The sequence below is a fragment of the Octadecabacter sp. R77987 genome (assembly GCF_042466115.1).
In the GTDB taxonomy this organism is placed as follows: Bacteria; Pseudomonadota; Alphaproteobacteria; order Rhodobacterales; family Rhodobacteraceae; genus SW4.
Window position 1 is genome coordinate 2057576 of the sequence record NZ_JAXHBQ010000001.1, and the last position, 454122, is coordinate 2511697.

Annotated in this window: 452 protein-coding genes, 3 tRNA genes, 14 pseudogenes and 1 riboswitch (2 of these 470 only partly in view); of the genes and pseudogenes, 252 read left to right on the top strand and 217 right to left on the bottom strand. The window is 59.3% G+C overall.

From position 1 onward, the window contains the following. On the bottom strand, window positions 1-194 hold the 5' end (the start) of the coding sequence (locus tag SJY21_RS10405; protein WP_377509992.1) for a nucleotide exchange factor GrpE. The gene continues 388 nt to the left of window position 1, outside the view; 194 of the gene's 582 nt are visible here — the first part of the coding sequence; it begins with the start codon at window positions 192-194; the stop codon falls past the left edge of the window. Between the two features lie 13 nt (window positions 195-207). Further along, window positions 208-1242 (bottom strand): heat-inducible transcriptional repressor HrcA, encoded by a 1035-nt coding sequence (hrcA, locus tag SJY21_RS10410; protein ID WP_377509995.1) that lies wholly within the window; start codon window positions 1240-1242, stop codon window positions 208-210. 151 nt (window positions 1243-1393) lie between these two features. Here hrcA and rph point away from each other — a divergent pair. The 3 genes and pseudogenes from rph to hemW all read left to right on the top strand — a co-directional run bounded on the left by rph (window position 1394) and on the right by hemW (window position 3843). Next, window positions 1394-2100, top strand: a pseudogene (gene rph / locus SJY21_RS10415) (ribonuclease PH). Beyond that, window positions 2097-2708 carry an RdgB/HAM1 family non-canonical purine NTP pyrophosphatase gene (rdgB, locus tag SJY21_RS10420; protein ID WP_377509998.1) on the top strand — a complete coding sequence of 204 codons (612 nt, stop codon included), beginning with the start codon at window positions 2097-2099 and terminating at the stop codon, window positions 2706-2708. The pseudogene rph and the gene rdgB overlap by 4 nt, the downstream one beginning before the upstream one ends. Then, window positions 2701-3843: a radical SAM family heme chaperone HemW gene (gene hemW, locus SJY21_RS10425; protein ID WP_377510001.1), complete on the top strand. Its 1143-nt coding sequence runs from the start codon at window positions 2701-2703 to the stop codon at window positions 3841-3843. The genes rdgB and hemW overlap by 8 nt, the downstream gene beginning before the upstream one ends. Here the strand turns inward: hemW and SJY21_RS10430 are convergent. Genes SJY21_RS10430 through rho form a run of 6 tightly spaced genes read right to left on the bottom strand, consistent with a single transcriptional unit; the run spans window position 3840 to window position 10615 of the window. Beyond that, window positions 3840-4721, bottom strand: a complete 882-nt coding sequence (locus tag SJY21_RS10430) for a ParB/RepB/Spo0J family partition protein (protein WP_377510004.1) — start codon at window positions 4719-4721, stop codon at window positions 3840-3842. The two genes, hemW and SJY21_RS10430, sit on opposite strands and share 4 nt — an antisense overlap. 2 nt (window positions 4722-4723) lie before the next feature. Next, the gene (locus SJY21_RS10435) at window positions 4724-5533 is read right to left on the bottom strand and encodes a ParA family protein (protein WP_377510008.1); all 810 of its coding nucleotides are present in this window, start codon (window positions 5531-5533) and stop codon (window positions 4724-4726) included. After that, window positions 5526-6155 (bottom strand): 16S rRNA (guanine(527)-N(7))-methyltransferase RsmG, encoded by a 630-nt coding sequence (rsmG, locus tag SJY21_RS10440; RefSeq protein ID WP_377510011.1) that lies wholly within the window; start codon window positions 6153-6155, stop codon window positions 5526-5528. Before rsmG ends, SJY21_RS10435 begins: the two co-directional genes overlap by 8 nt. Beyond that, on the bottom strand, window positions 6152-8020 hold the full coding sequence (gene mnmG, locus SJY21_RS10445; RefSeq protein WP_377510014.1) for a tRNA uridine-5-carboxymethylaminomethyl(34) synthesis enzyme MnmG: 1869 nt from the start codon (window positions 8018-8020) through the stop codon (window positions 6152-6154). The genes rsmG and mnmG overlap by 4 nt, the downstream gene beginning before the upstream one ends. A gap of 12 nt (window positions 8021-8032) precedes the next feature. Next, window positions 8033-9316 carry a tRNA uridine-5-carboxymethylaminomethyl(34) synthesis GTPase MnmE gene (mnmE, locus tag SJY21_RS10450; RefSeq protein ID WP_377510017.1) on the bottom strand — a complete coding sequence of 428 codons (1284 nt, stop codon included), beginning with the start codon at window positions 9314-9316 and terminating at the stop codon, window positions 8033-8035. A 27-nt stretch (window positions 9317-9343) separates the two neighbouring features. Next, entirely contained in the window at window positions 9344-10615 is a 1272-nt protein-coding gene (gene rho, locus SJY21_RS10455) for a transcription termination factor Rho (RefSeq protein WP_377510020.1), read from the bottom strand. Window positions 10616-11126: 511 nt separating this feature from the next. Here rho and SJY21_RS10460 point away from each other — a divergent pair. The 4 genes from SJY21_RS10460 to dnaQ are packed head-to-tail and all read left to right on the top strand — an operon-like array spanning window position 11127 to window position 13837. Beyond that, complete coding sequence (locus SJY21_RS10460; RefSeq protein ID WP_377513214.1) at window positions 11127-11726, top strand: Maf family protein; 600 nt, start codon at window positions 11127-11129, stop codon at window positions 11724-11726. Beyond that, the gene (locus SJY21_RS10465; protein ID WP_377510023.1) at window positions 11723-12556 is read left to right on the top strand and encodes a shikimate dehydrogenase; all 834 of its coding nucleotides are present in this window, start codon (window positions 11723-11725) and stop codon (window positions 12554-12556) included. The genes SJY21_RS10460 and SJY21_RS10465 overlap by 4 nt, the downstream gene beginning before the upstream one ends. Beyond that, window positions 12553-13149, top strand: coding sequence for a dephospho-CoA kinase (gene coaE, locus SJY21_RS10470; RefSeq protein ID WP_377510026.1), 597 nt, complete (start codon window positions 12553-12555; stop codon window positions 13147-13149). The genes SJY21_RS10465 and coaE overlap by 4 nt, the downstream gene beginning before the upstream one ends. Beyond that, window positions 13142-13837, top strand: a complete 696-nt coding sequence (gene dnaQ, locus SJY21_RS10475) for a DNA polymerase III subunit epsilon (RefSeq protein WP_377510029.1) — start codon at window positions 13142-13144, stop codon at window positions 13835-13837. The genes coaE and dnaQ overlap by 8 nt, the downstream gene beginning before the upstream one ends. On the opposite strand, the gene secB is transcribed toward dnaQ, so the two are convergent. Both secB and SJY21_RS10485 read right to left on the bottom strand, forming a co-directional pair. Next, on the bottom strand, window positions 13834-14328 hold the full coding sequence (gene secB / locus SJY21_RS10480) for a protein-export chaperone SecB (RefSeq protein ID WP_377510032.1): 495 nt from the start codon (window positions 14326-14328) through the stop codon (window positions 13834-13836). The genes dnaQ and secB overlap by 4 nt on opposite strands. A gap of 65 nt (window positions 14329-14393) precedes the next feature. Beyond that, window positions 14394-14870, bottom strand: coding sequence for an FxsA family protein (locus SJY21_RS10485; RefSeq protein ID WP_377510035.1), 477 nt, complete (start codon window positions 14868-14870; stop codon window positions 14394-14396). A gap of 106 nt (window positions 14871-14976) precedes the next feature. Here SJY21_RS10485 and SJY21_RS10490 point away from each other — a divergent pair. From SJY21_RS10490 to SJY21_RS10500, 3 genes and pseudogenes are all read left to right on the top strand, one after another. Beyond that, a pseudogene (locus SJY21_RS10490) lies at window positions 14977-15640 on the top strand (Tim44/TimA family putative adaptor protein). A gap of 50 nt (window positions 15641-15690) precedes the next feature. Beyond that, window positions 15691-16668 carry a murein transglycosylase A gene (locus tag SJY21_RS10495; protein ID WP_377510038.1) on the top strand — a complete coding sequence of 326 codons (978 nt, stop codon included), beginning with the start codon at window positions 15691-15693 and terminating at the stop codon, window positions 16666-16668. After that, a complete protein-coding gene (locus tag SJY21_RS10500) occupies window positions 16665-17255 on the top strand; it encodes a Smr/MutS family protein (protein WP_377510041.1) in 591 nt (196 codons plus the stop codon). Before SJY21_RS10495 ends, SJY21_RS10500 begins: the two co-directional genes overlap by 4 nt. On the opposite strand, the gene SJY21_RS10505 is transcribed toward SJY21_RS10500, so the two are convergent. The 12 genes from SJY21_RS10505 to regB form a co-directional block, all read right to left on the bottom strand. Continuing rightward, the gene (locus SJY21_RS10505) at window positions 17238-18461 is read right to left on the bottom strand and encodes an MFS transporter (RefSeq protein WP_377510044.1); all 1224 of its coding nucleotides are present in this window, start codon (window positions 18459-18461) and stop codon (window positions 17238-17240) included. The genes SJY21_RS10500 and SJY21_RS10505 overlap by 18 nt on opposite strands. Window positions 18462-18506: 45 nt before the next feature. Further along, window positions 18507-19598, bottom strand: coding sequence for an alpha/beta hydrolase (locus SJY21_RS10510; RefSeq protein WP_377510047.1), 1092 nt, complete (start codon window positions 19596-19598; stop codon window positions 18507-18509). A 60-nt stretch (window positions 19599-19658) separates the two neighbouring features. Continuing rightward, entirely contained in the window at window positions 19659-20963 is a 1305-nt protein-coding gene (hslU, locus tag SJY21_RS10515; protein ID WP_377510050.1) for an ATP-dependent protease ATPase subunit HslU, read from the bottom strand. Continuing rightward, on the bottom strand, window positions 20960-21517 hold the full coding sequence (gene hslV / locus SJY21_RS10520) for an ATP-dependent protease subunit HslV (protein ID WP_377510053.1): 558 nt from the start codon (window positions 21515-21517) through the stop codon (window positions 20960-20962). Before hslV ends, hslU begins: the two co-directional genes overlap by 4 nt. A gap of 110 nt (window positions 21518-21627) precedes the next feature. Beyond that, complete coding sequence (gene trxA, locus SJY21_RS10525; RefSeq protein ID WP_148056917.1) at window positions 21628-21948, bottom strand: thioredoxin; 321 nt, start codon at window positions 21946-21948, stop codon at window positions 21628-21630. Between the two features lie 77 nt (window positions 21949-22025). Beyond that, the gene (gene addA / locus SJY21_RS10530; protein WP_377510057.1) at window positions 22026-25415 is read right to left on the bottom strand and encodes a double-strand break repair helicase AddA; all 3390 of its coding nucleotides are present in this window, start codon (window positions 25413-25415) and stop codon (window positions 22026-22028) included. Then, window positions 25412-28360 (bottom strand): double-strand break repair protein AddB, encoded by a 2949-nt coding sequence (gene addB, locus SJY21_RS10535; RefSeq protein WP_377510060.1) that lies wholly within the window; start codon window positions 28358-28360, stop codon window positions 25412-25414. The genes addA and addB overlap by 4 nt, the downstream gene beginning before the upstream one ends. Continuing rightward, window positions 28357-29064, bottom strand: coding sequence for a nucleotidyltransferase family protein (locus SJY21_RS10540; RefSeq protein ID WP_377510063.1), 708 nt, complete (start codon window positions 29062-29064; stop codon window positions 28357-28359). The genes addB and SJY21_RS10540 overlap by 4 nt, the downstream gene beginning before the upstream one ends. Then, window positions 29024-30016: an aminoglycoside phosphotransferase family protein gene (locus tag SJY21_RS10545; protein ID WP_377510066.1), complete on the bottom strand. Its 993-nt coding sequence runs from the start codon at window positions 30014-30016 to the stop codon at window positions 29024-29026. The genes SJY21_RS10540 and SJY21_RS10545 overlap by 41 nt, the downstream gene beginning before the upstream one ends. Next, complete coding sequence (gene tsaE / locus SJY21_RS10550) at window positions 30009-30485, bottom strand: tRNA (adenosine(37)-N6)-threonylcarbamoyltransferase complex ATPase subunit type 1 TsaE (protein WP_377510069.1); 477 nt, start codon at window positions 30483-30485, stop codon at window positions 30009-30011. Before tsaE ends, SJY21_RS10545 begins: the two co-directional genes overlap by 8 nt. Before the next feature lie 40 nt (window positions 30486-30525). Continuing rightward, the gene (locus SJY21_RS10555; protein ID WP_377510072.1) at window positions 30526-32127 is read right to left on the bottom strand and encodes a PAS-domain containing protein; all 1602 of its coding nucleotides are present in this window, start codon (window positions 32125-32127) and stop codon (window positions 30526-30528) included. 67 nt (window positions 32128-32194) lie between these two features. After that, on the bottom strand, window positions 32195-33580 hold the full coding sequence (regB, locus tag SJY21_RS10560) for a sensor histidine kinase RegB (protein WP_377513216.1): 1386 nt from the start codon (window positions 33578-33580) through the stop codon (window positions 32195-32197). A gap of 90 nt (window positions 33581-33670) precedes the next feature. Between regB and SJY21_RS10565 the strand changes: the two are divergent. Both SJY21_RS10565 and SJY21_RS10570 read left to right on the top strand, forming a co-directional pair. Further along, window positions 33671-34290: pseudogene (locus tag SJY21_RS10565) on the top strand (SCO family protein). 55 nt (window positions 34291-34345) lie between these two features. Further along, window positions 34346-34900 (top strand): ActR/PrrA/RegA family redox response regulator transcription factor, encoded by a 555-nt coding sequence (locus SJY21_RS10570; RefSeq protein ID WP_377513218.1) that lies wholly within the window; start codon window positions 34346-34348, stop codon window positions 34898-34900. A gap of 72 nt (window positions 34901-34972) precedes the next feature. Here SJY21_RS10570 and SJY21_RS10575 read toward each other — a convergent pair whose 3' ends face one another. Next, a complete protein-coding gene (locus SJY21_RS10575; protein WP_377510074.1) occupies window positions 34973-35848 on the bottom strand; it encodes a LysR family transcriptional regulator in 876 nt (291 codons plus the stop codon). A 98-nt stretch (window positions 35849-35946) separates the two neighbouring features. Between SJY21_RS10575 and SJY21_RS10580 the strand changes: the two genes are divergently transcribed. Next, window positions 35947-36111, top strand: coding sequence for a hypothetical protein (locus SJY21_RS10580; protein ID WP_377510077.1), 165 nt, complete (start codon window positions 35947-35949; stop codon window positions 36109-36111). 47 nt (window positions 36112-36158) lie between these two features. On the opposite strand, the gene SJY21_RS10585 is transcribed toward SJY21_RS10580, so the two are convergent. Together SJY21_RS10585 and SJY21_RS10590 are read right to left on the bottom strand one after the other, a co-directional pair. After that, a complete protein-coding gene (locus tag SJY21_RS10585) occupies window positions 36159-36749 on the bottom strand; it encodes an HD domain-containing protein (RefSeq protein WP_377510080.1) in 591 nt (196 codons plus the stop codon). A 40-nt stretch (window positions 36750-36789) separates the two neighbouring features. Continuing rightward, entirely contained in the window at window positions 36790-37380 is a 591-nt protein-coding gene (locus SJY21_RS10590) for a class I SAM-dependent methyltransferase (protein WP_377510082.1), read from the bottom strand. A gap of 152 nt (window positions 37381-37532) precedes the next feature. Between SJY21_RS10590 and ahcY the strand changes: the two genes are divergently transcribed. The 3 genes from ahcY (at window position 37533) to SJY21_RS10605 (ending at window position 40146) form a co-directional block, all read left to right on the top strand. Further along, window positions 37533-38921, top strand: coding sequence for an adenosylhomocysteinase (ahcY, locus tag SJY21_RS10595; RefSeq protein ID WP_377510085.1), 1389 nt, complete (start codon window positions 37533-37535; stop codon window positions 38919-38921). Window positions 38922-38930: 9 nt separating this feature from the next. Further along, complete coding sequence (locus SJY21_RS10600) at window positions 38931-39689, top strand: extensin family protein (protein WP_377510088.1); 759 nt, start codon at window positions 38931-38933, stop codon at window positions 39687-39689. 115 nt (window positions 39690-39804) lie between these two features. Continuing rightward, window positions 39805-40146, top strand: coding sequence for a DUF2853 family protein (locus SJY21_RS10605; RefSeq protein WP_377510091.1), 342 nt, complete (start codon window positions 39805-39807; stop codon window positions 40144-40146). Window positions 40147-40366: 220 nt separating this feature from the next. On the opposite strand, the gene SJY21_RS10610 is transcribed toward SJY21_RS10605, so the two are convergent. From SJY21_RS10610 to tsaD, 5 genes are read right to left on the bottom strand one after another with little or no spacing between them, the layout of a single operon-like run. After that, on the bottom strand, window positions 40367-40759 hold the full coding sequence (locus tag SJY21_RS10610; RefSeq protein ID WP_377510094.1) for a DUF1761 domain-containing protein: 393 nt from the start codon (window positions 40757-40759) through the stop codon (window positions 40367-40369). A gap of 55 nt (window positions 40760-40814) precedes the next feature. Next, on the bottom strand, window positions 40815-41234 hold the full coding sequence (locus SJY21_RS10615; protein ID WP_377510097.1) for an EVE domain-containing protein: 420 nt from the start codon (window positions 41232-41234) through the stop codon (window positions 40815-40817). Continuing rightward, window positions 41234-41506 carry a YciI family protein gene (locus SJY21_RS10620; RefSeq protein ID WP_377510100.1) on the bottom strand — a complete coding sequence of 91 codons (273 nt, stop codon included), beginning with the start codon at window positions 41504-41506 and terminating at the stop codon, window positions 41234-41236. The genes SJY21_RS10615 and SJY21_RS10620 overlap by 1 nt, the downstream gene beginning before the upstream one ends. A 1-nt stretch (window position 41507) precedes the next feature. After that, the gene (locus tag SJY21_RS10625) at window positions 41508-42473 is read right to left on the bottom strand and encodes an NAD(P)H-dependent glycerol-3-phosphate dehydrogenase (protein ID WP_377510103.1); all 966 of its coding nucleotides are present in this window, start codon (window positions 42471-42473) and stop codon (window positions 41508-41510) included. Beyond that, the gene (gene tsaD, locus SJY21_RS10630) at window positions 42470-43564 is read right to left on the bottom strand and encodes a tRNA (adenosine(37)-N6)-threonylcarbamoyltransferase complex transferase subunit TsaD (protein ID WP_377510106.1); all 1095 of its coding nucleotides are present in this window, start codon (window positions 43562-43564) and stop codon (window positions 42470-42472) included. Before tsaD ends, SJY21_RS10625 begins: the two co-directional genes overlap by 4 nt. A gap of 76 nt (window positions 43565-43640) precedes the next feature. Between tsaD and SJY21_RS10635 the strand changes: the two genes are divergently transcribed. The 4 genes from SJY21_RS10635 to SJY21_RS10650 all read left to right on the top strand — a co-directional run bounded on the left by SJY21_RS10635 (window position 43641) and on the right by SJY21_RS10650 (window position 47210). Then, window positions 43641-44345 (top strand): uroporphyrinogen-III synthase, encoded by a 705-nt coding sequence (locus tag SJY21_RS10635; RefSeq protein WP_377510109.1) that lies wholly within the window; start codon window positions 43641-43643, stop codon window positions 44343-44345. A gap of 71 nt (window positions 44346-44416) precedes the next feature. After that, window positions 44417-45625 (top strand): COG4223 family protein, encoded by a 1209-nt coding sequence (locus SJY21_RS10640; protein WP_377510111.1) that lies wholly within the window; start codon window positions 44417-44419, stop codon window positions 45623-45625. 10 nt (window positions 45626-45635) lie between these two features. Continuing rightward, on the top strand, window positions 45636-47090 hold the full coding sequence (locus SJY21_RS10645) for a heme biosynthesis protein HemY (protein WP_377510114.1): 1455 nt from the start codon (window positions 45636-45638) through the stop codon (window positions 47088-47090). A gap of 44 nt (window positions 47091-47134) precedes the next feature. Continuing rightward, a tRNA-Thr gene (locus SJY21_RS10650) sits at window positions 47135-47210 on the top strand. Window positions 47211-47223: 13 nt separating this feature from the next. Here the strand turns inward: SJY21_RS10650 and SJY21_RS10655 are convergent. Genes SJY21_RS10655 through SJY21_RS10670 form a run of 4 tightly spaced genes read right to left on the bottom strand, consistent with a single transcriptional unit; the run spans window position 47224 to window position 51383 of the window. Further along, window positions 47224-47868: an ATP-binding cassette domain-containing protein gene (locus tag SJY21_RS10655; protein WP_377510117.1), complete on the bottom strand. Its 645-nt coding sequence runs from the start codon at window positions 47866-47868 to the stop codon at window positions 47224-47226. Continuing rightward, the gene (locus SJY21_RS10660) at window positions 47861-49546 is read right to left on the bottom strand and encodes an ABC transporter permease (RefSeq protein WP_377510120.1); all 1686 of its coding nucleotides are present in this window, start codon (window positions 49544-49546) and stop codon (window positions 47861-47863) included. The genes SJY21_RS10655 and SJY21_RS10660 overlap by 8 nt, the downstream gene beginning before the upstream one ends. Before the next feature lie 17 nt (window positions 49547-49563). Further along, window positions 49564-50763: an ABC transporter substrate-binding protein gene (locus tag SJY21_RS10665; RefSeq protein WP_377510123.1), complete on the bottom strand. Its 1200-nt coding sequence runs from the start codon at window positions 50761-50763 to the stop codon at window positions 49564-49566. Window positions 50764-50774: 11 nt separating this feature from the next. Continuing rightward, window positions 50775-51383: a CDP-alcohol phosphatidyltransferase family protein gene (locus SJY21_RS10670; protein ID WP_377510126.1), complete on the bottom strand. Its 609-nt coding sequence runs from the start codon at window positions 51381-51383 to the stop codon at window positions 50775-50777. Window positions 51384-51563: 180 nt separating this feature from the next. On the opposite strand from SJY21_RS10670, the gene msrB reads away from it, so the two are divergent. Together msrB and msrA are read left to right on the top strand one after the other, a co-directional pair. After that, window positions 51564-52013, top strand: a complete 450-nt coding sequence (gene msrB, locus SJY21_RS10675) for a peptide-methionine (R)-S-oxide reductase MsrB (RefSeq protein ID WP_377510129.1) — start codon at window positions 51564-51566, stop codon at window positions 52011-52013. Continuing rightward, window positions 52010-52516, top strand: coding sequence for a peptide-methionine (S)-S-oxide reductase MsrA (gene msrA, locus SJY21_RS10680; protein WP_377510132.1), 507 nt, complete (start codon window positions 52010-52012; stop codon window positions 52514-52516). Before msrB ends, msrA begins: the two co-directional genes overlap by 4 nt. 3 nt (window positions 52517-52519) lie before the next feature. On the opposite strand, the gene SJY21_RS10685 is transcribed toward msrA, so the two are convergent. From SJY21_RS10685 to araD, 3 genes are all read right to left on the bottom strand, one after another. Next, complete coding sequence (locus tag SJY21_RS10685) at window positions 52520-54529, bottom strand: hydantoinase/oxoprolinase N-terminal domain-containing protein (RefSeq protein WP_377510135.1); 2010 nt, start codon at window positions 54527-54529, stop codon at window positions 52520-52522. Window positions 54530-54594: 65 nt separating this feature from the next. Continuing rightward, window positions 54595-55515 carry a Gfo/Idh/MocA family protein gene (locus tag SJY21_RS10690; protein ID WP_377510138.1) on the bottom strand — a complete coding sequence of 307 codons (921 nt, stop codon included), beginning with the start codon at window positions 55513-55515 and terminating at the stop codon, window positions 54595-54597. Then, window positions 55515-57257: an L-arabinonate dehydratase gene (gene araD / locus SJY21_RS10695; RefSeq protein ID WP_377510141.1), complete on the bottom strand. Its 1743-nt coding sequence runs from the start codon at window positions 57255-57257 to the stop codon at window positions 55515-55517. Before araD ends, SJY21_RS10690 begins: the two co-directional genes overlap by 1 nt. Window positions 57258-57428: 171 nt before the next feature. Here araD and SJY21_RS10700 point away from each other — a divergent pair, with 171 nt between their 5' ends. The 9 genes and pseudogenes from SJY21_RS10700 (at window position 57429) to SJY21_RS10740 (ending at window position 66672) form a co-directional block, all read left to right on the top strand. Then, window positions 57429-58214: a hypothetical protein gene (locus tag SJY21_RS10700; RefSeq protein WP_377513220.1), complete on the top strand. Its 786-nt coding sequence runs from the start codon at window positions 57429-57431 to the stop codon at window positions 58212-58214. 6 nt (window positions 58215-58220) lie between these two features. Next, window positions 58221-59606 carry a tetratricopeptide repeat protein gene (locus SJY21_RS10705; protein ID WP_377510144.1) on the top strand — a complete coding sequence of 462 codons (1386 nt, stop codon included), beginning with the start codon at window positions 58221-58223 and terminating at the stop codon, window positions 59604-59606. Continuing rightward, on the top strand, window positions 59599-60006 hold the full coding sequence (locus tag SJY21_RS10710) for a DUF6165 family protein (RefSeq protein WP_377510147.1): 408 nt from the start codon (window positions 59599-59601) through the stop codon (window positions 60004-60006). The genes SJY21_RS10705 and SJY21_RS10710 overlap by 8 nt, the downstream gene beginning before the upstream one ends. Continuing rightward, window positions 60003-60767 carry an FkbM family methyltransferase gene (locus SJY21_RS10715; protein WP_377510150.1) on the top strand — a complete coding sequence of 255 codons (765 nt, stop codon included), beginning with the start codon at window positions 60003-60005 and terminating at the stop codon, window positions 60765-60767. The genes SJY21_RS10710 and SJY21_RS10715 overlap by 4 nt, the downstream gene beginning before the upstream one ends. Window positions 60768-60846: 79 nt before the next feature. Then, window positions 60847-61678: pseudogene (locus SJY21_RS10720) on the top strand (flagellar motor protein MotB). 99 nt (window positions 61679-61777) lie between these two features. Beyond that, window positions 61778-63085, top strand: coding sequence for a flagellar hook protein FlgE (locus tag SJY21_RS10725; RefSeq protein ID WP_377510152.1), 1308 nt, complete (start codon window positions 61778-61780; stop codon window positions 63083-63085). 23 nt (window positions 63086-63108) lie between these two features. Further along, entirely contained in the window at window positions 63109-64557 is a 1449-nt protein-coding gene (gene flgK, locus SJY21_RS10730; protein ID WP_377510155.1) for a flagellar hook-associated protein FlgK, read from the top strand. A gap of 1 nt (window position 64558) precedes the next feature. After that, window positions 64559-65569, top strand: coding sequence for a flagellin (locus SJY21_RS10735; protein WP_377510158.1), 1011 nt, complete (start codon window positions 64559-64561; stop codon window positions 65567-65569). Then, window positions 65566-66672 (top strand): flagellar basal body P-ring protein FlgI, encoded by a 1107-nt coding sequence (locus SJY21_RS10740; protein WP_377510161.1) that lies wholly within the window; start codon window positions 65566-65568, stop codon window positions 66670-66672. The genes SJY21_RS10735 and SJY21_RS10740 overlap by 4 nt, the downstream gene beginning before the upstream one ends. A gap of 77 nt (window positions 66673-66749) precedes the next feature. On the opposite strand, the gene fliP is transcribed toward SJY21_RS10740, so the two are convergent. The 4 genes from fliP to fliF are packed head-to-tail and all read right to left on the bottom strand — an operon-like array spanning window position 66750 to window position 69943. After that, on the bottom strand, window positions 66750-67451 hold the full coding sequence (gene fliP / locus SJY21_RS10745; protein WP_377513222.1) for a flagellar type III secretion system pore protein FliP: 702 nt from the start codon (window positions 67449-67451) through the stop codon (window positions 66750-66752). Between the two features lie 44 nt (window positions 67452-67495). After that, window positions 67496-67771, bottom strand: a complete 276-nt coding sequence (locus SJY21_RS10750; protein WP_377510164.1) for a FliM/FliN family flagellar motor switch protein — start codon at window positions 67769-67771, stop codon at window positions 67496-67498. Continuing rightward, window positions 67772-68344: a hypothetical protein gene (locus tag SJY21_RS10755; protein WP_377510167.1), complete on the bottom strand. Its 573-nt coding sequence runs from the start codon at window positions 68342-68344 to the stop codon at window positions 67772-67774. Beyond that, a complete protein-coding gene (gene fliF, locus SJY21_RS10760) occupies window positions 68345-69943 on the bottom strand; it encodes a flagellar basal-body MS-ring/collar protein FliF (protein WP_377510170.1) in 1599 nt (532 codons plus the stop codon). A gap of 121 nt (window positions 69944-70064) precedes the next feature. Between fliF and fliL the strand changes: the two genes are divergently transcribed. From fliL to SJY21_RS10805, 9 genes are all read left to right on the top strand, one after another. Continuing rightward, a complete protein-coding gene (gene fliL / locus SJY21_RS10765) occupies window positions 70065-70562 on the top strand; it encodes a flagellar basal body-associated protein FliL (RefSeq protein WP_377510173.1) in 498 nt (165 codons plus the stop codon). 12 nt (window positions 70563-70574) lie between these two features. After that, window positions 70575-70928: a hypothetical protein gene (locus tag SJY21_RS10770; RefSeq protein ID WP_377510176.1), complete on the top strand. Its 354-nt coding sequence runs from the start codon at window positions 70575-70577 to the stop codon at window positions 70926-70928. Continuing rightward, window positions 70928-71512 carry a MotE family protein gene (locus tag SJY21_RS10775; RefSeq protein ID WP_377510179.1) on the top strand — a complete coding sequence of 195 codons (585 nt, stop codon included), beginning with the start codon at window positions 70928-70930 and terminating at the stop codon, window positions 71510-71512. Before SJY21_RS10770 ends, SJY21_RS10775 begins: the two co-directional genes overlap by 1 nt. Window positions 71513-71578: 66 nt before the next feature. Continuing rightward, complete coding sequence (motA, locus tag SJY21_RS10780; RefSeq protein ID WP_377510182.1) at window positions 71579-72448, top strand: flagellar motor stator protein MotA; 870 nt, start codon at window positions 71579-71581, stop codon at window positions 72446-72448. Beyond that, a complete protein-coding gene (locus tag SJY21_RS10785; protein WP_377510185.1) occupies window positions 72448-74715 on the top strand; it encodes a hypothetical protein in 2268 nt (755 codons plus the stop codon). The genes motA and SJY21_RS10785 overlap by 1 nt, the downstream gene beginning before the upstream one ends. A 153-nt stretch (window positions 74716-74868) precedes the next feature. After that, window positions 74869-76959: a flagellar biosynthesis protein FlhA gene (flhA, locus tag SJY21_RS10790; protein ID WP_377510188.1), complete on the top strand. Its 2091-nt coding sequence runs from the start codon at window positions 74869-74871 to the stop codon at window positions 76957-76959. Then, entirely contained in the window at window positions 76956-77732 is a 777-nt protein-coding gene (locus SJY21_RS10795) for a flagellar biosynthetic protein FliR (protein WP_377510191.1), read from the top strand. The genes flhA and SJY21_RS10795 overlap by 4 nt, the downstream gene beginning before the upstream one ends. Beyond that, window positions 77733-78809 carry a flagellar biosynthesis protein FlhB gene (locus tag SJY21_RS10800; RefSeq protein ID WP_377510194.1) on the top strand — a complete coding sequence of 359 codons (1077 nt, stop codon included), beginning with the start codon at window positions 77733-77735 and terminating at the stop codon, window positions 78807-78809. Beyond that, on the top strand, window positions 78809-79189 hold the full coding sequence (locus SJY21_RS10805; RefSeq protein WP_377510197.1) for a hypothetical protein: 381 nt from the start codon (window positions 78809-78811) through the stop codon (window positions 79187-79189). The genes SJY21_RS10800 and SJY21_RS10805 overlap by 1 nt, the downstream gene beginning before the upstream one ends. Here the strand turns inward: SJY21_RS10805 and SJY21_RS10810 are convergent, their stop codons facing one another. From SJY21_RS10810 to SJY21_RS10850, 9 genes are read right to left on the bottom strand one after another with little or no spacing between them, the layout of a single operon-like run. After that, window positions 79190-79699, bottom strand: coding sequence for a flagellar basal body-associated protein FliL (locus SJY21_RS10810; protein WP_377510199.1), 510 nt, complete (start codon window positions 79697-79699; stop codon window positions 79190-79192). It abuts the gene before it with no gap. Window positions 79700-79708: 9 nt separating this feature from the next. Then, complete coding sequence (flgH, locus tag SJY21_RS10815) at window positions 79709-80440, bottom strand: flagellar basal body L-ring protein FlgH (RefSeq protein ID WP_377510202.1); 732 nt, start codon at window positions 80438-80440, stop codon at window positions 79709-79711. Window positions 80441-80450: 10 nt separating this feature from the next. Beyond that, window positions 80451-80864, bottom strand: a complete 414-nt coding sequence (gene flgA, locus SJY21_RS10820) for a flagellar basal body P-ring formation chaperone FlgA (protein ID WP_377510205.1) — start codon at window positions 80862-80864, stop codon at window positions 80451-80453. Next, window positions 80861-81646, bottom strand: a complete 786-nt coding sequence (flgG, locus tag SJY21_RS10825) for a flagellar basal-body rod protein FlgG (RefSeq protein WP_377510208.1) — start codon at window positions 81644-81646, stop codon at window positions 80861-80863. Before flgG ends, flgA begins: the two co-directional genes overlap by 4 nt. Window positions 81647-81657: 11 nt before the next feature. After that, window positions 81658-82374 (bottom strand): flagellar hook-basal body complex protein, encoded by a 717-nt coding sequence (locus SJY21_RS10830; RefSeq protein WP_377510211.1) that lies wholly within the window; start codon window positions 82372-82374, stop codon window positions 81658-81660. Between the two features lie 3 nt (window positions 82375-82377). Beyond that, a complete protein-coding gene (locus tag SJY21_RS10835) occupies window positions 82378-82644 on the bottom strand; it encodes a flagellar biosynthetic protein FliQ (RefSeq protein WP_377510214.1) in 267 nt (88 codons plus the stop codon). Continuing rightward, window positions 82644-82931 (bottom strand): flagellar hook-basal body complex protein FliE, encoded by a 288-nt coding sequence (gene fliE, locus SJY21_RS10840; RefSeq protein ID WP_377510217.1) that lies wholly within the window; start codon window positions 82929-82931, stop codon window positions 82644-82646. Before fliE ends, SJY21_RS10835 begins: the two co-directional genes overlap by 1 nt. A gap of 11 nt (window positions 82932-82942) precedes the next feature. Next, window positions 82943-83335, bottom strand: coding sequence for a flagellar basal body rod protein FlgC (gene flgC / locus SJY21_RS10845; RefSeq protein ID WP_377510220.1), 393 nt, complete (start codon window positions 83333-83335; stop codon window positions 82943-82945). 5 nt (window positions 83336-83340) lie between these two features. After that, on the bottom strand, window positions 83341-83727 hold the full coding sequence (locus tag SJY21_RS10850; protein ID WP_377510223.1) for a FlgB family protein: 387 nt from the start codon (window positions 83725-83727) through the stop codon (window positions 83341-83343). An 83-nt stretch (window positions 83728-83810) separates the two neighbouring features. Between SJY21_RS10850 and SJY21_RS10855 the strand changes: the two genes are divergently transcribed. Beyond that, window positions 83811-85166 (top strand): FliI/YscN family ATPase, encoded by a 1356-nt coding sequence (locus tag SJY21_RS10855; RefSeq protein WP_377510226.1) that lies wholly within the window; start codon window positions 83811-83813, stop codon window positions 85164-85166. On the opposite strand, the gene SJY21_RS10860 is transcribed toward SJY21_RS10855, so the two are convergent. The 6 genes from SJY21_RS10860 to SJY21_RS10885 form a co-directional block, all read right to left on the bottom strand. Beyond that, entirely contained in the window at window positions 85155-85955 is an 801-nt protein-coding gene (locus SJY21_RS10860; RefSeq protein ID WP_377510228.1) for a DUF1217 domain-containing protein, read from the bottom strand. The genes SJY21_RS10855 and SJY21_RS10860 overlap by 12 nt on opposite strands. Then, window positions 85952-86362 carry a flagellar biosynthesis repressor FlbT gene (gene flbT, locus SJY21_RS10865; protein WP_377510231.1) on the bottom strand — a complete coding sequence of 137 codons (411 nt, stop codon included), beginning with the start codon at window positions 86360-86362 and terminating at the stop codon, window positions 85952-85954. The genes SJY21_RS10860 and flbT overlap by 4 nt, the downstream gene beginning before the upstream one ends. After that, window positions 86362-86736 carry a flagellar biosynthesis regulator FlaF gene (gene flaF / locus SJY21_RS10870; RefSeq protein WP_377510234.1) on the bottom strand — a complete coding sequence of 125 codons (375 nt, stop codon included), beginning with the start codon at window positions 86734-86736 and terminating at the stop codon, window positions 86362-86364. Before flaF ends, flbT begins: the two co-directional genes overlap by 1 nt. A gap of 89 nt (window positions 86737-86825) precedes the next feature. Then, the gene (locus SJY21_RS10875; RefSeq protein WP_377510237.1) at window positions 86826-88310 is read right to left on the bottom strand and encodes a flagellin; all 1485 of its coding nucleotides are present in this window, start codon (window positions 88308-88310) and stop codon (window positions 86826-86828) included. Window positions 88311-88512: 202 nt separating this feature from the next. Continuing rightward, window positions 88513-88854, bottom strand: coding sequence for a hypothetical protein (locus tag SJY21_RS10880; RefSeq protein ID WP_377510240.1), 342 nt, complete (start codon window positions 88852-88854; stop codon window positions 88513-88515). Continuing rightward, the gene (locus SJY21_RS10885) at window positions 88847-89143 is read right to left on the bottom strand and encodes a rod-binding protein (protein ID WP_377510243.1); all 297 of its coding nucleotides are present in this window, start codon (window positions 89141-89143) and stop codon (window positions 88847-88849) included. The genes SJY21_RS10880 and SJY21_RS10885 overlap by 8 nt, the downstream gene beginning before the upstream one ends. Window positions 89144-89254: 111 nt before the next feature. Between SJY21_RS10885 and SJY21_RS10890 the strand changes: the two genes are divergently transcribed. Together SJY21_RS10890 and SJY21_RS10895 are read left to right on the top strand one after the other, a co-directional pair. Beyond that, a complete protein-coding gene (locus tag SJY21_RS10890; RefSeq protein ID WP_377510246.1) occupies window positions 89255-90802 on the top strand; it encodes a flagellar hook-length control protein FliK in 1548 nt (515 codons plus the stop codon). A gap of 11 nt (window positions 90803-90813) precedes the next feature. Then, window positions 90814-91482: a flagellar hook capping FlgD N-terminal domain-containing protein gene (locus SJY21_RS10895; RefSeq protein ID WP_377510249.1), complete on the top strand. Its 669-nt coding sequence runs from the start codon at window positions 90814-90816 to the stop codon at window positions 91480-91482. Here SJY21_RS10895 and ubiB read toward each other — a convergent pair. Together ubiB and ubiE are read right to left on the bottom strand one after the other, a co-directional pair. Then, complete coding sequence (gene ubiB / locus SJY21_RS10900) at window positions 91479-93008, bottom strand: 2-polyprenylphenol 6-hydroxylase (protein ID WP_377510252.1); 1530 nt, start codon at window positions 93006-93008, stop codon at window positions 91479-91481. The genes SJY21_RS10895 and ubiB overlap by 4 nt on opposite strands. 3 nt (window positions 93009-93011) lie before the next feature. Then, the gene (gene ubiE / locus SJY21_RS10905) at window positions 93012-93764 is read right to left on the bottom strand and encodes a bifunctional demethylmenaquinone methyltransferase/2-methoxy-6-polyprenyl-1,4-benzoquinol methylase UbiE (protein WP_377510255.1); all 753 of its coding nucleotides are present in this window, start codon (window positions 93762-93764) and stop codon (window positions 93012-93014) included. A gap of 86 nt (window positions 93765-93850) precedes the next feature. Between ubiE and SJY21_RS10910 the strand changes: the two genes are divergently transcribed. The 10 genes from SJY21_RS10910 (at window position 93851) to SJY21_RS10955 (ending at window position 104498) form a co-directional block, all read left to right on the top strand. After that, window positions 93851-94480, top strand: a complete 630-nt coding sequence (locus tag SJY21_RS10910) for a hypothetical protein (protein ID WP_377510258.1) — start codon at window positions 93851-93853, stop codon at window positions 94478-94480. After that, on the top strand, window positions 94480-95331 hold the full coding sequence (gene mutM, locus SJY21_RS10915; protein ID WP_377510260.1) for a bifunctional DNA-formamidopyrimidine glycosylase/DNA-(apurinic or apyrimidinic site) lyase: 852 nt from the start codon (window positions 94480-94482) through the stop codon (window positions 95329-95331). The genes SJY21_RS10910 and mutM overlap by 1 nt, the downstream gene beginning before the upstream one ends. A 62-nt stretch (window positions 95332-95393) precedes the next feature. Continuing rightward, window positions 95394-96170, top strand: coding sequence for an enoyl-CoA hydratase (locus tag SJY21_RS10920; protein ID WP_377510263.1), 777 nt, complete (start codon window positions 95394-95396; stop codon window positions 96168-96170). A gap of 158 nt (window positions 96171-96328) precedes the next feature. Then, entirely contained in the window at window positions 96329-96592 is a 264-nt protein-coding gene (rpsT, locus tag SJY21_RS10925) for a 30S ribosomal protein S20 (RefSeq protein ID WP_377510266.1), read from the top strand. Between the two features lie 610 nt (window positions 96593-97202). Next, the gene (gene dnaA / locus SJY21_RS10930) at window positions 97203-98531 is read left to right on the top strand and encodes a chromosomal replication initiator protein DnaA (RefSeq protein ID WP_377510269.1); all 1329 of its coding nucleotides are present in this window, start codon (window positions 97203-97205) and stop codon (window positions 98529-98531) included. Between the two features lie 128 nt (window positions 98532-98659). Further along, on the top strand, window positions 98660-99778 hold the full coding sequence (gene dnaN / locus SJY21_RS10935; RefSeq protein WP_377510272.1) for a DNA polymerase III subunit beta: 1119 nt from the start codon (window positions 98660-98662) through the stop codon (window positions 99776-99778). A 40-nt stretch (window positions 99779-99818) separates the two neighbouring features. After that, the gene (gene recF, locus SJY21_RS10940) at window positions 99819-100937 is read left to right on the top strand and encodes a DNA replication/repair protein RecF (RefSeq protein WP_377510275.1); all 1119 of its coding nucleotides are present in this window, start codon (window positions 99819-99821) and stop codon (window positions 100935-100937) included. Next, window positions 100934-101371, top strand: coding sequence for a VOC family protein (locus SJY21_RS10945; protein ID WP_377510277.1), 438 nt, complete (start codon window positions 100934-100936; stop codon window positions 101369-101371). Before recF ends, SJY21_RS10945 begins: the two co-directional genes overlap by 4 nt. Window positions 101372-101480: 109 nt before the next feature. Continuing rightward, window positions 101481-103898, top strand: coding sequence for a DNA topoisomerase (ATP-hydrolyzing) subunit B (gene gyrB, locus SJY21_RS10950; RefSeq protein ID WP_377510280.1), 2418 nt, complete (start codon window positions 101481-101483; stop codon window positions 103896-103898). Window positions 103899-103901: 3 nt separating this feature from the next. Beyond that, a complete protein-coding gene (locus SJY21_RS10955; RefSeq protein WP_377510283.1) occupies window positions 103902-104498 on the top strand; it encodes a DUF6434 domain-containing protein in 597 nt (198 codons plus the stop codon). On the opposite strand, the gene SJY21_RS10960 is transcribed toward SJY21_RS10955, so the two are convergent. After that, window positions 104499-105410 (bottom strand): rhodanese-related sulfurtransferase, encoded by a 912-nt coding sequence (locus SJY21_RS10960; protein ID WP_377510286.1) that lies wholly within the window; start codon window positions 105408-105410, stop codon window positions 104499-104501. It abuts the gene before it with no gap. Window positions 105411-105511: 101 nt separating this feature from the next. On the opposite strand from SJY21_RS10960, the gene pncA reads away from it, so the two are divergent. The 4 genes from pncA to pncB all read left to right on the top strand — a co-directional run bounded on the left by pncA (window position 105512) and on the right by pncB (window position 109498). Next, entirely contained in the window at window positions 105512-106105 is a 594-nt protein-coding gene (gene pncA / locus SJY21_RS10965) for a bifunctional nicotinamidase/pyrazinamidase (RefSeq protein WP_377510289.1), read from the top strand. A 144-nt stretch (window positions 106106-106249) separates the two neighbouring features. Next, window positions 106250-107389 (top strand): VWA domain-containing protein, encoded by a 1140-nt coding sequence (locus SJY21_RS10970; RefSeq protein WP_377510292.1) that lies wholly within the window; start codon window positions 106250-106252, stop codon window positions 107387-107389. Between the two features lie 170 nt (window positions 107390-107559). After that, window positions 107560-108147 carry a DUF2585 family protein gene (locus SJY21_RS10975; protein WP_377510295.1) on the top strand — a complete coding sequence of 196 codons (588 nt, stop codon included), beginning with the start codon at window positions 107560-107562 and terminating at the stop codon, window positions 108145-108147. 58 nt (window positions 108148-108205) lie between these two features. Further along, entirely contained in the window at window positions 108206-109498 is a 1293-nt protein-coding gene (gene pncB, locus SJY21_RS10980; protein ID WP_377510298.1) for a nicotinate phosphoribosyltransferase, read from the top strand. A gap of 44 nt (window positions 109499-109542) precedes the next feature. Here pncB and SJY21_RS10985 read toward each other — a convergent pair whose 3' ends face one another. The 7 genes from SJY21_RS10985 to SJY21_RS11015 all read right to left on the bottom strand — a co-directional run bounded on the left by SJY21_RS10985 (window position 109543) and on the right by SJY21_RS11015 (window position 115614). Then, window positions 109543-110151: a hypothetical protein gene (locus SJY21_RS10985; RefSeq protein ID WP_377510301.1), complete on the bottom strand. Its 609-nt coding sequence runs from the start codon at window positions 110149-110151 to the stop codon at window positions 109543-109545. Further along, complete coding sequence (locus SJY21_RS10990) at window positions 110138-111208, bottom strand: DUF262 domain-containing protein (protein ID WP_377510303.1); 1071 nt, start codon at window positions 111206-111208, stop codon at window positions 110138-110140. Before SJY21_RS10990 ends, SJY21_RS10985 begins: the two co-directional genes overlap by 14 nt. An 83-nt stretch (window positions 111209-111291) precedes the next feature. Beyond that, complete coding sequence (gene arfB / locus SJY21_RS10995; protein WP_377510306.1) at window positions 111292-111711, bottom strand: alternative ribosome rescue aminoacyl-tRNA hydrolase ArfB; 420 nt, start codon at window positions 111709-111711, stop codon at window positions 111292-111294. A gap of 276 nt (window positions 111712-111987) precedes the next feature. After that, a complete protein-coding gene (locus SJY21_RS11000) occupies window positions 111988-112611 on the bottom strand; it encodes a queuosine precursor transporter (RefSeq protein WP_377510309.1) in 624 nt (207 codons plus the stop codon). A 92-nt stretch (window positions 112612-112703) separates the two neighbouring features. Further along, entirely contained in the window at window positions 112704-113624 is a 921-nt protein-coding gene (gene mepA, locus SJY21_RS11005; protein ID WP_377510312.1) for a penicillin-insensitive murein endopeptidase, read from the bottom strand. Beyond that, window positions 113594-114985: an MFS transporter gene (locus tag SJY21_RS11010; protein WP_377510315.1), complete on the bottom strand. Its 1392-nt coding sequence runs from the start codon at window positions 114983-114985 to the stop codon at window positions 113594-113596. Before SJY21_RS11010 ends, mepA begins: the two co-directional genes overlap by 31 nt. 62 nt (window positions 114986-115047) lie before the next feature. Next, on the bottom strand, window positions 115048-115614 hold the full coding sequence (locus SJY21_RS11015) for an acyl-CoA thioesterase (RefSeq protein ID WP_377510318.1): 567 nt from the start codon (window positions 115612-115614) through the stop codon (window positions 115048-115050). 112 nt (window positions 115615-115726) lie between these two features. Between SJY21_RS11015 and SJY21_RS11020 the strand changes: the two genes are divergently transcribed. The 5 genes from SJY21_RS11020 (at window position 115727) to pbpC (ending at window position 126511) form a co-directional block, all read left to right on the top strand. Then, the gene (locus tag SJY21_RS11020) at window positions 115727-116014 is read left to right on the top strand and encodes a YggT family protein (protein ID WP_377510320.1); all 288 of its coding nucleotides are present in this window, start codon (window positions 115727-115729) and stop codon (window positions 116012-116014) included. A 76-nt stretch (window positions 116015-116090) separates the two neighbouring features. Then, window positions 116091-118124: a DNA helicase RecQ gene (gene recQ, locus SJY21_RS11025; RefSeq protein ID WP_377510323.1), complete on the top strand. Its 2034-nt coding sequence runs from the start codon at window positions 116091-116093 to the stop codon at window positions 118122-118124. A 49-nt stretch (window positions 118125-118173) separates the two neighbouring features. Continuing rightward, window positions 118174-118947 carry a peroxide stress protein YaaA gene (gene yaaA, locus SJY21_RS11030; protein ID WP_377510326.1) on the top strand — a complete coding sequence of 258 codons (774 nt, stop codon included), beginning with the start codon at window positions 118174-118176 and terminating at the stop codon, window positions 118945-118947. A 104-nt stretch (window positions 118948-119051) separates the two neighbouring features. Next, window positions 119052-124478: an alpha-2-macroglobulin family protein gene (locus tag SJY21_RS11035; protein WP_377510329.1), complete on the top strand. Its 5427-nt coding sequence runs from the start codon at window positions 119052-119054 to the stop codon at window positions 124476-124478. Continuing rightward, complete coding sequence (pbpC, locus tag SJY21_RS11040) at window positions 124475-126511, top strand: penicillin-binding protein 1C (RefSeq protein ID WP_377510332.1); 2037 nt, start codon at window positions 124475-124477, stop codon at window positions 126509-126511. Before SJY21_RS11035 ends, pbpC begins: the two co-directional genes overlap by 4 nt. Here the strand turns inward: pbpC and SJY21_RS11045 are convergent. Then, window positions 126508-127683, bottom strand: a complete 1176-nt coding sequence (locus SJY21_RS11045) for an acetyl-CoA C-acyltransferase family protein (protein ID WP_377510335.1) — start codon at window positions 127681-127683, stop codon at window positions 126508-126510. The two genes, pbpC and SJY21_RS11045, sit on opposite strands and share 4 nt — an antisense overlap. 96 nt (window positions 127684-127779) lie before the next feature. Between SJY21_RS11045 and SJY21_RS11050 the strand changes: the two genes are divergently transcribed. Then, window positions 127780-128964 (top strand): glycine C-acetyltransferase, encoded by a 1185-nt coding sequence (locus SJY21_RS11050; RefSeq protein WP_377510338.1) that lies wholly within the window; start codon window positions 127780-127782, stop codon window positions 128962-128964. After that, a pseudogene (gene tdh, locus SJY21_RS11055) lies at window positions 128961-129999 on the top strand (L-threonine 3-dehydrogenase). The gene SJY21_RS11050 and the pseudogene tdh overlap by 4 nt, the downstream one beginning before the upstream one ends. Before the next feature lie 35 nt (window positions 130000-130034). Here tdh and SJY21_RS11060 read toward each other — a convergent pair. Continuing rightward, the gene (locus SJY21_RS11060; RefSeq protein WP_377510340.1) at window positions 130035-130202 is read right to left on the bottom strand and encodes a hypothetical protein; all 168 of its coding nucleotides are present in this window, start codon (window positions 130200-130202) and stop codon (window positions 130035-130037) included. A 316-nt stretch (window positions 130203-130518) separates the two neighbouring features. Between SJY21_RS11060 and SJY21_RS11065 the strand changes: the two genes are divergently transcribed. From SJY21_RS11065 to selD, 4 genes are read left to right on the top strand one after another with little or no spacing between them, the layout of a single operon-like run. Further along, a complete protein-coding gene (locus SJY21_RS11065) occupies window positions 130519-131175 on the top strand; it encodes an ABC transporter ATP-binding protein (protein ID WP_377510343.1) in 657 nt (218 codons plus the stop codon). After that, window positions 131172-133568 (top strand): FtsX-like permease family protein, encoded by a 2397-nt coding sequence (locus SJY21_RS11070; RefSeq protein ID WP_377510346.1) that lies wholly within the window; start codon window positions 131172-131174, stop codon window positions 133566-133568. The genes SJY21_RS11065 and SJY21_RS11070 overlap by 4 nt, the downstream gene beginning before the upstream one ends. Continuing rightward, complete coding sequence (locus SJY21_RS11075; protein WP_377510349.1) at window positions 133558-134598, top strand: lipocalin-like domain-containing protein; 1041 nt, start codon at window positions 133558-133560, stop codon at window positions 134596-134598. Before SJY21_RS11070 ends, SJY21_RS11075 begins: the two co-directional genes overlap by 11 nt. A gap of 59 nt (window positions 134599-134657) precedes the next feature. Next, window positions 134658-136838, top strand: coding sequence for a selenide, water dikinase SelD (gene selD / locus SJY21_RS11080; protein WP_377510352.1), 2181 nt, complete (start codon window positions 134658-134660; stop codon window positions 136836-136838). Here the strand turns inward: selD and mnmH are convergent. The 4 genes from mnmH to SJY21_RS11100 form a co-directional block, all read right to left on the bottom strand. Then, the gene (gene mnmH / locus SJY21_RS11085) at window positions 136813-137865 is read right to left on the bottom strand and encodes a tRNA 2-selenouridine(34) synthase MnmH (RefSeq protein WP_377510355.1); all 1053 of its coding nucleotides are present in this window, start codon (window positions 137863-137865) and stop codon (window positions 136813-136815) included. The two genes, selD and mnmH, sit on opposite strands and share 26 nt — an antisense overlap. Before the next feature lie 287 nt (window positions 137866-138152). Then, on the bottom strand, window positions 138153-138941 hold the full coding sequence (locus SJY21_RS11090; RefSeq protein WP_377510358.1) for a metallophosphoesterase family protein: 789 nt from the start codon (window positions 138939-138941) through the stop codon (window positions 138153-138155). Between the two features lie 4 nt (window positions 138942-138945). Beyond that, window positions 138946-140538 carry a phosphoglycerate dehydrogenase gene (gene serA / locus SJY21_RS11095; RefSeq protein ID WP_377510361.1) on the bottom strand — a complete coding sequence of 531 codons (1593 nt, stop codon included), beginning with the start codon at window positions 140536-140538 and terminating at the stop codon, window positions 138946-138948. Window positions 140539-140631: 93 nt separating this feature from the next. Further along, window positions 140632-141774 carry a phosphoserine transaminase gene (locus SJY21_RS11100; protein WP_377510364.1) on the bottom strand — a complete coding sequence of 381 codons (1143 nt, stop codon included), beginning with the start codon at window positions 141772-141774 and terminating at the stop codon, window positions 140632-140634. A 193-nt stretch (window positions 141775-141967) separates the two neighbouring features. Here SJY21_RS11100 and serB point away from each other — a divergent pair, with 193 nt between their 5' ends. Both serB and SJY21_RS11110 read left to right on the top strand, forming a co-directional pair. Continuing rightward, window positions 141968-142840 carry a phosphoserine phosphatase SerB gene (gene serB / locus SJY21_RS11105; RefSeq protein WP_377510367.1) on the top strand — a complete coding sequence of 291 codons (873 nt, stop codon included), beginning with the start codon at window positions 141968-141970 and terminating at the stop codon, window positions 142838-142840. Then, window positions 142837-143595, top strand: coding sequence for a TSUP family transporter (locus SJY21_RS11110; RefSeq protein WP_377510370.1), 759 nt, complete (start codon window positions 142837-142839; stop codon window positions 143593-143595). The genes serB and SJY21_RS11110 overlap by 4 nt, the downstream gene beginning before the upstream one ends. 3 nt (window positions 143596-143598) lie before the next feature. Here SJY21_RS11110 and SJY21_RS11115 read toward each other — a convergent pair whose 3' ends face one another. Together SJY21_RS11115 and SJY21_RS11120 are read right to left on the bottom strand one after the other, a co-directional pair. Then, window positions 143599-144531, bottom strand: a complete 933-nt coding sequence (locus SJY21_RS11115) for a hypothetical protein (protein ID WP_377510373.1) — start codon at window positions 144529-144531, stop codon at window positions 143599-143601. 3 nt (window positions 144532-144534) lie between these two features. Then, window positions 144535-145524 carry an asparaginase gene (locus tag SJY21_RS11120; RefSeq protein ID WP_377510376.1) on the bottom strand — a complete coding sequence of 330 codons (990 nt, stop codon included), beginning with the start codon at window positions 145522-145524 and terminating at the stop codon, window positions 144535-144537. 191 nt (window positions 145525-145715) lie between these two features. Between SJY21_RS11120 and SJY21_RS11125 the strand changes: the two genes are divergently transcribed. Beyond that, entirely contained in the window at window positions 145716-146246 is a 531-nt protein-coding gene (locus SJY21_RS11125; RefSeq protein WP_377510379.1) for an invasion associated locus B family protein, read from the top strand. A gap of 102 nt (window positions 146247-146348) precedes the next feature. Beyond that, entirely contained in the window at window positions 146349-147536 is a 1188-nt protein-coding gene (gene rlmN / locus SJY21_RS11130) for a 23S rRNA (adenine(2503)-C(2))-methyltransferase RlmN (protein WP_377510382.1), read from the top strand. On the opposite strand, the gene SJY21_RS11135 is transcribed toward rlmN, so the two are convergent. Continuing rightward, window positions 147533-148447, bottom strand: a complete 915-nt coding sequence (locus tag SJY21_RS11135; protein ID WP_377510385.1) for a hypothetical protein — start codon at window positions 148445-148447, stop codon at window positions 147533-147535. The two genes, rlmN and SJY21_RS11135, sit on opposite strands and share 4 nt — an antisense overlap. A gap of 117 nt (window positions 148448-148564) precedes the next feature. Here SJY21_RS11135 and SJY21_RS11140 point away from each other — a divergent pair, with 117 nt between their 5' ends. Continuing rightward, window positions 148565-148768 carry a hypothetical protein gene (locus SJY21_RS11140; RefSeq protein ID WP_377510388.1) on the top strand — a complete coding sequence of 68 codons (204 nt, stop codon included), beginning with the start codon at window positions 148565-148567 and terminating at the stop codon, window positions 148766-148768. Here SJY21_RS11140 and SJY21_RS11145 read toward each other — a convergent pair. The 7 genes from SJY21_RS11145 to SJY21_RS11175 form a co-directional block, all read right to left on the bottom strand. Next, window positions 148765-149895 (bottom strand): Gfo/Idh/MocA family protein, encoded by a 1131-nt coding sequence (locus SJY21_RS11145; RefSeq protein WP_377510391.1) that lies wholly within the window; start codon window positions 149893-149895, stop codon window positions 148765-148767. The genes SJY21_RS11140 and SJY21_RS11145 overlap by 4 nt on opposite strands. Before the next feature lie 12 nt (window positions 149896-149907). Beyond that, window positions 149908-150654: a sugar phosphate isomerase/epimerase family protein gene (locus tag SJY21_RS11150; RefSeq protein ID WP_377510393.1), complete on the bottom strand. Its 747-nt coding sequence runs from the start codon at window positions 150652-150654 to the stop codon at window positions 149908-149910. 16 nt (window positions 150655-150670) lie between these two features. Next, window positions 150671-153079: a glycoside hydrolase family 2 protein gene (locus SJY21_RS11155; protein ID WP_377510396.1), complete on the bottom strand. Its 2409-nt coding sequence runs from the start codon at window positions 153077-153079 to the stop codon at window positions 150671-150673. Then, window positions 153076-154155 (bottom strand): ABC transporter ATP-binding protein, encoded by a 1080-nt coding sequence (locus tag SJY21_RS11160; RefSeq protein WP_377510399.1) that lies wholly within the window; start codon window positions 154153-154155, stop codon window positions 153076-153078. The genes SJY21_RS11155 and SJY21_RS11160 overlap by 4 nt, the downstream gene beginning before the upstream one ends. A 4-nt stretch (window positions 154156-154159) precedes the next feature. After that, the gene (locus SJY21_RS11165) at window positions 154160-155074 is read right to left on the bottom strand and encodes a carbohydrate ABC transporter permease (protein ID WP_377510402.1); all 915 of its coding nucleotides are present in this window, start codon (window positions 155072-155074) and stop codon (window positions 154160-154162) included. Next, the gene (locus SJY21_RS11170; protein ID WP_377510405.1) at window positions 155067-155960 is read right to left on the bottom strand and encodes a carbohydrate ABC transporter permease; all 894 of its coding nucleotides are present in this window, start codon (window positions 155958-155960) and stop codon (window positions 155067-155069) included. Before SJY21_RS11170 ends, SJY21_RS11165 begins: the two co-directional genes overlap by 8 nt. A gap of 68 nt (window positions 155961-156028) precedes the next feature. Then, window positions 156029-157258 (bottom strand): ABC transporter substrate-binding protein, encoded by a 1230-nt coding sequence (locus SJY21_RS11175; protein ID WP_377510408.1) that lies wholly within the window; start codon window positions 157256-157258, stop codon window positions 156029-156031. A gap of 131 nt (window positions 157259-157389) precedes the next feature. On the opposite strand from SJY21_RS11175, the gene SJY21_RS11180 reads away from it, so the two are divergent. Then, on the top strand, window positions 157390-158421 hold the full coding sequence (locus tag SJY21_RS11180; RefSeq protein WP_377510411.1) for a LacI family transcriptional regulator: 1032 nt from the start codon (window positions 157390-157392) through the stop codon (window positions 158419-158421). On the opposite strand, the gene SJY21_RS11185 is transcribed toward SJY21_RS11180, so the two are convergent. After that, window positions 158418-158924 carry a gluconokinase gene (locus SJY21_RS11185; RefSeq protein ID WP_377510414.1) on the bottom strand — a complete coding sequence of 169 codons (507 nt, stop codon included), beginning with the start codon at window positions 158922-158924 and terminating at the stop codon, window positions 158418-158420. The genes SJY21_RS11180 and SJY21_RS11185 overlap by 4 nt on opposite strands. After that, window positions 158924-159772: a TIGR00730 family Rossman fold protein gene (locus SJY21_RS11190; protein ID WP_377510417.1), complete on the bottom strand. Its 849-nt coding sequence runs from the start codon at window positions 159770-159772 to the stop codon at window positions 158924-158926. The genes SJY21_RS11185 and SJY21_RS11190 overlap by 1 nt, the downstream gene beginning before the upstream one ends. Before the next feature lie 153 nt (window positions 159773-159925). Here SJY21_RS11190 and dapD point away from each other — a divergent pair, with 153 nt between their 5' ends. Next, window positions 159926-160753 (top strand): 2,3,4,5-tetrahydropyridine-2,6-dicarboxylate N-succinyltransferase, encoded by an 828-nt coding sequence (dapD, locus tag SJY21_RS11195; protein ID WP_377510420.1) that lies wholly within the window; start codon window positions 159926-159928, stop codon window positions 160751-160753. Window positions 160754-160836: 83 nt separating this feature from the next. Next, on the top strand, window positions 160837-161190 hold the full coding sequence (locus SJY21_RS11200; protein WP_377510423.1) for a hypothetical protein: 354 nt from the start codon (window positions 160837-160839) through the stop codon (window positions 161188-161190). A gap of 39 nt (window positions 161191-161229) precedes the next feature. Here SJY21_RS11200 and SJY21_RS11205 read toward each other — a convergent pair whose 3' ends face one another. Both SJY21_RS11205 and SJY21_RS11210 read right to left on the bottom strand, forming a co-directional pair. Next, a complete protein-coding gene (locus tag SJY21_RS11205; protein WP_377510426.1) occupies window positions 161230-162318 on the bottom strand; it encodes a Hint domain-containing protein in 1089 nt (362 codons plus the stop codon). Between the two features lie 19 nt (window positions 162319-162337). Continuing rightward, complete coding sequence (locus SJY21_RS11210) at window positions 162338-163930, bottom strand: Hint domain-containing protein (protein ID WP_377510429.1); 1593 nt, start codon at window positions 163928-163930, stop codon at window positions 162338-162340. A gap of 289 nt (window positions 163931-164219) precedes the next feature. On the opposite strand from SJY21_RS11210, the gene dapE reads away from it, so the two are divergent. The 3 genes from dapE (at window position 164220) to SJY21_RS11225 (ending at window position 169010) form a co-directional block, all read left to right on the top strand. Beyond that, window positions 164220-165374 (top strand): succinyl-diaminopimelate desuccinylase, encoded by a 1155-nt coding sequence (gene dapE, locus SJY21_RS11215; RefSeq protein ID WP_377510432.1) that lies wholly within the window; start codon window positions 164220-164222, stop codon window positions 165372-165374. A 20-nt stretch (window positions 165375-165394) separates the two neighbouring features. Then, complete coding sequence (gene rnr, locus SJY21_RS11220) at window positions 165395-167647, top strand: ribonuclease R (protein ID WP_377510435.1); 2253 nt, start codon at window positions 165395-165397, stop codon at window positions 167645-167647. A gap of 97 nt (window positions 167648-167744) precedes the next feature. Next, entirely contained in the window at window positions 167745-169010 is a 1266-nt protein-coding gene (locus tag SJY21_RS11225; protein ID WP_377510438.1) for a lytic murein transglycosylase, read from the top strand. On the opposite strand, the gene SJY21_RS11230 is transcribed toward SJY21_RS11225, so the two are convergent. Genes SJY21_RS11230 through rsfS form a run of 8 tightly spaced genes read right to left on the bottom strand, consistent with a single transcriptional unit; the run spans window position 168984 to window position 175780 of the window. Continuing rightward, window positions 168984-169847 (bottom strand): class I SAM-dependent methyltransferase, encoded by an 864-nt coding sequence (locus SJY21_RS11230; protein ID WP_377510441.1) that lies wholly within the window; start codon window positions 169845-169847, stop codon window positions 168984-168986. The genes SJY21_RS11225 and SJY21_RS11230 overlap by 27 nt on opposite strands. A gap of 39 nt (window positions 169848-169886) precedes the next feature. Continuing rightward, a complete protein-coding gene (locus SJY21_RS11235; RefSeq protein ID WP_377510444.1) occupies window positions 169887-170369 on the bottom strand; it encodes a hypothetical protein in 483 nt (160 codons plus the stop codon). Further along, window positions 170366-170848: an RNA pyrophosphohydrolase gene (locus SJY21_RS11240; RefSeq protein WP_377510447.1), complete on the bottom strand. Its 483-nt coding sequence runs from the start codon at window positions 170846-170848 to the stop codon at window positions 170366-170368. The genes SJY21_RS11235 and SJY21_RS11240 overlap by 4 nt, the downstream gene beginning before the upstream one ends. A 16-nt stretch (window positions 170849-170864) precedes the next feature. Next, complete coding sequence (locus tag SJY21_RS11245; protein WP_377510449.1) at window positions 170865-172199, bottom strand: S41 family peptidase; 1335 nt, start codon at window positions 172197-172199, stop codon at window positions 170865-170867. A gap of 13 nt (window positions 172200-172212) precedes the next feature. Next, window positions 172213-173304 (bottom strand): murein hydrolase activator EnvC family protein, encoded by a 1092-nt coding sequence (locus SJY21_RS11250; protein WP_377510452.1) that lies wholly within the window; start codon window positions 173302-173304, stop codon window positions 172213-172215. Window positions 173305-173321: 17 nt separating this feature from the next. Next, window positions 173322-174839, bottom strand: coding sequence for a 2,3-bisphosphoglycerate-independent phosphoglycerate mutase (gene gpmI / locus SJY21_RS11255; RefSeq protein WP_377510455.1), 1518 nt, complete (start codon window positions 174837-174839; stop codon window positions 173322-173324). A gap of 51 nt (window positions 174840-174890) precedes the next feature. Beyond that, complete coding sequence (gene rlmH, locus SJY21_RS11260; RefSeq protein ID WP_377510458.1) at window positions 174891-175361, bottom strand: 23S rRNA (pseudouridine(1915)-N(3))-methyltransferase RlmH; 471 nt, start codon at window positions 175359-175361, stop codon at window positions 174891-174893. Further along, a complete protein-coding gene (gene rsfS, locus SJY21_RS11265; protein WP_377513224.1) occupies window positions 175361-175780 on the bottom strand; it encodes a ribosome silencing factor in 420 nt (139 codons plus the stop codon). Before rsfS ends, rlmH begins: the two co-directional genes overlap by 1 nt. Window positions 175781-176097: 317 nt before the next feature. Here rsfS and SJY21_RS11270 point away from each other — a divergent pair, with 317 nt between their 5' ends. Together SJY21_RS11270 and SJY21_RS11275 are read left to right on the top strand one after the other, a co-directional pair. Next, the gene (locus SJY21_RS11270; RefSeq protein WP_377510461.1) at window positions 176098-177630 is read left to right on the top strand and encodes an ABC-F family ATP-binding cassette domain-containing protein; all 1533 of its coding nucleotides are present in this window, start codon (window positions 176098-176100) and stop codon (window positions 177628-177630) included. A gap of 106 nt (window positions 177631-177736) precedes the next feature. Further along, window positions 177737-178750 (top strand): calcium-binding protein, encoded by a 1014-nt coding sequence (locus SJY21_RS11275; RefSeq protein WP_377510464.1) that lies wholly within the window; start codon window positions 177737-177739, stop codon window positions 178748-178750. Window positions 178751-178752: 2 nt separating this feature from the next. Here the strand turns inward: SJY21_RS11275 and SJY21_RS11280 are convergent, their stop codons facing one another. Together SJY21_RS11280 and SJY21_RS11285 are read right to left on the bottom strand one after the other, a co-directional pair. Further along, window positions 178753-180012 (bottom strand): MFS transporter, encoded by a 1260-nt coding sequence (locus tag SJY21_RS11280; RefSeq protein WP_377510467.1) that lies wholly within the window; start codon window positions 180010-180012, stop codon window positions 178753-178755. 99 nt (window positions 180013-180111) lie between these two features. Beyond that, window positions 180112-181458, bottom strand: a complete 1347-nt coding sequence (locus SJY21_RS11285) for a mechanosensitive ion channel family protein (protein WP_377510470.1) — start codon at window positions 181456-181458, stop codon at window positions 180112-180114. 256 nt (window positions 181459-181714) lie between these two features. Here SJY21_RS11285 and leuC point away from each other — a divergent pair, with 256 nt between their 5' ends. From leuC to SJY21_RS11310, 5 genes and pseudogenes are all read left to right on the top strand, one after another. Beyond that, on the top strand, window positions 181715-183124 hold the full coding sequence (gene leuC / locus SJY21_RS11290; RefSeq protein WP_377510473.1) for a 3-isopropylmalate dehydratase large subunit: 1410 nt from the start codon (window positions 181715-181717) through the stop codon (window positions 183122-183124). Further along, the gene (locus SJY21_RS11295; protein WP_377510476.1) at window positions 183121-183612 is read left to right on the top strand and encodes a hypothetical protein; all 492 of its coding nucleotides are present in this window, start codon (window positions 183121-183123) and stop codon (window positions 183610-183612) included. The genes leuC and SJY21_RS11295 overlap by 4 nt, the downstream gene beginning before the upstream one ends. A gap of 118 nt (window positions 183613-183730) precedes the next feature. Next, window positions 183731-184335, top strand: a pseudogene (leuD, locus tag SJY21_RS11300) (3-isopropylmalate dehydratase small subunit). A gap of 360 nt (window positions 184336-184695) precedes the next feature. Continuing rightward, a pseudogene (locus SJY21_RS11305) lies at window positions 184696-185509 on the top strand (hypothetical protein). A gap of 2 nt (window positions 185510-185511) precedes the next feature. After that, window positions 185512-186555: an endonuclease/exonuclease/phosphatase family protein gene (locus SJY21_RS11310; RefSeq protein WP_377510479.1), complete on the top strand. Its 1044-nt coding sequence runs from the start codon at window positions 185512-185514 to the stop codon at window positions 186553-186555. Here SJY21_RS11310 and SJY21_RS11315 read toward each other — a convergent pair. After that, window positions 186490-187398: an epimerase gene (locus tag SJY21_RS11315; RefSeq protein ID WP_377510482.1), complete on the bottom strand. Its 909-nt coding sequence runs from the start codon at window positions 187396-187398 to the stop codon at window positions 186490-186492. The two genes, SJY21_RS11310 and SJY21_RS11315, sit on opposite strands and share 66 nt — an antisense overlap. Window positions 187399-187492: 94 nt before the next feature. Here SJY21_RS11315 and SJY21_RS11320 point away from each other — a divergent pair, with 94 nt between their 5' ends. The 3 genes from SJY21_RS11320 (at window position 187493) to SJY21_RS11330 (ending at window position 190576) form a co-directional block, all read left to right on the top strand. Beyond that, window positions 187493-188389 carry a LysR family transcriptional regulator gene (locus tag SJY21_RS11320; protein ID WP_377510485.1) on the top strand — a complete coding sequence of 299 codons (897 nt, stop codon included), beginning with the start codon at window positions 187493-187495 and terminating at the stop codon, window positions 188387-188389. Between the two features lie 56 nt (window positions 188390-188445). Further along, window positions 188446-189549, top strand: a complete 1104-nt coding sequence (gene leuB / locus SJY21_RS11325; protein WP_377510488.1) for a 3-isopropylmalate dehydrogenase — start codon at window positions 188446-188448, stop codon at window positions 189547-189549. Between the two features lie 64 nt (window positions 189550-189613). Then, window positions 189614-190576 carry a DMT family transporter gene (locus SJY21_RS11330; RefSeq protein ID WP_377510491.1) on the top strand — a complete coding sequence of 321 codons (963 nt, stop codon included), beginning with the start codon at window positions 189614-189616 and terminating at the stop codon, window positions 190574-190576. Between the two features lie 4 nt (window positions 190577-190580). On the opposite strand, the gene ccoS is transcribed toward SJY21_RS11330, so the two are convergent. From ccoS to ccoN, 8 genes are all read right to left on the bottom strand, one after another. Beyond that, entirely contained in the window at window positions 190581-190742 is a 162-nt protein-coding gene (ccoS, locus tag SJY21_RS11335; protein ID WP_377510494.1) for a cbb3-type cytochrome oxidase assembly protein CcoS, read from the bottom strand. Further along, complete coding sequence (locus SJY21_RS11340) at window positions 190742-192931, bottom strand: heavy metal translocating P-type ATPase (RefSeq protein WP_377510497.1); 2190 nt, start codon at window positions 192929-192931, stop codon at window positions 190742-190744. Before SJY21_RS11340 ends, ccoS begins: the two co-directional genes overlap by 1 nt. 9 nt (window positions 192932-192940) lie before the next feature. Beyond that, complete coding sequence (locus SJY21_RS11345) at window positions 192941-193396, bottom strand: FixH family protein (protein WP_377510500.1); 456 nt, start codon at window positions 193394-193396, stop codon at window positions 192941-192943. After that, the gene (gene ccoG / locus SJY21_RS11350) at window positions 193396-194826 is read right to left on the bottom strand and encodes a cytochrome c oxidase accessory protein CcoG (protein ID WP_377510503.1); all 1431 of its coding nucleotides are present in this window, start codon (window positions 194824-194826) and stop codon (window positions 193396-193398) included. Before ccoG ends, SJY21_RS11345 begins: the two co-directional genes overlap by 1 nt. Window positions 194827-195077: 251 nt before the next feature. Further along, window positions 195078-195959 (bottom strand): cytochrome-c oxidase, cbb3-type subunit III, encoded by an 882-nt coding sequence (gene ccoP, locus SJY21_RS11355; protein WP_377510506.1) that lies wholly within the window; start codon window positions 195957-195959, stop codon window positions 195078-195080. Continuing rightward, entirely contained in the window at window positions 195956-196150 is a 195-nt protein-coding gene (locus SJY21_RS11360) for a cbb3-type cytochrome oxidase subunit 3 (RefSeq protein ID WP_377510509.1), read from the bottom strand. Before SJY21_RS11360 ends, ccoP begins: the two co-directional genes overlap by 4 nt. 11 nt (window positions 196151-196161) lie before the next feature. Continuing rightward, window positions 196162-196887, bottom strand: coding sequence for a cytochrome-c oxidase, cbb3-type subunit II (ccoO, locus tag SJY21_RS11365; protein WP_377510512.1), 726 nt, complete (start codon window positions 196885-196887; stop codon window positions 196162-196164). A 12-nt stretch (window positions 196888-196899) separates the two neighbouring features. Next, window positions 196900-198492 (bottom strand): cytochrome-c oxidase, cbb3-type subunit I, encoded by a 1593-nt coding sequence (gene ccoN, locus SJY21_RS11370; protein ID WP_377510515.1) that lies wholly within the window; start codon window positions 198490-198492, stop codon window positions 196900-196902. A 199-nt stretch (window positions 198493-198691) separates the two neighbouring features. On the opposite strand from ccoN, the gene SJY21_RS11375 reads away from it, so the two are divergent. Then, window positions 198692-199537, top strand: a complete 846-nt coding sequence (locus SJY21_RS11375; RefSeq protein WP_377510518.1) for a universal stress protein — start codon at window positions 198692-198694, stop codon at window positions 199535-199537. Window positions 199538-199578: 41 nt separating this feature from the next. Here SJY21_RS11375 and fnrL read toward each other — a convergent pair whose 3' ends face one another. Next, the gene (gene fnrL / locus SJY21_RS11380; protein ID WP_377510521.1) at window positions 199579-200307 is read right to left on the bottom strand and encodes a transcriptional regulator FnrL; all 729 of its coding nucleotides are present in this window, start codon (window positions 200305-200307) and stop codon (window positions 199579-199581) included. Between the two features lie 76 nt (window positions 200308-200383). Between fnrL and hemN the strand changes: the two genes are divergently transcribed. The 5 genes from hemN to SJY21_RS11405 all read left to right on the top strand — a co-directional run bounded on the left by hemN (window position 200384) and on the right by SJY21_RS11405 (window position 206387). Further along, window positions 200384-201739, top strand: coding sequence for an oxygen-independent coproporphyrinogen III oxidase (gene hemN / locus SJY21_RS11385; protein WP_377510524.1), 1356 nt, complete (start codon window positions 200384-200386; stop codon window positions 201737-201739). A gap of 50 nt (window positions 201740-201789) precedes the next feature. Further along, window positions 201790-202962 (top strand): MFS transporter, encoded by a 1173-nt coding sequence (locus SJY21_RS11390; RefSeq protein WP_377510527.1) that lies wholly within the window; start codon window positions 201790-201792, stop codon window positions 202960-202962. 65 nt (window positions 202963-203027) lie between these two features. Next, window positions 203028-204050: an aspartate-semialdehyde dehydrogenase gene (locus SJY21_RS11395; protein WP_377510530.1), complete on the top strand. Its 1023-nt coding sequence runs from the start codon at window positions 203028-203030 to the stop codon at window positions 204048-204050. Between the two features lie 110 nt (window positions 204051-204160). Then, window positions 204161-204655 carry a methyltransferase family protein gene (locus tag SJY21_RS11400; RefSeq protein ID WP_377510533.1) on the top strand — a complete coding sequence of 165 codons (495 nt, stop codon included), beginning with the start codon at window positions 204161-204163 and terminating at the stop codon, window positions 204653-204655. A gap of 85 nt (window positions 204656-204740) precedes the next feature. Continuing rightward, window positions 204741-206387, top strand: a complete 1647-nt coding sequence (locus SJY21_RS11405) for a DUF4139 domain-containing protein (RefSeq protein WP_377510536.1) — start codon at window positions 204741-204743, stop codon at window positions 206385-206387. A gap of 21 nt (window positions 206388-206408) precedes the next feature. Here the strand turns inward: SJY21_RS11405 and SJY21_RS11410 are convergent, their stop codons facing one another. Genes SJY21_RS11410 through SJY21_RS11420 form a run of 3 tightly spaced genes read right to left on the bottom strand, consistent with a single transcriptional unit; the run spans window position 206409 to window position 208404 of the window. Then, window positions 206409-206717: a P-II family nitrogen regulator gene (locus SJY21_RS11410; protein ID WP_377510539.1), complete on the bottom strand. Its 309-nt coding sequence runs from the start codon at window positions 206715-206717 to the stop codon at window positions 206409-206411. After that, window positions 206717-207700: a sodium-dependent bicarbonate transport family permease gene (locus tag SJY21_RS11415; RefSeq protein ID WP_377510542.1), complete on the bottom strand. Its 984-nt coding sequence runs from the start codon at window positions 207698-207700 to the stop codon at window positions 206717-206719. The genes SJY21_RS11410 and SJY21_RS11415 overlap by 1 nt, the downstream gene beginning before the upstream one ends. 56 nt (window positions 207701-207756) lie before the next feature. Then, window positions 207757-208404, bottom strand: a complete 648-nt coding sequence (locus SJY21_RS11420) for a carbonic anhydrase (protein ID WP_377510545.1) — start codon at window positions 208402-208404, stop codon at window positions 207757-207759. A 110-nt stretch (window positions 208405-208514) separates the two neighbouring features. Between SJY21_RS11420 and SJY21_RS11425 the strand changes: the two genes are divergently transcribed. The 3 genes from SJY21_RS11425 to SJY21_RS11435 all read left to right on the top strand — a co-directional run bounded on the left by SJY21_RS11425 (window position 208515) and on the right by SJY21_RS11435 (window position 211199). Next, window positions 208515-208928, top strand: a complete 414-nt coding sequence (locus SJY21_RS11425) for a hypothetical protein (protein WP_377510548.1) — start codon at window positions 208515-208517, stop codon at window positions 208926-208928. Between the two features lie 64 nt (window positions 208929-208992). Then, the gene (locus tag SJY21_RS11430; protein ID WP_377510552.1) at window positions 208993-210378 is read left to right on the top strand and encodes a leucyl aminopeptidase family protein; all 1386 of its coding nucleotides are present in this window, start codon (window positions 208993-208995) and stop codon (window positions 210376-210378) included. Continuing rightward, window positions 210375-211199: an NlpC/P60 family protein gene (locus tag SJY21_RS11435; RefSeq protein ID WP_377510555.1), complete on the top strand. Its 825-nt coding sequence runs from the start codon at window positions 210375-210377 to the stop codon at window positions 211197-211199. The genes SJY21_RS11430 and SJY21_RS11435 overlap by 4 nt, the downstream gene beginning before the upstream one ends. On the opposite strand, the gene SJY21_RS11440 is transcribed toward SJY21_RS11435, so the two are convergent. Then, on the bottom strand, window positions 211200-211541 hold the full coding sequence (locus tag SJY21_RS11440) for a DUF2794 domain-containing protein (protein WP_377510558.1): 342 nt from the start codon (window positions 211539-211541) through the stop codon (window positions 211200-211202). A 225-nt stretch (window positions 211542-211766) separates the two neighbouring features. Further along, entirely contained in the window at window positions 211767-212066 is a 300-nt protein-coding gene (locus SJY21_RS11445; RefSeq protein ID WP_377510561.1) for an I78 family peptidase inhibitor, read from the bottom strand. Window positions 212067-212167: 101 nt separating this feature from the next. On the opposite strand from SJY21_RS11445, the gene SJY21_RS11450 reads away from it, so the two are divergent. Beyond that, window positions 212168-213280, top strand: a complete 1113-nt coding sequence (locus tag SJY21_RS11450) for an S-(hydroxymethyl)glutathione dehydrogenase/class III alcohol dehydrogenase (RefSeq protein ID WP_377513226.1) — start codon at window positions 212168-212170, stop codon at window positions 213278-213280. Next, on the top strand, window positions 213277-214305 hold the full coding sequence (locus tag SJY21_RS11455; protein ID WP_377510564.1) for a serine hydrolase domain-containing protein: 1029 nt from the start codon (window positions 213277-213279) through the stop codon (window positions 214303-214305). Before SJY21_RS11450 ends, SJY21_RS11455 begins: the two co-directional genes overlap by 4 nt. Here the strand turns inward: SJY21_RS11455 and SJY21_RS11460 are convergent. Together SJY21_RS11460 and SJY21_RS11465 are read right to left on the bottom strand one after the other, a co-directional pair. Then, a complete protein-coding gene (locus SJY21_RS11460; protein WP_377510567.1) occupies window positions 214302-214919 on the bottom strand; it encodes a TetR/AcrR family transcriptional regulator in 618 nt (205 codons plus the stop codon). The genes SJY21_RS11455 and SJY21_RS11460 overlap by 4 nt on opposite strands. Window positions 214920-215006: 87 nt before the next feature. Beyond that, window positions 215007-215189, bottom strand: a complete 183-nt coding sequence (locus SJY21_RS11465; RefSeq protein ID WP_377510570.1) for a hypothetical protein — start codon at window positions 215187-215189, stop codon at window positions 215007-215009. A gap of 154 nt (window positions 215190-215343) precedes the next feature. Here SJY21_RS11465 and mbfA point away from each other — a divergent pair, with 154 nt between their 5' ends. Genes mbfA through SJY21_RS11510 form a run of 9 tightly spaced genes read left to right on the top strand, consistent with a single transcriptional unit; the run spans window position 215344 to window position 222765 of the window. Then, a complete protein-coding gene (gene mbfA / locus SJY21_RS11470; protein ID WP_377510573.1) occupies window positions 215344-216321 on the top strand; it encodes an iron exporter MbfA in 978 nt (325 codons plus the stop codon). 32 nt (window positions 216322-216353) lie between these two features. Next, on the top strand, window positions 216354-217283 hold the full coding sequence (locus SJY21_RS11475) for an AEC family transporter (protein WP_377510576.1): 930 nt from the start codon (window positions 216354-216356) through the stop codon (window positions 217281-217283). Window positions 217284-217294: 11 nt separating this feature from the next. Next, a complete protein-coding gene (locus tag SJY21_RS11480) occupies window positions 217295-217990 on the top strand; it encodes a nitroreductase family protein (RefSeq protein ID WP_377510579.1) in 696 nt (231 codons plus the stop codon). A 4-nt stretch (window positions 217991-217994) separates the two neighbouring features. Further along, the gene (fghA, locus tag SJY21_RS11485; protein WP_377510582.1) at window positions 217995-218822 is read left to right on the top strand and encodes an S-formylglutathione hydrolase; all 828 of its coding nucleotides are present in this window, start codon (window positions 217995-217997) and stop codon (window positions 218820-218822) included. Beyond that, window positions 218819-219283 carry a YaiI/YqxD family protein gene (locus tag SJY21_RS11490; protein ID WP_377510585.1) on the top strand — a complete coding sequence of 155 codons (465 nt, stop codon included), beginning with the start codon at window positions 218819-218821 and terminating at the stop codon, window positions 219281-219283. The genes fghA and SJY21_RS11490 overlap by 4 nt, the downstream gene beginning before the upstream one ends. Before the next feature lie 50 nt (window positions 219284-219333). Beyond that, the gene (locus SJY21_RS11495; protein WP_377510588.1) at window positions 219334-220269 is read left to right on the top strand and encodes a DMT family transporter; all 936 of its coding nucleotides are present in this window, start codon (window positions 219334-219336) and stop codon (window positions 220267-220269) included. Between the two features lie 54 nt (window positions 220270-220323). Beyond that, the gene (locus tag SJY21_RS11500) at window positions 220324-220944 is read left to right on the top strand and encodes an HAD family hydrolase (RefSeq protein ID WP_377510591.1); all 621 of its coding nucleotides are present in this window, start codon (window positions 220324-220326) and stop codon (window positions 220942-220944) included. Continuing rightward, a complete protein-coding gene (locus tag SJY21_RS11505) occupies window positions 220941-221852 on the top strand; it encodes an ornithine cyclodeaminase family protein (RefSeq protein ID WP_377510594.1) in 912 nt (303 codons plus the stop codon). Before SJY21_RS11500 ends, SJY21_RS11505 begins: the two co-directional genes overlap by 4 nt. 1 nt (window position 221853) lies before the next feature. Next, window positions 221854-222765, top strand: coding sequence for an alpha/beta fold hydrolase (locus SJY21_RS11510; protein WP_377510597.1), 912 nt, complete (start codon window positions 221854-221856; stop codon window positions 222763-222765). Here SJY21_RS11510 and SJY21_RS11515 read toward each other — a convergent pair. Then, a complete protein-coding gene (locus tag SJY21_RS11515) occupies window positions 222762-224000 on the bottom strand; it encodes an MFS transporter (RefSeq protein WP_377510600.1) in 1239 nt (412 codons plus the stop codon). The genes SJY21_RS11510 and SJY21_RS11515 overlap by 4 nt on opposite strands. Window positions 224001-224706: 706 nt before the next feature. Here SJY21_RS11515 and zapE point away from each other — a divergent pair. Continuing rightward, on the top strand, window positions 224707-225762 hold the full coding sequence (gene zapE / locus SJY21_RS11520; protein ID WP_377510603.1) for a cell division protein ZapE: 1056 nt from the start codon (window positions 224707-224709) through the stop codon (window positions 225760-225762). On the opposite strand, the gene SJY21_RS11525 is transcribed toward zapE, so the two are convergent. From SJY21_RS11525 to accD, 5 genes are all read right to left on the bottom strand, one after another. Continuing rightward, window positions 225759-226628 carry a LysM peptidoglycan-binding domain-containing protein gene (locus tag SJY21_RS11525; RefSeq protein ID WP_377510606.1) on the bottom strand — a complete coding sequence of 290 codons (870 nt, stop codon included), beginning with the start codon at window positions 226626-226628 and terminating at the stop codon, window positions 225759-225761. The two genes, zapE and SJY21_RS11525, sit on opposite strands and share 4 nt — an antisense overlap. A 12-nt stretch (window positions 226629-226640) precedes the next feature. Then, on the bottom strand, window positions 226641-227282 hold the full coding sequence (locus SJY21_RS11530) for a rhodanese-like domain-containing protein (RefSeq protein ID WP_377510609.1): 642 nt from the start codon (window positions 227280-227282) through the stop codon (window positions 226641-226643). A gap of 276 nt (window positions 227283-227558) precedes the next feature. Next, on the bottom strand, window positions 227559-228101 hold the full coding sequence (locus SJY21_RS11535; protein ID WP_377510613.1) for a hypothetical protein: 543 nt from the start codon (window positions 228099-228101) through the stop codon (window positions 227559-227561). Then, window positions 228098-229369, bottom strand: a complete 1272-nt coding sequence (locus tag SJY21_RS11540) for a bifunctional folylpolyglutamate synthase/dihydrofolate synthase (protein WP_377510616.1) — start codon at window positions 229367-229369, stop codon at window positions 228098-228100. The genes SJY21_RS11535 and SJY21_RS11540 overlap by 4 nt, the downstream gene beginning before the upstream one ends. Beyond that, window positions 229366-230289 (bottom strand): acetyl-CoA carboxylase, carboxyltransferase subunit beta, encoded by a 924-nt coding sequence (accD, locus tag SJY21_RS11545; RefSeq protein ID WP_377510619.1) that lies wholly within the window; start codon window positions 230287-230289, stop codon window positions 229366-229368. The genes SJY21_RS11540 and accD overlap by 4 nt, the downstream gene beginning before the upstream one ends. A 121-nt stretch (window positions 230290-230410) precedes the next feature. On the opposite strand from accD, the gene ilvD reads away from it, so the two are divergent. The 6 genes from ilvD (at window position 230411) to SJY21_RS11575 (ending at window position 236723) form a co-directional block, all read left to right on the top strand. Further along, window positions 230411-232144 carry a dihydroxy-acid dehydratase gene (gene ilvD / locus SJY21_RS11550; RefSeq protein ID WP_377510622.1) on the top strand — a complete coding sequence of 578 codons (1734 nt, stop codon included), beginning with the start codon at window positions 230411-230413 and terminating at the stop codon, window positions 232142-232144. A gap of 10 nt (window positions 232145-232154) precedes the next feature. After that, window positions 232155-232817, top strand: coding sequence for a hypothetical protein (locus SJY21_RS11555; protein ID WP_377510625.1), 663 nt, complete (start codon window positions 232155-232157; stop codon window positions 232815-232817). Window positions 232818-232896: 79 nt separating this feature from the next. Beyond that, window positions 232897-233667, top strand: coding sequence for a DUF6478 family protein (locus tag SJY21_RS11560; RefSeq protein ID WP_377510628.1), 771 nt, complete (start codon window positions 232897-232899; stop codon window positions 233665-233667). A gap of 10 nt (window positions 233668-233677) precedes the next feature. Beyond that, the gene (locus SJY21_RS11565) at window positions 233678-234055 is read left to right on the top strand and encodes a hypothetical protein (RefSeq protein WP_377510631.1); all 378 of its coding nucleotides are present in this window, start codon (window positions 233678-233680) and stop codon (window positions 234053-234055) included. A 64-nt stretch (window positions 234056-234119) separates the two neighbouring features. Then, on the top strand, window positions 234120-234632 hold the full coding sequence (locus SJY21_RS11570) for a class I SAM-dependent methyltransferase (RefSeq protein WP_377510634.1): 513 nt from the start codon (window positions 234120-234122) through the stop codon (window positions 234630-234632). A 66-nt stretch (window positions 234633-234698) separates the two neighbouring features. Then, window positions 234699-236723, top strand: a complete 2025-nt coding sequence (locus tag SJY21_RS11575; RefSeq protein ID WP_377510637.1) for an FAD-dependent oxidoreductase — start codon at window positions 234699-234701, stop codon at window positions 236721-236723. Here the strand turns inward: SJY21_RS11575 and SJY21_RS11580 are convergent. Beyond that, window positions 236720-237229, bottom strand: coding sequence for a hypothetical protein (locus tag SJY21_RS11580; RefSeq protein ID WP_377510640.1), 510 nt, complete (start codon window positions 237227-237229; stop codon window positions 236720-236722). The genes SJY21_RS11575 and SJY21_RS11580 overlap by 4 nt on opposite strands. 202 nt (window positions 237230-237431) lie before the next feature. On the opposite strand from SJY21_RS11580, the gene SJY21_RS11585 reads away from it, so the two are divergent. Then, on the top strand, window positions 237432-238337 hold the full coding sequence (locus SJY21_RS11585; protein WP_148054151.1) for a LysR family transcriptional regulator: 906 nt from the start codon (window positions 237432-237434) through the stop codon (window positions 238335-238337). Window positions 238338-238453: 116 nt separating this feature from the next. Here SJY21_RS11585 and SJY21_RS11590 read toward each other — a convergent pair whose 3' ends face one another. Next, a complete protein-coding gene (locus SJY21_RS11590) occupies window positions 238454-239368 on the bottom strand; it encodes a cation diffusion facilitator family transporter (protein ID WP_377510643.1) in 915 nt (304 codons plus the stop codon). Window positions 239369-239440: 72 nt separating this feature from the next. Here SJY21_RS11590 and SJY21_RS11595 point away from each other — a divergent pair, with 72 nt between their 5' ends. Then, complete coding sequence (locus tag SJY21_RS11595; RefSeq protein WP_377510646.1) at window positions 239441-239854, top strand: helix-turn-helix domain-containing protein; 414 nt, start codon at window positions 239441-239443, stop codon at window positions 239852-239854. Here the strand turns inward: SJY21_RS11595 and SJY21_RS11600 are convergent. Genes SJY21_RS11600 through SJY21_RS11610 form a run of 3 tightly spaced genes read right to left on the bottom strand, consistent with a single transcriptional unit; the run spans window position 239851 to window position 242245 of the window. Then, on the bottom strand, window positions 239851-240768 hold the full coding sequence (locus SJY21_RS11600; protein WP_377510649.1) for an OmpA family protein: 918 nt from the start codon (window positions 240766-240768) through the stop codon (window positions 239851-239853). The genes SJY21_RS11595 and SJY21_RS11600 overlap by 4 nt on opposite strands. A gap of 35 nt (window positions 240769-240803) precedes the next feature. Beyond that, entirely contained in the window at window positions 240804-241526 is a 723-nt protein-coding gene (locus SJY21_RS11605; RefSeq protein WP_377510652.1) for a GNAT family N-acetyltransferase, read from the bottom strand. After that, window positions 241523-242245, bottom strand: coding sequence for a competence/damage-inducible protein A (locus SJY21_RS11610; protein WP_377510655.1), 723 nt, complete (start codon window positions 242243-242245; stop codon window positions 241523-241525). Before SJY21_RS11610 ends, SJY21_RS11605 begins: the two co-directional genes overlap by 4 nt. 42 nt (window positions 242246-242287) lie before the next feature. On the opposite strand from SJY21_RS11610, the gene sfsA reads away from it, so the two are divergent. Beyond that, window positions 242288-242989 (top strand): DNA/RNA nuclease SfsA, encoded by a 702-nt coding sequence (gene sfsA / locus SJY21_RS11615; protein WP_377510657.1) that lies wholly within the window; start codon window positions 242288-242290, stop codon window positions 242987-242989. A gap of 54 nt (window positions 242990-243043) precedes the next feature. Then, the gene (map, locus tag SJY21_RS11620; RefSeq protein WP_377510660.1) at window positions 243044-243853 is read left to right on the top strand and encodes a type I methionyl aminopeptidase; all 810 of its coding nucleotides are present in this window, start codon (window positions 243044-243046) and stop codon (window positions 243851-243853) included. Here map and rsmD read toward each other — a convergent pair. Continuing rightward, window positions 243850-244401: a 16S rRNA (guanine(966)-N(2))-methyltransferase RsmD gene (rsmD, locus tag SJY21_RS11625; protein ID WP_377510663.1), complete on the bottom strand. Its 552-nt coding sequence runs from the start codon at window positions 244399-244401 to the stop codon at window positions 243850-243852. The genes map and rsmD overlap by 4 nt on opposite strands. Beyond that, window positions 244398-245609: an NAD(P)/FAD-dependent oxidoreductase gene (locus SJY21_RS11630; RefSeq protein WP_377510666.1), complete on the bottom strand. Its 1212-nt coding sequence runs from the start codon at window positions 245607-245609 to the stop codon at window positions 244398-244400. Before SJY21_RS11630 ends, rsmD begins: the two co-directional genes overlap by 4 nt. Window positions 245610-245691: 82 nt before the next feature. On the opposite strand from SJY21_RS11630, the gene SJY21_RS11635 reads away from it, so the two are divergent. Next, window positions 245692-246180, top strand: a complete 489-nt coding sequence (locus tag SJY21_RS11635; protein WP_377510669.1) for a peroxiredoxin — start codon at window positions 245692-245694, stop codon at window positions 246178-246180. A 328-nt stretch (window positions 246181-246508) separates the two neighbouring features. Here the strand turns inward: SJY21_RS11635 and SJY21_RS11640 are convergent, their stop codons facing one another. From SJY21_RS11640 to SJY21_RS11665, 6 genes are read right to left on the bottom strand one after another with little or no spacing between them, the layout of a single operon-like run. Continuing rightward, a complete protein-coding gene (locus SJY21_RS11640; RefSeq protein WP_377510672.1) occupies window positions 246509-246787 on the bottom strand; it encodes a 4a-hydroxytetrahydrobiopterin dehydratase in 279 nt (92 codons plus the stop codon). Continuing rightward, complete coding sequence (locus SJY21_RS11645; RefSeq protein ID WP_377510675.1) at window positions 246784-247965, bottom strand: GNAT family N-acetyltransferase; 1182 nt, start codon at window positions 247963-247965, stop codon at window positions 246784-246786. The genes SJY21_RS11640 and SJY21_RS11645 overlap by 4 nt, the downstream gene beginning before the upstream one ends. Window positions 247966-247996: 31 nt before the next feature. Next, window positions 247997-248749 carry a glycerophosphodiester phosphodiesterase family protein gene (locus SJY21_RS11650; RefSeq protein ID WP_377510678.1) on the bottom strand — a complete coding sequence of 251 codons (753 nt, stop codon included), beginning with the start codon at window positions 248747-248749 and terminating at the stop codon, window positions 247997-247999. Continuing rightward, window positions 248746-249210 (bottom strand): RidA family protein, encoded by a 465-nt coding sequence (locus SJY21_RS11655; RefSeq protein ID WP_377510681.1) that lies wholly within the window; start codon window positions 249208-249210, stop codon window positions 248746-248748. Before SJY21_RS11655 ends, SJY21_RS11650 begins: the two co-directional genes overlap by 4 nt. A 59-nt stretch (window positions 249211-249269) precedes the next feature. Further along, the gene (locus SJY21_RS11660) at window positions 249270-250568 is read right to left on the bottom strand and encodes an HlyD family type I secretion periplasmic adaptor subunit (protein ID WP_377510684.1); all 1299 of its coding nucleotides are present in this window, start codon (window positions 250566-250568) and stop codon (window positions 249270-249272) included. After that, on the bottom strand, window positions 250565-252304 hold the full coding sequence (locus tag SJY21_RS11665) for a type I secretion system permease/ATPase (RefSeq protein WP_377510687.1): 1740 nt from the start codon (window positions 252302-252304) through the stop codon (window positions 250565-250567). The genes SJY21_RS11660 and SJY21_RS11665 overlap by 4 nt, the downstream gene beginning before the upstream one ends. 197 nt (window positions 252305-252501) lie before the next feature. Here SJY21_RS11665 and SJY21_RS11670 point away from each other — a divergent pair, with 197 nt between their 5' ends. The 3 genes from SJY21_RS11670 to SJY21_RS11680 are packed head-to-tail and all read left to right on the top strand — an operon-like array spanning window position 252502 to window position 254194. Next, window positions 252502-253242 (top strand): VacJ family lipoprotein, encoded by a 741-nt coding sequence (locus tag SJY21_RS11670; RefSeq protein WP_377510690.1) that lies wholly within the window; start codon window positions 252502-252504, stop codon window positions 253240-253242. After that, window positions 253239-253844 carry a phospholipid-binding protein MlaC gene (locus SJY21_RS11675; protein WP_377510693.1) on the top strand — a complete coding sequence of 202 codons (606 nt, stop codon included), beginning with the start codon at window positions 253239-253241 and terminating at the stop codon, window positions 253842-253844. The genes SJY21_RS11670 and SJY21_RS11675 overlap by 4 nt, the downstream gene beginning before the upstream one ends. Continuing rightward, entirely contained in the window at window positions 253844-254194 is a 351-nt protein-coding gene (locus tag SJY21_RS11680) for a hypothetical protein (RefSeq protein ID WP_377510696.1), read from the top strand. The genes SJY21_RS11675 and SJY21_RS11680 overlap by 1 nt, the downstream gene beginning before the upstream one ends. On the opposite strand, the gene SJY21_RS11685 is transcribed toward SJY21_RS11680, so the two are convergent. Next, window positions 254191-256308 (bottom strand): transglycosylase domain-containing protein, encoded by a 2118-nt coding sequence (locus tag SJY21_RS11685; protein ID WP_377510699.1) that lies wholly within the window; start codon window positions 256306-256308, stop codon window positions 254191-254193. The genes SJY21_RS11680 and SJY21_RS11685 overlap by 4 nt on opposite strands. Window positions 256309-256581: 273 nt before the next feature. Between SJY21_RS11685 and SJY21_RS11690 the strand changes: the two genes are divergently transcribed. Then, entirely contained in the window at window positions 256582-256920 is a 339-nt protein-coding gene (locus tag SJY21_RS11690) for a P-II family nitrogen regulator (RefSeq protein WP_377510702.1), read from the top strand. Between the two features lie 27 nt (window positions 256921-256947). Continuing rightward, on the top strand, window positions 256948-258291 hold the full coding sequence (locus SJY21_RS11695; protein WP_377510705.1) for an ammonium transporter: 1344 nt from the start codon (window positions 256948-256950) through the stop codon (window positions 258289-258291). 161 nt (window positions 258292-258452) lie between these two features. Here the strand turns inward: SJY21_RS11695 and SJY21_RS11700 are convergent, their stop codons facing one another. From SJY21_RS11700 to smpB, 5 genes are all read right to left on the bottom strand, one after another. Next, complete coding sequence (locus SJY21_RS11700) at window positions 258453-259424, bottom strand: phytanoyl-CoA dioxygenase family protein (protein ID WP_377510708.1); 972 nt, start codon at window positions 259422-259424, stop codon at window positions 258453-258455. A gap of 42 nt (window positions 259425-259466) precedes the next feature. Next, entirely contained in the window at window positions 259467-260651 is a 1185-nt protein-coding gene (locus SJY21_RS11705; protein WP_377510711.1) for an aromatic amino acid transaminase, read from the bottom strand. Beyond that, window positions 260651-261505, bottom strand: coding sequence for a 3-mercaptopyruvate sulfurtransferase (sseA, locus tag SJY21_RS11710; RefSeq protein ID WP_377510714.1), 855 nt, complete (start codon window positions 261503-261505; stop codon window positions 260651-260653). Before sseA ends, SJY21_RS11705 begins: the two co-directional genes overlap by 1 nt. Before the next feature lie 124 nt (window positions 261506-261629). Then, window positions 261630-261932, bottom strand: coding sequence for a hypothetical protein (locus SJY21_RS11715; protein ID WP_377510716.1), 303 nt, complete (start codon window positions 261930-261932; stop codon window positions 261630-261632). A 144-nt stretch (window positions 261933-262076) separates the two neighbouring features. Next, window positions 262077-262550 (bottom strand): SsrA-binding protein SmpB, encoded by a 474-nt coding sequence (gene smpB, locus SJY21_RS11720; RefSeq protein ID WP_377510719.1) that lies wholly within the window; start codon window positions 262548-262550, stop codon window positions 262077-262079. A 100-nt stretch (window positions 262551-262650) separates the two neighbouring features. Here smpB and SJY21_RS11725 point away from each other — a divergent pair, with 100 nt between their 5' ends. From SJY21_RS11725 to SJY21_RS11735, 3 genes are read left to right on the top strand one after another with little or no spacing between them, the layout of a single operon-like run. Beyond that, on the top strand, window positions 262651-263097 hold the full coding sequence (locus tag SJY21_RS11725; RefSeq protein WP_377510722.1) for an ion channel: 447 nt from the start codon (window positions 262651-262653) through the stop codon (window positions 263095-263097). Next, a complete protein-coding gene (locus tag SJY21_RS11730; RefSeq protein WP_377510725.1) occupies window positions 263094-264287 on the top strand; it encodes a winged helix-turn-helix domain-containing protein in 1194 nt (397 codons plus the stop codon). Before SJY21_RS11725 ends, SJY21_RS11730 begins: the two co-directional genes overlap by 4 nt. 57 nt (window positions 264288-264344) lie before the next feature. Continuing rightward, on the top strand, window positions 264345-265544 hold the full coding sequence (locus SJY21_RS11735; protein WP_377510728.1) for a hypothetical protein: 1200 nt from the start codon (window positions 264345-264347) through the stop codon (window positions 265542-265544). Window positions 265545-265577: 33 nt separating this feature from the next. Here the strand turns inward: SJY21_RS11735 and dapA are convergent, their stop codons facing one another. Beyond that, window positions 265578-266450, bottom strand: coding sequence for a 4-hydroxy-tetrahydrodipicolinate synthase (dapA, locus tag SJY21_RS11740; protein WP_377510731.1), 873 nt, complete (start codon window positions 266448-266450; stop codon window positions 265578-265580). 148 nt (window positions 266451-266598) lie between these two features. Between dapA and SJY21_RS11745 the strand changes: the two genes are divergently transcribed. Continuing rightward, a complete protein-coding gene (locus tag SJY21_RS11745) occupies window positions 266599-268704 on the top strand; it encodes a transglycosylase SLT domain-containing protein (protein WP_377510734.1) in 2106 nt (701 codons plus the stop codon). Here the strand turns inward: SJY21_RS11745 and SJY21_RS11750 are convergent. Both SJY21_RS11750 and mnmD read right to left on the bottom strand, forming a co-directional pair. After that, window positions 268701-269564, bottom strand: coding sequence for a DMT family transporter (locus tag SJY21_RS11750; RefSeq protein WP_377510737.1), 864 nt, complete (start codon window positions 269562-269564; stop codon window positions 268701-268703). The two genes, SJY21_RS11745 and SJY21_RS11750, sit on opposite strands and share 4 nt — an antisense overlap. Continuing rightward, window positions 269564-270211 (bottom strand): tRNA (5-methylaminomethyl-2-thiouridine)(34)-methyltransferase MnmD, encoded by a 648-nt coding sequence (mnmD, locus tag SJY21_RS11755; protein WP_377510740.1) that lies wholly within the window; start codon window positions 270209-270211, stop codon window positions 269564-269566. Before mnmD ends, SJY21_RS11750 begins: the two co-directional genes overlap by 1 nt. Window positions 270212-270259: 48 nt before the next feature. Here mnmD and SJY21_RS11760 point away from each other — a divergent pair, with 48 nt between their 5' ends. After that, window positions 270260-271297 carry an NAD(P)/FAD-dependent oxidoreductase gene (locus SJY21_RS11760; RefSeq protein WP_377510743.1) on the top strand — a complete coding sequence of 346 codons (1038 nt, stop codon included), beginning with the start codon at window positions 270260-270262 and terminating at the stop codon, window positions 271295-271297. Here SJY21_RS11760 and SJY21_RS11765 read toward each other — a convergent pair. Together SJY21_RS11765 and SJY21_RS11770 are read right to left on the bottom strand one after the other, a co-directional pair. Further along, complete coding sequence (locus SJY21_RS11765) at window positions 271294-272082, bottom strand: MaoC family dehydratase N-terminal domain-containing protein (RefSeq protein WP_377510746.1); 789 nt, start codon at window positions 272080-272082, stop codon at window positions 271294-271296. The genes SJY21_RS11760 and SJY21_RS11765 overlap by 4 nt on opposite strands. A 43-nt stretch (window positions 272083-272125) precedes the next feature. Continuing rightward, window positions 272126-272647, bottom strand: a complete 522-nt coding sequence (locus SJY21_RS11770; RefSeq protein WP_377510749.1) for an NADPH-dependent FMN reductase — start codon at window positions 272645-272647, stop codon at window positions 272126-272128. Between the two features lie 117 nt (window positions 272648-272764). Between SJY21_RS11770 and SJY21_RS11775 the strand changes: the two genes are divergently transcribed. Next, window positions 272765-274405 (top strand): thiamine pyrophosphate-binding protein, encoded by a 1641-nt coding sequence (locus SJY21_RS11775; RefSeq protein WP_377510752.1) that lies wholly within the window; start codon window positions 272765-272767, stop codon window positions 274403-274405. Between the two features lie 258 nt (window positions 274406-274663). Next, window positions 274664-275099: pseudogene (locus tag SJY21_RS11780) on the top strand (tyrosine-type recombinase/integrase). Between the two features lie 207 nt (window positions 275100-275306). On the opposite strand, the gene SJY21_RS11785 reads toward SJY21_RS11780, so the two are convergent. The 7 genes from SJY21_RS11785 to SJY21_RS11815 form a co-directional block, all read right to left on the bottom strand. Then, window positions 275307-276302: a zinc-dependent alcohol dehydrogenase family protein gene (locus SJY21_RS11785; RefSeq protein ID WP_377510755.1), complete on the bottom strand. Its 996-nt coding sequence runs from the start codon at window positions 276300-276302 to the stop codon at window positions 275307-275309. 6 nt (window positions 276303-276308) lie between these two features. Further along, window positions 276309-277790 carry a mannitol dehydrogenase family protein gene (locus SJY21_RS11790; RefSeq protein WP_377510758.1) on the bottom strand — a complete coding sequence of 494 codons (1482 nt, stop codon included), beginning with the start codon at window positions 277788-277790 and terminating at the stop codon, window positions 276309-276311. Window positions 277791-277794: 4 nt separating this feature from the next. Then, complete coding sequence (locus tag SJY21_RS11795) at window positions 277795-278799, bottom strand: ABC transporter ATP-binding protein (RefSeq protein ID WP_377510761.1); 1005 nt, start codon at window positions 278797-278799, stop codon at window positions 277795-277797. 10 nt (window positions 278800-278809) lie between these two features. Further along, complete coding sequence (locus SJY21_RS11800) at window positions 278810-279643, bottom strand: carbohydrate ABC transporter permease (protein ID WP_377510764.1); 834 nt, start codon at window positions 279641-279643, stop codon at window positions 278810-278812. Between the two features lie 14 nt (window positions 279644-279657). Beyond that, window positions 279658-280530 (bottom strand): carbohydrate ABC transporter permease, encoded by an 873-nt coding sequence (locus SJY21_RS11805; RefSeq protein WP_377510767.1) that lies wholly within the window; start codon window positions 280528-280530, stop codon window positions 279658-279660. A 142-nt stretch (window positions 280531-280672) separates the two neighbouring features. After that, window positions 280673-282001 (bottom strand): ABC transporter substrate-binding protein, encoded by a 1329-nt coding sequence (locus SJY21_RS11810; protein WP_377510770.1) that lies wholly within the window; start codon window positions 281999-282001, stop codon window positions 280673-280675. A gap of 114 nt (window positions 282002-282115) precedes the next feature. Continuing rightward, a complete protein-coding gene (locus tag SJY21_RS11815) occupies window positions 282116-283162 on the bottom strand; it encodes a LacI family DNA-binding transcriptional regulator (RefSeq protein ID WP_377510773.1) in 1047 nt (348 codons plus the stop codon). A gap of 114 nt (window positions 283163-283276) precedes the next feature. Between SJY21_RS11815 and SJY21_RS11820 the strand changes: the two genes are divergently transcribed. Together SJY21_RS11820 and SJY21_RS11825 are read left to right on the top strand one after the other, a co-directional pair. Continuing rightward, the gene (locus SJY21_RS11820) at window positions 283277-284236 is read left to right on the top strand and encodes a sugar kinase (protein WP_377510776.1); all 960 of its coding nucleotides are present in this window, start codon (window positions 283277-283279) and stop codon (window positions 284234-284236) included. Continuing rightward, window positions 284233-285492, top strand: a complete 1260-nt coding sequence (locus tag SJY21_RS11825) for a class II D-tagatose-bisphosphate aldolase non-catalytic subunit (protein WP_377510779.1) — start codon at window positions 284233-284235, stop codon at window positions 285490-285492. Before SJY21_RS11820 ends, SJY21_RS11825 begins: the two co-directional genes overlap by 4 nt. Window positions 285493-285924: 432 nt before the next feature. Here the strand turns inward: SJY21_RS11825 and SJY21_RS11830 are convergent, their stop codons facing one another. Next, window positions 285925-287235 (bottom strand): aminotransferase class III-fold pyridoxal phosphate-dependent enzyme, encoded by a 1311-nt coding sequence (locus tag SJY21_RS11830; RefSeq protein WP_377510782.1) that lies wholly within the window; start codon window positions 287233-287235, stop codon window positions 285925-285927. Between the two features lie 193 nt (window positions 287236-287428). Between SJY21_RS11830 and SJY21_RS11835 the strand changes: the two genes are divergently transcribed. The 8 genes from SJY21_RS11835 (at window position 287429) to SJY21_RS11870 (ending at window position 294602) form a co-directional block, all read left to right on the top strand. Further along, window positions 287429-288307 carry a LysR family transcriptional regulator gene (locus SJY21_RS11835; protein WP_377513228.1) on the top strand — a complete coding sequence of 293 codons (879 nt, stop codon included), beginning with the start codon at window positions 287429-287431 and terminating at the stop codon, window positions 288305-288307. An 80-nt stretch (window positions 288308-288387) separates the two neighbouring features. Continuing rightward, entirely contained in the window at window positions 288388-289218 is an 831-nt protein-coding gene (locus tag SJY21_RS11840; protein ID WP_377510785.1) for a putative hydro-lyase, read from the top strand. Between the two features lie 31 nt (window positions 289219-289249). Then, the gene (locus SJY21_RS11845; RefSeq protein WP_377510788.1) at window positions 289250-290281 is read left to right on the top strand and encodes a TRAP transporter substrate-binding protein; all 1032 of its coding nucleotides are present in this window, start codon (window positions 289250-289252) and stop codon (window positions 290279-290281) included. Window positions 290282-290311: 30 nt separating this feature from the next. Continuing rightward, window positions 290312-290860 (top strand): TRAP transporter small permease subunit, encoded by a 549-nt coding sequence (locus tag SJY21_RS11850; protein WP_377510790.1) that lies wholly within the window; start codon window positions 290312-290314, stop codon window positions 290858-290860. After that, on the top strand, window positions 290857-292140 hold the full coding sequence (locus SJY21_RS11855; RefSeq protein WP_377510793.1) for a TRAP transporter large permease: 1284 nt from the start codon (window positions 290857-290859) through the stop codon (window positions 292138-292140). Before SJY21_RS11850 ends, SJY21_RS11855 begins: the two co-directional genes overlap by 4 nt. 8 nt (window positions 292141-292148) lie before the next feature. Next, on the top strand, window positions 292149-292910 hold the full coding sequence (locus SJY21_RS11860; protein ID WP_377510796.1) for a LamB/YcsF family protein: 762 nt from the start codon (window positions 292149-292151) through the stop codon (window positions 292908-292910). Window positions 292911-292918: 8 nt separating this feature from the next. Next, window positions 292919-293608: an allophanate hydrolase subunit 1 gene (locus tag SJY21_RS11865; protein WP_377510799.1), complete on the top strand. Its 690-nt coding sequence runs from the start codon at window positions 292919-292921 to the stop codon at window positions 293606-293608. Further along, window positions 293601-294602 carry a biotin-dependent carboxyltransferase family protein gene (locus SJY21_RS11870; protein ID WP_377510802.1) on the top strand — a complete coding sequence of 334 codons (1002 nt, stop codon included), beginning with the start codon at window positions 293601-293603 and terminating at the stop codon, window positions 294600-294602. The genes SJY21_RS11865 and SJY21_RS11870 overlap by 8 nt, the downstream gene beginning before the upstream one ends. Window positions 294603-294616: 14 nt before the next feature. On the opposite strand, the gene SJY21_RS11875 is transcribed toward SJY21_RS11870, so the two are convergent. From SJY21_RS11875 to cobO, 7 genes are all read right to left on the bottom strand, one after another. Beyond that, a complete protein-coding gene (locus SJY21_RS11875) occupies window positions 294617-295276 on the bottom strand; it encodes a DUF2848 domain-containing protein (protein WP_377510805.1) in 660 nt (219 codons plus the stop codon). A 139-nt stretch (window positions 295277-295415) separates the two neighbouring features. Next, the gene (locus SJY21_RS11880; protein WP_377510808.1) at window positions 295416-296747 is read right to left on the bottom strand and encodes a sigma-54-dependent transcriptional regulator; all 1332 of its coding nucleotides are present in this window, start codon (window positions 296745-296747) and stop codon (window positions 295416-295418) included. Further along, window positions 296744-298477, bottom strand: coding sequence for an ATP-binding protein (locus SJY21_RS11885; RefSeq protein ID WP_377510811.1), 1734 nt, complete (start codon window positions 298475-298477; stop codon window positions 296744-296746). The genes SJY21_RS11880 and SJY21_RS11885 overlap by 4 nt, the downstream gene beginning before the upstream one ends. Window positions 298478-298487: 10 nt before the next feature. Beyond that, window positions 298488-300488: a TRAP transporter permease gene (locus tag SJY21_RS11890; protein WP_377510814.1), complete on the bottom strand. Its 2001-nt coding sequence runs from the start codon at window positions 300486-300488 to the stop codon at window positions 298488-298490. Continuing rightward, window positions 300489-300926 carry a DUF1850 domain-containing protein gene (locus tag SJY21_RS11895; RefSeq protein WP_377510817.1) on the bottom strand — a complete coding sequence of 146 codons (438 nt, stop codon included), beginning with the start codon at window positions 300924-300926 and terminating at the stop codon, window positions 300489-300491. It lies immediately after the preceding gene. A 23-nt stretch (window positions 300927-300949) separates the two neighbouring features. After that, entirely contained in the window at window positions 300950-301936 is a 987-nt protein-coding gene (locus SJY21_RS11900) for a TAXI family TRAP transporter solute-binding subunit (protein ID WP_377510820.1), read from the bottom strand. 268 nt (window positions 301937-302204) lie between these two features. Beyond that, window positions 302205-302813 (bottom strand): cob(I)yrinic acid a,c-diamide adenosyltransferase, encoded by a 609-nt coding sequence (cobO, locus tag SJY21_RS11905; protein WP_377510823.1) that lies wholly within the window; start codon window positions 302811-302813, stop codon window positions 302205-302207. 119 nt (window positions 302814-302932) lie between these two features. Between cobO and SJY21_RS11910 the strand changes: the two genes are divergently transcribed. Further along, complete coding sequence (locus SJY21_RS11910) at window positions 302933-304102, top strand: endonuclease/exonuclease/phosphatase family protein (protein WP_377510826.1); 1170 nt, start codon at window positions 302933-302935, stop codon at window positions 304100-304102. Between the two features lie 48 nt (window positions 304103-304150). Here the strand turns inward: SJY21_RS11910 and SJY21_RS11915 are convergent, their stop codons facing one another. Further along, a complete protein-coding gene (locus SJY21_RS11915) occupies window positions 304151-305359 on the bottom strand; it encodes a hypothetical protein (RefSeq protein ID WP_377510829.1) in 1209 nt (402 codons plus the stop codon). A gap of 254 nt (window positions 305360-305613) precedes the next feature. On the opposite strand from SJY21_RS11915, the gene SJY21_RS11920 reads away from it, so the two are divergent. Beyond that, complete coding sequence (locus tag SJY21_RS11920) at window positions 305614-306162, top strand: tellurite resistance TerB family protein (protein ID WP_377510832.1); 549 nt, start codon at window positions 305614-305616, stop codon at window positions 306160-306162. Window positions 306163-306302: 140 nt separating this feature from the next. Here SJY21_RS11920 and cobN read toward each other — a convergent pair whose 3' ends face one another. Next, the gene (cobN, locus tag SJY21_RS11925) at window positions 306303-309992 is read right to left on the bottom strand and encodes a cobaltochelatase subunit CobN (protein ID WP_377510835.1); all 3690 of its coding nucleotides are present in this window, start codon (window positions 309990-309992) and stop codon (window positions 306303-306305) included. A 71-nt stretch (window positions 309993-310063) separates the two neighbouring features. On the opposite strand from cobN, the gene SJY21_RS11930 reads away from it, so the two are divergent. After that, on the top strand, window positions 310064-310282 hold the full coding sequence (locus SJY21_RS11930) for a hypothetical protein (RefSeq protein ID WP_377510839.1): 219 nt from the start codon (window positions 310064-310066) through the stop codon (window positions 310280-310282). Here the strand turns inward: SJY21_RS11930 and SJY21_RS11935 are convergent. The 3 genes from SJY21_RS11935 to SJY21_RS11945 form a co-directional block, all read right to left on the bottom strand. After that, the gene (locus SJY21_RS11935; protein ID WP_377510842.1) at window positions 310237-310686 is read right to left on the bottom strand and encodes a GNAT family N-acetyltransferase; all 450 of its coding nucleotides are present in this window, start codon (window positions 310684-310686) and stop codon (window positions 310237-310239) included. The genes SJY21_RS11930 and SJY21_RS11935 overlap by 46 nt on opposite strands. Next, entirely contained in the window at window positions 310683-311753 is a 1071-nt protein-coding gene (gene cobW, locus SJY21_RS11940) for a cobalamin biosynthesis protein CobW (protein ID WP_377510845.1), read from the bottom strand. Before cobW ends, SJY21_RS11935 begins: the two co-directional genes overlap by 4 nt. An 80-nt stretch (window positions 311754-311833) precedes the next feature. Next, window positions 311834-312481 (bottom strand): HupE/UreJ family protein, encoded by a 648-nt coding sequence (locus SJY21_RS11945; protein ID WP_377510848.1) that lies wholly within the window; start codon window positions 312479-312481, stop codon window positions 311834-311836. Window positions 312482-312584: 103 nt separating this feature from the next. Further along, window positions 312585-312806: riboswitch (cobalamin riboswitch) on the bottom strand. Between the two features lie 247 nt (window positions 312807-313053). On the opposite strand from SJY21_RS11945, the gene smc reads away from it, so the two are divergent. Next, window positions 313054-316509, top strand: coding sequence for a chromosome segregation protein SMC (gene smc, locus SJY21_RS11950; RefSeq protein WP_377510850.1), 3456 nt, complete (start codon window positions 313054-313056; stop codon window positions 316507-316509). Window positions 316510-316548: 39 nt separating this feature from the next. Then, entirely contained in the window at window positions 316549-317325 is a 777-nt protein-coding gene (locus tag SJY21_RS11955; protein WP_377510853.1) for a transglutaminase family protein, read from the top strand. Here the strand turns inward: SJY21_RS11955 and cbiB are convergent. From cbiB to SJY21_RS11970, 3 genes are read right to left on the bottom strand one after another with little or no spacing between them, the layout of a single operon-like run. Next, a complete protein-coding gene (cbiB, locus tag SJY21_RS11960; RefSeq protein ID WP_377510856.1) occupies window positions 317312-318256 on the bottom strand; it encodes an adenosylcobinamide-phosphate synthase CbiB in 945 nt (314 codons plus the stop codon). The two genes, SJY21_RS11955 and cbiB, sit on opposite strands and share 14 nt — an antisense overlap. Beyond that, window positions 318237-319235, bottom strand: coding sequence for a threonine-phosphate decarboxylase (locus SJY21_RS11965; RefSeq protein WP_377510859.1), 999 nt, complete (start codon window positions 319233-319235; stop codon window positions 318237-318239). Before SJY21_RS11965 ends, cbiB begins: the two co-directional genes overlap by 20 nt. Next, complete coding sequence (locus SJY21_RS11970; protein ID WP_377510862.1) at window positions 319232-319594, bottom strand: DUF1636 family protein; 363 nt, start codon at window positions 319592-319594, stop codon at window positions 319232-319234. Before SJY21_RS11970 ends, SJY21_RS11965 begins: the two co-directional genes overlap by 4 nt. A 190-nt stretch (window positions 319595-319784) precedes the next feature. On the opposite strand from SJY21_RS11970, the gene SJY21_RS11975 reads away from it, so the two are divergent. Continuing rightward, window positions 319785-320144, top strand: a complete 360-nt coding sequence (locus SJY21_RS11975) for a hypothetical protein (protein WP_377510865.1) — start codon at window positions 319785-319787, stop codon at window positions 320142-320144. On the opposite strand, the gene SJY21_RS11980 is transcribed toward SJY21_RS11975, so the two are convergent. Further along, the gene (locus SJY21_RS11980) at window positions 320141-321115 is read right to left on the bottom strand and encodes a glutathione S-transferase family protein (RefSeq protein ID WP_377510868.1); all 975 of its coding nucleotides are present in this window, start codon (window positions 321113-321115) and stop codon (window positions 320141-320143) included. The genes SJY21_RS11975 and SJY21_RS11980 overlap by 4 nt on opposite strands. Before the next feature lie 299 nt (window positions 321116-321414). On the opposite strand from SJY21_RS11980, the gene SJY21_RS11985 reads away from it, so the two are divergent. The 8 genes from SJY21_RS11985 (at window position 321415) to SJY21_RS12020 (ending at window position 329548) form a co-directional block, all read left to right on the top strand. Continuing rightward, window positions 321415-321630 (top strand): DUF6732 family protein, encoded by a 216-nt coding sequence (locus SJY21_RS11985; RefSeq protein ID WP_377510871.1) that lies wholly within the window; start codon window positions 321415-321417, stop codon window positions 321628-321630. Next, on the top strand, window positions 321627-322823 hold the full coding sequence (locus SJY21_RS11990; protein WP_377510873.1) for a sirohydrochlorin chelatase: 1197 nt from the start codon (window positions 321627-321629) through the stop codon (window positions 322821-322823). The genes SJY21_RS11985 and SJY21_RS11990 overlap by 4 nt, the downstream gene beginning before the upstream one ends. Window positions 322824-323822: 999 nt before the next feature. After that, window positions 323823-324464: a precorrin-8X methylmutase gene (locus tag SJY21_RS11995; RefSeq protein WP_377513230.1), complete on the top strand. Its 642-nt coding sequence runs from the start codon at window positions 323823-323825 to the stop codon at window positions 324462-324464. Window positions 324465-324547: 83 nt separating this feature from the next. Beyond that, complete coding sequence (cbiE, locus tag SJY21_RS12000) at window positions 324548-325753, top strand: precorrin-6y C5,15-methyltransferase (decarboxylating) subunit CbiE (protein WP_377510876.1); 1206 nt, start codon at window positions 324548-324550, stop codon at window positions 325751-325753. Next, window positions 325750-326451, top strand: coding sequence for a precorrin-2 C(20)-methyltransferase (gene cobI / locus SJY21_RS12005; RefSeq protein ID WP_377510879.1), 702 nt, complete (start codon window positions 325750-325752; stop codon window positions 326449-326451). Before cbiE ends, cobI begins: the two co-directional genes overlap by 4 nt. After that, window positions 326442-328244, top strand: coding sequence for a precorrin-3B C(17)-methyltransferase (gene cobJ, locus SJY21_RS12010; protein WP_377510882.1), 1803 nt, complete (start codon window positions 326442-326444; stop codon window positions 328242-328244). Before cobI ends, cobJ begins: the two co-directional genes overlap by 10 nt. Window positions 328245-328335: 91 nt before the next feature. Beyond that, on the top strand, window positions 328336-329109 hold the full coding sequence (gene cobM, locus SJY21_RS12015; RefSeq protein ID WP_377510885.1) for a precorrin-4 C(11)-methyltransferase: 774 nt from the start codon (window positions 328336-328338) through the stop codon (window positions 329107-329109). A gap of 91 nt (window positions 329110-329200) precedes the next feature. After that, window positions 329201-329548 (top strand): hypothetical protein, encoded by a 348-nt coding sequence (locus SJY21_RS12020; RefSeq protein ID WP_377510888.1) that lies wholly within the window; start codon window positions 329201-329203, stop codon window positions 329546-329548. On the opposite strand, the gene SJY21_RS12025 is transcribed toward SJY21_RS12020, so the two are convergent. Next, window positions 329549-330739 (bottom strand): MalY/PatB family protein, encoded by a 1191-nt coding sequence (locus tag SJY21_RS12025; protein WP_377510891.1) that lies wholly within the window; start codon window positions 330737-330739, stop codon window positions 329549-329551. It lies immediately after the preceding gene. A gap of 124 nt (window positions 330740-330863) precedes the next feature. On the opposite strand from SJY21_RS12025, the gene def (SJY21_RS12030) reads away from it, so the two are divergent. The 3 genes from def (SJY21_RS12030) to fmt are packed head-to-tail and all read left to right on the top strand — an operon-like array spanning window position 330864 to window position 332835. Continuing rightward, complete coding sequence (def, locus tag SJY21_RS12030) at window positions 330864-331391, top strand: peptide deformylase (protein WP_377510894.1); 528 nt, start codon at window positions 330864-330866, stop codon at window positions 331389-331391. Next, window positions 331388-331879, top strand: a complete 492-nt coding sequence (gene def / locus SJY21_RS12035) for a peptide deformylase (RefSeq protein WP_377510897.1) — start codon at window positions 331388-331390, stop codon at window positions 331877-331879. The genes def (SJY21_RS12030) and def (SJY21_RS12035) overlap by 4 nt, the downstream gene beginning before the upstream one ends. 56 nt (window positions 331880-331935) lie before the next feature. Continuing rightward, window positions 331936-332835: a methionyl-tRNA formyltransferase gene (gene fmt, locus SJY21_RS12040; protein WP_377510900.1), complete on the top strand. Its 900-nt coding sequence runs from the start codon at window positions 331936-331938 to the stop codon at window positions 332833-332835. Here the strand turns inward: fmt and SJY21_RS12045 are convergent. From SJY21_RS12045 to ispH, 5 genes are read right to left on the bottom strand one after another with little or no spacing between them, the layout of a single operon-like run. After that, the gene (locus SJY21_RS12045) at window positions 332832-333455 is read right to left on the bottom strand and encodes a trimeric intracellular cation channel family protein (protein ID WP_377510903.1); all 624 of its coding nucleotides are present in this window, start codon (window positions 333453-333455) and stop codon (window positions 332832-332834) included. The genes fmt and SJY21_RS12045 overlap by 4 nt on opposite strands. Then, window positions 333452-333907: a ribonuclease HI gene (rnhA, locus tag SJY21_RS12050; protein ID WP_377510906.1), complete on the bottom strand. Its 456-nt coding sequence runs from the start codon at window positions 333905-333907 to the stop codon at window positions 333452-333454. Before rnhA ends, SJY21_RS12045 begins: the two co-directional genes overlap by 4 nt. After that, a complete protein-coding gene (locus SJY21_RS12055) occupies window positions 333900-334565 on the bottom strand; it encodes a class I SAM-dependent DNA methyltransferase (RefSeq protein ID WP_377510909.1) in 666 nt (221 codons plus the stop codon). Before SJY21_RS12055 ends, rnhA begins: the two co-directional genes overlap by 8 nt. Further along, entirely contained in the window at window positions 334496-334960 is a 465-nt protein-coding gene (locus SJY21_RS12060; protein WP_377510912.1) for a DUF3429 domain-containing protein, read from the bottom strand. Before SJY21_RS12060 ends, SJY21_RS12055 begins: the two co-directional genes overlap by 70 nt. After that, window positions 334957-335907, bottom strand: a complete 951-nt coding sequence (gene ispH, locus SJY21_RS12065) for a 4-hydroxy-3-methylbut-2-enyl diphosphate reductase (RefSeq protein ID WP_377510915.1) — start codon at window positions 335905-335907, stop codon at window positions 334957-334959. The genes SJY21_RS12060 and ispH overlap by 4 nt, the downstream gene beginning before the upstream one ends. Before the next feature lie 100 nt (window positions 335908-336007). Here ispH and SJY21_RS12070 point away from each other — a divergent pair, with 100 nt between their 5' ends. After that, window positions 336008-336742 carry a class I SAM-dependent DNA methyltransferase gene (locus SJY21_RS12070; protein ID WP_377510918.1) on the top strand — a complete coding sequence of 245 codons (735 nt, stop codon included), beginning with the start codon at window positions 336008-336010 and terminating at the stop codon, window positions 336740-336742. 73 nt (window positions 336743-336815) lie between these two features. After that, a complete protein-coding gene (locus SJY21_RS12075) occupies window positions 336816-337274 on the top strand; it encodes a c-type cytochrome (RefSeq protein WP_377510921.1) in 459 nt (152 codons plus the stop codon). 42 nt (window positions 337275-337316) lie between these two features. Here the strand turns inward: SJY21_RS12075 and SJY21_RS12080 are convergent. Further along, window positions 337317-337893: pseudogene (locus tag SJY21_RS12080) on the bottom strand (NYN domain-containing protein). Between the two features lie 99 nt (window positions 337894-337992). Between SJY21_RS12080 and folK the strand changes: the two are divergent. The 14 genes and pseudogenes from folK (at window position 337993) to recO (ending at window position 347997) form a co-directional block, all read left to right on the top strand. Next, a complete protein-coding gene (gene folK, locus SJY21_RS12085; RefSeq protein ID WP_377510924.1) occupies window positions 337993-338571 on the top strand; it encodes a 2-amino-4-hydroxy-6-hydroxymethyldihydropteridine diphosphokinase in 579 nt (192 codons plus the stop codon). Between the two features lie 90 nt (window positions 338572-338661). Continuing rightward, window positions 338662-339024, top strand: coding sequence for a DNA-directed RNA polymerase subunit omega (gene rpoZ / locus SJY21_RS12090; RefSeq protein ID WP_377510927.1), 363 nt, complete (start codon window positions 338662-338664; stop codon window positions 339022-339024). Between the two features lie 31 nt (window positions 339025-339055). Then, entirely contained in the window at window positions 339056-341218 is a 2163-nt protein-coding gene (locus tag SJY21_RS12095) for a RelA/SpoT family protein (protein WP_377510930.1), read from the top strand. A 2-nt stretch (window positions 341219-341220) separates the two neighbouring features. Next, window positions 341221-341865 (top strand): DUF2062 domain-containing protein, encoded by a 645-nt coding sequence (locus SJY21_RS12100; protein ID WP_377510933.1) that lies wholly within the window; start codon window positions 341221-341223, stop codon window positions 341863-341865. Window positions 341866-341895: 30 nt separating this feature from the next. Then, window positions 341896-342642 (top strand): pyridoxine 5'-phosphate synthase, encoded by a 747-nt coding sequence (locus SJY21_RS12105; RefSeq protein ID WP_377510936.1) that lies wholly within the window; start codon window positions 341896-341898, stop codon window positions 342640-342642. Next, window positions 342639-343265 carry a LysE family translocator gene (locus SJY21_RS12110; RefSeq protein ID WP_377510939.1) on the top strand — a complete coding sequence of 209 codons (627 nt, stop codon included), beginning with the start codon at window positions 342639-342641 and terminating at the stop codon, window positions 343263-343265. Before SJY21_RS12105 ends, SJY21_RS12110 begins: the two co-directional genes overlap by 4 nt. Next, entirely contained in the window at window positions 343265-343717 is a 453-nt protein-coding gene (locus SJY21_RS12115; protein ID WP_377510942.1) for a hypothetical protein, read from the top strand. The genes SJY21_RS12110 and SJY21_RS12115 overlap by 1 nt, the downstream gene beginning before the upstream one ends. Then, a complete protein-coding gene (locus SJY21_RS12120; protein WP_377510945.1) occupies window positions 343714-344022 on the top strand; it encodes a Dabb family protein in 309 nt (102 codons plus the stop codon). The genes SJY21_RS12115 and SJY21_RS12120 overlap by 4 nt, the downstream gene beginning before the upstream one ends. After that, window positions 344019-344420 carry a holo-ACP synthase gene (acpS, locus tag SJY21_RS12125; protein WP_377510948.1) on the top strand — a complete coding sequence of 134 codons (402 nt, stop codon included), beginning with the start codon at window positions 344019-344021 and terminating at the stop codon, window positions 344418-344420. Before SJY21_RS12120 ends, acpS begins: the two co-directional genes overlap by 4 nt. 51 nt (window positions 344421-344471) lie before the next feature. After that, window positions 344472-345326 carry a signal peptidase I gene (lepB, locus tag SJY21_RS12130; protein WP_377510951.1) on the top strand — a complete coding sequence of 285 codons (855 nt, stop codon included), beginning with the start codon at window positions 344472-344474 and terminating at the stop codon, window positions 345324-345326. Then, window positions 345323-346003: a ribonuclease III gene (rnc, locus tag SJY21_RS12135; protein WP_377510954.1), complete on the top strand. Its 681-nt coding sequence runs from the start codon at window positions 345323-345325 to the stop codon at window positions 346001-346003. The genes lepB and rnc overlap by 4 nt, the downstream gene beginning before the upstream one ends. Next, the gene (era, locus tag SJY21_RS12140; protein WP_377510957.1) at window positions 346000-346917 is read left to right on the top strand and encodes a GTPase Era; all 918 of its coding nucleotides are present in this window, start codon (window positions 346000-346002) and stop codon (window positions 346915-346917) included. The genes rnc and era overlap by 4 nt, the downstream gene beginning before the upstream one ends. After that, window positions 346914-347243: a DUF1491 family protein gene (locus SJY21_RS12145; protein WP_377510960.1), complete on the top strand. Its 330-nt coding sequence runs from the start codon at window positions 346914-346916 to the stop codon at window positions 347241-347243. Before era ends, SJY21_RS12145 begins: the two co-directional genes overlap by 4 nt. A 27-nt stretch (window positions 347244-347270) precedes the next feature. Further along, a pseudogene (gene recO, locus SJY21_RS12150) lies at window positions 347271-347997 on the top strand (DNA repair protein RecO). On the opposite strand, the gene SJY21_RS12155 reads toward recO, so the two are convergent. Both SJY21_RS12155 and SJY21_RS12160 read right to left on the bottom strand, forming a co-directional pair. Then, entirely contained in the window at window positions 347981-348370 is a 390-nt protein-coding gene (locus tag SJY21_RS12155; protein ID WP_377510963.1) for an META domain-containing protein, read from the bottom strand. The pseudogene recO and the gene SJY21_RS12155 overlap by 17 nt on opposite strands. Window positions 348371-348427: 57 nt before the next feature. Further along, on the bottom strand, window positions 348428-350107 hold the full coding sequence (locus tag SJY21_RS12160) for an acyl-CoA dehydrogenase family protein (RefSeq protein WP_377510966.1): 1680 nt from the start codon (window positions 350105-350107) through the stop codon (window positions 348428-348430). 143 nt (window positions 350108-350250) lie between these two features. On the opposite strand from SJY21_RS12160, the gene SJY21_RS12165 reads away from it, so the two are divergent. Continuing rightward, window positions 350251-351018 carry a sulfite exporter TauE/SafE family protein gene (locus SJY21_RS12165; RefSeq protein WP_377510969.1) on the top strand — a complete coding sequence of 256 codons (768 nt, stop codon included), beginning with the start codon at window positions 350251-350253 and terminating at the stop codon, window positions 351016-351018. Here the strand turns inward: SJY21_RS12165 and SJY21_RS12170 are convergent. After that, window positions 351010-351567, bottom strand: a complete 558-nt coding sequence (locus SJY21_RS12170; RefSeq protein WP_377510972.1) for a DUF3859 domain-containing protein — start codon at window positions 351565-351567, stop codon at window positions 351010-351012. The two genes, SJY21_RS12165 and SJY21_RS12170, sit on opposite strands and share 9 nt — an antisense overlap. Window positions 351568-351616: 49 nt before the next feature. Beyond that, on the bottom strand, window positions 351617-353215 hold the full coding sequence (locus SJY21_RS12175; protein ID WP_377510975.1) for a phosphoenolpyruvate carboxykinase: 1599 nt from the start codon (window positions 353213-353215) through the stop codon (window positions 351617-351619). A gap of 298 nt (window positions 353216-353513) precedes the next feature. Here SJY21_RS12175 and SJY21_RS12180 point away from each other — a divergent pair, with 298 nt between their 5' ends. The 7 genes and pseudogenes from SJY21_RS12180 (at window position 353514) to SJY21_RS12210 (ending at window position 358979) form a co-directional block, all read left to right on the top strand. Then, the gene (locus tag SJY21_RS12180) at window positions 353514-354215 is read left to right on the top strand and encodes a response regulator transcription factor (protein WP_377510978.1); all 702 of its coding nucleotides are present in this window, start codon (window positions 353514-353516) and stop codon (window positions 354213-354215) included. Between the two features lie 3 nt (window positions 354216-354218). Then, the gene (locus SJY21_RS12185) at window positions 354219-355976 is read left to right on the top strand and encodes a sensor N-terminal transmembrane domain-containing protein (protein ID WP_377510981.1); all 1758 of its coding nucleotides are present in this window, start codon (window positions 354219-354221) and stop codon (window positions 355974-355976) included. 7 nt (window positions 355977-355983) lie between these two features. Continuing rightward, window positions 355984-356427: an HPr kinase/phosphorylase gene (locus SJY21_RS12190; protein ID WP_377510984.1), complete on the top strand. Its 444-nt coding sequence runs from the start codon at window positions 355984-355986 to the stop codon at window positions 356425-356427. Next, the gene (gene rapZ / locus SJY21_RS12195) at window positions 356428-357360 is read left to right on the top strand and encodes an RNase adapter RapZ (protein WP_377510987.1); all 933 of its coding nucleotides are present in this window, start codon (window positions 356428-356430) and stop codon (window positions 357358-357360) included. Next, window positions 357357-357749 (top strand): PTS sugar transporter subunit IIA, encoded by a 393-nt coding sequence (locus SJY21_RS12200; protein WP_377510990.1) that lies wholly within the window; start codon window positions 357357-357359, stop codon window positions 357747-357749. The genes rapZ and SJY21_RS12200 overlap by 4 nt, the downstream gene beginning before the upstream one ends. Window positions 357750-357756: 7 nt before the next feature. Then, a complete protein-coding gene (locus SJY21_RS12205; protein WP_377513232.1) occupies window positions 357757-358029 on the top strand; it encodes an HPr family phosphocarrier protein in 273 nt (90 codons plus the stop codon). A gap of 97 nt (window positions 358030-358126) precedes the next feature. Then, window positions 358127-358979 (top strand): annotated as a pseudogene (locus tag SJY21_RS12210) (lysophospholipid acyltransferase family protein). Here SJY21_RS12210 and SJY21_RS12215 read toward each other — a convergent pair. Beyond that, window positions 358976-359854 carry a 3-hydroxybutyryl-CoA dehydrogenase gene (locus tag SJY21_RS12215; protein WP_377510993.1) on the bottom strand — a complete coding sequence of 293 codons (879 nt, stop codon included), beginning with the start codon at window positions 359852-359854 and terminating at the stop codon, window positions 358976-358978. The pseudogene SJY21_RS12210 and the gene SJY21_RS12215 sit on opposite strands and share 4 nt — an antisense overlap. A 163-nt stretch (window positions 359855-360017) precedes the next feature. On the opposite strand from SJY21_RS12215, the gene SJY21_RS12220 reads away from it, so the two are divergent. Next, complete coding sequence (locus tag SJY21_RS12220) at window positions 360018-360878, top strand: DUF6473 family protein (RefSeq protein ID WP_377510996.1); 861 nt, start codon at window positions 360018-360020, stop codon at window positions 360876-360878. Between the two features lie 49 nt (window positions 360879-360927). Here the strand turns inward: SJY21_RS12220 and SJY21_RS12225 are convergent, their stop codons facing one another. The 6 genes from SJY21_RS12225 to SJY21_RS12250 form a co-directional block, all read right to left on the bottom strand. After that, the gene (locus SJY21_RS12225) at window positions 360928-361857 is read right to left on the bottom strand and encodes an electron transfer flavoprotein subunit alpha/FixB family protein (protein WP_377510999.1); all 930 of its coding nucleotides are present in this window, start codon (window positions 361855-361857) and stop codon (window positions 360928-360930) included. Continuing rightward, window positions 361858-362616 (bottom strand): electron transfer flavoprotein subunit beta/FixA family protein, encoded by a 759-nt coding sequence (locus SJY21_RS12230; protein WP_377511003.1) that lies wholly within the window; start codon window positions 362614-362616, stop codon window positions 361858-361860. Window positions 362617-362786: 170 nt separating this feature from the next. Then, complete coding sequence (locus SJY21_RS12235) at window positions 362787-363359, bottom strand: cob(I)yrinic acid a,c-diamide adenosyltransferase (RefSeq protein WP_377511006.1); 573 nt, start codon at window positions 363357-363359, stop codon at window positions 362787-362789. Further along, the gene (locus SJY21_RS12240) at window positions 363359-363568 is read right to left on the bottom strand and encodes a twin transmembrane helix small protein (protein ID WP_377511009.1); all 210 of its coding nucleotides are present in this window, start codon (window positions 363566-363568) and stop codon (window positions 363359-363361) included. The genes SJY21_RS12235 and SJY21_RS12240 overlap by 1 nt, the downstream gene beginning before the upstream one ends. 59 nt (window positions 363569-363627) lie before the next feature. After that, window positions 363628-364470: an SDR family NAD(P)-dependent oxidoreductase gene (locus SJY21_RS12245; RefSeq protein WP_377511012.1), complete on the bottom strand. Its 843-nt coding sequence runs from the start codon at window positions 364468-364470 to the stop codon at window positions 363628-363630. Window positions 364471-364509: 39 nt separating this feature from the next. Then, window positions 364510-364992, bottom strand: a complete 483-nt coding sequence (locus tag SJY21_RS12250) for an SH3 domain-containing protein (RefSeq protein ID WP_377511015.1) — start codon at window positions 364990-364992, stop codon at window positions 364510-364512. A gap of 142 nt (window positions 364993-365134) precedes the next feature. On the opposite strand from SJY21_RS12250, the gene SJY21_RS12255 reads away from it, so the two are divergent. The 15 genes and pseudogenes from SJY21_RS12255 (at window position 365135) to SJY21_RS12325 (ending at window position 384526) form a co-directional block, all read left to right on the top strand. Continuing rightward, complete coding sequence (locus tag SJY21_RS12255) at window positions 365135-367456, top strand: DNA topoisomerase IV subunit A (protein ID WP_377511018.1); 2322 nt, start codon at window positions 365135-365137, stop codon at window positions 367454-367456. Window positions 367457-367612: 156 nt separating this feature from the next. Continuing rightward, window positions 367613-368254 (top strand): hypothetical protein, encoded by a 642-nt coding sequence (locus SJY21_RS12260; protein ID WP_377511021.1) that lies wholly within the window; start codon window positions 367613-367615, stop codon window positions 368252-368254. Between the two features lie 90 nt (window positions 368255-368344). Next, the gene (gene tuf, locus SJY21_RS12265; RefSeq protein ID WP_377511024.1) at window positions 368345-369520 is read left to right on the top strand and encodes an elongation factor Tu; all 1176 of its coding nucleotides are present in this window, start codon (window positions 368345-368347) and stop codon (window positions 369518-369520) included. A gap of 212 nt (window positions 369521-369732) precedes the next feature. After that, entirely contained in the window at window positions 369733-370713 is a 981-nt protein-coding gene (locus SJY21_RS12270; protein WP_377511027.1) for a hypothetical protein, read from the top strand. Window positions 370714-370781: 68 nt separating this feature from the next. Beyond that, window positions 370782-370857: transfer RNA gene (locus tag SJY21_RS12275), tRNA-Trp, on the top strand. A gap of 30 nt (window positions 370858-370887) precedes the next feature. Beyond that, the gene (locus SJY21_RS12280) at window positions 370888-371802 is read left to right on the top strand and encodes a hypothetical protein (protein WP_377511030.1); all 915 of its coding nucleotides are present in this window, start codon (window positions 370888-370890) and stop codon (window positions 371800-371802) included. Between the two features lie 52 nt (window positions 371803-371854). Beyond that, entirely contained in the window at window positions 371855-372052 is a 198-nt protein-coding gene (secE, locus tag SJY21_RS12285) for a preprotein translocase subunit SecE (RefSeq protein ID WP_377511033.1), read from the top strand. A gap of 189 nt (window positions 372053-372241) precedes the next feature. Beyond that, entirely contained in the window at window positions 372242-372775 is a 534-nt protein-coding gene (gene nusG / locus SJY21_RS12290) for a transcription termination/antitermination protein NusG (RefSeq protein WP_377513234.1), read from the top strand. Between the two features lie 130 nt (window positions 372776-372905). Beyond that, entirely contained in the window at window positions 372906-373331 is a 426-nt protein-coding gene (rplK, locus tag SJY21_RS12295; protein WP_377511036.1) for a 50S ribosomal protein L11, read from the top strand. 1 nt (window position 373332) lies between these two features. Further along, window positions 373333-374031 (top strand): 50S ribosomal protein L1, encoded by a 699-nt coding sequence (rplA, locus tag SJY21_RS12300; RefSeq protein WP_377511039.1) that lies wholly within the window; start codon window positions 373333-373335, stop codon window positions 374029-374031. A 258-nt stretch (window positions 374032-374289) separates the two neighbouring features. Beyond that, window positions 374290-374805, top strand: a complete 516-nt coding sequence (gene rplJ / locus SJY21_RS12305) for a 50S ribosomal protein L10 (protein ID WP_377511042.1) — start codon at window positions 374290-374292, stop codon at window positions 374803-374805. A gap of 68 nt (window positions 374806-374873) precedes the next feature. Continuing rightward, window positions 374874-375248, top strand: a complete 375-nt coding sequence (rplL, locus tag SJY21_RS12310) for a 50S ribosomal protein L7/L12 (protein WP_377511045.1) — start codon at window positions 374874-374876, stop codon at window positions 375246-375248. 286 nt (window positions 375249-375534) lie between these two features. Then, window positions 375535-379675, top strand: a pseudogene (rpoB, locus tag SJY21_RS12315) (DNA-directed RNA polymerase subunit beta). 82 nt (window positions 379676-379757) lie between these two features. Next, window positions 379758-384005 (top strand): DNA-directed RNA polymerase subunit beta', encoded by a 4248-nt coding sequence (rpoC, locus tag SJY21_RS12320; protein WP_377511048.1) that lies wholly within the window; start codon window positions 379758-379760, stop codon window positions 384003-384005. A gap of 200 nt (window positions 384006-384205) precedes the next feature. Further along, window positions 384206-384526 (top strand): hypothetical protein, encoded by a 321-nt coding sequence (locus tag SJY21_RS12325; RefSeq protein WP_377511051.1) that lies wholly within the window; start codon window positions 384206-384208, stop codon window positions 384524-384526. A gap of 107 nt (window positions 384527-384633) precedes the next feature. Here the strand turns inward: SJY21_RS12325 and SJY21_RS12330 are convergent, their stop codons facing one another. Continuing rightward, window positions 384634-385632, bottom strand: coding sequence for a glycosyltransferase family 2 protein (locus SJY21_RS12330; protein WP_377511054.1), 999 nt, complete (start codon window positions 385630-385632; stop codon window positions 384634-384636). 59 nt (window positions 385633-385691) lie between these two features. Here SJY21_RS12330 and SJY21_RS12335 point away from each other — a divergent pair, with 59 nt between their 5' ends. The 15 genes and pseudogenes from SJY21_RS12335 to rplP all read left to right on the top strand — a co-directional run bounded on the left by SJY21_RS12335 (window position 385692) and on the right by rplP (window position 398050). Beyond that, window positions 385692-386588, top strand: a complete 897-nt coding sequence (locus tag SJY21_RS12335) for a DMT family transporter (RefSeq protein WP_377511057.1) — start codon at window positions 385692-385694, stop codon at window positions 386586-386588. Between the two features lie 276 nt (window positions 386589-386864). Next, window positions 386865-387236 (top strand): 30S ribosomal protein S12, encoded by a 372-nt coding sequence (gene rpsL, locus SJY21_RS12340; protein WP_148054339.1) that lies wholly within the window; start codon window positions 386865-386867, stop codon window positions 387234-387236. A gap of 12 nt (window positions 387237-387248) precedes the next feature. Beyond that, window positions 387249-387719 (top strand): 30S ribosomal protein S7, encoded by a 471-nt coding sequence (gene rpsG / locus SJY21_RS12345; RefSeq protein WP_377511061.1) that lies wholly within the window; start codon window positions 387249-387251, stop codon window positions 387717-387719. Between the two features lie 15 nt (window positions 387720-387734). Further along, window positions 387735-389862 (top strand): annotated as a pseudogene (fusA, locus tag SJY21_RS12350) (elongation factor G). 87 nt (window positions 389863-389949) lie between these two features. Next, window positions 389950-391125, top strand: a complete 1176-nt coding sequence (gene tuf, locus SJY21_RS12355; RefSeq protein ID WP_377511024.1) for an elongation factor Tu — start codon at window positions 389950-389952, stop codon at window positions 391123-391125. A gap of 490 nt (window positions 391126-391615) precedes the next feature. Then, on the top strand, window positions 391616-391927 hold the full coding sequence (gene rpsJ, locus SJY21_RS12360; protein WP_148054343.1) for a 30S ribosomal protein S10: 312 nt from the start codon (window positions 391616-391618) through the stop codon (window positions 391925-391927). A gap of 14 nt (window positions 391928-391941) precedes the next feature. Continuing rightward, window positions 391942-392787, top strand: coding sequence for a 50S ribosomal protein L3 (gene rplC, locus SJY21_RS12365; RefSeq protein WP_377511064.1), 846 nt, complete (start codon window positions 391942-391944; stop codon window positions 392785-392787). Further along, on the top strand, window positions 392777-393394 hold the full coding sequence (gene rplD / locus SJY21_RS12370) for a 50S ribosomal protein L4 (protein ID WP_377511067.1): 618 nt from the start codon (window positions 392777-392779) through the stop codon (window positions 393392-393394). Before rplC ends, rplD begins: the two co-directional genes overlap by 11 nt. Then, the gene (locus SJY21_RS12375) at window positions 393391-393687 is read left to right on the top strand and encodes a 50S ribosomal protein L23 (protein WP_377511070.1); all 297 of its coding nucleotides are present in this window, start codon (window positions 393391-393393) and stop codon (window positions 393685-393687) included. Before rplD ends, SJY21_RS12375 begins: the two co-directional genes overlap by 4 nt. Before the next feature lie 114 nt (window positions 393688-393801). Beyond that, window positions 393802-395184, top strand: a complete 1383-nt coding sequence (locus SJY21_RS12380) for an ATP-binding protein (protein WP_377511073.1) — start codon at window positions 393802-393804, stop codon at window positions 395182-395184. Between the two features lie 222 nt (window positions 395185-395406). After that, window positions 395407-396249: a 50S ribosomal protein L2 gene (gene rplB / locus SJY21_RS12385; protein ID WP_377511076.1), complete on the top strand. Its 843-nt coding sequence runs from the start codon at window positions 395407-395409 to the stop codon at window positions 396247-396249. A gap of 2 nt (window positions 396250-396251) precedes the next feature. Next, entirely contained in the window at window positions 396252-396530 is a 279-nt protein-coding gene (gene rpsS, locus SJY21_RS12390) for a 30S ribosomal protein S19 (RefSeq protein ID WP_148054349.1), read from the top strand. Between the two features lie 3 nt (window positions 396531-396533). Beyond that, the gene (gene rplV / locus SJY21_RS12395) at window positions 396534-396914 is read left to right on the top strand and encodes a 50S ribosomal protein L22 (RefSeq protein ID WP_148054350.1); all 381 of its coding nucleotides are present in this window, start codon (window positions 396534-396536) and stop codon (window positions 396912-396914) included. After that, complete coding sequence (gene rpsC / locus SJY21_RS12400; RefSeq protein ID WP_377511080.1) at window positions 396914-397621, top strand: 30S ribosomal protein S3; 708 nt, start codon at window positions 396914-396916, stop codon at window positions 397619-397621. The genes rplV and rpsC overlap by 1 nt, the downstream gene beginning before the upstream one ends. A 15-nt stretch (window positions 397622-397636) precedes the next feature. Continuing rightward, window positions 397637-398050, top strand: coding sequence for a 50S ribosomal protein L16 (rplP, locus tag SJY21_RS12405; RefSeq protein ID WP_377511083.1), 414 nt, complete (start codon window positions 397637-397639; stop codon window positions 398048-398050). A 168-nt stretch (window positions 398051-398218) separates the two neighbouring features. Here the strand turns inward: rplP and SJY21_RS12410 are convergent, their stop codons facing one another. Next, entirely contained in the window at window positions 398219-398638 is a 420-nt protein-coding gene (locus SJY21_RS12410; RefSeq protein WP_377511086.1) for a winged helix-turn-helix transcriptional regulator, read from the bottom strand. Between the two features lie 87 nt (window positions 398639-398725). On the opposite strand from SJY21_RS12410, the gene SJY21_RS12415 reads away from it, so the two are divergent. After that, entirely contained in the window at window positions 398726-399172 is a 447-nt protein-coding gene (locus SJY21_RS12415; RefSeq protein WP_377511089.1) for a hypothetical protein, read from the top strand. On the opposite strand, the gene SJY21_RS12420 is transcribed toward SJY21_RS12415, so the two are convergent. From SJY21_RS12420 to SJY21_RS12430, 3 genes are all read right to left on the bottom strand, one after another. Beyond that, a complete protein-coding gene (locus SJY21_RS12420) occupies window positions 399150-399770 on the bottom strand; it encodes a thermonuclease family protein (RefSeq protein ID WP_377511092.1) in 621 nt (206 codons plus the stop codon). The genes SJY21_RS12415 and SJY21_RS12420 overlap by 23 nt on opposite strands. A 96-nt stretch (window positions 399771-399866) precedes the next feature. Continuing rightward, window positions 399867-400544, bottom strand: coding sequence for a hypothetical protein (locus tag SJY21_RS12425; protein WP_377511095.1), 678 nt, complete (start codon window positions 400542-400544; stop codon window positions 399867-399869). Window positions 400545-400673: 129 nt separating this feature from the next. Continuing rightward, entirely contained in the window at window positions 400674-401294 is a 621-nt protein-coding gene (locus tag SJY21_RS12430) for a 2OG-Fe(II) oxygenase family protein (protein WP_377511098.1), read from the bottom strand. Between the two features lie 267 nt (window positions 401295-401561). Between SJY21_RS12430 and rpmC the strand changes: the two genes are divergently transcribed. The 11 genes from rpmC (at window position 401562) to rpmD (ending at window position 405849) form a co-directional block, all read left to right on the top strand. Further along, window positions 401562-401768: a 50S ribosomal protein L29 gene (gene rpmC / locus SJY21_RS12435; RefSeq protein WP_377511101.1), complete on the top strand. Its 207-nt coding sequence runs from the start codon at window positions 401562-401564 to the stop codon at window positions 401766-401768. Between the two features lie 3 nt (window positions 401769-401771). Beyond that, on the top strand, window positions 401772-401999 hold the full coding sequence (rpsQ, locus tag SJY21_RS12440) for a 30S ribosomal protein S17 (protein WP_377511104.1): 228 nt from the start codon (window positions 401772-401774) through the stop codon (window positions 401997-401999). A gap of 70 nt (window positions 402000-402069) precedes the next feature. After that, window positions 402070-402438 carry a 50S ribosomal protein L14 gene (gene rplN / locus SJY21_RS12445; RefSeq protein ID WP_148054358.1) on the top strand — a complete coding sequence of 123 codons (369 nt, stop codon included), beginning with the start codon at window positions 402070-402072 and terminating at the stop codon, window positions 402436-402438. Next, on the top strand, window positions 402438-402743 hold the full coding sequence (rplX, locus tag SJY21_RS12450; RefSeq protein ID WP_377511108.1) for a 50S ribosomal protein L24: 306 nt from the start codon (window positions 402438-402440) through the stop codon (window positions 402741-402743). Before rplN ends, rplX begins: the two co-directional genes overlap by 1 nt. Then, the gene (gene rplE, locus SJY21_RS12455) at window positions 402743-403306 is read left to right on the top strand and encodes a 50S ribosomal protein L5 (protein WP_377511111.1); all 564 of its coding nucleotides are present in this window, start codon (window positions 402743-402745) and stop codon (window positions 403304-403306) included. The genes rplX and rplE overlap by 1 nt, the downstream gene beginning before the upstream one ends. A gap of 13 nt (window positions 403307-403319) precedes the next feature. Beyond that, window positions 403320-403625, top strand: a complete 306-nt coding sequence (gene rpsN, locus SJY21_RS12460; protein ID WP_148054361.1) for a 30S ribosomal protein S14 — start codon at window positions 403320-403322, stop codon at window positions 403623-403625. 14 nt (window positions 403626-403639) lie between these two features. Further along, entirely contained in the window at window positions 403640-404032 is a 393-nt protein-coding gene (gene rpsH, locus SJY21_RS12465) for a 30S ribosomal protein S8 (RefSeq protein WP_377511114.1), read from the top strand. 10 nt (window positions 404033-404042) lie between these two features. Further along, a complete protein-coding gene (rplF, locus tag SJY21_RS12470) occupies window positions 404043-404576 on the top strand; it encodes a 50S ribosomal protein L6 (protein ID WP_377511117.1) in 534 nt (177 codons plus the stop codon). A gap of 11 nt (window positions 404577-404587) precedes the next feature. Then, complete coding sequence (rplR, locus tag SJY21_RS12475) at window positions 404588-404947, top strand: 50S ribosomal protein L18 (RefSeq protein WP_377511120.1); 360 nt, start codon at window positions 404588-404590, stop codon at window positions 404945-404947. A gap of 137 nt (window positions 404948-405084) precedes the next feature. Then, window positions 405085-405648, top strand: a complete 564-nt coding sequence (gene rpsE, locus SJY21_RS12480) for a 30S ribosomal protein S5 (protein WP_377511123.1) — start codon at window positions 405085-405087, stop codon at window positions 405646-405648. Window positions 405649-405660: 12 nt separating this feature from the next. Continuing rightward, on the top strand, window positions 405661-405849 hold the full coding sequence (gene rpmD / locus SJY21_RS12485; RefSeq protein ID WP_377511126.1) for a 50S ribosomal protein L30: 189 nt from the start codon (window positions 405661-405663) through the stop codon (window positions 405847-405849). A 67-nt stretch (window positions 405850-405916) separates the two neighbouring features. Here the strand turns inward: rpmD and SJY21_RS12490 are convergent, their stop codons facing one another. Further along, window positions 405917-406474 (bottom strand): hypothetical protein, encoded by a 558-nt coding sequence (locus SJY21_RS12490; protein ID WP_377511129.1) that lies wholly within the window; start codon window positions 406472-406474, stop codon window positions 405917-405919. Window positions 406475-406778: 304 nt separating this feature from the next. On the opposite strand from SJY21_RS12490, the gene rplO reads away from it, so the two are divergent. The 7 genes from rplO (at window position 406779) to rplQ (ending at window position 412025) form a co-directional block, all read left to right on the top strand. Further along, window positions 406779-407261 (top strand): 50S ribosomal protein L15, encoded by a 483-nt coding sequence (rplO, locus tag SJY21_RS12495; protein ID WP_377511132.1) that lies wholly within the window; start codon window positions 406779-406781, stop codon window positions 407259-407261. 129 nt (window positions 407262-407390) lie between these two features. Next, window positions 407391-408734: a preprotein translocase subunit SecY gene (gene secY / locus SJY21_RS12500; RefSeq protein WP_377513236.1), complete on the top strand. Its 1344-nt coding sequence runs from the start codon at window positions 407391-407393 to the stop codon at window positions 408732-408734. Then, window positions 408731-409375: an adenylate kinase gene (locus tag SJY21_RS12505; protein WP_377511134.1), complete on the top strand. Its 645-nt coding sequence runs from the start codon at window positions 408731-408733 to the stop codon at window positions 409373-409375. The genes secY and SJY21_RS12505 overlap by 4 nt, the downstream gene beginning before the upstream one ends. Before the next feature lie 210 nt (window positions 409376-409585). Continuing rightward, complete coding sequence (rpsM, locus tag SJY21_RS12510) at window positions 409586-409954, top strand: 30S ribosomal protein S13 (RefSeq protein WP_148054369.1); 369 nt, start codon at window positions 409586-409588, stop codon at window positions 409952-409954. Between the two features lie 15 nt (window positions 409955-409969). Then, a complete protein-coding gene (rpsK, locus tag SJY21_RS12515) occupies window positions 409970-410359 on the top strand; it encodes a 30S ribosomal protein S11 (protein ID WP_148054370.1) in 390 nt (129 codons plus the stop codon). Window positions 410360-410472: 113 nt separating this feature from the next. After that, on the top strand, window positions 410473-411489 hold the full coding sequence (locus SJY21_RS12520; RefSeq protein WP_377511139.1) for a DNA-directed RNA polymerase subunit alpha: 1017 nt from the start codon (window positions 410473-410475) through the stop codon (window positions 411487-411489). 119 nt (window positions 411490-411608) lie between these two features. Beyond that, window positions 411609-412025, top strand: coding sequence for a 50S ribosomal protein L17 (gene rplQ, locus SJY21_RS12525; RefSeq protein ID WP_148054372.1), 417 nt, complete (start codon window positions 411609-411611; stop codon window positions 412023-412025). 66 nt (window positions 412026-412091) lie between these two features. On the opposite strand, the gene SJY21_RS12530 is transcribed toward rplQ, so the two are convergent. Next, window positions 412092-412262: a hypothetical protein gene (locus SJY21_RS12530; protein WP_377511142.1), complete on the bottom strand. Its 171-nt coding sequence runs from the start codon at window positions 412260-412262 to the stop codon at window positions 412092-412094. Window positions 412263-412340: 78 nt separating this feature from the next. Between SJY21_RS12530 and SJY21_RS12535 the strand changes: the two genes are divergently transcribed. The 11 genes and pseudogenes from SJY21_RS12535 to SJY21_RS12585 all read left to right on the top strand — a co-directional run bounded on the left by SJY21_RS12535 (window position 412341) and on the right by SJY21_RS12585 (window position 422556). Next, complete coding sequence (locus tag SJY21_RS12535) at window positions 412341-412952, top strand: autoinducer binding domain-containing protein (RefSeq protein ID WP_377511145.1); 612 nt, start codon at window positions 412341-412343, stop codon at window positions 412950-412952. A 58-nt stretch (window positions 412953-413010) separates the two neighbouring features. Further along, the gene (locus tag SJY21_RS12540) at window positions 413011-413601 is read left to right on the top strand and encodes an acyl-homoserine-lactone synthase (RefSeq protein WP_377513238.1); all 591 of its coding nucleotides are present in this window, start codon (window positions 413011-413013) and stop codon (window positions 413599-413601) included. A gap of 39 nt (window positions 413602-413640) precedes the next feature. After that, a complete protein-coding gene (locus SJY21_RS12545; protein WP_377511148.1) occupies window positions 413641-414948 on the top strand; it encodes a replication-associated recombination protein A in 1308 nt (435 codons plus the stop codon). 31 nt (window positions 414949-414979) lie between these two features. Next, window positions 414980-415357, top strand: a complete 378-nt coding sequence (gene crcB / locus SJY21_RS12550) for a fluoride efflux transporter CrcB (protein WP_377511150.1) — start codon at window positions 414980-414982, stop codon at window positions 415355-415357. Beyond that, entirely contained in the window at window positions 415354-416403 is a 1050-nt protein-coding gene (locus tag SJY21_RS12555) for an RluA family pseudouridine synthase (protein WP_377511153.1), read from the top strand. The genes crcB and SJY21_RS12555 overlap by 4 nt, the downstream gene beginning before the upstream one ends. Continuing rightward, window positions 416400-417071 (top strand): HAD-IA family hydrolase, encoded by a 672-nt coding sequence (locus SJY21_RS12560; protein WP_377511156.1) that lies wholly within the window; start codon window positions 416400-416402, stop codon window positions 417069-417071. The genes SJY21_RS12555 and SJY21_RS12560 overlap by 4 nt, the downstream gene beginning before the upstream one ends. 3 nt (window positions 417072-417074) lie before the next feature. After that, the gene (locus SJY21_RS12565) at window positions 417075-417791 is read left to right on the top strand and encodes an ATP12 family chaperone protein (protein ID WP_377511159.1); all 717 of its coding nucleotides are present in this window, start codon (window positions 417075-417077) and stop codon (window positions 417789-417791) included. Window positions 417792-417995: 204 nt separating this feature from the next. Then, a complete protein-coding gene (locus tag SJY21_RS12570; RefSeq protein WP_377511162.1) occupies window positions 417996-419012 on the top strand; it encodes an amino acid ABC transporter substrate-binding protein in 1017 nt (338 codons plus the stop codon). 146 nt (window positions 419013-419158) lie between these two features. Further along, window positions 419159-420435 (top strand): annotated as a pseudogene (locus SJY21_RS12575) (amino acid ABC transporter permease). 1 nt (window position 420436) lies between these two features. After that, window positions 420437-421753 (top strand): amino acid ABC transporter permease, encoded by a 1317-nt coding sequence (locus tag SJY21_RS12580; protein WP_377511165.1) that lies wholly within the window; start codon window positions 420437-420439, stop codon window positions 421751-421753. A gap of 11 nt (window positions 421754-421764) precedes the next feature. After that, entirely contained in the window at window positions 421765-422556 is a 792-nt protein-coding gene (locus SJY21_RS12585) for an amino acid ABC transporter ATP-binding protein (protein ID WP_377511168.1), read from the top strand. A 44-nt stretch (window positions 422557-422600) separates the two neighbouring features. On the opposite strand, the gene SJY21_RS12590 is transcribed toward SJY21_RS12585, so the two are convergent. From SJY21_RS12590 to rpmH, 12 genes are all read right to left on the bottom strand, one after another. Beyond that, window positions 422601-423104: a SixA phosphatase family protein gene (locus tag SJY21_RS12590; protein ID WP_377511171.1), complete on the bottom strand. Its 504-nt coding sequence runs from the start codon at window positions 423102-423104 to the stop codon at window positions 422601-422603. Then, window positions 423101-423730 carry a ferredoxin gene (locus SJY21_RS12595; RefSeq protein ID WP_377511175.1) on the bottom strand — a complete coding sequence of 210 codons (630 nt, stop codon included), beginning with the start codon at window positions 423728-423730 and terminating at the stop codon, window positions 423101-423103. The genes SJY21_RS12590 and SJY21_RS12595 overlap by 4 nt, the downstream gene beginning before the upstream one ends. After that, window positions 423727-424593 carry an acetylglutamate kinase gene (gene argB, locus SJY21_RS12600; RefSeq protein ID WP_377511178.1) on the bottom strand — a complete coding sequence of 289 codons (867 nt, stop codon included), beginning with the start codon at window positions 424591-424593 and terminating at the stop codon, window positions 423727-423729. Before argB ends, SJY21_RS12595 begins: the two co-directional genes overlap by 4 nt. Before the next feature lie 22 nt (window positions 424594-424615). Next, window positions 424616-425266: a ribosome biogenesis GTP-binding protein YihA/YsxC gene (gene yihA, locus SJY21_RS12605; RefSeq protein ID WP_377511181.1), complete on the bottom strand. Its 651-nt coding sequence runs from the start codon at window positions 425264-425266 to the stop codon at window positions 424616-424618. Further along, window positions 425267-426022, bottom strand: coding sequence for an MOSC domain-containing protein (locus tag SJY21_RS12610; RefSeq protein ID WP_377511184.1), 756 nt, complete (start codon window positions 426020-426022; stop codon window positions 425267-425269). Next, window positions 426022-427824, bottom strand: a complete 1803-nt coding sequence (gene yidC, locus SJY21_RS12615; protein ID WP_377511187.1) for a membrane protein insertase YidC — start codon at window positions 427822-427824, stop codon at window positions 426022-426024. The genes SJY21_RS12610 and yidC overlap by 1 nt, the downstream gene beginning before the upstream one ends. Before the next feature lie 59 nt (window positions 427825-427883). Further along, a complete protein-coding gene (locus SJY21_RS12620; protein ID WP_377511190.1) occupies window positions 427884-429374 on the bottom strand; it encodes a putative bifunctional diguanylate cyclase/phosphodiesterase in 1491 nt (496 codons plus the stop codon). 162 nt (window positions 429375-429536) lie between these two features. Further along, a complete protein-coding gene (gene ttcA / locus SJY21_RS12625; protein WP_377511193.1) occupies window positions 429537-430403 on the bottom strand; it encodes a tRNA 2-thiocytidine(32) synthetase TtcA in 867 nt (288 codons plus the stop codon). Window positions 430404-430484: 81 nt separating this feature from the next. Further along, window positions 430485-430964: an SH3 domain-containing protein gene (locus SJY21_RS12630; protein WP_377511196.1), complete on the bottom strand. Its 480-nt coding sequence runs from the start codon at window positions 430962-430964 to the stop codon at window positions 430485-430487. A 63-nt stretch (window positions 430965-431027) separates the two neighbouring features. Further along, entirely contained in the window at window positions 431028-431249 is a 222-nt protein-coding gene (gene yidD / locus SJY21_RS12635; RefSeq protein WP_377511199.1) for a membrane protein insertion efficiency factor YidD, read from the bottom strand. Next, window positions 431246-431635, bottom strand: coding sequence for a ribonuclease P protein component (gene rnpA, locus SJY21_RS12640; RefSeq protein WP_377511202.1), 390 nt, complete (start codon window positions 431633-431635; stop codon window positions 431246-431248). Before rnpA ends, yidD begins: the two co-directional genes overlap by 4 nt. Window positions 431636-431659: 24 nt before the next feature. Beyond that, on the bottom strand, window positions 431660-431794 hold the full coding sequence (gene rpmH / locus SJY21_RS12645) for a 50S ribosomal protein L34 (RefSeq protein ID WP_148054394.1): 135 nt from the start codon (window positions 431792-431794) through the stop codon (window positions 431660-431662). A 295-nt stretch (window positions 431795-432089) separates the two neighbouring features. Here rpmH and SJY21_RS12650 point away from each other — a divergent pair, with 295 nt between their 5' ends. The 4 genes from SJY21_RS12650 (at window position 432090) to SJY21_RS12665 (ending at window position 435794) form a co-directional block, all read left to right on the top strand. Next, window positions 432090-432824: a TVP38/TMEM64 family protein gene (locus tag SJY21_RS12650; protein ID WP_377513240.1), complete on the top strand. Its 735-nt coding sequence runs from the start codon at window positions 432090-432092 to the stop codon at window positions 432822-432824. A gap of 3 nt (window positions 432825-432827) precedes the next feature. Beyond that, on the top strand, window positions 432828-434246 hold the full coding sequence (locus tag SJY21_RS12655) for a dihydrolipoyl dehydrogenase family protein (RefSeq protein WP_377511206.1): 1419 nt from the start codon (window positions 432828-432830) through the stop codon (window positions 434244-434246). A gap of 21 nt (window positions 434247-434267) precedes the next feature. Next, window positions 434268-435653, top strand: a complete 1386-nt coding sequence (locus tag SJY21_RS12660; RefSeq protein ID WP_377511208.1) for a sensor histidine kinase — start codon at window positions 434268-434270, stop codon at window positions 435651-435653. A gap of 64 nt (window positions 435654-435717) precedes the next feature. After that, window positions 435718-435794: transfer RNA gene (locus SJY21_RS12665), tRNA-Arg, on the top strand. A 133-nt stretch (window positions 435795-435927) separates the two neighbouring features. Here the strand turns inward: SJY21_RS12665 and SJY21_RS12670 are convergent. From SJY21_RS12670 to SJY21_RS12685, 4 genes are read right to left on the bottom strand one after another with little or no spacing between them, the layout of a single operon-like run. After that, on the bottom strand, window positions 435928-436896 hold the full coding sequence (locus tag SJY21_RS12670; protein ID WP_377511212.1) for a hypothetical protein: 969 nt from the start codon (window positions 436894-436896) through the stop codon (window positions 435928-435930). A 10-nt stretch (window positions 436897-436906) separates the two neighbouring features. Next, window positions 436907-438568 carry an ABC transporter permease gene (locus SJY21_RS12675; protein ID WP_377511215.1) on the bottom strand — a complete coding sequence of 554 codons (1662 nt, stop codon included), beginning with the start codon at window positions 438566-438568 and terminating at the stop codon, window positions 436907-436909. Next, complete coding sequence (locus SJY21_RS12680; protein ID WP_377511218.1) at window positions 438565-439647, bottom strand: ABC transporter ATP-binding protein; 1083 nt, start codon at window positions 439645-439647, stop codon at window positions 438565-438567. The genes SJY21_RS12675 and SJY21_RS12680 overlap by 4 nt, the downstream gene beginning before the upstream one ends. A 60-nt stretch (window positions 439648-439707) precedes the next feature. Continuing rightward, window positions 439708-440688: an extracellular solute-binding protein gene (locus SJY21_RS12685; protein ID WP_377511221.1), complete on the bottom strand. Its 981-nt coding sequence runs from the start codon at window positions 440686-440688 to the stop codon at window positions 439708-439710. A gap of 168 nt (window positions 440689-440856) precedes the next feature. Between SJY21_RS12685 and SJY21_RS12690 the strand changes: the two genes are divergently transcribed. After that, window positions 440857-441996 carry an ROK family protein gene (locus tag SJY21_RS12690; protein WP_377511224.1) on the top strand — a complete coding sequence of 380 codons (1140 nt, stop codon included), beginning with the start codon at window positions 440857-440859 and terminating at the stop codon, window positions 441994-441996. 124 nt (window positions 441997-442120) lie between these two features. Here SJY21_RS12690 and SJY21_RS12695 read toward each other — a convergent pair whose 3' ends face one another. The 9 genes from SJY21_RS12695 to SJY21_RS12735 all read right to left on the bottom strand — a co-directional run bounded on the left by SJY21_RS12695 (window position 442121) and on the right by SJY21_RS12735 (window position 452707). Then, a complete protein-coding gene (locus SJY21_RS12695) occupies window positions 442121-442852 on the bottom strand; it encodes a peptidase (RefSeq protein ID WP_377511227.1) in 732 nt (243 codons plus the stop codon). A gap of 33 nt (window positions 442853-442885) precedes the next feature. Next, the gene (locus tag SJY21_RS12700) at window positions 442886-443686 is read right to left on the bottom strand and encodes a transglutaminase domain-containing protein (protein ID WP_377511230.1); all 801 of its coding nucleotides are present in this window, start codon (window positions 443684-443686) and stop codon (window positions 442886-442888) included. Continuing rightward, window positions 443686-444627 carry an alpha-E domain-containing protein gene (locus tag SJY21_RS12705; RefSeq protein ID WP_377511233.1) on the bottom strand — a complete coding sequence of 314 codons (942 nt, stop codon included), beginning with the start codon at window positions 444625-444627 and terminating at the stop codon, window positions 443686-443688. Before SJY21_RS12705 ends, SJY21_RS12700 begins: the two co-directional genes overlap by 1 nt. A gap of 1 nt (window position 444628) precedes the next feature. Beyond that, window positions 444629-446053 (bottom strand): circularly permuted type 2 ATP-grasp protein, encoded by a 1425-nt coding sequence (locus SJY21_RS12710; protein WP_377511236.1) that lies wholly within the window; start codon window positions 446051-446053, stop codon window positions 444629-444631. 89 nt (window positions 446054-446142) lie between these two features. Continuing rightward, on the bottom strand, window positions 446143-446922 hold the full coding sequence (locus tag SJY21_RS12715) for a carnitinyl-CoA dehydratase (RefSeq protein ID WP_377511238.1): 780 nt from the start codon (window positions 446920-446922) through the stop codon (window positions 446143-446145). Continuing rightward, window positions 446919-448940: an acetate--CoA ligase family protein gene (locus SJY21_RS12720; RefSeq protein WP_377511240.1), complete on the bottom strand. Its 2022-nt coding sequence runs from the start codon at window positions 448938-448940 to the stop codon at window positions 446919-446921. The genes SJY21_RS12715 and SJY21_RS12720 overlap by 4 nt, the downstream gene beginning before the upstream one ends. A gap of 1 nt (window position 448941) precedes the next feature. Beyond that, a complete protein-coding gene (locus tag SJY21_RS12725; protein WP_377511242.1) occupies window positions 448942-450102 on the bottom strand; it encodes an acyl-CoA dehydrogenase family protein in 1161 nt (386 codons plus the stop codon). 63 nt (window positions 450103-450165) lie between these two features. Further along, window positions 450166-451950: a beta-N-acetylhexosaminidase gene (locus SJY21_RS12730; RefSeq protein ID WP_377511244.1), complete on the bottom strand. Its 1785-nt coding sequence runs from the start codon at window positions 451948-451950 to the stop codon at window positions 450166-450168. Between the two features lies 1 nt (window position 451951). Beyond that, a complete protein-coding gene (locus SJY21_RS12735) occupies window positions 451952-452707 on the bottom strand; it encodes a GntR family transcriptional regulator (protein WP_377511246.1) in 756 nt (251 codons plus the stop codon). 216 nt (window positions 452708-452923) lie between these two features. On the opposite strand from SJY21_RS12735, the gene SJY21_RS12740 reads away from it, so the two are divergent. Further along, window positions 452924-453856, top strand: coding sequence for a carbohydrate ABC transporter permease (locus tag SJY21_RS12740; protein WP_377511248.1), 933 nt, complete (start codon window positions 452924-452926; stop codon window positions 453854-453856). Window position 453857: 1 nt separating this feature from the next. Beyond that, a protein-coding gene (locus SJY21_RS12745; RefSeq protein ID WP_377511250.1) for a carbohydrate ABC transporter permease crosses the window boundary here: on the top strand, window positions 453858-454122 show its beginning. 578 nt of this gene lie beyond the right edge of the window; only the first 265 of its 843 coding nucleotides appear in the window; the start codon lies at window positions 453858-453860; its stop codon lies beyond the right edge, outside the window.

The window sequence follows — 454122 nt, forward strand, 5'->3', positions numbered from 1 at the left end:
GTGTTTTCGGCATCGGCGAGCGCACGCATGAAACGGTCGCGCATGTCGTCACGCTCGCGCTTCAGTTCCTCGATTGCATCAACCGAATCCAGCGACTCCAGTTCGTCTTCAACTTCGGCCTCCTGGGCCAGCATGGGGTCGTTTTCCGCAACCATTTCGCGGGCGATTTCTTCGTCTGTCTTACGCTCTGCCATCGTTTTCTTTTCCTTAGCCGCGGTCAGCGATCATCTTTCCGACCAGCTGCGCGGTATAATCCACAATCGGCACAATCCGCCCATAGTTCAGACGGGTCGGCCCAATGACACCCACGGCGCCAATGATCTTACGATCAGCGTTCATATATGGAGAGACGACCAGAGAGGAACCCGAAAGTGAAAAAAGTTTGTTCTCGGAGCCGATAAAAATACGAACACCGTCGCCTTCTTCGGTCAGATCAAGGAAATCAGCGATATCGCGCTTGCGTTCAAGATCATCAAACAGGGTGCGGATGCGATCAAGGTCTGCCTCGTCGCCCTGTTCACCAATCAGATTGCCGCGGCCACGCACGATCAACCTTTCGGTTGATTCGCCCTTGTCCGTCCAGACGGCCAGCCCCTCTTCGACCATGGTGCGGGCCAGCGTATCAATTTCCTGACGCCGCCTGGTGATCTCGCGCCGCATCAGGCTGCTGAGTTCGGACAACGTGCGCCCTTCGGCCAAGGCATTCAGAAAATTCGCCGCTTCGCGCATGGACGCAGGCGTTTGACCGGGCGATGGTGTAAAGACGCGGTTTTCAACGTGGCCATCCGCAAAAACCAGAACCGCGAGGGCGCGATCAGGCGCAAGGGACACAAATTCGATGTGCTTGATGGCCGCTTCGTGCTTGGGCGTCAAAACAAGACTGGCCCCACGCGTCACTCCGGACAGGGCCGAGCCGACCCGATCCAGCAACGCGCTAACGTCGGAATCATTCGCCCCACGGCTTTCGTCAATTTTCGCGCGGTCATCTTGATCAAGGTCGCCAACTTCAAGCAAGCCATCAACGAACATGCGCAAGCCGGTTTGGGTCGGGATGCGGCCGGCGCTGACATGCGGAGACCCAAGCAGGCCAAGATGTTCGAGGTCTTGCATCACATTGCGGATCGTCGCCGCGCTGACACTTTCAGTCATTGAACGCGTCAGGGTCCGCGACCCGACAGGCGCGCCGGTTTCCAGATAGCCCTCGACGACGCGGCGAAACACTTCGCGCGAACGGTCGTTCATATCCTGAAAGATGGGTCCGGTTTCTGGCATGGCCCTTGACTTTTTGAACGCCGGTCAACGTAGAACGGCTGATCACATGGGGTCAATCGGTCTTGGCTTTGTGGCGTGTGGCGCGTATCCCCGTGACGAAACCAACACAAGGGATTTTCATATGCGCCCCTCTGGACGTCAGACAAACGAAATGCGGACCGTAACCATTGAAACAGACGTGACCCGCCATGCCGAAGGGTCTTGTTTGATCAAGTGCGGTGACACGCATGTTCTTTGCACCGCGTCGATTGATGAACGTGTCCCACCGTTTCTAAAAACTCGGGCCTTGGCTGGGTCACTGCGGAATACGGCATGCTGCCGCGCGCAACCCATACAAGGATGCGGCGCGAGGCCAAGAACGGGCAATCGGGACGCACGCAGGAAATTCAGCGCCTGATCGGGCGGTCCTTGCGCGCGGGCGTTGATCGCGTTGCGCTGGGCGAACGACAAATCGTTGTGGATTGTGATGTGATTCAGGCCGATGGCGGAACCCGCTGCGCGTCGATCACGGGTGGTTGGGTCGCGCTGAAACTGGCCGTGAACAAGCTGATGAAAGCGGGCGACGTCATCAGCGACCCTTTGATTGATCCAGTTGCCGCAATCAGCTGCGGGATATTTGCGGGGCAGGCTGTGCTTGATCTGGATTACCCCGAAGACAGCGAAGCCGGCGTTGATGGCAATTTCGTCATGACTGGGTCACAACTGATCGAGGTGCAAATGTCGGCCGAGGGCGCGACCTATTCCCGCGCACAGATGGACGCGCTTCTTGATCTGGCGGAAAAGGGTGTGGACGAGCTGGTGGCACTGCAAAAAGCGGCCACAGCATGACGCGAAGGTTTGAAGGCAGCGCATTGGTGATCGCGACCCATAACGCGGGCAAGCGCGACGAAATCGCGGCGCTGCTTTCGCCCTTCAAGGTGACGCTGACATCAAACGCCGACCACGGGCTGCCCGAACCGGAAGAAACAGAAACGACCTTTGCCGGGAACGCGCGGATCAAGGCACATGCGGCATCACAGGCCACCGGATTGCCCGCGCTAGCCGACGACAGCGGCATTGAAATCGACGCGCTTGACGGCGCGCCCGGCGTTTACACGGCTGATTGGGCAGAGACGCCGCAGGGGCGTGATTTTGACCATGCGATGCGTGTGACCTGGGACAAGCTGGAAAAGATCAACGCGCCGGAACCCCGCACGGCCCGATTTTGCTGCACATTGGTTCTGGCTTGGCCCGACGGTCACGACGAGGTTTTCGCGGGCGTCATGGCGGGCCAAATTGTATGGCCAATGCGGGGCGATCAGGGGCACGGGTATGATCCCATCTTTCAGCCTGACGGGTTCGATGTGACCTTTGGCGAAATGGACCGCTGGAAAAAGAACGAGATCAGCCACCGCGCCGATGCGTTCAAGAAACTGATCGCAGGCTGCTTTGCCTGAGGCGTTCGGGCTGTATATTCACTGGCCGTTTTGTCAGGCCAAATGCCCCTATTGCGATTTCAACTCGCATGTCGCGCGTCACATTGATCAGAAACGCTGGCTGGCTGCATACGTTGCTGAAATTGCGCGTGTTGGCGCGCTCACAAGCGGCCGCACGCTCACGAGCGTTTTTTTCGGAGGAGGCACACCAAGCCTGATGGACCCGGAAACCGTTGACGGGATCATGGCTGCGGTGCGCGCGACCTGGCCGCTTTCAAACACGATAGAAGTCACGCTTGAGGCCAATCCGACCTCGATCGAAGCAGGACGGTTTCATGGATATCAACAGGCCGGTGTGAACCGGATCTCGATGGGCATTCAGGCGCTGAACGGTGATGATCTGCAGGCTTTGGGACGGCTGCACAGCGTCGCCGAAGGTCTGGCCGCTTTTGAAACAGCGCGAAGCATTTTTGATCGGGTGAGTTTCGATCTGATCTATGCACGGCAAAAGCAGGGCGTTGCCGATTGGCGCGCCGAGCTGGAACGCGCACTGGCGCTGGGGTTGGACCATTTATCGCTATATCAACTGACCATCGAGGAGGGCACAGCCTTTGGTGATCGCTATGCCATTGGCAAGCTGCACGGCCTGCCCGACGAAGACCTTGGGGCAGATCTTTATGAGGTGACACAAGAGGTATGCGACATGGCCGGCCTGAACGCATATGAAGTCTCTAATCATGCCAAAAACGGACTTGAGAGCGCGCACAACCTGACCTATTGGCGCTATCAGGACTATGCCGGGGTTGGCCCTGGCGCGCACGGGCGCCTGACACTGGACGGGACGAAATACGCAACCGAGACCGAACTGGCGCCCGGAAAATGGCTGGAACTGGTCGAGACTGCTGGGTCGGGCGAAAACCTGCGCGGCGCGCTTTCGGCAGAGGGCGAATTTGCCGAACGTCTGTTGATGGGTCTGCGGTTAAAGGAGGGGGTGCTGTTAGGGCCCGTTCCAGACCGGCATTTAGAAACTTTATTCAATAATATCAACGATTTAGAGCGCATGGGGTTTATTGAATACCAAGACGATCTTTTGCGCGTGACGCCAAATGGTCGCCCGGTATTGAATGGCGTCTTGCGAACATTGCTGACAGATTAACCGCCAGACAGCGCGCGCAGCAGGTCGTCCAGCTGTTCAAGGTTTCGGTAATTCAGCGTCAGCTTTCCACTTTCACCATCTGCGCCGGGATCAATCTGAACACCCATTCCCAATGCGGCCGACAGCTCCTTTTCAATCTGAACCGTATCCGCGTCCTTTGCGCGTGGCTTTGGCATTCGTTTTGGTTTGCTGACGCCTTTGCGCACAAGTTTTTCGGCATCACGCACTGAAAGCCCGTCACGTACAATCTTTTGGGCAAGCTCTAGCGGATTATCTTGACCAACAAGGGCACGGGCGTGGCCTGCGCTCAATCGACCTTCGGACACCAGCGATTGAACGCTTTCGGGCAGCGTAAGAAGGCGCATGAGGTTGGCAATGTGGCTGCGGCTTTTGCCAAGGGCTGTGCCGAGCTTGTCTTGTGTATGGCCAAAGCGATCCATGAGCTGGCGATATCCGGCTGCCTCGTCGATTGCATTCAGATCGGCGCGCTGGATATTTTCGATAATCGCAACCTCAAGGACTTCGGTATCCGTAAAGTCCCGCACCAAAACAGGTATTTCATGAAGCTGTGCGCGTTGCGCCGCGCGCCAGCGGCGTTCACCGGCGACAATTTCGTATTTCGAATTGTCACTTGGCTTGCGCCGGACAATCAGGGGCTGAATGATCCCCTTCTCGCGCACAGAAGCCGTCAGGTCGTTCAGGCTTTCTTCATCAAAGCTACGTCGCGGCTGATCAGGATTTGGTTCAACCGCCTCGATTGGCACCAATAGATCGGGACGGCGCGGACGATCGGATTGGGTGGCGTCATCGGACTGGGCGACATCGGACATCAATGCTGACAGGCCGCGGCCCAGCCCTCTGTTGTTCTTCTTGGCCATTGTTACACCTTTTCGCTTTGTTCACGGGCTATCAGCTCTTGTGCGAGGTCGCGATATGCAACGCTTCCCTTTGAAAGCGGGTCATAATCCAGCGCGGGCATCGCATAGGACGGCGCTTCACTTAGGCGAACGTTGCGCGGAATCATCGTCTTGAAAACAAGATCGCGCAAATTCTCGCGTGCGTCGGCCTCGACCTGCTGGGACAGGTTGTTGCGGCGGTCATACATCGTCAACACGATCCCCTCGATTCGAAGGCCCTTGTTTGCCGACTGGCGCACTTCCCGGACTGTCATCATCAACTGGGACAACCCTTCGAGGGCAAAAAACTCGCTTTGCAGCGGCACCAAGACGGAATGCGCCGCAACCATCGCGTTCACCGTCAAAATGTTGAGCGAAGGTGGGCAATCAATCAAGATGTAGTCAAGATCGAGCGCGTCAAACGCCGGCTGGCGAAGCGCGTCGTGCAGCAAAAAGCTGCGTTTTTCATTGGCGGTCAGCTCGATATCGGCCGAACTGAGATCTGTCGTTGCGGGTATGATTGACAGGTTGTCAACATTGGTCGGCTGCACGATTTCGTCGGGAGCGATATCGCCCAACAAAAGGTCATAGGTTGTCAGATCGCGGTCTTCATTTTCGATGCCCAAGCCGGTCGACGCGTTGCCTTGGGGGTCAAGATCAACCAGCAGGACATTTCGCCCGCATTCAGCGAGCGCCGCGCCCAAGTTAATTGTCGTCGTCGTCTTGCCAACCCCGCCTTTTTGGTTCGCCACCGCGATGATTTTCGTTTCTTTTGAACGACTAAAGTCAGGCACGGGTGATCCCTTCGATCTTGAGAATGCTGGCGTGTTGATCGGTGATACTTTGGATTTCGGTCAAGGCAAAGTGCCAATCCTTGCGCGCGGCGGCAATCTCGTCAGCGGCGCGCGCGCCTTTGGGAAAGATCGCGCATCCCCCTTGGGCCAGATGTCGCGACGTCAGACCAAGAAGTTGAGGCAGACCAGCAAGGGCGCGGGCGCTTACGATTTCTGCGTCCAATGGCTGAATTCCCTCGATGCGGTCACAAATGACATGGCAGCTCAGATCAAGTTCACGCGCGGCCGTTCGCAAAAAGGCGGCCTTGCGCTGGTCGCTTTCCACCAGCAAAACTTCGGCATCTGCGTTCATCTCTTGCGCCAGCGTGGCAATCACGATTCCCGGAAAGCCGCCACCGCTCCCTAGATCGGCCCAGCGTTGCCACTTTTTCGGCGCAGCATTGAATATTTGCGCAGAATTTAGGATGTGCCGCTTCCAGATGTCTTCAACCGTTGCCTTTGAGACCAGGTTTATTCCCTTGGTCCACTTTTTCACGAGCAGTTCAAAAGCGCGCAGCTTTTCAAATGTTTCACGTGAAACATTCAGGCCAGCGTAAAGTTCGCAACGGCCCTGGTCGGTCATGCTGTTTTGCGATCTCTGGTTTTGCGCAGGTGCGCAAGAATCAGGACCAAGGCGGCTGGCGTCATGCCGTCTATTCTCGCTGCATGTGCCAATGTCCGCGGGGCGGCCAAGCTAAGCTTGCTGGCCAGTTCATTTGACAGCCCAGGCATGCCTTCATACGCGAAATCATGCGGAATTTCATGTGCTTCGTCACGCGCCAGCCCTTCGATTTCTTTCAACTGACGCGCGATATAGGTTGCATACAGGGCGTCCCGCTTGATCTGGGTGCGCGCGGCCGGGGTGACCCGCGCAAGCGACGGTTCGATGCCCAGAAGATGAAAAAACTCGGCATCCGCCAGTGTCAGCGCATTGTAGCCGTCCCGCGTCTGGCTATCAGGGTTCACGCGAATACCCGCGTTGTGCAAGGCGCGCGCGCTGAACTTGCTTGCCCTCAGCTGGGCAATACCGCTCTCAAGCTCTGCCATTTTGTTGTCAAACGCCCGGCAACGTGCTTCGCCAATGATCCCCAGTGATTCGGCCAAGGGAGTCAAACGCTGGTCGGCATTGTCCGCACGCAAGGCCAGCCTGAATTCGGCACGGGATGTAAACATGCGATAAGGTTCCGTCACGCCGCGCATCACAAGGTCATCAACCATTACACCAATGTAGGATGTCGTTCTGCTGAACAAGACCGGGTCTTTCCCAAGTGCGACGTGCGCCGCATTCAAGCCCGCAACAAGACCCTGCGCCGCTGCTTCTTCATAGCCGGTCGTACCGTTGATCTGCCCGGCAAGGAAAAGCGAGGGCACAGCGCGCAGCTGCATATCAGGCCCAAGCGCCCTTGGGTCGACGTAATCATATTCAATCGCATAGCCGGGCTGGGTAATGCGAACATTCTCAAGCCCGTAGATCGATTTGACGTAGTTTTCCTGCACCTCGATCGGCAAGGAGGTCGAAATGCCGTTTGGATAAACAGTATCGTCATCAAGCCCTTCCGGCTCGAGGAAAACCTGATGCGAATCCTTGTCGGCAAACCTCACGACCTTGTCTTCGATTGACGGACAATACCGCGGGCCAACACCTTCGATATGGCCGCCATACATGGCCGACCGTTCAAGGTTTTCGCGAATTATATCATGGGTTTGGGCGTTTGTATGTGTTATCCCGCACGACACTTGCCGCGCGGTCGGCTGCGACGACAGAAACGAGAACATTTCAGGCGCGTCGTCGCCTGGCTGCATTTCCAGCATGTCCCAGGCAATCGTGCGGCCATCAAGGCGCGGCGGCGTGCCGGTCTTGAGCCGGCCAAGCGCGAGCCCGAAACCATCCAGACGTTCCGCGAGCCGTATCGACGGCTTCTCGCCGACCCGCCCACCAGGCCGTGAGGTATCACCGATGTGGATCACACCGCGCAAGAACGTGCCTGTGGTCAAAACCACGGCCTGCGCTGAAATGGTGCTTCCATCCGCCAAAACAACACCGGCAACACGGGTGCCAGACATGATCAGATCAACTGCTTCGCCTTCAACGACGGTCAGGCCTTGGGTTGCGCGAATCTCGTGTTGCATTTCGCGAAGGTAAATCGCGCGATCAGACTGCGCGCGCGGCCCTTGAACCGCTGGACCTTTCTTGCGGTTAAGCAACCGGAACTGGATGCCAGCAAGATCCGCCACGCACCCCATTACACCGCCAAGGGCATCAATTTCGCGAACAAGATGCCCTTTGCCCAGCCCGCCAATCGCCGGATTGCACGACATGACGCCAATGCCATTTGCATTTAACGTAAGCAGCGCAACGCGCGCACCAGCCCTTGCAGCAACATGCGCTGCTTCGGTGCCTGCGTGCCCGCCGCCAATGACCACAACATCGAAACCAAGTTGTTTCACGTGAAACGCTCCTTACTTGCCAATACAGAAACTGGCAAAAATCTCGTCAAGCAAGTCTTCTACATCAACCCGCCCGACAAGGGCATCCAAATGTGCAATCGCGGCCCGCAATTCTTCGGCAACCAGATCTGCAAACCCGCTGTCAGAATTAACCATATCTGCAACGACATCCAAGTTTGCCGCACAAGCCACCATCGCCAGCCTGTGCCGTTCGCGCACCGCAACGCCGGCCGACATGACCCGTTTTTGCAACACGGCGCTAATCTGCACCACAAGCTCATCGACACCAAGCCCGGTCTTACCCGAAATGCTTGGTGCATCGCCAACATAGGTGTCCCCCTTAGCGACGACAATCACATCATCTCCGCGCGCCATGTCAGGCACATTGCCCGCCGACTGCACCAGAAACACCCGCAAATCCGCAAGTGCGGCGCGCTCCAGGCCACGAGAAATCCCGATGCCTTCAACGTAATCGCCGGTTTCCCGAATACCCGCCGTGTCGAGTAAAGTAACCGGCAACCCTTCCAGATCCATCCTGACTTCGATGACATCGCGCGTTGTCCCTGCGACTTCTGATGTGATCGCTGCATCACGGCCTGCTAGCCTGTTCAGAAGGGTTGATTTGCCAACATTCGGTGCGCCAACAATCGCAACTTCAAAACCGTCACGAATACGTTCCGCCATTTTGACACCGTCGATCTCGCGCAGCAGATCTTGCTGGACCTCGGCCAGCAACAGCCGCACTTCCGGATAGACATCAACTGGCACGTCTTCGTCGACGAAATCAATTGTCGCGGCAACCAACGCCGCGGCGCGAACAAGCTTGGCGCGCCACGTCGCGGCCTGCTCACCCAAAGCGCCGGCGAACACCCGCATCGCTTGCTTGCGCTGTCCTTCGGTTTCGGCATCGATCAGGTCTGAAAGCCCCTCAACTTGCGCCAGATCAAGCCTGCCGTTTTCAAGCGCGCGCCGTGTGAATTCTCCGGCTTGTGCCGCTCGACACCGGCCATCCCTGCCAAGCAGGGCGAGCGTTGCCTTCACAATTGCCGTGCTACCATGGAGATGGAGTTCGACAACATATTCACCTGTAAAGCTTTGCCCTTCGGCGAAAACCAGAACCAGGACCTCGTCGATCATCGCGCCCGACTCATCAACAACGCGGCGCAAAGTGCGGCCGGACACGGGGAGGGGCCCACAATAGCTTGACGCAATGACAACACTTTCGGGCCCCGAAATGCGGATAATAGCAAGCCCGGATTTTCCCTGTGCAGTCGCAAGGGCAAAGATCGTATCCATATCTAACCTATTGTTTTATAACAATAGTTACGTGTTCATTGAATCAAAGAACTCGGCGTTTGATTTTGTCTGCTTAAGCTTTGAAATCAGGAATTCGATCGCGTCGGTTGTTCCCATCGGGTTAAGAATTCGCCGCAGCACAAACGTCTTTTGCAAATCGATTTTGTCAACAAGCAATTCTTCCTTGCGAGTCCCGGATTTAAGAATGTCCATCGCGGGGAAGACCCGTTTGTCGGCAACCTTGCGATCAAGCACGATCTCCGAGTTACCTGTGCCTTTGAATTCTTCAAAGATCACCTCGTCCATCCGGCTTCCTGTATCAATCAATGCCGTGGCGATGATGGTCAACGAACCACCTTCTTCGATGTTGCGCGCGGCACCAAAGAAACGTTTGGGGCGTTGCAACGCGTTTGCATCGACACCACCGGTCAAGACTTTGCCCGAAGACGGCACCGTCGTGTTGAACGCGCGCCCAAGACGGGTGATCGAATTGAGCAGGATCACAACATCACGCTTGTGTTCGACAAGTCGTTTCGCCTTCTCGATCACCATCTCGGACACCGCAACGTGGCGGCTTGCGGGCTCGTCAAACGTCGAAGACACGACTTCGCCCTTTACCGATCGCTGCATGTCAGTCACTTCTTCCGGCCGTTCGTCGATCAAAAGAACGATCAGGTAGCATTCAGGGTGGTTCTTTTCAATGCTGTTGGCGATGTTCTGCAACAGAACGGTTTTACCCGTGCGTGGCGGTGCAACAATCAGCGAGCGTTGGCCCTTCCCGATTGGCGCAACAAGGTCGATAATCCGCGCCGACCGGTCTTTGATCGTCGGATCTTCAACTTCCATCGTCAGACGTTCATCAGGATAAAGTGGCGTCAGGTTATCAAAGGCCACTTTGTGCTTTGCCCGCTCCGGGTCTTCGAAGTTGATCTTTTCAACGCTCATCAGTGCGAAATAGCGTTCGCTATCGTTGGGTTCCTGAATAACACCTTCAACGGTGTCGCCCGTGCGCAGGCTGTGTAGCCGGATCATTTCTGGTGAAACGTAAATATCATCAGGCCCGGGCAGATAGTTCGCTTCGGGAGACCGCAGAAACCCAAATCCGTCCTGCAAGACTTCCAGCACACCATCGCCTCCGATAACCCATTCATCGTCGGCCCGTTCCTTGAGAATGGCGAACATCATGTCGCCTTTGCGCATCGTCGATGCGTTTTCGATCTCAAGTTCCTCGGCAAGCGAAAGCAAGTCCTTGGGGCTTTGCGCCTTCAGGTCAGCAAGGTTCAAACGGTCTTGTGACATTCTTAGCCTCTCAGGCCCGTGGGCCTCGTCATTGGTATTTCATTGGAAAATGTTTAACCCGGACGGGTTCGTGATGTTCCTAGCGGTTTCAACACATCAGGTCAATCAATGCTGATCGGGCGGGACGTGACGGTTTCCTCTTAAATAGAAAAGAAAGATAAGAAGGATGTTGTTGTAGGTAGTGTTTGCCGAATCTGTGGATTTCTATGCTGTCCACCAAGTTATCCCATGAACCTTTAGCGTTTTGGGCCTCGCGTAAAATGTCGCAACCTCATAACTATCTGATAAAAAATGATAAAATTTGCCTATTCGGTGATGTTAACGCCTTGATAAGGCTTGACCCGCCCAAAATCCGAAACTTATCCACACCAGCAACTTATCCTTATCCAGAAGGGACAAAACCGGTGAACTGCCCTGAATGCTGTTCGGTATCCCCAGAACGAATGCCGACTGTCAGGACCCGTCATTACTCCTCTGGATTTTCCCGCAATTCGCCACCAATGTTATCCACATGGAAAATGCAATAATTCTGGCGTCAGCTTCTGAAATTCGCGCGCGTATGTTGTTGAATGCGGGTGTTTGCCACCACGTGATTCCCGCGCGCATTGATGAAGATTTGATTCGACAGGCTTTGCTAGCCGAAGGCGCGACGCCGCGCGATATGGCAGATGCCCTTGCCGAAATGAAAGCCCGAAAAGTCTCGGAAAAATACCCTGACACGTTGGTATTGGGCTGCGACCAGGTGTTGGATTACAAGGGCGTCTGTTTCTCCAAACCGGAAGACATCGAAGATGCGCGCCGTCAATTGACCCAGCTGCGCGGGCAAACGCACAGCCTGTTGTCGGCGGTCTGTATCTACCACGATGGTGAACCCCTATGGCGTCACGTTGGCAAAGTGCGTCTGACGATGCGGCAGATTTCAGACACCTACCGCGATGACTACCTGGCGCGAAACTGGGATAGCCTGCGGTGGAGCGTCGGGTGTTACAAGCTTGAAGAAGAAGGTGCGCGCTTGTTTCACAAGGTCGAAGGTGATTACTTCACTGTTCTTGGCCTGCCCTTGTTAGAACTCTTGTCATATCTTTCACTTCGCGGAACACTGCCAACATGACTGATCACAAGATCCCCCTTGCAGGTGTCATTGGCCACCCGATTGCCCATTCCAAGTCACCAAGGCTACATGGTCACTGGCTCAAGACTTATGGTCTGCCGGGTGCCTATGTGCCCATGGATGTGCGCGAGGACGATCTAGAGGACGTTATTCGCACCCTGCCCAAGATGGGATTTGTTGGTGTCAACATTACCATTCCGCACAAGGTCGCGATCTTGGACATCGCTGATCTTGTGACAGACCGCGCGACCTTGATCGGCGCGGCCAATACTTTGATCTTTCGCCGCGATGGTAAGATTCATGCCGACAATACAGACGGTTACGGGTTCATCGCCAATCTCAAGCAGGGCGCGCCCGGATGGAAGCCCAGCGCTGGGCCAGCTGGCGTTCTGGGGGCAGGCGGGGCTGCGCGTGCTGTTGTCGCATCTTTGATCGACGTAGGCGCCACCGAGATTTTTCTGTCCAACCGGACGCGCCCCAAGGCCGAAGCGCTCAAGGCGGAATTTGGGTCCAAGGTGCATGTTGTTGACTGGGTGCAGGCGGGTAACATGCTGGAAGATTGCGCAACGGTTGTGAACACCACATCCCTGGGCATGACAGGTGGCGCCGAATTTCGCGTTCCGCTTGATGGATTGCGCCGTGGCGCTGTTGTAACCGATCTGGTCTATTCGCCCCTGCGCACCAAACTGCTTGATGCGGCCGACGCCGCCGGATGTGTAACGGTCGATGGTCTTGGGATGTTGCTTCACCAGGCAGTTCCCGGATTCGAGCGTTGGTTTGGTGTGCGCCCCGATGTTGATGTGGCGACCCGTGCGGCGGTTTTGCGGTGACATTTCTTCTTGGATTGACCGGCTCGATCGGGATGGGCAAATCCACGACGGCACAGATGTTTCGCGACGAGGGCATTGCGGTTTGGGACGCAGATGAAACCGTTCACAGGCTTTATCAGGCAGATGGTGCAGGCGCGCGCGCAATCGCGACCGATTTGCCAGAGGCAATTGAAAACGGCGCTGTTTCGCGCCCGGCCCTGAAAAAGATGATAGCGGCCGATCTGAGTGTTTTGGCCAAATTAGAGTCTGTTATTCACCCCCTTGTCGCCGCAGATCGCGAACGATTCATATCGCGCCACCCGGATGCTGCGTTGGCTGTTTTCGATATTCCGCTGCTGTTTGAAACCAGTGCGGATGCGTGGCTTGACGCTGTCGCTGTTGTCTCGACCGATCTGGAAACGCAGAAACAACGCGTTCTTGCACGTGAAGGCATGACCCAAGCGCAGTTTGACACGATCCTTGCGCGCCAGATGTCGGATGCTGATAAACGTGCCCGCGCGGACTACATTATTCCCACGGACACGCTGGACGGTGCCCGCGCCGCTGTGCGACACGTGATTACGACGGTAAAGCAGGGCAAACCAGATGCGTGAAATCGTGTTGGATACGGAAACAACGGGATTTGAACCGTTCGAGGGTGACCGGATCGTTGAAATCGGTGCTGTCGAACTGCTGAATCACGTTCCTACGGGCCGCACCTATCACCAATACATCAATCCCCAGCGCGAAATGCCTGCGGGCGCCTTTGCCGTGCACGGCCTAGGTGACGAATTTCTTGCTGACAAACCCCTGTTCGCTGATATCGCGCAGGCCTTTGTGGATTTTGTTGGTGACGCCAAGATGGTCATTCACAACGCGGCGTTCGACATGAAATTCCTGAACGCCGAACTGGGCTGGATCAAGCGCCCGCTTTTGCCGCTGGATCAGGCGATTGATACGCTGGCGATTGCACGGCGCAAGTTCCCCGGATCGCCAGCGTCCCTGGATGCATTGTGTCGCCGGTTCGGGATCGATAATTCGTCGCGCACGCTGCACGGCGCGTTGCTGGACAGTGAAATTCTGGCAGAAGTGTATCTGGAACTGATTGGTGGCCGTCAGCCGGATTTCGGTCTTGCCACGTCAACAACATCGGGGCAGTCCAACACGCAAGGCGAAGGCTGGCGGCCGCGTCCACGCCCTGCATCCTTGCCGACACGCCTGACCGAAACAGAAGCTGCCGCCCACCGTGAATTTATCGAGACACTGGGCGACAACACTGTCTGGAAAAAGCTGGGCGTCTAGGCGTCTGCCTTTTGTTCGGCTGCGCGTCGCGCCAATTCGTTGCGATAAAGCGCAAGGAAATCAATCGTTTCAAGATTCAACGGCGGGAAGCCACCATCACGGGTCACATCACTGACAACGCGGCGCACAAAGGGGAACGTGATACGCGGGCATTCGATAAGCAGGTAGGGGTGGATCTGTTCGTCAGGCACGCCTTCGATCTGGAAGATGCCTGCGTATTCCAATTCGAGCAGGAACAGAACGTCCTTGCTGTCTTTGTTCGACGATGTGACTTTCAGCTTGGTGATAACCTCGTATTGCCCGTCAACCGAACGCTTGCGTGCATCCAGGTTGACTTGAATGGCGATCTCGGGGGCGACTTCGCCTTTGACACCCATTTGCGCCATGACATTTTCAAACGACATGTCACGAATATATTGTGCCAGCACACGCTGGTTGATTTGAGGTGCCTGTGTGGCGCCGTTCTGTGCGAGGTCTTGTTCGTCGGCCATGTGAGGCATCTCCGGTTATCTCAAGTTGGATGTGTCCTATCAGCACAGCGCGCCAGCCTCAATGGCTAGTGCTTGGTCCAGCCAGAGGGGCCGTGTGTCGGGCGCTTTTCAGGGTCAACTTCTTCAAATTCGCCATCAATGACCCGATCTTGCGGCCCGTGCGGCTGCGGCCGCCCGCCCATTTCAAAGGATTGCACATTCACGCGCGCACGCAGGGCCTTGTAAACGGCAAGCCTGACGGATGGCACAAGCAACGCAAAGCCAATCGCATCGGTGAAAAAGCCGGGCGTCAGCAGTAATGCGCCGGAAAACAGGATCATCGCACCATGGGCCAGATGTTCTGTCGGATCGGTCAGTTCGTTCATGGAACGGCGCAAGTTTGCCATCGCCTGCGCCCCCTGCGAACGCACAAGCGCTGCACCAAGGAACGCGGTGGCGATCACAATCACAAGAGTTGCCAGCAACCCGATTGCCCCACCGACCTGAATAAACAGTGCGATTTCAATCAGCGGGACGACAATAAACAGGATCAACAGCCACATTGCGGCACCTCTTTGGTTGTTTCAGGCATGGTGGACTTGACCACACCCCTGCCCTACATAAGTGCTAAGTAGTCGCGTTTCCATGCCCGCCCGAAAGAGGCCCTTGATGACAAACCCTGTGATCCAACTTCTGGTGCTTGCCGCCATCGCCATTTTCCTGATCCTGCGCCTGCGCAGCGTTTCTCGGGACACGCGAGGGATTTGAAAAGCCGCCTGTGCCGCGCGCGGACCCAGATTCAAGCAAGGCACGCCAGAAATTCGAGGTAATCGAAGGTGGGCCGGATCGCGATATCACCGATCATGTTGCCGAGGACAGCGCCGCGGCTGCGGCCCTGACCGCCATGAAAAAGACCGACCCATCATTCAACGTCACCGAATTTTTGCAGGGTGCGCGCGGTGCCTATGAAATGATTCTGATGGCGTTTGAAAAGGGCGATCTTGATCAGATCAAATCCTTCCTGAGCGATGATGTTTACGAGGCCTTTGCCGGCGTGGTCGAAGCGCGCCATGCCGAAGGGATCACGATTGATGCGACCTTTGTCGGGATCAGCGACCTGGCCCTTGTCGCGGCCGAGTTTGACGAAACAACCCGCGAGGGCGAAGTGAGCGTCAAGTTTGTCGGAGAGCTGACATCGGTCGTGCGCAACGCAGCTGGCGAAATCGTCGAAGGCAGCGCGACAGAAATCAAGCGTCAGCGCGATATCTGGACCTTTGCGCGCACGATGGGCACCAACGACCCGAACTGGCTGTTGGTCGCAACGGGCGAATGATCTGGCGGGCCTTAGCAACCGCGGGCCTGTTACTGAACGCGGGGGCAGGGATGGCCGATACGACATACCGGATGCTTTCGTTTGATACGCTTGATGGTTGGGCCGAGGACAATCATCAAGCCGCGCTTGACGTTTTTCTTAATACCTGCGGGGACTTTGGCGATCCCGATTGGCGCGCGCTTTGTAATCTGGCCAAAGCAGGAACCGATGCGCGCGCGTTTTTTGAACACGCGTTTCAGCCTGTCCTGATCGAAGATGGTCAAGACCCGCTATTTACAGGTTATTACGAACCGGAACTGCGCGGCGCATTGCAGCAGGGCGGCCGTTACCAATACCCGCTATATACATTGCCGCCCGATGTGCAGGAGGGCACGCCCTGGTTAACCCGCCAGGAGATTGAAGAAACCCAAGCGCTGGCCGGGCAGGGGCTTGAGATTGCGTGGATTGACGATCCGGTTGATGTGTTTTTCTTGCAGGTGCAAGGATCTGGACGTGTGCGATTGCCGGATGGGCAAATGATCCGTGTTGGCTATGGCGGAAAAAACGGTCGTGAATACAGTTCCGTCGGGGCCGAGCTTGTGCGCCAAGGCATTTACCAGCCGCACGAAGTTTCCGCGCAGGTGATCCGCAATTGGGTGCGCAACAACCCCGAAGAAGGGCGCGCGCTGTTGTGGACAAACCAAAGCTATGTGTTCTTTCGCGAGGTCAGCGAGGTTCCGGCTGACCTTGGCCCGCTTGGGGCGATGAACCGGTCAATTACCGCGATGCGTTCGATTGCGGTTGATCCGGCGTTTGTTCCCTTGGGTGCGCCAGTCTGGATCGAAAAGGACGGTGCGGCTCCCTTGAACCGCTTGATGATCGCGCAAGACACCGGGTCGGCGATCAAAGGTGCACAACGGGCCGATGTGTTTTTCGGGACAGGCGCGCAGGCGGGCCGCGCCGCTGGCCGGATCAAGGATGGTGGGCGGCTTGTGGTGTTGTTGCCGATCCAGCGCGCTTATGCATTGTTGTCCGAAGTCATCGAATGAACCGCCGGCCACGACACCTTAGCGCTGAAGAACGCGCATTGTGGGATCAGGTTGCCGGACGCACGCAGCCGATCAAGAAGCCGCGCGCGGTGCCAAAGGTCATGCAGCCAAAGCCAAAAAAGGTGCAAGCTCCTGAAGAAGCCCGCAAGATTGAACCTTTTCACGTTGGCCAGAAAATAGATCATCACGGCACCCATGATTTACTGCCCTCACTCTCGGCGCAACTTGCAGGCACGCCCGTCACGATGGATCGCAAATCCTTTGGGAAGCTCAAACGCGGCAAACTGAAGCCGGAAGGCCGGATTGATTTGCACGGCATGACGCTTGATCAAGCGCACCCTGCGCTGGTTTCGTTTATCCTGTCGTCACAGGCGGCGGGCAAGCGGCTTGTTCTGGTGATTACCGGCAAGGGGAAAGACCGTGACGATGGTGGCCCGATCCCGACCCGATTGGGCGTGTTGCGCCATCAAGTTCCACAATGGCTGCGCCTTGCGCCGATCGCCAGTGCCGTTTTGCAAGTCAGCGAGGCACATTTGAAACATGGCGGTCACGGTGCCTTTTACGTCTATTTACGCCGCCGCCGGTAGGCCGTTGCGAAACTTGAAAACGCCGATGGTGGCAAAAACGCCAGCTAGAACAAAATAAACGGCGATGCTGATCATCTGTTCGGGAAACGTAATACCAATGTCGATCAACACACCCGTCACGCCCGGACCGATAGCCGATCCAAAAACCATGATCGCAGCGGCAACGGCCTTGATTGATCCAAGGTGGCGGGTGCCAAAAAACTCGGCCCAGAAGGAGGCGGGGATCGTTGCCTGCAACCCTTGGCCAACCCCGAAAACAACCAGGCCGATTGCCGCGTGGCCGATGGTTTGTGCAAAGGCAAGAATAAGAAACGACAAGGCGAACGGCAGCATATAAAGCGGGATCAACCGTTTGGTTCCGAACCGGTCAATCGCGCCGCCCGCTGCAAAAGTTGCAACAATGGCGGTGCCGGTGAACAGCGGCATGAGGGCGACGAAACTGACCAGATCCCAGCCCTTGACCTCTGTCAGGTGCACTTGTTGAAAGAAAAGCGCGGTGCCCCATGCGGGAGGGCCAAGCAACGCCGGGACCATCAGCCAGAACAAGGGGCTGCGCAGGACCTGTCCGCGCCTCCAGTGTTTTCCGCCCATACCCAAAGCCTGGTTCGCTTCGGCCATGCTTGATGGTGTGCGTTCAAGACGCAAGAGCCGCCGCTGCACAGGAATTGTTATCAGCACAAGGACTGCCGCCAAAACCCATAAACCCCGCCAGGCCACCACAGCCAAAAGCGCGACAAAAATGACGGGCAGGATAGCTTGCGCCACTGAAAAACCCATTGACGCGACAGACAATGCGCGCCCGCGGGTCGCAACAAACCAGCGGGCCATTGATACGGCCGAAAGCTGTGACATCATGCCCTGACCAAAGAACCGCAACGCAAAGATCACCCCGACCAACACAACGGCGTTTGGCACCGATGCCATCGCAAGACAGGCAAGCGCCAAGCCAACACTGATCCAGACGGCCAGCGTGCGTGCGCGAAACCTGTCGGTCAGGACGCCGGCGCCGATCATGGCAATCGCCGAGGCCGTTGTGCCCAGCGTGTATATTCCGCCCCATTGTCCGTCGCTTAGCCCGAACGTGCCGCGAATTTCACCAGCGAACAGCGAGATGAAATAGGTCTGTCCATACGAGGAGGTGAACGCAAACAGGAACCCCGCAAAAAGAAAGGCCGCGTTTTCTCGAAGGAAGGTCATCCATGACATGCGCTATCTTTGAGAGCGTTCCCCCTGAAAGGAAAGCGCAAAGTCCTAGCGCAAAACAGTTCCCGGCGACAAAATGATCTGTGTTGCGTTTTGCAGGGTCAAGACGGTGCCGGGCAACAACCCTGTGCGGCCTGACAGATCCCCTTCAAATGCTGACCCAAGGCCGCGAACGCTTCCAAGCACAGCCAGCAGCGCCGGTGAGTCCCCCACTGGAAAGTGATTCAGCCCTTGGCCAAATTGCGACACATCGAACAATGTCACATCAAGATCGGCGACACGCCCGACATCGCTGATATTGCCCAGCCGTTCGTTTTGGCCCGTCAGTCGTGCGGACAGGGCCAGTGCGCGATCCCGCCGGGAATGAAAGATGACGAACGGGTCGGGCAGGGTTTCAATCCGGCTGACCTGGCTGCGAAATACATCAATATCCACATCGGGTGAAATCAGTATAACGCCATCGACGATCCGGCTTGCTTCCCCGCGGTCTTCGATCTCGATCTGGCGCAGTGTTTCCATGACCAGCAAGGTTCCGATCGAGTGGCCAACCAGAACAACCTCGCGCGCGCCGGCATCCGCGATCTGTTCCAGCAAGCGCTGCAACCCGTCGCGCGCGAACAACACGCTGTCGTGGTCATAGCTATAGCCAAGCGGGTTCCCAAGGCTGGGCCAAGAATAATGAACACCAATCCCAGGCACGTCAAAATCATGCGAAAGCTGCGCCAGACGGATCATGCCTTCGCCAAAGGTGCTGTTGTAACCGTGAACAAACACGACGACGCTGCGGTCGGGCCGCGTGCGCAAATCCTGTTGCAGCGCTGTTTGAAAAGCACGCGCCGTTGCATAGGTAAAGCGATCCGTCGCAACGAAATCGGTTGTCGGATCGGGGTCTGGGCCAGGGTAGGTTATATCGCCCGTTGTGTGATCGGGCGGCACGGAAATATCGAACCGCCCGTAGGACGAATGTTCCTGGCGACCGCTGCCATAGATATCGAAACCAGTTTCGTCAGGCGTTCGCGTTGTTGCGAAATAGACTTGGCGCACACCTGCGCTGCCATCCACGCCTTCGACCAGCACCATGGCGCCGCGCGGTGTGCAGGCTGCGACAAGCGCGATCGCTAAAGTGACAAGGAAACGCATTCTACCCTCAAGGCTTTTGCGTATGCCTTAGGCCAATTCAGGGGGCGCGACCAGCAGATGTTACAGAACGTAGCGACTAAGGTCGGTCGAGCGCGAAAGTTCGCCCAAGTGCGTTTCAACGAAATTCGCATCAACTGTGACGGTGTCGCCAGACCGGTCTGGCGCGGCAAAGGACAAGTCTTCGAACACCCGTTCAAGCACCGTATAAAGACGGCGCGCACCGATATTTTCAACCGCCTCGTTTACCTCGGCGGCAATCTTGGCGAGGGCGGCAATGCCATCATCGCTAAAGTCGACGGTGACTTCCTCGGTTGCCATCAGGGCTGTGTATTGGCGGGTCAGCGCGTTGTCGGTTTCGGTCAGGATGCGCACGAAATCGCCTTCGGTCAGGGCGCGCAGATTGACGCGGATCGGCAAACGGCCCTGCAGTTCGGGCAAAAGGTCTGACGGTTTGGCAATGTGAAATGCGCCGGACGCGATAAACAGGATATGGTCGGTCTTGATAGGCCCGTGTTTTGTGCTCACGGTCGTGCCTTCGATCAGCGGCAGCAGATCACGCTGCACGCCTTCGCGCGACACATCGGCACCGCGCGCATCGGCGTTACGGCAGACCTTGTCGATTTCGTCCAGGAATACGATCCCGTTCTGTTCGACCGCCTCAAGCGCGGCCTTGTTCACGGTTTCATCGTCCAGCAGTTTGTCGGCCTCGTCCGCTATCAACAGCCCATAGCTTTCTGCGACGGTGACGCGCTTTTTCGTGGTGCGCCCACCAAAGGCTTTGCCGAAGATCGCACCGATATCCATGCCGGGCGCCATGCCCGGTTGGCCGGGGATTTCCATGCCACCCAGCGGGTTGGACGTATCGGCCAACTCAAGCTCGATCATCGTGTTATCAAGCTCGCCAGTGCGGAGCTTCTTGCGGAACATGTCGCGCGTGCCATCGCGCGCATCGGTGCCCGCGATTGCGGTGATCACCCGTTCTTCGGCTGCCGCTTCGGCCTTGGCCTTGACGTCTTCGCGCATGTTTTCGCGCACCTGCACGATGGCAGCATCCATCAGATCGCGGATGATCTGTTCAACGTCACGGCCAACATAGCCCACTTCGGTGAATTTCGTCGCCTCGACCTTGATAAAGGGCGCGCGGGCAAGTTTGGCCAGACGGCGGCTGATTTCGGTTTTGCCAACACCGGTCGGCCCGATCATCAGGATGTTCTTTGGATAAACCTCGTCACGTAGATCATCGCCCAACTGCTTGCGTCGCCAGCGGTTGCGCAGGGCTACGGCCACGGCGCGCTTGGCATCGTTCTGACCGATGATGAACCGGTCAAGCTCGCTCACGATTTCGCGGGGGGTCAGGTCTGTCATTTGCTGATCTTCTCTATCGTAAGGTTGCCGTTGGTATAGACGCAAATATCGGCAGCAATCGCCATGGCGCGGCGTGCGATGGCTTCGGCGTCATGGTCGCTGTCCATCAACGCGCGACCTGCAGCGAGGGCATAGTTGCCGCCCGACCCGATAGCGGTGACATCATGTTCGGGTTCAAGCACATCACCAGCGCCGGTAATGACATAAAGGTCAGCACCGTCTGTAACGATCAACATCGCCTCAAGCTTTTGCAGATATTTGTCGGTGCGCCAGTCCTTGGCCAAATCCACGCTTGCGCGCTGCAATTGTCCCGGCGTGGCCTCAAGCTTTTTCTCAAGCCGCTCAAGCAAGGTAAAGGCATCCGCCGTCGATCCGGCAAATCCGGCGACAACATCGTAACCACCGGGCGACAGGCGGCGCACCTTGCGCGCGGTGCCTTTCATCACGGTCTGGCCAACGCTAACCTGGCCGTCGCCTGCGATGACAACCTCGCCACCTTTGCGCACGCCGATAATCGTTGTGCCGTGCCAGCCTGGAAACTCTTGATCTGCCATGACGTTATCCTTTCGCTTGGGAAACTATATGGCGGCGCTGGGCGCAGGGCACAAGGTTTCCACAAAAAAGGGCGCCCGAAAGCGCCCGATCTTGCCAAGAATTGCGCGGCTTAGACCGACTCTTCGATCCAGCCTTTCAACGCTGCCTTGGGGGCCGCACCTGCCTTGTTGGCAACTACTTCACCACCTTTGAACAGGAACAGCGCCGGAATACCGCGCACACCCATCTGGGCGGGGGAATTGGGGTTATCGTCAACGTTCACTTTGACGATTTTCACCTTGCCTGCCATCTCGTCAGACAGTTCTTCCAAGGCGGGGCCGATCTGTTTGCAAGGGCCACACCACTCGGCCCAGAAATCCACGACAACGGGAATATCGGACTGGCGGACTTCGGCATCAAATGTGTCGTCGGTAACTGCTACGGTTGCCATTGGGGTCTCCTTGGCCTGTGGGGCGCTTTGGCGCAAATCATATTGAAACCGAAATGTATGGAGGCACCGGCAGGGCGTCAAGCCACGGTCACGCCTTCGAGAGAACTATCAAGCAACGCGTCAGGCAGCGTCATCAATTCGGCAGTCGCGGTCCACAAAATGGCCGCGGTCACGTTCCGGCCGGGATAGATTTGGGCAAGCGCATCGCGATAAACCGCCATCTGCCGCAACAGGCCAAGCGGTGTTTCATCGGGGCGCACGGGCGTCACGCGGTTTGACTTGAAATCAACGATCAGCACGCCGGTATCACTGACGATCAGCCGGTCAATCGTCCCGTGCATCCGCCGCCCGTCAAGGGCTGCGATGCTGGCGGTCACGTCCACTTCGGCCAGTGTGGTATCGGCAAAGATATGCGACAGATGTGGCACGTCGATCAAGGCGCAGGTTTCCACGACGAGCGGTTCCACTTCAGCCGGATCTATCGGATCTGGTTGCGATTGCAACAAGGCGCGACCAAGCGCTGGCCGGTCCGCGACAGGGTGCAGTGGCAGGTGTTCCAGCAACATGTGGATCAGGGTGCCGCGCAACATCGCAGCGTCTGCGTCAAAACTGGACGGGTCCTGCGGCATGATCTTGGCCCCACCAAGGCGAGAGGGCGAAAACGCGCCCTGATCACGGGCTGGCGCAGAAATAGAGTCGAATTCCGGGGGCACTGGACTGGCACTGCCGGATGGTTTCAACGTGCCTTCTGGCAGGGCGTCCCAATCAAGGTGCGCAAGCCGCAATCCGTCACCAGCGGGCAGGGGGTGCCTGACCGCACCTGCATGCGCCATCCCGTCAGCAACGGTGCTATACCAGCTATCGTCAGGATCGCCGGTTTCGCCAGCCGCACAGACGATCAGCCATTTTTCGGCACGGGTCATCGCGACATAAAGCAGCCTGCGTCGCTCGCGGGTCTGCGCGGCGACCATGCCATCGTGAATCTGTGCCATGGGCGGCGGCATGTCGTCCTTGCGAACCTTCCAAAGCACGTTCGGATCGGCGCGGTATATCTCGCTGCGAATCTCGTTGGCTTTGGTGTTTACGGCAGTGTCAGGAAGGATCACGATCGGCGCCTCAAGCCCCTTTGAGCCATGCACCGTCATCACCCTGATCCGGTCGCCTGCAGCGTCCATCTGGCGTTTGACCTGCACGTCCTCGGTATTCAGCCAGTTCAGGAATCCTGTCAGGCTTGGGACCGCCGCACGTTCATATGACAACGCCTGCGTCAAAAGCGCGTCAATCCCGTCCTCGGCTTCGGGACCAAGGCGGGCAAGTAGCCGTTTGCGGCCATTGTGGCGGGTCAGAATGCGACCAACAAGATCGTAGGGGCGCAGAAAGTCAGCGTTGGACAGCAGATCGTCAAGCACGGCATAAACGTCGGTCATCTCAGCCGAATCGCGCAGGTTTTGCCACAGGTAACGCCCCTTGGAGCGACCATGTGCCAGCGTGAACAGATGTTGTTCTGATAGGCCGAACAGCGGCGAACGCAGCGCCGCGGCGAGCGACAAATCATCTTCGGGCAGGGCGACAAACTGCAAAAGCGCGGTGATGTCCTTTACCGCCAGCTCTGCCCCCAGTTTCAGCCGGTCCGCCCCTGCAACATCCAACCCTTTGGCTTTGCAGGCCGTGATGATTTCACCGAACAAATCGCTGCGCCTTTGGACAAGGATCAGGATGTCACCAGCGGTGATGGGACGGCGCTCATAGGTATCCGTTCGACCGATTTCGGCTGGAATAGTCTCTGATTTGATCATCCGATGAATTTCGTTGGCGATCTGTTCGGCAAGCCTGATCGTGTGATGGCGCGCGCCTTTCGAATCCACGGGTTTGAACCAGGGTTGGTCAGGATCGCTGTTGTTTTCGGGTTCAATCGGCGGCCATAGATCGACACGACCGGGCATGTTTTTCTTGAACGCAAGGTGACTAACATCGGCTTCGAGCCCCTCGGCCCTTTCGCCGACAAAAGTCCGATCAACCAATTCAAGGATCGCCATGGATGAACGGAAGGAATGCTCAAGCGACAGATCGTGCAGGTCGACCGAAACCTTGGACAGTTCGGCTTTGAAATGGTCGCGCATCCGGTCGAACCCTTCGGGATCGGCCCCCTGAAACGAATAGATCGACTGCTTTTTGTCACCGACAACAAAGATCGTGCGCTGGCGATCGGGGTGCGCGCCTTCGCCCGTGGCAAACTCTTGCGCAAGGTTCTGGATCACCGCCCACTGATCGGGGCTGGTATCCTGCGCTTCGTCGACCAGAATATGGTCGATTCCACCATCAAGCCGGAACAGGACCCATTGCGCGACGATCGGGTCAGTCAACAACGCGCGGGCCTTGCGAATTTGATCGTCAAAGCTCAGCATACCGCGGCGTAGTTTGGCCTCCTCGAGTTGGGGAACAAACCTCGACGCAAATGCATAAAGCGCGCGGGTCTTTTCAAGTGCGGCGCAGGCATTCAGGTGCTGAAAGGCCGCCGCGGTGCGATCCATCCATGCATGAACCTCGGCCGCAATCGGGGCCATCGCTTCAACGGCCTTGCCATGATTGCTTTGTGGAAAGTTGACGGACTTGCTGGTCTTGTCCTTGGCATAAAGAAACTTGGAAAACAGGACATTCAAGTCGTCCATTTGCGGGTTGGTCAGGTCAAGTGCGGCAAGGTCTGTGGCAAAGCTTACATAGGTTTTGGATTGCCCGCCAAAGACGCGGACAAGGTTACTGACGATATCCGGCTCGCTTCCGTCAAAGGCGATTTTGATGGCATCATCGCGCGACGATTCTGGCGACAAACCAAGGCTGGCCGCGATCGTGGCGTCGTCAACCTGTCCCAGAAACTGCGCACCATGGCTGGCGATTTCGGCCGTGATCTTGCCCAGTCCCTCGCCTGAAAAATGTCGTGCAAGCCCGTGAACAACATCGGCATCGCCGTCCAATACCATCGCGTCAATGACATCGGCGCGCAAAAGCTCGCCGGCGCGGTCCTCCATTTCCGTGAACTGTGGGCTGATCCCGGCCTCAAGCGGGAAACGACGAAGCAACCCCGCGCAGAACGAATGGATCGTCTGGATTTTCAGACCACCGGGTGTTTCGATGGCGCTTGCAAAAAGCACCCGCGCCTGTCGCAACAGCGCGGCATCAATCGACCCAACTTCGCCTAAATCAAGCAATTCCGCACGAAGATGTTTGTCATCCATCATCGCCCAGGCCCCAAGCCGTTCGAACAAACGGTTCTGCATCTCGCTTGCGGCGGCTTTGGTGTATGTCAGGCAAAGGATATTCTGCGGGTCGGTTTCCTTCAACAAAAGCCGCGCGACACGATCCGTAAGAACGCGCGTCTTGCCCGATCCCGCATTGGCCGAAAGCCACGTGGAATTCAGCGGATTCGCTGCTTCGATCTGGCGCTGCGTGGCCTCGTTCGGGGCGGTCATGTCAGATCCTCGGGTGCAATCTCATCGCCATCACCCCATTCACCAAACCGCGACAGATGGTCAAAGTTGCCGGCATCCGTGCGTTTCATGTGTGCAAGGCGCGCGGTGTAGCCACGGTGTTGGCGCATCCAGTCACCGATCAGGTCGTGAAACTCGGACCAAACCTGATCGGGCGGATGTTCGTCAAAGGGTGCCGCGACACATTTCGGGTCGCTTCCCAGTCCGATGTAAACAGCAGCTTCGGTGCGGGCTGTGCCGATACTTTTGAAGGCGCCACGGTCGGCCATCGCGGCCAGAAGCAACAGCTGCAAATCAAAGCGACCCTGTTCTTTCTGGCTGGGCGGCGGGCCGGTCTTGTAGTCGTAAAGGATGACGTTGCCATTTTCGCAGCGGTCGATCCGGTCAGCGCGCCCGTTGATCTCAAAATCCAAACCCGACAACGACAGTTTGCCCTTTGCTTCAAAGTCTTCGGGGGTGGCGATCGCGCGGCGCGCAATATCATCAGCAAGAAACACATCAATCACCCGCTCGAACCGTGCCAGCCACAAGACCCGATAGGCGGGCCAGGGACACATCTCGTCCAGGGTATCTGCGGCAACTTGCAACAGCGCCTTGCGCGCCGACGGATCATCGGGTGCTGGGCCCGCCCGCACAAAGCGTTCCAGGATTTCGTGGACGATTGTTCCGCGCAATGGCGCATCGGGTTCAGGCGTCAAGGGATCAAGCGGCGCAAGCCCCAACACGTTTCGTGCGTAAATTGCATAGGGGTCGCGGATCAGCGTTTTGATCTGCGTGACAGAAAGCCCCTTGGGCCGTGCACTGACCGGTGGGCGCGGAGAGGGACGCAAAGCCGGTGTAACCCGATGATCCGGCGCGCTGATTTTTGCGGCCATCGCAAGCCAGCGATCACCGCGCGCCTGCATCCCGGCAAGCAGGTCAGGCCCACCCTGTGCGTGCAACCCGCCCAAGAGATTGGTGAGCCGATTGACCCAGCGGGACGGCACGGTTTCGGCTTCATCCGATCGCTGGGCGCGGGTAATCCAAACCTCTTTGCCGGCAACCGCTTGCTGAAAGTCGTGGGCCGCAAGCCCGATCCGCCGTTCCGGCAAAAGCAGCCCCGCATCAAGCCGCATCTTGCGATTGAGCCAGGGATCGGGGCTCGCGGCTTCGGGCCACGACCCTTCGTTCATGCTTCCAAGGATCACGAGATCAGCGCTTTGAACGCGCGCCTCAAGCGTGCCCCAAAACAGAACTTGCGGATGGCCCTTGTCGCGGTCGCGCACTTCGCCTGTGTTCAGAATCGCGCTGAAAAGCTTGGCATAGTCGCGCGCGTCAAGGTCACCGCCTGCATCGGCGTTCAGGGCAAGCGTGTCGACTATGCGTTTAGCTTCGCGGCCCGCGGCCTCGTCCCATAACCCACCTGATCCGACGGCGTCGGGGCCCGCGGCCAAAAGCGATGCCAGCCGCAGGTGATCGGCCACATGGTCGGACAGACTGCGGGTGCCAACCTTGTCGATGCCGTCAAGCGTAGCGATCAACCATTCGACCCAGTCAATCCGCGCAGGATCAGGGTATTCGCCGCGGCCTGCCCATGCCCGCAAGCTGGCGGCGTCAGGATAGGGTGGCCCAAAGCGGCGAAGTTGCAATTCCAGTTCACGTGACCGAAGCAGATGCGCGCCACGCCCGGTGCTGCCCGAATGTGTAAGTGGATGCTTGAGCAAGGTCAGCAACGCCTCACCGGTCAGCGGTTCGCCAAAAAGATCGGCGACATGGCGCAAGAACCTGCCCGGCGGGCTAAGCGGCAGAGGCTGCCCAGCGCTATCGTCCGGAATGATATCCCAACGTTCAAGGGCGGCTGCGACCTGTCGGGTCAACATCCGGTCAGGCGTGATAAGCGCCGCGGTAATCCCGTCTTGGAGAGCCTGCCGCAGACGCAGCGCAATCGCTTCGGCCTCGGCGCGGGGTGAACTGGCGACAACGAGGGTCAGGCCGTCAGTGGCATCAGTCAAACCGCCAAGGTTCGCACCTTCGGATTGCCATTGGTCCGTCACGGGGGCAGGGCGCAACGCCAGCGACACAAGTGCATTGCGCGGGTTTTGTGGGGCTGGACCGTGCCAAAGCTGAACATCGGCGTGGGTCATTGCCAGATCGCGCAGCAAACGCACGAAACGAAACTGCGGATGGTCTTCGCCGGTTCGTGCATCCTCGAAACGGTCCCAAACAGCGCCGGGCATTTCAAAGTCGTATCCGGGCAAAACAACGGCACCCTGCGGCAACTGTGCGACCGCCTGCATGAAAAGCGCGGTTGCGCCACGCGACCCTGTTGAACCAGCCACGATAACCGGATGCGACGGCGGCGACTTTTTCCAGCGCGCAACAAGCCGTTCGATCACATATCGTTGGCGCGCTTCTTGATCCGGCGCTTCCTGTGCAATGTCGAAATAGCGCTGTGCGATGTTCACAAATTGCAACGCCCGCGCCCAGTGACCGGACTGATCCGTCACATCAAGCTTTGCGATGGTTTCGGGGGAAACGCCTTCGCCCTGCATTTCATCCATTAACGCGGCAAGACTATCGGACAGGTCAAACAGTGCCGCACGCGGGGCAAGATCAGGTTGTCGGTCAAGCAGATCGGACACAAGCACCGACAGCTCCAGCCGTCGCCGCAGCGGTGCTACGGGCGGCGGCAAATCGGCGGCAAGCGGGTCAAGGGCCAAATCGGTCACAAGGCGGACCCGTGGGAGGAGCCGCGCCGGCCCGGTATCGAACAACGATAAAAGCCGCCGCTGCATTCGCCGCGTATTGACGTAGATTTCAACCTTGGCGAAATCGTGCGGCAATAGCGCGCCGCTGCGTTCAAGCAGCCCGTCAACCAAGGCGGCACCAAAGTCGACGCCGGGTGGCAGCCCGTAAAGACGCGGCGTTGATGACGGGGAAAAAATCATGACGCGCCCTTTAACATTGCCTCGGCCATGGGAATGCTTTCGGGGCGCCCGACATCACACCAGTCGCCATCGTAAACAACACCAAACAAACGGCGCTTTGCCAGCATCTGGTTCCAAAGAACGTGCATGGAAAACGCTGTCTCTGCAGTTTGCAACAAGCCATCGGTGCGCACAATCTGGGCGCCTGAATAGATCGGCCCCGGCCCCCATGTGATCCGGCCATCAGCGGCAAGTTCAAAGTCGCCTTTGCCTGTATGTCCGTGCGCGCGCCCGTGATTCACCAAAAGCAACAGTCCATCCATTTTGGCGGGGTTCCACGCGTTTGCGAGGGTTTCAAAAGGGTTTGACCCCTGCCAAACGGCGTCGGTGTTCATAGTGAAAACCGGACCGTTGCCCAACAACGGCAGCGCGTGGCGCAGCCCGCCACCAGTTTCGCGCAAGATGTCGGATTCATCCGAGATCGCGATATCCCGTCCGGCAAGATGGGTGCGCACCATTGCGGCCTTGTAATGCACATTCACCACCTTGCGCGGGATGTCCGTTGCAAGGTCAAGCGCGTGGTCCAGCAAGGTTTTGCCCGCGACGTTGATCAGGGGCTTTGGGCGATCAGCGGTCAATGGCGCCATGCGCGTCCCCAACCCGGCTGCAAAGAAAAGAACCGCGTCAGGCATTTGCACCCGCCAGTCTATTGAGGGTTTCAGCATCCGGTTCGGGCAGATTCCGCAAGACGGCGCTCCGCAACGCGGCCAGACCGGGGTGGTTCAGATCATCCACCAGATGCGCCCAGACCCTTGGGATCAAACGCAGGTAGCGCGTCTTGCCATCGCGCAAAGAAAGGCGTGCGAAAATGCCAAGAATCCGCAAGTTTCGTTGCACACCAAGGACGGCAAAAGCACCACGCACCGCAGCGGGCGGTAACTGCGTCCCCTGCGCAAAATAGGCGATCATATCGGCGCGCAAACCCGGATCAACGTCACGCCGCGCATCACGCAAAAGCGAGACAAGATCATACACCGGATGGGCAAGCAGCGCGTCTTGGAAGTCAAGCAGACCGACACGGGCAACGCCGTGCTGATCGGGCAGCCAAATCAGGTTTTCGGCGTGATAGTCGCGCAGCGCCAGAACGTAGGGTCCATCGGCGAACTCGCAAAAAGCGGTCACAAGGGAAGCCTGAATTTGCGAGATATCCGCGCCGGGTGCATACCAATCGGCAATCAAGTCGACCATTTGCGCGCCTGTTTCGGGATCAAGTCGTTGCAATCCGTCCGGCGGCGCCTGGTTGTGCAACGCCGCGAGGACATCAATCGCTGCGCGGTAAAGCTGTGGCGCGTCCTGTGGATGGCTTTCGATCCAGCGCGCAAAAATGTCATCCCCAAGATCTTCGAGGATCAGGATTCCAGCCTCTGTATCCGAAAAAAGAACCTCGGGCGCATGCAGCCCACACTCGCCAAGGTGTTTTGCGATGCGCAGGAACGATGCGGTGTCTTCTCCGTTCCGGGGCGGCGAATCCATCAGGATGACACTGTCGTCGGTTGTGTGATCAGTCAGCCGTTCATACCGGCGCGCCGAAGCATCACCTGCAAGCGGTTGGCGTGCCCACCGCGCCCACCGTGTTTTTGCCAGAAGTTCCGTGATTAGTGCCGCGCGATCAGTCACAAATCCGCTCCAGTCGCTTGGCCCACTGACTATCACCTCTGATGGAAAGCGTGTGCGCCGTGTCGTCCGCGTCACTTGGTGCGGCCATAGTAAGCCACAATGCGTTTTCCGGCGCAGCTGACCCAAGTCTGTCGGGCCATTCAATCAGGCAAATCGCGGTTTCAAATGCGTGATCAAGCCCAAGCTCGATCAGATCGTCGATCCGGGTCAGTCGATACAGATCGCAATGCCAGATTTCGCCGCTGTCGTCGTCATAGGTTTGAACCAGGGTGAATGTCGGTGATGGCACGTCTTCACCCTCGCCGATACGCGCGTGAATAAATGCTCGGGCCAGCGCAGACTTGCCCGCACCGATCGGCCCCTCAAGCAGGACTGTGTCACCAGCGACACAAATTGCGGCCAAGCGGCGGGCAAACGCAATGGTTGCGTCTGGGGATGCGAGGGTGATCGGGCCTGCTTGGAATGTCATGTGCCAAGACTATGATCTTGGCCAGCACCCGCAAGTCAAATCAGGAACGCGCTGCAATAAAGCGGTCAGAGTATTGCGCGTCGGTTTCGACAGCGCCTTGTGCACTGGCAACGGTAAACCCGATCAGGGCCGACCCGCCCGGAAGCGGCGTCATCCGGCAATGCAACGTCCGGCCATCCTGAAGCTGGGCATGCGCGCGCGCCGGGGCACGTTCGCCATAAGCACTTACGAAATCGCTGATCCGCATCCAAGTGCTTGTCGGCGCACACTGGTCCTGCCAAACCGCAACTTCGTGCGCGATACGTTTGTCAGCCAGGCCTGTTCCGCCGCCCGCGCCATACCAAAGATCGTCATAAGCGCGGTTCGACAAGGTCAGCTGACCCGATGGTGCAAAAACAGCGACGGCCTCGTCGATCGTATCAAGGGCGTGCTGACCAAGTTCGACCTGCGAGCGGAACCGGCGCGTCAGCGATACTTCTGCGCTGATATCCTCGAACAGGAATGCGATTGCCCCGTCAGGGTGCGGGCGGCCGGTTACGCGAAGGGTTTCGCCGCCCAAAAGGCTCCAGCTTTCGCAATAGGTTCCGCTTGCGGCCTGGGATTCAAATGCGGAAATCTGCTCGCGCCACGTTGCATAGTTTCTGGGTTCGGGCAGGCGTTGATTTTCGCGCATACGGTCCAGCATCGCACCAAGCGAGGGGCGTGACGACAGAAACTCGACCGGAAGCTGCGTCAGGTCCAGCAAGGACGGGTTGAACATCACCAACCGGCGGCTGCGGTCAAACACTGCCAGACCAATCGAAAGCTGTGCGAATGTCTTGGCAAGGGTCTGGACAAAGTTCTTTTGCGCGACCTCGGCCTTGACGGCGGCGTTGGCGTCAACACCGAAATGGATCGATCCGTGACCACGTCGCAGGCTCGTGACATCAAACCAGGATACGGTGCCGTCATAAGGCCGCTTGACCGACAGCCGTTCAACCAAAGGGGCGTCGCCTTGGGGGTGGCCGATATCATGGAACAATGATGCGGGGGGCCAGGGCGGCGTTTCTTCTTCAAGGGTGGGTTCGATGGTTTCGATCACATCCAGATAGGCGCGATTGGCCCATGTCACCACACCATCGGCGTCTTGCTTCCAGATCAGTTGCGGTGCGGCTTCCCCCAGTCCGCGCAGGTTATCAAGTTCGTCCTCGATCGCTTCGAGCGTGACGGGATCAACGGTCTTGTCCGCGTCTGTCATGAATCCTTCGGAAAGGGTGATGCGCGCAAGACCTTCCCACAACTCGGCCTCAAGATACCCGGCACCGTTGTCGGCGGGCGCAACCTTGTCCTTTCCTTTTTCGGCCAGATCAGACAATTGCGTGCGGATATGTGGAAACCGTGGACGAAGGAGCGCGATCAGCGCATCCCAATCCGACAACCGGCTGTCACGGCGCCGTAAAAGCTTGCGTGCCTCAGGTGTGGCGTCAACAAGCGTGTCATCATCGAACAGAAAGACGACCGTGCTTTCCGCCTCGCGCAACAGGGTGCGCGCGGTTTTCCGGTCGCGCCGGTTCACATATGCCCAAACGCCAAAGATCAATGCGGCAGCGGAAACACCGACAATGACTGCAATCAGGATCTGAATCGATTCGGAAATATCCATAAGGGCGCGATCTCCTTGCTACCGCGCCAAGGTGAAAGAGATTGGTTAATTCCGTGTTAAGCGGTTGCTAGCCGGTGATCGGCTCGTTTTCGCCAAGCCCCGCACCGGTTCCCGCCAGTTGCGCATCAAGCATCGCGCGCGGCCATTCAACAGCGACAATCGCGCCGCCGGACTTGCCCGACAGGCTTCGGCCGCCACCATTGGTAAAGCGTAAGATTGCGCCGGAACGTTCCAGCAGCGTCTTTGCAATGAACAGCCCCAGCCCCATGCCATCGTAACCCGGCCGCGATGTGCGCAGGTCATCGCGGCGTTTTGCCCGGACAAACGGATCGCCGATCCGACCGATCACAGACGATGGAAAGCCTTCGCCATCGTCGGAAATGCGCACCACGATACTGCTTTGTGACCAGGACATTTCAACACGCACGGTCGATTGCGCGAAATCCACCGCGTTCTGCACAAGGTTGCGCAGCCCGTGTATGATTTCGGGACGGCGGTAAATCTGCGGTTGCGCCGGGTCGCCATTGCCCATCGGCACACAGGCAAACCGCACGTCCTTGCCCCGATTTACATGCGGTTCTGCGGCTTCCTGCACGACAGTTTCCAGTGGTGCCTGACGCAGATGAAGGTCGTCCTTACCGGCGCGCCCCATCGAGCGCATGATATCGCGGCACCGGTCTGCCTGTTCACGGATCAGCGTCACGTCTTCCAGCAGTTCGGGTTGGTTTGAAAGCTCGTCCATCAATTCGCCGCTCACCAGCTTGATGGTGGCAAGGGGCGTGCCCAATTCATGCGCAGCCGCCGCAACGACGCCACCCAGGTCGGTCAGCTTCTGTTCCCGTGCGAGGGCCATCTGCGTGGCAACCAACGCTTCGCGCATCGAATTCGTCTCGGTCGTGATCTGGCGCGTGTAAAGCCCCATGAACAACACACCAATCATCAAGGCGGCCCAAGATCCGAACAGGAACAGGTCGGGCAAGGCAAGTGGCGTTCCGTCCGGCGCGAGAATTTCAACATGAAACCGAACAAGCAGCGTTGTGACCAACATCGTCAACCCGCCCATCAGCGCGGAAAAACGAAATGGCAGAACGGTTGCGCCAATCGTGACTGGTGCCAGCAAAAGCAAGGCAAATGGGTTGTTCAACCCGCCTGTCAGATACAACAACAGCCCAAGCTGCAGAATATCAAAGACAAGCATCAGCGTGGCCTCGCGCGCCGATAGCCGCCTGTTTTCCGCAAAAACAAACATCGCGAAAAAGTTGGCTACCACGGATGCGCCAATCGTCATGGCGGCCAATCCCACTTCGAGCACAAGGCCGAACAACTGCGTTGCCACGAACAGGGCGCCAATCTGACCGGCAACGGCAAACCATCGCAAGATCACAAGCGTGCGAAGTCGCACCCAATTGCCTCGACGTTGCGCGGCAAACATATCAATGTCGGTCTGTGCCAGTGGATTGCCCCTAGATGCGTCAAGCTGGACCATTGTTATTTGGCTTGTTGCAGTCGATCAATGCGCGAAACCAAAGATGGAGTCGACCAGATGAGCAAGACTATTGCCATTTCCGCCAGTGTTGCCGTGGCTGCCCTTGTGGGTGGTGCTGTGGCGATGACGACGATTTTCGCGCCCGACGATCCGTTCGCTGCCTGTCGCGCCAGTCAGGTTGCGGGGGTGATATTGGCGGGCCGTTCACGCTGATTGACGAGAACGGCAAGACAGTCACGGATCAGGATGTCATTACCGGACCGACGCTGGTTTACTTTGGCTATACGTTTTGCCCGGATGTCTGCCCGCTGGATAACATGCGCAACGCGCTTGCAATTCACGAGCTGGATGCACGCGGGGTCGCGGTTACGCCGGTTTTCATTTCCATTGATCCGGCCCGCGACACACCCGAAGTGCTGAAAGACTTTACCGACAACTTCCACGAACGGATGATCGGGCTTAGCGGGACCGAAGAACAGGTCGCTGCGGCATCGCGTGAATACAAGACCTACTATGCGAAACAGGACAGCGACGATCCCGCATTTTACCTGATGGATCATTCGACCATGTCCTATCTTGTGTTCCCCGAACACGGTTTCGTCGAGTTTTATCGCCGCGATGTCACACCCGAGGACATGGCCAACAGCCTCCAGTGTTTCGTCGAGGCCGCCGCTTAGAATTGACCCTGCCTACCTGGCGGGCTACCTCTAGGGGGAACTGGCAGGAGTGACGATTTTGGAGACGGAACAGGACGCGATCGGCCCCGATAAGACATTGCTGCTTGTGGACGACGACGAACCGTTCCTGCGCCGCCTTGCCAAAGCCATGGAAAAGCGCGGGTTTTCAGTTGAAACCGCCGATTGTGTCGCGGCAGGCAAGGCCATCGCAACCGCCCGTCCACCTGCATATGCCGTTGTTGACTTGCGCCTGCAGGATGGGAACGGCCTTGACGTGGTCGAGGTGCTGCGCGAACGCCGCCCCGATAGCCGGATCGTCGTTCTGACAGGGTATGGCGCAATTGCCACTGCCGTGGCCGCCGTGAAGATCGGTGCGACGGATTATCTGTCCAAACCGGCCGATGCGGCGGATGTGATGAATGCCCTGTTGGCAACGGGGGATGACCTTCCGCCGCCGCCCGAAAACCCGATGAGTGCGGATCGTGTGCGGTGGGAACATATCCAGAGGGTCTATGAATTGTGCGATCGCAACGTCAGCGAAACCGCGCGCCGATTGAACATGCACCGCCGGACGTTGCAGCGGATTCTGGCGAAACGCAGCCCGCGCTAGCGCCCGAAAACGGCGCATGGAAAGCATATGGAAACAGTATGGAAACCGTATGGGTCGCGTATGGCGATCTGCCTAGGGCGCGGCTTCGGACATTAGCCACTTCACGAACAGGTCGCGCGCGGGGGACACCACCGCGCTGCGGGTCAGGACGTGATAGGCGGATGCGCTGTTTTCCTCGGCGCAAAGCGTGACAAACACACCCGAAGCGATATGCGGCGCGGCGATTGGCGCGGGCAGCACCGTCACCCCAAGCCCGGCGCGCGCCGCCTCTCGCGATAACTGACCGGTTGGGAACACGGTGACCCTTTCGTTGGCCAGATCAATGCCGTTCTCGGCAATCCAGAACCTTTCTTCGGATCGCGCACCGTCCATTAACCAATGGGCACCTTTCAGATCGGCAAGGCAGGTGATCTCGCGGCCCTTGAGGTAGCTGGGGGCGGCCACGGCTACATGTCCGGCGGGCATGAGTTTAAGCGATTCGACACCGGGCCAGCCTCCTTTGCCATAGCGGATCGCCACGTCGATATTGTCGGCGCGCATGTCGACCAGGCCCATACCGGGGATCAGCTCAACCTCGACTTCGGGATGCCTGTCCCAGAAGGCACCGATGCGCGGCATCAACCAGTTGGCCGCAAAGGACGGAGTCACGGCGACACGCAGGGGCCGCACCTTGGCGCGATCCAGCAGGTCACGCGCGGCGGATCCGATTTGGGCAAAGGCCTCGCCCAGGTTTTGCGCCAGCACCTGCCCGTCAGGCGTTAACGCCATGCCACGCCCGCTGCGCTGCATCAACGGCAGGCCAAAATGGGTTTCCAGCGTGCGCAGGTTCTGCGCGATTGCGGCATGCGTGACGTTCAATTCACGCGCTGCCGCCGATAGCGTGCCATGCCGCGCCGCCGCCTCGAAGGCACGCAGCGCATTCAGGGAAGGAACGTCACGCCAGTCCATATGAAAGCCAACCTAACATATCTGCAATTTCGCTGACTCGGCGTTCGGGTGCAAGTCCCTTATTCATAGACACATCAACAACGCCACAGGAGGCCGATATGTTTACAGTTCTTGCAGATGCCATGTTCACGGCGACACGGATCAATCGCGGTGCACACTTGCCCGACAATCGCGACGAATGGGCAGACCGTTTTGTCCCCAAAAAACGGCTTGCGAACCAGCCCGACCGGTATCGCCACAACCCCTACCGCGACCTTTGGTAGGTGCGGGCATATGGCCGCCACGTTGTGTGGTGGCCATAGCCAAAGTGCTACATCTGGCTTAACAGCTCGGCATGCCGTGCTGTATAATCGTTGCGCGCCTCAACGGGCGGGCGCAGACGGATTTTGCAGCTTTCCGCATGTTTAGGGTCTGGTTTGCCGAAAAACTTGTCGGCCTCGGCCCTGGTGAATCCGGCGATCTGGGTTGCTTCAAGCCAAGCACTGATCTTGTCGGCCTTCTTGATCTGCTTTTTCACAGCCACGGGCACCTGCGCGGGCAGACCATAGCGGATGTGGATCGCTGCCATCAGCCGATCATCCAGCGCACCGTATCCGGGGCCGACGGCGGCTTTGACGGGGCTGATCATATCGCCGATCACATATTCCGGCGCGTCATGAAGAAGGGCGGCAAGCCGCCACTTTGTCGGCGCGTTTGGGTTCATCTGGCCATAGATATCCTCGACCAAAAGCGAGTGTTCTGCGACCGAGTAGGCGTAATCGCCAATCGTCTGCCCGTTCCAGCGCGCCACAAACGCAAGGCCATGGGCAATGTCCTCGACCTCGATATCAAAGGGGGTCGGGTCCAGCAGATCAAGCCGGCGACCCGATAACATTCGTTGCCATGCGCGTGGTTGTTTCATGCGCTTTGGATAGCAGATACGCGGTGATCTGCAATCGGTGTCAGGCGGCCGCGGCCATGTCGACAGGGGGACGCCGCTGAATGATCATCTGCTTTTCAACGCATTCAATGATCGACATGCAATCCGCATGCGCGCCCAGAAACTCAGAAGTCGCGCGGATCACGCCATCTTTCCACCAGCCACCGATATAATAGTCATCAACAGCGATGACGGCGGTTTCCTTCGTCTTGGCAAACGCGATCTCAAGATCGGCTTTCACGCCCTCATAGCTGTGATCACCGTCGATGTAGACAAAATCAAGCGAGCCATCGGGAATGGCGTCGGCCACATCCACCGATTTGCCACGCAGGATTTCGACCTGACCCTTTTCAACACGCTTTTTGAAACGGCGGGTGACGCGCTCGAACACGTCCTCCATGTCGTTGTCGCTGTCTTTGTGATACCAAGTGTTTTCATACAGCGGGTCTTCGAAATTGATCCATGGATCAATCAGATACAGCTTTTCCGGCCGCCGTTCATTGATGATTTCGGTGCTGAAACGCCCACGAAATACGCCGATCTCGGCGCCACGGCCCTTGAATGGAAACGAACCCAATACACCCTTGCGGGTACGACGAAGTACCTTTGTCATAGTCACTGCCCCTTTTGGTCTGCCGGTTTTCCAGCTTGTTAAGGCTAAACGTAAAAATGAAATGAGGCATTAATTGGGCAAGCAGCCTTGATTGCCTAAACAACAGCGCGATGTTATGGCCCACGCGACACATCATTGCAGGAGCAGCCAAGATGGCGAACGACTATATTGTTAAGGACATTGCGCTCGCCGCATTTGGCCGCAAGGAACTTGATATTGCCGAAACCGAAATGCCGGGCCTGATGGCCTGCCGCGACGAATTTGGCAAAAGCCAGCCCTTGAAAGGCGCGCGCATTGTCGGCTCGCTGCACATGACGATCCAGACGGCTGTTTTGATCGAAACGCTGGTGGCGCTGGGCGCTGATGTGCGTTGGGCCTCGTGTAACATTTTCTCGACCCAGGATCACGCGGCGGCGGCAATTGCCGAATCCGGCGTGCCTGTTTTCGCAATCAAGGGCCAGAGCCTCGAGGAGCATTGGGACTATCTTGATAAATCCTTCATGTTCCCCGAAGGCGCGAACATGATTTTGGACGATGGTGGCGATGCGACCCTCTATGTTCTGCTGGGTGCGCGCATGGAAGCTGGCGAAGATGTGCTGGCCGTGCCGACATCCGAAGAAGAAGCGGTGATCAAAGAGCAGATCAAAAAGCGTATGGCCGCGACCCCCGGTTGGTTCACCAAGACAAAGGCCGACATTCAGGGCGTGTCCGAGGAAACGACAACCGGTGTTCACCGCCTTTATGACCTGCACAAGAACGGCCAACTGCCGTTCCCTGCGATCAACGTGAACGATAGCGTCACCAAGTCGAAATTCGACAACAAATATGGCTGCAAGGAATCGCTGGTTGATGGTATCCGCCGCGCCACCGACACGATGATGGCCGGCAAGGTTGCCGTGGTTATGGGCTACGGCGATGTTGGCAAGGGTTCGGCTGCGTCGCTGCGCGGTGCGGGTGCCCGCGTGAAAGTCACCGAAGTTGATCCGATCTGCGCGCTGCAAGCCGCGATGGACGGGTTCGAGGTTGTCGTGCTGGAAGATGTTGTTGGCGATGCCGACATTTTCATCACCACGACAGGCAACAAGGACGTGATCCGCATCGAGCACATGCGCGAGATGAAGGACATGGCGATCGTTGGTAACATTGGCCACTTTGATAACGAGATTCAGGTTGCCGCGCTGAAGAACCACAAATGGACCAACATCAAAGAACAGGTCGACATGATCGAGATGCCTAATGGCAATCGCCTGATCCTGTTGTCCGAGGGCCGTTTGCTGAACCTTGGAAACGCCACCGGCCACCCGTCGTTCGTGATGTCGGCGTCCTTTACCAACCAAGTGCTGGCGCAGATCGAACTGTGGACCAAGGGCGACGAATACCAGCCCGGCGTTTACATCCTGCCCAAGCATCTGGACGAAAAAGTCGCGCGGCTGCATCTGGACCGGATCGGCGTGAAGCTGTCGAAACTGGATCCTGAACAAGCGGCCTACATCGGCGTGTCACCCGATGGCCCGTTCAAGCCCGAGCATTACCGCTACTAAGTTGGCCTGATGCCTAACGATAAAGAACCAGAGCGCCGCCCCAACACCCTTGGGGCGGTTTTGCGTTCGGTAAGGCGCGCGCTGGCCGTTGTAGTTACCTTGCTGATGGTAGGTGGCATCGCGGTCGCGTTCCTGCATCCGCGCTCGCCTTTGCCTGATGCTTGGAATCCGCTTGCGCCATTGGCGATCACCGATGCGAATACACCGCTGACCGCATGGAAATTACGGCGAACGACCGCTGATCCCGCATTGTGCCTTGCGGCGCTGGGTGGCGGGGCGGTTTTGATGGCACCGCTGACAACTGCTGATCAACGGTGTGGGATCGAAACGCGCGTCGCGCTTTCTAGCGTTGGTGCGGCTCGGCTTGAACCTGTCGAAACAAGCTGCGCCATCGCGCTGCGCACTGCCATGTGGGAGCATCACGGGCTTCAGCCTGCGGCCCGCGATATCCTTGGTAGCGATATTACCCGTATTCGCCATATCGGCAGCTACAACTGCCGCGCGATGCGCACAGGGCGCGGCGAAACCAATCGCATGAGCACCCACGCAACGGCCGAGGCGATAGACATCGCAGGCTTTGATCTGGCGGATGGCACGACCGTGCGTTTGCTGCGTGATTGGCAAGGCGACACGCCCAAGGCGCAATTCCTGCGCGCCGCCCGCGACAGCGCCTGCGATTGGTTCCGTCTGACCCTTTCACCCGATTACAACACGCTTCACGCAGACCATTTCCACTTGCAATCACGCGGTTGGGGTGGATGCCGGTGATGCGCCGATCCGCGTTTTCCCCCTGATTTCCCTTTACCGCGCGCCCTTTGTCGCCTTACCATTCGCCTAGCGCCGCACATTCGCGGCCAAACGCTTCATTGGTGGGAGATTTCAAATGGGCAAGAGAGACGACCTTATCGCGCAGTATGCCGACGATCTGAAAAACAAATGCGGTATGACCCCTGACATGGCTTTGCTGACCAAAGTCACAATCGGCTGCGGTCCCGCGATCTATAACGCGGACGCATCCACAGTTGCAGGTAGCCAGCCAAGCGAGCTTGAGACCGTCAAGGACAACTTCCTGATCAAGAAGCTGGGCCTTGCCGATGGTCCGCAGTTGATGGAAGCGATCAATTCGGTTCTGCAAACCTATGGCCAGTCCGAGCGCAACAAGTATCGCGCCGTGGTCTATTACATGCTGACCAAACACTTCGGCAAAGAATCCGTTTACGGCTAAGCCGATCGTGACCTGCGTGAACGCCTGCCCGATCGGGTAGGCGTTTCGCATTTTAGACAAGTCCTACAGGCTATTCCTTTGCGCCGACTCACTGCTTGGGTCTATCAAAGCTTCAAGGCCAGGATGGCCCGGACCAATAATTCAGATACGTGTGTGGTGGCTTTGGGAGCACGCGGGTGAAGAAAGGGTCTGGGCGGGGTGCCTGGACCCTTTCGTTTTTCTAGAACAGCATCAGAACCGCGCCCATGATCGCGCAGCCGAACGTGGCATAGCCCGCGTCGATCACCGTCAGTTTGAACGGACGCATCCCATAGGCGTTGTTGATCATGATCCACGGGCTGATAAAGAACAGCCCGATCCCAAGGCCGGACACCAATCCTTTGCCAAGCGTTGTGATTTCGGCCAAGGCAAAGGTGTGCCGCATCATTCCCGCAACAAGCAGCATTGCGATGAACGAGAGCACAAAGGGCAAGGGCGAGCCACCTTCTGGCCGTCCGTCATTCCCGACTTTGATACCGCTGGCTTCCACCCACGGTTTGGACAGCGTCATATACCAGACTGCGCCAAAGGCGAATCCGGCAATCGCTGCGACGATCACTGCTAGAAATCCCATCGTTCCCTCCTGTTTTTGTTGGTAAGGGAACTATGGCGTCGAGTTTCCACACAATCTACGCTTTCGTGTCGCCCAATGCACAAATGGTCAGCCATTCATCCGGCTTGACGGGCTGCACGGACAGGCGCGAGTTTTTCACCAGAACCATGCTGGCCAGCCGTTCATCCGCCTTGATCTGATCCAGCGTGACGGATTGGGTGAAGCCGCGCACAGCCCTGATATCGACGCACTCCCACCGGTCGTCGTCGGTGGTGCTGTCGGGATGGGCAGTGGCGCGAACCTCGACAATGCCGACGACCGCTTTCTCAGTCTGCGAATGATAGAAAAAGCCAAGGTCGCCTATTTCCATCGCGCGCATGAAATTGCGGGCCTGATAGTTGCGCACGCCATCCCATTCTTCGCCAGCGTCACCTTTGGCAACTTGCTGGTCCCAGCTCCATGTGGAGGGTTCGGACTTGAACAACCAATAGGCCATTAGCCGATCACCTTGTTCCAGTGCTCAAGGCGGACCTTTTCAAACAATCCTGCCTTGGCATAGGGGTCATTGTCGGCCCAAGCCTGCGCCGCGTTCCGATCATCCACGTCCATGACGATCAAGGAACCTGACATCACACCATCCTCGTCGACAAACGGGCCAGCCATTTCGATAACACCCGTGCTGGCGATATAGGCAAGGTGGGCATCGCGGTTGGCTTTGCGAACGTCGATGTGGCCCGGTTTGTCTTTGGTGATCAGTGCGAAACGCATGTTATTCTTCCTTGAGAGGGCGCGACAGAAGCAATTGCATCGCTTGTTGCGCGGTGATTTCCTGATCAACCAACCGCGTGACGACAGCGCAGATCGGAAGATCAATTTTCAGCTTTTCGGCCAATTTAGACACTGCTTTTGCCGTTGCAGCGCCTTCCACTGTCACCGTGGAATCGAAATCGGTTCCGGCTCCAATGGCGAAACCATAACGATAGTTGCGCGACTGGTCCGATGTGCAGGTCAGCGCCAGATCTCCGAAACCGGACAGTCCGGCCAGGGTATCGGGATCGCCATCAAACGCTGCCGCCAGCCGTTTCATTTCCGCAAAACCACGGGTCATCAGGGCAGCGCGCGCGCTTTCGCCAAATCCGGCCCCCATACAGGCGCCGCAAGCAATCGCCATTACGTTCTTCAATGCGCCGCCCAATTGCGCGCCCGCCACATCTGTCGTCCTGTAAAGCCGCAAGGTGGGCGTGGACAACACCGCTTGCAGCATTTCGCCGGCGGCTTCATGGGCGCAGGCAAGCGTCAACGCGGTGGGCAGGCCGCGCGCGATGTCGGCTGCAAAACTGGGGCCGGTCAGCATGGCAGGGGTCGAATTTGGCACAATCCGTGCGATCAGGTCAGTCGGGCCATGACCCGTTTCGATGTCGATCCCCTTGCAACAGCTAACGAGAGCCTTGCCTTGCAAGGCATCACGATGCTCCTCAAGAAAACCACGCAGTGTTTGCGCAGGAATAGCGAGCAGAACGACATCACAGGCAAAAACATCTTGCAGACGTGCGGTGACATCCAGACTGTCGGGAAACGTGACGCCCGCCAGCCGTCGCGTGTTTTCGCGGCTGGCTGTCATTTGCGCCACGGCATCCGCGTCACGCGCCCAAAGCGCCACGCGATCCCCATTCGTGGACAGGGCAATCGCAAGGGCCGTGCCGAATGCGCCTGCGCCGATGACTGCGATACTCATGCCTTTGCCCCCTTCTTGCCTGATCCTATCAGCGCCGGACTTGTCTTGTCCAAGGGCCATCGCGGGCGCGCCGATAGGGCCAGATCGTCATGGTCCCCACATGCGAAGCGTGTTAGCCCCGCATAGGCGATCATCGCCGCATTATCGGTGCAAAGGGCAAGCGGTGGCGCAACAAAAACAGTGTCTAACTTGGCGCAAACAGCTTGTAATGCTTCCCTGATTGCCGCGTTTGCCGCAACCCCGCCGGCAACGGCCAAAACAGGTTTTGCGGGGTTCAACGCAAGATAAATCTCAAGTGCGCGGCGCGACTTTTCAGCAAGAACATCCGCAACCGCCTGTTGGAAGCTGGCACAAAGATCACTGCGTGCATGCACAGGCAGGCCGCCGTGTTCGACCATGATTGCATCACGGGTGCGCAGCAAGGCGGTCTTGAGGCCCGAGAACGACATATCGCAGCCCGCGCGATCCAAGAGCGGACGGGGAAGTTTGTATGTGTCGGGATTGCCAGCGCGCGCGGCCTGTTCAACGGATGGCCCCCCCGGTTGCGGCAGCGCCAAAAGGCGCGCGGCCTTGTCAAATGCTTCGCCCGGCGCGTCGTCAATCGTTCCACCAAGGCGGCGATAGGAATCGGGCCCCGCGACAAGCAGGAATTGGCAGTGCCCGCCCGAAACCAGCAGCATCAGGTATGGAAAGGCGACACCATCCGTCAGGCGCGGCGTCAGGGCGTGCCCCGCAAGGTGGTTTACGCCGATCAGCGGCTTGCCAGTCGCAACACTTAACCCCTTTGCGCACATCACGCCGGACAAGACACCGCCAATCAGGCCAGGGCCAGCCGTCACAGAAATCGCATCGACATCGGCAAGCGAAAGACCCGCCTGTTGCAAGGCATCTTCGACACAGTGATCAATCTTTTCCGCATGTGCGCGCGCCGCAATTTCAGGCACTACGCCACCGTAACTTGCATGAAGGGGGGCCTGCCCATAGACAACCGACGACAGGATCGACGCATCATCGGGCATGCCACGCACGATTGCCGCCGCCGTATCATCACAGCTGCTTTCGATTCCTAGAATTGTCAGATCGGTGGTCATAACGTGTTCCGGTTGCGCCTTTGATAGAGGCAGGTAACACTTGCCGGTGCCGCAAACAATGGATCGGGGGCCGCGCGTGAAGGCATCAATACTCATAACCCGACCACAGGCCGCGGCGGACCGGCTTGCGATCCGGTTGGCCGAGCGGGTTGGACCGGCATGCGAAATCGTGTGTTCACCCGTGATCGAAATTATGGCCGTTCCGGCGATCGTTGGCAAAACCGCTTATCGTGGCGTCATCTTTACATCGGTGCATGGTGTCCTCCACGCCCCTGACGTGACAGCGACAAAAACGTGTTGGTGTGTCGGCGAAATGACGGCGCGTGCCGCGGGTGAAGCCGGATATGCTGTAAAACATCATGCCATGGATGCGGAAACGCTTTTGGCTGACCTTGCAGAGATGCACATCGAAGGTCCGTTGCTGCATTTACGGGGGACATATGCGCGGATTGATCTTGCCCGACGACTGACAGATGCAGGCATCCCTTGCGACGACCTTGTGGTTTACAAGCAAGACGCACGCAGCCTTTCCACGCAGGCGCGTGCGACGCTTGAGGGTGAAACACCCGTGATACTTCCCCTGTATTCACCGCGTAGCGCTGCGTTAGTTGCAGATCAGGGACCGTTTGCCGCGCCGATCACGGTGGTTGCAATCAGTGATGCTGCTGCACACGCGGCGGCAGGGCTTGTGCCCGAAAATGTGGTTGTGGCAAGCCGGCCTGACGGGGTGGCGATGATCGCTGCGATCGTCGCGGCGGCTGGGACGGTTTGCCCCAAGTAACGCCGCTTGAGGGTCCCTATCTGGCAAGATAGGGTTGAGCGTGCGAATGCGGAATCGGAAGGGGTGTCAACGTGGCCAAAAAAACGACCCGGCAAAGCAAAGCCGCCGCCAAAAAAGCGGACATTGTTGAAGACGCCGAAGTGATTGCCAATGCGGAACCCGAAGCGCCAGAACCGGAACCAGCGGCCGCACCCGTGCCGGAAGACGCCGTTTCGCCCGATGAGCAAGCAGATGACATCACACCAGATACGACCCCGGATACGACCCCTGACGCGCCGCCCGCACCCGCGCAAAAGCCGCGCAATGCGTTCGTTCCACTTGTGTTCGGTGGCGTGATTGCGGCTGCGCTGGGCTATGGTGCCGCAACGTATTTCAACATGTCGACCGAACCCGAAATGCCCGACTTTGGTGCAATGATTGCAGACCAGGCAGCGCAGATTGATGCGCTAGAGGCCGCGCTTGCTGCTATGCCTCCTGCTGTTGACATCGCGCCGCTGGAAACTGCCTTGGCGGATACGCAAGCCGCCCTCGCGCGTGATTCCGTGGCAATCAACGATGCGCTTGCCGCGCTTGATGCGCGACTGGCCGAGGTTGAAAAGCGCCCAAGCGCCGATGGCACCCTGTCGGACACGGCGCTTGCTGCTTACGAGCGCGAGCTTGAGGCATTGCGCGCCGAAATGGCCGCGCAACAAGAATCCGTACGTCAGATGGCCGAAGACGCAGCCGCCCAGCTTGCCGCCGCCCAAGACGAAACGGCAGCGATCGAACAAGACGCTGTCGCCACGGCGCGGGCCGCGACTGCGCGTGCCGCCTTGGGGCGTATCCAGATCGCGCTGGACACAGGCACCGAATTTGATGGGGCGCTGGCAGATTTGCAGGCATCGACGGATGCGGACATTCCCGCAGCTGTGCAGGCCGCGGCAGGCGGGGTCGCGACCATGACGCAGTTACAAGACGCATTCCCCGATGCCGCGCGTGCGGCAATGGCTGCCGCCCGTGACGAAGGTGTTGCGGGTGAAACCGGCGGGTTCATGGCGTTTGTGCGTGACCAGCTTGATGTGCGTTCTGTTGTGCCGCGCGAAGGTGATGCGCCTGATGCAATCCTGTCGCGTGCGGAAGACGCACTGCGCACGGGTCGCCTGACCGATGCCCTGGCCGAGATCGAAACACTTCCCGAAGTGAGCCGTGCCGCGCTGACCGATTGGGTCGGGCAGGCCCAGGCGCGCGCGGATGCCATTGCCGGGGTCGCGGCCCTGTCCCAAACCCTGAACCAGAATTGAGGTTGCCGAGATGCTTTGGTCCCTGATTAAGATTATCGCGTTCATCGCCATCGTGACCGGCCTTACATTCGGCGGGGTTCACTTGCTGAACATGTCCGGTGGCGCCGATGTTACGATTGCGGGCTACAATGCAAACCTGTCGCCGCTTGAACTGGCCATCGGGCTGGTCCTTTTGGTGCTAGCGGTTTGGTTGCTGTTGAAACTGATGGGTCTTTTGCTGGCGACGTTCAAGTTTCTGAACGGCGACGAAACCGCGATTTCGCGCTATTTTAGTCGCAACCGCGAGCGCAAGGGCTTTACTGCATTGTCCGAAGGGATGATGGCACTTGCGTCCGGTGAAGGTCAGTTGGCGCTGGCCAAGGCCGCCAAGGCCGAAAAATACCTTGAGCGCCCCGAACTGACCACGTTGCTGACCGCGCAGGCGGCCGAACTGGCCGGTGACCGGCGCAAGGCCGAAGAAACCTATAAACGGTTGCTACAGGACGACCGCACGCGTTTCGTTGGTGTGCGCGGGATCATGAAGCAAAAGCTGGCTGACGGGGATACGGCAACCGCCCTGAAACTGGCCGAGAAAGCATTTGCCATCAAACCCAAGCATGTCGAAACGCAGGACGTGTTGTTGCAACTTCAAGCGTCCAACGAGGATTGGAAAGGCGCACGTCAGACCCTGACGGCCAAGCTGAAGAACGGATCGCTTCCGCGTGATGTGCACAAGCGCCGCGATGCCGTTCTTGCGCTGTCGGAGGCGCGCGAAGTGCTTGCCGAGGGCAATTCGATCAATGCCCGCGAAGCCGCGATCGAAGCCAACCGCCTGTCCCCTGATCTGATTCCCGCTGCCGTCATGGCGGCGCGCGGCTATATCGAACAGGACAACGCACGTTACGCCACCCGCGTCATCAAAAAGGCATGGGAAGTGCATCCGCATCCTGATCTTGCCGCCGTGTTCGCCGAAATCGTGCCAGACGAGGACCCGGCCGCGCGTATCAAGCGGTTCCGCGCCTTGACGCGGATCAACCCTGATGATCCCGAAACGATCATGCTCAATTGCGAGCTTCAGATTTCGGCCGAGAATTTCCCCGAAGCGCGCCGAGCATTGCGCGATCTGGTTGAAACCGCGCCAACGGCCCGAAACCTGACCCTTATGGCGGCGATTGAACGGGGTGAAGGAAGCGATGACCAAGTGGTGCGCGGCTGGTTGACCAAAGCACTGACCGCATCGCGCGGGCCGCAGTGGGTTTGCGACAAGTGTCACAACATCCATGCCGCCTGGGGCCCGGTTTGCAGCAATTGCGGGTCGTTTGATACGTTGTCGTGGAAAACACCCGCCTCGGGAGAGGTGGCGATGCCTGCGGGTGTTGAAATGCTCCCTCTCATCGTTGGCCAGATTGCCGATCAATCGGATGAAACAGAGGATGAAACCCTTGACGCCGAGGTGATTGACGCGGCGCACGAGGACGAAAAATAGGTCTTTTCCAAGATCGGTCTGGGTGCTATCAGCCGCTCCGGTAGGCCGGTGTAGCTCATCAGGTAGAGCACATCATTCGTAATGATGGGGTAGTAGGTTCGAGTCCTATCACCGGCACCAGTTTACAGGTATTTCAGTTCTTATGCGGCGCAATTGTGAACACAGTGCCGCCAGCTGCCTTCGCATCCTCAAGGTCGTGCGTGACCATAACAACTGGCAAATCACGCGCCCGCGCACGTTCGAACACAAGGTCGCGGACCTGTGTGCGCAGCGCGGAATCAAGACGGGAAAATGCCTCGTCCAGCAATAGGGCACAAGGGTCGGCCAAAAGCATCCGCATCAGGGCGACACGGGCCTTTTGCCCTCCGGACAGGGTCGCCGGATCGCGATCCGCATAGCCCTCAAGGTTGACCTCGCGCAGCGCCTGCGCGATCTGCGCCGCGCGGTGCCGCTTGCTGCCGCCGCTGCGCAGCCCGAACGCCAGATTTGCACCAACACTCAGGTGGGGAAACAGCAGATCGTCCTGAAACAGGATACCGACGCGCCGTTGATGGGTCGGGAGGTCTGTGATGTTCATCCCGTCCAGCCAAACCTCTCCGGTTGCATGAAATTCCGGGGCAAGATTGCCGGTAATCATTGCCAGTAACGTCGATTTGCCAGCACCGGACGGCCCCATCACGCTTAGGACCTCGCCCGATGCGATCGTGGCGTTGATTTCCACCAAGGGCGTGCTGCCTTTGGAAATGACCACGTCGCGCAATTCCAGACCTTTAAGCATGAAGCCCCCTTCGATTGCGCCAGACCAGTGCAGGAATCACGAGCGCAAGCGCGAACGGCACAAGCGCGGCCGCCGTTTGCGCCAAACCGTAAACAGCGATGGCACGCCGGTCACCCCCTGATGCCAGCGCCACGGCCTCGGTTGTCAGGGTGGCGACGCGTCCGCCGCCGATCAAAAGTGTCGGCAAATACTGCCCGACCGAAACTGACAGCCCCACGGCAACAGCCACAAGAACTGGCCGCGTTAGCATCGGCAGGCGCACCTGCCAGAACGTGCGGTCCGCAGAAGCCCCAAGTGCGGCGGCAGTGACACCATAGCGCCCGTCCCATGCACGGTAGGGATCCCCAAGCGACAGGAATACGTAAGGCAGCACAAACACTAGATGCGCCGCGATCACGGGGCCGCGCCCCACATCTGCACCAATCCCCAACAGCAAAGTTTGCAATCCCGGCAAGAAGGCAGTTTGCGGCACTAACAATGGCATATAGAGCAACCAAAGCCCGCGCGAGGTGATCTTGCGCCCGCTACGGTGTTCGGCTTCAAGGCAGCCCAGAACAAGCGCCAGCGCCAAGCCGGTTGCGGCAATCGCAACGACAAAAGTTTCCCCGAACGCACCGCCGGCGTCCGGTCCGTGCCGCATCCACGTGCGCAGGCTGAAACTGTCGGGCAGGGCGTTCGGAAAGCTCCAGAAACCTGCGAAAGACCAGACCAACAAGCCGCCCAACCCGGCAAAGATCAGCGCCGCTGTCAGCGCACCGGCCCCCAGCCCGACCGGGCGTATTGCGCCGTCCAGTCGCCCGCGCCCGCCCCGTATGACCCATGCCGAACCAATCCGCGCAACGATCATCTCGCCCAGCCGCCACGCGCAAAGCGCTGTGATAACCAACGCCAGCTGCAACAGTGCCCCCGCTGCCGCCAAAAGCCGCATCCCGATGTCCGGATCGCCCATCCACTTCACGATCAGAACCGAAAGCGGCGGCGGCGTTGTCGGCCCCAGGATCACAGCGACATCAACCACTGACATCGAGTAGGCCAGCACGACATAGACGGGCAATCTGATTTGCACATAAATGCGTGGAAACACGGATTTCATCCAACCGGTCAGCCGCCCGTATCCCAAGGATTGGGCGACCATAACGCTGCGGCGCTGTTCCACCTGCCCCAAGGCTGCGATCGTCATAAGCAACAGGAATGGCACCTCTTTGATGATCAGCCCTGCGGTCATCGCCAACCCGTAAGGGTCGTTCAGGATCAACAGATCAGGGGGACGGCTCCAGCCGGTTACGGCCGGTGAGACCAGCCGCGCGATCCAGCCTGACGGCGCGATCAGAAACGCCAGACCAAAAGCTGCGGCGGCATGCGGCACCGCAAGCAACGGAGACAAGAGTCGTTCCAGTACCCGAAACGCCCGCGTGCCGGACCAGCCACCTGTGATCAAGACGACGATGGCCACCGAAATACCGGTGGCCAGTAGCCCCGTTGTCACTGACAATCGCACCGCAGCGCCGATCCCCGGTGTGGCCGCAAGCATGCGAAATGCATCAAGTGACGGGCCGCTGAATCCCGCAACCGACAGATGGCCGAATGCCGGAAGCACAGTCCCCCAAAGCCCTGCCACAACAGGGCCAAGCATTGCCAACAGCGTTACAATCGGGACAAGGGCGATCAGGCGCGGCATGGTGGGCGCCTGCGTTCCTATTGTGCCGTGCCGTAGCGCGCTGTCCAGTCATCGGTGATCCGCGTCATCCAGCTGGGATGCGGTTCGGCAACGACGGGGCCCAACTCTGCCGGTGACAGCGTTGCGATCCCAAGGTCGAGCGCGTCGAACAACGCGCGGTCTGCATCTGTCAGCGCGTCCATGTCCAGCACCGTGCCATAGCCCAGAATGTTGGGGTCTTGCGCGCGGGCCTGTGCCTCGGGCGACATCAGGAAGTTGGCGACAACCATCGCCCCCGCGGCTGATCCCGAATTGTAGGGGATTGCGACAAAACTGGCGTTGCCGATTGTGCCTTTGTCCAACACGAATGTGCGCACGGTATCGGGCAGTTGTTGGTTGGCGATCGCGGTTGTCGCCTCGCCGGGGCTAAAGGAAATCGCCAGATCGACCTCGCCGTCGGCAATCAGTTGTAACTGCGCTGGGCCGGTCGCCGGATAGGCGCGCCCTTGCCGCCAAAGGGTCGGCGTCAGCGCATCAAGGTAATCCCAAAGCGGGGCTGTGACCGCGTTATAATTTTCGTCCGTTGCAGGCGCATAAAGCGGGGTTTGATCATCAATCAGATCAACCAGCGCCTGTTTCAGAAAGGTCGCACCAAGGAAATCCGGCGGCTGCGGATAGGTAAAGCGCCCCGGGTTGGCGGTGGACCATTCAAGGATCGCCGCCATGTTGGCCAGCGGTTCGGCCAGGTCGGCGGTGTCGTGAATGAAAACGACCTGCGCCATGGCCCAGGGCGCCTCGTATCCTTCGGCAGGAACTGTAAAATCGGTCTGCACCGTTTTGCCAGAGGTATCGACCACCGCCCAGTTTGGCAGTTGTTCGGCGAAGGGGCCAAACAGCAAGTCCGCCTCCTTCATTGCGGCGAAATTTGCGCCGTTGATCCAGATCATGTCAATCGCGCCGTCATCATCGACGCCCGCCTGTTTTTCGCTAAGGACGCGGGTCACGGCATCGGCGGTATCAGTCAGCTTGACGTGTTCCAGTGTCACGCCATAGTCCTCGGCCACGCGCGCGCCGACCCAAGCGATGAAATCGTTGGTTGTGGTCGACCCACCCCAAGCGTTCCAATAAACGGTCTGGCCCGCGGCCTCGGTCATCACGGCATCCCAGTCGGCAGGGTCGGGATTGGCCTGCGCGGGCAGGGGCGCCATAAGCGCGGCGATCAGGGCGAGGTGTTTCATGAGTGAACCTTTCAGGGAGTGAATAGCTGCCGCGCGGCATGGATACGCAAGCCCGCCGTGACAAAACACAGCGCACCAAAGACCCATGCCATCAGGGCAAAGTAAGCAGGAAACAGACACAACAGCACAAAAAAGATGATCGTCTCGGACCCCTCGAGTATGCCATTGGAATAGTAGAGCGATTTCTGGCCCTGCGCGGTGGTTTGCATCTGCGCCTTTTCGGCCAGAATTGCATATCCCAGAAAGCTGGTGCCGTTGAAATAGATGCTGGTGAGCAGGAAAGCCCCGGCCACACCATTCGCGCCACTGTCGTGCAACACGAATGCCAGTGGAATCATCCCGTAGAACAGAAAATCAGCGGCAATATCGAGATACCCGCCAAAGTCGGTCTTTTGGGTCGCGCGTGCAACTGCCCCGTCAAGCCCGTCCGCAATGCGCGACGCCAGCAGGAACACCAACGCAGCGGTAAAGGCGCCGAATACGATCAGCAGTGCCGCAACCAGCCCCAGCCCCAGCCCGACCATCGTCACCACATCAGCCGAGACGCCACGCGCCCCAAGGCTGCGCCCAAGCGCATTCAGCGGCGGATCAATGATTTTGCGCGCGGCAGCGTCAAGCATTTTGCCTCCCTTGTTGTAAACCTTTTGGCTGATGGAAGGTTGTCGCGCAATCGGGCTGACGCGAATGTGAGGCAGCGTAAGATGTTGCACCTGATCACCCTGATTTGAGAGCCTTGCAACATCACTGGCAATTGCGCGCAAATACCCCATATCCTGCATCTGAACAAAGAAAGGGACGCCATGACCACATATCGCAAAGACCCTGACGTGATCGCCACCCTCACACCTGAACAGTATCGCGTAACCCAGCAAAGCGGCACTGAACGTGCAGGCACCGGCCCTTATCTGGATAACAAAGAACCGGGGATTTACGTTGATATCGTCTCTGGCGAGCCACTGTTTGCGTCCTCGGATAAGTACGAAAGCGGATGCGGCTGGCCCAGCTTTACCAAGCCGATCATAGATGACCACATCAACGAACTGCGCGACATGACTCATGGAATGATCCGCACTGAAGTGCGCAGCGCCCACGGCGACAGCCACCTTGGCCACGTCTTTCCTGACGGTCCCAAGGATCGGGGCGGCCTGCGCTATTGCATCAACGGTGCCAGCCTGCGTTTCATTCATCGCGACGATATGGAGGCCGAAGGCTATGGTAAATTCATCGACCAAGTGGAGGACGTTGCATGAGCGAACGCGCAGTTCTGGCAGGCGGATGTTTCTGGGGTATGCAGGATCTGATCCGCAAGATGCCCGGCGTGATTTCGACCCGCGTTGGGTATACGGGCGGCGATGTGCCCAACGCCACCTATCGCAATCACGGCACCCATGCCGAAGGGATCGAGGTCATCTTTGACCCTGACGTGATGACGTATCGGCGCTTGCTTGAATTCTTCTTTCAAATTCACGACCCGACTACGCCGAACCGTCAAGGCAATGATCGCGGTATGTCCTATCGCTCGGCCATATATTACGTCAATGATGCCCAGCGCGCGGTGGCGCTGGACACTATCGCTGATGTGGAGGCCAGTAGGTTATGGCCCGGCAAGGTCGTGACCGAAGTGGAACCTGCTAGCGAATTCTGGGAGGCAGAGCCGGAGCATCAGGATTATCTTGAGCGGTTGCCCAACGGCTATACTTGCCACTTTGTGCGACCCGATTGGGTTTTGCCGCGTCGTGACGCAGCAAAATAGAGCCTAATCCAGCGTAATTCGGGGGCGGCCTTGCGCCGTCACCTTGATTGTTGCTTCGATAAACATCGTCTGACCTTCGATTTCGGCGGCTTTCACCTCGCGATCATAGGTCAGGCGGATTTCCTCGACACCAGCGGCGTGGGCCTTTGTGCTGGCGACCTCTTCAAGCGCTTGGCTCAATGCGCTCATCGCAGCCTCGGCCTCGCTAAATCGCGACGGCCCGCTGGGAAGGTGCGCAACAAATGCGCCCTCGCCCGCGCTCGTGACACTGCCGCTTTCATGCATGGAAACCTGCCCGACGACCGCGCCGATGGCATTTGCCACACCCCCATGTGCGGGCAGAATTGTTGGTGTGTGCAGCGCCATTCCGACCGCGCCGTAATAATTCTGCGCCGAGGCACCAAGGCCAATGATGGGAACATTCAGCCCCGCATTGATCCGCACGACGCCTTGATGTCTGGCCAAACCTGCTTGCATCAAGGGGTGGCGGGCAAGGGTGCCCACGGGTTGATCGCCCCAGTTAAAATCATCCTCGGCAAAGGCGGCTTCAAGCAGGCAATGTGCCGTTTGCCGGGTCAGCTGATCGACGATCATTTGCGCAAGCGTATCAGCGCCTTTTGCAATCCTGTCACCGCTCCCCATCCGGCGGCGCGCGAATAGCGCAAGGGTCTTGTGGGCGGCGATTTCATCCCAAGCGCCAAGCTGCCCCAGAACATGTGCCGCATCGGATGGCGTGACGCCGGCAATCATCACGGCACCACGTTTCACCAGCCGTTCAAGGGCTGGCCCTTCGACCCGCGTTTGCACCGCGTCCTGCATGCGCTGGGGGCCCTGCATCAGCCGCTCCATGACCACCGCTTCGCGCTTGTCCAGCCCGTCAGGCGCGGCCTCCCAAAGGGGCACGACAAATCGACCGGCTTCCGGGGGCGGGGCGTCTTGTGTCAAGGCGCGGTCAAGCGCGCCATGCACCAAATCGGGATGGGTTTGCGCCAGCAATGATACGGGCATCAGGCGGCGCGGCCCAAGGTGCAAACCGCCCGAAAGCCCGTCTTGCACATGCACTTCACTATCGCCGCCCAGACCCCATGTGCGCATCGCCACAGCTTCGACCATGGTTCGAAAAGGGCCGACGCGTGCGCCCTGCGGATCAATCTTGGGCCTGCCACCGCGCAGCAGGCATACATCGGTTGTCGTGCCACCAATATCACTGACCAGCGCATCCGTTTCACCCGTCAGCCAACTTGCCCCCGCGATGCTGGCCGCCGGACCGCTGAGGATCGTTTCAATCGGGCGTTCACGCGCCAGATCGGCCGAAACCAGCGCGCCATCACCGCGCACGACCATCAGGCGTGCATTGATCCCGAGTTTGGCCAGATGCCCTTCGCACGCGCTGATCAGGCGATCAATCATGCCGATCAGACGGGCGTTCAACACCGCCGTAAGCGCGCGTTTTGGCCCACCAAGCGCCGAGGACAGTTCGTGGCTGCAGGTCACGGGTTTGCCGGTGATCTGTCGGATCACGTCACGCGCGGCGATTTCATGGGCGGGATTGCGGGTCGCGAAACTGGCGGCGACCGCGAAACCGGTCAGACCATCGGGCAGATCAGCCAGGCGCGCCGCAAGCGCACCAAGGTCAAGCGGCGCTGCCTCGTTCCCGGCGTGGCTGTGGCCCCCCGCAAGCAGGATCACAGGATCACCAGCCAAGGCTTCGGTAAGGCCTGCGCGGGACAGTTCTGCCTGATCAAAGCCGATAAAGACCAAGGCAACGCGCCCGCCTTGCCCTTCGACAAGGGCATTGGTTGCAAGGGTCGTTGACAGGGAAACCATTGCGATCTGGCCTGCCGAAACACCGGATTGGGCAAGAACAGTGTCGATTGCGCGCCCAACCCCCGTTGCCAGATCGGGCCGGGTCGTCAGGGATTTGGCGGATGCCAGAACGGTATCGCTATCTTCATCCAGCAAAACCGCGTCCGTGTATGTGCCGCCGGTGTCGACGCCCAAGAGAATGGCCATGTGCCGCCTTTTGTTAACTGTTGCGCCATTGGGCCCAATTCAGGGCAGATCGACAAGCCCGGAAACTACAAATGGAAGGCCGGAAGCGACACACGCTTGCCCAACGTCATTGCATCAGCCACGTGAATCATTGGTGAAAGATCGACGTCGCGGGTGCCGCTGTGCACAAGCTCGGCCATACGGGAATAAAGCGCCGGATATTCGCCCAACAGGGACACGCCGACCGCCCGATCCGTCAGCGCGACACCATCGATGATGATCTTGCTGCCGCCCTCGTGCAATTCCACGCGATGGTGCGCGGTCTCGACCCAGATGTCCCAACTTTGTGGCCCTTCCTGTCGCCAGTCAAAGTCGGCCGTGATGCCATCGGTGAACGTCAGCTGCGCGGCAATCGGCGTTTGGCAGTTTTCCGGCACTTCAAGCGTGGCATCTTGCACATGAACCGGCGCGGGCAGGATTTCGGTCAGAATCGACAGCGCGTTGATCCCCGGATCAAAAACACCCATGCCGCCAGGCGCAAATACCCAATCCTGACCGGGATGCCAGCGCCGCACATCTTCTTTCCATGCAATATGGCCCTTGGTTACGATTTTGTCGGCCAGAAACGCCTTTGCCTGCGCAACACCCTGCGCCATCCTGCTGTGCCACGTGGCAAACAGAACGCGATTTTGCTGTTGCGCAAGGGTCGTCAAGGCGTGCACCTCGGCCAAGGTCGCGCCGGGGGGTTTTTCCAACATGACATGGCGCCCACTCAGCAAAAGCGCTTTGGCATAGGCAAAGCGTGGCACCGGAGGCAAGCATAGGCTGACGACCTCAATATCAGGGTTTTCAGCCAACATAGTGTCTATATCTGTATAGGCCGGAACACCATCGACAGAGCCTGCGCGGCTGACCGTCGCGGCCAGATCCCAATCAGGGCTACCCGCAATTGCGGGCACGTGCTGATCCTGCGCGATCTTGCCAATTCCGATAAGTGCGATCTTCATCAATGCGACTCCCGCGCAACAGCATTGCCGCGACACCCGACCAGAAAGTCGAAATCGGCACCCGTTTCCGCGCCCGTCACCCGATCATGATAGAGCTGGACATATCCGCCATCGGGGCGTGGCACAGCGGGTTCCCAATTGGCCAGCCGTTCGGCCAGTTCTTCGTCGCTGATATCAAGATGGATGCGGCGCGCGCCCACGTCCAGTTCGATGAAATCTCCGTTTTGCACCACCGCAAGCGGGCCACCGGCCGCCGCTTCGGGCGAGGTGTGCAATACAACCGTCCCATAGGCCGTACCGGACATGCGCGCATCGCTGATCCGCACCAGATCGGTGATGCCACGCTTGAGCAGCTTGGCGGGCAGGGCCATATCACCCACTTCGGCCATGCCGGGATATCCGCGCGGGCCGCAGTTCTTAAGAACCATCACGCAGGTTTCGTCGATATCCAGATCGTCGCGATCCACCTTTGCCTTATAGTCTTCGATGTCCTCGAAGACGACAGCGCGACCACGATGCACCATCAGATCGGGTGAGGCGGCAGAGGGTTTTAGCACCGCGCCATTGGGCGCAAGATTGCCGCGCAAGACAGCGATACCACCGGATTTTGTCAGCGCCTTGTCGCGTGGCAGGATCACGTCATCGTTCCAGTTCTGAACGTCCTTGACCTCGTCCCAGATTGATCCGCCGCTGACGGTCAGCGCGTCCTTGTTCAGCAAGCCGTCGTCACCCAGCTGTTTGATCACAACGGGCAGGCCGCCCGCGAAAAAGAATTCCTCCATCAGATGCTTTCCCGATGGCAAAAGGTTGACGATTGTCGGGACATCGCGCCCGCAGCGATCCCAGTCATCAAGTGAAATATCGACACCAACACGGCCCGCGATGGCCAAAAGGTGGATAACGGCATTGGTTGAACCACCGATTGCAGCATTGGTGCGAATGGCATTTTCAAAGGCCGGTTTTGTCATGATGTCAGATGGTTTCAGATCGTCCTTGACCATCTGCACGATCCGCCGCCCGGTGATCTGCGACATCACGCGACGCCGGCTGTCAACGGCGGGAATGGCGGCGTTGCCCGACAGCGCCATGCCCAGGGCTTCGGCCATAGACGCCATTGTGCTGGCGGTGCCCATCGTGTTGCACGACCCGGCCGAGCGCGACATTGATGCCTCGGCCTCGACAAATTCTTCGGGGGTCATTTCGCCGGCTTTCACGGCCTCGTTGAACTTGCGGATGTGCGTGCCTGATCCAACTCGTTCACCGCGGAAATGCCCGTTCAGCATTGGCCCGCCACTGACAACGATCGCGGGCAGATCGACGGATGCCGCGCCCATCAATAACGCCGGTGTTGTTTTGTCACAGCCTGCGAGCAACACAACGCCGTCGATGCATTTGCCGCGCAGCGCTTCTTCGACGTCCATGGCGCAAAGGTTGCGAAACAGCATTGCCGTCGGGCGCAATGTGACCTCGGACGGGGAAAACACCGGAAATTCCAACGGAAAGCCGCCTGCCTCCCAAACGCCGTTCTTCACACGTTCGGCCAGATCGCGCAGATGCGCGTTGCATGGGGTGGTTTCGGACCAGGTGTTGCAAATGCCGATCACCGGGCGCCCGTCAAACAAATCCGCCGGAAACCCCTGATTTTTCATCCATCCACGGTGATAAATCGCATCCTTCGAGGTGCCACCAAACCATTCTTGCGAACGCAGTTTGCGCGGCCATTTTGCTGGCTTGAACGTCATTGTCTTCTCCTTGGTCGCGCTTACAAAGCCACAGGGCGCGGGGGCATTCAAACCAAATCGCCGGAAATTCGACTGTTTTCCAGCAAAAAAGTTGCAATACGCGCGATGGGATTTTGACTTGGGCCGGTAATTGCGATTCAACTGTTTCAACATATGAAAAAGGGTTTGCAGATGCAGCTTTCCGTATCGTTCCAGGACACACATGAGGGCAAGGGTGGATCGGGCCCCGTGACTGTTGGTTGGTTCCTGAATTCGCAAAAGGGCGGCATCGTCTATTACCCGCCTGAACGGGTGCGTTCGGCTGATATGAACCGCACGCATGCGAAATCTGCGTCGCGCTGTCCGGCTGTGATCAACATGGAAAGCCGCTATTTCATGGTGCGTTGCCCGTTTGACCTGCATATCGGGTTCGAGCGCGACAAGGACGGGCGCGGTGTGTTGAAAAACCTCGCGGGGACCAAAAGCGGGATTCGTGCCAACAAGCTGGGTGAAAAGCTGCATCTCACCAATGAAACGGAATGGCGCTATCCGGGGATCCCGACGATCCAACTGTCGCTGCCTTATGTGTTCATCGCTGACGAACCGGTTTACGCAAGTCAGGTTGCGCCCTTTATGCATTACCAGCGCGAGCCGTTCCCGGGTACGATTTTCGGTGGCCGCTTTCCGATCAACGTCTGGCCGCGCCCATTGATGTGGGCGTTTGAATGGCATGACCACACGAAACCGTTAAAGATCAATCGCGGCGATCCGTTGTTTTACGTTGGCTTTGAAACCATGCCGCAGGAACGCAGCGTTGCCATGGTCGAGGCCGAAGTGACACCGGAACTGAACGACTACATGGAGCTGATTTCGGGCGCCGTGAACTACGTCAATCAGACGTTCTCCCTGTTCGAGGCTGCCGAAGAACGCCGCCCCGAAACACTGATCAAGCCGGTCCCGCGCAAGAAAAAGGGCTAGCGGCCTATGACTCCGACTGAAATTGACGCCCTGCGCAATCAGGCAAGCGCGGCGCATCGCGCAAACAAGACTGCCGAGGCGCGCGCGCTTTACATGCAGTATCTTGCGCATCGCCCTGATGACGGCGGCGTCTGGTCAAACGTTGGCGCACTCTTGCGGAGTCAGCAGCAACATACCCTGGCCCTGCGCGCCCAGGAACGTGCCTTTGCCTTGTCGCCTGACGCGCCGGGCTTGCGGAACAATCTGGCGAATATTCTGTCGGATCTTGGTCACTACGAACGTTCCATTGCGCTGCGCGAGGATATTCTTGTGCGGGCGCCGCAGGACAAGTCACAAAGGTCGATGATCGGGCGCTGTTTGCGTGGTTTGGGCCGATATAGTGACGCAATCGCGTATCTGAAGGCGGCGGAAATCGACCATCCGGAAGACGGCGAAATCAAGCTGCAACGCGCCTTTGCCGAACTTGGCGAGGGGCGCTATGGCGAAGCATTTCGTACATATGATGCCCGCTGGCAGTCCGAGGAGATGTCGCCGCGCAAGATTGATCTGCCACAATGGGACGGTGGTGATCTGACCGGTAAGACAGTGCTGGTTCTACCCGAGCAGGGCTTTGGTGATGCGGTGCTTTTCACACGCTTTTTGCCTGCGTTGCGGGCGCAATGCGCGCGGGTTCTGTATCTGGCCGAACGCCCGCTTGCCCGCTTGTTTGACGGCTTGGAGGGCGCTGATTGGGTCGGCATCGAGGTGCCGGCGAGCGAAAAAGTCGATTGTTGGATCAACCTGATGGATATGCCTTTGCTGGTGTTCGGGGCGGATAATAGCGGCGATATTCCCGCCCCGACCCGTTTGAATATCCCCGCGGATTCCGCAAATCGGGCCGCTGGCATCGCCGCGCCTCATAAGGGAAAGTTCAAGATCGGCGTGGTCTGGTCCGGCTCTGCCACCTACAAGGGCAATAGTTTCCGGTCATTCAGTCATCGCCAGTTTCATCCGCTGATCGACATTCCCGATGTGCAGCTTCTTTCGCTTTATAAGGGGCCGTTTCTGGATGCCTTTGTCGCTGATGGCACCGGTATGTTGATCCAGGATACGGCAAGCACCGACCGCGACTTTGCCGATTGCGCCGCGACGATGCAGCAGATGGACCTGATCATCACATCAGATACGGCCACCGCCCATATTGCCGGATCGCTGGGCCTGCCGACCTGGGTTATTCTGCATTGGGATCCGTTTTGGGTGTTCCGGCACAGTGGCGACACCACACAATGGTATCCCAGCATGCAGCTTTATCGTCAGTCCGCAGCTTTGGACTGGGATAGCGTTTTTGCCAATGTAGAGACTGATTTGCGCAAACGCGTGATCAATTGGAAGAAGGAACAAAAGCGTGGATGATATCCTTGTGCCCACCTCGCCGGGTGAATTGATCGACAAGTTGACGATCTTGCGCCTCAAGTCGGAAAAGATCACCGATGCGGCCAAACTTTCCAACGTGCACCACGAAAAGGACGTGCTGCAGGCCACCGCTGACCGTCACCTGCCTGCAAGCACCGAACTGACGGCGCTATGGGAGGAGCTTTATCAGATCAATGCTGCCCTTTGGGGCATCGAAGATGATATTCGCACCTGTGAAGCGGCCAAGGATTTTGGCGATGATTTCATTCGCCTTGCCCGTGCCGTTTACGTCACCAACGACAAACGTGCGGATGTGAAAAAACGGATCAACTTGCAGCTGGGATCGGACCTGGTCGAGGAAAAGTCTTATGTGGACCATCAAGCCGGGGCAAAGTCATGAGTGAAAACCCAATCACAACCGCCCGCGCCAAGCTGGTTGAGGCGCGCAAGACCCTTGTTAAGGCTCTGCAGGGCGAAAAGACCCGCCGCCGCGGCCCGATGGTGCGTCAATTGCACGAAATCCAGCAAATGCTGTCGCCGCAATACGCCTATTCCTCGCAAGCTGGGCAGGATGTGGTGATTGACCGGATCATGGGGCAAAAGCGTGGCGGCACTTTCGTCGATATCGGTGGCTATGATGGCACGACCGGATCAAACACGTTTTTCCTCGAGGTCTGGCGCGGTTGGACGGGTGTAATGGTTGAGCCTGTCCCCGCGCAGCTGGAGAAAGCGCGCCTTGTGCGGCGATGCGAATGCCTTGGCGTTGCCGTTGCGGCGACCGAAGGCGAGGCCGATTTCATCGAAATCGCCGAAGGTTTCACCCAGATGAGCGGCCTTGCAGATAGCTACGATCCCGCGCTGCTGAACCAGGTGCGGGCCGACAAGCGCCACAAGGAAAACACCATCAAACTTGAAACCCGAACCCTTAGCCGGATCTTGCAGGATTCGGGTCTAATTCACCCCGATTTCGTGTCTCTGGACATCGAAGGTGGCGAAATCCCGGTCCTTGAATCCTTCCCGTTCAAGGAACACAATGTCGGGGCTTGGGCGATCGAAAACAACACCGGCTCGCACGAAATCGCCAAGATCATGCGCGCTTCGGGATACGAACTGGCCGAGTTTTGCGGCCCCGACGAAATTTACGCCAAGCCGGATAAATAGACCGCATTTGAATTGTTAAGACCACCTTTACACCCGCCCTGTTAGCCAAGGGATGGGTGAAATAAATGTGGTGGACGTGATGGGTGCGAAATCCAATGCGCCAATAATCATCAAGCGTAAGAAAGTTGTCGGCGGTGATGGTCATCACGGCGGCGCCTGGAAAGTTGCCTATGCGGACTTTGTGACCGCGATGATGGCTTTCTTTATGCTGATGTGGCTTTTGAATGCGACGACGGAACAGCAACGCAAGGGCATTGCTGACTACTTCTCGCCGACCTTGCCGATCAACCGGATTTCCGGCGGGGGCGAGGGGATGTTTGGCGGAACAAATATCTTTACCGATCAGAACTCTGGTGCAGGATGGCACCGGGTCCGCGATGGTCATTCCCGGTGAAATGCTCTCTGATGGCGAAGCCGAAGCCGCTGAACAGGAAGCGGCACAAGTCGCCGCCCTGCGTGAAATCGAAGAACTGCTGGTCGGACGTGGCGGCGAAAGCCTGATTTCGGATCAGGCACTGCGACACGTGATTACACGCCTGACCGACGAAGGTCTTGTCATCGAGATATTTGCACTGGAAGACGCGCCGTTGTTCGAGGCTGGAACGTCTGCGCCAACGCCGATCACAACCGAATTGATGCAGGTATTTGCGCGGGTGTTCTCGCTTGTGGAAAACAGCATTGCGGTCGAAGGGCACTTGCAGGCCCGCCCGATCGTTCTGGTCGACAATCCTGTCTGGGACCTGTCCATGGCTCGCGCGGCAGGTATTCGCGCGCTCCTTCAATCAGGTGGGCTTGATGCGGATCGTTTTACACGGGTCACGGGCCATGGTGACAGATCGCCGGTCGTGTCCGATCCGTTTGCGCTGCGCAACAACCGGATCGAAATCATCCTGCTGCGCGCCCAGACCTGAATATCGTTCGCATTTTAGACGTTAGGTCGCTGTTAAGTGCCCGTGTCTTAAGCCTGTCGGGATACCTCCGTCAGCCCTTGATGCAGAAAGGCCAAGCACATGACGATTTCTTCTTCTTTGAATGCCAGTGTGGCAGGACTCGCCGCGAACGCGAGCAAGCTCGCGACGATTTCCGACAATATCGCGAATTCCTCGACATATGGCTACAAGCGTGCCGTCGCCGATTTCCATTCCATGGTGATCGAAAGCGGGACAGGCACCTATTCGGCCGGTGGTGTGCGCGTGACAACGCAGCGCCTGATCGACGAACGCGGCCCGCTTGTATCGACGTCCAACGCGACCGATCTGGCGGTGCGTGGGCGCGGGATGCTTCCAGTGACCAACGGGTCGGCCATTGGTGTCGATAACGGCGAATACCCGATGAAGTTGGCGACAACAGGCTCGTTCCGCCCCGATTCCGAAGGGTATCTTACCTCGGCCAGTGGTCTTGTGCTGATGGGCTGGCCGGCGGATTCCGATGGCACCGTTCCGACCTACCCGCGCGACACTGTGGGTGCGCTTGAGCCGATCCGCATCAATACCAACCAGTTTTCGGGCAATGCAACAACCGAAATGAAACTGGCGGTGAACCTTCCCGCGACCGAAACGGAAGATGGCGCCGCTGCGGTCAACCAAAACCTGTCGGTCGAGTATTTTGATAACCTTGGCAAATCCGAAAGCCTGTCGATCGAGTTTGTCCCAAGTGTGCCCTTGCCCGGCGATCCGGCGACAAATGAATGGACAATGATCCTGACCGACAGCGCAAGCGGCGGTGCGGTTGTCGGGGAATACACACTGCTTTTTGATGATGATCGCACAACCGGCGGGCGGCTGTTGTCAGTGACCGATGTCAGCGGTGGTCCTTATGACCCCGTTTCGGGTTCGGTCGAGGTGAATGTCGCAGGCGGCCCTGTGAATATCGAAATCGGCACGCTTGGTGATCCCGGCGGGCTGACGCAACTGTCGGATGCCTTTGCACCCGTGACGATTTCCAAGAATGGGTCTCCAGTCGGGAACATGACTGCCGTCGAAGTTGATCCGAACGGTTTCGTGCATGCCTATTTCGACAACGGGATGTCGCGCACGATTTATCAGGTGCCCCTCGTCGATGTCCCGAACCCGAACGGCATGATGACGCAAGACCATCAAAGCTACACCGTAACCCCTGAAAGTGGCCCGTTCTTCTTGTGGGACGCGGGCGATGGACCAACCGGTGATGTCGTCAGCTTCGCGCGCGAGGAATCGGCAACGGATGTGGCTGGTGAACTGACCCAACTGATCCAGACGCAGCGCGCGTATTCGTCGAACGCCAAGGTCATCCAGACCGTCGACGAAATGCTGCAGGAAACCACCAATATCAAACGGTAACGCAACCCTGAAAGGCGCGTGACATGAGCATCTCGCATTCACTTTCCAACGCACTCAGCGGCCTCACCGCCGCCTCTCGCATGGCCGAGGTTGTGTCATCCAACCTCGCCAACGCGTTGACTGATGGGTATGGCCGGCGCAGCCTGAACCTGTCTGCGGCGACGATCGGCGGGCGTGGTGCGGGCGTGAATATAGATGGCGTCACGCGCATGGTTGATCGCGGGATACTGGCTGACCGGCGGCTTGCCGATGCTAGCCTTTCCAGCCACATGCAAACATCAGCATTCATGTCACGCCTGGAGGATCTGATTGGCACCGCAGGCGCTTCTGATTCACTCGCCAACCGGGTGACCGCGGCCGAGCAGGCGTTGATCGACGCCTCTGCGTCACCATCGTCCGATTCTCATCTGCAATCTGTTGTCGACCGGTTTAATCAGCTTGCCGGGTCGTTGAATGCGGCGTCCGATGGCATTCAAGGCTTGCGGCAAGACGCCGACAAAGCGATTTCGCAACAGGTTGAAACGCTGAACGCATCGCTGCGCCAGGTTGCGCAGCTGAACGCCGACATCACGATGTCTTATAACACGGGCAACGACCCGTCGGCGCTGATGGACCAACGCCAGCAGGTTGTCGACAAAATCGCCGAGATCGTGCCGATCCGCGAGGTCGACCGTCAAGGCGGGCAAGTTGCCCTGATGACAACCAGCGGCGAAGCCCTGATCGACGGCCCGCCAAAACAGTTCGGGTTCGCGGCAACCAATTTCGTTACTGCTGAAATGACGTTCGATTCCGGCGGGCTTTCGGGACTCACGCTTGATGGCGCGCCCTTTGCGCCAGCGGACGGTGTCGGCAGGCTTGCGGGTGGATCACTTGGCGCGGCCTTTGCGATGCGCGACCAGACGCTGACCGATGCGCAAGCCGGCCTTGATGCACTGGCACGCGACCTTGTTGAACGGTTTCAGGATCCCGCCGTTGACCCAACACTGGCCCCCGGTGACGCAGGATTGTTGACCGATAATGGTGCCGCGTTTGATGCGGTGAATACCATCGGTCTTGCCGGGCGCATTCAGGTCAATATTGCGGTCGATCCCGCACAGGGCGGTGCGCTGTCGAAAATTCGTGATGGTGTCGGCGCGCTTGCCGCGGGCCCTGTCGGCAATAGCCAACAAATAACAGCCTGGAGCGATGCGCTGGCCGAAATGCGCAACAGCTCGCTTGGTGGCCAAACGGCTTCGGCTTCGGGTCATGCTGCGAACCTGATGTCGCATATCGGTAACGCCCGTCTGGCTGCCGAAAGCGAACTAAGCTTTGCAACAGGTCGCTGGGACACATTGCGCCAAGCCGAACTTAGCAACGGGGTCGATTCCGATCATGAATTGCAAATGCTGATGCAGATCGAGCAAGCCTACGCCGCCAATGCAAAGCTTGTGCAAACGGTTGAATCGATGATCCAGACATTGATGGAGTTGTGACATGTCATTTAATTCGGTTGGCGATCAATCGCAGCATTTTCTGTCATTGCGCAATAACATGGCGCTCAAGACCCGCCTTGGAACGCTTGTCCAGGAACTTTCCACCGGGCAGTCGTCTGATCTGGTAAAGCATCTGGGGGCAGATCAAACACGGCTGTCCGATGTTGACCGGCAGCTTTCCCTGTTGTCGGGATACGGGCGGGTCACAACCCAGACCGCGCAGTCTCTGTCGTTTATGCAAACCTCGATCGCCCAGATCGAGGACACGCGCGCACAACTTGCCAGTCAGATGCTAACCGTCACCGCAGATGGTGCGGTGAACCAAAATGCCGCAGCTGCAAGTGCCGCACGCGACGCGATGGGCGCGATTGTTTCAACATTGAACGGGCGTTTTTCTGATCAATCACTCTTTGCCGGCGCAGCGGTCGACAGTGTGGCCCTTGCATCGGCCAACTCGATCATGGCTGAACTTGCGATCGCCACAGCCGGTGCCACGACATCTGCCGATGTCATAACGGCAATTGATACGTGGTTCGATGCGCCCTCGGGCGGCTTTGAAACGCTTGGCTATCTGGGTGATACCGGCCCTGCGCAAACACGCCGCATAGATCAGGCCACGACGGTTGCGCTTGATGCCAAGGCCGATGATCCCGCGTTCCGCGACATGTTCAAAGCGGTCGCTTTGGCCGCCATCGTTGCCGAAGGCGCATTGCCGGGTGACGTCACGGCGCAAACCGAACTTTTGCAAGAAAGCGGCCTGCGCCTCATGGCCAGCGCAACAAGCCTGACCGGACTTCAGGCGCGCCTTGGCGGCATCGAAGGGCGTGTGCAAGACGCCACGACCCGGCACGCCGCGCGCGAAACCGCGCTGGGCCTGATCCGAAATGACATGACCTCGGCCGACCCGTTTGAAACGGCGGCCCAGCTGGAAGAAGTCCAGTTGCAACTTGAAACCCACTATACCGTGACAGCACGCCTGTCGCGGTTGTCACTCGCGGAGTATCTACGTTGAACAAGACCCTCGCTTTCCTGACCCTCGCCCTTTCGCTTTTTGTCGGGGTTGCAAACGCATCACCCATCCGGATCAAGGATCTTGTCGAATTTGACGGTGTGCGGTCAAACGATCTTGTCGGTTATGGGCTTGTTGTGGGGCTGAACGGCACGGGTGACGGGTTGCGCAATTCGCCCTTTACTGAAGAAATCATGACCAACATCCTTGAGCGACTTGGCGTTAACGTTACCGGCGAACAGTTTCGCCCCAAGAATGTGGCAGCCGTTCTTGTCACCGCAAGCCTGCCACCGTTTTCACGGGCTGGTTCGCCTATCGACATTACGGTTTCGGCCATCGGGGATGCCAGCAGCCTGCTGGGCGGAACACTTGTGATGACGCCACTGAACGCAGCGGACGGCGAAATTTATGCCGTGGCCCAGGGAACGATCATCGCCGGTGGCGCAACGGCGCAAGGGGATGGCGCAACCGTGACCCAAGGCGTGCCGACAGCGGGGGTAATCCCGTCTGGCGCGACCGTCGAGCGTGAAGTGGCGTTTGACTTTGGCGGGCTCAGTTCGATCCGGCTTGCGCTGCGCACACCCGATTTCACGACCGCCGGGCGTATCGAGGTCGCGATCAACCGTGATTTTGGCCGCGGCGTTGCCGTGATGCTGGATGCGGGCACCGTGCAGTTGGATATTGCCGCCACGCGCATGGCGTCGCCGGCACATGCCCTTGGCCGGATCGAGAACATCCTTGTCGAACCCGAACGCCGCGCGCGCGTTGTTGTTGATCAACGCTCTGGCACGATTGTCATGGGCGAGGATGTGCGCATCAGCCGCGTTGCTGTCAGTCAGGGGAACCTGACGCTGCGCATTCAGGAAGCGCCACTGGTCGCGCAACCCAACCCCTTTGCGCCGGGCGAAACTGTCGTTGTGCCCCGCACCAATGCGGCAATCCAGGAGGAACCGGGGATCGGTCTGGCCGAAGTGCGCGAAGGCACGTCCCTGTCCGAAGTGGTTGCGGGCTTGAACGCGTTGGGTGTGTCTCCGCGTGACATGATCGACATTCTGAAAAGCATCAAGGCCGCCGGCGCGCTTCACGCCGAGTTTGTGGTCAGGTAAAGTAGCGGGAGTGATGGCCGCAGGGCGCGCCTGTCAAACAAAACGCCCTTGGCCAGCGGCCAAAGGCACATTCACTTTCAGTAATAGCTACGCACCAGACTTCCGGCAATAAGCGCCCAGCCATCAGCAACGACAAAAAACGCAAGCTTGAATGGCAGCGATACGATCGCCGGGGGCACCATCATCATCCCCATCGACATCAGCACGGCTGCGACGACAAGGTCGATGATCAGGAACGGCAGAAAGATCAGAAACCCGACCTGGAACGCGCGCTCGACCTCGCTGAGGAGAAATGAAGGAACCAGGACCGAAAGCGGGGCGTCGGGCGTCAGTTCGGTTGACGCAAGGTCCGGGCGCAACTCGGCCAGCGCGACAAATGTGTCGGGCGCGATACGGCCAGCCATAAAGAACCGGAACGGCTCCATCGTTTCGACAAAGGCTTCCTCTACCCCGATGGTTTCTTCAAGGAGTGGCGCGATACCCGCCGACCAGGCCGCGACAAACACAGGTTCCATCACGAAGTAGGTCAAGAATAGCGCAAGGCTGACGATCAGCATGTTGGGCGGCGCCTGCTGCAAGCCAATTGCCTGCCGCAGGATCGACAGGACCGTTACAATAAACGGAAAGCAAGTCACCATGATGGCAAGGCCGGGTACGATGCTGAGGATCGTGATCAACGCGATCAGCTGAACAGACCGCGCCGTAAGGGACCCGTCACCGCCAAGCGAAATCGCCACCTCTTGCGCGTGTGCCGGTGCCGCAACGAATATCAAAACCATGATGACGATTGCGGCTATGGCGGACCCTTGGGGCGGCGCGCGCATTAGCCCGCCTCGCCTGTGGTGCTGGCCACTTCGGTCAAGCGGACAGCCAGTTGCCCCGCCTCGCCACCTTCAAGCTCTTGCAGTTCACCGCGTGCGATCAGCCGATCACCGATGTAAAGTTCAACGGGGTCATCGACCCGCCGGTCAAGCGCAAGAACCGCGTTTTCCTGCAACGCAAGCAAGTCACGCACCATTGGTCGGGCGCGCCCGACAGAAATCGTGATCTCGATCGGCACATCGTGCAACGGGTGCCCTTCGGCATTCTGGTTTGTCATCTAGGCAATCCTTTGGTTTTCAGGGTCGAACAGGGCGGCCAATGTATCTGTGATCTCGGCGACAACATGATTGACGTCCAAATGGGTTCCGGCGCCCTTGGCCGAGCAAATCTGCGCTTGCGTCAATGCAAGGTCCGGTGCGGCAGTGATCTCAATTGGCGGGCTGGCCTCGGCCATGGCCAACCGCGACAGTGCTGCGACATTGTCAGGATGAACCAAGATCTGGACCGGCGCGGCGACATCGCGAAAAGCGGCTGACTGCAGCGCGCCCGCAACGTTGGCAGCCAGTGATCGCAGCGCGATTTCAGGCAAGAGATTCGTCACCAGTTCGGTGAACAGCGGTTCAAGAAGGGCGACGAAATGCGCGCGCGCCTCGGCGTAACCAAACTGCATATCAACAAGCGATTGCGTTGCCACTGCCGTGAGCAAGGCGTCCTCCTCGATGGCCAGGCGGCGACCTTCGGCAAGACCTTCCTCAAACCCGGCCTCAAACGCGGGCGATCGCGAATCCCCCTGGCTTGCGGTTGGATCGACGGATTCGAAATCCTGAAACTGCGGTGCGTGCATTTTCATCTAGGCGCGCGCCTCGTCGGGGTCGTCGACCCATGATTGCAGGATTTGCAGCGTTTCATCCTGCCGGTCTTCGATCATTTTGCGCAACCGTGTGACGGGATCGTTGTCGGCTTCATCCGCAACAGGACCGGCAAGCGCCGGGCGCGATCCATCCGCGACGGCCCCTTCGATCATCGCTGGTGTGGTCTGGTCCGGCGCGGTTTGTGCGCGGCTTGCAAGCATCGCGGGGTCGGGGCCGGGCAAGGCAGCAGGTGCACTGCGCCCGGATGCAAGAATCGGACGCACCACAAACAACCCAAGCACAAGTGCGACAAAGGCAAGCACGCCAATCTGGATCAACATCATCAGGTTCAGTGGCGTCGTGGCCGCGCCGATTGGTGCCTCTGTCCCAAGCTCGGGAACGGGCTGGAACGCAAGCGAACGGATTGTGATCTCGTCTCCGCGCGCTTCGTCAAATCCAACGGCCGATGCGACCAGATCGCGCAGGGCAGTCATTTCTTCGTCGGTACGCGGGGATGTGACGGTTTCGCCCGCCGCATTCACAACTGTTTCGTCATTGACCAAAACCGCGACCGTGATGCGGCGGATTGCACCGGGGATGCGCAGGATTTCGCGCTGCACTTCGGACACCTCGTAATTGGTTACGGTCCGGTTTTCCGCATCTTCGTTCGTTGAAGCACCACCAGTTCCGGCGCCATCGCCTTCGGGGAGATTGGACGCAACAGTGACATCACCGCCACGGCTGTCTTCTGATGCGGTAATGCGCTCCTCGACCTCGGTGCTGATCGCGACACGGCTGTCGGGATCAAAGGTGCGCTCGAGGATCGATTCGCTTTCGGTGACGGTTTCAACGCTAACCTCGACCACCGCATTGCCATAGCCAACGCGCGCAGCCAAAAGCCTTTCGACGCTTTCGCGCAGGTGCTGGCCGCGATCATCACCGCTAAGCATGGCCGCCGAATCATCGGAACCCGTTACCAGCCCGCCATCGCCGTCAATCACCGCAACGTTGTCAGGCGTCAGCCCGGAAACTGCTGATGCCACCAGATAGCGCAGCGCATTTGCTTGCTGCGCGGAAAGCACACCGGCCACCGACGTGACCGTAACGGCCGCGGTTGGTGAAACGTCGCGCGCAAAAGGGCGGCCGGACGGTGTGGATATATGAACGCGCGCGGTGCGGATATGCGCCGAGGCGACGATCGTGCGCGCAAGTTCGCCTTCTTTGGCGCGCAGGTAGGCTGCGTCGAACATTTGCGAGGTCGTGCCAAAGCCCGACATATTGTCGAGCAATTCGTATCCCCGCGCGCTATTGGCGGGCAAACCTTCACTGGCGAGCGTCATGCGCAGCTGATCACGGCGCGACGATTCGACAAAAATCGCCCCGCCCCGCACCTCGTATGCAGCGCCTGATTGTTCGAGCGAAGCTATTACATCGCCCGCCGCACTGCTTTCCAAACCGGAATAAAGCAGCGCCATATCGCGCGAACCGGCACCACGCCCCAGCATCAACACGGCAACAAACACAACAAGAGTTGCGCCAATCACCATGACGCGGCGACGTGGCGAAAGTGATGTCCAGATTGCAGGCAGGTTTTCCAATGGATTCTCCAAATCAAGGTGGGACTTCTGCCCGGTTGACCCGACTTTGACCGATCAGCCTTAACAATCGGTTAGCTGTTATCGGGATATGCAGGGCAGACAGAAACAAGGAGCTACGGCTGTGAGCGACGCAACTGCAACCGCCCCCGACAGCGCTGACGACGCGCCGAAAAAGAAATCCAAGATGCCGCTTGTTCTGGGGCTGGTTTTTGCCCTTTTGGGTGGCGGCGGCGGTTTCATGGCCGTGCAAATGGGGCTGATCGGCGGCGAAACGGCAGGCGATGAAGCGCACGCGCCTGACCCTCTTGAACCCTTGCCGCCAGTCGCGTTTGTGCCGCTTGAACCGTTACTGATTTCACTCCCGAATCGGTCGGGGCATCAATACCTGCGCTTTGTCGCGCAGATCGAAGTGGCCCCAGAACATGCCGCCGACGTCGAGGCGATAAAGCCGCGAATCGTTGATGTGCTGAACGGCTATTTGCGCGCGGTTGAAGTTGCCGATTTCGACGATCCGAATGCGCTGATGCGGCTGCGCGCGCAGATGCTGCGCCGCGTGCAGGTAGTGGCAGGCGAAGGGCGGGTCCGCGACCTTCTGATTATGGAATTTGTTCTAAGCTAGAAAGGCTTACTGATGGCGATGATTGCTGACATTTTTCTTGCGGCGGGCGCCGTTGGTGCCGCGCTTTACTGCTATATTCTGGCGCGCCGTTTGCGGCGTTTTACGGACCTTGAAAAGGGTGTCGGGGGCGCCGTGGCCGTTCTTTCGGCGCAGGTCGATGACCTGACCAAAGCCCTGGTGATGGCGCAGAAAAGCGCAGGCGAGTCGGCGCAGACGCTGGGGGCACAAACCCGCAAGGCAGATGATGTCGCCAAGCGGATTGAGCTGTTGGTCGCATCGCTTCACGATCTGCCGCCAGAGCCGCAAAAGCAGGCGCCGATCAGCCCGTTCTTCGAGCGTCGCCAGCCCAAGCTGGAGGATGCGTGATGCCCAAGCCGAACACCCCGCGCCGTCGCGCCCGCGGGCCTCTTTATGTCGTGGTCGGGCTGTTCATCGCATCCGGTGTCTTGCGGTTGGGCGGCGAAGCAGAACAGGTTTTCGCAAACGCCGAATCCGCCCCTCTTGCGGTTGACGAACCGGTTTCGGCCCCGGGCGATCAATGTGTCGAAAGTGATACCTTGATCACGGCGCTGGCAGCGCGCGAGGAACGTGTTGCCCGCCGCGAAACACAGTTGGCTGACCGGCTTCAGGCCCTAAGCGTGGCCGAGCAGGAAATCACGAACCGTCTTACCGAGCTTGAAGAAGCCGAAGCATCGCTTGCCGCGACGCTTGCTGTTGCCGCGACTGCAGCCGAGGATGATATCGGCCGCCTGACCGATGTTTACGCGAGCATGAAGCCGCGCGATGCCGCCGCCCTGTTCGAGGAAATGGCACCGGAATTTGCATCGGGTTTTCTGTCACGCATGCGGCCCGATGCAGCGGCAGCGATCATGACCGGTCTTGAGCCGGCCACGGCCTATTCGATCAGCGTGGTTATTGCCGGCCGCAATGCGGACGTGCCAACGGACTAGCTGGCGATGACAAAACCTTAACCAGTGCTGTGCCACACTGGCGCCAAGGTTTGAGAGAGGACTATCATGGTTGGGTTGATCGGTATCGTCGTGATTTTTGTGACCGTTTTCGGCGGCTACATGCTTGCAGGCGGCAAGATGGGGATCATCCTCAAATCTCTCCCGTTTGAAATGATCATGATCGGCGGGGCCGCCGTGGGTGCGTTTGTGTTGTCCAACGACATGTCGGCGATCAAACACACGATGAAAGACATCGGCAAGGTGTTCAAAGGCCCAAAATGGAAGCCTGATGACTACCGCGATTTGCTGTGCCTGCTGTTTGAACTCATTCGCCTTGCCCGCGCAAATCCGGTTGGGCTCGAGGAACACATCGAAGCACCTGATGACAGCAGCATCTTTTCGAAATACCCAAAGATTCAAGGCGATCGGGAATCGGTCGCGTTGATCTGCGATACCTTGCGGTCGGCGACGATGAACTATGACGACCCACATCAAGTCGAAGAAGTGCTGGAAAAACGCATCGAGGCAACGCTGCATCACTCGCTTCACTCGACCCATGCATTGCAACAGATCGCCGATGGCCTTCCGGCGCTGGGGATCGTTGCAGCCGTTTTGGGTGTGATCAAGACGATGGGCTCCATTGACCAACCTCCCGAAATCCTGGGCAAAATGATTGGCGGCGCCCTTGTCGGGACATTCCTTGGCGTGTTTCTTGCCTATGGGCTGGTTGGTCCGTTCGCCGCCCGCGTCAAGACCGTGATCGAGGAAGACGGCCACTTCCAGCAGCTTATTCGCGAAGTTCTGGTCGCGAACCTGCATCAACACGCGCCCAACATCTGTATCGAAGTTGGCCGCCAGAATACGCCAGCCGCATGCCGGCCCAGCTTTACCGATCTTGAAGATGCGCTGAAATCCACCAAGCAAGAGGCGGCGTGATGGTGCGTTACTGCCTTATCGCCCTGTGCGTTCTTTGGGCGGGCATTCTTGCGGCGCAGGACAACAGCGTGCGCAGCGGTGAGCACGACAGGTTTACGCGGCTTGTCCTGCCGATTCCCGTTGGCGCGGATTGGGCGCTGAACCGCGCGCAAGACCACTACGTGTTCAGCATCCCCGAAGACTCACAAGAATTCGACCTGACCGAAGCATTTGCGCGTATCCCGCGCACGCGAATTGCGGATATCGAACCCACGCAGGACGGTGCCGCGCTTGCGATTTTCGTGTCCTGCGCCGATTGTCACGCCGATGCCTTCCTGTGGCGCCCTGATCGGGTCGTGATCGACATAATTGATGGTGCAGCACCCGATGGTTCTCCCTTCGAGGTTGCGGTCAACGTGCTTCCAACTGATCCCCCAACAACCCCCAAGGCTGATGAAACGCCAGACAGCATCGCCATACCCCTCATCGTGGATGCACCCACCCCGGCGGCACTGCCCCTGATCGCGGAACAAGCGCCGGTGCTTGACGTTGCTGCGACGGAACAAGCCCTTATTGAAAGCCTGGCGCGCGCATCGTCGCAGGGCCTGATCGAGATTGCGCTGCAGCCCCAAGACCCCCGCGCCGAAACGCCAGACCCACAGCCAACCCAAGAGCCCGCTATCGTAGAGGAAATTTCGCCAGTCAAGGACGCCGCGCCGGTATCTGAAGGCGGGCAGCCCGGTATCAGCATGCGCACGACCTTTGATCAGGCGTTTCCGCACATCACGGTGACACCGCTGTCTGATCAGGGGGAAACCTGTTTGGACGAAGGTGTCTTTGATCTTGCTTCCTGGTCGGAAACTGGGGATTTCAACGTCGATATCGGAACACAGCGCACCGGGCTTACCGAAGAATTCGACCGGGTTCCGCCAAACGCCCCTGAAGGGCTGGCGCGCAGCTACATCTACTACGGTTTCGGGCGGGAAGCGCTGCAGGCATTGGCGCTTGACGGGATCCGCTCGAAGTCGCGCGAGGTTCTTGCGGAAATGGCCGTGGTCGTCGATGGCGGCACTGTGCCAAACGGATTGTTAAGTGCGCAACTTGGCTGTGATGGTGCAGGCGCGCTTTGGGCGACTTTGGCGATCAACAGTTTGTCGGAACAACCCGTTGGCGTTGACCGCAATTCAGTGCTTTTGGCGCATCGATCATTGCCCGTGGGACTGCGCGGCCACCTTGGAACCACGCTGGCCGCACGGTTCCTTGACATTGATGACACGGACACAGCCGCGATGATCTTGCAATCGGCCGAACATGCAGTCACCGGCAGTGACGCAGAAACAGATCTTGTGGCCGCTGACCTCGCCCAGCGCGATGGGGAAGACAGCGCCGCAATTGCACGGCTTCGAGAAGCCGCCGGTGTCAATGGGCGCGCAACGCCCGAAGGCTTGATGGAACTTGTGGACCTTACGATCAAACAGGACCAGATGTTTGATCAGGGGGTTTTGGATTTGATCGCAGCCGTGCGATTTGAACATCGCAATAGCAGCGTCGCGACCGACCTTGGAATCGCAGAGGCGCGCGCGCTGAACCACAGTGGCAAGATCGTCCAGGCACTTTCGGTCGTCACGGAATTGTCGGATGACTTGGACAGCGAAATGCGCACGGCATTGCAAAGCGAATTCACGATGCGCGCCGTCGAAACAATGTCTGATGCGGCGTTCTTGCAATTCGCGTTTGAAGACATGACGACAGACGTCGATGCCGAGACGGAAAACATGACCGCGATGCGCCTTCTTGCGCTTGGGTTTCCGGACCGCGCGGCACAGCTGTTGTTGGCCGATGCGACGCAGGACGCAATGCGCGAACGTCGCTACCTGCGCGCATCGGCCTATATCGCGCTTGAAAAACCCGAAGACGCCCTGCGCGAAATCACCGGCATGACGGATCCGCGCGCCTCGCGGTTGCGCGCTGATGCTCTTATCGCGCGTGGCGATCTGGGCGGTGCGATGGCCGCCGACCAACGCCAGACACCAGATGAACAAGCAGACCCTGATCTTGCATGGCGGGCCGGCGCCTGGGCGCGCCTTGCGGATGACCCTGATCCGCTTTTGCGGGATGTGTCCCAACGCATGCTTGGTGATACCGAAACGGCAACACCAGCGATCGTATCGCCGCTGGCGCAACGCGAAGAGCTGTTGCAGCAATCGAGCGAAACACGCGCACTTGTGCAGGACTTGCTCGATCGCTTTCCGATTGACGCGGGCGATATCGCGACACCGATCAACTAGGCCGCTGTCACGGTTACGGTTTGTAAACCATCGCGGCCTAGATTGAGCGCAGTGAAGCTGCAGAAAGCGCTTAGTCATGACATCCTGTTTCGGCCTGCAATTACCGCCCTTTGGTAACAGGACCCGCACCGCGCAATCAGGTCGGGCATTCAAATGCAAAGCCTGACACTGGGCGGCATTTTCCGTCCGACGGTGCTACTTGCGCTCGCGTTGATGGCGATCATTGTCATGATGATCCTGCCTGTTCCCGCGGCAGTTCTTGATATCGGGCTTGCCGCGTCATTTGCGCTGGCAATCCTCATGTTCACGGTCACGCTTTTTATCGAACGCCCGCTGGATTTTTCCGCGTTCCCGACGGTTTTGCTGGCCTCTTTGATGTTGCGACTGTCGCTGAATGTATCCTCGACCAAACTGATCATCGGGCAGGGGCACACCGGCACATCCGCCGCCGGCGATGTCATCGAAGGTTTTGCAAACTTTGTGATGAGCGGTAGCGTTTTGTTGGGCGTTGTGGTGTTTTGCGTTCTGCTGATCGTGAACTTCGTTGTGATCAACAAGGGCGCAACCCGCATGGCCGAGGTTGGTGCGCGCTTTGCCCTTGACGCGATGCCGGGCAAACAACTTGCCATCGACGCGGATATGAGTGCGGGCGCAATCGACCATGCCGAAGCCAAGCTGCGGCGCGAAACCGAACAGGCTGAAACCACCTTTTTCGGATCACTTGATGGCGCGTCAAAGTTTGTCAAAGGCGATGCTGTCGCCGGTCTTTTGATTACCGCCCTCAATCTTGTCATGGGTCTTGTGATCGGGGTGAGCATGCACGACATGCCCCTTGGAACTGCGTTTGAAACCTATGCAATCCTGACGGTTGGTGATGGTCTTGTCAGTCAAATCCCGGCTGTGATCATCTCGATCGCGTCGGCACTTTTGTTGGCGCGCGGTGGTGCAAAAGGGGCGACTGATCTGGCAATCGTTGGCCAGCTTGGCCGCCATCCCGCGGCCCTGACAACCGTGGCCGTGCTGATGGGGCTTTTCGCCCTTGTGCCGGGATTGCCGTTCATCCCCTTTGTGCTTGGTGCGATTACGCTTGGGGGCTGTGCCTATGTGATGGCGCGCAAGGTGAGGCGCGAGGCAGAAGACACCGCACAATCTGGGAGTGAAACCACCGCCGCACCGGCAGCCGCGTCGATGGGTGACATGCTTGATCTGGATGACATCCATCTCGAATTTGCGCCTGATCTTGTCGATATGGTGCTTGATCCCGGCACCGGCCTTGACGCCCGAATTGCCAACATGCGCAACCATGTGGCAACGGAATTTGGTGTATTGCTGCCGGAAATCCGGCTGACCGACAATGCCGCGCTTTCGCCGGGTCAATACGTTATCAAGGTGCTGGGGGTCGAGCAGGTGCGCGACAGCCTGCGACCCGAAAAAATGCTGGCGTTGCTGTCCGGTCCCGCCGCGCCCCCGGTTGTGGGCGAGGATGTAAGCGAGCCGGTTTATGGCGCACCCGCGCGCTGGATCGCGCCCGAAGAACAGGAAACGGCAGCCCTTTCGGGCCTCACCACCGTATCCCCGACAGAGGTTCTGGCGACCCATCTGCTTGAGATTATCAAACGCAATTTCCCGCGTCTTCTGACACTCAAGGCCCTGCGCCGCCTGCTTGATGAAATGACCAACCTGAGTGATGCATCGCGCAGCGAGGCGAACCGCAAAATGCTGGGCGAACTGATGCCCGACAAGGTGCCGGTTGATGTGCTTTTGTCGGTCCTGCGCCTTTTGCTTGAGGAGCGGGTGTCGATCCGAAACCTTCCCCTGATCATCGAGGCTGCGGCCGAGGGGCGCCAGATTTATCCCAGCGCTGAAGGAATCGCTGAACATGTGCGACAGCGGCTTGGGTTTCAATTGGTTGCCGAGATGCGCCGTGAAGACGGGACAATTCCGCTCGTTCAGCTTGCACCCGAGTGGGAAGACACGTTTTCGACCTACCAGATCAAATCCGAGAAAGGCGTTGGCGATGTTGCCTTGCCACCCGAAGATTTTAACCGCCTGGCGAGCGCGATTGCCGAAAAGATCGCACAGGCCGGTGAAAAGGGGGCCTATCCGGCAATGGTTACATCAATGCGGCGGCGGCGGTTTCTGCGCACTGTCATGACGGCCAAAGGGATCCCCAATCCGGTTTTGTCATTCGAGGAAATTGGTGTTGATGCACGCCCCGCGCTGGTTGGACTTGTCCCCGCATGATCGAAGCCCTGGCAGAAATCGCGCCCGTTGGGCAGGCCGCCGTGTGGGCGGGGTTTGTCGTGTTCATAAGGATTGGCGCCATGATGGCGCTTTTGCCTGCATTTGGTGAACAGTCGGTGCCGATGCGTGTCCGGCTTGGCCTGACCATCGCGTTTGTCTTGATCGTGTCACCTGCAATCACCGGCTTGCCTGCCCAGCCCGACGGGCCGGTCGGAACTGTTGCGATCATCTTGGCCGAGGCCGCGACCGGTTTGTTCATGGGGCTGATGTTACGGCTGTTCGTGCTTGCGTTGCAAATCGCAGGAACGATCGCGGCACAGTCGACCTCGCTTTCGCAGTTGTTCGGGGGAAGCGCCGGCGTCGACCCGCTTCCGGCGATTGGCAATCTGCTGCTGGTTGCGGGGCTTGCACTGGCGGCGTTGCTTGGGCTGCATGTGCGGCTGGCAGAGTATATGATCTATAGCTACGAACTGATCCCTGCCGGTCAGTTCCCGTCGCCATCCGTCGTTTCAGATGCAGGGGTGGGCGAGGTAGGTCGCGCCTTTGCGCTGGCCTTCACGCTTGCAGCACCTTTCGTCATCGCATCATTGATTTACAACGTGACGCTTGGCGTCATCAATCGCGCGATGCCGCAATTGATGGTGTCGTTTGTGGGCGCGCCGGCAATCACTGCGGGTGGATTGGTCCTGTTGTTTGTGTCTGCCCCGATCCTGCTTTCGATCTGGGTCGAGGCCTTTGGCACCTTTATGTCGAACCCGTTCGGGGCCCCCTAGATGAGCGAGAATGGCGACGACGACAAGCAACATGAACCATCGCAGAAAAAGCTCGATGATGCCCGCAAGAAAGGCGAAGTTCCCAAGTCAACCGACCTGATCACCGCGGCGGGGTATGGCGGATTTCTTTTGACGGCGATGGCCTTTGGGGCAACGTCATTGCTGGGGCTGGGCGATGGGTTGGCCGCGCTTCTGAACCACGCCGACACCTTCTCAACCGATGTTTTTGCAGGGTCCGGTGCGCCGATGGCAGGCGGTGTCATGGCTGTTCTGGCAACCAGGCTCGCGCCGTGGTTCGGGGTGCCTGCCGTTCTGGCCCTTCTTGCGGTTCTTGCCCAAAAGGCCTTTGTCATAGCCCCGACCAAGATTGAACCAAAGCTGTCGCGTATCTCGCCGATTTCGGGGTTCAAGAACAAGTTCGGCCGCTCGGGCTTTTTCGAGTTCTTCAAAAGCTTCGCGAAACTGGGTCTCTATTGCGTGGTCCTTGGTGTTTACCTGACCTATCAAATGCCGCGCATTCTGGGGTCAATGTATCTCACGCCCGGGCTGGTGACGACCGAACTTCTGCGCCTTGTCGTCGGCCTGTTGTTCATTGTCCTGATCGTGGCAACCGCCCTCGGGACGGTCGATTTCATCTGGCAACAGGCGGAACATACGCGCAAGCACCGGATGTCGCGCAAGGAACTGATGGATGAAATGAAGGGAACCGAAGGCGATCCCGCGATGAAGCAGCAGCGCCGCCAGAAAGGTATCGAACTGGCGATGTCGCAGATGTTGGCTGACGTGCCCGGCGCCGATGTCGTGATCGTCAACCCGACCCACTTTGCCGTCGCCTTGAAATGGGACCGCGCCAGCGGTGGAGCGCCCATCTGCGTGGCCAAAGGTGTCGATGACATTGCTGCCCGTATTCGTGCCGTGGCAAATGAAAACGCCGTGCCAATCCATTCTGACCCGCCAACTGCACGCGCGCTGCACGCCAGCGTCGACATCGGCGCCGAGGTTGGGCCCGATCACTATCGCGCTGTCGCAGCTGCAATCAGGTTCGCCGAGCGCATCCGCCAGAAGGCCCGTTTGTGATGGCAGACCGGGCCGGACAACTACGCGACCTCTTACGCCTGACGGATGCGGGCTTGCGTGCCGAACAGGCGAAAATGGCCCGCTGCAACCGCGAGATTGCCGCCATGCAAGACCAGATTGCAGCATTGCGATCACCCCAGATCAAAGCGGTGCCAACGGCCGATCCAGATCCTGCGCAGCGTGCGGGCGCGGATATTCGATGGCAGATGTGGGCCGAAGAACGGCGCAAGGCACTGAACCTTGAACTGGCGAAACTGCGCGCGGCGCACGACGCCCAGCGCACGTCACTTGCAACGGCATTTGGCAAGCATCAAGCGACGCAGGCACTATACGACAAAGAGGTGGAACTGCGCCGGTTGAAAGATTCGCGGCGCAGTTAGTTACTGCACGTCCTGCCGCACGATATCGACGATCATCACGTCAAGCACGCGATCACCCATTGCACCCACCGCAGAATCCCGCAGGGCGGTGCGCAGTATCCCCATGTTGCGGGAACTGGTGAATGCGCCTTCAAAGCCACCGATATTGGCATGATCAAAAAGCACCTGAAGGAATACGTCGCGCAACTTGGGTTCCTGGATGAACACAAATTCCTTGCCGCCAACAGGCACTTCAACACTGAGCGACAGCACAACCATCGCGGCAACGCGGCCGTCCTCGATCACCGGCACAACGAACTGGTTGTTCAGGCGCGCATACTCGCTGCCTTCCGGGTCGGTCTCGGGGTCGATCGCCACGTCGGTTTCGCCGTGATCGTCGCTTGCTGGCACTTCGCCACAGGGGTTTTCGGCCAGGTCGTCGTGTGACGGCGGGAACAGGAACAACCCTGCGCCAACGCCGCTACCCGCACCGATGATCAGCAGAACAAGCGGAAGGAGGAGCTTTTTCATGCGACGTTCCTAGAAGGGCAAAATGACATCGGCTGCCTGCTGACCGTAGCGCGGCTGCTGCATGTCGGTGATCTGGCCACGTCCGCCATAAGAAATGCGTGCGGTTGCGATCTTGTCATAGGTGATTTCGTTCTGACGGCTGATGTCTTCGGGGCGCACATAGCCTGTTACAATCAGTTCGCGCAGTTCGAAATTCACGCGCACTTCCTGACTGCCTTGAATGGACAGCACACCATTTGGCAGTTCTTCAACAATCGTTGCGGCCACGCGCAGGGTAAGCCGTTCGTTGCGGCGCACCGATCCGTTGCCGCCAAAAGCGCTTGACGATGATAGACCGACCGCAGGGTCAAGGCTGGCACCATCGGGCAAGGCCTCGTTGATACGCTGTGGAATGCCAAACAGGTTGGGAACCGACATGCTTTCCGATCCGGTGCGCGCGCGATCTGTCGCGTTAGAAATCTCGGCACGGTCGTCGATTTCAATGACAACAGTCAGAATATCGCCCCGTTGCACAGCGCGGCGATCGCCCAGCAGGGACCCCCGAGCACCCGTCCAAAGCGAGGGCGTGTCGGGCGCAACAGTCGTAACTGCCAGTTCCGGCTCCATTCCGTAGGTCAGCATCGCAGCATGTTCCGGTGTCGCAGCTGGCGGTGAAAACGCGGGCTCTTGGCCGATGGATTGCAACCGCCCGCAAGACACAGGCAACGCCAAAAGGATCAGGGCAGCAAGTCGCAGTTTCATGACATTATCCTTAGTATGAGACATAGGCGGCACCGTCCGGCCCGATGCGCGCGGTGACGGTTGAACGGGACGACAGGTTCATCACGCGGATCAGATCACCGGGACCGGCACGATCCAGCGCGCGGCCTTCGGTCGAAATCATCAAACCGGAACGCATGTAAACCAGCGGGATAATCTGGTTGCGATCCACAACCGCGGGCGGGCCCACATCACCTTGACGGATCGGTCGACCGGCATAAAGGGCCACGCGTGCCTCCATCCCGATCAGGGCCGAAGGGTCGGTCACGCCGCCCGTTGTGGCGATATCGCGCAGCAACAAATCGTCGGGCCCGATAATGGCACGGGCCGGGATCGTGCGCGCGGCGACAAGCGTGTCTGCGGCGGCGGGTGCGGCCAGCAAACAAAGGAGGAGGACACGGATCATCGGATCTGCACCATTGCGCCCAGCATCTGGTCGGCGGCTGTGATCACCTTGGAGTTCAATTCATAGCCGCGCTGTGCCTCGATCAGGTCAGTCACTTCGCGCACGGCATCGACCGAGCTGTCCTCAAGATACCCCTGGCGCAGCACGCCCAAACCGTCCTGTCCGGGCGTTGCAATTGTGGATGGGCCCGACGCGGGCGTTTCAAGAAACAGGTTTGACCCGATGGCCTCCAACCCCTTGGCATTGGTGAAGCCCGACAGGCTGAACTGACCCAGAAGTTCGGGTTCAACACGGTCATTGAAGTAGGCGTAAACCTCGCCCTCGGCATTGATGCTGACGGAACGGGCATCGCGCGGAATTGTGATATCGGGCACCACCGGATAGCCGTCTGACGTGACGATCAACCCTTCACCGGTGCGCTTTAGCCCGCCATCGCGGGTATAGGCGGCGCGCCCGTCAGGCAGTGTGACTTCAAGATATCCGGCCCCTTCGATGGCCAGATCCAGATCGCCGCCCGTTGCCGCCAGCGACCCCTGCGACAACATCACCGACACCGACGTCGGGCGCACCCCAAGGCCCAACTGCACACCCGTGGGCAACACCGTGCCATCCGAGGCGTTGATCGTGCCGGGGCGCGCAACCTGTTGGTAATGCAGATCGGCAAATTCGGCGCGGCGCGCGTTGTAGCCTGTGGTGTTCATGTTGGCGAGGTTGTTTGAAATCACCTCTACCCGTGTTTGCTGGGCGGTCATGCCCGCCGCTGCGATACGTAATGCGCGCATCAGGTTTCTCCTTACTGGCCCAGGGCCTTGATCACGCCGCGAATGCGTTCATCTTCTTTTTCCATGAATGTCTGGCCCAATTCATAAGCGCGCTGCACCTCGATCATGCGGGTGACTTCCAGGATCGGATTGACGTTGGATTCTTCCAGATAGCCTTGCAGCATCCGCCCTTCGGGCGCGGGTTCAAACCCGCCATCGGCACGGAATCGCACGCCATCTTCGCGGGTCATTCCCATGGGATCGACCGGCATGAATAACCCGACCTGACCAACAGGCTGGCCATCCGCGCTCATCGTGCCATCGGGGGCAATTCCGATACTGCGCACCCCTTGGGGCACGAACATCGGCGCACCGCCTGCATCCAGAACCCGATAACCTTCGGGCGTTACCAGATCACCATCGCCGTTCGGGGTAAAACTGCCTGCGCGTGTCAGGCGTTCGCCCTGCGGTGTTTCCACCAGAAAGAACCCCTCGCCTTCGATCGCCAAATCAAAGGTGCCCCCCGTTTGGGTCAACGTCCCCTGTGTCTGCAAGGTGTCGCGCACCGATGCGGTCGCCATCGACAGCGAATCTGCGTCCGCCCCCAACGCCTTGACATGTTCGGCAAAAATCACCCCTTCGGCGCGAAAGCCCGTGGTCGAAGTATTGGCGATGTTATTGGCCACCGTGCGCATTTCGCGCATCAGGCCCGACTGCCGCGTAAGGGCGGTATATGTTGCGTTTTCCATGGTCTAGCTTCCTGCGATGATCGGGATCAGGGTGTCTTGGAAATAAGCAACAAGCGTTTCCGACATGAAGCCCATCGTGATCCAGAACACGGCGACGATCGCCGCCAGTTTGGGCACAAACGTCAGCGTCATTTCCTGAATTGACGTCAGCGCCTGAAACAGACCAACAGTCAGCCCGGCGATCAACGCAACCGTCAGGATCGGCAGCGACACCATCACCGCAATCCAAAGCCCCTGTCGCAGGGTGTCGTAAAACAGCGCCTCATTCATCAGACGGGCATCCGCAGAATTTCCTGGTAGGCTTCGACAACCTTGTCGCGCACGGTCACGGCGGTTTCCACGGCCAGTTCCGTCTGCGCGAGGGCCTGCACCAATGCATGCGGATCGGCCCCGCCTGACATTGCGGCCATCGCTGTCTGTTCGCCTTGCTGCAACGTCGCGGCGAAACTTTCCGCGACTTTGCCGAATGCGGTGCCGCCTTCGCCACCGGGTTGCGGCGCCGTTGCAGTTTTGTTGGCGGCATATTGTTGGGCAACAAGGGTTGATCTGATATCCATGATCCGCCTCCTTAGCGGCGCAGAAGATCCATCAGGGACGACGACATTTGCCGCACCTGATCGAACATCTTGAGGTTTGCTTCGTAACTGCGCTGGGCTTCGCGGGCGTCCGCGATTTCAACCAGCAGGTTCACGTTTGACCCGTCATAATGCCCGCTTGCATCGGCCATTGGGTGGGACGGGTCATAGACGCGGTCAAGTTCTGTGCGGTCCAGCTGCACACGGCCGGTTTCCACAGCGCCCGTATGGTCGCCGCGCGCAACGACTTCTTCAAAGGTCACAGTCTTGCGGTGATATCCGGGCGTATCGGTATTGGCGATGTTTTCAGACACGTGGCGGATGCGGCTGGCCTGTGCGCGCATGCCGCTTGCGGCAACATCAAGTGCGTTGGAAAAGTCAGTCATGAAACCTACCTCCGCCCGATGCTCATCCGCAGCACGTCAAGGCCGTGCTTGTAGATGGCGAGCGCACGATTGTGTTCGCGCTGGATTTCAACGCCGCGCAGCATTTCTTCTTCAAGGGAAACAGAATTGCCGTTGGGCGAGGGTTCAGCATCAGCCATCCGCGCGCGGGCGGCTGCTGCGCCAGCGTCCGCGCCGCCGATATGGCCCGCGCGTGTGCTGCGCAATGTTGTCGTTTCGTGGCCGCGATAGGCCTCGGCGAAACTGTCCATTGTTTGCGCGCGATAGCCCGGCGTATCGGCATTCGCGATATTTCGCGCAGTCACAGCCTGACGCTGCCCCGCGTGGCGGGCCATGTCATAGGCAGTTTGAAAAACGTCCAGCGATTGGAACATCGGGGCTTCTCCCTCGATTGGCTTCAACTAAGGCTTAACCCTGATTCCTTAAGAAGGTGTTGTCAGTCGAAAGGACACCACCAATGCCGGACCCAATTCTTGAACGTATCACCGCATCACTGAAAGGTTTGCGCGCAGACCATCCGCTGGGCCACGTGATCGGCGTGACCGGTGATCGGGTGCAGGTTGCCGGTTTTGGCACGCAGGCCGCGCTGGGCGATCGTGTTGTTTTTCTGGGACACGCTGGATTGCGCGCCGAAATTGTGAAGCTTGATCATGCGGGTGCCTATCTTTTACCCGAAGGGAGCGCGGACGGTGTTTGCGTCAATGATCAGGTCTATCTTGAAAAACGCCGGGACTTTGCGCCGGATGCCAGCTGGATCGGGCGGGTGATTGACCCTGACGGGCTGCCGTTGGATGGTCGCCCGTTGTTGCCCGGTTTGACGATGCGGCGCGTGCGGGCTGATCCACCCTTGCCGCATACGCGGCGCGCGATGGGCGAACGGCTGGCAACGGGCCTGGCCGTGTTCAATACTGTTCTACCGCTCGCACGGGGCCAGCGGATTGGCCTGTTCGCGGGGTCAGGTGTGGGCAAGTCAACGCTGTTGGCCGACCTCGCGCGCGGGGTCGACGCCGATGTAATCGTCATCGCGCTTGTGGGCGAACGGGGCCGCGAATTGCGCGAATTTGTCGAAGACGTGCTTGGCCATGAAGGGATGCAACGGTCGGTTGTCATCGCCGCTACCTCGGATCGGGCGCCACAGATTCGCAAGCGATGTGCGCTCGCGGCGACAGCGGTCGCTGAACATTTCCGCGATGCGGGCCAGCAGGTTTTGTTGCTTGTCGATAGTGTCACGCGCTTTGCCGAGGCGCACCGTGAATTGGCCGTCGCCGGTGGTGAACCGGCCGCGCTGCGCGGGTATCCGGCATCGACCGGACCAACAATTGCGGCGCTGTGCGAACGTGCCGGGCCCGGCACGGGTGAGGGTGGTGATATCACCGCGATTTACAGTGTGCTTGTTGCCGGGTCGGACATGGAAGAACCCGTGGCAGATATGCTGCGCGGCGTTCTGGACGGGCACGTTGTTCTTGATCGCAGCATTGCCGAGCGCGGCCGCTTTCCCGCAGTAGATCTGTTGCGGTCCGTATCGCGCAGTCTGCCGGGTGTGGCAAACGCTGGCGAAAACGCACTGATTCAAAGCGCGCGGGCGCATCTGGGGAAGTATGACCGGTCCGAACTGATGATTCAGGCGGGTCTTTACGTTGAGGGGAGCGATCCTGCGACCGATGCGGCCGTCGCTTGTTACCCCGATCTGGACCGGTTTCTGACACTGCGCCATCCCAGCCCAAGTGCAAGCTTTGCGGCTTTGCGTCAGGCGCTTCCTGCCACCACAGAAGACACGCAAGCACAGCGTGCCACTGCGCCCCTAGTAGAGTGACCCCGCAGACTGCAACAAACTCAGCGCGACCGACCCGGACGAAAAACCACCTGCGGACGATGTTTCCGTGCGCAGCATGTAAAGGCGGATCAGCTTTTCCTGTGATTCTTCGCTGGCGATTTCCGACATCTGATCGGTGCCAAACGTCGCCTGCGCACGCGCCTTGAATTCGGTGAGCTGCTGATCAAGATCAATCGCGCCAAAGCTGCTTGGAAACCCCAGCGCACCCTCGAAAACGGTGCGCATCGCGGCGTTTCCCATCATGGAAAACCATTGCGCATTGTTGCTGCCGCTTGCCGTGATATCTGCCAAAGCAGGGCCGGTATTGAGCGCAAGGCGCATTGTGTTGTCCTGATCGCCGACCGCGCGTTCAAACTGGCGCGCCTCGTAGCGGTCAATGATTTCATCCGCAAAGGTGCTAAGCACCGTGCGGGGCGTGTCGAAATCGCCAAACCCGAATGCTTTGGCCAGATCACCGTAGCGTGAATCGGACAGCTTGTTTGCAAGTGCGTCTTCATCCAGCGTCCCTTCTTCAAGGACTTTCTGGATGAAGTAAGTGTTGCCTATATCGTCATCCAGCCCGAACGCACCCAGTGCGACTTGCAGCAATTCGCGATCCGCCATGAGGTCCGCAGCGGTGCGGACCTCGCTGATCTTTTCGCGAAACGTGTCGGTGGCACGCGCGACCGGGGCCGAATTGGAAAAGGCCGTTTGTTGCGTATCCAACGTGCGTTGCAAGAACCGCCAACCGGTGTATCCAGACAGCGGAATGACAGGTTGGAACGTCATGACAAACGCGGGGCCGCCGCAAGCAGGCGGTCTTCGCGTGGCAATAACATCCGCAAACGTTTCAGGGCGCGATAGAATTCGCCCTCACTCACAGACTGTGTCGCATCGTCCAGAATGGCGCGGCTGTCATGATCCGTAAGTGCCTGGCTAAGTTGTTCGATGCCGCGTAGCAGCTGATGGCGTGCCTCGTCAGGGTCGGCATCACCCGACAAAACCAGTTGCGCAATATAGCAGACGCGACGCACGGGCGTATTCACCTCGTCCGGACGAATGGCGTCGCGCAGCCGCAGAATATTCGCATTGGGTGTCATGATCGACAACCGCGAACGTCGATCACCATTTTCGATGACAGCACCGTTGACCAGCACGCGTTCCTTGGGGCCAAGTTTAAGGACAAGTCCGGACATTACAGATCCCCCTTGCCGCTTAGGCCGCGCATGACGGCGGTGTTGATTTCGATCAGCGGGGCCACCTCGGCCTCGCCGCGAAGGACTTTGCGGGAATGATAGGTGGTGAATTCAGCAAGGTAGAATAGCCGCGCACGCAGATCCTGCGGCAGGGCGTTTTCGCCGTCAGCCACTTCGGCGGCAAGGTGTGTCCAAAGGGTGCGGTTGTCGTGCAGGGCTTCGGTCAGGGCGGCGAAATTGGCTTTTGGGCTGATCGCAGCGTTGCGCAGTCGTGCGGTTGTTTCGCTGAAAAGCTGGAGTTCGGCTGACCGGCCGGTGCGAAGTGGGGATTTTGCCGGCGCATAGGCCTGGCGGGCTTGTTCGATGACGTTCACGTCGTGTCCTTTCGGGACAAGGGGGGCGATGACACGGCTTTGCCGTGCGCGAAAGCGGGGGCGCCCGTTTCAGGCGCCCCCACCCTGTCTTAACGGAACAGTGACAGGATCGACTGCGGCGACTGGTTCGCAATCGACAGTGACTGCACGCCCAGCTGCTGCTGGACCTGAAGCGCCTGCAAACGGGCCGATGCTTCTTCCATGTCGGCATCAACCATCGAGCCGATACCGGACTTCAGCGCATCGGACAGCTTGCCGATAAAATCGCTTTGGGTCTCGATCCGGCCTTGGGCAGAACCAAAGGAAGCAGCGGCATCAATCGAGTTGGAAATCATCGTTTCGATGTTGGCAAGTGCTGCGTCTGCACCGCTGTTCGTCTCGACATTGATGGAATCCAGCCCGAACAGACCGCCCGAAGCCTTACCGCCCGCATTCCCCACGGCAGCAAATGCAAGGCTGGCAGAACCAGACCCGTCATTGTCAACCTTGAGGCTCCACTGGCCGGTGGTTTCGTCTTGCGACACGTTCGTCGTCACGCCTGTCAGGCCAGCGCCATCAATGGCAGCCTTGAGGCCCTTGGCGACATCTTCCATGGTTTCGCCCTTGCCGGCGATATAGTCATAGGAAGCTCCGCCAACAGTCACTTTGTAACCGTCACCATCGTTCACGGCTGCCGAGGTCGAGAAGTCAACGCTTTCACCACGTTCAGCAATCGTTGCGGCACTGGCTGTCGCACCGGTAGCCGTCAGCGACACATCTTCAAACCCGCGGGTCGAAGTGATGTCGATCTGGTTGGCGTTGGTGCCATTGACCGCCGCAGTGATCCCTTCAAGACCAAGCGCGTTCAACGCGCCGGTAATCTGGGCCGCAGCCGCGTCCTGGTCGCCCGACAGTTCACCGGCACCGAACGACAAGGTCGTGCCTGCAACGGTGATGCTGACAGCGTTGTCAGACATGTCCGCGTCAGTCGCGATCGTGACGTTTTCCGCGTTGCCGGTGGATGTTGCAGCAACGGCACTTGCCGTGGCATTGGCGTTCAGGCTTGTGCCCGTGCCAAAGGTGCCTTTGTCGGTGGTCATGTCCTGACGGCCAACTGTAATGTTGTTGGCCGTGACGGACCCGTCGCTGTTACGGTCAAGCGAGGACAGGATGTTCATGTCATCCGTGCCTTTGACAAGGTTCAGACCGTTGAATTGCGCCGCGCCGACAACCGATTTGATCTGGTCGGTCAGTGCGTCAATGTCTGTCTGGATCTTGCTGCGATCGACGTTTTCTTCCTGTGCCGCAACGACCTTGCCTTTGATTTCGGTCAGCAGGTCGGTCACGGTTTCCGTGGCTTGACGTGCGACAGCAACCGTGGATTCACCAAGGCTCAGACTGTCAGAGATACCCTTGAAACCTTTGACATCGGCTTCCATGACCTTGGAGATGGCCCAGACCGATGCGTTATCCTTGGCCGAAGCCACGGACTTACCGGTCGAAATCATCGACTGTGTCTTGGAAAGGTCGCCGTTGATGGATTTCAGGGTTTGCAGCGCAACCATCGCGCTGTTGTTCGTCAGAATACTGGACATATTTTGGTCCCTTTATGATGCGGCGCTTTTGCGCCCGGTTTTCATGAATTCGGCCCGGTTAGGGTCGATTTGGAACAGTCATTCTGACAGGTATCGCCACCGGTTCGCGGTGCCGTGCCACCCCGAAAGGTGCAGGACAACCTTTGGCGCAATGTTCTTAACGGCGTCCTAATCCGGTCACGCTGCGTGGCGCAGATTTTCTTCAAACTTTATGTTCAAACTTGCCTTGACGGCGCGCGATCTGGCTTGGTTGGCCAGACCTGTCATAGGTATTGAGCGTAGACTGGGCAGCGGTAAGCGCGGCCATGCGCGTCTGAACATCGCGCACACCCGCCATCGCCGCTTGCAACAACTCTTGGTTGCGCGAAACGCGCGCGCCCAAAAGGCGCAGTTGCGACGGGTCTGGTTTGGTTTCGCCTGCGACGGTATCAAACAGGTCCGCTTTTTGTTGGGCCTGCGCCGCGAGCGTATCAAACGCGCCTGCCAGTATGGCTGTGCGTTCGGCATCCAGCAATGCAAGCAAGCGATCGGTGGGCCTATTCATTGATCCGGCCTTTCATGGCTTCAAACAGTGATTCGGCAAGGCCGATACCCCCCGCTTCGACCATCTGCCTGGCCTGTTCCTCGCGCAGGAACGACCCGAACTGGTCTTCACCAATCCCGCCGCCCATTGCGTCACGTGACGCGCCAAGCCCCGCAGATTTCAGCATTTCCGACAGAAAACTGGCCTCGAGCGCATCGGCCGCCGCACGCAGTTTTTCGTCCTGCGAGGGCGGGATCTGTTCGGTGATGCCCGAAAGGGACTGCGTGGGACCAATGGCAAAATCGACCATGGGAATGACTCCAAATTGAACAACTTTCCTAGTCATGACCCGGAACCGGTAAACATTCGGTAAGCCTCTTGCGCAATTGTGTCTGCGAACACCGGCTGAATCGGAGAACCGATGCCTATCTTAATGTCCGACGGCGCATTCGCTGGGGCCACAGCCCCAGCGACGGGTCGTAACCTGCCGCAGGCGCTGGCCGGTATGCCCATCGAACGCGCGCGATCCTTTGGTGCCGTGATGGATGATGCGCTACGCAATGCGTCGCCAGACACGGTGGCGGTGGTTGCGGAAACGGTCGTGCCCGACCCCCAAGACACGGTGCCCGCCGACGATCCTGCCGCTGATCGCACAGCGGATGATCCCGATGCGGACGCGCCCCCGCCCGTTCCACAGGCCGAGGGTGCCATTCCCGCCCCCAATCGACATTTCGGGCCTCCTGTTGGCGTATCCGGTGATGATCGGGTCACACCAATGCTGGCAGGCGGAACAGTCGCCATGGCCAAACAGACCGGACCGCAAATACCTGTTCCCGTGCCGGACGTGGCAGGCAAGGCAACACCGCGACCCGACGGGGCACAATCTGCCCCTATGCGCGATCACGCGGCGCAGATCATCATGCCTGCAAAACCGGCCTTTGCCGCCCGGCCAACGGCCACGGTCGCTGATCCCGCACCCCTTGCAGAAACCGCGCGCTCGCGCACAGTCGGTGCCGCACATGCGCCGACAGATGCCGCCCAGATTTCGCCGCCGCCGCGACCGGCAAGCGCCGAAGGTGTGGTGCTACAAAACGCGATGCAAACGCCCGCAGCCCCTTCCGTCCACACAAGCGCGTTCGAGGCGCAGTCGCGCGTGCCCGCCCCGCAGCCCAACACCGCATCGCAAGATGAAACCGCCGCGCAGACCGCGATCACGCAAACCATTCCCAAAGTGGCGTCAGCGCCACATGCTGCACGGATCCCCGGTGAAGTAGCAGCGTCCTTGGCGACGAAGCCGGAACCCGAACCCGCCCAAACAGCCGCGCCACCCCAAGAGGCCAGCGCGGCAAAACCGCCGCAATCACAGCGAGAGAAACCTGCCAGCGGTGACCGCACCACATCGACGCCCGCCGTTCACACCGACGCGTCACAGGTTGCAAAGCCAGTGCAAACGCCACCGGCCGGTGACACGCTTACGGATGATCGCCAGGCCTTGTTCGGGTCCACCCCCGCACTGGACGGCACAATTATTGCCCCACGCAGCGAACGGCCCCTTGGCGCGCCCCATCTTCATACACCCGAGGTCGCGAAGGCGGTGTCGCAACAAGTTGCCGTGGCCGTGACGCAAAAACCTGACGGGCAAACCGAAATCCGTCTCAACCCCGAAGAGCTGGGCCGTGTCCGGCTTGCCCTTAGCCCCTCGGAAAACGGGATCACACTGACAATCACAACCGAACGGCCTGAAACGGCCGACCTGATGCGCCGCAACCTCGAGGGGCTGGCGCAGGAATTTCGCGCGCTTGGCTATGCCGATGTCGCCTTTGATTTTGGCCAGACCGAAGACCAACCAGCACAAGACGAACACGGCAGCGGTGATCAGCCGGCCGCGAACACGCGACCAACAGAACCACCACAAGACGCCCCGGCCGCGCAACCACAGCCCACCGCAGGCCTTGATCTGCGCCTATAACGGAGACCCAAATGGAACTCACCCAAACATCGTCCGTCACGACGTTGAACAACACAGCCGCCGCCGCAACGTCCGAAGCGGTGATCAGCTCGGATTTTGAAACATTCCTGAAAATGCTGACCGTCCAGATGGAAAACCAGGACCCCTTGAATCCCGCCGATTCATCGGAATACGCGGTGCAACTGGCAACCTTTTCGCAGGTGGAACAATCGGTTCTGACAAACGATTTGTTGGCCGCCCTAAGCGCACAGATGACAACAACAGGCATGGCGCAAATGGCCAGCTGGGTCGGGAATGAGGCATTGGCCCCCGTCGCCGGTTATTTTGATGGCAGCCCGATCACGATTGCGCCCAATCCGGCCCTTGCGGCGGATCGTGTCGAGCTTGTCGTGACGGACGCCGACGGTAACGAAGTCCAGCGCAGCGAAATCCCCAAATCCGCCGACCCGATTGAATGGGCAGGTGTCGGGCCAAACGGCACACCATTCGAGGACGGTCTTTATAGCTTTAACGTGGTCAGCTATGCGGGCGACGAGGTGCTGATTGACGAACGCGCCGATGTCTATTCCATGGTGCAGGAAGTTCGCGCCGAAGGCGGCGAAACAATCCTGATCTTGCAAGGGGGCGCAGGCGTTCTGGCATCGCAAGTGACCGCGTTGCGCGATCCGTCCCTGCTTTAGAGCAGGGTAAGGGCCCATACGGCCAGACCACACAAAACCCCGCCCAGCGCCATCCAGCCAATCGGCGTCCAGATGCTGGTTTTCTCTGCGGGCGCGGGGGATTTGGCACTGCGGATCAGCGCATCCTGTGCCATCTGTGGCAAATGCGGCCCGAACCGCGAAAGGATTTGAACCGTTCGGGCCAGATCGCGCAGCAGCGCCTTTGGCCCCATGCTTTCGGTGATATATGCCTCGACGATCGGGCGGGCGTCTTCCCAGATATCGACCTTGCCGTGAAGCGACCGCGCAACCCCTTCAACAACGACCATGGTGCGCTGAAGCAGGATCAATTCGGTGCGGGTTTCCATGCCGAAACGTTCTGTCACTTCGAACAGGTAGGACAGAAGATGCGCCATTGAAATCCGGCTGGCATCCATCCCGAAAATCGGTTCGCCCACGGCGCGCAGGGCGCGTGCAAATTCATCGACATCCTGATCGGCAGGCACATAACCTGCCTCGAAATGCACTTCGGCCACACGTTTGTAATCCTTGCGGATAAAGCCGAACAGGATTTCGGCATAGACGCGGCGGGTATATTCATCAATCCGCCCCATGATCCCGAAGTCATAGGCGATGATATCGCCGTTTGCGGCAACCTTCAGGTTGCCCTGATGCATGTCACCGTGAAAGAAACCGTCACGCAGCGCGTGGCTCAGGAACAGTTGCAACACGCGATTGGCAAGCTTGGGACGGTCATGCCCTGCTGCATCCAACGCAAGGTTGTCGCCAATGCTCACGCCCTCGGCCCAGCCCATCGTCATGACGCGGCGCGCTGAATAATGCCACTTGATCGCGGGTACCTGAAAGCCGACGTCATTGACCGTATTGGCAGCAAACTCCCCCGCGGCCGAGCTTTCCAATCGAAGGTCAAGTTCCCCGCGCACGATTCCCTCGAAGTGGGTGATGACATCCATTGGCCGCAACCTGCGCGAGGCAGGTGAAAGAACCTCGATCATCCGCGCGGCGAAATAGAACGCGTCGATGTCCTTGCCAAAGGCGCGCTCGATCCCCGGGCGCAGCACCTTGATCGCAACATGTTCGCCCGTTTCGACCAGAACAGCCTTGTGCACCTGCGCCAGTGACGCCGCCGCCACGGGTTCGGAAAAATCGCGAAACATCTCGGCCAATGGTAGGCCAAGTTCCTTTTCCACTTCGGCCTTGGCCACATCGGTCGGGAAGGGTGCAAGCCGGTCTTGCAGAACCCGCAACTGGTCGGCCAAATCGTCGCCGACAACATCTGGCCGGGTCGAAAGCACCTGACCGAACTTGATATAGGCAGGGCCAAGGGCCGTCAGCGCACGGGTTGCGGGGGGCAGCGCCGGATCACCGCGATACCCCAACCATTTGAACGGCCATGCAAAAGTGCGGGCCGTGGCGCGTAATAGCGGCCCTGCCTCAAAGGCATCAAGCACGACATTCATCGCGCCCGCGCGCTCAAGGGTCGCGCCGGTACGGATCAGCCGCCAGATGTTGTGGGGTCCGCGCATGCGTTACAGCTTCCAACCGGAATGCAGCGCCGCGATTCCCATCGACAGATTTCGATACTTTGCGTGCTCGAATCCGGCGCCGCGAACCATCCCAAGGAAGGCTTCCTGATCAGGGAACTTGCGGATCGATTCGACCAGATACTGATAACTGTCCCGATCCCCCGTGATCGCCTTGCCCATGGGTGGAATCACGTTGAAGGAATAAAAGTCATACAGCTTTTGCATCATGTCATTGGGGATCTGGCTGAATTCCAGCACCATCAAGCGGCCACCGGGTTTCAGCACGCGATACGCCTCGTTCAGCGCCTCTTGCGGGCGGGTGACGTTACGAATGCCAAAGCTGATCGTGTAAACATCGAATGTGTTGTCATCAAACGGCAGCGCCATCGCATCGCCAACGGTCCAGTCCAGGCTTGCGGCCATATCCGCCGCTTCGGCGCGCTTGCGCCCCTCGATCAGCATGTTTTCGGTCAGGTCCAGCACTGTCGCATGGCCCGATCCTGCACGTTTCAAAAAACGGAACGAAATATCACCGGTGCCGCCGGCCACATCCAGCAACCGCTGGCCCGCGCGCGGCGCCAGCCAATCCATCATGGCGTCTTTCCAGATGCGATGGATGCCAAGGCTCATCGCGTCGTTCATCACGTCATATTTGCTGGCCACAGACGTGAACACACCCTGCACACGGCCCGCTTTTTCGCTTTCGGCCACGGTCTCAAAGCCGAAATGAGTGGTCGTTTGGGTTTCGTCGCTCATGTCACACTCGCGCCTGAATAAAGTCAGATTGGGGTTATACCTATGTGGACCAAAGAACAAATCCCCTTTCTGACGCAGGGCCTGTGATGATTTTGAACATTTTTTCCACCGTTCTGCCGATTCTTGCGGTCGCCGGTTTGATCTACGTCTTTTCGTTCTATCTGCCGCGCCGCATTCGCGCGGGTCTGGATCACGTGTTTGGCCAACGTGACAGCACAGGCCGCGCCATTCCGAAAACGGGGATGGGCATTGGCGATCTGCCCGCAGACATGGGTCTGATCGCCCGCGTTGGTGAATCGGCGCGCAATCGCATGACCTTTGATCGCGTTTATATGCGCCCGACGATTGGCCTGCGTGCGATCAGCATCGGGCTGACGGGCTGGATTTTCTATCTGCTGTGGACAGATCAGGGCAGTTTCGTTCCGACAACTGGCATCACCCTGTATCTGATCGTCGGGGCGCTGGTTTATGCGCTGTTCTACATCAACTTTTATCAGGCCCACTATGATCAGCACGGGCTGACGATCCCCAATGCAATGCTGCTTGATCAAACCCGCGACTGGAAAGACCTGATCATGATTCAGGACGATGGCCACTATGCCTATGTGCTGACATTCGCGACGGGGCCGAAACTGCGGATGCAGAAATACCTTGTAGGTGCCCGCGCGTTCCTTACTTTTGCCAATGAACAGATGCGCAAACACAACAGGATCTAATGCCCGAACTTCCCGAGGTTGAAACCGTCCGCCGCGGCCTTGCCCCCGCGATGGAGGGGCAGGTCATTGCGCGTGCCGCTGTGAACCGCCCCGATCTGCGCTGGCCGTTCCCTGAAAACATGGCCGCGCGGTTGACGGGCGCGCGTGTCACGGCGCTGCGGCGTAGGTCGAAATACATCCTTGCTGATCTGGATACGGGCGAGACCCTTATCATCCATCTTGGCATGTCGGGCCGGATGCTTGTCTCGGGTGATCCGCTTGGCCAGTTCCACCACGACCACCCCGCGCCCGCGAAACATGATCACGTTGTGCTGGATATGGAGAGCGGCGCGCGGATCACGTTCAACGATGCGCGGCGTTTCGGCGCGATGGATCTTTGCGCGACAGATGCACTCGACACCCACTGGCTGATTGCGAAACTTGGCCCCGAACCGTTGGGAAATGCGTTTGACGAACCGCATCTGATTGCCGCGCTGGCCGGGCGCAACACACCGATCAAGACCGCCCTGCTGGATCAGAGAATCGTTTCCGGTCTTGGCAACATATATGTCTGCGAAGTGCTGTTTCGCGCGCGCATCAGCCCCAAACGCAAAGCAGGGCACCTTTCGCAACGCCGTGTCGCGTCACTTGTTCCGATCATCCGCGATGTCCTGTCCGAGGCGATAACGGCGGGCGGATCATCCTTGCGCGATTACCGTCAGGCTGACGGCGAACTGGGCTATTTCCAACACGTTTTTCGGGTTTACGACCGCGCGGGGGAACCCTGCGCGACGCCCGACTGCACGGGCAAAATCACCCGAATCGTTCAGGGCGGAAGATCATCTTTCTATTGTCCGCAATGTCAAAGATAGCTTGATCGCCGCGCCCGCTTTGCTAAGCACTAGCACTACCGCAGCCACCACGGGGGCCACACATGGCGTTTGAAACGATCATCGTAAGCACGCAGGACGACATCGCCCTGATTACCTTGAACCGGCCTGACGCGCTCAATGCGCTGAACTCGCAACTGATGGGCGAACTTGCAACAGCACTGGCCGAGGCAGACGAAAGCCCCAAAGTGCGTGCCATTGTGATCACCGGATCGGACAAGGCCTTTGCCGCCGGTGCGGACATTACCGAAATGGCCGACAAGACCTTTGTGGAAATGTATACGGACAACTTTTTCGGCGCTGAAACCGACCGTTTCCTACAGGTGCGCAAGCCGATCATCGCCGCTGTTGCGGGCTATGCGCTTGGCGGCGGATGCGAGCTGGCGATGATGTGCGACTTTATCATTGCCGCCGATACCGCGAAATTCGGCCTGCCCGAACTGAACCTTGGCGTGATCCCCGGCATTGGTGGCACGCAGCGCCTGACCCGCTATGTGGGCAAGGCAAAATCAATGGACATGCATCTGACAGGGCGCTTTATGCCCGCCGAGGAGGCCGAAGCATCAGGCCTTGTCAGCCGTGTTGTCCCCGCCAAGAAACTCAAGGACGAGGCACTGGCCGCCGCTGCCAAGATCGCCGAGAAATCCCTTCTGGCGACAACGGCTGCCAAGGATGCTGTCAACCATTCCTATGAAACGCCATTGTCCGAAGGCATCCGTTATGAACGCCGCCTGTTCCAGTCGCTTTTCGCGACCGAAGACCAGAAAGAGGGCATGGCCGCCTTCAAGGAAAAGCGCGAACCGCAGTTCCGCGACAAATAGGGCGCAAATCAGGGGTTCCCTTTTGTGTCCTTTGCCCCTAAAGACCCCCGATACATGCGCGTGATGCCCGCCTAGGCAAGAATCAACCGGTTCATCAAACCCGGTCCGGGCCCTTGTGCGCTACAGTTTTAACAGACCCGGAAAGTGGGATTGATCACATGGCAAATACGCCCCAAGCAAAAAAACGCGCGCGTCAGAACGAAGCACGCTTTCAAGTCAACAAAGCACGCCGTTCGCGTATCCGCACATATCTGCGCAAAGTCGAAGAGGCGATTGCCTCGGGTGACAAGGACGCGGCAAGCGCAGCCCTGCGCGCGGCACAGCCCGAAATCATGCGCGGCGTGACCAAAGGTGTGATGCACAAGAACACGGCGTCGCGCAAAGTGTCGCGTCTCAGCGCCCGGGTCAAAGCGATCGGCTAGGGCCGCGACTCGGCTGGAAATGGCCGGAACGCAACGTAACAGATTCTGCAAGAGGGCATGTCACAAGACGTGCCCTCTTTGCTTTTGGGCAACAGGCACCACGACTTTTCCTTACGATTCAAAGCCGGCGCAGATTCGTTTTGCGAAAGGTCGGAGTCAATCCCAACGTTGCAGTTGCCGTGGCCGCAAACGCCTTGCTAACTTAGCTATGCGATTCACTTCGTTCCTGGGGGAGCATGGGAAGACGCAGTACCAAATGCGGGCCCAGACGGCAGCTTTGCCGGATGTCCAAATCGGTGTTGTCGTTCTGGGTGATTGGGACAGCCGGCATGTAAATGTCGGGCAGGCCCGGTCATTCCGCATCATTTTCGTCGGCAGAATGCGGGCGATGGTGGCGATCCGTGTTCTGCAAAATGCTGTGTGTTATGCCGTGGCCAATTCTTGATTGGCGGGCCACGCGCACAGCCTTTGACAAGGCGAGAGTCACTGATCGGTTTCCGCTTGGGGCGCGGTGACCGTGCGCTGTGGCTTTGTCAGGACCGATTGAACCGTGTGCGAGGCGTAAGGGGCGCGTTGTGCGAGCATTGGTTTTTATTGGGACAGGGACAGAATGAAAGACGCGATTTGGTCTGACGTAAAAGAAACGCTACAGGGAACGTTAGGGGCGAACAACTTCAAGAACTGGATCGAGCCGCTGGATCTTTATGATCTGTCCGGTGGTATCGCAACCTTCCACGTCCCCACGAATTTCTTCGGAAACTATGTTTCGCAGAATTTCGGTGATCAGATCCTCTATCAGATTCAGCGTGCGCATGATGCGATTGGCCGCCTGAACTTTGTGGTCGACAAATCAAACCGCCCCACGGCACCCAAGGCTGCACCCGCGCAGGTCAAGAAACCCGTCAGCGCCAATATCGACGCCCGCTTTACCTTTGACAGCTTCGTCGTCGGCAAGCCAAACGAACTGGCACATGCCGCCGCGCGCAAGGTTGCCGAAGGGGGGCCGGTGTCGTTCAACCCGCTGTTCCTTTATGGTGGCGTTGGCCTTGGTAAAACGCACCTCATGCATGCGATTGCCCACGAACTGCAACGCGCAAAACCCGAACTGAACGTGCTGTATCTGTCGGCGGAACAGTTCATGTATCGGTTCATTTCCGCGCTGCGCGAACGCAAGATGATCGACTTCAAGCAGATGTTCCGCGCCGTTGACGTATTGATGGTCGATGACGTGCAGTTCATCGCTGGCAAGGAATCCACGCAGGAAGAATTCTTTCACACGTTCAACGCACTGGTCGATCAGAACAAACAAATCATCCTGTCTGCCGACCGTGCGCCGGGCGAAATCAAGGACCTTGAGGACCGGATCAAATCGCGGATGCAATGTGGCCTTGTGGTTGACCTGCACCCTACCGATTACGAACTCCGCCTGGGCATTTTGCAAAACAAGGAACAGGCCTTTGCGTTGCAATACCCCGATGTGGTGCTGACGGACGGCGTGCTTGAATTCATGGCCCACCGGATCGCCATGAACGTGCGTATCCTTGAAGGGGCGCTGACCCGTTTGTATGCGTTCGCCTCTCTCGTAGGGCGTGAAATCACCCTTGATTTGGCGCAGGATTGTCTTGCCGATATCCTTCGCGCATCCGATCGCAAGATCACCGTCGAGGAAATCCAGCGCAAGGTTGCGGATTACTACAACATCCGCCTGTCGGATCTTGTTGGTTCCAAGCGCCTGCGCGCCTTTGCCCGCCCGCGCCAGATCGCGATGTATCTGAGCAAGCGTATGACATCGCGGTCTCTGCCCGATATCGGGCGCCGCTTTGGCGGCAAGGACCATACGACCGTGATGCATGGTGTAAAACGCGTCGAAGAACTGCAGATGACCGACAGTCAGATTGCTGACGACATCGAAAACCTGCGCCGCGCACTCGAGGCATAAGCGGCGCTTGACGCGGCGCGCGCAGTAACGGACAGTCCGAAAAACAGAATTGGCTTGAGTTGGAGGGGGAAACAGGTAGTTTTCCCCTCCGGCATCTGTCAGCCCGGAAGAAATGCGGAGCAAGGGATATGAAACTTAGCATCGAGCGCGGCGCGCTTCTCAAGGCCGTTGCACAGGCCCAATCGGTCGTCGAACGCCGCAACACCATCCCGATCCTCGCCAACGTCCTGATCGAGGCCGAAGGCGATACCGTGCAGTTTCGCGCCACCGATCTTGACATCGAAGTTGTCGACAAGGCCCCGGCCAAGGTTGAACGCGCAGGTGCCACCACCGTCAGCGCCGTGACCCTGAACGAAATCGTGCGCAAACTGCCTGACGGCGCGCTTGTGACCCTGTCCGAGGATGGTGCATCCGGCCGCCTGACAATCGAAGCGGGCCGCTCGAACTTCAGCCTCGCCACCTTGCCCAAGGAAGATTTTCCCGTGATGGCCACGTCGGATTATACGACGAACTTTTCCTGCGCTGCGCCCGTGTTGCGCCGCCTGTTCGACAAATCCAAATTCGCGATCTCAACGGAAGAAACCCGTTACTACCTTAACGGTGTTTACATGCACGTCTCGGACGCCGATGGCGGCAAGGTGCTGCGCTGTGTTGCGACTGACGGCCACCGCCTTGCCCGCATTGATGCCGACCTGCCCGAAGGGGCCGATGGCATGGCGGGCGTCATCGTGCCCCGCAAAACAGTGGGCGAGTTGCGCAAGCTGCTGGATGACGATGACATGAAAATCGCCGTGTCCGTGTCCGAAACCAAAGTGCGCTTTGCGACCCCCGACATCACCCTGACCTCCAAGGTGATTGACGGCACATTCCCCGACTACACCCGCGTCATTCCACAGGGAAACACCCGCAAGATGGAAGTTGACGCCGCTGAATTCGCCAAGGCCGTTGATCGTGTGGCAACCGTGTCGTCGGAACGTTCGCGTGCCGTGAAACTGTCACTTGACGAAGACCGTCTGGTCCTGTCCGTCAACGCGCCCGACAGCGGTGCTGCCGAGGAAGAACTCGCCGTGGCCTATGGTGACGAACGTCTGGAAATCGGGTTCAACGCGAAATACCTGCTGGAGATTGCCAGCCAGGTGGACCGCGAAAATGCCGTGTTCATGTTCAACTCCTCGGGCGATCCGACCCTGATGCGCGAAGGCAATGACACCAGCGCTGTCTATGTGGTCATGCCGATGCGCGTGTGACGCGACCTCGCAGAAATATCACTGATCAAGAGGGCCACTGATGTCGGCCCTCTTTCTGTCTGAACTTACCCTGTCGCATTTTCGCTCGCACAAGCGCGCGGCGATCACTGCCGATGGCCGCCCAGTGGCGATCTATGGCGCGAATGGCGCAGGCAAGACAAACATCCTCGAAGCTATTTCGATGCTGTCGCCGGGGCGTGGTCTGCGCCGGGCGGGTGTCGATGATATCGCCCGCCGCCCTGAATCGCTGGGATGGAAAGTCAGCGGTGTTCTGCACTCCCTGCACCACACCCACGACATCGAAACCAGTGCCGATGCGGGCGCAAGCCGCACCGTGCGCATTGACGACAAGACCGCCGCGCAGGTCGCGTTGGGCCGTATCGGGCGTATCCTCTGGCTGATCCCCGCGATGGACCGTCTGTGGATCGAAGGGGCCGAGGGGCGGCGCCGTTTCCTTGACCGTGCCACGCTTAGTTTTGAACCGCGCCATGCCGAAATCGTGCTGACTTATGAAAAGGCGATGCGCGAACGTAACCGCCTGCTGAAAGACATGGTGCGCGACGCCCACTGGTATGCCGCGTTGGAAAACCAGATGGCCGAGGCGGGCGCGCAAATCCATGCCAACCGTCAGGACGCGCTGATTGCCCTGACCGCCGCGCAGGATGCCGCGCAAACCGTCTTTCCCACCGCCAGCCTTGCGCTTACACACCCCGAACCGGCCTGTGATGCGCCCGAAGACGCCGACGCCCTGCGCGCCACCTTTGCCGAGGGGCGTTTACGTGATCTGGCAGCAGGGCGCACCCTGTCCGGCCCGCACCGCGCTGATCTGGACGCCACATTCGCCGCCAAGGGTGTGGCGGCCAAGGACTGTTCGACCGGCGAACAAAAGGCGCTGCTGATTTCGCTGATCCTTGCCAATGCCCGCGCCCTGGCCAGCGATTTCGGCGCGCCACCGATCCTGTTGCTGGACGAGGTCGCAGCCCATCTTGATGCCACCCGCCGCGCGGCGCTGTATGATGAAATCACGGCACTTGGGGCGCAGGCGTGGATGACCGGCACCGGCCCCGAACTGTTTGCCGAACTTGGTGCGCGCGCCCAGTATGTCGAAGTAACCGAAACCGATGGCACATCAACCGTCCACGAAAGGCCCGCCCCATGACCCCGCAACGCGTTACCCTGATCACCCTTGGCGTTGCCGATCTTACGCGCGCCAAGGCGTTTTATGACGCCCTTGGCTGGCAGGCGACAGAACGGACCGAAGGCGTGGTCTTTTATCAGATCAACGGCATGGTGTTGGGGCTGTTCGGGCTTGGCCCGCTTGCGGCCGATCAGGGACGCCCTGACGCACCCCTTGGCACAGGGGCAATGACCCTCGCACAAAACTTCTCGACCGAGGCCGAGGTTGACGCGGCCTATGCACAGGCACTGACAGTCGGCGCAACGGCCCTCAAAGCCCCGGAAAAGGTGTTCTGGGGCGGCTATTCGGGCTATTACGCTGATCCGGATGGCCACGTTTGGGAGGTCGCGATGAACCCGTTCTGGCCACTCAACGACGATGGCAGCCTCACTTTGCCGACGGGTGCGGACGCCTGATTATGCAGCGCAACCGCACCGCCTGAATCACCGCAAAATATAGCGGGATCGCGTGACATCCCCCCCTAAACCTCGTATAAAAACGGACAAAATACGCAGGAAAGATTGCATGTCCGACAAAGAGCAGAAAAAAGAAGAATACGGCGCCGATTCCATCAAGGTTCTCAAGGGCCTAGAGGCTGTGCGCAAGCGTCCGGGCATGTATATCGGTGATACCGATGATGGGTCCGGTTTGCACCACATGGTCTATGAAGTCGTGGACAACGGCATTGACGAGGCTTTGGCCGGTCATGCTGACGCCGTCAACGTCAAAATCCACGATGACGGGTCCGTTTCGGTCAGCGACAACGGGCGCGGTATACCGGTTGGTATCCACGAGGAAGAGGGCGTGTCGGCGGCCGAGGTCATCATGACCCAGCTGCACGCAGGCGGCAAATTCGACAGCAACTCCTACAAGGTATCCGGCGGGTTGCACGGCGTGGGCGTGTCCGTGGTGAATGCGCTGTCTGATTACCTTGAACTGCGCATCTGGCGCGATGGCAAGGAACATGTTGCGCGCTTCGAGGGCGGCTTTACCACCGAACACCTGACGGTAGTTGGCGACTGCGGCGATCAGACTGGCACCGAAGTGCGCTTCCTCGCCAGCTTGGAGACATTTTCCAACCGTGATTACGACTTCAACACTTTGGAAAAGCGTTTGCGTGAACTGGCGTTCCTCAATTCCGGTGTGCGTATCATCCTGACCGATGAACGGCCCGCCGAACACCTGCGCACCGAACTGTTCTACGAAGGCGGCGTCAAGGAATTCGTCAAGTATCTGGACCGCTCCAAATCCAGCATCCTGCCCGAACCGATCTTTATCACCGGCGAGCGTGATGACATCGGTATCGAAGTCGCGATGTGGTGGAACGACAGCTACAACGAAATGGTGCTGCCCTTTACCAACAACATCCCACAGCGCGATGGCGGCACCCACATGGCCGGTTTTCGCGGCGCGCTGACCCGCACGATCAACAACTACGCCCAATCCAGCGGGATCGCCAAAAAGGAGAAGGTCAGCTTTACCGGCGACGATGCCCGCGAGGGGCTGACCTGCGTTTTGTCGGTCAAAGTGCCGGACCCGAAGTTTTCCAGCCAGACCAAGGACAAGCTGGTTTCGTCCGAGGTTCGTCCCGCCGTCGAAAACCTTGTCGGCGAAAAGCTGGCCGAGTGGTTCGAGGAAAACCCCGCGATCGCCAAGATCGTCGTGGGCAAGATCGTCGAGGCCGCGCAAGCCCGCGAAGCGGCCCGCAAGGCGCGCGAGTTGACACGCCGCAAAACGGCGATGGATGTGAACTTCCTTGCGGGTAAACTCAAGGATTGTTCGGAAAAAGACCCCTCCAAGACCGAAGTCTTTCTGGTCGAGGGTGATAGCGCTGGCGGGTCTGCCCAAACCGGCCGTGACCGTGGCACACAGGCCATTTTGCCCCTCAAGGGCAAGATCCTGAACGTCGAACGCGCACGGTTTGACCGGATGCTGAACAGCCAGGAAATCGGCAACCTTGTGATGGCGCTGGGCACCGGCATTGGCCGCGACGAATTTGATATCAGCAAACTGCGCTACCACAAGATCGTCATCATGACTGACGCTGATGTCGATGGCGCACACATCCGCACGTTGCTGCTGACGTTCTTTTTCCGCCAGATGCCCGAATTGATCGAAGGTGGATACCTCTATATCGCGCAGCCACCGCTTTACAAAGTCAGCCGCGGCAAGTCCGAGGTTTACTTGAAAGATCAGGCCGAAATGGACGACTACCTGATCCAGCAGGGCACCGAAGGCGCGATCCTCAAGCTGGGTGGAGGCGCGGATATGTCCGGCCAGGACCTCGTGCGCGTGGTCGAAGAAGCGCGCCAGTTGCGCCGCGTCCTTGATGCCTTCCCGACCCATTACCCCCGCCACATTCTGGAACAGGCCGCCATCGCCGGCGCCTTTGTGCCCGGTGCCGTGGACAGTGATCTGCAAGGTGTGGCTGACAAGGTCGCTGCGCGTCTGGATGCGATTGCACTGGAATACGAAAAAGGCTGGCAGGGCCGTATCACCCAAGACAAGGGCATCCGCCTTGCCCGCATCCTGCGTGGTGTCGAGGAAGTGCGCACGCTGGACGGCCCCGTGCTGCGCGGTGGTGAGGCGCGCAAGACCGGCCAGTTCACCAAGAACCTGCAAGAGGTCTATGACAGACCCGCGCAATTGCACCGCAAGGACCGCCACCAGATGATTCACGGCCCGCTTGATTTGCTGGCCGCAATCCTTGAGGAGGGCGAGCGCGGCCTGACCCTGCAACGCTACAAGGGCTTGGGTGAAATGAACCCCGATCAGCTGTGGGAAACCACCCTTGACCCGGATGCGCGCACGCTGCTGCAGGTCAAGGTTGATGACGTGGCCGAAGCCGACGACCTGTTCACCAAACTGATGGGCGATGTCGTGGAACCACGGCGCGAATTCATCCAGCAGAACGCGCTGTCGGTGGAAAACCTCGACTTTTAGGTCATGGCCAATCCAACACGACCAAATATTGCGACAATCAAACGTGGCGATGATCTGCGGCAATGGTATTGGCTGAAATCCGAACTTGCGGCCCATGCCAAGACGTTGGGTCTGCGCACTTCGGGTGCCAAGTTCGAGATACTGGATCGGATCGCGCACCTGCTTGATACAGGCGCTGCCAAGCCTGAAACGACCGTGCGACCCAAATCAAGCTTTGATTGGCACAGTGCAAACCTGACACCTGAAACACGGCTGACCGACAGTTACAAAAACACCCAGAACGTGCGACGTTTTTTTCAAGCCCACGCCGACCCCGCGTTCAAATTCAACATCGCCTTCATGGCATGGATCAAAGCCAATACAGGTCTGACCCTTGCTGATGCGGTGTTAGAATATCACGCCATCAAGGCCCGTGCGGCGGATCCCGGCTATCAAACCAAGATCAAGGGACACAACCAGTTCAACCAATACACACGTGATTTCATGGCCGACAATCCTGACATGGGAATGGATGATGTGCGCCGTATCTGGGCCAAGAAACGTGCGCGTCCGTCACCAGACGGGCGGCATGTCTATGCGCGCACCGATCTTGACCTTTAGCTAGGTGTCGGCAGGCCCGATATGGCGTTCGCCCCTTGCGGTGGCGAGCGTCATTTGCTTTTGCCGTTCGCGAAACGCGGCCTTGCGCGCGTCGCTTGTTTCATGTGCACATTGATGGCACGACACACCCTGTTCAAATTCGGGGCGGTCACGGTCCTCGGGCAGCAGCGGGCGGCGGCAGGCGTGGCACAGAATATGTGGCCCCTCGGCCAACCCGTGATCAACCGACACGCGCCCGTCAAACACGAAACACGATCCTTCCCAAAGGCTATCCTCCTGCGGCACGTCCTCAAGGTATTTCAGAATGCCACCCTTCAGGTGAAACACATCCTCGACCCCTTGGCCGATCAGGTAATTCGTTGATTTCTCGCACCTGATCCCACCGGTGCAGAACATCGCGATGCGTTTGTTATGGAACCGGTGCTTGTTCTTTTCCCACCACGCGGGAAAGTCGCGAAAGGTATCGGTCTGTGGATCAACTGCCCCCTTGAACGTGCCGATCCCCACTTCGTAATCATTGCGGGTGTCAATCACGGCCACATCCGGCGCGCTGATCAGATCGTTCCAATCGGCGGGATCGACATAGGCACCAACGCTTGCGCGCGGGTCCACATCGGGCTGGCCCATCGTGACAATTTCCTTTTTCAAACGCACTTTCATGCGGATGAAAGGCGCGTCACCGGCGGTGCTTTCCTTATGCTCCAGATCGGCGCAACCTGGCAGGGCGCGGATATGGTTCAGCACCGCGTCAATCCCCGCGCGACTGCCCGCAATCGTGCCATTGATTCCCTCGCGTGCCAGCAAGAGCGTGCCATTGACGCCCTGCGCCTTGCAAAGGTTCAGCAACGGCCCCTGCACAGCGGCGGGATCGTCAAAACGGGTAAAGTGATAAAGCGCGGCGATTGTAAACATGCGCGCGTTTTGATCCTGTCGGGCGGGTGGGTCAAGACCCACCTTACGTTGCCCGCGCATTTGGGTAAGGTGGGTTTCAACCCATGCCACCGGAGACCCAAATGACCCACGCCCTACTTGTCATCGACGTCCAGAACGATTTTTGCCCCGGTGGTGCCCTCGCCGTGCCCGAAGGTGATGTGATCGTGCCGGGCATCAACGCACTGATGGATGATTTCGCAGCAGTGATCCTGACGCAAGACTGGCATCCGGCTGGGCATTCGTCATTTGCCTCCAGCCACGGTGCCGACCCGATGACCATGATCGACATGCCCTACGGCCCCCAAGTCCTCTGGCCCGATCACTGCATCATTGGCAGCGAAGGAGCGCAGTTCCACGCGGACCTGAACACGAACCGCGCAGACATGATTATCCGCAAGGGATTTAACCCCGCCATCGACAGCTACTCGGCCTTCTTCGAGAATGATCACACGACGCCCACTGGGCTGGAAGGCTACCTGCGCACACGCGGCATAACGACCCTTACTATGGTCGGCCTCGCCACCGATTTTTGCGTCAACTACTCGGCCGTGGACGCCGCCAAGCTGGGGCTCGACGTGACCGTGCGCACCGACCTCTGCCGCGCGATTGATTTTGACGGGTCGCTGGACGCGGCTGTGGCAGGGATGAAAGGGGCGGGTGTCACGTTGGTTTGACCGGTCAAGCCCGTGACGAATCGTACCCAACACGTATCCCTAGATCTGATCTGGAAACGCGGTTACCACCCGTCGGAATCCTAAGATTTTGACGAATGACCTAATCGCGGTAGAGTAACCGGCAGTAACGAGGATTCCATCATCATGCGTTTGATCATCTTGACCAGCACCGCGCTCACGCTTTTTTTCTCCACAGCTGTTTCGGCCCAACGTCTTGGCGAAACCTGTCAGGCACTTTTTGACGAGATTACAGCCGATGTTGTGGTCGATATCGACCAGTGCATCCCGACAATTCCATCTTACGACTTAGAAACCTGCATTCGCCCCCCCGGTCTCGATGGCGAATTGCCTGCGTCACATCTGATCCTTGCGATTGATGCCTCTGGTTCAATGGCCGGCTCACTGGGCGGTGAAACGAAAATGGAAATCGCCAAGCGCGAAGCGGTGAGCTTTCTTGCGGACCTTGACGAGAACATTGCTGTCGGATTGGTCGTCTATGGGCATCGCGGCAACAATGGACAGGATGGCAAGGCCGAGTCTTGTGCGTCGTCAGAGCTGATCCATGGATTTGATGTGGACCGCGCTGATCTCGCCATGTCAATTGAAGGGCTAAGCCCAACAGGCTGGACTCCCATGGGCGGGGTTCTTGCCTACGCGGGTGAAATTTTGTCCACTCTACCCGAGCCAGATGGAGAGGATGTTCTTGCACCCGTCATCTATCTGATTTCCGATGGAGAAGAGACCTGCGACGGCGATCCGGTTTCTTCCGCCGCGGCTCTTTATGGCGCTGGTATCCGCACGACCGTCAATACAATCGGTTTTGCGGTGGACGCTGAGACACAGCGGCAACTTCAGGCAGTGGCAGATGCAGGGGGCGGAACATTCTACCCAGCCGAAACAGGAAGCATCCTTCGCCAACGGCTTCAGGAAATTGCCCAGTCCGAACGCGATATGATCAGCTACGAGTTCTGCGTCCAAGGGAATGCGAACCGCATTCATCAGGCCTTTTCCGAAGTTTCCGGACCCGCAGTGCGTTGTTTCAACGCCAACTCACCGCAACGTCTGCTTCAAGCCGTGATGTTGGCCAACAACAAGGCGCGTGATGATGATCCGCTCTACAATGAGTGCAGCACGCAGATGGTTTTTGAAGCCTCCGATATCGCCACTGCAACCAATAGTTGGGTGACCGATGTGATCTACCCCTTCGAAGGCATCGGACGGCAGCTTCAAAACGAACACCTGAGTGAGCACGGCTTTCCGCCGCGACATCCGCCAGGAGAATAGACGCCAAACCGCCGTTTTGCCGCGTACTTTGTTAGCTGTGCGTCTTGCTGATTATCACGCGGCGCATTCTTCCAGCTTTCGCACGGAACAGACACGTAGATCCCGCCCCATTCTCGCCACATCCCCCTGTTAACCAAGCTTCAATTACGAGCAGAATACAGGAGCCGCAAATGGCCCGCACATCGCTTTATACCTTTGCCATCACCGGCATTTTTCTTATTGCAGGAACGCTTTGGCTGTGGGGGCAGCCGTTGATTTGCACCTGTGGTGAGGTCAAGCTCTGGATCAATTCCATCTTTGACGGAGGCAATTCCCAACATATCGCCGATTGGTATACGCTGTCCCATATCCTCCACGGCGTCCTCATCGCGCTTGTCGGGCGGCTGGTCTTTCCGCGCGTCAGTTTCGAGGTGCTGCTACTGATCGCCGTCACTTCGGGCATCTTCTGGGAGATCATCGAGCATACGAACTGGGTGCTTGATGCCTTCCGCGCCACCACGATCAACGCCGGATACCTTGGTGATAGTGTGCTGAACGCGGTCTGCGATTACCTCTTTATGCTCGCCGGTTTCTTTGCGGCCTACAACCTGCGCATCCCGCTTGTGATCGTCGGCGTTCTGGTCCTTGAACTGACCGCCGGGTTGATCGGGCGTGACAACCTGACGCTGTCCACGATCCAGCTGATCGCCCCGGTCGACGCGATCAACGACTGGCAGCAGGAATTGAACCCCGTCCCCTTCAACGGGATCACCAACTAGGGCTTGCGCGCCCGCCCCCGCCTTTGATCTAAACGGTCCCAACAACAAGGGGGCCAATATGGTCGATATCGCCACACGCGTCTGGAACCACCGCTGGAAGATCGACCCGATCGTCCGTTCCCTGATTGATACGGATTTCTACAAGCTGCTGATGTGCCAGTCGGTGTTTCGCAACAAACCCGATGTGAACGTCAAGTTCTCGCTGATCAACCGCACGAAATCCGTCCGCCTTGCCGAACTGGTGGATGAAGGAGAGTTGCGCGAACAGCTTGATCATATCCGCTCACTGTCCCTCACCCGTGGGGAATCCACTTGGCTGCGCGGTAACACATTTTACGGCAAGCGGCAGATGTTCACCCCCGCCTTTGTCGAATGGTTCGAGAACCTGGCGCTGCCGCCTTACCACCTTGAGAAGAAGGACGGCCAATATGAACTGACCTTCGAGGGCAAATGGCCCGAGGTCATGATGTGGGAAATCCCCGCGCTCGCCGTGTTGATGGAACTGCGGGGCCGCGCGGTGCTGGGCACGATGGGGCGGTTTGAACTGCAAGTCCTCTATGCCCGCGCCATGACGAAAGTCTGGGAAAAGGTCGAGCTGTTGCGCCCGCTTGACGGTCTCAAGGTTGCTGATTTCGGCACCCGTCGCCGCCATTCGTTCCTCTGGCAGGACTGGTGCGTGCGCGCCATGCACGAAGGGTTGGGGACCGGTTTCACCGGCACCTCGAACTGCCTGATCGCCAAGGAACGCGACCTTGAAGCGATCGGCACCAACGCCCACGAATTGCCCATGGTCTATTCCGCGCTGGCCCCCGATGACGCGGCGCTGGCGCAGGCGCCCTATGACGTGCTGTCGGACTGGCACGAGGAACACGACGGCAACCTGCGCATCATCCTGCCCGACACCTACGGCACCCAAGGCTTCCTTGATAACGCGCCCGATTGGCTGGCAGGCTGGACGGGCATCCGCGTCGATTCAGGCGATCCGGCCGAAGGGGCCGAACGGGCAATCCGCTGGTGGACATCGCGTGGCGAGGACCCGCGCGAGAAGCTGGTGATCTTTTCAGACGGACTAGACGCCGACAAAATCGCGGAACTGCACCAGCAATTTCTGGGGCGCGTCAAAGTCAGCTTTGGCTGGGGCACCATGCTGACAAACGACTTCAAAGGACTGACGACAGGCGATGCCCTCGCCCCTTTCTCGCTGGTCTGCAAAGCGGTGGAGGCGAACGGGAAGCCCACCGTCAAACTGTCGGACAACCCGAACAAGGCGATGGGGCCAGAGGATGAAGTTGCGCGGTATAAGCGGGTGTTTGGAGTAGGGGAGCAGGAGAGCGTGGAGGTTGTGGTTTGAAATAGATTCTTGCTCGTTTCTGTCTTGAGGCAGCCAAGACGAATCTAGACTTCATTATATATGGTTGAAAGTGCAGACACCTTCCCGTGTATTATACGAAGAGTAATGTCGGCGCGGGCACTCTTTCGGTAAATTGCCAGTTTTCCAACTGTATCCGGGGTTTCATGGCCGGTCTTTAAATACTGTGGAATTGCTTTTTTGAAACCTTGCTCGGCCTCCTTACTGCTATGCGCGATAAAGTTTCTAAACCTGTGTAAGTCAGTTAGGGTCGAGGCAATCGGGTTAACGATATCTACCAAAGGGAACCCGTCTTCAAAAACCAAGTTGGCTACATTCCTGATGGTTTGAACGTTTCCCCAGTCTAAGAACTTGTTTCCGGCTTTTAATATTTCTTCGGCAGTATCCCAGCTTTCACAGTTGAGCTTACTTTGTACGCTCTTACCCTTGGCAGTTGCGTCTTCTACACAGAAATCTAGGAAGATCGCCCGAATCAGACGCTCATATGCCCTAAACAGTCGAAAGGTTACCGCTTCAGCTAAGAAATGATGCGATTCCCCGATCTCGTCCTGTGAAGTACTCGCAAGTTCTGAGATAAATCCAGAGAGCAATTCAGAATCCTCATCGAAAAGACGTAGCTCTTCAGTTATCGACAAGGTCTTCCTCGAGTTTCTTCAGAATATAGTTTGATCGTATGATTCGCGCTTGTGTGTCTGTTGTTGCAAGTGTTGAAGCACGGATGAAGTCTTTAAGATGCTCTGGTGCAGCAGCACGCTTCGGTTGCGGGCTGTAAGTGGCATAGTCGGCCGAAATAACATTAAGTAGTGATTTAAGCTTCTCCTTGTTCTGTAGGGACTCCGGCGTCAAATCAGTATTTTCTAAGTTATCGAAAGCTTGATGCACGTGTCCAATACAGCAAACTAGACTGAAATACATGTGCTTGCTTCGCCAGCTCGTGCTTTTGACCTCATCTTCATCGTAGATCGCGGCAACAAATTCTATCGCTTTGATCAGTCTTCCTGATGCGTCAGGTATCATGCCTTCTTCATCTTCGAAGGTTCGATAGGTTGCATCGACTGCCTTTGAGGACTGCATCTGTACAAGAAAGCAGCCCAAAAGGTCTGATGCGAGTTCTGCTTCGGACATTCTGTTCACATTGGTCTTTGTGAGGATTTTTGCAGAAAGCCAGTGGTCAACAAACTTGTAGCCAATCTCATACGCTGCGGATTTGAAAAACCCACTGAAAGAAGCGTTTCTCATTTCTTGTGCGTTCAGCTTAACGGTGTATCTGTTGATACGAGCAAAGATATCCAAGAGTTCGCTCAAAGGTGCTGCATTCAAGACGTCGCAACCCACTTCGTATGTGAGAAACTCTTCTCTTAATTCGGCGGGGAGTTGAGAGAACGTTTTGCCTGCTAATTCGCGGCTGTGGGCACGTGAAATCTTTATTCCATCATTCAGGAAATCAAAGATCGCTCTGAGCCTCTGTTGACCATCCACGACGATGCGTACGGTCTTCCCGTCCTTGAACTCCTGCATGAGAATTACTTTGGGAAACGGTTTCCCTTTGAGAATTGTATCAGCCAAGAACGCCTTGGCCGTTGATGACCAAACAGACCGCCTCTGAAACTCAGGTGACAAGTCAAGCTTGCCATCAACGTACCATTCGTTGAAGTCAGATATCGAATATGCTCGTACGTCGAATGCTTTCATCTCGGTTCCTTAGGGTGCCTTCGTGGCCACACTAACCTAGGCCAGTCAATTCAACAACGAGATGCAGGTTCTGCCAACAAGGTTTATTCAATCTTCCCCCTTAACGCCTTAACCTCCCCCCGCTTCTTCTTCGCGTCCACCCGTTTGCGCTTCTGGTTCGCTGACACCCGCGTTTTCACCCGCCGTTTCGGCACGACCAGCGCGGCGCGCACCAACTCTGCCAGCCGTTCCCGCGCCAACTCCCGATTGCGTGCTTGCGAGCGGGTGTCTTGGACGAAGATCACCAGTGCGCCCTCTTTGGTCCAGCGTTGTCCGGCCAGTCGCCGCAGCCGTGTCTTCATCGGCCCCGTCAGCGCGGGTGAACGCTCAGCCTCGAACCGCAGTTCCACGGCCGTGGACACTTTGTTCACGTTCTGACCACCAGGGCCGGAGGCGCGCGCAAAGCTTTCCGTCAGCTCCCACGCGGCAATCGTGATGTCATCGTTGATCCGTAAGTCGTCCATACGTTACCCATACGGTTTCCATATCCATTCCATATCACAAAAAGGGCCGCCCCGGCGATGGGACGGCCCTTTCGAGTTCGCGGAGGCGGTGGTCGGTTAGAACGCATCCACCTGAGTGTTCACATGGCCAAAGGCTGCTCTAGCCACGCACCTCCCAAGCTGTCCCGACACACTTCTCCAATCTCTCTAATGACAATGGATCACCTCCTCTCGTTGTTTCGCCTAAAGGTAGGTAAGCACAACTTGTTGGGATCGCCAAAAGAAAAATGACCACCCCTAGTGGGTTTGTTGCAGCCGTCCCACAATCAGGCGGAACGGGACCAGCGCCAGCAGGGCAATCGCCAGTTTGACACCCCAATCGGCGACAGCCAGCGTGACCCAAAGCGGGGCCATCGGACCGGCCAAAAGGAACGGCGCGGCATCTTGCGCCCATGCGATCTGTGCATCGGCATTCGCGCCAAACGACAGCAAGCCACTGAAAGCAATGGTGAAAAACAGCGCCGTGTCCACCGTCGATCCGATCAGCGTTGACGCAAGCGGCGCGCGCCACCATGCCCCGTCACGCAACCGCGCGAAAATTGCCACGTCCAGAAGCTGCGCCACAAGGAACGCCGTGGCCGACCCGATCGCGACACGCAGCGCAACGGCGGGGCCGAACTCAAGCATGATCTGGCTGCCGATCAGCGAACAGATGATCCCAACGACAAAGCCCACAAACACAACGCGCCGCGCAGGGCCAACGCCGTAAACGCGGTTCATCACATCCGTGACAAGGAACGCGAACGGATAGGTAAACGCCCCCCATGTCAGGAGTCCGTCAAGGATCAGGAACTGAACGAGGATATTGGAGGCCACGACAATGGCGGCCATGGCAAGAATGCCAGGAAGAATGCGGGTCATATTGGTTTCCGTTTTGACAAGGGTGCGGCGACTTGGCCCCCGTTTTGGGGACGCGCCCGTCTAGCGCCGCAACCGTCCCCCGTCAATCCGGCTTATTCGGATTCCAGAACTCCGACACACTGCACAGGCAGGCGCGCCATTGTCAGTTCCCGGCGTGGCTGCGCGGGGGCGGCATTCGGATCAGGGGGTGGCGGGTTCAGGATGTCATTGACCCAACGGCGCGCATCGGCGCAGCCATCACCGGCAGGCGGTGGCGCCTGATCCTCGCAGGTGCGATCACCGCGCGGGCAGGCAAGGCGCACGTGGAAATGATAGTGATGCCCATACCAGGGCCGGATCTTGTTCAGCCATGATCGGTCGCCGGTTTCCCATTCACACATCGCGACCTTGGCACCCGGAAAGACAAAGATGCGCGCGGTGCGCGGATCACTTGCCGCAGCGCGCAGCAGTTGCATGTGCTGGGTGGTCCAGCTGCTGTTCGTGTAAGCCCCGTTGGCGCGGCGCATGGAAATGGACGACAGCGATTCACGCTCGCCGCGCGAAAGGTTGAGCCTGTCTGGCGGCAACATCCAGATGTCGGCGTCAAGCCCGCTTTGGTGACTGCGATGGCCTGTCAGCATTGGCCCGCCACGGGGTTGCGACATATCCCCGACATAGAGCCCTTCCCATCCGGGCAGGGTTGCAGCAAAGCGCGACAGGTCTTGCACATAGTCAACCGTCACTGGCTGCGCCCAGTTGCGGTTGCGCGACAGGCGCATTGCCTGCCATGTGGGGCCGGTTTCGGGCAGTTGCACCGCCCCCGCCTGACAGCCACGGGCGTATCCGCCAAGGGCTTGGGGTGCTTGTGTGGACGGGCCGGACATCGCGCCGAACAGCGCCTTGGCCACCCGCGTGTCGCCTGCATTCTGGGTTGATACGGTCGCGGCCGCCTGGGTCACATCGGCGTCACGTTGACAGCCGGCTACCATGGCAAGTGCTAGGATCAGGGCGCCGGTATTGAGGATTTTGACCATTCGTCGCGATCTCCCTCTGGGTTAACGAAGCGTAACAGCAAATAGCCCGCCAAGAAAAGCAGGATCACGGGGGAAAAGCCCAAACGGGCATCTTGCAGCCACCAAGTGAACAATCCAATCAGGCCGGGGGCAAGAAACGCAGTTGCCTTGCCGGACAGCGCGAACAGACCAAAGGCTTCGGTCGGGCGTTCGGGGTGGGTGTGGCGCACCATCATGGACCGGCTGGCGGAATAAATGCCGCCGCCCGCGCCGCCGATGATCGCGCCGCAGATGTAGAACATGATGTCGGGCAGGGATGACCCTTGGGCCAATGGCACACCGAAAAACGTCTCGCGCGACATGGCGACGATGATCACGCAGACCACCATCAGGGTGATGATGCAAAAGGTAATGACGGGGCGCGGGCCGAACCTGCGGTCCATCCGTCCGGCGATGGATGTCGAGATCGCGGCGGTGATCGCCCCAACCACGCCGAACACCGCAATTTGCATCAACTGCCAGTCCAGAACCAGCGCAGCGTAAACCCCGCCGAAAGCATAAAGCGCATTCAACGCGTCACGATACAGCATCGACGAGATCAGGAAATTCAGCAGGCTCTTGCGCTTGACGACCCCCTTGAGCGAGGTCTTGAGATCGCGCAGCGCTTCGCCCATTCCGCCCTGACGGTTCGGGTCGCGCCCTTCACGCACATACATCCAATAGGGAATCATGAAGACGGCAAACCAGATGGCAATGAACGGCCCGACGATCCGCGTGCCTTCGCGCATTTCCCCGTCCAGCCCGAAGGGCGGCGGGTTGCCCAGCAGGGTTTTGCCCTCGGACAGTTCAAAGAAGAACACCAGCATGATGGCGAGTGAAACAACACCGCCCCAATAACCCAGCGCGGCCCCGTCACCGGAAATGCGCCCGATTTCTTCCTTGTCGCCAAGGCTGGGCAGGATCGCATTTGTAAAGATCAACGCGTATTCGGCCGCGATGAACGCGATAGAGAACGCAATCAGGCAAAACCAGATCGCTGACCCGTCCGGCACCATATACCAAAGCATCCACGCCGCGATCACATAGATGATCGAAAAGCCGATCAACCATGGCATCCGCCGCCCCGTGCTGTCGGCATAAGCGCCAAGGACGGGCGCGGTGATGGCGATGAACAGCCCAGCCAGCGTTTGACCCAAAGACCAAACCGTCTGTGCCTGTGCGTCAGCCGCCCCTTCGGCCATGCCACCGGTCATGAAGTATTCGGCGGCAACCACCGCGAAATACGGACCAAAGATAAATGTCAGACCAAGTGTGTAAAAAGGTTGCGTGGCCCAATCAAAAGCCATCCATCCGAAGATGCGTTTGCGCGCTGCCGTTGCCATTCTGGCGTCCCCCGTTTTTCAGGGATAAGACCCGTTGCGCGGCAATCTGGCAAGGCATGATCTTAGGAGGCGATGGAAAGCCGTTCTTCTGCGGCGTCTTGCATTGGCGGCCAGGGGCGCGTGGCTTCGGCAGCGATCCAGTTTTGCACCCACGCGGCAGGTTCGGGGCGCGGCGCGGTGATGCCAAGCGCGGCAATCAACTGGTCAGTCGGCACGGCGCGGTTCTTTTCCACCACGGCGGTGCGAAACAGCACATGGCTGGCGCATTCGCCGTTCTTTTTGAACATACCCTGTTCAATATAGACGAACCGTTCGTCCCATGTGGCGATCCGCGTGCGTGTCTCGAACGTTTCAAACGGCGTGATGCGGCGGCGATACCGGATCGACGTGCCCGCGACCGTCAGCCCCCATTTGCGTTCTTTCAGCAGCGCCCAAAGCCCCATGCGCACCGCCGCCTGAAAGCGCCCCATCTCGTAAAGTGTCAGGATGCGCCCGTTGTTCATTTCCATGAAGATATCGCAGTCCAGCGGCCAGCAACGGTGCTGTGACACATGCGGGTCCAGCGGTGACATCGCGGGCATACGCCGCGATTTGATCAGGGAATGGGCAAGGCGAACAAAAGGATACATGCGGGATAGATATTCAAGTTGACGTTAACATCAAGCCATGACGCCACGGAAAGGCATTGCCCTTTGGCGTCTGCGTGCTTACCTCTCTCCCAATCGAAAAAAGGGGCCGCCAATGCAATCGTTGTTTCAAATTCTGCTATTGCTGCTTGATGTTGTCTGGTTCTTCATCATCGCGCACTTTATCATGAGTTGGCTGATCAGCTTTCAGGTTCTCAACATTCGCCAGCAGTTTGTGTCGCAGGTCTGGTATGGCCTGAGCCGGTTGCTTGACCCGATATATGCGCCGATCCGCCGGATATTGCCGCCAATGGGCGGGCTTGACCTCGCTCCGCTGGTCGCCCTGATCGGTCTGCAAATTGTCCGCATCCTCCTCAACAACAACGCGCATCTTTTCCTCTGACTCTTGCCCCCGATTCCGGCTTGTGAGACTGTGCTGTTAACGAGCAGTTAACAACAATCTGGCAGGTCCTTCGGGCATGAGTGCGGCCACGCTTCTTCGTGATGTTTTCGGATTCGACGGGTTTCGGCCCGGCCAACAAGAGATCGTGGAAGCCGTCACAGACGGACGCAACACCCTTGCCATCATGCCCACGGGTGGCGGTAAGTCCTTGTGTTTCCAGCTGCCAGCCTTGGTGCGTGATGGCGTCACTGTCGTCATATCCCCGCTGATTGCCCTGATGCGCGATCAGGTGCGCGGCCTGCGCGAAGCAGGGGTCGAAGCAGGCGCGTTGACATCCGGCAACACCGAAGAAGAAACCGATGCGGTTTGGCAGGCGCTTGAACAGGGCAGCCTGAAACTGCTTTACATGGCGCCTGAACGGCTTGCTTCGGGCGGCACCCAGCGGATGCTGCGTCAGGCTGGCGTGTCGATGATCGCCGTGGACGAGGCCCATTGCGTCAGCCAATGGGGCCATGATTTCCGCCCAGACTATTTGCGGATTGGCGAGTTGCGCCGCGCGCTGGATGTGCCGCTTGCCGCTTTCACCGCGACGGCTGATGCCGAAACCCGCGCCGAGATTGTGGAAAAACTGTTCGATGGTGCGCAGCCTGACACCTTTCTGCAAGGTTTTGATCGCCCTAACATCCACCTTGCATTTGCCGCCAAAGACGGTCCGCGTGCCCAAATCCTGAACTTTGCCAATGCCCGCAAAGGCCAATCCGGCATCGTCTATTGCGGCACTCGCGCGAAAACCGAAACGCTGGCCCGCGCGCTGGGCGAGGCGGGCCATACCGCCTGCCATTATCACGGCGGGATGGAGGCCGAGGACCGCCGCATTGTCGAACGCCGCTTTCAGCAAGAGGACGGTTTGATCGTCTGTGCTACTGTTGCCTTTGGCATGGGGATCGACAAACCCGATATCCGCTGGGTCGCCCACGCCGACCTGCCCAAATCAATCGAGGCCTACTATCAGGAAATCGGCCGCGCGGGTCGCGATGGTGCCCCCGCCGAAACCCTGACGCTGTTTGGCCCCGATGACATCCGCTATCGCCGCCAACAGATCGACGAAGGGCTTGCGCCCCCCGAACGCCGCGCCGCCGATCATGGCCGCCTCAACGCGCTGACCGGCTTGGCCGAGGCATTGACCTGCCGTCGCCAGTCCCTTTTGTCCTATTTCGGTGACGATCCGCAGCCCTGCGGCAACTGCGACCTGTGTGACAAGCCCGCCGATGTGTTCGATGGCACAACGGCAGTGCGCATGGCGCTGTCAGCCGCTTTGCGCACTGATGAAAGGTTCGGCGCGGGCCACCTGATCGACATTCTGCTGGGGAACATGACCGAAAAAGTCGCCCAGCGCAGTCACGATCAACTGCCGACATTCGGGGTGGGCAAGGAATATTCCCGCGTCCAGTGGCAGGCGATCTTCCGGCAGATCATGGGCCACGATCTGATGCGCCCTGATGCCGAACGCCACGGTGCGCTGCGGATGACCCAAAAGGCACGCCCGATCCTGCGCGACGAGGCAACGATCCAGTTGCGCCGCGACACGATCAGATTGGCGAAATCCGGCCCCAAAGTCCGCCAGATGGTCAGCGAGGAAGACGCGCCGCTGCTCTCCGCCCTCAAGGCGAAACGCCGTGCCTATGCCGAACAGCAAAGCGTCCCGGCCTATATCATCTTCAACGACCGCACCCTGATCGAAATGGCCGAAACACGCCCCCGTAACCTTGACGAAATGGCAGGGATTGGTGGCGTTGGCGCGAAAAAGCTGGACAGCTACGGAAAGGGTTTCCTTGAGGTGATCAATGGCGAGGTCGAAACCCTGCATCCGACTCGGCGCAAGCTGGCTGGACGGGCCGAAGGCGATGTTTACGACCGTCTATTGCAGGCGCAGGCTGATCTTGCGCGCGGCCCACAAGGTGCAGACAAGCCGATGTCGTGTTCCGCCTCGCAACTGGCCAAAGTCGCGCAAAAGAAACCATCCGATATCGACGCGTTGACCCGTTTGGTCGGGGATCGCCACGCCGAACGGTTTGGCGATGCCTTCTTGGAAGTCCTGTCTGAGGGTTGAGGTTGGCAACCTGCCTGCTATCTAAACGCTGAACGCCAAAGGATCGCCCATGCTGACTGTCATTTCCCCCGCCAAATCCCTTGATATGGACCCTGTGTCCATCGCGGCCACCCAGCCGGAATTTCAGGCCGATGCGGTGCGGCTGGCAAAGACGTCGCGCGGGCTGACGCTGAAAGCGTTGCGCGATCTGATGGGCATTTCCGACGATCTGGCACGCCTTAACCGTGACCGTTTTCGTGACTTTGCCGAAACTCCCGCGGCGGGTGCGACCAAGCCCGCTGCGCTGGCATTCAACGGCGATACCTATCAGGGGCTCGAGGCAAGAACGCTGACGGATGACGACATGCGCTATGCCCAAGACCACCTGCGAATCCTGTCAGGCCTTTACGGATTGTTGCGCCCTTTGGACGCGATCCAGCCCTATCGCCTGGAAATGGGGAGCCGCCTGAAAACCCGCCGCGGCACATCGCTTTATGACTACTGGGGCAACACGATTGCCAAGGCGCTCAACAAACAGGCCGCCGAAGTTGGGACCGATATTCTGGTCAACTGCGCCTCGCAGGAATACTTTGGCGCGGCAGATACCAAAGCGCTGAAACTGCGGGTGATCACGCCGGTTTTCATGGAAGTCAAAGACGGCAAACCCCGCATTGTCAGTTTCTTTGCCAAGCGGGCGCGGGGCGCGATGGCGCGCTACGTGATCGAACACCGTGCGACAACCGTTGACGACTTGCGCGGTTTCGACAGTGGCGGATATGCCTATGACGCTGATCTGTCCGACGGTGACAAACTGGTTTTCCTGCGCGACTACCCGGCGACATGATGCAGGCAGGTCGGGAAAACCTGACCAATTCCTGCACATGACGAATCTTGCATAATCAAGGAACCGGTGCGACCCTTGCTTCATTACACCAAGGGAGAATTCCGATGCGTGCATTTTTCGCGGCGATCATTTTCGGTCTGTTTGCTACAACCGCATTTGCGCAAGACATCGTTCCCGACAGGCGCGCCGCGATTTCCCAGAACGTCGATTTCTACGGATCAGACCTTGCCAATATTTTCGACACGACACTGGATGCCTGCCAGGCGGCCTGCCTCGCTAATTCACAGTGCCGCGCGTTCACGTTCAATCAGCGGTCTGGCGCGTGTTTCCCGAAAGGCGATGTCACGCAGGTTGAACCCTATGATGGTGCGATTTCGGCCCGGATTTATCTGACGAATCCTGCCGTTTTGGCGCAAGCGCAGGCGCGCATTTCCGATCTGTCCTTCCTGAATTCGGGTGACTTGAATGCGGCACGTTCCCTTGCCGTCCAGATGGGGCGTTTCCATTCGTCTGACGAGTATTCGGCGACTGACCTTTTGAATGCCGCGCGGGTGCGCGACCAAAGTAATGACAGGCTTGCCGCGCTCAAGTTCACAGGCGCGGCCCTTGCGATCACCGATGCGTCCGACCTTTGGCTTGAGTATTCACGCCGCGCCCGTGTGGTGACAAGCGGTGACAGCGGCGAACAACGCACCCTGCGTGCCCGCGCCCTTCCTGCCACGATAAATGGCTACCTGCGCGCCTTGTCCGTGCCTGAACAGGCGGCCGCCCTGCTTGATCTGGCCGATGCGCTTGAAGATGCAGACCGCGGCCGCACCAGCATCAACGCCCTGCGCCTGTCCAACACCATCCAACCGCGCCGCGACACGCAGGCGAAACTGGAACGCGCCATCGGTCTGTTCGGCTTTCGCGTGGCCGATACCGAAGTCGAAAGCGACAGCGCGACCCCGCGTATCTGCGCCACGTTCAATGAACCGCTTGTGCGCGCTGGTGTCGATTACGCGCCCTATGTCCAGCTTCCCGATTCCGCCTTGACGGTCGAGGCCGAGGATAACCAGATTTGCATTGACGGCGTCACGCATGGCACGCGCTATCGCGTTGTGATGCGTGCCGGCTTGCCTGCGGCGTCTGGTGAAACACTGATCAATCCTGTCGAGCTGAGCTTTTATGTGCGTGACCGCACCCCCGGCGCGCGATTCACCGGGCGCGCCTATGTTCTGCCCCGCACTGGCGAGGCGGCCTTGCCGATCGAAACCGTGAACACCGACGAACTGGACCTGACCCTGCGCCGCGTGAGTGACCGCAATATCATCCGCTCAATCCAAGACGGCTATTTCGCGCGCCCGCTTTACCCCTATCAGGAAGGCACCTTTGCCGATCAGGTGGCCGAGGAAATCTGGCAAGGCACAGCGATCGTCGCGAACGATCTGAACCGCGATATGACGACCCGCCTGCCGATGGACGAGGCCATCGCAGGGCAGCCCGCCGGTGTTTATGTTCTCTCTGCCGCGATCCCCGGCGCTGACCCTTACGAGGCACCCGCCGCAACACAGTGGTTCGTTCTGTCCGACCTTGGCATTGCCACAATGCTGGGCAATGACGGGTTGACGGTCATGGTGCGCGGCCTTGGCGATGCAACTGCGCGCGGTGATGCGACTGTGACACTGCTGTCGCGCGCCAACGCGGTGCTGGGCACAGCCCAAACGAATGGTGAAGGTGTTGCGCAATTCGCCGCTGGCCTGACCCGCGGAACGGGGTCATCCGCGCCCGCCCTTGTCACGGTTGAACAAGGCGACGACATGGCGTTCCTGTCCTTGACCGACCCCGCCTTTGATCTGTCCGACCGTGGCGTGGAAGGGCGTGAACCCAGCCCGCCGATGGATGTTTTCCTTGCCACGGATCGCGGCGCTTATCGTGCTGGAGAGGTGATCCATGTGACCGCCCTGATGCGCGATGCCACGACCCAAGCCCTGCCCAATGTGCCGCTGACAGCAATCCTGTCACGCCCTGATGGCGTCGAGTACAGCCGGATCGCTTCGGTGGACGATCTGGCGGGCGGGCATGTGTTTGCCCTGCCGGTTGCCGGTTCCGCCCCGCGAGGCACTTGGCGCATAGACCTCAAGGCGGATGTGGACGCGCCCGCGCTCGCGACCCGTTCGGTGCTGGTCGAGGATTTCCTGCCCGAACGCATTGATTTTGACTTGGCCCTGCCAGACACCCTGCGCCAAGGCGACAGCCCGCCGCTGACGATATCGGCACGCTATCTGTTCGGCCCGCCCGCTGGCGATTTGCCAATCGAGGGTGAGGCACTGCTGCGCGCGGCGCAATCCATCGACGGTTTCGAGGGCTACGCCTTCGGGCGCTATGACGATCCGGTCAACGCACGCCTGACGTCACTTTCTGCGGGGCGCACCGCCGCCGATGGGGCGGCCCAGGTCATGATTGATATGCCCGATGTCAATGCAGCCGGACGTCCGCTTGAACTGCGTGTCACGACCCGCATCAGCGAAGGATCGGGGCGCCCCGTTGAACGCCAGATCACAGCGCCCGTTCTGCCCGAATCCGCGATGATCGGGATCAAGCCGCTGTTTGACGGCGTGATCGAGGAAAACAGCGAAGCGCGCTTTGCGGTGATCGGTCTGTCGCCCGATCTGACAGCCGAACCGATGCAGGTGCAATGGACGGTAAACCGCGTGCGCACGCGCTATCAATGGTATCAGATTGGTGGCAACTGGAACTGGGACCCTGTCACAACCCGCACGCGGATTGCCACAGGCGAAGCGATGTTGGGCGACACACCCACCGACATCAGCGCGTCCGTTGAATGGGGCCGTTACGAGGTGGTCGTGGAACGGTTGGACGGTGAATACGTCGCCTCGTCAACCGATTTCTACGCCGGTTGGTATGCACCCGCCGATGCTGGCACCACGCCTGATCTGCTCGAAGCGTCGCTTGATGCCGCAAGCTACGCGATTGGCGACACGGCCAGTTTTCGGATTGTGCCGCGCTATGCGGGCACGGCCGTTGTCACTGTCATGTCTGATCGCGTAATCGCCATGAAAACCGTGCAAGTGACAGAAGGCGAAAACCTGATCCCGCTGCCCGTCACCGAAGAATGGGGCGCAGGCGCCTATGTGACGGCCAGCGTGATCCGCCCGATGGATGTCGCCGCCGGGCGCAACCCGGCGCGCGCACTGGGTCTGTCTTATGCGCCCGTCGATCCGGGCGATAAGGCGCTTGCCGTGTCACTGGACTGGAACGCCGATGTCGCCCCGCGCGGCCCAATGGATGTCAGTATTCAAGTTGATGGTGTCGCCGATGGTGAAACCGCATATGTGACGCTTGCCGCCGTTGATCTGGGTATCCTCAACCTGACAGGCTTCCAAAGCCCCGATCCCCAGGACCACTACTTTGGGCAACGCAAACTTGGCGTCGAATTGCGCGACATTTACGGGCGTTTGATTGACGGGATGAATGGTGCGATGGGATCGGTGCGTTCAGGCGGCGATGCGATGGCGCAGATGTCGATGCAATCCCCGCCACCGACCGAGGATCTGGTGACGTTTTTCGCCGGTCCCGTGACAGTCGGCGCGGACGGCACCGCCAATGTTTCGTTCGACCTGCCCGCATTCAACGGCACACTGCGCCTGATGGCGGTGGCGTGGTCGGGCAGCGGCGTTGGGCAAGCCGAGGCCGATGTGCTGGTGCGCGATCCGGTTGTCGTGACGGCCAGCGTGCCGCGTTTCCTTGCCCCCGGCGATCGCAGCCGCCTGTTGATCGAAGTGGTGCACGCCGATGGCCCCGCTGGCGAAATGCAGCTTGGGCTGACCCAAACCGGCCTGCTTTTGGATGGGCAACTGTTGCCGGATACATTCATGCTTGCACCCGAAGGCAAGGCGACATTCTCGGTTCCCTTCACGGCGCAAGAGGTCGGCGATCACGGGTTCACTGTGCAACTGACAACCCCTGACGGGACCGTTCTAACGCGCGATCTGGTCATGCCCGTGCGCGCGCTTGATCCCGAAATCTCGCGGACATCGCGGTTTACCCTCGCGGCGGGGGATACGTTTACGTTCGATGCCAATGTGTTCAACGGCCTGATGCCCCGCACTGGCAGCGCAACACTGTCAGTTGGCCCGCTTGCGCGTTTTGATGCGCCGGGACTGCTGCAAAGCCTTGATCGATATCCCTACGGCTGCACCGAACAGTTGACCTCGCGCGCGCTACCGCTGCTTTACTTTGATGACGTGGCCCAAGCCATGGGATTGGCAAATGCCGATCAGGTCGCGCAGCGGATTGATCAGGCAATCACCGAAATCCTTGCCAATCAATCCGCAAACGGGGCGTTCGGGTTGTGGCGTCCTTCGTCCGGCGATCTGTGGCTTGATGCCTACGTTACAGATTTCCTAAGCCGTGCACGGGCGCGTGGGCATGCGGTGTCTGATCGCGCGTTCCAGTCGGCAATGGATAACCTGCTCAACCGCGTCAACTATGCCCCCGACTTTGAAACCGGCGGCGAAGACATTGCCTATGCATTGATGGTTCTGGCCCGCGAAGGGGCGGCAGCGGTCGGCGATCTGCGCTATTTTGCAGACGAACGGGCAACCGCGTTTTCCACCCCGTTGGGCGCGGCGCAACTGGGCGCGGCGCTCGCCTTCTATGGTGATCAGACACGTGCGGACCGGATGTTCGCGCAGGCTTCGGCGCAGATCACACGCCGGATCAACGAGGTTGAAACGCCACTTTGGCGCATTGATTACGGCACCTATCTGCGTGACAGCGCGGCCGTTCTGACCCTCGCGGTCGAGGCCGGATCCAACGCCGTTGATCGTGACATGCTGGCCCGCCATATCGCGCGGCCCGGCGAATACGTTTCGACCCAGGAAGCCACCTGGAGCCTGATGGCCGCCAACGCACTGATTGACGATCTGCGCGAGACAGGCATCATGATCAACGGTGAAATTCCCGATGGCCCATTGGTGCGCGTCCTGAGCGACGATGTGACGGTGCAGCCAGTCAAGGTGGCCAACACCGGAACGGGTGAAACCGAACTGACCGTCACGACTTTTGGTGTGCCCGATGGCAACGAACCCGCAGGCGGGAACGGTTATGCCATCACACGGGAATACTACACGATGGAAGGCGCGCCGGCTGATCCTGCCGCTGTCACGGTTGGCACCCGATTGGTAACTGTGATCACCGTCGCGCCATTCGGGCGGCGCGAGGCGCGGCTGATCGTCAATGATCCGCTTCCCGCAGGTTTTGAGATTGACAACCCCAACCTGCTGCAAGGCGGCGATATCCGCGCGCTTGAATGGCTTGATCCCGTCCGCGGGGAAAACGCCGAATTCCGTTCCGAACGGTTTATCGCCGCCGTCAATTGGCGTTCGGATCAGGCGTTCCGCCTTGCCTATGTCGTGCGCGCCGTGTCTCCGGGGGCTTTCCATCATCCCGCCGCCAGCGTCGAGGACATGTATCGCCCACAATACCGCGCCCGCACCGACACAGGGCGGATCGTGATCAGCCAATGACGCGGCTTGCCCATTGCCTTGTTGCTGTGGCCTTGGCGATGGGCATTTCTGCCGGAACGCTTGATCAATTGCGCGCATGGGTGGCCGCGACTGATCTGCCACCGCTTGCCATCGACACCGCGGTCGAGGTGCTGGACCGCAACGGCGATTTGTTGCGCGCCTATACGGTTGCGGACGGGCGTTGGCGGATGGCTGTGACGTTGGAGGGGGTCGACCGAAACTATGTCGCGGCCCTGATCGCCTACGAGGACAAGCGGTTTTACGACCACGGTGGCGTCGATCTGATCGCGATGTCGCGGGCCTTTGGGCAAGCGTTGTGGAACAGGGGCGTCGTGTCTGGTGGATCAACACTGACGATGCAGGTCGCGCGACTGCTTGAGGACGGCAGCACCGGCACCCTGTCCGGAAAGCTGCGCCAGATCCGTGTGGCATGGGCGCTTGAAGCGCGATTTAGCAAGGATGAAATCCTGACGCTTTATCTGAACCGCGCGCCTTTTGGTGGCAACATCGAAGGGGTGCGCGCAGCGTCTTATGCATGGCTTGGCAAACCGCCCACGCGGCTGACACCCGCCGAAGCCGCCTTGATGGTTGCTTTGCCGCAATCGCCCGAACGGCGCAGGCCAGATCGCAACCCGCTCGCTGCCAACGCCGCGCGTGATCAGGTTTTGACGCGCGTCGCGGACGCGCTGGGCATGGATCAAAGCACGTTGATCGCTGCCAAAACAGAGTCTATTTCGGCCCAACGCGTCGATTTTCCCGCGTTCGCGCCGCATCTTGCTGACCGAGTCCTCGCGGATAGTCCAACCGCATCACGCCATCAATTGACGATTGACCGCGCGCTTCAGATCCAGATCGAAGCGCTTGCGCAAACGACAGTCGCGCCCTTGGGCGACAGGATCCAGATCGCGGTCCTCGTCGGTGATCATCAAAGCGGTGAAATCCTTGCTTCGGTCGGGTCAGCCGGCTTTCAGGCCGATCAGCGCCAAGGTTTTGTCGATATGACACAGGCTCTGCGCTCGCCCGGATCGACGCTCAAGCCGTTGATTTATGGTCTCGCATTTGATCAGGGCATGGCCCACCCCGAAACGTTGATCGCCGACCAACCTGTCAGCTTTGACGGCTATGCGCCGCAAAACTTTGACGGGCAATTTCGCGGTGATGTGCGGGTCCGCGATGCCTTGCAGATGTCGCTGAACATTCCCGTTGTCAGCATCCTTGACGCGATGGGGCCACAGCACCTGATTGCGGGGCTGCGCCGCGCTGGTGTGCAGCCCGAAGTGCCCGGTGGACGCGCTGGGTTGGCTGTGGGTCTGGGGGGTGTTGGCGTGACATTGCAAGACATTGTGCAGCTTTATGCCGGTATCGCCAACGGAGGAGAAGCGGTCGATTTGCGCTGGAACAGAGACGAAATCGACCAACAATCAGGCCAAACAATCCTTGGCAATGTGGCGGCCTGGCAGGTCGCGGACATCCTGCTGGAAACACCGCGCCCACGCGGCGTCATGGGGTCTGGCGTTGCCTTTAAGACGGGCACATCTTATGGCCACCGCGATGCTTGGGCGGTCGGGTTTGACGGGCGGCATGTGGTTGGTGTCTGGATGGGGCGGCCCGATGGCACGCCCGTGCCCGGTGCCTTTGGTGGCGATCTTGCCGCACCCGTCCTTTTCGCCACCTTCGAGCGGTTGAAATCACGGATCGACCCGATCGCCCCGCCGCCACCTGCCACACTGCTGGTCAGCAACGCACAGCTTCCCCTGCCATTGCAGCGCTTTCGCCCTCGCGGGCAGATTATCGCGGCAACAGGCGGCCCGCAGATCGTGTTTCCACCTGACGGCGCGATCATAGACGGCACGCAAATCATCGGGCGGATCAGCGATGGTCACGCGCCCTTCACGTGGCTGGCCAATGGCGCGCCCGTGGCAACAACGCAGACCCGCCAGCTTGACCTGACGGGCTTGGGTGCCGGGTTTTCGTCGCTCACGGTGATCGACGCGCAGGGGCTGAACGCGCGCGCCGTGTTTGAACTGCGCTAGAAGCGTTCGATCGCCAGCGCGATACCCTGCCCGCCACCGATGCACATGGTGATCAGCGCGCGCTTTCCCTTGATCCGCTCAAGTTCATACATTGCCTTGACCGTGATAATCGCACCTGTCGCCCCAACGGGATGGCCAAGCGCAATCGCGCCGCCATTCGGGTTCACGCGTTGGGGATCAAGCCCAAGTTCCTGCGTCACAGCGAGGGCTTGCGCGGCAAATGCCTCGTTTGATTCGATCACGTCGAAGTCATCCGGCCCAAGCCCCGTCTTGGCGAACAAACTCTGCACCGCGGGGACGGGCCCGATACCCATAACCTCGGGGCGCACACCTGCGTGACTGTAGCCCAAGACGCGGAACTTAGGCTCTAACCCGGCCTGAATCGCGGAATCGAGCCGCGCAAGCACTATCGCACCCGCGCCATCATTGATGCCCGAAGCATTGCCCGCCGTGACGGTTCCATCCTTTTGAAATGCGGGGCGCAGGTTGGCCAATCCATCAAGGGTCGTCGCCTTCGGGTGTTCGTCACGGTCAAAGGTAATCTCTTCGCGGCGTTTCCTGACCATGACGGGCACGACCTGACTGTCGAAATGACCGGCCGCGATTGCGCCCGCCGCCCGCTGCTGACTTTCCAGCGCAAATTCATCCTGTGCGGCACGGCTGATCCCGTGTTCTGCGGCAACGTTTTCCGCAGTGACACCCATATGCCCCGTCCCGAACGGGCAATTCAACGCACCCAGCATCATGTCGCGCATGGCGATATCGCCCATCTTGGCACCCCAGCGAACGTCCGAATTGATAAAGGGTGACCGGCTCATGCACTCGGCACCGCCAGCAAGCCCGAATTCGGCGTCACCCAGCATCAGCGCTTGCACGACCGACGCGATTGCCTGCACGCCTGATCCGCAAAGCCGGTTCACATTCATCGCAGGAACACTGTCGGGCACGCCTGCATCCATGGCCGCAACGCGCGACAGATACATATCACGCGGTTCGGTGTTGATAACATGGCCGTAGGCGACATCGCCGATCTGGTCGGCCCTGACACCCGCCCGTTGCAGTGCTGCCTTGGCGACTGTGGCCCCCAAGTCAATTGGTGGCGTTCCGGCCAAGGCACCCCCAAAGGTGCCAATCGCGGTGCGCGCGCCACCCAAGATCACGATTTCAGACATGTCAGCCCTTTCCGGTTTCCTGCTTGACCTCATCCTAAAAAACGCGCGGTGTGATGCCCAGCAGAACGTGCCGTAACTTGGATAAAGGATAACGCCATGACCGCCTTTCTGGACAGCATCACGACCCGTTTGGACGAGATTCGCGCGGACGGGCTGTGGAAAACCGAACGCCCGATAACCACAGCCCAAGGCACGCATATCGCCGTGGACGGACGCAAGCTGATCAATCTTTGCGCCAATAACTATCTTGGGTTGGCCAATCACCCCGCGCTTGTGGCTGCGGCCAGGGATGCAATGGATACACACGGGTTTGGCATGGCATCGGTGCGGTTCATTTGCGGAACGCAAGACCTGCATCGCCAGCTTGAACAGCGTCTTGCCACGTTTCTGGGGCATGACGACAGCATCCTGTTCGCTGCATGTTTTGACGCGAATGGCGCAGTGTTCGAGACACTTTTGACAGATCAGGATGCGGTGATTTCCGACGCTTTGAACCATGCGTCCATCATTGACGGCATCCGGCTTAGCAAGGCCAAGCGCTATCGCTATGCGACCTCGGATATGGATGATCTTGAGGCGCAGTTGCGTGCGGCCCGTGCCGCTGGTGCACAGCAAATCATGATCGCAACGGACGGTGTGTTTTCGATGGACGGCACCCTCGCGAAATTGCCCGAGATTCGCGCGCTTGCCGACACGTATGACGCTGTTCTGATGGTCGACGACTGTCACGCGACCGGATTTATCGGGCCGAAAGGGGCGGGAACGCCCACGCATTTTGGCATTACGGCTGATGTGGTGACGGGCACATTGGGCAAGGCGCTGGGTGGGGCGATTGGCGGCTATATTGCCGGTCCTCAGCCAGTGGTCGACCTGTTGCGCCAACGCGCGCGTCCCTATCTGTTTTCAAATGCGTTGCCGCCTTCAGTGGTTGCGGCCGGAATCGCCGTTCTAGATCTGGTCGAAAACGGTGATGATCTGCGCGGGCAGCTGTTTGACAATGCAGCGTTCTGGCGCGCGGGGTTAACTGACGCGGGCTTTGATCTGTTGCCTGGCGAGCATCCGATCATTCCGGTGATGACCTATGATGCCCGCAAGGCACAGGCCTTGGCGGCGCAACTGTTCGATCTTGGCGTCTATGTGTCGGGCTTTTTCTTTCCTGTCGTGCCGAAAGGGCAGGCGCGCATCCGCACGCAGATGAATGCCGCCCTGACCCACACCGATCTTGAACAGGCGCTGGCGGCCTTTGTGCAGGCTGGCAAAGCTACGGGAGTGATCTCATGAGCAATCAGATGAAAGCGCTGGTCAAGGCCAAGCCCGAAGTGGGCCTTTGGATGGAGCGCGCACCTGTGCCGGAAATCGGCCCCGAAGACGTACTGATCCGCATCAAAAAAACCGGCATTTGCGGCACTGATATCCACATATGGAACTGGGATGACTGGGCCGCGCATACGGTGCCCGTGCCAATGATCACCGGCCACGAATTCGCCGGTGAAATCGTCGAGATCGGGCGGGACGTCAAGGATCTGGAAATTGGCCAACGTTGTTCTGGCGAAGGGCATCTGATTGGCAAAACCAGCCGCCAAAGCCGTGCAGGCAAGTTTCACCTTGATCCCGGAACGCGCGGAATTGGCGTGAACGAACAGGGGGCCTTTGCTGAATACCTTCGTTTGCCTGCGTTCAATGTTGTCCCGCTGCCCGATGCGATTGATGACGAGATTGGCGCGATCCTCGACCCGCTTGGCAATGCCGTGCATACCGCCTTGTCGTTTGATCTGATTGGTGAGGATGTGTTGATCACGGGCGCGGGTCCGATCGGGATCATGGCGGCGGCGGTTGCCCGCCATGTTGGTGCGCGTCATGTGGTGATTACGGATGTGAAATCAGGACCGGCTTGATCTGGCAGCAACGGTCGCAGACGTGGTTCCGGTGAACGTTGCAACACACGATCTGGCTGAAACAGTGTCGAATCTAAAGATGAAACAGGGCTTTGACGTCGGGCTGGAAATGTCGGGAAACCAGCGTGCCCTTGATCAGATGGTCGAAAGCCTTGTGATGGGCGGGCGCATAGCATTGCTAGGTATTCCTCCGGGCAAAAGCCCCGTTGACTGGTCGCGTATCGTGTTCAAGGCGATCACGATCAAAGGGGTCTATGGCCGCGAGATTTTCGAGACCTGGTACAAAATGATTGCCATGCTTGAAAACGGTTTGGATGTGCGCCGGGTGATCACCCACCGCTTTCCGGTTGATAAATTTCAGGATGGATTTGCCGCGATGCTGTCAGGAAGCAGCGGCAAGGTCGTGCTTGACTGGACATAAGTGGCGGCGCGCCAGAAATCGGCGCGCCATCCGCATCATCGTAACCGACGGTTCCCAACGGTTGTGTCGCGCAGGTCGTCTTCACCGGTGATCAAGGTCCACAAGTGAAGCATTCCGATCGCTTCCTGTGTGCGGCGGCTTTCTTCTGGATGCGCTTCTTCAAGCTTCAACACCTTTACGCCGTCAATCATCATCGTTTTCATTCTCTCACCCTTTGGCACAATAACGCCCCCACGGATGAATTTGTCGCCAAGACCCTATCAAAAGGTAAATTGCCGACGCGCAAGAAAGCGGGATTCTTATCAAATGCTTCGGGCTTGACGGCGCGTCCCTGATCGCAAGACTGATCCAGTGGGGGAAATCATGCGACAGATCGAAAATACCTTACGCTTTTTTCGGGTTACAGCGGTGACTTATGCCATCGCCACGGTTCTGCCGGGCGCCGTCGTCGCGCTGGTCGGCATCTTTGCCTAGGGCGCTTTCGCTTGCCCCTCCGGCCCCGCTCTGGGATGAAGGGGCATGTTGTTAACAACACGTAATGTCACAAAAACCTTTGCCGCGGCAGATGGGCCTGTCACGGTCCTGCGCGGGATTGATCTTGACCTTGGCGTGCAGGATTCGCTCGCGCTGACGGGCGAAAGCGGCAGCGGCAAAAGCACCTTGTTACACCTGATCGGCGGGCTGGACGCACCTGATAGCGGGTCAATCCATATCAACGGCGCCGATATCGCGCGAATGGACGACCGCGCCCGTGCCAGGATGCGGCGCGAAACGGTCGGTGTCATCTTTCAACAGTTCAACCTGATCCCGTCATTGAACGTTGCCGATAACATCAGCTTTCAGGCGCGCCTTGCCGGGCGGCACGATGCTGTGTGGGAGGACGCACTGATCACGCGGATGGGGTTGGCAGAACAGGCGCGCAAATATCCCGAACAGCTTTCGGGCGGGCAACAGCAACGGGTGGCAATCGCCCGCACCCTTGCGGCACGCCCTGCGCTTGTGCTGGCAGACGAACCGACAGGCAACCTTGACGAAGACACCGCCGAGACCGTGCTTGACCTGATGCTTGAACTGGTGGCCGAGACTGGGGCAGGGTTGCTGATGGTGACGCATTCGATACGCTTGGCGGAACGGATGGACCGGCGGGTGCACCTGCGCGCAGGTCGCATCGCATGATCCGCGCCGGCCTGCAGGCGCTTCTGTCGCACTGGTGGCGCAACCCGTTGCAATTAATTACTTTACTTGCGGGTCTGGCGCTTGCAACAGCGCTTTGGTCGGGTGTGCAAGCTGTCAACTCCGAAGCACGCCAAAGCTATGATGCCGCGGCTGCAACTTTGGGCGAAGGGCAGTTTGCACAGCTCCTTCCGGGTGCTGACACAACGATTGACCAAGACACTTATGTCGCGCTGCGCCGCGCGGGCTGGCTGGTCAGCCCTGTCGTCGAAGGGCGGATCGAAGGTGTGCGGATCGTCGGGATTGATCCACTTACATCGCCCGGCACAATTGGCCCTGTCAGCCTGACCCCCGGCACAGATTTCGCAAGTTTCCTGACGGGGCGCGGACAGGTATTTGGCGCGCCAGACACAGTTGACGCCCTGCGTGGTCAAATTGATGCGGACCTCATAGTCGCCACTGACATTGCCCCGATGATTGCGATGACGGACATCGGCGTGGCGCAGCGACTTTTGGGGCGCGAGGGGCGAATCTCGCGGTTGATCGTTGCACCTGACCAACCGCTACGCCAACGCGCGCTTGCCGATATCGCGCCAGACCTCACACTGCGCCCACCCCAAGGCGCAAGCGATGTTGCGCGGCTGACAGACAGCTTTCACCTGAACCTTACAGCCTTTGGGCTGCTTTCGTTTGCGGTGGGTATTTTCATCGTAAATGGCGCGATTGGTCTGGCGTTCGAACAGCGGCGCAGCGTTGTGCGGACCCTGCGCGCGCTTGGTTTTCCACTCCGCTTATTGATAGCTCTCATGGCGATGGAGCTGCTTTTTCTGGCGCTTGTGGCGGGCGCACTTGGTATCTTTCTTGGATATCTTATCGCGGCGGCGCTTTTGCCTGATGTCGCGGCCACCCTGCGCGGTCTTTACGGGGCCGAAGTATCGGGCAACCTGCAGCTGCGCCCATCGTGGTGGCTGTCGGGTCTGGCTATTGCCGTAGGTGGCACGGGTCTGGCTGCGGCGGGGTCATTCTGGCGCTTGGCGCGCATGCCGCTTTTGGCGTCGGCCCGCCCGCGTGCTTGGGCGATGGCGGCTGGCAAGGGCGCGCGCTTGCAGGGCGCTTTGGCAGCGGTCCTGCTGCTGTTTTCGCTTGCGCTGATCGCCTTGGGACAGGGTCTATTATTGGGCTTTTGCGCCCTTGCGGCCCTTTTGATCGGTGCAGCGCTTGCATTGCCGTTGATCCTTGATCGTGTCCTTGCCGTAGGGCAATCTATGGGCAAAAGCGCGACAACGAGTTGGTTTTGGGCCGACACGCGCCAACAGCTTCCGGGGCTTTCGCTGGCTCTCATGGCGCTCCTTCTGGCAATGTCCGCGAATGTTGGCGTGTCAACGATGGTCTCAAGCTTTCGGCTTACGTTTGTCGGTTTTCTGGACCAGCGTCTCGCGTCCGAACTTTATGTCTATGCCGACGACGCGCAGCAAGCGGCTGACCTTGCAGCCTACCTTGCGCCGCGTGTGGACGCCGTATTACCGATCCAGTCCGTTGCGCGAGATCTGGCGGGGCTACCTGCCGAAATCTATGGCTATCGCCCCCATGAAACTTATTCCGAAAACTGGCAGTTTCTGATGGCCATAGACAATGCGTGGGATGTTTTAGGGCGTGGCGAAGGCGTAATTATCAACGAACAGCTGTATCGCCGCGCAGGGCTGGCCTTGGGCGATTCGGTGCAGATTGCCGCGAACCTCGCGCTGCCCGTCATCGGTGTTTACGGGGACTATGGCAACCCGATCGGGCAGGCCGTCATTACCGAAGCCCTCTTTGCGCAAACCTACCCCGAAGTCACACCGGTGCGTTTCGGCCTGCGCCTGCCCCAAGGCGATGTTCCCGCCCTTGCCACTGCGTTGCGCAATGATTTCGGGCTAAGCGGGGGTAATCTGATCAATCAGGCGGGGATCAAGGCATTTTCGCTTTCGGTGTTTGAACGCACCTTTACTGTCACAACGGCCCTTAACATCCTTACGCTTGCCGTAGCGGCCTTTGCCATCCTGATGAGCCTGCTGACGCTTGCGGGGATGCGTCTGCCGCAACTGGCCCCTGTTTGGGCGCTTGGCCTGACATGCGCACAGATCGGACGGTATGAATTGGCGCGCGCGGTCGTGTTGGCCGCGGTTACGACGCTGCTTGCGCTTCCCCTTGGGCTTGCGTTGGCGTGGATACTACTGGCCGTTGTTAACGTCGCGGCGTTCGGTTGGCGGCTCCCGCTTTATTTGTTTCCGCTCGATTACCTGCGGCTGGGTGTTTTTGCGCTTGGCGCAGCCGCCCTTGCCGCTCTTTGGCCGGCGCTGCGTCTTGCACGCACACCGGCAAGCGATCTGCTCAAGGTGTTTTCCAATGAACGCTAGGATTTTTATGCTGTGCTGTCTTTTGCCGCTTACGGCACAAGCGCAAGGGTTCGCGGGTTTGGGCAGTAACGCGGAGGGGTTTGCGGTGCCATCCCCTGAACCGACTTTCGACTTCCCGCGCGACCATGGCGCGCACCCAGATTACCGGATTGAATGGTGGTATCTAACGGCAAATATGACCGGCCCCGACGGGACGGACTATGGCTTGCAATGGACACTGTTTCGCTCGGCCCTTACCCCTGCGGACGGGGACAACTGGCAATCGCCGCAGCTTTGGATGGGGCACGCGGCAGTGACAACGCCGGACGATCACTTTGTCACGGAAAGGCTGGCGCGTGGCGGTATCGGTCAGGCAGGAGTCACAGCCGATCCCTTCGCGGCCTGGATCGACGATTGGGCCTTGATAGGGTCTGATTTCGACACATTGAACATGAGAGCGACCGGACCTGTTTTTGCCTATGACGTTGATCTGACAGCGCAAGGCCCTCTCGTGTTTCATGGCGCCGACGGTTATTCCGTCAAATCGGCGGCAGGGCAGGCATCGTATTACTACTCGCAACCCGATTACACCCTTTCCGGTGTGATCACGCTGGCGGGCACCGAAATTGCCGTTACCGGCACAGCATGGCTTGATCGCGAATGGTCGTCGCAACCGCTTTCGGACAATCAGACAGGCTGGGACTGGTTTTCGCTGTCATTTGACTCGGGCGACAAGTTGATGGGGTTTCTGCTGCGCCAAAGTGATGGCAGCAGCTATTCTTCGGCCACTTGGATTGGCGCAGATGGCACGGCTACGCCCTATGCCGACGGCGCATTCCGTGCACACCCGACCAAGCAGTCACGGGTCGCAAACCGCGAGATCCCGACAACTTGGCAGGTCACGCTGCCCGATCGTGGCGTCGATGTGACCGTGGCCGCGATAAACACGGACGCCTGGATGGATGTCAGCGTGCCATACTGGGAGGGACCGGTGCGGATCACCGGCAGCCACCAGGGGCGCGGCTATCTTGAAATGACGGGGTATGAGTGACGCAGACGTGACAATCGTGCCAATGGCCCCGAACAGCGCGCTGGGCTAAGGCTATGCACATGAAAACCACACTTCCCCTTGTCCAGGATCTTGTCCTCGTCGGTGGTGGTCATACCCACGCGCTTGTGTTGCGCAAATGGGGGATGAACCCGCTGCCCGGTGTGCGTGTCACCGTCATCAACCCCGGTCCGACTGCGCCTTATTCGGGCATGTTGCCGGGGTTTGTCGCGGGGCATTACGGGCGCGATGATCTTGATATCGACCTTGTCCAGCTTGCAAGGTTCGCTGGCGCGCGGATCATTGACGGAAAGGCCACCGCGATTGACCGCGCGCAGCGCGAAATCACCGTTCAGGGCCGCCCGCCTGTTGCATATGACATTGCCTCGCTTGACGTCGGGATCACATCTCAGATGCCAAGGCTCGCAGGGTTTGCCCAATACGGGATTCCAGCGAAACCCTTGGGCGCTTTTGCCGCGCGCTGGGACGTGTTTCGCGACACAACGGATGACCCCTCGGTCGTGGTGATTGGCGGCGGCGTTGCGGGTGCTGAACTTGCCATGGCGATGGCCCATGCATTGCGAAGTCGCGGGCATGACCCCATGGTCACGCTTGTTGATCGTAGCCGTATTCTTGACGGATTCGGTGAAACAGCGCACCGCCTTTTGATTGCGGCGCTGGCCAAGCAGGGTGTCGCGCTGATCGAAAACATGGGCGTGGATCGGGTAACTGCCGATGGGGTGGTGCTGTCCGACGGGCGCAAGATCGCGGCGTCCTTCGTAAGCGGTGCCGCCGGCGCGCGGCCTCATGACTGGATCGGGATGGCCGATTTGGAGTTGCAGGACGGTTTCGTCAAGGTCGGGGCGGACTTGCGCAGCAGCGACCCCGCCATTTTTGCCGTCGGTGACTGTGCACATATGACAGATACGCCGCGCCCAAAGGCAGGTGTTTTTGCGGTCCGGCAAGCACCTGTTTTGTTCGATAACATCCGTGCGGCGATGTCCGGTGGCGACCTGCGCAACTATCGCCCGCAAAAAGACTACCTCAAACTGATTTCGCTTGGCGGGAAAGAAGCCCTCGCCGAGAAATTCGGGACGGCGCGCAAGGGTGCGCTGCTGTGGCGTTGGAAAGACCGGATCGACCGCAAATTCATGGACCAGTTTCGCGATCTGCCGCAAATGGAGCACCCCAAGATACCGCGCACAGCTGCGCTTGGTCTGGCCGAGGCTGTGGGCGACAAGCCCATGTGCGGCGGTTGCGGGGCCAAGGTCGGGCGTGGCGCATTGCGCGATGTTCTTGCGGGCTTACCTCAAAACGGGCGTGCCGATGTGCTGTCGGTCGCGGGTGATGACTCGGCGATTTTGCGCACGGGCGATGTGATTCAGGTCATGACCACCGATCATCTGCGCGCGTTTTCCAACGATCCGGTTGTTATGACCCGTATCGCGGCGATTCACGCGCTGGGCGACATCTGGGCGATGGGCGCCGCCCCCCAAGCTGCGACAATCAATCTGGTCTTGCCGCGCATGTCGGCCGAATTGCAAAGGCGCACGCTGGCGGAAATCATGCATGTCGCCGATCAGGTGATGCGCGAGGCAGGCGCGGCCATTGTTGGCGGCCACACATCCCTTGGGGACGAACTGACAATCGGCTTTACGATCACCGGTCTGGCCAGGTCTGCCCCGACCACGATTGCAGGTGCCAAAGCTGGTGATGTGTTGATCCTGACGAAGCCGATTGGATCGGGTGTGATCATGGCTGCTGAAATGGTGGGTGCTGCCCGCGGTGAAAACGTGATCACAGCGCTGCAGATGATGAGCCAATCGCAGGCGAAAGCCGCGGAAATCCTGTCCGATGCCCATGCAATGACTGATGTGACGGGTTTTGGCCTTGCGGGTCATCTGGCTGGCTTGTGCGACACATCAAAAGTCGGCGCGCACCTCAATCTCGATGATATTCCGCTGATGGATGGCGCACTTACACTGTCTGAAAGCGGAACAAGATCGAGCCTGTATCAGGCCAATTTGGCTGGAATAGACTCTGTTCTGGGTGAAACAGGTCCGCGCGCTGATCTTTTGTTTGATCCGCAAACCGCAGGTGGGTTGCTGGCCGCAGTAGCGCCAGATTCCACAGCCGCGGCAGTTAAGAAATTGCGTGCTGCAGGCTACACCGCGGCCGCTATCGGCACCGTGACAAAGGAGCAGGGCATGTATGTGATCACAAGTGCGCCAAGACCTGCTTGACCTGCGCCGCAAGCGCATCCCGCCCGCCGGAAGCAAGCGTTTCACTGTGCAAAACCGCCAGGACATCATGCCCGTGGCTTGCACGTGATTTCGCGTATGCCGGATCGTAGTGCTCGGCGATCAAGTCAGCGGCAAGACTTTGGTTATCGCCGCGATCAAGCAGTTCCACCCAGCGATCAACGACGGCATGACCGCGATGGCGGCGCAGGTAGTCCAGCTTGGCGCGCAGGCGCGCGTGGTCATTGATCACATCGGCATATGCCTCGACCAGCCATGCTGCGCGGGCGTCAAGAGGCGCCTCGATCTGGATGCGGGGCGCGACAATCATTTGCGCCCAAACTGTCGGTGGGATCACCCGTCTGCCAATCTTGCTGCTTTCAGCTTCGATCACAGTGATCCGGTTCGGATCAAGCGCCACAAGGGTGGTCGCCAAAGCAGATTCAAACTGCTTCTGGCTTGGCTGGCCTTCGGGCATGTCTCCCAAAAGCGAGCCGCGATGCCCGGCAAGCCCCTCAAGGTCGATCGTTTGCACATCCAGCGCAGCCAATCGGCCCAGAATATCGGTTTTGGCAGTGCCTGTGTTACCGTCCAAGAGAACCAGGCGATGCGGCAGGGCCACGTCGTACATCGCCGCGTGAACAAGACGGCGATACGTCTGATACCCACCTTGCAAAACGTCAGCGCGCCAACCGATTTGCTGCAAAACACTTGTGAACGAACCCGATCGCTGTCCGCCTCGCCAGCAATAGACCAATGGTCGCCAACTTCCGTCAAAATCTTTCAACGGGCCGGCTATATGGTTCGCCGCATTGCGCGACACCAACGCGGCACCACGTTTGCGGGCATCAAACGCCGAGACTTGCTTGTAAATCGTCCCAACCTCGGCGCGTTCGCTATCAGACAACACCGGCAGGTTGATCGCACCGGGTAGGTGGTCTTGGGCAAATTCGGACGGGCTGCGCACATCAATCACCGCGTCATAGCCATGATCCAAAAGCGCAGCGAGGGTGTCGAATGTGACGGGCATACGAAGGTTCTAGCCCGCAACAAAGGCAGGTGAAAGCGGCAAGTTGAACCAGCGGCACCGCTTGGGCAGTGGCGATTGGAACGGTGACACCGCGCCCGAGTTTACCGCACGGTTCGCCATAAACAGAGTCTATTCCTGCATAAACTCGATCCGGTTGCCGAAAGGATCAGCTGTGAAAAAAACACCGGATTTCAGGAAGCGCGTTGTCCCAATTCACCACATAGTTCGCGTCAGCCAGGCGCGGCCATCGCGCGAAATCGCAAGTTGAACGTGGTCCAATCGCCATGTCATTCCGGCACCAGCGGCTTGCGGCCTATGTTTGTCAGGGTCCAAACATCGCGCCCCTCAAAAACAACCGGAACAAGCGCGCGACCATAGCCTGCACCGCCATCAATGTTCACCCGATTACCGTGATGCACAGGATGATCCAATGCCGTATGCCCGTGCACAACCAGGCGCCCGTGATCGCGCGGATCATCCAGCCAGCGATCCCTGATCCAGATCAGGTCTTCTTCGGTCTGTTTGGCAAGCGGGATGCCCGGCCGGATACCCGCATGAACAAACAAAAGATCATCAGTCACATGCATCAGCGGGCGCTGTTCAAGAAATTCAAGATGCGCTTCGGGCACGGCTGTTTGCGCAAGAGACACAAGCTGCGTGCGTGATTGGGCTGGAATAGGGTCTAATCCGTTGCGCAGAACAGCATCGCCACCCCCTCCATCGGGGTGATCAAAACCATCTAGCGCACCATAAGACTGCAACGTCATTGGCCCACCCAAAGCAGTGTGCAACCAGCCCTTGCCCGACTTGATCATCGGATCCTGGGCAGTGCCATCGCGCACGAAACGGGTGAACATCCGGTCGTGGTTGCCACGCAGCACATGCCACGGCCGCCCTGCCGCAACACCATCCAGCAGCCGCTGGATAACGCCACGGCTGTCCGGCCCGCGATCTGTGTAATCGCCGACAAAGACGATTTCCGCATCCGGCCCGCCATCGGCCTCGATCAACGCCAAAGCGTGATCGAGCTGGTCCAGATATCCGTGAATGTCACCGACGCCGTAGATAGGTTTCATGGATTCAGACATCAAAAGTCAGCGGTTTCACCTGCGTGAACAGGCCCGTTGATTCCAGCTTTTTGATAATCGGCGCGGGCACCACATCATCGACGTAAAGCAACGCAATCGCCTCGCCCTTGGCGGCAGAGCGACCAAGCGTAAAGTTCGCGATGTTGACGTTGTTTTCGCCCATCGTCATGCCCAATGTGCCGATGATGCCTGGCACGTCTTCGTTGGTGGTATAAAGCATGTGCGCGCCAATCTCGGCGTCGATGTTGATGCCTTTGATCTGGATAAAGCGCGGCTTGCCGTCGCTGAACACCGTGCCCGCAATGGAACGTTCGCGCTTGTCCGTCACAACCGTGACCTTGATATAGCCCTCAAAGCTGCCCGACTGGTCCTGCTTGGTGGTGGAAATCTGGATGCCGCGCTCCTTGGCGATCACAGGCGCGCTGACCATGTTCGTGTCCGGGTTCGCCTTTTTCATGATACCGGCGATGGTGGCAGCCGTCAGCGCCTTGAGGTTCATGTCGCTGACGACACCGTCAAACAGGATATTGATTGCCTTGATCGGCTCGTCCGTCATCTGGCCGATGAAGTTGCCCAAGTGGCCAGACAGTTTGATCCAAGGCCCCATGATCTTGGCTTCTTCGGCGGTAACTGATGGCATGTTCAGCGCGTTCGTCACCGCACCCGTCAACAGGTAGTCCGACATCTGTTCGGCGACTTGCAGGGCTACGTTTTCCTGCGCTTCGGTCGTGGCGGCACCAAGGTGGGGGGTGACGACAACGTTGGGCAGGTTGAACAGGGGGCTGTCGGTGGCGGGCTCGACGGCGAAAACGTCAAAGGCGGCGCCTGCCACATGGCCGGATTTCAGTGCTTCGGCCAGTGCAACTTCGTCAACCAACCCGCCACGGGCGCAGTTTACGATCCGCACACCCTTTTTCAGCTTGGCGATATTTTCCGCTGACAGGATGTTGGCGGTCTGTTCGGTGAATGGCACGTGCAGGGTTATGAAATCGGCCTTGGCCAGCAATTCGGCCAGTTCAACCTTGTGCACACCCATCTGCTCGGCCTTTTCCTCGCCCAGATAGGGGTCATAGGCCAGCACCTTCATCTTGAGGCCCAGCGCGCGGTCACAGACGATCCCGCCGATATTGCCGGCACCGATAACGCCTAGGGTCTTGCCGGTCAGCTCAACCCCCATGAATTTCGACTTTTCCCATTTGCCCGCATGTGTCGATGTGCTGGCCTCGGGGATTTGCCGTGCGACGGCAAACATCATCGCAATGGCGTGTTCGGCGGTGGTGATCATGTTGCCAAAGGGCGTGTTCATGACAATGATACCGGCCTTGCTTGCGGCATCCTTGTCCACGTTATCGGTGCCGATCCCCGCGCGCCCGATCACCTTGAGGTTGGTCGCTGCCTTGATCAGTTTTTCAGTTGCCTTGGTCGCGCTGCGGATCGCGAGGCCATCATATTGATCAATGATCGACAGCAGCTTTTCCTTGTCTTTGCCCAGTTCGGGCATGAAATCCACGTCGATGCCGCGATCACGAAAGATTTGCACGGCGGTTTCAGAGAGTTTGTCAGAGACGAGTACTTTGGGGGCCATTTGTTCGGTCCTTGAATTTGGGTCACGCCCCGGACCTGATCCGGGGCCTCGTGAATAAAGCGGAGAGGTCCCGGCGCGGGGCCGGGACGGGCATTACTGTGTCGCGATTTCAGCCATAAATGCCCATTCAAGCCAGGGCAGCATCGTCTCGATGTCCGAAGTTTCAACCGTCGCGCCACACCAGATCCGCAGACCCGCAGGTGCATCGCGATAAGCACCGATATCAAGCGCTACACTCGCATCGGCCAGCCGTTTGGCAACGGCCTTGGCAAATGTGGCACCGTCGGTAATCCGCTCATCGGTGAATTTCAGGCAGACACTGGTATTGGACCGTGTTGCCGGATCAACCGCCAGATTGTCGATCCAGTCGCGCGCGGCGCAAAAGTTCCAGACCGCGCGGGCATTGGCATCGGCGCGGTGGCGCAGGGCGTCCAGCCCGCCGATGGATTTCGCCCAATTCAGCGCGAACAGGTAATCCTCGACGCAGAGCATTGACGGCGTATTGATCGTCTCGCCAACAAAAATACCTTCGATCAGCTTGCCGCCTTTGGTCAGGCGGAAAATCTTGGGCAGGGGCCATGTGGGTGTGTAGCTTTCCAGCCGTTCAACGGCGCGGGGCGACAGGATGATCATCCCATGCGCTGCCTCGCCACCCATGACCTTTTGCCAACTGAACGTTGTCACATCCAGCTTGTCCCACGGCAGGTCTTGCGCGAATGCGGCGCTGGTCGCGTCACAGATCGTTAGGCCGCTGCGGCTCGCAGGGATCGCATTGCCGTTTGCCATGCGCACGCCCGATGTTGTGCCGTTCCATGTGAACACGACATCGTTGTCATAGTTCAGCGCCGCCATATCAACGATATGCCCGTAGTCGGCGGTGTGGACTGTCGCGTCGATTTTCAGCTGCTTGACCACATCCGTGACCCAGCCCGCGCCGAAACTTTCCCATGCGACCATTTCAGCGGGGCGTTCGCCCAGCAGCGACCACATCGCCATTTCCATGGCGCCTGTGTCGGATGCGGGCACGATGCCGATGCGATAATCGGCTGGCACGCCCAGAATTTCGCGGGTCAGGTCAATCGCTTGCTTGAGTTTGGCTTTGCCCTCGGCGGCGCGGTGCGACCGGCCCAATGGGGCGTCTGACAATGCCTTGGCTGTCCATGTGGGGGGTTTGGCACAGGGGCCAGAAGAAAAACGTGCGTTAGCCGGCCGCACTGCCGGTTTGGTCGTGACCATTGCTGGTATCCTCACAGATATGCGCCCTTCGTTGGGGAAGGGTGTCCCGCTGACCGAAATACGGGCGCGGAGGGACCTGCGCAAGCGCTAACTTCAAATGCGACTGATTGCCTTACCAAAGCGGCGCGAAACCGGAAATGGCTTGCACATTTGGACGGATCAGGGTCTCTCACGCCCGAACGAGGAGGAAATGATGTTCGTCGTAACCCTGATTGCGAAGCCCGGCAACCTTGCGCCTGCATTAGTCGATTCCTTGCGAAATGCGTGGGGCGGCGGCGATGCCCAGTGGCTATCGCCGGATGAAGCGGCAGAGTTTCCTGTGCAGACCCGCCCTGCCAATACAGATGATGTGTGGCGCAGCTTGCAGGACGAAGGCGTCGATCTGGTGATCCAGTCCATCGCGAACCGCCGAAAGAAGATGCTGATCGCCGATATGGACAGCACGATGATCCAGCAGGAATGCATCGACGAACTGGCCGACGAGGCGGGCGTTGGCGCGCGTGTTGCTGACATTACGGCCCGCGCGATGAATGGCGAGCTGGATTTTGTGGGCGCGATTGACGAACGGGTTGGTCTGCTTGCAGGGCTGGGTGTCGATATCATTGATCACGTGTTGACCACGCGCATCACCTACATGCCCGGCGGGCGCGAACTGGTGCAAACGATGAAATCACAGGGGGCTTTCGCGGCGCTGGTGTCGGGTGGGTTTACAGCCTTTACGGCCAAGGTTGCCGCCGATCTGGGCTTTGACGAAAACCGCGCCAATACGCTGGGTGTCGAGGGCGGCAAGCTGACCGGCAAGGTCGTCCGCCCTGTCCTTGGGCAAGAGGCAAAGCTGGATGCCCTGAACCATATCACTGCGCGGTTGGGGATCGACCCAAGAGATGCACTGGCCGTGGGTGACGGGATGAACGATTTGCTGATGCTGAAACGCGCCGGAACCGGTGTCGCGCTGCATGGCAAGCCCGCTTTGCAAGCCAAGTGTGAGGTCAAGATCAACCATGGCGACCTGACCGCGCTGTTATTCATCCAAGGCTATGCCCGCGACGAATTCACCACCGGATGATCGAGGTCAGCACCGATATTCTGTTACTGCTCATGGCCGCCGCATTCATCGCGGGGATCGTGGATTCGATTGCCGGCGGTGGCGGGCTGATCACGCTGCCCGTTTTGGTGATCGCAGGTGCGCCGCCCCTGACGGCGATTGCAACGAACAAGGTGCAAGGCGTGTTCGGCGCGGCGATGGCCGCTTGGGCCTATGCCCGCGGTGGCCACGTAAACCTGCGCCGGCAGTGGAAGGCGGCATGCATCGCCTTTGCCGCCGCGATCATCGGCGCGCTTCTGACATCTTCTCTGCCGACCGAAGTGATCCGCCTTGGCCTGCCTGTTCTATTGATCGCAATCGCACTGTTCTTTGCGCTGAAACCGGGTCTGAACGATCTGGACCGCACCGAGCGGATCACGCCTTTGGTGTTCACGCTGACACTGGTGCCGCTGATCGGATTCTATGACGGGCTGATCGGGCCGGGGGCTGGGTCGTTCTATATGATCGGATTTGTGGCGTTGGCGGGCTACGGTGTTCTCAAGGCGACTGCCCACACAAAGCTGCTGAACTTTGCCAGCAACGCGGGCGGCATCGCTGCCTATGCAGTCGTCGCACAACCGTGGTGGTTTGTCGGGCTGGCGATGGGCGCGGCGCAGATGGCGGGGGCCTACGTGGGATCACGCCTTGCCATGCGCATCGGCTCGCGGCTGATCAAGCCAATGCTGGTGATCGCCGCAACTGCGCTGGCGCTAAAACTCATTTGGGATATGATCTGACAGCTAGTCGATCCAACTGCCAAACCAGGCAATGGTTACATCGAAAGCCGAGGAAAATTCCGGTATTTGGAAGCTGGTCACGCCCGATGAAGCAGTTTCAACCGCTTGGACACTTGTCTCCCAAACTGCGCGAGGTGAATTCCTGATTCCATCCCAGACTTCTTCACCAGTAGGGACTTGCAGGCCGCATACTTCGTCCCTGTTGCTTGGAACTGCGGATTCTGGGTCAAGCGCGACTTGTAGGTCGTAGAGATCGTTCATGTTTGCGCAGGCAGCTGCAACCTCGATTGTTGTTGCTGCTACGACGATAGCGATTCCGTAGAAAGGGAAGCTCTCGCCAGCAATGGAAGCCACATTCGCTTTTGTAACTCGGATTGTTCGCGCCTGCACCGACTCCAAAGTAGACGTGATTGCAGTTCGAGTCGGCACCTCTTGGCCACGAAGGCGGACAGTTTGAGGGTGCAACCTATTCAGTCGCGCAACTTCGCCACTGGCGGTTGCTAACTGGCCCCGCAACTGGGTAATTTCCCTGCGTGACGCAAAAAGCTCGCTGTTTGCCCGTTCGAAAGCGCCGCGCCGAGACTCTAGCCTTGCTTGTGACTCGACCAAAGATTGGTTCAGCTGGATCGCACGAGCGCTGGATCGATCAAGGTCGGCAGTCAATCTTGCCGAGGTAGATCGTTCGCGAGTCAGATCCGTTTCAAGCTCCGTCAGGCGCGCGTGCGCAGTTTTTGCATCTGATTGAGCAAGCGCTGTGGTCGATGTTACGGCAAACCCAGTCCGCAAAATGGCTGAGGTCAGATCTGCTGCCCAACCAACAGTATGGCTCAGGACCATCCAGAAAAGCATGAAGATGAGGAGGCCCTTGCGCATCAAGCGAACTAGCCACTTCGCGGACAATGCTGAGAAATCGAGAAATCGCTTTAAGAACATCATTACTTAATCCATCACGGGGCGCATTTCGCCCGTGTCCCATCCGTTCCGGTTCAGGATGCGTGGATTGCGATATTTGATCGCGGTGGGGTGCATCGGGTCCAGAACGCCTAGCCGCACAAGAATGTCGGCAATCACGCAATCGCGGGCACGTCCCGCCCCATCGGTGATCTTGAGCGCCACGCCAATGCGCTTTTCGGGAATGATTGCAATAAATACGCCTTCCGCGCCGGATTTGACGGCGACTTTGCCATCCATTGCCTGCATCAAATCGGTGCTGGACTGCGCCTTGCCTGCGACCATCTCGGGAAAGGCGGTCATGGCTTGGGTCAGCCGCGCCGCAGCCTGTGAACGTAGATCGTTCCGGTCTTGTGCTGTGGCATAAAACGCCATTGCACGCGCCAAACCGTGAACTGTCGTCGCAAAATTGGGGGCCGAGCACCCATCAAGCCCAAAGCCGGGACTATCCTGCTGCGTGACGTCTTCGAACGATTGCCGGAACGCTTTCTGAAGCGGGTGATCGACTTCCACATATTCGGGACCAGCCTTGAGGTGCTTCACCACAGTCAGAAAACCGGAATGCTTGCCGGAGCATTCGTTATGATACTGGCACGGGCTGCTGTCGGTCTTGATAAGATCGTTACGGGCTTCGATGTCTGCGGGCATGGCGGGACCACAACGAAAATCAGCATCGCTATAGTCAAGCGCGGCAATCCATTCGCGCACGCGGTCTGTGTGAATATGCGCGGCACTATGTGACGCACAGGCAAGCGCCAGATCAGCATCACTTAGCCCGAACGCATCGGCCGCCCCGCTTTCGATCAATGGCAAAGCCTGCACCATTTTGCACGATGATCGCGGGAAAATCACCATGTCGGGATCGCCCCAAGCGTCGATAATCTGGCCCGATCCATCGCAAATCACCGCATGGCCCTGATGGGCGGATTCAAAAATCCCGCCGCGCCACAACTCGACCAAGGTCACAGGATTTCCCATTTCGCTCTCCCAAATGTGATTTCAGCGACTTTCCGCGCACCAAAGGGGGGGATTTAGCCTTTCCCCTATGCGCAAATTCTTGTTATCCCTAGACGTATCGAGTTGAAACACGTCCGACCAGTCATAAGATGCCAAAAGATGCGTCAGGGGCCGGACACCAGAGGCAAGGACAGCTTGGAGGCTGTGTAGATATGATTTCAGCATTTTCACGTGTGATTGGCGTTACGACCGCCCTGATGATCGCGGGCAGCGTGGCCGCACAAGAAGAAAGCGGCAATCGCGTTGCCGCAAACACGGATTGGTCCGTTTTCGTCGAGGATAGCCCAACCGAATGTTGGGGCGTATCCGCCCCCAAGGAAACCGTGAACACGCGCGATGGCCAACCCGTGGCCGTGCGGCGCGGCGAAATCCTGTTGTTCGTGTTCTTCCGCCCCGGTTCGGGCGTGCAGGGGCAGGTGACATTCACAGGTGGCTATCCGTTTGCGGGTGGATCAACGGTGGAAATGGATATTGGCGGCAGCAAGTTTGAACTGTTCACCGAAGGCGAGTGGGCTTGGCCAGCCACCCCCGAAGATGATGCAGCAATCGTTGCCGCCATGCGGCGCGGTGCCGGTGCAACCCTGACGGCGCGGTCGGGTCGCGGCACGCAAACTGTCGATAACTTCTCGCTGCTGGGCTTTACTGCCGCCATCGAAGAAGCACAGCGGCGCTGTTCCAGCTAACCCACCCATCTGCGCCAGAATTTCAACGGGGTCGGTTTTCTTTGGAAACCGGCCCCGAATCCTATATGGGGCCTATCTAACCCTGAAACCAAAAGGTTCATCATGTCGGCTACTGCACCGATCACCCAGGATGTCATGACCATCAAGCGCGCGCTGCCTGACGGGCCGACCAATATTGTCGGCCTGACCCGCGATGCGCTGCGTGATGCGCTGATCACTATGGGCGCGCCGGAAAAGCAGGCCAAGATGCGGGTCAACCAGATCTGGCAGTGGATTTATCACTGGGGCGTGCGTGACTTTGCGGAAATGACAAACCTGTCCAAGGATTTCCGCGCGCAACTGGCCGACACCTTTGTGATTGCCCTGCCCGAGGTTGTGACCCGCGAGGTATCAACCGACGGCACCCGCAAATATCTGGTGCGCATCGCCGGTGGGCACGAGGTCGAGGTGGTGTATATCCCCGAAACCGATCGCGGGACGCTGTGTATTTCCTCGCAGGTCGGCTGCACCCTGACCTGCAGCTTTTGCCATACGGGCACGCAGAAACTGGTGCGCAACCTGACAGCCGGTGAAATTGTCGGTCAGATCATGCTGGCGCGCGACGATCTGGACGGCTGGCCGGAACAGGGGATCAGCACCGCCGATCAGGGCCCGCGTCTGTTGTCCAATGTGGTGCTGATGGGCATGGGCGAACCGCTTTATAATTTTGAAAACGTCCGTGACGCCATGAAGATCGCGATGGATGGCGAAGGCATTGCCCTCTCGCGCCGCCGCATCACCCTGTCCACATCCGGTGTTGTGCCGGAAATCCACCGCACGGCGCAGGAAATCGGCTGTCAGCTGGCCGTGTCGTTCCACGCCACCACCGACGATGTGCGCGACACACTGGTGCCGATCAACAAGCGCTGGAACATCGCCGAACTGCTGGACGCGCTGCGCGAATATCCCAAGGTGTCCAATAGCGAACGGATCACCTTTGAATATGTGATGCTGAAAGGCGTGAACGACAGCGATGAAGATGCGCGCCGCCTTGTGAAGCTGATCGACGGTATCCCCGCCAAGATCAACCTGATCCCGTTCAACGAATGGCCCGGCGCGCCCTATGAACGCAGCGACAAGGCGCGCATCGACGCATTCGCTGAAATCGTCTATCGCGCCGGGTATGCCAGCCCGATCCGCCGCCCGCGTGGCGAAGACATTATGGCCGCCTGTGGCCAGTTGAAATCGGCCACCGAACGCGCGCGTAAATCGCGCAAACAGATCGAAGCCGAGACAGGCACAGGGAGCTAGCCGCCCTCAAGTTCGGCCTTCTTTTCACGAAGCGCTTTGTCAAAGGCATCAAGTTCGGCCTTGTTACGTTTCACTGCATCAGTGAAAATCTTGACCATATAGTCCCGAAAATCCGTCTCCTTTTTGGCCTTCTTTTCAGTCAATCCTTTGGTCGGTGGTCTGTCACGTTCTTCCTGCGCGCGTTTCTCAAGCCATTTGATGTGTGCCTCAACCTTGGCGCGGTTTGCTTTCAACGCATCCTGCGTCACGCCAAGCGTGCCAAGATCGTCAGGCAACAATGGGCGCGCGGGATCGTCAAAAAGTGGCGGGATAGGATCGCCCTTCTTGGGTTTGACGCAATAGCGCTGGAAGCTGCTATCAAACTGCACTGCATAAGGAAACGACACGAAAAGGTATCCCCGCAAACGCTTGCCCGGGATGCTGAGTAGAAAGTGACGATACATGATCTTGGCATAGATGCTAAAACTGGTATCGGGCGGAAACCCCGCCTTGAACTTGGCAATCGGCACGGTGACTTTGAAACTGGCAAGTGCGGACTGGAGTGCTGTATTCAGATCACCCAAACCTGACAATCCGGCGGCCTTGGCGGCGGCCTGTGCGAACTTTTTCGCCTTCTTCGGTTGGTTCCTTGGCGGTAACTTGGGCGCGCTATGGTCTTGTTTGCTTGGAAAGAACGCGAACAGATCAGTTTCAAGCGTGATCTGGTCATTCGCATCTATGGCATAGCGTTTTTCGACCTTGTTGCGACAGTCATAAAGATAAATCGTGCGGCGGGACTTCTGGCGCAGTTCCCAATCGGCATTCTCAAGGTAGTTTCGAAAACTGTATGGCGACGGGAACAGGGTGCGCGGCGGGTCGCGCGGCTCGTATGGCGTCGCGTCGAATTCGATGGTTCCAAGTTTGATTTTCATGATGATCCCCCAACTTGCAGCAGCATAGGGCAAAGGCGTGGATACGCAAAACGGGGCGTTTCGTGCCACCCTCCGTGGTTAACCATGCGTTCACTAGAATCGCGCCAGACTGGCCGCATGGAACAGACATTGACCGTGCAGTTGAAAATCGCTGCCCCCATGGAAGAGGCATTGCGCCTTGCCGCATGGGAAGATGACACAACCCTTGGCCATTTCGTGCGCGATGCGATCGCGCGCGAAATCAGGCGGCGGCGTCAACTTCAGGCCGCCGCCGCCAAAATCCCCAATAGCGCCGCTTGCGCGCAGGCGCTGGCGTCTTAGGCCAGCAACGCGCCAGCCTCTTTGGCTGACAGCGCGGCAGGACGTTCGCAGGTGGTGGTCATGTCCACATAGGTGCGGCTTTCTGCGGCGCGCAGGATGCCTGTCATGACTTCGACCGCATGCACGGCCAGATCAATGTCGCAACGGTGCTTGCGCCCTTCTGTGATGGCCTGCGCCATATCGGCCAGTCCGGCACAGCGATAGTTGGCACGCGGTGTTCCGTTGTCATCCTGATTGGCAATCCCAAAGGGGTGATCCGTTGTCGTCAGGTTTTTGCGATCCCCGTCTTCGCCAGCGTGCCCGACATTGCCGCCAAAAAAGTTCGGGTCAGGAACGAACAGACTGCCGCTTTCGCCATAAAGCTCCATGTTGGGATGGCTATGCGCCCAGACATCCCAGCTTGCACCCAGTGTCACGATCGCGCCGTTGTGGAACTCCAGCAGGGCGTGGATGTTGGTCGGCGTGTCCACCGGGACGGTTTCGCCATTGCGTGGCCCGTTGGAAATGGTGCGGGTCTTGAACGTGGCCGCGGCCATCGCGCTGACGGTTTTGACCGGCCCGATCAGCTGGATCAGGTTGGTCACATAATAGGGGCCGATGTCCAGAACCGGCCCCGCACCCGGCTGGAAAAAGAAATCGGGGTTCGGGTGCCAGTGTTCCATTCCGTGGCCCATCACGTGACAGGTGCCACCGATGATCTTGCCCACGTCGCCTGCATCAATCGCCGCGCGCGCCTGCTGGTGCGCGCCGCCCAGGAATGTATCAGGGGCCGATCCAACGCGCAGACCCTTGGCCGCAGCCAGATCGCGCAGGGTTTCGCCTTCCTCAAGGGTCAGCACCAGCGGCTTTTCCGAATAGGCATGCTTGCCCGCCTCCAAAATCTGCCGCGTAACCTGATAATGCACCGCGGGGATCGTAAGGTTCACGATCACGTCGATATCATCGGCGGCCAGTAACCCATCAACCGTTTCGGCGCGCACGCCAAACTCATCGGCACGGGCTTGCGCAACCTCCATGTTGATGTCGGCCACCGCGCGCATATCCAATGCCTTGAACAATGGGCCAAGCCGCAAATAGGCCGCCGAGATATTTCCGCATCCAATGATGCCAACGCCAAGCTTTTCCATGTTCGTGATCCTTTAGAATTTCGCTGCTGTTTCCAGTGACCGACGCGCAAAACGCTCGTGGTCATTCGGGTTATCATGTTCGATGACAAAGTGGGTGACATTCGCGGCCGCAAGGGCTGCGGTGATCGCAGCCCAATCCATCGTGCCGTGGCCCACATCGGCCCAACCGTCCTCGTCCGCGCATTCGCCAGCGGGGGCGATATCCTTGACGTGAACCGCGACCAGCCGATCCGCATATTTCTGTATCCATGCGGCGGGGCTTTGACCGGCGCGCTGCACCCACCCCAGATCAAGTTCAAGCGATAGCGAGGGCCCGCCCTCCATCATGGCATCCAGCGGCATCACACCATCCGCGCCCGCCACAAGTTCAAAGTCGTGGTTGTGCCAGCCGAATTCGAGGCCCGCGTCGATGATCGGTTTCCCGGCCTTTTCCAGCCGCGCGCCAAACGCGCGCCATCCGGCCGTGTCGGTCGGGCGCTGGTCCTGTGCGATATGGGGCACAAGCACATGTTTGATACCCAAGGTCTTGGCGGTTTCGATCGCGCGCGCGGGATCGCTTTCGACCATATCAAGGCCGAAGTGGCCGGTTGGCATTTGCAGCTTTGCTGTATCAAGCTGCCGGCGCAGGCCCGCAGCATCATCATAAAGCCCGCCAAAACCTTCGACATAGGAATAGCCGAGGCGTGACAGCATCGACAGCGTATCGCCCAAAGGCGGGAAATTGCGGGAACAGTAAAGTTGATAGGCAATCGTTGGCATGGGTGTTCCTTTCGGGTTAGCGGGCCATCGTGGCTGTGTGAAGATCGCGCAGGGTGAATGCGGGCGTATCGCCCCCCTGTGGTACGAATGAATATGTGAGCGGGGCATCGGGCATCAGATGCACGGCGTTGCGGTCAAACCGCCCGGCGACCGATGCCTCGAGGCTGACAAAAAACGCAGGCTTTTGTGCCGTCAGCGTGACATGCCAAACGCCGCCTTTTTCCGCGACTTTCATCGCAATCTCGGGGGCATGCAGCGCGTAATGCTTGAACGGCTGGGGCGCATGGATATCGCTGCCGCTGGTGCCGTCAGTGGCGGCCCACGTATAAAACAACATCTCTTGCGCGCCCAGATCACCGGCTTGCACAGTCAGCACGTCAATTGCGCCACCACCAACCTTTGCATCCGCCTTGCCCAGATCGCGGGTGCTGCCATCCATCGCCAAGGCCACGGCTGTGACTGAAACACCAACCGCGTCGGCCAGATCATTGACCCCGCGCAGCACGATTTCATCACCCACAGGCACCGCCGTTACCAACACGGGGCGGTAGAATTCGCGCGCCATGTGGTGCAGCAACTTCCAGTTGCCGCCATGATCAAGCGAAGCCCAGGAACACACGGGCCACGTATCGTTCAGCTGCCAGTAAAGCGTGCCCATGCACTGCGGCTTCAGGCTGCGCCAATGGGTCACGGCGGTCTTGATCGCCATGCCCTGCTGCACTTGAGACAGGTAAACGAAATCTTCGAACTTTTCCGGCCAGCGGAAATAGCGAAACATCGTTTCCGCAATCCGCGCGTTGCCGCCTGCGTTCTTTTGGTGGCTTTCCAGCACGGGCGCGGCGATGTTGAAATCTTCGGGCGCGGCAAACTTGCGGATTGCTGACATCGACGGATAGGACTGAAAGCCGAACTCGGAACAAAAGCGTGGGGTGACATCGCGGTAGTGAACAAAGTCACGCCCTTCGTGCCAGACCGACCAGAAATGCATGTCGCCCTGGCCGTCCACATGCCAGCCATCGCGGAAATCCATCGGCCCAAGCGACGGGGACGAGGGCCACCAGTTCGCCGCCGGATCAACCGATTTCATCGCCGTTTCAATCGTCCGGTTCAGCCGGTCATAATTCACCAGATACCGGTCTCGGTTTTCGCGCGTTTCGGGAAACCAGCCAAGCGAGCCGACCAATTCGTTATCCCCGCACCACAGCGCAAGGCAGGCATGATGCTGGATGCGGGCGGTGTTTTCACGCACCTCGGCGGTGACGTTTTCAAGGAAGGCATCGTCAGAGGGATAGATTGAACAGGCAAACATGAAGTCCTGCCAGACCATCAGCCCCAGTTCATCGCACGCGTCATAGAAACTGTCAGGCTCGTACCGCCCGCCGCCCCAGACACGGATCATGTTCATATGCGCATCGGCGGCGGATTGCAGCAACGCGCGCGTGTTCGCGTCAGTGATGTTGCCTTGCAGGGCGTCAGCGGGAATCCAGTTTGCACCCTTGGCAAACACATCCCGCCCGTTGACGCGAAACCCGAAGGATGCACCCGCAGCGTCTGGCTGCGTGACCAGTTCGATACTGCGCAGTCCCACACGGCGCCCGGCGGTGACGCCACCCGCCGCGATTTCCAGATCGTGCAGGGTTTGCGGCCCTTGCCCGTTTGGCCACCATAAACCCGGGTTCTTGACCGTCAGGCGCGCCACAGCCTTGCTATTTGCAATCACGGCGCGCGCCGATTCACCGCACAGGTTCACCTGCGCCGTTTCACCATCCAGATGGGCGGCCTGCAGTGTCACATCAACAACTGCCGTCCCGTCCTGATGGGTCTGTTGCACCAGCACCGCATCAATCCGTGGCGCGCCATGTAGTTCCAACCGGATATCCCCGCCGATGCCAAAAGGCGTCAGCGCGATGTTCCAGTCCCAGCCGAAATCACATTGCACCTTGCGCAACATATTGCCGTTGGGGATGGGGTTGTTGTCGGTCGAATAGGGGATGCGGAACGGATGCGCCGCTTGGCGTTTCGCGCCTTCGACCACGGGCGAATGAAAGGTGATTTCGACCGTATTCCTGCCCATCTTGGCCACATCTGACAGATCAACCCGAAAGCTGCGATGCACGTTGTCGCTTTGCAAAACAACCTGCTCGTTCCAACGGATTGTCGCCACGGTATCGACGCCGGAAATCACCAGATCAACGCCCGTGTCCGTCAGCGTCACATCGCGCCGCACTACCCAGTCACGCTCGCCGATCCAGCGCAGATTATATTCGTTGCGCCCCCAGTAAGGGTCTGGAATATGGCCCGCCTTGTGCAGCGCCGTAATCCCGTCACAGGGCGTCACGATGTCACAGCGGTAATCGCCATTGATGTCTGTCAGTGTCCACGCGCCCATCAGATCGGCGCAAACGGACCGTTTGGCAGGTGTCACAGTCGCGCCTCGGTTTCTTTGTCAAACAGGGACGCCTGTGCGGGGACGATGCCGATTCTCAGGTCATCGCCTTCGTGCACGCGGGCCTGTCCGTCCATACGGATGCGGAATGTCTTGCCGGCCACCGTGACGTGCACAAGCGTGTCCGAGCCCATCGGTTCGACCAGATCAGCCGTCACATCCATCTGGATCGGCGCATTGCTGACCAATTCGCCTGTGATGATGTGTTCGGGGCGGATGCCAATCACGGCGGGGCCGTTGTGCACGCTTTCGCTGGCATATTCATAGCCCTCCATCGGCATCGCCACACCATCGGTGGTAAACGTGCCGTCGCGGAATTCGCCCTCCATAAAGTTCATCGAGGGCGAGCCGATAAAATCAGCCACATAGATGTTCTGCGGGCGGTTATAAATCTCGTCCGGGGTGCCAAGCTGCATGATATTGCCGCCCTTCATGATCGCGATCCGGTCGGCCAGTGTCATCGCCTCGACCTGATCATGGGTCACATAAATCATCGTGTTCTTCAGGGAGTGGTGCAGGCGTTTCAATTCAACCCGCAAATCCGCACGCAGTTTCGCATCAAGGTTGGACAGGGGTTCGTCAAACAGGAACACATCAACATCGCGCACCAATGCACGGCCAATCGCGACACGCTGGCGTTGCCCGCCCGACAGCGCACCGGGTTTGCGTTTCAGAAGTTGTTCGATCTGCAAGACTTCGGCGGCGCGGGCGACCCGTTTCGCGATTTCGTCTTTTGGCATCTTGGCGTTTTTCAGGCCGAACGACAGGTTCCCTTCGACCGTCATCTGCGGATAAAGCGCGTAGGACTGGAACACCATGCCGATGCCGCGTTCACTGGGTTCCTTCCAGGTGACGTTCTCGCCCTTGATGAAAACCTGCCCGTCGCTGACTTCCAGCAATCCCGCGATGCAGTTCAGCAACGTTGATTTCCCGCAGCCGGACGATCCCAGCAACACGATAAACTCGCCCTCGTTGATATCCAGGTTCAGGTCGCGCAGCACCTTTACCGAGCCGAAATTCAGGTCGAGGTTCTTGATTTGAACAGAGTGGGTCATAAGATCAGCCTTTGACTGCGCCGGCCGCAATGCCGCGCACAAATAGTTTTCCGGAAGCGAAATAGATGACAAGCGGCACGAGGCCGGTCAGCAATGTCGCCGCCATGTTGACGTTGTATTCCTTGACGCCCTGCACCGAATTCACGATGTTATTGAGCTGCACCGTCATCGGATAGGTTTCGGGTTTCGTGTAGATCACACCGAACAGGAAGTCGTTCCAGATGCCTGTCACCTGAAGGATCACAGCCACCACGAAGATCGGGATCGCCATGGGCAGCATGATGCGGAAATAGATGCCCCAGAATCCGGCACCATCAACGCGGGCCGCTTTGAACAACTCCTCGGGGATGGACGTGAAATAGTTGCGGAACAACAGCGTCAGGATCGGCATCCCGAACACCGTATGCACCAGCACCAGCCCCCAGATGCTTCCCATCAGCTTGATTTCGCGCAACAGGATCACGATCGGGTAGATCATCGTTTGATAGGGGATGAAGGCACCAAGGATCAGGATGGTAAAGAACACCTCGGATCCCTTGAATTTCCAGTTGGACAACGCATAGCCGTTCACACTGGCAATTAGGATCGACAGCACCACAGATGGCACCAGAATCTGCACCGAATTCCAGAAACCGCGCGACAGCCCGTCACAGTTGATACCGGTGCAGGCTTCGGCCCAGGCCGTGACCCACGGCTGGAACGTCACCTCGACGGGCGGGCTGAAAATGTTGCCCAACCGGATTTCCGGCATGCCCTTGAGCGAGGTGACAACCATCACGTAAAGCGGCAGCAGGTAGTAGATCGAGACAAGCAGCAGCGTGCCGTAAAGAAAGATGTTGTTGCGTGACAACCGGCGCCTTGGCTTGGGACCACGCGGGCCGGTCATGTCAGTGGACGCGTGAAGAGACGTATCAGCCATTTTTCCGGCCTCCGAATTCAAGGTAGGCCCAGGGGATCAGGATAATGATCACCGACACCAGCATCATCGTCGAGGCAGCAAAACCCTGCGCAAGGTTTTGCGCCTGAAACATATAGTTGATCACGTATTTCGCGGGCACTTCGGATGCGAGGCCGGGGCCACCATTCGTCTGTGCAACCACCAGATCATACAGTTTGATGATCCCGCTGGCGATCAGCACCAGCGCCGTGATGAACACGGGGCGCATCATTGGAATGACGATGCGGATGTAGGTCTTGACGGTGCCGATCCCGTCAACGCGGGCGGCCTTCCAGATGTCCTCGTCGATACCGCGCAGACCGGCCAGCATGATCACCATGATCAGCCCCGACCCCTGCCAGATACCGGCGATCAGGATGCCGAAAATCACGATTTCGGGGTTGTTGAGCGGATCAAATGTGAAGCTTTCCCACCCCAATCCACGCATCACACCCTGCACACCGAAATCCGGGTTCAGGATCCATTGCCATGCAAGACCCGTCACAACGAACGACAGGGCAAACGGGTAAAGAAAGATAGAGCGGAATATCGCTTCACCACGAATTTTGCGATCTAGCATCGCCGCAAGCGTAAAGCCGATCACCAGCGTCAGGATCAGCGAACAGACGCCGTAAACCGCAAGGTTGGTGATGGAAATCATCCAGCGGCTGCTGGACCAGAGGCGCTCGTATTGATCAAGCCCGACAAAGTCGAGTTTGGGCAAGAGCCGCGAGTTGGTGAAGGAATGCACAACAGTCCAAGTGGTGCCGCCGACAAAGACCACCATCGCGGTCAGGATCATCGGCACGGAGGCGATCTTGGCGTTAAGGTTCCGGAACAGCCTGCTGGGTCGCTTGCTCGCGTCCATCGTTACCCCCATTTGTCTAGAAAGAATTCGGGCCCGACGCATTGGTCGGGCCCGCACTGCGCATGGGTTTAGTCAGCGTCAGCGATAATGGATGCGTAACGCGCTTGCGCGTCCTCGGCACTCATATCCGACGACCAGAATTCAGCCATCAGTTCTTCGACCTGCGTTTGCGTATCAGGTGTCAGCGACATGTCCCCGGATGGCAGGATGTTGCCGCTTGCCAGAATATCCAGACCCTTCTGCATGCAGTCGTTTGCAGCAGACATGTCGATGTCACCGCGCACGGGCAGCGAACCCTTGGCAAGGTTGAACGACACCTGAACAGCTGGCGAAATCAGCAGTGACGCCAGTTCCAGCTGTGCGGCCTGCACTTCGGGGTCATCGACGACAGGGAAGTAGAACGCATCGCCGCCTGTATCCAGAATCTCGGCTTCGCCCAGACCGGGAAGGCAGGTGTAGTCTTCACCAGCGACCTGACCGGCCACCTGGAATTCACCCTGAGCCCAGTCACCCATGATTTGACCGCCGGCGGTGCCGGTGATCACCATGTTGGTGGCCTGGTTCCAGTCCTGCACGTTTGACCCGGCGGCAAATTCGCGGGCGTTAACGGCAGCCTGGAACACGCGGGCGTATTCAGGGCCAGCGGCCACATCGGCGTTTTTGTCGATGTTCACGGCGGACCATGCGTCCTGTCCGGCAAGGGCAATCGCCATCACACCAAATGCACCGCTTTGCTGCCAGCCTTGCTGACCCATCGCCAGCGGCTGAATGCCCGCTTCACGCAGGGCAGGGGCGGCGGCGGCAAATTCATCCCAGTTGGTTGGCACATCGACGCCGGCGGTTTCATATGCAGCATGGCTCAGCCAGATCCACTGCCACGAGTGGATGTTGACGGGAACGCAATAGATGCGACCGTCCAGCGTGCAGCTGTCCAGCAGGCCTGACGGGTTGACGATATCGGCCCAGCCTTCGGCTTCGGCCAGTTCGGTCAGGTCTGTCATCAGACCCGCTTCGATCAGTTCTTCGGCCTGGCGTCCGTGGTTCAGCTGGGTGGCCGCCATTGGATCACCGCCGATGATGCGGCTGATGATGATCGGGCGCGCGGTGCCGCCCGAACCGGCAATCGCGCCGTCGATCCATGTGTGTTCGGTGTTGCTGTTCAACGCTTCGGCGAACTTGGACACAGCGGCAGCTTCACCACCGGATGTCCACCAGTGCGTGACCTCAAGATCGGCCGCATGTGCCGTCGATGCACCGACAAGTGCAGTCGCCGCGAGCAGTTTGGTTGTTAGTTTCACGATTCTCTCCTCCCTGGTTCTAAATCGTTGTAGATTTTTCTATATCGTTTTAGATTGCGGTGGCAACAGTTATTATGTTCAACTTTTCTGCGGACCTGATATCCCGCGACGATCCTAAAACGAGTGATGCTGTGGAAAACGAAATCAAACGCGCAACCCCTGATAAAGTAGGCCCCAAGCCTACTCTCAAGACGATTTCGCAACTCAGCGGCTTGGCTGTCCCCACTGTATCGCGCGCACTGAGTGATGCACCCGACATTGGCCAGAAAACCAAGGAACGCGTGCGCCAGATCGCCAAAGAGGTCGGTTATGTGCCGAATTGGGCCGGCGTGCGATTGCGCACGGGCCGCACCAATGTGATCAGCCTTGTGCTGCCGATCGAACATGACCTGATGAACCACACCGCCCGTTTGATTTCGTCAATCGCGGCGGGGCTCAAGGAAACGCAGTTTCACCTGAACGTGACACCACACTATCCCGACGACGATGTGTTGCGTCCATTCCGCTACATTGTCGAAACCGGCTCGGCGGACGCGGTGATCTTTAACCAGATCGAAGAAGACGATCCGCGCGTGGCCTATCTGCGCGAGCGGGGTTTCCCTTTTGCCACGCACGGGCGCAGCAAATGGGCTGAACAGCATTCCTACTATGATTTTGACAATGCGGTTTTTGGCCGGATCGCGGTTGAACATCTGGCGCGTCGATGCCGCAAACGCCTCTTGTTGATCGCGCCGCCTGTCACGCAAAACTATGGCCGCGAGACGATTGAAGGTGCGCAGTCTGCCGCGCTTGAATGCGGTGTTATGCTGACCCTCGCCAAGGGTATCGATAGCGACAACAGCTATGATGACGTGAGTGCCTACGTTGCGCAGGCGGTCACTCAAGATCCGCTAATCGACGGGATCATCAGCGGATCGACCACCGCGACCATGGCCGCCGTCGCGGGCATGGAGGCCGAGGGCTTTGATGTCGCGACCGACATTGATGTTTTCTCGAAAGAGCCGATGCCATTCCTGAAGCTTTTTCGCAAAGGCATCATCGTCATCCCCGAGGACGTAAAGCACGCCGGTGAATTTCTTGCGCGCGCCGCCATTCAGGCCGTGCGCGAACCTAACGCCCCACCGATGCAAGGCCTCGAAGTGCCCAAACATCCCAAAGACTAGCTTGAAAACAGGCAGGTCACGGCATCGACAATCTGCGCAACAATTGCGTCAACCGGCTGATCGACGTTGATGGTCAGCGTGCCTTCGTCGGGCGTGGGCACCTCAAGCGTGGCAAACTGGCTTTCCAACAGGGCGGGCGGCATAAAGTGACCCGCGCGCGCCTGCATCCTTTGCGCGATCAGGTCACGCGGCGCATCAGGGTAGGCCACGACCAGATCAGCGATGCCCTCGCGCAAATGGTCGCGATAGCTGCGCCGCAACGCCGAACAGGCCAGCACAACATCGCGATCCGCGCGCACCTTGTTCGCTTCACTGATCAACCGGTCAAGCCACGGCCACCGCATGTCATCCGTCAGCGGTTGGCCCGCTGCCATCCGCGCAACGTTTTCGGGCGGGTGGAAATCATCGGCATCCAGAAACGTTGCGCCAATGCGCTGCGCCAGCCCTTTGCCGATCGTCGATTTCCCTACCCCCGACACGCCCATAACCAGAATTGCGCGCATCACCGCCCCGGAATAGCGCCGCGCTTTTCGCCAGCACCCTGCCAGTTTGCGATGACCTCGACGGCCTCGTCAGCGGTTTCGACAAAGCGGAACAAGTTCAGGTCTTCCTCGGAAATCGTGCCCGCATCGGCCAGCGCGTCCCAGTTGATGATCTTTTCCCAAAATGCGCGGCCAAACATCAAGAACGGCACGCGCTCCATCCGGCCGGTCTGGATCAGGGTCAGGGCTTCGAATGTTTCGTCCAAAGTGCCAAAGCCCCCGGGAAACACGCAGATTGCCTTGGCGCGCATCAGAAAATGCATCTTGCGAATGGCAAAGTAGTGAAAGTTGAAACACAGTTCAGGCGTGACGTATTCATTTGGCGCTTGTTCGTGGGGAAGCACGATATTGAGCCCGATGCTTTTGCCGCCTGCGTCCAGTGCACCGCGGTTGCCTGCTTCCATTACGCCAGGGCCGCCGCCCGTGACGATGACGTTTTCAAGCGCGTCCGATTTCAGACCCTCTGTCGTGACAATGCGGGCAAACTTGCGCGCCTCGTCATAGTATTTCGACAGGTCCGCCAGCGTCTTGGTGCGCGCCTGATCCTTGTTTGCGGGTGCGGGAATGCGCGCGCCACCAAACATCACGATCGTTGATTGCACCTTGGCTTCGTTCATCAGCATTTCGGGCTTGAGCAACTCAAGCTGCAATCGCACGGGGCGAAGCTCGTCGCGGCACATGAAATCGGGATCGGCAAAGGCCAAGGCATAGGACGGCGCGCGGGTTTGCGGCGTATCAGGTATCTGGCTGGCAGTCTCGCGATCCTCACCGCTACGGCGAAACGGATGGCGATGCGGGTCGGTGTTCATATAGCGTGCTCCCTCGTGAGTTGTTCAAAATGTCTGGCAGGGTTGGCGGGCAAAGTCCAATAACACCGCGCGTGCAACCCCAAGTGATTGCGTGACTCGCCCGCCGCCGCTATAGCGCAGGCAACCCTGACCCAAGCCACGCCGGAGAACACAATGTCCAACGCCGCACTTGAAACCGCCATCGAAGCCGCATGGGAAGCCCGTGACGGGATTTCCCCCACCACAACCGGCGAAGTGCGCGACGCGATCGAAGACACGCTGACCGCGCTCGACAGTGGCAAACTGCGCGTGGCCGAGCGGCGCGACAACGGTGACTGGCATGTGAACCAATGGGCGAAAAAGGCCGTTTTGTTGTCGTTCCGCCTGAACGATATGGAAACGATTCCGGGCGGGAATGGCGCATCCACATGGTGGGACAAGGTGCCAAGCAAATTCGACAACTGGGGCGACAACCAGTGGCGTGACGCGGGCTTTCGCGCCGTGCCGGGCAGTATTGTGCGCCGGTCGGCCTTCATCGGCAAGAACGTGGTGCTGATGCCGTCGTTCGTGAACATCGGCGCCTATGTCGACGAAGGGTCGATGGTTGACGGCTGGGCAACGGTGGGCAGCTGCGCACAGATCGGCAAGAACGTGCACCTGTCCGGCGGTGTCGGGATTGGCGGCGTGTTGGAACCCATGCAGGCCGGCCCGACCATCATCGAGGACAACTGTTTTATCGGCGCGCGATCCGAAGTCGTTGAGGGCTGCATCATCCGCGAGGGTTCGGTGCTGGGAATGGGTGTGTTCATCGGCCAGTCGACCAAGATCGTGGTTCGTGAAAGCGGCGAGGTCTTCTATGGCGAAGTGCCTCCCTATTCGGTTGTGGTCGCTGGCTCCATGCCGTCGAAAAACGGCATCAACCTGTATTGCGCCGTGATCGTGAAACGCGTTGATGAACGCACGCGCTCCAAGACCGGTATCAACGAATTGTTGCGCGATTGATCTGGGCGGGTGGGTTCACGAACCCACCTTACCCGCCGTCCCGTAACGTGGGTTATGAACCCACGCACCCGAAAGGCACCATCATGTCTGACGCCCCGAAAAAAAAGAAACCCTCGCGCCAGCAGGTCTTTACCCTATTGGTCGAGGTGGGCCGCAAGGACGGTGACGGCCTGCCCAGGGCTGCCACCGGTGCCGCGCTGATGATCTATGCCAGTGGCATCGACGAGGCCGAGGCCGTGCGCGAAACTGTCGCAATTCTGAAGCAGGCGGACATGAACCCGCTTGATGTGTCCGGCTACGGCACGCTGGATGAACGCCTTGCCGAAGGGCACGACATCGCGGACGACGAAAAGGAACTGATGGAACGCGCGCTGGCCGAAAACAGCGTGATCGTTGCGCAGATGACTCCGTTCTTTGGGGATGACGAACCCGCCTGACCACCCGCAACCCGCAGGCAACTTGCGCAAGACAGGGTGTCAGGCCGTTGCCAGTTCCGTGAGGGTCAGTGCCTCGAATCCGCGCAAGACCGGCAGCGCCAGATCAGACCGCATGGGGCGCAATTCGGCCGGCAAGTCCCGCAAGACGGAATTGGGCAATACAGCCGGATCAGCAAGAAGCGCGCTGACATCAAAGCTTTCAAGCGGCGCGCCATTGACGACAATCACCGCATGGCGATCCAGCAACACGTGATAATACCGGACCGTTTGCGGCGCGGGGTCGATTTCCAAAACGGCACGATGATCAATCAGATGGCGCGTTGCAGCGGTCACACATTCTTCGCCGAACAGGTATTCAACGTCCGATCCTGACAGGCAAATCCGTTGGTCGTGCGCAAGCACAAGATCGGCCGAAGCACCATGATAGGGCGCGCGCAGCAGGCAAGGTGCAAACCGCCCGCGTGCTGGCAAAACCTGCGATCCAACCCACCGCACCTGTGCCACATCGCCCTGCGCCGTGCTGACAAATTCACCGGGGCGCAACGCGTCGATTGTTGTTTCCCCCTCGGGTGTGAGAATGGTGGCACCCGCGCCGATCGCAGGCATCGGCCCCGCAGGTTCCACACGGTTTGACAGGGCGGCAAAGCGCAGGCTTGGATCGGTCTTGCACAGGGTGCGGTCGGCCATCAACCGTGTCGCATCGCGAAACGTCAGCGGAAACGGCGCGCTGACATCGGTTTGAAACAGCATGCAGCGGTCGGGGACATACAGCGTCAGCGTGCCACGGCGCGCACTGCAATCCCATGCATAGGTGATCTGCAAAACGCTTTCGCTGACCTGCAAGTCGGTCGCAAGATCACGCGACAGGTGGCGCGCACCGTGCCGCATCAACAGCCGCAACGTCCCGTCCGTATCAAGGCACAACGTCAGGGCCGATGGCCACGGATCGCGGGAGAACAACCGCAGGATATTCACCGGCAGCGGGCCGGGTTCATAGCTGCATTCCACAAACAGCGTGCCAGTGGTAAGCAGGCTGTCAGGGTCAGGTAAGGTGGCAAGATTGGGCTGACCAAGGCCAGCAGGGCTGAATACGCCCTCGCTGTCATCACGTAGCCCGATCCAACTCATCTTCGGCGCGCCCGCATCGTTACGCCGCTGCCTCGGATAGCAGCAGCCGTGCCTCGTAGTGGCGCAAGGTGCGCCGGGCGGCAGGGCTATACCCCTCGCCGGTCAGCGCGTTCAATTCGGGAAAAACGGCGCAGATTTCGTCGACGATGTCCTTTTCAAATGCTTTGGTCGTTTGGGGGCCGGGCAGGAAACTTTCGGTGGCAAGACCTTCGGAATAGACGACCTGATGCTTGTCAAACAACAGGTGCACATAGGTGACTTCGCCACCTTCCACCGGACGCACCGAACTGTCATTGACCAGATCCTTGGCTGCGACCAGAACTTCGCCTTCACCAAACAGCAGTTCTGCCATGGTGTCGCGGATCAGCACCCGGTGCTGGGGTGACAACATCAGCGTGCCGTGCTCGCCAAAGGTGTTTTCGCGAATGCGAATGGGGGCCATCTTGCCAATTGCGGGCACCGCGCGCTGACCGGCCCAGCGCAGCGGTTGCGCACCGTCATCGTGGGTGATGACCATATCGCCGGCCTGCAAGCGCTCGACCGGTTTGTCGCCATCGGGCGTGCGGATCAGGGTGCCGGCCACGAAACAGGGGATCGTTTCAACGGTGACAAACCCGACATCGGTTTCCAGCACGTTGCCAGACCCGTCCTTGCTTTCGACCTCGTAGGTAAAGCTTGTCGTTTCAAAGTCACTGTCGGTCGTGATGTCGAATGTGCCATCGGCCAGCAGCTTGACAGTCTGGCCCGTCGGCAAGGTGATTGTCTGACCCACCGTTACGGCATTTCCGTTGATGTGAGTGATCTGCAAAGTGCCGGTCGTGTTGTTGATGTCGTTGGCCAGCACATCAACGTTCTTGGTCACACTGTCCTGCATCGTGACAAGGTCTTGTTCGGCCACCAGCTGCGTTTGGACGGAATCCGCTGCGATCAGCAGGTTTGAATCATAGTTGCTGTCGGACACATCAGCGATGCCGATCTTGATCGTATTTGTCACGCCAACGTTCACCGGAATTGTCAGCGTCATGGTGACGGTGAAACCGTCCATCTCGGTGTTGTACTGGTCGGACGTGTTATCGTTATAAAGGTTGATGTTGTTGTTCTGGTTGACCGCGCCAATGGCCGTCTGGTTGGTGTTCGCGATCGACAGCGGCACATGCGTGCCGTTGATCCAGACCCCGACCATGTCGTTGTAGATCGAGTTCGAGTATTCGGGGTATTCGTCAGAACTAAAGACGAACTGCATCGTCATCACGTCATCGGTCGGGATGAAATCCACGACCATATACGAGGCATCATAAGTGCTGGTGCCAGCGACCGCATTGAAATCGGCATCGTTATTGGCGCCGCCGGTGTTGGTGCTGGTGTTGGTATCCTGGTTCGACTGACCACTGGAATTGGTAAAGTGGCTTGCCACCCCCGTTGACAGGATCACACCCGTGTCGCCCGGCGTGACCCCCGGAGCGATGGAATCGCCGTTCGAATAAATTGCCGAGGAATAGCTGGAACCGGAATAGCTCGCGCTCGTGACGGTGACGCCATTGCCAAAAATCGAGTTCGCCATCTGCATCGCAGTGGCGCTTGTGTTGTATGTCAGCTCGCTTGCCGCAACCATTTTGCCCCAACCCTATGTTGGAAGCAGTCCAGACGGAATCGTGCTTTCCTTGCACGTCAACCTATATCTTGTGGCATTTACTGCTCGCCACGGACCATCTTGGGTCTCTTTGATGTCTGCCCTGCCTCGGGTCTATTATTGGCTTCACATTAGGCTGATTTGTCCCTTTTTGTGAGTAATTTATGGCTCTTTCTTGATGTGGCTTCAAAAGGTGTCGCATGCCCGCCACAGGTGCATTTACATCGCCCCGTGCTGCGCGCTACCTCTGTGTGGCACAAAGGAGCGGACAATGACCAAACCCATCGACCCGGTTGACCTTACGGCGCGTTTGGTGCGCTGCGCGTCGGTTACGCCCGCCGAGGGTGGCGCGCTGGTGCTGCTGGAAAGGGTGTTGTCGGACGCCGGATTTACATGCACCCGTGTTGATCGGGGTGGCGTGTGCAACCTGTTCGCGCGTTGGGGCGCCAAGGGGGCCGCGCGCAGCTTTGGGTTTAATGGCCACACGGATGTGGTTCCTGTCGGTGACGAGGCCGCATGGACGCACGACCCGTTCGGCGCAGAGATCGTCGATGGCTACCTTTATGGGCGCGGCGCGACCGATATGAAATCGGGCGTCGCCGCATTTGCCGCCGCCGCCGTGGATTTCGTGCGTGATACGCCCCCGGACGGCGCGATCATCCTTGCGATCACCGGCGACGAGGAAGGCCCGGCGCTGGACGGCACGACTGCCCTGCTTGACTGGATGGCGGCAGAGGGCGAAGCCATGCGCGCCTGTATCGTCGGCGAACCCACCTGTGTCGAAACCATGGGCGACATGATCAAGATCGGGCGGCGCGGATCAATGACCGCGCATATCACCGTGACGGGCAAACAGGGCCATTCCGCCTATCCGCATCGCGCGCTGAACCCGCTGCCCGCGATGGCGCGGTTGATGGACCGGCTGGCCAGCCATACCCTTGACGCTGGCACCGATCATTTCGACCCGTCCACCCTTGCGATTGTCACCATCGACACTGGCAATCCCGCCACCAACGTGATCCCCGCGCAAGTCCGCGCCAGCGTGAACATCCGGTTCAACGATACGCACACTGGCGCAAGTCTCACCGCCTGGCTCCAGTCGGAAATCGACGCGGTGCAGGCTGAATTTGGCGTGACGATCACCCAGGACACAAAGGTGTCGGGCGAGGCGTTCCTGACACCCCCCGGCGCGCTTTCCAAGCTGATCAGCGATGCGGTGCACGCAGAAACTGGAAACACCCCCGAAATGTCCACAACCGGCGGCACATCGGATGCGCGTTTCGTCAAGGATCACTGCGCCGTGGTCGAATGCGGTCTTGTGGGCAAACGGATGCATCAGGTGGACGAACGCGTGCCCGTGGCCGACATTGCAACCCTCAAGGCGATCTACACCCGCATCCTGCGTGCCTATTTCAGCCAGCCCTGACCCGTGCTAGGGCAGACCTCATGAAACGCATCCCATCCAAGGACGAAATCCTGCAATGGATTTCCGAAAACCCGACCCAAGCCGCCAAGCGCGATATCGCGCGGGCGTTCGGGATCAAAGGTGCCGCGCGCATCGACCTGAAACGCATCCTGCGCGAGCTTGAAGAAGAAGGGCATCTTGAGAAACGCAAGAAAACCTACCGCGATCCTGATCGCCTTCCGCCTGTGTCTGTGCTGGAAATCACGGGGGCGGACGCTGATGGTGACCTGCTGGCGCGGCCGATGGAGTGGCACGGAACCGGCGATGCGCCGGTGATTGCCTTTATCGCCAAAGACGGCGATCCGGCGCTGGGCGCAGGTGACAGGATCCTGGCCCGTCTGACCAAGGAACAGGGTGACGGGTTTGACTATTCCGCCCGCCTGATCCGCCGGATCGGCACCAACCCGCTGCGTATCCTGGGGGTGTTCCGGCGCGGGTCTGATGGCGGCCGTGTGCTGCCCATCGACAAAGGCTCGGACAAGGAATGGAGCGTTGCGCCCGATGCGATGAACGGCGCCAAGGACGGTGAACTGGTCGAAGCCGAGCAAGCCGGACCAAAGGGCCGCATGGGTCTGCCCAAGGCGCGCATTGTCGCCCGTCTGGGTGATCCGACAGCACCCCGCGCCGTATCCCTGATCGCGATCCACCAGCACGGCATCCCCGATCATTTCCCCGATGATGTTGTCGCCGAGGCGGATGCTGCCAAGACCGCCGGTCTGGATGGCCGCGACGACATGCAAGACCTGCCGCTGATCACAATAGACCCTTGGGATGCGCGTGACCGCGATGATGCCTGCCTTGTGCAGCCCGATGATGACCCGAAAAACCCGAACGGCCATATCCTTTGGGTCGCGATTGCCGATGTCGCGCATTATGTCACGACGGGTTCGGCGCTGGACCGCGAGGCGCGCAAGCGTGGCAATTCCACCTATTTCCCCGACCGTGTGGTGCCGATGTTGCCTGACCGGTTGTCAGGTGATCTGTGTTCGCTGCACGAAAACGTGCCGCGCGCCTGTGTTGTCGCGCGGATGCGCGTGAACGCGGCGGGCCACAAGATTGATCACAGCTTTCATCGCGGTTTGATGCGGTCTGTCGCATCGCTGAACTACGAGGAAGTGCAGGCAGGCATGGACGGCGCGCCAAACGACAAGGTCGCGCCGCTGATGGACGATATCATTCGCCCGCTTTACGCCTGCTATGAAAGTCTCAAGAAGGCCCGCGCTGAACGTCAGCCGCTTGAACTGGACCTGCCCGAACGCCAGATCGTGATCAGTGATGAAGGTCAGGTCACGGCCGTGAACTTCAAGGAACGCCTTGATGCGCATCGGTTGATCGAGGAATTCATGGTGCTGGCCAATGTCGCCGCCGCCGAAACACTGATCGCCAAGGAAACCCAGTTGTTGTTCCGCGTGCACGAGGAACCCAGCCCTGAAAAGCTGGACGCGCTGCGCGAAACAGCCGCCGCAAGCGGGCTGACGCTGGCAAAGGGGCAGGTGTTGCAAACCGCGCACCTGAACCGCCTGCTGGAACAGGCCGAGGGCACACCCGACGACGAACTGATCAACATGGCGACCCTCCGGTCCATGACGCAGGCCTATTACAACCCCGAAAATTTCGGGCATTTCGGGCTGGCCTTGCGCAATTACGCGCATTTCACATCGCCGATCCGCCGTTACAGCGACCTGATCGTGCATCGCGCCCTGATCACCGCCCATGGCTGGGGCAAGGATGGTTTGCAGCCCGAAGACATTGATCGCCTTGATGATACCGCCAAGCTGATCAGCGACACCGAACGCCGCTCCATGATGGCGGAACGCGACACGACCGACCGCTACCTTGCCGCCTATCTGTCCGACCATGTGGGAGCAGAGATGGAGGGACGGATCAGCGGTATCGCCCGCTTTGGCGTGTTCGTGCGCCTTGATGAAACCGGCGCGGATGCGCTGGTGCCAATGCGCAATCTGGGTGCCGAATACTTCCGCCACGATCCCGACAGCCAGACCCTGACAGGGGCGGACACAGGCACGGTGATCCGGTTGGGCAAGCCCGTGACCGTTGCCTTGACCGAAGCAGTGCCCGATACCGGCGGGCTGGTGGTTGATTTGCTGCGTCTTGACGGGCGCAGTGTGACCAAGGGGGCGGGGCGTAGTGGCAAACCACCGCGGCGCAAGCAAGGCGCGGCGCGCAAGAAAGCGGCCAAGACCGCCCGCAAGGTCAAACGCAGCCGCAAGTGATGGGCGGATTACCGCGCCGCGGGCATGTTGATTGCTTCCTGATTGGAAACAATCGCGTTAGCATTGTGCGCAAACGTCATTGAATCGGGTGAGTTTCATGAGTGTCTTGATGCGTATCGCCGCCCTTTCGGTGCTCTTGCTTGCCAGTATCGCACAGGCCAACCCCGGCCCGCCCGAACGCTCGCTTCGTCCTGAAATGCGCCCTCAGTTTGATGTGATCCCCGCCCAAAGCACCGCAAATGATCGCGGCCTTCAGCGCTGGATCAACGGGTTTCGTGCCCGTGCTGTGGCACAGGGCATATCCGCGCAAACCTTCGATCTGGCCTTTCGCGGGGTCACCTACAACGCCGACATTATCCGCCGGGACCGCAACCAATCGGAATTCACCAAGACGATCTGGGATTACCTTGATAGCGCCGCATCTGACGCGCGCGTGCGCAACGGCCAAGCGGCCCTGCGCCAGAACGAACGCCTGCTGAATGCGATCGAGGCGCGCTATGGTGTCGAAAAGGAGGTTGTCGTCGCCGTGTGGGGGCTGGAAAGTTCCTTTGGCGCATTCCGCGGCGATGAACCCCTGATCGAAGCATTGGCGACCCTTGCCTATGACGGGCGCCGCGGGCGGTTTTTTGAACAACAGTTGGTCGCTGCGTTGAAAATTATTCAGGACGGCGATGTGGCCGCGTCAAACATGACCGGAAGCTGGGCGGGCGCGATGGGGCATACGCAGTTCATCCCCACGTCCTATCTGGCTTACGCCGTCGATTTCACCGGCGATGGCAAGCGCGATATCTGGTCTGACGATCCGGCGGATGCGCTGGCGTCCACCGCGTCCTATCTGGCAAACTTCGGTTGGATCAGCGGCCAGCCTTGGGGCGTAGAGGTGCGTCTGCCTAACGGGTTTGATTACACCCAAGCCAACCGGCGCATCCAGCGCCTGCCCAGTGAATGGGCGCGCAGGGGCGTGACCGGAATTGATGGTCGCGCGGTGCCCGACCACGGCGATGCTGCGGTGCTGTTGCCTGCTGGCGCGCAGGGCGCGGCCTTTCTGATCTTTCACAATTTCAGCGTGATCGAACGTTACAACACCGCCGATGCCTATGTGATTGGTGTTGGCCATTTGGCTGACCGGATCGGCGGCGGACGCGAAATTCAGGCGGATTGGCCGCGCGGTGATCGGGCATTGGTGTTCGCGGAACGGCAGGAATTGCAGCGCAGACTGACGGCAGCGGGGCATAGCACCCAAGGGATCGACGGACGCATCGGCCCGCTGACAATTGACGCGATCCGCAGTTATCAAAGCAGTCAGGGGCTGGTGCCAGATGGCTACCCGTCACTGTCACTCCTGACGCGACTGCGCGAGTGACATCATGAGGTAAACGTTGTTGGCCGCAAAACTGTCGCGATTTCGGCTTTGTTCAGTCAGCCGCTGTTGCAGACGGGTGCGCTTGCGTTCATTCACGAACATGCGCAACACACGGTTGATCAACCACCGCGTCTTGGGCTTTTTGGCAACCAGTTCTTCGTCCACGCGCGAAATGGCATGACCAAAGATATTGAACAGCCCTTGTTCAATTTCGACAGACGGGGCAACGGCTGCGGTCACGTCTTCTTGGTGCGTGATGGCAAGGTTCAAGTCCGCAACAGCCTGCCGAAAACCGGCAATGCCGTGTCCGCTCCCCACGGTGGCGCGCACCGGGTTGGCGCGAAACGCTTCACTGCGAAAGCAATCCGCGATGATGATCCGACCGTCGGGTTCAAGCAGGGTCAGGCACTTGGGCATACCTTCCGGCAGCGGAATATACTGAAAGCTTTCCGAAAAGAGGCAAACATCGAATTTGGAGTCGCTGTTGAAATCTTCGAACATCATCTCGTGAATCACTGCATTTGGCGCATTTTCACGACAGCGCGCGGCCAGAAATGCAGACGGAATAACGATCTCCACGTGATGCCCCAGTGCCAGCAACTTGCCAGCCGTGACACCTGCGCCGCCGCCGATGTCCAGGATACGCAGCTTGCCCTTGGGCAGCAGTTTGAACAGCCGATCCGTATAGGCTTCTTGCGCGGGGCCGGCATTGGCGGCGCAAACCTCCAGACCGGTCCAGTCGCCGTAGTGAAGGTTTTCGGTTCCCGTCAGCCATTTGGCAAATGTCAGGCTGACATCAAGCCCGATGGCGCGTGTATCAATTTTTTCGTTTTTCATCGGCGCAGTCTTGCGGGGAAAACCGCGACGGTGCAAGCCTCAACGGTGTTCGACCGGATCGCAGGCATCGCCGTGCATGCAGGCTTCGACCTTTGCGATATCGGCGCGACTTGGGTCTTGAAACACCCACTGCGCGCAGGGGCCGACGCGAAGGACATCACCATCGGCGGTGCGTTCGACAAAGGCCAGCGCTTCGGTTTCAGGTGCGAAACTTCCACACCACGGTCCGGCGCAGCCGATCGCGATTGTGATATTACGCGGACTGACATCGACAAAGCCGTTTGCCGACAATCCCTGACCTTGAAAATGCACGACGAAAGGATCGGGCGCTTGTCCTTCACGTGTGGGGGCTGTTGCCGAGTCCTGCGTAAAGGAAAAGCGGCCCCAAAGCACCGTATATCGCGCTTCGGACTGCACGGCAGCGGTGAAAGATGCGGCCACATCCGGCTGCGTACAAGACAGCGCACTGGCCTGAAAAGGCAATGCGATTGCAAGCACGGCTCCGATAAATGCTTCCCTCATAGCAAGGCTCCAAATTCATCCAGCACCTGCGCATAGACTGCCCTCTTGAACGGAACGATGCTGTCTAGCAGTTCGGTCGGGGGCATCCATTTCCAGCGCGAAAATTCAGGTTGCGCGGTTTCGATATCAATCTGGTCATCGGCGCCGTCAAACCGCAACAGGAACCACTTCTGTTCCTGCCCGCGGTAGCGGCCTTTCCAGATTTTCGGCACGATATCATGGGGCAGATCATAGGGTATCCAGTCGCGACTTTCGGCCTCGACTCGCACCAGATCAGCCGTCACACCTGTTTCTTCCCACAGTTCGCGCAGGGCCGCATCACGCGGATTTTCGCCCTTGTCCACGCCGCCCTGGGGCATCTGCCAGGCATCCTGAAAGCGGTCATTGCGCTGGCCGACAAACACCTGCCCTGTGCTGTTCACCAACATCAAGCCAACGCAGGGGCGGTAGGGCAGGCGCGCGATGTCGTCAGGTGTCATGGCGCCTGCCCTTTGTTTATTGTGCGTTGGGGCCAAGCGCTGACAGCCCCTTGAGGATATCAATCGCATAGGCCAGTTGGTAGTCTTCCTCGCGCAGGGCCGCGGCGTCTTCGGCGCGCGCGCGGTCGGCCTCGATCTGGCGGATTTCGTCTTCACTCAGGCTGTCGTTGTCTAGCGCGCCGCGGAGATCCGCCTCCGAGCGGAAGACACCTTGTTCCTCTTCTTCGGCGCTTTCTTCGACGCGGCGGGGCTGTTCCACGATGATATCAGGTGAAATGCCAAGCGCCTGAATCGACCGGCCCGATGGTGTGTAATATCGTGCGGTTGTCAGGCGCATTGCCCCATCGCCACGCAGCGGCATCACCGTTTGCACCGATCCCTTGCCGAACGAATTTGTGCCAATGACAATTGCGCGGCGGTGATCTTGCAAGGCACCCGCAACGATTTCCGATGCCGAGGCAGAACCACCATTGATCAACACGACAATCGGCAGCCCTTCGGCCAGATCGCCCGTGTTGGCGTTGTAGCGCTCGCCGTCCTCGGGGTTGCGGCTACGGGTCGACACGATTTCACCCGCCTCAAGGAACGCATCCGATACAAGGATCGCCTGACGCAGCAAACCACCTGGATTGTTGCGCAGGTCAAGCACAAGGCCGTTGACGTTTTCGATGCCGCCGGCTTCCTCGACTTGCTCGGCCAGCAGTTCGCGCATGCTGTCGAACGTCTGGTCGCTGAATGTCGTGATGCGCAAGACAACCGTGTCGCCTTCGGTGCGCGACCGCACCGCCGTCAGCTTGATGGTGTCACGGATGATGGACACATCGAACGGTTCAATCTCGCCCTCGCGCACGACCGTGATCACGATTTCCGAACCCACTGGCCCGCGCATCAGATCAACCGCGTCGTCCAAGGTCAGGCCCAGCACGCTGGCCCCGTCCACGGCCGTGATGAAATCGCCTGACATGATGCCCGCGGCATCCGCAGGGGTGCCGTCAATCGGTGACACGACCTTGACGAACCCTTCTTCCTGCGTGACTTCGATCCCGAGGCCGCCAAATTCACCACGTGTCTGCACGCGCATGTCGGCGGCGTCTTCGGGCGACAGATAGCTGGAATGCGGATCAAGCGAAGTCAGCATGCCGTCAATCGCGGCCTCGATCAGCGCGGCCTCATCGACATCCTCGACATATTGCGCGCGGATGCGTTCAAAGATGTCACCGAACAGGTCTAGCTGCTCATAGACGCTGGCATTTCGGGTGGCTTCTTGGGCCACAAGCGGTCCGGCGATCTGCGTTGTGGCAATCGCGCCTGCGATGGTGCCAACGGCTGCGGCCATAAAGAACTTTTTCATGAATTTTCCTACCTCATTCAACCGCGAACCATGTCGCAGGATTTACCGGACTTTGCCCTTCTCTGACCTCAAGATAAAGGGTCTGTGTTTGACTTCCCGTCACACCTTGCGCTGTTTCGCTCAAAATCGCGTCAACTGCGGGGATTTCGCCACCCATCAGGCCAATCGGCGACCCCGCAGGCAAAACTTGGCCGACTTCGCCAAACACTTCGGCCATGCCCGCAAAGACCCAAAGCACATCGGCCGCGGGTTCCAAAATCGTGACGTTTCCATAATCCAGCAACGGTCCGCGATAGCGCACGGTGGCCACGCCGGGGGTGGTGACAAGAGCGCGCGGGCGCGCTGCAATCAATACGCCGGGGCGGGCAATTCCGGCTGCATCGGCCTGTTCATACCCGCGCAGGATCGTGCCCTGCACAGGCAGCGCCAATCCGCCTGCCGTGGTTGCGTCAGGTGGCGCGGCACCCCCGTCAACTGCGCGCAACAAACCGGACGCAAAGGCATCCAGAGTGTCCGCGCTGGCCACCAAAAGGGCCGTTTGCACGGCGTCTTCGGTATAGCGCTGGGGCAGGTCCGTGCGATCCGAAATCGCGGCACTCAGTTTGGTGCGGGCCTCTTGCGCGCCGGCCAGCCCTTTGCCCAGCAGATCCGCGGCGCGGTTTTGCAGGTCACGCAGGGCGGCGACTTCCTCAAGCTGGGTGCGCAATGCGTCCACGTCCGCTTGCAAGGCAGGGGTCACATCTGACACGATCATGCCCGCGCGGGCCGTGCCGGTTGGCCCCGATGGATGCAGCAGCAACAGGGGTGCAGGCGCGCGGCCCATCGTTTGCAGCACGCCCAACAGGCGCGCGACCTCGTCACTGCGGTTCGCCAGATCGTCCTCGATGGTGCGCTGCCGGATCGCGGCGCGGCGCAACCCGTCGCGCAATGTCACCAGCCCGTCCTCGTAGGCTTGCACGGTCTGGGTCAGGGCGGCGACACGGTCGCTTCGGCCATCAGCAGCAGCCAGTGCCGCACTCGCTTCCTCAAGCCGATCCGCAGCCGCGATTGCCGCCGCAGATGGGTCGGTCTGGGCGCTCGCAACACTTCCCAGAAGGCAACACAATATGGCGGCGCGCAGGATCAAGTGATCAAGCTTTCGCCGGTCATTTCGCCGGGCTTTGCGATGTTCATCAACTGCAACAAGGTCGGCGCCAGATCGGCCAAGCGACCATCGCGCAGCTGTGCGCCCGCTGGCCCGCCGACCAAAATCACCGGCACCGGGTTCGTCGTATGCGCCGTGTGCGGCCCGCCCGTTTCAGGGTCGACCATCACTTCGCAGTTGCCATGATCGGCGGTGACGATCATCGCGCCACCTGCCTTGTTCAACGCATCCAGCACACGGCCAAGGCCAGCATCAACGGCCTCGCACGCCTTTATCGCCGCTTGCAGATCGCCGGTGTGGCCCACCATGTCAGGGTTCGCGTAATTGCACACGATCAGGTCATAGCCATCCTTGATCGCACCAACAAAGGCATCCGTGACCTCGGCTGCCGACATCTCGGGCTGCAAATCATAGGTCGCAACTTTGGGGGACGGGGCCAGATAGCGATCCTCGCCTTCTTCGGGAGTTTCCTTGCCACCATTCAAAAAGAACGTCACATGCGGATACTTTTCGGTTTCGGCGACGCGGAACTGGCGCAACCCTTTGCTGGCGACCCATGCGCCCAACGTGTTCTTGATCACGCGCTTGGGGAAACCGGCGTCAAGCCATTCGCTATGTGCGTCCGAATACTCAACCATACCCAAGAGCGCTGCGAATGGCGGCTTATCACCACGGTCAAACCCGTTGAAATCGGGCTGGGCGATTGCCGCCAAAATCTCGCGCGCGCGGTCGGCGCGGAAATTCAGGCAGAACAGCCCATCGCCCTTGGCGACACCATCATATCCCGCCAGAACCGTCGGCAGAATGAACTCGTCGTTTTCATCGCGGGCGCGGGCCGCGGTGATTGCATGGGCAGCACTGGCAGCCGTCAGCCCGTCACCGTCAATCATCGCGCGGTAAGCTTTTTCGACCCGATCCCAGCGGTTGTCACGGTCCAGCGCGTAATAACGCCCCGACAGGGTCGCGATTGTGACATCGTGGGGCAGGGCATCCGAAAGCTGGGCGACAAACCCTTCGGCAGAGACCGGCGCAACATCGCGCCCGTCCGTGATCGCGTGGATCACCACAGGCACGCCCGCATCGGCAATCATATTTGCGGCGGCGATCATATGCAGCACATGCCCGTGCACCCCACCATCCGATACAACGCCCATCAGGTGCGCCCGCCCACCGGTGCCCTTGAGGGTGTCGATAAATTTCAGGATCGCGGCATTGTCGAAAAAGGTGCCATCCTCGATCGCCAGATCAATCTGGCCAAGGTCCATCGCCACAACGCGGCCCGCACCGATATTGGTGTGGCCGACCTCGGAATTGCCCATCTGGCCAGCGGGCAGACCCGCGTCATGGCCGTGGGTCAAAAGCTGCGCATTCGGGCATTCGCGCATAATGCGGTCAAAGTGCGGGGTATCGGCAAGGGCAGGGGCGTTTGCCGTTGTGTCAGCCCGTTTGCCCCAGCCATCCAGAATGCACAAAACGACAGGTTTGGGTGTGGTCATGGGGCTCTCCGCTTGCTTTGGGGGTGTCATACCGCAAGCGCGCGCGATCCTCTAGACGCGATGATAGGGCGCGCCCGCAAGGATGGATGCCGCGCGATACAATTGTTCGCTCAGCATCACGCGCGCCAGCATATGTGGCCAGACCATCTTGCCAAATGACAGGGCGGCATCGGCGGATTTGCGCAGATCGGGGGCGATACCATCGGCACCGCCAATGATGAACGCCACATCGCCACGCCCTTGATCGCGCCACCCGGCGAGGCTGGCCGCGAAATCGGGCGAGGATTGCAGCTTGCCCCGTTCGTCCAACACACAGATCAGCGCGCCATCAGGCACCGCTTTGGACAGCAATGCAGCCTCCGCGGCCATCCCCCCGCCCTTTTTGTCTTCGACTTCGATCAAATTGGCGGGGCCAAGTCCCAGTGCGCGGCCTGTGCGGTCGAACCGCGTCAGGTAGTCGTCGATCAACTCGCGCTCGGGGCCGGCGCGCAGCCGACCCACAGCGCAAATATGCACCCGCACTAGTTGGCTTTCTTGGCCGCGTCAGCAGTTGCGGGCTGCCACATCTTTTCAAGCTGATAGAATTCGCGCACTTCGGGGCGGAAGATGTGGACAATCACATCGCCCGTATCAATCAACACCCAATCGCCAATGTCTTTGCCTTCGACCTTGGAAATCACGCCAAATTCGGCCTTGAGCCGGTCAACCAGCTTTTCCGCCATCGCCGATACCTGACGGGTCGACCGCCCCGAAGCCACGACCATATAGTCGCCAATCTCGGACTTGCCCTGCAGATTGATCTGCACAACATCTTCGGCTTTGTCATCGTCAAGGGATTTCAGGATCGCAGCAAGCAGAGTATCTGCAGTTGCAGTTTTCGCGGCTGTCATTGTGCCAGCCTCGCGCGCAGCGGCATGGGCCGCCTGTGTGGTAAGAGACAGATCATTGTCCTCCTAAAGCGCGCCGTCCAATCGCCCCGGCGCTGGGCTTGATCAAACTTAACAAGCCGTAAGTGACAATTCAATGAACAGACTGCGGAACTTGCGGCGGTTTCATGCCCTTGCTAGGGTTTGCCCAGAACCGCGCACCAACATCAGGAGGGGTCGTCGCAATGAAACGCTATCACGATCGCACGCGCGGCCCCGTCTTTGCCCTGCAAAACATCTTGCAGGGCTGACAACAGGGTCACATTTTCCAGCATCCTTGGTCAGCCTTTTCTGGTGGCAATACGCCACGATTTTCCTGAACCGAGAAGAACATGTCCCTGATCACCCTTAAAAACATCGGCGTTACGCTGGCCGATCCGCTTTTCACCGGTCTTGACCTGACCCTGCCCAAAGGCTGCCGCATGGGCCTTGTCGCGGCCAACGGCGGGGGCAAGACCACGCTGCTGCATTGCATTGCGGGGCTGACTGACCCGACCACCGGCGACATTACCACCGCGCGCGGGCTGCGCGTGGGTTTCATGCAACAGATCGTGCCCGAAAACCTGCGCGACCTGTCACTTTATGATGCCGTGCTGGATGCGATGCCGCCCGAACAGGTGGATTACGAAAGCTGGCGCGTGGATATCGTGCTGGACGATCTGGCGATCCCGCAAGATCTGCGCACCCGCCCCTTGGGCAAGCTGTCAGGCGGGTGGCAACGGATGACGTTGCTGGCGCGCGAAATGGTCACGGAACCTGACGCGCTGTTGCTGGACGAACCAACCAACCACCTTGATCTGACCCGCATCGGCCAGTTGCAGGACTATCTGGCCGGGTTGCCGCGCGACATGCCCATGCTGATTGCCAGCCACGACCGCGCGTTTCTTGATGCCGTCACCACGCATACCCTGTTCCTGCGCAGCACCGCGTCACGCAGTTTCGCGCTGCCCTATAGCGCCGCAAGGGATGCGCTGGACGAATCCGACGCCGCCGATGCCCGCCGTTTCGACAACGACATCAAAAAGGCCAGTCAGTTGCGCCGTCAGGCGGCCAAGCTCAAGAATATCGGCATCAATTCAGGCTCGGACCTGCTGATCAACAAGACCAAGCAGTTGAAGGACCGCGCCGACAAGCTGGAGGAAGCCGCCCGCCCCGCCCACAAGGAACGCACCGCGGGCGCGATCCGGTTAACCAACGCCGACACCCACGCCAAGGCGCTGATTGCGTTTGATGATGTGGCCGTGACCACGCCCGATGATCGCCTGCTGTTCAAGACCGGCAAGGTCTGGATCAACCGTGGCGACAGGATCGTGCTGTTGGGGCCGAACGGCACTGGCAAGACACGGCTTGTCGATATGTTGCAACGCGCGATCACGTGCGACATTGACGGGATCCGCGCCGCCCCCACCGTGGTCATGGGCTATTCCGATCAGGGTGTGACCCAGCTTGATCCAGACGACACCCCGATGCAGGCGATCACCAGCCGCTTCGACGTCGGCGATCAGCGCGCGCGCGGGTTGCTCGCGGCGGCGGGGTTCACGATCGACCACCAGAACGCCAAGACCGCGACCCTGTCAGGCGGGCAGAAGTCGCGGCTGGCGATGGTGGTGCTGCGTCTGACCAACCCGAACTTTTACCTGCTGGACGAACCCACCAACCACATCGACATTGACGGTCAGGAAGCCCTGCAATCGGAACTGGAAAAGCACGAGGTCAGTTGCCTGCTTGTCAGCCACGACCGCACCTTTGTGCGCGAAACCGGCACGCGATTCTGGGAAATTCAAGGCAGGAAACTGGTCGAAGTCGATAGCCCCGAGCCGTTCTTTGCCCAAGCCATGGCACAAGGAAGCACATTGCAACCATAGCGCGAACGCTTGACTCACATCTGGGAAATCAGGATAGTTCCCGGAAATTGTGACTTGTTTTCAATTACTTGTTTCCACTTTGGAAACAGTATCGCCTGGGGGCACCATGTTCGAGATTGTAGCACCATATGTATTGCCGTGGATCCTGTTCGGCGTCCTTGCATTCGACTTTTTCAACGATGACGACTCATCGGCAAAGGCAGGTGTCGATGAAACCGGCACCGATGGCGACGATGTGATCGAAGGCAGTGAACAGGGTGACATGATTTCAGGCCTTGAAGGCAATGATACCCTGCTGATGCTGGGCGGCGCGGATTTTGCCAACGGGGGTCCGGGCGATGACAGCATCGAGGGCGGTACCGGCAACGATTCAATCATGGGCGCAAGTGGTGACGACACGATCTTTGCGGGTGCGAACGAAGACATCGTATCGGGCGGTTCGGGCGACGATTACATCGACGGCGGTGTTGGCGATGACGTGCTGGGCGGTAAAAGCGGCGACGATGAAATCCTTGGCCGTCTTGGCGATGACACCCTGAGCGGTGACGCAGGCAACGATTCCCTGAATGGCGGCTTTGGCAACGATCTGATTACCGGCGGCACGGGCAATGACATTCTACGCGGTGGTGACGGTGATGACGAACTGCGCGGCGGCTTTGGCAACGACAGCCTGAACGGCGCGGCGGGGGATGATATCATCCGCGACGTCGCGGGCAACAACACCATCAACGCAGGCAACGGTGATGACTTCGTGCAGGTAAACGGCTTGAAAGGTGCCTCGGCAATTACCCTTGGTGCAGGCGCCGACATGTTGGAATTCAGCAATGACGACACAGGGGCCAATGTCACGGTAAACGATTTTGACCCGGCCGAAGATCAGCTAGCGGTCGTGATCCCCGAAGCCGCAACCCTGAACGCGGCGGATCAGGCAACATTTGACGCGCAAGACAACATCTTTGATATCACCGCGACTCAGGACGGCGACGACACGCTGGTCAGCATGACACCTGTCGCAGCGTTGAACGGGATTGTCGCGCCGCAATCGGTCCTCCTCAAGGGAACGACTGCCGCTGACGTCAACACCGATGCCATCGCCGTGCTATTGGAATACAGCGCCTGAACCTAGCCGAACTGCGGCGCATCGGTCGCAGGTGCATCCTTGGGCGCAAGCCCTTCGATCACGACGCGCGCCTGCCCCAGCCTTGGGTGAAGTGTATTCGCCAGAACCCACGCGGCAACCAACCCCGCACCCCCCGCGACAAACACGCCCGAAATGGGCGCAACCAACAAGACCAGCCAGGCAACGCCAGGGGTCATGATGCCCGACACATCGCGAAAGCTGGAATAGATCGCCGACATTTCCGTGCGCTCCGACGGTTTGACCGCGAGCAGGAACGGCAAGCCGCCTGCCACATCAAGCAAGATCAAAAAGAACGACCCGATCATCAGGGCCACGACCGCAATCAGCGGAACGCCATGGGGCAATCCCGCGGCCATGAACAACAGGCCCGCGAACAAGAACCCCAATCGGATGGTTGTGCGCACCGAACTGCGCTGCATGAAACGCAACATCACCGGCGTCAGGAACAAGGCGGCGTTCGAAAGCGACAAGGCAATCCCGCCCAGCTGTTCGCCCAGCCCGTTCTGCAGGGCATAAATCGGTAGATAGACCACATAAACCCACCACCCGCAGGACCGGATTACTGCAAACAGCCATCCGGCGATCAGGCGCGGCTGCGCAAAGAACCGGCGGAAAAAGGCAAAGGGGTTGGCGGGCACGGCGCGGCTTTTGGTGATCAGCTTGCCGTTGCCAAGGCGCATCACAAGAAACACAGCCGTCATCCCCAAAGCGGCCACAAACGAAATCAGAAACGGCGCGGGCGGCCACCAACTGTATAAAAGCACACCCAAAACGGGGCCAACCGTCCACCCCAAAGCGCTGTAGAACAATCGCGAGGTTTCAAGCCGGCCCAGCTCGACCTTGGCCACGTAATCCAGCACATAGGCATTGAAGCACACAAACGTGACAACGGTGGCAGATGTGGTCAGCGTCAAGCCCGCAATGACCAGCGCAGGCGCATTCAGGATGGCCAACATCGCGCCGCTTGCGAACATCAAGGTTCCGGCAACATAGACCCAGCGCCTTGGCACGAACCGGATCAGATAGGGAACGGACAAGCCGATTATCAGCGAGGCCAGACCGATCGCAAAATAAACTGCGGAAATCGCGGCGGCATCCCCAAGCACGCGATACATGACCAATGGAAAAACTGACACCAGAATGCCGCGCGCAATCGCTTCGGCCCCGGCCAGAACGGCAAAGCCGCGCACACTTGGCGCAGGCGCATGGCGAAGCCACTCAGGTATCCGGCGTTCATGCATAGGGTCTGCTGCCTGGTTTGACTTTGAACAGCCAAGCGCAGTTCCGGCCCTGTTGCATTGCCAGATGCGACCCGATGTCGTTTTCGGGGAATGTGGGGGTTAGTCCAGCGCCTTGGTTCCCAACGCCGACCCTTCCAGCATCTTCACTTCGCGCTGCGGGAACGGGATGCTGATACCCGCTTCGGCAAAGGCATCCCAAAGCGCCAGATACACATTGCCGCGAATGTTGGTCAGCCCGCCGGTTGGGTCCTTGATCCAGAACCGCAGGATGTAATCCACACTGCTGTCACCGAACCCGACGATATGGCAAACAGGCGGCTGGAACGTCAGCACGCGATCAACGCTTTTGGCCGCATCAATCGCGATCTTGCGCACCTCGTGCGGGTTGTCGCCATAGGCCGTGCCAAAAAAGATATCCAAGCGCACGAAATCGTTGGAATGGGACCAGTTGACCACCTGCGTGGTGATCAGGTCTTCGTTCGGGATCAGGTATTCGCGCCCGTCCCGAGTGGTAATGCTGACATAGCGGGCACCCAGCGAATTGATCCAGCCAAAGGTCTCGCCCACGGTGATCACGTCACCGGGTTTGATGGACTTGTCCAGCAGGATGATGATGCCCGACACAAGGTTGGACACGACCTTTTGCAGGCCAAAACCAAGGCCGATACCAATCGCACCCGATAATACCGCAAGGCCAGACAGATCAAAGCCGACCGCCTTGAGCCCGACAAAAAATGCGACACCATAAAGGGCGATCTGAATGAACTTGACCACCAGCACACGCATCGACGGGCTGATGTCTTCGTTCGCCTGAATCCGTGCAGCCGAGGTGCGCGACACAAACCGCGCCACGAAAAAGAACACCCCCAGAATGAAGGCAGCTTGCACGACAAGCCAGACCGACAGGCGGAACTCGCCGATCTCGATTGCAACGCTGTCCAGCAATTGTTCAGCCTGTTCCGTAAGGCCAAGAATGCGCAGCGTCACCCAGGCCCATGCGCCATAGCGCACAACCGTGCGCAGGAAAGGGTTGGCGATCAAACGTGTTGCAAAAGTCACGATCAGCCATGCCAGCGCCAGGTTGGCGATACCCGCGATCAAATACGACCGACTGGGCCAGGTGACTTCACGCATGATGGCCACGGTGATCCAGATCAGCGCGACGAAAAAGATCATCCGCATGCGTTTATGAACGACCAACAGAATGCGCAAACGCCACTTGGGCCAGCCTTCGCGCGTGCGCATCCAGTTGTGCAAACGCGGCTGCACGATCCGCGACACGACATGCGCAAGGGCAAACACCGCAAGCGCGATGATCAACTGATACGCGTTCCAGGGCCGGAGCAAGGTTTCGATAAACGCCTGCGCCTGCCCGACCAGCCCCTGCCCGACCTCGAATATCTCGCCTGCCTGCTGGGCAAGGTCTTGTTGTTCATCAGGTTCCATGCGCGCCCCTTGGTTGACACCATTGTGCATGGCGCGCGCAGCGCGGGCAAGCACGTGCTTAGGCGTGCAATGCAGCCGTGCTTGCAGCAAACCGCGCGCGGGTGTATCCCATCCCAATGATCGTCATATTCGACATTTGCGACCGCACCCGCCTGCGCGAACGCTTTCACGGGGCCACCCACACGGTGCTTGCCCGCCCCTAGCGCGCCTGCGCCGCAGACTAACTGACTCCACACATCTATCACGGGAGAGGACCATGTCCCCCAAAACGCTCTATGACAAAATCTGGGATGCCCATTTGGCACACGAGGCCGATGACGGCACCTGCCTTCTGTATATCGACCGCCATCTTGTGCACGAAGTGACCAGCCCGCAGGCATTCGAGGGCCTGCGCATGACGAACCGCACCGTGCGCGCACCCGACAAAACCATCGCCGTGCCGGACCATAACGTGCCCACGACGTTGGACCGCGCCAATGCCGAAACCATGACCGAGGATTCGCGCATTCAGGTTGCAGCACTTGATAAAAACGCCAAGGATTTCGGCATCCACTATTACCCTGTGTCCGACGTGCGGCAGGGGATCGTGCATATCGTCGGCCCCGAACAGGGCTGGACCCTGCCGGGCATGACCGTTGTGTGCGGCGATAGCCACACCGCGACCCACGGTGCGTTCGGCGCGCTGGCCCACGGCATCGGCACATCCGAGGTCGAACACGTTCTGGCCACGCAAACCCTGATCCAGCAGAAATCGAAAAACATGAAGGTCGAAATCACCGGCAAACTTGCGCCCGGTGTCACGGCCAAGGACATCACCATGTCGGTGATCGGCGAAACCGGCACCGCTGGCGGCACCGGATATGTGATCGAATACTGCGGTGAAGCGATCCGCGACCTGTCCATGGAAGGGCGCATGACCGTCTGTAACATGGCAATCGAAGGCGGCGCGCGCGCTGGTCTGATCGCACCCGATGAAAAAACCTATGCCTATTGTCAGGGTCGCCCCCACGCCCCCAAAGGCGCGCAATGGGAAGCCGCGCTCGCGTGGTGGAAAACGCTTTACTCCGATGACGATGCGCAGTGGGACAAAGTGGTTACGCTGAAGGGCGAAGACATCGCGCCATCCGTCACCTGGGGCACCTCGCCCGAGGATGTTCTGCCGATCACGTCGGTGGTGCCCGATCCGGCCTCGTTCAAAGGCGGCAAAGTCGACGCCGCACAGCGTTCGATCGACTATATGGGCCTCAAGGCGGGTCAGAAACTCACCGACATCGAAATCGACACGGTGTTCATCGGGTCCTGCACCAACGGGCGCATCGAAGACCTGCGCGCCGCCGCTGCGATCCTCAAGGGCAAAAAGGTCAAGGACGGGATGCGCGCGATGGTCGTGCCGGGTTCGGGCCTTGTGCGTGCACAAGCCGAAGAAGAAGGCCTTGCCGATATTTTCAAGGACGCTGGTTTTGAATGGCGCATGGCGGGCTGTTCCATGTGCCTTGCCATGAACCCCGACCAACTGGCCGAAGGCGAACGCTGCGCCTCCACGTCAAACCGCAACTTTGAGGGGCGTCAGGGCTACAAGGGCCGCACCCACCTTGTGTCGCCGGGCATGGCTGCCGCAGCTGCAATCACCGGTCGCCTGACCGATGTGCGGGAGCTGATGCAATGAGCATGAAACGACGCGGATTTCTGCAAATGCTTGGCGGTGCCTGCACCGCCCCCTTGATGCCATCGGTCTCGATCGCGTCAGCGACCAAGGCAGCCTACCCCGCAAGCGCGCTGCACGCCGCGATCTATCACGCACGCACCCGTGTGAATTTTTCGGTATTCGCATTGGCGCAACAACTGGGCCTGAAACTGGCCGAGGCCGAGGCCGTGATGGTCGAAATGTCCAACCGTGGCATTCTTGGCCCGCTGCAGGGCACGACCCAAAGCGGGCGCTGGGCGCGCAGCCATGTCTTGCAGCGACCGTTTGCCGATGGCGCAGCGGCACGAAAACTGGCTGACGCGCGCCGTGCAAAAGCGCGCGATGCGCAGTCGAAAACCTTTGACGAAGACGGGTCATATCTACATGCGTTCCTGACCCATCTCTATGATCTTTGCCGCGCTCAGGGGCGCGTGCTTCACCCATCCTGCGCCAAGCTTCTGGCGCAATAACCCATACGCGACCCACACGGTTTCCATATGCATTCCATATGGTTTCTGGGTCTTACTGCGGCGTTTACCTCTGTTAACGCGGACATCTGAAACGGTTAACGCCCGAAAGGATACGACGATGGAAAAATTCGACAAACTCTCTGGAATTGCGGCGCCAATGCCTTTGGTGAACATCGACACCGATATGATCATCCCCAAGGTGTTTCTGAAAACGATCAAACGGTCCGGCCTTGGCGTGAACCTGTTCGACGAGATGCGCTATGATCGCCAAGGCAACGAAATCCCCGATTTCGTGCTGAACCAGCCGCAGTATCGCGATGCGCAAATCCTTGTGGCAGGCGATAACTTTGGCTGTGGATCATCCCGTGAACACGCGCCTTGGGCCTTGCTTGATTTCGGCATCCGCTGCGTGATTTCCACCAGCTTTGCCGACATTTTCTACAACAACTGCTTCAAGAACGGAATCCTGCCCATCGTCGTGTCCCCGAGGATCACGCCAAGCTGATGGATGATGCGGAACGTGGTGCGAATGCGGTGATTTCGATTGATCTGGAAAGCCAGACAATCACTGGCCCCGATGGCGGCTCCATTGCCTTCGCGGTGGATGCGCACAAGAAACACTGCCTGATGAACGGCCTTGATGATATCGGCCTGACCATGGAAAAGGCCGCCTCCATTGACGCCTTCGAGGCCGAGGCAAGTGCCGCGCGCCCCTGGGTCTGACCAAGAACCCTGTGCAGGCCGCTAGCTGTGGCCTGCATAGCCTGCTTGCCCACCGGATTTTATCGGCCTCCCTATATCTAGATGGTCGCGGGCGCGTCCACGCCACATTTGGTGCAGTCCTTAGTTCCGCTGCACAATGGTTGCAAAGTCGCACCACCTCTGCCGCAAAACCGCCCCAGATATTTCGCTAGTCTTACCAAAGACTTGTGAAGCGAAATGAATCTGGGCACAAATATGGCAAATGTGAGGCATCCCGCCACAAATGAGCGGGTTCATACTGGGACAAGGGAGCGGCAAAGCATCGCCCCCGACCGGATTGAGGGTAGTAGGGCAGTGATTTCACGGCTGGCAGGCGCGATCATGCGCGCAATTCTTGTAGTGTTGCTGATCGCAACGCCGTCGGTGCTATTGGTGGATACATCAACTGACACGACGCAGATTGTTGTGCTTGTTGCCCTTCTGGCGGCCATTTTTACCGTCGTTGAATACAACTCCGCCTATCCCAGTCTCGTCGAATTTCGGGACGCGCCGCCGTTCAACCGCGTCCGCTTTTTCGCGCTGTATGCCACGGTTTTCGCGCTGACAGTGATTGCGCGTGGTGAAACCAGCCCGACGACGATCACGCTGTTCTTTGATGCGATCGGGTCGCGGATCGGCGATCTGATCGACTTTCCATATTCGCCTGTCCGTCTTGTGGTACTGATGATGCCCCAAGGGGCGGATGCCGCACTGATCGATTCCGTGCGCACGGCTGCGGGCCTCTCATACCTCGTGTCAATCCTGTCGCTTGCCACCTTCGTGTTGATCCTGCGCGGGACAGGCTGGCCGCGCCAGCTGGGCGGCTTCAACGTCTGGACCAATCTGCCCACGTTCGACCCGACAGCGGGTGGCGATGTGGTGGACCGTCTGAACCGTGACGGACAAGTTAACGTTATCTTCAGGATTCCTGCTGCCATTCATTATCCCAGCATTCGTGAAATTGGCCTCTGACATGTTCAACCCCATCAGCCTCGCCAATGATCACACCCTGATTTGGACGATGACTGCATGGGCGTTCTTGCCAGCCAGTTTGTTGATGCGCGGGATCGCGATGATGCGCGTGGCGCAGATGATCGCCGATCAGCGCGCGCGCGCCTATGCGCACGCCAAAGCCGAAGGTGCCTTGCCAGCCTGATCTTGTGCTGGCTCGCACTTCCAGCGATTGCCGACACCTATCGTATTGCAACCTACGCCGCCCCGCTTAGCCGTGATGGGCCGGGGTTGCTGTTGCGTGATATCACCAAGGGCGAGGACCCGCAGATCGCGGCGATCATCGCGGTGATTGCGCAAAACGCACCCGATATTCTGGTGCTGACGGATTTCGATTACGACTATGGCGGGGTGGCCCTGACGGCCTTTGCCCAAGCGCTTGGCGATGCAGGCCACCCCATGCCCCACACATTCGCGCGCCAGCCAAATACCGGGTTTGCCACGGGGCTGGATCATGACGGTGACGGGCGGCTGGGTGATGCGCGTGACAATCAGGGATACGGGCGGTTTGCGGGCGATGGCGGCATGGCGGTGCTGTCGCGGTTTGCGATTGACGGTGACGGCGTGCGCGACTTCTCCGATTTGCTGTGGCGCGATATTCCCGGTGCGACCCTGCCGCCAATGACGGATGATCTGCGCGCGGTGCAGCGCCTGTCGGAAACCGCCCACTGGGTCTTGCCGATCCGCCCCGATGGAGCACCGCCCATCACCCTGCTTGCCTACAGCGCGACCGCGCCCGTGTTCGATGGCCCCGAAGACAGGAACGGGCTGCGTAACCGTGATGAATCGCGGTTCTGGCAGTTGTTTCTGGACGGTATCTGGGGGCCGCCACCGCAGGGGCGCTTTGCGATCATCGGCAACGCCAACCTTGATCCCGTCGATGGGGAAGGATTGCGCGAAACAATGTCAGACCTGCTCACGGATCCGCGCATTCAAGACGCCAAGCCAACAAGCGCGGGTGGTGTCGCAGACGCTGACCCCAACCATAGCGGCGATCCGGCCCTTGATACGGTCGATTGGCGCAGCGACGGGCCGGGGAATTTGCGGGTCAGCTATGTGATCCCCTCGGCGGATTGGCAGATCGTTGGGGCAGGCGTGTATTGGCCCGCCCCTGAAGATGAAATGCTACTCGGCAGCGATGGGATGGCTGCTGGCGCGCATCGCCTTGTCTGGGTGGATGTCGGCGGGTAGGCCCGACAGCATGACCGTGCGCGTATCTGTCCGCCTGAAGTCCGGCAGCAGACGGTCGAATTTTTCGGCGGCAAGCCAGTGCGACATGTCCCAAAGGTAGCGCATTTCGCGCAGTTCGCGGGCAAGCTCCCACAGCGGTGACAATGCGGTCATCAACCACCAAGGAAACGGTGAAATCTTATGGTCGCGCCCGGTTGCCTGATCCAGGACCACCTTCATGTCGGCAACGCTGAACGCATGGCCCGGAAACGGGATGTCCTCGAACGTTGCAAGCGTTGCGCGCCGTTCAGCCAAGGCCACAGCCGCGCGCGCCCAATCAGGCAGGTAGCAATAGGCGTGAATGATATCGGGCGCACCCATTGCGCCGATCCTCGCCTTTTGCGGGTCGCGCAAATGCATCATGGCCATTGCATCGCCGTTGCGATTGGGGTCGATGAAGCTGCCCGCGCGCAAGATGATTGTGGGGGTGCCCGCCGCGCGATAGGCGGCTTCCATTTCGACCCGCACACGGCCTTTGCGGCTGGCGGGGTCTTGTGGCGTTTGTTCTGACAACTCTCCGCCTTTGACGCCGAAGTTATAGACGTTTCCGGGAATGATGACGGTTGCACCGCTTGCCTTGGCCGCCCCAATCACCTGCTGCGTGATTGCCGGAATGGTGTTTTCCCAATCGTGATAGGCGGGCGGGTTCAGCCCGTTGACGATCACGTCGGCGCCCATTGCGGCCTGCGTCATGTCGGTGTTGCGGTCATAGCGGCGCACGGTCCAGCCGGCGTCCCAAAATGCCTCTGCTGCGTGGCTGCCGATTTTTCCGTTCGCGCCCAGAATCAATACGGTCTGTGTCATGGCTTGGTCCTTGTTTCAGGTTAAGACCAGAAGATGCGCTATGCTCATGCGAATAGAAATTGCCAAAAAATGCAGATCATGTATTCATTTGTGAATGGTAAACAGCATCAACGCGCTCGACTGGTCCCTTGTCCAAGCTTTTCTTGCGGTGGCGGAAACCGGCAGCCTGTCCGCTGCCGCGCGCAGCCTGAATGCCAGCCAGCCGACCCTTGGCCGCCAGATCAAGGCAATGGAAACCCAACTGGGTGCGACCCTGTTTCACCGGCAGGCGCGTGGCTTTGCCCTGACCGAAACCGGCGCGGCGCTGATTGCTCCTGCCAATGCCATGCGTGACGCGATGATGCAGATCACCCTAACAGCCGCGGGGCGCGAGGCACGGTTGCAAGGCACAGTGCGCATTACGGCCAGCATCGCAACATCACTGTATCACCTCCCCGCGATCATCGCCGACATCCGCATCCGCGAGCCAGACATCGCGATTGAACTGGCCCCCAGCGACGACAGTCGCAACCTGCTGTTCCGCGAGGCTGATATCGCCGTGCGCATGTATCGCCCTGAACAGCTTGATCTGGTCGCGCAGCATCTAGGAGACATCCCGCTGGGAATATTTGCGGCAAAATCGTATGTCTCGCGGCACGGCATTCCGACCGGCCCCGCAGATATCATGACCCATGAATTTGTCGGTTTTGATACGAACCCCGCAATCATTGACGGCTTTCGCGCTGCAGGCGTCCCCGTTGATCGCGATTGGTTCAAAGTGCGTTGCGATGATAATGTTGCCTATTGGAACCTGGTGCGTGGTGGATGCGGCATTGGCTTTGCACAGATGTCGCTGGGGATGGACGATCCCGACATGGTTGAGATCGACCTTGGGTTTCCGCTGCCGCCCCTGCCGATCTGGCTGGTCGCCCACGAAGCAATGCGCCAAACCCCGCGCGTGCGCCGCGTTTGGGATATGCTGGCGGCGGGCCTGCGCCCCTTGGTCACTTGATCCCGCTGGGCTGACAGGCTAGGCCAAGCCGACGCATTCAGCCAAAGGATTCCCGCATGTCGAACCCGTCCCTTCTTATTCTTGCCGGTGACGGCATCGGCCCCGAAGTCATGACCGAAGTGAAGAAGATCATCGCGTGGTTCGGTGACAAGCGGGATATGAATTTCGATGTGTCCGAAGACCTTGTTGGCGGCGCGGCATACGACAAACACGGCGTGCCGCTGCACGACGACACGATGGCCAAAGCGCAAGAGGTTGACGCCGTTCTGCTGGGTGCCGTTGGCGGCCCCGCTTATGACAACCTTGATTTTTCCGTCAAACCCGAACGCGGTTTGCTGCGCCTGCGCAAGGAAATGGACCTGTTCGCAAACCTGCGCCCCGCGCAGTGTTTTGATGCGCTGGCCGACTTCTCCTCGCTGAAAAAGGACATCGTTGCGGGCCTTGATATCATGATCGTGCGCGAACTGACGTCCGGCGTCTATTTCGGCGAACCCCGTGGTATCCACATCGAGGACAACATGCGCGTGGGCATCAACACCCAACGCTATACCGAAGCCGAGATCGAGCGTGGCGCGCGCGCTGCGTTTGAACTGGCAATGAAGCGTGACAAGCGGCTGTGTTCGATGGAAAAGGCAAACGTCATGGAAAGCGGTATCCTGTGGCGTGATGTCGTCACCGAGGTCCACACCGACTACCCGCAAGTTGAACTGTCACACATGTATGCCGATAACGGCGCAATGCAGCTTGTGCGCGCGCCCAAGCAGTTTGACGTGATCTATACCGACAACCTGTTCGGCGACATCCTGTCCGATTGCGCGGCGATGCTGACCGGATCATTGGGTATGTTGCCCTCGGCCTCGCTGGGTTCGCCCATGGCCAATGGCCGCCCCAAGGCAATGTATGAACCCGTCCACGGGTCTGCCCCCGACATCACCGGCCAGGGCAAAGCCAACCCGATTGCCTGTATCCTCAGCTTTGCCATGGCTCTGCGTTATTCCTTTGATCAGGGGGCCGAGGCCGACCGCCTTGAGGCCGCCGTGGAAAAGGTGCTGGCTGATGGATTGCGCACCGCCGATCTGATTGGTGCCGAGGGTGTCGCCCCTGTTTCCACTACGGAAATGGGTGATGCGATTGTTGGCGCATTGACCGCCAGCCTGTAAGGCGCATTGACCTGTGGCGCAGATTGTCCGAAACAGTTTGCGCTAACACCCGATAGGACAGCACATGTCGCAAAATGCAAAGGGCGCGCTTTTGGCGCTTCTGGCTTTCGCCGTTTATGCGACGGGTGATGTGGCCGTGAAGGTGCTGGGTGGGGTCTATTCGCCAATACAGGTCATTTTCTTCAGCGGACTGTTCAGCTTTCCGTTGGCGATGTTCATGATCATGCGCGACCCGCAGCCGGGCACCTTGCTGCCTGCGCACCCGTGGTGGACCGTGTTTCGCACGCTTGCGACACTGATCACGGGCTTCAGCGCGTTTTATGCATTTTCAGTGCTGCCACTGGCGCAGACCTACACGATCCTCTTTGCCTCGCCCTTGTTGATTACCGTTCTTGCGATCCCCTTGCTGGGCGAAAAAGTGCGCCTGCGCCGCGGCCTTGCGGTGCTGGTCGGGCTTGCGGGTGTTCTGGTTGTCCTGCGCCCCGGTCAGGCAGACCTTAGCCTTGGCCACATTGCCGCGCTTGTCGCGGCCTTTGGCGGGTCGTTCGCATCGGTGATCGTGCGCAAGATCGGCGCGGATGAACGCCCGATTGTGCTGATGCTATACCCGATGGCCGCAAACTTTGTTGTGATGGGGGCGCTGCTGCCATTGGTCTATCTCCCGATGCCAATCGAACACATTGGCCTATTGGCGTTGCTGGCAACTTTTGGCACCGCTGGCGGGTTGATCATCATCGCCGCCTACAAGGCGGGCGAGGCGGTGATCGTTGCGCCGATGCAGTATTCGCAGATCCTGTGGGCGACGTTTTACGGCTACCTGTTCTTTGAGGAATCGATGAACTGGAACACATCCGTAGGGGCGGGCATCATCATCGCCAGCGGCCTGTATATCGTGTTGCGCGAAAGCGGTGGCACGGCCTCGCGGAACACGCCCGTGCTACGCACAAGATCACGCCCCGAGACAGGTACGAACATGCGTATCAGTCCGTTCCTGAAAATCCGGCTAGGGCGCAAGACCACCGAATAAACCGCTAGTCCTGCGCCGGTTCGTCGTCGTAATCGGTGCGCAGGATACGCGCACTGTCACCTTCGGGGTCGTCATACTGGTTTGACTTCAGCGTCCAAAAGAACGCGGCCAAGCCGACCCCGCCAAGGGTCAGGCTGATCGGGATAAGGTAGGACAAGACTTCCATCAGCGTGTCCGCATCGCATTCAGTGACACGATGATCGAACTGGTCGACATCGCAATGGCCGCACTGAGCGGTGTCGCAAAGCCCAGAAAGGCAATCGGCACGGCGATACTATTGTAGAGCGCCGCCACGCCGAAGTTTTCCAAGATGCGATGCCGCGCCGAGCGGCCAATCCGAAGCGCATCGGTAATATGTGACAGATCGGGCGACACCAGCACAACATCGGCCGCTACCCGCGCGGCTTCGAGGGCGGATGCAGGTGCGATGGACACGTGCGCCAATGCCAGTGCGGCGGTGTCGTTCAGACCGTCACCAACCATCAAGACACGTTTACCCTCGGCCTTGCGCGCCTCCAGAACGGCGGCTTTTTCGGTGGGCAACACGCCTGCCTGCCAGTCCGCGATCCCCAGTTCATTGGCAAGCCGTTGCACCGGCTCGCGCGCATCACCTGACAGCAATGTCACGGGCAGATCACGCTTTTGCAGCGCCGCGATCAGGGCGTGCGCGCCATCCCGCAAAGTATCCGCAAAGGCGAGTGAAACAGGCGCTTCTCCGTCAATGCCGATCTGGGTCGCGGCGTTTTCAGCGTCATCACTCACCCAGGCAGCACGACCAAGGCGAACATCCTTGCCGTTCAGCTTGCCTTGGACACCAAGACCGGGGTGTTCGACGATATCGGTCACTGTGACCATCGGCAGGCCACGTCCACGCGCCGCCGCGACAATCGCAGCTGATCGCGGATGTGACGATGCATCGGCAAGTGCGGCAGCAATCGCAAAGGCGCGTTCCGGGATCGTACTGGCATTCAACAGTTCGGGCGTGCCTTTGGTCAGCGTTCCGGTCTTGTCAAAAATGACCTCATCCACTTCGGCCAGACGCTCCAGCGCTGTCGCGTGTTTCACCAAAAGCCCGTGTTTGAACATCCGGCCCGACGCCACGGTCGAAACAGCGGGCACCGCAAGCCCAAGCGCGCAAGGGCAAGTAATGATCAAAACGGCCACAGCGATGTTGAGGGCATGGCGCACATCGCCGCCCGTCAGCCAAAGCCACAGCACAAAGGCCGCCAGGGCCAGCAGATGCACCAGTGGCGCGTAAATGCGCGCGGCTCGATCAGCGAGGGAGTTGTATTTCGACTTGGCCTCCTCTGCGACCGACACCATATCGGCAAGGCTGTGAAGCAGTGTGTCCTTGCCCACCGCATCGGCGCGCACCTGCAAGGGTCCGGTCAGGTTGACCTCGCCCGCGCGCACGGCGGTGCCGGTGCCTGCGGCCACCGGATCGGTTTCGCCTGTCAGGAACGCGCGGTCCAATTCGCTTGCGCCGTCGATTACCGTGCCATCGACGGGAACGCGCCCGCCAGGGCGAACCATCAAGATGTCACCCACGGCAATCGCCGTCAGTGACACGGTTTCGGCGACGCCATTTACCAGCCGCAGGGCCGTCGGGGATTCAAGTGCCGCCAGTTCGGCAGCAGCCGAGCGCGCAACACTGCGCATTTTTTGATCCAGAAAACGACCCGCCAGCAAAAAGAACGTCAGCGACAGGGCTGCATCAAAATAGGCGTGTTCGCCGTGGTTCATCGTTTCAAACAGCGACATGCCCGCGGCCAGCAAGATCGCCAGCGAAATCGGCACATCCATATTCAAGCGATAGGCCTGCAAGGCCGACCACGCGTTGCGAAAGAACGGTTGTGCGGAAAAGGCGATTGTCGGCAGGGCGATCATCGCCGAAATCCAGTGGAACAGGTCGCGCGTCGCGTCTGTCGCACCCGACCAGACGGCGACTGACAGCAACATCACGTTCATCATCGCAAAACCCGACACGCCAAGGCGCATCAGCAAGTCGCGCGCGGCGCTGTCACTGGTCCCGGCCGACAGGGTGGCACTGTCCAGCGGCTGCGCCTCAAACCCAAGGGCGGACAGGGCCGCCGTCAGGTCAGCCGCTTCAAGCCCCTCGGCCACATGCACGGTTGCACGCTTGCGGGTCAGGTTCACCCGCACATCATTCACGCCGTCCAGCGCCATTAGCCCGCGTTCAACCCCCGAAATGCATCCCGCGCAATGAATTGCGGGCAGGGAAAGCTGGATCTCGGTGCCAAGTGCCGCTGCCCGCTTGCGCGCGCGTTCGCTCATCACCGGCGCGGCAAGGCATCCGGGACAGGCGGCAGCATTGGGGCTTTCGGTGATGGCCATCGCAGCCTCCTAGCGTTCGACCAGAACGACGACACGCTGCTGGAACATCGTGCCATCTCTCGCCACGGCTTCGAACCGCAGGTTCCAGTTGCCCGCTGCCGTTGTGACGGGTGCGCGATACATCGTGCCATCAAAAACAAAGTCGGGCGTCTGGTCATCTCGCACGCTTGTGGCGCGCCCAAAGGTGCCCGTCAGATCGGCGACCTCGACCGGCTGACCGGCCGCGTTGGTGATGGCCAGTTGCAATTCATCCTGATGCACCTCGGCACTGATCGACCATCCCAAAGCCTCTTGGGCGGCACGATTTTCGTCAAAGTGCTGGCTTGCCACATACGAGTTTTTGACCTCAAGCCCGGGAAAGGTTTTCACCGCTGAATAGGCCAGAAACAGGTTCACCGAAATGATCACGCCAAAGGCAGCGGCCATCCCGAAAAATACCTTTCGGCCAGTAATAGGAGCAAGCATCAGTTAGCCTTTCCGTTAAAGATTGTATCCTGATGTGACTGATCGCCACTTTCAAGGTCCGTGACCCAGAAACGCAGGTCGGTGCTTTCCGCCGAAGATGCGGGCGCATCACGGGCCGCCATCACGTAAACCCGCACAAGGCGCGTTTCGTCGACAGGCACGGTTACAGTCGTGTCACCGCTGTCCTCGCCTTCGATTTCGACACGCAGGTCGGCCTCGGACATTGCCGTGATTTCAAATGCGCGATCATCACCATACATGTTGCGCAACCGGATGTCATAGGCGTTGCGAATGCTGCCGTCGGACAGGGTGACAAACTGCGGGTTGCGCACGGGTGCGACCGTCATGTCGATGCTGGAGCGCATCAAAAGCGCAACGATCAGACCAACGCCGACAAGCGCCCAAAGCCCGGTGTAAAGCATCGTGCGGGGCCGGAAGATATGTTTCCAGATTGGCATATGCACACCGCCGGCCCGTTCCACGGGCTCGTCCTTGAGGGCGAAGTAGTCGACCAGACCACGTGGTTTGCCGGTCTTGGCCATGATGTCGTCACAGGCATCAATGCACAGGCCGCAGGTAATGCATTCCATTTGCTGGCCATCGCGAATGTCGATGCCCATCGGGCAGACGTTCACGCAGGCCATACAGTCAATGCAATCGCCCATCGGTTCGCCTGATTTCACGGCCTCGGAATGCTTGCGCGGCTCGCCACGCCATTCGCGATAACCGATGGTGATGGTGTCTTCGTCCATCATCGCAGCCTGAATGCGTGGCCAGGGGCAGGCGTAGATGCAGACCTGTTCCCGGGCGATCCCGCCAAAGAAAAATGTGGTCAGACCAAGAATTGCCATGGTCGTATAGGCAACGGGGTGGGCGGTGCCGCGCACCAGATCAACCGCCAGCGTGGGGGCATCGGTGAAATAGAACACCCAAGCACCACCCGTGGCGACACCGATCAGAATCCAGACAAACCATTTTGTCAGGCGCAGCCGCCATTTTCTGATATCCCACTTGGATTTCCAAAGGCGCACGCGTGCGTTGCGGTCGCCCTCGATCCAGCGTTCCGTGGCGATGAACAGGTCGGTCCATACGGTTTGCGGGCAGGCATAGCCGCACCAGACCCGCCCCAGCGCCGATGTGAACAAAAACAGACCCAAGCCGGCCATGATCAAAAGGCCCGCGATGAAATAGAATTCATGCGGCCAGATTTCGATGAAGAAGAAAAAGAACCGGCGGTTCGCGAGGTCAATCAGCACCGCCTGATCGGGCAGGGCTGGTCCACGGTCCCAACGGATCAGCGGCGTGAGGTAGTAAATCCCCAGCGTGACCAGCATGATCAGCCACTTCATCGACCGGAATTTGCCTTTCACCTTGCGGGGAAAGACCGGTTCACGGGCTGCATAAAGGGACGGGGTCTCGGAAGAGCTCATGTCGTGTATCCTGAAACATCTGTTCGCTGTCATGTATATGCGGCGACTCGCGACACAACTGCCTTGATGTGGATCAAGAAATTATGTCGCAGGTCATCGGGCGACTTCCCTGGTTTGCCAAAAAGACACCCCCGAAAAGCGCTTGGCCTTCCGGGGGTGAGACCCTCCTCCCAGAGGGGACCCTGCGTTAAGCGCGAACAGACCGCAGGGTCTTTGTCTGGCGGGGCCGCTGCAAGACCCCGCCAGAGATCTTATTCGCCGCCACCAAGTTGGTGGACATAGGCGGCAACCGCGTTGATTTCCGCCTGGCTCAGGCCGCTCCCGACGCGGAATTCCTCGGACCATGCGGGCATTACGCCAAAGCGGGCGTATCGCACGGTTTCGGTGATGGTTTCTTCGTCGCCGCCATAAAGCCAGATCGCGTCTGTCAGGGTCGGGGCGCCAAGTGCGTCCATGCCCTCGCCATCATCGCCGTGGCAGGCGGCGCAGTTGTCATAAAAGACAGTCGCGCCAAGTTCTGCCGCCGCTGCATCGTGATCCTGCCCCGAAATCGCCAAAACGTGGTTGACCACGCCGGTGATTTCTTCGTCGGACAGGATTTCGTCATAGGCGGTCATTTCCGAATAGCGGCTGTCAAGCGACTGTTCGTTGCGAATGCCGTGGGTCACCGTATAGGCGATGTCCTCGATCGTGCCGCCCCAAAGCCAGTCATCGTCAAGCAGGTTCGGGTATCCTGTCGCGCCAGCCGCGCCCGATCCGTGACACTGCGAACAGTTGGCGCGGAAGATCGCGGCACCGCCGTTGACAGCAAAGCCATGCAGCTCGGCGTCGTCAGTGATGGCAGCCAGCTCAACATCGGCCAGTTTGGCCATCAGTTCAGCGTTCGCGGCTTCAACGGCGGCGATATCCTCGGCCACTTCGGCGCGTGTGGAATAGCCCAGGAAGCCGGGCGTCGCACTGTTGATCAGGGGCCATGCCGGATAGGCGATGGTATAGATGACGCCCCATGCGATCGTGGCATAAAGGCACCAGACCCACCAACGTGGCAGGGGATTGTTGAACTCTTCAATCCCGTCCCAGCTGTGACCGGTTGTTTCGACCTCGTCGTGGTTATTGTCTTGTTTTTTGCTCATGACTGACCCTCCGGGTCGCTAGAAGTGCTGTCAGCGGGGCCATCTTCGTGCCGGAAAGGCACGTTTGCCGCGTCCTTGTGCAGCTTGCGGCTGCCGGGACGGAAAGCAAAAAAGATAACCCCAAGAAAGAAGACGAACAGGGCAAGAAGCACCCAACTGTCCGCAATCTCGCGCAGGATGTGATAGTTCATAAGACCCCCTCCTAGCGGCTTGCTTCGGGTGTGAAGGTCGAGAAATCGACCAACGTGCCCAGCATTTGCAGGTAAGCGACCAACGCATCCATTTCACTGACGCCCGGTTGGCCGTCAAAGTTGCGCACCTGCGCGCCCGGATAGCGTTCCAGCAGACCATCGAAATCGCCGAATGGATCGACCTGCACCATAAAGTCGGCACTTGCTGATGCGATCATTTCTTCGGTGTAGGGCACGCCAACCATGGCATGTGTCCCCAGCAGATCTTCGATATAGGTCGGCTCGATCAATGTGTCGGTCAGGTAGCCATAGGCCGGCATCACCGATTCCGGCACAACAGACTGTGGATCGGTCAGGTGATCCACATGCCATTCGTCCGAATAGCGGCCACCGACGCGGGCAAGATCAGGCCCTGTCCGTTTCGAGCCCCACTGGAACGGATGGTCATACATCGATTCCGCCGCCAGCGAGTAGTGGCCATAACGCTCGACCTCGTCGCGCATCGGGCGGATCATCTGGCTGTGACAGACGTAGCACCCCTCGCGGATGTAAATCTCGCGTCCGGTCAATTCCAGCGGCGAGTAGGGGCGCATGCCCTCCACTTCTTCGATGGTGTTTTCCAGATAGAAAAGCGGTGCGATTTCGACGATACCGCCGACAGTCACGACCAGAAGGCTACCCGCCAGCAATAAGGTCGCGTTCTTCTCAAGAACTTTGTGACGATCAAGGAAAGCCATGTTCGTTCCTCCTTATTCTGCTGGTGCGGTGACGATTGCAGCCGACTTTTTGCCGAATGCGGTCATCCACAGGTTATAGGTCATGATCAGCGCACCGGTGAGATACATCAGCCCACCAAGGCCGCGCACCACATACATCGGGAACTTGGCGCTCACGGTGTCAGCGAACGAGTTCACGAGGAAACCCTGTGCGTCAACTTCACGCCACATCAGGCCTTCCATGATCCCCGTAACCCACATCGAGGCCGCGTAAAGGATGATCCCGATCGTCGCGAGCCAGAAGTGCCAGCTGACCAGTGTCAGGCTATAGAGGCGCTGCTTGTTCCACAGTTTCGGCGTCAGGAAATAAAGCGCCGAGAAGGTGATCATGCCATTCCAGCCAAGCGCACCGGAGTGCACGTGCCCAATGGTCCAGTCGGTGTAGTGCGACAGGGAGTTCACGGCGCGGATCGACATCATCGGACCCTCGAATGTGGACATCCCGTAAAAGCCCAGCGAAATGACCATCATCCGGATAATCGGGTCGGTGCGGATCTTGTCCCATGCGCCGTTCAGCGTCATCAGGCCGTTGATCATCCCGCCCCAGCTTGGCATCCACAGCACGATCGAGAACACCATGCCAAGGGTCGATGCCCAGTCAGGCAGCGCGGTGTAATGCAGGTGGTGTGGACCGGCCCAGATATAAAGAAAGATCAGCGCCCAGAAGTGGATGATCGACAGCTTGTAGCTGAACACAGGCTTTTCAGCCTGCTTGGGCACAAAGTAATACATCATCCCAAGGAAACCCGCCGTCAGGAAGAAGCCCACGGCGTTGTGGCCATACCACCACTGGGTCATCGCGTCCTGCACACCTGCAAAGGCGCTGACCGAACGCGAGCCAAGGAACGACACCGGAATGGCGAGGTTATTGACCACGTGCAGCATCGCAACGGTGATGATGAACGACAGGAAGAACCAGTTGGCCACATAGATGTGTGGCTCCTTGCGCTTGAGAAGTGTGCCCATGAAGACCAGCAGATAGGCGACCCAGACAATTGTCAGCCACAGGTCAACATACCATTCAGGCTCGGCGTATTCGCGCGATTGCGTGGCGCCCATCAGATAGCCGGTGGCCGCCAGAACGATAAAGAGCTGGTAACCCCAGAAGACGAACCACGACAGGTTGCCGCCCCAAAGGCGCGCCGCACTTGTGCGTTGGACCACGTAAAAGGATGTCGCAATCAGCGCGTTGCCGCCAAAGGCAAAGATCACCGCCGAAGTGTGCAACGGACGCAGGCGGCCAAAGTTGCCATAACCCTGCAAGAATTCATAGTTCAGCTGCGGGAAAGCAAGCTGGAAAGCGATCCAGACACCCACCAGAAATCCGGTGACGCCCCAAAAGGTCGTTGCGATCACACCGGCACGGATGACACCATCCATGTATCCGGTTTCAACGGGGCCTTTTTCGTCCCCAGCTTTTCTGACTGACCAGATGAACAGTCCGGCCGCGACGGCCATGACGATCAGGGCATGGATTTGATAAGCCAAATCTCTTGCCCAGTTCGCCGCCAATGCTGCGCCCAGGGCAATCAGCCCCAAAAGCGCAATCTTGATCCAATCCCACATGACATGCGTTCCCTTCGTTTACCGCGCACGGATTCGTGAACGGTTTTGTCTCATGAGAGGGGGTTTCACATTTCAAGAGGGTGCGTCGCCTTGATCCATGTCAAGTTTTCCCGCGTCATTGATTGATAGATATCAAGGGCGGCTGGGCTGCGACCTGCCAGTTCTTGGACAAGGTTCAGCCGCAAAAAGGGAATCGACCATGGCCTACAAGACACTCTCGCTCGTCGTGACAGACAAAGACGTGGACGCCGCCGCCCTTGATGCGGCGCAGCGGTTGGCACGCCAGAACGATGCTCATCTTGATGTCTATTGCATCGGCGTTGATCCGGCCCGGTATGAGCCGCTCCCCGCCGGTTCGGCAATGATCGTGATGGAATCAGGTGCGGCCGAAGCCCACGAAAGGGCCGAGGAACTTGCGAAATGGGTGCGCTCCAGCTTGAAGAACGCGGGTCTCGCCTTTGCGGTGCAATCCAGCGTCGTGCCCAATCTGGGCCTTGACGGAATGATTTCGCGGCTATCGCGGTATTGCGATCTTGTCGTGGCTTCTCAGCCCTATGGCGACGGGCGTGGCCCCTTGCAGGTAAGCGCGCTTGAGGCGTCACTGTTTGGCACCGGCGCGCCGATCCTTGTGATTCCGCCAACGTCGGACATTGATTATTCCGCCCCGTTTGAACGGGTCGTCGTGGCTTGGAACGAAAGCGACGAAGCCTTTGCGGCAATTCGCAAGGCGCTTCCGATTCTACAGGCAGCCGACCGCGTGGATGTGGTGATGGTCGATCCGCCCAGCCATTCGCCGGAACGATCCGACCCCGGTGGCGCAATCTGCGTGATGCTGGCGCGCCACGGCATCAAGGCCGAGGTGTCAATCCTGTCGCGCACCCTGCCGCGGGTGTCCGACGTCATGGCGCGGTTTGCCAGTGATCGCGACGCAGACCTGATCGTCATGGGTGCTTACGGCCACTCGCGCATGCGCGAGGCGATTCTGGGTGGCGCGACTCGCGATATGCTGGAGGGGGCCGAGCTGCCCCTGCTGATGGCGCACTGATGCGAGGTGCGGCGATGCACACAAATCTGCGTAGTGCTGCGTCAGGCGATCATGCCGCCATCCATGTCGTCGCCGGTTTCCATCACAAGGCGACCGATATCGGGCACCTGCACACGGCGCTTGCCGTCCAGCACGATCACGCCTTCACGCTTGAGGGCGGAAATCTGGCGGCTGACGGTTTCAAGCGTCAGCCCAAGATAATCCGCCATCGCCTCGCGCGTCAGCGGCAGATCAATCGACACTGTGGCGCCACGCGCGGCCATGCCGATGCTGGCCTCGCGCCGCGCAAGGATTGTCAGCAGGCTGGCGATTTTCTCGCGCGCGGTCTTGCGGCCAAGGATCAGCATCCATTCGCGCGCCGCGTCCAGTTCGTCCATCGTCATTTCAAGCAGACGTTCGGAAATCGAGGGCGTTGTGGCCAGCAGTTCCTCGAACGGCTTGCGGCGGAAACAGCACATCGTCACATCGGACACGGCGACAACATCATAGGGCGACCGCGACCGGCCCGGACGACCGATAAAGTCGGACGGCAGCAGCAAACCGACCATCTGTGTGCGCCCGTCCTCCATGGTCTGGCTCAGGGACGATACGCCACGCACAACGGACGCGACGAACGGCATGTCGTCGCCCGCCCAGCAAATCGTCTGCCCCGCAGAATAGTTGCGGTAGTATTTGATCTCTTCAAGTGTTTCGAGTTCGTCCGTCTCGCATTTTGCGCAAACGGCGCGGTGCCTGATCGGGCATTCCGCACAATCGATCTCGGCGGTCATCGTTTTGGCCATTTCTGTGCCCCCTGTTCGCATTCGGGCTGGGGGCAGTGTAGTTCATTTTTCCAAAGGATATGCAATGCCCTCCGTTAAACGACTTCGCGATCTGGGTCTATTTGACGCGCGTGCACCGCGTTATACAAGTTACCCACCCGCGAACCACTTTGCCAATGACGTGACACCGGACACGACAGCCGACTGGATCAGGACGATCAAACCGGGCGCGCGGGTATCGCTTTATGTGCATATTCCCTATTGCCGTCGGCTGTGCTGGTTCTGCGCCTGCCGCACCCAAGGCACGACGACAGACCGCCCGCTGGTCCCTTATTTGCAACAACTTAAAGATGAATTGGCGTTGATTGACGCGCTTTTGCCGCAGGACGTTGTGATCAGCCAGATCCATTTTGGCGGCGGCACGCCAACCCTTCTTCCGCCGCATATGCTGCGCGCGCTGGGCGAATCCCTGCGGGGTTTGCGCGCCGAGGCCGACAATTTGCAATTCTCGGTCGAAATTGACCCGACCGAAGTTGATCAGGCGCGCATAGATGCGCTCATGGATGTCGGCATGACGCGCGCCAGCATCGGCGTGCAGGATTTCGACCCGCTGGTGCAAGAATCAATCGGGCGCATCCAAAGCTTTGACGTGACCAATAACGTGGTCGACATGCTGCGCCGCGCTGGTGTGAAAAGCCTGAACATGGACGTGCTCTATGGTCTGCCGCACCAGACCAAATCGCGCATGACCGATAGCGTGCAAAAAGTGCTGTCACTGACGCCCGATCGTGTCGCGCTTTATGGCTATGCGCATGTGCCGTGGATGGCCAAGCGGCAGGTGATGATTCCGGCAGATGCTTTGCCGGACGCCGAAGAACGGCTGGAATTGTTCGATACCGCCCGCCGCCTGTTCAAATGGGACGGCTACCGCGAAATCGGCATCGACCATTACGCGCGCGAGGGCGACAGCCTTGCCGATGCGGATCGCACCAAGACCATGCGCCGCAATTTCCAAGGCTACACGGATGACAATTCCGATGTGCTGATCGGCATGGGCGCGTCCGCCATTTCGCGGTATCCGCAGGGCTATGCGCAAAACCTGTCGACCTCGTCGAAATATGCCAAGGCCATTCAGGACGGCCACCTTGCCACGGAACGCGGCCACACGATGACCGATGAGGACCAGCTTCGCGCCGCGATGATCGAAATGATCATGTGTCGCTTTGAACTGGACCTTGCTGAAATCGCCGAAAAATTCAACGAACCCATCGCGGCATTGCGTGACCGGACCCAAGCCCTGCGCGACCGCCTTGGTGAATTTGTCGAACTGCGCGGCGATGTGATCCACATCACCCAAAGCGCGCGGCTAATTGCACGGATCGCGGCGCAGGAACTTGATGGCTACGTCATGCCCGAAGGCCGCCACAGCCGCGCGATGTAGCTTGCACCCCCTTGGTGCCAGTGACAAAGCTGGCCGCAAGGGGGATCGCAATGCGTCTGGGTATCGTCGTTCTTGTGCTGGCTTATGTCCTAAGCCAGTTTTACCGTGCCTTTCTGGCCGTACTTGCGCCTGCGCTGAGCGCTGATATTGGCGCGACACCCGAAGATCTGGCGCAGGCTTCGGGCCTTTGGTTTCTGGTATTCGCTGCGATGCAAATTCCGGTCGGAGCCGCACTTGATAGCATCGGACCACGGCGCACGGCTGCGGGTCTGTTTGCGCTGGGCGGGGCAGGTGGCGCGCTGGTCTTTGCCATGGCAACCACACCGGCGCATATTTCCATCGCAATGGTGCTGATCGGGATCGGCTGTTCCCCTGTTCTGATGGCGTCCTATTACATCTTTGCGCGGGTCTATCCGGTGGCGGTCTTTGCCACATTGGCCGGCGCTGTGATCGGGTTCGGATCTCTTGGCAATATCGCGAGTTCAGCGCCTATGGCGTGGGCCGCCGAAGCCTTTGGCTGGCGTGAAACGCTGTTCGGGCTGGCGGCGGTGACTTTTGCTGTTGCCGCGCTGATCTATGTCACCGTCAGTGATCCGGAAAAGGTCCAGCATGACCAAAAGGGCTCGGTCCTCGATCTGCTGAAAATCCCCGCACTTTGGCTGATCTTTCCGATGATGTTCGTCAACTACGCGCCCTCGGCTGGTTTGCGCGGGCTTTGGGCGGGGCCATATGCGGCCGATGTGTTTGGCGCAGATGCGATCCGCATCGGGCAGGTCACGCTGATCATGGGGCTGGCGATGGTTGCGGGCAATTTCCTTTACGGGCCGATGGATCGGCTGCTGAAAACCCGCAAATGGGTAATCTTTGGTGGCAATGCCATCGGCGCGCTGGGCTGTTTCGCGCTGTTTGCGATGCCTGATACGTCTATCTGGTATTCCGCCGTCCTGCTGGGTGTGGTCGGCCTGTTTGGTGCGTCTTTTCCTGTGCTGATCGCCCATGGCCGCGCGTTCTTTCCCGCGCATCTGACGGGGCGGGGCGTGACCTTGATGAACCTCTTTGGGATCGGTGGCGTCGGCCTGATGCAGTTCGTCACGGGGCGCATTTACGATGTGTCCTCGGACGCGGGCGCAACGCAGGCTTACCAGTCGATTTTTCTGTTCTATGGCCTGCTGATCTGCGCCGGCCTTGCCGTCTATGCCTTTAGTCGCGACCGCACCGATTAGTCGCCCCTTCCCCTTGGTCGCCAATGCCGCTATGCAGCACGCGGTTAAACCAAGGAGCCATAAAGATGGGCTATAAAGTCGTCGTTGTCGGTGCCACAGGTAACGTGGGCCGCGAAATGCTGAACATTCTGGCCGAACGCCAGTTTCCCGCCGATGAGGTTGCCGTTCTGGCCAGCCGCAAATCGCTGGGCACCGAAGTTTCGTTTGGCGACAAGACCCTGAAAACCCAAGACCTTGATACCTTTGATTTCACGGGCTGGGATATGGCCCTGTTCGCCGTCGGTTCGGACGCGACCAAGATTTATGCACCCAAGGCCGCCAAGGCGGGTTGTGTCGTGATCGACAATTCGTCGCTGTATCGCTATGACCCCGATGTGCCGCTGATCGTGCCCGAAGTGAACGCCGATGCGATTCACGGCTATGCCAAGAAAAACATCATCGCCAATCCCAACTGTTCCACCGCGCAGATGGTTGTCGCCCTGAAACCCCTGCACGACCGCGCCAAGATCAAGCGCGTTGTCGTATCGACCTACCAGTCCGTATCCGGCAGCGGCAAAGACGCGATCGACGAGCTTTGGAACCAGACCAAGGGCGTTTACGTCCCCGGTCAGGAAGTCGCGCCAAGCGTCTACCCCAAGCAGATCGCGTTCAACGTGATCCCGCATATTGACGTGTTCATGGACAGCGGTGACACCAAGGAAGAATGGAAAATGGTCGCCGAGACCAAAAAGATCGTCGATCCGGCAATCAAGGTCACGGCCACTTGCGTGCGCGTGCCTGTGTTTGTCGGCCATTCGGAATCGATCAACATCGAATTCGAAGAGTTCCTGGACGAGGACGAGGCCCGTGACATCCTGCGCGAATCCCCCGGCATCATGGTGATCGACAAGCGCGAGGACGGTGGCTACGTCACCCCGATCGAATGCGTTGGCGATTTTGCCACCTTTGTCAGCCGCATCCGTCAGGACAGCACGATTGATAACGGCCTGAACCTGTGGTGCGTCAGCGACAATCTGCGCAAGGGTGCCGCCCTGAACGCCGTGCAGATCGCCGAACTACTGGGCGCGAAAGTGCTGAAAAAGGGCTAGTCAGCCCAATTTAGGATATGACAACATTGTTTCCGGCCGTGCACCTGCGCGGCCGGAAACAAGATGTTGCGCTCGGCCCAATGTGGTAGACTGCTGTCATGTTGTGGAGAATGATCAAAACCGTCTTGATCCTGCCGGGCACTGCTTTGGTCTATGTGCCGCTGCTCATTCACTATTTCACGGGTGGCTGGCCGTTCGGCGGGTCTGTCGGCGGTGTCACGGCTTGGAGCATCGCCTTTGTGCTGGCCGTTCCCGCGATTGCGCTGGCCGCAACAACCATGCGGCTTTTCGTGCTTCAGGGCAAAGGAACGCCAGCCCCTTGGGACCCGCCCACAAAATTCGTGGTGAGTGGCCCTTACAGCTACGTGCGCAACCCGATGCTAACCTCGGTCATGATCATGATTGCTGCTGAATCCATTGCGTTCAGCAGCTTTGCCCTCTTGGGCTGGGCGGTTGTCTTTTTTGCCCTCAACACAGTCTATTTCATCTATTCGGAAGAACCCGCGCTGGAAAGGCGTTTCGGTAGTGTCTACCGCCACTACAAATCTGCCGTGCCACGTTGGGTGCCAAATCTACGGCCATACAACGCACCGGACGGTGCCTAAGGCGGGTGGATTTTTTCCAGCGCGCCAAGGATTGCACTTTGGCGCGCGTCATACTCTCATGCACACGACTATTTAGGAGTACCCGATGTTGCGCCCCATTCTTGCGTCCAGCCTTGTTGCCCTGATCGCCGCCACCCCCGCGCTGGCTGATCGGTTCGAGGCACCTGCCGATATCACCGCCGTAACAATCTACCCCGAAGGCGCCAGCGTTACGCGCCAAGTTATTGTCGATGTGCCCGCTGGCACGCATGAGGTTGTTGTGCCGGGCCTGCCCGAAAACACCTATGCCGATGCCCTGCGCGTAACGCCATCGGACGGTGTGCGGATCGGCGCTGTGTCGCTTGCCACGGGCCGTCAGCCCGTCACCGACGACACCCCCAGCGCCGAGGTTGAAACCGCTAAGGCCGAGGTGGAACGGCTTGAACAGGTCTTGCGTGACCACGACACCAAGATTTCCATGATCCGTTTGCGTGTAGCCGCCGCCGAAGAACAGGTCGCGTTCTTGCGCGGGCTTGGCAATCAGGACGGTCTGGCTGCGGCATCGCCGGATGATATCCGCGCGCTGGCGCAGCTGGTTGGGTCCGAAGTCCTTGCCGCGCAACAATCCGCGCTTGAGGCCGAGGTGGAAGCTCAAGCCGCCCTGCGCGCCCGTGCCGATGATGCCGAATTGCTGGATAAGGCGCGACAGGCCCTTGCCGCGCTGACAGCCCCCGTCGATCAGGGTGCCGTGTTGACCCTGACCGTGCAAACCGAAACGGACGGCCCTGTCACGCTGGATATTTCCACGATCGTCAGCGAGGCCATGTGGCGCCCCACCTACGATCTGCGCCTGACCCGCGGCGACACCCCGACCCTTGAAATTGACCGCAACGTGCTGGTGACCCAATACAGCGGCGAAGATTGGGACGGCGTGGCACTGACCCTGTCCACCGCCCGCCCCGGTGAACAAAGTGCTGCTGGCGAGGTGTATGGAATCCCGCGCCGGATCATCAGCGAGGTCGAGTTGGATCGCGCGCGCGGTGCGGATGTCAGCGCCTTGGGCGGGATGGCGGAACCGGCGATGGAAATGGCCCCGGTGGTTGTGATGGAAGAACGTGGCATGACCGCCAATTTTCAGGGCGCAAACGTCACCTATACTTACTCTGGCAGCGTCACGATCCGTGACGGTGTGGACGATCTGCGCCTGACGCTGGACACACAGACCGTCACGCCCGAAATCTGGGCCGCCGCCGCGCCGTTGGGTGACGACAGCGCTTATATGGTCGCTGAAATGACCAACACCACGGGCGAGGTGATCCTGCCCGGTCAGGCCTTGTTGATCGCTGATGGCAGCCTTGTGGGCTTTACCGATCTGCCGCTGGTCGCCGCTGGTGACGACACGAAAATCGGCTTTGGCGTGATCGATGGGATCCGCCTGACCCGCATCGTGCCCAACCGGACCGAGGGCGATATAGGGGTGATTTCGCGCAGCAACCAGCAGACCGAAACCGCCGTGATCACCGTTGAAAACCTGACCGGTGAAACTTGGCCAATCCGCCTGCGTGACCGCACCTACTATTCTGATCAGGACGATCTTGTGGTGGATTACACCGCCAGCCTGCCCGTCACCGTGGAAGCCCCCGAAGGGCGGCGCGGCGTGCTGGAATGGCAGTTTGATCTGGGCGCAGGCGAAGAACAGGAAATCACGCTGGAAAGCAGCCTGACATGGCCCACGGGATATGTGCTGCAATAGCACGCACGTTGCGGGCCGTTCCTAAAACCGCTCGGCCCGCAGCACTTCGCAGTCGCTGATCGTGACGACGCCCATGTGCCGCTCAACCACCTTGAACGCGGCGTCGAGCAGATCATCCAGACGTTCCGGCCGGATGATGCAGATAACTTGCATCATCCCGGAACGCCCCACTTGCCCCTCGCGCGACCATTGGCCCGAACGCCCCGATCCGCCCAGCACCGGCAGGATCGAATAGCCCTGCACGCCCGCCTCGTCCAATGCGTCGGTCAGGCGACGCTCCATCGGTGCTTCGATGATGATTGCCACGCGTTTTGCCTTGTGCGTTTCCATCAGGTGACCCCCACGATTGCGCTGGCCACCGCCACATACAGCGGAATGCCAATGGTAAGATTGAACGGGAATGTAACACCCAGCGACAACGTCAGATAGATCGACGGGTTCGCCTCGGGTAGGGCGACGCGCATGGCGGCGGGCACGGCAATATAACTGGCCGAGGCCGACAGCACCATCATCAGCGCCACGCCGCCCGCCGACAGCCCGATCAGCACGCCGAACCCAAGGCCCAGCAGCGACCCGACCAGCGGCATGACCATCGCGAATGCAACCGTGCCAAGGCTGAGCTGGCCGCGCACTTCGCGCAGGCCCCGCCCGGCGACAAGGCCCATGTCCAGCAGGAACAGACACAAAACTCCGGTGAACGGCGCGACGATAAAGCTGGATATCTTGTCCAGCCCGTCTTGCCCCGTGATTGCGCCAATCGCGAAGGACCCGACCAAAAGCACGATGGATCCGTTCAGCAGGATTTCACGCAACAAGGTCGCATCCATCCGCCCACCATCGGGCGCGCTGCGAGCAACCAGCCACAAGGCCGACAGGATCGCGGGCGCTTCCATCGCAGCAGCCACGGCGACCATATAACCTTCGGCGTCGATCATGCGGCCTTCAAGAACCGATGAGGCGGCGACAAACGTCACAATCGAAATCGACCCGTAATGCGCCGCGACCGCCGCTGAATCCAACCGGTTCAGGTTCGTCATCACTCGCAACAATCCAAACGCGATGAAGGGCAGCACGAACGACAGGATCACCCCTGCGCCAAGGCTGGCCAGCAGGCGCGCATCGACGCCGTGCGCCGCCACGCTCGCCCCGCCCTTGAACCCGATCGCGAACAGCAGATAAAGCGACAGGCCTTTGGCGACCGCTTCGGGGACGGACAGGTCAGATCGGGCCAAAGCAGCGGCAAGGCCAAGCACGAAAAACAAAATGACAGGGGACAGCAGGTTCGTTGCGGCAAGGTCGATGATATCGGCCAATGTCTCACTCCAAGTTGACTTGGGGTCAGTTAGCACCTCTTGCGTGAATGTAAATGCTATACCTGAACAAAACCGTCAGAAAGAGGGTCATAGGTTTCCAGCCCGCCTTCGCCAATATCCGTCCACATGCCATGCAGCGACAGCATTCCGTCATCAATTGCGGCTTGCACAAAAGGAAATGTCATCAGGTTTTCCAGCGACACCAACACGGATTCCTTTTCCAGCTGACGCAGGCGCGCGGCGTCGTCCCCCTTGTTCAGACGATCAAAACCGGGGCGCAGGATATCCATCCACCGACCTACGAAACTTGTCGATTTTTCCAGTTCCGGCGCATGACCCGAACACATGTCATAACACCCCTGCACGCCACCACAGTTGGAATGCCCCAGCACAATAAGATGCGCGACCTTGAGGGTGCTGACGGCATATTCGATCGCGGCCGATGTCCCGTGATGATCGCCATCGGGCGTGTATTGCGGGATCAGGTTGGCAATGTTGCGGTGGATAAAGAATTCGCCCTGATCGGCTCCAAAGATCGAGGTCACATGCACACGGCTGTCACAGCATGACACGACCATCGCACGCGGATGCTGGCCCATCTCGGCCAAGTGGCGATACCAGCTGCGGTTGTCGGTAAATGATGTTGCCTTCCACCCGTGATAACGTTTCACAAGGTAGTCGGGCAGTGGCTTGGCAAATTTCATACTTGGTTTCCTTGGTTGCGGGCATGAATAGGCCGGATTTTCACGAATTTCGAGCGATTTTTGCGCCCTGCATAAACCGGTTGGGAACCATGTCTGGCTAGAACGGCCATATGAAACATGATCCGACCCGTGATATGCGCGACTGTGCGCAGGTTTTCTTGCTGCGTCCGCGCGATACGCTGCGCGTTGATCCGGTGCCGATTTCGCAGATGGTCGACACCCTGGGCGAGATCGGGGCCGAAGAAGCGATTTGCAACAAGTTGGAGGATCTGACGCGCCACATGCGCCGGATCGTCGATTTTCACACAGCTTGCGACTTCGAGGGGCTGGCAACGCGCGCCAGATCGGTCGTGGATCTTGCCGATTGCATTGGTTTGCCGTTGCTGGCCAAGGTTGCGCGCGATGTGGTGATTTCGGTGCGCAACTGTGACGACATGGGTGTCGCCGCGACAGTGGCCCGTTTGGCCCGCATCGCGGACATTGCTTTGTTCGAGGTGGGAAACTTGCAAGACCAGGGCGCATGATCCGGCCCCTTGCGGGAAGGACATAACCCGATAAAGTCACGGCACCGCAGCCGGAGCCTTGATCATGTTCACGCCGACATTTGCCGCACCGTCACCAGACGCGATCCCGTTGATCGCCTGCGACCCGGATGGCACCCAGAACGCACTGGAATCTTTGCCGCAGGCACAGGCAGCCTGGGCGCGCGCGAACGGATTTCAGGGTGGTGCTGGCGATTGCGTGATCTTGCCGAACGCGGATGGCGCAGTGGCCGCCGCGCTGATCGGGCTGGGCAATGCCGAGGCGCAAAAACGCGGTCGGTTCCTTGCCGCCAAAGCGTTGGGAAAGCTGCCGCAAGGGACCTATCAATTGGCAGACGGGTTGAAGATATCCGCGCTTGAGGAGGCCGCTCTTGGTTACCTCCTCGCCAGTTACCGGTTTGATCGCTACGCCGCGAAGAAACCGATGGCGGCGCAGCTTGTCGCCCCCGACGGGATTGACGCGAACCGCCTTATGATCATCGCCGCTGGCGAGTGTCTGACCCGTGATCTGATCAACACGCCTGCGTCGGAAATGGGGCCGGACAACCTTGAAGCGGCAGCGCGTGATCTGGCAAAGCGTCACAGCGCCAACATCGCCGTCATAACGGGCGGCGACCTGTTGGTGGAAAACTTTCCGATGATCCATGCCGTTGGGCGGGCCGCAGATCGCGCGCCGCGCCTGATTGATTTGCGTTGGGGCAAGGCGGGCCCGAAACTGACCCTTGTTGGCAAAGGCGTATGTTTCGATACCGGCGGGCTGAATATCAAACCGGGCGCGTCCATGGGCTTGATGAAAAAGGATATGGGTGGGGCAGCGGCCGTGCTGGGCCTTGCACATATGATCATGGCGCTGGGCCTGCCCGTGCAGTTGCGCGTGTTGATCCCCGCCGTTGAAAACAGCATCGGCGGCAATGCATTCCGGCCGCAGGATATCCTGACCAGCCGCAAGGGTCTGACAGTTGAAATCAACAATACCGATGCCGAAGGGCGGTTGGTGCTGGCCGATGCGCTGGCCTATGCCGACGAAGACAGACCCGACCAGATCATATCGATGGCGACGCTGACGGGGGCCGCGCGGGTGGCAGTTGGCCCCGACATCGCGCCGTTCTTTACGGATGACGACAACATGGCAAGCGCGCTGACTACGGCGTCACGCACAGTTGCCGATCCGGTCTGGCGCATGCCCTTCCACGATCCCTATGAATCAATGATCGAACCCGGCGTGGCCGACCTGGACAACGCCCCAAAAGGCGGTTTTGCAGGCGCGACCACGGCGGCCCTGTTCTTGCGCCGCTTTGTCAGCACCGCGCCCTATACCCATTTCGACATTTATGGCTGGCAACCCAGCGCGGCACCCGCCCGCCCGAAAGGCGGTGTCGGGCAGGGCACCCGCGCGCTCTTGCAAGCCCTGCCTGACATCTTGGGGCTGTGATGGATCGCCGACTTACCCCCGCCAATGACCGTGTCGCCGCAATCGCGCTGAAAGGGCAGGTCGACGCGCCCCGCTTCGTCGACGGCTGGGCGCAAGGCGTGGTGCTGCCGGTTGTGGACCTGTTCAAGACCCCGAAAGGCACACGCGATCGACAGTTGTTGCTTGGCACAACCGTTACGGTGTTCGAGGATGTTGAGGGCTGGAGTTTCGTGCAATCAAACCTTGATGGCTACGTCGGGTATGTTCCGACCTATGCGCTGGGCGATCCGGTTGACGTCAGCCACCGTGTCGCCACCCCCGCAACCCACGCCTATGAAGCGGACACGTTCAAGTCCAAGAACCTGATGCACCTGCCGTTCGGGGCGCAGGTGAAGGTGTTGGACGAACGGGCAAAGTTTTTTGAGACACCCCACGGGTTTGTTCCGAAAAAGCACCTGCGCCCGCTTGCGCAGCCATTCACGGACCCGGTGACTGTCGCGCAGCTGCATTTTGGCACGCCCTATCTTTGGGGCGGCAACAGCACGTTGGGGATTGATTGTTCCGGTCTTGTGCAGGCCGCGCTGGGCGCCTGCGACATCCCGTGCCCGGGTGACAGCGACATGCAACAGGCCGCGCTTGGGCACGACATCGCGACTGACGCGCCATTGCAGCGCGGCGACCTGCTGTTCTGGAAAGGGCATGTGGGGATGATGGTGGACGCTGATACGCTGTTGCACGCCAATGCGCATCACATGGCCGTGGCCTATGAAACGGTCAATGCCGCCATCTTGCGTATCAAGGCGCAGGGTGATGGTGATGTGACGGCGCGCAAGCGCCTTTAGTCACTGGACCGCGCGGATCAGTTTGCGTTCCAGAACCCGCAACACCTGTTTCAGATCGTTGCCGCGTTTCAGGATCTGGCCATCCATGCCCAAGACCGCATACTGCCCCTGTTTCAGACGCAAACGCGGGCGCTTTTCAATGCGGTAAATCGGGTTTTCAGCCGTGCGCCGAAACACCGAAAACACCGCCACATCGCGCAGGCAGGAAATGCCGTAATCGCGCCATTCGCCTGCGGCGACCATCCGGCCATACAGCCCCAGAATCGGCCCTAGTTCGGTGCGGTGGAACGCGATCTGTTCGGGCAAGGCGGCCCCGAACGGCGTGATGTTTTGCACTGTCATGGGATCAGAGTTGCGCGCAATCGCACGCATATCAAGTAAAAGCTGACATTTGCCCGCGCTGACCGTGAAATGGCCCCGCATTTGCCCAGAATTTGCCGGATTCGAAATGTAGCTGAGGATTAGCGAAATGGTCCCGGCGCTGCGGTAACAGCCCCCACCCAGTACGTGGTGTCGGGACCTCGCAATTCCAAAAGAACCCCTGCGTGCAAACGTGGGGGTTTTCTTTTAGCCGCACCAGATCCGCTGAATGCGCTGGCTTTGCGCGATGTCAAAATTGATCCGTTCGGCACGGTAATCCATCGTCACGGCCATTCCGGGGCGGATGACGCGCACGGGGCGCATGATCAGGACACGTTCAAGCGCAGTGGCGTCCTGCCCGATCAGGTCAGCATAGGGGGACGCGCCACAGCTGTCGTCGCCGATGATCGGCATCTGTGGCTGGGTAATCCGCTGATCTGGACTGTCCAGCACCGGTGCCTCGCACGCGGCGAGCACAAGCAGCAAGATTGGAAAAAACCGTTTCATCCTAGTATTTTGGACCCATTGGTCGCGATTGGCAAGAATCTGCGTTGAACTTGCTTGCGGTTTCAAGGAACCTGATGCCAATCAAACCGGAGGAAAGAACCATGCGCACACGTGCCGCCGTTGCCACGCAAGCGGGCAAACCACTTGAAGTCATGGAGGTGAACCTGGATGGCCCACGCGCCGGCGAGGTTCTGGTTGAAATCAAGGCGACCGGCATTTGCCACACCGATGAATTCACGCTGTCAGGCGCTGATCCCGAAGGGCTGTTTCCGGCGATCCTTGGGCACGAAGGCGCGGGCGTGGTTGTTGATGTGGGGCCCGACGTCAAAAGCCTGAAAAAGGGCGATCATGTGATCCCGCTTTACACGCCTGAGTGCCGCGAATGCGAATACTGCCTGAACCCGAAAACCAACCTGTGCCAATCCATCCGCACCACACAGGGCGCGGGGCTGATGCCCGATGGCACCAGCCGCTTCAGCACTTTGGACGGTGATCCGATCCTGCATTACATGGGCTGTTCCACGTTTTCAAACTACACGGTTCTGCCCGAAATCGCGCTGGCCAAGGTCCGCGAGGACGCGCCGTTTGACAAGATTTGCTATATCGGTTGCGGCGTGACCACGGGGATCGGCGCGGTGATCAACACCGCCAAGGTCGAAATCGGCAGCCGCGCGATTGTCTTTGGTCTGGGTGGGATCGGTCTGAACGTCGTGCAGGGATTGCGCCTTGCTGGTGCGGATCAGATTGTCGGGGTTGATCTGAACCCCGACAAGGTTGAAATGGCGACCCGTTTCGGCATGACCGATTTTGTGAACCCGTCCGAAGTTGACGGTGATCTGGTCGCCTATCTCGTGAACCTGACCAAGGGCGGCGCGGACTATACCTTTGATGCCACAGGCAACGTGGGCGTCATGCGCACCGCACTTGAATCTGCCCACAAAGGCTGGGGCGAAAGCATCATCATCGGCGTGGCCCCGGCAGGCGCCGAAATCAGCACGCGGCCCTTCCAGCTGGTCACAGGGCGCAGCTGGCGTGGCACGGCCTTTGGCGGCGCACGCGGGCGCACGGATGTCCCGCAGATTGTCGATTGGTATATGGAGGGAAAGATCGAGATTGATCCGATGATCACCCACACCATGCCGCTGGACGATATCAACAAAGGCTTTGATCTGATGCATGCAGGCAAAAGCATCCGGTCAGTCGTGCTCTATTGAGCGATCTAAATGCATTGGTCCGCAGCTTTTGCGGGCCTTTTGCGTTTGCGGGGATTGGTGTGTCGCGCGGCGGCGCGGCGCAGTTTCATACCGCCACAGCGCAAGGCATTCAGGCGGATGCCGACAGCTTTTGGCGCGCCGCGTCGATTTCCAAGGTTGTGACGGGGCGCACGGTTTGGGCCGCGCTGCACGGCGCTGGTCTGGACGGGACGGAACCGGCGCAGGATTTGCTTGGGTTTTCGTTGCGCGCACCCGATGGCACGGCCCCCACCATCGCACAAATTGCCAGCCATCAATCAGGGCTGACCGATGCCGGTGGATATGCTGTTCCGCTTGGCCAGCCCTTGCAGGACTGGATTGCGCAACGGGGCGCCGCGATTTGGTCGGGCGCGTCTGTTGGCGCGCAGTTTGAATACTGCAACCTTGGCTTTGTGATCATCGCGGCCTGCGCTGAAAAGGTAGCAGGCGAACGTTTTGATACCCTCGCGCAGCGCCATGTGCTTGGGGGCATTGCCGCAGGTTTCAACTGGTCCGGCGTGCCAAGCAACGTTGAAACCGTGCCCACCTACCGTGCGACCAGTGGCCGGTTCGCGCCGCAAATTGACGCGGGTGGCGCGGTCGTGAATCTGCCTGATCCATACGTGCCGGGACAACACACCGCCGCGTTCAGCCCGCAAGGCGGTTTGCGCATCTCGCTGCGCGGCGCTTTGCAACTGGCGCAAACCTTGCCGCTGCATCCGGTCGATACGGGTTGGCAATACGATAGCGCCCGCACACTGGGCGAAATGGACCTGTTCCAGTCCTATGCCTGGGGAATGCAAATCCTTGACGAACCAGCATTTTATCCACGTCCCTTGATCGGGCATTTCGCCAATGCCTACGGGTTTTGCGGTGGTATCTGGTATGACCACCACGCCGATATCGCCTTTACCTATGCGCTGAACGGCTTGGCGATGGGGGATGATGACGATGCCCTGCGCACCGAGGAACGCGCGATTTTCAGTTCAATTGCCGCGCTTGCCTAGGCACCGTAACGGGCCAGAAACGTGGTGACGGCCCCCTGCGCGATGCGTTGCTTTTCAGTGGCCGTGAATTTGTCAGAGATGTTAAAGACCATACGTGTGAACAAGTCCGCCTTGCACAGCTCGTGAAACTGGTCCGCGGCGAGGGTCAAATCGTCAATCGCCAGATCACCGCGTATCACGGCCTGTTCAAAATAGCTCACAAGCCGCCCGCGTATCAACGCGGGACCACTGTTGTAAAACTCGCGCCCCAATTCGGGGAAGCGGTCACTTTCGGCCACGCAAATGCGGAATATCCGTTGGCCAAATTCCGATGTGATAAAGTCGATCATGTGATCGGCAGCGGCGCGCAATACGGTGGCGACAGGCGCGGACATGTCGATCGTTTCGACCGCAAGGTCGGCTTGGCGGCAGCATTCGCCTTTGGCGACCTCCATGAACAACAGGCGCTTGTCGGGGAAGTAACTGTAAAGCGTGGCCTTGGACACGCCCGCGGCGCGCGCGATATCGTCAACGCTGGCCCCTTCAAAACCGCTGGCAAGAAACACCTCGGTCGCGCCCGCAAGGACTTGATCGAACTTGCGCCCCTTCTTGATGGTGTTGCTGCCGTCCGGCATGCGCGTCCTCCTGAATTGCCTAAGGATAAACTGTTTAGTTCAGTTTCGGCAAGCAGAATGGCACGTCATGCCGTAACGGCTTTTGGGTCAGCGGCCCGTCGTTGGGCAGGGCGCGGCCTGTGTGGCCGTGGCCGGATCACAAAGAGGGGCCGGTGTCATTTCATCGGCAAAGGTCATCGTCGGAAGCTGAAAGATAAACGAGTCAGCGGCGGCGGGCAGGGCAGAGGCAACAGCGAGGGCCGCAAGCAAAGCGATCAGAGCGTTTTTCATTTTGATTCTCCATAAGTGAACTGTTGGGTTCAGTTTCTAACTAAACTGGTTGGTTCAGTTTGCAAGCATAAAGTGAACCGACCAGTTCACTTATTTGACTTGCAGGTTGCTGTCGCTGGGTTACTTTAGAATGAATCTAAGAAGTGAGGTTTCTATGATCCCCGGAATTTCAACCCGCCGCCGTTTCCGCGATCTGTCCGAACAGGATATCCTTGCCCTGGCAATCTCGTCCGAGGAAGACGATGCGCGAATCTACCGCAGCTACGCCGAAATGTTGCGGGCGGATTTTCCGGCCTCGGCAACCGTGTTCGATGGCATGGCCGCCGAAGAAGATGAACACCGCCGCAAGCTGATTGACCTGCACGCCAAACGCTTTGGCGATGTGATCCCGTTGATCCGGCGCGAGCATGTATCCGGTTTCTATGCCCGCCGCCCGGTTTGGCTGATCGAGAACCTTGGCATTGACCGTATCCGCGACGAGGCCGCGCAGATGGAGCGCGATGCCGAACGGTTTTATCGTGCCGCCGCCGCCGTCACGACCGATGCCGACACGCGCAAGCTGCTGGGCGATCTGGCCGCTGCCGAGGCGGGCCATACCCGAACCGCCAACGCGCTTGAGGAACAGCATGTCGACGGTGATGCCCGCGACGAAGAGACCAGCGCCGCCCACCGTCAGTTTGTCCTCACCTGGGTGCAGCCGGGCCTTGCCGGATTGATGGACGGGTCTGTGTCGACGCTCGCACCGATCTTTGCCGTGGCCTTTGCCACGCAAAACACATGGACAACATTCCTTGTCGGGCTTGCAGCCTCGGTCGGTGCCGGTATCAGTATGGGTTTCACCGAAGCCGCCTCGGACGATGGCCAAATCTCGGGGCGCGGATCGCCACTGAAACGCGGCTTTGCATCCGGCATCATGACGACGATTGGCGGGCTGGGTCATGCGTTGCCCTACCTGATCGCCGACTTCTGGACCGCAACGGTCATCGCCATCATCGTCGTGTTTGTCGAACTTTGGGCCATCGCGTGGATCCAGAACCGCTATATGCAGACGCCGTTCTTTCGGGCTGCGTTTCAGGTGGTGCTGGGGGGTGCATTGGTGTTCGCAGCCGGCGTTTTGATCGGTTCGGGATAGTCGCGCCGCAAACTGCGTGCTAACCAACGCGCATGTGGGATATCTTTCTTCAGACAGTGCCGTTTTTTGCATTGATCGGCCTTGGTTACGGCGCAGGGCGCACAGGCTTTTTCACGCCCGAAGCCACCGCCTATCTGACCAAGTTCGTGTTCTATTTTGCCTTGTCGGCCATGCTTTTCCGGTTTTCCGCGAACCTGTCCTTGGCCGAGATTATCGACTGGCCGTTCATCTTTGCCTACCTCTGGGGAACCCTGACGATCTATCTGGTCGCCACCGGTGTCGCCCTGCTACGCAATCGCGGGGTCGAGGAAGCGGCCGTCGAGGCGCAATGCGCCGTTATCGGCAACGTCGGGTTTCTTGGCATTCCTATGCTGGTGTTGCTGTTGGGCGAAAACGCGATCGGCCCGATCATGTTGGTGCTAGCGATTGATCTGATCGTCTTTGGCAGCCTGATCGTGATCCTGATCACCGGGTCGCGGGACGGGCGGATGTCGTTTGGGGTGTTGCGCACGGTTGGTCTTGGTTTGCTCAAGAATCCGATGATCGTCGCGATTTCGTTGGGGTTGATTGTGTCTGGCCTGTCCTTGCCGATCCCAGCGCCTGTCAACCAGTTCCTGGCGATCCTCGGCGCGGCTGCAACGCCCGGCGCGCTGTTTGCAATTGGCGCATCCTTGGCGACAAAATCGGCCGAGCGGGTCTTTGTCGCAGGCTGGCTATCGTTCGCCAAGCTGGTTCTGCACCCTGCCGCCGTGGCCTTTGCCGCGTTGATCATGTTTCCGGTCGATGGTTATGCGGCGGGCGTGATGATCGCCGCCGCAGCCTTGCCAGTGGCGGGCAATGTCTACATCTTGGCGCAGCACTACGGGGTCGCGCCGCATCGCGTATCCGCCTCGATCCTGATTTCCACAGTGGCCAGCGTGCTGACCGTGTCAGTCGCCATTGCCCTGATCCAAGGCCTGTAACGGAGCAATCCATGACCGAAACGCCACCCACCTATACGCCCTTGCCGCTGCCCGACCGGCGCGAGATGTCCGACGATCAGATGCTGGATGCGGCGCAGGGGTTTTATGACCACATCAAGACCCGCCACACGATCCGTGACTATTCCGACCGGCCGGTGCCGGCAAAGGTGATCGCGTCTTGCATTCAGGCCGCAGGCACCGCGCCCAGCGGTGCGAACCAGCAGCCTTGGCATTTCGTGGCGATTTCCGATCCGGCGATGAAATCGCGCGTGCGTGCGGCGGCCGAAGAAGAGGAAGTCAAATTCTACGATGGTGGCGGCGGTGATGCCTGGCTCAAGGCGCTTGAACCCATCGGCACGGGCGCGGACAAGCCGCATCTGGATATCGCACCGTGGCTGATCGTGGTTTTTGCCCAGCGTTGGGGCGAACGTGATGGCGAACGGGTCAAGCATTACTATGTCCCCGAAAGTGTCGGGATCGCCACGGGGATGCTGATCACCGCGTTGCATACGGCGGGCCTGTCATGTCTGACCCATACGCCCAATCCGATGAAGTTCCTCAATGAACTATGCGACCGGCCCGACAGTGAAAAACCCATCATGATATTGGCCGTGGGCCACCCCAACGACGTGGCCACCGTGCCCGCCATCGCCAAAAAAAAGAAACCGCTGGACGAAATCATGACCGTCTATGCCGCCAAGGAGTAGCACCATGGAAACCCTCTCTGAAAACCGCTGTTTTGGTGGCACCCAAGGCGTTTACAGCCATCCGTCCAAGGTCTGCGGTGTGGACATGACGTTCGGGTTGTTCCTGCCCGAAGAGGCGGAACACGCACCCGTGCCGGTCCTGTGGTTTCTGTCGGGCCTGACCTGCACCCACGAAAATGCCATGACCAAAGCAGGCGCACAGGTCTGGGCGGCTGAACATGGCGTGGCCCTGTGTTTCTCCGATACCTCGCCGCGCGGCGAGGGTGTTGCCGACGACGATGCCTATGATCTGGGGCAGGGCGCGGGCTTCTACATCGACGCGACCGAGGAACCTTGGGCGAAAAACTTCAAGATGTGGAGCCATATCGCCGATGAACTGCCCGCCGTGCTGGGTGCGAATTTCGCCGTCGATATGGAGCGCCAGTCGATCACCGGTCATTCCATGGGTGGCCACGGCGCGCTGACCATGGCGATGGCCTTGCCGGGGAGGTTCAGGTCTGTGTCGGCCTTTGCGCCAATCTGCAACCCAACGCAAAGTGATTGGGGCCGCAAGCAGTTCGCGGCCTATTGGGGTGACGAAAAGAACTGGGGCCCGCATGACGCGACCCTGTTGATGCAGGGCGATGGTTTCGACGGCCCCATGCTGATCGACACCGGCACCGACGATCAGTTCTGGGATTTGCTGGGCACCGAAGCCTTTGCGAGCGCCATGACCTCGCGCCGCCAGCAAGGCCAGTTGCGCCTGCAAAAGGGCTATGATCATAGCTATTTCTTCATCAGCACCTTTATCGAGGATCACATAGCCTTTCACGCCGAGGCGCTTTATTCGTGAGCATCTACGTCGATGCCGATGCCTGCCCCGTCAAGGCCGAGGTCGAAAAGGTCGGCACCCGCCACCGTGTGCAGGTGTTCATTGTGTCCAACGGCGGCTTGCGGCCGTCGCAAAATCCATTGGTTGAAAACGTGATCGTGCCAGACGGGCCGGATGTGGCCGACATGTGGATCGCGGAGCGCGCGGGCGCGGGTGATGTCGTGATAACCGGTGACATCCCCTTGGCCGCACGTTGCGTTGAAAACGGCGCGCGCGTGCTGAAACACAACGGCGAGGCGCTGACCCAAGCCAATATCGGCAACATCCTTGCGACCCGTGATCTGATGGCCGACATCCGCGCCGCTGATCCATTCCGACAGGGCGGCGGCAAGGCATTCGGCAAGGCCGACAGATCGCGGTTTCTGGACGCGCTGGAACGCGAATTGCGCGCCGTGTCGCAAAGCGGCAAGACGGTTGGCTGATCGTAGGGTCATCTAAGGCGATGGTACGTCTGAATTCTCTTTCCCCGTTGATGCTTGGTGCACTGACCGCGACGGTTGCCGTGCTCTTTTTCTCGATCAACGATGTCGCCATCAAGTTCCTGAGCGGTGGCTACGCCCTGCATCAGGTCGTGTTGTTTCGCTCGCTGATCGGGTTGTGTTTTCTGGCGGCCATTATTGCGCCGTTTGCGGGCGGGTTTCGGGTGCTCCATACCAAGCGGCTGGGGATGCACATGCTGCGCGGCCTTTGCGTGGTGTTCGCCAACATGACGTTCTTTTTGGGCCTTGCCGCCATGCCATTGGCCGAGGCCGTCGCGATTTTTTTCGTCAGCCCGCTGGTGATTACCGTTTTTTCCGTCGTGTTCTTGGGCGAAACGGTTGGCCCGCGCCGCTGGGTCGCGGTGACTGTCGGGTTGCTGGGCGTTATCGTCATGTTGCGCCCCGGCACGCAGGCGTTTCAACTGGCATCCCTTTTGCCGCTTGCCGCTGCCTTCGGGTATGCGGCGCTTCATATGCTAACCCGCAAGATCGGCACGACCGAAACCGCTGCAACCATGTCGTTCTATATCCAGTTGATGTTCGTCCTCGTTTGTTTGGTCATGGGGCTGTTTTTTGGCGGCGGACAATTCGCGGACCAAAGCGATCCGTCGCTGGCGTTCCTGTTTCGCGCGTGGGTCTGGCCAGATCCGGCGGACTACGCCGTGTTGGTCCTGATCGGTGCGTCCTCGGCTATAGGCGGCTTTTGCATCTCGCAGGCCTACCGCGCGAGCGAGGCCGCATTGGTCGCCCCGTTCGAATATCTGGCGATGCCTCTGTCGATCCTTTGGGGGATCATGGTGTTCGGGGAATGGCCTGATTTCATCAGCTATTGCGGGATCGCGCTGATCCTCGGGTCGGGCCTTTATATGATCTGGCGCGAATGGCGTGTGGGCGCGCAGCTGGTCGATTCACCCAAGGCGCGGCGCTAGCCCTTTACCCGTCCGTCCGTTAGGATCACACAAGCGAAAACAGCAGGACACCGCATGCCAATCCAAGCCGTCATTTTTGATATCGGAAACGTGCTGATCGAATGGCAACCCGAGCGATTTTATGATGCCGTCATCGGAGAGGATCGCCGCCGCGCGTTCTTTGACGCGCTTGATCTGCACGCGATGAATGACGACGTGGATCGTGGCGCGCCGTTTCGCGACCGTATCTATGCCGAGGCCGAAAAGCACCCTGCGTGGCGCGATGAAATCCGCATGTGGCACGACCGCTGGTCCGACATGGCAACCCCGGCGATTGACCATTCCGTGCGGCTGTTGCGGGCTTTGCGCAGCAAAGGCGTGCCGGTCTTTGCCCTGACCAATTTCGGGGTCGAAACGTTCGAGATTGGCCGCGCTGCCTATCCGTTCCTTGACGAATTTGATCGGCATTATGTGTCGGGCCATATGCGGGTGATCAAGCCCGAACCGCTGATCTATGACATGGTCGAACAGGATTGTGGCATTGCCCCCGGCGCCTTGCTGTTTACCGATGACCGGATCGACAATATCAACGTGGCCGCCGCACGAGGCTGGCAAACGCATCTTTTCGATGGGCCGCAAGGATGGGCCGACCGGCTGGTTGCTGAAGGATTGCTGGGTGAAAAGGACGCACAATGACCGAAATGATCCCCTTTGCCGAAGGTGAAAAACGGCTTGACTGGCTGGCCCTGACCCGTGCAATCGCCGCCGGCCATGACCTGCCGGCCGCCAAGGTCGAGGACGTGTTTCTTTATCGCGACGATGATACCCTTCTGAACCGATCCGCATGGATCGACGGCATGGGGATCGCCGTAAAATGCGCGACAATCTTTCCGGCCAACCGCAATGTGGGCAAGCCCGCGATCGGTGGTGCGGTCAGCCTGTTTTCCGACAGTGATGGCAGCCTCGAGGCGATCCTTGATTTTCATCTCGTGACGAAATGGAAGACCGTGGGTGACAGCCTGCTGGCCGCCACGCGCCTTGCCCGGCCTGACAGCCGCAACATCCTGATCGTGGGCGCGGGGACGGTCGGGCGCGGGTTGTATCAGGCCTACTCCACCGCCTTTCCCGATGCCCATTTCAGCGTCTGGAACCGCTCGCCCGCCGGTGCGCAGGCTTTCCAGCTTGAATGCCCCGATGTTGCGATCGTTGACGATCTGGAAACCGCCGTGCGCGCCGCCGACATCGTCACATCCGCCACGATGACAACCGATCCGATCATCAAGGGCGAGTGGCTGCAAGCGGGCCAGCACATCGACCTGATCGGTGCCTATCGCCCCGACATGCGCGAGGCCGATGATAAGGCCATCACACGCGCCCGTGTCTTTGTCGACAACCGCCACACCACGATGGATCATATCGGCGAGCTGAAAACGCCGCTGGTCGAAGGTGTGATCACCCGCGACCATGTGATCGCCGACTATTATGACCTGCAAGCGTTTCAACGCCATACTGATGCCGAAATTACCCTGTTCAAGAACGGCGGTGGCGCGCATCTGGACCTGATGGTCTGCCGCTACATTCTTGAGGCTTGGAAAGGGCAATAACATGGTCTGGTTCCTGCTGGTCCTGCTGGCGATCCTGATAATCCCCTTCGTATTCGAGGCGGCGCGCAAACCTGCTGACCCGACCAAAGCGCCAGGTGAAACAGTGCAGCTGTCCCAGGGCATCACACACTATCAGTGGATTGGCCCTGTGCGCGGCCCAGTGGTTGTGTGTATCCACGGGCTGACAACGCCGTCGCCCGCGTGGCACGGCGTGGCGGCCGGTTTGGGCCAGCTTGGCTATCGCGTGCTGGTCTATGATCTTTACGGTCGGGGGTTCTCGTCGGCGCCGACCGGTGCGCAAAATCGCGCGTTTTTCCTGCAACAACTGTCCGACCTTCTGGATGATCAAGGGCTGCAGGATGATCTGACACTTGTGGGCTATTCAATGGGGGGGGCCATCGCGACAGCATTTGCCGCCGACAACCCCGACAGAATGACGCGTGTGATCCTTGTGGCGCCCTCGGGCATCACCATGGCCGAAAGCAGGTTTTCGCGGTTCTGCCGCGAGGTGCCGCTGGTGGGTGATTGGTTGCATGGCGCGGCAGCCGAATGGCGCGCACGCGCCGCACTGGTGGTTTCGGGCGAGGATAGCGAAGTGCCGGGCTTGCACGCGGTGCAACTTGACCAGTTGAACAAAAAAGGGTTCCAGCGCGCTGTGCTGCAAAGCCGCCGGGGGATGCTGTCAGAGACACAGGAAACCGAACACCGCAAACTGGGCCATGATGGCATTCCGGTGATCGCGCTTTGGGGCGATCAGGATCAGGTGGTCCCGCTGCGCTCACTGGGTCAGTTGACCCAGTGGAACCGCGCCGTGCGTCAGGAAACCATCAAGGGCGCGGGCCATGGGCTGCCCTATACCCACGCGACGGAGGTTACGGAAATCCTGCGCGATGTGCTGCGCGAACGCGACTAGGCCGGGACGAGGTCGATGCGCTTTTCGCGGATCGGCAGGTGCACGATCGCACTGAACAGCCCGACCCCGACACCAACCCACCACACGGCGGTGTAGCTGCCGTAGATGTCATATAGCCGCCCGCCCAGCCAGACGCCCAGAAAGCTACCCAACTGGTGGCTAAAGAATACGATCCCGTAAAGCGTGCCCATGTAGCGCAAGCCATATAGATGCGCGACAAGCCCGCTTGTCAGCGGAACAGTCGCGAGCCACAGGCTGCCCATCAATGCGGAAAAGATCAGCACGGTCGCAGGAGTCATCGGCGTCATGATGAACCATGCTGCGATCACGGTGCGCCCCAGATAGATGCCTGCCAGCAGGTATTTCTTGGAATACCGCTTGCCTGCCCAGCCCGCCAGCAGCGTGCCGATGATATTGAATAACCCGATCAGTGAAATCGCCGCCGCCCCCAGCGCACTGGTCGTGGAAATGCCGATATTGGTCAGCATCCCGCCTACAGGGATTGTCGCGCAGGCCTCGGCCACAAAGGCTGGGAAGTGCGCCGTTATGAACGCCAGTTGATAGCCACAGGAAAAGAAGCCGATAAAGATCAGGGTGTAGGACGGATCCCTGAATGCGCGCGTCAGGATCGCGCCCATGCTTTCCTCAAGTTCGGCCTTGGAGGCGCTGACCGGTGCACGCATCATTGGCAGCACCATCAGCGAGGCAAGGATCAATCCGGCAAAGGTCACGAACACCATTTGCCAGGTCATATAACCCAGCAAGATTTCCGCCATCGGCGCGCCGAACACCTGTCCGGCAGATCCCGCAGCAGTCGCAATGGCCAGCGACATGGAGCGGTTTTCGTCACTTGAAGCACGCCCGACCACGGCGAGGATCACGCCAAACCCCGTGCCCGCAATCCCGAAACCCACCAGAACTTCATACATCTGGTGCGCGACAGGTGTGGTGGCACCCGACGACAGCAGCAGCCCCGCAGCATAGAACAGCGCGCCGAGGATGATTGCCTTGCGATCACCGATCTTTTCCGCGATCGCGCCAAAGATCGGCTGGCCAATCCCCCAGGCAAGGTTCTGGATCGCAATCGCCAGCGAAAAATCAGCGCGCATCCAGCCGAATTCCTCGGCAATCGGAATTTGGAACACACCAAAGGATGCGCGAATGGCAAACCCCATCATGACGATGATGCATCCTGCGATCAGGACGGGAGTGATCAGGGGGGCGTGGCTTTTCATCACGCGACAAGACGGCAGTTTACGAGGTTGGTCAATTCAGAAGTTGTGTGGTGTTGTGGAAAATCGCGGACCTTTGACCCTATGTTGCCAAACCTGCGAACCGTAGGCGCAAGCCACGTCATGCAATGCTGACCCCACCGTAAGGAGTTTCGACCCAAACCGGAGCGGCCACGCGACCTATGCTTAGGTGCGATTTGCAGACAAAAGGTGAATTCGCAGCAGGTGCGCACATGGCCGCTTTACTGCAATTTACAGACTTTAAGCTTGAGTTGCACCAAATCACACACACCGCGCGGTCAATACAGTCATAAAGTTCAACGCGCTTTCCACTCTTCCAACAGACCAATCCACTCTTGACCAATCGAGAAAGCGAAGAGCGCAGCCCATGCGTACCCGTCGGCAGAGTTTTTGGATACAAAGGCGGCTAAACTAAGAGTGGACCTGTCCGAAAACATGGGACCACTTCAGTATAGGCGGATTGATGCGCGATGTTGTTCCCAACGAGGTGCCGCGCAGACGTTGTGACGCTCAGGTCAAAGTCGTCGAACGTTCAACAGGTTTCGGGCAAGGTTTCTTGATGCGGCAGCGTCCCAGCCCAATACATCCTTCAGAAAGGTCAGGCCGCCTTGGCTGACTTCCCGCTGCGGCCAACCTGCCCGGACAACGGCACCTTTCCATCGGTATCCTGCGCCGCTATCACCATCCCATGACCGTGCAGGACGCATATCGCGACAAGATCGCCAAAGGCCAGCTTCACCACGATCCTGCGCAAGAGGACGTGCTGGACGAACTTGAGCGTATCCGCGCCGCCCTTGCCGCACCTGTCAAGCGCGGTGGGCTGTTTCGCAAGGCGCCACCACCGCCCAAGGGGCTTTACATGTGGGGCGGGGTCGGGCGCGGAAAATCCATGTTGATGGACCTGCTGTTCGGGCTCGTTGACGCCCCCAAACAGCGCGCACATTTCCATGCCTTCATGCAATGGGTCCACGAAGAAATGAATGACGCCCGCAAGCGCGGTGTCGATGATGCGATCGCGCCGGTCGCTGAAAAGCTGGCGGACAAGGTGCGTTTTCTGGCTTTTGATGAAATGCAGATCAGCGACATTACCGATGCGATGATCGTGGGCCGCCTGTTCACGGCGCTGATGGATGCGGGCGTGGTTGTCGTAACGACGTCAAACCGCCCGCCCGATGACCTCTATAAGGATGGGCTGAACCGGCAGCTGTTCCTGCCGTTCATTGCCCTGCTGCACAACCGGATGGTGATCCACGAACTGACCAGCGACACCGATTATCGGCAGGGGGTGCTGACCGGCACGCCCCGATATTTTACCCCCAACAACGCCGGCGCGCGCGCCAAGATTGACGCCCTGTGGGACGACCTGACACAAGGCAGTGCCGAACCGCTGACCCTGCGTGTCAAAGGGCGCGATGTCGTCATTCCGGGCTTTCACAATGGTGTCGCACGCGCGAGTTTTCACGACCTGTGCGGTCAACCTTTGGGTGCGGGCGACTATCTGGCACTGGCCGCCGCCGCACGCGTTCTGGTGCTGGAAGACATCCCCCGGCTAAGCCGCGCCAATTTCAACGAAGCCAAGCGGTTCGTGACCCTGATTGACGCCCTCTACGAGGCGCATGTGCAGCTGATCTGCTCGGCAGCTGCCGCGCCGGACATGCTTTATGTCGAGGGCGAAGGGGTTTTTGAATTTGAACGCACCGCCAGCCGGTTGCGCGAAATGCAAGGGGCTGGCTGGGGGCGTTAAACCTGGTTCGGGATCACCAGACGCTGGCCCGTGCGGATACGGTCAGGGCTGGAAAGGGTGCCGCGATTGGCCTCGAAAATGGCGGTGTATCGGTTTGCGTCACCAAAGAACTTGACCGCAATGGCACCAAGGCTGTCACCAGACTGCACCGTGTAGAACCGCGCTTGCACGGTTTCATCGGCACGCTGCACGATGCGCACCTCGACGCCCGCGGATTCATCAAGGTCAATCGCGGGGGCGGTATCAATCTGCCCGCCGGTCGCAACCGTTGCCTGCGCCACGATATCAGCCAGCAATACGGCCGTATCAACGCGCCCGTCCGACGTGACCAGAATTTCCGGCACGGCGACATCACCGCTGGCGGCTGCCGCGTTGATCAGCGCATCAATGTAGTCGTCTGACTGTCCCTCTTGCAAAGCCTGAACAACGATCGCATCCAGGGTCGGCCGCTGTGTGATTTCGGGCGCAGGCGCACCTGTCATCGCGGTGATGCTCGACAAAATGCCAGCCGTTGCATCGCGCATTTCGTCGCTTGCGGGTGCGGGCAAAGGCTCGGCCCCTGTCTGGACACCCAAACCGGCAAGGACGGCAGCTGTCGTGGCCTGCATCGAACTGTCGACGGTGGCGATTTGCGGTATGGCGCGCGGTGCGGGCGCGGCAACGGGTGTCGTCTCGGGTTCGGCCACTGCGGCTGTTTCGGGCGCAACAGGGGGCGCAAGCAGGGGGTCCGCAACTGCGCGGGTCACTTCGACGTCCTGCGTGACTTCGGGCGCCTGCGCGCGTTGGGCGTCATCACCGGGACGCAGGATGATAAATGCGCAAAGCGCGACAGCAAATGCAAACAGGGCAAGTGTGATGCGGATCATGGGCTTTGGTCCTTAGCCTTCGTTACGGGGTGTTGCGACCGTCAGGCCAAGTGAACGCCACGACTGCATGCCGCCACGATAGTAAGAAAGCTTGCCTGCCGGATATCCGGCGTCCAAGAGGCTCCGAATGGCGCGCGGGCTTTGATCACACCATGCGCCGTTACAAAACAGCAGCAAGGCGCGCGCTTGGGTGAAATCCAATGTGCCATCGGCCAGCTTTGCGGCCCCCAACGCGCGCAAAATGTCATCACGATAAGGGTTTGTTGCCTCAAGCGTGTGAAAGGGAACGTTCACAGCACCGGGGATTGTGCCCTGCACAAACCAGTCAGGCAGGCGGCTGTCGATCAAAAGGCCCGTGCCATCGGCAGCGTCCTGTTCCAGAAAACGGATCACTTCCAGTTCGCCCATGGTCGTGACGCCGTCGGCGACAATCATCGGCGTGATGCAAAACGGCGGGCATTCGCGGGATGTGCGGGCAAATTCGCCCGTCAGCGTGTTGGCGCTGTCCTGATTGCGCGCAATGGTGAACGTCTGCCCGTTGATCTCGAAAGAGGTTTGCGCCCGTGCCGGTGTGATCCGCACGTCCTGCGCGACGGCAATATTTGTTGTGAATACGCTGAAAACCAGCCCGATGGCTGTGAGATACCGCAACATTTGATTTCCCCCAAACATGACACACCATATTTTGTTGAATCCGCTGGCAGGCGGGGTGCGTTTAACTGCTCGCACAAGATGTAGTGTGGATTTGTATTGCAAGTCAAACCCGGATCGTGGGTGATGTCTGATCGATTCGACAAATATGCAACGCAAAACGGGCGAGCCTGAAACAAGAAGACGAGCTTGACGCTCGCCCTCTCGCCCTGCCAAAGGCTTGATCGGCCATAGCCGAACACCTGTTGGCGCTACACTAGGCGGAGGGGTGATTCGCCGTCAACCGGCTGATTCGGGAATCAGCAGCGTTTCATCATCACCCCGCGACAAAAGCGCCGCTCCGCCGCATTGCATTGCGGCACCAGCCGGAAAGACCGGAAATTCGGTATAACGATTGATGCTTGAAGCGGTGATGAAACGCCCGTTCACGCAAACATCCTGCGCATTTGTGCCTGAATTGAACCCGAAACCGGGGTTGCCGCAGTCATTGACCGACCCGTTGGCGTTCCAGGCTTGCCCATCGGCGCTGTTGTGCATCCCGCCGGTTGGAAAGGTCATTGTCACAGGGTCAAAGCGCAGATGCCAGGTTGTTGTCGGGGTCAGGTCTGACAGGTCCCACTGGCCCACTGGCAGGCTGCGGTGAAACCCCGTGATCGCGAATGCGGTCACATCGTCTTGGGTCACGATCCCGCCCAACGCATCGTCCGGTACGGTCATGCGGCCTGTCATGGTGTAATCGTTTGCGCCCACCCAGCAGAATTCAAAGTCCGCCGCCGCCACGGGACTGGCCAGTGCCAGCGTCAGGATCACCGTGCGGATCATGCGTTTTCGCGCAGGACATACCCCGCGAGATAAAGCGAGCCACAAATCAGAATGCGTGCATGGGGGTCTTTGGCGGTTATTGCGGCCAAAGCGGCGTCAAGGCTGGCAGCGACCTGCGTGTCCAGTCCTGCATCGCGTGCGGCTTTCGCCGTTACATCAGCGGGCAGCGTGTTCACCTCGTACGGAATTGAAATCGCCGTCAGACTTTGCGCGACTTTGGCAAGCGGCAAAAGGTAACCGCGAATGTCCTTGGTGTTCAGCATGCCGCACACCAGATGGGTGGGCCTGTTAGGCAAGGCCGCAAGCGTGCGCGCCAGCATCACACCGGCCGCCGGATTGTGCCCGCCGTCCAGCCACAGATCGGCGGGGCGAAAGCGGTCAGCGATCCGCCCTTGTGTCAGGTGCTGCATCCGCGCGGGCCAGAACACATCGGTCATTGCCGCCTCGCATGCGGCCTCGTTACATCCCAACTGGCGCAGCGCGGCGATTGCAGCGCCTGCATTGGTGATCTGGTGCGGGCCGGGTAGGGCGGGTAGCGGCAGATCCAACAGGCCGGTTTCATCCTGATAAACCAGCCGCCCGCGCTCCTCGCTCACTTGCCAGTGCTGCCCGTGGGCCAGCAGGGGTGCGCCCAAACGCGCGGCGCGCGCTTCGATCACCTCCATCGCATCGTCATGCTGCGGGCCCACCACGCAAGGCACACCGCGCTTGATGATCCCTGCCTTTTCGCCAGCGATTCCGGGTAGGGTGTCACCCAGAAACTGTTGGTGGTCCAGATCAACCGGCGTGATCACCGTAAGGGCGGGCGCATCAATCACGTTGGTCGCATCCAGCCGCCCGCCAAGCCCGACTTCAAGCAGGGTGTAATCCGCCGCGGTGCGGGCAAAGGCCAGCAACGCAGCGGCAGTGGTAATCTCGAAATAGGTGATATTGCCGCCACCGTTGGCGGCGTAACATTCATCCAGCACAGCGGTCAGATGATCCTCGGAAATCAATTCACCCGCCAGCCGGATCCGTTCGTGAAACCGCGCCAGGTGCGGCGAGGTATAGGCGTGCACGCGCTTGCCCGCCTGTTCCAGCCCGGCACGGATCATCGCTTGGGTGCTGCCCTTACCATTGGTGCCGGCAAGGTGGATGACGGGGGGCAGATCATTCTGCGGATTGCCAAGGGCGTCCAGCAATCGCCAGACCCGGTCAAGCGTGAGGTCGATCACCTTGGGATGCAGCGCCATCATCCGTGCAAGGATGACATCGGAACCGGCTGTCACTCTGCAGCGTCCTCGGCAGCGGTCTCATCAGCTTTGGGGTCAGGCGCAGGCAATTCGCCGGAAATCGCCGGATCAAGGCCCAGCAGCATCCGCGTGATCACGATCAGTTCGTCGCGCATTTCGGTGCGCGGCGTGACGCGGTCCAGCATCCCGTGGTCCAGCAGGTATTCGGCGCGCTGGAATCCTTCGGGCAGCTTTTCGCGGATCGTCTGTTCAATGACGCGCGGTCCGGCAAAACAGATCAGGGCGTTTGGTTCAGCGATATGCACATCCCCCAGCATCGCATAAGAGGCCGTCACACCGCCCGTTGTCGGGTGGGTCAGCACGACGATATAGGGCAGGCCTGCTTCTTTCAGCATCTCGACCGCGATCGTGGTCCGCGGCATTTGCATCAGGGCAAGAATGCCTTCCTGCATGCGTGCGCCGCCAGCGGCAGAAAACAGGATCAGCGGGCATTTCTTTAGCACGGCACGTTCGGCGGCGGCGATGATCGCGTTGCCCACATACATCGACATGGACCCGCCCATGAACGAAAAGTCCTGCGCGGCAGCCACAACGGGTGTGCGGCCGATCTCGCCCTCGGCGACCAGCATTGCATCCTTTTCACCGGTCGACTTTTGCGAAGCTTTCATGCGGTCGGGATAGCGCTTCTGGTCGCGGAAATGCAGCGGGTCGGCAGTGGGTTCCGGCACGGCGACTTCGGTGAAAATGCCGCCATCAAACAGCGCGCCAAAACGGTCACGCGGCGCGATATACATATGATGCCCGCAGTTGGTGCAGACATTCTGGTTATCCGACAATTCGCGGTGAAACAGCATCGTGCCGCATTCATCACATTTCGTCCAAAGGTTTTCCGGCACCTCGCGGCGCGAAAAGATCGAGTTGATCCGGGGACGGACGTAGTTGGAAATCCAGTTCATAGGGTCCTCGTGCGTTGCCGTTCCGAAATAAGGCGCGTTGTGGAGAAATGCAATCAGCCGCTTGTGGTGGTCGCGGCGGTCTTTTAGACCTTTGCCAACAGTTTTTGCGAAGGAACCCGCGATGTCAGCCGGAAAAGTCGATAAATCCAAACTCCCCAGCCGCTATGTGACCGAAGGCCCAGCCCGCGCGCCGCACCGCAGCTATATGTATGCGATGGGCGTAAGCGAGGAGGAAATCCACCAGCCATTGATCGGTGTGGCGACCTGCTGGAACGAAGCCGCGCCTTGCAACATCGCCCTGAACCGTCAGGCGCAATCGGTGAAAATGGGTGTGAAACACGCCAACGGCACGCCGCGCGAGTTTACGACCATTACGGTCACTGACGGGATCGCAATGGGCCACGAAGGGATGCGGTCATCGCTCGCATCGCGCGAGGCCATTGCCGACACCGTGGAACTGACAATGCGCGGGCATTGCTATGACGGGTTGGTTGGCCTTGCGGGTTGCGACAAATCCCTGCCCGGGATGATGATGGCCATGGTGCGCCTGAACGTGCCGTCTGTGTTTATCTATGGCGGGTCGATCCTACCGGGCCGTTTGAACGGCAAGGACGTGACCGTGCAGGATGTGTTCGAGGCCGTGGGCCAACATCAGGCGGGCAACATGACCGACGCCGAGCTTGAGATTCTGGAACGCGTGGCCTGCCCCACGTCCGGCGCTTGCGGTGGCCAGTTCACCGCCAATACGATGGCCTGTGTTTCCGAGGCAATCGGTCTTGCCCTTCTCAATTCGTCCGGCGCACCTGCCCCATACGAAAGCCGTGATCAATATGGCGTGGCATCCGGTGATGCGGTCATGAACCTGCTGGCCAAGAATATCCGTGCCCGCGATGTTGTGACTCGCAAATCGCTGGAAAACGCCGCGCGCGTTGTGGCCTGCACCGGCGGGTCGACAAACGCAGGTCTGCACCTACCCGCGATTGCGCACGAGGCCGGCATTGATTTCGACCTGTTCGATGTCTGCGACATCTTCCGTGACACGCCTTATTTCGTCGATCTGAAACCGGGCGGTCAGTATGTCGCCAAAGACCTTTACGAGGTCGGCGGCGTGCCTGTCGTGATGAAGGAGCTGCGCAAGGCCGGCCTGATCCACGAGGATTGCATCACCGCCAATGGCGTCACAATGGGCGAGGCGCTGGACAAGATCGAAGGCGAAGCTGACGGCAAGGTCATCTATTCCGTGCAAAACCCGATCAGCAAAACGGGTGGTGTGGTTGGCCTAAGCGGCAACATCGCCCCTGATGGTGCCATCGTCAAAGTCGCGGGCATGTCTGCTGAACAGCAGGTCTTTACCGGCCCGGCCCGCGTTTTTGAATGCGAAGAAGATGCATTCGAGGCCGTGAAAAAGCGCGAATACAAAGAAGGCGAAGTGCTGGTCATTCGCAACGAAGGGCCCGCAGGCGGCCCCGGAATGCGCGAAATGCTGGCGACCACGGCGGCCCTGTCCGGTCAGGGCATGGGCAAAAAGGTCGCGCTGATCACCGATGGCCGTTTCAGCGGCGCAACCCGCGGGTTCTGCGTGGGTCACGTTGGCCCCGAAGCGGCGCATGGTGGCCCCATCGCAATGCTGCAAAACGGCGACATGATCACGATCGACGCGATCAAGGGCAGCCTGAGCGTTGACCTGTCAGATGCCGAACTTGAAGGCCGAAAGGCCGACTGGAAAGGACCGCGCGAAACGATCTATGCCAGTGGTGCCATCTGGAAATTTGCGAAACTTGTGGGCTCTACGCGGTTGGGCGCGGTGACCCATCCGGGTGCCAAGGACGAACGCCACATCTATATGGATCTGTGATTTGGGCTTGATGCGCAGTCTGACACTGGGCGGGGCCTGTTTGGCCCTGTCCGCCTGTGACGAAACACTGCAATTCCCCGACCTTGCGACGATGTCGCTGGCCGGCGGGCGTGAAGATGCCACAACGGAAGGTATTCGCACGCTATCCCTTCTGGGTGGTGCGGCGCGGGCGCGCGGCCCTGATGGCTATTGTGTCGATCAAGGGGCCAGCCGTTCATCTGACGGCTTTGCGGTGATGGTGGGCTGTGCGTTGTTGGCACCCGAAGCGGCGGTGATGCCTGCCAAGGATGGCTTTATCACCGTGCAGTTTGGCGAAACCGGCACGGCCACGGTCGCAGGTTCCGAAGAAACCCTGCGCGCGTTCCTTGAAACAGATGCGGGCAAACGAGTGCTTGCAGGCACGGGCGAGGGCGATGACGTTACCCTGCATAACGTGGATATGGTTGCAGGCACCGTGACCGTGCATTTCACGGATCAGTCCGCAGGCAACGATGCGGGGCTTGAACCACGGTTGTGGCAAGGGTTCTTTGATGTGAACGGTCGCCTGACCACTGTGACTGTGCGCAGTTTCAGTCGCAATCCGCTGGCACCCCGCCAAGGCGCGGCCTTGCTTGACGCAACGATCCGCGAAATTCGCGCCGTGAACCCGCCAATCCCGCCGCAAGAAGGTTAAGGACTGTTTCCTTTTGGGAAACAGTTTGGCAGGTATAGTGCAACGGATGCCTGTGTGCCCCCTAAATACGAGATTCTGAATGTCCCGCCGTCTTGGCCTGATTGAAAAGCTGTTTCAGCGCCGCGCTCTTGCCAGATGGGCGCAAGCGGCCCGTTCTGCGGCCTCGACCGAATTGTCGGTCTTGCGCGGGCAACGGCAGCGTGCGCGTGCACTGCGTCAGAAACTTGATGAACTGACCTATATTGCCGACAGCCGCCTTGCCTTGCCGCATATTGGATCAAACGCTTTCGCCAAACCCGGCGGCACCGATTGGTCATGGCGTCCGCAACTTTGGCGTGGCCCGCTTGCCTCCAAGGGGATGGCCAGCGTCCCAAGCAAGACCATGCTGGGCAGTGAAGTGACCGTGTTTCATGATTGCCGGATTTCCGAACTGACCCTGCGCCAGTTGCGCAACACCCGCGAGGAAGACCTTGCGCCTTTTGGGCTGCGCATGGACGTGTTCCGCTTTGATGGTTCGTTCCTGAGCCTTGTTCTGGACCTGCCCAATGATGCGTGTGGTGGCCTCAAGAAACGTCACCTTGTGCGGCTTGATGCCATCATTGAAATGGAAAAGCCGCTGGAAATCTTTGCGCGGTTGAACATCAAACACGGCCCCAACACGGAACAGATCGTGCGTGAACTTCCGCTTCACGAAAGCGAAGTGATGGTCGAATTTGACCTTGCCTATACCAAACTCAACGAAAAGCGTGTCGAACGCATGTGGGTCGATCTGATCTTTGAAGGGCCGGAAATGAATCAGGTCACCATTCGGGATATTACCTTCTGCCGCCACCCGCGCGCCGAGCTTTAAGGAGGCTGCCATGAGCGATGTAACCCTCACCAAGACCCGCCTGTTTGAAGGAGTCTGGGAAGGTGTGCTGACCCATAAGGGCGATGGTGGTTTCCAGCCCGTGCTGCGTGTGACCCATCTGGACCAACCCGTTGACGGGGTCACAACCCACGAAGATCAGGCCGCCGGTCACTGGGTCGTGCGCGTGCCGGTGCCGGCCAACCTGATATCGGACGGGCTCCAGACCTTTGTGATCCGCGATTCCGCCAGTGATGATGTTCTGGCCAGCTTTGCCCTTTTGGCGGGTGATGCGCTTGCCGAAGATATCCGCGCCGAGATGAGCCTGCTGCGTGCCGAACTTGATATGCTGAAACAGGCGTTTCGCCGTCACTGTGTTGAAACGACCTGAACCGGCGCGACCTCGCGGAATATTTCACTTGGGCATTTGCGCGCAGGCTCTGTAACGTTGCGCCATGGCTTATGATTACGAAGATCTCTACCGCGATACGCCGGACGCGCTGGGCGCGCCCAACGCAGACATTGCCGCATTCTTTGATGGGCGGGCGGGGCCGTTGCGCGTGCTTGATATCGGCTGCGGACAGGGGCGCGATGCCCTGCCGGTCGCGCGACAGGGCCACCATGTGCATGGTGTCGATCTGTCGCCCAGCGGCGTGCGTGACATGGTGCAGGTCGCCCGGGCTGAAGGACTGGATGTGACCGGACAGGTTGCCGACCTTGCCGGTTACACACCTGACGGCACCTATGATGTGCTGCTGATTGATCGCACCCTGCACATGCTTGCCGCGGCACCCCGCCACGCCGTTCTGGCGCGGCTGTTGACCCACCTGCGCGCCGATGGCTGGTTGTTGCTGGTGGACGAAAAATCAAACATGGCGGGTTTGCGCGCTGTGATGCATGCCGATTCTGCGGATTGGTCCGTGATCAGGGAAAAGGCCGGACTGTTGTTTGCGCAGCGCCGGACCTGACGCCGCGTTGCGCGTGACCTTTGCGTCAACCCGCGCCAAAGTGGCCCCAACAACCGGAGCCACGCCATGTCAGATTATCCCCACCTCCTTGCCCCGCTTGATCTGGGTTTCACCACACTGAAGAACCGCGTGTTGATGGGGTCGATGCACACAGGGCTTGAGGAAACCAAAGACTGGAACCGTGTTGCGGAGTTTTACGCTGAACGGGCGCGCGGCGGTGTTGGCCTGATGGTCACAGGAGGCATGGCCCCGAACCGTGAAGGCGGCGTTTTCCCCGGCGCGGCGGGCCTGTTCAGTGATCAGGACATTGAAAACCACCGCATCGTCACCGACCGTGTGCATGGCGCGGATGGCAAGATTGCCATGCAGATCCTGCACGCGGGCCGCTATGCCTATAGCCCCGAATGTGTCGCGCCCAGCCCGGTAAAGTCGCCCATCTCGCCCTTTCCCCCCAAAGAACTGGACGAGGACGGCATCGAAAAGCAGATCAGCGATATCGTCACCGCTGCCACGCGCGCACAGCAAGCGGGCTATGACGGGGTCGAGGTGATGGGATCGGAGGGGTATTTCCTCAACCAGTTCCTTGTGACCCATACCAACAAGCGCACAGACCACTGGGGCGGATCGTATGAAAACCGGATGCGCCTGCCCGTCGAAGTCGTGCGCCGTGTCCGCGCCGCTGTCGGCCCCGATTTCATCGTGATTTACCGCCTGTCGATGATCGATCTGATCCCGAACGGGTCCACCTGGGACGAGGTCGTGACGCTGGCCCGCGCGATTGAAACGGCGGGTGCCACGATCCTGAACACCGGCATCGGCTGGCACGAGGCCCGCATCCCGACCATCGCCACATCCGTGCCGCGCCGTGCCTTCACATGGGTCACAAAGAAACTGATGGGGCAGGTGGGCATTCCGGTGATCACCTCAAACCGGATCAACACGCCGCAAGTGGGCGAAGACGTGCTGGCCGATGGCTGCGCCGATATGGTCAGCATGGCGCGCCCGTTTCTGGCCGATCCGCATTTCGTCGCCAAGGCGGCGGCGGGCAAAGCGGCGGAAATTGCGCCCTGCATCGCCTGTAACCAGGCCTGCCTTGATCACACATTCAGCGGCAAGATGAGCACCTGTCTGGTGAACCCGCAGGCCTGCCATGAAACCGAACTGGTGATCGCGCCGGCCACTGCCGCGAAATCCATCGCCGTGGTTGGTGCTGGTCCCGCGGGCCTGTCCGCCGCGATCACGGCTGCGGAACGCGGGCACGCCGTCACCCTGTTCGACAAGGCAGATGAAATCGGCGGCCAGTTGAACATGGCCAAACAGGTGCCCGGCAAAGAGGAATTCTGGGGTCTGGTGGATTATTACCGTGCGATGGTCGCCAAAACGGGCGTAACTCTGCGCCTTGGCACCACCGCCACCGCCGACGATCTGGCGGGTTTTGACGAGGTGATCATCGCCACAGGCGTCATCCCCCGCGACCCCGCAATCCCCGGGCAAGACGGCCCCAACGTGCTTTCCTATATCGACGTGCTGCGTGGCAAGGCGCCGGTCGGCAAGCGCGTGGCGATCATCGGCGCGGGCGGGATCGGGTTTGACGTGGCCGAGTTTCTGGTCACAGACGACAGCCCGACCGAGGATTTGCAGGAATGGCTGCAAGAATGGGGCGTCGGTGATCCCGAACAGCAACGCGGCGGCTTGCGCCCCGAAGGCCCGCAGCCTGACGCAGCGGTGCGCGAGGTGACGCTGCTGCAACGCAAGGCGCAAAAGCTGGGCAAGGGATTGGGCAAGACCACAGGCTGGATCCACCGCGCCGCGCTCAAGATGAAGAACGTCGAAATGATCGGCGGCGTGAACTACGAACGGATCGACGCGGACGGGCTGCACGTGTCATTCGGCGAGGTCCGCGAGCGGCCCACGTTGATCGCCGTGGACACTGTGGTCCTCTGCGCCGGACAACTGCCCGAACGCACACTGGCCGACGACCTGACCGCACGGGGCGTAACGCCCCACATTATCGGCGGCGCAGACGTGGCCGCCGAACTCGACGCCAAGCGCGCGATTGATCAGGGGACACGGCTGGCGGCAGCGTTTTAGCCGCCGCGCAAATTGCGCGCTCGCGCCCTGACCGAAGCCGCCTTGTCACCCTCTGCCTGCGCACGGGCCTCTGCGGCCGATGCCGCGTAGGCGGGGTGCTGTTCAGCCAGATGCACAAGCGCATTCAACCCCCATGCGCGCAGGAAAGGGCGCGGATGATCTGCCAGCCCTTTGGTCCATTCGAAAACCTTTTTCGCCTTGGTGTCTGGGATATCAAGGTATGGCAGCGATTGGGCGAAATGCAGCTTGACCTGCCAGGTTGGCAAATCGGGAAGGGCACCAATAACCCGGTTGACCAACGGCGGGGCTACAACGGCTTTGCGTTCCAATGCATGCTTCAGCAGCCAGCTTGCCCCCTCGACAACCGTGGCGTTTTCGCTTTGGCAAAGGGCGATCAGATCAGCGATGAACCCGTCATCTGAGCCGAACTTAGCAAACGCAGCGTTCAAGGACGTAGTGTCTGCCCCGTCATATCGTTCAAGGTAAATGGCCAGATCATCTGCCATATTTTCGCGCCCCGCGTTGCAAATCACCGGGCAATCATGCCCTTTGCAACCCATTCGGCAAAGCAGGAAACCCACCGTTTCCCTGTTTCCTGCCTCGCAACAGTCCTGCGAATACCCCGCAATTGTCAGGCCCGTGTCCAAGTCCTGCCCGATTTGAGGGCGATACAAATCCTCGAACAAAGACGCAAACCGAGGAACGAGAATGGATCGCCTGACCGAAATGGAAGCCTTTGCCACAGTGGTGGATCAAGGCGGATTTACCGACGCGGCCAAGAAGATGGGGATTTCAAAATCCGCTGTCTCCAAGCACGTATCCTCACTTGAGGCCCGCCTTGGCGCGCGCCTTTTGAACCGGACAACGCGCCGTGTCAGCCCCACGGAAATCGGGCTTGCCTATTACGACCGCGCACGCCGTGTGTTGAATGACGCTGGCGAAGCGGATGCGCTGGTCACATCCATGCAATCTGCGCCTTCAGGTCTGTTGCGGATCAGTGTGGCGACAGATTTTGGCGTCAATCACCTGTCTCCCGTATTGGGCGATTTCCTGACCGAATTCCCTGATATTACGGTGAACATGGTCCTCAACAACCGCTTTGTTGAACTGATCAGCGAAGGGTTCGACATGGCGATCCGCATTGGCGAACTTGAGGACAGCACCCTGCGTGCCCGCAAGCTGACCGAAACCAGCCGCCGGATGATCGCCAGCCCTGCCTATTTCGAAAAGCACGGTCGCCCTGAAAAAATCGACGATCTGAACGAGCACAAACTGCTGCACTATTCCAATCAGGCAAATTCCGCTGTGTGGAAGCTTACAGCCCCGTCGGGCGAAAAGCGTCAGGTCCGCACCGCGGGTGGTCTGACAGTGAATGACGGACAATCCCTTCTGAACGCCGCGATCAGCGGTCTTGGTATCGCCTATCTCCCCAGCTTCCTTTACGCGGATGCGATGGCACAGGGGCTGGTCGTAGATGCGATCCCCGAACTGCCGATGGATACCCAAGGCATTTATGCCGTCTATCCGCCGGGCCGTTTCACACAGCCCAAAGTGCGCGCATTCATTGATTTCCTTGTCCATTCCTTTGCCGAAAAAGGGCCGGACGCCTGGTAACGACACAACATGATCCCATAGGGTGCAACGCCCCACTTAACGCAGCCTTCGGGCTGCGTTTTTTTGTGTGGGGATGGGTCAAGACCCATCTTTCGGGCGAAATTGTAAGGTGGGTCTTAACCCACGCCGCCGATACGGGGCGCGTCGACACAGGCATGCCGGGCGCATTCCAGTTCAATCGTCGTATGCCTGATCCCGAATTGTCCAGCCAGCCGCACTTTGATCGCTTTTTTCAACGCATCTGCGGCGGCCCATTCACCGCCCCATACCACCACATGCGCCTGAAAGGCTGGCGCGTGTTCCTGCATTTGCCACAGATGCGCCTGATGAACATCCGTCACCCCATCCACATCCTTGACGGCGGCAATCACGTCCTCAATGGCCAGATCATCGGGTGCGCCCAGCATCAAAATGCGGATCACCCCACCAATTTCGCCAAACGACATCCAAAGAATATAACCGGCGATCAATAGCGTCACCGCCGGATCGACCAGCCGCCAGTCATAAAGCAGGATCAGCGTCCCCGCGATAATCACGGCGATGGATGCGGCCGCATCGGCCAGATTGTGCAGGAACGCAGCGCGGATATTGACGCTGTCCTTGGCCATCGAAAACGTCAGCAAGGCTGTGATCAGGTCGATAACCAAGGCAAGACCGGCCAGTATCACCACCAGCCAGCCGTCAACGGGCTGCGGATCGAACAACCGCCACACGGCCTCGTAAGCCAGATAAATTCCAATGATAATCAACGTGGTATAATTGATCAGCGCCGCGACGACCTCGATCCGGCCATAGCCAAAGGGCATGTCCGCATTGGCCGGGCGACGCGCAATCTTGCGGGCGGCAAATGCAATCACCAGTGACATCGCATCCGACAGGTTGTGAATAGCGTCCGCGATCAGCGCCATGCTGCCCGCAATGATACCCCCGATAATCTGCGCGACCGTCAGCAGCAGGTTCACAGCGATCGCGGCCCCGACCCTGCGGTCGCCCGTATTTGCGTCAATCTTGTGATGATGATGTCCGGCCATGGTCATTCCTTGCAATGCGTTCAATACCTATCTAATGTCTCTAGTCACTAGAGGTTCAAGAGGTTTCCAAACATGCTTTCAATTGGCCAGCTGTCCACGAAAACCGGTGTGAAAATCCCGACGATCCGCTATTACGAAGACATCGGGTTGATCGAAAACGCGGGCCGTAGCGCGGGAAACCAGCGCCGCTATGACGACGCTGGCCTGCGCCGCCTTGCCTTTGTCAAACACGCGCGCGACCTTGGCTTGCCGCTGGAAGCAATCCGCGAGCTGATTGCATTGGATCACGGGGCAGACCAGCCTTGCGCCGATGCCCACCGGATAGCGGCGGATCACCTGCAACATCTGCGCGACCGGATTGCGCGGCTGCAACGGCTGGAACAGGAACTTGCACGTATCACCGCGCTCCACGATTCCGGCAAGGCGTCAAATTGTCAGGTGATCGCCGCCCTTGCCGATCACAACCAATGTGCAACGACCCATTAGTCGGTCGAGATCAGGATCACCTCGACCCGGCGGTTTGCCTCGCGCCCTTCGGGCGTCAGGTTGGCGCGCACGGGCGATAAGAACCCCATGCCTTCGGCCTGTAGCTGCGCGCGGGCCACGCCGTAATCACTGACCAGCCGTTCAAGCACCGATCCCGCGCGCCGTTTGGACAGCGCGATATTGCCATCAAGCGACCCTTCGGAATCCGTATGCCCGACCAGGGCCACGACCCGCGCAGGGTGCGCGGCCAGATAATCGGCCAATGTTTGCAATGATGCATATGCCCCACCGGCCAGCTGGGCCGAGCCGGTTTCAAATGTCAAATCCGTGAGAATGACATGCCCGTCCTGTTCCAGCGCACCCGCGAAATCGCCCGTCGGTGCGACTGTGGTGGCGCGCAGGTCCGGTGCGCTGGTTTCAGCGATTGCACGGTCAGTGGGTGCACCAACGCGCGTGACCTGCACAAATCCGGCACTACTGCTTCTGCTGACCAAGAGGCTGACAAGTTCGTTGCCTGCACCGCTGTCACGCCGCGCCGCGAGATACTGAAAATCGCCAAGATCGACATGCATGTCCGGTGCCGGAATGACATCAAGGGCAAAGCGGAAATCGAACCCGCCGCAGCCTTCGGTTTCGCAACTGAACACAACCTCGAACCCGTCTTCGCGCAACTGATCGCGCAGCGGCGCAAGAATCTGCAACGTCGTCAACCGGCTTGCATCAATGCGCCACGCCTGGCGTGTGACTTCGCCCTCACCGGTCAGAACGGGTATCTGCCCCTGATCCCACGCACCCACAGGCATGGCATAGCTGCCAATTGGTTCAACGGTTTGGGCACGCAGGTCGGTGTTGCCCGGAAACGCGAGCGTCACCGCCCGCGCAACGCCGGGCAGGCACATCAGCACGATAGCCATCGCCCGACAGGTAAATGCAACTGACCTGGACCTCATCACGCCTCGTTCAGAATACGATAGTGGTAGTGTCCCACAACCGACATACCAAGGGAAGCATAGAGGGCGCGGGACGCCGCATTGGCCTTGGTTGTCACCAACGTCAACGCATCTGCACCTTGCGCCTGCGCCCAAAGGGCTGCGGCAACGGTCATCTGCCGTGCCAACCCCTTGCGGCGAAACACGCGCTGCACCTCAAGCGCGTGGATCATCGCGCAGCCTGCGCTGATCCCCACATAGGCGGTCCCGGCAGGATGATCGCCAATCCGCCCCAGAATCGTTGTTTTCGCACAGGTGGCGCGTTGCATCACAGCCAGGCGCCCGGCACCAATCCCGCCCTCGGCCCAAATCTCGCGCTGGGTGGCAAGGGGTGGCCAAACCTCGAATGTGCGTAATTCCGGCGGGCGTTGCAGCGTCATGGCGGCAAGCGGCGCGGCAAACATCACCACAGGGTCCTTGACGACATACCCGCGCCCTTCAAGGGATTGATCAAGCCCCGCATCGCCATCGCGGATCATGAACAGCGGTGTCTGCCCAAGCGCGCGCATCGCTGCCTCGGCCGCGCCAATCTCGGCCCCCTCGTCCAGTAGCGTCGCAGCCGAAACGCGGCTGCCACCACCCTGTCCATCGCGCATAATCCAACCCGATTGTTCAAACCCGCGCGCCGCAGGCCAGGTTTCGTCAATCACACGGTAAAGGGTGGCCGTATCAGGCAGTGTCATTCGGGAAACAACCCCGCCAGTCGCACCATCGCGGCGTCAATCGCCGCCGCATCGCTGCCACGGATCACGATATTTGACCCATAGGCACCATCCTTTTGAAACGGGTAAGACCCGATCGACAGCATCGGGAAATCCGCATCCAACTGTGCCAACGGCCCCGCGATGTCACCTTCTCCACGGTTGATCCGTAGGGTCTGGGACAAGAGCGGCGCACCGCCTGTCATGGTGGGCAAAACGCTGGCCACCATCGCCTGAAACACCGATGGCACACCAGCCATCACATGCACGTTGCCAAGGGTAAAACCGGGGGCGACCGATACCGGATTTTCAATCAGCACCGCATCGTCGGGAATGCGCGCCATGCGCTTGCGGGCCGCGTTGAAGTCTGACCCCTGCCGGTCGTAATGCGCCTGCAACAGGGCAGCCGCATCGGCGCGCAGGTCGATGTGTTTGTCGAATGCGGCGGCAATGCAATCAGCTGTGATATCATCATGTGTCGGGCCGATCCCGCCGCTGGTGATGACGTGATCATACGCAGATGACAGCGCCTGCACGGCTGCGATGATCGCATCGCGGTCATCGCTGACCACCCGCACCTCTTTCAGGTCGACGCCGATCTTGGCCAGTTCGCCCGACAGGAAATACATATTCGCATCCCGCGTGCGTCCCGACAGGATTTCATCCCCGATTACAAGCATGGCGGCGGTTGGGTTTGGCATGGCGCTTCTCCTTTGGGCTTGGCTTGGGTATAGGTCCGGCCCATGCAGTTTTCCACTCCTCTTGTCGCGGGTCGGCTGATCCGGCGTTACATGCGGTTTCTGGCCGATGTCGAACTGGACAGCGGCGACGTGATCAAGGCCCATTGTCCCAATCCCGGTTCGATGATGGGCCTGAAAGACGCAGGTCTGCGCGTCTGGTTGGAACGCAATGACGACCCGAGGAAAAAGCTGGATTATGGCTGGCGCCTGATCGAACTGGGCGACACATGGGTCGGGATCGACACCGGTCTTGCCAACAGGGTGGTGGGCGAAGGGTTGGCGGCGGGCCTTGTGCCACAGCTTGCCGGATTCGAAACCATCCGGCCCGAAGTGAAATACGGGACCAACAGCCGGATTGATTTCCTGCTGCAAGGGGCAGGGCCGGACACCTATGTCGAGGTTAAAAGCGTGACCTTGTCGCGCCAGAACGGCCTTGCGGAATTTCCCGACAGCGTGACGGCGCGGGGGGCGAAACATCTGCGTGAACTGGCCGATATGGCGCGCGCAAGACATCGCGCGGTCATGTTGTTCCTTGTGCAACGCACTGATTGCACCCGTGTGACCCTTGCCGGTGATATCGACCCGGCCTATGCCGCCGCATTCCACATGGCCACACAGGCGGGCGTTGAGGTGATCTGCTACAGCGCAAATATCAGCGCGCATGGCATCACCCTTGGTGCGCCGTTGCCGTTCACGCAGCCCTAGAACTTTGTCGGCACATGGCCTAAATAGCCCCAGAACGGCAAAAGGAACGGCGACGTGGACGAACCCAAAGGACGGCTGACCAAAGACGGCATTCGCATCTATGGCGAGGCCGATTTTGCAGGGATGCATGTTGCCGGAAAGCTGGCGGCGCAAATCCTTGACGAAATCGCGCAACATGTCTTTGTCGGCCAGACCACCGGCGAGATTGACCGCCTGATCACGCAAATGGTCGATGACGCGGGCGCCAAAAGTGCCACCATCGGTTATCGCGGCTACCAGCATGCCAGCTGCATCAGCGTGAACCACGTGGTTTGCCACGGCATTCCCGGCGACAAGAAACTGAAGGACGGCGATATCCTGAACATTGACGTGACGGTGATCGTCGATGGCTGGTTCGGCGACACAAGCCGGATGTATGTTGCCGGAAATCTGTCGCGCAAGTCCGAACGGTTGATCGAGGTTACACACGATGCCCTGATGTATGGGATCGAGGCCGCGCGCCCCGGCAATACCTTTGGCGATATCGGCCACGCGATCCAATCCTACGTGGAAGGTCAGCGCATGTCGGTCGTGCGCGATTTCTGCGGGCATGGGCTGGGCCGTGTGTTCCATGCGCCGCCCAACGTGCTGCACTATGGTCGCGCGGGCACGGGTGTTGTGCTCGAAGAAGGCATGTTCTTTACCATCGAACCGATGGTGAACCTTGGCCGTCCAGAAACCAAGGTGCTGGCCGATGACTGGACAGCCGTCACCCGCGACAAATCCCTGTCGGCGCAGTTTGAACATTCGATCGGTGTGACGTCCGGCGCGCCGGAGATATTCACCCTCTCCCCCGCCGGTAAATTCCACCCGACCTACGGCTAAGGTGCGCCCAACAGCGTGATATGCGTGTCGCCATAGCGGCGCTGATCATGCAGGGTGAACCCTTGGGGTGCGGGTTGTGGCGCGCTTTCTTCCCAGACAATCAGGGCATCGGCGGTCAGCCAGCCCCCCGCCTGCGCGGCCGTCAGCGCGACCAGCCCCAGCCCCTGGCCATAGGGCGGATCAAGGAACACAAGATCACAGGGCGCACCGGAATTGGGCGGCAAGTGCCGCGCATCGCGGGTGATCAGGGTGCAGTCATCGCCTCGCCTTATCTTGGCGATATTCTCGCGGATCAGCTTTTGCGCCACGCGCCCGTCATCAACAAACGTAGCGTGCACGGCGCCCCGTGATAGCGCCTCAAGCCCCAGTGCGCCGGTGCCTGCGAACAGGTCCAGCACGCGCGCACCTTCTGGGTAGCCATAGCCCAACAGCACCGAAAACAGGCTTTCGCGCACGCGATCAGGCGTGGGGCGCAGATGCGCGCCCGCGTCCCCTTTGCCGACCGATGCCAGCGTCAAACCGCGATGCTGTCCGGCAATGATCCTCACGCGCGCAACAGCGCTTTCATATCGGTCGCCGGATCGGTGATCATCGCAGGATCAGGCGATTTTCCTGCCTCGATCAACCGCTTGCCGACCATATAGTCGCGCGGGTCGTTCATCGCGTCCACCGCGATCAGCTGCCCGCCACGATAATACCAATGGGATTGCCCGCCGTGTTCGCCGCGGCGCAGATGCACCGCGTCATAACCCGCGTTCAGCCCGGCGATTTGCAGCTTGCAGTCGAACTGGTCCGACCAGAACCACGGTTTTGCATGATAAGGCACATCGCCACCCATCATGTTTTGCGCGACCACTTCAGCCTGATCAATCGCATTGCCGACACTTTCCAACCGGATACGTGTGCCGTTGAAATCGAACGAGGCACAGTCACCCGCCGCCCAGATATGCGGATCGGACGTGCGGCCATGCAGGTCGGTCGCGATCCCGTTGTCGATGGTCAGCCCCGCACTTTCTGCCAGAATGCCGGCGGGGGTAATGCCCACGCCGACAATCGCGAAATCCACCTGCAATTCACTGCCATCGCTAAGACGCGCGCCCGTAACACGCGTGTCACCCTGCAAACGGTCAAGGCCGACACCTTCGCGGATATCAACGCCGTGTTCACGGTGCAGGGTGCGGAAATAGTCAGACGTTTCGGGGCAGGCGACACGTTGCAAGATCCGGTCGGCCATTTCTACCAGCGTCACATGCAGCCCCTTTTTCGCAGCGACCGCTGCTGCCTCGAGGCCGATATAGCCGCCACCAATGATCAGCACGCGGCGACCGGCCATAAATTCAGGCGCCATCGCATCGGCATCCTGCAAATCGCGCACGGTATAAACGCCGTCCAGATTGCCACCGATTGCGGCAGGCAAAGTGCGCGGGTGCGATCCGGTGGTCAGGGCCAACGCGTCATAGGGCATCGTTTCGCCACCCTCCAGCGTAAGAACCCGCGCCGCCGGATCAATCGCAACAGCACGTGTGCCGGTGCGCAGGGTGATGTTTTGATCCGCATAAAATTCCGCAGGGCGCAGGTATAGCCGCGCTTCCTCCATCTCGCCCAGAAGATAAGCTTTGGACAGGGGCGGGCGCTGGTAGGGTGGCACGGGTTCGGCCCCGATCAGGGTAATGTCGCCGTCAAAACCGGCACTGCGCAGTTTCGCCACAAGAGACGCTCCGGCCTGCCCGCCGCCTACGATAACAAATTGTGGCATTTCACGCCTCCCGACTGGTTGTCCGACCGCCAAACGCTATATTGAGGGGCAACGTAAACGCAATTCCCCAATGAGGTGAAACATGACAATTTCCCAAGGCGACACCCTTCCCGATGCCACGCTTTACCAGATGGGCAGCGACGGGCCGGAATCCGTGCAACTGTCCAGCCTGACCAAGGGCCGCAAAGTCGTGATCTTTGCGCTGCCCGGTGCCTATACGGGCACCTGCACCACGGCGCATGTGCCCAGCTTCATGCGCACCCGCGACCAGTTCGCGGCCAAAGGCGTGGATGATGTGATCTGTATCAGCGTCAACGACCCGTTCGTGATGGGCGCTTGGGGTGACAACACGGGGGCAACGGCGGCCGGCATCAAGATGCTGGGCGACAGCGCGTCAGAACTTACCAAGGCGATCGGCATGGATTTTTCCGCCCCGCCCGCTGGCCTGATCGACCGATCCAAGCGGTTTGCGATGCTGGTGGATGACGGCGTGGTCAAGATACTCAACGAGGAAAGCAACCCCGGCGAATGCGAGATTTCAGCGGGTGAAACCCTGCTGGACCAGATGTAAGACAGAGGGGGCGCCGATTGCGGCGCCCTTTGCGGACGAAGCGGGCGTTGCAGTTTTCGCGCATTTCTCAAAGACGAGCGCAACCGGCGCGCATGCGCCAAGCCCGACCTCCCCCACGGGAGGGCTTTCCCGTTTCGGCTGCTACGCTTGGCACTCATGTGGTTTCTTGGAACGACCGCCTGCTCAAACCTGATGGCCCTCCCGAGGTCGGGCTTGGCGCATCCACGCCTAAGTCACTTTGCACTCAAAGCAGTCATCGCGCTCTGGGCCCGCTACGGGATCACGGGTGCATCGTTCACTGCAAAGGGCGCCCATCGCGGCGCCCCTTTCATCCGGCGATCGCATCCATCTTGCGTGCCAGTTTGACGTCCAGTTCGCCTAGCCCGCCGGTGTCATGGGTTGTCAGCCCCACGTTGACGGTCTTGTAGACATTGGACCATTCGGGATGGTGGTTCAGCTTTTCCGCCCAGATCGCCGCCTGGGTCATGAACCCGAAGGCGGCGACGAAGTTGGCAAAGACAAATTCCTTCTCCAATCGCGTGCTATCGGCATTCAATTCCCAGCCATTCGCGACCAGTTCCTGCACATCGTCGTTGAAATCACTCATTGATGGTCCTCCTTGTCTGTTTTGCGAAACGGGCCGTAAGAGGTGAGGATCTCGATATCCTCTCCCACTGCATTGCGCTCGGCCTCAAGGTAGTTCGCCACGGCCGCACGAAAACCCGCATCCCCAAACCAGTGCAACGAATGGGTCGTCACGGGCATATATCCGCGCGCGAGTTTGTGTTCGCCCTGCGCGCCTGCCTCGACCAGACCCAGCCCGTGACGGATCGCATAATCTATCGCCTGATAGTAACACACTTCGAAATGCAGGCAGGCGTGGTGTTCGCGGCACCCCCAGTAGCGGCCATAAAGCGTATCGCGCCCGATCATGTTCAGCGCCCCTGCGACAGGCACGCCATCACGTTGGGCAAGGATCAGCAGAATGTCGTCGCGCAGGGTATCCTGCGCGATATCGAAAAACCGCCGCGTCAAATAGGGCGTGCCCCATTTGCGCCCGCCCGTATCCTGATAGAACTGCCAGATATGGTCCCAATGGTGCGGTTCGATCTGATCACCGGTCAGCGTCACGATTTCGCCGCCAAACGCTTGGGCCGTTGCGCGTTCCTTGCGGATATTCTTGCGCTTGCGGGCCGAAAGCTGCGCCAGAAAGGCGTCAAAATCTGCATAGCCCTGATTGCGCCAGCGAAATTGCTGGCTGGTGCGGTGGAGCAGGCCCATTTCTGCGCCTGCCAGCGCCTCGGCTTCGGTGCAGAACGTCACATGCAACGACGACAGTTCATTATCCGCCGCGATCTGCACCGCACCCTGCACCAGCGCTGACATGCCTGCCGCCTCAAACCCCGGGCGGGTCAGAAACCGCCGGCCTGTGGCGGGTGTAAACGGCACGGCCATCTGCAATTTCGGGTAATACCGCCCACCCGCCTGTTCAAAGGCATGGGCAAAGTTGTGATCGAAAATGTATTCGCCCTGACTGTGGCTCTTGGCATAAAGCGGCGCTACGGCAATGACTTGCCCGTCCTGACGCGCCGACAAATAGCGCGGCTGCCAACCCGTGCCGGTGCCAACGCTGCCGCTGTCCTCTACCGCGCGCAGAAACCGGTAGGTCGTGAAGGGATCAAACGGGCGACCGCCATCCGCAACCTCCGCACAGGCGCAGGCATCCCAGTCGGCGGGATCAATCCCCGCAAGATCGGGGTGGGCGGTGATTTCGATTTCCGTCATGAGGCTGAGATTGGCCCGCGCGGCGCGGAGGTCAAGCGGCGTAGCCTTCAAATGTCACGTTGTCGGCAATGCGGCGCGCCTGCATTTCTTCCTTGGGCGACCGGATCGTCCAACAAAACACGGTTGCGCCCTGGTCTTTCAATTCGCTGACGCGCGGATTGTCCAGATCACTGGCCTGATGGCTGATGAAACACGATCCGGTGTGGTCATAATCGGGAATCCCCCGCAACCGTTCGCGGGTTTTCGCCGGGATCGTCGGCCAGTCTTCGGCGGGGAAATGACAGGTTGTCAGCCCACGCGGAATATGCGGTGCGATTTGTGCCATCAGCGCGACAGAGTGCGGGTTGAACGACATCACCGCCACATCGCCGCTGTAACCGGCAAGTGCGCGCGCAGTCGCTTGTTCCAATTGGCCGATCCCTTTGCCCAAAGTACCATCCTGATCCTTCAGCTCGATCAACAAAGGCACCGCCCCATCAACCTGCTGCAAAACTTGGGTCAAGGTCGGGATCGTATCCACCCCGCCTTTCAGCTTGATCTGGCCCAGTTCGGCGGCGCTGCGTTGGCCAATGGCTCCAGTTTCGTCCGTCAGGCGATCCAGCGAATAGTCGTGAAAGACCATGGCGCGCCCGTCACTGGACAACTGCAAATCCAGTTCGATCCCATAGCCCCCTGCGATCGCCGCGGCAAAAGCAGCGGGCGCGTTTTCGGGGCAGGCACGATCAATGTCGTGAAAGCCGCGATGCGTAACGGGGCGGGCAAAAAATGACGGGGGAAGGGTCATTTGATCTGGAATATCCCTTCGATTTCCACGGCAACCCCAAGCGGCAGGGACGCGGCACTAACGGCTGATCGCGCGTGGCGGCCCATGTCACCCAAGGCTTCAACCATGAAGTCGGAACAGCCGTTGATGACCTTGGGTTGATCCGTGAAATCAGCAGTGGAATTGACGAACCCCGTTAGTTTGACCACGCGAACCAACCGATCCAGATCGCCGCCACAGGCCGTGCGCAACTGCGCCAGCAGGTTGATTGCACACACCCGCGCGGCGTCTGCACCCTGTTGGGCCGTCATGTTGTCACCCAGCTTGCCGGTGATCATTCCGTCCGGCCCGTTCGAGATTTGACCCGATACGTAAACGATTTCGCCCGTCTGAACGAAGGGCACGTAATTGGCCAGCGGGGCGGGCATATCGGGCAGGGTCACGCCCAGTTCGGCAAGGCGGGTTTCAATGGCAGAGGTCATGGCGCGTCCTTTGAATAGCGGTTGGCGCAAAGGCTAGCGGGGACGCGCGGCAGGGGCAATCAACTCTCGCGGAAGGCACGTGCGAAATAATCGGCCATCGGTTTCACCAGATAGGCCAGCGGTGTACGTTCTGCGGTGCGAATGAAGGCATCGACCGGCATACCCGGAATCAGGACAAACCCGTCAGGCAGGCGCGAAATTTCGCCTTCTGCCAGCACGATTTCAGCGCGATAGAACGACTGTCCGGTGTTTTCATCCTGAAACGCATCCGGCGAAATCAGGCTGACGCGTCCGAACAGCTCGGGTGTTTCGCGCTGATCGAACGCTGAAAACCGCAAGGCGACCTCTTGTTGCAGGCTGATCTGGTCGATGTCGGTCAGTGCAATCTGCGCGGCGATCACAAGCGGGCGGTCTTGCGGCACCAGATACAGCAGCGGATCAGCAGCACGCACGACGGAACGTTCGGCAAACACCCGCATCCCGTAAACAACACCTGACACGGGCGCGCGGATATCCAGACGGTCAAGCTGGTTGCGCAGGGTGCGGCGGCGTTCGCGCAGTTCAAGCTCGTTATATTGCAGGTCGCGCAGGCGGGTAATCGCTTCTTCGCGGCGCTGGGCGTCAAGTTTCAGCAACTCGATCTCGATCTCGGTGATGCGCCCTTCGGCCTGCGCAATTCCGGCGGTAAGTTCGCCCGCACGACCGCGCAGCGACGCTTCCTCGCGCTGTAGGGCCAACACGCGACTGGCCTGCGCCAGACCACGTTCCAGAAGGGATTGCTGGCTGGCAAGCTCTTGTTCGATCAGGGCAAGCTGCGCTGTCAGCGCCTCTTCCTGCGCCACGATCCCTTCGATCTGGCTGGCGATCTGGCCGCTACGGCGGGCCAGTTGTTCTTTTTCCCGCGCAACAGATTCCCGGCGCGCGTCAAACAGGCGGGCCTGCCCGTCACGCAGGGCAAGTGTTTCATCGCCCGCGTCGATCAACAAAGGATCAAAAACCAGTTCGGTTGCCAGGTCGCGTTCGGCCTCGAACCGCGCGCGGCGCGCGATAATTTCGAACAACTGTCCTTCAACGACCGCAAGTTCGGACTTCAGGTCTTCGGCATCAAGCTGGATCAAAAGATCACCGGTGGAAACCAGATCACCCTCACCAACCAGAATGGCAGCAACGACTCCGCCATCGGGGTGCTGGATCACCTGACGGTTCTGATCAACCTCGATCTGGCCGCTGGCGATGACCGCACCGGTGATCTGCGCCATCACGGCCCAGGTGCCAAAGCCGCCGACAAGCACGAACAATGCCAGCAGCCCAATGAACAACGGCCGTTTGGCCGACCAAGTATTGCCAGGCGCGCTCATGTGACGCCCCCGCCCTTGCCAACCGATTTCTTGATGTCCTGATGGTTGCTGACCATGTCCGCCAAAACCTTGTCTTTGGGGCCAAATGCCCGCATTGCCCCGCCTTCGATCACCAAAAGCATGTCGCATTGTTCGATCGCCGCAGGACGGTGCGCCATGATAAACACAACGCGGCCCTCGTCCTTCATGACGCGGATCGCCTGATTGAGCGCAACACTGCCGTCGTTATCCAGGTTCGAGTTCGGTTCATCCAGAACCAGCACCACCGGATCGCCATACATCGCGCGTGCAAGCCCGATCCGCTGAATTTGCCCACCCGACAGCCTGCCGCCATTTGCGCTAACGCGAGAGTCATAGCCATCGGGCAGTTTCAGGATCATTTCGTGGGCGCCGGCACGTTTGGCGGCCTTGATCACCTCGGCATCATCGGGCGTTTTCGACATGCGGGCGATGTTGTCCTTGATTGTGCCGTCAAACAGTTGCACCCGCTGGGGCAGATAGCCGATGTGCTTGCCCAACGTGTCGGGATCGTATTGATCCAGGGCCGCGCCATCCAGACGGATTTTGCCACCCGCAGGGCGCCACACACCTGTCAGCGCCCGCGCAAGCGTCGATTTGCCCGACCCCGACGTGCCAATCACACCCACAGCCTGGCCGGGCTGCACCTTGAAACTGATCATGCGCAGGGCGGCTTGCTGTTCACCGGGCGGGACGACAGTGACTTGCTGCGCGTCGATGACGGCCTTGGGTGTAGGCAATGCGGTGCGCGCAGTGTCTTGGGGAATATCGCCCAGCAACACGCCCATATTGTGCCAACCTTCGCGGCCACGTTGCAAAACGGGCCACTGGCCGATCAGCAATTCAATCGGGGCAAGCGCACGCCCCAACAGAATAGACCCCGCGATCATCGCACCTGGCGTCAGTTCGCCCTGCAACACCAGATAAGCCCCTAGGCCCAGCATCGCCGATTGCAGGAACAGACGGAACGCCTTGGTCAGCGCTGTATAGCTACCCGCCAGATCAGAGGCGGAAATCGTCGCACCCAGGGAATCGTCGCGCGCATCCTGCCAGCGCGAAAACGCGGCATCGCGCATTCCCAGCGAATGCACCAATTCGCTTTCGGCGCGAATTTGCTGGCCGGTGAATTCCGCCTGATGGGTCATCTGGTTGGCGCGTTCAAGCGGGCGGCGCGTTGACAGCTGGTTGGCCAGCGCCACGGCGATCAGGATCGCACCGCCTGCCAATGCCAAGTAACCCATGAAGGGGTGGAAGATGAAAATGCCGATGACAAACAGCGGTGCCCAAGGCAAGTCAAACAGCGCCATCAACACAGGTGATGTGATCATGCGCTGCACGCTTTCAAGATCGCGCAAACCGGTTGCCGCTTCGGCCGGCGCGCGATTCATCGTGGTCGCCTTCATCACGGCGGCAAAAACGCGGCGATCAAGTCGCGCCTGAAACGTTGCACCCACGCGCGCCATGATCCGCCCGCGCGTGTAGTCCAGAATGCCCATCATCGCATAAAGAAAGCCAACCAGCACAGACAGCGCGATCAGGGTCTCAAGCGAGCGCGATCCCAGTACGCGATCATAGACATTCAGCATGTAAAGCGGGCCGGTCAACATCAGCATGTTCACAACAAGGCTGAAAATGGCGACAATCCAATACAGCGACCTGCTTTCGCGGCGCACGGCGCGCAGTTCGGCGCGTCCTTGGCTGGCTGTGTCCCTATTCATGCGCGTGTTTCCGCCCTGTCGAATTGTTTTTGCCGCATCCTTCTGGCAGAAGCGGGTGAAGAATTGTTTCCTATCAGACACGGCTTGGGCCAGAGTTTGGAAATACCCTGTTCATTCTGTGTCTTGCAACTATGTGTGACACGATAGCAATCAAAGCGCCGAGAATTCCATTGCCCGTTTCATTAAATCAACATTTCTTGCGTGTTTGCGTCCTTTGTGCCGGTGTTGCGCTGTCTGCCTGCACACCAGCGCAGCCAGGCGCAGAGTTCAATGACCCCTATGAAAGCACGAACCGCGGCATTCACGAATTCAACAAAGGCCTGGATCAGGCGTTGTTGCGTCCTGCGGGCCAAGTGACCGCCGCTGCCCCCGAAATCGTCACCACGCCCGTTGCGAACTTCGCCGATAACGTGGGCCTGCCGGGGATGATCGTGAACGGCATCCTGCAGGGCGATATCGGCGGTGCGGCGACGAATACCATGCGGTTTGTTCTTAATACGACGGTCGGACTGGGCGGGCTGTTTGACCCGGCAGGCGGCATCGGTTTGAACGAGGACTCAACCGACTTTGGTGAAACGCTGGCCGTTTGGGGCGCACCCGAGGGCGCGTATGTCGAACTGCCCGTGCTGGGGCCGTCAACCGAACGTGATGCGGTGGGCCAACTGGTTGATATCGTGATTGACCCTCTGGCGCGCTATGGCACTGCCGAACAGGCCACGGCCGCAACGACTGCACGCGTGGCGGGCATTGCAATTTCGCGGGGCCGGTTCAGCGATACGATGGACTCGGTTCTGTATGAAAGTGCCGACAGCTATGCCCAAGCACGACTTCTTTACTTGCAAAACCGCCGGTTCGAGCTTGGAATGACAGACCAAAGCAACGGGATCGACCCTTTTGCAGATCCGTTTATTGACCCTTTCGCGGAGCCTTTCCAATGATGCGCCCTTTGAACACCCGTCGCCAGTTCCTGTTCACTGCAAGTGCCGCTGCGGCGGCTACAGCCCTGCCGGTGCCTGCATTGGCGCTCAATAGCGGGCAGGCGCAGGGGCTTGTGACCAGTGCGGTAAACGACATCAACGCGATTATCGCGTCTGGCGGTTCCGAAGCTGCGATGATCCGCCAGTTCGAAGGTATTTTCGACCGCTACGGCGACACGGTTTACATTGCGTCCTTTGCGCTGGGCAATGATCGCCGCAGCGCATCGCAGGCACAAATTCAGGCGTTTGTCGGGGCGTTCCGCACCTATATCGCCGCCAAGTATGGCCGCCGCTTCCGCGAGTTTATCGGCGGGCAGATCACGGTTGTCGGGGCCAAGGCTGTCAATAGCTGGATCGAGGTTGAAACCACTGTCACGTTGCGCGGCCAATCGCCGTTCCGTGTGGATTTCCATGTGTCCGACCGTCCGGGCAAGCCGGTCTTTTTCAACCTGATCATTGAAGGCGTGAACATGCTGCTGTCCGAACGCACTGAAATCGGCGCGATGCTGGATCGACGCGGCGGCAACCTTGACGCCCTGATTAACGACCTGCGCAACACCTGATGCGCATTCTGGCAACAACCCTTTTGTTCGCGGCCGTTCCGGCGCTGGCCGATACCTATGACGGTGTCTATCGTCAGAATGACAATGCCGATTGCGCGCTTGTTGGCACGGACGGCGGGGCGCTCAAGATCGAGGATGGCATCTTTTATGGCGTCGAGATGGAGTGCCGGATGACCCGCCCTGTCAATGTCGTTGATATGGATGCGATGCTCTATACGTTGCAGTGCTCGGGCGAAGACCAGACATGGTCGGAACGCGCAATGGTCATGGAAGACGCGCAAACTGAGGGCGGGATCATCATGCTGTGGAACGGCTATGCCTTCCGCTACAGCCGCTGCCCCGACAGTTAATTCGCGCGATTTTGCAGGTCGAGCAGGAGCTGGTCGATCATGTCCTCGGTCACGAGTGTCTCGGGCGTGCGCGGCGCGACCGGACGCTGCATCGGCAGCGCGGTCGGCTGAAGCCCGGTCAGCACCCGCGTCATGGTTTCATGCCAGATTTCAGCTGGCAGGCCGGACCCTGTCACGCCCGTCAGGGGCGTGTTATCGTCATATCCCATCCAGACACCGGCCACGTAATCACCTGAAAAGCCGATAAACCACGCATCGCGCGCCGCCTGCGTTGTGCCGGTCTTGCCCGCAATTTCCCAGCCATCAATCGCGGCGCGCCTGCCGGTGCCCGTTTCAACGACCTGATACATCATCCACGTCAACTGGCGCGCGGCTTCTTCGCGGATGACCCGTTCGCGGATGCCGCCTGTGGCCGTCATCAACGGTTCACTGTCGCCCGCCATCCGCAGCGACACCAACCCATAAGGCGCAACTGCCGATCCGCCATTCAGGATACCCGCATAGGCGCCGGTCATTTCCACCAGCGTGCTTTCGGACGCACCCAGTGCAAGGGCCGGGCCAGCCGCCAGATCGCTATCAATGCCAAAGCCTTGCGCGACCGTGCGCACGTTTTCGCGGCCCACGTCTTCGGACAGGCGCACGGCGGGGATGTTCAGCGATGCGGCCAAAGCCTCGGTCAGGGTTACAGGTCCGCGAAATTCGCGGTCATAGTTCTGTGGTGACCACGGCCCCGATCCGGGCACGTCAATCGTCAGCGGTGTGTCTTGCACGATGTCAGTGGGTATCATTCCCACTTCCAAAGCGGTCGCATAGACGAACGGTTTGAACGCCGATCCGGTCTGGCGCAGGGCTTGTGTGGCGCGGTTGAACGCGCCGGTGCCGTTGGTGTTGCGCCCGCCAACCATCGCGCGCACGGCCCCGTCCGCGGACATCACGACAATCGCCGCCTGCGCTTCGGACCCTTCGCGCACCTTGTTTTCAAACACCCATGCCAGCGCGTCTTCGGCGGCTGTTTGCATCCGTTGGTCTAGGGTTGTCTGGATCACCACATCTTCGGTCGTGGTGCGGGTAAAGAAATCCGGCCCCTGGTCCATGACCCAATCGGCGAAATATCCGCCTGCACGGCGTTCGGCAGCGGCCGACAGACCGGCAGGATTGGCAATCGCCTCGGCAGCGGCGCTGGCCGACAGATAGCCCTGATCCTCCATCAAACCGACCACCAGATTGGCACGGTCACGCGAGCGTTGCAGGTTGTTCGTAGGCGCAAGTGTCGAGGGCGCTTTCAGCAATCCCGCCAGCATCGCCGCTTCGGCAGGTGTGACCTCGGCTGCGCCATGGCCGAAGTATCGGTTCGCGGCCGCCTCGAAACCGCGACTGCCTGCCCCAAGATATGCGCGGTTCAGATAGATCGTCAGGATTTCGTCCTTGGAATAACGCACTTCCATCGCCAGCGAATAAACCGCCTCTTGCACTTTGCGCCACAGGGTCGTGCGGCGGCAATCGCGTTCATATTCGGTTTCGTTTTCCCAGACGGTCGGATCAAAGGGGCGACCAAGGCAGAGCAGTTTTGCGGTTTGTTGCGTGATTGTTGACCCGCCATTGCCCGATAACGGTCCGCGCCCTTCACGCAGGTTGATGCGGATCGCGCTGGCGACACCGCGGGGTGAAATCCCCAAGTGGCGGTAAAACCGCTTGTCCTCGGTTGCGACAACGGCGTTGCGCAAATGGGCGGATACGGTTGTGGCGGTGATCATCCCGCCGAACTGGTCACCGCGCCATGCAAACACGCGCCCTTCGCGGTCCGACAAAGTGACCGAACCGCGTGTGCGCGCATCTACCAATTCGGTGATGGGGGGCAGGGTCGAGGCGTAATAGATCACCCCAAGTGCCACAAACACGCCCACGGCCAGCCCGGCGCGCCAGCCAATGCGCCAAAGCAGGCTGATTACCCACCAGATGATGCTGCCGAAAAACCCCAGAACACGGCGCAATAGCCCGCGCGGCTTCTTGCGGGGCGCGCGTTTGCGCGCACGCGCTTTTGGCGCCGCCGCTGCCGGTTTCGCATATCGCCGATCCGCGACCAATGGCTTGCGCCCACCACTTTTGTTACTCATCTGCTCTGCCCGCTTTGCTCGGATCGTTCTGTTTTGCCCGACCATAACCCGCGCGCACGGGTTTGTAGAGGGCGCGATTCTATTTACGCTTCTTTTTGCCGTGCCTAATTTATGTGCGCAGCGGTCTATTCGTGCAAGAATTGTGCAACTTCGGCCGAAAGCCACCTTCGCACCTGCAGCATTTTCTTGAGCATCCCCCGTCACTGCGCCCTTTTTCAGGGGTAAGCGGCCTGTCGTGACATGACAGCCCCGCATCATCGCAAGGGGAACAATGTGAAACTGATTATTGCAACAATCAAACCGTTCAAGCTCGAGGAGGTCCGCGAAGCGCTGACCACCATGGGCGTGCGCGGCATGATGGTGACTGAAATCAAGGGCTTTGGCGCGCAGTCCGGCCATACCGAAGTGTATCGCGGTGCCGAATATGCCGTGAACTTCGTGCCCAAGGTCAAACTTGAACTCGTCGTATCTGCTGCCATGGCTGACGACGTTGTCCAGATCATCGCCAAGACCGCCCGCACCGAAAAGATCGGCGACGGCAAGATATTTGTTCTTGATGTCGAGAGCGCGCTGCGCGTGCGCACCGGCGAAACCAATGACGATGCGCTGTAAGCGCTGACCAAAAGGGACACCCTGACAATGAAACTTATGAAAATCCTTCCTGTCGCTGCCGCCCTCATGGCGCTGCCGACACTTGGCCTTGCGCAAGAGGCCGATATGACCCCGCCGAACGAAGAAATCGGCTTTATCCTCACCAGCTTCATGTTCCTTGTGTGCGGCTTCCTTGTGTTCTGGATGGCTGCTGGCTTTACGATGCTCGAAGCCGGTCTTGTGCGTCAAAAGAACGTGACCATGCAGTTGACCAAGAACATGGGCCTGTTTTCGCTCGCGGCACTTGCTTATTACCTGATCGGCTACAACCTGATGTATCCATTGGGCGACTGGTCAATCGGTGCGGATGAAACCGGCGGCTATCTGGGCATCCTGTTCAGCCCCGCCGTGATGGAAGCGGTCGGCCTTGCCGATACCACGCCAGACTTGACCTATTCGTCGGTCGGCGCCGATTTCTTCTTTCAGCTGATGTTCTGCGCCACTACCGCATCAATCGTGTCGGGCACCTTGGCCGAACGCATCAAACTCTGGCCCTTTCTGATCTTCGTGATCATCCTAACGGCATTCATCTACCCGATCCAGGCGTCCTGGAAATGGGGCGGTGGCTTCCTTGATAGCCAGTATGGTTTCCTTGATTTCGCCGGTTCCACGGTCGTTCACTCGGTCGGTGGTTGGGCAGCCCTTGCCGGCGCGCTGATCCTTGGCCCACGTATCGGCAAATACAAGGATGGTCGCGTTGTGCCTTTCATGGGTTCCAACTTGCCGCTTGCCACGCTGGGGACATTCATCCTGTGGCTGGGTTGGTTTGGCTTTAACGGCGGCTCGCAGCTTTACATGGACACCGCAGGCAACGTGGCCGACATCAGCCGCATCTTTGCCAACACGAATACGGCTGCTGCCGGTGGTGCCTTGGCCGCAATGATCCTGACGCAGATCCTTTACAAGAAGGTCGACCTGACAATGGTTCTGAACGGCGCGCTTGCCGGTCTGGTGTCAATCACGGCTGAACCGCTGACACCGTCGCTGGGCGCCGCCACGCTGATCGGTGCCGTCGGTGGTATCATCGTGGTCTTTGCGGTGCCGTTCCTTGACAAGCTCAAGATTGATGACGTGGTTGGTGCCATCCCGGTTCACCTGTTCGCAGGCATCTGGGGCACGCTGGCCGTGCTGCTGACAAACCCTGACGCGACCCTTGGTGGTCAGCTGATTTCGATCATTGTGGTTGGTGTGTTTGTCTTTACGGTTTCGGCCGTGGTCTGGTTCATCCTCAAGGCGACGATGGGTATCCGCGTCACCGAAGAAGAAGAAATCACCGGCCTCGATCAAGCCGAACTGGGGATGGAAGCCTATCCCGAATTTGCGAACCGCTAGGGCGGCGCGATCATGATAAGGAAAGCCCCGGTGCATCGCGCCGGGGCTTTTCGTTATCCCATGTCCTTGCCCGCACCGCTGCTGGTTGATTGCCTGTCCGGTTCTTGAAGCGCCAAAAGGTTTCATCCAGTCGGGCAATCGACGCTGACGCAACGCAATTTTTACCAGCGCTTTGCACCCAGCAGCTTTTCACCCAGTTCCGTGAGTTTGGCTGTCTTGGCGTTCTTCTTTTCCCAGTCGCGCGGATCGCCTGGAAAGGCGCCGCGCTTGGGGTTGTCCAACTCGCGCCATTGACGGACCCGTTCGGCGGCCACCTCCGGTTGGTCGTTCTGGGCCGGATACATCGAAATGTACTGCGCCATGCGCACCCGCCCGTCCGAATGGTTCGGCCTGACCCCATGGGCCAGCAGCGAATTGAAAATCAGCAGGTCTCCGGGGTTCAGATCAATGTTGGTGGCCTTCAATCCGGTCATATCGGGATGCAGCGGATCACGGTCAGCGGGCTGGTCCGCCACCCATGCGTCGAAGTGCTCGAATATCTCGGGCACGCACTGGAACCCGCCCGTTTCGGCATCCTGCGGCAGCAGGCTAAGCACGCCCTGAACACCCACAGGCAACGGATCACGCGATGTGTTGACGTCCCAGTGGATGAAACCGTCGGGGTTGCCCTTGACCTTCTTGGGCGGGTTGAGGTTGGCGCGGTCAATCGCGACCCATAAATCCTCGCAGTCCCAGATGTCGACAAAGGCGTCATAGACCCGCTGCTCCATCCGGTTGTCCCACAGATACTGGTGGTTATAAATCTCCACCATCCCCGCGTTATTCAGCTCTTTCATCTCGTGCGGGCGCCGCTGGGGCGCATACCATGTGGACGGATCGTCGGGGTCTTTCTCGTCAAACTCCCACAGCAGCGCGACAAGACGGTCGATGTTTTCCTGTGGCACCGCGTTGGGCACGATCACATAGCCGCGCGTGGTCCAATGGGTCCAGTCCTCCTCCGAGAGCACGCGCAGGGGCAGTTTCTTTTGAATATGGCGCAGCGGTTCGCCCGATTTGGCAGTCGGATGAACGTCGTCGATCTGGTCGGTGTCCATTGGCGTGCAGCCCCCTGTTTCACGAGGCAAAGTCTGCACGCCCGCAGGAATTGCGGCAAGTGAAATTGACGCGAAGGGGTTCTAGACGCCGACAGCGACAATCGCGCGCGCCAGGATCGGCACCGTTTCTGCGTTCAATCCGGCGATATTCAACCGGCTGTCGCCCACCATGTAAATACCATGTTCGGCACGCAGTTGTTCAACCTTTTCCGGCGTTGTGCCAAGGCGGCTGAACATGCCGCGGTGCTGCGCGATAAACGCGAACCGGTCGGAATTTGTCAGGCGTTTCAGTTCATCCGCCAACTGTTGACGCAAATCCAGCATCCCCAGACGGGTCGCCTCCAGTTCGGCCTCCCAATCGGCGCGCAGCTTGGGATCATTCAGGATTGTGGTCACGACGCGCGCACCGTGGTCGGGCGGGAACGAATAGTTCTGCCGGTTCAGGAATGCCAGATTGCCCTGCGCCAGCTTGGCCTCGTCGGCGTTGCGGCCAATCGCCATCAGGATGCCCGTGCGTTCGCGGTAAACGCCGAAATTCTTGGAACAGCTTGCGGCGATCAGCACTTCGTCAAAGTTTTTGGCGACCATGCGGGTCGCGGCCGCGTCATCGTCCAGCCCGTCGCCAAATCCCTGATAGGCAATGTCGATCATCGGCACCGCACCGCGGTCCTTGATAAGCGCGATCACCGCGCCCCATTGATCCATCGTCAGGTTTGCGCCGGTCGGATTGTGACAACATCCATGCAGCAACACCACGTCACCCGCGGCAACCGTGCCCAGATCGGCCATCATCCCGTCAAAGTCCACGCCGCGCGTGTCCTCGTCGAAATAGCGGTATTCGAACATCTTCATGCCAAGGTATTTGATAATCGACGGATGGTTCGGCCAAGTGGGGTTAGAAATCCACACCGTTGCATCGGGGCTGGCGCGTTTGATGAATTCCAGCGCCTGCCGGATCGCGCCTGTGCCACCGGGCGTGGCGACGGCGGCAATACGATCACGCGCAACGGTGCCACCCAAAACCAGATCAATCATCGCATCCGAAAACGCCGGATCGCCGGCAAGGCCGGTGTAAGCCTTGGTCGACTGTTCATCCACCAGTTGCTGCTCGGCGGCCTTGACCGCGCGCATCACTGGCGTGTTGCCGGTCGCATCCTTGTAAACACCGACGCCCAGATCAATCTTGGTGTCGCGCGGGTCGTCGCGATACATCTGCATCAAGGCCAAAATCTTGTCAGCGGCGGGGGCTTGCAGGTTTTCAAACATCACGCATCTCCGGTTGCGATGGGAAGGTCGGGGAACATGCCCCATTCGGACCAGGACCCGTCATAGATCGCATGGTCGCTCTTGCCGATCCGTTCCATGGCCAGCGACAACACTGCCGCTGTCACGCCGGACCCGCAGGTTGTGATCGCGGGCTTGGACAAATCAACGCCGGCACTCTGGAAAACAGCACGCAGAGTATCGGCGCCTTTCAGTGTTCCGTCCGCATTCAACAGATCGCCAAAGAACACGTTGCGCGATCCCGGGATATGCCCCGAACGTAGCCCTTCACGTGGTTCGGGAACCTCGCCGCGAAAACGGCCCGCTGCGCGCGCGTCAATGATCTCATAATCACCCAGTTTGGCGGCGCGCGCCACCTGTGTCACGTCTTTGACCATCTGGTTCTGGCGTTGCACGGTCATGTGCCTGTCGCGCACGATGGGGGGCATATCGCTCAGCGCGCGCCCTTCGGCCTGCCATTTGGGCAACCCACCATCCAGCACGGCCACGTCCTTTTTGCCCATCAGGCGGAACAGCCACCAGACACGGGCGGCTGAAAACAGGCCCATCCCGTCATAGACAACCACCTGATGCCCGTCACCCACCCCCATGGCGCGCATCCTGCTCATAAATTTTTCGACGGGGGGCACCATATGGGGCAACTCGCTGCGATGGTCGCTGATCTCGTCGATATCAAAGAACCGCGCGCCGGGGATATGGGCGGCCGCGTATTCAGCTTTCGGGTCACGCCCCATGTCGGGCATATACCAGGACGCATCCAGAATCCGCAGATCGGGGTCTTTCAGATGCTGGGCAAGCCAATCCGTGCTGACCAGAGTATGTGGATCATCGGGCATGATATCCCCCGTTTTGCGCAGTTGCAGTTGCAACTTTGACTAGACCCGCAAGGGCGCCAAGACAAGGGGCGCAAACGCAAACGGGCGCCCCCGAGGGACGCCCGCATCGTGGTTTTGCCGCTGATTACGACTTGTTCATCATGTTCTTGATTACGCCGACCACGGCAAGTGCGACACCGCCACCAACGCCGCCACCCGCAACCTGCGTCACGATGCTGCCGATATCCATGCCGCCCGTCGCGGCTTCGGCTGTCGCGGGATCAACCGCGCCGCCTGTGACCATGCTCAGGATTTGGCCGCCAAGCCCGCCACCGACGATGCCGGCGATCGAGTTGCCAAGCGTGCCAAGCGAGAGGTTCTTGAGCAAACCGCCCGCAACATTGCCGCCAACAGCGCCTGACACGAGTTGGATGATAAGTTGTTCCATAGTCCCCTGTTCCTTCCTGTGGGCCGTGTTAATTTGATTTTTCGAACCATGACGCGGCCCGCACCATGTGGCGCGAAGGTTAACCTAATCTGCAAACGGATCAATAGGGGGTATTGTGCGAGGCTTTTCCCCCAAGATGTAGTGTCAGTCTCCGTGACGGAGCAGGCGCTGTTTCTGACGGCCCCAATCACGCTTGGCTTCGGTGGCGCGCTTGTCGTGGTTTTTCTTGCCTTTGGCGGTGGCGATCTTGAGCTTCACCAAACCGCGATCATTGAAATACATCACCAGCGGCACAAGGGTCATCCCCTCGCGCTTGGTTGCATTCCACATGCGCGCCAGTTCCTTCTTTGAAACCAGCAACTTGCGGCGGCGGCGTTCTTCGTGGCCAAACATAGCGCGGTCATAGGGCGCGATATAGGAGTTGACCAACCACAACTCGCCTTCTTCGACAGCGGCATAGCTTTCGGCGATGTTGGACTGGCCCCCACGCAGGGATTTCACTTCGGACCCTGTGAGGATAATCCCGACCTCAAGATCGCTCTCGATAGCATAATCATACCGCGCGCGGCGGTTCTCCGAGAGCACCTTGTAGTTCGTTTTTTCCGGTTTCTTTGCCATATCACCGCCGAGATATGTGATGCGCGACCCTTGCACAAGGTCGCACTGGCCATCCCGGCGCGGGCGGGTAAGGTGGCAAAACGCAAATGACGGAGGCGCGATGTTTGTCCAGATTGTCCTTGGCTCGGCGCTCATGCTGGTCTCGATCTTTGTGGCGGGCATCAGTTTCTGGTTCATGGAGGTCGCACTGGCGCGCTGGCGTGGCTGGCTGCGCCGCGAACCCCATCGCCCGAAACTGATCTTTATCCTGTGTGTCAGCGGGGTCTGGATCATCGGCCAGGTCACAATCGGCGTCTGGGTCTGGGCCTTTGCGTTCATCCTGCTCGACATCTTCGCAACGCTGGAAGAAGCGGTCTATTTCGCGCTTGTGGCCTTCACGACCCTTGGCTTTGGCGACATCCTGTTGCCGATGGAGTGGCGGTTGCTGGGCGGGATGGCCGCTGCCAACGGACTGTTGAATTTCGGCTTGCTGACGGCTGTGATCGTCGAGGCATTGCGCCAGGTCAGGCGCACCCAGCTTGACGCCATCGAAAAGGCCGAGACATGATCGCGACCCTGCCCAACGCGACCGCGCGCCACCTGTTCTTGCACAATCACGGCCTGATCGCACCCGCCAGCGGCACCGGCAAAGGGGGTGATTTGCACGGCGTCATTGCCGATCTGGGATTTGTGCAACTGGACAGCGTCAACACGCTGGCCCGCGCCCACGATCTGATCCTCTGGTCGCGCCGTCAGCAATACCGCGCAGCGCATCTGCCGCCCCTGTTGCATCGCGATCGCGCGGTGTTTGAACATTGGACGCATGATGCAAGTGCCATCGACATGGCGCATTTCCCTCATTGGCGGCTGAAAATGGCCCGTGACGGCGCGCGACTGGCGGGTCATTGGCAGGGCATTCGCCGCGATGATTTCACGCAAAAGGTGGATGCGGTGCTGCGCCGCGTTGCCGATCACGGTGACTGCACCAGCAGCGATGTGGGCGAGGGCGAAGAGCGCGGCAAGGGCGGCTGGTGGGATTGGCACCCCAGCAAGACCGCGCTGGAATACCTGTGGCGGTCGGGGCAGTTGTCGGTCACGCGGCGTGACGGGTTTCGCAAGGTCTATGACCTGACCGAACGGGTGATCCCGCCCGAATTCCTGAACGCGCGTTTCACCGAGGCCGAAACCATCGACTGGGCCTGCAACGCGGCACTTGACCGGCTTGGGTTTGCCACATCGGGGGAAATTGCCGCCTTTTGGGATGTCGTCACCGTGACCGAAGCGCGCGACTGGTGCGCCACCGCTTTGGCGCGCGGTGACATCATGCACATCAACGTGCAAGGGGCCGATGGGGCGCTGCGCAAATGCTTTGCCAGCCCCGATATCATGGACGCGGCCCCACCCGCGACCAGCCAGCGCGTCCGCATCCTGTCGCCCTTTGATCCGGCACTGCGCGACCGCAAGCGCGCCGAGCGTCTGTTCGGTTTCCATTACCGGATCGAGATTTTCGTGCCGGCCCCGAAACGGCGCTATGGTTATTACGTTTTCCCCGTCATGGAAGGCACTCAGTTGATCGGGCGGATCGACACCAAGCGGGATGGCAACACCTTGCAGGTCACGGCGTTTTGGCCCGAAGACGGCGTGGCGATGGGGGCAGGACGCACCGCACGACTGGTGGCCGAGATTGAACGTGCGGCGCGGTTCGTCGGGTCTTCGCAGATCGACTATGCACAGGGCTGGATGAAAGAAAAGTCTTGAACGGCGTTCACAAGGCGTGCTAGAGGAAAGGTGAACGCCGTTCAATAGGGGCAAGCCATGCACTATCTCGCCGATACAGACGCCTTGGTCGCAGACGGAACACTAACGGCCGACCAAGCACGGATCATCCAACGCCACTCGCGGCAGGCGATGGTCAGCCTGTCGATCAACACGCTGCTTTGCGCCGGTATCATCGCCGCTGCCTTCGGGTTCATCTTCTGGCTGGCCAACGCCCTCGCGGTGGCGATCACCGGTGCGCTGTTCCTTGGGATTGGCGTGCTGATCTTGCGTAGCGGCAACGACCTGTATCGCATGTTCGGCAATGCCGCGGCGCTGATCGGTGGCGGCATGTTGGCTGGCGGCGCGACGATTGAATTGATCGACAAATACCCCAGCGGGTTTGCCGTGCCTGCCCTGATTATCATCGGCGCGCTTGCGGTGGTCATCTCGGCCTATGCGTTCAGGCGTGGCACCAAAACCCGCTTTGTCACAGGGTCTGTCCTGCTGATGGGCGGGGCGATGCACCTTGTCGGCATGTATTACGGCATGGGCGAAGCTGATCTGAACGGCTGGCCCGTGCCCCTGTCGCACCTTTACACGACCGCCCTGATCATCGCCGCTGGCACATTCATCAACGTGCGCGCCATCACGGCACTGGCGATCATGCCTTTCGCACAAATGCTTGATACATCGACCTACTATTTCCACGCGGCCTATGTGTTCTATTCACCGGAATCCACACTCAGCATCCTGCAACTGACAGTGCTTATCTTTGTTTGCATCTGGGTCTTGCGCACGCAGCCCGAACGGATTGGCCGCCATGCAGGTATCCTTGCGATCATGGCCTTTATCGTTGCCAACCTTTGCGCCCTTGTGGGCAGCCTTTGGGGCGATGTTGTCGGCAGTTCGTGGTGGGCACCGACCTATGACTACGGCGATCAGACGTGGGAAGAATACCAAGATGCCCTTACTGCCTTCCGCGCCACGACCCTTGTGATCAGTGAACATGCCTATGCGATTCTCTGGGCCATCGCGCTGGCTGCATCGGCCTTCTGGGCCGCACACAAGAACCGCCGCGGGCTGTTCAACGCCGCGATGACATTCGGCGGCATCCACGCCTACACCCAGATGTTCGAAACGTTTTACGACGAACCGCTGGCTTATGTGATTGGCGGCCTCGCCGCGATCCCGCTGGCATGGGGTTTGTGGCGGTTGAACGACATCTTCCGCGACGCCGACGAACCGGCCGCGGCATAAACAAAAGGCGGGGGTCAATCCCCGCCTTTTGCCTTAGTTCAACAGCCCCGCATGCACCATCGCCGCACGGATTTTCTCTTTGGTGGGGTCCGTCACGCCGACCAGCGGCAGGCGGACCTCGTCGCGGCACATCCCCAGCAGGGACAACCCGTATTTCGCGCCACACAAGCCAGGTTCCGTGAAAACCGCGTGATGCAGGGGCATCAAACGGTCGCTGATGGTCAGCGCGGTCGCGTAGTCGCCGTTCAGGGTGGCTTCCTGCATCTCGGCACACAGCTTGGGCGCGACATTGGCCGTCACGCTGATGCAGCCGACACCCCCTTGGGCGTTAAAGCCGATTGCGGTCGGGTCTTCGCCCGACACCTGAATGAAATCTGCGCCACAGGTCAGGCGCTGCGCAGGCACGCGGGCCAGATCGGCGGTCGCGTCCTTGACGCCGACGATAAACTCGTGCTTGGCCAGTTCGCCCATTGTCGCGGGTGTCATATCAACAACCGACCGCCCCGGAATGTTGTAGATGATGATCGGCAAGCCGCAGTCTGCTGCCGCCATGAAATGCGCGATCAGCCCCGCCTGTGTCGGCTTGTTGTAATAGGGCGTGACGACCAGCGCCGCCGTGGCACCTGCCGCCTTGGCCGCCTTGACCAGTCGCACGGTTTCGGCGGTGTTGTTTGATCCCGCACCTGCAACCACGGGCAGACGCCCGGCCGCAGCCTCGATCACGGTTGCGACAACCGTGTCGTGTTCGCTGTGCGACAGGGTGGGGCTTTCGCCGGTGGTGCCTACAGGAACAAGCCCGTGGGTGCCCTGATCCACGTGCCAGTCGACAAGTTTCTTCAGCGTATCAAGGTCCAGCTTGCCGTCCTGAAACGGCGTAACAAGAGCAGGGAGAGACCCTTTGATCATGACACGCATCCTTTGTGATATGGGCCGCAGCACGGCACCGGTGAAATCGGGCGGACACTAGTGCGGATTGCCGCCTTTGCCAAGTTTGTGAGTTGCGCTAATGCGCAGGCAAGTTACGCTGGCGGATATGTTCTTGAAAGCACCCCCCATGTTTCGCATTTTGTCGGCTGTTTTGCTGTCCTTGGCCCTGGCTGGCGCAGCCCAGGCCCAAGACGGTGAAGGCGGCCCGCCGTTGTCTGCCGCCTTTGATGCAATGGGGCAGGGGGATTGGGACACGGCCTATGCTGTTGTGGCTGGCGCGGGCCCCGTAGCGCGCGATCTGGTCACATGGGTGCGCCTGCGAGACGGGTCTGGCACGTTTGATGACTACCTGCTGTTTTTGGCTGCGCGCGGTGACTGGCCGGGCACAGACCGGATTGTCAGTAATGCCGAAGAAGCCCTGCCCGAAGGCGAATCTGCAGACACGGTGCTGGCCTTTTTCGACGGGCGCGCGCCGGAAACCGGCGAAGGCGCTGTGCGTCTGGCGCAGGCGTTGATTGCCAAGGGGCAGACCGAAGCAGCCAACGGCGTTATCGTCACCGCCTGGACGACCCTTGGCCTTGGCGACAGCGGTCACGATGCAATTGTTGCGGCGTTTCCCGATCTCGTCGCGCCCCATCACGCAACGCGGACCGACATGTTGCTGTGGCGCTGGCGCACGACAGATGCTGGCCGGATGCTGCCCTTGCTGGATGAAGATCAACGCGCGCTTGCCGCCGCCCGCATCGCCTATATCGGTAACTCTGGCGATATCTCCGACTGGGTCGCGGCCGTGCCGAATGCGCTGATCAACGATCCCGGTCTGGCCTACGACCGGTTCAACTGGCTGTCAGGGCGGGGGGAGCGCACCGAGGCCATCGAAATCCTGCGCACCCAATCGGTCAGTGCTGAAACCTTGGTGAACCCGTGGCGCTGGGCAAGCTGGCGCCGCGTGCTGGCCCGTTGGGAAATGCGCGAGGGCCGGATCGACAGCGCCTATGACCTTGCCACAACCCATCACCTGACCGAGGGCGATGATTATGCAGATCTGGAATGGCTTGCGGGCTATCTGGCCCTGACATATCTTGACGATTCCGCCAAAGCGCTTGCGCATTTTGAATCCTTTGACGGCGCCGTGTCCTCGCCCATTTCGGTTGGGCGTGCCGGGTATTGGCTGGGCCGCACACACGATGTTTTGGGCAATACCGCTGACGCCCAGGCCGCCTACCGCCGCGCCGCGCAATACCAGACGGGGTTTTACGGCTTGCTGGCCGCGGATCACCTTGGCCTGCCGCTTGATCCGGCCCTGGTGGGTGACGAAATATTTGACGACTGGCAGGAAGCCCCGTTCCTGACCGACGATCTGACGCAGGCGGCGCTGCTGCTCTTGGCTGCCGATCAACGCGGGCTGGCGGTTCTGTTCTTTGCCGATCTGGGCCGCTCGCTGAACCGCGCGGGGCTGGCCCAACTTGGCAACCTCCTGGTCGAGCTGAACGAGCCGTTCTTTGCCCTTCTCGTCGCCAAGGCGGGGGCCGAACGCGATATCGTCCTGCCGCATATCTATTTCCCGCTTCATGATCTGGCCCGCATGGACTTGCCCGTCGATCCCGCCTTGGCGCTGTCGATTGCACGCCGTGAAAGCGAGTTTCGCGCCGATGCGGGTAGCCCCGTAGGCGCCTTGGGCTTGATGCAATTGATGCCTGCCACCGCCCAGGAAGTTGCAGGCGAACTTGGCCTGCCTTTCACGCGCGCGCGCCTCACATCCGATTGGGAATACAACGCCACGCTGGGCAGCCAATACCTTGCCAACCTTCAGGCCGAATTTGGCGACTCTCCGGTGATGATCGCCGCAGGTTACAACGCCGGTCCCAGCCGCCCAAAGGCATGGATGGACGAACGGGGCGACCCGCGTGACGGCACCGCAGATGTGGTCGACTGGATCGAACACATCCCGTTTCGCGAAACCCGTAACTACGTGATGCGCGTCACCGAAAGCATCCCCGTTTACCGCGCGCGTTTGGGGGGCGAAGCAGGTGCGTTGGACTTCCTGAACCTGTTGAACGGGGTCAAACCTCTGATCCGCCCCCGCGCACGCCCCGACACCGAAATGACACCCTTGCCGGTCGTGCGCGATGCCACGCCCGCGCTGCCGCCCGTGCGCCGTGGTGGCACGCTTGAACCCACCGCCCCCGGCGGCCCACAAGGTATCCGGCCGATATCGCGCCCCGGTGGTTAAGACGTGGCGCGCGCGCGCCAAAGCGTGAACAGCCCCGCTGCCACGACCAGCCCTGCGCCGATCGCCACATTGGCGCGCAAGGCCTCGGCAAAGACGAAAATCCCGATGACGGATGCAAAGACCAGTTGCAGATAGGCAAAGGGCTGCACAGCGCTTGCTTCGGCCACTTCATAGGTCTTGATCAGCAGGTAATGCCCTGTCGCACCAGTGACACATAACAGCGCCATCCAGCCCCAGTCGGGCGCGCTCATCGGTTCCCAATACCAGACCCCGATCAGGGTAATCGCAAAGGCCCCCGCCACACCAGTCCAAAAGAAACTGGTCGCAGCCGAGTCACGGCGCGCAGCAAATCGTGTCAGCAAACTGTAAAGCGCGAACATGCTGGCCGAGGTCAGCGCGATCAGCGCCGCGGGCGTGAACACCCCCGATCCGGGCTGCAAGATCACGATCACCCCGACGAACCCGATTCCAATCGCGACCCAGCGCCGCCAGCCGACCGTTTCGCCCAAAATGGGGCCGGACAGCGCCGCGACGATCAGCGGGTAACAGGCGAAAATGGCGTGAGCCTCGACCAGCCCCAGTTTGACAAAGGCCAGCACCATCACGCAGATCTCGGCCACCAGCAAAAGCCCGCGAAATATCTGCAAGACCGGCTGCGTTGTCGCTGCCGCCGCGCGCACCGATCCGGCGCGCCGTTTGGCGAGGGCGATCACGAAGGCGGCAAAGAACCAATAGCGGATCATCACGATCATCAGCACGTTGTATTCCCCCGCCAGATGGCGCGAGATTCCGTCCTGCATGGCGAACACGAATGTCGTGGCAATCATCAAGATAACGCCAAGGCGCGTATTGGTCTGCATCAGATCAGCTTTGCGCGGGTCATGTGCCGCTTGCGTCCGAAGCCAGCCGTGCGCTCCACGGCAAAGCCCGCCAGATCCAGCGAACGGCGCACATGGCCAGCCGCGGTATAAGTTGCCGCCGTGCCGCCCTTGGCGGTGTGATTGGCCACAGCGTGCATCAGGTTGCTGTCCCACAATTCGGGGTTTTTGGCGGGTGAAAATCCGTCCAGATACCACGCATCTGCGCGGCCACCCCATTTCGGCAATGTCTCTCGTGCATCGCCCTTGATGACCTCTAGTATAAAATCATCAGCCCTCGACCCTTTGGTCAAAATGTCGACTGGAAGCACATCGGCAAAAGGTGCCAGCGCCCGCGCAAGATCATCCGCAGCCATTGGAAAGGCCTCGAAACTCGTGAAATGCAGCCGCCCCGATATGCCCGCCGTACGCCACGCCACCAGCGTCGCCAGAAAGTTCAGCCCCGTCCCGAATCCCAGTTCCGCCACATGAAACCCGTCTTCGAACCGCACGGGCAGGTCATTGCCCGCCAGAAACACATGGCGCGTTTCATCCAAGCCCCCTTGCAGCGAAAAATACGGATCGTCGAACCGGCGCGATACGGGGATCGCTCCGTCACGCCATTCCAATTCTGCTTGCTGGTCACTCATCCGTGCGGGCCTTATGTTGTGCGCAATCTTTGGCGGCAAGGGCAGGCGATGGCAACGGTTGATGTGACAGTGCGCGGCGCGGGCGCGTTCGGGCTTGCGGTCGGGTATGCCTGCGCGCGGCGCGGCGCGCGTGTGCGTGTAATCGACCCGAACGGGGTCGCCGCTGGGTCCAGCGGCGGGATCGTTGGCGCGCTGGCCCCGCATGTGCCCGAAAACTGGAACGACAAGAAGGCGTTTCAATTCGACAGCCTGATGATGGCGGAAACCTTCTGGCAAGAGGTCAGCGGGATTGCGAACCAAGATGTCGGCTATGCCCGCCTTGGCCGCCTGCAACCCCTGGCCGATGACGCCGCCGTGGCACTTGCCCGTCAACGCAGCGAAACGGCCCGCGACCTGTGGCAGGACCGCGCGACATGGCAGGTGATTGACGCGCCCGACACCCAATGGTCACCGCAATCCCCCACTGGCTTGCTGATCCACGACACGCTGACGGCGCGCATCCACCCGCGCCGCGCGACCCGCGCGCTGGCCGCGGCGATCACAGCACTGGGCGGCGAAATCACAACCGATGGTCCCGATCAGGGCGCAATCGTCTGGGCAACCGGCTGGAAGGGGTTGAACGACCTGACAGCGCAACACACCCGCATGGTCGGCAACGGGATCAAAGGGCAGGCGGCGCTGTTGCAATTTGATGCGCGCGATCAGCCGCAACTGTTTGCCGATGCCTTGCACATCGTGCCGCACGACGATGGCACGGTCGCGATCGGGTCAACTTCGGAGCGCGAATTCAGTGACCCGACCAGCACCGACGACCAGCTTGATGATGTGATCGCGCGCGCATTGCGTGCCTTCCCTGTCCTTGCCAATGCCCCTGTGATCGAACGCTGGGCCGGTGTGCGCCCGCGCGCGCGCAGCCGTGCGCCAATGATCGGCGCGCATCCGTTTCGGACAGGCGAATACATCGCCAACGGCGGTTTCAAGATCGGCTTTGGCATGGCCCCCAAGGTCGGCGAAATCATGGCCGACCTGATCCTTGGCGGGGGCGATACCATTCCCCAAGGGTTCCGCGCCCAAGCCTCGCTTTAACCTGCCTTGGCGGTCATGCAGACGCGCCCGTCCTCGCCGCGCACCCAGGCATCGCCACCTTTCCAGCAAAACGTGGCCTCCTCGCCACCGATCAAGGGCGCTGTGGCGCGATAATCGAATGTCGCCAAGGGCTTGCCCAACTGGTCCTGCGCCATCAACATCAGGACCTGCGCCAGCAACGGCCCATGCACCACCAGCCCGTGATAGCCTTCGATGCGGCGCGCATAGGGGCGATCGTAGTGGATGCGGTGGCCATTGAACGTCAGCGCGGAATAGCGGAACAGCAGGGTCGTATCAAAGCTGAACACCTCGCTATGGTCCTCGTCGGTGCGTGCGCTGACGGGGTCGGGCGGGGTGTCGTCGCGCGCGGCATCGCCGCGATAAACAAGGTCTTGCCATTCGGTCAGAACGGTTGCGTGGCGTTGGCGAATATCGTGGCGCAATCGCACAAATGCGAGAGGCCCCTGCGCGCCATCCTTTTGCGTCACTTTTTCTAGCGTCGTGGTCTTGTCGGCCTTGATGCCCGCAACAAGCGGTTGCAGAAACGTCAGCCGCCCACCGGCCCACATGCGCCGCGACAGGCCGGTGTCGGGGATCAGCCCACCCGGTGTGGGATGCCCGTCACGGCCCAGATTTTCGGGCGTTTCGGGTTCCCAGAAATAAAGCTGGTGAAAGAACGGCGGCAGCGCGCTGCCATAGGAAATGTCGGGGGCGATGCCAAGCGCGGCCTGCATGGCGCAGGCACGCGCGGGGTCCATCACATCGGTGATCGTTTTCTCGGTCATGGCGCGATTCTAAACCGGATCGCGCAGCGACGGAATCCCAATTCTACCGCGCAGCAGCCCGCAAGGCCGTCATAGCCACATCCAACTGCTTGGCGTGGAAATCGTTGGTCAGGTTGCCTTCCGCGTCAAACTGTTCGCTGGACTTCGCCACCAGAATTTCCGGTGTGTTGATGATGATGGGCCGGAACGCCACAAGGCACAGACGCAGGGAAAACTGTGTGCGTTCGCCGCCCGCGCGCCCCGCCGCCGCCGACATGATCGCGACAGGTTTGTCGAGCCACGGATTGCCCTCGGTGCGGCTGACCCAATCAAGGGCGTTCTTCAAAACACCCGAAATCGCCTTGTTGTATTCCGGTGTCGAAATCACAACGGCTTCGGCCTGCGCGATCTGGTCGGCAAGGGTTTGCACGGCGGCGGGAATCCCTTTGGCCTCCACGTCGCCATTATACAGCGGCAGGTTCAAATCGGCCTCGATGGTATCTCCGCCATAGGCCTTGGCCGCCGCCCGCATCAGATAGGTGTTGGTTGATGCCGCGCGCAGCGACCCTGAAATTCCCAAGAGCATGGTTCGTCCTTTGTTTCTGCCCTTTATCTAGCCACAAATCCCGCAACGGCAATCAAGCGTTCTTGCACAGCGCCTGTGCGTGGCACATGGTGGCCGCGCAAATCAAACGGGTGCAACATGCGACACGGCGGCAAAATCCTCAGCGACCAACTGGCAATTCATGGCGTGCGCCGTGTGTTTTCCGTTCCGGGCGAAAGTTTCCTTGCTGCACTTGACGGGCTTTATGACAGCGGGATCGCCAACATCGTCTGCCGCCAGGAAGGCGGCGCTGCGATGATGGCCGAGGCTTATGGCAAGCTGACGGGCCTGCCCGGCGTGGCCTTTGTTACCCGTGGCCCCGGTGCGACCAACGCCAGCGCAGGTATCCATGTCGCCATGCAGGATTGCACGCCGATGGTCATGTTTGTCGGCCAGATCGCCCGCGACCAGCGCGACCGCGAGGCATTCCAAGAAGTGGATTACCGCGCCATGTTCGGCGGTTTGGCCAAATGGGTGGCCGAGGTGGACCAGACAGAACGCCTGCCTGAATATATCGCGCGTGCCTTTGCGCTGGCCACATCAGGGCGCCCCGGCCCCGTGGTGCTTGCCCTGCCCGAAGACATGCTAAGCGCGCAGGCAGATGTGCCAGACACCACTGGCCCCTTGGTCGAACTTGCCCCGACCCTCGCAGGCGTTGCAGCAGACGCGCTTGACTGGATCGCGCAGGCGAAACGCCCGCTGGTGATTGTCGGTGGGCCGCATTGGTCAACAGGGGCGGCAGATGATCTGGCGCGCTTTGCGCAAACGCAAGGCCTGCCTGTTGCGCTGGGGTTCCGACGGCAGGATTACCTCGATAACCGCCACCCCAACTACGTGGGTGATCTGAACGTTGGCGTGAACCCGAAACTGGCCCAGCGTGTCCGCGATGCGGACCGGCTGTTGGTAATCGGTTCGCGGCTGGGCGATATCGAAACCCAAGGCTACACGCTGGTCGATCCGGAGGCGCCGACCCAATCCATCCTGCATGTCCATGCCGATGCTGATGAGTTGGGCCGCGTTTATCACCCCGACCTTTGCGTCACGGCTGACGCGGTATCGTTCATCCGCGCCATGTCGCGCCTGCCTGCCTGTGGCACCGATTGGGCCGCTTGGACCAAAGCCGCGCGCGCCGATTACGAGGGCTGGCGCACCCCGCAGCAAAGCCCCGGCGCGGTGAAGCAGGAACAGATCATCGCCTGGCTGTCCGACAACCTGCCCGACGATACGATCCTGACCAATGGCGCGGGCAATTACGCTGCATGGCTGCACCGCTATTTCACCTACAAGGGGTTTCGCACCCAGCTAGCACCCACGTCCGGTTCCATGGGCTACGGCTTCCCGGCGGCGATTTCCGCCAGCCTTGAACATCCTGACCGCACGGTGGTTTGTCTTGCCGGTGATGGTTGCTTCCAGATGACGCTGAACGAAATGTCCACGGCAATCCAGCACGGCGCGACGCCGATCACGCTGGTGATGAACAATGGGCGCTATGGCACAATCCGCATGCATCAGGAAAAGCACTACCCCGGACGGGTGTCAGGCACGCAGCTTGCCAACCCCGATTTCGCCGCCCTCGCGCGGGCCTATGGCGGACACGGTGAAACCGTGACCGAGGGCGCGCAATTTGCAGAGGCATTCGCGCGCGCACAGGCCTCAAACCTGCCCGCCGTGATCGAACTCACCATCGACCCAGATGCGCTGTCCACAGGCACGACCCTTAGCGGAATGCGCCCCCCCTAATTCAACTGTTCGAAATACGAGTCCTGTAGAGCAGGTCAGTGCAGTTGGCGACGCAATCGCAGCGAAGGGCCGCTTCGAGCCCACACTGTAAATTAGATATTCTCGCTGCATGCGCACGCAGCGGAAAAAATGCGACATGAGCGAAAACTTTCATGATGCGCCGCGGCAGCCGGAAGCGGCCATTCGGACAAATGCCATGCTCTCGTCGTCAGCGCTGTGCTGATGTCTGGGTTTGGAAGGAGGATTGGAGGGCATATAATGCCAAGAGTCCAACTTCCGGCAGTCACCCCAAAACACAAAGCATGGAACAAAGGGCGGATCATCGGTCAGAAACGACCGCTGCTTCCCAAACAGGTTTGGGCCATTCGTGCCCATCTCGAGCTTGCGGGATACCTACGTGATCCTGATCGGATGCCGCTTTATGTTCCCGAGCCGTTTTCACGACCGCCCGCATATCTCGACACGTCAATACGTCCGGCTGGTGCGAGACTGGGTGACAGCGATTGGTCTGGAACCCAGCGGATACGGCACGCACTCGATGCGCCGCACCAAAGCTGCGGAGATTTACCGCAAGACGGGCAACCGATCCGCCGTGCAACTTTTGTTGGGCCACACTAAGGTTGATAGCGCAGTGCGTTATCTGGGTGTTGAATTGGAAGATGCCCTGAATTTCGCTGAGCGTATCGACATCTAAGACCTGTTGGCGGGCGGTTCGTGCCGTTCGCCGATCCAGACTAATCCTTCATAACTCCCGCAGCAGTTGCAAGACTGAGCCCAAACTTCTAGATTGCAGCGTCGCAGCGAAATTCGGCCTTTGGAAACTTAGTTATATCACTGACCCGATCGAACAAACCTGCCATCGGTTCCCTGCCTGACAGGCCGGATCAAAGGGGACGCACAATCAATCTTGAGACCACTGCACTTTCAGGCTGCCCGCAGGTGGCTTCGTGTTCAGAATGTCTGCAACTTCGCTGAGTGGCAGGCGATGGGACGCTGCGCGATCAATGTCTGACCCCAGCTTCGCGATGACGCCAAGGGCCTCTGGAATATTGTGGTTGAGGGAATGCGATCCCGCGAGGGTCAGCTGGCGACGGAATAACTCGAATGGGGACACGTCTATTTTTGCATCAGACGGGCAGACGCCGAAGAAGAGCCCCTTGCCACCGTTTGCCATGTAGTACGTGAGGGCAGAGGCGACCTGCGGCACGCCAGTGGCCTCGACCGTCAGATCCGCGCGGTGATGCCATTGTTTGAGATCATCGGATCCCGAGGCGACCGCATCAAACCCAAAGCTTGATGCAAGCTCCAAGCGATCCTCTGAAATATCGACGAACGCGACGCGGTCGACACCGCTGGTTTTCAACGCCAGTCCCATCAACAGCCCCATCGGACCCGCCCCGAAAATGAGAGCGTCTTCCATCCACGGTTCGTGAACAGCATCCAGACCGTTCAGGACACAGCCCATCGGTTCTGCCAAGGCCGCCTGAAGAAAGCTCATGTCGCCAATCGGGTGAACAGCGGTGGCTTTGACAACGCTGAGTTCGGCAAATCCGCCGTGGGTTGTCACGCCATATGCGCCGAGGTTTTCGCATAAATGCGCCCAGCCGCGCGTACAGGCGCGGCAATTCCCACATTCGATGTTGGGGTCGACGGCGACGCGGTCACCCGCTTTTACGTCCGTGACGTCTGCCCCCACTTCAATAACCACGCCTGCGTATTCATGCCCCGGCACGACCGGAAAGGCTCCTGTGCCGTAGTTGTCTTTCAGGACTTCATAATCTGTGTGGCAAATGCCGCTGGCTTTGACCTGCACGACAACCTCGCCCGGTCCTGCCTTTGGATCCGGCAAATCGGTGTAGGACACTTCGTTCTTGGCGGTGAATACGATCGCTTTCATGGCGGTTTATCCTTGTACGTAACGGCGCAGGGCAGCTTCGACGCCATCCGCCCAAATCAGTGTAAGCCATTCGGAAAACTGGGCCGCAAAAGCATCGTTCTGCGCGAGGTCCCCATAAAGGTCGCGCTGATCGAGCCATGTCTGCGGGTTGGTTTTGGCGGCTTTCGCAGCCTTATTCAGGCTGCTCCAGATCGGATCGTTCGTCTCTATCTTCGATCCGTCTTCGCGCGTGCCTTCGCACATCCGCGCCCAGATCGCCTGCGACAAGGCGAGCCCGTTTATGGGTGTGCCAGCCGCCAATGCATCGCGCAAAGTCGGCAGGATAAATCCCGTCTGGCGCGACGATCCGTCAAACGCCACGCGGCGCACCGTATCGATAATCTCGGGATTGGAAAAGCGACTATCGATCAGGTCGACATAGGCGGCTGGCGTCATGCCCGGCACGGCATCGACCTGTGCTGCAATCTCTGTCCCTGCGGTCTTGCGGAAATAATCCCCGATGAGCGGATGATTCATGCAATCTGATATGAACTCGACAGACAGCACTTCGCCCGCATTAGCGATCAACTGGTGCCCGCCGTTCAGAATGCGGATCTTCATCGCTTCAAAGGCGTGAACATTATCGGTGAACGTAGCCCCTGCACCGTCCCAGTCAGGACGGCCCGCGCAGAATTTGTCTTCGATCACCCATTGGCGGAAATTTTCATGGGTCACAGGGGCCGCGTCATCCAGCCCTAAGGTGTGCACAAGTTCCAGCTCTTTCGGGCCCGTCGCGGGCACGATGCAATCCACCATGGAATTCGGGAACGTGCAGTTGGCGTCGATCCAATCGGTCAGATCGGGGTCGGACAGGCGGGCGAGGGACACGACCGTCTGGCGCAAAATATCACCATTCCCTTGCAGGTTATCGCAGCTTTGGCAGGTGAAGGGGCCGGTGCCCTTTGCGCGTCGCACCTTCAGCGCGGCAATCATCGCGCCGAAAGCGGTCCGTGGCTTATCTGGGTTTGCAGCATCGTGCGCCATATCAGCATGACCCGCATCGAATGCTTTGCTGACAGGATCAATGTAATAACCACCCTCGGTGACCGTCAGCGCGACAACACGAATGGCGGGGTCCGCCATTTGGGCGATCAATGCGGCGTTGTCTTCTTCGACGGGGACGAACCCGATCATGGAGCCGACGACTTCGGCAGACCGGCCTTTGGGGTCCAATTCGATCAGAGTCGTAAGGTAATCTTGCGCGGCCAATCTATCGCGCTGTGCGGCGTCACCGGCACGAACACCCGCCCCGATAATCGCCCAATCCTGCGCCTCACCACTTTGCATCAAACGGTGCAGATACCACGCCTGATGGGCGCGGTGGAAATTGCCCAAGCCGATATGCACGATACCTGCGCTCAGAGCGGCACGGTCATAGGTGGGGCCGCTTACGCCAACGGGCAGGTTCGCCAAGGCGGCGTTGGAAAGTTTAGTCAGTGCATTGGTCATGGGTTTAGGCCATCCGTAAGCCATCTGCGCCAAACTTGTGAATCAAGGTGGGATTTGGTGTCAGGTAGACCGTGTCACCATGGCTAACCGCAACGTCACCGGTTGCACGCACCGTCATTGGATCACACCCCTCAATGCCGTGGATATGGATGAAGGTGTCCGATCCAAGGTGTTCTGCCACGCCAACGGTGCCTTGCCACTGGCCTTCCGTTGTAGACACCTCGATATGTTCAGGACGGATACCGATGGTGTGGGCGTTGTGTTTCGCGGCCTCTGCACCCTCGATCAGGTTCATCTTGGGCGATCCGATGAAGCCAGCGACAAATTTATTGCGCGGTTCGCGATACAACTCAAGTGGGCTGCCCACCTGTTCGATGACACCGGCCTGAAGCACAACAATCTTGTCCGCCATTGTCATGGCTTCGACCTGATCGTGGGTCACATAGACCATCGTGGTATCAAGTTTCTTGTGCAGCTCAGAGATTTCCATCCGCATGCCCACGCGCAGGGCGGCATCAAGGTTGGACAGAGGTTCGTCAAACAAGAACGCGGAAGGTTCGCGTACAATCGCACGACCAATGGCGACACGCTGGCGCTGACCACCTGAAAGCTGCCCAGGCTTGCGATCAAGGTAATCGGTCAGGTTCAGCGCCTTGGCCGCAGCCTCAATCCGCTTGTTCTGTTCATCGGCGCTCATCTTCGCCATCTTCATCGGGAAGGCGATGTTCTTGCGCACCGACATATGCGGGTAAAGCGCATAGGATTGAAATACCATCGCAAGGCCACGTTTCGCGGGCGGCAGGTCGGTGGCGTCCTTGCCGTCGATCTCGATGTTGCCCGAGGTGGTATCCTCAAGCCCGGCAATCAAACGCAGCAGCGTCGACTTGCCGCAGCCCGACGGACCGACAAACACAACGAACTCGCCGTCCTCGATTTCCAGGTCCAGCGGCGGGATGACTTCCACGTCGCCGAACTTCTTCTGAACCTGCTTGAGCTGAATGCGTCCCATGTTTCGTTCCTTACTTCACGGCGCCGAAGGTCAGGCCCCGGACAAGTTGTTTCTGGCTGAACCAGCCCATGATGAGGATTGGCGCAATGGCCATGATCGAGGCCGCACTCAATTTGGCGTAGAACAGACCCTCCGGGCTGGAATAGCTGGCGATGAAAGCGGTCAATGGTGCCGCCTTGGCAGCTGTGAGGTTCAACGTCCAGAATGCTTCGTTCCACGCCAGAATAATGTTGAGCAACACCGTCGACGCCATGCCGGGAACCGCCATTGGCGTCAGCACGTAAATGATTTCTTCGCGCAGGCTCGCCCCGTCCATCCGCGCCGCTTCAAGGATTTCGCCGGGGATTTCCTTGAAGTAGGTATAAAGCATCCAGATGATGATCGGCAGGTTGATCATCATCAACACAAACACCAGCATCGCACGGCTATCCAGAATGTCGAACTGAATGCAGATCAGATAGATCGGGATCAGCACGCCAACGGGTGGCAGCATCTTGGTCGACAGCATCCACATCAACACATCTTTGGTGCGCTTGGCCGGCACAAAGGCCATTGACCAGGCGGCAGGCACGGCGATCACCAGCCCCAAGAACGTAGAGCCAACAGAAATGATGACCGAGTTCATGAAGAACTTGAAATAATCCGACCTTGCGTTGACCTCCAAGTAGCCGTTCACGGACCAACCAGAGTTGAACAGAACCTCAAGCGGCGCACGGATCGCGTCCTCTTCGGTCTTGAACGACAGGATCAGGATCCAAAGGATCGGAAAGAACATCATAAAGCCAAGGGTTCCGGCGATTGCCGTATTCATGACCTTTTTCTGGTTCGAGACTGCACGTGCCATATCCGTCTCTCCTATTAAGCGTCGAGGTTCTTGCCGATCATCCGCATCAGGAAGATCGCAACAATGTTGGCAAGGATGATGGCGACGACGCCACCGGCGCTGCCCAGACCGACATCGAATTGCAGCAGGGACGATACATAGACCAGATACGTCAAGTTCGTGGTTGCGGTACCCGGTCCACCGTTTGTGGTGACAAGGATTTCAGCAAAGATCGACAACAGGAAAATCGTCTGGATCAGGATCACAACTGTGATCGCCCGTGCCATATGCGGCAGGATCAGATGCCAGAACTGGCTGATCCAGCGCGCGCCGTCCATTTCAGCGGCTTCCATCTGTTCCTGATCCAGTGATTGCAGCGCGGTCAGCAGGATCAAAGTCGCGAATGGCAGCCACATCCATGAGACAATGAAGATGATCGATATGAGCGGAATCTGCCCGAAAAAGTCGATCGGCTGGAACCCGAAAGTATTGGCGATCGCCGCAAAGATTCCGTTCACAGGGTTCATGAACATGTTCTTCCAGATAAGGCCTGAAACGGTCGGCATCACAAAGAACGGCGCAATAACCATGATGCGGATAATGCCGGTGCCGAACATCGGACGATCCAGCAACAACGCAAAACAAATCCCGCCAATCGTGGTGATCGTCAGAACGCCCCCCACAAGGAAAAACGTATTGATCATCGCGGCGCTAAAGCTTGGGTCAGTGAAGAACCAATAGTAGTTTTCCCACCCGACAAACGGCGTCGTGCCCGGCTGAAGCAGATTGTAACGCAAGAACGAAAAGTAGACCGTCATCACAAGCGGTACGATCATCCAGCCCAAAAGCAGAATGACAGCGGGCGAGATCATCAGTCGCGCTGCGGTTCTGGAAGCCTTTGTCGACATGCGAGCTCCTCCCCCTCGAAGATTTGCATTCTAGTACTTGAGGAAAGACCACTGCGGGCCTTTGCCGAAATACTAAGGTGAAAGCGATGATTGTTAAAATCGGGCCGGAGCATGGTGCCCCGGCCCAATCTTCGGGAGTGATTTAGTCGATGTAACCAGCGCGGGTCATTTCGCGAACCGCAAAGGCTTGGCTGTTTGCCAGTGCTTCTTCGACAGTCGCCTGACCGGCCAGAGCAGCAGCGACCTGCTGACCGACGTAGTTACCAATGCCTTGGAACTCTTCGATCGCCACGAACTGGACGCCTGTGTAAGGCACCGGATCACGGGTTGGGTTCGTTGGATCAACCGACAGAATTGCGCTCACAATGGTTTCTGCGAAAGGCGCAGCTTCCAGGCGACGCGGGTCTTCTTCGACCGACTGGCGTGTCCCGCTTGGCACGGCGACCCAGCCTTTGGATTCACCGACCATTTCGAAGTATTCCTTCGAGGTCGCCCAGATCAGGAAGTCCTTGGCGACATCGACATTCTGCGAGCTTGCCGGAATAGCAAGCGCCCAGGACCAGAACCAGCCTGTGCCGTTCGCCGTCTCTTCCATTGGTGCCTGGAAGAAGTCAGTCACGTCAGCAACAGTCGAGGTTTCAGTGTTGCGGACGTCACCAGCGGCTGATGTCGCGTCAACCCAAGTTGCACATGCGCCGTCTTTGAACAGTGCACGGTTTTCGTTGTGACCGTTCGTCGACGCACCGGGAGGGCCCGATTCATTCATCAGATCAACGTAATAGGTGATCGCTGCGTTCCATTCCGGCGAATCCAGCTGCGGCTGCCAGTCTTCGTCGAACCAGCGCGCGCCAAATGCGTTTGCAACTGTGCCAACGAAGGCCATGTTTTCGCCCCAGCCGGCCTTGCCGCGCTGGCAGGTGCCGTAGACGCCGTTTTCGGGGTCATGCAACTGTGCTGCCATTTCCGCGAACTCGGTATAGGTGATCTGCTCGGTCGGCACTTCGATGCCAGCCGCTTCGAACAGGTCGGTGCGGTAGAACGTGAAGGACGTTTCAGAGTAGAGCGGCACGGCATAAAGGCTGCCATCTGCGGACAGACCGTCACGAACCAACGGGAAGATGTCTTCCAGATCGTAGTCCGCATTCTCGGCAAAATCGTCCAGCGGTGTCAGCCAGCCTTTGGCGCCCCAGATCGGTGTTTCATAGGCACCGATGAACATAACGTCGAATGACCCGCCGCCGGTGGCGATGTCGGTTGTGGTGCGCTGGCGCAGCACGTTTTCTTCCAGAACAACCCAGTTGATGGTGTGGCCTGTTGCTTCTTCCCATGCGGGGGCAAGCTCTTGCATCGTGATCATGTCGGCGTTGTTCACCGTTACAACCGTGATTTCGTCGGCCGAAGCCATGGATGCGACAGATGCCGCGCAGCCGATGCTGACCGCAGTGGTCAGTAGTGTTCTCTTGATAGACATGATGTCCTCCCTTTTGACATGTGTAAAGTTTTGGCTGAGACCTAACGAAACGTCAAGAAAAATTTTACATGTGCAAAATTTAGGACGTAATACTCAACAAACGTTACCGATAAATCAGGCCGATGCCCGGATCTGCAACATCGCTTCTTTCCGAATCGCAACCGGATTATCCGTTCGCTCTTCACGCACCTGTTCAAGCAAGAGTCGCACAGCGTCACACCCGATGCCCGTCACGTCCTGCGCGGCAGTTGTGATGGCTGGATATATGTACTGGCTCAGCGGATGGTCATCGTGTCCCGCGATCCGCAAGCCGCCCGCACTGTCGCCACCCTTGGCGAACAGCCCATGTTTGTTTGCCGCCGAGATTGCGCCGATCGCGATGCGATCATTGGCGCACAGTATTGTATCGTTGATATGATGCGACCGCCCAAAGTGCGCATCCATAACCCCAACTCCATAAGCCTCAAACTTCCAGGATGCGTCCACTTGGGCTGCATCAACAAAACGCGGCGTAAATCCAAGGTCTGTCATTTTTGAAACATAGGCATCGCGCCGCTCGACAGCGTTCGAGTTCACCAAAGGCATACTTAGGAACACAGGCGCATCGCCAGTCCGGCACAAGTATTCCACAATAGATGCAATGCTTTGCGTATTATCTGTGCCAACAAAATCAGCCCCTTCGATGGGTTCGGCGGGCTGCGAATCTGCAAAGACAATCGGAAAATCACCAATCGCCATTTGAAGTGCTTCGGTCGAGCTATCGACACCCAAAGGTGCAATTATCGCACCATCAGCACCCAAAGACCGCAGCCGCGAGAGGGCCTGCAACTCACCCTCCGCAGACCCGTCGGAGCTTTGCGTAATCATCGTAAAGCCGGTCCCTCGGATGGCTTTCTTGATCGCTTCAAGCAGACTGGCAAAGAACAGATCGTTATACTGCGGGACGACGACCCCAATCAGGCCAGATGATTTTCGGTTCTGCCGCGTCGCAATGAAGTTGTAGACGTAATCGACTTCGGAAAGGCGTTCCTCGATCTTCTTGGACGTTGATGGCCGAACGGCGCCAGGGTCTTGGAAATACTTTGAAAGCGTCGGGCGCGAGATTCCAATCGCCTCTGACAGCTCTGTCATGGTGGCAATCTTCTGTTTTGGCTTTAACATGTTATAAACCTCAGACTTCGCGGGCACTTGGCGGCTATCCCAAGTTGGCCGCCACCACACTTTGACACATGTTAATTTTTTGTCTACTGCTTTTCGTATTTAGCGGAGGACAGCATGGCAGAGATTCGGACAATCGTGACCGTCGGCGAGATTCTCGTTGAATTTGTTTCGCATCAGAAGAACTGCGCTTTGGAGCAGATCACCGAGTATTCGGGCCCTTACCCCAGCGGTGCGCCTGCAATATTTTTGGATCAAGCCGCGCGAATGGGTGCAGCAACACAGATGATCGGTGGCGTTGGAGATGATGGATTTGGTCGCCGTATTCTTCGCCGCCTACGGGAGGATGGCGTTGGCATCGACGGGATCACCGTGTCCGATGAACATAGCACCGGCACCGCATTTGTGTCCTACTATGACAGCGGCGATCGGGATTTCATCTTCCATATCGCGGGCACTGCTGCTGACGCCTTCACTGTCCGGTCGGGCGTTTTCGCCCCTGCGCAAACGATCCTGCACGTGTCAGCTTCGTCGCTTGGAATCTCGTCGATGCGCGACAAAATCATGGATGCTGTGCGCAGCGTGGGCGATGGCGGCGGCCTGATCAGTTGCGACCCTAACGCGCGGCCCGAACTCATGAACGATCCAGTCACGCGCGATGCCATGTTCGAGGTGATGGAGAGCAGCTCTATCCTCCTGCCAAGCACAAGTGATCTGGATTTCCTTTATCCTGACCTGTCCGAGGATGCCGCCGTCGAAAAATTGCTGAACGCCAACGCCGATATCGTAGCTGTCAAGCGCGGTGCTGGCGGAGTGACTATCGTGAGCAACGGTGAGCGCCATGATTTTGCCGGATATGCCGTGTCCGAAGTTGATCCTACGGGTGCTGGCGATTGCTTCTGCGGCACATTCGTCTCGCTTATATCTCAAGGCGCATCGCTTTACGATGCAGGTATGCAAGCCAACGCCGCTGGCGCCATTGCCGTCACTCGACGGGGGCCGATGGAGGGGAACTCCAACCCTTCCGAAATCGCCCAATTCCTGAACTCCCGCAGCCCGAAAGAAAACATCGCATGAGCCTTGTCCAAGATATGATCGCCCGTAACCGCGCTGGTGAGGCGATTGGCCTGCCGTGTTTTTGCACCGCCAATGAACACGTTTTGCGCGCGGTTCTGGACTATGCCAAGAAAACCGGCCTCCCGACTGTGATTGAAGCAACCTGCAATCAAGTCAATCAATTCGGTGGCTATACGGGCATGACGGCCTCTGATTTCATGGGCTGGCTGCGTGGCATGGCCGATGAGGCAGGCGTGCCGATGGATCAGTTGATCCTTGGCGGCGACCATCTTGGCCCGAGCGTCTGGAAGAACGAACCGCTCGACGTGGCGATGGAAAAGTCCCGCGAATTGGTCAAAAGCTATGTTGAGGCGGGGTTCAAGAAAATTCACCTCGACACGTCGATGGCCTGCGGCGGAGAGCCAACCCCCACATTTGCGCAAATCGCCGAACGCGCCGCGGACCTTTGCGAAGTGGCAGAAAAATATGCGCCCGATCCATCCGAGCTGTTCTATATCATCGGAACCGAAGTCCCGATCCCTGGCGGGGAGACCGAAGAACCCGACGCACTTGATGTCACGTCCGTGGACCGTTTCCGCGACACCATCCAGACCCACCGCGATGCGTGGAACGCCCGTGGTTTGACCCAGGCTTGGGACCGCATCGTTTCGGTCGTCACCCAACCGGGAGTCGATTTCGGCCACACGTCAATCTACCCTTTCGTGCCCGAACAAGCCGCCCCCTTGCGCGATGCGATCCTTGACGAGCAGGGTTTGACCTATGAGGCGCATTCGACCGATTACCAGCCAACGGGCGCTCTTGTCGATCTGGTTAAAAACCACTTCTTTTTCCTGAAGGTTGGACCCGAACTTACATTCCGTTTCCGAGAGTCCATCTGGGCGCTCGCGCAGATCGAGGAAGAGGTTGTCACTGGCCCCACATCGAAAATTCGCGAAACGTTCGAGGCGCGGATGACCCAAGAGCCGGGCTATTGGACAAACTACTACAACGGCACCGACGATGAGCTGCGCCTGTTGCGCACCTACAGCTACAGCGACCGCATCCGTTACTATTGGACGGACCCGGAAATTTCGAAATCGCTTGATCTGTTGATCGCAAACCTGAGCGATGTGGACCTACCGGAAACCGTCGTGTCACAAGCCTTTATGGGGTTGGACTTTGGCGCCATGCCAACGAGCGCAGCGGGTTTGATATCCTTGCAAGTTCAACGCTGCGTCGTGCGCTATTTCGAGGCCGCCGGACACACGCTAAAATAAGCGAAGGCGGGTCCGACTTCTATCGCGATAACAGCTGCCGGATTGGTCGAGTCCATTCTTTATCAACGCTGACATCTGTCACGGATTCCTGAGCTAGTAATCTGACGTACTTCAACGCCTTGAGCGAAGGTCTGAATTGAGCTTTGGTTGCTTTTCGCGGCATTGGCAGCGTATTGAAAGCAACCAATGGCCAAAAACGCTCTAAATTCAGCTGCGTTCGCGACCCTATTGTCGGGACCGCTCGCAGCGATTGCACCTGCAAACTATTGCTGCGCCAGCAACATGGCTAAACGTCAATGTCGGGAAAGTTCGCAAAGCCGACATCCAAAATTATCAGGCTCACGAGATTCCCCGGCGCCATTGTTCGGCAATGTTTCGCAGTGACACGGGGACATACCCGGCGCTCGGTATCACTTGCGTTGGGCTGCGACCCTATCCTGCAAGCTGCGCGCGTATCTTCGTGCCGATCTCGTCGATGTGGTCCTGGGTAATGGTCAGCGGCGGCGACATGCACAGCGCATCGCCCACAGGGCGCACGATCAGCCCCTTGTCCCACAACCCGTTATAGGCCGCGCGACCCGCATCCCCCACGGCACCATCCTGCGTCAGATGCACTGCGCCGATGATCCCGCAGTTGCGGATATCCATCACGCCGGGCAGGTCGCGGAGCCCGTGCAGCATGTCCGCCCACGGACCGGCCATGCGCGCGGCGTTGCCGAAAATATCCTCGTCGCGGTAGGCGTCCAGCGTGGCGATACAGGCCGCCGAGGCCAGCGGATGACCGGAATAGGTGTAGCCGTGGAACAGGTCGGGCATCGTCGCGGGGCCGTTGCGGAACGCATCCCGCACTGCTGCCGTGGCCAGCACGCCACCCATCGGCACGGTTGCATTGGTCATGCCCTTGGCGCAGGTCACAAGATCGGGGGTGACGCCAAACGCCTCGAATGCAAAGGGCGTGCCCATACGGCCAAAACCGGTGATCACCTCGTCAAAGATCATCAGAATGCCGTTCGCATCACAAATTTCGCGCAGGCGTTCAAGGTATCCCTTGGGCGGTGGGAACACGCCACCCGCGCCACTCACAGGTTCAACGATCACGGCGGCAATCGTATGGCCGCCGTGCAGATCGCACAGGCGCTGCAGATCATCGGCCAGTTCCGTGCCATGCGCGGGCTGGCCACGGCTGAACGCGTTTTCCGGCAACCACGTGTGGCGCATGTGGGCGGTGGATGGATAAAGCGTGCCGAACTGCCCCTTGTTCAGGCCCAGCCCGCCAACGGACAGACCGCCAAAGTTGATCCCGTGATAGGCCTTTTCACGCCCCACCAGAATCCGGCGCTGCCCCTCACCGCGGTGATGGTGATAGGCCAGCGCGATTTTCAGCGCGGTATCCACGGCCTCGGATCCCGAATTGGTGAAAAACACATGATCGAAACCGGGCGCCAGATCGGTGACACGCGCCGCCGCCTCAAAGGCCAGCGGATGCCCCTGATTGAAGTTGTGCACGAAATCATAGGCCGCCGCCTGTTCCTGAATGGCCGCTGTGATTTTCGGATGGTTGTGCCCCGCATTGGAGCACCACAGCCCGCCCGTGCCATCGAACAACTCATGCCCGTCGACGGTGGTGTAACGCACGCCTTCGGCTTTGCTGATCAGGCGGGGGTTATCCTTGAACGCCTTGGTCGCCGTGAACGGCATCCAGAAACTGTCAAGATCATTTGGCACGCGCACGGTATCAGGCATCGGGGTTCTCCTTGGTTTGGATCAGTCGTGCCACGGGCCGCGCGGAATTCCAAGGGGGTCAATGCACGCCGCAATTGGGATCTTGATAGGACGGTCCGATTCCGGTGGTGGGTTTCCCAAGTGTCAGGATCGCTGGCGATCGCGCGTGAATTTATCAGCTTGCGGCAAGTTCGATCCAATCTATGAATAGATGATGACCTTTGATCAGATCAAAACTTTTCTTTGGGTGGCCCGCTTAGGTGGGTTTCGTCGTGCTGCAGAACGTTTGAACCTGTCGCAACCCGCTGTATCCACGCGCATTGCCAACCTTGAAGCGGAACTGCGCGCGCCGCTGTTTGAGCGGGGGCAGGGGGAACTGGTGCTAACCAAACACGGCACGTTGATGTTGTCTTATGCAGAGCAGATGTTGTTCGTTGAAGAAGAGATCAAACAGCGTGTTGCCAATCCATCCGAGGCAGAAGGGCTGTTCCGAGTTGGCGCCTCCGAGACCATCGCCCAGGCGTGGTTGCCCGAATTCCTCAAGGCGTTCAGCGAACAATACCCCCGCGTGAATGTGGATTTGACGGTCGATATTTCGCTGACACTTCGCGCCGATCTTCTTGAGCGAAAACTTGATCTGGCGTTGCTGATGGGGCCGGTATCCGAGTTTTCGGTCGAGAACGTAGATTTGCCGACCTTCGATCTGCACTGGTATCGCTCTACCATGAACCCGCAGACCGACCTGAGCCAGATCCCTGTCATTTCCTATTCCAGTAAAACGCGCCCCTACCGTGAATTGATGTCCGAACTGTCACGTCGTGTGGGCCCAAAATTGCGCGTCTATGCGTCGGCGTCCTTGTCGGCGAGCCTAAAGATGATTGCGGCGGGAATCGCTGTGGGCCCGTATCCCCGCGCGCTTGCCAATGACTTTCTCGCATCCGGGCAGATCGTCGAGTTTGATCCGGGTTATCAGCCGCAGCCGCTGTCGTTTACGGCGTCTTATCTGTCAGAACCGCGCAGCTTTCTTGTTGAAAACAGTGCGCAAATCGCTCGCGAGGTCGCGGAACACTGGGACAGGACTCACCTTCAATAAATAAACAAAATCTATCACTATAGATATAAAATGATAATTTGATTGGTCAGACCTGACCGTGTGATGCTGCGAACGTTCACATGGGGGCCAGCGTGAAGACGTTTACTTTTTCACATTCAGACCTGATCGGCGCGTCTGCGGCGAATGTGCGTGCGGCCATCCGTTCAGGGGCATATGCGGGCCATACTGCCGGACTTGCGGCAGGCAAATTGCAATGCAATCTTGCGATCCTGCCTGAACAGTTCGCATTGGACTTTCTGCGTTTCTGCCTGCGCAATCCCAAGCCTTGCCCCATCGCCGGCGTGGGCGACAGCGGCGATGTGAAGATACCAACGTTGGGCCACGACATCGATATTCGCACGGACGTGTCCAAATACCGCGTCTTTCGCAATGGCATGCTAAGCGATGAACTGTCCGATATTTCGGACGTCTGGGCAGATGACCTTGTCACTGTTGCGCTTGGCTGCTCGTTCACCTTTGAAAACGCGCTTGTGCGCAACGGCATCCCCGTGCGCCATCTGGAAACGGGGCGCAATGTGCCGATGTTCAAATCCAACATCGATCTCGTGCCAGCCGGTCGGTTTGCCGGACAGATGGTCGTGACAATGCGCCCGATCCCTGCTGCGCAGGTCGATGCCGCCTGCGAGATCAGCCGCCGCTACCCCCAAGCCCATGGCGCACCCATTGCCGTTGGCGACCCTGCGCAGATCGGCATTTCTGATCTGTTCGCGCCGGACTGGGGTGACGCGGTCGAAATCAAGGATGACGAAGTTCCCGTTTATTGGGCATGCGGTGTCACGCCGCAAAATGTCCTTTTGGATGCAGGCCTGCCGATCTGCATCACCCACTCGCCTGGTCATATGTTGATCGCTGACGTGGCCGAAGACGCCGAGACAACAATCCTCGCATGAAACCGAACCCATCCAACAAGGAGACGACAAAATGAAAAACCTAATTCCCGTTCTTGCCGCAACGACGGTGCTCGCCGGACCGGCACTTGCCGAAACCCTTTCCGTTGTGGGCAGCTGGTCCAGCCTGCCGCTGCACAACGAATACGAAGCCCCGTTCTGGACCACGACCCTGCCGGACGCTTCTGGCGGTGACATCACGGTCGAATTGACGACGCACAACCAGATGAGCCTTGGCCTTGGCGACATCTACCCGTTGCTGGGTCAAGGCGTCTATGACGTCGCGATGACAGTGGGCGACTATGCCGTGGCCGACGCGCCCGAACTTGAAGGTCTTGATGTGCCGCTGGTCGCCGTGACCGCAGATGAGGCGCGCGCGATGATCGATGCGGCCCGTCCCATGGTGTCAGACATCTTCCGTGACCGTTTCAACAGTCACGTGCTGGCGATTGCCCCTTACCCGCCGCAAGTCGTGTTTTGTAACCACGATATCAACAGCCTTGCGGACCTCGAAGGTCTCAAGGTGCGGGCGTCGGGCCGCATGACGGCCCTCCTGCTCGAGGCATTGGGTGCCGAGGGCGTGAATGTATCCTTTGCCGAAGTGCCCGGCGCGCTGCAAAACGGCGTCGTCGATTGCGCCGTGACGGGGGCCGGGTCGGGTTACTCCGCTGGCTGGTGGGAAGTATCCACACACCTGCTGCCAATTCCGCTGGGAGGCTGGGATCCGGTTGTAACCGCCGTCAACATGGACAAGTGGAACAGCCTTGACGCGGACACGCAGGCACTGATTTCTTCTGAAATTGTGACCGGGTTCGAGGACCCGGCATGGGCAAGCGCACAAGGCGCATTGGACAACGATGTGGCGTGTCTGACGGGCATGGGCGAATGTGCATCCGGCGAAGCACGGTCCATGAGATTGGTCGAGGTCAGCGATGAAGATTTCAACCGCGCCCGCACGATCCTGACGACCGAAGTCCTGCCTGACTGGGCCGAGCGGTCAGGCGGTGACTGGGCTGCGCGCTGGAACGACAGTGTCGGCGCGGTTGTCGGCGTCACGATCGAGTAACCACGCTCTTGGAACAAGGATGTGCCGGACATGGAACTTGCAGTGATAGACAAACTACGGGCACTCAACAAAGGCGTGGCCTTGCTGGTCGGCTTTGGATTGCTTGCCTGTGCAGCCTTCGTGCTGACGGATATCATCATGCGCAGGTTCGGCACGTCCCTGGGCGGCACCGAGGAGATTGCGGGCTACGCGATGGCTTTGGCGACGTCCTGGGGAATGTCCTTTACTCTGCTTGAATTGGGCCACGTGCGTATTGATCTGATACGCACGCGGTTCAATACACTGGGCAAGGCGCTGTTTGACGTCTTTTCCATGATCATCATGACCGCCGTCATCATCACGATCGCCATCAAGGCATGGCCCGTGGTGTCCCATTCGCTGACCAACGGATCACGGGCCAACACGCCATTGGAAACGCCGCTTGTCTGGGTCCAGATGCCATGGTTCGCGGGTTGGGTCTGGTTTGCCGTCATGTCCACGCTCACCACACTCTGTGCACTTAGCCTACTGGTCAAACGCCGCCACGCGGAAACCGAGGCCATTGTCGGCGCCTTCGCAGAACAGGATAGCCTGCAATGATCGCATTTGTTTCTGCGGGGCTTTTGGCCCTGCTGGCGTTGTCCATTCCCGTCGGGATCGTCCTGTTCCTTCTGGGATTTGGTATTGATACCTTCTTTTCAGGTTTTCCGCTGATCCGTGGATTGGGCAATATGGTCTGGTCGGCGTCCAATTCGGCCACGCTGATCGCCATCCCGTTTTTCGTGCTGCTGGGTGAGATCCTCGTGCGCAGCGGTGTCGCCACGCGGACCTATGCCGCACTTGACCGCTGGGTGTCGTGGCTGCCAGGTGGATTGGTGCATGCCAATATCGCCACGGCGACGATGTTTTCGGCCACCTCCGGTTCCTCGGTCGCCACGGCTGCAACCGTCGCGACCGTCGCCATGCCACAAGCCGAAAAACTCGGCTATGACCCGAAACTGTTTTCGGGCGCGATTGCTGCGGGGGGCACATTGGGCATCATGATCCCGCCTTCGATCAACCTGATTGTCTATGGGTTCCTGACCCAATCCTCGATCCCGCGATTGTTTCTTGCCGGTCTGGTTCCGGGCATCGCACTTGCGCTGATGTTCATGCTGATCACTGTGATTATCTGCGTGATCCGCCCCGACCTTGGCGGGTTGCGCCGCACATTTCCCTTTGCGCACATGCTGCGGGCCCTGATCGACCTGATCCCGATCATTATCCTGTTCGGCTTGATCGTCGGGTCGATCTATCGCGGCTGGGCCACCCCGACCGAAGCCGCGGCCGTGGGTGTGGCCGGTGCATTTTTGATCGCGCTCGCCTTTGGCGGCGTGTCGTGGGACATGCTGATGCAAAGCCTGACCGGCACAGTCAAGATCACGTCAATGATCATGCTGATCGTCATTGGCGCATCCTTCCTGAACTTCACCCTTGCTTCGGCCGGATTGGGCCGCGAGCTGACATCGTTCATGGAAGGCCTTGGCCTGTCGCCACTTGGCTTCATCCTGGTGGTGGTCGTGCTTTACATCGTGTTGGGATTTTTCATCGAAACCTTGTCGCTGATGGTTGTGACGATCCCTATTATCGTGCCGATGGTGCTGGTGCAGGGATATGACGTGATCTGGTTTGGCATTCTGATGATTGTTCTGATCGAAATGGCGCTGATCACCCCGCCCGTAGGTCTGAACCTTTATGTGGTTCAGGGCGCTCGCAAGTCCGGCAGCCTGAACGAGGTCATGCTGGGCGCGCTGCCTTACTGTCTGACGATGCTGGCCATGGCGTTCTTGTTGATTGCCTTCCCGAACATCGCGCTGTTCCTGCCCAACGCGTTGCCGTAGGGTTGATCATGCACATTGACCTCAATTCCGATCTTGGCGAGGGTTTGGGCCCATGGTCCATGGGCGATGACGCACAGATGCTGTCTATTGTCACCTCTGCCAACATCGCCTGTGGCGGACATGCGGGCGACCCCGAAACGATGTTTGAGACACTGACGCTGGCCCGCGACAACGGCGTGGTCGTGGGGGCGCATCCGGGCTACAACGATCTGACCGGTTTCGGACGCCGGGTCATACCGATGCCTGTGGATGAAGTCGCACGCATGGTTGCCGCCCAGATCGGGGCCTTGCAGGCGGTCGCATCGCTGGTTGGTGTGGGCATATCTTACGTCAAGCTGCATGGCGCACTTGCGAACCTTGCCGCGCAGGATCGGGACGTGGCAGATGCAATCGTCGCGGCGGTTGGAAAGATCAATCAAGACATGGCGGTGCTGGCGATTTCCGGCACACAGATGGAACAGGCCGCCCGCGCGGCGGGAACGCAGGTCTTTTCCGAGATTTTTGCAGACCGTGGTTACTTGTCGTCAGGCCAACTGGTACCGCGCGACCAGCCGGGTGCGATGATCCATGATCCGGCAGAAGCGGCTGCGCGTTTGATATCGTTCCTCGAAACCGGACTGATGCCGGTTGTGGACGGCGATCCGATCAAGCTGGCCGCGCATTCGATCTGTGTGCACGGCGACAGCGCCGGGGCCGTCGATATGGCGCGTGAAATCCGCGCCCGGCTTAGTGCCGAGGGCGTGCAGATTACCAGCTTTATGCACCGCTGAGGCCCGTCATGGTTCCCCAATTCAAAGCCATTGCCGATCACGCACTGCTTGTGACCTTTGCCGATGAGATTTCCGACGTGGCGCACGGATTGGTTCTTGCGCTGGACGCTGCAATTACCGCGAACCCCGCTCGGGGAATGATCGAAACCGTGCCGGCCATGGTCAACCTGTTGGTGTCCTTCGACCCCGTCCAGACAGACCATGTGGCCGTGCAAAAACATGTGCGCGGATGCCTGTCTGCCGCGCAAAGCAAAAAGGCCGCGGGGACACCCCGCCGGGTGCAGGTTTGCTATGAGGGGGCGTTTTCCCCGGATCTGGAAGCTGTCGCCGCTGCCACAGGTCTTGCGCCCGATGCCGTGATCAACGCCCATCTCGCCGGGGATTTCCGCGTGCTGATGTATGGATTCGCGCCAGGCTATGCCTATCTATCCGGTGTGCCACAGGCCATTCAGGTTCCGCGCAAGCCCGCGCCGGTGCGCGATGTGCCTGCAGGCAGTGTGATTATCGCCGGACCCCAATGTCTGGTCACTACGCTGACCATGCCAACGGGCTGGTCGATCATCGGGCGGTCCCCGACAGCAATCCTGACGGGCAAACCGGACAGACCCTTTCTGTTCGATGTGGGCGATCCCGTCACGTTCGAGCGGATCGACGCGGCAACATTCGATCGACTAAGCAAGGTATGCTCCGATGGCTGACGTTGCCTTTACCGTCGCCTTTGCCGGCCCACTGGTGACCGTGCAGGATGCGGGGCGCGCTGGAAACATGCGGTTTGGCGTCTCTGCCTCGGGCCCGATGGACCGGCTTGCATTTGATGCAGCACACGCCGCCCTTGGCAACAGCCCAGGGGAATCGGCCATCGAGGTTTCGCTGGGCGGCTTGACGCTGCATTGCGCCAGCGGATCGGTAACGCTGGCGGTTACGGGTGGGGACTTTGTCGTTCAGCACGGCGGCAAGAAAACCACGTCATGGACCATTCTGACCGTCCAGAAAGGAGAGCGCATATCGATCACCGCAGGCAAGGCCGGAAGCTGGGCCTATCTGGCCTTTGCGGGCACACTGGATGCACCCGACTGGCTTGGCAGTCAGGCAACCCATTCAACATCGGGTTTTGGCGGTGGCGCTGTGAAAACGGGCCAGACAATCAAAGTGACGGGCGTGTCGATCCGTGAAGACAGATTGGGCGAAATCGCGAAGCCTGACTTTGCACCCAACGGGCCCATCAGCGTTGTCACCGGCCCGCAAGACCAGCATTTCGTCCAGGGTGCGGTTGGCACATTCACCTCGGAAACGTTCAGTGTTTCAAATGCTTATGATCGAATGGGGATGCGGCTGAACGGGCCAGCGCTTGCGCTCGCCGGTGCGTTGTCGATCCCGTCAGAGCCGATCGTGCGCGGGTCTGTGCAAGTCTCGGGTGATGGCGTTCCGACTGTGCTTCTGGCCGATCATCAAACGACGGGTGGTTACCCCAAGATTGCCACCGTCATTTCACCTGATACAGACAGGCTGGCGCAGTATCGTTCTGGTCAGCCCGTCCGGTTCATGGCGATTTCCAGCCAGCGGGCAATCGACGATGTCCGCAAATACGCAGCCCTTAAGGACCAATACCTTGATCGGATTTCCATAGCCCGCGGGTCTCTGGCCCAGCGCCTGATGCGGGAAAACCTGATCCACGGCTGCGATTTCGACTGACCTGCGCGGCGATGTCAGGATGCGACCGGCAGCGCTGTGACACGATATGAAAGCGACATGGACTTTCCCGTATGGGGGTCGAAGGCTTCCATTCGATAGCATGACGCAGGCCGCACACCGCCGATTGCCGCGAAGGTCCCGCACAGCATTGCCGCGCCGTCATCAAAGCCCGCCCCGGCGCAGAGTTCGGACAAAGGACGGATCTGCGCCAAGGTTCCCTCCTGATACAACACCTCGTCCCCGTCTTCCTCGATCCAGCATTTCAAGGCGATGTTATCAAGGTGGTCGCTGATGTCATCCAGGGCCCAAAGCTCGGATGCGATCGGTTTGGCGCAGACTTGCTTTGATGCCGCGATGGAATGTGCTTCAAGGTTCCGGTCGGTATGGTCAGACGCCAGCCCGAAATAGGTCATGCCGCCGGAACGCACCAAAAGCGGCTCAACCTCGCCTGACGATCCTGTGCCCAAAACCTCGATCCTGTCGTCTTGCGTCAGCAGGGTACTTGAGACGCGATAATGCAGCGGCACTTGACTGGGTGGGGCAACGCCCAACGCGGCTAGTTCATCAATGTGTTGCTGCACCGCCGCGAGGTTTCGGCCCGTCCACCCCGCAACCACCACCGAGATTATCGGCAGGGTGATCGTCGTGTTGTCGATTTTGAAAGGGATATCCATGCTGTGGCGTCCTTTCATTTCAAGCGATCAGTTCAGCCGTTTTAATGGCAACGTTGCAAAGACCTATCAGAGCGCACATGCGCGCGTTGAGCAAGCGTGTGATAGATTAGCTTTGCTGTGGTTGGCGGTGCGATTGGGTTTACGAACCAGCATCAGGATTGCCTTCAGGGGCCGACGACAACCCATACCGCCGCATCTTGTCATTCAGGGTTCGGCGCGGAATCCCCAATGTTTCTGCAGCACGCAGCGTATTTCCGGCATGGGTATCCAGCACGGCCGAAATCTCGCGGGCTTCGAATTCGGACACCCGTTCTGCAAGCGTAATGGGGCCGGGCGTTGCGCTTTCCATGCCGCTTGGATCAAAGAGCCCAAGCGCATAGGCCTCGGCACTTGTCTTGAGTTCACGCACATTGCCGCTCCACGCCAGCCGCTTGAGCTTTTGGGACAGCGCCCAAGGCACCTTGGGGTCGGCGCGGCCATAGCGAGACGCGGCAAGTTGTGCGTAATGCGCAAAAATCAAGGGGATATCCTCGCCCGCCTCATGCAGGGTCGGGGTTGTCAGCTCGGTACCTGCCAGCCTGAAATAAAGATCGGGGCGAAAGCCATCGAGCATGCGCAGACTGGCTTTGGTCGTGGCGATGACCCGGACATCAAGGGGCCGCGCGGCTGTCTCGCCTATCCGCTCGAAATTGCGCTCCTGCAGAACGCGCAAAAGCTTGGCCTGAATGGCGACAGGCATTGTCTCGACTTCGTCAAGCATCAGCGTTCCGCCATGCGCCGCCTCTAGTTTTCCCGCCCGCCCGTCGGCATCGTGCGCGAACACGCCAGCGCCGTGCCCGAACAGGATCGTTTCGGCCATCGCCTCGGGAAGCGCCGCGCAATTCAAAGCAACGAATGGTGCGTCGCTGCGGCCACTACCGGCATGGATCGCGCGGGCCGCAAGCTCTTTTCCTGTGCCTGTCTCGCCCGTGATCAGCACGTCAAGATCGACGGACGCAAGTGCCGCGATACGTTTGCGAAAGTCCCGCATCGCGCGTGACTTCCCCAGAATACCGGCATCTGCGCGTTCGGACAGAACCTTTTGCAGACGGACAACTTCGCGCCGGGCAGCCTGCGCCTCCAGTGCACGGCGCATCACCGCGAGGAGATGCGCGGAATCGTAAGGCTTTTCCAGAAAGTCCTCCGCACCGGCGCGGATCGCATCGACAGCGTGGCCGATATCACCATGACCCGTCAACAAAACGACGGGCACGTCGAACATGCGCGCTTTCACCTCTTTGAGAAAGGCAATTCCATCCATGTTCGGCATGCGCAGATCGCTGATGACAAGATCGGGTTCCGGCACCAGGGCATCCAAGGCATCCCGCGCCGATGCGAAACCTTGCACCGTATAGCCTGATGTCTGGATCAGATCGCAGAGCGCGCAAAGGTGGTCGGCATCATCGTCCACGACAAAAATTCGGGCGCTCATGCCGCACTCGCTTTTTGCTGATGGGCCAACGGCAAGGTGACTGTCACCTGCGTGCCTTGGCCTTTCGTCGATGCAATGTCGACGGACCCGTTGAAGTCAGCAAGGATCGCTTTGCAGATCGCCAGCCCAAGGCCCAATCCTTCGCCCGTCAGCTTGGTCGATGTAAAAGGCTCGCCGACCAGGGACAGGTCCGCTTCTGCGATTCCGACGCCGGTATCACGCACACAAAGGCGGGCTTGGCCGTCCTGTGCCGTGAGCGAAATCGCGATGCTTGCATCTTTCACATCGGCAATTGCATCCATAGCGTTCAGCAAAAGGTTGACCACCACCTGTTCGATCCGGATAGCCCCGGCCATCACAAACACTGCCTTGTCCGGATTGTTATAGTCAGGCACGACGCCGATGTCCCGCAGGCGCGGCGCGACCAGATCAAGGGCAGCAGTCACCGAGGCGCCCATGTCGATCAGCGAGAGTTCCACGACATCCTTGCGGGCAAAACTCTTGAGGTGCTTTGTCGTTCGCTGCATCCGGCGTATCATCCCGTGTGCCTTGCCCAGACGGGTCATTGTGGCTGTATCCTCATGATCCACACTCAGTTCCGCCGCCGACAGCGTGGCCTCCATCGCGGCAAGGGGCTGGCTGATTTCATGGACGATCGCCGCTGACATCCGGCCAAGCGCGGCCATCTTTTCGGTATGCACGAGCGCTTCTTGTGCGGCTCTCAGGTCCACCTCGGCTTGGCTACGTGCATCCACCTCGCGGGCAAGGTCCGCCGTGCGTTCGATCACCATGGCCTCCAACCGTTCCGACTGTGACAGACGCAAGGCAATGATCTGTCGGCGCTGTTCCGCAGCCTTGAGCGCTGCGGCAATCGCCAGTGTTCCAAGTGCGGCCAGCGCTGCCCACCCCAGCGACCAGATATACAGCTGGCCGGTCGAGCGGGCGGCAATCACCTGCCAGCCGGTTGCGGGCATCGGGGCCATCCGCGCGATCCACCCTTTTCCTTCGGCGTTGATCCCGTCTGGCGGTTCAGTGACCAGCGCCTTGGTCGTGCCAAGCATCACGCCGTCATACGCCCGGGTGGCGGCGATACGCGCGAGCACGTCCGCGTCCAGACGCGTCAGCGCACGGTATTGCCACTCTGGTCGCGCCGACAGGAACACGACTCCGTTTTCATCGGCAAGGGCCACGTCCGCATCCGCTGCCCGCCAAATCTCCTGCAATGCCCGCAGGTCCAGTTTTACAACCAGCACACCCCGCGTTCCACTGACGTCGATGCGGGTCGACAGGAAATAGCCGGGCACACCCGTCGTCACGCCGATGGCGTAAAACCTGCCTTGTCCTGTTGCCATCGCTTCTTGAAAATACGGGCGGAACGCATAGTTTTCGCCGACAAAACTGCCCGCGCGGTTCCAATTGGAAGCGGCTATTGTCTCGCCCTGCGCGTCGATCAAAAACAACTCTCCGGCCTGGGCATGCACGGCAACGGTTTCCAGGTAGGTGTTGGCCGCTTGCAAGGGGCCCGTCCCCGCCAAAGCATCCCTGACGCGAACATCTTCGGCCGCAACGGCAGGCAGGGACCGCAGGCGTTCCACCTCTGCCTCGACGGCGCGGGCGGTCAGCAGTAAGGTCTGGTCCAGTTGCGTGCGTGCGGCACGCAAGGCAAGGTTCTGCGCTGTGATCCAAACCAAAGCCGCGGCAAGGCAGGCAACAAGCAGGGGTCGGATCATCGCCATGGCATCAGAATTCCGCGAAGGTTTGGCCTTTCGGCGAACCGCCGACTTGCGCCTTGTCTTTGCGGGTCCGCGCCCAATTCATGACCAGCAAGACCCCGATCAGGACCGCGCCCACAACTTCGACAGTAAAATCCGGCCAGAACAGCGCGATCACACCGGGCACCAGAAGCACCCGCATCCAGACCCGCATCGGCCCGAACAAATACCCTTCGAGGGCGGCCGCGAAAGCAACAAGTCCCAGAATGGCAATCGCCCCGCTCCAGATCACCATCGGCAGCGGTCCACCAAGGATGATTTCTTCGTTGAACACCATGAAAAGCGGGATCAGATACAGGCCCTTTGCGTATTTCCATGCTTGAATGCTCGTCTCCATGGGCCGACTGCCTGCAATTGCCGCACCGGCAAACCCGGCAAGGGCAACGGGCGGCGTGACATTGCTGTCTTGTGAATACCAGAACACGACCAGATGCGCGATTAAAACCGGCACGCCGAATTGCTCGGTCAGCGCCGGACCGACGAGGATGATCAGAACAATATAGGCCGCCGTGACTGGCAGGCCCATGCCAAGGATCAAGCTTGCAAGCAGCACGAGGATCAGAGCCAGCACGATGTTACCACCCGAAAAAGCGATCATCATGGCCGAAAACTTCAGCCCCAGACCGGTCAGGCCGACGACACCCACGATGATGCCCGCAACAGCGCAGGCCACCGAAACGGCAACCGCATTGCGCGCACCCAGTTCAAGGGCATTGAGCGTGATCGCAAAGCCACGCTGGCACAGAGCGATGAAACCGGCAAAGGTCGGACCCGCCGCCACAAACGACCAAAGCGCGCGCGCCGCCGCCGCTGCGAGGATCGACAGGATTGCGTAAAAGCCGACCCGCATGGGCGAATAGCCCGCGACCAGCAACGCCACCAGCGCCACCAATGGCAACAAGAAATGCCAGCCCTCTGCCATCACCGCACGAAGCCTTGGCAACTCGGTAGCACTTAGACCTTTCATGCCCTGTTTGACCGCCGCGATATGGACCAGCAGGTAAACCGTGCCGAAATACAGGATGGCGGGAAAGATCGAAACAAGCACGATATCGACGTAAGGCACGCGCGTGAATTCGCTCATCAGGAATGCGCCTGCACCCATCAACGGCGGCATGATCTGCCCGCCTGTCGACGCCGCCGCCTCGATCCCGCCGGCCTGCGCCGGGCGATAGCCCAGCTTTTTCATTAGCGGGATGGTGAATGCCCCGGTCGTGACCACATTCGCAATGGCCGACCCAGAGATTGATCCCATGCCCGCGCTGGCAATCACCGCAGCCTTGGCTGGGCCGCCACGTTGCTTGCCCGCGGCGGCATAGGCCAGATCGATGAAAAACTTTCCTGCGCCGGTGACTTCCAGAAAGGCGCCGAACAGAACAAAGATAAACACGAATGTCGCTGCCACGCCCAAGGGGATGCCGAAAATACCTTCGGCACCAAGGGTCATCTGGCTGGCCACACGTTCAAGCGAATAGCCGCGATGGTTCAGGATACCGGGCATCCAGTCGGCCAGAAACGGCAGTTCGCCGCGACTGCCAGCGAAGGCATATGCAATGAAAAACGCGCCGATCAGGGTCATGCCAAGCCCGACCGCACGGCGCGCCGCCTCAAGCACGATGATGATCGTGACAATGCCGACCCAGACATCAATGTCGCGGGGGAATACTTGATTTGCGATGATGTCGATGTTGCTGGGCACCCATGCACCGGCAAGGATACTGGCCGCAATCAGACCGCCGTCGATGGCCCACCCAAGCGCACCGCGGGCCTTGTCACGGCCAAACACAGGATAGATCAGAAAGCACAGAACCAACACGAAGCCAAGGTGGATCGGGCGCTGAAAGAACAAGCCCAAAGGCTGCACGCCCGCCGCATAAAGCTGGAACAGCGACAACGCGATGCCGATGATCGTGATGACCCGCAGGACAGGCAAGGGTTGCGTGCGTTCAGGTGTGGTCATGTCAGTCATCTATTCGTTTCCAATGAGCGCGATGCGCACACGCGCGCGCGCGGCGACCGCAGAAAGCGACACAATGTGTTCGCCGACCTGCAAGCGATGGTCGACAGGGCCAAGTCCAGGGCGCAGGATGTAGGCGTCGCCGGGCACGGGTTCGTCCATGTCCAGAATGAAATACCCGCCCGCGCCGTCCGACACCTGTTCGCCGCGTCCGGGGATGTGGCCCAGTCCAGCCGCGAAATCGGGCAGGTGCGAGCGCACCAGAACCATGCGCCCTTCGCGGTTTTCATAGCAGTCAGAGACTTCGAACCCCTTGACCGAATGATGCCATAAAACACACCATCCTGTGCCCGCCGGAACGGAAAAACGCGCAAGTTCGGTTCCGTCATCAAGGCGGGTGGCGATCAGCGTTTCACCGGACGCAGGGACCGGAGTAACGAGGAGGGCCACAAGCCCCCCCCTTAATGCCTGCATCATTCGCGCAGGTCGTCGGGCACCTCGGCGCCAACTTCGTCGTAATAGCGCAAAGCACCGGGGTGCAGTGGGATCGGTGTGGCACCCATCGTGAACGCGATCGTGGTTTCATTCGCGGCGGGGTGGATCGCCTGAAGCTCTGCGATGTTCTCGAACAGTGCTTTGGTCAAGGCGTATGCCAGATCGTCGGACATTTCGGACGACACGGTCAGGACGTTGGGGATACCCAGCACTGCGATGTCGTCAGTCACGCCGGTATAGCTGTCACCGGGCAATGTCGTGGTGGCAAACGTCGCGTCTGCGGCAATGGCAGCGTCAAGTTCGGCCTGCGACAGCGCGATGATGACGATGTCTTGCGTCGTGGCAAGGTTCAGGATCGACGATGTCGGTGCCCCGACTGACCAGAAGCCCGCGTCGATATCACCATTGGCCAGCGCATCCGCTGTTTCGTTAAAGTTCAGGCGCTGTTCGTCAATGTCGTCATAGGTGATGCCGTTGGCCCCAAGAATGGCGGCGGCATTGACCTCGGTGCCGGACCCCGGCGCGCCGACGGACACGCGCTTGCCGCGCAGGTCCTCTAGCGAAGTGATGCCGCTGCTTTCAAGCGCCACCACATGCACCATATTGGCGTAAAGCGAAGCAAGCCCGCGCACCATTTCCAACTGCTGCCCTTCGAATTTGCCGGTGCCGGTGTAAGCCTGTGCAACGGTGTCGGCCAATGCGATGGCAAGGTCGGCGTCGCCGGTCGCGATCAGCCCCATGTTTTCAACAGACGCGCCGGTAACTTCGGCGGTCGCGGAATATCCTTCGATGTGGTTGTTGACGATTTCCGCCAAACCACCGCCAACCGGGTAGTAAGTGCCGCCTGTGCCGCCTGTGGCGATCGAAAGCTGATCTTGCGCCATGGCAGGTGCGCCAAGGCTCATCGCGAACAGCGCAGCCGTTCCAAGCAGGCCCAACGGCCCGCGAAATGCGTGAATAGTCATGTTTTCCTCCCAAATCGGGCAAAGCGCCCATCGTGTTCCGCGTCTCCTCCCGGAACCTGCTGAATCCTAGCGATTTGCGAACAAAAAATGGACTGTTTTTAGATGAAAGGATGCAACTTCGTCGCAAGATTTCGCCATCTCGGGCGCAGGATATTGCTTTCGCAGCTGTTTTGTTCCCGTTTGCGCGACCTGGGCTGCTGTTTATGTCGCAAACGATGCCCTGCTGCGGGATTTCACTGTGCCATTCCAAATGCGCAAAGCAGGGCTGTCAGTATTCCACGCCAATCTGCGCCTTGATACCCGACCGGAACGGGTGTTTGATCAGTTCCATTTCCGTGACCAAATCGGCGATTTCGATCAGATCATCGTGGGCATTGCGCCCGGTCAGGACCACGTGGGTCATTTCGGGCTTTTCTTCGGACAGGAATTTCACGACTTCGGCAATCGGCACATAGTCATAGCGGATCGCGATGTTGATTTCGTCCAGCAGGACCATGGAATTGGCCGGATCGCGGATCAGTTCCTTGGCCTTTTCCCATGCGGCCATGGCCATTTCCGTGTCGCGGGTCTTGTCCTGTGTTTCCCATGTGAACCCTTCGCCCATGGTGTGAAACGCGCAGTCGTCCGCGAACTTCGACAGGATCAGATCGCGTTCGCCCGTCGACATCCCGCCCTTGATGAACTGGACAACGGCGCATTGCATCCCGTGGGCGATGTGGCGAAAAATCATCCCGAAGGCGGCGCTGGATTTGCCTTTGCCCTTGCCCGTGTGGACGATGATCAAGCCCTTCTTGTCGGTCTTGGTCGCCATGATCTTGTCGCGCGCGGCCTTCTTCTTGGCCATCTTCATCGCGTGGCGGTCGGTGTCGTCGGTCATGGTCAGCCCCCTGTTGTCAAAGACCGACTGTGGGGCAGGGCGCGGACCTGTGCAAGTCCGGATCGCGCGACTTTGTCACAAGCACCACTGTGCAATGGTCAACCGCAGGAGGGACACCCATGCCGTTTTACAATGACCTGCGCCCAGAGGCCGATTTTGCGACTCGTGACTTCGTTCGCGTTTTTCCTGACATGACCCAGGCCGAGCAGTTGCGCTGTATCGACGGGCTGCGACGCCTCAAGGCGGGGCTTGCCCAGACCGTTCCGCCGCGTCGGACCGAAGGCAATCTGCTGGTCGCAAGCTGGAATATCGTGGCACTGGGCGGCGGTGACTACCGTGATGGCGAGGGTCTGTATTACGTGGCCGATATCCTTGGCACGTTCGATCTGATCGCGGTGCAGGAGTTGAAACCGAACCTGACCGATCTGGACAAACTGATGCGGATACTGGGGCCGCACTGGTCTTATATGGTCAACGACCCGACGGGCGGGGATGCGGGCAACGACGAACGCTCGGCCTATGTGTTCAACACCAATCGGGTGAAACTGTCCGGCGTGGCGGGTGAATTGTCGCTTTGGCAGGATTATGGTGGCGACTGGCCCGGCCTGATGCGTAGCCTGAAACGTCCGCCCTACATGACGGGCTTTGTGACCGCGTGGAAACACTTTGCACTGGTCAACCTGCACCTGCATCCGGGCAAGGATGGTGCGGATGACAGCGCCGCCCCGCCCGTTCCATCCGATGCCCAGGTGCGACAAGAGGAAATACGCCTGCTGCTGTCAGTGTTGGCCGCTAGGCGCGAACAGCTTTGGTCGAAAAACCTGATCCTTGTGGGTGATATGAATTTCTATCGCCGCCATGACGAAGCCACCCTTGATCTGATCCACGCCGCGGGCTTCTGGGAAAGCGGCGGGTTGGTCGGCAAGACCACCAATATCACCGTCGATCCGGCCGATGGCGAAACCTATGACCGGATGTTTTTCAACGGCGAGGAGTATTTTGACATCGCTGTGCGTGACGGGCTGGAACAGGGCGGCGTGGTGAATTTCCTTGATTACGTCTATCGCGACGGCGATTGGCAAACCTACCGCACGGCCCTGCGCGACAAACGCGACAAACCGACCGACAAGGACAAGATGATGAATGATGACGCCGCCGCGTGGCGCTATTTCCGCGATACCTATCGCAAACGGCAGGTGTCCGATCACCTCCCGATCTGGGTCGAACTGAACGTGGATGATTCCGATGCGTTTCTGGCCCGCAATCGCGCCGAAATCGCCGTGACATAAAAAGGGCGACCCCAAGGGGCCGCCCTGTCTCACGCGTGACCGATGGATCTACTCGGCGGGAACTGCGTGGGATTTGCGCACCGCACCAAAATGGCGGCGGTTCAGGTAAAGGACCAGAAAGACGGTGCCGATTTGCAGGCCCAAGGCCACTGCCGTCAGCGCCCAGTAGGCCACGCCGAACTTGGCGACCAATCCGGCGGCGACCAGCCCCTTGTTGATCCAGAACTGTGTCATGACCGACAGCGCCACGCCGGGGCAGACAAGGGCGTAAGACCCTGCCGAATTGCCTTCGCCTGTCAGGAATGCCTTGGCGTATTCCTGACGGCGTAGCACGATCATCCCCAGCAGGCCGAACAGCACCTGAACGGTCAGGATCTTGGACAGCAGCATCAGGGTTTCAGCCGCCGCGCCATGCACTTCGAATGTGGTGTGCAGCCCGTGGTTCTGGCGCAGCAGCATGATGCCCAGCACGGTCAGGATCGGCACGACAACCATCAAGGTTGGCCCGCTTTCCTTGGCGGTGCCATAATGCAGCATGGAATTGAACGCGGTAAAGGCGGCGATCACGGCATAAACCGCAGCGATCGTGCCAAAGAATGTCGAGATCACCAGACTGGTGCCCACGACCACCGGAACCGTGCTCATCGCCGCAGGTGCGGACAGACCGACGGCCACCATCGACAGGGCAAAGGCAGGTAGAAGCTGGGCAAAGGAATTGTGCGCGGTTACATCGAAAACGCCGCCCTCGGACAGCACGCGGGCCAGAAAGTGCCCGATCTGGCGCAGGGCCAGAAGACCTATCAGCAGGAACGCGACCATCGCAGCGGGAAACAGGTATTCAACGATATTCCAAAGGCCCGGAACAAAGACCAGTCCGATGATGAACAGCCCGTTCACCGTCATCGCCATGGCCAATGGCATGGCCAGCAGTTGGGTTTCGGCATTGGTCGTGCGCAGCTTGGCATAGCCTTCGGTCTTGGCGAATGCGGACAGCTTGCCAAGGTTCCACACCAGCATCTTGATGTTGAGGTAGGCGAAATAGACAATGCCCACCAGCGCCACGGCAATTCCTGCCTTCATCGGCAATGCGCCGGCGTTGAAGGCGGCCATGATGTCCTCAAAGATCGGCACGGGGCGGCCAACATGCGGCACCCAGAACATCAGATACATGAAAAAGGTTACAACCAGGCCGCCCGCGCCAAGCGAGGCAAGGAAGTAAAGCGGCGAGTAATTATCAGCGGGCCGTGCGGGTGTCATGGAAGGCTCCTTTCAAGACGTGAATCGGTTTTTTGGCATAGATACATTCCAAATACATTATATGTCAATAACGAAATGTATAAAACCTAACCCCTGACTTGGCATCGCCCGTGCGATCCCGTTACATGCCCCAAGTCAATTCAGGGAGAGTGCGTTTGTTTTTCATCGTTTGGGGTTTTCGGGGTCGCAGCAAGGAACTGTCGGGGGGCGAATTCTATTGCCCTGAATGTGGCGGTTACCACGGATACAAATTGATGGGCGTCAAACGCTGGTTCACGCTTTACTGGATCCCGCTGTTTCCAACGGGTGACCTTGGCCAATACGTGGAATGCCAAACCTGCAAGGGCACCTACAACGAACGCGTCCTGCAGTTTGACCCGAAATCGGACGCGGAAAAATTCGAGGCCGAGTTTGCCATCGCCGCCAAACGCGTGATGTTCAAACTGGCCCTCGCAGACGGTGAAATCGACGAAGGCGAAGTCCGGCAAATTGCGCAGGCCTTTGCCAATATCACAAAGCGCGAGATTGATCCCGCCGATATCGCCGCCGAACTGGAGGCCGCCCGCGATGACACCCGCACCGTGGCCACATACCTGCGAGACGTGGCGCCGGGTTTGAACGACACAGGCCGCGAACTGGTGCTGCGCGCCGCGATTGCCGTGGCCAAGGCAGACGGATCGGTGGACGACAGTGAAGTTGCCGAACTGCACGCCGTGGCCCGTGCATTGGAATTTCCACAGGCCTATGCCAACGGAGTTTTCGCCGAAGAGGGCATCGCGATCATGTCAGGCCGCGCGGCCTAGGACGCAACTTTGCGAAATTTCCCCATGCGCCACAGGGGGCAATGGTGCATTCCCGGTAAAAAAAGGGGCGTCCACATGCGCATTTTGTCACTGGTTTTGTTGATCACTTATGTCGGAGTTGCAGCGGTTGCCGCCGGTTTCTAAAGCAGCCCCGCAATGCGTGCACGCGCCGAATTGCTGCGTGGTGTCCAAAGGCCGCGGTCAATCGCTTCCTGAAAACGCTGGGCCATTTCCGCCAATGCGGGGGCATTGTGTTCGGCGATGAAATCGCGCGTGGCGTCATCGCCCAGAAACGCCTCTTCGACCAGATCAAAGTGATGGTTGCGCACAGCGCCCGTTGTCGCGGCAAAGGCAAAAAGATAATCCACCGTCGCCGCCATTTCGAACGCACCCTTGTAGCCATGGCGTTTCACACCCGCGATCCATTTCGGGTTCACCACACGGGATCGCACAACGCGGCCAATCTCGTCATCCAGCGTGCGGATGACAGGGCGTTCAGGGCGGGAATGGTCGTTGTGATAAATCGGTCGGTCTTGGCCCTGCAAGGTGCTGATCGCCGCTGCCGCCCCGCCTTCGAACTGATAGTAATCGTCGCTATCCAGAACATCGTGCTCGCGGTTGTCCTGATTTTGCACAATCGCTTCGGTTTGGCTAAGGCGGGCCTCGAACGCGGCGCGATTGCGCTGCCCTTCGGCCCCTGCGCCGTAAGCATACCCGCCCCATTCAAGGTAGGCTTCGGCCAGATCGGCCTTATCCGCCCAAAGCCGTTCATCAATCATCGCCTGTAGGCCCGCACCATAGGCACCGGGTTTTGACCCGAAAACCCGCGCGCCATCCTCGCCCGCCTGCGCGCGCGCCGCGGCAGGGTTCAGATCGGCGGGTTCATCCAGATCCTGCACAGCACGCGCCGCACTATCCACAAGCGCGATCAACTGCGGGAACGCATCGCGGAAGAACCCGGAAATGCGCAGGGTCACATCCACGCGCGGGCGGCCCAGCACGCCCTGCGGCAACACCTCGAACCCCGTCACACGGCGGTTCGCACTGTCCCACTTCGGCTTCACACCCATCAGCGCCAGCGCCTGCGCGATGTCATCGCCGCCGGTGCGCATATTCGCCGTGCCCCATGCGGTGATCAACATGGTGCGCGGCCAATCGCCGTGATCTTGCAGGTGCTTTTCGATCAAAAGGTTCGCCGATTTCCAGCCCAGCGCCCAAGCAGTCGGGGTCGGCACGGCACGGCTGTCCACGCTAAAGAAATTGCGCCCTGTAGGCAGCACGTCAAGGCGCCCACGCGTAGGCGCACCGGACGGCCCAGGGGGGATCGCGCGGCCCGACAGGGCGGTCAGCAGCGCCGCGCCCTCGGACGGGCCACAGGCGCGCACAGCGGGCAGGATCGTGTCGGTGATTTCGTCCAACACGGCCTGTGTCGCATCGCCGCCCCACCTGCTGTCCTCCAACAGGTTTTGCGAGAGCAGTTCGAGCCGCTCAACCGTATCGCCATTGCTGCGCCATGTGTCGCCTGTCAGGTCTTGCAAGACGGCAGGTTTCACCACCGCAGGTGCGGCCATATCGCAATCCAGCGGATCAATCCCAAGGTCCAGATCAGCCGCCAAGGCGCGCAACAGCGACGCATTGCCGCCCTTGCCATCCCCGCGCGGCACACGCGCCAAGGCAATCGCCAGATCACGTTCCAACGTGCCATCAGGGGATTGTCCGAAAATATGCAACCCATCCCTGATCTGCGCCTCTTTCAACTCGCACAGATAGGCATCGAGTTTGGCCAGATCGCCATCCGCATCACCCGTCATGCCCGTATCTGCCGCCAGCCCCGTCACCTCGGACAGCGACAGGATTTCGCGGCGCAGGTGGTCGATCCGGCGCGGATCAACGCCCGCCGCCTCGTAGTATTCGTCGACCAAGGCTTCCAGATCGCGCAGCGGCCCATAGCTTTCGGCACGGGTCAGGGGCGGGGTCAGGTGATCAACAATCACCGCCGCACCGCGCCGTTTCGCCTGCGTGCCTTCACCCGGATCATTGACGATAAACGGATAGATATGCGGCGTCGGGCCCAGCACGACCTCGGGCCAGCAGGTTTCGGATAGGGCAATCGCCTTGCCAGGCAGCCATTCCAGATTGCCGTGCTTGCCCATGTGCACGATTCCATCGGCGCGGAACTGGTTGCGCAGCCAGAAATAGAAGGCAAGGTAATTATGCGGCGGCACAAGGTCGGGCGAATGATAGGTATCGGTTGGGTCAATGTTATAGCCGCGCGCCGGTTGCAGCCCGACCACGACATTGCCAAAGGTATGGATCGACAGGGAAAAATGTCCGCAATCCACCGAACCGGGGGTATAAAACGGGTCGGCCTCGGGCTTGCCCCAACGGTCCTCGATCTGTTCGCGCACGGCCCATGGCAACTGCCCATAGGCGATCTGGTAATCTGCCATCGACATCTGCACGCCGCCGGTGCGCACCGCGCGATCCGTCAGCCAGTTCGTCGGCCCCGCCATGATCTGCGCCATCAGGGCGTCACTGTCAGCGGGCGGTTCATGCACGCGGTAGCCCGCACCGGCCAACAGCCCCAGCGCATGAACCGTTGCGGCAGGCGTATCCAGCCCCACGCCGTTGGCCAGCCGCCCGTCCTTGTTGGGATAGTTCGCCAATACCAGCGCGACCTTGCGGTCAGGTTCCGGCGTGGCGCGCAGCCGCGCCCAGTTTGCCGCCAGTTCCGTGACCCACGCAATTCGGTTCCCATCGGCCTGATAGGTGGCGATGGGGCATTCGGTGGCGTCGTCGAAATAGGCTTCGCCCTTGAAACTGACCGCGCGCGACAAAATGCGCCCGTCCACTTCGGGCAGGGCCACGTTCATGGCGATGTCGCGGGCCGACAGGCCGGTCAACCCTTCATGCCACGCTTCACGCGATGAGGCCGCTAGCACGACTTGAAGAACCGGCGCGGTGTTGGCCGACGGCGCGGCCAGCGGGTTGTCGGTGGGCGCATCGCCTGCGTGCGGGCTGCCCACGGCAAACGAGGTGCAATTCAGAATCACATCGGGCGGCGCGGCCGTAAACAACCCGTCCAGCGTTGCCTTGCTGACGGGGTCTTTCAGCGAAGCGACGAAGATCGGCAGCGGGTTCAGCCCTGCGCGCAGCAGCGATTTCACCAGCCGGTTGATCGGGTTCAACCCCGCGCCCTGCACAAGCGCACGATAAAATATGATCGGAACCACCGGCGCGCTATCGGTCCATTCTGCCTGCGCCGTGCCCAGATCAGCCAGACCCGCGCCGGGCCAATAGACACCCGCACGCAGCAGGGGGCTGGCGGCGGCGGGCTTTTCGCCGCCCTCCAGCATCGCCTGCGCATAACCCAGAAAATGCACGGCGTTCTGTGGCCCGCCCTCGACCAGATAGGCCCAAAGTGCGTCGTAATCTTCCTCGGCCACCGTCGACAGGCTGCGCAATTCGGGGTCGGGTTTGTCATCACCAGGCAGGGCTGCAAATGGCACACCAGCATCGTGCAGACGGGCGGCGTATTGCTCAAGCCCGAATTTCCAATACCCCGCACCACCCAAGACCCGCGCAATCACCAGCCGCGATTTCGTGGCGCAGGCATCCAGATGCAGATCAACCGACATCGGGTGCATCAGATGCATCATGCTGGCCAATCGCAGGGTTGGTGGCATGGCCATTTCACCACGCGCAGCCGAAAGCGCGGCCAGTTCCGTATCAGCGGCGGAAATCACCACCACATCGGCAGGGGTCTGGCCCAGATCGACAGGTTCCTTGCCGTCGTCGATTGATCCGGGCGTGGCGGCCAGCAGATGCATCAGGCGAATCCATCTTGCGAGGGCGCGGGAATTGCATCATGGGACAGGCGAACAGTCAGGAAAGACCCGTCATGGTTGACTACAAGAAATCCGGCGTCCCGAAGGGGCCAAAGGGCAGCCCGCGCCACGCCGAACATAACGCCTATGGCACCGACAAAACCCCGTTCAGCAAGCGGCCCAGCAAGGCCGACCTGTTGGCGCGGATGAAGGCAAACGCCGAGAAGGCGAAAAAGGACCAACCCGCTCACAACGCCTTCTCCATGAACAGGCTGGCGGGGTTGGCGGTGTAATCGCCAAACGGGTCGCAAAACGCAAAACCGTGGCGCTGATAAAGCCGATGGGCTGCGTGCAACACGTGGCCCGTTTCAAGCCGCAGATAAGGCAGTTCAAGCCCGCGCGCCTCGTCCTCCAAGGCACGCAGGATCGCATCTGCAATGCCTTGCCCGCGCGAGGCCGGATCGACAAACATCGACTTGACCTCGCCGTAGCCGTCGCGCGCAGCAAGCGCCCCGCACCCGAGCTTGATATCGCCACGCCGCGCCGAAAAGAACGCAATTCCGGGACCACACAGCGCATCAATCGGCAGGAAATGACATTCGTCAGTAGTGTAGAGGCTTTGCATCATCGCATGGCTTTGACCCAGCAACGCCGTGGCCTGCGGATCACGCGGGTCGTCGCGCGTGACGATGATCATGCTTGCAAGGCGGCCTCGATCGCCGCTTGGTCAAGGCCAGCCATGCCGATGACGACAAGGCGGGACTGGCGGTTTCCATCCGCGAAGGGCTGGTCGAAATAGGTATCCACACGCGGGCCAACGGCTTGCAAGGTCAGGCGCATGGGCTTGCCCGTGACAGCAGCGAACCCCTTGAGACGCAGGATATCGTGCTTGCGGATCACATCGGCGACCTGCTGGGCAAAGGCTGTTGCATCACCCACTTCACTGCGCGTGACGACGAAACTCTGGAATTCGTCGTGGCCGTGTTCATGTTCGTGATCATGATCGTCGTGGTGATCATCTTCATCATCATGGTGATGGTGGTGATGCACCTCGTGGCGGGCCTCAAGATCATTCTCGGCACCCACACCCTGACCCAGCAACACGCTGACAGGCAAGGCACCCATGGTTGCCTTGACCACCTGCACGCCCTTGCGGGCATCGGCCTTGAGAACGGCAAGCAGATGATCGACCTGCGCCGCATCCAGCAGATCGGATTTGTTGACGACGATCATATCGGCGCAGGCGATCTGATCCTCGAACAACTCGGAAAGGGGCGTTTCATGATCAAGATTGTCGTCTTGGGCGCGCTGGGCATCAACGGCGGCCACGTCATGGGCAAAGCGGCCATCGGTGACAGCCTTGCCATCAACAACCGTCACCACGCCATCCACCGTCACCTTGGTTGAAATGCCGGGCCAGTTGAAGGCGCGCACAAGCGGTTGCGGCAGGGCCAGCCCGCTGGTTTCAATGACGATGTGATCGGGGGGCGTTTCGCGCGCCAGCAGTTTTTCCATGGTCGGGATGAATTCATCGGCGACCGTGCAGCAAATGCAGCCGTTGGACAGTTCCATGATGTCATCATCGCTGCAGGTTTCATCGCCGCAGCCCTTCAGAATGTCACCATCCACGCCCAGATCACCGAATTCGTTGATGATCAAGGCGATACGCTTGCCGTTGGCGTTATCAAGCATATGGCGGATAAGCGTGGTTTTGCCCGCGCCCAGAAAACCTGTGACGACAGTTGCGGGAATCTTGGCAGCCATGTGATCCGGCCCTTTTCAGATGATGTTAAACGGAATGACGGCCCCAAAGGGGGGCCGCCATACACGATATTTAGTTGGGATCAGGCGCCGACGAGGACGCGCAGGATCGGACCTTCGGCAATTTCGAGGGCAAGGAAAACGCCGACACCGGCAACCATCGCGCCCACAAGTCGGGCGTTGATCGCGCTGGCTTCGGTCGCGCCAAGAAGTTTTTCGGCGACCCAACCCGCAGCGATAGCCACAAGGTATTGCGCAACGCCCAGGCCGATCAGATAACCGACCAGCACAGCGCCACCAATGCCGCCTTCCTGACCTGCGATACTGTCACCAAAGGCCGAGCCATGGAACAGGCCAAAGCCAGCGAAAAGGACCAGCGCGGTGGTCATGGACAGGCCCTTGCCCGACAGGACAACGCCGCCAAGCACCAGAAGGGACAGAACGATCACGGTTTCCTTCATCGGCATGGCGATACCGGCATACATCAAGCCGCAACCAACCAGCATGGCCGCGACATAGGCGAGCGGCGCCATGTAGCGGCGCGCGGTGAACAGGGCAGCAACGCCCATGATCGCGACAAAGAACAGGTGATCAAAGCCAAGGATCGGGTGGCCGATACCCGACAGCGCGCCATGGGCGAATGTTTCCATCGGTGCGCCATTCAGCGGGTGGTGGGCAAGTGCAGGTGTCGCGGCAAGCGTCGCGGCGGCGATTGTCAGTAGTTTCTTCATGTCAGTCCCCTTCGGTTTCGTTTCTTGAAGGGGGGTCTTCGTAAAGGGGCCTTATTTGGCAAACCCTCACGGAACACCCCGTCCGTATGCGTGGCCGAACGCGATTTGCGCGTCCGTGCATGGCAGGTCTCCTGGCTTGCGGGTCAAAGTTTGGTGTCGGCCTTCCCGGTTTCCCAGTGGCGCTGATGACACCGCACTCTCCGCTGACAGTCGCGGGGGCGGCTGTGGATTTGAACCTCCGGTTCGGATCGGTCCGCACCACATTCCCTTTTGATCCCCTGACGCTTTGCATCTTTGACGGGGAACCATGCCTACCGTTTGTGCGCTGCATGGGCAGGGCGCGTCAAGGCGGATTGCGACGTTTGAGAGTGACCGCGCGGCTTTGGCGATTGCGGTGGATGGTGGCGCCTCCGGCGGGAGGTATTTTTGAACAAAAGAAGGGTAGGGTGGCAAAAAGCCGCAATATCTTGTGGATAACTGGCTGAATTACGCCATATGCGGGGGTTGCGCGTTGACTCTGGTTGGGTGGTTTGGCCAGTGTTTCCGGACGTTGAGGGAATCAGGGACGGCCCGTGCAATTTAGTAAACTCCGGCTGAACGGCTTCAAGAGCTTTGTCGATCCGACCGATCTGATCATCGCCGATGGTCTGACCGGTGTTGTGGGTCCGAACGGCTGTGGCAAGTCGAATCTGCTTGAGGCACTGCGCTGGGTGATGGGTGAAAACCGCCCCACCGCCATGCGTGGCGGCGGCATGGAAGACGTGATTTTTGCAGGCGCAGCCACACGTCCTGCGCGCAACTTTGCCGAAGTGTCCCTTGTCATTGATAATACCGAACGGCTTGCGCCCGCAGGGTTCAACGATGCCGACAATCTGGAAATCATCCGCCGGATCACCCGCGACGCGGGCAGCGCCTATAAGGTGGGCACCAAGGATGTGCGCGCGCGCGATGTGCAGATGCTGTTTGCGGATGCATCAACCGGCGCGCATTCGCCTGCGTTGGTGCGTCAGGGCCAGATTGCCGAGTTGATCAACGCCAAACCCAAGGCGCGCCGCCGTATTCTGGAAGAAGCTGCTGGCATTAGCGGGCTTTATCAGCGCCGTCACGAGGCCGAGCTGAAACTGAAAGGTGCCGAAACCAACCTGACCCGCGTTGATGACGTGATCGAACAGCTTGCCGCGCAACTGGCGCAACTGGCGCGTCAGGCCCGTCAGGCCAAACGGTATCGCGAGATCGGAGAGGCATTGCGCAAGTCCGAAGGCCTGTTGCTGTATCGCCGCTGGCGCGAAGCCGATGAGGCCCGCGCGGCCGCCGAGAACCAATTGCGCGAACGCACGACAGCCGCTGCCAGTGCCGAAACCGCCGCCCGTCAGGCCGCCAAGGCCCGCGCCGGATTTGAAACCGCCCTGCCACCCCTGCGCGAGGAAGAAGCGATTGCCGCGGCTGTGCTGCAACGCCTGACCGTGCAGCGTGATACCCTCTCCGATCAAGAGGCCCGCGCACTGGAAACGATTGAAACGCTCAAAGCCCGCATCGACCAGTTGGGCCGCGATATCGACCGTGAAAACGGGTTGAACAAGGACGCAGGCGAAACCATCGAACGGCTTGAATGGGAAGCGCGCGAAATCGCCAAGGCGGGCGAGGGGCATGACAGCCGCCTGGACAAGGCGGCAAACGCCGCCCACGAGGCCGCGGGTGTTCTTCAGGAACGCGAAACCGATCTGTCGCAACTGACCGAGGATGTGGCCCGTCTTGCCGCGCGTCACCAGTCGGCGCAGCGCCTGGTGGACGACAGCCGCACAACGCTGGAGAAAAGCGAGGCCGAAGCCGCGCGCGCCAAGACGCAACAGGCCGAAGCACAGGCAGCATTGACAAAGGCCGAGGCGGATTTCACCGCTGCCGGTGCCGAAGAAGCCGCCGCCGTCGCAACAGCCGCCCGCGCCGACGAGGCACTGGCCGCCGCCGAAGCCGCCCGCGCCGAAACCCAAACCCGCGAATCCGATGCCCGCGTGCAGCGCGCCGAGGCCGAAGGCGAAGCCAACGCCCTGCGCGCCGAAGTCTCCGGCCTTGCCCGTCTGGTCGAACGCGACACCGCCGAAGGTGGCCAGATCCTTGACCAACTGCGCGTCGAGGGCGGCTATGAAAAGGCGCTGGGCGCGGCATTGGCCGACGATCTGCGCGCGCCTGCCATTGGCCCCGATGACAAATCCGGCTGGGCGGTCCTGCCCGGCTATGCCACCCCGCAAACCTTGCCCGATGGCGTCGCTGCGCTGACCAATTACGTCTCCGTGCCGGATGTTCTGGTGCGCCGCATGGGGCAGGTCGGGCTGGTTGATGCCGCCGATGGTGCGCGCTTGCAGGCCGATCTGAAACCGGGGCAACGCCTTGTCAGCGTCGAGGGCGATCTGTGGCGCTGGGACGGGTTCCGCGCAGGGGCCGAGGATGCACCTTCTGCTGCTGCCCTGCGCTTGCAGCAGTTGAACCGTCTTGTGGAACTCAAGCGCGATCTGGAAGATGCAAACGCCCGCGCCCAAGGGGCCGCGCAGGCGCACGATGCCCTGACCGCGCGCATGGCGGACCTGACCGCCGCCGATCAGGCCGCCCGTCAGGCCCGCCGCGATGCCGACCGTCTAGTCGCGGACGCTAACCGCGCCCTGTCGCGCGCCGAGGCCGATCGCAACCTGTCGGCGGGCAAGCTGGAAAGCAGCGGTCTCGCCGTGACCCGCCACGAAGAAGAAGCGATGAACGCCCGCAAATCGCTGGCCGAGGCCGAAAAGGCCGCCCGCGATCTGGGCGATCTGGACGCCGCGCGCGCCAGCGTTGAAGACGTGAAAATGACGGTCGAGGCCGCGCGCATCACCATGATGTCACGCCGCAGCGCCCACGATGAACTGCGCCGCGAGGGCGATGCCCGCCTGAAACGCAGCCAGGAAATCACCAAGGAAGTCAGCGGCTGGAAGCACCGCCTTGAAACCGCCAACAAACGCACGGCAGAATTGGCCGAGCGGCGTGATGCGTCCGAAGTGGAGCTGAAAGAGGCCACTGCCGCCCCCGAAGAAATCGCCGCCAAACGCGCCGAACTGTCCGATGCGATTGACGAGGCCGAAACCCGCCGCAAACAGGCTGCCGACAAGCTGGCCGAGGCTGAAAACACCCTGCGCGATGCCGCACTGGCCGAGCGCGAGAGCGAGCGCACCGCGTCTGAATCCCGCGAGGCCCGTGCCCGCAGCGAAGCCCGCGCCGATGCCGCCCGCGAAACCGTGGCCTATGCCAGCGAACGGATCATGGAGGCGCAAGACGTCACGCCTGACACATTGCTGGAAACGCTCGATGCGGATCCCGAAAAGATGCCCGCATCCGATGTGATCGAAGGGCAGGTCAACGCCTATAAACGCCAGCGCGACGCCCTGGGTGCGGTCAACCTGCGCGCCGAGGAAGACAGCGTCGAGGTGCAGACCGAACACGACAGTCTGGTCAAGGAAAAGACCGATCTCGAGGACGCAATCCGCGCGTTGCGCACAGGCATCGCCAACCTCAACCGCGAAGGGCGTGAACGGCTGTTAACCGCGTTCGAGCAGGTTAACGAAAGCTTTGGCCTGCTGTTTACGCACCTTTTTGGCGGCGGCGAGGCCAAGCTGGTGCTGGTGGAAAGCGACGATCCGCTTGATGCCGGCCTTGAAATCCTCTGCCAGCCGCCGGGCAAGAAACTATCGACCCTGTCGCTGCTTTCGGGCGGGGAACAGACCCTCACTGCGATGGCGCTGATTTTTGCGGTGTTCCTTGCCAACCCCGCGCCGATTTGTGTGCTGGATGAGGTCGATGCGCCGCTCGACGATGCCAACGTGACCCGTTTCTGCGACCTTCTCGATGAAATGACCCGCCGCACCGATACGCGGTTCCTGATCATCACGCACCACGCCGTCACCATGTCACGGATGGACCGGCTGTTCGGCGTGACGATGGGCGAACAGGGCGTCAGCCAATTGGTCAGCGTTGACCTCAAGAAAGCCGCCGCAATGGTCGCCTGACGGCTTTCCCTTGCCCGCGCAACACTCTAGTGGAGGCGCATGCAGCTGACCATTCACACCCATCTTGATTATATGTTTGACGACAAAACCGATGTGCTGTTGCAGATCGAGGCGGCGCAGACTTCGGGGCAAACCGTCACCGACCCGACCCTGATGATCACCCCTGTCGATCATTTTCGCCGTGTTCCCGCCGAGGAAGGTATCGGCGAACGCAGTTGGACCCGTGTGCAGGGCCATGTGACCTGCGATTACCGCGCGACCGTTACGGTGGCGCGCCCCTCTGCCAATCTGGCCGCGCTGCCCCAGACACCGCTGCATGACCTGCCCGCCGATGCGGTGCGCTACCTCATGGGGTCACGCTATTGTCCGGCGGATGATTTTCTGGCCTTTGTCGATGCGGATTTTGCCGACCTTGCGGGCGGCGCGCGGATTGCGGCGATGCGCGACTGGATCGAGGATGCCTTTACCTATGACCCGACCGGCAGCACCGCGCAGACCACGGCGATGGACAGCTTTGTGCATCGCCACGGCATTTGCCGCGATTACGCCCATGTGCTGATCGCGCTGGCCCGTGCGGCGGCAATCCCCGCGCGCATGGCCAGCGTCTATGCGCCCGGTGTCACCCCGCCCGATTTCCACGCCGTGGTCGAGGTGTTTCTGGATGGCGCCTGGCATCTGGTTGACCCGACAGGCATGGCCACTCCGTCCGATATGGCGGTGATCGGCGTGGGGCGCGACGCGGCGGATGTGGCGTTCCTGACAAGCTGGGGCAGCGCGCAGATGCTGGCGCAATCGGTCAGCGTCACCAAAAGCTGAACGCCACCCGCATGACCAGCCCCACCGCAACGACCAGCGTCAGCGCCATGCCCCATGACACCCACAAGACACGGATCGCGGCGGCAATGTCATCTGCGCCCAATTCCCGTTTTCCGCCATCGTTTACAAAGGCATAATCCCGCATCACCCCATCGTAACGGCGCGGACCGGACAGGGCGATTTGCAAGCCATAGGCCATCGCCGCTTCGGGCCAACCGGCATTGGGCGAGCGGTGCAGGCGTGCATCGCGCCGCACAGGACCAAGCCGCGCACCGGGGCAGGCCAGCCCGATGATCACCGCCGTCAGCCGCGCCGGAATCCAGTTCAGCACATCGTCAAACCGCGCAGCTGCCCAGCCGAATTTTTCGTGCCTCTGGGTGCGATAGCCGATCATGCTGTCGGCCGTGTTGGTGACCTTGTAGATCAGCAAGGCGGGCAGCCCGCCGACCAGAAACCAGAAGGCAGGGGCGATCACCCCATCGCTGAAATTCTCGGCCGCACTTTCGATGGCGGACCGGGCCACATCGCTTTCGCGCATTTCACCTGTGTCACGGCTGACAATCATCGCCACGGCGCGGCGTCCGTCATCCAAGGATGTGCGCAGGCCATCCGCAACGGCGCGCACATGATCCACCAGTGACTTTTGCGCCAGCAGCACCGCGCAGACCAGTACGTCCGCCACCCGTCCGGGCAGTTGCTGCAAGGCCCAGCCCAACACCCCCGCGCCGATCACCAGAACGGCCAGCGCAAGAACGCCCTCGCCGCGGCCCGCGCCGGTGTTGAGCCGCTGATCCAGCCAACCCACCGCACGGCCCATGATCACGGCAGGATGCGCAACGCGTGACCAAAGCCAACGCGGCTCGCCCAGCCAGGCGTCCAGCAGCATCGCAAGGAACAGCGCCATCGCCACGTCAGACCCCAGCGATTGCATCGGCAAGCTGCGCCCAAGCGTCAGGGTGCGGCAAGCCAAGGCGCAACCACGTTTTGGAATAGGGAAAAACGCGCGACCAGATATGGTGCCGTGCAAGATGTTCCTGCCAGCGAGCCGCATCATCCACTTCATACAACCGGAACAGGCTCGTGCCGCCCACGATCTGCGCACCCGCGCCCGTTAGCAAAGCATCCAGCCGGTCCGCATCGCGCACCAAGCGCGCGCGGGTGTCTTCGGCCCACGCCTGATCTGCCAAGGCCCGCGCGCCTATCTCCAGCGCAGGGCCAGAAACCGACCACGGGCCAAGATGGTCTTGCAAGGTTGCGTCCACTTCAACCAAATCGTCCGCGTATCGCGTCACCGGCGAGAGCGTTTCTGGCGCGCCAATCGCAAAGCCTAAACGGACCCCCCCCAACCCCCAGAACTTGCCAAAGCTCTTGAGCACCATGATGCCTTGATCCTCGACCAGCGCGATGTGACTGGCCTCAGGCATGACATCGCAAAAACTCTCGTCGATCACAGTCAGCCGCCGCCCGCCGATCACATCTGCGGGATATGTCCGCCCGTCAGGGTTATTCGGGTGCACATAGACATGGGTGTCACGTGTGTCGGGGCTTGCAGTGAACCATTGCCGCGTTGCGTCAAAAGCGGCGGCATGTTCGTTGTAGGTCGGGGTGGGGATATGCACCTCTCCCTGTCCCGGCCCCAGAAAGGGAAGGCGGGCGATAATTGCCGACGCGCCATTCGCCGCAACGATGTCCGCGCCGTCCGGCACGTTCCAGAACGACCGCGCGGCATCCAGCAATCGCGCCATCGCGCCGCTGTCGGGCAGGGCCGTCCACGCCTGCGGATCAATCTTTCCCACCGGATAGGGCACCGGATTGATGCCTGTGCTCAAATCAATCCAATCGGCGCGCACCCCGCCATAGCGTGCAATTGCAGCGTCCAACCCGCCGCCATGGTCGCGGGCCTGTGTCATTCAGGAACGGGGGTGTGGCGGCTGACGAAATGGCCTTTCACACCTTGCGGCCATTCGCGAAACGGCACCTGACCGGTGGGGCTGGCCGCATGCATCTGCGCGTAATCCACGATCGCCTGTGCATCTTCGGCCGTGGCCGCGAACTTGCCCAGCGAATAGCCGATCTTGCCCGCCCCCTGAACGATGATATTGCAGGCCCGTTCACAGCCCATGGTGCACGACACACGGCGCGTGGCCACGTCACCGCCGGCGCGGTCCTCGATCAGCGCGGCCAAAGCCTCGCCGTCGGTCCGTTCCATGGCGGTGTCTTCCCAGCCTTCTGTCTTGCAGGTGTCGCAGATGGTGATCCATGTGGTCATGGGTTATGTGCCTCCGATTTCAGCGTTTTGATAAACATTCGGCGGATTTCCGCAAGGGGCGCGGCTGTTTCCTGCCATTCGGGATAGGGTGCCTGCGCGCCTTAACCCTTCGTTAACCTTCACGGGGCAAGCCAGTGGAAGGATGGATCGCAGGCACGCGGCCTGTGGACAATGCGAACTGGGGCAAGCGATGGACGTTCTGATTGTTGAAAACCAAGGCCCGCTTGGGCAACTTTGGGCCGATCACCTGCGCCGTCAAGGCGGGCGCGTGAAGCTTGTGGCTACTTCCGATGATGCGATTTTGGCGATATCCGATCAGACCTTCGAAGTGATCGTCGTCAATCTTGAACAGGCGCATGATGCCATATCAGTGTCGGACTTTGCGCAATACCGCCAGCCCGACACCCAAGTGATGTTTGTCACGGACACGTCGTTCTTTTCGGACGGGTCAATTTTTGCGCTTGCATCCAACGCCTGCACGCTGGTTCCCAGCACGACACCCCCCGAAGACATTGCCGCGATGGTCGAACACTACGCCGTTCACCATTAACCACGCCCGTGCGGCGCGTCGTGGTCCAGAACCGGATTCACCGGAATGATCCTGTTGGGGTTAATCGTCTCGTGGCTGTAGTGATAATGATGCACGATATGATCCATCCTGACGGTCGGCGCGATACCGGGCATCTGATACAATTCGCGGGTAAAGGCCCACAGGTTCGGGTAATCGACGATCCGCTTGCGGTTACACTTGAAGTGCAGGTGATAGACCGGATCAAAACGGATCAGGGTCGTCCACAAGCGCCAGTCGGCCTCGGTCAGGCGATCCCCCATCAGATAGCGGTTTTCTGACAAGTGGCCCTCAAGCCAGTCCAGACTGTCGAACAGGGGCAGCACGCCTGCCTCGTAGGCGTCCTGCGTGGTAGCAAAGCCTGCCTTGTAAACCCCGTTGTTCACGGTGTCATATATCCGGTCGTTTACAGGCGCGATGTCGTCACGCAAATCAGCGGGCCAGTAATCATCCGTGTTCCCCGTGATCGCGTCAAAGGCGCTGTTGAACATGCGGATGATCTCGGAGCTTTCGTTACTGACGATCGTTTCGCGCTGTTTGTCCCAAAGAATCGGCACGGTCACGCGGCCTGAAATCTGAGGATCGGCCCTCAGGTAGATATCACGCGCGAAAGGCAAATCATAAAGCGTGTCGCCCGTCGCCCCGTCAAAATCTGTCGCAAAGGTCCAGCCGTCACTCAGCATGTGCGGATGCACGGCCGAGACGGTGATATGATCCTCCAACCCTTTCAGCGCATGAAACACCAGTGTGCGATGCGCCCAAGGACAAGCATAGGACACATACAAATGATAGCGCCCGCTTTCGGCGGGAAATCCGCCCTCGCCACTTGGCCCCGCAGAACCATCGGCCGTGATCCAGTTGCGAAACTTGGCGGTCGACCGCTTGAATGCGCCGCCTGTGGATTTCGTATCATACCAGACGTCCTGCCAGACGCCGTCAACAAGTTGGCCCATTTGGCCCTCCATTGATTGCTTGGCCTTGATCTAGCGCGCGGGAAGACGCACAGAAACCCAGCTAACCGCGCATGACCTCTGCGTAGGCGCACAATGGCGGCGCGGTCGGTTTCAACCCATCCCCCGCCGCTTATCCATTTGCGAGTCACCTGCCCAACGCCTATACCCCTTTCCAGACGAAGCCCCAGTGGCCAGAGAGGTTGGTGGCGCAAGGTTGACCCAAAACGGGAACCGCACGCCACATCGTCCACGACTGCATCAGCGGTCCTCTGGCTGTGACACGACACGAGGACAGCACCATGCGCACGACCCTTTCCCTTATTGCGATGCTTTTCGCCACCTCTGCATCGGCCCATCCCGGCCATATCGCCGATGTCGCGGGTCACGATCACTGGGTCGCGGGCGCGGCTGTCGGGATCGCTGTGCTGGTCGGGCTCTGGGGGGCTCTCAAGGGGCGCGGACGCAACGCAGCCGCCGAACCCGAGGACGAGACAGAAGAGGAAGCCACCGTATGAAAACCGGCGTGATGATCTGCGGGCACGGCTCGCGCTCCCAATCGGCGGTCGATGAATTTGCGACACTGGCTGACAAACTGCCCGCATATCTGCCCGACGACTGGCAAACAGAATACGGCTACCTTGAATTTGCCAACCCCGTGATCCGCGACGGGCTGGACAAGCTACGCGATGCGGGGTGCGACCGCATCCTTGCGGTGCCCGGCATGTTGTTCGCCGCGATGCACGCCAAGAACGACATTCCCACGGTCCTCAACACCTATGCCACGAAACACGGTATCAACATTTCCTATGGCCGCGAGCTGGGCGTTGATCCGAAAATGATTGCCGCCGCTGCGGGGCGCATCCAGGAATCCATCGCTGCCGCCAATTCCAAACACGGGCACGTCGATCTGCACGACACCTGCCTGGTGGTGATCGGACGTGGCGCGTCCGACCCGGATGCCAACGGAAACGTGGCGAAAATCGCGCGGATGCTGCACGAAGGCATCGGTTTCGGCTGGTGCGAGGTCGGCTATTCCGGCGTAACCTTCCCGCTGGTCGAACCCTGCCTGACCCACGCCGCCAAACTGGGCTACAAGCGGATCATCGTCTTTCCGTACTTCCTGTTTTCCGGCATCCTGATCGACCGCATCTACGGCTTTACCGATCAGGTCGCGGCGCAAAACCCCGACATCCAGTTCGTCAAGGCAGGCTATCTGGGCGATCACCCGAAAGTGCTGGAAACATTCGCCGAACGGATCATCGAACAGACCGGCAAAAACCCGCCCCCCAACTGCGGTATCTGCGGTTATCGCGAACAGGTGCTCGCACTTGATAACGGCGATCACGTCCACATCTCGCCCGACCAGCGCAACCATCCCGCATTTGCCGACACACCCCCGCCCACCTGCGTGCTGTGCAAATACCGCGTGCAGGTGCTGGGCTTCGAGGCCGAGGTCGGTGCGGTGCAGGAAAGCCACCATCACCACGTCGAAGGGCAGGGCGCATCCGCACCCGGTTCAAACGTGGCCGATTGCGCGCTGTGCGATACCTTCTGCACCGGCATGTGCCGGCTGGTCGCGCAGCACGACCATCACCACCATCACCATCATGACCACGATCATGACCACCACCACGATCACGTCCACGCCGTCTATCCCCACGCCGACCACCCGCACGGGCCGGAAAGCGCGCGGAAGACCAAGGCGTGATCTTGGACGGCGAAATCGGACAGCCCCCGACCGCGGGCGGGGGCTACACCCGCGGTCGGGGGCTGTCCTCGCTTTGTTACGCCGATTGGGCAGCATAGAATGCCCACCCACCCCCTTTTTCACCGCCACATCGTCGTGGACTGGTCCGCCAATGCAACGCCCAAATCCGGCAAGGACAGCATCTGGATCGCCACCACCGATGCGACCGGCACGACTTTGCAAAACCCGCCCACCCGTGCAGCGGCAAAGACGCTGTTGGACAGCGCATTGACTGCGGCCAGCGATGCAGGCGAACGCGTTCTGATCGGGTTTGATTTCGCCTTTGGCTACCCGACCGGCGCGGCACAAACCCTTAGCGGCGGGGATTGGCAAACGCTGTGGCAACGCATCACCGACCTGACGACAGATGGCCCGAACAACGCCAACAACCGCTTTGATGTAGCCAGCACCCTGAACGCGCAAAGCGCGGGCGACGGCCCCTTCTGGTGTTACCCGAACCAACACCATGGCCGCTACGACACTTTGCCATATCGAAAACCACAAGGCTACGGCGACACCCTGCCACCCAGCAAACGCCACGCTGAAACCCGCGCGTCCGGCGCGCAGGAAGTCTGGAAACTGTCAGGCGCGGGTGCTGTCGGCGGGCAAACCCTCACCGGTATCCCCGTTCTGCAATACCTGCGCACCAAGCATAACCTTGCCATCTGGCCGTTCGAGGAAAGCGACACCGCCCACCTCGCCGTCGAGGTTTTCCCCTCGCTGATCGACCCGGACCCCTGCGAACCCGTCCGCGACGCCGGACAGGTCCGCGCCCTTGCCGGCGCGATAGCTGCACTTGATGCGGAGGGCCGCCTTGCAGCCTTGCTGCAAGACCCGAACAATCAACACCCCGCTGTTACCACCGACGAGGGCTGGATTCTCGGCCTCGGGTTCGAGGAAGAACTGCGCGCCGTAGTGCGGGACTTGTCCCGCCGCCCGACACCTCATATCCCTCCCAACATGCGCCCCTACGAAAAAGACCCCGCTGCAATCTATGCCGCCAGCTTTGCGACTGTCGCCCGCGAGGCACGTCTGGACCGGTTCCCGCCGGATATGCACCCGCTGATGACACGGCTGATCCACGCCTGCGGCATGGTCGAAATTGCCGACCGTCTGGCGTTTTCCGATGGCGTCAGCGTAGCAGGCCGCGCGGCCCTGAAAAGCGGCGCACCGATCCTGTGCGATTGCGAAATGGTCGGCGCGGGCATCATCCGTCGCTATCTGCCCGCCGGTAATCAGGTCATTGTCACGCTCAACGATCCCTCCGTGCCAGCGCGCGCGAAATCCATTGGCAACACGCGATCCGCCGCCGCCGTTGAATTGTGGCGCGATCATATCGAAGGCGCGGTCGTCGCCATTGGCAACGCGCCCACGGCGCTGTTCCACCTCCTTGAACTGCTTGATCAGGGCTGGCCGAAACCCGCCGCGATCCTCGGCTTTCCGGTCGGGTTCATCGGCGCGGCGGAATCCAAGGCCGAACTGGCCGCCAACCCGCGCGGTTGCGAATTTGTCGCCCTGCGCGGGCGGCGGGGCGGATCGGCGATGGCTTCGGCAGCTGTCAACGCATTGGCCGCCGGCCTGCCAGAGGTGTCACATGGTTAACGCGGCCTGCCATACGCTCGCCCATACGGTTTCCATACGGTTTCCATACGCTTTCCATACGCCGGTTCAGCGGGGTTTTCCCAATGGTTAAAACGCCCTGGCTACACATTGTCGGCATCGGCGAGGACGGCATGGATGGCCTTAGCCCCGTGACCCGCGCGGTGGTCGAAGCCGCCGAAGTGATCGTCGGCGGGGATCGTCATCACACCCTGTCCGTCAACCCTGACGCCGAACGCATCGCATGGCCCTCACCCTTTGATGCGATGATTAACAGCTTGGAATCATTGAATGGCCGCCGCGCCGTGGTGCTGGTCACCGGTGATCCCTTGTGGTTTTCCGTCGGCGCGCGCATTGGCCGCGCGATCCCTGCTGACCAGCTGGTGTATCACCCGCAACTGTCTGCATTCCAACTGGCGGCGGCGCGCATGGGCTGGTCGCTGGCGGATGTGGAAACCCTCACGGTGCACGGTCGCCCCGTCGAACAGATGATCGCCTTTATCCAACCTGATCAACGCCTTATCGTTCTGACAACCGGTGCAGATACCCCCGCGCAGATCGCGAAATTCCTGACGGATCGCGGCTTTGGCAAGTCGCAGATGACGGTGCTTGCCGCGATGGGAGGGGAGCGCGAAGAACGGTTCGACGGCACCGCCGCCGACTGGTCCCATACGGTTCCGGCCTTCAATACCTTGTGTATTGATTGCGTCGCCGCACCAGATGCTGCGTTGCTGCCGCGTGTTCCTGGCCTTGCCGATACCTTGTTTCAATCCGATGGCACCATGACCAAGCAAGAGGTCCGCGCCGCGACCGTGGCCAAACTGATGCCCATGCGCGGCGCGCTGCTGTGGGACATCGGCACCGGTTGCGGGTCTGTCGCGATCGAATGGATGCGCGCCGCCCGCTACGCCCGCGCCGTGGGCATCGAACCCCGCGCCGACCGGCGCGCCATGGCGGCCGCCAACGCCCTCGCGCTGGGCGCGCCCAAGCTGGAATTAATAGACGGAACAGTGCCTTACGCCCTTGAAGGGCTCGATGCGCCGGACGCCATTTTCATCGGCGGCGGGCTGTCGCGCGCCACGTTTGATGCGGCTTGGGCGGCACTGCGTCCGCTAGGCCGTCTGGTCGCCAACGCCGTCACTTTGGAAAGCGAAGCCGAGCTGTTTGCCCTTTACCGCGAGTTCGGTGGCGACCTTGTGAAACTGCAAGTGAACCGCGCCGAACCGGTGGGGCGGCTGACCGGCTGGCGCCCGTCTATGCCTGTCACCCAATGGAGCCTTGTAAAGCGATGAGTGGAACACTCTACGGTGTCGGCCTTGGCCCCGGCGCGCCTGACCTGATGACCCTGCGCGCCGCCCGCCTGATCGAAAGCGCGCGCGTGATTGCCTATCCTGCACTTGCGGGCGGCGACAGTTTCGCCCGTGCCATCGCCGCCGATCTGATCGCGCCGGATGCGACCGAAATCGTCATGGACGTGCCCATGACAACCGCCCGCGAACCCGCGCAAAAGGCCTATGACAAAGGCGCGTCGGACATCGCGGCGGCCTTGGACAGCGGTTGTGATGTGGTGTGCCTTTGCGAAGGCGATCCGTTTTTCTATGGCTCTTTCATGTATGTTTTTGCCCGCCTTGCGGACCGCTATGATGTGCAGGTCGTGCCCGGTGTGACCAGCATCACCGCCTGTGCCGCGCGCGCCGGACGCCCGCTTGTGGCGCGCAATGAACGCCTGACAGTTCTGCCCGGTCCGCTGCCCGAGGATGAATTGCGCGCCCGTATCGAAGGGGCGGAAAGCGTGGCGATCATGAAGGTCGGGCGGCACTTGCCGAAAATCCGCGCTGTCATCGACGGGCTGGGGTTGACCGAATTCGCGACCTATGTAGAACGCGCGAGTCTGCCGCAGGAAGTTGTGCTGCCGCTGGTTGATGCCCCTGAAAACGCGCCGTATTTTTCAATGATCCTGCTGACGAAAGGGGCTGATCCATGGCTCTGACACCTGTTGTTCTGGCGCTGTCCCGTTCGGGCGAAGCCACAGCCCACCGCATTGCCGAAACCCTTGGCGCAAAGGTGCACGGGCGCGAGGGCCGCGTGGCCAAGGCCGATGCGTTCTTTGCAAACGCGCTGGACCACGCGCGTGATCTGTTTGCCGCCGGCACGCCGATTGTCGGGGTCTGCGCCAGCGGTATCCTGATCCGTGGCGTCGCGCCCCTGCTGGCTGACAAGACCGCCGAACCACCTGTGGTGTCGGTGTCCGATGACGGGTCGGTTGTTGTGCCGCTGCTGGGCGGGCATCGCGGTGCCAACCGTCTGGCGCGCCAGATCGCCGATGCCTTGGGCGGCGACGCAGCCGTGACCACGGCGGGCGATGTGGCGCTGGGCGTGGCCCTGGATGAACCGCCCGCGGGCTACCGGTTGATGAACCCCGAAGATGCCAAGGGCGTCATGGCCACGCTGTTGGCAGGCGGCGGCGTGACGTGGACGGACGAGGAATTGTTTGACGTTGAACTGCCCGAAGGCGGCGATGTGGAACTGCTCGTGACCGAGGCCGAAGGGCAGGGCAACGCGACCCGTCTGGTCTATCATCCGCAGCGGTTTGCGTTGGGGCTGGGCTGCGCGCGCAACGCCGACCCCGAAGAATTATGGGCGCATGTGCAAGGCGCGCTTGAGGCGGGTGACATTGCCAAAGGCGCGATTGCCTGTGTCGCCTCGATTGACCTGAAAGCGGATGAACCGGCGATCATCGCCGTGGCCGCGCGGTTGGGCGTGCCGTTGCGGGTGTTCACCGCCAATCAGCTGGAAGCCGAAGCAGGGCGATTGCTGAACCCGTCTGATGTGGTGTTTGCCGAAGTTGGCTGCCACGGCGTGTCCGAAGGGGCGGCGCTGGCGGCGGCGGGGCCGGATGCGGAACTGTCGGTGGCCAAAAGCAAGACCGCGAATACGACCTGCGCCGTAGCGCGCGCCGAGGATCCGATTGTAAAAATGCGGGGCCGCGCGCGCGGGCGGTTGTCTGTTGTCGGGATCGGCCCCGGACAGGCGGCTTGGCGGACACCCGAAGTGTCGCGCCTTGTTGCCGAGGCTGAAGAACTGGTGGGTTACGGGCTGTATATTGATCTGTTGGGGCCGCTGGCTACGGGCAAGGACCGGTCCGATTTTCCACTGGGTGGAGAGGAAGCGCGCTGTCGCTATGCGCTGGAACAGGCGGGCAAGGGCAAGAATGTCGCGCTGGTCTGTTCCGGTGATGCGGGGATTTACGCGATGGGCGCGTTGGTGTTCGAACTGCTGGACCGGACCGAGGCGGAACAGGGCGTGAGCGATGCCGCGCGGCGGGTCGAGGTGATTTGTTCGCCTGGTGTGTCGGCGCTGCAAGGGGCCGCAGCCCGCGCAGGTGCGCCGCTGGGCCATGATTTTTGCACGATCAGCCTCAGCGATCTGCTGACCCCGCGCGATGACATTATCCGCCGTTTGCACGCGGCAGCAGAAGGGGATTTCGTGATCGCATTTTACAATCCGGTGTCGAAAACGCGCCGGATCTTGCTGGCCGAAGCCCGCGATATTCTGTTACAGCACCGCCCTGCGGATACGCCGGTAATGCTGGCGTCAAGCCTGGGACGCCCCGAGGAACATGTGCGCTATCGCCGCTTGGATGAATTGCAGGTGGACGAGGTTGATATGCTGACGGTCGTTCTGGTGGGATCGTCCAACTCGAAGCTGGCACAACTGGGTGAGGGGCCGCGCATGTTCACGCCGCGCGGCTATGCCCGCAAAATCGACGGGGATCTGTCGTGATGGGGATCGGCGCGCGCGTGCCGCGACGCCCCGCCCGCCATCCCGCGGCCTTCGGCGAGAGTATTTCCGAACAAAAGAACAGGGGCGCATCATGACCGTTTATTTTATTGGTGCGGGTCCGGGCGACCCGGAACTGCTGACCCTCAAGGCCGCGCGTATCATTGGTGAATGTCCGGTGTGTCTGTTCGCGGGATCACTGGTGCCCGAAGCTGTCGTTGCCTGTGCCCCAGCAGGGGCACGCGTGCGGGACACGGCCCCGATGACGCTGGACGAGACCCACGCCGAGATTGTGGCGGCCCATGACCGCGGGCAGGATGTTGCGCGGGTACATTCCGGTGATCCGTCGCTATACGGTGCGATTGCCGAACAGATCCGGCGACTCAAGGCGGATGGGATTGATTATCAGATCATTCCCGGTGTGCCCGCCTATGCCGCCGCCGCCGCCGCCTTGGGAACCGAACTGACCGTGCCACAGGTGGCGCAGTCTATCGTTCTGACGCGCATGTCGATGAAATCGACCTCCATGCCCGAGGGCGAAACGTTGGAAAACTTTGCGCGCTCTGGCGCGACACTGGCGATCCATTTGGGCATTCGCGCCCTGCGCGAGATCGAGCGGCAGTTGATCCCCCATTATGGTGCCGATTGCCCGGTGGCTGTCGCCTATCGCGTTGGCTGGCCGGACCAGCAGATGATCCGTGGCACATTAAGTGACATCCGCGAGAAGGTGCGCGCCGCGAAAGTTACCCGCACGGCGCTGATCCTTGTTGGCCCGGCGCTGAGTGATTCGCACGGATTCCCCGATTCCGCGCTTTATGATCCGGCGAAACCCCATGTGCTGCGTCCAAAGGTGAAGCCTGTAAACTAAGGGTTTTGCACAGTTTTTCGCCCGGATATCGAAAGGTTAACTTGACGCAAACCAGTTTGGCCCCATGATCCTGCACAGGATGGAGGATCAAATGACCGACTTTTTGCCCGAGGCTGTGCGCCAAGGATTGGAAGCCGCCCGCAAAGATGCGCTGCGCAAAAGCAGCCGTTTGCGCATTATGGATGGCGAGCGGATGTATCCGATTTTGCGCCTGTGGGACCGTGGTTTTTCGCTTGAGGCGGAAGACGCGCCGCACCTGCGTGGGCTGGTTGATATTTTCGATGGCGGGCGGCATCTGTATCAATGCCTGATCATCGCCAGCGACGAAGAAAACGGCGAAATGCACTATGAATTCAAGCGCAACACCGCCGCGGCAGACAAGGCTCCGCTTGATTTCGAACGCGCCGAGGATGCGCCGATTGCGCTGTTGGGGCGCTAGTTACTGAAGATCACTGAATGCGGCCTGTAGGCGTGTAACCGCCTCTTGGACCATCGCCGTCGGCGCGCCGATGTTGATGCGTTTCCACATCTGGTGTTCGGGGCCGAAAATTTCGCCCGGGCTGGGCATGATCCTTGCGTCCTGGATGATCCGCTTGTCAAGCTCGTCACGCGCCATGCCGGTGCCTGTGAAATCAACCCATGACAGAAATGTGGATTGCATCGGCATCGCGCTGACGCCCGGAATTGTGTTCAACCCGTCACACAGGATCTGGCGATTGCGGTCCAGCACCTGCATCAGGTCATCGACCCACGCCGCCCCTTCGGGGGTATAGGCTGCACGGGTCAGATCGATGCCTGCACGATTGCACTGGATATCCAGCGCGCTGTGCAGTTTGGCAAATCGTGCGCGCAGTGTGGCATCCGGGATGATCACATAACCGGTGCGCAGGCCTGCGATATCAAACGTCTTGGAGGCCGCAGACATCGCAATGAGGCGGGGCAAGGCATCAGGGGCGGCAATGGCCGTGGGGGTGTGTTTTTGGCCTGGGAATGTCAGATCGTGGTGGATTTCGTCCGAGATCAGAAGCAGGTCGTGCCGGTCGCAAAAGGCGGCAAGGGCGCGAAGTTCCGAAACCTCCCACACGCGACCGGCGGGATTGTGTGGCGCCGAAAACAACACGGCTTTTTCCGAACCGGTCAGTTGGCCCGCGAGCGTTTCAAGGTCCATGCGGTAAAGCCCATCCGCGTCGATTACCAGGGGCGACAGGACAGGCGTGCGCCCGTTGCGCGCAACCTTGCCGCGAAATTCGTTATAAACGGGGCTGAACAGGATGATCCCGTCACCCGGTTCGGTCATCGCTTGGAGCGTTATGCCGATCGCATTGCCGATACCGTGGGTGGCAAACATATGCGCCGGATCAGGCGACCACCCATGCCGGTTTTCATACCACCACGCGATGCTTTCAAAGAACCGGTCCAGCCCCGTGAAATAGCCATATTCGCCTTCGGCCATAATTGCGGCCATCGCATTCTGAAGGCAGGGGGCAGGTTGGAAATCCATCTGGGCCACCCACATTGCCAGCATGTCGTCCGGGGTTTCGTGATCCAGAAACTGCCCGATATTCGCCCATTTTGAACTGCGCCCACCAAGGGTTGCTTTGGGTGTCGTGAAGTCGAAGGAAGGTGTCACTACGTTATCCAAGGTCATTTGTTACCGGTCCTGCTTTTGCGCAGTAAGCTATGCGAGCACGAACCGAACGCAACCCAAAATCGCATGTCTTGCGAAGCGCCGTTTCAACGATTAGATCGGGCCCATGACATTACGCCCGATCCTGATCCATCCCGACCCGCGCCTGAAGGCTGTGACCGCGCCCGTTGCCGAAATCAATGACGATGTGCGCCGCCTTGCCGACGATATGTTGGAAACCATGTATGATGCGCCCGGCATCGGCCTTGCTGCGCCGCAGATCGGCGTGATGTCCCGCGTTTTGGTCATGGATGCGGTCAAGGAAGAAGGGGCATCGCCCCGACCGATGGCCCTGATCAATCCCGAAATCATTTGGTCCTCCGAGGAGACGAATGTTTACGAGGAAGGCTGCCTGTCGATCCCCGAACAATACGGCGAGATCACGCGCCCCGCCGAGGTCAAGGTGCGTTGGACGGGTCTGGACGGCGAACCGGTCGAGGAACAGTTTGACGGGCTATGGGCGACCTGTGTGCAGCATGAAATTGATCACCTGAACGGCAAGCTGTTTATTGATTACCTCAAGCCGTTGAAACGCCAGATGATCACCCGCAAGATGCAAAAGCTGAAACGCGAGCTGGCGCGCGAGGCCGAATGAGCCGGAGCTTTGTGCCTTGGCCAAACGCGGTCCTGCGCACCCCTGCTGCCGAAGTCGACAAGATCACCCATGACATTCGCGCGCTTTGGGACGAGATGGTTGCGGCGATGGACGCCATGCCCGGTGTCGGCTTGGCGGCCCCGCAACTGGGTGTCGGCCTGCGCCTTGCGGTGGTTGACGCCAGTGACAAGCGTGGACAGGCGATCCGGATGGCCAACCCCAGTGTATTGCACGCAAGCGTCGAGCTGCGCGAGCATCAGGAAGCCTCGCCCAACTTGCCCGGTGTGGCGGCGGTGCTGCAACGCCCACGCGCTGTAACGGTCCGGTTTCTGAATGAAACCGGTGTCTGGGATCGCAAGGATTTTGTTGGCCTCTGGGCGACGAGCGTGCAGCACCAGATCGACCATTTGGACGGCAAGATGTATTTTGACCGTCTTAGCCGCGTGAAACGCGATATGTTGCTGAAAAAGGCCGCGAAACTGCGCTAGACGCAGCGGCAGGAGTCTCCGGCGAGAGTTTTTCGGCCAAGATGAAGGGGAAGCGGATGCGCGTTGTGTTTATGGGAACGCCTGAATTTTCGGTCCCTGTGCTGGACGCGCTTGTGGCTGCAGGGCACGAGATTTGCGCCGTTTATTCCCAGCCTCCCCGCCCCGCGGGTCGCGGCAAGAAGGACCGCCCCAGCCCCGTGCAGGCGCGTGCCGAAGACTTGGGCCTGCCTGTGCGCCATCCGGTTTCGCTGAAAGACGCCGGGGCGCAGGCCGCGTTTTCCGCTTTGGATGCGGATGTGGCGGTTGTCGTGGCCTATGGCCTTATCTTGCCGCAGGTGGTGCTGGATGCGCCCGCCCATGGCTGTCTGAACATCCACGCCAGCCTGTTGCCCCGTTGGCGGGGCGCCGCCCCGATCCACCGCGCAATCATGGCGGGGGATATCGAAACCGGCGTGTGTATCATGCAGATGGAAGCCGGGCTGGATACGGGTCCGGTGCTGCTGCATGAGGCTGTTGGTATCGGTGCCGAGGAAACGACCGGCGCATTGCACGACCGGCTATCGGCCCTTGGCGCGAACCTGATCGTGCGCGCACTGGCACAGATCGACACATTGACCGCGCAACCGCAGCCCGACGTTGGTGTGACGTATGCCGCCAAGATCGACAAGGCCGAGGCGCGTGTCGATTGGACCCGTCCCGCAGCCGAGGTTGATCGCCTGATCCGCGGGTTATCCCCCTTTCCCGGTGCGTGGTGCGACGTGGGTGGCGAGCGTATCAAGTTGCTGGGCAGCCGGATCGCCGATGGGCAAGGTGCGGCTGGGCAGGTTCTGGGCGGCTTCGTGGTGGCCTGTGGTGCGGGTGCCGTTGAAGTCACCCGTGTCCAGCGCGCTGGCAAGAAGCCGATGAACACAAGCGATGCCTTGCGCGGGTTGGTCTTGCCCGAAAGGCTGACCTAGGCCTTGGGCGGGCGGCTTTTGTAAACCGGCAAGCGCCAGCCAAATGCGATACTGCCAGCCCGCAGAGCCAGCGTCACGGCAGCGCAGGTGATCAGCGCAAGGTTAACGCTGTAACCTGCTGCCAGCACCAGGACCGCGCCACCGGCACCGGCAAAGGCGCATGTCACGTAGAGTTCACCCTGTTTCAGGACCAGCGGCACCTCGTTGCAGACCACATCGCGCAGCAACCCGCCAAAGCAGCCCGTGGTCACGCCCATGATCAATACAATCGCCCAGGGCTGCCCCATCCCCAGCGCCACAGCGACCCCTGCAGGCACAGCCACGGCCAGCGCGAAGGCATCAAGCCACAGGATTGTCTGGTAGCGCGATTCCAGCAGGTGCGCGGTAAAGAACACCAGCACAGCCGCCGCTGATCCGGCTAGAATGAAGGTGGGATTGGCGACCCAGAACACCACATCGCGGTTCAGGATCACATCGCGCAGGGTGCCCCCGCCCACCGCCGTGAGGCAGGCGACAAAGATGAATCCGACGATATCGAGCTGGGCGCGGCTGGCCACCAGCGCGCCCGTCAGCGCAAAGATGAACACCGAGGCCGTGTCAAGGAAACCAATCGCGTTCATGCGGGTTTGAACGGGGCCATACCCGCCCGCGCCAGTTCATCGGCGCGTTCATTTTCGGGGTGGCCCGCGTGGCCCTTGACCCATTCCCATGTGACGTTGTGGCGCGCTGTTGCGGCGTCCAGCCTGCGCCAGAGATCTTCGTTCTTCACGGGCTTTTTCGCAGCCGTTTTCCAACCGCGTTTCTTCCAGCCGTGTATCCAGCTGGTGATCCCGTCTTTGACGTAAGAACTGTCTGTGACGATGGTGATTTCGGTGTTGCGCGATAGGGATTCCAGCGCCGTGATCGCAGCCAGCAATTCCATCCGGTTGTTGGTCGTATCAGCCGCACCCCCCGACAAGGCGCGTTCCTTGACCACCGCATCGCCTTCGCGTGCGATCAGCAGGGCACCCCAACCGCCGGGGCCGGGATTGCCGCTACAGGCACCGTCTGTGTAGGCATAAAGATCAGGCATTTTTGCGGGCTCTCATGGCGACGTAAGCGTCATCTGTGCCTGCACATCCCACTTCGCGACCTTCGTCAATGGCCAGCACCGCAAAGCCACCGGTTTCGAGCATGTTTCGCAACTGCAGCGGCGTCACATAGCTATACATCCGGTCAATAGCGTCCCGTGCTTCGCCCTCGCCAGTCTTCATGGCGATGTGGAATATGCCGCCTGTCCGCAAAGCGCACGCAACCGCGTCGATATGGCGGGGGAGATCAGCAATAGGCGCGTGGAGCAGTGAAAAGTTTGCCCAAACCCCGTCATAAGCGGCCACCGCGTCCAGCTCATCGAACGTCATCAGGCGCGCACCGATGTCGTGGCTTTCATTGGCCAGCGCCACCATCCCTTGCGAAGCGTCGACCGGATCGGGCCGAAACCCTGCATCGCGCATATGAACGGACGCGCGCGCCGGTCCGCAGCCTAGGTCAAGCACCTGTGCATTTGCGGGCAGCAGCGCCATGAAGGATTTCAGCAAGGCGCCAGGCGTCCCGGTTTTCGTCAGGTTGGCGTAGCGTTCGGCTGCACTGTCGTAGAACGCGATAGTCTTGGCGTCTGGCATCAGAAAATCACCGTCAACAAACAGGCCGCGACGATCACCGTCAGTAACACCCGCAGGTGCATCCACCATGGCGGTGCCAGTTCAAAGCGCCAGAAATGCCAGTCAAGCAACAACAGCCCGATAAAGCCGATCAACAGGTTTGACGCCATGCTGACTGGCCCACCACCCACCATGAGAAACGCCCATAGCGCCGGGATCACGGACAAAACATAGCCCGACGATTGCATCGCGCCTGTCGCCCGTGTTGCGAACCCCCAAAGCACACCGGACATGAAAGCCAGGATGATCGTGCCATAACGGATCATCATCACCCGCCCGTCAGTGGGCACGATCGGGCTGTAACCACCAGCATTCGGTTCGCCCATATCGGCGCTCAGCCAGCCAAGGGTGATTGCGGCCCCAAAGAGGAACGGCAACAGGCCCAGCAGACCAAGGATCAGCGCGGAACGGGGGATTGCCCTCATGCCGGTTCCCGCAACACGCGTGGGACCTTGAATTCGACGTTTTCCTTGGCGGTTTCGACCATTTCGACAGTCACATCATAACGGTCGCGAAAGGCGTCGATCACCTCGTTGATCAGCACTTCGGGGGCGCTGGCCCCTGCGGTGATACCGATGGACGCGATCCCGTCCAGCGCGCGCCAGTCAATGTTGGCGGCGCGCATGACCAGTTGCGAATAGGTGCAACCGGCCTTGCGTCCGACCTCGACCAGACGTTGCGAATTGGATGAATTGGGTGCGCCGACAACCAGCATCGCATCGCATTTCGGGGCCATCGCCTTGACGGCCTCTTGGCGGTTTGTGGTGGCGTAGCAGATGTCTTCCTTGTGCGGGCCGATGATGGCAGGAAAGCGCGCATAGAGGGCCGCGACGATCTCCGCCGTGTCGTCCATCGACAAGGTCGTTTGCGTCACAAAAGCAAGGCGTTCTGCGTCATGCACATCGACGGTCGTCACATCATCCAGGGTTTCGACCAGCACGACCTGACCGGCTGGCAACTGCCCCATCGTGCCAACGGTTTCTGGGTGGCCCGCATGGCCGATCATGATGATTTGCAGGCCGTTTTCGTTATGCCGCTCGGCCTCGATATGCACCTTGGAAACCAGCGGACAGGTCGCATCCACAAAGACCATTTCGCGCCGCGCGGCCTCGGCCGGGACAGCCTTGGGGACACCGTGTGCGGAAAAGATGACGGGGCGGTCATCGGGGCATTCGTCCAGTTCCTCGACAAACACCGCGCCCTTGGCGCGCAGATCATCGACCACATACTTGTTGTGCACGATTTCATGGCGCACAAAGACGGGCGCGCCCCATTTTTCCAACGCCATTTCAACGATCTTGATGGCGCGGTCCACGCCTGCGCAAAACCCGCGCGGCGCGGCCAGATAGAGGGTGAGGGGTGCTTTGGTCATGCCGCATAGGTAGAACGCCTGCGCCCTGTCGTCCAGTGGCTGGGAAACAAGGTGACGGGCTGCGGCGATACGCCTATTTTGGTGCAAAACGGGGATGCAGATGACAGACGATGGCCATTTCAACACGGAAATCGCGGCGCATTATGACGATGATCCTGCCAGCAATGATCCGGCGTTGATTGCAGCAACGGTTGATGTCCTCAAGGGGTTTGCCGCGTCAGGTCCGGCGCTGGAGTTCGCGAGTGGCACAGGGCGCATTGCGCTGCCCTTGGCGGCGGCAGGTGTGCCTGTGACGGGTATCGAAATGTCGCGCGCGATGGTCGATCAGATGCGTGCCAAGCCGCGCGGTGAAAACATTCCAGTGACGATTGGCGACATGACGACGGCGCAGGTTGACGGCACGTTCCAGCTGGTTTTCCTGATCTACAATACGATCAACAACCTGACGACCCAGGATGCGCAGGTCGCCTGTTTCGCCAATGCCGCCGCGCATTTGAAACCGGGCGGCGCGTTTGTGGTTGAGGTTGGCGTGCCGCAACTGCAGCGCCTTCCGCTGGGCGAGCGTTTCGTGCCGTTTGATGTGTCTGACACCCATTGGGGTGTCGATGAATATGATGTGGTTACGCAAGAGTTCAGCTCGCATCACATGAACATCAGGGATGGCGTTGCACAATTGCACTCGGTGCCGTTCCGTTATGTCTGGCCGTCCGAACTGGATCTCATGGCGCGGATGGCAGGGCTGCGCCTGTCGCAGCGCTGGGCCGATTGGACCCGCGCACCCTTTACGGAACTGTCGCGAAGCCATGTGTCGGTCTGGGTCAAGGACGGCCCTTGAAATCACGAAGTGGTGACTTGCCTTCCAGCGGGTGGAGGGCGCTAGGACCACTGAAACTGATCAAGGATGGACGATGAAAAAGACATTAATGGCGGGCCTGGTTGCCGTTGCAATCGCGCTGGGCGCTTTCGTGGTCGCAGGGCAGGGTGACGCCCAATCGACGGGTATGTTCCCCTATGATGATGCAGCCGCCGTTGCGCGCGGAGCAGAGATTTATGTTGCTAATTGTGCGTCATGCCACGGGGCGGATCGCAAGGGTCAGGCGCAATGGCGCACCGCCCGCACACCCGAAGGGCGCGCGCTGGCCCCGCCCCATGACGAAACCGGCCACACATGGCACCACCCGGACGCGCAGTTGTTCGCGATCACCAAGATGGGCACGGCTGCCGTGGTCGGCAATGGCTATGAAAGTGACATGATCGGGTTTGGCGACGTGCTGACGGATCAGGAAATCCGCGAGGTGCTGGGCTATATCAAAAGCACATGGCCCGCTGATGTCATCGCCCAGCACAACATGATCAACGCCCAATAGCACCAAAGCAAAGCCCCGCGCGATTGGCGGGGCTTTGTTCGTTCAATCGTCTTGCGACACCAGTTCGCTGGCATCGTCGGGGCGTGGTTCGCGCGGCGGGCGCCCGACCACATCGCGCAATTCGTCCAGTTCGATAAAGTTGTCGCACTGGCGGCGCAGTTCATCGGCGATCATCGGTGGCTGGCTGCGGATCGTAGAGACGACAGATACGCGCACGCCCTTGCGCTGCAGGGCTTCGACCAGCGGGCGGAAATCACCGTCACCGGAAAAGATCACGATGTGATCCACATGCGGTGCAAGCTCCATCGCATCCACGGCCAGTTCAATGTCCATATTGCCTTTGACCTTACGGCGGCCCATGGAATTCTGTGTATTCCTTGGCCGGTTTGGTCACCATCGTAAAGCCGTTGTAATGCAGCCAGTCGACAAGGGGTCGGATCGGCGAATACTCATCGTTCTCAAGCAGGGCGGTATAATAAAACGCGCGCAGCATCTTGCCGCGGCGCATGAATTCGGCCCGCAGAAGTTTGTAGTCGATGTCAAAGCCCAGAGATTTGCTGGCGGCATAAAGATTTGACCCGTCAATGAAGAGCGCCAGTCGCTCGTCACGGTAGAACATGAAATTTCCTTTCAAATAATGCTTGGCCTGCGCTTGTGAGTGAGTGGTGTGAGTGGTCTAAAACAGGTCAAGCGTCGATTAATGTAAGGGAATTGTGACATGCTGCAACCCCATGAGCGAGACACCGCCTTGATTGCCCTTGGGGCAAATCTGGCGCGTGCGGATGAAGCGCTGCAAACCACAATCCTTGATAGTATGAATGACATTGCAAAGGCGCTGGGGCCGATCACGGGGAAAAGTCGGCTGTTTCGCACCCCCAGTTTCCCGTCCGGCGCAGGACCAGACTACGTGAATGCGGCAGTTGTTGTGCAGACGTCCCTGCAACCCGCTGAAATCCTGCACGAATTACATCGGGTTGAACGCAAGTTCGGCCGCGAACGCCAACAACGCTGGGGCAGTCGCACCCTTGATCTGGACCTGATCGCAGTCAGTGACGTCGTGTCACCAAATGCGCAAACGCAGACAGCATGGCGCAATCTGGACGCAGCAGCGCAATCCCGCACCGCGCCGGATCAACTGATTCTTCCCCATCCGCGCCTTCAGGACCGCGCCTTTGTTTTGGTTCCACTGGCCGATATTGCCCCTGATTGGGTGCATCCGTTGTTGGGTTTAAGCGTCACGGAAATGCTGACAAAACTCCCAGCAAAAGACGTTGCGCAAGTGGTCGCGCTGGCGTGACAATATGGGCGGGGATTGCGCTTGTCATTCATTGCCCTAGCCCTTAGATAGAGCGCTTGCAGACCGCCCCTGACTGACTGGAGAGCCCCGATGGCCCGCGTTACCGTAGAAGATTGCGTCGACAAAGTTCCCAACCGCTTTGAGTTGGTGATGCTTGCCGCGCACCGTGCCCGTGAAATTTCCGCCGGTGGCGCGCTGACAGTGCCCCGCGACAACGACAAGAACCCCGTCGTTTCCCTGCGTGAAATTGCCGAAGAAACCCAGCAAGCCGAAGACCTGCGCGAGCGCATGATCGAGGCCAACCAGACCCAGATCGAGGTTGATATGCCCGAAGAAGACGCAATGGCGTTGCTGATGGGTGCTGGCGGTGGTGAGGCAGACAAGCCCGCTGACGACGACATGTCAGAAGAAAAATTGCTGCGCGCCCTGATGGAAGCGCAGGAGCCCAAGTAAGGGCCACACCCCAAACCAGGCGCGGACCGGTATGATCCCAGCAGATGACCTGATCGGACTGGTCCGCAGCTACAACCCCGCAACCAACGAGGCGCTGATCCGCGCCGCCTATGACTTTGGTCGCGACATGCACGAGGGGCAGTTCCGCCATTCCGGCGAGCCCTATTTTTCCCATCCCATCGCTGTCGCCGCCATTCTGGCCGAACAGCAGATGGATGACGCGACCATCATCACCGCCTTGCTGCACGACACGATCGAGGACACCAAGGCGTCATTCACGACTGTCGAGGCCAAGTTTGGCCGCGAGATTGCCGAACTGGTCGATGGCGTCACCAAGCTGACCAATCTGCAGCTCAACTCAGCCCAGACCAAACAGGCTGAAAACTTCCGCAAGCTGTTTATGGCCACCAGCCGCGATTTGCGCGTGACCTTGGTCAAGCTGGCCGACCGTTTGCACAACATGCGCACGATCAAATCCATGCGCGAGGACAAGCAGGCCCAAAAGGCCCGCGAAACAATGGATATCTATGCCCCCCTTGCCGGACGCATGGGGATGCAGTGGATGCGCGAGGAACTCGAGGATCTGGCGTTTCGCGTGCTGAACCCCGAAGGGCGCAATTCGATCATCCGCCGCTTTATTACGCTGCAACGCGAAACCGGTGATGTGATCGAAAAGATCACCGCCGATATGCGGCTGGAACTGGACAAGGCGGGCATCACCGCCGAAGTCACGGGCCGCGCCAAGCGCCCCTATTCGATCTGGCGCAAGATGCAGGAAAAGGATCAGGGCTTTTCGCGCCTGTCCGACATTTATGGATTCCGCGTGATCACCGACACCGAAGCGGATTGTTACCGCGTTCTGGGTGCGGTGCATCAGCGCTGGCGTGCCGTGCCGGGACGGTTCAAGGATTATATCAGCCAGCCGAAATCAAACGGGTATCGCAGTATCCACACCACCGTTTCGGGCCGCGATGGCAAACGGGTCGAAGTGCAGATCCGCACCCGCGAAATGCACGAAGTGGCCGAAACCGGCGTGGCCGCCCATTGGTCCTATCGCAACGGCGAACTTGTCGAGAACCGCTTTGCCGTCGATCCGGTGCGCTGGATTGCATCGCTGACCGAGCGTCTGGGCGAGGGACTGGAGGAGGAAGATCACGACGAATTTCTCGAGACGGTCAAGCTTGAGATGTATCAGGATCAGGTGTTTTGCTTTACCCCCAAAGGCGAGGTCATCAAGCTCCCGCGCGGGGCAACACCGATTGATTTTGCCTATGCGATCCATACTCGCATTGGCAGCGCCTGTGTCGGCGCCAAGGTGGACGGTTTACGCGTGCCGCTTTGGACCCGCCTCAAGAATGGTCAATCGGTCGAGATCATCACAGCCGAAGGGCAAACGCCCCAGGCCACATGGATCGACATTGCCGTGACGGGCCGTGCGAAAACCGCGATCCGGCGCAGTTTGCGTGAAGAAGACCGCGAAAGGTTCATCAAGCTGGGGCGCGAACTGGCCCGTGTCGCCTTTGAAAATGTGGGCAAGAAGGGCACCGACAAGGCGCTGGCAACGGCGGCCAAGGCACTCGCGGTTGAATCGGTCGACGAAATGCTTGCGCTTCTGGGCAGTGCGGAAATGACAGCCCGCGAGGTGGTGAATGCGATTTACCCCGATTTGGCCGAACTGCCCCAGGACGAAGTCGACCAACGCCGCGCCGTTGTTGGCCTGACGGCTGATCAATCCTACCGCCGCGGCGCGTGTTGCCAGCCCGTGCCGGGGGAACGGATCGTCGGGATCACGTTCCGCGGGCAGGGCGTTGTCGTTCACGCGATCGATTGCGAGGTTCTGGCCCAATACGAAGAACAGCCCGAACGCTGGATTGATCTGCACTGGCAAGAAGGCACACACCCCGCCCGCAATGCTGTCAGCCTGGATCTGGTGATCACAAATGATGCTGGCGTTCTTGGTCGCATCTGCACTCTGATCGGCGAACAGAACGCCAATATATCCGACCTGATCTTTGTCGATCGCAAGCCGGATTATTACCGCCTGCTGCTGGATGTTGAACTGCGTGATGCGGAACACCTGCACCGCGTCATGACTGCGCTTGAAGCCGAAAGCAACGTCTCCTCCATCGGGCGGCACCGTGATGCGGCGCGCGCAACTCCCCCTGTGGCCGACAACGCGCAGGACGGGCATTAGCCATGGTATTCAAGCGCAGAGACAGGCGGCCAATTTGGCAAGTCATCCTCGAGGTGGTCTATCCGCGTGGCGGTTGGTCGCGCGCGTTCAACTACGTCAAACACCGTGTGCGCCGTTTGCCCGACACGCCCGAAAAAATTTCGCGCGGGATCTGGGCGGGTGTTTTTACGACCTTTTCGCCATTCTATGGGCTTCACTTTGTCGTGGCCGCGATCATCGCCAAACTGATGCGTGGTAATATCCTCGCGGCGTTGATGAGCACGTTTTTTGGCAATCCGCTGACCTATGTGCCGATTGCCGTTGCGTCGTTGCAAACAGGGCATTTCCTGCTCGGCACGCGCCCCAACAGTGATATCCACGAAAGCCTTGGTGCCAAGTTTGGCGGCGCGGGGCGTGACCTTTGGCACAATTTCAAGGCGATCTTTACGCCCGAACAGATGGACTGGCACCGCCTTCACGTCTTTTATGACGAGGTGTTCTTTCCTTACATGATTGGCGGGATCATTCCGGGGATCATCACCGCGACCATCGCGTACTACCTGAGTGTGCCGCTGATCCGCGCCTACCAGAACCGCCGGCGAAAGGCGCTGCGCAACAAGCTGGCACAACTCAAGAAAAACATCGAAACTGACGTTGCGGGCCAGTAGGCTGGCGATAGGAAACGTAAGGGGGCCGGTATGGCAACGGAAAAACTGCGCCTTGGAGTCAACATCGACCATGTGGCAACCGTGCGTAACGCGCGTGGCGGCGACACGCCCGACCCTGTGCGCGCAGCGGTTCTGGCGCAAGAGGCCGGTGCGGATGGCATCACGGCGCACCTGCGCGAAGACCGTCGCCATATCAGTGACGCCGACATTGACGGGCTGATGGCGGCGCTGTCGGTGCCGCTGAACTTTGAAATGGCCGCAACGGACGAAATGCAAAAGATCGCCCTGCGCCACAAGCCCCACGCCGTCTGCATCGTTCCCGAAAAGCGCGAGGAACGCACAACCGAAGGCGGGCTTGAGGTCGCGCGCGAGGAAAACCATCTGGCCCACTTCATCGCGCCCCTACGCGATGCCGGATGCCGCGTGTCGATCTTTATCGCAGCTGACCAGCGCCAGATTGATGCCGCCAACCGGATCGGCGCACAGGTGATCGAATTGCACACCGGGGCCTATTGCGATGCCCATGCGATCGGTGATTTCGCCACGCGTGACGAGGAACTGGAAAAAATGCGCGAGATGTCGGCCTATGCGCACGCCCTTGGCCTTGAGGTGCATGCAGGCCACGGCCTTACCTATGACACCGTGCAGCCCGTCGCCGCATTTCCCGAAGTGCGTGAACTCAACATCGGGCATTTCATCATCGGCGAAGCGATCTTTCGCGGCCTCACCCCCGCAATCGCAGAAATGCGCCGTTTGATGGACAAGGTGCGGGAATGACGCTCACCGCGCTTGTTCTGATCATGTTTGCGGGTCTGGTCGCAGGCGCAAGCCCCGGCCCGGCCACATTGGCATTGGCGTCCACTTCGATGACATCGGGGCGCGGGCACGGGCTGGCGCTGGCCGCGGGTATCTCGCTCGGCTCGCTGATCTGGTCGGTATCGGCAGCGCTTGGCCTTGCAGCGCTGATGGCCGCAAGCGGCTGGGCCTTCGAGGCAATGCGCTATTTCGGCGCGGCCTATCTGCTGTATCTCGCCTATAAAAGCGCCTGTTCGGCCTTTGCGGCAACCCCGCGCAAAGCCGGCTTCGTGGCCAATGGCACATTGCGCAGCGCCTTCTTGCGTGGCCTGCTGTTGCACCTGACCAACCCCAAAGCGGTGCTGTTCTTTGGCGCGCTTTATTCGGTAGGGGTTCCGCCAACGACAGGGCCGGCGGGGCTTGCGTTGGTGATTGCCTGCATCGCTGTGCTAAGCACATTGCTGTTTCACGGCTATGCCCTGCTGTTTTCAACGCCCGCGATGATTGCCGGATACAAACGCCTGCAGCGCTGGTTCGACAGCCTTGCAGCTTGCGTTTTCGGCGCGTTTGGCCTGAAACTGATCACCACCCGACTGGAGGTCTGATGTTTCGTTTGTTTTGTGCCCTGATCCTGGCCCCCATGGCCGCAACTGCACAGGTCGCCGCGCCCTGCGACTGGCAGGCCTCGGCGCAGGCGCTGGTTGAGCCGTGGGAGAACAACAGCGCCACATTCGCCAATGGCGCGGTGCGCGTGGCGGTGCTGGATACAGTCGAACCTGCCGCGGCAGCCTATTACTTTTTGATCCTGTCGCCGCCCATGAACGAGATCGGAGATCGCACCTGCACAGTGGTCGGGTTTGGCAAAGGTCTAGGCTATGCCTACATGGATTTTTCGTCCCTCGTATCGGATTACGACCCTGCGCGCGGTTTGATATTCACGATCCCCGCACGGATTTACCTGCCCGAGGAAAGCTTTACCAATTCCGCCCTTCTGGAGATCACCATCAATCAGGCCACCGGCGCTGTGACCGTCACCAGCCAGCTGGGCATTGAATGATCGCCCATTGCGTCATGCTGAACCTGCGCGCGGACCATGATACGGGTGAGCTGGCGCAGGTCATGAAGGGGCTTGCGGGTCTTGTCGGGCAAATCGACGGGTTCACCGGCTTTGAACATGGCCCCAACATTGATTTGGAAGGCAAGTCACCGGATTTCGCTGCGGGGTTTGTGGGGCATTTCACCAATCGCGTCGCGCTGGAAACCTACGCCGCCGATCCGCGCCACCGCGCGCTTGGCACGCGCCTGCTTGCGCTGTGTGTCAGTGGTGGCATCACGGTTTTCGACATTGAAAGCGCGTCATGATCCTGGGTATCGGCACCGACCTTGCGAATATTGACCGCATCCAAGGCACGCTTGACCGTTTTGGTGACAGGTTCCGCAACCGCGTCTTTACGGAGGTGGAGCAGCGCAAGGCTGAACGCCGCCGTGATACCGCTGGCACTTATGCCAAACGCTGGGCCGCCAAAGAGGCCTGCTCCAAGGCGCTGGGCACGGGGCTGCGCATGGGCATCGCCTGGAAGGACATGGCCGTGTCGAACCTGCGCACCGGACAACCGGTCATGGCCGTCACCGGATGGGCCGCCGAACGACTGGCCGAAATGACACCGGCGGGGCACGAAGCGATCATTCACGTCACCCTGACCGATGATCACCCTTGGGCACAGGCCTTTGTCGTGATCGAGGCGCGCCCCATCGCTTGACAGCACAGGATGCGGGCCGCATGTAGCAGCCAAACAATGATAGGAAGACGCATGTCCGAAACATCGACCCTGTGGGGCACCATCAAGGAAACGATCAAAACCGTGGTTTACGCGCTCTTGATCGCGGGGGCGTTTCGCACGTTGCTGTTCCAGCCGTTCTGGATTCCGTCTGCGTCGATGAAAGACACGCTGTTGATTGGCGACTTTCTGTTCGTGAACAAAATGGCCTATGGCTATTCCTATGCGTCCTGCCCCAGCATAATCATTCCGCGTATCGGCCTTGATGTGGACGCCGAAGACTTCTGCGGCGTGTTCAAAAGCGATGATGACGACACAAGCGGCGGCGACCGCCTGTTCGGGTCGATGCCCGAACGTGGTGATGTTGTGGTTTTCCGCCATCCGGTGACGGGGCGCGATTTCATCAAGCGGCTGATCGGCCTGCCCGGTGATCGCATCCAGATGCGCGACAGCGTGCTTTACATCAACGACGAAGCGGTAACGCTTGACGATGACGGAACCTTTGTCGAAACGATGGAACGTCAAGGTCCGCAGGGCAATCTGCCCCGCTGCCGCAACGGTGCCGTGGGCATGGGCGCTGATTGTGAAAAGACTCGCCAGATCGAAACGCTGCCCGGCGATACGCGCCACGCAATCCTGAATATCGCGACCACGGCCCTTGATGACACGGGTGTGTTCACGGTGCCGGACGGGCATTTCTTTTTCATGGGCGATAACCGCGACAATTCCACCGACAGCCGCGTGCCGCAAAACGCCCGTGGTGTGGGATTCGTGCCATATGAAGATATCGTCGGTCGCGCAGATCGCATCATGTTCTCGTCGGCGGGCCGATCGATGCTGGCCTTCTGGACCTGGCGTTCTGACCGTTATTTCAAGGCGATCGAGTGAAACTGGCCGCTGACCTGACCGCATTTGCGCAGCATCTGGGGCATGATTTTTCAACGCCCGAATTGCTGGTGCGCGCGGTCACACATTCGTCCATGGCCACGGCGCATCGCGACGACAACCAGCGGCTTGAATTTCTTGGCGACCGTGTTCTGAACCTTGTGATCGCCGATGCGATTTTCGCCGCCGATCCCAACGCCGCCGAAGGCGAACTGGCCGTGCGCTATAACCACCTTGTGCGCAAGGAAACCTGCGCCGATGTCGCCCGCGAGTGGGGTCTGGGTGATGTGCTGAAAATCGGTCGTTCGGAAATGAAAAGCGGCGGGCGGCGTAAAACGGCGATCCTTGGCGATGCGCTTGAGGCGTTGATTGCCGCGATCTATCTTGATGCTGGGCTTGAGGCCGCGCGCGCCGCGGTCCTGCGTCTTTGGGGCGAGCGGATCAACACCGCCGCTTCGGAAACCAAGGACGCCAAGACGGCGTTGCAGGAATGGGCGCAGGCGCGCGGTATCCAGCCACCCCGCTATATCGAAATCGCCCGCGAAGGGCCGGACCACGCGCCCGTCTTTCTGATCGAAGCGCGCCTTGAAACAGGCGAGGCTGCACAGGCCAGCGCCACCCCCAAACGCCACGCCGAACAGGCCGCCGCGACCGCCCTATTGCAGAAAGTAAGCGCATGACCGATGCCCAAACCCGCGCCGGATTTGTCGCCCTGATCGGCGAACCCAACGCCGGAAAATCGACCCTGTTGAACCGCATGGTCGGCGCAAAGGTCAGCATCGTGACCCACAAGGTGCAGACCACGCGCGCGCGCATTCGCGGCGTGGCGATGGCTGGCGACGCACAGATCGTTTTCGTCGATACGCCGGGCCTGTTTGCGCCCCGCCGCCGGCTTGACCGTGCGATGGTCGCCGCCGCATGGAGCGGGGCTGCGGACGCCGATGTGATCGTGTTGATGATCGAGGCGCATCGTGGCATCACGCCGGGTATCGAAACCATCCTTGAACGTCTTGCCGAGGTCGGCGAGGGGCGCACCGTTGCGCTGGCCATCAACAAGATCGACCGCGTGAAATCGGAACAATTGCTGGAACTGACCCGGCAGATGAACGAACGCTATGCCTTTGCCGACACCTTTATGATTTCCGCTGAAAAGGGCCATGGCTGCGATACCCTGCGCGATTGGCTGGCCGACAGGATGCCCAAAGGTCCGTGGCTTTACCCCGAAGACCAGATTGCCGACCTGCCCATGCGCATGATTGCCGCAGAAATCACCCGCGAAAAGCTGACCCTGCGCTTGCATCAGGAACTTCCCTACCAGTTGACGGTCGAAACCGAAAACTGGGAAGAACGCAAAGACGGATCGGCCAAGATCGACCAGATCGTCTATGTCATGCGCGATGGCCACAAGGGTATTGTGCTGGGCAACAAAGGCGAAACGATCAAGGCCGTGGGCAAGGCCGCGCGCGAAGAGCTGGTCGCATTTCTGGGCCGCAAGGTGCATCTGTTTCTTCAGGTCAAGGTCCGCCCGAACTGGCTTGAGGAAAGCGAGCGCTATTCCGAAATGGGTCTTGATTTCAAAGACGGGAACGCATGACGCGGCTGACAGCAGATGTCTGGGTTTCGGCCTATCTGACACGGCTGCGCCTGCTGGAAATCCCAGCCTTTGTCGTCACCAAGGGGGACGTCACGGCAGGGGCGGTAATCGTCAAGCTCAACACATTGGACGGGCAGGCGCGGGCCTTTCACCGGTCGTTTGATCTGATGACGGGCGAACGGACATGGGCGATGCTGGCCGAGGGGGACGAGGCGGATGTCGACGCCTCGCTTACCAAACAGCGCAGTTTCGATCCCGACCTGTGGGTGATCGAGGTCGAGGACCGTGCAGGCCGCCACCTGCTGGATGAACCGGGGCTTGAATAACCCGCGCGTCTGGGGCCTGATCACGCAATGATTGAATGGCGCGACGAAGGCCCGCTGATCGCGGTACGCAAACACGGTGAAACCTCGGCGATCGTCGAGGTGTTTACGGCTGACCACGGCCGCCACGCCGGTGTCGTGCGCGGTGGGACCAGCCGCAAGGTCGCCGCCACATTGCAGCCCGGCAGCCAGATCGAAATCACGTGGAAAGCCCGCCTTGACGAACATCTGGGCAGCATCACCGTGGAACCCCAGCGCAGCCGCGCCGCCCAGGTGATGCAGGACCGTGTGGCGCTGGCGGGGTTGAATGCGGTCTGCGCGATCTTGTCGTTTTCCCTGCCCGAACGCGAGCCCCACCGCGCCCTATATGCCCGCACCGTGGCCCTGCTTGATCTGCTGGGGCAGGGCGATGTCTGGCCGCTGGCCTATCTGCAATGGGAGATGGCACTGCTGGAGGAACTGGGCTTTGGCCTTGATCTGTCAGCCTGCGCGGTGACGGGCACGAACGAGGATTCTGTGTTTCGTGTCACCGCGCACAGGCCGCGCTGTCAGCCGTGAAAACGCGGGGCCGTGGGTGGACAAGTTGTTGCCGCTGTCGCCTGCCTTGATCGGGCGCGACAATACGGACGAAAACATCCAGCAAGGGTTGCAAACGACCGGACATTTCTTTGAAAACCACCTGGCCCCGTCACTGGGGGATCGCAGGTTTCCGGCCAGCCGCGCGCGTTTGCTGGATGCGCTTAACCGTCAGACTTGAACACCATCTCGCGCCCCGCATCGTTGCGCAGGATCAGCGTGTCCCCCAGCACTTCGGCAAGCGACATCTCTTCGAGCGCGGCGAAAAACCGCGCCTCGGTGTCCAGATCGGGGCAGGCCATGCGGGTCGCGCCGATGTTTTCGACGTTGAACCACGGATAAGGCACTGTTTGCGCGGCAAAATAGCGGTTGCAGGGTGCTTGGCCGGTCACGCGCCCTTCTTCGGAAAACTGGATCGTCGCGCGGGCGTCAAATGCCGTTCCGTCCAGTTCGATCAGGCGGTATTCGCGGTCAGGGTCGGCGTATCCGGAAATGGTTTCATCCCCCCAGCAGCCCGCAAGCGTGGTGATCAAGACAAGTGGTAACAGGCGCATGATGTTCTCCGACAACGTCCCCTTGATCTAGGGACACGGTCGTTGGCGTGCAACCGGCTAGCCCAGCATGCGGCGCGCAATAACCTGTGCCTGAATTTCGGCGGCACCCTCAAAGATGTTCAAAATCCGCGCGTCACACAGAATCCGGCTGACCTTGTATTCCAGCGCGAACCCGTTGCCGCCGTGGATTTGCAGCGCGTTGTCGGCGGCGGCCCAGGCCACCCGCGCGCCCAGCAGTTTCGCCATGCCGGCCTCAAGATCACAGCGGCGATCGTTGTCTTTTTCCGCAGCGCTAAAATATGTCAGCTGCCGCGCGACCATGATTTCCACGGCCATCATTGCCAGTTTGCCCGCGACGCGCGGAAAGGCGATCAGGGATTTGCCGAATTGCTTGCGGTCCTGCGCATATTGCATCCCCACATCCAAGGCCGATTGCGCCACGCCAATTGCGCGCGCGGCGGTCTGGATACGCGCGGATTCAAACGTCTGCATCAACTGCTTGAAGCCTTTGCCTTCTGCGCCCCCCAGCAGGTTTTCGCCCTTGACCGCAAACCCGTCAAACGCCAGTTCGTATTCCTTCATCCCGCGATACCCCAGCACCTCAATCTCGCCTCCCGTCATCCCCTCGGTCGGGAAGGGGTTGGCATCATCGCCCGGCGTCTTTTCAGCCAGAAACATCGACAATCCGCGATGGTCGGTGCTGTCGGGATCGGTGCGTGCCAGCAGGGTCATCACATGGGTGCGGGCAGCATGGGTGATCCATGTTTTGTTGCCCGTCACGGTGTAGTCGTCGCCGGTTTTCACAGCGCGGGTGCGCAAGCTGCCCAGGTCTGATCCGGTGTTGGGTTCGGTGAACACGGCGGTGGGCAGTTTTTCGGCTGATGCCAGTGCGGGCAACCATTTGCGTTTCTGGTCCTCGGTGCCGCCGCAGATGATCAGTTCCGCCGCGATTTCACTGCGTGTGCCCAATGACCCGACGCCGATATACCCGCGCGACAATTCTTCGGACACGACACACATGGAGGCTTTGGAAAGGCCAAAGCCGCCGTATTCTTCGGGAATGGTCAGGCCGAACACGCCCATTTCGGCCAGTTCCTCGATGATCTCCATCGGGATCAGTTCGTCGTTCAGATGCCAGTCGTGGGCAAAGGGTTCGACCTTTTCCACAGCAAAGCGGCGGAACTGTTCGCGGATCATTTCCAATTCATCATCAAGGCCCGAGCGACCCACGGTAATATCAGCGCTGTGGTCTTGCATCAGCGCCACAAGGCGCATCCGCGCGGCTTGGGTGTTGCCCGCTTGGGTCAGCGTCTGGATTTCTACGCTCATCAGCCCGCGCATCTGGTCCTGGGACAGACCGATGTCTTGCAGGCGGATAATCTCGCCCTGTGACATGGGGATGCCGCCATAGATCTGCCAAAGGTATTCGCCGAACGCAATCTGGTGGATCAACTGTTCGACCTCGCCAAATTTACCGTCCGCTTGCAGCCGTTCGGCCCATGCCTGCATTTGGCGCAGGCTTTCGGCGTAGGTTGCCAGCCACGCAAGGCCGTGTGCCGCGGTCTGGTTTTCCTCGATCAAGGCACCGGACACACGATCGCCATCGGTTACGGTTGCGCGCACGATGTCGGTTGCCGTTTCAAGGATATCCTGCACGGGCTGCACAGCGGCGCGGGTCAGTTTCAAAAGGTCCGTCAAAACCGGTGTCACAGCCATATCCAATTCATCCCGCGCCATATCAGCCTCCATTGTGCAGGTGCAGAGATAATGTGTTTGCAGTTGCAGCGCAATAATAAGTCGCAAAATGATCGAAAAAGGTAAATAAATGTCGCGATTGAATTTTGCTGCGGCAGGCACGGGCGCGGGGTAAGACTGCGGCGATGCCAGTGATGTTTGACACTCTGGGCGTGGAAACGCTTGTCTTGATGGCCCTGATCGCTCTGGTGGCGGGGCTGGTCAAAGGCATGGTTGGCTTTGCCATGCCGATGATCATGATTTCCGGCCTTAGCGCGCTGGTCGCGCCCGATCTGGCGTTGGCGGTGCTGATTCTGCCGACGCTGGTGTCCAACGGCGTGCAGGCATTGCGGCAGGGGGCGGGTGCGGCATGGGGGTCGTTGCGCCGCTTTGGTGTTTTCCTCGGGGTCGGTTTGGTGATGTTGCTGGCCAGCGCGCAACTGGTGCGCGCGCTGCCCGTCAACGTCATGTTCCTGCTGATCGGCGGGCCTGTCGTGGTCTTTACGGCCATGCAATTGCTGGGCTGGAAGCCGCATATCGCCCGCCCGACCCGCCTGATCGAAGGTGCGGTTGGCGGGTTTGCCGGTTTCATTGGCGGGCTGTCCGGTGTCTGGGGGCCGCCGACGATCGCCTATCTGACGGCAATCGACACCGAAAAACGCGATCAGATGCGCATTCAGGGCGTCATCTATGGACTGGGCGCGGTGGCGCTGACGGTGGCGCATCTGCAATCGGGCGTCCTGCGGATGCAAACCGCGCCCTTGTCCGCACTGATGATCATTCCCGCAGGTGTTGGTATGTGGATCGGCCTGCGTTTGCACGACCGGATTGATCAAAAGGCGTTTCGCAAGGCCACGTTGCTGGTGCTGTTCATCGCCGGACTGAACCTGATCCGGCGCGGGTTGCTAGGATAGCAAGTCTTCGAACCCGCAGGCGCTGGCCAGTTCCGGCACGGCCGCAGGTGGCACCACATCAAACCCGACCCGATACAGAACCTCGCCGTTCAGGCTTGCTTCCATCTCCCAGCGACCGACCAGCAATTCGTAATCATAGTCGAACTGGTAAAAGGTGATCGACCGCCCCGTGCCGCTGATCGCTGTGCCATAGACTTGTTGGGTGGCACCATCGGCACCCATCGGAGGATGCGTCACGGTCATGATCACACCATCCAGACCAAAAGGGCTGGCCGATCGTGATTTCACGCCAAAGCCAACGCCCTGAACAGCAGGCACCACGCGATTGCGGGAAATGAAATCCGGTTCTCCTTCAATCACATTTGTCGTGCCTGCCACAGTGCCGGGCGCATCGTTAAAGCCGACGATTTCCTGCGCGCAGATCACACCGACATCAATCGCGGCAATTTGCGCGCTGACCGTGTCTTCGGGCAAAAGCTGCACCTGCTGCGCGAGCGCGGCGCTGCCAAGGGCCAAGGAGCAAAGAACAGGAAGGAACCGGTTGAACATGCCCTAGGGTGGCGCGCCGCGCCTGCATGTTCAACCGTGATTTTGCGTGCTAGCCGATTGCCGCCGCTTTGACGTCTTCGTCGATGAAGGGCACGTATTGGCCAAAGTTGTCGGCGAACATCTGCACCAGCTTGGCGGCCTGGGCATCATAGGCACCCTTGTCAGGCCATGTATCGCGCGGGTTCAGCAGGCTGTCGTCTACATCATGCACGGATACAGGCACATCAAAGCCGAAATTCGTGTCTTTGCGGAACTCGGCCTCGGCCAGTGATCCGTCCAATGCGGCCGTCAGCAAGGCTCGCGTGGCCTTGATCGGCATCCGGCTTCCGGTGCCATAGGCCCCGCCGGTCCAGCCGGTATTGACCAACCAGCAGGTCGCGCCGTGGCTGGCGATCTTTTCCTGCAACAACTTGCCGTATGCTTCGGGGCGGCGCGGCATGAATGGGGCGCCGAAACAGGTGCTGAACGTGGGTTCGGGTTCTGTTACGCCGGTTTCTGTGCCGGCCACCTTGGACGTGAAGCCCGACAGGAAGTGATACATCGCCTGCGCCGGAGTCAGGCGCGAAATTGGCGGTAGCACACCAAATGCGTCGCAGGTCAGCATGATGATGTTCTTTGGGTGCCCACCAAGCGCATTGTCCGAGGCATTGCTGATATAGTGCAGCGGGTAGGCGCAGCGCATGTTCGCCGTCAGGCTGTCATCCTCGAAATCCAGTTCCTTGGTTTCGGGGTCGAACACCATGTTTTCGATCACTGTGTGCGGCATCTTGGTGGTGGCGTAGATTTCAGGCTCGGCCTTGGGGTCCAATCCGATGGTCTTGGCATAACAACCACCCTCAAAGTTAAAGATCCCGCGATCCGACCAGCCATGTTCATCGTCGCCAATCAACACACGGGATGGATCAGCCGAAAGCGTGGTCTTGCCCGTGCCGGACAGGCCAAAGAACACGGCCGCATCCACCGGATTGCCCTTGGCGTGATTGGCGCTGCAGTGCATCGGCATGATGCCCTTTTCGGGCAGCAGGTAGTTGAGCAGCGTGAACACCGATTTCTTGTTCTCGCCCGCGTATTCCGTGCCGCCGATCAGGATCAGCTTGGCCTCGAAATTTAGCGCGATGACGGTTTCGCTGCGGCAGCCGTGGCGTTTGGGGTCGGCCTTGAACGTCGGGCAGTTGATGATTGTGTAATCGGGAACAAAGCTGGCCAGTTCCGACACTTCGGGGCGGCGCAGCATCGTGCGGATAAAAAGCCCATGCCACACCAGTTCCGTCACAACGCGCACGTCCAAACGATACGCAGGGTCGGCACCGCCGAACAAATCCTGCACCGTGTAGGTGCCACCTTTCATGTGTTCCAACATGTCGGCGTGCAGGCGATCAAACGCATCCATTTCCATCGGCGGGTTGTTTTCCCACCAGATCGTGTCTTGCACCGATGGCGTGGACACAACGCACTTGTCCTTGGGAGAGCGGCCCGTGTGCTTGCCGGTTGTCACCAGCAGCGTTCCACCCTGGCCTTCTACGCCTTCACCAGCGGCAAGGGCGGCGGCCATCAATTCGGGTTCGGAGTAGTTGTAATAGACCTGGCCTAGCCCTGTGATGCCTTGATCTTCAAGCTTCATCTGCGGGTTGACCGTTCCGTGGTCCATGTCTTTCACTCCTGATTTGGGGCCATTGTTGGCCCAAGACACGGTTGGCTTAACATGGGTTCTTTGGGGGTGAATAGGTGGGTTTGTCACAGTTAGCGCAACCAAATGCCTGTTAGCGCAACCAAGGCGGGTGCCTGCCGACAAGTGAGACATTTTAGTCATTGGTTACGCTTTTTGCGCGCAAATAAGGCAACACATCCCGACTGATTCGCACTTAGGGATTGATTCGATTGCCAAAAGCAGGGCAAAACCGTGGAAAATCAGGCAAAAAATTGCCGCGAGCAGTAGGAGTAACCCCATGTCTAAGATTGCGCTGGTGGATGACGACAGGAATATCCTGACGTCCGTATCCATGACACTCGAGGCCGAAGGCTTTGATGTGTCCACTTACAATGACGGTCAGGCTGCGCTTGACGCGTTCAACAAACAGATGCCCGATATGGCCGTGCTGGACATCAAGATGCCCCGCATGGATGGCATGGACCTGCTGCAGCGCCTGCGCCAGAAAACCTCGATGCCGGTGATCTTCCTCACCTCCAAGGATGACGAGATTGACGAGGTTCTGGGCCTTCGCATGGGCGCTGATGACTATGTGAAAAAACCGTTCTCGCAGCGCCTGCTGGTCGAACGCATCCGCGCATTGCTGCGCCGTCAGGATGCGATTTCGGGCGAAACCATCGAAGAAACCGAAGAAACCAAGATCATGGTGCGCGGTGAACTGACGATGGACCCGCTGCGCCACGCCGTTAAGTGGAAGGGCAACGATGTGTCCCTGACAGTGACCGAGTTCCTGCTGCTGCAGGCACTGGCCCAACGCCCCGGTTTCGTGAAATCGCGCGATCAGCTGATGGATGTGGCCTATGACGATCAGGTTTACGTTGATGATCGCACGATCGACAGCCATATCAAGCGTCTGCGCAAGAAGATGCGCACTGCCGACGACAACTTCTCGGCAATTGAGACACTTTATGGTATCGGATATCGCTACAACGAAGAGTAGGCGATGACCGTAGCCCCGAAAATCGACATCCACGATCTGAACTCGGTCCGCTCTGCGGCCGGGTCCAGTGCGGATGCGGATCAACGGGTTGTGCTGGGTGAGGACTGGGTTTCGCCCGATGCCGCTGCCGACAAGGACATGGCTGACCGGCGTCGCCGCCGCGGGTTGGTGCGCCTGAACCGTTCGCCGCTGGCCCGTAAAATCATCACCTTTAACCTGCTGGCACTGATCGTGCTGGTCGCAGGCGTGCTTTATCTGAACCCGTCACGGGACAATCTGGCGTTTCAACGCGCCAGTGGTCTGGTGAACGAGGCGGAACTGATCGCCGATGTGTTCGAGGCGCAGTTGCCCGCTGGGGCGCCTGTGAATTTGATCACCGGCGATGGCATCGACGCCGTGACCACGCTGGACGGTCTTGATCTGCGTGGTGGGATCAACGTCTATGTTTTTGACCCCTCTGAAACGCTTGTCGCTGAATCTGCGGGTCTGGCCAGCGGTCAGGCACAACCGATTGACGGGCTTGCCTACGATTCCGGTGGCACGCTGATCACAGATTTCCTGAATACAGTATGGGAGGGGATCGCCGGCCTTCTGGCACCCGAACCCGCCGCGCCCGAAGAAGTAGATACCGAAGGGCATGCCCGCGCACTGGTTGCCGACGCCATGGGCGGCGCGCCCAAGGTGCAGACCCACACCGATGCCACCGGCGGCACGATTTTTGCCGTGGCGACCCCGATCCTGCAGGGCAACACGGCCGTGGGCGTTGTCGCACTGACCAGCGCTGCGGGTGAGATTGACGGACTTGTGCGCCGCGAACGCGAACAGCTTTTGCAGATGTTCGTCATCGGCAGCCTTGTGTCGATCGGTCTGTCGCTTGTGTTGGCCTCGACGATTGCCAACCCCCTGTCCGATCTGGCCGCCGCTGCCGAACTGGGGCGCGACCGCAACGCGCGGAAAATGTCTCCAAACCGCATTCGCATCCCCGACCTGACAGCGCGACCCGACGAAATCGGGCGATTGTCGGGTGCGCTCCGCGGCATGGTTGCAGCCCTTTTCGAACGCATCGAAGGCAACGAACAATTTGCCGCCGATGTGGCCCACGAAATCAAGAACCCGCTGGCCAGTTTGCGTTCGGCCGTGGGCACCATGCGCGTGGCAAAACGCGACGACCAGCGCGAACGCCTGCTTGAAGTGATCGAACATGATGTGCGCCGCCTTGACCGTTTGGTGAGCGACATTTCCAACGCGTCACGCCTGGATAGTGAACTGGTCAAAGAAGAAGAAGAACCCTTTGATCTGATCAAGATGCTGACGAACCTGAATGAATTCCTTGGCGAACAAGCGGGTCAAAAGGGCATCGACTTTATCTCGGACCTGCCTGACAAACCGATCATCGTGCATGGCCTTGAAGGGCGCTTGGCGCAGGTCTTCGTGAACCTGATCACCAATGCTACGTCATTCTGCGAAGACGGCGATGCGATCCGTGTCTGGGCGCGTAAACGCGAAAACCGCGTGTTGGTCGTTGTCGAAGACACCGGCCCCGGCATCCCCGACGAGGCGCTGACCAAAGTGTTCAAGCGCTTCTATTCCGAACGCCCCGAGGGGCAGTTTGGCAACAATTCGGGCCTTGGCCTTGCGATTTCCAAACAGATTGTCGAAGCCCACGGCGGCGTGATCTGGGCCGAAAACATCCGCCCCACGGAATTGGACATCACATCCGAACCGCTGGGCGCGCGATTTGTGGTCGGTCTTCCGGTCTGACCGGCGCGTGCCGCTTACCTTCCCCGACAGCCCTGATGGCACCCTGAACATCCACGCTTCCTGCGTCTGCGTCCAAGGGCGCGGCGTGCTGATCTGCGGCGCGACCGGCAGCGGTAAATCCGCCCTTGCGTTGCACCTGATGGCGCTGGGCGCGGACCTTGTTGCCGATGATCGCACGATTGTGACCAAAACCGGTGATGTCCTGACCGCGACAGCACCTGCCGCCATTCGTGCCATGATCGAAGCGCGTGGCATAGGCATTCTGAACGCCCGCGCCACGCAGGCGGCTGTGCACTTGTGTGTCGATCTTGACACGACCGAGGCAGAACGGCTCCCTCCGTTACGTAGCGTCAGTGTGTTGGGCCACGCGATCCCCTTGCTTCACCGCGTGCCTTACGATCATTTTGGCGCGGCAATCCTGCAAATCCTGAAACATGGGCGTCACAGCTAAATGAGCGATAAACCACCTGAAACCCAAGCCGAACTGTCACCGCAACGGGTTGTTGTTGTGACAGGTCCGTCAGGGGCTGGCCGTTCAACGGCGATGCGTGCCCTTGAAGACATCGGCCACGAGGTGATCGACAACCTGCCTTTGTCCTTGCTGCCACGGTTGCTGGATGGTCCACCCCATGATCACCCGCTTGCAGTGGTTGTCGACGTGCGCAACCGCGATTTCAGCGTCGAAGGCTTTCTGGATATGACCCGCGCCTTGGCGGCCGATGTCAATGTGGCCTTTCAACTGTTGTTTCTTGACTGCTCCGAAGACGTGCTGGTGCATCGGTACTCCGAAACGCGCCGCCGTCACCCGCTGACGCCCAAGACAACCCCGCTCGAGGGTATTCATGAAGAACTGGAATTATTGATGCCGATCCGCGCGCGTGCGGATGTTCTGATTGATACAAGCGACCTTACCCCGCACGATTTGCGTGCCGAAATCGAAATGTGGTTCGCGCCCAAGGACAGCCCTGGCCTTGCCGTGTCCGTGCAGTCCTTTTCCTACAAGCGCGGCTTGCCCCGCGGCCTGGATATTGTCATGGACTGTCGTTTTCTGCGCAATCCGCACTGGGACCCGGCCTTGCGTGCCCTTGACGGGCGCGATGGCGCGGTGGCCGAATATGTGCAGGCCGATCCGGATTTCGCAGCTTTCATGCAACAGATTGACGGCCTGGCGACCCTGCTGATCCCTGCCTACAAAGCCGAAGGAAAATCGCATCTTTCCATCGGGTTTGGCTGCACCGGTGGGCAACACCGTTCTGTTACCGTTGCGGAAAGATTTGCCCAAACCCTTGCACAAGCGGGATGGCAAGTATCTAAACGCCATCGGGAGATTGAACGCCGCGCGATCGGGACATCGGCGGCACAGGCACAGGGGCAAACTGCGTGATCGGAATCGTGATCGTGGCGCATGGTGGGTTGGCGATGGAATACCTCGCTGCTGTCGAACATGTTGTCGGCAAACAGGCAGGTATTATCGCCATCGCCATTCAACCTGATGATGACCGCACCGCCAAGCAGAACGAAATTTGCGATGCCGCCGACGCAGTTGAAACCGGTGACGGGGTTGTCATCGTGACGGATATGTTCGGTGGGTCGCCCTCGAACCTGTCGCTGCGCGCCTGTAGCCCAGAAAACCGCCGTATTCTTTATGGTGCGAACCTGCCGATGTTGGTCAAACTTGCAAAAAGCCGCAAGAAATCTGTGCCGGATGCGGTGGCTGCTGCGCTTGACGCTGGCCGCAAATACATAGACAGCCATTCCGTTGACCAAAGTTGAGGCCAAGATGACCGTCACGCGCACGCTGAAAATCGAGAACATCAAGGGTTTGCATGCCCGTGCCTCGGCCAAGCTGGTCGAGGTTGTTGAACAGTTCGATGCCGAGGCAAGCGTTTCCAAAGATGGGCTGAGTGCCGCGGGTGACAGCATCATGGGGCTTTTGATGTTGGCAGCCTCTATCGGAACCTTTATTGAAGTCGAGACCAAAGGCACCGATGCCCAAGCGCTTGCCGACGCCATCGAAGCCCTCGTGGCTGACAAATTCGGCGAAGGCGACTAGGGCAATAGCGCCGCAACTGGCAAGTGATTGCCGTAACGCCGTCAGGGAGAAGCCCGCGTTGACTGATACGACAACACGGAATTCCGTCGCGCAAAAGATTGCGACACCCGATGACGCGCAGCGCATCTATGACCGCCGCACGCTGACCTATTCCAACACCTTTGACAATCCGTGGCGCCGCAACATCATTCGCACAATCGAATGGTTCACCGGCAAGATCACGATCCTGCGCCGTATCCGCACCTTTGAAAAACGCGGCACACCGACCGGTCAGGCGTTCTGGCGCGCCACGCTTGATGTGATGGGTGTTGATCTGCTGACCCCGCCCGAACAACTTGCCCGTATCCCCAAGACCGGCCCCGTTGTGCTGGTCGCCAACCACCCTCATGGTCTTGTTGACGGGATGATTTTGGCCGATCTGGTCGGGCGTGTGCGCAATGACTACCGTATCCTGACACGGTCCCTGCTCACCGGGATCGACGAAAGCGCGGCCAGCTACATGATTCCGGTGCCCTTCCCGCACGAGGATGATGCGCAGAAAAAGATGATCGAAATGCGCGCCAAGGCGATGGAACATCTGAAACAGGGCGGCCTTGTGGCGCTGTTTCCATCCGGCGTTGTCGCCAGTTCCGAAACCATGTTTGGCCCTGCAATCGAACAGGAATGGAACGTCTTTACAGCCAAGATGATCCGCACGTCCGGCGCGCAGGTTTTGCCGGTCTATTTTCAGGGATCCAATTCGCGCTGGTACCAGATTGCCAACAAGCTGTCGGCGACCCTGCGTCAGGGTCTGCTGCTGCACGAAATCGTGCATTCGCTGGATAAACCACAGGCCCCCGTTGTGGGCGAGGTGATCTCGGCCGAAGAAATCAGCGAGCGCGCCAAGGACTTCGCGCGCATTTATGGCGTGGCTGCGTGAAAAAACCCTTGGGTTGGCGCAACAGTCCTAGCGGGTCGGAACCGGATCGCCTTCGCCCCGGTAATCATAGAACCCGCGCTGTGTCTTGCGGCCCAGCCAACCCGCTTCGACATATTTGGTCAGCAACGGGCAGGGGCGATATTTCGTATCGGCCAGCCCGTCGTGCAGCACGTTCATGATTGCCAGACAGGTGTCCAGACCGATGAAATCGGCCAGTTCCAGCGGCCCCATCGGGTGATTTGCCCCCAGTTTCAGCGACGTGTCGATGGATTTGACGCTGCCGACACCTTCGTAAAGCGTGTAAATCGCCTCGTTGATCATCGGCATCAGGATGCGATTGACGATAAAGGCAGGGAAATCTTCGGACGCGGTTGATGTCTTGCCCAGCCGCTCCACGACACCCTGACAGGCCTTGAATGTTTCCTCGTCGGTTGCGATCCCGCGGATCAGCTCCACCAGTTGCATGATCGGCACGGGGTTCATGAAATGAAAGCCCATGAATTTTTCGGGCCGATCCGTGCGCGCGGCGAGACGGGTGATGGAAATCGACGATGTGTTCGATGTCAGGATCGTTTCAGGCTTGAGGTGCGGCAACAGGTCTTCGAAAATCGCCGCCTTGACGGTTTCACGTTCAGTTGCGGCTTCGATGATCAGGTCGGTTGGCCCAAGGTCGGTCAGCGTCAAGGTGCCGGTGATACGGCCCATTGCGTCCGCCTTGTCGGTGGCGGTAATCAGCTCGCGCCCGACCTGGCGTTCCATGTTGCGATCAATCAGTGCACGCGCGGTGTCCAGCGCGTCCTGACTGATATCGGTCATCAGCACGTCGTATCCGGCAAGGGCAAACACATGGGCAATGCCATTCCCCATCTGGCCTGCGCCAACGATGCCTACCCGTTCAATTGCCATGACATAGCCCTTTCCGTGGTTGTCGGCACCATATGCCTGCCCGCTAGGGGGCTTCAAGGCCGCGAGATCGTTAAAACCTGACTCAATTTCAACCTTTAGCGATTTGGCAATGGAATCGGTCCACCTTGATCCGTGGTGAGAGAAATAACGAGTGGTGGGAACCATGAAACACGAAACGCTTTACGAAGCGGGGCTATCCTATGCCCCCTGCCGATACGGCACGTCACGTCTGTTCTTCCGCGGTCCGAAAAAGCGGCTGGATGGGCGGCACATCGCCTTTGTCGGCGGAACCGAAACATATGGCAAATACGTCGACAAACCCTTTGCGACCTTGATCGAGGAATCAATGGTCGAAACCTGCGTCAATTTCGGCTGCGTCAACGCGGGCATTGATGCCTTTGCCTATGACGAAACCGTGCAGGCGGCCTGTCGCGATGCGCGATTGACGGTCGTGCAGGTTATGGGCGCGCAGAACATGTCGAACCGGTTCTATTCGGTGCATCCGCGGCGTAATGACAGGTTCCTGAAGCCGTCGACCGTGCTGCGCGCGATCTATGACGATGTGGATTTCGCCGACTTCAGCTTTACACGTCATATGCTCAGCGCGCTGTTCCAGCGATCGCCTGAACGCTTTGCGATCATGTGCGCCGAATTGCGCAATGCCTGGGTGGCGCGCATGCAGAATTTCCTGCGCCTTGTCGGCCCGAATACGATCCTGTTGTGGTTCGCCGAACATGAGCCCCACGATGGCGCGCATCCGGATTCGCTGATGACGCTGAAATCCAATCCGGTGTTTGTCAGTCGCGAAATGATCGAGGCGTTGCGCCCGATGGTGCGTGATATTGTCGAGGTCGTGCCAACGCGGGGCGCAATGGAAAGCGGCACTGATGGCATGGTCTTCCCACCACAAGAGGCGGCGGCGGCCAAAGAAATGCTGGGCGTGCGCGCCCATGCAGAAGCGGCCAAAGCCCTGCGCGCGCCAATTACATCTGCCTTGTTGCGCAACATGAAAAGGCCCGCCTGATTGGCGGGCCTTTGCCGTTCGTCGCGTAGGGCGGGACTTGTCCCGCCGTTCACCCCAGTTTTTCAGTCAGTTCGGGCACAGCATCGAACAGGTCGGCGACCAGTCCGAAATCGGCGACCTGAAAGATCGGTGCTTCTTCGTCCTTGTTGATGGCGACGATGATTTTGCTGTCCTTCATGCCAGCCAAGTGCTGGATCGCGCCGGAAATACCAACGGCGATGTAAAGGTCAGGGGCGACAACCTTGCCGGTCTGGCCAACCTGCCAGTCGTTGGGGGCATAGCCAGAATCGACCGCAGCGCGCGAGGCACCAACAGCCGCGCCCAGCTTATCCGCCAGCCCTTCGATCAGCTTGAAGTCGTCTTCGGAGCCGACACCGCGACCACCCGACACAACCACGCCGGCAGATGTCAGTTCAGGGCGATCAGATGCCGCAACCTTGTCTTCGACCCATTCCGACAGGCCCGGATCAGCCGCAGCGCCGATGCTTTCGACGGATGCGGACCCACCCATGCCGGGGGCATCGAACCCGGTTGTGCGGATCGTCATCACCTTGGTCGCATCTGACGATTTCACCGTCTGGATCGCGTTGCCCGCATAGATCGGGCGCGCGAAAGTGTCGGCGTCGATCATCTCGACCACTTCGGAAATGACCATCACATCCAACAGGGCCGCAACGCGCGGCATGATGTTTTTTGCATCCGTCGTGGCAGGTGCCACGATGTGGCTGTAATCGCCAGCCAGTGACATGATCAGATCGGCCACCGGTTCGGCCAGACGGTGACCATAAAGCGCGTCTTCGGCGCACAGCACCTTGGCGACACCTTCGATTTTCGCGGCTTCATCGGCGGCCGCCTTGCAGGTTGCACCAGTGCACAGCACTGTCACATCACCCAAAGACGCCGCCGCAGCCACGGCCTTGGCAGTTGCATCAACGGCCAATTCGCCGTCATTCACTTCGCCCAAAAGTAGAACAGCCATCTATACAGCCCCCGCTTCCTTGAGTTTCTCGACCAGTTCATCGACCGATCCAACGATGATCCCCGCCTTGCGCGTATCCGGTTCAGCGGTGCCGACCACGGCCAGACGCGGCGTGACATCGACGCCGTAATCGTCCGGTGACTTTTCATCCAAAGGCTTTTTCTTGGCCTTCATGATGTTGGGAAGGGACGCATAGCGCGGTTCGTTCAGTCGCAAGTCCACAGTGACGATCGACGGCATCTTGACCTTGATCGTCTGCAAGCCGCCGTCCACTTCACGGGTCACAACGGCGCTGTCGCCGTCAATGTCCAGACCGGAAGCAAAGGTGCCCTGCGACCAGCCCAGCAGGGCTGACAGCATCTGGCCCGTCGCGTTCATGTCGTTATCAATCGCCTGCTTGCCGGCCAGAACCAGACCGGGTTCTTCTTCCTTGACGATGGCAGCCAGTATCTTGGCCACCGCCAGCGGTTCGATGTCCTGATGCACATCATCGGTCGCAACGACCAGAATGGCGCGATCCGCACCCATGGCAAGTGCTGTGCGCAGGGTTTCCTGCGATTGCTTCACGCCGATGGACACGGCGACCACTTCGTCGGCCTTACCTGCTTCGCGCAGGCGAATGGCTTCCTCGACGGCGATTTCGTCGAAGGGGTTCATCGACATTTTGACGTTGGCAAGATCGACACCGCTGCCGTCCGCTTTGACGCGAACCTTTACGTTGTAGTCGATCACGCGTTTGACGGGCACAAGCACCTTCATGGGCGTTTCTCTCCTCTAGAAAACACACGCCCAACGGGGCGCACAAAGCTTCAAGGCAGTTGGTAGCGCGGCGCGCGCGGGGAAAACAGTGCAAAATCGACGCGCCAAGGCCATCGGACGCCACGTCTTGACGTGCGCGTCACCTTGATGGCGCGTACAGACCTGAAAATTCAGCGATTTGCGCCCGGAACCCACAGCACATCGTCGTGCCCGTCGTTGTTTGCGATCCGCGAGGCGACAAAGAACCAATCTGACAAGCGGTTCAGATATTTCACCGCCGCGCCATTCACTGATTCCATCGTCGCAAGTTCGACGCATAACCGTTCCGCGCGCCGTGATACGGTGCGACACAGGTGCAGATGCGCGGCCAGTGCCGACCCGCCGGGCAAAATAAAGCTGCGCAGGGGCTGAAGTTTGCCATTCATCCGGTCAATTTCGCCTTCAAGTCGCAGGACCTGAGCCTCGGACATGCGCAGGGGCGGATACTCGGCCTCGGCGTCCTTTTCCATATCAGGGCGGCAAAGGTCTGCACCCAGATCGAACAGGTCGTTCTGGATCATTGCCAGCAACGCATCCATTTCGCCATCCGCATGTTGGCGGGCCAGCCCGACCGTCGCGTTGGTTTCATCCACCGTGCCATAGGCCGTGACGCGGGCCGAGTGTTTGGCCACGCGGCTGCCGTTGCCCAGCGCTGTTTCGCCGGAATCGCCCGTTTTCGTGTAGATCTTGTTCAGAACGACCATCAGTTTCCTCCAAGTTGACGTAGCCAGACAATGCCGACAATCACGATCACGACGACGAATTGCGCAATGATGCGATACTGCATGATCTTGTTGGATTTCTTGCCGTTGTCGTCATTGCCGGCCGTAAAAGTGCCGATCCCCCACATCAGGATTCCGGCGACGACCAAACAGCCAACGATTGCAAGGATAAAAACTGGATCACGGCCCATGTGGCGCCCTTTCGGTTGTTGCCCCTGATCTAGCAGGGATCACCGAAAATGGAAGGGCATCACTGACGCGACAGCACCCAATCCAGCAGGCGCGTGGGCAGCACCCGCCTGATCACACCCGCAAAATAGGTGGGTGTCGTGACATAGTAACGCGGACGCGGGCGGCGCGCCGACACGGCATGAAGCAGTTTCCAGGTCACGGCCTCGGCTGGCAATTCAAACCGGTCCGGATCGCTTTTGTCATAAAGCCGCCTTAGCAATCCAGTGCGATACTGCGCGGCGCGGGCCGAGTTTTCCCAATCAATGAAACGTTCGAAATGCGGGATCGCGTTTTCGCGGATTTTTGATGTAATCGGTCCCGGTTCGATCAGGATCACGTCGATCGGCACCGCGCGCATTTCAAGGCGCAGCACATCGGTCAACCCTTCCAGTGCGTATTTCGTCGCCACATAGGCACCACGCCATTGCATCGGGACCAGCCCCAGAACCGAACTGCAGTTTACGATCCGCCCGTGCCCTTGGGCGCGCATCACGGGGATCACGGCGCGGGTTAATTCGTGCACGCCAAACAGGTTGGTTTCAAAGATCGTGCGCAAGGCATCGCGAGGCAAATCTTCGACAGCACCGGGAATCGCAAAGGCCCCGTTGTTAAAGACGGCGTGAAGGGTGCCGCCTGTGGCGTCCAGAACCTCGGCCAAACCAGCATGGATACTATCGCTATCGGCGTAGTCGATCAGTGGGCTTTGAAAACCTTCGCTGCGCAGGCGGGCGCAATCGGCTTCTTTTCGGCACGACGCAAAAACACGCCAGCCCGCAGCGCGTAACCCGTGCGCTGCGTCGTATCCAATGCCGCTGGAACACCCCGTAATCAGGATGTCGGGTTTGTGGGATTGATCTGTCATTGTGCCTAAGTGCCGCCTGATTGGCGCACAAACAAGGGCTTAACTGTCACTCAGCAGCCGTTCAGCCATCCAGCCTTCCTGGCCGGTTTGGAAAATCAGCACGCGCGCCCAGCCATCGGCGTTCACCTCAAGTACTTCGGCTTCGGTGCCTAGGGGCAGGGTATCAAGCACGCTGTAATCCGTGCCCGGCCCGCTGCGCATGTTCACGCGCGCGCCTGAAACGGTGCGCATGTCCTGCAGTGCGACTTCGCTGACGACTTCGACGATTTCAGGTTCTGGCTCGGCGGCTGGCTGCGGTTCGTAGGACGCAGCCAGTGTCATCAGTGTTTCGGTCTCGGCGCGGGCAACAATCTCGGCTTCGGGTTCAACCACAACTTCGGGTTCGACGGCTTGCGCGACGACAACTTCCGCTGGTTCGACAATTTCAACTTCCGCCACTTCGGGTACGAAATCGGCCCCACCGGACATTTCGTAATACCCCCAGCCCAGGAAGCCGAAGGTCAGAACAATAAAACGAGTCACGACAAATCCCCCAGAGATTCGCAAAGTTCACATACAGTAACGCAATGTTACATCACCGTGAGCGATACGGGCAGGGAAAAGTTTCACGACCTTCCCCGTTTGTGTGCTTTACGCCTCAATTGCCGATGGATACACAGCATCTATGAGCAGTGACGTCGACGACCCCAATATCAACATGCCCGACATGACAGAACCGTTGCGCCGTGCGCTGGGCGAACGGTATCTGACCTATGCGTTGTCGACGATCATGCACCGCGCGCTGCCCGATGCCCGCGACGGGCTGAAACCCGTGCACCGCCGGATTCTGTATGCGATGTCGCGGTTGAAATTGACGGCCACGGGCGGTTTCCTGAAATCCGCCAAGATCAGCGGCGACACCATGGGTGACTTCCACCCGCATGGCGATATGGCGATCTATGATGCCATGGCCCGCCTCGCGCAGGATTTCAACGTGCGCTACCCGCTGGTGCACGGGCAGGGCAACTTCGGCAACATCGACGGTGATAACCCCGCCGCCAGCCGTTACACCGAAGCCCGGATGACCGCCGCCGCCGAGGCACTGCTGGAAGGGATGGCCGAAGACGCGGTTGATTTTCGCCCCAACTATGACGGTCGCCTTGAAGAACCTGTGGTGCTGCCCGCCGCCTTTCCCAACCTGCTGGCGAACGGATCGAGCGGGATTGCCGTGGGCATGGCCACCAACATCCCGCCCCATAACCTGCACGAGGTGATCGACGCCTGCCTGCATTTGATCAAGGCACCGAACGCGCGCGATGAAACCCTTGTTGAATATATCCCCGGCCCCGATTTTCCAACTGGCGGCGTGATCGTCGAACCGCCTGAAAACATCCGCGAGGCCTATCGCACCGGCAAAGGTGGTTTCCGTCTGCGCTGCCGCTGGGAGGTCGAGGATATGGGCCGTGGCCAATGGCAGGTGATCGTCACCGAAATCCCCTATCAGGTGCAAAAGTCCAAGCTGATCGAAAAGCTGGCCGAGGTGATCCAGACCAAAAAGGTGCCGATCCTTGGCGATGTGCGTGACGAAAGCGCCGAAGATATCCGCATCGTTCTGGAACCACGCTCCAAGAACGTCGACCCCGAAGTGTTGATGGGCATGTTGTTCCGCAATTCCGATCTGGAAACGCGGTTCAGCCTGAACATGAACGTGCTGATTGATGGGCTGACGCCGCAGGTCTGCAGCCTGAAAGAAGTGCTGCGCGCCTTCCTTGATCATCGCCGCGATGTTCTTCTTCGCCGCAGCGAACACCGCATGGCCAAGATCGACCACCGTCTTGAAGTGCTTGAAGGGTTTATCGTCGCCTTCTTGAACCTTGATCGTGTGATCGACATCATCCGCTATGACGATGATCCCAAGGCTGCCCTGATGCACGAGGATTGGGGCAAGGATCATGTGCGCGCCCGCGACGAATCCGATTATGTCAGCCCCGCGCGCCTGCCCGAAGGCGAGGAACCGGGCCTGTCGGACGTGCAGGCCGAAGCGATCCTGAACATGCGCCTGCGCAGCCTGCGCCGTCTTGAGGAACTTGAGCTGATCCGCGAGCGTGACGAACTGATGCAGGAACGCGCCGACATTGAAGACCTGCTGGAATCCGAAGACCTGCAATGGTCCAGGATCGCCGAACAACTGCGCGAAACCCGCAAACAGTTCGGGCGTGACAGTGTCGGCGGCGCGCGCCGCACCAGCTTTGCCGAGGCGGGCGAGGTTGAAGATGTGCCTCTGGAAGCGATGATCGACAAGGAACCGATCACCGTTGTCTGTTCGAAAATGGGCTGGATTCGCGCGATGACGGGTCATATCGACCTGACCCGCGAGTTGAAATTCAAGGACGGCGACGAGGGCCGTTTTGTCTTCCACGCGCAGACCACCGACCGGCTGCTGGTGTTTGGCAGCAATGGCCGCTTTTATACGATGTCGGCTGCCAATCTGCCCGGCGGGCGCGGCATGGGCGAACCCCTGCGCCTGATGATTGACCTGCCCAACGAGGCCGAGATCGTCGCGCTGTTCATCCACCAGCCCGGGCGCAAACTGCTGGTCGCTTCCAGCGCGGGCGATGGTTTTGTCGTTCCCGAAGATGACGTGGTGGCGCAAACCCGTGCAGGCAAACAGGTGCTGAACGTCAAGGATGCCGTGCGTGCCATGGTCTGCGCGCCTGTATCGGGGGATCATCTGGCCTGCGTCGGCGAGAACCGCAAGGTGCTGGTATTCCCGCTAGATGAATTGCCCGAAATGGGCCGCGGCAAGGGCGTGCGTTTGCAGAAATACAAGGACGGCGGGCTGTCGGATGCCAAGACATTCACGCTGGCCGAAGGGCTGTCATGGCTTGACCCCGCAGGGCGCACCCGCACGGTCGAGGGCGATGAACTGGCCGAGTGGATCGCGAAGCGGGCAGGTGCCGGGCGCATGGCACCGCGTGGTTTCCCGCGTGACAACCGCTTTACCTAGGGTCCCGCCCCGCAGCGCATTTGTGCAACGCGTCAAGCGCGCATAGCAAAGCCGCGCGAGACCGGCCACGCCCCGCGCATGACCAAAGTTGATCGCAGTGTTGTTGCCCGCGCAGGCCTGCTGGGGTAGCCATGGGAAAGCCAAAAGGGGAATCCTATGATCCGTCTGTTCGTCCTGCTGACCAGCTTTGCCATGCTTGCGGCCTGCGCCCGCGATGACCTGTCGCTGCCGCCCGAACCGCTGGGCGCGTTTCGTATGGGTTTCAACATCGTCGTCGCGCCCAATCCCGAAATGGGTCCGCTATCGCGGGAAGCCACGCCAGAAGAATGGATCGCTTCGGTCGAGACTGCGATCAACGACCGGTTTAGCCGCTTCGAGGGCAACCAGTTTTACCACATCGCCGTGTCAGTGGATGGCTATGTGCTGGCGCAACCCGGCGTGCCGCTGATCTATACGCCCAAGTCCGTGCTGATCATCGGCGTGACCTTCTACGAGGATGCGACCCAGACCAAGCTGAACGAAGAACCGATCCAGCTGACCATCTTCGAGGCCTGCTGCAACGTGCCGCTGATCGGGTCGGGCCTGTCCAAGACCCGTGAAGAACAACTCGAGGCGCTGTCATTCAATGCGGCGCGCGCGATTGAACGCACAATGCGCGAAAACGGTGAATGGTTCGGGGGCACCGACGAGGTGCTGGAAGCAGACGCGACAATCGTGACCGGTAACGTGCTTGTGGACGATCCCGACGCGATCCTGCCACCGGAAACACCGGACGGCGACGCGCCTTTGTCGAACTGACGCTTGATTTCCATCGCCAATCGCAATACATCGCCCGCGATGATGTCCGGGGCCAGTGGTGGCCCCCCCAATGAATAAGGCGCCTTGATTATGGCTAAGGAAAAGTTTGCCCGCACCAAACCGCACGTGAACATCGGCACGATTGGTCACGTTGACCACGGCAAGACGACGTTGACGGCAGCGATCACGAAGTATTTCGGTGATTTTCAGGCGTATGACCAGATTGACGGCGCGCCCGAGGAGAAGGCCCGCGGGATCACGATCTCGACGGCGCACGTCGAGTATGAGACCGAGACGCGCCACTATGCGCACGTTGATTGCCCCGGCCACGCCGACTATGTGAAGAACATGATCACGGGTGCGGCGCAGATGGACGGCGCGATCCTGGTTGTGAACGCCGCTGACGGCCCGATGCCGCAAACGCGCGAGCACATCCTGCTGGGCCGCCAGGTGGGCATTCCCTACATGGTCGTTTACATGAACAAGGTCGATCAGGTTGACGACGAGGAACTTCTGGAACTGGTGGAAATGGAAATCCGCGAGTTGCTGTCGTCGTATGAATACCCCGGCGACGATATCCCGATCATCCGCGGCTCGGCGCTTGCGGCCATGGAAGGGCGCGACGAAGAGATCGGCGCGAACTCGATCAAGGCGCTGATGGAAGCTGTCGACAGCTACATCCCGACCCCTGCGCGCGCTGTTGACCAGCCGTTCCTGATGCCGATCGAAGATGTGTTCTCGATCTCGGGCCGCGGCACGGTTGTGACCGGCCGTATCGAACGCGGCGTTGTGAACGTGGGCGACGAACTGTCGATCGTGGGCATCCGCGACACGGGCAAGACGACCTGCACAGGCGTTGAAATGTTCCGCAAGCTGCTGGATCGCGGTGAAGCTGGCGACAACGTTGGTGTTCTGCTGCGCGGGATCGACCGTGACGGCGTTGAGCGCGGTCAGGTTCTGTGTAAGCCCGGTTCGGTGAACCCGCACACCAAGTTCGAGGCCGAAGCCTATATCCTGACCAAGGAAGAGGGTGGCCGTCACACGCCGTTCTTTGCCAACTACCGTCCGCAGTTCTACTTCCGCACAACGGATGTGACCGGCACGGTTGTGCTGCCCGAAGGCACGGAAATGGTGATGCCCGGCGACAACCTGAAGTTCACAGTCGAACTGATCGCCCCGATCGCCATGGAAGACGGCCTGCGCTTCGCGATCCGCGAAGGCGGCCGCACAGTCGGTGCTGGTGTTGTGTCCAAGATCATCGAATGATGATCTAGCTGGGCGGGTGGCAGACGTTTCCAAAGGAAACGGCGAGAACCCGCTGCGCTGATTAGGCAAATGTAAGGTGGGTCAAGACCCACGTTACCGGAACCGCCCCATCGGGGGCGGTTCTTTGCGTTATGGGGCTGGGCGGGGCAGCGCGTGTTGGCTAGTCTTTGCAAAGTGGCGCATGCGCCGACCAGGGGCCAAGGACGACTGACATGCTCAAGGCGCTCATTCTGTTTCCATTCCGCTTGATCCGCGCATTGCTATATCCGTGGTATATCCGCTGGATCTTTGCCCTGCCGTGGTGGGTCTTGGGCGTTTTGGCCATCGTGCTTGGCAGCTATTTGGCGCAGGCGGTTCCGAACGCACTTGCCAATAACATGGCCCTTGAGCTTGCACAGTTTGACGGCCCGCCACCCTTACGCGCGCTTCACGAGTTTGATCCACGCCGTGATGTGTCGGAGCAGGACGAGGTTAATATCGCGGCGACCTATGACAGCAGTATGGCTGTGATCACCCTTGATTTGACGGGTCCTGACATGGTTGCGGTCCCGCTGTTTGCAAAGGGGCGTCCCGAGGTTGCCGCCGTTGCTTATGCTTTGCCCAGCCAAGAGGCTGAGTTGCTGGCCTACCTGTCGTCCCAAGGTGCGGGAGTGCGCCATGCGGTGCAGGTCAATGGCAGCCTGCGGCAGGACGGTGTGTTTTTCGAGCGCGCACGGGCGGCCTTGACGCAAAACGGCATGCGCAGTTCGCAGGAGCTGGTCGCCATACGCCCCTTTCTGAATGGGCGGCAAGCGGGCTTGGGCAATCAGCAATTAGGTGAATGGCTTTTGTTGGGGGCAGGTGGGCTGTTGCTGGCTATCTTGATTGTCGCAACTGTGCGCAATTTCGGGCGTGGTCGCCGGTCGTCGCGGGAATCCATCCGTATGGCGGCCCCCGTTGCAAGATCGCGCACCACCAAAGCGCCAACGACCAAAGCCTTGCCCAGCAAGGCACAGTCATCGCCGTGGGGCGGGCCGGTGAAACCGCAGTCTAACGCTGGCGTGCCACCTGCATTGCCACCCGCCAAACCCGCGCCAGCCGCGAAACCCGACGTTGTTCCTGTCGTTGAACAGCGCATCACATCTTCAGGTTACCGCGCCCGCACCGCTGAAGAAATTGTGCGCGAGGTCTTTGGCCCCAAGTCGGGACGTTAAACTTGACCCCGAAAATCGAATTCTACCTTGCCTATTTTGCGCGCCCTCGCTAGACCCAGCCTCGGCTTAGGGGTTTAGCTCAGTTGGTAGAGCATCGGTCTCCAAAACCGAGGGTCGTGGGTTCGAGTCCCTCAGCCCCTGCCAAGCCACAACCGGTTGCGTGAAAGGTTGATCGTGGGCAATCCCGTTTCAGTCGCGCTGCACATCGGGGCTCACAAGACGGCCACTTCGCATTTTCAGAAATCGCTTTTGGCGCAGCGCGAGATATTGATCGACGCGGGCATTCGCACCTATGGCCCCGATTACCTGCGCCGTCCCGGGCGGTCTATTCAAGCGATGTTCGGCTTGCCGATGCGCGAAGCCCGGCCAGCGCGCCGCAGCCCGCAAGACCAGATCGCGTTTCTGGCCAAGGGCGGCACCCGAATCGTATTCACCGAGGAAAACCTGACCGGTAGCCTGCATGACGGCGCGGGTGGTGTCGTGTTTCCGTTGTGCCATCGGGCCGAGGACAGGCTTGCGCCCTTCGCGGCCAAAATCGCGCCATCGCCTCTGGATCTGTTTCTAAGCATCCGCGATCCGGCGGGGTTTCTGACCTCGGCCTATAGTCAAACCATTCTTGGGGGTGGCCCGGCGCTTATGCCGGATGCGTTTCGCGCGGTCACGCCGCTGACTTCTGTGAATTGGGCTGACCTTGTTGTGCGCCTACGTGCGATCCCGCAGGTCGGCAAGGTCACTGTCTGGCGCTATGAGGACTACGCGCAGGTGTTTCGTCTTGTGTGTCGGCGGATGTTGCGCTGGCGGATCGGTGGTCAGATGAACCCGCTGCCAACGCGAGTGCATGAAGGGCTGTCAGCGCAGGCCGTGGCGCAATATTTTGACTGGCGCGCTGCGGGGCAGGAAACCCTTGATCTGGGTGCACGCGCCCGCGCGGCACATCCGGTCAGCCAGGGGTGCGACAAGTTCCGCCTGTTCGATGCCGCGCAAATGGCCGCGTCTGACCACGCCTATGCCAGGCAAATCGCCCGTATTGACGCGATGGAGGGCGTGACCCTGTTGCGCCCGCCAACATCCAAGCCTGCCAAGGCTTGAAAACCCCGCCGCGACCTCGTATGTCGCCACTGCCCGAGTATGAGGACCGATCATGGCCAGAACCAATCCGCTTCAGTTTATCCAACAAACCCGCGCCGAGATTGCAAAGGTTGTCTGGCCGACCCGCCGCGAGGTCGTATTGACCACCGCGATGGTGTTCCTGATGGCGGCTGTATTGGCGCTGTTCTTCTCGCTGGTTGATCTGGTGATCCGCTCGGGACTGCAGGGCGTTCTCAGCTACTTCGGCTGATCGGCATGAAACTGCCCTTACCCCCTTGAAATCATGGGGGAGGAGCGGTAATTGCAGCGGACCTTCTGGAATGGCGTGCGGCGAATCGTGTTGCGCGCCGCTTTTTATTTTCGGAAGTGGCGGTTTAACCGCTTGAATAAATTGGAATTTTTGGGCTTTGCGGCCCGTGGCGACGAGGGCTCGAAGAACATGGCGAAACGGTGGTATTCGGTAAGCGTCCTCTCGAACTTCGAGAAGAAGATTGCCGAACAGATCAGAACCTCGGCCCAAGAGCATGGCCTTGAAGAGCAGATCGACGAAGTTTTGGTGCCGACCGAAGAAGTGATCGAAGTGCGCCGCGGCAAGAAAGTCACCGCCGAGCGCCGCTTTATGCCCGGCTACGTGCTGGTCCATATGGAGATGTCGGACGAGGGCTATCACCTGATCAATTCGATCAACCGCGTCACCGGCTTTCTGGGGCCGCAGGGCCGCCCGATGCCGATGCGTGACGCCGAAGTGCAGGCCATCCTTGGCCGCGTTCAGGAGGGCGAGGATAGCCCGCGCACCCTGATCCACTTCGAGATCGGCGAGAAGGTCAAGGTCAACGACGGCCCGTTCGAGGATTTCGACGGCATGGTCGAGGAAGTGGACGAAGACAACCAGCGCCTCAAGGTGACGGTGTCGATCTTTGGCCGGGCTACGCCGGTCGAACTGGAATTCACGCAGGTGTCCAAGCAGGGCTAAGCGTAAATGTAAGTTGGGTCTTGACCCAACTTACCTGTGGGAGGCACGGGCATCGCGATGTCCAAACCGGACCACACAACCAAGAGCCCAAGGGTCGCGTCCCGCGGGTGTTGAAAAAAGGAGAGGCCACATGGCCAAGAAGATTGCTGGCAAGATGAAGCTGCAGGTGAAAGCCGGGCAAGCCAACCCATCCCCGCCCGTTGGTCCCGCATTGGGTCAGCGCGGGATTAACATCATGGAATTCTGCAAGGCGTTCAACGCCAAGACCGCAGACATGGAGCCCGGCGCGCCATGCCCGACCGTGATCACGTATTATCAGGACAAGTCCTTTGCGATGGAAATCAAGACGCCACCTGCGTCTTATTACCTGCTCAAGGCGGCAAAGCTGAAGTCGGGCGCGAAACTGCCTGCCAAGGAAACTGTCGGATCGGTGACAACCAAGCAGCTGCGCGAAATCGCCGAGGCCAAGATGAAAGACCTCAACGCAAACTCGATCGAGGCCGCAATGTTGATCATTGCCGGTTCCGCGCGATCCATGGGCATTGAGGTGAAATAAGATGGCAAAGCTTGGAAAACGCACAACTGCCGCCCGCGAAGCATTCGCAGGCAAGCACAACGTCAACGTCACCGAAGCCGTTGAACTGGTAAAATCCAACGCTGTTGCGAAATTCGATGAAACCATCGAAGTCGCAGTCTGCCTTGGTGTTGACCCGCGCCACGCTGACCAGATGGTGCGCGGCAAGGTCAGCCTGCCAAACGGCACAGGCAAATCGGTCCGTGTGGCCGTGTTTGCCCGTGGTGACAAAGCCGAAGAAGCCCAGAAGGCCGGAGCCGATATCGTTGGCGCCGAAGACCTGATGGAAATCGTTCAGGGCGGCAAGATCGACTTTGACCGCTGCATCGCAACACCTGACATGATGCCGATCGTTGGCCGTCTGGGTAAGGTGCTTGGCCCCCGTAACCTGATGCCGAACCCGAAAATCGGCACGGTGACGATGGACATCAAGGAAGCTGTCGAATCCGCCAAGGGCGGCGAAGTGCAGTTCAAGGCTGAAAAAGCCGGTGTTGTTCACGCGGGTATCGGCAAGGCGTCTTTCACTGCCAAGCAGCTGGAAGAAAACCTGCTCGCCTTTATCGACGCGATCAGCAAGGCCAAGCCTGCTGGCGCAAAAGGCACCTACATGAAGAAAGTCGCGCTGAGCTCCACGATGGGGCCGGGCGTGTCTGTCAACGTGGCCAGCGCGACTGGCAACTAAGAGAATTTGGCGGGCCCTCGGGTCTGCCAGATGACGGGGCCGCAACATCGGCCACGTCCTGTCCGAGACGGAGGGTCTGGCGCACGCCTGATAATTCCTTCCTGAGATGGGGAACGAGACGAGATTTCCGCGGGCGCTTGCGCACCTCGGGCGATCAAGGATCGGGACCCTGAATTGGACCCGAAGTGCCCCCAGACCACCGGGGGTTAAATTGAGCCGGTGCCGGACGTGATCCGGTGCCAAACTTGGAGTGAAACTGTGGATAGAGCCCAGAAAGAGAAATTGGTCGAGGAACTCGGCCAGATCTTCGAAAGCTCTGGCGTCGTTGTGGTAAGCCACTACGAAGGCATGACAGTTGCCGAAATGCAGGACCTGCGTGCGCAAATGCGCGAAGTGGGCGGGTCCGTACGCGTTGCCAAGAACAAGCTCGCCAAGATCGCCCTTGAGGGTAAGGCCTGCGAAAGCATTGCTGAACACCTTACGGGTATGACCGTTATCGCCTTTTCCGAAGACCCTGTGGCAGCCGCCAAAGTGGTCGATGGATACGCCAAAAAGAACGACAAACTTGTCATTCTTGGTGGTGCCATGGGCGATAGCGTTCTGGACGTTGCCGGCGTGAAGGCCGTTGCAGCGATGCCAAGCCGCGAGGAGCTTATTGCTTCCATCGTGGGTTGCATCGGCGCACCTGCCTCCAACATTGCCGGCGCGATTGGCGCGCCTGCTTCTAACATCGCCAGCATTCTCTCGACGATCGAAGAGAAAGCTGCTGCATAAGCAACCAAATGTCTGCGTAGGGTTGAACACCTTGACGTTGGAACACAACTAAAAGAACGGAAAGCAAAATGGCTGATCTGAAAAAACTGGCTGAGAGCATTGTGGGCCTGACCCTTCTCGAAGCACAAGAACTGAAAACGATCCTCAAGGACGAATACGGCATCGAGCCCGCCGCTGGTGGCGCTGTGATGATGGCTGGTCCTGCTGGCGACGCCGGCGCAGCTGCTGAGGAAAAGACCGAGTTTGACGTCGTTCTCAAGAACGCCGGCGCTCAGAAGATTAACGTGATCAAGGAAGTTCGCGGCATCACGGGTCTTGGCCTGAAAGAAGCCAAGGACCTCGTTGAAGCTGGCGGCAAAGTCAAAGAAGGCGCGTCGAAAGCCGAAGCCGAAGAGATCAAAGCAAAGCTGGAAGCAGCTGGCGCAGAGGTCGAGCTGGCCTAAGCCGGCTGTGGGTTTCACCCACCTTACAGGTGTCAGGTAGCTGACATCGTAAGGTGGGTCTTGACCCACGCAACCAATAGGGCTGGGTCCGCGCAATGCGGGCCCAGCCGAACCTGTCTTAGAGGATGGCCCACAAAGTGGCCCCCCTCTTGGGTTGGTTCAACGGTCGGGAGGTGCCCTATGGGACGGGCACCAGGAATAGACCGAACAGACCCGTTCTCAGATGGGCGTGCCGCCGAGGCCCAACGGTGGTTCGTTCGTAGAGATTTGAAAGGTGACAACGCACATGGCTCAATCCTTCCTTGGCCAGAAACGCTTGCGCAAGTACTACGGCAAAATCCGCGAAGTGCTCGACATGCCGAACCTCATCGAGGTTCAGAAATCCTCTTATGACTTGTTCCTGAAGTCAGGCGACCAGCTTGAGCCGCTTGACGGCGAAGGGATCAAGGGCGTCTTCCAGTCGGTTTTCCCGATCAAGGACTTCAACGAGACTGCGGTCCTCGAGTTCGTCAAATACGAGCTGGAAAAGCCGAAATATGACGTCGAGGAATGTCAGCAACGCGACATGACCTACAGCGCCCCGCTGAAAGTCACGCTGCGCCTGATCGTGTTCGATATCGACGAGGATACTGGCAACAAGTCGGTCAAGGACATCAAGGAACAAGACGTGTTCATGGGCGATATGCCCCTGATGACGCCGAACGGCACATTTGTCGTGAACGGCACCGAGCGCGTGATCGTGTCCCAGATGCACCGTTCGCCCGGTGTTTTCTTTGACCACGACAAGGGCAAGACCCATTCGTCGGGCAAACTACTGTTTGCTTGCCGCATTATCCCATATCGCGGCAGCTGGCTGGACTTTGAATTCGATGCCAAGGACCTTGTGTTCTGCCGGATTGACCGTCGCCGCAAACTGCCTGTTACAACGTTGCTTTACGCGCTGGGTCTTGATCAAGAATCGATCATGAACGCCTATTACGAGACCGTTGAGTACAAGTTCGACAAAAAGAGCAAAGGTTGGGTCACCAAGTTCTTCCCCGAACGTGTGCGCGGCACCCGTCCCGCGTTTGATCTGGTTGATGCCAAAACCGGCGAAGTGATTGCCGAAGCCGGCAAGAAAATCACCCCGCGCGCGGTCAAGCAATTGATCGACGACGGCAAGGTGCAGAACCTTTTGCTGCCGTATGAACAGATCGTCGGCAAGTTTGTTGCCAATGACATCATCAACGAAGACAACGGCGCGATCTATGTCGAAGCCGGTGACGAGTTGACGCTGGAACTGGACAAGGACGGCACTGTTATCGGTGGCACGCTCAAGGAACTTGTGGATGCAGGCGTCACCAGCATTCCGGTTCTGGACATCGATAACATCAATGTCGGTCCCTACATGCGCAACACCATGGCGGCCGACAAGAACATGAACCGCGAAACCGCGCTCATGGATATCTACCGCGTCATGCGCCCCGGCGAACCACCCACCGTGGACGCCGCAAGCACCATGTTTGACAGCCTGTTTTTCGACAGCGAACGCTATGACCTGTCGGCCGTAGGCCGCGTCAAGATGAACATGCGTCTTGATCTGGATGCCGAAGACACCCAGCGCACCCTGCGCCGCGAAGATATCGTGGCCTGCATCAAGGCGCTGGTGGAACTGCGTGACGGCAAGGGCGATGTCGATGACATTGACCACCTTGGCAACCGCCGCGTCCGTTCCGTGGGCGAACTGATGGAAAACCAGTATCGCGTTGGATTGCTGCGGATGGAACGTGCGATCAAGGAACGCATGTCGTCGGTCGAGATTGACACGGTGATGCCGCAGGACCTGATCAACGCCAAACCGGCTGCAGCGGCTGTGCGCGAATTCTTTGGCTCCAGCCAGCTGTCGCAGTTCATGGACCAGACCAACCCGCTTTCTGAGGTGACGCACAAGCGCCGCTTGTCCGCGCTTGGGCCCGGTGGTCTGACCCGCGAACGTGCCGGTTTTGAGGTGCGCGACGTGCACCCGACCCACTATGGCCGGATGTGTCCGATTGAAACGCCCGAAGGGCCGAACATCGGCCTGATCAACTCGCTTGCGACATTCGCGCGCGTGAACAAGTATGGCTTTATTGAAACACCTTACCGTGTCGTCAAGAACGGTCAGGTCACCGATGAAGTGCACTACATGTCCGCGACCGAAGAAATGCGTCACACCGTGGCGCAGGCGAACGCGAACCTTGATGACAAGGGCCGCTTCCAGAACGATCTGGTCTCGACCCGTCAAAACGGTGAATACACACTGGCCCCGAACGAAAACGTCGATCTGATCGACGTTTCGCCGAAACAGCTCGTTTCGGTCGCGGCTTCGCTTATTCCGTTCCTTGAAAATGACGATGCGAACCGCGCCCTGATGGGTTCGAACATGCAACGTCAGGCGGTTCCGCTGCTTCAGGCCGAGGCACCACTTGTGGGCACCGGTATCGAAGAAGTCGTCGCACGGGATTCCGGCGCTGCAATCATGGCGAAACGTGGTGGTATCATCGACCAGGTCGATGCGACCCGTATCGTTGTGCGCGCAACCTCCGACCTTGAAGTCGGTGACCCCGGCGTTGATATCTATCGTCTGCGCAAATTCCAGCGGTCCAACCAGAACACCTGCATCAACCAGCGTCCGCTGGTGAAGGTGGGTGACAGCGTGATCAAGGGCGAAGTGATCGCCGATGGTCCGTCCACCGACATCGGTGAACTGGCGCTTGGTAAGAACGTGGTCGTCGCGTTCATGCCGTGGAATGGCTACAACTACGAAGACTCGATCCTGATCAGTGAACGTATCACCCGTGACGACGTGTTCACCTCGATCCATATCGAGGAATTCGAAGTCGCCGCCCGTGACACGAAACTTGGGCCAGAAGAAATCACCCGCGACATTCCCAACGTCGGCGAGGAAGCCCTGCGCAACCTCGACGAAGCGGGTATCGTCTATATCGGTGCCGAAGTTGGCCCTGCGGATATTCTGGTCGGCAAGATCACACCAAAGGGCGAAAGCCCGATGACGCCGAGGAAAAACTCCTGCGCGCCATCTTTGGTGAAAAGGCATCGGATGTGCGTGACACTTCACTGCGCCTGCCCCCCGGCGATTTCGGGACAGTCGTTGAAGTGCGCGTGTTCAACCGTCACGGCGTTGAAAAAGACGAACGTGCCTTGCAGATCGAGCGGGAAGAGGTTGAACGCCTTGCCCGTGACCGCGACGACGAGATGACGATCCTTGATCGCAACATCTATGCCCGTCTGCGGACGATGATCGAAGACAAGGTTGTCGCCAAAGGTCCAAAGGGCATCAAAGCCGGCAGCAAGATCGACGCGGCCATGCTTGATGACATGCCCCGCAGCCATTGGTGGCAGCTGGCGCTCAAGGACGAAGGCGATGCACAGATCGTCGAAGCCCTGAACGAACAGTATGAGGCGCAAAAGCGTCTGCTGGACGCGCGGTTTGAAGACAAGGTCGAAAAAGTGCGCCGTGGCGATGATCTGCCCCGGGCGTGATGAAGATGGTCAAGGTCTTCGTGGCTGTGAAGCGCAAGCTGCAGCCCGGTGACAAAATGGCCGGTCGTCACGGCAACAAGGGTGTCATTTCCAAGGTTGTTCCGATGGAAGACATGCCATTCCTTGCGGATGGCACACCTGTCGATTTCTGTCTGAACCCGCTGGGCGTGCCGTCGCGTATGAACGTCGGTCAGATCCTTGAAACCCACATGGGTTGGGCCGCACGCGGTCTGGGTTTGAACATCGACGAGGCTTTGCAAAGCTATCGCCGTGATGGTGACCTGTCGCCAGTCAAGGAAGCGATGAAGCTGGCTTATGGTGATGACGTTTATGCCGAAGGCATTGCGGACATGACCGAGGACGAATTGGTTGAATCTGCGGGCAACGTAACCCGCGGTGTGCCAATCGCTACGCCTGTCTTTGATGGCGCTAAGGAGGCTGACGTGAACGACAGCCTGACACGCGCCGGTTTTGACACCTCGGGCCAGTCGGTTCTGTTTGACGGGCGCACCGGCGAACAGTTCAGCCGCAAAGTGACAGTGGGTGTCAAATACCTGCTGAAACTGCACCACCTTGTGGACGACAAGATCCACGCACGTTCCACCGGGCCATACAGCCTTGTCACGCAACAGCCGCTGGGTGGTAAAGCCCAGTTCGGTGGTCAGCGTTTCGGGGAAATGGAAGTCTGGGCACTGGAAGCATATGGCGCAGCCTACACGCTGCAAGAGATGCTGACGGTGAAGTCCGATGACGTTGCTGGCCGCACCAAGGTCTATGAAAGCATCGTCAAGGGCGAGGACAACTTTGAAGCCGGCGTGCCGGAATCCTTCAACGTGCTGGTGAAAGAAGTCCGTGGCCTTGGCCTGAACATGGAACTCCTGGATGCGGAGGTTGAGGACGAATAGCGCAAAGTCTCCCAAACTTTGTGGCCAGACTTTCAGCGAAAGTCTGGCGTCCCACCTCCCGCCATACTGAAAAGGTATCGATATGAACCAGGAACTTACAAACAACCCGTTTAACCCGCTCACACCGGCGAAAACGTTTGACGAAATCAAGGTGTCGCTGGCATCGCCCGAACGGATCCTGTCGTGGTCCTTTGGCGAGATTAAGAAGCCCGAGACCATCAACTACCGCACGTTCAAGCCTGAGCGTGACGGCTTGTTCTGTGCGCGTATCTTTGGCCCGATCAAGGACTACGAATGCCTGTGCGGCAAATACAAGCGCATGAAGTATCGCGGCGTCGTCTGCGAAAAATGCGGTGTCGAAGTGACGCTGCAAAAGGTCCGTCGCGAACGCATGGGCCACATTGAACTCGCCTCGCCCGTGGCGCACATCTGGTTCCTCAAGTCGCTGCCATCGCGCATCGGCCTGATGCTGGACATGACCCTGCGCGATCTGGAACGCATCCTCTATTTCGAAAACTACGTTGTGATCGAACCGGGCCTCACTGACCTGACATATGGTCAGTTGATGAACGAGGAAGAGTTCCTTGATGCGCAAGATGTGTATGGCATGGATGCTTTCACTGCCAACATCGGCGCCGAAGCGATCCGCGAAATGCTGGCCGCAATCGACCTTGAAGGCGAAGCCGAAACGCTGCGCGCCGATCTGGCCGTGGCAACGGGTGAGTTGAAGCCCAAGAAGATCATCAAACGTCTGAAGATCGTTGAGTCGTTCATTGAATCCGGCAACCGTCCGGAATGGATGATCCTGACAGTCGTGCCGGTCATTCCACCAGAATTGCGCCCGCTGGTGCCGCTGGATGGTGGCCGCTTTGCCACGTCCGATCTGAACGATCTCTATCGTCGTGTGATCAACCGGAACAACCGTCTCAAGCGTCTGATCGAACTGCGCGCGCCTGACATCATCGTGCGCAACGAAAAGCGTATGTTGCAGGAATCCGTGGATGCGCTGTTTGACAACGGCCGCCGTGGCCGCGTGATCACCGGTGCCAACAAGCGCCCGCTTAAATCGCTGTCCGACATGCTGAAAGGCAAGCAGGGCCGCTTCCGTCAGAACCTTTTGGGCAAGCGCGTCGACTTTTCCGGTCGTTCGGTCATCGTGACCGGGCCGGAATTGAAACTGCACCAGTGCGGGCTGCCGAAAAAGATGGCGCTCGAACTGTTCAAGCCGTTCATCTATTCGCGCCTTGAAGCCAAGGGGCTGTCCTCGACCGTCAAGCAGGCCAAGAAACTGGTCGAAAAGGAACGTCCCGAAGTCTGGGATATCCTTGACGAAGTGATCCGCGAACACCCTGTCATGCTGAACCGTGCGCCAACGCTGCACCGTCTTGGCATTCAGGCGTTCGAACCTGTTCTGATCGAAGGCAAGGCGATCCAGCTTCACCCGCTGGTCTGTTCGGCCTTTAACGCCGACTTTGACGGTGACCAGATGGCCGTGCACGTCCCGCTGTCCCTTGAGGCACAGCTGGAAGCGCGCGTTTTGATGATGTCCACGAACAACGTGCTGTCGCCTGCCAACGGCGCGCCAATCATCGTGCCCTCGCAGGATATGATCCTTGGTCTGTATTACACGACCATCGAGCGCGAAGGCATGACCGGCGAAGGCATGGCATTCGGTTCGATCGAGGAAGTGGAACACGCGCTGGCCAATGGCACTGTGCACCTGCACGCCAAGATCCAGGCCCGCGTCACCCAGATCGACGAGACCGGCAACGAAATCGTCAAGCGTTTTGAAACCACGCCGGGCCGTCTGCGTCTGGGCGCGCTGTTGCCGCTCAATGCCAAGGCACCGTTCGAGCTGGTCAACCGTCTGTTGCGCAAGAAAGAAGTGCAGCAGATCATTGACACCGTTTACCGGTATTGCGGCCAGAAAGAGAGCGTCATCTTCTGTGACCAGATCATGACGATGGGCTTTCGCGAGGCATTCCGCGCCGGCATTTCGTTTGGTAAGGACGACATGGTTGTGCCTGACACCAAATGGGCGCTGGTCGATGAAACACGCGATCAGGTCAAGGACTTTGAACAGCAGTATATGGACGGCCTGATCACACAGGGCGAAAAATACAACAAAGTCGTCGATGCTTGGTCCAAGGCCAACGACAAAGTCACCGAAGCGATGATGTCCACGATTTCGGACAATGGCCGTGATGAAAACGGTGCCGAAAACGAGCCGAACTCGGTTTACATGATGGCCCACTCGGGTGCGCGTGGTTCTGTGACGCAGATGAAGCAGCTGGGCGGGATGCGCGGATTGATGGCCAAGCCGAACGGCGAGATTATCGAAACGCCTATCATCTCGAACTTCAAAGAAGGCCTGAACGTTCTGGAATACTTCAACTCGACCCACGGTGCCCGCAAGGGTCTGTCGGATACGGCGTTGAAAACGGCCAACTCGGGATATCTGACCCGTCGTCTGGTGGACGTTGCCCAAGACTGCATCGTGCGCGAGCATGATTGCGGAACCGAGCGTGCGATCACCGCCGAAGCGGCTGTCAATGATGGTGAAGTCGTGTCGTCTCTGGCCGAGCGTGTGCTGGGCCGTGTGTCGGCTGATGACGTCCTCAAGCCCGGCACAGACGAGGTGCTGGTCAAGCAAGGCGAACTGATCGACGAACGCACTGCCGATATCATCGACGCTGCCAATATCGCCAAGATGCGTATCCGCAGCCCGCTGACCTGCGAGGCCGAAGACGGCGTCTGTGCGGCGTGTTACGGGCGCGACCTTGCCCGCGGCACGATGGTGAACCAGGGCGAGGCTGTGGGTATCATCGCAGCGCAGTCCATCGGTGAACCCGGGACACAGCTGACGATGCGGACATTCCACATCGGTGGTGTTGCCCAGGGTGGCCAGCAGTCCTTCCTCGAAGCAAGCCAGTCCGGTAAAGTCGAACTGCGCAATGCTAGCCTGCTTGAAAACCAAGCTGGCGAGCAGGTTGTCATGGGCCGCAATATGGTTCTGGCGATCATGGACGACAACGGCGAGGAACTTGCCAACCACAAGGTCGGTTACGGTTCCAAGGTGTTCGTCAAGGACGGCGGCAAGATCCTGCGCGGCGACAAGATGTTTGAATGGGATCCCTACACCCTGCCGATCATCGCCGAAAAGTCGGGCACGGCCAAATACGTCGACCTTGTGAACGGTATTGCCGTGCGCGAGGAAACCGATGACGCAACCGGTATGACCCAAAAGATCGTGTCGGACTGGCGCGCTGCCCCCAAGGGCAACGAGCTGGCCCCCAAGATCATTGTTGTGGGTGCCGACGGCGAAGTTGTGGCCAAGGATGATGGCAACCCCGTCGCCTATACCATGTCGGTCGACGCGGTTCTGTCTGTCGAAGATGGTCAGGAAATCAAGGCCGGTGACGTTGTCGCGCGCATCCCGCGCGAAGGCGCCAAGACCAAGGACATCACCGGTGGTCTGCCACGGGTTGCGGAATTGTTCGAGGCACGTCGCCCCAAGGATCACGCGATCATCGCCGAAATCGATGGTTACGTGCGCTTTGGCAAGGACTACAAGAACAAGCGCCGTATCGCGATTGAATCGTCCGAAGATCAGGACATCAAGGTCGAATACATGGTGCCCAAGGGCAAACACATTCCCGTCGTGGAAGGCGATTTCGTCCAGAAGGGTGACTACATCATGGATGGCAACCCGGCCCCGCACGATATTCTTGCGGTCATGGGTGTCGAGGCGCTTGCCGACTATATGATCGACGAGGTGCAGGACGTGTATCGTTTGCAAGGCGTTAAGATCAACGACAAGCACATCGAAGTCATCGTGCGCCAGATGCTCCAGAAATGGGAAATTCAGGACAGTGGTGAGACCACGCTTCTGAAAGGTGAAAACGTGGACAAGGCCGAGTTTGATGAAGCCAACGCAAAGGCAATCAAGCGCGGCGCCCGTCCGGCAACGGGCGAACCGATCCTGTTGGGTATCACCAAGGCATCGCTGCAGACCCGCAGCTTTATCTCGGCGGCGTCGTTCCAGGAAACCACGCGCGTGCTGACCGAAGCATCGGTTCAGGGCAAGCGTGACAAGCTGGTCGGCCTCAAGGAAAACGTCATCGTTGGTCGCCTCATTCCGGCGGGCACAGGTGGCGCGACCCAGAACGTGACACGCATCGCGACCGAGCGTGACAACGTCGTCATTCAGGCGCGCCGCGAGGAGGCCGAACAGGCCGCCGCATTGGCCGCACCTGTGGCCGAAGACGTTGTCGGCGGCGACGAGTTCGACTCCATGATCGTCGACACCCCCGAAAGCCGCGACGAATAAAGCGCGTCACATAAATTGAAAAAGGCCCCTGCAATCGCGGGGGCCTTTTTTTGGGCTCATACCAAACACAACAGGCGATGCTGCAATGGCATAAAGGAATGAGAATGTCTGCAACGAGCCCATTTTGACTAATGCTGCGAGTTGTACGAATGTCCGCAGTGCGGATTGAAGGATCAGCATTTGGTGAGTAAGACTGATGCATGTCTGTCGTAGTCTTTTGCCTCACTATTGCACTAGCTCTTAATGCCGTGATCGCGTTTGGTATCGCCTTCTTTTGGCAGGCAAAAGTCATATTCACTGTATTTGGGGTGTCAGACTGGGAAAGTGCGCATGTTCCGTGGAAGGCTCTGGGCAATCAGAAAAGCCCACAAAACAACTTTGGCCGCTTTATCGCAGGTGAAATATTTCCTGAGTTGCGTCGTAAGTGGCTTAGGGCAATCGCATATGTTGTGGTGAGTTTCGTAGCACTATTTTTGGTCGTGGGGTTCTTACAGGCCGTCGCTCCAGAATACCTTCCTTGAAGCGATCACTGACCGATACAACGCGGGCTGACCGGTCATTGGTCTAATCTCATTGAACGGCAACTTCGTCCCGCAAAGCCGACACCTTGTATCCGCCTATTTCTTACTCACCTCGCGCTGTTCGCTGCGTCCCGGTGTTTCACCCAACGCTCATCGGCGTGATGGTCAACGCCCTGATGCGCGCAAAGCGTTTCAACGTAGTCCGCACAGCACAGGTGATGAAGCCGCGCCACGTCGGGTAGGGCCATCGCGGCGTCGTGGATAAGATCAAAGCTTTCGGCGTATTTGTAGGCCGTGATGTCCTTGAACCCGTTACGATTGCGGGCGCGGTAGAACTGGTCGGTGTAGCGGTCTTTCAGCGCGCTGGCGCTGGGCTTGCCGCGCTTGATGTCAAAGCTTTCCTCGGAGCGGATCACATAGTGGTTCATCTGTGCGCTGACATGCGTGATCTGGTCGGGCGACAGGTGGTGGATCGGCTGATCTGTCTCGACGAATTTCTGGATCGGGCGGCCCGCCCCATCAATCCAGCGGTTTTCGGGCAAGCTGCGATCGCCATCAAAGCCGCTGGGCGCATGGGCGTTCAGACGGCGGTAGCGGGCAGGGGTCTTGAACAATGACTTGAAGGGCATGTTCACGCGCTGGCTTTCGGGGCCACGGCGGCGGAACTGGCGATGCACAAGCCCGTCATGATAGCGCTTCCAGCCGCCGGCACCGAAACACATCCAGCTAAAGCAGATGCCGGCAACATCAGTGTCGCGGCCCGCCAGGTAACTTTGGATCGTGCCATCGCCTTCGTGAAGAACCAGGAACTCATCAACATCACAGACCATCGCCCAGTCAGCATCCTGCATCAGCGGATGCGCCAGCCCGGCACGGTGCGCGGATTGCTTGGGCGGTTGCCGGTCTTCGGGGGTATGGGTGATATGGGTCAGCCAGCCTTCTTCGGCCAGCCGATCCAGCAAAGCCACCGAATGATCGGTGCAATCGTTTGTGGCGATGAGCACCTCAAATCCCAGCATGCGATACCAGCAGACCCATTCAATGATGAACGGGCCCTCGTTGCGCATCGCACCGAAAACGGTGATCTTTTCTGATCCATCGGCCATGCCACAGACAAACATGCAATTTCTCTGGCGTCCATCGCCAACCGCTGCTACCGAAAATCATGAACGCCCTTTCAGACAATATGCGCGCCGCGATTTTGATGATGCTGTCGATGTCAGCGTTCACAGTGAACGATGCGCTGATGAAGGGCGCGTCCGACGAGGTGCCGTTCTTTCAGGCGATTGCGCTGCGTGGCATGATGATTACCGCTGTGCTGGTCGTCGTCGCGCTGGTTTGGGGCAACTTTACACTGCGCGCGGCAAGACGCGATTGGGGGCTGGTATTGTTGCGCACCGCGGCCGAGGCAATTGGCACCGTGCTGTTCCTAACTGCGTTGTTCAAGATGCCCATCGCGAACCTGTCGGCCATTTTGCAAGCCCTCCCCTTGACCGTGACTTTGGCGGCGGCCCTTTTCCTGCGGGAATCCGTGGGGTGGCGGCGGTTGACGGCGATCCTTGTCGGCTTTGTCGGGGTGATCATGATCGTGCAGCCGGGCACGGACGGTTTCAGCATCTATTCCGTTCTTGGTATTGCTGCCGTCATCGCCGTTACCGTGCGCGACCTTGCCGCGCGCAAGTTGACGGCTACTGTGCCTTCGATCCTTGTGGCGCTTGTCGCCGCTGTCGGTGTAACGGCGGTGGCCCTGGTTGCGGGAACCGGCGAAACATGGGTCACACCAAGCGGCAAGGCCGTCATGCAAATGGCCGGTGCAGCGGGTTGTCTGGCTGTTGGCTACATCTCGGCCGTGACGGCGATGCGGGGCGGGGACATCGGTTTTGTTGCGCCGTTCCGCTATACCAGCCTTCTGGTCGCATTGATCCTTGGGTTCGTGTTCTTTGACGAATGGCCCAACTGGCTGACGATGCTGGGTGCTGCGATTGTCGTGGGAACGGGGCTCTTTACGCTTTACCGCGAACGCAATGCGCAAACGCCCACGATCGGCCTGCGCGTCCGCTAGCGCATGCAGGCTACCCGCTGTTGACACCTTATCCGACTCCCCCTATGAAGCGCGCACTTGGGCTGGGGTAATTCCCGTTTGTGTCCAGACATCAAAGTTGAAGTGGTCAAGATCTGGACGCCTTTATTGTCCCGATCCTCTGTATACCCACCGCACCGTTCCTCCGGTAAGGGAACGACTGCGGGTTTTTTGTGTTATGCGATCGCGTAATGCGAACCAATCGAAACGCGGACCTGCGGGGCCGCACACATGTGTAGGAACGGGGAACAAAGCCCAATGCCAACGATTCAGCAGCTGATCCGCAAACCGCGTCAGCCAAAACGTAAAGTCTCCAAGTCGCAGCACTTGGAGCAGTGTCCACAAAAACGCGGCGTTTGCACCCGTGTTTACACAACGACACCGAAAAAGCCGAACTCGGCCATGCGTAAGGTTGCCAAAGTGCGCCTGACAAATGGTTTTGAGGTCATCAGCTACATCGGCGGCGAAAGCCACAACCTTCAGGAGCACTCTGTGGTTCTGATCCGTGGCGGCCGTGTAAAAGACCTTCCCGGTGTGCGTTACCACATCCTGCGCGGTGTTCTGGATACTCAGGGCGTCAAAGACCGTAAGCAACGTCGTTCGAAGTACGGCGCGAAGCGTCCGAAGTAAGGAAAAGATAGCATGTCACGTCGTCACGCCGCTGAAAAACGCGAGATCCTGCCCGACGCCAAGTTTGGCGATAAGGTACTGACCAAATTCATGAACAACCTGATGGTTGACGGTAAGAAATCCGTCGCCGAACGGATCGTTTACAACGCATTCGACCGCGTTGAAGAAAAACTGAAAAAGTCTCCGCTGGAAGTCTTCCACGAGGGTCTTGATCTGATCAAACCATCCGTCGAAGTGCGTTCGCGCCGCGTAGGTGGTGCAACCTATCAGGTGCCCGTCGAAGTTCGCCCTGAACGCCGCGAAGCCCTGGCGATCCGCTGGTTGATTGCCGCCGCGAAAAAGCGCAACGAAAACACGATGGAAGAACGCCTTGCCGGTGAAATGCTCGATGCAGTCAACGGCCGCGGCACCGCCGTGAAAAAGCGCGAAGACACCCACAAAATGGCCGACGCGAACAAAGCGTTCAGCCACTACCGCTGGTAAGAGGAAAGCACCAAAATGGCACGCGATTATCCCCTCGCACGTTACCGCAACTTTGGCATCATGGCGCACATCGACGCGGGTAAGACCACCTGCTCGGAACGTATCCTTTTCTACACCGGCAAGTCCCACAACATCGGCGAAGTCCACGACGGCGCAGCAACGATGGACTGGATGGAGCAGGAACAGGAACGTGGCATCACGATTACCTCGGCTGCGACAACAACTTTCTGGCAGCGTCAGGAAGAACCGACCGCCGATGCGACGTCGGACACCAAGTTCCGCATGAACATCATCGACACCCCCGGCCACGTTGACTTCACAATCGAAGTTGAACGTTCGCTGGCTGTGCTTGACGGCGCGGTTGCCGTTCTGGACGCCAACGCCGGTGTTGAACCGCAGACCGAAACCGTGTGGCGTCAGGCTGACCGCTACAAGGTGCCGCGCATCGTGTTCGTCAACAAGATGGACAAGATCGGCGCTGACTTCTTCAACTGCGTTCACATGATCAAGGACCGCACAGGTGCCACACCCGCACCGATCCAGATCCCGATCGGGGCCGAGACCGAGCTGGAAGGCATGGTCGATCTGGTCACGATGAAAGAATGGGTCTGGGCTGGTGAAGACCTTGGTGCATCTTGGGAACAGCGTGAAATTCGGGACAGCCTCAAGGAGCAGGCTGCCGAATGGCGCGCCAAGCTGATCGAAACCGCCGTTGAAATGGACGACGATGCGATGGAAAACTACCTCATGGACGGCGCCGAGCCTTCCGTTGAGGAACTGCGCACGCTGATCCGCAAGGGCACGCTGGCCATCAAGTTCATCCCTGTGCTTTGTGGTTCGGCATTCAAGAACAAGGGCGTGCAGCCTTTGTTGAACGCCGTGATCGACTATCTGCCCAGCCCGCTGGACGTTGTCGATTACATGGGCTTCAAACCCGGTGACGAAACCGAAACACGTGACATCCCGCGCCGTGCGGATGATGACATGGCGTTTTCGGGCCTTGCCTTCAAAATCATGAACGACCCTTTTGTCGGCTCGCTGACCTTCACGCGCATCTATTCGGGCGTGCTCAAGAAGGGCGACACGATGCTCAACTCTACCAAAGGCAAGAAAGAGCGCGTGGGCCGGATGATGATGATGCACTCGATCAACCGCGAGGAAATCGAAGAAGCATTTGCCGGCGACATTATCGCGCTTGCAGGTCTCAAGGACACGACAACAGGGGATACCCTGTGCGACGACAAAGACCCCGTTGTTCTGGAAACGATGACGTTCCCCGATCCGGTTATCGAAATCGCCGTTGAGCCCAAGACCAAAGCCGACCAAGAGAAAATGTCGCAGGGTCTGGCCCGTCTGGCCGCCGAAGATCCGTCGTTCCGCGTGGAAACCGATCTGGAATCAGGTCAGACCATCATGAAGGGCATGGGCGAACTTCACCTCGATATTCTGGTGGATCGTCTCAAGCGTGAATTCAAGGTCGAAGCCAACATCGGTGCGCCGCAGGTTGCCTACCGCGAAACGATTTCGCGCGAAGCCGAGCACACCTATACCCACAAGAAGCAATCTGGTGGGTCAGGTCAGTTCGCCGAGGTGAAGATGATCATCACCCCGACCGAACCGGGCGAAGGTTTCTCGTTCGAAAGCCGTATCGTTGGTGGTGCAGTTCCCAAGGAATACATCCCCGGTGTCGAAAAGGGTGTGAAATCGGTTATGGATAGCGGCCCGCTGGCTGGCTTCCCCGTCATCGACTTCAAGGTCGCCCTGATCGACGGCAAGTTCCACGATGTTGAACTCCTCGGTGCTGGCGTTTGAAATCGCCGCACGTCAGTGGATGCGCGAAGCCATGAAAAAGGCCGGCGCGAAACTGCTGGAGCCTGTGATGAAAGTCGAAGTTGTGACGCCCGAAGAATATACCGGCGGCATCATCGGCGATCTGACATCGCGTCGTGGTCAGGTGACGGGTCAGGAACCTCGCGGCAACGCGGTTGCGATCAATTGCTTCGTGCCGCTGGCCAACATGTTCGGCTACATCAACACGTTGCGGTCCATGTCTTCGGGCCGTGCCAACTTTACGATGCAGTTTGACCACTACGAACCGGTTCCGTCCAACATCTCCGAAGAGATCCAGGCGAAATTCGCATAATTCAGCGGTGGGCAGCGATGCCCACCCATCCCAAAACCGTAACCTGGGCCTTGGCCCACAGCGACACAAAAATCTAAGGAGGCCACCATGGCTAAGGAAAAGTTTGCCCGCACCAAACCGCACGTGAACATCGGCACGATTGGTCACGTTGACCACGGCAAGACGACGTTGACGGCAGCGATCACGAAGTATTTCGGTGATTTTCAGGCGTATGACCAGATTGACGGCGCGCCCGAGGAGAAGGCCCGCGGGATCACGATCTCGACGGCGCACGTCGAGTATGAGACCGAGACGCGCCACTATGCGCACGTTGATTGCCCCGGCCACGCCGACTATGTGAAGAACATGATCACGGGTGCGGCGCAGATGGACGGCGCGATCCTGGTTGTGAACGCCGCTGACGGCCCGATGCCGCAAACGCGCGAGCACATCCTGCTGGGCCGCCAGGTGGGCATTCCCTACATGGTCGTTTACATGAACAAGGTCGATCAGGTTGACGACGAGGAACTTCTGGAACTGGTGGAAATGGAAATCCGCGAGTTGCTGTCGTCGTATGAATACCCCGGCGACGATATCCCGATCATCCGCGGCTCGGCGCTTGCGGCCATGGAAGGGCGCGACGAAGAGATCGGCGCGAACTCGATCAAGGCGCTGATGGAAGCTGTCGACAGCTACATCCCGACCCCTGCGCGCGCTGTTGACCAGCCGTTCCTGATGCCGATCGAAGATGTGTTCTCGATCTCGGGCCGCGGCACGGTTGTGACCGGCCGTATCGAACGCGGCGTTGTGAACGTGGGCGACGAACTGTCGATCGTGGGCATCCGCGACACGGGCAAGACGACCTGCACAGGCGTTGAAATGTTCCGCAAGCTGCTGGATCGCGGTGAAGCTGGTGACAACGTTGGTGTTCTGCTGCGCGGGATCGACCGTGACGGCGTTGAGCGTGGTCAGGTTCTGTGCAAGCCCGGTTCGGTGAACCCGCACACCAAGTTCGAGGCCGAAGCCTATATCCTGACCAAGGAAGAGGGTGGCCGTCACACGCCGTTCTTTGCCAACTACCGTCCGCAGTTTTACTTCCGCACAACGGATGTGACCGGCACGGTTGTGCTGCCCGAAGGCACGGAAATGGTGATGCCCGGCGATAACCTGAAGTTCACAGTTGAACTGATCGCCCCGATCGCCATGGAAGACGGCCTGCGCTTCGCGATCCGCGAAGGTGGCCGTACCGTCGGCGCCGGTGTTGTGTCCAAGATCATCGAGTAAAGGGCGCAAGCCCCAAGGCCGATCGAGACTAAAAAGGCCCCCGCAGAAATGCGGGGGTTTTTTGCTTTTGCAGCGAAGGACAGCATTGAGCCCTAACGGGACATAGGCGCGCATGCGCCATGCCCGACCTCGGGAGGGGCTCGCGGTTTTGTCGTGGCCGTAGTTTAAAAGTCAAACATACGCTCCATGCACAGCAGAAGTTGCAATATGCCCTCCCGTGGGGGAGGTCGGGCATGGCGCATGCGCGCCGGTTGCGATTATTGTTTACAGTTGCGCGAACAGGGGAATGTCCACTTCGTCCGCAATCCGGTCAACGAAGGAAATCCCAAACTCCCCTTGCCACACCCGCCGACTCCCCCTATAGAACCCAAATCCAACGAGGGTGCGCCGCGGCGTGCCCTTTTCCGTTGGACCAAACGACGCGACGAGGGTGCCGGATGAGCCGCTGTCCTCCTCTCCGTTGAGATCCCAAAGACAAGGGATATGCATCATGGCAGCTAGCCAGAATATTCGCATCCGTCTCAAGGCTTTTGATTACCGTGTGCTCGACGCCAGCACGCTGGAAATCGTCAACACAGCCAAGCGCACGGGTGCTTCGGTCCGGGGCCCGATCCCGCTTCCGAACAAGATCGAAAAGTTCACCGTTCTGCGTGGACCCCACATCGACAAGAAATCCCGTGATCAGTTCGAAATCCGCACGCACAAGCGTCTGCTGGATATCGTCGACCCGACACCCCAGACCGTGGACGCGCTGATGAAGCTCGACCTGGCAGCCGGTGTTGACGTCGAGATCAAGGTATAGGGGAGGCACCAGATATGTTGCGTTCCGGTATTATCGCAAAAAAGGTGGGGATGACCCGCCTGTTCATGGAAGACGGCAAGCAGATTCCTGTGACCGTTCTTCAACTCGACAAGCTTCAGGTTGTAGCCAAGCGCACCACCGAAACTGACGGCTACACAGCTGTTCAGTTGGGTGCAGGCACGGCCAAAGTGAAGCGCACAAGCCAAGCCATGCGCGGCCACTTTGCCGCTGCCAAGGTTGAGCCAAAGCGCAAGGTCGCCGAGTTCCGCGTTGCCCCCGAAAACATGATCGAGGTCGGCGAAGAAATCACTGCGAACCACTACTTTGAAGGTCAGTTCGTTGACGTGTCCGGCACGTCGATTGGTAAAGGCTTTGCCGGTGCCATGAAGCGTCACAACTTTGGCGGTCTGCGGGCCACGCACGGTGTGTCGATTTCGCACCGTTCGCACGGGTCCACCGGCCAGTGTCAGGATCCGGGCAAAGTGTTCAAAGGCAAGAAGATGGCCGGTCACATGGGTGCTGCGAAAATCACCACCCAAAACCTGCAAGTCGTGCGCACAGACGCCGACCGTGGCTTGATCATGGTCAAAGGCGCTGTTCCCGGCTCAAAGGGTGGCTGGGTTACGGTCAAGGATGCGGTGAAAAAGCCGACTCCTGAAAACGTGATCTACCCTGCTGGTCTGAAGTCCATGAAGGACGAAGCCGAGCGTTTGGCTGCCGAAGCCGCCGCCGCTGCCGCCGCCGAAGAAGAAGCCGCCGCAAAGGCTGCTGCTGAAGCGGAACAGGCTGCACTGGATGCTGCTGAAACCGAAGCTCCGGCCGCTGATGCCGCTGAAGGAGGCGAGTTTGATGAAAGCTGATGCAATCAAACTTGACGGCAAGAAAGCCGGTTCCGTTGATCTGGACGAGGCCATCTTTGGTCTTGAGCCACGCATCGACATCCTGCACCGCGTCGTGCGCTGGCAGCGTAACAACGCCCAAGCCGGCACGCACAAGGTCAAGACCCGCCGCGAGGTGAGCTATTCGACCAAGAAGATCTATCGCCAAAAGGGCACCGGCGGCGCACGCCACGGCGCGCGCTCGGCTCCGATCTTCCGTTCGGGTGGTATCTACAAGGGTCCGACCCCACGCAGCCACGGCCACGAGCTGACCAAGAAGTTCCGCAAGCTGGGTCTGCGCCACGCGCTGTCCGCCAAGCAGGCGGCTGGTGAGCTGGTCATTATCGAAGCCGCAACTTCTGCCGCGAAAACGGCAGAACTGGCCAAGCAGGTGAAAAACCTTGGCTGGAAGCGCGCCTTGATCATCGATGGTGCAACGGTAAACGAGGATTTCCTCCGCGCCGCACGCAACATCGAAGGCCTGGATATCCTGCCCACAATGGGCGCAAACGTCTATGACATCCTGCGCAGCGACACACTCGTGTTGACCAAAGCAGGGGTCGAAGCACTGGAGGCCCGTTTGAAATGAGCACCAAGGCAGAACATTACGACGTGATCCGCAAGCCGATCATCACCGAGAAAGCAACCATGGCTTCCGAAGCCAACGCCGTTGTTTTCGAAGTGTCGATCGACGCGAACAAACCAATGATCAAAGAGGCCGTCGAGACGCTCTTTGGGGTCAAGGTCAAAGCGGTGAACACCACGATTACCAAAGGCAAGTCCAAGCGCTTCCGCGGCCAACTCGGCAAGCGCAAAGACGTCAAGAAAGCCTACGTGACGCTTGAAGAAGGCAACACGATTGACGTGAGCACCGGTCTGTAAGGACTAAGCGAACGTTGGAAATTGAGAAGGCCCCTCAGTGTGAACTGTGGGGCCTTTTCTTTTGACTTCGAAGTCGATCATAATAAAGGTCAGTCGTTTTGAATTGGAGAGCCCATGGCCGAAGTTCGCAATATCACAATCGAAGAAGCCGTCAGGTTACTTGGTGGTACTGAAGGGCATTTCCTCGACTACAAAGGCAAAGATTTGAAGCCGGCGAATTTAAGCAAGACAATATCAGCATTCGCCAACGCAAGTGGCGGCGAAGTGTTCTTAGGTATTGATGAAGTAGAGGGTCTGTCGGGGAAGGAACACCATTGGAATGGATATGATGTACCAGAGTTGGCGAACGGCGTGCACCAAGTTCTGCATGATCTCGATCCGGTGGAGGCTGATATTTCGACGCAGTTTCTCATTGCAGATGAGCAACTAGGTTACGTTCTGCATATCCAAGTTGAAAAGAGCCAAAAGGTCGTTCAAGCAACGAATGGCAACGTATATGTTCGAAAAGGCGCTCAAAACCTACCTCTAACAGAAGAAGCAATTGATCGACTGAAATTCGACAAAGGTATAAAGTCATATGAGGATGAAATTCTGAATATTGACCATGAGGAAGTCTCAAATTCTGAAACGGTAATTGAGTTCATGCTTGGTACTGTGCCGACCGGCGAACCAAGGATTTGGTTGGGAAAACAAAGACTGCTTGACGGAAATCGCCCGACAGTTGCGGGCGTATTGCTTTTCTCAGATACTCCGCAGGTGATCTTACCAAAAAGATCGGCGGTTAAGATTTTACGTTACCAAACAAAGGACGAAGCTGAGCGGGACTACTTGGCTACCGATCCCGAAACCATCGAGGGACCAGTTTACTCGCTGATTTATGACTCAGTCGAGAGAGTTCGTCAGATTATTGAGGGCATTCAGAAGGTTGGGGCGAAGGGCATGGAGGCAGTGGTCTACCCCGAAGAGGCATTGCATGAGCTGGTAACCAACGCAATTTTGCACCGTGACTATAACGTAGCCTCTGACGTTCAAATTCGCGTTTTTGACAATAGAGTCGAAATTGAGAGCCCCGGAAAGTTGCCTGGCCATGTTACCTTGTCCAACATTGCTCGAACCCAATTTGCGCGGAACCCCAAGATAGTTCGTCTGGTTAACAAATTTAACAACCCACCAAATAAAGACGTGGGTGAGGGAATCAATACAGCATTTGAAGCAATGGAAAAATTGAGGCTAAAGAAGCCCATCTTTTCAGAAACTGACGCTGGTCTTTTGGTCGTGCTGACACACGAGAGCCTAGCTTCACCAGAACAACTGGTTCTCGAATTCCTTGTTGCGAACGAGGAAATAACTAATCAGCAGGCACGCGAGCTGACGGGTATTAAGTCAGAGAACACAATGAAGAATGTCTTTTATCGCCTGCGCGATTCCGAGCAAATTGAGCAGACGCCGAAAGTGGCCGGAAAGAAGTTCTCTTGGCGGCTCGCGAACAAGGTTTAAGCACCCTTGACCCATCCCCCCATCCCCCCTATCAGACCCCATCGGCTCAGCCCCAGATTCGTCTGGGGCTTTGTTGTTGTGGTTTTGGCGGGTTGAACCCCGCCCTACGGCCACTCTGTAGGGCGGGACTTGTCCCGCCATGCAAATCAAAACGGGCACCTACGGGGGCCTATAACATCAGGGCCTCGCAAGGGGTCCGCCAAGCAAACGGAAGAAGCTAACATGGCACTTAAGTCGTATAAGCCGACGACGCCGGGCCAGCGCGGGCTGGTGCTGATCGACCGTTCGGAGCTTTGGAAAGGTCGCCCCGTCAAGGCCCTCACGCAGGGTCTGACAAAATCGGGCGGACGGAACAACACCGGACGGATCACGATGCGTCGCATCGGTGGGGGCGCAAAGCGTCTCTATCGTATCGTCGATTTCAAGCGGAACAAAATGGATGTGGCGGCCACGGTCGTGCGCATCGAATATGACCCGAACCGCACAGCCTTTATCGCACTGGTCCAATACACGGACGGCGAGCAGGCCTATATCCTCGCCCCCCAGCGCCTTGCTGTTGGTGACAAGGTGGTCGCATCGGCCAAGGCCGATATCAAGCCGGGTAACGCAATGCCGTTCAGCGGTATGCCAATCGGCACGATCATCCACAACATCGAGATGAAGCCGGGCAAAGGTGGGCAGATCGCCCGCGCCGCAGGCACCTACGCCCAGTTTGTTGGTCGTGATGGTGGCTACGCGCAGATCCGCCTGTCCTCGGGTGAACTTCGCCTCGTGCGTCAGGAATGCATGGCCACCGTCGGTGCCGTGTCCAACCCTGACAACTCCAACCAGAACCTCGGGAAAGCCGGTCGCAACCGTCACAAGGGCATCCGCCCCTCTGTGCGCGGTGTTGTCATGAACCCGGTCGATCACCCGCACGGTGGTGGTGAAGGTCGCACATCGGGTGGTCGCCACCCTGTGACACCTTGGGGTAAGCCCACGAAGGGTGCGCGCACCCGTAACAAGAACAAGGCGTCGCAGAAGCTGATCATCCGCTCGCGTCACGCTAAGAAGAAGGGGCGCTAAGAATGTCTCGTTCAGTCTGGAAAGGCCCGTTTGTGGACTCATATGTCCTCAAGAAGGCCGAAGCGTCCCGCGAAGGCGGCCGCAACGAAGTGATCAAGATCTGGTCGCGTCGCTCAACCATCCTGCCTCAGTTCGTTGGCCTGACGTTCGGCGTCTACAACGGCAAGAAGCACATCCCCGTCAACGTCACGGAAGACATGATCGGTCAGAAGTTCGGTGAATATTCGCCGACCCGCACCTATTATGGCCATGCCGCCGACAAAAAAGCGAAGCGGAAATAAGCCATGAGCAAGGATAAAAATCCCCGCCGCGTGGCTGACAACGAAGCAATGGCAAAGTCCAAGATGCTTCGCACGTCGCCGCAGAAACTTAACCTCGTCGCAGCGATGATCCGCGGCAAGAAAGTCGACAAGGCCCTTACGGACCTGACTTTCTCCAAAAAGCGGATCGCGGCAGATGTGAAGAAGTGCCTTCAGTCCGCCATCGCCAACGCCGAAAACAACCACAACCTGGATGTTGATGAACTGGTCGTCGCCGAAGCCTATGTTGGCAAGAACCTGACCATGAAGCGCGGTCGTCCGCGCGCACGTGGCCGGTTTGGCAAGATCATGAAGCCCTTTGCAGAGCTTACAATCACAGTCCGTCAGGTCGAGGAGCAAGCGTAATGGGTAACAAAGTAAACCCCGTCGGCATGCGTCTTCAGGTCAACCGTACCTGGGACAGCCGCTGGTATGCAGACACCAAGGACTTTGGTGATCTGCTGCTGGAAGACATCCGCATGCGCGAGTTCATCAAGAAGGAATGCTACCAAGCTGGCGTTTCCCGCGTGATCATCGAGCGTCCGCACAAAAAGTGCCGTGTGACAATCCACACTGCACGTCCCGGCGTCATCATCGGCAAGAAAGGCGCAGATATCGAAACCCTGCGCAAGAAGCTGGCGGCGATGTCCGAAAGCGAACTGCACCTCAACATCGTTGAAGTGCGCAAGCCCGAGTTGGACGCGCAACTGGTTGGCGAAAGCATTGCACAGCAGCTTGAGCGCCGTGTGTCCTTCCGCCGTGCCATGAAGCGCGCCGTGCAGAACGCCATGCGTATGGGTGCCCTTGGTATCCGTGTGAACCTTGCCGGCCGTCTTGGTGGCGCGGAAATCGCGCGGACCGAATGGTATCGTGAGGGGCGCGTGCCGCTTCACACGCTGCGTGCCGACATCGATTACGCACACGTCGAAGCGATGACTGCCTATGGCATCATCGGGATCAAGACCTGGATCTTCAAAGGCGAGATCATGGAACACGATCCACAGGCGCGTGACCGTAAGCAACAGGAACTCCAGGATGGCCCAACACCTCGCGGTGCTGGCGGCCGTCGCTGATCGGAGGACTAGGATATGCTGCAACCAAAACGCACCAAATTCCGCAAGATGCACAAAGGCCGGATCAAGGGTCAGGCCAAGGGCGGCTCTGATCTGAACTTTGGCACATACGGCCTCAAGGCGGTTGAACCTGAACGTGTGACCGCACGCCAGATCGAAGCCGCACGCCGTGCCATGACGCGCCACATGAAGCGTCAGGGCCGTGTCTGGATCCGTATCTTTCCGGACCTGCCTGTCACCTCCAAGCCCATCGAAGTGCGTATGGGTAAAGGTAAAGGCTCGGTCGATTTCTGGGCCTGCAAGGTCAAGCCCGGCCGCGTGATGTTCGAGATTGACGGCGTCAGCGAAGACATCGCCCGCGAGGCCCTGCGCCTTGCCGCGATGAAGCTGCCCGTCAAGACCCGCACAATCGTCCGCGAAGACTGGTAAAAAGGTGGGTGGGTTGAAACCCTCCTTACCGACAGATCGTAAAGTGGGTTTGAACCCACTCCTGAAATAAAAAAACCCCCGCCGAGAAATCGGCGGGGGTTTTGTCGTCGATCGGGGGCGTTGTTGTTTGCGGAAGCTCAGGTTGCCAGTTGCGCGAAATGTGGCTCCTTACCGCAGCGCTGCCCGCAAATCAGCCATCAGCCCGTCACGATCTGTTTTGATCCGGTGCAAAAGGTCGTCGGGGGCACCCGCGATCAATGCGGTCCCATCCGGATAGCTATCGTATTTCGCACTCCACGCGATCATTTCCAGAATAACGGGCAGCATGTCTGCGCCCTTAGCCGTCAATTCATAGGCTTTGCGGGGCGAGTTTGCGCGCGTTGGAACCTTAGCGATCAGACCGGCGGCGTCCAATTTCTCAAGCCGGTCGGCCAGAATATTCGTTGAAATCTTTTCGTGGGATTTCAGAAAATCGCCATAGGTGCGTTTGCCACGAAAAAGCATGTCGCGCAGAATCACAAGGCTCCATTTGTCGCCGATCACATCAAGCGCAAAGACGACAGGGCATTTTCCACTCACTCTATTCATGTGGTGCTAATGTCGTATTAACTTGCAAACAGCAAGCAAATTCGGCAATGTGAAATTTACTTGCATTTCGCAAGCAAGGAAAATTTCATGGCGCGTATTCTTGTTCTCCTGATCACCCTCATGCTCTCGGGTCGCATGATGACCTTGGCATTTATTCATCGCGCAGGCGCGGGCGGTGATGGCGATCCTCCCTTGGCTTGGCTCATGCCCTTGATCGGCGACGCGGTGATTGGGATTGGTGGGCTCTTGATTGCCTACCTGCTTGCAAGACACACAGGTCTTTGGGTTTGGACCGCCGCGATGATCTGGAACGCCCTCGGGATATGGGACGCGATGTCGGCCTATATCGTGCACCTGACAACGCCGTGGCCCACGTTCTTTATGATCCAGGTGTTTGGCGGCGCAATGTTTTTTATGGCCGCTGCAATGCATGCGTTCCTTATAGTTTTGTTACTACGCGAACCTGTCAAACGCCATTACCTTGGCATTGCTCCAAGGACCGCGACCGCCCCTAGCGCGACCGATGCTGCTTGAGCCCATAAAACCGCAACCGTTGGCGCACCCCTTCGGGTTCCAGATGCAGGTATTTCCCCTTTGAGAAATAGCTGCCATCCAGCGCCAAGCCCGCCTTGATTAGTTCTGCTCCGATATCAGTGCCGTCAGGCAAATAGCAGGTGCCGACCAGCCGGTCATAGGATGTCTCGCCCGTCAGATCGACGTGGATCGTTTTGCCCTTGCAGATATTGACCATCGCCCACTTTGATTTTTGCCCCCAAGGTTCGTCGAGTTCCGGTGCGTCGATCCCCGCCAGCCGTATCTTGATGCGGTCAATGGCAATCGTGTCACCGTCGATGACCCACGCGCGCCCGACCAGTTTGCGGGACGCGGGGATGGGCGGCGGTGGCGCATGATCGGGGCGTTGGGGCAGGCGCTTGGACGCACGTGCATGTTCACGTTCAGCTTGGCTGCGAAGTGAACTCTCGTTCGGGCGGGTTAGCGGCGGAATTTTCCGTTGCCGGTTGGTGCGAGCCGCGGGCCGATGACGGTGCTTTGCATTTCGGCGCGGGGTCGATGCCCCAACCAGATAGGCGATAACGGCGGCAAGAACCACAGCAACAATGATAACTTCCATCGGGTCCGTCTAACCATAGCCTACAATTGCTTTAGACTTGCAAACCGATGCATCGCTGACAACCCTTGCGTGAAAAAGCCCCGTGCGGGTGTGGCCTTACCCCTCAATACTCCAGATCTGCGCCATGCCGCTTTCAAATCGCGCCCATGTCATCGTCGCCCGGTTGCCTGCGTGACCTTCGTAATAGGACGTGCCATCGGGCAGGGGCAGCCCGGCCCAGATGCGGGCGAGGTTGTGCATGAAATCGACACGGTCCAGCGTGCCAGCCTCGAACCGGTGCAGGCCGGCGTCTTGCAACAACACCAACGCCAAACGGTCCTGCACGGCGGCAATGAACGGGGTGTCCGGCCCCATTCCTTGTCCATCCGCCAACCTCCGCAGGGTGCTGGGAATGAACTGATAGCGTCCGATCGCGTGGGGCTGTCCGGGGGTGGCCTCGATCCAGTCGTAAATCTCGCCCAAGGTCAGCTGCGTGGGTGGGGCAGGGGGGCGGATGCGCGCGCCGTGTTGCACGGCGTCATAGCCTGCGGGTCCGGCCTCGGCCTGTGCGATCAGGGTTAACAGTTGCGCTGTGGGCGATGTGCGCAATGCAGGCGGCACCACGACACGGGCCTGCACGGGGGCGAACATGCCAGTGCCAGCACCACCGAACAGGCTGGCCGTGGCGGGCTGCACCGCACCACGCGCCCCCATCGGGAACAGCGAGCCAACCTCGGCCCGCGCCGCGGTGCCCAGGCACAGCACGCATACCATCCAGAAAATCCGCAACGCCATTCTGGCCCCTTCGCATGATGAACGGGGCAGTTATGGCGGGGAAATCGTTGACGAAAGGTGTGGCGCGGGCATCGAAACCCGTCGGATTTTAGGCAAAGCGCATGTAAGGTGGGACAGGTCCCACGTTACTTATTCCCAGCGGTAATTGAAGCTGACCGAAATGCGGTCGTCCTCGGACATGTTCATCGGGACTTCGTGGCGCAGCCAGCTTTCCCACAGCAGCACATCGCCGACAGCAGGCGCCACATAGATGAACTGGCGCATTTCCTCGCGCGCGTCTTTCAGGCGGGCAGGGGCGGCCATCATCATCTGGCTGCGCGGGTCTTCCAGTTTCAACGCGCTCGCGCCTTCGGGCATGGCAACGTAGGTCGTGCCGCTCACCACGGAATGGGGATGGATGTGGCTGGTGTGAATGCCGCCTTCGGGCAGGATATTGATCCACAGATCCTCAAGCACCAGCTTGCGCCCGTCCAGATCAAATTCCGCGTCCTTGGCGAATGCCGCCACATGGGCATCAAGCGATGTCACCAGATCGGCAAAGATCGGAAACCGCCACGGCAAATCGGTGAGGGACGCATAAGAGGTATAGCCGGCATAGCCATTCGCCTCGCACCATTCCTGCCCCGCCGCGTCATCCTCGGCGATGGAATAGCAGGAGGTTTCCATCTCGGCAGGATCAATCGGCTCGCCGTGTTCGGAAAGGGCTGCGTGGTAAAGGCGGGTCACAAAGAGGGATTTGATTTGAGTCATGAGGTCTGATAGCGCATGCAAAAGGCGGTGGCGAGTAGCGGATTGCATTGCCCAAGCACAGCTTGGGTAGCGCCCGAACCGCCCCCACGAGGCGGGTGCTTCTCGCCCACGCCTCGGTTCGGGCGCGACAAGGCGGCAAAGCCCAGTCAAATAACACCCTTGCCACACCCGCCAAACCCCCCTATACGGCGCACTTCTACCCCCTCCATCGGGATTCGGGTGACGCTTTCGCGCGGCCTGCCGGTGATGTTGAAAAGGAAATATGGCATGAACGCCAACGAACTGCGTGACAAGACGCCCGATCAGCTTCGGGAAGAGCTTGCCAATCTGAAAAAAGAAGCCTTCAACCTGCGTTTTCAGCAGGCAACTGGCGCGATCGAAAACTCGTCGCAGATGCGCAAGGCGCGTCGCAATGCGGCCCGTGTCAAAACCATTCTGAACGAAAAAGCGGCCGCCGCCGCCAAGGAGGCTTAATCAATGCCTAAGCGTATCCTGTCCGGTGTCGTCACCAGCAACCAGAACGAACAGACCGTCACCGTGTCTGTTGAACGTCGTTTCAAGCACCCGCTGCTTCACAAGACTGTCCGCAAGTCCAAGAAGTATCGCGCCCACGACGAAAAGAACGCCTTCAACGTTGGCGACACAGTCCGCATTCAGGAATGTGCCCCCAAGTCGAAAACCAAACGCTGGGAAGTCATCGCCTAATAGCGCGACTGTCCAGTTCAAGTGAAACCCTGGGGCCGACCATTGGTCCCCAAAGGTCCGGAGAAAACAAATGATCCAGATGCAGACCAACCTGGATGTTGCTGACAACAGCGGCGCGCGCCGTGTTCAGTGCATCAAGGTTCTCGGCGGTTCGCACCGCCGGTATGCGTCGGTTGGTGATATCATCGTCGTTTCGGTGAAAGAAGCCATCCCGCGCGGCCGTGTTAAGAAGGGTGACGTCCGCAAGGCCGTCGTCGTTCGCACCGCCAAAGAAGTTCGTCGTGATGACGGCACAGCAATCCGCTTCGATAGCAACGCCGCTGTGATCCTGAACAACAACAACGAGCCGATCGGCACCCGTATCTTCGGGCCAGTTGTGCGTGAACTTCGCGGCAAGAACTTTATGAAGATTATCTCGCTCGCTCCGGAGGTGCTCTGATGGCTGCGAAACTCAAAAAAGGTGACAAGGTCATCGTGCTGGCCGGCAAGGACAAGGGTCAAACAGGCGAAATCTCGTCCGTGAACCCCCAGACCGGCAAAGCAGTTGTATCGGGCGTGAACATCGCGATCCGTCACACCAAGCAATCCCAGACTGACCAAGGTGGTCGCGTGCCGCAGGCAATGCCGATCCAGCTGTCCAATCTGGCAATCGTTGACAAGAACGGCAAAGCGACCCGCGTCGGCTTCAAGATGGACGGCGACAAGAAAGTCCGTTTTGCCAAGACAACAGGGGATGTGATCTGATGCTTGATACCGCAACCTACACCCCGCGTCTGAAGACCGTTTTCAAGGACAGCATCAAGGCTGCCATGAAAGAGGAATTCGGCTACAAGAACGACATGCAGATCCCGCGTCTGGACAAGATCGTCCTGAACATCGGCGCAGGCGCTGAAAGCGTGAAGGACTCCAAAAAGGCCAAGTCGGCCCAGGAAGACCTGACCGCAATCGCCGGTCAAATGGCTGTCATTACAAAGGCAAAGAAATCCATCGCTGGTTTCCGCGTCCGTGAAGACATGCCACTGGGTGCCAAGGTGACCCTTCGTGGTGACCGCATGTATGACTTCCTTGATCGTCTGGTCACCGTCGCAATGCCCCGTATCCGTGACTTCCGCGGCATTTCGGGAAAATCGTTCGATGGGCGTGGCAACTATGCCATGGGCATGAAGGAACACATCGTCTTCCCCGAAATCAACTTTGATAAAGTTGATGAGAACTGGGGTCTCGATATCGTCATCTGCACAACGGCCCAGACCGACGCAGAAGCCAAAGCGCTGTTGAAGCATTTCAACATGCCGTTCAACAGCTAAGGGATCAGAAACCATGGCTAAGAAATCAATGATCGCACGCGAAAAGAAGCGCGAAAAGCTGGTGGCGAAATACGCTGCCAAGCGCGCCGCTTTGAAAGAAATCGCGAAAGATGAAAGCAAGACAATGGAAGAGCGGTTCACCGCCCGCCTGAAGCTTGCAAAACTGCCGCGGAATTCCTCTGCGGTGCGTCTGCACAACCGCTGCCAGCTTACCGGGCGTCCACACGCCTACTACCGTAAGCTCAAAGTCAGCCGGATCGCGCTGCGGGACCTTGGCTCGAATGGCCAAATCCCCGGCATGGTCAAGTCAAGCTGGTAAGGGAGATCAGATAAATGAACGATCCTATCGGTGATATGCTGACCCGCATCCGCAACGGTCAAATGCGTGGCAAGTGCACGGTGGCGACCCCTGCTTCCAAGCTGCGCGCTTGGGTTCTGGATGTGCTGGCAGACGAAGGCTATATCCGCGGCTACGAAAGCAGCACGGACGTCAACGGCCACCCGGCTTTTGACATCAGCCTGAAATACTATGAAGGCACTCCTGTCATTCGCGAACTCAAGCGGGTCTCGAAACCCGGTCGTCGCGTTTACATGGGCGTCAATGACATCCCTTCGGTCCGTCAGGGCCTGGGTGTGTCGATTGTCTCCACCTCGAAGGGTGTGATGTCGGATGCGAATGCACGTGCGGCCAAAGTTGGCGGCGAAGTGCTTTGCACAATCTTCTAAGGAGAGCGTAATGTCTCGTATTGGCAAAAAGCCGGTCGATCTGCCCTCCGGGGTTGAGGCGAAAGTCTCCGGTCAGACCATCGAAGTCAAAGGCCCAAAGGGCACCCGTAGCTTTACCGCAACGGACGATGTCACGATCACTGTCAACGACGGTGCCGTGAGCGTTGATCCACGCGGCAAATCCAAGCGCGCGCGCCAGCAGTGGGGCATGTCCCGCACGATGGTCAGCAACCTTGTGACGGGTGTGTCCACGGGCTTCACCAAAGAGCTTGAGATCAACGGTGTGGGGTATCGCGCGCAGATGCAGGGCAACACCCTCAAGCTGTCGCTGGGCTATTCCCACGAGGTCAATTTTGAGGTGCCTGACGGCGTGACCGTCACCGCCCCCAAGCAGACCCAGGTGATCGTGGAAGGTATCGACCAACAGCTTGTTGGCCAGGTTGCGGCAAACATCCGCGAATGGCGCAAACCCGAGCCCTACAAGGGCAAAGGCATCAAGTATGTGGACGAATACATCTTCCGCAAAGAAGGCAAGAAGAAGTAAGGAACGCACAGATGGCAAACACGAAAAGACAGTTGTTCATCAAACGCCGCATGCGCGTTCGGAACAAACTTCGCAAGGTGAACGCCGGGCGTCCGCGCCTGTCGGTCCACCGCTCAAGCAAGAATATCAGCGTGCAGCTGATCGACGATGTGAACGGCGTCACACTCGCCTCGGCGTCTTCTCTCGAGAAGGCATTGGGCGTGGTTGGCAAGAACAACGTCGAAGCAGCCGCCAAGGTTGGTGCAGAGATCGCAAAGCGTGCGAAAAAGGCCGGCGTGTCCGAAGCCTATTTCGACCGTGGCGGTTTCCTCTTTCACGGCAAGGTCAAGGCTTTGGCCGAAGCTGCCCGCGAAGGTGGTTTGAAGATCTAAAAGGTAACGTGGGTCAAGACCCACCTTACGACCCTGCGAGGGGCGGCAACGCCCCTCCGATGATCCGGGCCACGGACCTTATCCGGGGCACCGCGATTGAAACAACCGGCGCAAGCCACCAAATTTAGGAGGGCCACATGGCTCGTGATCCACAACAACGCGGGAACCGTCGTGACCGCGACGAGACCCCAGAATTCGCCGATCGCCTAGTCGCGATCAACCGTGTGTCCAAGACCGTCAAGGGTGGTAAGCGTTTCGGCTTTGCAGCACTTGTCGTCGTGGGCGACCAGAAAGGCCGCGTCGGCTTTGGCAAGGGTAAGGCCAAGGAAGTTCCCGAAGCGATCCGCAAGGCAACTGAAGCTGCCAAGCGCAACATGATCCGCGTGCCCCTGCGCGAAGGCCGCACCCTGCACCACGACATGAACGGTCGTCACGGTGCCGGTAAGGTCGTCATGCGCACAGCCCCGGAAGGGACCGGAATCATCGCCGGTGGTCCGATGCGTGCGGTGTTCGAAATGCTGGGCGTCAAGGACGTTGTGTCGAAATCCATCGGTTCGCAGAACCCTTACAACATGATCCGCGCAACACTGGACGGCCTGACGAAAGAAACGTCGCCCCGCTCGGTTGCACAGCGTCGTGGTAAGAAGGTCGCTGACATTCTTGGCAACAAGACCGAAGAAGCCCCCGCGGCAGAAGCGTAAGGAACCGGAACAATGGCAAAAACGATCGTCGTCAAACAGATCGGCTCTCCGATCCGCCGCCCCGCCAAACAGCGCGCAACGCTGGTTGGCCTTGGCCTGAACAAAATGCACCGCACCCGCGAGCTGGAAGATACACCTTCCGTCCGCGGCATGGTCGACAGCATCCCTCACATGGTGAAAATCATCGAAGAAAAGGGGTAAAGTGGGTCAAGACCCACGTTACTGCTGAGATTTGAAGCGCCCCGCAGGAAACTGCGGGGCGTTTTTGTTATTCGGGAGTGAAGCCGATCAGCGACCAAAGCAAATTGCGGGCCTCTTCCCAAAGCTCATCTTCATCCGATGAGATATAATCTAGGGCACGATACAACCGAACTGTTGCCCCATTGGTATCCCCTTCGTGAATCAAGCACTTTGCCTCTTCGACCCATGCCCGATTTCGTTGCCTTATTAGGTTGTTGGATGCGCTTTCCGCTCCGACTAACACATTAATCAGCATCCTATTTCGCGCAATCGTTTCTTGGTCGTCGCGTCGCGCATTGTAGTAAGGTTCGTTTCCCTGCCTAAGGATATTTGATATCCGATTTGCAGCGTCAGAAAAGGCTACGATGAGAGGGAGAGCAACCTCACAATCTCCCGCATCCACTGCCGTTATATAGGCGTCTTCCATCGCCTCAATGTCGGAAAGTGTGATGGCCCCTTGCCCCTCTTCAAACAGTTCATATCTGGACAGGTCAGTTTGGTCAGCGTCTACCGCGCTAAATTCTTGCGAGATTGCTGGGGGAACAGCAGAAACTAGTGCGATGGCTGAGAAGAGCATGAACTTCATTGGCATATCCTATTTTAAGATAGCTACTAGAAAAACAGTTACTGAATGATTTGAAAAGTAGAATACACGCATAGCGCGTTTGAATTGCCCAATCTTTGATTGGGCAGCGCCCGAACCGCCCCCACGGGGCGGGCGCTTTGCCCCCACCACTCGGTTCGGGCGCGACACCCGTGACGTTGCGCTTGTCATGGCAGCGCAACTCTCTTATACGCCGCTAGTCCGCACATCCGTGCCGACTCGAAACCGCAAAGCCGTGTTTGCCCACTCCGTCGCTGGAGGGCAGTTCCGGCAAGGAGAAGCGACAATGGTTAAGTTGAACGAACTGCGCGATAATGACGGCGCAACAAAACCCCGCAAGCGTATCGGCCGTGGTCCCGGTTCCGGCACAGGTAAAACTGGTGGCCGTGGTATCAAGGGTCAGAAATCCCGCTCGGGTGTGGCGATCAAAGGTTACGAAGGCGGGCAGATGCCCCTCTACCAGCGTCTTCCAAAGCGTGGCTTTAACAAGCCGAACCGCAAGAAGTTCGCTGTGATCAACCTTGGTCTGATCCAGAAATTCATCGACGAAAAGAAAATCGACGCGAAAAAGGATATTGACGAGGATGCGCTGATCGCCTCCGGTCTGGTCCGTCGCAAGCTGGACGGTATCCGCGTTCTGGCCAAAGGCGAAGTCACGTCGAAAGTCACGATTTCGGTCACTGGTGCCTCTAAAGGCGCGGTCGAGGCCGTTGAAAAAGCCGGCGGTAAGCTGGTTGTGACAGCCCCAACCGCAGAAGCGGCGGAATAACAGGTTGTGAGCGGCCCTTTGGGTCACTACATCCTTCTTTAAGTTTTCCTAACGCCGCCACTCGGGGAACCGTCTGGCGGCGTTCTTGATTAAAAAAGAGAGCCCGTAATGGCATCAGCAGCAGAGCAAATGGCATCCAACATGAGCTGGGGGGCCTTTGGTAAGGCGACCGAGCTGCGCCAGCGCATCCTTTTTACCCTTGGCCTTTTGATCGTTTACCGCCTTGGCACATATATCCCCGTGCCGGGCATCGACACGATCGCGCTGCAATCCTTTATGGAAGACGCAGCGGCGGGCATTGGCGGCATCCTGTCGATGTTCACAGGCGGCGCGCTGTCACGGATGGGTATCTTTGCCTTGGGCATCATGCCCTACATCTCGGCCTCGATCATCGTGCAGTTGCTGGGGTCCATGTGGGAACCGCTCAAGCAGCTTAAGAAAGAGGGCGACGCGGGCCGCAAAAAGCTGAACCAATACACACGCTACGGCACCGTGGTGCTGGCAACTTTCCAGGCCTATGGCCTTGCGGCTTCCCTTGAAGCCGGTGAACTGGCGTCCGATCCGGGTCTCTATTTCCGTATGGCTTGCGTGATTACGCTTGTGGGCGGCACGATGTTCCTGATGTGGCTGGGTGAACAGATCACCGCGCGCGGTATCGGCAACGGCATTTCGCTGATCATCTTTGTTGGCATTATCGCCGAAATCCCCGCTGCGATTGCGCAGTTCCTGTCGCAAGGGCGGTCCGGTGCGATCAGCCCCGCTGTGATTGTTGGGGTGATCCTGATGGTGATTGTGACGCTTGCCTTTGTGGTCTTTATGGAACGGTCTTTGCGCAAGATCCACATTCAGTATCCACGCCGTCAGGTCGGGATGAAGGTCTATGACGGTGGGTCTTCGCACCTGCCCATCAAGGTCAACCCCGCCGGCGTGATCCCTGCGATTTTCGCAAGCGCGTTGCTTTTGTTGCCAACGACCCTGTCCACGTTCAGCGGCGGCCAGACCGGCCCTGTGATGTCGTGGCTGCTGGCCTACTTTGGCCCCGGACAGCCGCTTTATCTGTTGTTCTTTACGTCGATGATCGTGTTCTTCACCTACTTCTACACCAAGGAAGTTGCGTTCAAGACCGAGGAAGTTGCCGACAACCTCAAGAACCAGAACGGGTTTGTCCCCGGTATCCGTCCGGGCAAGCGCACGGCGGAATATCTTGACTATGTCGTGACCCGTGTGCTGGTCCTTGGGTCGGGTTACCTTGCGTTAGTTTGTCTCATGCCCGAGATTTTGCGTTCGCAGCTGGCCATTCCGTTCTACTTTGGCGGCACGTCGGTCCTGATCATCGTGTCCGTGGGTATGGATACGATCCAGCAGATCCAATCGCATCTGTTGGCGCACCAATACGAAGGGCTGATTGAAAAATCTCAGCTGCGCGGCAAGCGTGGCGGCAAGAACAAGACAAAGGGACCATCACGCCGATGAATATCATTCTTCTTGGACCGCCGGGCGCGGGTAAAGGCACACAAGCACGCATCCTTGTCGATGAACGTGACATGGTGCAGCTTTCCACCGGCGACATGCTGCGCGCCGCCCGCACCAGCGGCACGGCCATGGGCAAGAAGGTTGCCGATGTCATGGACCGCGGCGAGTTGGTCACCGATGAAATCGTCATCGGCCTGATCCGTGAACAGCTTGAGGATACGTCCCACGCGGGCGGTTTCATCTTTGACGGCTTCCCGCGCACGCTTGCGCAGGCCGATGCCTTGGGCGCCTTGCTGGCGGACATGGGTCACAAGCTGGATTGTGTGATCGAAATGCAGGTGGATGATGATGCCCTTGTGGCCCGCATCACCGCCCGTTCAACCTGCGGCAATTGTGGCGAAGTTTACAACGACGCAACCAAGCCTTGGCCCGCTGACGGCAAGTGTTCCAACTGCGGCGGCACCGACCAGACCCGCCGCGCGGACGACAACGAAGAAAGCCTGAAAACCCGCCTGCTGGCCTATTACAAACAGACCAGCCCGCTGATTGGGTATTACTATGCCAAGGGTGATCTGAAGTCGGTTGATGGGCTTGGGTCGATGGAGGCTGTTGCGGCTGCGATCAAGGGCGCTTTGGGTTAAGCAAACAAAGGCGGGTAGGGGCCTTGACGCCCCCGTCATCCCCCCCTAAACAGCCCCATCCTGCAAAGGAATCAATTTGCGGTTTACGGGTCGCCCCCAGACAATCGCAAGACACCTCGATATGACGCAGCCCGGCGCCGATAGGTCCGGGCTTCCGTTGTGAAAAAAGGGTCTGGAATGACGGACCCGCAACGAAAAGGAATTGCACACGTGGCACGTATTGCCGGCGTAAACATCCCGACTGCAAAGCGGGTTCCAATCGCCCTCACATATATCACCGGTATCGGCACAACTTCGGCAGAGGCAATCTGCGAAGCCGTTAAGATCGACGTTACCCGTCGCGTCAACGAACTGTCCGACGCCGAAGTTCTGGCCATCCGCGAGCACATCGACGCCAACTATACCGTCGAAGGCGATCTGCGCCGCGAAACCCAGATGAACATCAAGCGTCTGATGGACCTTGGCTGCTACCGTGGCCTGCGCCACCGTCGCAACCTGCCCGTCCGCGGTCAGCGCACCCACACCAACGCTCGCACACGCAAAGGCCCCGCTAAGGCCATTGCCGGCAAGAAGAAATAAGGGAGGGTCTGACCAATGGCACGCGATACCAAACGCACCAAAAAGAAGGTCTCCAAGAACATCGCCGCAGGCGTTGCTCATGTGAACTCTTCTTTCAACAACACAAAAATCCTGATCTCGGACGTGCAAGGCAATGCCATCGCATGGTCGTCGGCTGGCACAATGGGTTTCAAAGGGTCGCGTAAATCGACACCTTATGCTGCCCAGATGGCTGCCGAAGACGTTGCCAAGAAAGCGCAAGACCACGGCGTGAAAACGCTTGAAGTCGAAGTGCAGGGTCCCGGTTCCGGCCGTGAATCCGCATTGCGCGCCCTGGCTGCTGCAGGATTTAACGTCACATCCATCCGCGATGTGACACCGATGGCCCATAACGGTTGCCGTCCGCCCAAGCGCCGTCGCGTCTAAGCACCAGTATTTGGCTGGGGTCGTGCATTTTTGCGCGGCCCCAGTCCGTCATTTTGAAACCTCGGGCGTTTGCCTTTTTTGGACATGAAAGGTGAACAAGGATGGAGGGACGTATGATCCACAAGAATTGGGCTGAGCTCATCAAACCTACGCAGTTGGACGTCAAGCCGGGCAATGACCCGACCCGTCAGGCAACTGTGACCGCCGAACCGCTGGAACGCGGCTTTGGTCTGACCCTTGGCAACGCACTGCGCCGTATCCTGATGTCATCGCTGCAAGGCGCGGCCATCACGACCGTGCAGATCGACAACGTGCTGCACGAATTCTCCAGCGTTGCTGGCGTGCGTGAAGACGTGACCGACATCGTGTTGAACCTCAAGGGTGTCGCGATCCGCATGGAAGTCGAAGGCCCCAAGCGTCTTTCCGTTCAGGCCAAAGGCCCGGGCGTTGTGACTGCTGCCGACATTTCCGAAAGTGCGGGCATCGAGGTGCTGAACAAGGATCACGTGCTGTGCCACCTTGACGAAGGCGCCGACCTTTACATGGAACTGACCGTCAATACCGGTAAGGGCTATGTCTCGGCCGACAAGAACAAGCCCGAAGATGCGCCCATCGGCATGATGGCCATCGACGCGATCTATTCGCCGGTCAAGAAAGTCAGCTATGACGTGCAGCCGACCCGCGAAGGTCAGGTTCTGGACTATGACAAGCTGACCATGAAAGTCGAAACCGACGGGTCCATCACGCCCGATGACGCCGTGGCATTCGCCGCACGCATCCTGCAAGACCAGCTGTCGATCTTCGTGAACTTCGACGAGCCGGAAAGCGCGCAAGCCCAGTCCGACGACGATGGATTGGAGTTCAACCCGCTGCTGCTCAAGAAAGTTGACGAGCTTGAACTGTCGGTCCGTTCGGCCAACTGCCTCAAGAACGACAACATCGTTTACATCGGCGATCTGATCCAGAAAACCGAAGCAGAAATGCTGCGCACACCCAACTTTGGCCGCAAGTCCTTGAACGAGATCAAGGAAGTGCTATCGGGCATGGGTCTGCACCTTGGCATGGACGTTGAAGACTGGCCGCCGGACAACATCGAAGATCTGGCGAAAAAGTTCGAAGACCAGTTCTAAGGAAAGCGTAAGGTGGGTCTTGACCCACCTTACCTCACGACCCGGGCATGGTGCCCCAATAACGGAGCTGGCGTCTACGCAGCGCACAGCCCACCCTAACACAAAATGGAGACTTCATCATGCGTCACGCACGTGGTTACCGCCGCCTCAATCGCACCCATGAACACCGCAAGGCGCTGTTCGCGAACATGGCAGGCTCGCTCATCGAACATGAGCAAATCAAAACAACTTTGCCCAAGGCAAAGGAACTCAAGCGCATCATCGAAAAGATGATCACGCTGGGCAAGCGCGGCGATCTGCACGCGCGCCGTCAGGCTGCATCGCGACTCAAGCAGGACATGCACGTTGCCAAGCTGTTTGAAGTGCTTGGGCCCCGCTACAAGGACCGCAATGGTGGTTATGTGCGCGTTCTCAAGGCCGGCTTCCGCTATGGTGACATGGCACCGATGGCGATCATCGAATTTGTTGATCGTGACGTGAACGCCAAGGGTGCCGCCGACAAGGCCCGCCTTGAGGCAGAGGAAGCCGCAGAATAATCCTGCCGCCCTCCATGGAATCAGAAAAGCCCCGCCTACCGGTCGGGGCTTTTTCTTTGCGCGCCATCACGACGAGAGCGGCGGAGAGCGCAGATACACGTCTGTTTCGTCGTCCTCATCCAGTGCATCACCATCTTCTTGCGGCGAATCCGCGCCCAGATAAGCGACCAGCTGATCAACCCCCACTTTGCCGAGTGCTGTAATCCGTTCCAACAAATCCTGATCTGATGTCTGCACCTGTTACTCCTTTGATTTCCAACACTTCGGCTTACAATTTAAGGTTGACTGAATTTGATGCAACTTGTCTAAAAGGACATGTCTTTACGTTCCGGAATCGATCTTAAAACTGAAGAATTGGCCCGTTTGGCGCCAAAAGGGTTCTTCTTTGCGTTGCATATCCGTTTTGCCTTGCCGCTATTGCACCATCAAACCTTTCCCGAAGGCTGGACCGACCTTTACACCGAAGAAGCCTTTGCGTTGCGTGACCCGATTATTGCCTGGGGGTTTAGCGAACTTGGCACCGCGCGCTGGAGCGAGATCGAGATACCGGATCCGTTTGACATTCTGGGACAAGCCCGTGAATTCGGCATGGTCTATGGACTGGCCGTGTCCTGTGGCCCTATGAAATCCCGCACGATTGCATCTGCCTGCCGTGACGACCGTGAATTTAATGATGATGAGATCGGCGCATTTGCCGAACAGATTTCGCACCTACACGACATAACCGAACCACCAGAGTCGCTTACCAAAGCGCAAATCGAAGCCCTACGGTGTATTGCCGAGGGAGATCGTCACGCAGCTGCCGCCGCACGATTGAATATCTCAGAAAGCGCCCTCAAGGCGCGGCTTTCATCCGCCAGGACGAGTCTGCTCGCTCGCACCACGGCCGAAGCCATCCAACGCGCACGGGACAACAGACTGCTTTAACATCTCCTCTCTAAGATATGCCGGCGGGTTAGTTTTCCTAACTTTGCTGGAGGAAATGATGCAAAGCACTACACTTTCGTTCGCCAACATGCACAACCATGGCGAGTTATTTGCCAACATTCTACGCGCTAGGCGTGATTCGTTCATCATCAAAAAGGGCTGGGACCTGCCCGAAACCATGGGGATGGAATTTGACCAGTATGACACGCCTGCCTCGCGCTGGCTGGCTGTTTACGATGATACGGGGAATGTTCTTGCCGGTGTGCGTCTTACGCCGACCACGGCGCGCTGCGGCATCTACAGTTATATGATCCGCGATGCGCAGAACGGGCTGCTGGATTCGATCCCGCATGATCTGCTGTATGATGATGCCCCGATTGACGGCGGCACCTGGGAGGTGACGCGCGGGTTCGTCGCGCCCGACATTCCGGCCAGCATCCGTCACCGTGTGCGCATGAAACTGGTGTTGGAAATGCTGCGTACAAGTCGTGAATTGGGCGTGCGCCGGATGCTGGCGTTGCTGCCCTCAAACTGGCACCGTTGGGCGGCGCGATGCAAGCTCGACATGGTTGCCGCGGGGCGTAACATGAACATGGGCGGGATTGATTATCAGGCCGTCTGGATCGACTTTTCCACGCAACTGCACTGATGTGTTTCCAACCCTGTCGCATGGGCGTAACCTGTCGGCATGTCAGATCTGTTCGACACAGCCAGCGCCACGCCCAGCACTGCCCCCCGGCCGTTGGCCGACCGGTTGCGCCCGAAAAAGCTGGCCGAAGTAATCGGGCAGGATCAGGTGCTTGGCCCTGATGCGCCGCTGGGTGTCATGCTGTCGTCGGGCAGTTTGTCATCGCTTGTGTTCTGGGGGCCGCCCGGTGTTGGCAAGACCACGATCGCACGCCTGCTGGCCGATGAAACCGACCTGCATTTCGTGCAGATCAGCGCGATTTTCACGGGCATGCCCGAACTGCGCAAAGTGTTCGAGGCCGCCCGGATGCGCCGCCAGAACGGCAAGGGCACCCTGCTGTTCGTCGATGAAATCCACCGTTTCAACAAGGCGCAGCAGGACGGGTTTCTGCCGCATATGGAGGACGGGACGATCTTGCTGGTCGGCGCCACAACCGAAAACCCCAGTTTCGAGCTGAACGCCGCCGTGCTGTCGCGTGCGCAGGTCCTGGTGCTGAAACGTCTGGAATTGGCCGATCTGGAACGCCTTGCGCAACGTGCCGAGGGCGAGATCGGCAAGCCGCTGCCCCTTGATGGCCCCGCCCGCGAGGCACTGCTGGAAATGGCCGATGGCGACGGGCGCGCCTTGCTTAACCTGATCGAACAGGTCGCCGCCTGGAAGGTTACAGGTAAGCTTGACCGCGAGGCCCTGTCCACCCGCCTCATGAAGCGCGCCGCGAAATACGACAAATCGGGCGATGAACACTACAATCTGATCAGCGCTTTGCATAAATCCGTGCGCGGCAGCGATCCTGACGCTGCCCTTTACTGGTTTGCGCGGATGCTGACGGGCGGCGAAGATCCGCGCTTTCTGGCGCGCCGCATCACCCGCATGGCCGTCGAAGACATCGGGTTGGCTGACCCACAGGCGCAACACGTTTGCCTGCAATCATGGGAAACCTATGAACGGCTGGGTAGCCCCGAGGGCGAGTTGGCGCTGGCACAAGCGGTGACCTATCTTGCCCTCGCCCCGAAATCCAACGCGGGCTATGCAGGCTACAAAAACGCGATGGCCGCGGCGCGTCAAACCGGCAGCGAACCACCCCCAAAACACATCATGAACGCGCCGACCAAGATGATGAAGGAACAAGGCTATGGCGACGGTTACGCCTATGATCATGACGCCGAGGACGGGTTTTCCGGCCAGAACTATTTCCCCGACGGGATGAAGCGCGGCGTCTATTACACGCCCGTTGATCGCGGCTTTGAACGCGAATTGAAAAAGCGGCTGGATTACTTTGCCAAGCTGCGTGCCAAGCGCGGGAGTTGACAACGCCGCGCCCCCGCGCGATTGCACGGGCATGTTGCAAAACCTTTCATATGTGGCCCTTGGCGGGGCAGTGGGTGCCGCGCTGCGCTACCTTGTCGGGATCGGCGTCGTGCGCATGGTGGGCCACGGATTTCCGCTGGCGATCATCACCGTCAACGTCATCGGGTCGTTCCTGATGGGCGTGTTTGTGGTGATGGCCGCGCATCGTGGATTGACGCATCTTTCGCCGCTGGTGATGACGGGTTTCCTTGGCGGGTTCACCACGTTTTCCGCCTTTTCGCTTGAAGCGGTGACGTTGTTTGAAAGGGGCGAAACCACGCAAGCCGCCCTTTATGTGGCGCTGTCCGTGGGCCTGTCGATTGGCGCGCTGGTCCTGGGCCTGATCATTGCGCGGGGGATATACGCATGAGCCGTGCACAACTGATCACAGTGGGCGAAGACGAGGGCGACCAGCGCCTTGATCGCTGGCTGCGCCGCCATTTTCCGCATCTGTCACAGGGGCGCATTGAAAAGATGTGCCGCAAGGGTGACTTGCGCGTTGATGGGGGCCGTGTGAAATCATCCACCCGTCTTGAGGTGGGCCAGCAGGTCCGTATTCCGCCGTTGCCAAGCGCCGATGAAATCACCGCCCAAGCCGTCATGCGCAAGCACGTCAGCCCTGCCGACGAAAAGATGATCCAAGCCTGCGTGATTTACCGCGACGATGATATCATCGTGTTGAACAAACCCGCAGGCCTGCCGACCCAAGGTGGCAGCAAGCAAACCCGTCACGTCGATGGCATGGGCGAGGCGTTGAGGTTCGGCCTCGAGGATCGCCCGCGCCTTGTGCATCGCCTTGATAAAGACACCAGCGGCGTGCTGATTCTGGGCCGCACACGCATGGCTGCCAAGGAATTGACCGAAGCGTTCAAACACCGCGAGACCCGCAAGATTTACTGGGCCGCGGTTGCTGGCGTGCCGCATCCACGCATGGGCACAATTAAATATGGCCTGCTGAAATCCGGTGGCCACGGGCGCGGTGGCGAGAACGAAAAGATGCGCTGCATCCACCCCGCCGAAGTCGACAAGACCGAGGGCGCGAAACGCGCCACAACTGACTATGCGGTCATGGACAAGCTGGCGAGCCGCGCTGCCTGGGTCGGCCTTGTGCCGATCACCGGGCGCACCCACCAGTTGCGCGCGCACATGGCCGAACTGGGCCACCCGATCATTGGTGACGGGAAATATGGCGGCTCGGCGCAGGAAAACCTTGGCGATGGCTGGGGCAGCGGCATGGGCGAGGAAATCGGCCGCAAGCTGCACCTGCACGCGCGCCAGTTGACCATCCAGCATCCGACGACCAAGCAAGTCATGACCTTTGTCGCGCCCTTGCCCGATCACATGAAACACACGTGGGATTTCGTCGGATGGGATGCCACTGGAACCCCCAACGATCCGTTTGAAGAGTTGATGTGACCAAGCTGCGACTTGTCATATTCGACGTGGATGGCACACTGGTTGATAGTCAGGCCGATATCGTTGCCGCGATGAACACTGCATTTCGCGCCGAAGGGATCACACCACCTTCGCCCGCAGCGACGATCGCCATTGTCGGGCTGTCGCTTGAGGTGGCCATTGCCCGCTTGCACGCGGGTCTGGACGCTGCTGCGCTGGCGCGCATGGTTCAGGGCTACAAGGATGCCTATATCGCCTTGCGCAGTGCCGCAGCGATCACTGAAACAAGCCCTCTTTACCCACGCGCGTTTGAAACGCTGCACATCCTGCATGCGCAACCCGATACCATTCTGGCCGTGGCGACCGGCAAGTCGCGGCGCGGGTTGGACAAGCTGTTGCAAGGGCATGGCTTGGCGCGTTTGTTCGACAGTCAGCAGGTGTCAGATCACCATCCTTCCAAACCGCATCCTGCAATGATCCAGGCCGCACTGGCCGAAACCGGTGTGGATGCCAGCCGTGCGGTGATGGTTGGCGACACCACGTTCGACATGGACATGGCACGTGCGGCAGGGGTGAAAGCAATTGGCGTGTCGTGGGGCTATCATCCCGTTGAAAAACTGAACGCGGATGTGCTGATCGATGATTTTAGCGCATTGCCCGCAGCCCTTGACCAACTCGTGGAGCCTTGAGAGATGAGCGACTGGACAGCGAAACGGTTCTGGACCGAAGTGAACGTCAGTGAAACGAACGGCGGCTTTGGCATCGCGCTTGACGGTCGCGCCGTAAAGACACCTGCCAAGGCCGCGCTGGTCGTGCCGACCCGCGCGCTGGCCGAAAAGATCGCCGCGGAATGGGATGCGGTGGACAAAGTCGTTAACCCCGAAACCATGCCTTTTACCCGCTCGGCGAATGCGGCCATCGACAAGGTTGCCGAACAACACACCGAGGTCGCGCATCTGCTGACGGAATATGGCGGAAGTGATCTGCTGTGCTATCGCGCCGAATCGCCTGCCGAACTGGTCGCGTTGCAAATGGCGGGCTGGGACCCGGTCTTGCAGTGGGCGGCGGACGCGCTTGGCGCGCCTTTGGTCACGGGGCAGGGCATCTTGCCGATTTCTCAACCGGAATCGTCACTCGCGCGATTGGGTGAACTGGTGGCGCAGCAGGATGCGTTTTCGCTCACGGGATTTCACGATTTGGTTGCCATGACGGGGTCACTTGTCCTTGCGCTGGCGGTGACGCACGGACAGCTTAAGCCCAATCAGGCATGGGATTTATCGCGCATTGACGAAGACTGGCAGATTTCCCAGTGGGGCGATGACGACGAAGCGCTCGCAGTTGCTTCACGAAAACGTTCCGCGTTTTTGCACGCGGACACCTTTTGTCGGCTTGCAAGAAACACCGGCTAAAGTCGAATCGCCTGCCCAAGCGCGACGGTTCAGCCCAATGGCCTGCGGGTTACGTAGTGTTTTCGCGAACCTCCCCTTGACCTATGTGCGTGAATCCGACCAATCTAAACCCGTTGTGGCAGAGACATCTGCCCGCGTATCGCTCCTGTCCAACGTGGCAGCTAACTAATCCCCTGATGAGGGGGAATTCAGGAAGAGGTAAAAATGAAAAAATCCGTTCTCCTCGGCGCACTGACCATTGCAGGTCTTTCCGCCGGCGCCGTAGCGGCTGGCACACTTGATGATGTGCAGGCCCGTGGCAAGCTGAACTGTGGTGTGACGACTGGCTTGATCGGCTTCGCAGCCCCCGACGCAAATGGCGAGTGGGAAGGCTTTGACGTCGGCGTTTGTCGCGCTGTTGCGGCTGCCGTTCTTGGCGATTCCACTGCAGTAGAATTCGTTCCGACAACCGGTCAGACACGCTTTACCGCGCTGGCGTCCGGCGAAATCGACATGCTGGCCCGTAACACCACATGGACCTTCTCGCGCGATGTCGACCTCAAGTTCGAATTTGTCGGCGTGAACTACTATGACGGCCAAGGCTTCCTTGTCCCACGTGACCTGGGTGTTTCTTCGGCCAAGGATCTGGACGGCGCGACCGTTTGCATCCAGACCGGCACCACAACCGAGCTGAACCTGGCCGACTACTTCCGTGCCAACAACATCAGCTACGAGCCGGTTCCAATCGAAACCAACGCCGAAGGTCAGCAGCAGTATCTTGCTGGCGCATGTGACGTTTACACCACGGATGCTTCCGGTCTGGCCGCGACACGCGCGTCGTTCGAAAGCCCCGCTGATCACGTCCTTCTGCCCGAAATCATTTCGAAAGAGCCGCTGGGCCCACTGGTCCGTCACGGCGATAACGAATGGGCTGACGTTGTTCGTTGGACACTGAACGCGCTTGTCACCGCCGAAGAACTGGGCGTGACATCCGCGAACATCGGCGAATTGTCCGCTGGCACAAACAACCCCGAAATCAACCGTCTGCTGGGCACCGAAGGTGAACTTGGCGCGATGCTTGGTCTTGGTGCTGATTGGGCCAAGGCTGCCATCATGGCAGGTGGCAACTATGGCGAACTGTTCGAAAAGAACATCGGTGAAAGCACACCGATCGGTCTGGCGCGCGGTCTGAACGCACAGTGGACCGAAGGCGGCCTGATCTACTCGCCACCTTTCCGCTAAGAACTTCAAGTCAGGGCGCGACTTTCGGGTCGCGCCCTTTCTCAATAAAAAGACCAATATAACACGACCAACACGACACCTGCGATCAGTGCGCAGCCGGGCCAACCGGCGTGATGCTGAACCAGCGGGACCGGGAGAATATGACAATGTCCACGTTAAGTGACGTGCCGAAGGATTCCTTTCGGCTGAGCCAACTCATCTATGACACGCGCTATCGTTCGATTACGATCCAGGTCATTGCGTTGATATTGATCGCAGCGGGCCTTTGGTGGCTGGTCAACAATACAATTTCAAACCTTGCAGCATTGGGTAAGACCTTTAGCTTCGGTTTCCTGAGCCAGCCTGCTGGCTATGACATCAACCAGATGTTGATTGAATACAATAACCAGATGTCCCATGGGCGCGCCGCGCTTGTCGGTATCATGAACACGCTGCTGGTCGCCTTTTTGGGCTGTATCGCGGCAACGTTCATTGGTGTGATCGCCGGCGTCCTGCGCCTGTCCAAAAACTGGGTCGTCAGCCGCCTGATGGCCGTTTACGTCGAAGGTTTCCGCAATGTGCCACTGCTTTTGTGGATCATTCTGATTTTCGCTTTCTTTTCCGAAGGCCTCTCTGAACCCCGAGATTTCCGCGGGGATGACGCCGAAGCCTCGATGATCCTGGGTGACAGCGTCGCCATCACGAACCGCGGCACCTATATTCCGCGGATCGGCTTTACCAATTCCCTAAGCGGCAACGAAGCTGTCGCGTCGCAGGAAGGCGGTATCGCCGTGGCCTCGGGGGGATCGACTGGATCGTGATCTTTGGCGCGCTGATCGCCAGCATGATTGCCATCCATTTCGTGAACAAGGCCGCGACCGCGAAACAGCTGTCAACGGGGGTTCGACCAACGACGGTTTGGACAAACCTTGCGATCTTCTTTGTTCCGGTTGCGATTGTGTTGTTCATTCTGGGCGCAACGATCGTGCAACCGTATTTTAGGGGCTTCAACTTCACGGACGGCGTGCATGTGCGCAACTCGTTGCTGGCACTGTGGCTGGCGCTGTCGCTTTATACCGGCGCATTCATTGCTGAAATCGTGCGCGCGGGCATCCTCGCGGTCAGCAAGGGACAATCCGAGGCAGCCTCGGCGCTGGGCCTGCGACCACGCCGCACGATGAGCCTTGTGATCCTGCCCCAAGCGATGCGGGTGATCATCCCGCCGCTGATCTCGCAGTTTCTGAACCTGACGAAAAACTCCTCCCTTGCGCTGGCCGTGGGTTACATGGATGTGCGCGCCACACTTGGCGGCATCACAATCAGTCAGACCGGACGCGAGCTTGAAGGGATCATGTTGCTGGGGGCCTTCTACCTGACCCTGTCACTCGTGATTTCGGCAGCCATGAACTTTTACAACAACTCGACCAAGTTGAAGGAGCGGTAGAATGTCAGAGACACACGCACAAACCGTCTCCTATGTCCGCGACAGCATGTTGCCAGAACAGGCACCGCCAATCACGGAAACCGGTGCGATCAAGTGGATTCGCGAGAACCTGTTCTCAAGCTGGCTGAACGGGATCCTTACCGTGATCTCGATCTACGTGATCTATGTCGTGCTGGCAGGTGTCCTACCCTGGCTGTTCAACAGCGTTTGGGGTGTCGGATCGCTTACCGAATGCCGCGAAGTCCTTGATGAAAAGGGGCTTGGCAGCCACGATGGGGCATGTTTTTCGGTGCTGAATGACCGTTGGCACCAGTTGGTCTTTGGCTATTACCCATCCGAGCTGTATTGGCGCCCTGTGCTTGCGCTGATCCTGTTCCTTGTCGGTATCATGCCTGTGCTGTTTACCGGCCTGCCGCGCAAGATGTTCATCCTGACCGCTGCTGTGCCCTTTATCTGCTTCTGGCTTCTTTGGGGCGGATCAATCTGGGGTCCGATCGCGATTGCCTTGGGGTTTGCCCTTGGATTTGGCGCACTCAAGGTCATCGGTGAAGGGCTTAGCCCACTTGCCGGTCTGATCGCCGCTATCGTCGTGCCATTGATCTATTGGCTTTATGGTGCGGGTTTCCTTGCCCGCGAGTTGCAAGAGGCGATCCCGATTGGAATTGAGTTCGTCGAATCGCGCCAGTTCGGTGGCTTTATGCTGTCGGTCGTGATTGGCCTGTCGGCGATTATCCTGTCGCTGCCTTTGGGTATCCTCTTGGCCCTTGGCCGCCAGTCTGACCTGATCATCATCAAGACATCGGCCGTCGTGTTCATCGAAGTGATCCGCGGTGTGCCGCTGATCGTCTGGCTGTTCACGGCGCAACTGCTGCTGAACTACTTCTTGCCGCCCGGCACGAACTTTGATCTGACACTGCGCGTGATCATCATGGTGACGCTCTTTGCATCGGCCTATATCGCCGAAGTTGTGCGTGGTGGTCTTGCCGCCTTGCCAACGGGCCAATACGAAGGGGCGGACAGCCTTGGCCTGGATTACTGGCAGTCCATGCAGCTGATCATCCTGCCGCAAGCGCTCAAGATTTCGATACCCGGCATCGTGAACACCTTTATCGGCCTGTTCAAAGATACCACGCTTGTGGTGTTTATCGGGCTGTTTGACCCGCTTGGCATCGCTGGCGCGGTCCGCGCCACAACTGAATGGAACGGCATCTACTGGGAGCTGTTCGTCTTTATCGGTCTGATGTTCTTCATCGCGTGCTTTAGCATGGGCCGCTATTCCCTGTTCCTCGAGAAAAAGCTCCAGCGTGAGCACCGTTAAGGAGACCTGATATGTCTGAAGTCGCAACCCAACGCGAGATTGATCGCAGCCACATGCAGGTGTCCGACGAGGTCGCCATCCAGATCACCAATATGAACAAGTGGTATGGCACCTTTCACGTCCTGCGTGACATCAACCTGACGGTGCATACCGGCGAACGTATCGTGATCTGCGGCCCGTCCGGGTCGGGCAAATCGACCTTGATCCGTTGCATCAACCGGCTTGAAGAACACCAGAAAGGCCAGATCATCGTTGACGGCACCGAACTGTCGAGCGATCTGAAAAACATCGACAAGGTGCGCTCCGAGGTCGGGATGTGCTTTCAGCACTTCAACCTGTTCCCGCACCTCACAATCCTTGAAAATTGCACATTGGCGCCAATCTGGGTCCGCAAGACCCCCAAGAAGGACGCCGAAGAAACGGCGATGCACTACCTTGAAAAGGTCAAGATCCCAGAACAGGCCGACAAATACCCCGGCCAGTTGTCTGGTGGTCAGCAGCAGCGTGTGGCGATTGCGCGGTCACTGTGCATGAAGCCGCGGATCATGCTGTTTGACGAACCGACCTCGGCGCTTGATCCGGAAATGATCAAGGAAGTGTTGGATACGATGATTGAACTTGCCGAAGAAGGCATGACGATGCTTTGCGTCACGCACGAGATGGGCTTTGCCCGTCAGGTCGCCAACCGCGTCATCTTTATGGACCAGGGGCAGGTCGTCGAAGAAAACGAACCCGAAGAATTCTTCAACAACCCGCAGTCCGAGCGCACACAATTGTTCCTGAGCCAGATTCTGGGCCACTAAATCAGGTAAAATTCGTGAAACGGGCGGGGTTTTCCCCGCCCTTTTTACATCAAGACGCGCGGTGTCGTGAAATCGGCCACATCGCCTTGGCCGGGTCGCACCTGCGCCCAGGTGTCCACGTCAAAATCAATGATCGTTGTCGCAGCCGTCGGGTAGCGCCCGAAATCCGGATCAACGGGCCGTGCCGCGACCAACCCGCAGGCCAGTGACCCAATTCCGGGGTTATGGGCGACAATCGCCACTGTGTCGGCTGTCTGGCGTTGCAGGACATCAAGCATGTGATCAGGGCTTGCGTGATAGAATCCGCCGCGAAACTGCACCTTGGGCTTGTTTGGCAGTGCAGGCAAAATCAGAGAAAGTGTCTCGGCCGTGCGCGCCGCATTTGAACACAGCACCAGATCAGGCAGGTAGTCATGCGCGGCCAACCAGCCGCCGATTGCCTTGGCCGAAGCACGTCCGCGTTCGTTCAGCACCCTTGCGTGATCATCTGCCATGGGATCATCCCAGCTTGATTTGGCATGGCGGATCAGGATCAAACGGCAGGTCATGCAAAGGCCCTCATGTGGAACGCGGATTGCGCAGGGTCGCGCGCGTAGGTTTGTGACACAGGGCATGCACGGCGCACGGCGCAGCCGTTGTTCATGCAGTCGACACCTGTCGTCGTGATATGGGATTTGCAGGCGGACACGTCATATCCGGCAGGGCCAAGCGCCCCGACGGGGCAGGCTTTGCGGCACGGCGCGGCGCACCCGTCACAAGGGTTTTTTCCGGTTGCGGGCAGGGCGATGTGGCGCTCGAACACCAAGGCGCCGCGATATGACACCATCAACCCTGCCGTATCATGCACCAGCAGACCAACGGGCGATTGCCATGCGCGGCCTGTGCGCTGCGCCCAGCCGATGAATGGCTGGAACGGCGGGCCCCCAAAAGGAAAAACAGCGTGGGCATCAAGACCTGTCGCCAACGCGCCGATCACCCGCGCCGACCAGCGGTCAAGCGGGTCAGCGACACCGTCACGGTATTCAGGACTTGCGGTAAAAACAGGCCAAAAGCCGGAATCCGGCCCCAGCATGACCACAGTTTTCCCGATCCCTTCGCCCACGTCCGGGTGAAATCCGCCCATGACGGACAAAGCGCAGGCGCGCGCAGCCCCGCTGATCGCAGCCAGTGTCACCGCGCGGTGCGGATCAGTGACCCGGCGCCGTGGTCGGTAAACAGTTCCAGAAGGCATGCATTCGGCGCACGTCCGTCCAGAATGACCACGGCGCGCACGCCACCCGCAATCGCGTCAAGTGCGGTGCGCGTTTTCGGGATCATCCCGCCCGCGATCGTGCCATCGGCTGTCATCGCGGCAATCTGGTCGGGCGTCATTTCGGTGACGACATTGCCGTCCTTGTCCTTCACGCCGCTGACATCCGTCAGCAACAACAAGCGATCAGCCGTTAGCGCAGCAGCAATCGCGCCCGCCGCGGTGTCGCCGTTCACATTGAGTGTTTCGCCATTGCGGCCCGCGCCAAGCGGGGCAATCACGGGGATGGTATTCGCATCAAACAACGTTCGCAGGATCGTCGGATCCACATCTGTGGGCGTGCCAACAAGGCCCAGTTCCGGCACGTCCTGTTCGCAAACCATCAGGCGCGCATCCTTGCCCGACAGGCCAACCGCGCGGCCACCCTGACGGGCGATTGCCTGCACGATCCGCTTGTTGACCTTGCCCGACAGCACCATTTCCACAACTTCAACCGTGGCGGTATCGGTCACCCGCTTGCCATCGACAAAGGCGGACTTGATCGCCAGCTTTTCCAGCATGTCGTTGATCATCGGCCCGCCACCGTGGACAATCACGGGGTTCACACCGACCTGCTGCATCAACACGACATCGCGTGCGAATTCTTCCATGGCGTCGTCGCTACCCATCGCGTGGCCGCCCAGTTTGATGACAACAGTCGCGCCCGCATAGCGCTGCATATAGGGCAGGGCTTGCGAGAGTGTGGCAGCCGTGGCGATCCAGTCGCGGTTCATGTCTTGTTGTCTCATCTTTGTGTCCCGATGTGCGGGGTCAGTCTATCCCAGCGATAATCGCGCGCAATGTTTCAATCCCTTCGCCTTTTTCCGAACTGGTCATGACGATTTCCGGATAGGCTGCGGGGTGTTTTGCAAGGGCGGCGCGCGTCACGTCCATCGCGCGGTCCAGATCGGCCTTTTTGACCTTGTCGGTCTTGGTCATCACGCATTGAAAGGTCACGGCCGCGCGGTCCAGAAGGCTCATGATTTCTTCGTCCACCGCCTTGGCCCCATGGCGCGCGTCAATCAATACAAACGCGCGGCGCAGGGTCTGGCGACCCGCCAGATAGGCACGTAGCAGCCGCTGCCATTTTTCAACAACGGGGACGGGCGCATTCGCAAAGCCATAGCCGGGCAAATCGACGATATAGTGGCTGTCTCCGGCGGTGAAAAAGTTGATCTCTTGCGTGCGCCCTGGCGTGTTTGACGCACGCGCCAACCCTTTGCGCCCTGTCAACGCATTGATCAGGCTTGATTTTCCAACGTTTGAACGCCCGGCAAAACACACTTCGGGGCGGTCGGCATCAGGCAGGCCCGACATGGCGACCACGCCTTTGACGAAATCGGTGTCACCGGCAAACAGCAGGCGACCGGCCTCGCGCATCCGGTCATCGGGGGCTTGGGAAATCGGGAATGGCATCTGCATCTAAAGAACCTCCATCGGGTCACCAATGCGAATGTTTCCGCCCTTTGTCACTTCGCCGTAAACACCGAAATCCTGGTGACCCCAGCCGTCCTTTAGCGCGCCGAGCGTATCAACATCGCGCTTGCCGGTCTGCGGATTGGCCGCTGTATGCAAGCATCGCTTGATCGGCTCGCGAATAGTGATTTCCGTGTCGCCAATGCGGATTGCCTTGCCGATCCAGTCCAGTTCGTCCCAGGCAGGCATACCATCAATCCAGATATTTCCACGCCAGCGTTCCAGTTCAATGTCCTGCCCCAGCTTTCTTTCAACGGCGTCGTGCGAGGCGAGGGTCATAATCGACACCGATGGGAAATCAGTATCTGTCATCCCGCGTCCCGGCACCTTGACGAGCGCCACTGGCTGCGCGCGATCAGCAGGGCAAAGCGGCGCGATCCATGCAAGAAAACGCGCCACATCGGCAGGATCGTCCGGTGCGAACGTCAGCGTGCCGATGTCGGCGTGGGTTAGGGTGACAGTCGCGGTTTCTTCGTCCAGTTGCGCCCAAAGCCCCGCCAAGGAAGGTGTGCGCGTGCCCAGCATAAAGTTCTGGCAGGCAACCCACGCGGGGTTGGTCGGGTCAAACTTTGATGCCTCGTGCGCCACCGCCCAAACACGATCCCACGGCATCGTTTGACCCGCCGTAAGCTTCACCGCGTCCAGTGCCTCGCGGCCATGCGACTTGATCGGGTGCCGCCACAGATGGGCGACAGACCCCATCACTTGTCCTCGGGCGCCGAGCGTTTGAAGCTCGACAGGATGTTGCCAAATACGTCGGGCTTGTATCCCTGGCTACGCATGATCAGATACTGCTGCGTGAACGTGATGGTGTTGTTGGTGATCCAGTAAAGCACCAGACCGCTGGCAAAGCTGCCCAGCATGAACATGAACACCCACGGCATCCAGGCAAAGATCATCTTTTGCGTCGGGTCTGTTGGCGCCGGGTTCAGCTTTTGCTGAATGAACATCGAAATACCGAGCAGGATTGGCAGAATGCCAAGGCTGAGAATTGCAAAAAGGCTGCTTGGGTCAGGCACGCCCCATGGCAATACACCGAACAGGTTCAGGATGCTTGACGGATCAGGCGCGGACAGATCCTTGATCCAGCCGATCCATGGCGCGTGACGCAGTTCCAGCGTCACAAAAATCACCTTGTAGAGCGAAAAGAAGATCGGGATTTGCAGCAGGATCGGCAGGCAACCCGAAGCAGGGTTCACCTTGTTTTCCTTATACAATTTCATCATGCCCTGTTGCAGCGCTTGCTTGTCTTCGCCAGCTTTCTCTTTCAGCTTCTCCATTTCGGGCTGAAGCTCTTTCATCTTGGCCATGCTGACGTAGGATTTGAATGCCAGCGGCAGCAACAGCGCCTTCAGGATCAGGGTCAGAACCATGATCGACCAGCCCATGTTGCCAATCACGCCGTTCAACCAGTGAAGCAGCGCAAAAATCGGCTTGGTCAGGAAGAAGAACCAACCCCAGTCGATGCTATCAAGGAAACCGGCGATGCCACCATCGTTCTGGTAGGCGCGGATGGTTTCCCATTCCTTTGCACCGGCAAACAACTGGCTATCGGCGCTAAGGGTTTCCCCGGCAGCCACGGTGAGCACGGGATAAATCGCTTCGGTCTGGTAGATGTCATTGGCGGACCGTGCGACCGACCGGAATGCAGTGCCGGGTGCTGGCACAAGGTTCGTCATCCAGTATTTGTCGGTAAAGCCGACCCAGCCGTTTTCGGTGACTTCAATGCGGCCATCCTCGGCTGTCAGGTCAGGCATGTCGTTATAGTCGATTTCTTCCAGCTCGCCGTCCGACATGCGCACAACGCCTTCGTGCAGGATGAAAAAGCCGATGGTATCGGGTTCACCATGCCGCGCTACCAGGCCGTAGGGGCGCAGCGAAATCGGCGCGCCGGTCGCGTTATCAACCGATTGGGTGACAGTGAACATGAACTTGTCATCAACCGAGATGGTCTTGCGGAACGTCAGCCCGGCACCATTGTCCCAAATCAGCGTAACGGGGGTATCGGTGGTCAGTGTCGCGCCTGATTCAACGCGCCAGATGGTGTTCGCGCCGGGCACAAGATCGGTGCTGATCCCATCAGTCGGGATCCATCCATGCAGCGCATAATAGGGGCTTTGGGTGCCAACGGGCGAGAGCAGGCGCACAAGATCGGAACCACCGTCAAGCGTTTCGCGGTATTGGGTCAGCGAAAGATCGTCGATCCGCCCGCCTTGCAAAGAAAGTGTGCCGGTCAATTCGGCCGTTTCAATGGCAACGCGCGGCGCTTCGCTTTCGGTCGCAACAGCGGGTGTTTCAGTTCCAGTTGCGGGTGCGGTGTCAACTTCGGGGGCAAGTGTGCCGGTGCCTGTCTCGGTGCCTGTGCCATCAACGGGTGCCGAGGCCACGGCGGGGTCGGTTTCGCTCACGGGCGGTTCTTCGGGTGGGAACACAAGGAACCACACGAGGATCACAATGAAACTTAGCCCTGTGGCCAAGATAAGGTTCTTGTTCTGGTCGTCCATCTGAACCGCCGTTTGCTCGGAAAAGGTCAGGCAGGTTCAACAGTCCAGGGGGCCAAAGGTCAAGCAGTTTTCCCCGTTTTTGCCAGTTCCGGGGCGCTAATCCCCGCACGGCCAGGTAATGTGATCAGGCGGGGAACATCTGTGGTGAATTCGGTGATCCACTGGCAGGTCTCCTCGAACGGCATGGGGCGGGCTATGCCAAACCCTTGGGCGTGGCCACAGCCCAAGCGTTCAAGCATCTTCTGCTCGGCCAGCGTTTCAACCCCTTCGGCGAGCGTATCAAGGCCAAGCCGGTCTGCCATGGTCAGGATCGCGGCGACCATTTGTTGCTGTTCGCCGTCCTGGTCGATGTTGGTCACGAACGACCGATCAATCTTGATACGTTCAATCGAAAAACGGCGAATATTGGTGATACTGGCATGACCTGTGCCAAAATCATCCAGATCAAGGCAGCAGCCAAGCCGCGCCAAGCCCGACAGATTGCGAATGACAAAATCCTCGGACTGGCCCGCAACCACTGTTTCCAGAACCTCGATCACAAGGCGATCAGGTGTCAGATCAAAACGGTCAAGGTTCCAGGTCACGTGATCCACAAGATGCGGACTGCGCAGTTCGGCGGTCGAGAAATTCACCCCGACACGCGGGATTTTGTGGCCATTTTCGTCCCAGGTTCGCAGGGCTGTCAGGGCATCGCGGGTCATCACCTCGCCCAAGCGTTCCATCAGGCCAGCCTGACGCAAAGCAGGCAGGAATTCCACCGGCGGGATCAATCCGCGTTGCGGGTGTAGCCAGCGGGCAAGTGTTTCAAAGCCCGACACCTCACCCGTCTTGAGGCTGATCTGAGGTTGAAAAAACGCGCGGATATCGCCGCATTCGAGCGCATCCGCAACTTCGTCGCACAGTGAATTGCGGGTCTTGATCCGGTTTTTCATCGCGCCGGAATAACTGCGAATGGCGCAGGGGCCACTGCGCTGCGCCTCGATCATCGCGGATGTGGCGGCTTGTAGCAAGGTAGTGCCGCAAGGTGCCTTGATCCGTTGCGCAAGGCTGAATCCGACCGAAACGCTGACGTAAACGTTTTCCCCGTCAATCGCGATGGGTGCCGCGACCGATTGCTGAATACGTGCCGAGAGTTGCAAGGTCGCCTCAAGATCAAGGCGATGCACGGAGGTGAGGGCAATCGCAAAGGTCGCCCCGTCCAGTCGTGCGGCAACGTCTGTGTCGCGCAAGACATCGCGCAGCCGGTCGGCAGTGGCGCAAAGCACCCGTTCGACCACCGCGCGTTCGTGGCTTTCCTCGAGAAGTTTGAAACGGTCGATTTCCAGCACCAGTGCCGCTGTGGTTTGCCCGCGCACGCGCAAGGCGGCGTCCAGAGCGTCAATCAGGCGGTCCCGTTCGGCCAGCCCGGTCAGCGGGTCAGGGCGCGGCAACTTGGAAGGATCAACCGAGTTCACCCCGAACATCAACGCCAGAGGGAACGCCAGCGCCGCGCCATAAACACCGGTTTGCCCGCCCGCAAGATAGGCCAGCCCCATGACCAGGGGCAGCAAGCACAGCAACAAGGGACGCTGTGCCCGTCTTATCCGTAGTTGCAACCCATGCGAGGGGCGGAACGTGAAACCCGTTATCATCTGGCGTCCTTTGTGCAAGCGGCGCACCCATTGGCGCACCACGTTCCCAAGGACGATATGTTTCAGTCTCTAACGGTGGAGTTAACGCAACGCCGGAATATCGCTCAAATTGTCGCCTTCCTGCGCTCCGATCGACAAGCCGTTGAAGTCAAACAACTTTGGATCAAGCAAATGCGATGGCCGCGCGTTCATCAGCGCCCGGAACATCACCTGCCGCCGACCGGGGCTGTTCTTTTCCCAACCGTCCAGAATCGCTTTGACCTGCTGGCGCTGCAGCCCGTCCTGCGAGCCACACAAATCACAGGGGATGATCGGATAATTCATCGCCGTGGCGAATTTTTCGCAATCCACCTCGGCCACATGGGCAAGTGGGCGATAGAGAAACAGATCACCTTCTTCGTTCACCAGTTTGGGCGGCATCGTCGCCAGACGCCCGCCGTGAAACAGGTTCATGAAAAACGTCTCGAGGATATCATCGCGGTGATGCCCCAGCACAATGGCGCTGCACCCTTCTTCGCGCGCAATCCGGTAAAGGTTGCCGCGCCGCAGCCGCGAACACAGCGCGCAAAACGTCCGGCCTTCGGGCACTTTGTCCATGACGATGGAATAGGTGTCTTGATATTCGATCCGGTGGGGCACGCCCATCTTTTCCAGAAATGCAGGCAGAACTGTCGCCGGAAAGCCGGGCTGCCCCTGATCCAGATTACAGGCAAGTAGATCGACAGGCAGCAAGCCGCGCCATTTCAGCTCATAGAGCACGGCAAGCAGGGTATAGCTGTCCTTGCCACCCGACAGGCAGACAAGCCAGCGGGCATCCCGTTCAATCATCCCGTATTGTTCAATCGCCTCGCGCGCATAGCGCACGATCCGCTTGCGCAGCTTCTTGAATTCGGTCGTCGCAGGGGCGCCGTGAAACAGGGGATGTATATCATCAAGATCATCTAACATGGCGCGGATATGCCACGGGATCGGAATACGGCCAAGGTAAATTCGCGAAGCCTGCGATACCGATGAACGATGCGAAACCCTTTAGTAAATGAAGTTGACAGAGACCCAGCCGCGTGTGCCGTCTGCCAGCGTCACCTGTGCCCAAGTGCCGTTGTAACCGGTCTCGAACAGGCCCTGTCCATAGTACAGGCGCTGGATGATCTTGTAGTTGGTCCCCGGCCCCGTGCGCAAATTGAGGTAGCCATCATTCGTCGGTCCGACGATTGAGTCATATGGCCGCTGGCGCGTGTAGTTGCGGGTCAGATAGTTGCCCGAGGCCCAGCCATTTGTGCCATCGGGCAGGACGATGCGCCGCCACGATCCGCTTTGCCCGACGCCGTCAACCTGGGTGCCGCCATAGATTCGCGTGATAATCCGGTCATTTGTCGATGGGCCAATCCGCAGGTTCAGATAGCCGTCATTGGTATCGACGACAAAGAGCGTCTCGGCTTGCGCGGTGGCGGGGGTGATGATTGCAGCTGCAAGCATCAGCGACAGCATCAGGAAAAAGCGGCGGGTCATGAGAGATACCTTTGACAGACGGGAATTGGCGACAGTCTGCACAGGCAATCGGGTGAAATCAATTCAATCGGGAACGTTGTCGATCCCGTGCCCGCCCCAAGGATGGCAGCGCCCGATCCGGCGCGCTGCCAGCCAGCTCCCTTTGATCGCACCATGCTTTTCTAGCGCTTCAAGGGCGTAGGCGCTGCATGTGGGCTGATAGCGGCAACCATGGCCGACCCAAGGGCTGAACAGCAACCGATAGGCGCGCACGGGCAGGGCGGCGATATGGGCGAGTGGGGTCATTTGTGAACGCTTCCTAGTGCACGGATAAGGTCGGCCTGCATCACGGCGAAATCAAGGGTAGCAGTAACATCACGTTTGCCGACCAACACATAATCCCAACCCGCGCGCCCATGTTCGGGCAAGACCAGCCGCGCGATTTCACGCAAGCGGCGTTTCGCCCGATTGCGGGCCACGGCGTTGCCGACCTTTTTCGAGCAGGTAAAGCCGACACGGGGCGGATCAGTGTCGCCACGATTGAACGCCTGTAAATGAAACCCTGCCGTGCCTTGGCGCCGCCCGTGTGAGGCGCGCACGAAATCCGCACGCCTGGTCAGGACAACCGGACAAGCGAAAACCGCCGCGGGCGGTGCCCCGGCGGTTTGCATCGTATCATCCTGCGGGGTCATATGAGACCTCGCGATCCCAAGCGTTTAAGCGCTCAGAACCTTGCGGCCTTTTGCGCGGCGCGCATTCAGAATCTTGCGGCCGGCCTTGGTGGCCATACGTGCGCGAAAACCGTGACGGTTCTTGCGAACCCGGTTGGAAGGTTGGAACGTGCGCTTCATCGCGTTCTCTCCGGTCTTTGGGGGCGACCCGTGATGGATTCGTGCCCCGACATCATTCGAAGCCCGTCATCTAGAGGGGGGGCGCGGGTATGTCAACGCGCATCCCGCCCGGTTTGTGCAACAATTCGCAGATTGTTGGTGTCGCAAATGTTACAACACGCACCGGCAAGCCTGCCAGAACTGAAACAACCACTCACCTGCGATCAAGCGGGCGTGATAGGGCTATCGGCAAAAGCCCGCGCAGTCCATCTAGGAAGGCAAGCAAAGCCCCAAAGGGACGAAAGAGATGACCGATATGACAAACGACCCAGCCAAGAAACCGCAAAATGCCCTTGTGCGGCGTTTGCCGATCATCGTGATTCTCTGTGTTGCGCTGGTGGGGGGCTATTTCCTGCGCGATTACCTGACGTTTGACACCCTGCGCGACAACCGCGAGGCGCTGATCGCGTTTCGTGACAGCAATTATGTGTTGATGGTGGCGTTGTTTATCGCCGCCTATTTTGTCGTGGTCGCATTTTCGCTGCCCGGTGCCACGATCATGACACTGACGGGTGGGTTTCTGTTCGCCACTTTCCCCGGTGCCTTGTTCAATGTCACGGGGGCGACCCTTGGTGCGATCGGTATCTTTATGGCCGCGCGCTGGGGATTGGGCGAAAGACTGGCGGCGAAAATGGAATCCTCGGAAGGGGCGGTGAAACGCATCAAGGACGGGATCGACGAAAACCAGTGGTCCATGCTGTTCCTGATCCGGCTGGTGCCTGCGGTGCCGTTCTTTGTGGCCAATCTGGTGCCTGCGCTGGTTGGCGTGTCGCTGTCGCGCTTTGCGATTTCCACCTTTCTGGGGATCATCCCCGGCGCGGTTGTCTATACGTCTGTTGGCGCCGGGCTGGGCGATGTGTTTGCCCGTGGTGAAAGCCCCAACCTTGGCATCATTTTCGAGCCGCAAATCCTATTGCCGATCCTTGGCCTTTGCGTGCTTGCCCTTCTTCCCATCATCCTCAAGGCCGTGCGCGGCAAGAAAGGTCTGTAACCCATGACCCGTATCAAGACCGATATTTGTATCATTGGGGCGGGATCCGGTGGCTTGTCCATCGCCGCAGGTGCCGTGCAGATGGGCGCCAAGGTTGTCCTGCTTGAGGGGCACAAGATGGGCGGTGATTGCCTGAATTACGGGTGTGTCCCGTCAAAGGCGCTGATCGCCAGTGCGAAACAGGCGTACGCGATGGGCCACGGTGCTGCGCTGGGCGTTGCTGATGTGGTTCCGGCGGTGGATTACGCCGCCGCCAAAGACCATGTGCATGATGTGATCGCCACCATCGCCCCCGTCGATAGCGTTGAACGGTTCGAGGGGCTGGGCGTGAATGTGATCACCGAATACGGCCGCTTCATCAGCCCGACCGAAGTGCAGGCGGGTGACACGGTGATCGAAGCACGCCGCTTTGTCATTGCCACGGGTTCGGGCCCTTTTGTGCCACCCATTCCGGGGCTTGCGGACGTGAAGGTTTACACAAACGAAGATATCTTTGATCTGCGAACCCGCCCTGATCACCTGATCATTGTTGGTGGTGGCCCGATCGGCATGGAAATGGCGCAGGCGCATGTGCGGCTTGGGTCCAAGGTCACGGTGATCGAAGGGGCTGTCGCTATGGGCAAGGACGACCCTGAAATGGCTGCCATCGTGCTGGATAACCTGCGCGCCGAAGGGGTTGAAATCCTTGAAGGGGCGCAGGCTGAAAAGGTCAGCGGCAAAGGCAAGAAAATCACCGTCCACACACCCAAGGGCGACATCACAGGCACGCACCTGCTGATGGCCGTGGGGCGCAAGGTGAACATCGACAAGCTGGACCTTGATGCGGGCAATGTCGCCTATGACCGCGGTGGCGTGACGGTGGGCGACAACCTGCGCTCGACGACCAACAAAAAGGTCTATGCGGTGGGCGATGTTGCCGGCGGGATGCAATTCACTCATGTGGCGGGCTATCACGCGGGCGTCGTGATCCGCTCGATGCTGTTCGGGCTGCCGTCAAAACAGCGCAGCGATCACATCCCGTGGGCCACCTACACGGACCCTGAACTGTCGCAGGTCGGTCTGACCGAAGCGCAGGCGCGCGATAAACACGGCGACCGGCTTGAAGTCGTACGGTTTGAATTCGAACACAACGACCGTGCCATCGCCGAGCGCAAGACCAAAGGCCTGATCAAGGTCATGGTCGTCAAAGGCAAACCCGTAGGCGCCAGCATCGCTGGCCATCAGGCGGGCGAGCTGATTGGCATGTGGGCCATGGCCATCGCGAACGGGCTGAAAATGTCGGCCATTGCCAACACCGTCCTGCCCTATCCGACGATTGGCGAGGTCAACAAACGCGCGGCCGGTGCCTATTTCAGCCCGCGGCTATTTGACAGCGCGATGGTCAAACGGGTTGTGGGATTCGTGCAAAGATGGCTACCCTGACCAAGGCGTAGCGGAGGCAGAATGCTCAACTCACTTTCAGGCCGATTTCTGATCCTGACCACCATTTTTGTGATGCTGGCAGAAGTGTTGATTTTCGTGCCTTCGGTTGCGCGTTTTCGCGAGGACTATTTCCTGCTGCGGCTGGAACGCGCGCAGATTGCATCGCTTGCGCTGCTGGCCAACGACATGATCGACATGGAACTGGAAGAAGAACTGCTGACCAATGCAGGCGTATTCAACGTTGTTCTGCGCCGTGACGAGGTGCGTCAGCTTGTGCTGTCCTCGCCGATCCCCGCGCCGATCTACGACACCTTCGATATGCGCGATCCCGGCGCGTTCACCCTGATTGGCGATGCGATGATGCGCCTGTGGGATACCGAAGACCGGATTATCCGTGTCATCGGCAACCCCGTGCAAGACGGCGGGCTGCTGATCGAAGTCACGATAGAAACAGCCCCGTTGCGCGCGGCGATGATTGAATATGGCATCAACATCCTTTTGCTGTCCGCCATCATTTCGATATTCACGGCGATCTTGCTGTTTGGCGCTGTGCAGATTTTCTTGGTCAAACCGATCAAGGGGGTCGTGAACCACATGCAAAGCTATGCAGCCGCCCCCGAAGATGCCCACCAGATCATCACCCCCAGTGCCGGCGTGACAGAATTGCGTGAAGCCGAAGAGGCGCTATTGTCGCTGCAAACGCAACTGACAGGCGCGCTCAAGCAGAAAGAACGGCTGGCGCAGTTGGGCGGTGCCGTTAGCAAGATCAGCCATGATCTGCGCAATATCCTGACCTCGGCGCAGCTTTTCACCGACCGGATCGAAGGATCAGATGATCCGCTGGTCAAACGCATGGCCCCCAAGCTGGTGGGGTCGATTACGCGCGCCGTGAACCTGTGCGAATCCACCTTGGCGTTCGGGCGCGCCGAAGAACCGCCGCCCGCCCTGGCGCGCGTGGGGCTAGCCGGAATCGTGGCCGATGTAATTGACAGTGAACGCCTTGCCGCGGGGGATTTTGATCTTTCGTTTTCCGAGGACATCCCCGCAGGCATGACGGTGCGCGCAGACGGCGAACAGCTTTACCGCGTCATTTCCAACCTCGTGCGCAACGCCCGCCAGGCGATTATCGCCACCGGCAACCCGGGCGAGATCTGCATACGCGCCGATGAAGATGACACAAACTGGTGGGTTTTCCTGACCGATACCGGCCCCGGCCTGCCCAAGAAGGCGCAGGATCATATTTTCAAGCCGTTTCAAGGGGGCGCAACCAAAGGCGGATCTGGCCTTGGGCTTGCCATTGCCGCCGATCTGATCCGTGGCCACGGTGGCCGCCTTGAACTGCGTCGCACCGATGAAACCGGCACCGAATTTGCCATAGGCTTGCCCAAGGACGGCGCGCCGGACTAGCGCAAAGTTTCTTGCCTTTCGCCCTTGCAAACCCCACGCGCGGCGTCTAAATCCCCCGATACGCGGATTGGTAGCTCAGTTGGATAGAGTACTTGACTACGAATCAAGGGGTCGGGGGTTCGAATCCTCCCCAGTCCGCCACTTTTCAATCGCACCTGTTTGATCACGTGTCCTAAGCGGTGATTTTTCGATTGTTTGCCGCCATAGGCCAATGCGTTGAATAACTGAATTGCGACCAAGTTGTGCCTGCCCCGGCTGCGCGACAGCGGGCAACCTAGCCGACCAGCCCATTCAAGATCACCACACTGCGGTCGTCATGGTGTTCGGTTGATGTGGCGCCTTTAACCGAAGCGAATTTGCCAAGCATGTGATAGTCACGCTTTTCCACCCGCGCGAACGTGTCCTGCCAATCGGCAAGGCTGACGGTTTCGGGCGGTGTCGGGTATCCATCGGTAAACAGTTCGATGCTTTGAATGGCGTCTTTTGGATAGGTTCGGTCGATCCACTGCACCAGGCAAGGTGGCGTGCCGTTCATCGTGTCAAAACTAAAAACCGTGCCGGGGGTGTTTGCGAAATGGTACTGCGTGCAGATGCCACTTCTGAGAAAACTCTCGACGGTTCCGGCGTGGTTGCCGAGGTCGCAGGTTTGTGTGGCTTTCGCGATTATCCTGGTTGCAAGCTGCTGCGACACGCGCTTTTCAGCAATTGATTGATCAAGGCCCAGAAAGATCGCCCGCCGGGTCGCCATCTCGGCCTCATCCAGCGCATCGGGTCCAAACTGGTCACGAAAATGCTTGAAAAGCGACCCGCGCGCACTGGTCGAGACCCGATCAATCAGTTTCGTCGGTTGTAGCACGTCCGCACCGTTCAGCCGGATGCCGCTGTCGCCCAATATAAGGAACCGCCAATCGCTGCCACAATCAAGCGCGAGTGCGAGCGTTGTCGATGGCGGGATTGCAAATGTTCCGCCCTGCGTCCGGTTGCGCAAGGCGCCGGACAGGTGTTCAAATATAGCCGCGGCAGGCTGGCGACGATTGGCAATGTCGCGTGTCACATCAACGGTGGCTTGCGCGACCGTGAGGGCAGCAAGCCTGCCAGCGGGCACCCCGTCAACAACTGTGCCACGTGCATCCGTTGCGCCGTCAAAGACCGCATAGACCCGTCCCGGCACGGTCAGGATCACATCATCGCCGTTCCTGTTGCCATTGCGATACTTGGTGATTGACGCGGCCTCGATCTGCACGGCGATCCCCCTAAAGAAACGCAGAGTCGCGGTTTTCCGCGAACCGGAAGACGGCATAAACACACGCCCCTGTGCAGACCAGCAGAACCGTGGACAGCGCGCCGGCAAGGCCAAATTCACCGTCCAGCACGGCAAGGTAAATCTGCACCGGCATCGTGATTGTCCCGCCATCATAAAGGATCAGCGTGCTCGATAGCTCGTTGATCGCGGTGATAAAGCTCATCAGTGCGCCGACGATCAGGCCGGGCAGGATCAGCGGCACGGTGACGACCAGAAACGCGCGTGCGGGCGGGGCGCCCAGATTAACAGCCGCTTCCTCCATCGAGGGTTTGATCTGACGCAGGCTCGAGGTGGTGGAGCGCACGCCATAGGGCAGCCGCCGGATGAAATAGAGCAGGATCAACAAGCCCGCCGTGCCGACCACATCCATTGGACCACCGCGAAATGTCGTGACAAAACCAATAGCCATCACAACACCGGGCACCAGATAAGGCACCATCATCAGGAAATCGATCGCCCCCGACGCCGCCGTATCCCGCCGCACGATCACATAGCTGATCAGCCCCGAAAAGATGGTGATCAACACGACCGCGCCAAGGGCAAAGACAAAGCTGTTGGTGATCGCATCGGGGGCGGTGCGCAGAATGCGTTCATAGCTTTCCAGCCCATAGCCGCCGATAAACACCGGTCCGTTGGTTTTGAGAAACGACGTATAGACCACGACAAGTGTCGGCAGCATCGCGATCAGCACAATGCCATGGCAGTAAATGTGCATCGCGATGTTGCGCCAGCCCGGCATCCGCTGCTTGCGCGGGGGATTGGTCAGGGCACTGGCATAGCGCCGCTTGGCCAAGATCCGACGCTGCGCCAAAAGCGCCAGCATCGACATGGCCATCATCACAATCGACACGGTGACTGCCATGGTTGGCAAACCGCCAAGTTCGGACCGGTATGCGGAAAACGCGATGGTCGAAAGCGTGCGAAACCCGCGGCCCAGAATGGCGGGCGTGCCGAAGTCGGCGATCGCCAACACAAAGCAAATAATTGCGCCAGTGCTGACCGCCGGAAACACTAATGGCAGGGTGATTTTGGTAAACCGTTGCCAAGGTGTGCAGCCAAGGTTTTCGGCGGCGTCCTCGAACGATTTGTTCATGCCATTCAGCGAGGTTTGGGTCATCAGATAGATGAAGGGGAAGAACTTGAGCGTGAAAACCAGAACGATCCCGTGGGCGCCATAGATTGTCGGTGTGTTGATCCCGAACAGGGCAAAGAAGTTGGTGATAAAGCCATTCGATCCCAGCATCATGATCCAGGCATAGGCCCCGATAAAAGGCGGCGCGACAAGGACCAGAATTGCCAGCGTGGATATCCACGTCTGCCCCGACACAACAAACCGGGCCGTAAAGAATGCCAGTGGAATGCCGATCAGGCAGGCCCCAAGCGTCCCAAGCAGCGCGACATACAGCGAGTTCTTGAGCCCATTGAGGTAGTAATTGCGGGTGAAGACTTCGACAAAGTTGCCAAAGGTGAATCCGCCGGTGTCGGCATCGACAAAGCCAAGCATCAGCACCCGCAGGATCGGCAGGATCAGCAACAGGGCAAGCACGGCAAGGATCAGCACGGTGATCGCCGTCCAGAAATCCATGTGCCGCAGGCGGGTCAGCGCAGTCATGGCACCCGCACCCCATCGCCGCTGTCGACAAAGAACGACAGGTCATCGGGTCGGATCGCCAAAGTGATCGGGCTGTGTTCGGGCAAGGCGACAATAGCGGGATCAGGGCGCGAGACGGCCTTGATATGTTCGCCCGCGTCAGTCTCGGCGAATATCTCCATCTCGCGGCCAATAAAGCTGATTTCGCGGATGCGCGCGGGAATGACGATGTCGTCCTTGGCCGCAGTGGCCCCGGTGGCCAGCACGCGGATATCTTCGGGTCGCATGGCGCAAACGACCGGCCCGTCCTCGCGGATCAGTGACGCGATATTTGCACCGCCGGAGACAAGGCTTGCTGCCCTCCCGTCCCGACTGACTGACAGAAAGTTGTTCGCGCCAACAAAGGTGGCAACAAATCGGTTGGCGGGGCGTAGATAGATATCAATGGGGGCTGCGGCCTGCTGAATAATGCCGCCGTGCATCACGCAGACGATGTCGGACATGGCCAACGCTTCTTCCTGATCGTGGGTGACATAGACCGTCGTGATACCCAGATCGCGCTGGATGCGCCGCAACTCGGCCCGCAGATCGACGCGAAGTTTGGCATCAAGATTGGACAGAGGCTCGTCCATCAACAGCACCTTGGGGCGCACGACAATCGCCCGGGCAAGACCGACACGTTGCTGCTGCCCGCCGGACAGTTCGTGCGGCATACGACCCGCCAGGTGGCCCAGTTGCACCACCTCCAACACCTCGGCAACGCGGGTCGCAATCTCGGTCCGGTTTACCTTGCGCTGTTTCAGACCAAAGGCGACGTTGTCACGCACCGAAAGGTGCGGAAATACCGCGTAATCCTGAAACACCATTGCTACGTCGCGTTTGTGGGCGGGCAGATCCTCGATTGGCGCACCATCAATGGCAATGTGCCCCGAATTCTGGGCATGGAACCCGGCGATAACGCGCAAAAGCGTGGTCTTGCCGCATCCCGATGGCCCAAGCAGGGTGTAGAACGCCCCCGATGGAATTGACAACGTGATGTCCGACAGCGCCATCACATCGCCATAAAGCTTGCGCAGCCCTGTTATCTCGACCGAGGCCATCCCGATGTCTCCTGAAAATGGGGTGCGGGCTGCACAGGCGCAGCCCGCGATGGGGTCAGGTTACTGGACGTCCAGAACCATATCGCCCCATGCATCGACAAGCCGTTCGCGATTGTCGGCGGCCCATGCCGCGTCATAGCCCACCGAATTCACATCACCCAAAGCCACGAGGGCGGGGTTTGATGCGATGTCGGAACGCACCGGGCGGCGGCCCTGTTCGGCGACAACGGTTTGCGCCGCTTCGGATAGCATGAAGTCCAGGAACGACTTGCCACCGTCACCATTTGGGGCACCTGCCACAAGGGCCATCGCATCGGGCGCGATCGCTGTTCCCTCGGCGGGATAGACAATCTGAACCGGCCCTCCACCTTCGACATAACGCAGGGCCGCATCTTCGAGGGTGACGCCCACGGCCAGTTCGCCATCGTTAACGAAACGCGGCACAGCACCCGAACTTTCCGACAACACGAAGTTGCCTAGCATGCCTTTGTAGACTTCCCAGCCCGCATCTTCGCTGTCAAAAGCCTGCAAGACGGTCGCCAGTTGGATATAGGCCGAACCGGACCCGTCGGCGCGCGCCGATGAAATCATCTCGTCGTATTGCGGATCAGCAAGAGCGGCCCAGCTATCGGGAACAGGCAACCCGCCCAGCTTTTCCTCGTTGACGATGAAGGCCATGACAACGGCCGTGAAAGGTGTCCACATTTCGCTTTGCTTCATGCCGTCAGCCAGCATGTCTGACCCTGCGGCGTCATAGGCTTCGAACAGATCGGGGTTAAAGTCGATGACGGTGCCGTCAACACTCCACAACACATCGGCAGCTGGCGATCCCGCTTCGGCAGTCAGGCGGTTCAGCAATTCGCCAGAGCCGGCCTTGATGACCTCGACGGTATTGCCGGACTCGGCCTCATACATCGGCACAAGCGCGTCGATAAAGTTCTGTGGCACGGCAGTGTAAACCGTGACCGTGTCGGCGTAGGCCAGCGTGGCTGTCAGGGCCAGCGTGGACGCAAGGGCAGTGCTTTTGAACAGGTTTTTCATGGTTCCTCCAGGTTGAAATGCGCGGCCGGTTCGACCCGGTCAGGCTTTGCGACAAATGTCTTTCTGATTAGATTGCATTCCATAATATAAGCTGTGTCAAATGATATTATTGATCCCCTCACGGGCGATGCCATGATAGGGGATCGCGCAGACGCAACAGGACCAGCCATGACCGAACACTTTCGACTGAGTTACAACGCGCGCCGTATTCTTGCGACCTTGCGGGTTCAGGGGCCACGATCACGGGCAGAAATCGCGCGATTGCTGGATATTACCCCGTCAACGGTGACGCGCCTGACGGGCAGTCTGATCAAGGATGGTCTGCTAGGCGAGGCGCCCGACCCGTGGCGCGAGGGTCAAAAAGGCTATCCGGCAAAGCTGCTCAATATCGAACCGGGCGGGGTGATCACGGCGGGCGTTTATGTCGATCCGGACCGGATCATGACCTGCCTGTCGGACCTGAAGGGCACGGTTCTGTCAAACGAATCGCTTGCTGTGCCTGACCGGTCTTTTGTCGCCATGATGACGGTTGCGGGCGATAGTGTCGCGCGGCAGGTGCAGGCGCTTGGTCTTGCCGGGCGGCGCGTGGCCGGGTGTGGCGTCAGCTATCCGGGGCAATACAGCGAGGACCCCACGCGGGTGATGCGCATCCGCCAGTTCAAGGATTGGCCGGCGGTGAACGTCGCGCGGGATCTGTCCCCCTATTTCGGGATGCCGGTGCATCACATGAATGATGCCAAGGCGGCCTGTCTGGCCGAACTCTATCACGGGGCCTGCACCGGCGTGCGCAACTTTTGCCATATCTGGCTGTCCTATGGCATTGGTGGCGCCGCCGTGGTCGATCAGCGCCCCTACTTCGGGCGCAACAACGGGGCCGCGGAATGGGGCGGGCTGTTCCCGAAATCTCAGCCACGTCCTTCGGGGCAGGACTTGCTCGACACTCTTGCCGCAGCAGGGCTGCCTATGGAAAAACTTAGCGACATCGAAGATCGCCACCTCGAATTGCCCGTGGTTGCTGAATGGCGCGAGCGTGCGGCCAAACAGTTGCAGTGGCTTTGCCTTGTGATCGCCCGCACTTACGCGCCCGAGGCGATCGTCATTGGCGGCACCCTGCATCCCCAGATCATCGAAGGGTTTCTGGATGTCATCCGCGCCGCGCCGCAACTGGGCGAGGATTTTGTGACCACACCGCCGCGTCTTGTGCGCGCCGCGCGCGACAATCTCCCCCAGCTTGGTGCCGCAGCCCTGCCCATCCACCACCTGATGAACCCGGCGACCTATGCCGGTCAGGCTGTGAAAGGGTTGTAACCGAAGATGGGGATCAAAGAAGTTTGGTCGAAAGACCTGACAAACGGCTATCACTGAAACCCGACAAAACCCGCAGGGGCGTTCAGACAATGCCACGCGATGGATCGCAAAGCCGCGCAGGAACCTAGATTTTGTAGGTCGGCAATGCCTGGAACGCGGCGCGCAGGGCATCACCCCAGCCGCTTGATATCGCCTGATAAACCGGGTCGCTGTCTTCGATGCGGGCGGTGCGATCACCATTGAATCGGTCGTTTTCGTGGATCATCAAATCAAAGGGCAGACCACAGGACAGGTTCGATTTCACCGTTGAATCAAACGACACCAGCAACAGTTTTACAGCCTCGTCAAAGGGCATATCCGCATCGTATGCGCGCACAAGGATCGGCTTGCCGTATTTGGTTTCGCCAATCTGGAAAAATGGCGTGTCGTCGCTGATCTCAATGAAATTCCCTTGCGGATATATCAGAAAGATCGTCGGCTTGCCGCCCTTGATCTGGCCGCCAACAATCGCCGAGGCACTGAACTGGTCATTGGCCGTGGGGCCATTGGGGTTGCTGTAGGCGATGACCTCCTTGAGGGTCTCGCCAACCAGTCGCGCCACCTGAAACATCGTGTCCTGACGCAAGATGCTGGGGTCTCGGTCCTCGGTCGCGACCGAGCGTTCTTCGAGAAGGCTGATCATCGCCTGGGTTGTGGCCAGATTGCCTGCGGTCATGATGGTGATTGATCGCTCGCCTTCGACGACCCAGTTGAACAGCTTGCGCGTCGTTGAAAAGTTATCAACGCCCGCATTCGTGCGGGTGTCCGACATAAACACCAAACCGGCATTCAGCCGCATTCCAACGCAATAGGTCATGTGATCAAATCCGTTTTGAACCCTGCCGCAGTGCTACTGCTGCACTTGCAAAGATACAATCAAAGACTCGGCCCCTGATCCCATGCGCATGCCGGAAATCGGGGCGGCATCGGCGGAATCGCGCCCCACGGCGACACGGGCATAGCGTTCATCGGGGGCATAGCCGTTTGACACATCAAACCCGACCCATCCCAAGTCGGGCACATGCGCTTCGGCCCAGGCGTGGCTTGCGTCCTGATCCACACGGTCATTCATCATCAGATACCCGCTGACATAGCGCGTGGGCAGGCCTGCAACACGCGCCGCGGCTATGAAAATATTGGCGTGATCCTGACAGACACCCGCACCGATCCCCAATGCGGCCTCGGCTGTGGTATCGGCAGCGGTTTTACCGGTCTGGTAGGGTGTCGCCGCAAGGACCGCAGCAGACAGATCATGCAGGCCGGTCAGCAGATCCGTTGCCGTCTCCAGAACGCGCGCCAACGCTATTACACCGTCCCCCGCAACCGTCAGCGGTGTCGGTTGCGCAAAGTGCCAAAGCGGCGCGCGCCCGTAAACCGGCCCAAGCACCCCCGCAGCACCATCCACCACGTCCACGGTGCCCTGTGCGCGAATAATCAGGTTCTGGGTTTCGGGGGTGATACTGACCAGATCGGTGTGATTGCCATAGTGGTCGCGGTAACTGGTTTCAATTTTGCCGCCTTCAACCGCGACCGTCCAATCAACGACGTTTTGCAATGGGTTGTCCAACGGGCGCAAGCGCACCTTTTGCAACGCATAATCAACGGGTTGATCATAAAGATAACGGGTCTCGTGGGTGATATGCAGCAGCATCAGCGGGTGAACCTGTAGTCTTGCTCGATCTGTTGGCCAAGGCTTGCCGTGTCGCGCAGAACCGAGCTGATGAATTCGTGTAACCCTTCTTCGAAAATCGCGCCGATTTCGCGCCTTGTCACCCGTGCGCGCAGGGCCGCGGCCATATCATGACTGGCAGGCGTTTCGCCGTATTCTTCGGCAAGGTAGCCAAGGTTGGTGACGATCCGTCCAAGGCTATAGGACAATGAACGGGGCATCCGCGAATCCAGGATCAGAAAACTGGCAATATTGGCGGCATTGAAGTCACCATCAACCGCCCAGCGGAACGATCTGTGCGCTGACACCGAACGCAACAGTGTTTCCCACTGCACATTGTCCATCCGGCTGCCCACCATCGAAGGTGCTGGCAAAAGCGCGTAGTATTTCACGTCGATAATGCGCGCGGTGCTGTCGGTGCGTTCAATGAACGTGCCAAGGCGGCAGAAATCATACATGTCGTTGCGCAGCATCGTCCCCGTCAGGGCGCCGCGCACCAGCGCACATTGCTGGCGGATCGTGGCCAGAACGGCTGGCAATTCGGTTTCGGGAACGGGGTCTTTCAGCACGTCCTTGAACAGCATCCACGTTTCATTGACGGCTGACCAGACCTCGGTTGTGAGGGCGGTGCGCACAAGGCGGGCGTTGTCGCGCGCTGACTTGATGACCGACAGAACGGACCCAAGGTTATCCGTGTCACGCAGCAGAAAATCCGTGACCGAGGCGCTGTCATAGGTGCTGTATTTGCTGTCAAACTGCGCGCGCACCGCCGATGTGGTGATGACGGATCGCCATTCGGCTTCGGCGGCGCTGGATCGGGTCAGGGCAATCCGAAATCCTGCCTCGATCAGGCGCGCATTGTTTTCCGCCCGTTCAAGAAAACGGAACATCCAGTAAAGACCACCTGCGGTTTTTCCCAACATGTCAGTCTTCCAATACCCAAGTGTCTTTGGTGCCGCCGCCCTGACTTGAATTGACCACAAGGCTACCCTCGGTCAGCGCGACCCGCGTAAGCCCGCCGGGCGTAATGTTGACGCCATCGGGCGACATCAGCGCAAATGGGCGCAGATCAACGTGGCGTGGGGCAAGGCCGGCCTCGGTAAAGATCGGCACGGTGGACAACGACAGCGTTGGCTGCGCGATGTAATTGCCGGGCCGGGCGCGCAGCTTGTCGGCGAAATCCGCAAGTTCCTGTTTGCTGGCGGCAGGACCAACCAACATCCCGTAACCGCCAGACCCGTGGACTTCTTTGACCACCAGATCGGCCAGATTGTCCAATACGTATTTCAGCGTATCGGGTTCTGAACAGCGGTGCGTTTCAACGTTCTTGAGGATCGCACGCTCGCCGGTGTAGAACGCGATGATATCAGGCATATAGCTGTAAATTGCCTTGTCGTCGGCGACACCGGTGCCGGGCGCATTGGCAATCGTGATATTGCCCGCACGATAGACATCCATGATCCCGGGCACACCCAACATCGAATTTGGATTGAACGTCAGCGGGTCAAGGAATTCGTCGTCCACACGCCGATAAAGCACGTCGATCACCTTGTAACCCTTGGTCGTGCGCATGGCGATATGGCCGTCGACTACGCGCAGGTCATGCCCCTCGACCAATTCAACACCCATCTGATCGGCCAGAAAGCTGTGTTCGTAATAGGCCGAGTTATAAATGCCCGGTGTCAGCACCGCTACGCAGGGCCGCCCCTCGCAAGACGCCGGTGCCGAGGCCGCAAGCGAGCGGCGCAATTCCTTGGGGTAGTCGCTGACCCGTTGCACCCTGATCTTGCTGAATAATTCGGGGAACATCTGCAACATCGTCTCGCGGTTTTCCAGCATGTAACTCACACCGGACGGCGTGCGTGCATTGTCTTCCAGCACAAAGAAATCATCCGCCCCCGTGCGCACGATATCCGTGCCGGTGATATGTGTGTAGATCCCGCCGGGTGGAGTGAAATCCATCATCTGCGGCAGGAAGGCATCGTTTTGCGCGATCAGGTTGGTCGGCACGACGCCTGCGCGTAAAATTTCCTGACGGTTATAGATGTCGTGCAAAAAGGCGTTGATCGCGCGGACACGTTGGTCGATCCCTTTGGACAGTTTCGTCCATTCGTTGTTGGACAGGATACGTGGCACCAGATCAAACGGGATCAGCCGTTCTTCGGCGTCAGATTGGCCATAGACGTTGAATGTGATGCCCGAACGACGAAAGAACGCCTCGGCCTCGTCAGACTTTTTGGCAAGGCGCGCGTTGTCCTGTTGGGCAAACCACGCCGCGTAGCCGTCATAAGGCGCCCGCGCGCCGCTCGCGGCGTGCATTTCGTTAAAATGGGAAGGGTCCGATTTCATCCCGCCAGCTTATAGCAACACAGCGATCTGGCAATGGGACTTGCTGTGTCTGCCAGGTTAACTATCGCAAATGCTCATTGTTTGCGCAGCTACTTGCCCTTCCAGACCGGATCGCGCTTTTCGGCGAATGCGCGCGCGCCTTCCAGATTGTCCTCGGACCCATATAACACATCGACCGTTGGCAAAATCCGCCCCGTGATCCGGTTCATCGCGTCCTGAAACTTGGCGTCCTCGGCATCGCGTACGATTTCCTTGATCGCCGCGTAAACCAAGGGAGGGCCTGACGCCAGCAGACGGGCCAGCTCCCACGCGCGCTCCATCAACTGATCTGCGGGAACGATTTCGTTGACCAGGCCCCAGCCTTTGGCCTCCTCTGCGTCAAACCAGCGCCCGGTCAGCAGCAACTCCATGGCGATGTGATAGGGGATGCGCTTGGGCAGCTTGACGCTGGCCGCATCCGCCACGGTGCCAGACCGGATTTCGGGCAGGGCAAATGTCGCGTGGTCAGCGGCGATGATCATATCCGCCGACAGCGCCAGTTCCAGCCCGCCCCCACAGGCAATCCCGTTCACGGCGGCGATCACCGGTTTGTTCAGATCGGGCAATTCCTGCAAGCCGCCAAAGCCGCCGACACCATAGTCGCCATCCACAGCGTCACCGTCAGCGGCGGCTTTCAGGTCCCAGCCGGGGCAAAAGAATTTCGCGCCCGCGCCAGTGATGATCGCAACCCGCAAGGCAGGATCATCGCGAAACGCGGCAAAGGTATTCCCCATGATCCGGCTGGTCGCCAGATCAATCGCATTTGCCTTGGGACGGTCCAGCGTGACCAGCAGGATACCGTCACGGGTTTCGGTTTTGATCGGGCTCATGGCATGGCCTTTCGGATAAGGGCATCGACGGCAATCGCAGCGTCAGGGGTGCAGATCAGCGGGTTGATCTCAACTTCGGCCAAGCTGTCGGCGTTGGCAACCACGTAGGATTGAACTGCGCGCACGGTGTCGACGATTGCTATCAAACTGGCGGCGGGTTTGCCCCGATAGCCCACCAACAACGCGGCGCAACGTAGCTTGCCCAATGCGCGCAGGATGGCGTCATCGCTTGCAGGCACAAGCAGCGACACTGTATCGCGCAGCACTTCGGTCAACACGCCGCCCGCGCCAACGGTCAGCACAAAGCCATGCGCCGGATCGCAGGTGACACCGACCAGCAGTTCCGCCACTGCGCCGGTCGTCATTTCCTCGATCAAAACGGCGTCCGTGCCGATCTCGGCAGCGACTTTGACCACGTCCTTGGCGGGAACCCCCAAGCGCACCGCGCCATGGTCCGATTTATGCGCAAGTCCCATGCCCTTGACGGCAAAGGGCGGACACAGGGCTTTGACGGCTTGTGCAATCTCATCCGCGCCCAGCGCCACACGGTTGGCGGGAATAGGGACACCGTGGGCGGCAAGCGCGTCTTTGGCCGCCGCTTCATCAAGCGTGTGCAGGTCGGTCTGCGCGTTGGGCAACACGACCGGTTCAGGATCAGGCGAATGGATCTGTGCGGCGGCCTGTGTCGCGGACAGTGCCTCGGCGATCCCCATGAACGGCACGACCCCGCCCGCCATCAGCCGTGTGGCCACGTCCAACGGCATCAGTTCAGGCAGGCTTGCCACCATCGCGAAATTCGCGCCGGTGTTTGCGCGCACCTCCAATGCGGCTTGGGTGGCACATTCCCAATCGCGCGCATCCGTTGTGGGGTAGTCGACGATGGAGAACGTCATGGCAATGTCAGGGCCGGTCATCCCCGCCCAGGCACGCGCCATCGCCGCACCATCGCGCCAGACATAAGTGTGGTAATCCAGCGGATTGTTCAGCGCGACCATCGGCCCAAGGGCATCCGCCAGTCGCGCGCGCTGGTCCTGCGTCAGCGGTGGAAACTCAAGGTCCATCCCCACCGCCATATCGGCAATCAGGCTCGCCTCGCCGCCCGAACAACTGATCGAGGCGATGTTTTTTGACGGCAACCGACCCGCACAATGCAGCAATTTCAGGGTCTCGATAAAGGCGGGCAGGCTGCTCACGCGCGCGATCCCAAGGCGGTCCAGAAAGGCCTGTGCGCCTGCGTCACTGCCCGCAAGGGACGCTGTATGCGATACGGTCGCCGCCCGCGCCTGATCCGATGCGCCGACCTTGATCGCGACCAGCGGCACGCCCTTGGCCTGGGCCTTGTGCGCCAGGGCTTCCCATGCGCGCAGATCGCCGAACCCTTCGATGTGCAGGCCGATGGCCGTGACGCGCGGATCGTCCAGCAGGGCGTTGGCAATCGCGGCCTGTCCGGTCTGGGCCATGTTGCCGCAAGCCACGGTGTAGGCAATCGGCAGCGCCCGTTTCTGCATCGTCAGATTGATCGCGATGTTGGAGCTTTGCGTCAGAATCGCCACGCCGGAATCCACCCGCGCACAGCCATGCTGATCAGGCCACAGCAGCGCGCCATCCAGCGCATTGATAAACCCATAACAGTTGGGGCCAAGGACGGCCATGTCACCAGCCGCCGCAACCAGCTGGGCCTGCAAACCATCGCCGCGCGCATCCTCGGCGCGTGCCTCGGCAAAGCCGCTGGCGAAACAGACGGCCCCGCCTGCGCCCATCTGCGCAAGATCACGCACCAACCCGACCGTCGCGTCACGGTTCACACCGATGAACACCGCATCCGGCGCGCCGGGCAGGGCTGCAAGACTGGCAAACGCGGGGACACCGGCAACGGTGTCGGCGCGCGGATGCACCGGCCAGACAGCGCCATCATATCCGATGCTACGGGCCTGCCGCACGACATGTTCGCACCACGCCCCGCCGCCGATCACCGCAATCGACGCGGGCCGCAGCAGGCGGGCCAGATCGCGCGTCATGTCAGGCCCCAAGCGGACGCAGCAAATCGCGCGAAATGATATGCCGTTGGATTTCGCTGGTGCCGTCCCAGATGCGTTCAACGCGGGCATCACGCCAGAACCGCTCAATCGGGAAGTCGTCCATCAATCCCATGCCGCCGAAAATCTGCAAGGTTGTATCGGTCGTGCGCGCCAGCATTTCCGAGGCATAGACCTTGGCGCTGGCAATCTCGCGGTTGGCCGGCAACCCCTGATCAAGCCGCCATGCCGCGGCCAGAGTCAGCCAATCGGCAGCGTCGATTTCGGTGATCATATCGGCGATCTGGAAACTGACGCCCTGAAACTTGCCGATGGGTTGGCCGAACTGCTTGCGCTCGGCGGCATAATTCAACGCATAGTCGAAACAACGCCGCGCACGGCCCACACAGAAGGCCGCAACCGTGATCCGCGTGGCATAGAGCCATTCATTCATCACAGCGAAACCACCATCAACTTCGCCCAAGACCTGCGCATCGGGCAAGCGGCAGTTGTCGAAATCAAGGATGCAATTCTTATAGCCCTTATGGGACACCGAATTATATCCGTCGCGCACCGTGAACCCCGGTGTGCCGCGATCCACGAGGAACGTGGTGATCCGTTTCTTGGGGCCGCGCGGGGTGTCATCGACGCCGGTGGCAATGAAAACGATAAAGAAATCAGCGTGGTTTGCGCCGGAAATGAAGTGTTTCGATCCGTTGACGATCCAATCACCACCGTCCCGCACTGCCTGACACTTCATGCCCCGCACATCCGATCCGGCGTCAGGTTCTGTCATCGCCAAGGCATCGGATCGTTCGCCGCGCACGGCGGGCAAAAGGTAACGTTCCTTTTGGTCGCCTTCGCAGGCCATCAGGATGTTTTGTGGGCGGCCAAAGAAATGCGTCAACGCCATAGACCCGCGCCCGAGTTCGCGTTCAACAAGCGTGAAATCAACGTGGTTGAGGCCCGCACCGCCCACAAATTCGGGGAAATTGCAGGCGTAAAACCCAAGGTCGATGACCTTTTGCTTGATCGCCTCGCCCAGTTCATGCGGCACCTCGCCGGTGCGCTCGACCTCGGCCTCGTGGGGATAGATTTCCTTTTCCACAAAGCTACGCACGGTTTGGACGATCATCTCTTGTTCGTCGCTTAGTCCAAAGTTCATCGCCTGCTCCGCAATCAGATTTCCACCGACCCTAGCGGGCGAAGTTCGCCTTGTCTCGCAGAATTATCCTGCGTTTTTTGGCGTGAACGGCACCAGAAAATGACCACGTGCAAGACGGATCAGATTCTCGGCGGGCAGGTCGTCTGATTGCCACGCCTTGACGGCCAGCCCCAACATGCGCGGCATCAACATCGGCCAGATTTGCGCGTCCTGCGTGGTGAATTCCGACCAGAACGCGCCCTGCACGCCAATCACCTTGTCCGCGATGTCGGGTTCCGGGACAGGCTCCCACGCAATCGTGTCGGTCAGCGACACGAACGCGGCCCAGCTTGCGCCCCAATCGTCGGGATCATCCGTGTGGGCCATATCGAAATAGGTGTGCTGTGCCGGGATCATCACCACGTCATAGCCCGCGCGCGCGGCCGCGACACCCGGCCCTTGGCCCGTCCAGCTAAACAGGATTGCGTTGTGGCCAATGCCACCATTCTTGCCCTGCGCCGCTTCCTCCCATGCACAGGGGCGCTGGCCGTTCGCGACAACTTGCGCGGCGATCCGTTCCATCGTCCAGCCCTGCAAATCATGGGTATTGTCCAACCCTTCACGCGCCATCAGATCACGCGCCAGCGGGCTGCCCATCCATGTCCCTTCGGGCAGTTCATCACAGCCAAGGTGCAAGTGGTTGAATGGAAACAGCGCGCCAACCTCGGCGGCGATTGCGCCAATCACGTCCCAAGTTTTCGGTTGGGCAGGGTTCAGCGCGTTGCCGTGATAGCCCTGCACTGACACCTCGGCGCCATTGTCGGCGGGGTCGCGGGTGTCGGGAAAAACATGTGTGATCGCAATGGCATGGGCAGGCGTTTCAATTTCCGGCATGACCTCGATATTAAGCGCCTTGGCATGGGCGATGATCATGCGTGCGGTGCCTTTGGAATAACTTCCGCCTGTGACCAACCCGTCAGCGAATAGGGCGGGCAGCAACTGCCCCTCGCCGCAAAACGCGGTCTTTTGCCAAAGGGCAGGCAGGCAGTCGATCTCAAGGCGGAACGCCTCGTCATCGGCAAAATGCCAGTGAAAACGGTTGAGTTTCAAGAGCGCCATCAGGTCCAACAGATCGCAGACCGTTTCGGGCTGATAGTAGTGGCGCGCCGTGTCCAGATGCTGCCCGCGCCAGCTGAAACGGGGCGTATCGTGCAGGGTGCCACAGGGCAGAGCGCCGTGTTGCAGTAGCGTCAACAGCGTGATCCCTGCATAGAACCGTCCGCCGTATGATGCGGCCTGCACAGTGGTGACTTCGGGCGTGATGTGCAGGGTATAGGCATCCTCGGGGAGATCAGCCGTTTCAAAAGTGACGAGGTGATCACCGTCAAAGGTTAACCCTTGTCGTGACGCCAATCCGGCGACTGCGGCAAAGGCGGGATCATCACCGGCGAAACCATCAACTGTGATGGTCTGCCCGTCAGGTTCCCACGCGGTTGGCTGCGGGATCAGCGGCAGCCCGTCAAACGGCCCAAGATCAGGCAGGGGTTGCGGGCGGCAGCCCGGTTCGGTTGTCTGTGGCAGCTTGATCACATCCGTCCCAACCCGCAGGACCGGACCGATGGGATGCCACGCGCGGTTCGCCGGTTTATGCCCGGCCGCGTATTGCAGCGTCACCTGATGGGGCTGGCCAGCATACAGATCGGGAAGGGCCACTTCGGTGTAACTGCCAAGGCCCTTGATGCGCTTTCCACCGGCGATTGCTGTCAGCGGCGCCATGCCGGAAAAGCAGAACAGCGGGCGTGCAAGGTCGCGATCAACTGTGATCGTGCACAGCAATTCAGGGCCGCGCAATTCGCAAGCGTAATCCATGTCAGTCCAGTCGCAGTTCGGAAACAAAATCGTAGATGTCGGACCGATAGAGCCCGCTTGTAAACTCAATCGGGCGGCCTGACGCCAGATAGCCCGTGCGCTCGATCCGCAAAACGGCTGTGCTTTCGGGCAGTTTCAGCAGGCTGGCATCGGCGCTGGTCAGGTTCGCGGCCATCACCCGCTGCACAGCGCGCACGGGTGCCGAATTGGTCTGGCGCAACACCGCATAAAGCGAGGTTTGTACAAGGTCGGGGCGCGGCAGGATATCGCGCGGCAACGAGGAATATTCCAACGCCATCGGTGTGTCGCCTGCGTTGCGCAATCGGTTGATCCGCGCCACGCGGTCATGGGCCGACAAGCCCAAAGCGATCATTTCGTCAGGGTTCGGAGTCTCAAGCCCGGCCAATAGCACTTCGGAGGTCGAGGTCATGCCGCGCGCGCGCATGTTTTCGGTGAACGACACCAGCGAAGACAGCGATTGTGCAAGGCGTGGCGTAGCCGTGCGCACAAACGATCCAGCCCCCTGACGCTGTTCGATCAACCCGTCATTGACCAGTTGCGCAACGGCCTTGCGCACCGTGACGCGGCTGATATCGGCCAATTCGGCAAGGTCGCGTTCGGGCGGGAGTTGATCGTCAGGCGCAAGCCGCCCCGACTGGATCGCCGCCGCGATATGACGCTGCAATTGCTGATAGCGCGGCCCGCGGCCTGCCCGAAACCAGCTGTCCGGGTGGAAGATATCTGAGTCTAGCGACATTTTGGTCCGCCCGTTTGGTATGTGATTACAATACCAATTATGAAATAGAGCGCAATGGGGAATGCGTATCCTTGGTATAAATCACTGATTTTTATCTGAAAAATGGCATTTCAGATTTTTGGTATTATATTGGTAGCAATATGAATCCCCTTTGGTATCATTATTTCAAACGCCGCGATTCGCCTGCGGTCAAAACTCAGCCGGGGGGCCATCAACGTGACAGATCTTGCGCAGCCGATCGGGCGATCCCAAGAGGCAAGCCGCCGCAAGGTGCTTCCTGAAAGCGTGTTTGCCTGGTTGCTGGTCGGGCCTGCAATGCTGTTTATTGCCATTATCGTCGCCTGGCCTCTGGCTGAAACGATCCGCCTGTCGTTCTTCGAGGCAGGCTTGGGCGGCGAGGAGTATGTCGGTCTTGCCAACTACGAAGATTTGCTCGACAGCCGCAAGTTCCATCAAACTATTGTGCGCACGTTCTATTGGATGTTCCTGTCGGTCGCGCTGAAACTGGTCCTTGGGCTGATCGGCGCAACATTGCTGAACGCCGCCGTGCCGGGGCGCGGATTGTTTCGTGTCTTGGTCATGCCGCCGTGGGTCATTCCGATCGCCATCGGCATGATCGGCTGGCTTTGGCTTTACAACGGCTATTTCGGCGTGCTGTCGGGCACCGCGCAGGCGATCGGTCTCATCGACGGGCCGTTTGAATTCCTCGCTTATAAACGTTCTGCCTTTTATTCGGCAGTTGTCGCCGATGTCTGGGTCGGCACGCCGATGGTGACGCTGTTCTTTCTGGCGGCCATGCAGGGCGTCAGCCGTGATCTTTACGAGGCCGCATGGGTTGACGGAGCGGGGCGCTGGTATCGGTTCCGCCGCATCACGATCCCGCAGATCATGCCGGTGATTGTGTCGATGTCGCTGCTTTCGGCAATCTTTACCTTCAACAGCTTTGAAATCATCTGGATCCTGACCGAAGGTGGACCGCGCAGCGCCACAACCACCCTGATCGTCGACACCTATAAAACCGCCATCGGCAACTACAAATTCGGCGAAGGCTCGGCGCGCGCGGTGATCATCGTGCTGCTGCTTGGCACCTTCTCTCTCGCCTACCTGTTCTTTCTGAACAAGGTGAACAAGAAATACGGGGTGAAGTGAGATGATGGACAAATACACCAAACTCCAGATGGCGGGCATCTACGCGGCAATCACCGTGTTCCTGATCTTCATTCTACTGCCGTTCTTTGAAATGTTCATGGCGTCCCTGCGCCCGCTCGAACACCTGTTCCGCAGCCCCTATCAGTTCTGGTCCGAGGATTTCAGCTTTCAGGCTTATTCCGACATGTGGGTGACGGTGCCGCTTCTGGGGCGCTACATCTTCAATTCGGTCTTTATCGCCTTGTCGGTGACGGGCCTGACGATGA

Excerpts from the sequence above, each read along its gene's own strand:
- flbT (WP_377510231.1), bottom strand. The coding sequence starts at position 86,362 with ATGTCCGGACTTGTCCTTAAACTTGGCCCCAAGGAACGCGTGCTGGTC.
- dnaN (WP_377510272.1), top strand. The coding sequence starts at position 98,660 with ATGAAACTTAGCATCGAGCGCGGCGCGCTTCTCAAGGCCGTTGCACAG.
- SJY21_RS10610 (WP_377510094.1), bottom strand. The coding sequence starts at position 40,759 with ATGGGATTTCTAGCAGTGATCGTCGCAGCGATTGCCGGATTCGCCTTT.
- ccoO (WP_377510512.1), bottom strand. The coding sequence starts at position 196,887 with ATGGCTTTCCTTGATCGTCACAAAGTTCTTGAGAAGAACGCGACCTTA.
- flgC (WP_377510220.1), bottom strand. The coding sequence starts at position 83,335 with ATGACTGACTTTTCCAACGCACTTGATGTTGCCGCAAGCGGCATGCGC.
- rpoZ (WP_377510927.1), top strand. The coding sequence starts at position 338,662 with ATGGCCCGCGTTACCGTAGAAGATTGCGTCGACAAAGTTCCCAACCGC.
- SJY21_RS11875 (WP_377510805.1), bottom strand. The coding sequence starts at position 295,276 with ATGGATATCCCTTTCAAAATCGACAACACGACGATCACCCTGCCGATA.
- SJY21_RS11235 (WP_377510444.1), bottom strand. The coding sequence starts at position 170,369 with ATGAGGGAAGCATTTATCGGAGCCGTGCTTGCAATCGCATTGCCTTTT.
- flgG (WP_377510208.1), bottom strand. The coding sequence starts at position 81,646 with ATGCGCGCATTACGTATCGCAGCGGCGGGCATGACCGCCCAGCAAACA.
- rplE (WP_377511111.1), top strand. The coding sequence starts at position 402,743 with ATGCTTGATACCGCAACCTACACCCCGCGTCTGAAGACCGTTTTCAAG.
- fghA (WP_377510582.1), top strand. The coding sequence starts at position 217,995 with ATGGAAACCCTCTCTGAAAACCGCTGTTTTGGTGGCACCCAAGGCGTT.
- SJY21_RS11240 (WP_377510447.1), bottom strand. The coding sequence starts at position 170,848 with ATGACACCTGACGACATCGCGCGCCTGCCCTACCGCCCCTGCGTTGGC.
- hslV (WP_377510053.1), bottom strand. The coding sequence starts at position 21,517 with ATGGCAGATCAAGAGTTTCCAGGCTGGCACGGCACAACGATTATCGGC.
- SJY21_RS10725 (WP_377510152.1), top strand. The coding sequence starts at position 61,778 with ATGACGATTTCTTCTTCTTTGAATGCCAGTGTGGCAGGACTCGCCGCG.
- SJY21_RS11060 (WP_377510340.1), bottom strand. The coding sequence starts at position 130,202 with ATGAAAACGATGATGATTGACGGCGTAAAGGTGTTGAAGCTTGAAGAA.
- SJY21_RS12325 (WP_377511051.1), top strand. The coding sequence starts at position 384,206 with ATGTCTGTCGTAGTCTTTTGCCTCACTATTGCACTAGCTCTTAATGCC.
- SJY21_RS12430 (WP_377511098.1), bottom strand. The coding sequence starts at position 401,294 with ATGACTCAAATCAAATCCCTCTTTGTGACCCGCCTTTACCACGCAGCC.
- SJY21_RS12045 (WP_377510903.1), bottom strand. The coding sequence starts at position 333,455 with ATGAACGCGATTGGTTTCCTTGACACGGCCTCGGTGTTCATCTTTGCG.
- SJY21_RS11510 (WP_377510597.1), top strand. The coding sequence starts at position 221,854 with ATGGTCTGGTTCCTGCTGGTCCTGCTGGCGATCCTGATAATCCCCTTC.
- rpsS (WP_148054349.1), top strand. The coding sequence starts at position 396,252 with ATGTCTCGTTCAGTCTGGAAAGGCCCGTTTGTGGACTCATATGTCCTC.
- yidC (WP_377511187.1), bottom strand. The coding sequence starts at position 427,824 with ATGGACGACCAGAACAAGAACCTTATCTTGGCCACAGGGCTAAGTTTC.
- ispH (WP_377510915.1), bottom strand. The coding sequence starts at position 335,907 with ATGACCAAAGCACCCCTCACCCTCTATCTGGCCGCGCCGCGCGGGTTT.
- cobW (WP_377510845.1), bottom strand. The coding sequence starts at position 311,753 with ATGGCTGCCAAGATTCCCGCAACTGTCGTCACAGGTTTTCTGGGCGCG.
- hslU (WP_377510050.1), bottom strand. The coding sequence starts at position 20,963 with ATGACAGACCTGACCCCCCGCGAAATCGTGAGCGAGCTTGACCGGTTC.
- fliE (WP_377510217.1), bottom strand. The coding sequence starts at position 82,931 with ATGGATATCAGATCAACCCTTGTTGCCCAACAATATGCCGCCAACAAA.
- SJY21_RS12695 (WP_377511227.1), bottom strand. The coding sequence starts at position 442,852 with ATGACCTATTGCGTTGGAATGCGGCTGAATGCCGGTTTGGTGTTTATG.
- SJY21_RS11685 (WP_377510699.1), bottom strand. The coding sequence starts at position 256,308 with ATGAGTAACAAAAGTGGTGGGCGCAAGCCATTGGTCGCGGATCGGCGA.
- SJY21_RS11560 (WP_377510628.1), top strand. The coding sequence starts at position 232,897 with ATGTCCCGCCGTCTTGGCCTGATTGAAAAGCTGTTTCAGCGCCGCGCT.
- SJY21_RS11050 (WP_377510338.1), top strand. The coding sequence starts at position 127,780 with ATGACCGCCTTTCTGGACAGCATCACGACCCGTTTGGACGAGATTCGC.
- SJY21_RS10910 (WP_377510258.1), top strand. The coding sequence starts at position 93,851 with ATGATTTTGAACATTTTTTCCACCGTTCTGCCGATTCTTGCGGTCGCC.
- SJY21_RS11110 (WP_377510370.1), top strand. The coding sequence starts at position 142,837 with ATGATCGAGGTCAGCACCGATATTCTGTTACTGCTCATGGCCGCCGCA.
- SJY21_RS12330 (WP_377511054.1), bottom strand. The coding sequence starts at position 385,632 with ATGGCCGATGGATCAGAAAAGATCACCGTTTTCGGTGCGATGCGCAAC.
- rpmC (WP_377511101.1), top strand. The coding sequence starts at position 401,562 with ATGAACGCCAACGAACTGCGTGACAAGACGCCCGATCAGCTTCGGGAA.
- mnmH (WP_377510355.1), bottom strand. The coding sequence starts at position 137,865 with ATGCCCGTCACATTCGACACCCTCGCTGCGCTTTTGGATCATGGCTAT.
- SJY21_RS11980 (WP_377510868.1), bottom strand. The coding sequence starts at position 321,115 with ATGGGCCAACTTGTTGACGGCGTCTGGCAGGACGTCTGGTATGATACG.
- SJY21_RS12270 (WP_377511027.1), top strand. The coding sequence starts at position 369,733 with ATGCTCAAGGCGCTCATTCTGTTTCCATTCCGCTTGATCCGCGCATTG.
- SJY21_RS10975 (WP_377510295.1), top strand. The coding sequence starts at position 107,560 with ATGGCCCGCACATCGCTTTATACCTTTGCCATCACCGGCATTTTTCTT.
- rpsG (WP_377511061.1), top strand. The coding sequence starts at position 387,249 with ATGTCACGTCGTCACGCCGCTGAAAAACGCGAGATCCTGCCCGACGCC.
- tsaE (WP_377510069.1), bottom strand. The coding sequence starts at position 30,485 with ATGACATTCCAAGCAGGCCCGATCACCCTCGCATCCCCAGACGCAACC.
- SJY21_RS11865 (WP_377510799.1), top strand. The coding sequence starts at position 292,919 with ATGGTTCCCCAATTCAAAGCCATTGCCGATCACGCACTGCTTGTGACC.
- rho (WP_377510020.1), bottom strand. The coding sequence starts at position 10,615 with ATGTCACAAGACCGTTTGAACCTTGCTGACCTGAAGGCGCAAAGCCCC.
- SJY21_RS10575 (WP_377510074.1), bottom strand. The coding sequence starts at position 35,848 with ATGGACTGGCGTGACGTTCCTTCCCTGAATGCGCTGCGTGCCTTCGAG.
- SJY21_RS10585 (WP_377510080.1), bottom strand. The coding sequence starts at position 36,749 with ATGAAACAACCACGCGCATGGCAACGAATGTTATCGGGTCGCCGGCTT.
- dapE (WP_377510432.1), top strand. The coding sequence starts at position 164,220 with ATGACCAAACCCATCGACCCGGTTGACCTTACGGCGCGTTTGGTGCGC.
- SJY21_RS10835 (WP_377510214.1), bottom strand. The coding sequence starts at position 82,644 with ATGAATGAGGCGCTGTTTTACGACACCCTGCGACAGGGGCTTTGGATT.
- ubiB (WP_377510252.1), bottom strand. The coding sequence starts at position 93,008 with ATGCGCGGACCCCACAACATCTGGCGGCTGATCCGTACCGGCGCGACC.
- SJY21_RS11680 (WP_377510696.1), top strand. The coding sequence starts at position 253,844 with ATGCGCATTCTGGCAACAACCCTTTTGTTCGCGGCCGTTCCGGCGCTG.
- SJY21_RS12165 (WP_377510969.1), top strand. The coding sequence starts at position 350,251 with ATGCCAGTGATGTTTGACACTCTGGGCGTGGAAACGCTTGTCTTGATG.
- SJY21_RS10590 (WP_377510082.1), bottom strand. The coding sequence starts at position 37,380 with ATGACAAAGGTACTTCGTCGTACCCGCAAGGGTGTATTGGGTTCGTTT.
- SJY21_RS11400 (WP_377510533.1), top strand. The coding sequence starts at position 204,161 with ATGATCAAAACCGTCTTGATCCTGCCGGGCACTGCTTTGGTCTATGTG.
- SJY21_RS12690 (WP_377511224.1), top strand. The coding sequence starts at position 440,857 with ATGACCGAACACTTTCGACTGAGTTACAACGCGCGCCGTATTCTTGCG.
- SJY21_RS12060 (WP_377510912.1), bottom strand. The coding sequence starts at position 334,960 with ATGAGGGCAATCCCCCGTTCCGCGCTGATCCTTGGTCTGCTGGGCCTG.
- SJY21_RS11200 (WP_377510423.1), top strand. The coding sequence starts at position 160,837 with ATGTCTGACGCCCCGAAAAAAAAGAAACCCTCGCGCCAGCAGGTCTTT.
- nusG (WP_377513234.1), top strand. The coding sequence starts at position 372,242 with ATGGCGAAACGGTGGTATTCGGTAAGCGTCCTCTCGAACTTCGAGAAG.
- cobJ (WP_377510882.1), top strand. The coding sequence starts at position 326,442 with ATGGCTCTGACACCTGTTGTTCTGGCGCTGTCCCGTTCGGGCGAAGCC.
- SJY21_RS11375 (WP_377510518.1), top strand. The coding sequence starts at position 198,692 with ATGGCCTACAAGACACTCTCGCTCGTCGTGACAGACAAAGACGTGGAC.
- rplK (WP_377511036.1), top strand. The coding sequence starts at position 372,906 with ATGGCCAAGAAGATTGCTGGCAAGATGAAGCTGCAGGTGAAAGCCGGG.
- trxA (WP_148056917.1), bottom strand. The coding sequence starts at position 21,948 with ATGGCAACCGTAGCAGTTACCGACGACACATTTGATGCCGAAGTCCGC.
- mnmD (WP_377510740.1), bottom strand. The coding sequence starts at position 270,211 with ATGAGTGACCAGCAAGCAGAATTGGAATGGCGTGACGGAGCGATCCCC.
- rplR (WP_377511120.1), top strand. The coding sequence starts at position 404,588 with ATGGCAAACACGAAAAGACAGTTGTTCATCAAACGCCGCATGCGCGTT.
- SJY21_RS11465 (WP_377510570.1), bottom strand. The coding sequence starts at position 215,189 with ATGAAAAACGCTCTGATCGCTTTGCTTGCGGCCCTCGCTGTTGCCTCT.
- SJY21_RS11850 (WP_377510790.1), top strand. The coding sequence starts at position 290,312 with ATGGAACTTGCAGTGATAGACAAACTACGGGCACTCAACAAAGGCGTG.
- SJY21_RS11475 (WP_377510576.1), top strand. The coding sequence starts at position 216,354 with ATGTGGGATATCTTTCTTCAGACAGTGCCGTTTTTTGCATTGATCGGC.
- SJY21_RS10805 (WP_377510197.1), top strand. The coding sequence starts at position 78,809 with ATGGCAGACCGGGCCGGACAACTACGCGACCTCTTACGCCTGACGGAT.
- sfsA (WP_377510657.1), top strand. The coding sequence starts at position 242,288 with ATGCAGTTTTCCACTCCTCTTGTCGCGGGTCGGCTGATCCGGCGTTAC.
- SJY21_RS11420 (WP_377510545.1), bottom strand. The coding sequence starts at position 208,404 with ATGAAATTTGCCAAGCCACTGCCCGACTACCTTGTGAAACGTTATCAC.
- SJY21_RS10890 (WP_377510246.1), top strand. The coding sequence starts at position 89,255 with ATGCCTATCTTAATGTCCGACGGCGCATTCGCTGGGGCCACAGCCCCA.
- SJY21_RS11825 (WP_377510779.1), top strand. The coding sequence starts at position 284,233 with ATGAGCCTTGTCCAAGATATGATCGCCCGTAACCGCGCTGGTGAGGCG.
- SJY21_RS12540 (WP_377513238.1), top strand. The coding sequence starts at position 413,011 with ATGCAAAGCACTACACTTTCGTTCGCCAACATGCACAACCATGGCGAG.
- SJY21_RS10700 (WP_377513220.1), top strand. The coding sequence starts at position 57,429 with ATGCAGCTTTCCGTATCGTTCCAGGACACACATGAGGGCAAGGGTGGA.
- SJY21_RS12230 (WP_377511003.1), bottom strand. The coding sequence starts at position 362,616 with ATGAAGGTGCTTGTGCCCGTCAAACGCGTGATCGACTACAACGTAAAG.
- SJY21_RS11020 (WP_377510320.1), top strand. The coding sequence starts at position 115,727 with ATGCAATCGTTGTTTCAAATTCTGCTATTGCTGCTTGATGTTGTCTGG.
- SJY21_RS10495 (WP_377510038.1), top strand. The coding sequence starts at position 15,691 with ATGGCCGATACGACATACCGGATGCTTTCGTTTGATACGCTTGATGGT.
- SJY21_RS11275 (WP_377510464.1), top strand. The coding sequence starts at position 177,737 with ATGTTCGAGATTGTAGCACCATATGTATTGCCGTGGATCCTGTTCGGC.
- SJY21_RS12685 (WP_377511221.1), bottom strand. The coding sequence starts at position 440,688 with ATGAAAAACCTGTTCAAAAGCACTGCCCTTGCGTCCACGCTGGCCCTG.
- SJY21_RS11515 (WP_377510600.1), bottom strand. The coding sequence starts at position 224,000 with ATGAAAAGCCACGCCCCCCTGATCACTCCCGTCCTGATCGCAGGATGC.
- SJY21_RS12545 (WP_377511148.1), top strand. The coding sequence starts at position 413,641 with ATGTCAGATCTGTTCGACACAGCCAGCGCCACGCCCAGCACTGCCCCC.
- SJY21_RS11975 (WP_377510865.1), top strand. The coding sequence starts at position 319,785 with ATGGACGTTCTGATTGTTGAAAACCAAGGCCCGCTTGGGCAACTTTGG.
- SJY21_RS11900 (WP_377510820.1), bottom strand. The coding sequence starts at position 301,936 with ATGACTATTCACGCATTTCGCGGGCCGTTGGGCCTGCTTGGAACGGCT.
- SJY21_RS11315 (WP_377510482.1), bottom strand. The coding sequence starts at position 187,398 with ATGACACAGACCGTATTGATTCTGGGCGCGAACGGAAAAATCGGCAGC.
- ilvD (WP_377510622.1), top strand. The coding sequence starts at position 230,411 with ATGTCAGCCGGAAAAGTCGATAAATCCAAACTCCCCAGCCGCTATGTG.
- SJY21_RS12020 (WP_377510888.1), top strand. The coding sequence starts at position 329,201 with ATGACCGACTTTTTGCCCGAGGCTGTGCGCCAAGGATTGGAAGCCGCC.
- SJY21_RS11135 (WP_377510385.1), bottom strand. The coding sequence starts at position 148,447 with ATGAAAATCAAACTTGGAACCATCGAATTCGACGCGACGCCATACGAG.
- SJY21_RS11920 (WP_377510832.1), top strand. The coding sequence starts at position 305,614 with ATGGGCGTCAAACGCTGGTTCACGCTTTACTGGATCCCGCTGTTTCCA.
- SJY21_RS11210 (WP_377510429.1), bottom strand. The coding sequence starts at position 163,930 with ATGGTTGCGGCAAGCGAGCTGACATACAACACAAGCGCCACTGCGATG.
- SJY21_RS11340 (WP_377510497.1), bottom strand. The coding sequence starts at position 192,931 with ATGGCCATCACCGAAAGCCCCAATGCTGCCGCCTGTCCCGGATGCCTT.
- SJY21_RS11835 (WP_377513228.1), top strand. The coding sequence starts at position 287,429 with ATGACCTTTGATCAGATCAAAACTTTTCTTTGGGTGGCCCGCTTAGGT.
- SJY21_RS11660 (WP_377510684.1), bottom strand. The coding sequence starts at position 250,568 with ATGAGCGCGCCTGGCAATACTTGGTCGGCCAAACGGCCGTTGTTCATT.
- SJY21_RS10685 (WP_377510135.1), bottom strand. The coding sequence starts at position 54,529 with ATGGCCATTCTCTTGGGCGTCGACACCGGCGGCACATACACGGACGCG.
- addA (WP_377510057.1), bottom strand. The coding sequence starts at position 25,415 with ATGACCGCCCCGAACGAGGCCACGCAGCGCCAGATCGAAGCAGCGAAT.
- SJY21_RS12380 (WP_377511073.1), top strand. The coding sequence starts at position 393,802 with ATGGCCGAAGTTCGCAATATCACAATCGAAGAAGCCGTCAGGTTACTT.
- ubiE (WP_377510255.1), bottom strand. The coding sequence starts at position 93,764 with ATGAGCGACGAAACCCAAACGACCACTCATTTCGGCTTTGAGACCGTG.
- SJY21_RS11735 (WP_377510728.1), top strand. The coding sequence starts at position 264,345 with ATGCACTATCTCGCCGATACAGACGCCTTGGTCGCAGACGGAACACTA.
- SJY21_RS11480 (WP_377510579.1), top strand. The coding sequence starts at position 217,295 with ATGACCGAAACGCCACCCACCTATACGCCCTTGCCGCTGCCCGACCGG.
- rplP (WP_377511083.1), top strand. The coding sequence starts at position 397,637 with ATGCTGCAACCAAAACGCACCAAATTCCGCAAGATGCACAAAGGCCGG.
- SJY21_RS10580 (WP_377510077.1), top strand. The coding sequence starts at position 35,947 with ATGTTTACAGTTCTTGCAGATGCCATGTTCACGGCGACACGGATCAAT.
- SJY21_RS11890 (WP_377510814.1), bottom strand. The coding sequence starts at position 300,488 with ATGACTGACATGACCACACCTGAACGCACGCAACCCTTGCCTGTCCTG.
- SJY21_RS11045 (WP_377510335.1), bottom strand. The coding sequence starts at position 127,683 with ATGTCTGAAATCGTGATCTTGGGTGGCGCGCGCACCGCGATTGGCACC.
- SJY21_RS12095 (WP_377510930.1), top strand. The coding sequence starts at position 339,056 with ATGATCCCAGCAGATGACCTGATCGGACTGGTCCGCAGCTACAACCCC.
- SJY21_RS11970 (WP_377510862.1), bottom strand. The coding sequence starts at position 319,594 with ATGACCACATGGATCACCATCTGCGACACCTGCAAGACAGAAGGCTGG.
- SJY21_RS12110 (WP_377510939.1), top strand. The coding sequence starts at position 342,639 with ATGACGCTCACCGCGCTTGTTCTGATCATGTTTGCGGGTCTGGTCGCA.
- SJY21_RS12055 (WP_377510909.1), bottom strand. The coding sequence starts at position 334,565 with ATGGTGGATGCACCTGCGGGTGTTACTGACGGTGATCGTCGCGGCCTG.
- rpsK (WP_148054370.1), top strand. The coding sequence starts at position 409,970 with ATGGCACGCGATACCAAACGCACCAAAAAGAAGGTCTCCAAGAACATC.
- SJY21_RS11655 (WP_377510681.1), bottom strand. The coding sequence starts at position 249,210 with ATGACCTCTGCCATTGAAACCCGCCTTGCCGAACTGGGCGTGACCCTG.
- flhA (WP_377510188.1), top strand. The coding sequence starts at position 74,869 with ATGCAAAGCCTGACACTGGGCGGCATTTTCCGTCCGACGGTGCTACTT.
- SJY21_RS11985 (WP_377510871.1), top strand. The coding sequence starts at position 321,415 with ATGCGCACGACCCTTTCCCTTATTGCGATGCTTTTCGCCACCTCTGCA.
- SJY21_RS10665 (WP_377510123.1), bottom strand. The coding sequence starts at position 50,763 with ATGAAACACCTCGCCCTGATCGCCGCGCTTATGGCGCCCCTGCCCGCG.
- SJY21_RS10485 (WP_377510035.1), bottom strand. The coding sequence starts at position 14,870 with ATGTGGCTGTTGATCCTGTTTATTGTCGTCCCGCTGATTGAAATCGCA.
- smpB (WP_377510719.1), bottom strand. The coding sequence starts at position 262,550 with ATGGCAAAGAAACCGGAAAAAACGAACTACAAGGTGCTCTCGGAGAAC.
- SJY21_RS11500 (WP_377510591.1), top strand. The coding sequence starts at position 220,324 with ATGCCAATCCAAGCCGTCATTTTTGATATCGGAAACGTGCTGATCGAA.
- fnrL (WP_377510521.1), bottom strand. The coding sequence starts at position 200,307 with ATGACCGCCGAGATCGATTGTGCGGAATGCCCGATCAGGCACCGCGCC.
- SJY21_RS11070 (WP_377510346.1), top strand. The coding sequence starts at position 131,172 with ATGATCCGCGCCGGCCTGCAGGCGCTTCTGTCGCACTGGTGGCGCAAC.
- SJY21_RS12410 (WP_377511086.1), bottom strand. The coding sequence starts at position 398,638 with ATGAATAGAGTGAGTGGAAAATGCCCTGTCGTCTTTGCGCTTGATGTG.
- msrB (WP_377510129.1), top strand. The coding sequence starts at position 51,564 with ATGACCACATATCGCAAAGACCCTGACGTGATCGCCACCCTCACACCT.
- SJY21_RS10750 (WP_377510164.1), bottom strand. The coding sequence starts at position 67,771 with ATGACAAACCAGAATGCCGAAGGGCACCCGTTGCACGATGTGCCGATC.
- pncB (WP_377510298.1), top strand. The coding sequence starts at position 108,206 with ATGGTCGATATCGCCACACGCGTCTGGAACCACCGCTGGAAGATCGAC.
- motA (WP_377510182.1), top strand. The coding sequence starts at position 71,579 with ATGGTTGGGTTGATCGGTATCGTCGTGATTTTTGTGACCGTTTTCGGC.
- recF (WP_377510275.1), top strand. The coding sequence starts at position 99,819 with ATGTCGGCCCTCTTTCTGTCTGAACTTACCCTGTCGCATTTTCGCTCG.
- dapA (WP_377510731.1), bottom strand. The coding sequence starts at position 266,450 with ATGATCAAAGGGTCTCTCCCTGCTCTTGTTACGCCGTTTCAGGACGGC.
- SJY21_RS12505 (WP_377511134.1), top strand. The coding sequence starts at position 408,731 with ATGAATATCATTCTTCTTGGACCGCCGGGCGCGGGTAAAGGCACACAA.
- SJY21_RS11160 (WP_377510399.1), bottom strand. The coding sequence starts at position 154,155 with ATGACCCACTCTGTTCAAATCAAGAACCTCGACCTGAATTTCGGCTCG.
- SJY21_RS11440 (WP_377510558.1), bottom strand. The coding sequence starts at position 211,541 with ATGACAGTGCAAAACATCACGCCGTTCGGGGCCGCCTTGCCCGAACAG.
- mutM (WP_377510260.1), top strand. The coding sequence starts at position 94,480 with ATGCCCGAACTTCCCGAGGTTGAAACCGTCCGCCGCGGCCTTGCCCCC.
- SJY21_RS11430 (WP_377510552.1), top strand. The coding sequence starts at position 208,993 with ATGTTCACGCCGACATTTGCCGCACCGTCACCAGACGCGATCCCGTTG.
- SJY21_RS12660 (WP_377511208.1), top strand. The coding sequence starts at position 434,268 with ATGCTCAACTCACTTTCAGGCCGATTTCTGATCCTGACCACCATTTTT.
- pbpC (WP_377510332.1), top strand. The coding sequence starts at position 124,475 with ATGACGCGGCTTGCCCATTGCCTTGTTGCTGTGGCCTTGGCGATGGGC.
- SJY21_RS11285 (WP_377510470.1), bottom strand. The coding sequence starts at position 181,458 with ATGGAACCTGATGAACAACAAGACCTTGCCCAGCAGGCAGGCGAGATA.
- SJY21_RS12570 (WP_377511162.1), top strand. The coding sequence starts at position 417,996 with ATGAAAAAATCCGTTCTCCTCGGCGCACTGACCATTGCAGGTCTTTCC.
- rpmH (WP_148054394.1), bottom strand. The coding sequence starts at position 431,794 with ATGAAGCGCACGTTCCAACCTTCCAACCGGGTTCGCAAGAACCGTCAC.
- SJY21_RS11145 (WP_377510391.1), bottom strand. The coding sequence starts at position 149,895 with ATGGAAAAGCTTGGCGTTGGCATCATTGGATGCGGAAATATCTCGGCG.
- SJY21_RS10775 (WP_377510179.1), top strand. The coding sequence starts at position 70,928 with ATGCCCAAGCCGAACACCCCGCGCCGTCGCGCCCGCGGGCCTCTTTAT.
- rplC (WP_377511064.1), top strand. The coding sequence starts at position 391,942 with ATGTTGCGTTCCGGTATTATCGCAAAAAAGGTGGGGATGACCCGCCTG.
- SJY21_RS12145 (WP_377510960.1), top strand. The coding sequence starts at position 346,914 with ATGACGCGGCTGACAGCAGATGTCTGGGTTTCGGCCTATCTGACACGG.
- SJY21_RS12720 (WP_377511240.1), bottom strand. The coding sequence starts at position 448,940 with ATGACGCGCGATCTGGCCCGCCTGCTGCGGCCCGCGTCGATTGCGGTG.
- SJY21_RS11450 (WP_377513226.1), top strand. The coding sequence starts at position 212,168 with ATGCGCACACGTGCCGCCGTTGCCACGCAAGCGGGCAAACCACTTGAA.
- SJY21_RS11695 (WP_377510705.1), top strand. The coding sequence starts at position 256,948 with ATGAAACTTATGAAAATCCTTCCTGTCGCTGCCGCCCTCATGGCGCTG.
- SJY21_RS11410 (WP_377510539.1), bottom strand. The coding sequence starts at position 206,717 with ATGGAAACGCACAAGGCAAAACGCGTGGCAATCATCATCGAAGCACCG.
- ccoP (WP_377510506.1), bottom strand. The coding sequence starts at position 195,959 with ATGAGCAAAAAACAAGACAATAACCACGACGAGGTCGAAACAACCGGT.
- cobM (WP_377510885.1), top strand. The coding sequence starts at position 328,336 with ATGACCGTTTATTTTATTGGTGCGGGTCCGGGCGACCCGGAACTGCTG.
- mepA (WP_377510312.1), bottom strand. The coding sequence starts at position 113,624 with ATGGTCAAAATCCTCAATACCGGCGCCCTGATCCTAGCACTTGCCATG.
- SJY21_RS11610 (WP_377510655.1), bottom strand. The coding sequence starts at position 242,245 with ATGCCAAACCCAACCGCCGCCATGCTTGTAATCGGGGATGAAATCCTG.
- SJY21_RS10895 (WP_377510249.1), top strand. The coding sequence starts at position 90,814 with ATGGAACTCACCCAAACATCGTCCGTCACGACGTTGAACAACACAGCC.
- SJY21_RS11320 (WP_377510485.1), top strand. The coding sequence starts at position 187,493 with ATGGTAAACAGCATCAACGCGCTCGACTGGTCCCTTGTCCAAGCTTTT.
- dnaA (WP_377510269.1), top strand. The coding sequence starts at position 97,203 with ATGAAAGACGCGATTTGGTCTGACGTAAAAGAAACGCTACAGGGAACG.
- rpmD (WP_377511126.1), top strand. The coding sequence starts at position 405,661 with ATGGCAAAAACGATCGTCGTCAAACAGATCGGCTCTCCGATCCGCCGC.
- SJY21_RS11445 (WP_377510561.1), bottom strand. The coding sequence starts at position 212,066 with ATGAAACGGTTTTTTCCAATCTTGCTGCTTGTGCTCGCCGCGTGCGAG.
- SJY21_RS10670 (WP_377510126.1), bottom strand. The coding sequence starts at position 51,383 with ATGCTTGACGCTGCCGCGCGCAAAATCATTGATCCGCCGCTGAATGCG.
- msrA (WP_377510132.1), top strand. The coding sequence starts at position 52,010 with ATGAGCGAACGCGCAGTTCTGGCAGGCGGATGTTTCTGGGGTATGCAG.
- SJY21_RS12730 (WP_377511244.1), bottom strand. The coding sequence starts at position 451,950 with ATGGATTACGCTTGCGAATTGCGCGGCCCTGAATTGCTGTGCACGATC.
- SJY21_RS11915 (WP_377510829.1), bottom strand. The coding sequence starts at position 305,359 with ATGACACCCGCACGGCCCGCTGATAATTACTCGCCGCTTTACTTCCTT.
- SJY21_RS11745 (WP_377510734.1), top strand. The coding sequence starts at position 266,599 with ATGTTTCGCATTTTGTCGGCTGTTTTGCTGTCCTTGGCCCTGGCTGGC.
- SJY21_RS12155 (WP_377510963.1), bottom strand. The coding sequence starts at position 348,370 with ATGCGCCTGTTACCACTTGTCTTGATCACCACGCTTGCGGGCTGCTGG.
- SJY21_RS12425 (WP_377511095.1), bottom strand. The coding sequence starts at position 400,544 with ATGGCGTTGCGGATTTTCTGGATGGTATGCGTGCTGTGCCTGGGCACC.
- SJY21_RS11575 (WP_377510637.1), top strand. The coding sequence starts at position 234,699 with ATGTCAGATTATCCCCACCTCCTTGCCCCGCTTGATCTGGGTTTCACC.
- tsaD (WP_377510106.1), bottom strand. The coding sequence starts at position 43,564 with ATGACCACCGATCTGACAATTCTAGGAATCGAAAGCAGCTGTGATGAT.
- gpmI (WP_377510455.1), bottom strand. The coding sequence starts at position 174,839 with ATGACCACACCCAAACCTGTCGTTTTGTGCATTCTGGATGGCTGGGGC.
- SJY21_RS11230 (WP_377510441.1), bottom strand. The coding sequence starts at position 169,847 with ATGAAAAACGAAAAAATTGATACACGCGCCATCGGGCTTGATGTCAGC.
- cobN (WP_377510835.1), bottom strand. The coding sequence starts at position 309,992 with ATGCATCTGCTGGCCGCCACGCCCGGATCAATCGACGACGGCAAGGAA.
- SJY21_RS12120 (WP_377510945.1), top strand. The coding sequence starts at position 343,714 with ATGATCGCCCATTGCGTCATGCTGAACCTGCGCGCGGACCATGATACG.
- SJY21_RS11785 (WP_377510755.1), bottom strand. The coding sequence starts at position 276,302 with ATGAAAGCGATCGTATTCACCGCCAAGAACGAAGTGTCCTACACCGAT.
- serA (WP_377510361.1), bottom strand. The coding sequence starts at position 140,538 with ATGGCCCCCAAAGTACTCGTCTCTGACAAACTCTCTGAAACCGCCGTG.
- rplV (WP_148054350.1), top strand. The coding sequence starts at position 396,534 with ATGAGCAAGGATAAAAATCCCCGCCGCGTGGCTGACAACGAAGCAATG.
- SJY21_RS11000 (WP_377510309.1), bottom strand. The coding sequence starts at position 112,611 with ATGACCCGCATTCTTCCTGGCATTCTTGCCATGGCCGCCATTGTCGTG.
- tuf (WP_377511024.1), top strand. The coding sequence starts at position 368,345 with ATGGCTAAGGAAAAGTTTGCCCGCACCAAACCGCACGTGAACATCGGC.
- rplD (WP_377511067.1), top strand. The coding sequence starts at position 392,777 with ATGAAAGCTGATGCAATCAAACTTGACGGCAAGAAAGCCGGTTCCGTT.
- crcB (WP_377511150.1), top strand. The coding sequence starts at position 414,980 with ATGTTGCAAAACCTTTCATATGTGGCCCTTGGCGGGGCAGTGGGTGCC.
- serB (WP_377510367.1), top strand. The coding sequence starts at position 141,968 with ATGTTCGTCGTAACCCTGATTGCGAAGCCCGGCAACCTTGCGCCTGCA.
- SJY21_RS12725 (WP_377511242.1), bottom strand. The coding sequence starts at position 450,102 with ATGAACTTTGGACTAAGCGACGAACAAGAGATGATCGTCCAAACCGTG.
- SJY21_RS11635 (WP_377510669.1), top strand. The coding sequence starts at position 245,692 with ATGACAATTTCCCAAGGCGACACCCTTCCCGATGCCACGCTTTACCAG.
- rplL (WP_377511045.1), top strand. The coding sequence starts at position 374,874 with ATGGCTGATCTGAAAAAACTGGCTGAGAGCATTGTGGGCCTGACCCTT.
- SJY21_RS12565 (WP_377511159.1), top strand. The coding sequence starts at position 417,075 with ATGAGCGACTGGACAGCGAAACGGTTCTGGACCGAAGTGAACGTCAGT.
- rplQ (WP_148054372.1), top strand. The coding sequence starts at position 411,609 with ATGCGTCACGCACGTGGTTACCGCCGCCTCAATCGCACCCATGAACAC.
- dapD (WP_377510420.1), top strand. The coding sequence starts at position 159,926 with ATGTCCAACGCCGCACTTGAAACCGCCATCGAAGCCGCATGGGAAGCC.
- SJY21_RS11730 (WP_377510725.1), top strand. The coding sequence starts at position 263,094 with ATGATCGCGACCCTGCCCAACGCGACCGCGCGCCACCTGTTCTTGCAC.
- SJY21_RS10955 (WP_377510283.1), top strand. The coding sequence starts at position 103,902 with ATGGCCAATCCAACACGACCAAATATTGCGACAATCAAACGTGGCGAT.
- ccoS (WP_377510494.1), bottom strand. The coding sequence starts at position 190,742 with ATGGAAGTCTTGTCCTACCTTATCCCGATCAGCCTGACCCTTGGCGGG.
- SJY21_RS11345 (WP_377510500.1), bottom strand. The coding sequence starts at position 193,396 with ATGCTTGCTCCTATTACTGGCCGAAAGGTATTTTTCGGGATGGCCGCT.
- SJY21_RS10875 (WP_377510237.1), bottom strand. The coding sequence starts at position 88,310 with ATGTCCAGTATTCTGACGAACAACAGCGCGATGGTTGCGCTGCAAACC.
- addB (WP_377510060.1), bottom strand. The coding sequence starts at position 28,360 with ATGATTTTTTCCCCGTCATCAACGCCGCGTCTTTACGGGCTGCCACCC.
- SJY21_RS11395 (WP_377510530.1), top strand. The coding sequence starts at position 203,028 with ATGGGCTATAAAGTCGTCGTTGTCGGTGCCACAGGTAACGTGGGCCGC.
- SJY21_RS11165 (WP_377510402.1), bottom strand. The coding sequence starts at position 155,074 with ATGGCTGATACGTCTCTTCACGCGTCCACTGACATGACCGGCCCGCGT.
- yidD (WP_377511199.1), bottom strand. The coding sequence starts at position 431,249 with ATGACCCCACTCGCCCATATCGCCGCCCTGCCCGTGCGCGCCTATCGG.
- SJY21_RS12630 (WP_377511196.1), bottom strand. The coding sequence starts at position 430,964 with ATGACCCGCCGCTTTTTCCTGATGCTGTCGCTGATGCTTGCAGCTGCA.
- rpsT (WP_377510266.1), top strand. The coding sequence starts at position 96,329 with ATGGCAAATACGCCCCAAGCAAAAAAACGCGCGCGTCAGAACGAAGCA.
- SJY21_RS11810 (WP_377510770.1), bottom strand. The coding sequence starts at position 282,001 with ATGTCTATCAAGAGAACACTACTGACCACTGCGGTCAGCATCGGCTGC.
- SJY21_RS11795 (WP_377510761.1), bottom strand. The coding sequence starts at position 278,799 with ATGGGACGCATTCAGCTCAAGCAGGTTCAGAAGAAGTTCGGCGACGTG.
- zapE (WP_377510603.1), top strand. The coding sequence starts at position 224,707 with ATGACCGTGCAGGACGCATATCGCGACAAGATCGCCAAAGGCCAGCTT.
- SJY21_RS11650 (WP_377510678.1), bottom strand. The coding sequence starts at position 248,749 with ATGACCCTTCCCCCGTCATTTTTTGCCCGCCCCGTTACGCATCGCGGC.
- SJY21_RS11845 (WP_377510788.1), top strand. The coding sequence starts at position 289,250 with ATGAAAAACCTAATTCCCGTTCTTGCCGCAACGACGGTGCTCGCCGGA.
- yihA (WP_377511181.1), bottom strand. The coding sequence starts at position 425,266 with ATGCAGATGCCATTCCCGATTTCCCAAGCCCCCGATGACCGGATGCGC.
- SJY21_RS11225 (WP_377510438.1), top strand. The coding sequence starts at position 167,745 with ATGAGTGTCTTGATGCGTATCGCCGCCCTTTCGGTGCTCTTGCTTGCC.
- SJY21_RS11830 (WP_377510782.1), bottom strand. The coding sequence starts at position 287,235 with ATGCCTGATACCGTGCGCGTGCCAAATGATCTTGACAGTTTCTGGATG.
- SJY21_RS11330 (WP_377510491.1), top strand. The coding sequence starts at position 189,614 with ATGTCGCAAAATGCAAAGGGCGCGCTTTTGGCGCTTCTGGCTTTCGCC.
- ahcY (WP_377510085.1), top strand. The coding sequence starts at position 37,533 with ATGGCGAACGACTATATTGTTAAGGACATTGCGCTCGCCGCATTTGGC.
- rplN (WP_148054358.1), top strand. The coding sequence starts at position 402,070 with ATGATCCAGATGCAGACCAACCTGGATGTTGCTGACAACAGCGGCGCG.
- SJY21_RS11870 (WP_377510802.1), top strand. The coding sequence starts at position 293,601 with ATGGCTGACGTTGCCTTTACCGTCGCCTTTGCCGGCCCACTGGTGACC.
- SJY21_RS10615 (WP_377510097.1), bottom strand. The coding sequence starts at position 41,234 with ATGGCCTATTGGTTGTTCAAGTCCGAACCCTCCACATGGAGCTGGGAC.
- SJY21_RS11090 (WP_377510358.1), bottom strand. The coding sequence starts at position 138,941 with ATGAAACCTATCTACGGCGTCGGTGACATTCACGGATATCTGGACCAG.
- SJY21_RS12255 (WP_377511018.1), top strand. The coding sequence starts at position 365,135 with ATGAGCAGTGACGTCGACGACCCCAATATCAACATGCCCGACATGACA.
- araD (WP_377510141.1), bottom strand. The coding sequence starts at position 57,257 with ATGACGTTCAAGCCAGCAAAATGGCCGCGCAAACTGCGTTCGCAAGAA.
- SJY21_RS10600 (WP_377510088.1), top strand. The coding sequence starts at position 38,931 with ATGCCTAACGATAAAGAACCAGAGCGCCGCCCCAACACCCTTGGGGCG.
- SJY21_RS10735 (WP_377510158.1), top strand. The coding sequence starts at position 64,559 with ATGTCATTTAATTCGGTTGGCGATCAATCGCAGCATTTTCTGTCATTG.
- SJY21_RS11140 (WP_377510388.1), top strand. The coding sequence starts at position 148,565 with ATGGAACAGACATTGACCGTGCAGTTGAAAATCGCTGCCCCCATGGAA.
- SJY21_RS11645 (WP_377510675.1), bottom strand. The coding sequence starts at position 247,965 with ATGACGGAAATCGAAATCACCGCCCACCCCGATCTTGCGGGGATTGAT.
- SJY21_RS11295 (WP_377510476.1), top strand. The coding sequence starts at position 183,121 with ATGAGCATGAAACGACGCGGATTTCTGCAAATGCTTGGCGGTGCCTGC.
- SJY21_RS12070 (WP_377510918.1), top strand. The coding sequence starts at position 336,008 with ATGACAGACGATGGCCATTTCAACACGGAAATCGCGGCGCATTATGAC.
- rnpA (WP_377511202.1), bottom strand. The coding sequence starts at position 431,635 with ATGACCCCGCAGGATGATACGATGCAAACCGCCGGGGCACCGCCCGCG.
- SJY21_RS11205 (WP_377510426.1), bottom strand. The coding sequence starts at position 162,318 with ATGAGTTGGATCGGGCTACGTGATGACAGCGAGGGCGTATTCAGCCCT.
- SJY21_RS11770 (WP_377510749.1), bottom strand. The coding sequence starts at position 272,647 with ATGCTCTTGGGAATTTCAGGGTCGCTGCGCGCGGCATCAACCAACACC.
- SJY21_RS12650 (WP_377513240.1), top strand. The coding sequence starts at position 432,090 with ATGACAAACGACCCAGCCAAGAAACCGCAAAATGCCCTTGTGCGGCGT.
- fmt (WP_377510900.1), top strand. The coding sequence starts at position 331,936 with ATGCGCGTTGTGTTTATGGGAACGCCTGAATTTTCGGTCCCTGTGCTG.
- rpsJ (WP_148054343.1), top strand. The coding sequence starts at position 391,616 with ATGGCAGCTAGCCAGAATATTCGCATCCGTCTCAAGGCTTTTGATTAC.
- SJY21_RS11495 (WP_377510588.1), top strand. The coding sequence starts at position 219,334 with ATGCTTGGTGCACTGACCGCGACGGTTGCCGTGCTCTTTTTCTCGATC.
- SJY21_RS11595 (WP_377510646.1), top strand. The coding sequence starts at position 239,441 with ATGCTTTCAATTGGCCAGCTGTCCACGAAAACCGGTGTGAAAATCCCG.
- SJY21_RS12335 (WP_377511057.1), top strand. The coding sequence starts at position 385,692 with ATGAACGCCCTTTCAGACAATATGCGCGCCGCGATTTTGATGATGCTG.
- yaaA (WP_377510326.1), top strand. The coding sequence starts at position 118,174 with ATGCTGACTGTCATTTCCCCCGCCAAATCCCTTGATATGGACCCTGTG.
- SJY21_RS11100 (WP_377510364.1), bottom strand. The coding sequence starts at position 141,774 with ATGGTCACGACCAAACCGGCAGTGCGGCCGGCTAACGCACGTTTTTCT.
- SJY21_RS10505 (WP_377510044.1), bottom strand. The coding sequence starts at position 18,461 with ATGTCATGGATGACCTTCCTTCGAGAAAACGCGGCCTTTCTTTTTGCG.
- hemN (WP_377510524.1), top strand. The coding sequence starts at position 200,384 with ATGCCCTCCGTTAAACGACTTCGCGATCTGGGTCTATTTGACGCGCGT.
- SJY21_RS11460 (WP_377510567.1), bottom strand. The coding sequence starts at position 214,919 with ATGCCGGACGGCAGCAACACCATCAAGAAGGGGCGCAAGTTCGATCAA.
- SJY21_RS12180 (WP_377510978.1), top strand. The coding sequence starts at position 353,514 with ATGTCTAAGATTGCGCTGGTGGATGACGACAGGAATATCCTGACGTCC.
- recQ (WP_377510323.1), top strand. The coding sequence starts at position 116,091 with ATGAGTGCGGCCACGCTTCTTCGTGATGTTTTCGGATTCGACGGGTTT.
- def (WP_377510897.1), top strand. The coding sequence starts at position 331,388 with ATGAGCCGGAGCTTTGTGCCTTGGCCAAACGCGGTCCTGCGCACCCCT.
- SJY21_RS11955 (WP_377510853.1), top strand. The coding sequence starts at position 316,549 with ATGCAGCTGACCATTCACACCCATCTTGATTATATGTTTGACGACAAA.
- SJY21_RS11010 (WP_377510315.1), bottom strand. The coding sequence starts at position 114,985 with ATGGCAACGGCAGCGCGCAAACGCATCTTCGGATGGATGGCTTTTGAT.
- SJY21_RS11990 (WP_377510873.1), top strand. The coding sequence starts at position 321,627 with ATGAAAACCGGCGTGATGATCTGCGGGCACGGCTCGCGCTCCCAATCG.
- SJY21_RS11995 (WP_377513230.1), top strand. The coding sequence starts at position 323,823 with ATGCGCCCCTACGAAAAAGACCCCGCTGCAATCTATGCCGCCAGCTTT.
- SJY21_RS12710 (WP_377511236.1), bottom strand. The coding sequence starts at position 446,053 with ATGAAATCGGACCCTTCCCATTTTAACGAAATGCACGCCGCGAGCGGC.
- dnaQ (WP_377510029.1), top strand. The coding sequence starts at position 13,142 with ATGCGTGAAATCGTGTTGGATACGGAAACAACGGGATTTGAACCGTTC.
- SJY21_RS10830 (WP_377510211.1), bottom strand. The coding sequence starts at position 82,374 with ATGGAAAACGCAACATATACCGCCCTTACGCGGCAGTCGGGCCTGATG.
- SJY21_RS12735 (WP_377511246.1), bottom strand. The coding sequence starts at position 452,707 with ATGTCGCTAGACTCAGATATCTTCCACCCGGACAGCTGGTTTCGGGCA.
- SJY21_RS12205 (WP_377513232.1), top strand. The coding sequence starts at position 357,757 with ATGACCGTCACGCGCACGCTGAAAATCGAGAACATCAAGGGTTTGCAT.
- rpsH (WP_377511114.1), top strand. The coding sequence starts at position 403,640 with ATGAACGATCCTATCGGTGATATGCTGACCCGCATCCGCAACGGTCAA.
- SJY21_RS10860 (WP_377510228.1), bottom strand. The coding sequence starts at position 85,955 with ATGACGTTCCAACCTGTCATTCCGCTGTCTGGATACACCGGTTGGCGG.
- SJY21_RS11590 (WP_377510643.1), bottom strand. The coding sequence starts at position 239,368 with ATGGCCGGACATCATCATCACAAGATTGACGCAAATACGGGCGACCGC.
- SJY21_RS12580 (WP_377511165.1), top strand. The coding sequence starts at position 420,437 with ATGTCAGAGACACACGCACAAACCGTCTCCTATGTCCGCGACAGCATG.
- secB (WP_377510032.1), bottom strand. The coding sequence starts at position 14,328 with ATGGCCGACGAACAAGACCTCGCACAGAACGGCGCCACACAGGCACCT.
- SJY21_RS10690 (WP_377510138.1), bottom strand. The coding sequence starts at position 55,515 with ATGAAGATCGCACTTATCGGAATTGGCAAGATCGCGCAGGATCAGCAC.
- SJY21_RS12235 (WP_377511006.1), bottom strand. The coding sequence starts at position 363,359 with ATGGTCGTTCTGAACAAGATCTACACGAAAACGGGCGATTCCGGCGAA.
- rpoC (WP_377511048.1), top strand. The coding sequence starts at position 379,758 with ATGAACCAGGAACTTACAAACAACCCGTTTAACCCGCTCACACCGGCG.
- SJY21_RS11705 (WP_377510711.1), bottom strand. The coding sequence starts at position 260,651 with ATGTTTGAAAACCTGCAAGCCCCCGCCGCTGACAAGATTTTGGCCTTG.
- SJY21_RS10555 (WP_377510072.1), bottom strand. The coding sequence starts at position 32,127 with ATGGATATTTCCGAATCGATTCAGATCCTGATTGCAGTCATTGTCGGT.
- flgK (WP_377510155.1), top strand. The coding sequence starts at position 63,109 with ATGAGCATCTCGCATTCACTTTCCAACGCACTCAGCGGCCTCACCGCC.
- SJY21_RS12175 (WP_377510975.1), bottom strand. The coding sequence starts at position 353,215 with ATGGACCACGGAACGGTCAACCCGCAGATGAAGCTTGAAGATCAAGGC.
- SJY21_RS10605 (WP_377510091.1), top strand. The coding sequence starts at position 39,805 with ATGGGCAAGAGAGACGACCTTATCGCGCAGTATGCCGACGATCTGAAA.
- SJY21_RS12555 (WP_377511153.1), top strand. The coding sequence starts at position 415,354 with ATGAGCCGTGCACAACTGATCACAGTGGGCGAAGACGAGGGCGACCAG.
- SJY21_RS12585 (WP_377511168.1), top strand. The coding sequence starts at position 421,765 with ATGTCTGAAGTCGCAACCCAACGCGAGATTGATCGCAGCCACATGCAG.
- acpS (WP_377510948.1), top strand. The coding sequence starts at position 344,019 with ATGATCCTGGGTATCGGCACCGACCTTGCGAATATTGACCGCATCCAA.
- SJY21_RS12240 (WP_377511009.1), bottom strand. The coding sequence starts at position 363,568 with ATGGGCCGTGATCCAGTTTTTATCCTTGCAATCGTTGGCTGTTTGGTC.
- SJY21_RS10620 (WP_377510100.1), bottom strand. The coding sequence starts at position 41,506 with ATGCGTTTCGCACTGATCACCAAAGACAAACCGGGCCACATCGACGTT.
- SJY21_RS12590 (WP_377511171.1), bottom strand. The coding sequence starts at position 423,104 with ATGACCTGCCGTTTGATCCTGATCCGCCATGCCAAATCAAGCTGGGAT.
- SJY21_RS11580 (WP_377510640.1), bottom strand. The coding sequence starts at position 237,229 with ATGGCAGATGATCTGGCCATTTACCTTGAACGATATGACGGGGCAGAC.
- SJY21_RS10970 (WP_377510292.1), top strand. The coding sequence starts at position 106,250 with ATGCGTTTGATCATCTTGACCAGCACCGCGCTCACGCTTTTTTTCTCC.
- SJY21_RS11190 (WP_377510417.1), bottom strand. The coding sequence starts at position 159,772 with ATGAACACCGACCCGCATCGCCATCCGTTTCGCCGTAGCGGTGAGGAT.
- tuf (WP_377511024.1), top strand. The coding sequence starts at position 389,950 with ATGGCTAAGGAAAAGTTTGCCCGCACCAAACCGCACGTGAACATCGGC.
- SJY21_RS10810 (WP_377510199.1), bottom strand. The coding sequence starts at position 79,699 with ATGAAAAAGCTCCTCCTTCCGCTTGTTCTGCTGATCATCGGTGCGGGT.
- SJY21_RS11935 (WP_377510842.1), bottom strand. The coding sequence starts at position 310,686 with ATGATCATCGTCACGCGCGACGACCCGCGTGATCCGCAGGCCACGGCG.
- sseA (WP_377510714.1), bottom strand. The coding sequence starts at position 261,505 with ATGCCCGATGATCCACATACTCTGGTCAGCACGGATTGGCTTGCCCAG.
- SJY21_RS10800 (WP_377510194.1), top strand. The coding sequence starts at position 77,733 with ATGAGCGAGAATGGCGACGACGACAAGCAACATGAACCATCGCAGAAA.
- SJY21_RS12705 (WP_377511233.1), bottom strand. The coding sequence starts at position 444,627 with ATGTTGGGAAAAACCGCAGGTGGTCTTTACTGGATGTTCCGTTTTCTT.
- SJY21_RS11800 (WP_377510764.1), bottom strand. The coding sequence starts at position 279,643 with ATGGCACGTGCAGTCTCGAACCAGAAAAAGGTCATGAATACGGCAATC.
- ccoG (WP_377510503.1), bottom strand. The coding sequence starts at position 194,826 with ATGAGCTCTTCCGAGACCCCGTCCCTTTATGCAGCCCGTGAACCGGTC.
- mbfA (WP_377510573.1), top strand. The coding sequence starts at position 215,344 with ATGATCCCCGGAATTTCAACCCGCCGCCGTTTCCGCGATCTGTCCGAA.
- SJY21_RS10625 (WP_377510103.1), bottom strand. The coding sequence starts at position 42,473 with ATGAGTATCGCAGTCATCGGCGCAGGCGCATTCGGCACGGCCCTTGCG.
- SJY21_RS12100 (WP_377510933.1), top strand. The coding sequence starts at position 341,221 with ATGGTATTCAAGCGCAGAGACAGGCGGCCAATTTGGCAAGTCATCCTC.
- SJY21_RS11280 (WP_377510467.1), bottom strand. The coding sequence starts at position 180,012 with ATGCATGAACGCCGGATACCTGAGTGGCTTCGCCATGCGCCTGCGCCA.
- rplA (WP_377511039.1), top strand. The coding sequence starts at position 373,333 with ATGGCAAAGCTTGGAAAACGCACAACTGCCGCCCGCGAAGCATTCGCA.
- SJY21_RS11840 (WP_377510785.1), top strand. The coding sequence starts at position 288,388 with ATGGGGGCCAGCGTGAAGACGTTTACTTTTTCACATTCAGACCTGATC.
- cobI (WP_377510879.1), top strand. The coding sequence starts at position 325,750 with ATGAGTGGAACACTCTACGGTGTCGGCCTTGGCCCCGGCGCGCCTGAC.
- rpsL (WP_148054339.1), top strand. The coding sequence starts at position 386,865 with ATGCCAACGATTCAGCAGCTGATCCGCAAACCGCGTCAGCCAAAACGT.
- SJY21_RS10660 (WP_377510120.1), bottom strand. The coding sequence starts at position 49,546 with ATGCCGCGCCTGATCGCCCTTGTCCCGATTGTAACGCTGTTGGCAATG.
- SJY21_RS10850 (WP_377510223.1), bottom strand. The coding sequence starts at position 83,727 with ATGTTCCAATCGCTGGACGTTTTTCAAACTGCCTATGACATGGCCCGC.
- SJY21_RS12185 (WP_377510981.1), top strand. The coding sequence starts at position 354,219 with ATGACCGTAGCCCCGAAAATCGACATCCACGATCTGAACTCGGTCCGC.
- SJY21_RS11860 (WP_377510796.1), top strand. The coding sequence starts at position 292,149 with ATGCACATTGACCTCAATTCCGATCTTGGCGAGGGTTTGGGCCCATGG.
- SJY21_RS11805 (WP_377510767.1), bottom strand. The coding sequence starts at position 280,530 with ATGTCGACAAAGGCTTCCAGAACCGCAGCGCGACTGATGATCTCGCCC.
- SJY21_RS12105 (WP_377510936.1), top strand. The coding sequence starts at position 341,896 with ATGGCAACGGAAAAACTGCGCCTTGGAGTCAACATCGACCATGTGGCA.
- selD (WP_377510352.1), top strand. The coding sequence starts at position 134,658 with ATGAAAACCACACTTCCCCTTGTCCAGGATCTTGTCCTCGTCGGTGGT.
- SJY21_RS11525 (WP_377510606.1), bottom strand. The coding sequence starts at position 226,628 with ATGATCCGCATCACACTTGCCCTGTTTGCATTTGCTGTCGCGCTTTGC.
- SJY21_RS10715 (WP_377510150.1), top strand. The coding sequence starts at position 60,003 with ATGAGTGAAAACCCAATCACAACCGCCCGCGCCAAGCTGGTTGAGGCG.
- SJY21_RS10465 (WP_377510023.1), top strand. The coding sequence starts at position 11,723 with ATGACTGATCACAAGATCCCCCTTGCAGGTGTCATTGGCCACCCGATT.
- SJY21_RS10785 (WP_377510185.1), top strand. The coding sequence starts at position 72,448 with ATGGTGCGTTACTGCCTTATCGCCCTGTGCGTTCTTTGGGCGGGCATT.
- SJY21_RS11775 (WP_377510752.1), top strand. The coding sequence starts at position 272,765 with ATGCGACACGGCGGCAAAATCCTCAGCGACCAACTGGCAATTCATGGC.
- SJY21_RS12075 (WP_377510921.1), top strand. The coding sequence starts at position 336,816 with ATGAAAAAGACATTAATGGCGGGCCTGGTTGCCGTTGCAATCGCGCTG.
- SJY21_RS12225 (WP_377510999.1), bottom strand. The coding sequence starts at position 361,857 with ATGGCTGTTCTACTTTTGGGCGAAGTGAATGACGGCGAATTGGCCGTT.
- accD (WP_377510619.1), bottom strand. The coding sequence starts at position 230,289 with ATGAACTGGATTTCCAACTACGTCCGTCCCCGGATCAACTCGATCTTT.
- SJY21_RS12215 (WP_377510993.1), bottom strand. The coding sequence starts at position 359,854 with ATGGCAATTGAACGGGTAGGCATCGTTGGCGCAGGCCAGATGGGGAAT.
- ccoN (WP_377510515.1), bottom strand. The coding sequence starts at position 198,492 with ATGTGGGATTGGATCAAGATTGCGCTTTTGGGGCTGATTGCCCTGGGC.
- SJY21_RS11585 (WP_148054151.1), top strand. The coding sequence starts at position 237,432 with ATGGATCGCCTGACCGAAATGGAAGCCTTTGCCACAGTGGTGGATCAA.
- SJY21_RS12220 (WP_377510996.1), top strand. The coding sequence starts at position 360,018 with ATGAAACACGAAACGCTTTACGAAGCGGGGCTATCCTATGCCCCCTGC.
- SJY21_RS12170 (WP_377510972.1), bottom strand. The coding sequence starts at position 351,567 with ATGTTCAACCGGTTCCTTCCTGTTCTTTGCTCCTTGGCCCTTGGCAGC.
- SJY21_RS11425 (WP_377510548.1), top strand. The coding sequence starts at position 208,515 with ATGAAACATGATCCGACCCGTGATATGCGCGACTGTGCGCAGGTTTTC.
- SJY21_RS12490 (WP_377511129.1), bottom strand. The coding sequence starts at position 406,474 with ATGAAGTTCATGCTCTTCTCAGCCATCGCACTAGTTTCTGCTGTTCCC.
- SJY21_RS11855 (WP_377510793.1), top strand. The coding sequence starts at position 290,857 with ATGATCGCATTTGTTTCTGCGGGGCTTTTGGCCCTGCTGGCGTTGTCC.
- rplB (WP_377511076.1), top strand. The coding sequence starts at position 395,407 with ATGGCACTTAAGTCGTATAAGCCGACGACGCCGGGCCAGCGCGGGCTG.
- SJY21_RS12415 (WP_377511089.1), top strand. The coding sequence starts at position 398,726 with ATGGCGCGTATTCTTGTTCTCCTGATCACCCTCATGCTCTCGGGTCGC.
- SJY21_RS10500 (WP_377510041.1), top strand. The coding sequence starts at position 16,665 with ATGAACCGCCGGCCACGACACCTTAGCGCTGAAGAACGCGCATTGTGG.
- SJY21_RS12375 (WP_377511070.1), top strand. The coding sequence starts at position 393,391 with ATGAGCACCAAGGCAGAACATTACGACGTGATCCGCAAGCCGATCATC.
- SJY21_RS11270 (WP_377510461.1), top strand. The coding sequence starts at position 176,098 with ATGTCCCTGATCACCCTTAAAAACATCGGCGTTACGCTGGCCGATCCG.
- rpsE (WP_377511123.1), top strand. The coding sequence starts at position 405,085 with ATGGCTCGTGATCCACAACAACGCGGGAACCGTCGTGACCGCGACGAG.
- SJY21_RS10655 (WP_377510117.1), bottom strand. The coding sequence starts at position 47,868 with ATGCTTAAAGGTCTGGAATTGCGCGACGTGGTCATTTCCAAAGGCAGC.
- rpsC (WP_377511080.1), top strand. The coding sequence starts at position 396,914 with ATGGGTAACAAAGTAAACCCCGTCGGCATGCGTCTTCAGGTCAACCGT.
- SJY21_RS12610 (WP_377511184.1), bottom strand. The coding sequence starts at position 426,022 with ATGGGGTCTGTCGCCCATCTGTGGCGGCACCCGATCAAGTCGCATGGC.
- SJY21_RS12260 (WP_377511021.1), top strand. The coding sequence starts at position 367,613 with ATGATCCGTCTGTTCGTCCTGCTGACCAGCTTTGCCATGCTTGCGGCC.
- leuC (WP_377510473.1), top strand. The coding sequence starts at position 181,715 with ATGTCCCCCAAAACGCTCTATGACAAAATCTGGGATGCCCATTTGGCA.
- SJY21_RS11665 (WP_377510687.1), bottom strand. The coding sequence starts at position 252,304 with ATGAATAGGGACACAGCCAGCCAAGGACGCGCCGAACTGCGCGCCGTG.
- argB (WP_377511178.1), bottom strand. The coding sequence starts at position 424,593 with ATGAGACAACAAGACATGAACCGCGACTGGATCGCCACGGCTGCCACA.
- SJY21_RS10880 (WP_377510240.1), bottom strand. The coding sequence starts at position 88,854 with ATGAATAGGCCCACCGATCGCTTGCTTGCATTGCTGGATGCCGAACGC.
- pncA (WP_377510289.1), top strand. The coding sequence starts at position 105,512 with ATGACCCACGCCCTACTTGTCATCGACGTCCAGAACGATTTTTGCCCC.
- rapZ (WP_377510987.1), top strand. The coding sequence starts at position 356,428 with ATGAGCGATAAACCACCTGAAACCCAAGCCGAACTGTCACCGCAACGG.
- mnmE (WP_377510017.1), bottom strand. The coding sequence starts at position 9,316 with ATGGATACGATCTTTGCCCTTGCGACTGCACAGGGAAAATCCGGGCTT.
- SJY21_RS11015 (WP_377510318.1), bottom strand. The coding sequence starts at position 115,614 with ATGTATCCTTTTGTTCGCCTTGCCCATTCCCTGATCAAATCGCGGCGT.
- SJY21_RS12115 (WP_377510942.1), top strand. The coding sequence starts at position 343,265 with ATGTTTCGTTTGTTTTGTGCCCTGATCCTGGCCCCCATGGCCGCAACT.
- SJY21_RS11605 (WP_377510652.1), bottom strand. The coding sequence starts at position 241,526 with ATGACACTGCCTGATACGGCCACCCTTTACCGTGTGATTGACGAAACC.
- rnr (WP_377510435.1), top strand. The coding sequence starts at position 165,395 with ATGAAACGCATCCCATCCAAGGACGAAATCCTGCAATGGATTTCCGAA.
- SJY21_RS11035 (WP_377510329.1), top strand. The coding sequence starts at position 119,052 with ATGCGTGCATTTTTCGCGGCGATCATTTTCGGTCTGTTTGCTACAACC.
- rpsN (WP_148054361.1), top strand. The coding sequence starts at position 403,320 with ATGGCTAAGAAATCAATGATCGCACGCGAAAAGAAGCGCGAAAAGCTG.
- SJY21_RS10920 (WP_377510263.1), top strand. The coding sequence starts at position 95,394 with ATGGCGTTTGAAACGATCATCGTAAGCACGCAGGACGACATCGCCCTG.
- cobO (WP_377510823.1), bottom strand. The coding sequence starts at position 302,813 with ATGACCGACGACACCGACCGCCACGCGATGAAGATGGCCAAGAAGAAG.
- flgH (WP_377510202.1), bottom strand. The coding sequence starts at position 80,440 with ATGAAACTGCGACTTGCTGCCCTGATCCTTTTGGCGTTGCCTGTGTCT.
- SJY21_RS11885 (WP_377510811.1), bottom strand. The coding sequence starts at position 298,477 with ATGATCCGACCCCTGCTTGTTGCCTGCCTTGCCGCGGCTTTGGTTTGG.
- SJY21_RS10885 (WP_377510243.1), bottom strand. The coding sequence starts at position 89,143 with ATGGTCGATTTTGCCATTGGTCCCACGCAGTCCCTTTCGGGCATCACC.
- SJY21_RS11750 (WP_377510737.1), bottom strand. The coding sequence starts at position 269,564 with ATGCAGACCAATACGCGCCTTGGCGTTATCTTGATGATTGCCACGACA.
- cbiE (WP_377510876.1), top strand. The coding sequence starts at position 324,548 with ATGGTTAAAACGCCCTGGCTACACATTGTCGGCATCGGCGAGGACGGC.
- SJY21_RS10460 (WP_377513214.1), top strand. The coding sequence starts at position 11,127 with ATGGAAAATGCAATAATTCTGGCGTCAGCTTCTGAAATTCGCGCGCGT.
- SJY21_RS11675 (WP_377510693.1), top strand. The coding sequence starts at position 253,239 with ATGATGCGCCCTTTGAACACCCGTCGCCAGTTCCTGTTCACTGCAAGT.
- lepB (WP_377510951.1), top strand. The coding sequence starts at position 344,472 with ATGTCCGAAACATCGACCCTGTGGGGCACCATCAAGGAAACGATCAAA.
- SJY21_RS10540 (WP_377510063.1), bottom strand. The coding sequence starts at position 29,064 with ATGCTGAAACCCTCAATAGACTGGCGGGTGCAAATGCCTGACGCGGTT.
- SJY21_RS11185 (WP_377510414.1), bottom strand. The coding sequence starts at position 158,924 with ATGCGCGCAATTCTGGTTATGGGCGTGTCGGGGGTAGGGAAATCGACG.
- SJY21_RS10645 (WP_377510114.1), top strand. The coding sequence starts at position 45,636 with ATGCTTTGGTCCCTGATTAAGATTATCGCGTTCATCGCCATCGTGACC.
- SJY21_RS11765 (WP_377510746.1), bottom strand. The coding sequence starts at position 272,082 with ATGACCGAGAAAACGATCACCGATGTGATGGACCCCGCGCGTGCCTGC.
- SJY21_RS11945 (WP_377510848.1), bottom strand. The coding sequence starts at position 312,481 with ATGAAGAAACTACTGACAATCGCCGCCGCGACGCTTGCCGCGACACCT.
- SJY21_RS11555 (WP_377510625.1), top strand. The coding sequence starts at position 232,155 with ATGCGCAGTCTGACACTGGGCGGGGCCTGTTTGGCCCTGTCCGCCTGT.
- SJY21_RS11075 (WP_377510349.1), top strand. The coding sequence starts at position 133,558 with ATGAACGCTAGGATTTTTATGCTGTGCTGTCTTTTGCCGCTTACGGCA.
- SJY21_RS11390 (WP_377510527.1), top strand. The coding sequence starts at position 201,790 with ATGCGTCTGGGTATCGTCGTTCTTGTGCTGGCTTATGTCCTAAGCCAG.
- gyrB (WP_377510280.1), top strand. The coding sequence starts at position 101,481 with ATGTCCGACAAAGAGCAGAAAAAAGAAGAATACGGCGCCGATTCCATC.
- SJY21_RS10510 (WP_377510047.1), bottom strand. The coding sequence starts at position 19,598 with ATGCGTTTCCTTGTCACTTTAGCGATCGCGCTTGTCGCAGCCTGCACA.
- rpsQ (WP_377511104.1), top strand. The coding sequence starts at position 401,772 with ATGCCTAAGCGTATCCTGTCCGGTGTCGTCACCAGCAACCAGAACGAA.
- SJY21_RS11245 (WP_377510449.1), bottom strand. The coding sequence starts at position 172,199 with ATGAAAAAGTTCTTTATGGCCGCAGCCGTTGGCACCATCGCAGGCGCG.
- rplX (WP_377511108.1), top strand. The coding sequence starts at position 402,438 with ATGGCTGCGAAACTCAAAAAAGGTGACAAGGTCATCGTGCTGGCCGGC.
- SJY21_RS10795 (WP_377510191.1), top strand. The coding sequence starts at position 76,956 with ATGATCGAAGCCCTGGCAGAAATCGCGCCCGTTGGGCAGGCCGCCGTG.
- SJY21_RS12700 (WP_377511230.1), bottom strand. The coding sequence starts at position 443,686 with ATGCTGCTGCATATCACCCACGAGACCCGTTATCTTTATGATCAACCC.
- SJY21_RS11535 (WP_377510613.1), bottom strand. The coding sequence starts at position 228,101 with ATGATCCGCACGGTGATCCTGACGCTGGCACTGGCCAGTCCCGTGGCG.
- SJY21_RS12535 (WP_377511145.1), top strand. The coding sequence starts at position 412,341 with ATGTCTTTACGTTCCGGAATCGATCTTAAAACTGAAGAATTGGCCCGT.
- SJY21_RS11065 (WP_377510343.1), top strand. The coding sequence starts at position 130,519 with ATGTTGTTAACAACACGTAATGTCACAAAAACCTTTGCCGCGGCAGAT.
- rplO (WP_377511132.1), top strand. The coding sequence starts at position 406,779 with ATGGTTAAGTTGAACGAACTGCGCGATAATGACGGCGCAACAAAACCC.
- SJY21_RS12245 (WP_377511012.1), bottom strand. The coding sequence starts at position 364,470 with ATGACAGATCAATCCCACAAACCCGACATCCTGATTACGGGGTGTTCC.
- SJY21_RS11530 (WP_377510609.1), bottom strand. The coding sequence starts at position 227,282 with ATGTTGCGGTATCTCACAGCCATCGGGCTGGTTTTCAGCGTATTCACA.
- rlmN (WP_377510382.1), top strand. The coding sequence starts at position 146,349 with ATGTCGGCTACTGCACCGATCACCCAGGATGTCATGACCATCAAGCGC.
- era (WP_377510957.1), top strand. The coding sequence starts at position 346,000 with ATGACCGATGCCCAAACCCGCGCCGGATTTGTCGCCCTGATCGGCGAA.
- secY (WP_377513236.1), top strand. The coding sequence starts at position 407,391 with ATGGCATCCAACATGAGCTGGGGGGCCTTTGGTAAGGCGACCGAGCTG.
- secE (WP_377511033.1), top strand. The coding sequence starts at position 371,855 with ATGGCCAGAACCAATCCGCTTCAGTTTATCCAACAAACCCGCGCCGAG.
- SJY21_RS12420 (WP_377511092.1), bottom strand. The coding sequence starts at position 399,770 with ATGGAAGTTATCATTGTTGCTGTGGTTCTTGCCGCCGTTATCGCCTAT.
- SJY21_RS11725 (WP_377510722.1), top strand. The coding sequence starts at position 262,651 with ATGTTTGTCCAGATTGTCCTTGGCTCGGCGCTCATGCTGGTCTCGATC.
- SJY21_RS11790 (WP_377510758.1), bottom strand. The coding sequence starts at position 277,790 with ATGACCAATGCACTGACTAAACTTTCCAACGCCGCCTTGGCGAACCTG.
- SJY21_RS11150 (WP_377510393.1), bottom strand. The coding sequence starts at position 150,654 with ATGCCAACGATTGCCTATCAACTTTACTGTTCCCGCAATTTCCCGCCT.
- rsmG (WP_377510011.1), bottom strand. The coding sequence starts at position 6,155 with ATGACCGACCAGGGCCGTTGCGAACTTTACGCTGGCCTGAATGTTTCA.
- SJY21_RS11600 (WP_377510649.1), bottom strand. The coding sequence starts at position 240,768 with ATGGCTATCGTGCTGATGTGCCTGCCCGGCGTTGCGCGGGCGGTGACG.
- SJY21_RS11910 (WP_377510826.1), top strand. The coding sequence starts at position 302,933 with ATGCCGTTTTACAATGACCTGCGCCCAGAGGCCGATTTTGCGACTCGT.
- ttcA (WP_377511193.1), bottom strand. The coding sequence starts at position 430,403 with ATGTTAGATGATCTTGATGATATACATCCCCTGTTTCACGGCGCCCCT.
- SJY21_RS11115 (WP_377510373.1), bottom strand. The coding sequence starts at position 144,531 with ATGATGTTCTTAAAGCGATTTCTCGATTTCTCAGCATTGTCCGCGAAG.
- SJY21_RS11170 (WP_377510405.1), bottom strand. The coding sequence starts at position 155,960 with ATGGACGCGAGCAAGCGACCCAGCAGGCTGTTCCGGAACCTTAACGCC.
- SJY21_RS12715 (WP_377511238.1), bottom strand. The coding sequence starts at position 446,922 with ATGAGCCCGATCAAAACCGAAACCCGTGACGGTATCCTGCTGGTCACG.
- SJY21_RS12655 (WP_377511206.1), top strand. The coding sequence starts at position 432,828 with ATGACCCGTATCAAGACCGATATTTGTATCATTGGGGCGGGATCCGGT.
- SJY21_RS11820 (WP_377510776.1), top strand. The coding sequence starts at position 283,277 with ATGGCAGAGATTCGGACAATCGTGACCGTCGGCGAGATTCTCGTTGAA.
- SJY21_RS11815 (WP_377510773.1), bottom strand. The coding sequence starts at position 283,162 with ATGTTAAAGCCAAAACAGAAGATTGCCACCATGACAGAGCTGTCAGAG.
- SJY21_RS11405 (WP_377510536.1), top strand. The coding sequence starts at position 204,741 with ATGTTGCGCCCCATTCTTGCGTCCAGCCTTGTTGCCCTGATCGCCGCC.
- SJY21_RS11125 (WP_377510379.1), top strand. The coding sequence starts at position 145,716 with ATGATTTCAGCATTTTCACGTGTGATTGGCGTTACGACCGCCCTGATG.
- flgA (WP_377510205.1), bottom strand. The coding sequence starts at position 80,864 with ATGATCCGTGTCCTCCTCCTTTGTTTGCTGGCCGCACCCGCCGCCGCA.
- SJY21_RS10705 (WP_377510144.1), top strand. The coding sequence starts at position 58,221 with ATGACTCCGACTGAAATTGACGCCCTGCGCAATCAGGCAAGCGCGGCG.
- fliP (WP_377513222.1), bottom strand. The coding sequence starts at position 67,451 with ATGGTTTTGATATTCGTTGCGGCACCGGCACACGCGCAAGAGGTGGCG.
- SJY21_RS11630 (WP_377510666.1), bottom strand. The coding sequence starts at position 245,609 with ATGCCACAATTTGTTATCGTAGGCGGCGGGCAGGCCGGAGCGTCTCTT.
- arfB (WP_377510306.1), bottom strand. The coding sequence starts at position 111,711 with ATGGACGACTTACGGATCAACGATGACATCACGATTGCCGCGTGGGAG.
- SJY21_RS11880 (WP_377510808.1), bottom strand. The coding sequence starts at position 296,747 with ATGAGCGCCCGAATTTTTGTCGTGGACGATGATGCCGACCACCTTTGC.
- SJY21_RS12520 (WP_377511139.1), top strand. The coding sequence starts at position 410,473 with ATGATCCACAAGAATTGGGCTGAGCTCATCAAACCTACGCAGTTGGAC.
- SJY21_RS10855 (WP_377510226.1), top strand. The coding sequence starts at position 83,811 with ATGCCGGACCCAATTCTTGAACGTATCACCGCATCACTGAAAGGTTTG.
- SJY21_RS11360 (WP_377510509.1), bottom strand. The coding sequence starts at position 196,150 with ATGAACTATCACATCCTGCGCGAGATTGCGGACAGTTGGGTGCTTCTT.
- SJY21_RS11965 (WP_377510859.1), bottom strand. The coding sequence starts at position 319,235 with ATGACACAGGCCCGCGACCATGGCGGCGGGTTGGACGCTGCAATTGCA.
- rdgB (WP_377509998.1), top strand. The coding sequence starts at position 2,097 with ATGACGCGAAGGTTTGAAGGCAGCGCATTGGTGATCGCGACCCATAAC.
- SJY21_RS11930 (WP_377510839.1), top strand. The coding sequence starts at position 310,064 with ATGGTTGACTACAAGAAATCCGGCGTCCCGAAGGGGCCAAAGGGCAGC.
- folK (WP_377510924.1), top strand. The coding sequence starts at position 337,993 with ATGCTGCAACCCCATGAGCGAGACACCGCCTTGATTGCCCTTGGGGCA.
- leuB (WP_377510488.1), top strand. The coding sequence starts at position 188,446 with ATGTCGAACCCGTCCCTTCTTATTCTTGCCGGTGACGGCATCGGCCCC.
- SJY21_RS10770 (WP_377510176.1), top strand. The coding sequence starts at position 70,575 with ATGGCGATGATTGCTGACATTTTTCTTGCGGCGGGCGCCGTTGGTGCC.
- SJY21_RS11120 (WP_377510376.1), bottom strand. The coding sequence starts at position 145,524 with ATGGGAAATCCTGTGACCTTGGTCGAGTTGTGGCGCGGCGGGATTTTT.
- rplF (WP_377511117.1), top strand. The coding sequence starts at position 404,043 with ATGTCTCGTATTGGCAAAAAGCCGGTCGATCTGCCCTCCGGGGTTGAG.
- SJY21_RS10990 (WP_377510303.1), bottom strand. The coding sequence starts at position 111,208 with ATGAAAGCATTCGACGTACGAGCATATTCGATATCTGACTTCAACGAA.
- SJY21_RS12680 (WP_377511218.1), bottom strand. The coding sequence starts at position 439,647 with ATGGCCTCGGTCGAGATAACAGGGCTGCGCAAGCTTTATGGCGATGTG.
- SJY21_RS10430 (WP_377510004.1), bottom strand. The coding sequence starts at position 4,721 with ATGGCCAAGAAGAACAACAGAGGGCTGGGCCGCGGCCTGTCAGCATTG.
- cbiB (WP_377510856.1), bottom strand. The coding sequence starts at position 318,256 with ATGCAATCGCTGGGGTCTGACGTGGCGATGGCGCTGTTCCTTGCGATG.
- SJY21_RS12160 (WP_377510966.1), bottom strand. The coding sequence starts at position 350,107 with ATGGCGCGGGATGAATTGGATATGGCTGTGACACCGGTTTTGACGGAC.
- SJY21_RS10755 (WP_377510167.1), bottom strand. The coding sequence starts at position 68,344 with ATGAAAATGCACGCACCGCAGTTTCAGGATTTCGAATCCGTCGATCCA.
- SJY21_RS11505 (WP_377510594.1), top strand. The coding sequence starts at position 220,941 with ATGACCGAAATGATCCCCTTTGCCGAAGGTGAAAAACGGCTTGACTGG.
- def (WP_377510894.1), top strand. The coding sequence starts at position 330,864 with ATGACATTACGCCCGATCCTGATCCATCCCGACCCGCGCCTGAAGGCT.
- hrcA (WP_377509995.1), bottom strand. The coding sequence starts at position 1,242 with ATGAACGACCGTTCGCGCGAAGTGTTTCGCCGCGTCGTCGAGGGCTAT.
- SJY21_RS12675 (WP_377511215.1), bottom strand. The coding sequence starts at position 438,568 with ATGACTGCGCTGACCCGCCTGCGGCACATGGATTTCTGGACGGCGATC.
- SJY21_RS11565 (WP_377510631.1), top strand. The coding sequence starts at position 233,678 with ATGAGCGATGTAACCCTCACCAAGACCCGCCTGTTTGAAGGAGTCTGG.
- rnhA (WP_377510906.1), bottom strand. The coding sequence starts at position 333,907 with ATGCCTGATCTTTATGCCTACACAGACGGTGCCTGTAGCGGCAATCCC.
- SJY21_RS11640 (WP_377510672.1), bottom strand. The coding sequence starts at position 246,787 with ATGAGTGATTTCAACGACGATGTGCAGGAACTGGTCGCGAATGGCTGG.
- SJY21_RS10945 (WP_377510277.1), top strand. The coding sequence starts at position 100,934 with ATGACCCCGCAACGCGTTACCCTGATCACCCTTGGCGTTGCCGATCTT.
- SJY21_RS11715 (WP_377510716.1), bottom strand. The coding sequence starts at position 261,932 with ATGGAACAACTTATCATCCAACTCGTGTCAGGCGCTGTTGGCGGCAAT.
- SJY21_RS10960 (WP_377510286.1), bottom strand. The coding sequence starts at position 105,410 with ATGTTTACAATCGCCGCGCTTTATCACTTTACCCGTTTTGACGATCCC.
- SJY21_RS11570 (WP_377510634.1), top strand. The coding sequence starts at position 234,120 with ATGGCTTATGATTACGAAGATCTCTACCGCGATACGCCGGACGCGCTG.
- SJY21_RS11760 (WP_377510743.1), top strand. The coding sequence starts at position 270,260 with ATGGCAACGGTTGATGTGACAGTGCGCGGCGCGGGCGCGTTCGGGCTT.